This is a genomic window from Vibrio sp. 070316B (assembly GCF_013114115.1).
Classification (GTDB): domain Bacteria; phylum Pseudomonadota; class Gammaproteobacteria; order Enterobacterales; family Vibrionaceae; genus Vibrio; species Vibrio chagasii_B.
Window position 1 is genome coordinate 1 of record NZ_VTYC01000002.1, and the last position, 361,363, is coordinate 361,363.

A 361,363-nucleotide genomic window follows, 5' to 3' on the forward strand; every position below is an offset into this window, starting at 1 on the left:
TTTATATGGTGATCCAAATCTTTAGTTTGATTTATTTTGGTTAACCAATAATCCGTAAATTATTAAAATTGGTCATGTACTTATTATTATACTAACAATAGGATCGTGACCATGAAGCGTCTTACCCTGACACCTATAGCAATCGCGTTGCTTCTTGCAGGATGCAACTCATCTGATAGCGACAATAACTTCCAACAACCCCAAGTTCACTCTCGTGTTCATGATGTATTGAACGTTGAAGGTTACCAATTCCGAGATTCTAACGGCAATGGAACACTTGAACCCTTTGAAGACTGGCGATTATCTCCAGAAGAGCGAGCAGCAGACTTGGTTAGCCGAATGACGCTAGATGAGAAAGCCGGCATGATGCTCATTGACACCTTAAACTCGTCTGAAGGTGGGCTTGTTAGCAGCACAGGGCAAGACATGATTGCCGATGCCCAAATGACACGTTTTATCTTCCGTAACAGCGTAGTTGAAACCCCAACTAACACTCCTGATTGTGATGCTGGACGTTCAGGTTGTCAGATAACCCCAACAGAAGCTGCCCAGTTCATGAATAGCGTTCAAGAGTTACGTGAACAGACGCGAATGGGTATCCCCGCTCTATTCAAATCCAATGCCCGTAACCATATTGATCCATCAGCAAAAGCAGGGATCAACGTTTCTTCAGGAGCATTTTCTGCTTGGCCTAAAGAGGCAGGTTTAGCGGCAACTCGCGACATGGATTTGATCACTGAATTTGCTGGCATCATGAATGAAGAATGGTCTTCAATTGGCCTGCGGAGTATGTACGGATACATGATGGATTTGGCGACAGAACCTCGCTGGTATCGAGTACACGAAACCTTTACCGAAGATGCAGATTTAGCATCTGACATTATGCGTTCACTGATCAAAGGGTTGCAGGATGGCGGTGAGATTAACGAAGACAGTATCGCGCTAACCATCAAACACTTCCCTGGCGGCGGTCCACAAGAAAACGGTGGTGACCCACACTATGACTTTGGTAAGAACCAAGTCTATCCAAAGAACAATTTTGATTACCACCTAAAACCGTTTATTGCCGCGATTGAGGCTGGCGCTTCTTCAATAATGCCTTACTACGGCATCCCTGTAGATCAAAAGTGGATGCCAAACGATGTTGGTATGTCCTTTTCAAAAGGCATTGTCACTGACCTGCTCAGAGACGAATTGGGCTACACAGGTAACGTGAACTCAGATACCGGCATTATTGGCGAGCGCGCATGGGGTGTAGAACACAAAACGATTGATGAGCAAGTTGCAATGGCGGTCGAGGCTGGAGTCGATGTGCTTTCAGGTTTCCATGATAAAGAAGTCATCGTGAAACTGGTCGAAAAGGATCTGATCACCGAAGAGCGTGTCGACCTATCAGTAACACGCTTACTTGAAGAACAATTCAAGCTTGGCCTTTTCGAAAACACTTACGTTGACGAGAAAAAAGCCCAAGAGATTTTAGGCAATGAGAAGTACCAAGAACGCGCTGATTACGCACAGAAAAAGTCTGTCGTCTTACTTCAAAATACCAATAAGACTTTACCTTTAGCTGAATCAACCGCACAAGCTCCTGTTGCTCTGTATGTCATGGGAATGGACGAAAACATTGCTGGAGACGACAAGTACAACTTTGCCGTGACTTCCGGTGATTACGAAGCGGGAGAAACGCGTCCACCAGTACCAGCCGATACGGACTATGCGGTTATTCGTGTTCGCGTATCCAACGAAGGTTCAGATCCTGACCTTATCTTTGGTGGTGCGAACCCAGATGAACTCGATATTCTTGCATTCAGTGAAATGGCTACAGCGGCATCTTGGCATATTGAACCAAGCCTAAGCGACATCAAAGCCGTTATGAACGAAGTGGGTGCTGACAAAACGGTCTTGTCCATCAACTTTAGACAACCCTTCGTGCTAGACGATCAAAGTAATCTTAAGCAAGCCGGTGCCGTGATAGCCACATTTGGAGTCTCGGACAGCAACCTCATGGAAGTGCTTTCAGGCAACTTTGCTCCTCAAGGAAAACTGCCATTTGCTTTAGCAAACAGCGCCCAAGCGATTCAAAACCAAGACTCAGATTATCCTGGGTATGATCAAGCCGACACCCTTTACCCGTTCGGACATGGTTTAAGTTACGAATAATATTTGAGCTAATTCAGGCAGTGTGAGCACTGCCTTTCCTTCTTAGATACCAAGGACAAAGTCATGGAACATATCTTACAACTGAGTTGGGATGACAACGCTATTCCACATAAAATCTGGATAGAACAATACTACGATGGGTGTCGTATCTGCTTGAAAGTCGTCAAAGACGTTGAGCCAGAAATGCTCTCACTGATTGTGCCAAATATTGATGTGCAAACCACTCATAAGGCGTGGCAAGGCAAAGCGACGAACATTACACCAGCCTATGATGACGGCGTGTTGTTCACTCAAACTCGCTCGCTATTCAATCTACCTCACGGCTGTGTGATCTGGGCGGTAACACATATCCAGATGCAAAACGGCTTAAAAATGTCAGCAGACAAATTGTGCTTCGTACCAAAATACAGCAATCAAGATTCTTGTTTTAAGGTTCCGGCATAACGCGACAAAGCATTCGTTCAAAACCACAAAATCGAGACCAAAAAAAAGGCCAACGCTCATACTCTGGCCTTTCTTTTATCTGCTATCGGTCGGAATCAGGACCTAATCAATCAACACCAATGAATCGAGAATCCCTTTACCGCTGTGGATCCCGCCTTCGTTTTCGCTGGCTGGCTTACTGCGGATTAAGTAGCCAGCATAACCGTCCAGTTCGGTTACTGGTTCACCTTTGAAGTAAGCGGTGAATAGGCCGACCTCGCTGACTAGATCTGTTACAAGCGTTTGCTGGGTGTCACGCACTGCAATAGTCGGTACGTCACGCTCATGCGGGTACAAACGCTGCATCAATGCCCACGCGTCGTACTCTTCTGGCTTAAGTTGCCTCAGCTGTTCACTGATATCGTCACCAAATACACAATGACCGCCGCCCTCACCTTGGTTTTTTAGCACCCATTCTTGCTTATCAGCTTGTGTGTTAAACCATTCAATCGATTCACGGGTGATTGGCTTCATGTCGGCTAAAACACTCTTCACCAATTCCGCTTCTTCTAGCGTTAAACCCCAGCCTGCGTATTCTGCTGCTGGCATCATGGTCAGCAGCATTTGCATGGTTTTACTGGTCGCTAACTGTTGGCTGATAGTCGCGTTCATTGCGACATGGTGTTGTTCCATAAATAAGCGAGTCTGACTTAGCGTGTGGCAACAAACCGATTCGTTGAGTTCTGGAGCCCAGTAATCTGAATACTGATAACCAGCTCTTAGATACACCACATCGACCGCGCCAACATCTTGCAGCAACAAACGTTGGTTATCTCCTGTTGAAAGCTGACAGCTCAACTGTTCAAAAGTACGACGCACCGTGCGAATACCTTGCTTTTGCAGTTCAACTTCAAGCAAATGTTGGTCATATACATTGTCTTCGTTCTTCTGCACCACCATCAAGAAAACTGGTTTATCTTGCTCATTAAAATCGTTTTTCACTTGCCTAGCCGTCGTCGCAATACCATAAGCTAGCTGAGCTAAACCTTGGTTCTCTGCTGGTGTTGCTGACGGGTCTTCTAGCCAGTTCTTGTACGTTTCTGGCCATTGGTTTTGCATGTATGAGTGGAATTCTGTTGCTCGCTGACCAAAGGGTGCCATACCAGCTGCTATACCATTGAATTCAATCACTTTTGCTCCATGCTGACGGTCATCCATAAAATCGGTTCGCATCAATAGCAAAGGCTGGCGGGCAGGCCTCAAGCGTTCATCGGCACTGCCATGAGCTTGTTGATGAAGTGCCATTAAGCGGCCAAAGAATGGATCGGCTTGCGCCATATCGCTCAATGACGACTGCAGAAAATCATGATCTTCCGATACGTTGCTGATCAGCTTGGTAATGAGCGGAGTGACGCGGCGCAGGTGTTGATAAACCTCACGTTCCATTGTCATTGGCGCAATACTGAAAGGACAATGCCTAGCGGTATTATCTGACTGGCGAAACGCAACGCCGTGCATGATCGCCCACTCACAGGCATCTTCTATTATTTGTTGCGGAATCAATGACACTGGCATTGGATTCATTTTAATCTCTCACTATGATCGGGAATTACGCCCCCAATTAAGACGATGCTCAGTCTGAAAAGACGAACGAAAAGCGAAAAATATTTTACGAATTACAATGCGTTAAAACACCATCTACTCTTGAGTGTCTTGCGTCTTGTTAACAATCAGCTCTCGCAGCCAGCGATGGCTAGGCTCAGAATCAAAATAACGGTGCCACAACAAGAATAACCCGCCCGGTACCAAATCAATGGGAACTGGCTTCATCACTAGTTCACCACTATCGATATAATCACGTACCGAGTTGTATGGATAGCACATCAACAGGTCGCTCTGCTTACATAGTTTAATGGCACTAGTGATATCCGACACGTTAGCGGCCTTGTTGATCTCTAACTGCTTAGCGTTAAGCACTTCCATCAATAACCAGTCGCCCGCTCCGCCCGTCACCAATTGTATGTGTCGATATTTGAGAAAAGTGTCGAGGTTCCACTCTTCTTGCAAAGCAGGATGATCGTTACGCATCAAACAAACGGAATAATCCAGGCACAACTCAACGTAGTCCAATTCATCCGGAATACATTGCACATGGGTTGAGGCTCGTTCATCTAATTCAAAAATACCGATACCAAAATCGACTTCGCGCTTGAGTAAACGTTTGAAACTATCACTACTCCACGTTGAGCTATTGATGGTGATATGAGGCGCATCGGCAAGCGCGGTTGGCATGAATTGCGGATAAACCGCTGTGTAGGCGGTCTCAACAAGGTCTATAGTGAAAGTACGCTCACTCTCCTTAGGATCAAACACCTCAGGGACCGTCAGTTTCTCGATTTGCAGTAAGATTTGGTGGATCTTAGGCGCTAATACCAGTGCTTTTGGGGTTGGGAATAGACCTTTAGACTCACGCTCAAACAACGGGTCGTCAAACAAAGCTCGGAGCTTGGTGAGTTGTTTGCTTACCGCAGATTGGCTCAAAAACAGCCGCTCTGCCGTTTTGCTTACGCTGCGTTCTTCAATCAAAACATGTAAGCACAACAGCAAATTCATATCGCATTTAAGTAAGCTTTTAACATCGACCATGATATTCCCCAAATTCAGGTTAATGATGATTATTTGTCACTTTAAATCATATCATGCTCTTGGTAAATTTAGCGCATGTGAGTTAACACACTCAAAGAATAATAGAATTAAGGAATACTCATGGATTTTCTAGCACTACCAAAGATTGACTTACACTGCCACCTAGACGGAAGTGTTCGCCCAGATACGATTATTGACCTAGCAAAACAATACAATATCGAACTACCTGAAGACCGTGATGCGGTTGTTCAATCTCTAACTGTGCCAGAAGATTGCAAAAACCTAGATGAGTACCTAGCTTGTTTCAGCCTGCCACTTAAAGTGATGCAAACTGAAGAAGCGATTGAGCGTATTTCTTTTGAGCTTTACGAAGACGCAGCACTAGAAAACGTTAAGTACCTAGAAGTTCGTTTCGCACCAATCCTGCACGTCAATAAAGGTCTGTCTCTTGACGCGATCATTGCAAGTGCAGTGAAAGGCATGAAGCGAGCAGAAGAGAAATACGACATCAAGGGCAACTACATTATGTCTGTACTGCGTATGTTCCCTAAAGATTCAATCAAAGACGTGATCGATGCAGGTAAGCCATACCTTGGTAAAGGCGTAGTGGCATTTGATATCGCTGGCGGTGAAAAGCCAGGTTTCTGTGCAGAGTTCCCTGAATACACGCAATACGCTATCGAGCAAGGCTACCGAGTGACGGTTCACGCTGGTGAGCAATGGCATGGTCAGAACGTTTACGATGCAGTAACTATGCTAGACGCTGAACGTATCGGCCACGGTGTTCACATCCAAGGCAACGAAGATGCGTACAACATCGTTAAAGAGAAGCAGGTTGCGCTTGAAACTTGCCCAACAAGTAACGTGCAAACTAAATGTATTCACCAATTCAGCGACCACCCAATTGCTGAATTCAAGAAAGACGGCATCGTTGTAACGATCAACACAGATAACCGTACAGTGTCGAACACAACCATGACTAACGAAGTAAAACGTGTGTGTGAAACCTTCGGTCTAACAAAAGAAGATTACGCAGAAATCTACAAGTACTCTGTAGAAAGCGCTTTTGCTTCAGACGAAGTGAAACAGCACTTGATGGGTTTCGTTGAGCAAATCTAATTTAAGCAATCTTGATTGCTAAGTAGAAAAACAGGAAGAGAAAGGCTGAGGCTTTTCTCTTTTTTTATGCCCGAAAATCGCTAATCTTGCAGTATTCGTCATTTAGACCGAGACTCTCGGAAAGTGGGCAAGCATGAGTAATACAAACGTTAAAACTGAACTAGAAAAGATGTTATCTGGGCAAGTATATAATGGTGCAGACCAAGAAATTGAAACCATGCGTTCCAATGCCAAAAAGTCGCTAATGGCTTTCAACAGCCACCAAGACCCAGACCAGCAACACACATTGCAAGAACAGCTATTTGGTAAGGTTGGTAGCAGCAGCTTAATCCAGCCCCCTTTTCATTGTGAGTTTGGTAAAACAATCGAGATTGGTGACGACACCTTCATCAACATGAATGTGGTGATGCTTGACGGTTCCAACATCAAAATTGGCAACAATGTATTGGTGGGGCCAAGTGTCCAGTTTTACACTGCTTCTCACTCACTGAACCACCTCAGTCGTCGCAAGTGGGAAACTTTCTGTCTACCTATCGCAATCGAAGATGATGTCTGGATTGGTGGAAACTCGGTGATTAACCAAGGCGTGACCATTGGTACTCGCTCTGTGATCGCAGCCAACTCTGTGGTCAACAGTGATGTACCACCAGACTGCTTGTACGGCGGCACACCAGCAAAGCTGATTCGACACTTGAATGCCGAACAAGCCCACGACTAAAAAGCAAATTGCGTATCCAAATCTAAAAACAAAAAGAGCCATGTTTCAATAACATGGCTCTTAATCTAATAAACAGCGTTGTTCTATCGTACGGTTAACTTTCTACTCAGTTCATCTCATTCACTGCTCAGAGGCCTGCAATGGGCTCCGTTCTAAAGCCTTCTCATACTCACTTTGTGGTGAGCTAAGGTAGGTATTTTTCACGAAATCCTTCCACCCTGAAAATAGCGACTCTATCGGCTCATTCGTTATTCCAGACACATCACCGTTACTCTTTATGAGCTTGATAAAAGCCTCCTCCCCCCATGAACGCTCGATAAACTCACCGATGGTATAACCGACTTCATAGATTGTTGAACCACCATTAGGGTTGATATATAACTCTTGAACAAGCCCATCAAAACGGGCTTTGATGGCATTCCTGTTATTCATGTGGAACCAATAATCTTCAGATTTATAGATAGCCACCGCTTCCCACAACCAACGAGGGTTATTCGCAAAATTGGGGTTGATTTGAAGTGTCAGTAAGTGCACAAACTCATGCAATGCTGTTCGTTGGATTTCACCACCAAAATAAAGCAGCCTGATTTCATTACTTTGAGGCTCGATATACCCAGTAGAAAATGCATATCGCTGTCCAATGCTACGCTCTTGCTCATCTAAGTAGGCCTTTTGGCTTTGCCATACTCTCACCGTTATGACCGGTATTGAGCCCAGGCCGAAGCTCTTCATCAAAGGCGCCTGTTTGAGTATTAGCTCGTTGTGAATACTTGGAATTATCGCAGGTGAAGTTCCATCGTAAAGGACAAACTTGAACTGTCCTTTATCTGATTCATAGCAACTATCACATGCTTGCTCACCGCGAATTTGAAGCACGAAAGCCACGACTAAAACCAGTACCGACATAGTTAAAAACAAGAATGCAACGATAGACTTAGGTGGGTATCTTTTCATTTTCTACATCCTCAAATTTAACTCAATCGCCAAGGTGTCAATCGATTAAATTAACGCCAAGCGCCTGCAAGCTGTTTTCACACTGAGCGGCATCGGTAAACTGAATACCAGCCATACCTACAGCCTTTGCCCCTTCAACGTTATAGGGCATATCATCGATGAAGACGGTTTCTGAAGCTTCAAGCCCATTATTAGATAACAGCGCTTGGTAGATTGCAGGTTGTGGCTTAAGCATGCCCAATTCAGCAGATACTGCCGCACCATCAAATAACGGCCAAAATTCGCAGGTCTTTTTCAAGTACTCGACAATCTCGACCACATTATCGGTCAGCGCATACACGCCATAGCCAGAGCGCTTTACACGCTCAATGAGTTCTACAGAACCATGCAGTAAGATCTGCGTTTGTTTAACGTAATAAAACAAGCGGTCACACTCTAATGGAGATAAGTCAAGTTCTTGTTGATAACGAAGCTTGGCCTCACTTTCGGTCAAAAAACCTTTATTCAAATCTAACCAAATCGTGCTTTGGAAAATATTACGAGCTCGAGACTCCAAGTCTTCAGTATCACCAAAAGTAAGACGGGCAATTTCCAGAGGTGCCCAACGCACAATGACATTGCCTACATCAAACACCACATTTTTGATTTCATTAGAACTCATACATACTCCTGTGATCGCCATGTTATTGATGGAAAAAAGACACAAAGTGCCACGCATCAAGATTCATGACGAACGTTTATAAATTAAAAGTATCGAATAGAATATACAACCAATGGAGTACAAAAAAGGCCATCATTACGATGGCCTTCTCATTATTTACAAGTGAGCAAACTATCAACACAAATCGGCTTCAGATGACACGATCGTTGGCGCGCCAGCTGTTTCCACACAATATTGGCAGTGGATTGCTATACGTTTATCTATGAGCAGTATATTAAGTCCCATTCTATACCCTTCCCCTATTTTGATGACGTAGAATGCACATTTTGGCTTTCTAGTTTAGCCTCTATTCTCTTGAGTTCACAAGATACGCATTCACGATTAAGCCTCAAAATGCACCGACTTAAGCGGTTTAATAAGACTCATTTCTCATCCTCCAAATGCCCTTATGTGTTATAATTCTTAGTCTCTCAAAGCGTGCTGAATCCCTGATTTAGTTCACTATTCTTTAACCACAGTGAATCCACTTTAACGTTATCGAACTATGAAAAAATACGAATTAGTTGTCCAAGATATTGTGAGTAAGATCTGTCAAAACAGTATCAGCCATAAGCTTCCTGCTGAAAGAGAACTGTCTGAAATATATGGATTATCTCGTTTCACGATTCGTAAAGCACTAGCTAAGCTAGAGGCTATTGGCATGGTGAAATCTAAGGTGGGTTCTGGTTATTTCGTCAACACTTCTCTCATTGGTACACCACTAGTCTACAACTCCATCACTGAAAACAGTTTTGAAGAGATCTCTTACAAAAAGATCCAGTTGAACAAAGCACTACCCGACAATCACGAGCAACAAATTTTTTCATTAAGCGACAACGAATATATTTGGAAAATTAGGCGCCTTCGATTGATCAACAATAAAGTGGTTCAAATTGAAGAAGCAAAAATTCCTGTTAGTGTATTTCCTGAAATGAATGCGGAGATCATAGAAAGCTCGATTCAAAAACACGCTTTGTCAAAAGGGCTGCAGATCGATAGTTATTTGACGACTTATCAGGCTGTTAACGTATCTAAGGAAGATGCTGAACTGCTTGGTTGTAAAAAGAATGTCGCTGCTATGAATATTACTAACCGAGGTTTCTTAGCGTCTGGTGAGTTATTTATAGTCAGCGACATTATTGATATTAATTACCAATGCACCTACCACACGCCTTTTAACAATGAGAGCATGAGCTTCCGAGATAAGAAATAATACTAACCTGAAAATGATACTTATATTGAGTGGGTAAGATTAGTGAATGACTATTAAAATATTAATTTAAATCACCAATAATATAATCTTGTTAGTACCTAATTTTAATTAGACAATCAAATCAACTCAAAAAAATGGCCGCTTATAGCGACCATTTTATATTATAAATACGAGTTAAGGGGTATGAATTGCGCCATCAGGAAGGCGACTTTGAGTCCACTCGTGGGGGCGATACATAACAGGGAACTCGGCTGCAACCTCTCGGTCGATTTCAACACCAATACCTGCGATTTCTGAAGCGTATAAGTAGCCATTAATTGGCTCTGCAGCGTTCGGGAATACCTTGTGCGTATTCTCGTTGTATTCGACATGCTCTTGAATCGCTGCATTATGTAAATGCACGTTCAAATGCGTATTCACCGCAGCGCCAATTGGCGTCATATCTGGCGGACAGTGCCACGCAATACGTACACCGAAGTTCTGGCATAGATGCCCGAGTTTCAGAGCTGGCGTAATACCACCGATTTGTGAAACATGACAACGGATGAAGTCGATTCGACGATTCGCGATTAGAGACTTCCACTCTTCAGGGTTATTAAATAACTCACCTAAGCCCAATGATACTGAGCTTTGGCTACGAATATTGTCTAGCCATTCCGTTTGGTTGGGCGGAAGAATATCTTCAATGAAGTACGGCTTATATTGCTCCACTTCTTTCGCAAATTGTATCGCTTGATTTGGGAAAAGGCGCTCGTGAACATCATGAAGAATGTGGAATTGATTACCATACTTCTCTCTCAACGACTTAAACATGGTTAGAGTATTGTCCATGTACTGATCTTGGTCGTAGTACGAGCCTTCAGTCGGGCTTTGAGTGGTATGCAAATCGGTTGGAACGCCACCATAGAAACCAAGCTGACAACGAATGTGCTTGTAGCCTTTGTCTAAGAAAGATTCCACCAGCTCATAAATACCTTCCATTGTGTCGCTAGTCGCGTGTGTGTATACAGGAATAGCATCACGAGACTTACCACCAAATAACTGATGTAACGGCATACCCGCCAATTTGGCTTTAATATCCCATAGTGCCATATCAACACCGGAAATTGCATTATTGATAACAGGGCCATTTCGCCAATAAGCGTTGACCATCATCATTTGCCATAAGTCTTCAATATTATTGGCGTTTTTACCAATAAGAATAGGTTTTAAATATTCATCGACCATTGTTTTTACAGCAAGCGGTCTTTGTTGGAATGTCGCACAACCAAAGCCAGTCACACCTTCATTCGTTTCTACGACAACGGTAATGAGGTTGTGTCTGTCTGGTTTAGTAATAATACAATGGATATCGGATATAATAGTTTCTTTCACAATTAAATAACCTAAACTTAAGTCAACTCCTATTATCTAACCGCTTTAAAAATCACATTTCAAGCGCTAATTTTTGCCCAAAAATAATTGGTACGTTAAGTGTTTTTTTTTGATAAACAAAACATACCAATTGGCAATAAACGCTGAAAAATTAATTTTTCGAATTTTAAATGTGATTGAGATCTCTTTTTTCTCCGTTGGATTTAAATTGGTTGTCGTTATGATTTCTCGAGTTAAATATATTCCAATAACAGGTGTAGTATGCAAATGGTAGAAAAGAGTGATGCCGTTGTGAAAAACTCTAAGTCATTATCGAAAAAGAAAAATTTCAACGAAAATATACAGTTATTAGTCACCGCTGTTGGTGGTGAAGACAACATCGTGAGTATCACCCACTGTATGACAAGGTTGCGCTTCAAATTATCAGACGAATCGCTGGTAGACGAAGAAGCGATCAAGCAGATCGCAGATGTGAAAGGTGTGGTCCTTCAACAGGGCCAAACTCAAGTCATCATCGGTGTTGAGGTAGAGAAGTGGTTCAACGCACTCTCAAACACTCAACAAGCTGACGCGACTCCTGCTGATGAGCTAGAGAAAGGGAAGCTATTCCAAGGTGTGATGCGCATTGTCGCGGGCATCTTTGGTCCTGTTGTTCCAGCCATTGCTGGTGCCGGTATGCTCATGGGTCTGTTATCAGGTCTCATTGCAACCAATGTTATCTCTGAAACCTCAGACACGGTTTACTTCTTCCGTTCAATTTCTGTTGCTGTGTTCTTCTTCTTACCTATGCTGGTCTCTTTCTCTGCCGCCAAGGTCTTTAAAGTAAACGAATATATTGCGCTTGCTGTCTCTTCTGCAATGCTAGCGCCTTTGCTCGTTGATAAAGCAACAATGCTAAAAGACGCAGGCGCTGCTCCGGAGCTGACGGTTCTTGGCGTGGTTCCGATTGAGCTGCTCAACTACGGCGGCGCTATCGTACCGGCGATTCTTGCTATCTGGTTATTGTCTAAAGTGACTCCGTTAGTTGACCGTCTAGTACCATCTTCTGCGAAGCCTGTATTTACACCACTGTTGGCCTTTACGGTAACTTCAACCATCACACTATCTTTTGTTGGTCCTGCAGGTATCTGGCTAAGTAACGGTGCAGGCTGGGTGATGAGTTCACTACTGGAGATCTCTCCGACATTAACGGGCTTTGTGTTTGGTCTAACTCGCCCAATTACCATCGTATTTGGTATCCACCACAGCATGACGCCGATCAGCCTGAACAACTTTGCACTGTATGGTAAGGATCTACTGATGCCGATTATGTGTTTGGGTAACATGGCAATTGCTGGCGCGACAATGGCTATCTGGCACAAGCAACGTAAAACGGTTTCTAAAGAGCAATCTTCAATTACGATGGGTTCAAGTGTTACCGCTATCTTAGGCATCACGGAGCCAGCTCTATTTGGTGTACTAACGAAATACACCAAAGCGATGATGACCGCGAGTTTGGCTGCAGGTGTGTTCGGTGCTATCTCGGTAACAATCGATACGCACTTAACAAGCTACATTCTTTCTTCTGTATTCAGCTTGCCAGCTTACCTTGCAAGCGGTACACAAAACTTCCTTCAGGCAATTATGGGCGTGGTGGGTGTATTCGCACTCTCTTTTGTTCTAACCATGTTGTTCGTAAAACTAGACAACAAGTAATCGGCTAGTCCCACTCCCGTAAGATTAGAATCGAAAAAGCATGACCATATCTCGTTATGGTCATGCTTTCCTCAATACGAACAAATCCAATCTTTCCTTTCTAAGGCTATATTATGACCCACATCGCAATCATCGGTGAGTGCATGATTGAACTGAATGGATCTCCATTTGGTAACATGCATCAAAGCTATGGTGGAGACACATTAAACGCGGCAATCTATTTGAACCGTAGCGCTGCGGTTAGCAATCCCATGAGCAGTAATAACACTGCGAATCCAGCGATACAAACAAGCTATGTCACGGCGCTAGGCTCAGACGTTATCAGCCAAGAGATGCTTAATCGATGGCAAGATGAAGGACTATCAACCGAGTTCGTGCTTATTGATGAGCAGCGTTCACCCGGGCTCTATCTGATTCAACTCGACGATGTTGGTGAGCGAACCTTCCTATACTGGCGCAACGATTCTGCGGCTCGCTACATGGTACAGCACACCGATTTCGATAAGATAGCGAACCAACTTCGTGACGTTGATATGGTGTTTCTAAGTGGTATTTCCCTCGCGATACTGCCACACAGCGATCAACTAAAGTTGCTCACTATCATAGAAGGCCTACGTGAACGTGGCGTTACCATCGCCTTTGATAGCAACTATCGACCAAAGCTGTGGAGCTCAGAGGCCGCAACTAAAGAATGCTATCTATTAGGTTATAAAACGACCGACATAGCTCTAGTCACGTTCGATGATGAACAACTGTTGTGGGGCGATCAAACACCACAAGACACCATAACAAGGCTGCATGCACTCGGTGTCAAAACCGTTGTTGTCAAGCTTGGAGCTGAAGGCTGCTTGATCAGCGAAAACCCCGCAAATGAGCCCGTAAAAATCACAACGACACCGGTCGAAACTGTGGTTGATAGCACCTCTGCTGGCGACTCTTTTAACGGCGGTTTCTTATCTTGCTATCTCGCTGGAGGTTCTATTGAAGAAGCCTGCCACCAAGGTAATGCATTAGCCAGATTAGTTATTCAACATCATGGCGCAATCATCCCAAAATCCATCACCGACACTCTTTCAAACCCTATTAAGAAGTAAACCATGCCTACAATTAATGACCAATTAAAAGCACTTAAAGTTATCCCTGTTATCGCCATTGATAACGCAGAAAACATCATCCCACTAGGCAAAGTATTGGCAGAGAATGGGCTTCCAGCTGCTGAGATTACGTTCCGTTCAGATGCCGCTGTTGAAGCGATTCGACTGCTTCGCCAAGCACAGCCTGACATGCTGATCGGCGCGGGTACCATCTTGAACCGTAAGCAAGCACTCGCAGCAAAAGAAGCGGGCGCAACCTTTGTGGTATCACCAGGATTCAATCCAAACACAGTTAAAGCATGCCAAGAGATCGGTATCGATATCATTCCAGGTGTGAACAATCCAAGCACCGTTGAAGCGGCACTTCAGATGGGACTAACGACTCTCAAATTTTTTCCTGCCGAAGCCTCTGGTGGCATCAACATGGTTAAATCGCTCGTTGGTCCATACGGCGATATTCGACTCATGCCTACAGGCGGTATCACGCCATCAAACATCGATAACTACCTAGCCATACCTCAAGTTTTAGCTTGCGGTGGTACTTGGATGGTCGACAAGAAGCTCGTTGAAAATGGAGAGTGGGATGAGATTGCCCGTCTAGCACGTGAGATTGTTGAACAAGTGAATCGTTAAGCTAAACAAACCAAGTCAGCCAAACCGTTCACCAATTTGAGAACGCATTGCATACAAATAGAGCGAGAGGTTAACCTCTCGCTCTATTTTCTTCAATTTACTGTGACAATTGTTGCTCTACAAGCGTCTTCCAAAACCCAACACCGTGTTCCAAAATATTATCGTTAAAATCATAGTGCGGGTTATGAAGAGCAGTGCCTCCACACTCACCAACACCATTTCCAACTAACACATAACACCCTTTTACTTCGCGTAACATGAACGAGAAATCCTCACTGATGGTGAAGCGTTCACAAGCTCCATTCACATTATCTTCACCGACAACCGCCTGTGCTGCTTTTACCGCATGAGCAGTCTCTTCCGGCGTATTAATCGTTGATAGAAAGCTGTTGTTGAAGTGGTATTGGTAATCAACACCTGCTGACATGCACTGGCCAGCGACGACACGCTCAATCGCTTTCTCAATCTTGTGCAATGCTTGATCGGTGAAGCTGCGAGTATCACCAGAAATAGTCACTTGCGAAGGAATCACATTGACAGTACCGTTAGTAACAAAGTTAGTCACCGAGATAACAGCCGTCTCATCAATGGCGCTCAAATGACGCGAAACGATGGCTTGCAGTGCAGTGACCACTTGAGCACCAACCACAATCGGATCGGTTCCCATGTGTGGCATCGCCGCGTGGCCGCCCGTCGCTTTGATCACAATTTCAAAACTGCTTTCACTTGCCATGAGCGAGCTTGGACGAGTCACAAATTTACCTTCAGGGATACCCGGTAAGTTATGCATAGCGTAAATTGCATCCATATTCCAACGAGTGAACAGGCCATCAGCGATCATCGCTTTCGCTCCTGTACCTCGCTCTTCATCTGGTTGAAAAATGAAGTATACAGTGCCATCGAAATGCTTCTTGGTTGCCAACTCTTGCGCCGCACCCAGTAGCATCGCGGTATGGCCATCATGTCCACAAGCGTGCATCGCTCCTTCATGCTTTGAAGCGTGACAAAAAGTGTTCTTTTCATGAATACGCAGCGCATCCATGTCCGCACGTAGACCAATCGAGCGATCGCTTGTGCCATTTTTCAGAATTCCAAGCACACCTGTCCCGCCAATACCGCGGTGAACTTCAATGCCGAACTCTTCGAGCTTGTTCGCTACGAATTCAGATGTGATGAACTCTTTAGTACCAAATTCTGGGTACTGATGTAAATGGCGGCGCCATTCTGTAACGTTGGCAATGTTAGTCATGGAAACTCCAATAAATACTTAAAATTAATTCGTTAAAACTGTTTTAGATGTCATCTCGCGGGACTTGTTAGATGCCGCAAACAGCGTCATTGCTACAATAATCAAGCCCACAGCCAGCGCCCTAAAAGGTGTGATGGGTTCTCCAAACACCAAAACAGCGATGAAAAATGCAGACATAGGAATGAGATTTAAAGCCATACTGCTGCCTTCAACACCAACACGCTCTATGCCGTATATGTATGCGATGTAGCCCAGTCCTGATACAAAGCCACCCAACACAATAATGCAGAGTAACGACCAAGAAGGGCGAATTACCAGTAACAGACTTGGTACATCAATGCCTGAAACCAGTAGATAAATGAAAAATCCAACCGCCGCAAAACCAAATTGATAATGCATGGTGCAAGTTGCACCGTATTTTTCTGCAAGCTGAGCACGCAAATGAGTCACCGATGCAAAGCTCAGCACACTCAATAGACAAATCAGGTGCCCGATATTTACCCCTCTATCTTGAGAAGTAAACGGAGGAGCGAGCACTAACATGGTGACGCCAACCAAAGCAATTCCGCTAGAGACGATTTGCATGCGAGTAAATCGAGCGCCGTAAAAAAGCTGAGCTATTGCTAAGATAGCGATGGGAACAAGTCCCTGAATGACGCCATTTTCTGACAGTGAAATATAGTCCAACGAGAGAAACGAAAGAAAGCTAAACAAACCTTGGCCAACAACACCGCACACCAACAACTTGAATAGTTCGCTCCGATTAGCCCAACTAAACGCCAACTTCGGTTTGCTTTGAGTTTTCTTGTGGAGCATTGCAGAGAAAATCAGGACTAAAGATAAGACAAAGAATGCCATCATGTAGCGTAACCACACCAACAATCGCGCATCAATGGTTTGTAATGGCAAGGTAGCTAATGCGCCCTCAGAACCCCATAACAACCCTACGCCAATCGCCGCCATCCAACCTTTAGTCACAGATTTCATCATTTAGCTCGCTTCCGGTGTTGCTTTTTTATTGCTAGGCAATCTTTCCGTAGTCTGCTCTTCTTGTTTCGTTTCGAACTTAGTGAATACGTAAAGTGCTACAACAATCAGTGACACGATAATGGTTTTTCCCAGAGCCATCTGTTCGCCTAGTGTTAGTACCGCCACCAAATAACCAACCAAAGGCATTAGGTTAAGAGCCATTGTCGCTTTCTCTACACCAATACGTTTGAAGGAATAAAGTTGAATCAAGTAGCTACCACCAGAGATACCTGTACCTAAGAAAATAAGCAGAGCAATCAACAATGGGCTAGAGAATATGATGTAGATCTGAGATAAGTCTAACCCCATGGTGATCACAACAATAATGCCCATGACAGCAACTGAAATATATTGGTACAGCATAGAAACGACTGAGCCATATTTATCCGCCAGGCTCGCTCGTAAGTGAGCAGTCCACGCTAGCGCCAGCATTGAACACGTCACGTAAACATAGCCTAGTAGTGGTATACCACCTTCAATGGAGTTTGTTGGACCAACACTCATCGCATAGATACATACCGCAGAGGCAATAAAAGCACCCCACTGAATCTTGTTCATGCGGAAGTTCATAAACATCATGCCAAAGAAAACCGTCGCGAACGGCTGCATGCCTTGAATAACACCGTTTTCAGTCGCACCAATGTGAGACAGAGAAAGGAAGTTAAACAGTGAAAACACCCCTTGTCCAACGATGCCACAAAGCGCAATGCGACCAATATCTTTGGTATCGATCTTCAATGAAGAACCTAAATCAGCGCTCAAGCTTTTGCTACGTGATGTAAAAAAGAAAATGATGGAAAGGCCAATTACCGCGGTAACGTAGCGGAAAAATACCAATGTCATCGGGTCAACCGCCATAGAAAGTGGCTTTGATACAACCCCAGTTACGCCCCAGATACAGGCAACAGCAATGGCAGCAGTCCATCCTAAAAATGTGTCTCTGTTTGTTGTGTTCATCTGTCTATCTTCCATAATTTTTGATAACGGCGGTGCAGAACACCGCCTGAATATTCATGATTTACATGTAGAAACTAGTGGTTAATTCGCTTCCGTCGCCGTTTTCAGCTGAGGCACTTTTTTCTTCGCCTTGCCAAACTTCATGAACATCATCATCGAACCAATAACTACGGCTATCGCAAGTAATCGCATTGGTGTAACTGCCTCACCGAGAGCAAAAACAGCGAGTACAAATGAAGATAGAGGCATTAAGTTCAATGCCATACCAGTACCATCTACGCCAACACGTTCCATTGCGTAGATGTAAATCAGGTAACTGATACCAGAGATACCCACACCTAGAATCGCAATACAAAGCACACGAAGGGGAGAACTAAAGATTCCTAGCGCTGATGAGAAATCGGCGCCGACAACCAATAGATAAAGACCGAAACCAATTGCCGCAAAAACAAACTGATGATACATAGTTGCCACTGAACCGTATTTCTCAGCCAGTTTTGCACGAGCGTAAGCCATCGTAGAGAAACTCGCCGCACTACCAAGACAGATCAAGTGACCAATGTTGAACCCACTGCCTTCAACCGATGGATCCATGACCAAGATAGCCACACCAGCAAACGCACCGACAGCTGCTAAAATCTGTAATGGTGTAAAGCGTTCTCCATGACGAAGGAAACCTACACATAAAATGATGATTGGGATAAGGCCTTGGATTACGCCGTTTTCTGAAGCGGTAATGTAGTCAAGAGACAGGAACGATAGAAAACTGAAAGCGCCTTGACCGATAATACCGCAACATGCTGCCCAGAAGATGTCGTGTCGATTTGCCCAATTAAGTTTAAAGTCGACTTTTTTCTGTGGTTTACCTATAGCGTTACTGACTTGGATAATCACAAACAATGTAATGAAGGCTACGGTATAGCGAACCCATACCAAGACTTGTGCATCCATTACTTCAAGAATAGGCGTTCCAACGATCCATGGAACACCCCATAACAGGCCAATGAAAATAGCCGCAATCCAACCTTTTACTGTATTACTCATCTTTAAATTCCTTTCAGTGTTTGCTATTGATTTAGCAATTGGCCGTAACCTGGACATTGAGCTTTGTTGCCGACTAAGTGCATGCAGTGCCAGAACATCGCAGAGTTGCTGCACACGACAGGGATACCAAATCGGTCTTCAATCTCTTGAATGTGGTCAAGAACACGAAGGTTGGTGCAAGACATAAACACCACATCGGCACCTGAGCCTGGCAACATCTTGCTCAACGCTTCCATCATCGATTCCTTTGAAACCGTCGTAATGTCAGTGTCTTTCTCAATGCCAAGTGAACCTAAAACAGGAACTTCAAAACCAGCGGCTGTCAGTTGTTGATAAAGAGGGAAATTCACTTCTGTTGGATAGGGGGAAAACACGGCAACTTTCTTTGCACCCAAGTGCTTAAATGCGGCTTGAGCAGCTGTCCATGGATTGGTTGCGGGAATATCACCGCGATTTTTCGTAAGAAGGTTAGCGACTTTTTCTTCACCGATAATGATAGAAGCTGAAGTGCAACCAAACGCCATGACATCCATGGATAAACCCGTCGCTATCAGATCTGATGCTTCGCTGATCCCAACCGCAATTTGGTCGAGCGCTTCTGGAGTCATTTCGCTGCTGTAATAAACACGGGAGCTAAACACTCCTGCTTGTGTGCCCAGTAATTTAGCCCAGTCCATCTCTAATGAGTGGTCAGTACTTAGCTGCACTAAACCGATATGAACTCGACCAATCCTTGGAGCCTGAACGTGGTGTAATGGGATTTCAAATTGTCGAAACTGTTCTATTGTTTGCATGAGAAACTCGTATTTTTATAGTTTTTATATGCTGACTCCGGAGTCCAGAGTCAGCTTTTGTAGGGTGTTAAGTTTGTAAGGGGCTAAATAATGATCAGCTCTGGTTCAGCACGCTCGCTCAACCATTCAGCACCGTCTTCCGTGATCACGATGTTCTCTTCGTGCACCATTGACTTGCCAGGTGCGTAAACCATGCCCGGCTCTAGCGTCATCACCATGCCTGGTTTAAGCACTGTGTTATCGGTTGCTGTGTTAGACGGGCGCTCTGTCAGCTCCATACCTAAACCGTGACCAAGACGGCCAACGTCATTACCCAATGCACCATTGGCTTCCAATACTCCCCACATTGCGTTGTAAATATCAGTGGTTGTAGCGCCAGGTTTAGCAGCTTCGAAGCCTTTTGTTGTTGCTTCATAAGTAGCACGGTAAGCAGCTTTAGTTTGCTCACTTGCCGAGCCAAATGCCCAGTTACGGTCGAAATCAGAGAAGTAACCATCACGAACAGCACCGGTATCGATGATCAATACATCTCCCGGTTCAATGATGCGGTCGGTTGGGCCCATAATAATACTGTCGTAACCATCGGGGCCTGAACCAGCAATGATATAAGGACACTCATCAGCCCCTTCTAGCAACATATCGATACGGAACTGCTTACAGATTTCGCGCTCGGTCATGCCGGCTTTTGCATACCCAGGAATTTTGCTAAAGCCCACATTGGTAATACGACAGATTTCGCGAGTTTTTTCTATTTCAGCTTGTGATTTAATCTGACGAAGCTCATGCATCGCTAATGACACATCAACAAAATCTTTCTTAACCATGGTGGTTAATTTGAGGTAGTTATTTACTGGCATACGCAAGTGAGACTCAATCCCTAATGTCGCGCCAACTCTGCCGTGACGACAAGGTAAAGAGTTCAACGTGCTTGCAACCAAGCTAATGCCGTCATCTTCTGGCCTTGGTGAAGGCCAAGTAATGATGTTCTCAACCCATGTTCCTGCCATACCGCTAGCACCAATCTCAGGAACAATAGCAATAGGTTTACCTTCTGCTGGGATAACAACGAACCATGGTCTAGTTGGGCTGTGCCAAAACTGAGTGTGAAAACCAGTAAAATAGCGAACGTTTGGTTCCGTAGTAAAAATCATCGCGTCTAGCTTCATCTCATGCATAACTTTTTGAGCGCGTGATGTTCTGTTTTCAAACTCAGCTTGTTCAAAGCCTCGGTTTAGGTAGTTAGTCATTGGGGCCTCTAATTATTATTGTTGGGTCAGCAATTACGAACCGACCCTATAGTTCAATTTTGTTTACGTTACGATGAGCATCTTACTGACATTTCAGTTAAATAATGTGACCAGGATCTTACAGTTAACTATAGTGACCCAAACACATCTAAAACCAGAATTTTTGTTGATTTTGATCAATTTTAGGTACTTATTTGTAACTTTAGGCTTGTGCAAGGAGCGAGTGTATAGTTTTATAGTTACATAAAGTTAATTGGCAACTTGAAATCCATCGAGTAACCAAAGATAATGAAAGGCAATTAAAGTTAACAACAGTGGTCTAAAATGAACGCATCAGCATATAAATCGTTTAACGTAGAATTCACCGACAATGACAGAGAGCATCTCGCACTGAACTTTCGCTTAGCCGAAACTATTGCCGACTTTATTGGTCCGCATTGTGAGGTAGTGATTCACTCATTCGAGAGCTTTGAAAAATCAGTGGTGAAGATCGTGAACGGTCATCACACAGGTCGAGAAGTAGGGTCACCTATCACCGATCTAGGGCTGAAAATGCTGAGTGTGTTTGAGAGCACTGGTGAGGTCACGCCAAAGAGTTACTTCACCACCAGCAAAGATGGGTCACTGCTTAAATCTACGACCTGTGTGCTAGCTGGAGAAAATGGCAAACCGATTGGACTATTCTGTATCAACATGAATTTGTCTCACCCGTTTCCTGAGATCATAAAAACTTTAATGCCGGACATTGCTCATGCCCCTGTGGGTGTGCATGAGAACTTTGGAGCTTCAACAACAGAAGTGATTGAGCAAGCACTTGAGCACGCTATTTTTGAAGTCGATAACGATGAGTCAGTCAACTTGAAAGGTCGAAACAAAGCCATTACCAAGCTATTGCTTGAGAATGGTATTTTCGAATTGAAAGAGGCGACAGCATTCGTATCTGAACGTCTTGGTATAACTCGCCACGCTATCTATAAATATATCCGCGAGTTTAGAGCTTAAAAATCCTATAAAGAGAAATGAAATGAAAACAAAAATCCATACAGATCTAGCACCTGCAGCAATCGGCCCATACTCTCAAGGCATGGCATTCAAAGACCTTATTTTCACTTCTGGTCAGCTGCCTCTTGATGCAAAAACAATGGCGTTTGTTGAAGGTGGCATTAAAGAGCAAGCTCGTATGTCACTAGAAAATTTGAAAGCTGTACTAGAGCAAAGCGGTGGTTCACTGGACACTGTTATTAAGACCACATGTTTCCTATCTGATATGGAAAACTTCGTCGCATTTAACGAGGTATACACAGAAGTATTCGGGACTGAGAATGCACCAGCACGCTCTTGTGTTGAAGCGGCTCGTCTACCAAAAGACGCATTAGTTGAAGTGGAAGCGATCGCTTACATCAAGTAATCGCGTAGCATTTTTCGCAATACTACCTGTCGCTATGAACGACTAAACAAGGTCATTGACCATCGCTTAATGACCTTTAATTCATCTGTCTGTATCTAAGTGTGTCCTATGTTAAAACTATCAAAAAATTCATTCTATACTGGTCAAGTCTGCGAACTATTCACCGCTTCTCAAGCCCAACAAGCGCGTGAGTTTCACCGCCAGATCGAAGGTTACCAACCTACACCACTTGTCTCTCTTCCTAACTTGGCAAAACAATTGGGCGTCAAAGCCATCTTGGTGAAAGACGAATCAAAACGCTTTGGTTTAAATGCCTTTAAAGTGCTGGGTGGCTCTTACGCACTTGGTCGTCAATTAGCTAAACACCTAGGTATTGATATCTCTGAGATCAACCTTAAAACGGTGGCTTCAAAATTAGATAAACCATTGGTATTTACCACAGCGACTGCGGGTAACCACGGTACGGGCGTAGCGTGGGCAGCTCGTGAAATGGGACAAAAAGCCGTAGTTTATATGCCAAAAGGCTCATCTCAAGCGAGTGTAAACCGTATCCAAGGCCTAGGTGCCGAGTGTATCGTGACAGAAGTTAACTATGACGACACGGTACGTATGGCGAACCAAACTGCGCAAGACAATGGTTGGATGCTTGTTCAAGACACCGCTTGGGACGGCTATGAAGAAATCCCAACATGGATTTCACAAGGCTACATGACAATGGCAGATGAAGCCGTTGAACAAGTTCAGGCATCAGAGTTTGGGTCACCCACTCACGTCTTTTTACAAGCAGGTGTTGGCGCAATGGCTGGCGGTGTATTGGGCTACTTAGTTGATAAGCTAGGTGCGGGCACTTTCGAAACCATTATTGCTGAGCCAGCTGCAGCAGACTGTATCTTCCGCTCAGGTGTGAAAGGCGAAATGGTCAATGTATCGGGTGAATTGAATTCGATTATGGCAGGCCTTGCTTGCGGTGAGCCAAATCCCGTGACTTGGCCAGTACTCCGCGATTGCAGCAACCATTTTGTATCGGTTGAAGACAGTGTTTCAGCGAATGGTATGAGAGTTTTAGGAAACCCATTACACGGCGATAGCCAAATTGTCAGTGGTGAGTCAGGTGCAATTACGTTAGGTCTGTTGTACCAACTTTGTCGTGAAGGTGCAGACCAAGCAGTACGTGATCAGCTAGGTTTAAACCGAGATGCAACCATCATGGTCTTTAGTACAGAAGGCGACACGAACCAAGCACGCTACCGCGATATAGTTTGGAACGGTTTGCATCAATCGAACTAATTGATATCTAAAAGACACCAAAATAACAAAGCCACAGCAAAGCGCTGTGGCTTTCTCTTTTTGCTGATAACTACCATGTGAGTTAGTTGAGTAACCAATAGCTCACTGGGTTATCTGGACACTGATAAGGACCACACTCAACAAAGGTAGCGATGGCATTGAGTGCAACCACGACGATGGCTAATAAGCACGCCACACGCCCCAAATTACTCATCTTATACGCTTCCTGCGATGGCTCTTTATTAGTCAATATTAGAATGACAGCAACCGCTAATATGGTCGCAGCAAATAACACGAAAGCCCAAGTGTAATAGTGCATCCCAAAGATAGGACTACCATAGCCAGGCGTGCCTGGAATCACATGCAGCGATACCTGCCGTAGTGAGGTGGCGACACCATACAAGGCCCCGATCAAAACAATGCCATAGTGACGAGGTTGGGGCCCATAAACCACATTCAACATGAAGCCAAACGCAACCATCACGAAACCGATACGTTGCAACAAACACAGCGGGCAAGGCAACTCATGAAGCACAAACTGAAGGATAAAGCCTATCAACAGCACTGCGGTCATGCCGAGTAGGCCAAGCGTATTTAGGAGCGTTAACTGATTTCGATTCATGTTAGCTCCTTACAATAAGATGGGTAATGAATCAGTCGCATGGTGATTGAACCAATACAACCCAAGGATCACAGAGCCCGCAAAAAAGCCATAAGCCGCGGTCTTCTTCTCGAAAAAAGCGCATAACATCGCCACGAGTAATAGTAGAAACAGTAAAGACATCATAAGAGGTATTCCCTCGCTATTTATCAAGTCCAGTCATATTGAACGTCAAAATGAATATCCACACCTACGCCCTCAATCATTCAATTTCGGAAAACCTATGGATTACGGATTTAAAATCATCAACTTAATACTTGTTAGCAAGCTCTAACCTGTCAAGTTACTGTTACTAACAGAGTGCTTTCCCTACCCAAAGATGCAAGTAACACGCCGATATAAGCAAAGTGAGCACCGCTCAGCATTAGACATAACCGGAAACAGAACATAGATATTACGATTGGCTACACTTACGAGACAGGGACAACACTTAAAGAGTGAATGGCTAGGAAACATAATGAAAACAACACGATTAGTCTCAGCCATTTTTCTTACCGGCCTTACCTTTCCCAATATCATTTGGGCCAACTACACGATCGTTCTACCCAGTCAACATCAGCAAGGGATCGACTTGCAAGGCAATGAAATATCAGCCCACGATGTGGTTGATTGGGAGCTCAACAATAGTAATTTGATGTTTGGAGCGAATGCGGAACCGAGCCTCAACACCAAAGCCCAGGCCGTAGGCTACATGTACAACCAAAAGTTAGAGTTAAATTCAGGCCCATTCGAAAACGAGATTAGAGACATCGCTGAACGATACGACATCGATTACGAAGACTTTTTTCTACACTTTTCAGAAGACACCATCCTTGCAGAGCCTGACCCGACTCATGGTGAGAACACTCTATTAAACCGCAAGCCTATGCTCGTTGGTTATACCGCAGACGCAATGCACGCAGGTTTTGCCCTTTATCAACCCACACCTTGGGATACCGATGTCTTTGAACATTTCCAACAAGGGGGTGCGCTCTACATTTATCACTCTGAAAAGTTTGACCATTTAGAATTTGAATTTTCACGCTTTGCACAAGGAGGAAAATTTCGGATTGAATATCCATCTTCGATGAATGCTGAGAATCATGTGACCGATTGGTCTCGAATCGAAATAACGGAAGATGGCACCAAGAACATGACTCAGAACCAAGCGGTTAGCTGGCAAGTGCCCTCTGATTGGTTACGAGCAAGCACTCATGATGGTAGTGGCCAAAGTTATGGTGGCGGCCAATTTTTTGGCTCATCTTTTGTCCGTGATGGTGGGCGTTTATACGTTGTTAGAGTGCGCTGGCAAGGCCACGCAAATGATATTCGACCTCGTTTAAACCGTGTTCAACTTGGAGATAGCTTTCCGAAAGTCGATCGAAAAGACTTGTCATCAGCATCAGCATCAGCATCAGCATCAGCAGCAGTAAATAACCGCTCTTCTGATAAAATAACGCATTGGAGAAAAATTCGTGGTTTCGACCAGTCGGCCGATCTCAACGACGACAACTACTTATCTCCTGCTGAATACCAAAACCGAAGCAACAAATCTGCCACAGCTCGATTTCGTTGGCAGTCCCGTGTTATTCCTTTTGGTCGAATGTGGGACCAAAATTCGTCATGGTCGCTAACCAATCTGGCTAATCCCGGGCTATTGATGGCAATGGGCAGTTATTATGGTCAACACTGGACAAAACTAGGACTCCGTGGCGCCTACAACGATGACACCAATAAGCTCTTAGGTAGCAATCAATTTGATATTTACTCTGGGGGGAACATCACTGAGCTTGATGCTATCGCAGGCTCAACTGAAGCGGATGAACGCTATAAACAACAGTTCACCGCCTTTCTCAAACGATTGACTGCCGTTAATGACAAACCATTAATCGGGCTCAACATTGGAACGGCTAACCTCTATGGTCGAAATGGGCAAGCGCACCTTATCGATGCAGGAAACCTGTATTTCAGGGAGCACTATATATTTCCGTCAACGGGCTTTAGCGGCTATGGCGGGCTATCGAAGTTTTGGGATAACTCAGCACTCGGCTATTCAGGGGCGAAGGTTATTCAACAAGCCACTACGCGCTATGGACGAGTGCAGTTCTTTGGAAACAACCAAGAGAATTGGCAACAAGACCAGTACTCAACTCTCGCTGTCTATTACCTCAACTACCACCCTGAACACAGCTATTTCAATCAATGGAACAACAGTTACGTGTATGGGAGCAACAACACCACAACAGATAACTTCTGGAAACCGGGCGTACCCAAAAACATGGCTTATAAGCCCACAGCATTGCTCGATATCACTCTTGGAAAACCTTCAGGTGTGATTCCTTCGGGGTTTGAACCTATCTCATTGATGCTCTCAACTCGTACTCCACAATCTGAGGATTACACGATTGTTGGCAACACTCCGCAATCCCAGGTCACTCATCAAGACTTACCTAATGGCAAGGTTTCACTGCTACCGACTCACACCTATTTCCTTTATCAATCAGATAAACAGGTTGTAGAAGGCGGTCCAGAAGACATGGTGATAGCCAGAGAGTTTGAGCATGGACGAGTTCTCTATCGCACCGATTTTTATGGGAAAAATGCTGACTTTTATGCTGCAGGAAAAATCTCGATTCGATTAGACCCACCAATGAAGCCCGTGAGTGCTAACGGAATAGTAGGAGAATATGTCGATGAAATACAGATCGCTGGCTACCAAGGTTTGATACTACTTTATTGAAGCATCTCGAACTTGAATTGATCACCATAAAGCCAAAAAACCTAGCGAGTGATCGCTAGGTTTTACACATAAAAACGAGTTAGTCTCTGCTTACTTCAGAGGATCATTATCAGGCAAAGCGTTGTGTATCCATAACGCTAGGCGCTTCTTAATATTTGCACCATCCAACTTACTGTCTGGTAACGGAGTGATTTGATTAACTTCAACAAGAAATAGATAAACAGCCTTAACCTTGATTGGTTGAGATGAGTTCGGCAAATCGAAACCTTGCAACTTTGCCATTTTAAAACCGACTTCTAGAGCCTTCTTAACCAGCTTATCTTCATTCATGATCTTCGCGGTTTTCGACATATCATCTCCATCATCTTCGTAGATTGAACCTTGAGTATACCAAACTGAATCTAAGACAAGATTACCGCGCTCTCAATTCGAACACTCTCTTTGATAAATGACATTAAACGAATTCCAGCCCCTAAATAGATACCTGCCTAATTGACATGTACAGGGCGGAAATCAATACGCAAACGGTGTCTTAACAAAATACTCAATAAGTGAGATCTTAAGCCCAGAAATCAAAACGGAGCGAATTTTAGCTTAATATCCAACAAAATACCGAATACTATGTTTTCTTATAAAAATAATAAGCACTCTCTTTTTTATAGATAAACCACTGTTATTTAACTAATTTTATATAATAATGACTTAGTTCATATTTACAGTCACCTATAACGAAAACTTATTTACAAAACACTCATTAAGAAAATAGAATAAATCCACTAATTTTATACTGGTGTTAAAAATGCGTTACCTATGGGCTTCATTCTGCCATAAAAACCCGATTCCCGGACGAATCGTTCATATCCTTGTTATCTTGGTAGCGTTAGCTTCTATCGTGGTTCCATTAATGACAAAAGATGCCACAACAATACTAATTTCACTTTGTGTTGCTTTGGTGTGTTTTGTGCTGTTTGTATTCTTTGCCCTTGCCGACAAAATGCGTTCGGGTATGCACTGATCTCGGGTTCTGATTACTTTAAGCCCATAAAACTATAGAAAATTTCAAGAAAAACGCCCAAAGTTATCCACTTTGGGCGTTTTTGCTTCAAGCGCAAATTGCATCAGAAATATATTCAATAGAGCTCTGCAAACTCTTCAATCCGATTCTTTCCTCTCAACAATAAAAAGTTTAGAAAGCGCGCTGTGGAAGTCGAGATTACTTTCTCTTCAGGCACATCATGCTTTTCAAGGAGCGCTATGGCGAGATCTACACGCCCTATCTCTTCACAGAAGTGAGCATCTGAGCCTGTTGAAAAATACACGCCCACTTCCTTACCGGTTTCGACGATTTTAGAGCAGCGTACATCACTTCCCTTGCGGCTTTTTCCAGTCAAAGAGGTATTGTTAACCTCAATCGCCACATTGTGCTGTTTAGCACACTCAAGCACGGCTCGAATATCAAACGGGTAATTTGGGTTACCAAGGTGCCCAAGTACATCAACCTTTCCCCCCTCAATTACATTAATGAGGGCTCGAGTATGTATCTCTTCAGTGGACGGAGGGAATACGGGTTCGTGGAAGCTGGCAATGGTCCAGTCAAGGTGCTGATAGGTTGAAGGGGCGAGATCTAAGTCTCCTTCAATGTTGGTGATGTTTGCTTCCACTCCACGAAGGATTCCAACATCGTGAAGAAAACGGGGCAAAATTCTTTGGTTATTGAAAAACCAGTAGTGGGGGGCTCCCGGCATTTCAGGAGCATGATCCGTAGTGCAAAGAAGTTTTAGCCCCTTATCCTGTGCTGCTTTCGCATTCTCTATAATAGTGCTGTAAGCATGGCCGCTGGCAAGAGTATGAGTATGGCTATCGACGACGATCTGCATAGCGACCTCCTAAAATCAATTGATGTCAAAAGAACCATCTTGGTTCATGTACAGTGTCAGGCCCGCTTTTACAGAATGATTTAAAACCATGTCTACATTCTTAGAATCTGAACTTTGATAAAAAGCGAGGGCCTCTTCAGGCGTTGAGCCACCACGAATCTTACGGTTCACTAAACGCTCTTCTAAAAACTTAGGATCGGTATCGATGAAGATGGTGAAATCAGCCAACTCATTCAACCCACTCCATACTGGTTCATCGAGCAGAAGCCAATTCCCCTCAATCACCACAATCTCTTTTTCAACAGTGATAGCATCATCAACCGGATCATGTAGGTTACGGTCATAGTATGGCCATTTCGGATCTTGGACTTTGAGCTTTTTTAGCTTGTCTATCAGGGATGTGAGGTTAAAGGTCTCGTGGGCACCTTTAATACTACGCAGCTTTACCTTCTCTTCACCACGCATGGTGTAATTCGAATCAAGAATCTCATTTGGGTAGTGGAAACCATCAAAAGGCAGCACCTGTAATGGCACAACATTAGGAATGGTTTGGGATAGATGCTCCCAAAATGCCGCTAAGGTCGATTTCCCGCTGCCGGGAGGCGCAGCCAGGAATATCACCGTTCGTTCGTTTTTTTCTTGGTAGAGGCGAGAAAACTTTTCAACCAATGGCTTATGAATTTGTTCGATATTGTTATCTGGGAATACAGCTTCAGTCTCAAAGCCACTGACATTTAGGGAAACTTTCATATGAAAAGCCTTAATCTAAGATTTCGTTCTCCACGGTTTCTAACAAACCTTCGCAAGCGAGTTTCAACACGGTTTTGACCAGTGACTCATAGCGAGCTTGAGAAAAGGAGTCGAATGATGAAAATTTTAACTGGTTAATCGAATCAAGATAGATGCTGCCGTCGCTCTTCGAGAGCGTCGCTTGATTAGTGATGAAGTCGTAAATGACATCATCACTAAACGAAATTGGCTCTTGTTGCTGCGCGACAAAACCGTGCATTTGGTCAAACAAGTTAATATCTGCGTAACTCTCTAGTGAGATCTTACCCATCGCAAACATCAGCTTTGATACCACATCAATCTCGACCAAAGGACCATCCTCTTTGAGTAGAGGGGTCACGGCATACTCAATCACCAAAGGATCTTGAACAAATACCCTTGGTAACAAATGCTTTAACTTAACGCTAATCAGCTTATGAGATGTTTGGATAAAACAAGTGGCGGTTTCACACTCTTCTAAGGCATCTAATAATTCGTCTTGCACCGTAATAACATGTTCCTTATTGGTCGTGGCAGCAGTGTAGCTGCCACGAAATCATCGATTACGCCGTTAGGCTAACGCCGTAGAACTCAAGCAGTGCTTTCTCTGCCAGTTCGTTCCAAACGTAGTTGTTGTCTTTCAAAATTCGGTCTAGTTCGCCGAAGAACGGGTCTTGTTCTGCTAGCTTGTGGAATTCATCAATTGCCGTCAGTGGCAGGTCAATATGCGGGTAGATTAGCTTTTTACCACCAGGAATATCCAGTTGATTTAGGATAGTGTGAGGTGCCGCCTGTAAGCCACCAACGTGAGTTAGCATAAATGATGGGTTGATCTTACCCGCTTCCGAAAGTTCAATGGATTCAACCATATCCCCTGTTGAACCGCCAGAGGTTCCTACAATATGCGTAGATTCATAATGCACATTGTAAAAGTTGAACGGTACTTTAAATTGCTTGTCCGTTGGACCCGCAAAGAAGTTCAGACAGCCATCGTTACCTAATAGCTCATCAGCTTGCTCAAGCACCTGTGCAACCGCCGCATATACCATGACATCGTCATAGCCATTACCGTCATTGAGTTCTTTTAAGTACGTAACAGGATCATCAATTTTCGCTGTGTTTACGTAATGGAGTTCAATACCATTCTCGGTCGCTTTTGATACCGGGATAAGGCTTTCTGCGCGTGCGAGACGAGCTTCATCGATATCAGTCACCACAATACGGCTTGGCTTCACAGGGCCATTAATCGCGTAATCAATCGCACCAATACCCATAGGGCCTGCACACGCTAGAAGTGCTAGCGCGCCACCTTCTTTAATACCCATTTGGTGTTCATACACGTAAGGCGTGGTGTGATAGCTAGCGTGGAACGCACCGATGATGCAAGACATTGGCTCGGCAAGTGATGCGTTTGCGTAGTAAGAGCTCTTGTATGGCAGCACACAGTCTAAATCAATCGCAACTTTAGGGATGATTGAGTAGGTTGCATTACCACCAAATGTCTCGTAGCTGTAGCCTGCTGAGTAGCCTGTTGGCAAGCCCATTGCTGGCTGCAGTACAAATGGTTCACCTGGTTTGAAACGGTCTTGTAAGTTAGCGCCCACTTCTACAATCACACCTGCGTATTCATGGCCTGTCATTACAGGTACTTCAGCAATATTTTCAGGCACACGTTTGTGGTTACTGCCGAGGAGCGCCGCTTTGTAAGTCGATAGACAGATGCTGTTTGAAACGTTTTTAACCAGCAGTTCATCATCTGAAATCTTTGGTAGATCGAAGGTTCTTAGTTGAACGTCTTTCTCACCACAAATTACCGCTGCAGTTGTTTGAACCATGATTTTATCTCCGAAAAGTGGGGCCAATACCTGACCCCAGAATATTAATTAAGCTTGCTGACCGATGGTGTCCATTAGGTTGTCTAATGCTGGGTCATGTAGGAAGTTCTTGATAGTCACCACAGGAAGACCTGTTGCTTTGATTGCGCGACTCTCAAGGCTCTCGTGGGTCACCACCACGTCCGCGTTGCTTGGCACTTTTTCGATTGCGAAGTTCTTCACTTCAACATTAAAGCCGGCTTTTTCGAGTTTGCGCTTGAAGGTTGATGCCCCCATCGCGCTTGAACCCATGCCTGCATCACATGCAAAGGCGACGAATTTGATGTCTTTAGCTTCTGCTTTTACCGCTGCTGTTGGAGCTTTAGCCACTACGCCTTCTGCTTTCATGTCTTTCATGTCAGTCACAGATTGCTCGAACTCATCTTCAGATTCTGTCTTCTTGCTAACTTTCAGGATTGCACTTGCCACTAGGAAAGACACAATCGTTGCTGTTATTACACCGGCGATGGTTGCGAAGAAGCTGCCTTTTGGTGTTAATGCTAGGTAAGAGAAGATTGAGCCTGGGCTTGGGCCTGCAACTAGACCACCATCAAGTAGGTTGAACGTTGCAATACCTGTCGCTGCACCTGCAATCATCGCGAGAATCATGATTGGCTTCATTAGCACGTATGGGAAGTACAGCTCATGAATACCACCGAAGAAGTGGATGATGATGGCACTTGGTGCTGATTTCTTACTTAGACCTTGACCAAATTTAGCGTAAGCCAAAAGCATACCTAAACCAGGGCCAGGGTTAGACGCCACCATAAAGAAGATAGATTTGCCCGTTTCCGCCGCAGCTTGTAGACCTAGTGGGTAGTAGATCCCTTGGTCGATAGCGTTGTTAAGGAACAAGACTTTTGCTGGCTCGTTAATAATCGCAAGTAACGGTAGGAAGCCAGTCGCAACCAACGCTTCGATGCCTGATTTAACGAACAGGTTCGCTGCAGTCACAGCAGGGCCAACAATCGCGTAGGCAAATAGACACATCAGCATGCCGAAGATACCTAGCGAGAAGTTGTTTACTACCATCTCAAAGCCGGACGGAATCTTGTCTTGTAGGCGCTTATCGATTTGGACAATCACCCAGCCACTCAATGGACCCATGATCATTGCACCAACAAACATTGGGATTTCCGCACCAGCGATAACACCCATAGTACCGATGGCACCCGCTACAGCACCACGCTTGTCACCGACAATTTGGCCACCGGTATAACCAATAAGTAACGGTAATAAATAGGTAATCATCGGACCAACAAGCTCACCGAAATACTCGTTCGGCATCCAACCTGTTGGGATAAATAATGCAGTAATAAAGCCCCAAGCAATGAAGGCTCCGATATTTGGCAATACCATGGCAGTCAGATGACCACCAAAAGCTTGCACTTTGGCTCTTATATTTGTAGACACGTTATATTCCTTATTTTCAAAGGTTATTATTAGTAACTTTTAATAATTTCAAGCACTTCAGCTTTTGAAGAAGAAGCAGCCAGCTTGGCAATGTTTTCTTCATCAACCAGCATTTCGCTAAGCGCTTGAATAACCTCAATGTGTGTATCTGAATCCTTTGCAGCTAATGTTAATAAGACATTGGCAGGCCCCATATCAGACCCAAAATCCACCGGGTTAGAAAAGACATGAATACCAAGACCTGTCTTTAGTACACCTGCTTCTGGGCGGGCATGAGGCATAGCAATACCTGGACAAAGAACGTAATAAGGTCCATTATCATGCGTTGACTGAATGATCGCATCTGCGTAGTTATCGGTAACGTACCCCTTGTCTTGCAGGTAACGAGTCGTTTCCTTAACAGCATCTTCCCACTTATATTCAGAGTGGTTAATAACATCAATTAAGTCGTGGTCAATAAGGTCATAAAGCATAATATATCCCAGTTATTCTTTGTTCGTTGTTGTTGGGATTATTATCAATGGAAGTTGAGGAATAGAGAAATGGCAACAAAATGAGACTTCCATCACTTAAACTTTACTGTCAAATGATTAGTTATTCTCTACCTCTCATATTTATCATGAAATTTAATTACAAATTTATTATTAACAACAAGTCAATACTGTAAACTTGATAGAGCAATCAGATTAAGAATTAAAGTTAAATATCACGAACGTGATAAAGATCTATTTACGCATATTGACCACGCATTAATTGTGATAATGATTACATTTAATTTGGTCGTTTTAATGGTTTGACGCGCTTAAATCAGTGACCAAGATCCCGTATGAAATACAAGCACAACCCACTTGTAAGTAAGTGACATCTCGTTCACGCACCAATTCAAGTCTGCCTCAAATGGATAGTTTGGTTATCATTGGTTCAAATACGGAAAAGCCCAAAGTTATTAGCTTTGGGCTTTTCTTCTAGCGACTGTGGTTGATTACAACCGAGTGATACGACAACCGAGTCTTACAGCGTCATATGCAGAATTGGAAATGGTTTCCCCATGTCATCAAGTGGTGAGCGTGATTCAATTTTGAACCCCATGTGCTGATAGAAACCTACCGCTTGCGGGTTTTGCTCATTGACGTCAACTTTGGTGGCTGCTAACTGCTTAATCGCATGTTGCAACAACACCGTACCTACTCCTTGTCCTCGAACTTCATTCAAAACAAATAGCATCTCGACTTTTGCATCATGAACACCCACGAAGCCAACAATCGAACCACTTTCATTTTTAACGCATTTCAAAGAAACCGCAGGGAACGCATGTTCCATGATGATGGGTTTAAAAAACTCAATATCTTCTTCTGTAATAAAGTCATGAGTTGCTCGGACTGAATTTTCCCAAACCTTAAGCATTTCTGCATAATCTTCAGGAAGCACATTTTCTATAGTCATAATTTTCTCTAGATTGAACTGAATATAAACATGTGCAGCCGCGAAACCGTAGTCTAGCAGTGGTTAGAAAAGCAAAACAACCGTCTTTTCTCGGTTAATCAAAGATTTCGCTAACCCTATTAATCAGGCATTACCACTATACCCATAGTTTCAAGCAGTTGCTCTTGTTGCCAAGCGACAATTTTGATGCCCGATGTATCCACCTTTCGAGGATCTAACCCCTCTAATTCAGCGTGACACAAGTTTGCTCCCTGCATACTGAACTGTCCCCATACATCTTCAGAGAATACACCGCGGCTCATATCCGACTCCTTTAATGACGCTCCTGCAAGGTAAGTCCCTATCCAACGGTTCTCAAACAGCTCACATTTTTCTAAACAAGCCTGCTCAAAGTTAGCATAGGACAAGTTACAGCCTGTAATATACGCCGAGCAAAAGTACATACGGTTGCTCACTTGGTTGGCAAAGTTTGTTCGTGTAAAGTTCGCGCCTTTCAGATCACATTCGCGCAGTTCGATCCCATAGCAGTTTGCATTGCTAAAATTTGCCATGGCGAGCTGGCAGTTCTGAAAACTTGCATCACGCAGGTCTGCAATACCAAAGTGACACCCTTCGAGATCACCTTGCTCAATGAACTTACAATTGATAAAGGTTGTGTCACGTAGGTTACAACGCCTAAAGTCACAGCGAATGAAGGTACATGCTGTGAAAGTCATATCGGACAAATCTTGTTGAGCGAAATTGTGGTGATGATAAGTACTGTTATTAGTGTCCATTTAGCCCCCTAAAGAAAGTAAGCTAAGACTACCACTGAGATCTTCAGAAAACACCAAATTAAAAACCAACAAAAACAGCAACTTAAAACACCTCAAATTAGCCATTCTAAGGCACCAAAATAGCATTTTAAGAGGGTTATTTTCGTTTTATAGTACGCGCTTATCTTAAAAATAGTTTTATCGCTTTTAGGTACCAATAAGAGACAAAGTCACTTTGGCGAAATAAGTCATTATTGACAGCCTCCTAACGTACTAGACTGGACGGTTGGTATGTTGCTAGTTACACTATTCCTCATTCTCAGCATAAAGAGTAAGACCAATGAAAGACATGCGACAAGCTATGCTCGATGCAGGGTTTAGTCTTATTAATGAACACGGATTTGCAGGCGTTGGTTTAATGAAAATCATCAACCAAGCTGAAGGCACGAAGGGTTCTTTTTACCATTACTTTAAATCTAAAGAGCACTTTGGTGAGATCCTTCTTACCAACTACTTTGATGAGCATCTCGCTAAGCTGGATGACTTTTTAAGTGATGAGTCGCTTTCTCGTCGTGATCGCGTTAAAGCCTATTTCGAGTTTTGGTGCGCATCAAAACTGACTGAGGACTTCAATATCCAATGTCTTGTCGTAAAACTGGCGGGAGAAGTATCTGGCTCTGCTAACCCATTGCAATCAACCATGGCAGAAGGTGCTGAGAAGATAATCCTACGTATGGCAAAACTGTTTGAAGAAGGCAATGAGGCTGGTGATTTCACTATCGCAGAGCCAGAATCGCTATCTCGAACGCTTTACGGTCTTTGGCTAGGATCTACGTTAATGGCTGCGATGCAAAGAAATCGTTCGATTCTAAGCAATGCGATGGAAGAAACCTTACTCGCTTTGAGTTCAAAAGACTAATCAACGACCATGCTCAAAGGCTCGCATATTTAGCGAGCTTTTTTGTTTTCAAGCTCAATGATTGTCTACTTCGACTTTTACTTGTCACCAAGAAGATAACTTTACCTTGCACGCTGCGGCATCCCATTGGTTTGCAAAAGGGCATTAAGTGTAGGGTCGATATGTTTGAAAAACTTAAGCCAACCTTCACACAGGTAATTTAACCCAGCCTCACCGTCACGACTGGTAATGATTCGGTTCTTGGGGCACTCACCATGGCAAGCAAATTTAAACTCACAAGTTTGGCACTGTTTAGGTAGTGACTTTTGCTTCGCAAATCCAAAGGTTTGTTGAGCAGGTGAAAACGCCAATGTTGATAATGGCTTGTCGTGGACATTACCCAACTTGAATTCTGGGTAAACATAGTGGTCGCATGAATACACATCGCCATTAGGTTCAACCGCCAGCCCCTTGCCACAGATTTCACTCAAGGTGCACATGGTGCTGTCTCTTCCCATCCAAACACCGACAAAGTTTTCAAAGTAAGGGATGAGTACTCGACCAAAATCATACTCAAACCACTCATCAAAAACGGCTTTAAGAAACTCTCCCCACTCTAAAGAACCAACACTCCAAGATTCGACCTCTCCCGAAACCGGAATGATCGCTTGCTGATGGGAAAGCCATTGGTTATTAGTGTGCGCTTCTCGTTTATCTACGACAGGAATGAACTGAAGCTGCTTTGAGCCCACTTCGTCACGTAGAAAACGATAAACCTCTATTGGGTGTTGGCTCGTTACATCGTTCACACAGGTTAAGGTTGCAAACTCAACGCCATGCTTCTTTAGAAAACCAATCCCTCGCATGGTTTGAGAGAAGGTCCCCTTGCCCGCACGGTTGGTTCGGTAGTGGTTATGCAAATGTTCGGGGCCATCAATGCTCACACCAATAATGAAGTGATTATTCTTAAAAAAGTCACACCACTCATCATTGAGCAAAGTGCCATTGGTTTGCAGATCATTGCTGATTTTGCTGTAGCTTGGGCAATACTTTTTTTGTAGTTCCACCACCTTTCTAAAGTACTCAATCCCCAGTAAGGTAGGCTCGCCGCCATGCCAAGAGAAGATAGTTTCTGGAGTGTTTTGGCCTTCGATGTACTGCTTGATATACCGCTCTAGCAGTTCCTCATCCATCACATATTGAGTGCCCTTAGGGTATTCAAGCAGCTGTTGCTTTTCCAAGTAATAACAGTAGGTGCAGCTGATATTGCATACCGCTCCAATCGGTTTGGCCAATGCCTGAAGTTTACTGTGTGCTTTACCGTTAAATTGAGGAATAGTGCTTAGATTTGATAGTGATAATGCCGTCATGAAAAGTACCTCGATGTAAAAGTTTTTGTATTGGCTAAAACAGTCCGTAGTTCCTTTACACGGTATCTAGCGGCCAACTCAGCTTTACCGCGCTAAGCTGGCCAACTGATTCATTTCCTCTATTTCACGTTCTCAAACGGGTTCCACGCTTCATCAACCGGCACAATATTTTGTGCTTTTTCGTACTCTTGATACTCAGCGATCATCTCATGGAACAGATCGGGCAATTGCTCTCTTAAGTCGTGCTGTTCGGCAGGATCTTTCTTGGTGTTGTATAGATGCCACTCACTATCACCACCCATGCCGGTAGAGATTCGAATAATCTTATAATTACCTTTAAGTAGAATTCCGCTGCCAAACAGTTCGAACGGAATCGAGTTATCTGAGCTGTGAACCTTCGGTGTCTCTCCTTTGAAGTAAGGCACTAAACTCACACCACTCATCGGTGCCACTTCTCTACCTTGATATTCCGTTCCCGGATGTTCTACATCGGCAATTTCTAGAATGGTGGCTGCGATGTCTTTAACTTGTGACAAGTCATCTGTTTGAGTTCCCGGCTCTAATGCTTGCTCCCCCTCTAAGACGACTTTCGCAGGTTTAACAATGAACGGAACTCGGATACCACCTTCCGCGGTATAGGCTTTGTACCAAGACAAACCACCGGTGGACGCACTCGCCCACTCAGGACCAAGTGACACACTAGAGTTTGCTTTGCCTAAGTTTTCAGTCGAGTTATCAAAGTGATGCGCCGTCCATGTTCGAATCAGATCACTGATATTTTCACCGGTAATATCTGCAGCTTCTGGGCCGTTATCTGCGAGATACATGATGTAAGTATTGTCGTATTCCCCGATCTCTTTTAGGTAATCGACAATCTGGCCAACTTGCTGGTCTTGCATTTCCATCATGCCCATCGCGACAGCCATTTTCTTGCCGTACCACTTTTGCTCTTTCTCAGAGAGCGAATCCCAAGGACGGCTTAATGAATTACGACCTGAAATATCCGCATCTTTAGGAATTACTCCCATCTCTTGCATACGTTGGAAACGATCCTCTCGAACCGAATCCCAACCATGTTCAACGTAGTAATCGACTTTATCTTGATAGGCAGACTCAGGCGCTTGCAGTGGCAGGTGAATACCGGTGAATGGGACGTAAGCGAAGAAAGGCTTGCCGTCGTCTTTTTTGCTGTCGATCATCTTGATGATCTCGTTGGTGTACACTTGGTCTGAGTATTCGCCTTTGTATTTATCCTCAACCACTTCACCGTTGCGGTAAGTTGGCTCAACTTCAACGCCGGGGATATCGCCTTTTTGCAACGCATCCGCTGTCGCGGCGTTTTTGGCTGGGAACATCATATCTCGGTTAAAGTGATTCGAACCGCCCGCTAAAATACCGTAACTCTCCCCAAAACCTCGATCATCCGGTAGGAAGCCATCCTCGTGTCCCAAATGCCATTTACCAGAGAGGTAAGTGTTATAGCCGCTCTCTTCAAGCAGCGTGGCGACCGTGACACCTTTCTTGGTGAGGTAACCTTCATAGCCTGGCTTACCAATAGCCCCAGGGTACACAGCGTAATCAAAGGTGCCTAAACCAACCTCGTGACTATTGGCACCGGTAAGCATCATTGAACGCGTTACTGATGAGGTTGGTGAAGCGTGAAAGTTAGTGAATTTCACCCCCTCTTCGGCCAACGCCATCAAGTTAGGTGTATCGACTTCTGAGCCATAAGGCTGGGTATCTGCAAAGCCCACATCATCACCAACAATAACCACAATATTCGGTTTTTCAGATTCGGCAGCAAAGGCTGCACTGCTTGCTGCTGCCATTGCGGTGAACAGCACGGATTTCTTGAATGTCTGCATAAGACGTTCTCCAATTTCTATGATTAACTTTTTCTGTGATTAACCTTTTTGTGATTAACTTATTCTGCAATTAACACAGGTTAGGATTTGAATTAGTGCGCGGCTTGGGACATCCAATGTAATAAGTCGAGCGCAGGGTCATAATCTTGAGCGGCTGCCATACCAATCCAGGTGACAGCTTCCGCTTGGCTCACTTCAACGCCACTACCAGAGAAATACATCAGGCCAAGCTGAGTTTGAGCTTCAGGGCTACCTTTACTCGCGGCGGTCTCGAACCACTCCGCCGCTTTATCATCGTTCTGCTCGACGCCCTCTCCGCTCAGGTATAAATAAGCGACAGAGAGCTGGGCATCCAATTGCCCTTGGTAAGCTTGATCCAACAGTTGCACGACATCTTGATGCTGCTGCGATTGAACCATAGTGGCCTGGTTCTTAGAGCTTTCGCTTCCAACACTTGCTTTGGCAAAAAACAGAGCAGCCAAAACACCGGTCAGAATCACGGTAGTTAAACGTTTATTGATCATTTATTTCCTCCTCGGGAATAAAGGTCACAACGTCCCTGTTGAATTATTTAGGTGAAAAGTAGGAATGGCGCGATGATGCACAAACTAGCCAGCAATACGTTTTCAATCTTCATGGTGAGTCCTCGGAGTACAATTAATGACTAAATATTCTCAGCAACTAACTAGATGGATTTTTCTATAATCTGCTCAATCACTTGCTTTGAAATTGGGTAAAACTGGAAGCAGATATCTTTTTCAATCGCTTGGGCAATATTGCTCTTCTCTTGCGCGTCAAACTCCCAATGACTAAAGCGTTTCATCGCTCCGACACGGGTTTGGAAATCATTTAAAAAGCCCAACACTCTCTGATAAATCATCTCGTCGGTACCCGTGCAATCAATCGAGAACGCTTGAGCCAATTTGAATGCATTTGGCATATAGAATTCAGGCAGAGCTTCAATCACAACCGGCATCAATACCGTGTTGGCATCGCCATGAGGGATATGGCTAATCGCACCAAATGCATGAGCACAGTTGTGGATCGGGATACCGCCCAATGAAGAGTAGAACGCAGAGATCGCCATCGTACTCGCTTGAAGAAGATTGCCGCGTGCCGTGAGATTTTCAGGTTCCTCAAGTGCCACAGGTAAGTTTTCAACAATCAATTTTGCCGCTTGGATACCGTAAGCATCGGTAAAAGAATTACTCATTGGCGAAACAATCGCTTCAACCGCATGTGTAAGTGCATCCATCGCAGTGGAGCGAGTAAGGTGCGCGGGTAACTTGGTCGTAACCGTTGGATCAAGAATCGCAATGTCAGCTTCCAAGCCAGACGCGACTAAACTTGCCTTAATGTTTTCATGCTCGTTGTAAAAAACAGCAATCGGAGAAGCTTCTGCGCCCGTGCCTGCTGTTGTTGGTACCGCAATGTGAGGCACTCGAATGTCTTCGTTATTTGGCCACACTTCCATAAAGCCACCGCCGGCAATCACAGTGCGGATATCATCAATCTGTTTATGAAGTGCGTATTTCACGCCTTTCGAAGCATCAATCACACTACCGCCTCCGGCTGACAAAATAGCGTCTGCATTCAAGTTATTCGCAAACTCAATTGCAGAGTTAATGTTGTCGCACGTCGCATCCGGAGCAATGTCGGTATACACGCCGACGAGTTGCGCAGCATCTTGGCCAGCTTCCTGATTAACAAACAGTGCCGAGAACTGCTCAACAAAGCCCAACGATTCCAATCCCTTATCAGAAAAAAGTACGACACGTTTTGCGCCTAATCGAGTGAATAAAGATGGAATATTTTCGATCCCGTTCTCTTGAGCGTGAACAATGGTTTTCAGTTGAAAATTAAAATTATTGGCTGTCATGGTGGTTACCTCATTTCTAGTTGATGACTAAACAATAACCAATACAAACCGGTCGGTCTAGGATGTAAATGTCAAAGATATGTCAATTAAGATCATTGAAGATCATTTCGCACATACAAAAAAACCCGCAAATGCGGGCTTAGAAATATTTGATTCAATGAGTTAAGCAACCGAGGTTAACGCAAATGAGCGGGCACCTTGGTTTTATCTCGATTGAGATAGTAGTAGAGATAAACCAAAGAGTAGATGGTTACAAACGCGTCAAGCGCAAACACACCACTCCAACCGTAGAACCACTCATAGTCATTAATACAAACGTTGTATAAGAAGATGCCAACAAACATCGACTTCTCAAACGCGCTGTAAATCATGGTCGAAGTACGTAGTGACTTGTACTTGGCAGAGAACATCAACAGCACGCCAATACAACCAACCATCACCCCCCAGTGCTGATAAGTACCCAACAGGTACTCTTTGTTTTCCATCATCGCCTCGTTGTAGGAGAACAGCGTCTGCATACTCCAGTCCGGTGCTAAGAAGGTGGAAAAAGCAGTAGCAGTCAACAATCCGGTGATCATCAAATACGACTTCATGGTTCTTTCAAAAAAACGTTCTAACATAAGTAACCTCTTAAATAATTTCTAAAATGAATAGCGGAATGTCGGGTGTGATTTACTTGCCTAGCATGTTCATCACAGCCGCCTTTAATTCGTTGTCTTCTTTTGAAAACAGATGCTTAACGCGATGATCTAAGCCGGTTTCCAATACTGTTTTAGCGTGAGAGAAAGTGATAAACCCTTCTTTGCCGTGATAATTGCCCTGCCCTGATTCGCCAATGCCACCAAACGGCGCATCGTCGACCGCCAAATGAAAGACACAGTCATTGATACACATCCCTCCCGAGTGCACTTGCTGCTTCACTTGAGACTGGAGGCTAGAGTTAAAGCTCATCAAGTACAGAGCTAAAGGTCTTGGTTTGCTATTGATGATCTGGAATGCTTCATCAATGTTTCGATAGGTGATCAGCGGCAGTAACGGGCCAAAAATCTCTTCGTTCATCACCTTAGAAGACAAGCTAGGTTCAACGATCAAATGCGTCACTAATCGATGAGTATCTAAGTCCATAGCATCGTCATGGCACGCAACAATTCGTGTCCCTGCTTGCTGTTCGTCATTCAATAGGCCGACAATACGGTCACATTGGCGGGGGTTAATCAAAGAGGTCAAATTCTCGGAATAGATCCCTTCATCAAACAGCAGTTGGTACTGTTTTTTGTACTCAAGAATAAAGGCCTCGAGCTTATCTTCGGGAAGTAATACGTAATCCGGAGCAACGCATACTTGGCCGTTATTAAGGCTCTTGCCATAAATGATTCGCTCAACAGCAAGATCAACTGGCATGTCTTCGGCCACAATCACTGGCGACTTACCACCCAATTCAAGCGTGACAGGGGTTAACGTGTCAGCCGCAGACTTCATCACCTGACGCCCTACTTGAGTTGAACCCGTAAACAAAAGGTGGTCGAACGGCAGCGCAGAGAAAGCCGCAGCAACTTCAACTTCTCCTTCAACAAGGCAAACTTCATCAGAGTGGAATACCTCATCCAACAAGGCTTTCAGTACTTGATTGGTTGCGGGAGTAAATTCACTCATCTTAATCATCGCGCGATTGCCCGCAGCCAACGCTGAGATAAGCGGCCCTACAGACAACATGATAGGGAAATTCCACGGAGTAATAATTCCCACCACACCTTTTGGTTGATAAACCACTTCAACACGAGAAGTTGAAAGTAAAGGGCCGGAGTGGCGAATCGATGAAGTCGACCAATGAGGCAAACACTCAATGCTATGGTCGATGTTTCCCAGACAAGGAAGAATGTCGGCCATCAAGGTGTCTTGTCTGCTTCGGTGACCGTAGTCTTCACTGACCGCTGCACACAAACGGTCGGTGTAATCAATAAGTGCAGATTTCAGAGCTAATAACTGTTCAATTCTCACCGGTACCGTCGGCATCGGATCATTTGCAAAAGCTTCCTGCATTTTCTTCAACGTCGCTGTCATTTGTGTTGCCGTCAATTCATGTTTCATACGTCACCTCATCGTTGGGAGATGCACACAATAGTACATAACAAACCGGTCGGTCTAGATGTTTTTTGTCAGAGAATCGTTAATGCTATAGGTAATCAATGCATAAATATTAAGTGGACTAGGAGAGTACGCGCAGAAAAAGTGAAAAGCCGAAAAGGCCATAATTGAGATGGTACGATCAAAAATGGCCGCTCTAAGCGACCATTTGTTGCGATTTTAATTCATTGTTTTAAATGAAAAATTAGCTTTTAGCGATATTAGCTATGCCTTCAAGCTGAAGAACTGGAGCCGCGTCAATGTCTTCCGCGTTCATCATAGATGACACACGTTGCATCGAAGAAAGCAGCAGACTTTGCTCCCACGGCTCAAGGTTTTGAAATTTGTTAACGAAGCTATCTTGCAGTGGTGGTGGCGCATTGTTTAGCAGCTCTTGACCTTTTTCGGTCAAGTTTGCATGTACTTTACGACGGTCAGCAACACTACGGATACGTTGTACATAGCCATTCACCTCTAGACGATCAATGATCGTAGTGGTGGTCGCTTGGCTTACATTGGTGTGGTTAGACAATTCTTTGATCGTCACGTTACCCATTTCTTGGATTGCTCTCATTAAGATTAATTGAGGGCCAGTCAAACCATACTCTTTACTCAGCTTCTTCGAATGTAAATCGATAGCGCGAATAATTTGGCGAATAGCGACCAGGATTTCGTCATGTTTGTCCAAGATTCAGACCTTTGTACTAATATACGGTGAATGTTTTCACAGTGCTTAAGCGATTAGAATTCCAATTAATAGAGCTAAAGGTGCTCAGGAATTACACTGTAAATTGATAAATTACTTCATTAATTTTTCCGCATTGTACTGATGTTCATACTATTCTCAATCTTTTCTATGCCTCTGAATTTGCGCAGGGCAACACTTTTGCTCAATGAGTCACGATTTTCGCTCTTATATCGGCTAACAAGGTAACAAAAAGCCAGAAGTCGTTAACAAATAAAAAAGCAGAGCGGTCAAACAGGTAGAGAGATTGTGATGGCCTCACTACCTATTTAATGTTTCGACATCTGACTATTTTAGTTCAAAAGATCAAGCAGCACTGTTTAGTTGAAAATTACCTGTCAGCGCGTTGTAAAACTCACTGTTATCCAAGATTCCGACCAATTGATTATCTTCAACTAGCAAAATCGGATGGTTACTGATCTGCTTGAGCTTAATTGCGTCGCGCATGCCAATCTCTGGGCTTACCACAACAACACTCGAACCGCTTATCTCGGTTAAATCATCAGACTCATTCCACTCGACAAGTGCCAAATCCGATTCACCTTTTACAGACAGCTCCCCTTCGCTATGCTCAACCCATAGGTCTTTAGAATCACAGATCTGCCAGCTGTCGTTATCTTGAGTCAGTGATTCAAGAGGCTGCATCAATGAGCGACCTTTAAGTACATTCAATGGGTTGGTGTGAGCCACGAAGTCCTTAACGTACTCGGTTTTTGGTGTGAGTACGATCTCTTCAGGTTTACCGTGTTGAATCAGTTTGCCTGATTCCATGATCGCGATGTTGTTACCAATCTTCAGCGCTTCGTCTAAGTCATGGCTGACGAACAGAATCGTTTTGTTTAGCTTGTTCTGTAACGTGATCAACTCATCTTGAAGCTGTGCACGAATCAATGGGTCAAGCGCTGAGAACGGTTCGTCCATCAATAGAATGTCAGTGTCCATGGCAAACGCTCGTGCCAAACCGACACGTTGCTGCATACCACCAGAAAGCTCATGCGGGAATTTCGTTTCCCATTCCGCTAAGCCAACCATTTCAAGCTGTTCACGCGCCTTAGCACGACGAACATCTTTGGCGACACCTTGCATTTCAAGGCCAAAGGCCACGTTATCCAACACGGTTAACCAAGGCATCAATGCAAACTTTTGGAACACCATCGAAACACGGTGGGTACGCAGGTGACGAAGTGTCGCTTCATCGCACTGTTCACCTAAATCGACCTGCTTATCGCCATCTTTAATCGCCAGCGAGCCGCGGCTGATCTCATTTAAGCCGTTTACAGCTCGAAGTAACGAAGATTTCCCTGAGCCCGATAAGCCCATCAGCACACAGATTTCGCCCTCTTTAACCGTGAGAGATACATTGTCTACGCCCACGACTTGGCCTGTCTCATCAATGATCTCTTGACGAGTTTTGCCTTGGTCGAGCAACTCAAGCGCTTGCTTCGATTTATCACCAAAAACGACATCGAGGTTTTTAATCGTAATTGCGTCCACTGGCTTTTGTTCCTGAGAAATAGACATGATTAAGCCTCCTTCTGGTTAGGTGTTTTGCACAAGCGATCCAGAATGATAGCAACGAGTACAATCGCAAGTCCCGCTTCAAAACCTTGTGAGATGTTCACTGTGTTCAAGGCACGAACCACTGGTTTACCAAGCCCGTCAGCACCAACAAGCGCCGCAATCACGACCATAGAAAGCGATAACATGATGCACTGAGTGACACCTGCCATGATGCTTGGTAATGCTGCCGGCAATTCCACTTTGAGGAGTAACTTCATACGGCTAGCGCCAAACGCTTTACCCGCTTCAATCAGCTCTTCTGGCACCTTAGTCACACCCAAGTAAGTCAGACGTATTGGCGCTGCGATAGCAAAAATTATGGTTGAGATTAAGCCCGGAACGATGCCTAAACCGAATAGAACCAAGGTTGGGATAAGGTAGACAAACGTTGGTACCGTCTGCATTAAATCAAGAATGGGGCGTAGTAAGGTATATAACCAAGGGCGGTGCGCTGCCATGATGCCAACCGGTACGCCAATTAATACGGAAATCGTTGTCGCCGCAAAGACGAGAACAAAGGTTTCCAGCATTTCTTGCCAATAGCCAAGGTTGAGTATGGTCAGAAGCGCCGCGACAACGAAGATCACCAACGACAATTTACGGTGTAAATACCAAGCGATCGCAGCAGTAATCACGATAGGGAGCGCAGGCGGCATCCATTTAAATACATCGACTAAAAACAGAATAACGGTTTCTAAAAAGATAGAAATAGCATCAAAAAAGCCCGCTGCGTTGATAGTTAACCAGTCAACACCAGCTTCCATCCATTGTCCGACAGGGATTTTGTTTTCCGTAATAAAATTCACAATATTGCCTTTCATTATTGGTGGGTCGAAGCCCACCTTTATTCTTTATGTAGCTTTGGTAAACAGATAGGTAGAACTATGCTTTTACTTGCTTTAGGTATTCAGTAACCGCTTGAGTTGCTGATTCACCTTTATGAGTTTTTACGTTGTCTAACCAAGCTTCCACTTGCTGTGGATTGCTGTTTAACCATTGCTGAGCCGCTTTCTCTGGCTTCACATTTTGGTTCAAAATCGCTTCCATCAACTGGTTTTCCATCTCTAATGTGAACTCTAGGTTTTGCAGAAGCTGACCGACGTTTGAACATTCAGATAGGTAGTTTGAACGAACATTGGTGTAAACATTCGCGCCACCGTAATTCGGGCCAAAGAAGTCATCACCGCCAGAAAGGTATTCCATCTCAACGTTACTGTTCATCGGGTGCGGTGCCCAACCAAGGTAAACAATCCATTGGCTACGGCGTGCTGCGCGTGATACTTGCGATACCATACCCGCTTCGCTTGACTCAACTAGGCTAAAATCTTTTAGACCGAATGCGTCTGAGTCGATCATCGATTGGATTAGACGGTTACCATCATTACCTGGCTCAATGCCGTAGATACGGTCTTTGAATTTGTCAGCGTGCTTTGCAAGATCTGCGAAGCTTTTAACCCCCGCGTCGTACACGTATTTAGGTACCGCTAGTGTGTATTTCGCACCTTCAAGGTTGGCACGAACCGTTTCGACAGTGCCTGCTTCGCGGTATTTAGCAATGTCACCTTCCATAGTCGGCATCCAGTTTCCTAGGAACACATCGATGTCACCATTAGCCATTGAAGAGTAAGTTACAGGTACTGAAAGTAGGTCGGTTTTGGTGGTGTAGCCTAGGCCTTTTAAAAGCTCAGTAGTGACAGCGGTGGTGGCGGTAATGTCAGTCCAACCGACATCGGCAAAACGGACGTTTTCACATTGTTGTGGTTCAACGGAAGCGTTAGCTGCAAATGCAAATGAGCTAATCGCAAATGTGGCTAACGTTTTTGTGGTCACGTTGTGCATGTTTAGAGTCGTCATAATGGTTCCTTTTAATCTTTCCTTTTTTCTGCCTCTTCTCAAACAGTAGAGGCAGTTTTGCTGACTTTTAACTAATTATTTTTATTTCTGTTTTTCACTTAGTCATAGGGCGTTACGCTTCCCTGACTGGTTTGTTGATTCTTTGCTTTTCTTGCCATTCCGGCGCAATCCACACTGGCACGTCTTGTTCTTTGAGCATTGGTTTCCCCAAAATCAAATCAGAAGCGCGCTCAGCAACCATGATGGTTGGCGCGTTTAAGTTTCCGTTTGGAATGGTTGGGAAAACAGACGAGTCAACGACACGCAGATTATCAACGCCGCGAACGCGACACTGCTCATCAAGCACTGCCATTGGGTCGTTATCTGAACCCATTTTGCAGCTACAGGATGGGTGATAAGCACTTTCAACATTCTGCTTAACCCACTCGTCAATCGCTTCATCAGAAGTCACATCCGAGCCCGGCTGAATCTCTTCGCCACGGTAAATATCCATCGCAGGTTGCGACAAAATTTCGCGCGTTAGGCGAATACAATCACGCCAATCTTGACGGTCTTGCTCGGTCGAGATGTAGTTGAAAATGATCTCTGGCTTAGCATGCGGATCGGCCGAAGTGATAGCTACCGTGCCGCGGCTTTCTGGCTTGTTAGGTCCAACGTGTACTTGGAAGCCATGACCATCAAAAGCGGCTTGGCCGTCGTAACGCATTGCCGCTGGTAGGAAGTGGTATTGAATATTTGGCCACTTCAATCCTTTACGAGATCGAATGAAGGCGCACGATTCAAAGTGATTGGTTGCACCTAAGCCTTTGCGAGTAAGAATCCACTCTGCACCTATCATTCCTTTACTCACTAAACCAAGCTTACTGTTAAGCGTGATAGGTTCATTACAGTGGTATTGAAAGTACACTTCTAGGTGGTCTTGAAGGTTTTCACCCACACCACTCAACTCGTGTTTAACTTCCACGCCTGCCTTTTCAAGTACCGCTTTCGGGCCTATACCTGACAGTTGCAGTAGTTGAACAGAACCGATAGAGCCCGCAGAAGAGATCACTTCTTTGTTCGCCATCGCGGTTTGAACGTGACCAGACTTTTCGAACTCAACACCGACTGCTTTCTTGATTTGATCCGATTGAGCCTCGATCAGAAACTTGCGTGCCACGATGCCTTTTTTCAACGTAAGGTTGGGGCGCTTCAATGCGCGACGCAGATAAGCGTTAGAGGTTGAGGCTCTAACCCCCTTGTCTACTGTCATATGCATGGTGCCAAAGCCTTCTTGCTGGTAGCCGTTGTAGTCTTGTGTTTCTGGGTAACCGGCGTCTTTTCCCGCGTCGATGAAGGCTTGGTAAAGTGGGTTAAGCGCCATATCGTTACCGTTACATGTGCCGACAGGACCATTGTCACCACGGTATTCGTCACCGCCTTTATTCCACGATTCAGCACGGCGGAAATAAGGCAAACACGCTTGGTAATTCCAGCCGGCAGCGCCCTCTTCTTCCCACTGGTCGAAGTCGCATGCGTGGCCACGCACGTAAACCATGCCATTGATTGACGAGCTACCACCTAACACCTTGCCACGTGGACAGTGCAGTTCACGTCCATCAAGGCCCGGTTCCTGCTCGGTTTCAAATTGCCAAGCGTACTTTTCAGTATTCATTGGGTAAGAAAGCGCAGTTGGCATCTGGATAAAAATGCTCTTATCCGTACCACCAGCTTCCAGTAATAAAACGCTATGTTCACCGCTTTCCGTTAGCCTATCCGCTAACACACAGCCGGCCGAACCCGCGCCGACGATAATATAATCGTAGCGTTGTTCCATGTTATCTATATCCCTGAGATGAGTCAGTTTGGCTAGCTCTATCACGCTAGCCCGTTAAATCGAGTGTTACGCGTTAGGCATAAGGGCTGGCGTAATCGCCAAGTTCGATAAGAATGCTCTTAGTCTGCGTATAGTGAAGTAGAGTCTCTGGTCCGTTTTCACGACCAATACCCGAAAGTTTGTAGCCACCAACAGGCATTTCTGCCGGTGAATCGCCCCACGTGTTTACCCAACAAATACCCGCCTGCATTTGGTGAATAACACGGTGTGCGCGAGAAAGATTCTGTGTGAATACCCCTGCAGCCAGACCATATTTGGTATCGTTGGCGCGGCGAATTACATCGTCTTCGTCGGTAAACTTCATCACCGACATAACTGGGCCAAAGATCTCTTGCTGAACGTGTGGCATAGAATCATCACAATCGACAAACACGGTTGGAATAACAAAGTTGCCGTTTTCAAGACCGTTGTCTGTCACTTGATAACCGCCCGTCAACAAAGTTGCGCCAGACTGCTTCGCCAGCTCAATCGCGCCAAGAACTTTCGAAAGATGCTCTTTAGAGATCAACGCACCGATCTGAGTCTCCATCTCCATTGGGTTACCAATGATCAGCTTCTCAGTGCGTGTTTTAAGTTGGTCGATGAAATCGTTGTAGATATTTTCGTGAACGTAAACGCGAGTACCGTTAGTGCACACTTCGCCTTGGGTGTAGAAGTTTGCGACCATCGAAGCCGCAACCGCATCATCCAATTTCGCGTCATCAAACACGATCATTGGTGATTTTCCGCCAAGCTCCATCGTCACAGATTTCAGCGTCTTAGCGCTATCAGCCATAACCGCTTTGCCCGTACCGGTTTCACCCGTAAACGAGACTTTCGCGATATCTGGGTGCGCCGTTAGCATCTGGCCCACACGGTAGTCACCCTGAACCACATTGAATACGCCATCAGGCAGTCCTGCTTCGGTAAAGATCTCGGCAAGCTTTAGAGCTGTGAGAGGAGTCTCTTCAGACGGTTTGAAGATCATCGCGTTGCCCGCCGCCAGCGCCGGAGCTGATTTCCACATCGCGATTTGAATTGGGTAGTTCCACGCGCCAATGCCCGCACAGATGCCCAGTGGTTCACGGCGTGTGTAGAAAAATTGAGATTCGCTCAGCGGTTGTTGGTCACCTTGCATCGTCGGCGCCAGGCCAGCAAAGTATTCAATAACATCCGCGCCAGAGGCTACGTCCACTTCAATCGCTTCTTGTAGTGGTTTACCGGTATCAACAACCTCAAGTTTTGCAAGGTCATCATTTCGAGCTCTAAGTATTTCGACCGCCTTCAAAAGAATACGACTACGCTCGACTGCTGTCATTGCAGACCACACTGCGAAGCCACGTTTTGCTGATTCGATAGCGCTATCTACATCCGCTGCAGAGGCTTGGCCCAGCTTGGCAATAGGTTCGCCGTTTGCAGGGTTGATGCTATCAAAGGTTTCACCAGACGTAGCTTTCACTGCTGCGCCGTCAATGTATAACGAGTTCATTTCCATTTGAGATTCTGACTTAGTTGTTGTTATTAGACTCTGCTGGTCTTGTTTGAATGTTAGTTGTAAGTATTGGTCGTTCTAGTGCTGTTCTATGACTAAACTGTGGTCTACTTGGTATGACACGAGTAGAACGTTAGTTGTTTATCAAGGTAATCATTGATGATGGCTTTGGCTTTCTTAGCATCGATACCATCAGGGTTTAACGTGCCTCTCAGCCATAAACCATCAATCAGAGAAGCAATCCCGTGAGCAACGAGATCCGCTTGTTCATGATCCAAAATACCTTTCAATTCAAGGCGTAAATGCGAGAGTAAACGTATTTCATTCACGCGCTGTAATCGTTTTAACTGTTCGTCATGCATGGAGTAAGACCAAAACGCCAACCACGCCTTCGCGACCTTATTCTCGGCTTGATAGCCTTCGAAGTTGCCATCGATGATCGCATTGATCCTCTGTTGGTGAGCATCAACAGGGAGGGCTTTTAATGAGGTGGTGATGGTATTGGAGAGTTGGCGAAGAATTTCGCGCATGGTTTCTTCAAGCAGGCCATGTTTGCCGCCAAAATAGTGATTGATAATACCGGTAGAGACTCCCGCTTCTTTGCTGATCAACGCAATACTTGCGGCATGCAAACCGACTCGATCAATCACCGTCATGGTCGCTTGAACAAGCTGTGGTTTACGTATGTCAGGCATCCCAACCTTCGGCATTTCTCAGTCCTTTTATTTTTTATTGAACGTTCAGTTAAATATAAAATGACAGAAATTTAGTTAGGGTTCAAATGATTATTTAAAACAAACCGTTAACAAAACAACACCACCCAAACAGCAATTACAATAAAAACAACTACTTAACATTAATTTAGAGCACTAATCAAATTCATTAAAAGTTTGAACTATGATGGTTATGGCTCAACAGATATTGATTAAAACGCCTAAGTTTTAAGCAGAAGAGGAGGTGGGCTTACTAAATGAGAGAGCCCTCTTTTCAGCTCTATTTTTCTTTGGAATAAAGGAAGGGAAAGCAGGTGAAAAATAAAAGTACCCAAATATTTGGGTACTTTACGTTGGAGATACTATCGCTCGATATTTTGTCGAGGAGCGACACGTTACTAGAAAGCCAAATGGTAACTATTGCTCGACTGATCAAGTGTGATCACCCAGCTCTGTTCTTGCTCCTTACTACTCATTGGCACCCAACGAGCATAGATCTGCTCCCAGTTGCCATTGACTTCTAACTCTACGACATCGGTGTGTGTTGGATAAACGGTTGTGATTCGAGAAGTAGGCTCCGCAACAACATCACCATTACTCATGACAAATGCTGACTCAGAGTACAAATGAAGAGCCCCTGCCGTCGTTCCCGTGTAATCCATTGACAAGCTGATCTTCTCCCCAATATCAAATGAGAAACCAACAGGCGCCACAATGTCAGACGTACTGATCGCGGCTGGTTGGATTGCTGACGCAGGCAGTTGAGCAGGCGTTGGAGACGGTGTCGCATCTGGAGTCTGTGCAGGTGATGCACTCGTGTTACCACCGCCACCTCCTCCACCGCCGCCACAAGCACTGACTATGAGTGAGAAGGATGTCATGGTGATTAATTTGCTGATCTTATTCATGCTGCTCTCCTACTCATCCGTCGCTGATATAACTTTGTTAGTGGTCGGTGCTTTATACCATTCACCATCAGTTTCACCGCTGCTGGTTACCCATGTAGGGAATGACGTATAGGCATCACTGATATCAACCAGTTCTACAGGGTGATCCCATTCGTCTCGAATATTAATAACCCATGGCATGTTATTGCTGGTTTTGAACGACTCAGAGCCTGAAGAGCTATCATCATGACTGTTGAACAAGGTGTCATTCATATCACTTGTACCTGAAAACTCTTTTAAGTGAGTTTGCCACGTCATACCCGGTGGGGTCGCAACGAAGTCACCGTGATAAGTACCATCAGCTCCAAAGATAAACGAGTCATAAGGTGGGTAACCTATATCATCACGTGATACTGGTGTAGTAAATTCCACGTACAGTTGGTAGTTAAGCACGTCACCGTTTTGTACCCCAGAACATGCACTTTGGGTTCGGTAGAAAACACAGCTCTCTGTTAGTTCACCTAAGTTTTCCAGATCCTCTCTTAGATTTTCTGACACCATCAATATCGTCTCACTGTCTCCCGCTTGTAAAATCGTGTGACCAACGGCAACGCCATTACGAGTGAGTGTGGTAGATGCTACGTTCGCAGGTAAAACATTCGGTAGTTTCACTGCATAACCATTCGAGTAGCCTGCCCCCATCGCTTGAAGTGTGTAATCTACAGTCAAGTTTTTAAGTTCTCGTTGACCATTGAGCTGCTCCGTCACTTTGTAGCGCCAAACCACATCATTGAAGTCGTAGTCACCTTTTAGTGGCCAGTTATCCTCAAAGGCGATCGTTGCGTAGCTGTTCGAACTTGGGTAGACGGTTGTCACTGTCACATCTTCATTGTTCTCTTGGACAAGCACCTCATATTTTGAGTCTGTTGTGCCATCTTCGTTAACCCCATCAACAGCAATAAATGGCGTAACTTCAACAGTAAAGATCAAATCATTAAAATCGTTGTCTCCAGTTGGACGATAAATATCCTCAAAGCCAAGTACCAAAAACTCATTCTCTGTATCCAGGAAAGCAACATTATGTCTTCTATTGTCAGCTGACGCCTCAGGGTTAAGCGCTGGATAGCTGTAGAAAGGTGTGCCCCAGCCACCAAGCCACGGGATGTTGTTATAAGATCCTTCCCAGCCCCAACCATTCGAGATGATAAAAAAGGCTAATGTTTGACCTGCCGTAAGCTGGACACTGAGATCGATGGAGTCCCCTTCTTGCATTTCCCCAACATCAGCAATGGACGTATTAGGAAACACCACGACGTGTGCGTTGATATCGTCTTTAGTAACTGGAGGGTTATTGGTATCAAAAACGAAGTAACCAAGAGTGTTACGGTAACCCGCCCCTTCATTCAAAAAAGTGATTGTGGCTGTGGCGTACTCTGCACCGTCCAACTCATCATCAATGTCGATGCTCGAGTAGCGCTCAGGGGCAATAAAAGCGCTGTTGACGGTGGTACCTTCAGGCAACATCGAATAGACGTTGGTTAGCACGTCTTGGGGCAGTGATGCTGACACCGAATACGTATTATTAGGTTTACCTTTTTCTGAATAGTTGGACGCATCCGCGCCAGATTCAAACGTTAGATCCGCCGTGGTCAACGCCATCGCGACACATGGCACCAAGCAACTCGGCAGTATGACTGAATTCCAATTTCTCATTCTGTTCCCTCTTTCACTAGCCTGAAACGTGTAAAGAGGAGAGGAGCAAGTATAGTGCCGAAAGATAAAGTCTTTCATAACAAAGATTTATATTCGAGCTATTCATTTTTCTCAATTTGAGAATGAAGTTGAAATGGAAACAAAAACCACAAAAAAGGTTGATAATGACAAAGCCACTATCAACCTTTAGCAATCGGTGGATAACGATCAGTTGTCGTCCCCAAACTTACTCAATACGGGTAATGAAACTGTATTTATCAGAGTCCGCTTTCGTCATCCAATGCTCACCAGAAGCTGGGGCTGAATTTAGGGTAAACATATAGAAAGCGATCCCTTTGTCTCCCATCACCTTCTTAAAGTAAGTCGCTTGGCTGCGATGGCTCTCATTAGTGTAAGGAAATTCTTTCGCGGTTTTATCTCCCTCAGCCCAACTATGCACACCAACCTGCTTATTCTGTTCAATGGCTTTACTGGTGTCTGCACGTTGTAAAATACGTGGGTAACCCGCTGCGAATAAGTCCGTACCACCCGAGAAAACCGACCCTCTTGGAGTCACGATGGTTGTCATCTTATTGCTATGGATCATGCGTCCGGTGTACATGTTGATTTCATCATCGGCACTCCCGCCAATATGATTATCGAACTTTAATGTCATATCTCGGCCTTGAGATAACTTCACAATATCAAACAGCTGAGAATAGGTTGATGCGCCTAACGTTGAGTCAATACGCTCACCAACACCGGGCTTATTAAATCTATCTCGGTAAAAGGCTTGAAAAGCGAACGAAGTAGTAATCGTGACTTTGTTATCTTGTAGAGAGCGGGTTAGCACCGTAGAGCCTAGCGTTGTCACGTAATCTAACGCTTCGGTATAGAACTCAAATTCAATAGGCCGTTTTCTGTCACTAGTTGTCGTTTGGATTAACGTGGTTTCATTCGACACTGAGCGCTGTGCAGCATTGCACTCAAACGCATCATAGAAGTTGCCTTCCTTGTAAATGCCACAGGTATCGACTCCAGCATCGGGAAGATACACATCAATAGTTTGTCCTAGCCGGTCGACAAGCCTGATAACTTTCTGCTGCTCACTTATATCCTCGGCAAACATCACTTTCTCGTACTTCACCCCATCGTAAGTCAGTCTGAAGGCTTCTTGGATCTCTTCTCGCTCTTGATACAACTCTCCTAGCTTGGCCGATGAGAACACGTAATCGGCTTTAGGTTGAGGTAATTGTTTCTTCATTGTGTTAGAGCCAGACTGGCATCCAGCTAACAGGATTAATGGTAATGCCAACAACGCGTTTCGATAGTACTTCATGCAATGATTCCCCAAACGTAAGATGGGGAAATTCTATTATTTAGACTTCAAACTATCTGTCTTGGGAATGTAATAGAATGTACAGCGACTGATACTCGAAAAAACGGGACTGCCTCCAAGCTCATTGAAAGTCACCCGAGAGTTCCAAGTATCCCATTGGGTAGGCTTAGTGCACCTACCGCCTTACATCTAGTCTCTTGAAATAGAACCTCACCATTAAACCCATTCGAAAATTGGGTTTGGTGGCGGCCAGTCTTACATTTGAACAATGTTTTTTATTTTTGTTATAAATGCCAATTCAGCATTGAACTAACTTATAAAGTGTTTAATCATTTGCATCAGGTATTTTTCGTGAAGCATTCGAACCGAATATGCAACTATGATTATCCTGGCAAGATAATTGCACTCATGAAATCTCATAAGTTAAACACACGATAAGGCTGATAATGGAATGACAAAACCTAGAATGATCATCGTGGAAGATGATTTGAAGCTTCAAAGAATGTTGCAAGACTACTTTATCGCACAAGACTTTGACGTCTCGGTACTCGATGATGGCAGCAGTGCTGCACAGACTATCCTCGCTGAACAGCCAGACATTGTCTTACTGGATCTGATGCTTCCTGTAAGCGACGGACTTACAATCTGCCGACAGACGCGTACACATTACAAAGGTAAAATTCTGATGCTCACCGCTAGCGATGACGACTTTGATCATGTCGCAGGCTTAGAGACCGGGGCTGATGACTATGTCACCAAGCCAATCAAACCAAGAGTTCTGCTTGCAAGAGTTCGTTCATTATTACGCCGCCAAGACGCTAACACCGCTTCAGCCGATGACTCGGACAGCCTACAGTTCGATCAACTGTTGTTGAAAAACACCTATAAGAAATGCGAACTAGCGGGTGAGGTTTTGTCACTTACCGACAGTGAATTTGACCTACTCTGGCTATTAGCGAGTAACCCAGATACACCACTATCTCGTGACTATTTAACACAAACGTTGCGCGGCATTGAGTATGACGGGATTGATAGAACCATTGATAACAAGGTCGTACGCCTGAGAAAAATACTGGGTGACGACCATGCGCCAGCAGAAAAAATTCAGACCATTCGCGGTAAAGGTTACTTATTTGTTTCCACCGCTTGGCATTAACCTCGCTCAGTACGAGCGTAATGAAAGAGAACAATTATGCGACGTATCTATTTGGAGTCCCTAATAGGGCTGTTAGTTTGTTTTATGGCAGGTATTATCGCCTATGAAATCAGTGTCTATCAGCTCAATACTGACTACGAATATGTACTGCAAGATTATGAAGCGGCAGCCCATCAACAGCTGATAGAAAACATCGCTAAGAATCAAGGGCTTGAAGCTGCTCATCAAGCGATAAACCAGTTTGTCGAAACCACACGAAATAAACTGGTGATCCTCAGCCCACAAGATGAAGTACCAGGTCCCGTTTCACAATTCTTCATTGCTCATCCAGACACCTTTATCTTTCATGATGACGAACGTGACCTGTGGTTTCGCTTAGCAAGTAGTGACAACACTTACCACTACCTCCCCAACAGCGAAGCGTTTGTTAGGCAAAAGATAGAGTTAGAGGATGATCTTATTTGGTTGTTCTTTTTAGGAAGCTTTATCTTGTATGGCTTATGCCACGTACTGATCATATTCCGCCGAGTTAAAAAGCTAGAATCTGCCACTCTCAGCTTTGCAGAAGGAGACCTCTCTTCGCGCGCTGAAACCTCAAGTGGCATTGCGATTGGATCATTGAACAAGTCCTTCAACCTCATGGCCGATCGGATTCACCGCTTAATTGAAAGTAATCGCTCGCTCACCAATGCGGTCGCTCATGAACTACGCACACCAATATTTCGTATTCAGTGGCAAGCTGAAATGCTGAAAGACACGCCGTTGAGCGAAGAACAAGAGAAAACCATTGAGAGCATTGTTGAAGACACGGAAGAGATGGAGAAGATGGTTGATGAGCTCTTGTATTATGCCAAGCTCGATAGCACTGAACTCGAAAGCCTACAGCAGCCATTGGAAATAAAAGACTTTCTCAAGCACGCGACGACGCGCTGGAGCAAAGAGACCGCGCTCAGTATTGACCTTTACTTACCAGAACACGAGCAATCGATAGTGGCTGACGAAACCCTGCTCAATCGTGCATTGGATAACCTCGTACGTAACGCAATGAAATTTGCACGCACACAGATTTCAATTGAAGTAACTAAACACCAAGAGCAGCTGCAAATCGCGGTACACGACGATGGTGATGGCGTTGCAGAAGAACACCGAGCACACCTATTCGATCCCTTTTATGTTGGCGACAAAGCACGTAACAAAGCGAAGAGTGGTCATGGCTTAGGGTTATCTATCGTCCATAAAATCTGCGCCCAACACCATGCAACCGTCCAAATTGCTCAAAGCCCAAGTTTGAAAGGTGCGGTCTTCACCATCACTTTTCCACTGTGTAACGAAGCAGCTGACAAAGCCATACAGTAACGACAAAACACCTCTGAAATAATGCTCACATCGGTTGGGAGACACTGTCTCCCTATCCATTTATTCGATCTAGATAACCTTGGTACCACTATTGATGGCTTGTCACTTGAGTGCGGCGAAGAACCGCTCCGACGTTCTTTATGAGTCATGAGTGCCAAAGGGTAACCCTCTAGATCCCAATTATTCTAAAGGTATGTTTATGAAAAAGTTATTAGTTGTTTTGGGCATTGTCTCTCTTGCAGGCTGTTCAGGTATTAGCCACAACGATGAAGTGTACACAGCGCACGCCGAAAGCTTCAACATCGTAGGCTTCCAAATTCCTGGTAACACACAAGATCGTGCAATGGAACTGGTTCCTGAAGGTGCAAGTGTTGATACCATCCGTTCAACAAACTCTGACACAAGCTCCGCCCTTGGTATCATCAACCGTATTATCGGTATCGACTACGTACAAGTTGGCGGTAAGAAACAGTAAGTTGCCAGAGCTTGCGTAACTTTAAACGCTAGCGAACCCAAGCAAGAATCTTCAAACCAGTGGCATTCGTCGCTGGTTTTTTTATTCCTGGCGTTTTGAGCTCTGTGCCAAAGAATTCCTCAAAAAGCGCAATGCAAAATAAATGACAAATTAGGCAATAACCCTCTAAAAGATAAAAACTTCGTCAAAACTGTTCTTAAAATCAGCTAATAGCCGAAACGCGTAACGTACTCCTCCCAACCATTTACCCTTCTATCAATTTAAGCTCGATTAATTGAGGCACAGATCAATTCACGTGAAGATCTTATTTCGCATAAAAAAGTATCAGTTAATAAAAGTGTCATGATTTTATAAATAAAAAATATAAGCACATCGAAAAATAAACATAAATCATAACCATCTGTAAATACGAGAAATATAGATTTCATGAATAAAAGAGAGCCCTGCCATGCTACTAATTAATTCGATCGAATAATGTAAATTCAATGTGATATTTTTGTTACGTTTTCATGGATTTTACATGGAAAGAGAAAATAACAATGAAAATGAAAAAGCGTTTAGTTGCCGTTGCTATAGCGAGTGCTATGTCTTTATCCGTACACGCGGGTGAATCCGTTAGCATTAATCAACCGATCAACTTTACTAGCTTCTCTGGGTTAAATACTCAGCTAGGCGTCAGTAATGCCTCTAGCTTCAAGATGGTTAAGGAAGTTAACCTGAAAAAGCGCGGTATCTACAAAGTTAAGATCCAACAAAACATTTGGGGGACGCCGGTTTGGGGACACTACCTAAACGCAACCCAAAGTGTTCAAGGTGGCGCGCTTAAGTCCGTTCAAGGTCGCTACTTAAAAACCACCACTCTGGAGCGATCTTTCGTTAAGCCATCCATCAACAGTGCTCAAGCTGTTGAACTAGCGAGTAAAGACCTAAAAGCCCAGAGCGTAGCTAGCAAATCACTAGACAACGTACAACATGAGCTGTTTATCTACCAAGGCGCGTCGAAGCAAGGTGTTGGAGCACAAGGGGCAGATAAGACACGCCTCGTGTACGTGGTTTCTTACCTTGTGAAAGGTAGCGAAAAGCCTTCACGCCCATTCACTATGCTCGACGCTCATACGGGTGAAATCATCGACCGCTGGGAAGGTATTGCTCACGCTCAAATAGGGACAGGCCCAGGCGGTAACGAGAAGACTGGCATGTACGAATACGGTACCGACTACCACTACCTTGATGTTCAAGAGAATGGCACTGAGTGTGTGATGGAATCGGAAAACGTTGTCACGGTTGACCTAAATGGCGCAACAGACGGTGATACTGTTTACAGCTACGAATGCCCTCGCAACGAACATAAAGAAGTGAACGGAGCTTACTCTCCTCTGAACGATGCTCATTACTTCGGTAACATCGTTTTCGACATGTATAAAAACTGGTTCGATACAGCACCACTCTCTTTCAAACTCATGATGCGTGTCCACTACGGCTCGAACTACGAAAACGCCTTCTGGGACGGCAAAGCGATGACCTTTGGTGATGGTGAAAGCTTCTTCTACCCACTTGTAAGCTTAGACGTGTCTGCCCACGAGGTGAGTCACGGTTTCACAGAGCAAAACTCAGGTCTGATCTACGCAAACCAATCTGGTGGTATGAACGAAGCATTCTCTGATATGGCCGGAGAAGCAGCAGAATACTACATGAAAGGCACCAACGACTGGATGGTGGGTCGTAACATCTTTAAAGGTGACGGCGCTTTGCGTTACATGGATGACCCATCGCGTGACGGTTCTTCCATCAACAACGCATCGGAATACTACGACGGCTTAAACGTGCACTACAGCTCAGGCGTGTTCAATAAGGCGTTTTACCACCTAGCAACGACACAAGGTTGGGATACCAAGAAAGCGTTCGAACTTTTCGTTTTAGCAAACCAAATCTACTGGCAGGAAAACAGTGATTTTTGGCAGGGTGCGTGTGGCGTGAAAAACTCAGCCACTGACCTTGGTTACAGTACCGAAGATGTGGTTTCCGCGTTCGCACTGGTTGGTGTAACACCATGTGATGAGCCACCACTACCGCCAGAGCCTGAATATCAGCGTCTAGAAAATGGTATTGAAGCACCAGTGGCTGGTGAAACAGGTTCCAAGACTTACTTTGATATCGAAGTACCAGAAGGCCAAAACAAACTGACGATTGATCTGGCTGTCTCTACGGGTGATCCAGATATGTATGTCGGTCTCGATTATGCACCAAGCCCACAAGAGAACATCTGTAAAAGTGAAAGCGTGACCGATGAAGTCTGTGTTATCGATAACCCAACAGCTGGTCGCTACACCGTTAACATTCTGGGCTACTCAGATTACACAGGTGCCAACCTGAAAGCGTCATACGAAGCTGGCAGCACTAACGTACCACCGGTATCTTCGTTCGAACACACTGTGGTTGGCAAAGAAGTCGAACTTCGCAGCACAAGCTCAGATAGCGACGGCCAAATCGTCTCTTACCAATGGAACCTTGGTGATGGCAACACGCAAACGGGTGAAGTAACTCGCTACACCTACGCTGAAGCGGGCGACTACGTGGTAACACTGACCGTAACTGACGATGCTGGCGTTGCAACATCAACAAGTAAATCGATCACGATTGAAGGCGACTCTGCGGAAGGTTTCCCACTAAAACTGAAGTTCGGTAATAAGAATCCGAATGGCAAAGCTCGCGTCAAGCTGGCATGGGATTACGACACAAACGACTACTTTGTGATTAAACGTAACGGCAAGAGTGTTGGTGCAACAGACTTCAACTCATACGTCGATAAGTTCCGTCACAACGGTACGGTAGATGTGGAGTACCAGGTATGTACCTCAAGTGATGTTTGTTCAGAAACCAAGCACTACCGTTTCATCAAAACACAATAATCGATAGTTAATTCAGGGCTCCGAAAGGGGCCCTTTGACTATGTGGGTAATGAAAATCCTCATCGCTAAAACAATAAAAAAACAAAAATATAACGATAAAAAGGACATCAAATGGCTATTCAAAAAAGTATCCTCGCTATGGCTCTATTTGGCAGCGCTACGGCTTATGCATCTTTAGGAATCACACCGCCAGAAAACTCTGAAGTTTGGATCACAACCGATGCTGACGCTCAACACCTGATAGTGGAACACGGCGCAACGGTATACCCAGCTGTGAATGGAAACAAACACTCCATCGTTGCAAAAATCAACGCAAAACAGTTGGCTAAACTATCTAGCCACATGCACGAAGAAACCCACCGCTGTGGTGGCTACATGGTGCATGAAAACAAGGCTAGCGCATTAAAAGCTGCCGCAATGCCGCTGACAATGAGCACCTTCGAAAAGCCGACGATCAGCCACCAAGATACAGTGAATGATTTACTCGCTCAGGTTGAGCCAAGCAATATGGTTACGACCATCGAAAGTCTAACCAACTTCACCAACCGTTTTTATACCACTTCTACGGGTGTTGCTGCTTCAGATTGGCTGCTAGAGCGTTGGAAAAAGGAAATCAAAGATGTGCCATACGCTTCGGCACGCCAAATCACGCACGCAGAGTATCCGCAAAAATCCGTCGAAGTCACCTTACTTGGCGCGAAGTATCCAGAAGAGATCGTTGTCGTTGGCGGACACCTTGATTCAACCGTAGGGTCTTGGAAAAGTGAAGGCACTATTTCCCCGGGGGCTGATGACGATGCTTCTGGTATTGCTACCGTCACAGAATCGCTGCGTTTGATGATAGCTAGTGGTATTCAGCCAGACAAAACCATCAAGTTCTATGGCTATGCGGCTGAAGAAGTGGGACTGCGTGGTTCACAAGATGTTGCTAATGCCCTGAGAGACGAACAAGCGAACGTTATCTCTGTACTTCAGTTGGACATGACTAACTACAACGGCTCCGCGCACGATATTACCTTCATCACCGACTACACCGACAGCAACCTAACGGCTTACCTGAGCGAGTTGATTGATACCTACGCGAGCGACATCAGTTACAGTTTTGACCGTTGTGGTTATGCCTGTTCCGATCACGCCTCATGGCACAACGTTGGCTACCCTGCAGCTATGCCATTCGAGAGCATGTTCAACGATTACAACCCGAGCATCCACACGCAGCATGATACGTTAGAGAACTCAGATCCGACGGCAACCCATGCCTCGAAGTTCGCGAAACTGGCGATTGCTTACCTCGTTGAAACCAGCCTTGATTCACCCGTTGCTGGGCCAACAGAGCTAGAGTCTGGTGTCCCTGTTGGCGACCTATCTGCTGGCTATGGCGAAGAGCAATTCTTCAACTTTACAACTCAGCAAGCTGGTCAGTTAACGGTAACTTTGACTGGCCCTCGCAGTGGCGATGCCGACTTATACGTCAAATATAACGGTGTGGCATCAAAATCAAACTTTGACTGCCGCCCATACCAGAACAGCAGCAACGAACAATGTGTATTAAACAAACCTGCGGGCGAATTCAGCATCATGGTGCGCGGCTATCGCAACTTCAGCGATGTGTCTATCATCGCTAACTTTATTCCTGAACTTCTCTAGGGCTGACTAGCTAAACTCAAGCATGACACGGCTTACTGCCAAAATAACCAAAACAAACGCAGCCGACCTGGCTGCGTTTTTGTTAGAGAGACTGAGGAACTTGAGAGCCAATACTATTTTACGAAAATGCGTTAATTTAAGTGTAAATAGAGAAATTCGTTTCACCTAATAATGACCATAAATATATTACGCTTATTTGAATCAGTGAAAACCACTCTCACATATTAACTTAAAGAAAAGCTAAAATAGAAAAATCTTAATTAGATGATCCTTTATTAATTCTATTCTCTCCTCTCTATTATGGAAATCCACAACTCAGACCAGTAAGAAAGTTTAAATAAAATTAAACAAACTTTCATTTTATGATTTATTTAAAGTAAACAAATGCCATAACCTTATTTTAAATAAGGGCAAAAATCAACGAGCAACCCCATACACACCAAGGCATAACCAATAAAATCAGCAAGTAAGACCAGTTTAATTCTGGGATATTGGTTCAATAAAAACAAGCGCTCAATACACCAAATAAATAAGTAATCAATGCATTTAATAAATATTGCATATATTAATTAGATGTATATTATTCACAAATAAACCAAGCTTATACGTGAATTTTATAAGTGTTATATTATTTAAAGTTCGGACATTCGTCTGAATTATAAGAAATCTTAAAAATAATCAACACTGCTTATATTGGAACAAGTTATGAGTGCTAAACTAAAAATAATGCTTTCTATTATGGGGCTAACAGTCATGTTAATCATGACGACAAGCTTTTTAAGCTGGAAGAATTTCGAGACTTCGTCGACCGTAAGTTATAAAAAACAGTTGGGATATAAATCTCAACTTATCGCAGATACTATCGGACAGAAAATTAATCGCTACTTTGATATTTTGAAAGTAGTGAGCAATGAGCTGTCTTTCGATGAGCGTGGTCAAGTCGACACATCGCGGGCAATCACAACGCTCCATAGTGCCATGAGCTCAACCAAGGTTACTAACATCTACTTTTCTCTAGCGGATGGCACTTCCTACTCGTCAAAAACCAATGGCATCATCGAAAACTTTAATGCCAAAACCAAACAACGCGAATGGTTTTTGAAAGCAATGAATGGCGAGGACAAAATCATTACTCGTCCTTACCTGGCGTCAACCGGTGACCAAGTAATGTCTCTAGCAACGCCTATCTACAAACAAGGCAAGATTGTCGGCGTTGTTGCTCTAAACATCCTGGTTGAAGACCTGACCAGATTCACCGAGCAACTCACCACAAATAATAAAATCTTCGTCACTCGTGAAGATGGCTTTATCTTAGCCGCACAAAACGCGTCTTTGATAGGTAGAAATATCTTCAACGAGATCCCAGCTTTTGCGAACAGAGACACCACGCGAGAAGAGAGCTTCGAGTACGTTTATCAGAATACAGAGTTCTTGGCAGCAGGCGCTAAAATCAACGATCTTCATTGGAGTGTATGGGCGTGGGATAAAGAGACCAATGTTAATCAGGACTCAAAAGATAACCTGACTCAAACTCTGATCACCTCTTTGACGCTACTGCTTATTTGCGCGGGTTGCGTGTACTACGTTGTCGAAGTTTTGGTTTACCGCCCACTCGGTGGAGAGCCAAGCGAAATAGAAGCGACCGTAGCTAAAGTGGCCTCTGGTGACTTTACCGCAATCAAACAACAACAGGGCAAAGCAATTGGTATCAATGCTGCCGTTAACGATATGGTCAATGAGCTAAGCACCACAATTGAGACCATCCGTAACTCATCGAACGACCTGTTTGTCTTCGCCGAAGGCATAACCAACGCAGCCGATAGTGTAAACGCAAGTTCCGCTTCGCAAATGGAACAGTTAGAGCAGACTTCGACGGCAATGAACGAAATGTCTGTCGCTGTAGATGAGGTTGCGCAAAACGCCCACCGAGCTTCAGAAGCAGCGATGCAAGCAGCGCAAGAAGCACAGTCTGGCAATCAAACATTTGATACCGTGAATCACAGTATTGTGAGCCTCTCTCAAGGTATTCAGGAAGTGTCTGATGTGATCAATACCGTGGGTGAGAAAACCTCAAGTATTGGCACCGTGCTGGACGTGATCAAGGACATTGCAGATCAAACCAACCTGCTTGCTCTTAACGCTGCCATTGAAGCTGCGCGAGCAGGTGAGCAAGGCCGAGGTTTCGCAGTTGTTGCTGACGAGGTTCGTAACCTAGCTAACCGAACTCAACAGAGCACCAACGAGATCCAAGAGGTGATTACTTCACTTCAACATGAAGCCAATAGCTCTATGGACATGATGCAGACGAACCGAGAAGCATCAAATGTCACCATGGAAAATGCGAAAAGAGCGCAGGCTTCACTCAATGAAATCTCGAGCTCTATTACCGTCATTGAAGACATGAATACACAGATAGCCACAGCGACTGAAGAGCAAACTCTTGTCGCTGGCGAAATCAATCAGAGTATCGTTGACGTCAATGACAAAGCCCGCGAAACACACAACTTGTCGGCATCAAACCAAGAGAAAGCCTCGGAACTGATAGCGCTGTCTGAAAAGCTCACGCAAGCAGTCAGTACCTTTAAGCTAAACCGTTAACCTCAACAGCATTTGATAAAAACTGATTAGGGGGAGGCAATTCCCCTAATCACAACGCCAAAGCGAAAACCTCATCTCACTGCCCGGGTGATTTGAGTAAACGATTTCTCGAAGTACCCCTACACACAACCTCTAGCTGTCTCTTTTCCATCTCGGCAAGGAGAGGCTTTTTGCTTTCTAAATTAAGCATATAACTTCACTAACAATAAGGATAAACCTATGAAGTTAAAAAGATTAGCACTTATTACTGCTATGATTTCATCCAACGTTAATGCCTTTCAGGTCTGTAACATCGGCGACGAATATAACGTCTTGGACAGCGAAAGCTTTCATCAGATCCGACAGAAAAACTATGATGCCTTCGGTGAAGGTATTACGCCTGAAAACCTTTTTCCATCAGCGCCAGAGCACATTGTCGACTTAAAACCCTCTCTCTCTGAAGCCAGTGATGTTTTCCCTGAAACTGCTACCTTACTAGAAACAGGACCCGCCTCAGCTGTTACGCTAGCACCGGAGGAAGCAGCAAGGCTGATGGACACCTTGGGCCGTTCAACGACAGGGCTAGCGCAAGGTGCATTAGAAGCTCTGGGACCGATTGGCGACGCGGTTGCCGTTGGACTTTGGGCAAATGAGGTCGCAACTAGCTTCCAAGATGAATCACGTACCTCTTACGATCGATTTGCCACTGTAATGGGACTCGTCGATTGGTTTGGCGTTTTAAAGCTGCCCGCGAGAGAGATCGACCGCCAAATTTTGAGTAGTCGCTGGGATAGAATTGCAGCAGGTAACCATTACAGTTATCACGTTCATGAGGATCTCGTCACCCAGCAAGATTTAAGAGACAAAATTTATTGGGCAGAACTCGCCTCAGATCAGCAAGCGATGTTGAACGCCGTTGCACGCGGCTTTGCCACCGATCTTGCCCTCAAATACCAACAACATTATCAAGAAGTGGTAAAGGCTCAGACCATTATGGCGGAAGAGCTGATCACCGCGGTCGATCACGAGCTCCGCAAGGCCATCTTTAGCCAACTGGTTCTCGACCATAAAGACTCTCGACTGTTTGCATCGGACATTGCCGCTAGCTGTAACGAGGAAACTCGAGTACTGGCAGACCTTTATCCTGATCATGATATTGAAGAGAGTAATTCCCTGCCACCAGCATTACCTTCCAAACGCCAAGCAAACCGCGCTCTGGCCAAACTTCAGCACTGTCAGCAGAACCTGCTAAATCAAGCCATTGCCAAACTGAATGAGTTACGAACAGGTCAAATTGAAGGGCTTGATCAAGCTGCAGTTCAACAGCTGTATGCTCGCACACTTGCAGCCAAAACACAGATCATTGAAACGGCAGATAACCATACCAATCTGCTGATGAGTAAGCTGCAAAGAGATATGTTCACACAAGGTGATATCGCCATAGAGCGACTATTCCGTTCAGGCTCGGTCGACACCATGCATAATTTCTTCAAGGGACAAGCAGAGCGCAGCGCCATTGACGAGATGACACGCAGCATTCTAGGACGCCCAGCAACAACACAAGAAATACGCAACAAAGAGATCGTCCTTCAAAGTGGCTACGAGAAATGCGTTCGTATTGGCATTCTAGGAGGCGATCCAAACTTTAGAGGATGTGTTGAGTACGCTTGGGTGCCGGCAGAAACTCGCCCATTTATTCCATCTGAAGATAGCGTGATTGCTCAGATCTCCGTGCCAAGCAAAGAAGCAGTAAAACGCGTGCTTTTCGATTCACTTAGTAACCTAATTGATCATGGCTGGAATGCCGAAGCTGAGGAGCGTTGGTTGGAACAACAGCTGTTGGACTTTTCTGCGCAGCAACGTCTAAAACAGCAAGCCGAATTCGACAAACAACAGGTTTATCACTGGTTACTGGACTCAAGCGCAATGCTTGAAGGTGAATGTGGTGGCGGTAGCGCATGTGCAGGGTGGAGCTTGTCTTACCTTCAAAAAGAGAACCTTTCACGACAAGCGTCGCTGCATTACATCAACAATTGGCACGCAAACTACTCAGGCAAAGGCGCCTATGTGCACTCGAAGCGCTATCAAAAGCTTGGTGGCTTGATTACCGCTGCGCTAGAAAGCGAGTGGCAAGCTAAGAGAGCTGTCGAATTTTATAGCTTCACTTACCCAGGTAGCATTGACCTTCAAAAAAATGCACCACTAATTTATTCCGCACTGAAATCATCCTCACTGGATCTTGCTCATCTGGAAGGCAACACGCTGCAACTCGCGAAAGGGATCGTAAAAACTCGTCTTGCTGAAGCGATCAGTGTCTCCGACAGCAACGGAGTTGAGTGGCTACATTCACAAGTGGGCCAATTCCAGCGCTATACATCGATCATCCATTCTCAGCATATCTCTACTGGGCACTACGCCTCTGGGGAAGGTGAAGTCACCGCTCTGTTTTCAGAGATGCTGCCTGCTCACCTTATGCGCTACCTGATTTCAGACATCATCCCTGATAGCTACGATGCGCGCATTGAGCGCTCCATCGATGCCATCTTTAACCCAACGTCTGAACTCAATCAAAAGCTCGATAAGTTAAGCAATACAAACGAAAACTTTACCGATAAACCGGGCCGTAGCTGCATGATTTACTACCCATACCTTAAGATCGCACTGCTTGATGTTGCGGCTGATGATGACCTGTATTGGATTTCGCCTATCTCAGAATGGTACGACGCCGTCACTCGCCAACAGCTCAATATGTTTGGGGCTCTGAAGTATGCCGTCATCAATCAGAACACTTTCGGCATTCCATGTGATTTAAGCCCTAACAGCTATCAATACCAATAAAGGGCGGACACTATGAATTCTCATTTTTTATTACTGCTCTGTTGTCTGAGTTTTACTGCCTTCTCTCAACCGTTTGATGTGCTCAAACAGCCAAACCGTTCAGAGGAAGAGGTGACCCAGCTAGCAGAAGACTTCAAAGACTGGTCAAAGGCTTCCAATGGTTGGCGCTACTCCTTCATAACTGCCAATGAAAAGGAAGCGGTGGAAGACTTTTCAATTTCTGGCTATCAGACCGCTAATGACTACCTAAGGGCGACTGACACCTCAACATGGGGTGTCGCGGGAGCAGATGCGAGGCATTACATTCGCACGGTTAAATCAGCCCTCAACAAGCTGCCAAAATACAAAGGGACCGCCTATAGAGGGACTTGGGTAAAACAATCTTTACTTAATAAGCTCGAAGAAGGGGACGTGTTGGTCGAGCCAGCGTTTACCTCAACTTCTACTCTCCCAGAAGTCGCTAAGCGCTTTTCGGTAGTGCATCCCAACTCCCCGCAAAGGCTCAAGCGAGTCCTGTTTGAAGTCAAGATCAATCAAGGGGGTCACACCATTGCAGGGCTTTCGGAATACAGCAAAGAAGCAGAGGTTCTGTTTGCGCCAAATGCACACTTTCGAATCACCCAGATAGAGCGAACCTCTACCCATACCTACATCGGCGTGGAAACGGTGAAGGCACCTGCCGTCAAAAATACTCAGAAATATAACCTCTATTCAAGCGAAGAGGTAGAAGCGTCATTTTGGCACTCTCTCGTTTGTACATAAGCTAAGGATCAAGCAATGAAAAAATTTATTTGGGGGCTTTGCCTCTCTTTATTGACAAGTTTTTCGGCACAAAGTGAGGAGTTTCCAGAGTTTAAAGGGCGTTCACTCTCCTATCAGGCGCAACAACAAATTGCGGATGACCTGATGGATTGGGCAACGACACACCATGTAAAAGCTGAAAAAAAGATGATCAGTGAAGAGTACTCTGCCATTAAGAATTACGGCCGAGTTGACCATGATGTGGTGAATGAATACATGAGAGCGGGAGAGCCTGAAGGCTACTTATCCGAAATGTTTGGCCGTACATTGAAATCACGCGTATTCCACATGCGAAATGTCATGAATAAACTGCCTAACTACAAAGGTACGGTTTATCGTGGCTCATCCATCAAGAACGCCCTACTCGATAAACTCAACGTGGGTGATATTCTGCATGAGAAAGCATTTTTGTCGACATCGACTCTACCAAGTGTCGCCAAGAACTTTTCTTCAGCCGGTGTTTATGAAGGTGCTTCTGCTGCTCAATTCAAAATTGAACTCAAGTCGGCAGGTCGCGCCATTAACGCGTATACGTTCAAACCAGATGAAGCAGAAATACTCGCGAAGCCAAACACCTACTTTCGAGTCGAAGCGATTGAGCGAGTCTCACCAAACAAAAACTACATCAAGATGCGAGAAGTAAAGAACCCTGCTCGATACCTAAAAGCGGAGCCTGATATCCACATCTATGACAGTTACAGCGGTGAAGAAGTAGCACTTCGAAGTCGTAGCTCACTCTATTGCCTGTAGTGTATCGTGCGCACGATTTTGTAGGCGGCTGATAAAAAAGACCATCATCAAGATGGTCTTTTTTTATTACTGAGGCTAGGGCTATTTAACTGGCTGTTTTACGCATTATCTTGCCACAAATGTATTCGCCAATAGGCATCGCTGAGGTCGCCGCTGGCGATGGTGCATTGCACACATGCAAGCTTCTTGGGCTCTCCGCAAACAGGAAGTCATGAACCAAGGTACCATCTTTGAGTACCGCTTGAGCACGAATACCTGCAGGGTATGGCTTGAAGTCAGACACAGTGATACTTGGGCAGTACTTATTAACCAACTTTAGATACCCCGGCTTCCACCACGAGTTTTTAAACTCAACCAAACCGGTTTTTAGGTGCTTAGCCGTCACCTTCCAAAAACCAGTAAAGCTCAGCATCTGCAAGGTATCCTTAACGCTAAAATTAAGCTTACCGTAACCTTCTCGCTTCCACCCTTGAACCGCGTTAGGTCCTACCGTTACCGAGCCATCAATCATGCGTGTTAAATGGACGCCGAGGAAAGGCAGTTCAGGGTCAGGGATCGGATAGATCAGGTGGTTCACCACTTGGTTATGTTTAGGATCAAGCTGATAGTATTCACCGCGATAAGGGACGATTTGGAAGTCGGTTTCAATACCAAGCATCTTGGTCATTCTATCAGCCATCAAACCCGAACAAGTGATCAAGAATCGACTGTTGAGTTGCAAGGTCTGACCGTCTACTTTACAGGTCAATTGCACCTCATCCTCTTGCTCATCCGCCATGATCACTTCTGTGCCTAAGCTGAGCTTACCACCAGCCTCCACAAACTCTTGAGCCATCACTTCGGTGACTTTTTTATAGTCGACGATACTGGTGGTTTTGACGTAAATCGCCCCTAAACCTGTGATGTTTGGCTCGGCAAGTTTGAGCTGCGCTTGGTCCAACAAATCGACATCAATATCGTTATCGTGGCAACGCTGATAGAGCGCGTTCATGCGCTCGACTTCTTGTTCATTGGTCGCAACCAATAACTTGCCACAATTTTCAACGGGGATATCATGTTGGCGACAAAAGGCGATAGTGCGCTCAACGCCACGCTTACAGAAATCCGCCTTTAAACTACCCGGAGCATAGTAAACACCAGCGTGAATCACGCCACTGTTGTGACCCGTTTGATGCTGCGCAAAGCCATGCTCCTTTTCGACTAAAAGGATACTTTTATCAGGGTGAGCTTGTTGCAATTGCCATGCTGTCGACACGCCAACAATGCCACCACCAACGATAATATAGTCGTATATTGAGTTCATAATGTTCCTACATTCAGTCCTTTAAATTATAGGGAAGAAGCGACAGTGTCAGGCTCGGTTTGAGACAAAGACTTTTGCTCTTCATCCGACTGCTTTTTCACTTGATTGATATCGTACTTACGACCGCTGTAGATGAAGATAACAACAAACAGTGCCACACCTACCAAACGAATCACGATTGACACATCAGGCCAGACCAAAGCCACACCTAAGGCAATCAATACCGCACGCAGCACAAGATTGATTTCGCTCTCTAGATAACCTTCAATCGCTGCAACAAACGCATAAGTGCCAATAATAGCAAAGCCGCCAGTCACTAAAACCGAGGTCACATCCCAACTTACCAAGTTGGTGTAAGCGATAAGTAGTGGCACCAAGTACAGGCCTTTAGCGATCTTCCATGCCATTAAGCCCGTTCTCATTGGCGGCGTTTTAGCAATGGTCGCGGCTGCAAATGCGGTTAAACAAACCGGTGGCGTCACGTTGCTGTCTTGCGATAGCCAGAAAATAATCAAGTGTGCAGAGAGCAGAGCAAGGCTGATCGCTTCCAAGCCTAAGCTTTGCTCAAGCAGCGTTTCCACAAAATCAGCCGGCACTAACGCTATTAGCTCTTTGGCTGTTTCAAGAGCCATTGGCGCATTCAGTAGTTCCAGTTTTTCTGGCGCTGCCAACATGAAAATCGCTTTCGCCTGTTCAGGTAACTGACCCGAAACCAACAGGTCAAGCAACTGACTTTCAGCAATCAACTTGTACAAGGCTGGAGCGGACAGAGTACCCAACACAATGTAAGCCGCGGTTACTGGCAGGCCCATACCGAGAATCAAAGATGCCAGTGCGATTAAGGCTATCATCACCAACAAGTCGCCATTGGCCCAGCTGTTGATCATCAATGAGAAGGTGTTACCAATGCCCGTGGTGCTGATCACGTTGATAACGAGGCCAATGCCCACTAACAATACCGCAGTGGTCGCCATATTTTTTGCGCCTTGAGAAAGCGCTTCGATGATCGCCTTTGGTCCCATTTTATGATTTTTAGAGAACCACGAAGCGACAACGACTGAGATGATTGAGATACCCGCAGCGTATGTTGGCGTAAAGCCTTGTACCAACAGAGTCACCAGAACCGCCAGTGGGATAAGGTTATGCCAGCCGGACAAGAGTACTTTTAATAGAGGCTCACAACCCGAAGAGACTTTTTGTACACCGCTACGCTTCGCTTCAATACGCACGAAAAACGCCACCGATAAGAAGTAGATAAGCGCTGGCAAGAAAGAAACCGCAATGATGTCGACATAAGGGATCTGTGTGTAAGACGCCATGATAAAAGCACCTGCACCCATCACTGGTGGCATCAACTGACCGCCCGTCGATGCAGCCGCTTCCACACCAGCAGCAAAGCGTGAAGGGAAACCCGCTTTTTGCATCAGAGGAATACTGATAACGCCCGTCGACACCGTATTGGCCACGCTAGAACCAGACACCGAGCCCATCAAACCAGAACCAATCACCGCAATAAAGCCTGGGCCACCAATCACTTTGCCCGCCGCAGCGCGAGACACATCAATAATGTAATCACCAACCCCCGAGCGTACTAAAAAAGCACCAAATAGGATAAACATGAACACGAAGGTCCAGCTGATTCTAGAGATAGAACCGAACATCCCTTCCGATGAATAAAAGCTTCGGTAAAGCAGTGTCTCAAGGCTCAAACCAGGAAAGTGGAAGATGCCACTGGTCCATTGCCCCCAAAGCACCACGTAGCTCAAACACACTAGAATGAGTACTGGAATAAACCAACCCATGGTACGACGAATCAGCTCAATAACGATGGTAATCGCCAAGATAGAGAAGAACCAGTCACTGGCGATGAACTTCACGCCTCGTTCATAAAGGGCATCTTCTGCAAAGGGAATGTAGATAAGGCAAGCCAATGCTGCCAATGCAATCCCGATATCGACAGCAAGAGCTACTTTACTCTTTTTCAGCGAGATATGAGCGGGATACCAAAGCGCACAAATGATCGCGAAACCAGCAAAGTGAGTCGCTGAAATCCAAAGCTCAGGCAAGGTAGATAAGGTATTAAACCAAATGTGTAATAGGGAGAGGATCACTCCCATAGTTGTTATCGCTTTACCCACCCAAGGAAAATCCGTTCGGGTCGGCAATTCAAATTTTTTCAGTTCCTGCTGCAGCGAATCGCTCATAGAAAACTCCTGCTCTCCACAACAAAATGCGCAGAGAAAATCCATAAAATAAGCAGGTGCACGAACCCATTCACAACGTGAACGTGCACCTAGCGGTTAAGCCATTAAAGATGGGGGGTCGACTAAAACAGTTAGCCGACGAAAGCTATTAGTTGACGATCAGCTCAGAAGGAAGCTCGATGCCCACTTCTTTGTAATAACGTGCTGCGCCCGGATGAAGTGGAACAGGAAGACCTGCAATCCCTTTCTCAAGCGCCATGGCTTTGGTTGCTTTGTGGATACCTTGTAAGAAAGGTAGGTTTTCATAGATAGCTTTGGTTAGCTGGTAGACATCTTCTTCTGAGATATCTTCACGAACCGCTAGGAAGTTAGGTTGAGCGATTGTGGTGATCGGCTTATCAACACCTGGGTAGGTGTTGGCAGGGATCTCGTACTTGGTCCAGATGTTGTAATCGCCATTCGCTTGTTTGATCTGTTCATCGGTAAACGACAGGATTTGAATGTCTTCACCCAGCGCTGCAAACGCTTGAGTTACCGCGCCCACAGGCACACCCGCTGGGGTGTTCATGCCGTCAATGGTGCCGTTTTGTAATGCGCTCGCGCTACCGCCGTAACCCATAAAGGCAAGTTTAAATTGTTCTGGGTTCACCGACAGGCCCTGCATGATCTGGCGACCTGAATTCTCTGTACCTGAGTTTTTCTTGCCGATGGAGAATTTCTTACCATTAAGATTCTCTAAGTCGCTCATGGTGCCTGTTTCAGTCAGGTCTGAGCGAACAATAAAGTGCTCTACGTTTTGCCACAGCATAGAGACTGAACGCAGTTGGGTTTGACTGCCCGACTTCTCGTATGGCCCTAAACCTTGCCAAGCCCATGCACCGTACAAACCTTGCAAGATAGCAAACTGGGCTTCGTTCTCATTCAATAGTTTGACGTTCTCACCCGACCCAGCAGAGCTGATAGCCGCCAAAGAAAAGTGCTGCTTCGGCGCAAGCTTAACTTTACTCAATGTCGCCAACGCTACGCCTACTGGGTAGTAAGTCCCCCCAGTTGAAGCTGTTGCTAAGATGTAGCTGCGCTCTTCTTGAGCGGAGGCGTTGCTGATAAGGCCAATAGATGCCATTGCGATTGCTAAAGTTTTAACTAGCTTGTTGTATTTCATTGTTACTCTCCATGTAGAGTTATTCACGTTATAGTTTTGTTAACAACAACTGCTAGATAGCAAGCACAATGCCAAAAATTAAGCTATTGATTTAATTGAGTTTAAATAAAAAAATCAATAGTGATAGGCGGATTATTGCTTATTCGATGCAGATATCATGAGCCATTTTTTGCTCATTCAAAATGGGCATTAACATCTATATAAAGCCAGTCACATCACACTTTAGTTATCAAATGTGACCGGTATTCATAAAATCACAAATACAGAGTGAGCCATTTATTGCTTACTAATCTTCAATAAGCATTACAGTCAGATTGATCACTAAGAATCGACATAATCACTGCGATTCAGCGCATAACGCACCATTTTTTGGTTCAATGTTCGACGAGGTAAATCCAAATCTTGCATCACGTCATTAATGCGCCCTTGATAACGCACTAACGCATCATGAATGACTTTTCGCTCAAAGCTCTGCACCTGAACCGCCAGAGGAATACCCGCTGTCGCAGATTCCGTTACTGAGTTAGGACGACACGCCAATATGTCTCCCACCGTTAAACTTTCATCCAGCGCAAAACGAATCGCAACATTGCGCAGCTCACGCACATTACCCGGCCACGCATACGACAATAACGCATGGCGATCCGCTTCACTGGCCACTCGAGTTTCGCTGTTCGCTTCTTGGGTAAAGTGTTCAAAAAGAATGAGTGCGTCATCTTCACGCTCACTAAGCGGTGGCAAGTGCAGCTGGGCAACGTTCAAGCGATAGAACAGATCTTGGCGAAAGTCAGGGTGGTTCAATAAGTCACATTTAGAGGCAGATACTACCCTCAAATCAACGTGTTGCTGCTGGTTGCCACCCACACGCTCAACCACATTATCTTGTAAGGTGCGTAACACTTTGACCTGCATAGACAGGGGCATGCTCTCGATTTCATCAAGAAATACCGTGCCTTTATCAGCAAATTCAAGCTTACCAATGCGTCGTTTAGCCGCTCCGGTAAACGCTCCAGCCTCATGTCCAAATAGTTCGCTTTCAAACAAGTTCTCTGGAATGGCACCACAATTGAGCGGCACAAAAGGGTATCTTTTACGCTCACTAAACTCATGCAAGCAAGAAGCGACCAACTCTTTGCCACAGCCAGTTTCACCGTAGATGATCACATTAGTATCTATAGAAGCCACCTTCTGTATCTGTTCGCGCAGCTCGCACATCACCTTGCTGCGACCAATCAGAACCTGCTCAATGCCTTTTAGGTTATTTAAGTAGCTTTGGCGGTTAACTCTGTCTTGGCTGCTTTGATACTTCTCGACCGCTTCAGAGACAGTTTGGGAAAGGCGTTCAGGATCAAATGGCTTCTCGATGAAATCATAGGCGCCTTGATGTAAAGCCTTTACCGCCATATCAACATCACCATGCCCGGTGATCAAAATAACAGGGACTTCTGGCACCAAACTTTTAAAACGTCCAAGCAGCTCTACCCCATCTATATCGGGCAAACGCACATCACTAATGATGGTGTGAAAATCGCCTTGTTTTACTGCACTTAACGCATCTTGCCCAACCTCAAACGCAGTGACATCAAAGCCGGCTAACTGTAACCATTGGCTGGTTGCTTGACGCACAATCGCATCATCTTCAATCAAAGCTATACGTTGCATGGTCTGTTCCTAACACTTGAACCAAATATGCCGCCCACGGTATTCAAAAACCGAGCAGACGAAAAGGAGCTAGCTCCCACTTTGAGTAACACCTCTTTAACAGTTTTATGATGTTTGTTAGCTTCAACTTGTTTCATTCACCACCTGCTCAAAAAGCAAACACAACACAGCCTTAAACCACTAATTTAAAGGGATTTAATCAAGAATAATGAATAAAAATCGATATTGGTTATTTCTATTTGCCTGTTTAATTATTGGCTTAGTGCAGGTCACGACCAAAAACGGAATCAGCCAGTGGAAACTTGAACAAGCGCAACGTTATGCTGAGCAGCGCTTCCTTGGCTACATCGCTGAAGCAAGGCGAACACTAAAACGTTTCTATTATCTGCCCTACCTAGTCACCAACGACGAAACCACGGTTCGCTTTATCGATGGTGAAGGCCGCCTTGAAAAACGCATCAAAAAACAGCTCATTCAATTGGACAAAGCGGCGAATACCAAAGGCTGGTATTTACTCTCCGATACGGGCGATTTACTGGTTTCTAGTGTTGAGAGGAGCAAGCTGAGTAAAAAGAACGCCAACACGATTGTGTCTAAGATCCACCAGCAAGGTGGGGCAATTTCGGTGGTGACCAAAAACAAAGGCGTTACCCCAGACTACTTTATTGCCGCGCCAGTTTATCGAGCCTCTGATGTGGTTGGCATCGTTGCGGTTCAAATAGACCTATCACTGCTGACCGATCAATGGTTTGCCGATGGAGAAGCAGTCCTGTTTCAGAATCCTCGCGAACAATTTTTTCTCTCAAGCGACCACAAGCTCAGTGCGGATTGGTTTAACGACACCTTCAATTCTCAGCCTACTGCCACCAAACGCGAATTATACGACCAAACCCATATTCGCGTTTGGCGACTGCAAGGCAAGGATTACCTAATTCAGTCAATCAAATTAGATGATCTTAATTGGCGTTTAACCTACCTCACCCCCTTAACTAGCCTCTATCAAACCACTAATTGGATAAGTTGGAGCGTCGCGGTGGGCTGTCTTTTCATCATGCTATTGCTGATAATTCTCTACCAAAGACGCCAGAAAAAACTCAGCAACCTACGAATCCAAAAGCTGATTGAAGAGTCTGAAAAACGATTGTCTGGAATGATCAACAAGACACACGTAGGACTTGTGCTGATCGATAAACACGGTCACATCCACGACATTAATCTGATGGCGAAAAACTACTTCTGCCTATCCGATTCGATGATCAGCAATATAAAAGCGTGGCAACTTTTTGAAGCCGGTAACCCGAACTCAACTACGCTACAGCTATTAAGAAATCTAGAGCAACACCAAGAGCTGGCCGAGATCACCAGCGTAGAAACTATGGCAAGACGCAGCGACGGCAGCTACTTCCCGGTGTTGTTCTCTATTAGTCCTTTTCCTTGGCATGCCACAACCTATTACCTGTGTACTGTGATTGATATCAGTAAACGTAAGAAAGCAGAGATCGCGGTACAGGAAGCCAATAAAACACTTCAACTGCGCGTCGAAGAGCGAACTCAAGATCTAAAAGATGCGCAGCAAGAGTTAGTCGAATCAAGTAAGCTAGCCGCATTGGGCCGTATGTCGAGTGCGATTACTCATGAGCTCAATCAACCGCTTACTGGCCTAAAAACCCTGCTTTCAAGTAACCAGTTACTGATGGAAAGAGGCGAGACTAAGATGTTGAAAGCGAACATGGACCTGGTGATGAGTCTCATCGACAGAATGGCCAACATGACCAGCCAGCTGAAGTCCTTCGCCTTTCAAAGATTGGAAAAACCTTATCCGGTGTCACTGACAGACGCACTTCAAGAAACCCTACGCATTCACCAAGCCGAGTTAGAACGTATCGATATTCGTGTTCGTGTCGCCTCTAATATTTCAATGGTGATGGGAGAAGAAGCGCGACTTAGACAAGTACTTGGGAATCTCTTAAGCAATGCCATCGATGCTACACAAAACCAGAAACCAGCGACCATTGTTATCAGTGCTCATACCGAGCAAGAGCGTGTCATCATCAAGGTTCAAGATAACGGTTGTGGCGTATCCGAAGACCAACTAGAAACCATTTTCGAACCCTTCCACACCAACAAAAAAATGGGTGAAGGCCTCGGACTCGGGCTCGCCATCACCGCCAACAATGTACGCGATATGCAAGGCTATTTGATTGCCAAGAACAACCCAGAACAAGGAATGACCTTCACGCTAACGCTTAAGAGTGCCGATAGTGAGTAATTGCTTACATCATGTTTTAGACACATACTCTATTTGAATTCAGGAACAAAAAACCGCCCATAGAAGGCGGTTTGAAGAGTTTATTGGCGTGCGACTTGTTATCTCATGCTTACTTACTCAACTGCTTAAGCAGTAACTCCGTTGGACGAACAATCGCAATGATCGATTCATCGTAGATCTTCGCAGCATCAGATAGGATAGCTTGGTAGGCATTCGCGTCTGCTTCTCGAACTTGCTCACCCGCTTTCGCTTTAGCAATCAAGGTTAACGCCAAGTCTGCAACTTCGACCGTTTTCTCTGCCACCACCACAGTGTCTACCGAAGAGACATTGGCAGCAAAGATAGTTTCCGCCATTAGTGCAGCCGATTTTGCTTGCTGATAATGATCTGTAAGTTGCTCCAATGCCTGTTGATTACCTGTCGCGACTTCATTGACCAAATCTTGCATCTCATACACTGCGTAGCTTTCTACTGGCAGCGCATCAACAAAGCGATTTAAGCGCTCGTATTGACTGTAAAAAGTGCCTTTAGGCTCAGTAGAGTTCCACTTCTCCCAGTTGCGAGCATAGTATTGTGCTGGCTCGGTGTACTTTGAAAGGATACGAAGATCTTGGATATCTTGACCTCTGGCAATACGCTTTAGCAACATGTCTGCATCCGCGTGGTGACGCAGACCTACTGAGATTTCCGACCATGTATCCATCGCTTTCATGCGCTTGTACATGCTGCGCTCATCGGTCAGTTCAGCATCCGACCAGAAACGTTCTGCAATAGCGTAGCTACGAGGCCATAAGTAGTTTTCGACCGTAAGGCTGTCTTTGTTCTCAAGCCATATCGTAATCTCACCACCCAGAATCAACTCTTTTTCTTTGTCGGTAAGCTCTGCAGGATAACCGCCATTAGGCTCAGGGATGACACTGCCTTCGATATCGCTACTCGCAATCACTTCACCTGTGGTTGGCCAGCGCACGTTACCAATCAATTGGTAGCTGCCCTCTGAGAATCCATTTGGATTTAGGTTCAGGTTGAACTCAGTGTAAGACATGAAGTTATCGAAGTGGCCGACAAAGGTTTTGCCCGGCACATAATCAAGGATGTAGATCTCTTCACGAGACTTGCCGTTGTAATCACTGAACGCGCGGAACGTACCGTCTTTCGCTTCAATGATGGTCAGCGTTCCCTTACGCGGGCCGCCTTTTGAGCGTGGCTTCTCCCATTGATACGTCACGAACTTCTCGCCACTATGAAGCTTATCATCAACCGTAATACCGGTTGGCATTGGGTCATTGCGATAGTGGTAACTCGTAGGCTGAGGCTGGTCTAGGTAATAGCCGGTAGACAGGATACCTGGGTAACCCTCTTTCGCCGCACGACCGATACTGTCGTGACCTTGCCAGCTTTGAATCACGATGGAAGTTGGCAGATCTTTATGCCAAATCTCATCCCAACCCGTCATCTTCTTGCCGCGCTCTTCCAGCATCTTCTCAACTTTTACGTTGAGGTAAGACTGCAAACCGCGCTCGCCATCAATGCCGTTCTCCTCGATGAATTTCTGATGCTTTTCGCTGTTGATCCATTGAGAGTAATTAGGCTCATCGCCACCAATGTGGAAGTACTCATCTGGGAACAACTCGGTCACTTCATCAAACACATCACCCAGCATTTCATAAAGCTCTGGGTTTAGAGGGTCCATCAATGGCTCAAACACACCCCAACCACGCTCTTGGTCATAGCTTTGACCTTCGCCACCCGACATCAAGCGAGGGTAAGCGTGCGCCACAGCAGAAGAGTGCCCCGGCAGGGAGACTTCTGGAATCACACGAATACCAAGGTTACGAGCGTACTCGACTAGGTAACGAACTTGGTCTTTAGTGTAGTAATCACCATCGGTGGTTTCTGACCATAGACGCGGCCAAGATTCCGTTTGAATACGGATACCTTGGTCGTCCCAGAAGTGCCAATGGAACACGTTCATTTTCGCAGAAGCCATCGCATCTAACTGACGAATCAACACATCAAATTCAATAAAGTGACGAGAGGTATCGTAGGAAACACCACGCCAACGGAAGCGAGGTTCATCAACAATCGTAACGGCAGGAATGTGGTAGCCAGTCGCTGTTGTTTCAACGAGCTGTAAAAGGGTTTCGATACCGTGAATAGCGCCATAAGGGCTTGGGGCGCTAAGCGTGATTTGTTCCCCCTGAGTCGTAATCTTATAAGACTCTTCTGAGTCGATGTTCTGAATTTCAGACTTTGGAGCTGCGTCAATATCAATGATCAGGTTTGCTTGGTCTGCGCTATCAACCTGCCAATTCAGAATCGGGATACCGGTTTGGCGTACCAAACGGTCGACAAAGCGTTTCGCCGTATACTCAACACGATCAGAATTAAAGCCTTTGATGTAAACCTTGAAGTTACCGTCGACCTGTACTTGCCCTGCTTGTAGTTCAACCGTTTGTGGGTACGGCATTAAGTTAAGATCGGTATTCGGAGCCATTGCTAACGCCATTGGGGATACTACTGAACCTGAAATCAATAGAGACAATATAGTTTTTTTCATTATTAATTTTCCTATATAAGAGCGGTTCTGTTTGGTTTCTCGGAGGCAATTCACAAAACAGAACCATCAGCCACTGCTGTTGTTTATCGTGAGATCAAAAGCCTAACGCCTGTTTAAAAACGAATGAGCTCACAAACTTATGACTAGCTAACTAGCTCAACGGCTTCACGAACCAATACGGCAATCTCATCCCACTGTTCGTTCTCGATCATCTTTGGAGAAACCATCCACGTGCCACCACAGCACACCACGCGATCAACGGCTAAGTAGTCATTGACGTTGTGCTTGCCGATACCGCCTGTAGGCATTAGCGACACATCAACGTAAGGCGCTAGCAAAGATTTCACCATATTGATGCCGCCAGACGCTTCGGCAGGGAAGAACTTCAAGAAGTTAAGACCAAGTTCAAGCGCTTGCTCTACTTGGCTTGGGTTGTTTACACCGGGAACGATTGGCATACCGATCTCTTGGCAGCGCTTAACCGTGTTTGGGTTCAGGCCAGGTGCAACGATAAACTCACTGCCCGCTTCTTTTGCAAGGTCGATCTGCTCTGGTGTTAATACTGTGCCAGCACCGATGCACATCTCTGGGTAAGCATCACGCATCGCACGAATTGAATCTGCTGCAGCTTCAGTACGGAACGTCACTTCTGCCACTGGCAGGCCGTTTTCAACTAATACCTTTGCTAGTGGAATCGCATGTTCCACCTTGTTGATTTGGATAACAGGGATAACTTTGAATTGCTTAAGTGTGTTGATCATTTCTTGAGACATAATAAGTTCGCTTTATTTTTCTATTTTTTAATTAAGTGATTCATGGCGCTTACCGGGATGATCGCGCCTGAATATTGAATAACGGTAGAAGCTAACTGATGGCCCAGCGCTGCTGCTTCTGTAGCACTTTCGCCAGTTAAACGTGCAGCCAGATAGCCCGCCGCAAAGGAGTCACCCGCTGCGCAGGTGTCGACCACGTTAGAAACACGAGTCGCGGATACATAGCTCTCAACAACATCTCCCTGTTCAACTTGAACGATTTTGCATGGTTCACAACCACGCTTGATAACGATCTCTTGGCAACCCAAGCGCAGGCAACGCTGTTGAACGCTCTCGGAGTTACCCCAAACCAGCAAGTCGTCGTCTTCAGTAATCAACGCGATGTCTACCAATGGCAATAACTTGGCATACCAATATTGTGCTTGTTCAGTCGTCCAAAGTTGCGGGCGATAGTTGTTGTCGAAAATCACTTTACCGTCTTGGTTTGAGAACACGCCAATGGCTTTCAACAGGCGTTCACGTGAGGTGTCATCTAAAATCGCGATGCTGATACCGCTGATGTAAACCGCGTCGACTTGTTTCTCTGTCAGCGCGATTTCAAGCTTATTCAGATCATCCGTTCGGAAGTAAGATTTAACTGCCGCGTCGTTGCGCCAGTAATGAAAGTGTCGTTCACCAGTCTCATCGGTTTCGACCATGTAGAGACCAGGAAGCTTGTTCGCAATGCGCTCTACGAAATTGGTTTGAATACCTTCTAACTGCCAGCTATCAATCATATCTTGAGACAGTTCATCGCCACCAAGGCCTGTCGCGTAATGCACTAATAGGCTTTTATTTTGAGTTAAGCGAGAAAGGTAAAGCGCAGTATTTAGCGTGTCACCGCCAAACTTTTTGGTTAATGGGGAGCCGCTGATTTCGACCATACATTCGCCAAAGAAAGCGATATTGAAGTTAGAAGATGCAGGCATAGCCGATCCTAAAATAGATATATATATGGGGAAAAGGCCCTGCCACTAAGCAGGGCCTGAATTAAGCAAACCAGTTGTGGAGACTAGGTTTAGCTTGTTTGATTTGCAGGACGTTGAGGTGCTGCTTCTTCTTCAATTACGCCAGTATCAGACATTTCCATCTCCATCAGGGCACGCTCGTCATCAAGAATCGCTTTTGCCATTTCTGGTGTTACTTGGTTAGCCGGAGTCACTAGGCTCACTGCCACACCTGCTGCTAGAGCGAACAAGCATGATGGGATAACAGGGTTGCCCCAGAATGCTGTGTAGTCAGCGTTTAGCATTACTACAAATGAAGCCACAGAAGCACCCGCTAGCGTTGCAAGAGCACCTTGCCAGTTGTAGCGTTTCCAGAATTTACCCAACATACCGCACACGAACATGCCCGACATAACCGTTGAAATCATCTTAGTGATGTAGCCAATGATGTCGTTTGACGTTAGTGCGAATAGCAGTGCAAAACCAATCACCACAACCAAAGCTAAACGAGAGTAGTTCATCATTGATTCTTTGTTTGGTACGCGGCCTGTGAACATCACGTACACGTCACGCAGTAGAATAGATACACCAGCAATCGCATCTGAGCTTGCGCTCGACATAGTTGCAGATAGGCCAGCGATAAGAACAATCATGCCAACGCCAACTGGAAGTACCGTCGCTGCAATGTAAGGGAACGAGAAGTTCGGGTTATCCAGCGTTGGGTCAATAGCGTGCGCTGCCATACCAATGATTGCTGGAATGATAGAGAAGAAAAGGTACAACACACCAGACGCCACGAATGAACGACGGATAGTTGAAACGTCTTTACCAGAGTATATGCGTTGGCGGAATGAAGGCGTCGCCAGTACACCAACACCGATAACCACAGCCAGAGAAACAGCGGGCAGAATGCCTAGTTTATCGATTGCTAAAAAGCTCGTAGCAGCAGGGTCCATCGCAGCGTAAAGGTTATCCATGCCACCAATGTGGTTCACAGACATCACCGCCATCAAGATGAAGCCAGCAAAAAGGATGATAGCTTGAATGGTATCGGTCCATACAACCGCTGTGTAACCACCGATCACCACGTAGATAGTGAATGCCGCAGCAATAATGATCTTCGCAAGGTTAAGGTCAATGTCAGCAATCCACGCTAGGTACATACCGCCACCTAGAATGTGCGCACCTAACCAACCAATTGACGCGATGAAGATAAGTAGGCCAACCACGTTTTTCACTATTCGGTTAGCCCCCACGTAATACGCCAGCTCTTCACTCATTGTCATGAAGTTCAGCTTACGAACCGGAGCAAACCATAACGCAAGCAATAGGATGCCAACAGCACCGCCAATTCCGTACAGAGCACCAGCCCAGCCATTTGCGTAGCCGAAGCCAACCGCACCCATACTTGAACCCGTACCGACCATCGTCGCGACTGTTGTACCAAGTACTAAAAATAGTGGCAGGCCACGGCCGCCTAATAAGAAATCTTCGCCAGATTTTTGATTACGCGAGACAAACCAGCCTAACCAAATTAAAAAACATACGTACACGCCGAAGCCTGTAAGAAAAAGAGTGCTGTTCATTTGACACCTCTCAGTGAAATATTAAGCTCATTCCTGAACTTTTATTTATGATTCATTCATTTTATATTTCATATAATTACTTTGTTCATTTTGTATATTTTAATTAAAGTAATTTTTATAAATGTAGGGTGAGAGTATTAAGGAATAATAACAGGGATGACTACGCCCTAATACTCTCTAAGTAGGTTATTGTGATTAGGTTATAACTAAACGCGATCAGCGCGGTAGCAAGTCACATCTACTTCAACTTTCACGTCTACAACTAGGTCGCAAACCATGCAGATACGTGCCGGTGGATTAGCACCAAAGAACTCTTTGAATACCTTATTAAAAGATTGGAAGTAACGAGAATCTGTCAGTACAACCTTTACGTGTACTACGTCTTCTAGGCCGTAGCCCGCTTCAGTCATGATATCGACACAGTTTTGAATCGCTAGGCGAGACTGGTCAACAATACCGCCTTCAACCACTTCACCGTCAGTCATTGGTGTCTGGCCAGAAACATATAGGAAACCACCCGCTTCCGTTGCTCGTGCAAATGGTAAATGTTGTCCACCTGTACCTGTACCACCTTCAACACCGTAACGTTTAATAGTCATTTTTTAACTCCAGATGTAAAATATATAATATTGGTTATTCCAATAAATTTAATTTAAATAAAATAATTTCAGTTCTTTAAATTCGTTAATTACGATAAATAAAAACGCCCGAACGATTATTTTGTACAATTCCTTTTTGGTAAGTTAACTCACCATTAACAAAGACACTCTCAATTCCTTCTGCAACTGAAATAGGATTTTCAAATGTTGCGGTGTCTTTAATATTCTTTGGATCAAATAAAACTAAATCGGCAAATGCACCTTGGCGAATTTCACCTCGACCCGCTAAGTTGTAGCGCTCTGCTGACATACCAGTCATTTTGTGAATCGCTTCAGGCAATGCGAACAGTTTTTCATCTCGGCAGTAATGGCCTAACACTTTCGGGAAGGTGCCCCACAATCTTGGGTGCGGGTGCGGGTCATTCGGCAACCCATCGGAACCAACCATGGTCAACTTGTATTTCAAAACGCGCTTTACGTCGTTCTCATCCATACAGTGATAAACCGCACCCGCTGGTTGAAGCGCTTTTGCTGCCTCCATCAGGGGTAAGTTCATCTCATCAGCAATCTGCTTTAGTGTTTTGCCTGCATGTTCTGGTTTTGCTTCAGACCAAGTAATGAAGATATCGAAATCGTCCGTCACCTGTTTCAAGTCTAATGTCGAAGAGCTCGCTGAATATGGGTAACAGTCGCAAGACACATCTTGGTGCTCTGAAACCTTATCCATCAAATCAAGTACTTCAACAGTTCTGCCCCAGTTGCCTGCACCTGCACATTTAAGGTGAGAGATAACAACCGGTACTTTCGCGTATTGGCCTGTCTCAAACGCCTCTTCCATCGCGCTTAAGATCTCTTCGAATTCAGTACGCATATGCGTGGTATAGATGCCGCCATGGCTAGACAGCACTTTGGCTAACTGCATCACCTCATTCGCGTTGGCTTGCTTCGCACTTGCGTAAGCCAAACCAGAACTCAAGCCTAATGCGCCCTGCTCCATTGCTAAATCAAGGTTGCTTTGCATTGCTGCAATTTCTTCTTCGCTTGCGGTGCGTTGTAGGTCGTCCATCACTTGGTTACGCAGTGTGGTGTGGCCAACTAACGCTGCAACGTTCACCGCTGGTTGCGCTTGCTCCACTGCTTGTGCATACGCGGCAAAGGTTGGGTATTTGAAATCAGCCTGCGCGCCTAAAAGGTTCATTGGGTCTGGTGGGTCGCCAGCCAAAACTGTAGGTGATGCACTGATGCCGCAGTTACCAACAATCACGGTTGTCACACCTTGGCTGATCTTTGGTAGGCAGTCTGGGTAACGAATAACATTGGTATCGTCGTGTGTGTGTACATCGATGAATCCAGGAGCCAATGCTAAGCCTGCTCCCTCAACCAACTGGCTGCAATCTTCATGATCGATTTTGCCAATTTCGGTGATTTTTCCATCTCGGATTGCTACATCGGCACAAAACGATTGTTCGCCGGTGCCATCGAACACCTCTACATTTTTAATTATCGTATCGAACAACATTTCTCACTCTCTCAATCCACTCTGTTGATGGAGCTATATTAGAAATCCAGCCGATTATTTTCAGTGACAAAACACACATAATATTTTAATTTGTGTGATAGTTTCTATCACAAAACAAACACAAGATAGATTTAAATATTAAATAACAAACACTTAAATCATGTTAGGAATCAGCAATGAAACATAACCCTGCACAAAACGATGTTATAAAGTATCAAAAAGATTGTTTCGTCTTGACTGAAAGAGGCCAAAAAGGGAGAGCAGTATCACAAACTGAGAACGGCGTTTATCGACTGGTCGATGAAGACATTTCGCTTCCGGTAGCAATTATCAAGCAATCAGCGTTGACCAATAATCTGAATTGGATGCAATCATTCGCCGATCATCATCAGGTTAAATTGTCGCCACACGGCAAAACATCGATGACGCCTGATTTCTTTCGCCAACAGCTAGAAAATGGCGCTTGGGGAATTACCGTTGCAACACCTGCACAAGCAGAAATTGCAGCAATGGCAGGCGCAAAAAGAATCATCATGGCTAACCAATTGGTAGGTAAAACCAACATGGCGATCATCGAACAACTTATTAGTGAGTTCGACGTTGATTTCTATTGTTGTGTGGATTCATCAGTCAACGTGCAACAACTCAACCAATATTTCGCCAACAAAAAACAAACGCTAAAAGTGCTGATTGAGTTTGGTGTTCCGGGTGGTCGTTGTGGTTGTCGTTCTCCTCAAGAAGTTCTAGAGCTTGCGCAAACCATCCAAGATACGCCTGCGCTTTCGCTAGCGGGTATTGAGGTGTATGAGGGTGTGATTCATGGTGACAATGCCGAGCAAGACATTCGCACCTTCTTAAACCAGGCACTAAGCTCTGTCGAAAGCCTTGCATCAGATGGACTGATCACAGGACAGCCAATCATCACTGGCGCGGGATCGGCTTGGTATGATGTGGTGGCAGAGTGCTTGGCACACCTAACCGATTACTTGGCGATCATCCGCCCAGGTTGCTATGCCATCCACGATACTGGGATCTACCTAGATGCCCAAAGTAAGGTATTGCAGCGTGCCCAAGTAAACCAAGGCTACGCGTGTGAATTGGGTGGTGATTTAGAATCGGCACTTGAGGTATGGGCGTATGTTATCTCTCGTCCAGAGCCAACCAAACTGGTGATCGGGCTAGGTAAGCGTGATGTGGCCTTTGATGCTGGATTACCTATTGCTGAACGCGGATATCGCAATGGTGAAGCTATATCTGTGAAAGGTCTGACCGCTACTGCAGTAATGGATCAGCATACCTTTGTTGAAACAGACGGTTCTGCTGAGATTGAAGTGGGCGACATGATTGCGTTCTCAACCTCACACCCGTGTTTGACTTTCGATAAGTGGCGTTACATTGCTATCAGCGATGACGACTATCAGGTAACAAACTGGGTAGAGACCTGCTTCTAGCTCGATTTTTCAATAAGCTAGAATCAGCGAAGCATTCAGATATACTAACGGGGCTAAGGCTTAGCCCCATCAACAAAGGATCAGGATTCTTGAGTTTAGAAGTAGATATCATTTCACAAATAACCGAGCGTTTTCCCGCTCTTCGTGATGCCGAGAAAAAAGTCGCCAAGCTGATCATGGATGACATTGATTTTGCCGCCAAAGCCAGCATTACAGAACTCGCTGAAAACGCGCAAGTGAGTGAAGCTACCATTACCCGTTTTGCTAAGGCGATTGGCTGTAACAACGTTCGTGATATGAAGATCAAGCTTGCTCAAACCCTAACGGTTGGCCAGCGCTTTATTCTCGAACCGGTTAACCAAACTGGCTATCAAGGTATCTACGAGTCAATCAAGCAGAGCCTAGACATCAACCGCACTCTATTCAAAGAACAAGACGTTGAAACCGCGGTGAACTGGCTACACAACGCCAGACAGATCATTGCAATCGGCATGGGTGGCGGCTCAACTATTGCCTCTCAAGAGCTGCAACACCGACTGTTTCGTTTAGGCTATCCAGTGGTGTCGTACAACGATGGCTTAATGTCACGCATGGTTGCCGCAACAGCCGATGCCAATGATGTGATGGTGATGATTTCCGCGACAGGCTTTACTCCGGTGATCACCGAAACCGCCGAACTAGCGAAGCAATACGGGCTTAAGATCATCGCAATTACTCCGCAAGACACGCCACTGGCAAAGATTGCGAATACTGTTTTGCCAATCAAACACATGGAAACTGATTTCATCTACAAACCATCGGCGTCTCGCTACGCAATGCTAGCGTTAGTGGATGTACTTTCAATGGGCATGGCAGTTAATCACAAGAACCGATCGCGCGATAAACTGCGCCGCTTGAAGGTTGCTTTAGACTCCTACCGAGGTGGCGGCGACCGACAACCTCTTGGTGATTAAGCGTTGTCGAGAGTAGGCGTTTCACAGCTCAGTAAAAATTGAATCTAGATAGAAAAGCCCCGCATTAATCACTCAATCGAGTCGATACTGTTGGGCTTTTTTAGTTCGGGTTTTTAATGAAATCAATTAGTTGAATTAATGGAATTTATAATGAACTCGACGCGTTCCTCAACAGAACTTTTCGGCACTTCCAGCAGCTGATAGCCAAATCGGGTATAGGCTTCCACCATCTTTTCATTGGTGGCGACCGCCTCTTCAAAGTCTTGCTTACGCTCTTGGTCATTGATAAAAATCGCCTCCCAAGGTGGAAAGATAAATACCTTGACGTTGTATGCGAGCTCCTTACAGCTATTTAGCAAGGATTCTGGAATAGGCAACGTTTCTAACAAGCTGTAACCGTATGAATCTACGATGCTTCTATCAAAGAAAACGAGTTGCTCACTTGCCTCAAATGCTTGGTAATTGGCTAATTCTTCTCGCACCATCTCATCACGAAAAGCCACTTTGTCTAGCCAAGGTAAGGCACTCCCTTGTTGCTCAACTTGGTGCTGAATCACTTTACGCCCGACCTCTGGTGCGCAGCGATAGCCTTGGCTTTTCAAAGTGTCGATGACCGAGGTTTTACCTGAGCCCGGCCCACCGGTAAATACAATTAGATTTTTCAAATAGACCTCTTCAAGGGGAAAATAACGAATCGGACCTTAACGGAACCCAAGTTAACGAATCAAGGTCAGAATGGACTTAAATTCTGGTGCGCGGCAATCTTTCACAAGCTCGTATAAGCTCATTTCTAACCCAGTGATTTGAATGCCCGACTCTCGCATTCGGCAAATAGCTAAATCCTTATTAAGCGCCGTTCGAGAACTAATACAGTCGCTAACTACCTCAACCTTGTAGCCAAGATCCAACAACCCCTTTGCCGTTTGATACACGCAAATATGAGCCTCAATCCCACACACCAACCACGTAGCCACATCCTTGGCTTTCACCGCCTCAACAAACTTGGGCTCATCACACGCGTTGAACGTGAATTTAATTACTGGCTCAACCTCGCTCAATAAGTCATTCAGTTCGCTGACTGTTGCTCCCAATTTATCTGGATTCTGCTCCAAGGAAATGATGGGCAGCCCCAAAACCTGCGCGCCCTTAATCAGCTTCCCACAGTTAGAAATAAGTGTCTCACTCTCATCAACAAGGCGTGCGAGCTTGCCCTGAGCATCCACAACCACCAAGCCTGTATTTTGTCTCATTAGCATGTGTATCCCTTTTTTGGGCAACCTAACTCACTAAGCAATCTGATGGGTATGTTCTCTACTATGTAACGATTTAGCTTACAAAGCCATACAGTAATACGTATAAGACTACGGAATAATACTCACCAACGGTCGAAAGGCCGAAAACAAAAATAATTGATACTACATGACATTAAAGAGTGAGTAAGAACAATGAACAAATTCGCGAAATCAGCATTAGCACTGGGTTTAATCGGCGCGGTTTCTCTTCCTGCATTAGCAGCAGGCACTGACGGTGGTGCGTACATCGGTGGCGGCCTTGGTGTGTACCAAGATTCTGATACAGACGGTCAAGGCAACCTAGACTCAGACGGCATGGGTTACAACCTATACGGCGGCTACCAGTTCAACCGTATCGTAGGTGTTGAGCTTGGCTACAACGACTACGCAGACTACAAAAAAGGTACAGACAAACTGTCTCCAACGTCTGTTTCTGTATCAGCAAACCTAGGTTACACGTTCGACAACACGATTCGTCCGTTTGTATTGGCTGGTTTAAGTTCTGTTGACCTAAACGCAAACAAGAGCGCTGGTTACGCTGATGACAGCGGTACAGGTTTCCACTTTGGTTTGGGTGTTGAATACACGCCAATCGAAAACCTAACACTACGCCTAATTTCACAAGCAGATGCTGTGAGCGTAGAAAACTACTACGGTCCATTCAAAACCGAAGATAAGACACTGGCATTCAGCAGTGTTAGCCTAGGTGGTTCTTACAACTTCTAATGTAGCGAGCCTACGTAGAACACCCTAACGTAAATAATTCACTTTGCTGTTCCACCTTGTCATGAAGGTCACTCAGTAAAGTGAATTTTTCGTTTCTACTGCCCCACACGCGTCATTTCACTTTAGCCAGTTTATCGCTCATCATCGTCGATTTGAGCTGTATAGGTTGATATTAGAGCTTTCTTGATAGCGAGGCTAAAATAAAGAGATAAGAGGCGCAGGAGACAAGCATAGTGAATCTACCAAGTGTAAATATGTCGATAAACAAACTGCCCTTTGTATTGGCGGTATATTACCTGCTGATTATCAACATACCGCTCTCCCAAGAACTATTTAGTATTGTTCAGTCCTCAAAATCTGAGAGCCTCTGGTTTGTTCTATCCATTCCAATCTTCTTCCTCGCAGCGTTCAACTTCATCTTCCAAGTCTTCAACTGGCCGATGTTCTCCAAGCCATTCTTTATCTTCTTGCTCATCACCTCAACACTCGTCAGCTACAGCATGTTCAGTTACGGCATCTATGTAGACTATGGGATGATAGAAAACGTCTTCGAAACCAATAGCGGTGAAGCAGCCAGTTATGTAAGCGCGCACTCCGTGTTATGGCTGGTGCTGATGGGTGGCATTCCATCTCTCGTCCTTTTGTTCACGAAATTAGAAAAAGAATCATGGAAAGACTTCCTAGTATGGAAAGCAATTGGGCTTCTTTCATCTTTGATCGTGATAGCCATCATCGCAGGGCTGTTTTACAAAGATTATGTCTCGATTGGTCGCAATAACTCGCACATCAAAAAGATGATCATCCCGACCGAGTATGTGGCATCGACGGTAAAGTACATCAATAACACCTACATCAAAGAGCCTATCCCCTACCAAGAGCTAGGATTAGATGCGAAGCAAACACCGCAAGCCAAAGCAGCAACCAAACCGACCTTACTGGTGTTTGTGCTTGGCGAAACCGCGCGTGTATATAACTACCAATATCATGGCTATGAGAGAGCAACGAACGCTCACACCAAACCTTACAACCCGATATTTTTCTCTGATGTTCAGTCGTGTGGAACCGCCACCGCCGTATCTGTACCCTGCATGTTCTCTAACATGAACCGTAGTAACTACGACCGTGATAAAGCCTACAACCAAGATAACGTGGTCGACATCATGAACCGAGCCGGTATTCACTCAATCTGGCGAGAGCACGATGGTGGAGACAAGGCCGTTGCACATCGAATCAAAGAGATGACTCTCGTCGCCAAAGATAGCGACCCTTTGTGCAATAAAGACGTATGCTACGACACAGCGATGTTAGAGAACTTTGAGCAAGATACTCAAGATCTTAAGCAAGATAGCATCATTTTCTACCATATTTCTGGTTCTCATGGCCCGACTTACTTTGAACGCTATCCAGCAGAACATAAGAAATTCACCCCAGACTGTGCTCGCGCCGATATTGAAAACTGTACCAAAGAAGAAGTGATCAATACCTACGACAACACCATCTTGTACACTGATTTCTTCCTCTCACAGGCGATGCAAAAACTTGAGAAACTGACCGACAAATACAACGTGGCGTTGATGTACGTGTCCGATCACGGTGAGTCATTGGGAGAAAATGGCGTCTACTTACATGGCATGCCTTACTCTCTCGCTCCAAAAGAACAAACCCATGTCCCGATGATCATGTGGATGTCTGATGGCTTTGCCGAGCAAAAAGGGATAAGCCAGACTTGCTTAAGAAAGGCAGGGAAGGAGCAGAGTTTTTCACACGATAACTTATTTGACTCCCTACTTGGCTTAATGGACGTACAAACCTCTGAATATCGGGAGAACCAAGATATCTTTGCTCCGTGCCGCTCGTTTTAAAAGAGGCTTGTGTACTTTTAATTCCAAAGAGTGATTCTCGTATTCACTAACCATCACAACGAAACCAAGGGTGGTAAGGGGTTTAAGTCAACCAAAGGCACGTTTTGCCAGTGACTGTCGCTGGCAAACAGCCACATTGGCGCAACCGAATTTTGTTTGAGTGAAGTGACGTCCACTAACACCAGCAAAGCGTAAAAACGATGTACATAGTCAACGGTCTCTTTAGGCAATCGTAAATCGGAAAACTGCCGACTGCCCGCCTTTTTGACGGCCCGTTGCACTCGCCCTTCTCCAGCGTTATATGCCGCAAGAGTGAGGTTAATATCTCCATCAAACTTGCGATACAAAAAATCGAGATACTGCATCGCCGCATGAGTGCTGGGTTCAATCTCAAACCTTTGATCTTGCCTGTCATTAACCGTCAAACCAAACCTTTCAGCAGTCGCTGGCATCAACTGCCATAAACCTGCCGCTTTAGCGGGAGATACCGCATTGACGTTGTACGAAGACTCAAGCATAGGTACCAACACCAAGCTATCAGGGAGTGACCGCTCAGCAAGCTGCCTAAAGATTTCGTTAACTAGTGGGTCGAACTCTGCTAGCTTTTTCAATATTTGACTTTGATATGGCTTAAGCGTGTTGATATGGGGCTGGATAGCATTATGGGACGGACGATTTTGCGCATAACTGGAAGAAACTTGAAGACACATAAGGAACACCACCAGCTTAAATAACCAGTGTACGAGAAGTTGAGCGCTCAAACTTTTAGCCAAAACATCACTCCATCATCGTATTGTTTTTTATGCGTGTTAACTGTTCTTTGGCCGTGTTAACAGCCGACTTTCAACCTTAAAAGTACACAGATGCTCTGTTCAATCAAAGACTTACCAAAAAAAGGTTAATACCACGATGGTACAACCCAAAAATACCGCGAAACAGATGGGAATGACTAAGTGCTTATCTTTCTCGAGAGAGATAAAACCTTGCGGCTGTTGCACAATAAACATCACCAACAAAATATTGTAGATAGCAATCAACAAACCTACGACAAAAACATCGAAATACAGCAAACTTGTCGCTAAATAGACATAATATCCAATTAAGATGTAATCAATCAGCACTAGCCAAGCTAGGCACTTACGTGTGTTAAACATGACGTTGAGTGATTCAGTCATATCGGCTTAGCACTTCAAAAGAGGTGACTGGTTGGTTCAACTCTGCTTGTCTAACGGCCTTTCTCTTACTGTCGGGCAACACCTTATCTAACTCATGCTGAGCAAGTGGCGAAGAGCCATTACCACTACCGCCACTGCCGATCGTAAAGGACTTGTAGACCTTGTTTAATTGCGCCAACGTATTCGCCGTTAATATATAGAGTTCGATGCGACGATTAATGCCAGACTTGGTGTTCTCATAATCGACTGGAGCAGTATCACTCATCCCAGTCACTTGGAAAATATTCCGCTCTTGCAGCCCTCCTTTATTCAAATAGTAACGTGCACTGTTCGCTCTATTACTTGATAGCTCCCAGTTCGTCATGCGGCTTCCCTTATAACGACTGGCGTCCGTATGACCAGTAATGATCATCTTATTTTCAATATTCTCCAGTAACCCTGCGAGGTTGAGCAAAAGATCCTGATATAAAGGCGTTACTTTCGCCCCACCCCGGAAGAACATCGGCCCTTTGTCTGAGTCTGCAATCACCAATTTAGCGCCCTGTGGAGTAACAAAAACACTGACACTGCCAAGTGCATCAATGCCTGAAAGCTCTTGGGTTATGCGCTGTGCCAGCAATTCAAGTTCCTGCTGACTATTGAATTCCCCTTGCAATACTGAGGTGTCGTTAATTCTATGAAGATCGGCATCATAGTGGGAGGTCGCGACATGAGGCAGTGGTAGCGGGTTAATTGAATTGCCACCACTCTCACTGGTACCTAAATGCATGATTGGGTCATTGCCGTAAGCAAAGTAATTGAGGAGCTTTTTCTGATCATCAACATCCACGACCTGCAAAATCCATAGCACCAAAAAGAGACACATCAACGAAATCATCAGGTCCGCCATTGCGACCTTCCAACCACCATGCTGCAGTTCATTGCGCTTACGGCGACCTTTTTTCTGAATAATGATTTGTGGTTGCTGCATCATCGTCTCCTTAACTTGATGACGGTTGCTGTCTTAATACTTCAACCGCTTTCTCAAGTTCAACAAATGATGGCTTGTAGCGCGTCTCGATATTTTTTCGACCGGCATTGGCACACATGTGAGCCGACTGCCCTTGCGCATAAGCGGACAATATCGACTTAACACACAACAAAGGCGCTAGCTGATTCTCAGACACATCTTTAATGCTGCTCGACATCGGGCCTAACACACAGTAACAACCAAAAACGCCAGTGAAAGTACCCACCAATGCGCCAGCAATGTTCTTACCAATTTCGCTTATCTCACCATCTAACCCCTGCATCGTGAGAATTATCCCCATCACCGCCGCTAAGATCCCTAACCCTGGCATCGCCTCAGCTGTGGCATGCAGTTTCTCTGACGGCTTAGTATATTCGTCTTCTAGATGTTCAATTTCTTCTTCAAGAAACGCCTCAAGTAAATGTTGAGACTGCTTACCCGTAATCACCTGACGGAACGAATCGATAATAAATTGTGTGGTCAGCGCGTCTTTGGCAATTCGAGGATACTTCGCGAAGATCTTGCTTGATTCAGGATTCTCCACATGAATGTCCAACGCTTTGATGTTCTTCACTCTCGCGGTATTGATCAGCTCAAACATCAATGACAACAACTGCTGATAATAGTCCTTGTTGTAAGGGGTCGAGCGAAACGCAATACCAATCTGTTGAACCATCAATTTAAGCGTTGAAGAGGTCGTAGACATCAGCAAACTGGCAAAGGCCGCACCAAAAATAATGATGATCTCTGATAGCTTAAAGATGAACTCAAACTTACCACCAAGGAAAATGAAGCCGCCAAAAATCACACTCAATACAACGACAATACCGATTAACTTTTGCATACATCACTCTCCTTAATTCTGCTTTTGAGAATGTCCAAGCCTCGATGCTTGAGTCGGTGTACCTTAATCTCATTGATATCAAGGACCAACGCTGTCTCTTTGGTGCTCAAGCTCTTCACATAAACCAGGTACAAAATCCGCTGCTCCATTGCAGGGAGCGAGTTCAACACCTCTTTCACCTCGTTAAACAGCACTTCTTTGTCGGTTTCAGGTACAGCGGTTACCACCGACTCCAGCTCGATATCATCAAACACATCCACGAGAGTCATAGCTTGCTGATAATCGCTCGCTTCAACCCCTAAATGTCGACAGACTTCATTGCTGGTTGGCTCCCTCCCGAGTTGCTGGAGTAACTGTCGCTCGGCATGTTTGATGCGATTCACCAACTGGCGTTTATCACGCTCCATGTAGTCACGTCGACGCAATTCATCGATCAATTCACCACGAATACGCACCGCAACTGCACGGCGAAAATCATCATTAGCCACATGGTCAAACTTTCTCAATTCAATCACTAAGGTCATCATGGCGGTCTGTTTCAGATCTTCAAACGTGCCCTCATCCACCGCATAGCGATATTGATACAGCAACCCATTAATCAACTTAATGTTTTGCTGCAATACCAGCTTCTCAAGCTCTTGTAGCGTTGCTTGGTCATCGGTTTGAGTGTGTTGATATTTAGGCTGCATTAACATGGTGGCGACCTATTGAAATACCGCTTTGGTCACAAGCACGTCACCCACTTGCAAGCTTGGTAACTCGTCCAAATCGTCTTTCAAATCATCTTGAATGACATAGATAAACTGCTTGTTATAAAAGTAAGAGGCCTCCTTCACACTGAATTTTTTGATGATTCGATTTTTGATTCTGCTCAGTTGATCATGTACGTACCCACTGTTTCTCTCTGGCGTAAACATAGAGACATCCAGTAGCAACAGGCTTTGTCGGTTACCTAAATTAATCGGCACCAGCACATTTTCTAGCTGAACCTCGATCTGTTGTGTTGGAACCGGCTCTGGCTCACTTGGGATTAACCATGAACTCAAGGCAGCGATATTCAGTTGATTGGTTTGATAAAACCAAAAACCGGTCACACATAGAGCAAGGGTTAAAGCAAAGGTGATAAAGACTTTAATCATGTTCAGACCCTCGCTATGTATGCTTGGTATTCCAAAACATACTCTGGTTGCTCTTGCGCGTGATCATCACTGGAGGACGGACGTTCTTGCTCTAAGGGCTGATTTTGTTGCTTCGACTCAGGCTGGCGATGAGTCGGCTGGTCGAGAACGATATTTACCTCAGACAACTCTGAATTTTGCGAAGTCAATTCGTGTCGCAAACGCTCCGATGTCGCCAAGATGGCTTCTCTGGTTAGCGCAGATGACGCACTCATTTGGATGTTAACTTTGTCACCGTCCATGCGGATGTACATCTCGACCTTGCCTAACTCAGGTGGATCAAAACGAATTCGAGCCGCCTGATTTAACGTATCGAACTGAAGCTGGATCTTGTCTCTCAAGACTTGATGTATCTGCCTTTGGCTCTCTAAACTAAACTCTTTGGTCGCCTCTATCATCGGGGCCATCGCCCTAACATGGCTACTATCACTGGTAGTATTAACCGCTTCAACTAGGGGCAGCCCCGTTAACAGCGGTGTGTTGGAAATAGCTCCTAATTTGAGGCTTGCAGGAGTGGCGTTGAACATTGAGCTGGCCATCTGATGATTAGACGACAAAGCAAGCTCAGAGGAGGTGTAACTATTGGGCGTGTGACCAACAAATGAAGGCGTGCTCGCTTGCCAATCAGTCCCTGAATACTCCACGCCTTTAGAAAACAATAAAGCGCTGCTCGTTGAACCGAATTCAAAACCCGCTCCCCGTCTTTGATTCATCAATTCCAACTGCTGGGTAACAAAACGAGCAATCGCACTTAACTGCGGTGGTTGAATCTGTGATTGCAACACAAGCTCTTGTGTCGAATTGACCGACGGCACCGCCGCTCTATCACTCAGGTTCAACCCTTGCGCTTGTAATTCCAGTTGAGCTAAAGGTAAGTAAGAGTGAGTGGTATCAAGCTCAGGATTCAATAATTCAGAATTAGATAGTTGTGAGTAAGAGAGTACCGAGTGAGAAACACCAGCTATGCCTTCAGAAGAACGGGAGGTGGTGAGATAAGCAGGATCTGGAGAGCTTGCAGCCATAGACGAACTCACCTGGTCGAGTACCGAAAATAGCGACTGAAAAGACTGTGCAAGAGGCGTCATACGTATCTCGCCCAGTTCTGAAGCCAATCGTTCAGAAGCTAAAGGATCAGAAGCTAAGTGGTCAAAGACTAGAGGCGCCGATAACGTACTCGCGGTGTTACTTTTCACTGAAGAACTTGCCGTCGACAGTAAATCCAAACTGCCTCGATAAGACGACGTTTGTGCTTGCAATTCCATAATTACTCTCCCGCTCTGACCTGTGTCTGAGCATAGGCTTTGTCACGTTCACGTAGACTGATATTGTTACTAAGCTGCTGTTTTAATATGGCTTGCTCATGGTTCACCAAGATTCGGCATTGCTCATGAACCACCTTAAGTCGCCTAACGATAACAACATAGTCAGGGTGCGACTGTTCAACGGTTACAAGCACCTTTTTCACTAGCAGGTTAAGCTTCGCGATCTCAGCAAATTTTTTACGATTTGCTGCATCCTCTAACTTACTGACAAGACGTTCTAGCTGTTTAGGACTGGGCTTCATCAAGCCACTCCATGGCACCTTCCCAACCCTCTTTCAGATCGGTCACGACGCCAATCAACTTAACGATCAGCTCGGGATTCATCTCTTTTGATGCCTCAAATACAGTCGCTATGGCGTGCTCATATAAGGCGTGTATGTTTTGAATAAGCTCTTCCCCGGTCGATAAATCCAGAGACGCATCGAGCCCGACTAAGATATCAATCGATTTTTGTGTTGCTTTGGATTTGAGTTCCAAGTCTTTGGTTTCAATTGAGAATTTGACACTTTCTAACTCTTGAATCAGTCGCTCATGTAACATACAAATCAATTCAAAGCTCGACGACACTGAAGCATTCGCCGTCACTTGAACATTGGCATAATTGGCTTGCTGCTGTTTCCCTAAAAGCATGTGTTGCTCCTTAAATCGTGAAAAGTCCAGATACCGAATCCAATTGACTACTGAGTGAGTTCAGTTGAGTAAACTGAGACAAGTAGCGGTTGTAGTAAGTCTCATAGCGAGTATCGAGCGCCGCTAAGGCGTCATTAATGCGGCTCTTTTCATTGTCGAGCGTATCTATTCGTCGATTGAGGGAGCCGTTGGAGAAGTCGATATAGGTTTCAAGTTTGCTTTCAAACGCTTCAAAAACTCCACCGCTTCCGGTAAATAGCGTTTCAAAATCAACCGTCGCTGCCGCACTTTCGAATTTGCTAGAGTCCAGGCTAAGCTTGCCATCACGGTCGATTTCGAGCCCTAACTCAAACAAGCGAGTACCGTTGTAATCATCACGAATAACGCTAGCCAGTTGATTTTCAATGCTGCGCACTGCGCTATCTGAAGCCAACACTCCCCTTGCTTCATCCTCATTACCAGAAGCAGTTAGGTTAGTGATCTTAGTAACGGCACTGTTATAGGCGTCGACAAATTCTTGTAAGGAAGCCACCGTGTCAGAGAGATCATCGCCTATTTCAATCTTTGTCGCTGAATCTCCGGTGTTGTTCGCTTTAGTCAGCGTAAGGTCGACCCCATCGATGAGCGATTCAAAGGTATTACTTGAGTTAGTAAGTTGAGTTCCAAACTCACCACCGAGTGCGATCACCGCATCTTGGGCGGTTTGCATGGGAGCGGCGCTTGCTGTCGCGACGACTGTGTCCCAACCACTTGCTGCATCTGCAGACAAAGTAAAAGCAGCGTCAGCACCCTCATTTTCAGAACCAAACAGCACTTTCATCGCCCCTTGCGACTTAACGAGAGTAGCTTGAATAGAACCGTCAAATTGATCATTGAAGTAACTGACAAACTCGCTATACGTAACATCACCACTTACGTCAGTGTCTGCATCCATAATATTGATGTCTGTAGTAACGCCGTCTTGAGTGACAGAAAATACACCTCCCGACGCCATCACATCATTTGAATCGACCGAGTTGGCATCAAAAGCCACTTGATGATTGGAAGCCATCTGTTGCACAAAAACATCTAAGTTGATGTCATTCACACCAGAATCGACGGAGAGAGAGAAATAGTCATCACTCGATGTCGAAGTTGACGTTTGAGTGAGACTGGAGCCCGGTTTCGTAAATTCATAGATCTTGTTTTCTAAAGATTGAAGGGCCGTTTTAACTTTACCGATAGCGGATGTTTTAGAAGCAATCATCGACAGCTTTTGGTTATAACGAAATTCAAATGGCTGCACGTCTAAACTGGCAAAATTACTGGCTAACTGAACCGCGTCAACGTTCATAACCCTTCCCCTTAATTCTATAGGAGGTACAGCTCTACCCTCCTAGTGTTCGGCTATGTATGTAGCCGTTACTGCGAAAACAATTACTGCTCAAACTAGCCCAGTAGGCTCATCGCCAACTGCGGCACCATCTTCGATGCACTCAGCATAGAAGCACCTGATTGCATAAGCATTTGAGACTTACTCATCATGCCGGACTCATAAGCAAAATCGGTATCCATAATACGACCTCTCGATGTATCGAGGTTCTCTGTGATATTGCCAAGATTGGTAATAGTGTGATCTAAGCGATTGATATTTGCGCCAAATTTGGCTCTAGCCTCACCAATATTACTGATTAACGTGCTCATATCATCAATTGTTGAGTTAGCTGCACTTTGTGTAGAGATAGACAAAGTACCTGCGGTTCCGGCCATAAGATCTGCATACTCTGTACCAGCACCCAACGCTAGCCCTGAAGCTGCCGTGTCGTATATACCCCCAGCACCAGCATTCGCCGCAATACGAGAACTGACACTTATTGCGATATCGTCAAGCACGATTGCTAAATCAGCTTGTGACGTCCCTTCGTCCAATTCAGCTTTAGCCTTCAAATCGGCAAAATCATCATAGGTGCCTGTAATACCACCAGCATCCACACCATCACCTAATACTGTCGTGGTGGCTCCGGTAGCGAAGTTATCCGCTTCAGCCTGAAAGTCGGCACTCGCTGCAGCTCTCTGCTCAGCAAACACCGCATTAAAGCCTGTAGTAAAGCTTGAAACGCCACTCAACTCTTGGTTTAAATCTACATCTAATGTATTCGTAGCTTTATCACCAATTTGAAAAGTTACACCACCTGCGACTCCGAAAGAGTCGACTCCGGTCAAAAGCGATTTACCACCAAAACTGGTATTGTTAAAAATATTAGATAACTCACTTGCAAGCTGCCCAAACTCAGCATCCAGCGCCTGGCGGTCGTCATCAGTATATGTACCATTAGCCGCTTGCGTTGCTAAGTCACTCATTCGATAAGCAATATTGGTCATTTCATCCATTGCACCTTCTGCCGTTTGCATCATAGAGATCGCATCTTGTGAATTTCGCATTGCGACATTCAAGCCTCGGCTTTGAAGATTTAATCTGTTAGCAATTTGCAAACCCGCCGCATCATCCGCAGCTGAGTTAATTCGAAAGCCGGTGGACAGTTTTTCCATTGATTTAGTTAACGCATTGTTGGTCGACTGCAATGTATTTTGAGTCACTAAGCTTGCGTAATTTGTATGTACTGATATAGCCATCTGATGTTCCCCATCTGTGTTTGCTGTTCACTAACTGTTAACGACAGAGGAAAATTTTCATTTCATATTTTTCGAAAAAAGATCACTAAATTTAAAAATAGCAAGACTCAAAAATGAGAAGTACGTAAAAATATCCTAGTATATTAATCAACAATATTCATAATAATGGTTGTTATGAGACACGTATTTAATGCAGTGGCTGCAAAGCTAACAATTCCAATTGTGTTGCTCATGATCTTGGCGATGGTGATTTTGCCGCTGCCACCTATTCTATTGGATGCGTTTTTTACCTTTAACATCATGCTTGCCATTGTTGTCTTACTGGTCAGCAGCACCGTTTCGCGAGTGCTTGATTTCTCTATCTTTCCATCACTATTACTTGTCGCAACCTTGCTTCGATTAACTCTTAACGTCGCCTCTACTCGTATTGTTCTACTCGAAGGTCACAATGGCGGAGATGCAGCTGGTAAGGTCATTCAATCTTTCGGTGAAGTGGTTATCGGCGGGAGCTACGTTGTCGGTATCGTGGTGTTCGTGATCTTGATGATCATTAACTTTGTGGTCATCACCAAAGGTGGCGAACGGATCTCCGAAGTATCTGCACGCTTTACTCTGGACGCCCTACCAGGGAAACAGATGGCCATTGATGCTGACTTGAATGCCGGGGCTATCGATCAGAAAGAAGCGAAAACTCGACGTTTAGAAGTAGGAGAAGAAGCGGAGTTCTATGGCGCAATGGACGGTGCCAGTAAGTTTGTTCGTGGTGATGCGATTGCCGGGCTATTGATTCTATTCATCAACTTAATCGGTGGGGTGCTGATAGGCATTTTTGAGCACAACCTCAGCGCAGAAGCGGCTTTTCAAACCTATGCCCTACTAACGATTGGTGATGGTCTGGTTGCTCAAATTCCATCGCTGTTACTGGCCACCTCTGCCGCTATCATAGTGACGCGAATCAGTGACAACGATAACGACATGGCGCAAACGGTCAAAAGGCAGTTACTTGCGTCACCGAACAACTTATACATGGCAGCAGGGGTTATGTTTGTTATCGGTAGCGTGCCAAACATGCCACACTTAGCCTTTTATACCTTTGCCGTCTTACTAGCGTTTGTCGGCTGGAGACAATCGAAATTTCAACATGTGACACCCGAGACCAGCCCCGATTTAGATACGCTTCCTCAGCCCCATCAAGAAAACACCATCGACTGGAGCATTATTCCCAACGTCGATGTGATTGCTTTGTCGTTAGGCTTCAAGCTGGTTCCTTTGGCGAGCTCACAAAAGGGCGGTAACTTGATTAAAAGTATCCGTGGTAGCCGAAAAACACTCAGTGAACAAATAGGCTTTGTGATGCCAGAAGTGGTCATCACCGACAACCTTTCACTCAAGCCTTCTGAGTATGCCATTAGCATTGATGGTGATGAGATTGAGCGTGGTGAGGTGTATGCCGATAAAGCGATGGCAGTCGGCAACCATATTGACCACCCCGATCTGGATGGCATTGTTGGCATCGACCCTGCCTATCAGCTTCCAGCCCTATGGATTAAAAAAGGCGACAAAACCAAGGCGATCAACCATGGATTTCAGGTCATTGAAGTACATGATGTTATCGCGACCCACGTCAGCAAAGTATGCAGCGAACACCTAGACAACATCTTCAATTACGATGATGTAAAAGCCCTCAACCAACGACTTGCTATGCAGCATCCTGAGCTTGCAGAGAACCTAGCGAGCGTCATTAGCCCGAACCTACAAATGCAGGTCATCCGTCAGTTACTGGCTCAACAAGTGCCTATCATTAACGTAAGGACCATCGCTAATACCATTATTGAAAGCGTCGACACCATAAAAGACCCAATATTGCTGTCATCTAATATCCGGGTCGCGTTAAAACGAACCATCGTCAATTTGATCTCGCCAAACAGCAAGACCATCCATGCTTTCATTATTGGAGCAACCTTAGAAGGTGAATTGAAAGGCGCGATCTCTTTGAGTCAGCAAAGCGACCCCAATATCCCTCTCGACTCGATTCCTGTTGAACCGACTATCTTGCAAAAGTTCCAAAACCGCATGCCGACCATAGTACAAACCATGCAGAGCCAAAACCTGCCACCGGTCATAGTTGTGCCGCCTACGACACGCCCAATGATCGCCAAGTTAGCAAAAGCCTTTGCCAAAGAGCTGATTGTGTTGAGTTACAACGAGATCCCAAATGAGTATGGGTTGAACGTATTGGGGGATGTGGAATAAGTCATAAGAGGCAAGAAAGAAGCCCATCCAAGCTCAAGAAAGCCTATTGATGGACCTCTTTACCCATTGACCTTCCCGCGAAGCCAATGAATGGTAAAACACGCTGACTAAAGAATGGGTTCACCATTCACCATTCACCATTCACCACGCGGGAATCTATTCATCCTATTGAGGTAAGACAACCTGACCTGAGACGATTGGGAAAGTGTTTATGGTTGGCTTTTTAGCCAAACGTACGGTTGTCGAGGCACCGCCAATTTCGTAAGTCACATCGTATCCATCAACTTGTGTCGATGTGGTGTATTCGGTGCTGCAGCGTTGCTCAGTGGTCGTTATTGTATCGTTTTTCTGTGCGTTATCTTGAATCTTACGCCCTGTCATTGCACCTGCTACCGTGCCAACGGCAGTCGCGATGGTTTTTCCTGAGCCACCTCCAACTTGGTTGCCCAAAGCTGCCCCAGCAGCAGCGCCGCCGATCGTGCCTATAATCTTGGCTTCATCTTTCACCTCAGCTTGTCGAGTAACCAGCACATTGTGGCAAACCTGATGAGGAGTCTTGACCGATTTAGTGACGGCCTCAACTAACGTAATATTGGCAAGTGTTGGGGCAGAAGCTTCCTCTTTACACGCTGAGAGTGTCACTACGGTTGTTGCTGCCATTACCACTGCTTTGATTTTCATTGTCTTTCCTTAATTATGTTTTTGTATCGGAGGGCATAATAAGGATTAAAATTAGTGATATTTCAGCGGTGAATGAATTCTATGTCATTGTCTGGTGAAGAGTCAGAGCCAGATAATCACACTGTAAAATTATTATCATGGCGTGGTGATTTACTATACAAACGTAGATTACGGGAGGATTTAGAATACTCGAACTCTATTTTTTTCAATGACGACGCCGCGTAACAACTTTCCAGATTGTTGGTTCTTAATTGAGACCGTATCGCCTATCAGCCCACTTTCCAACGCCATTCCTAACGTTTCTAAACGGATACTTTTCGATTGAAAAACCACATCCACAGCGTGCCCCTTTTCAACGTCATAATCCAAATACATAGAAGATGTAGTCAATAAATCGCCCTTGTTTACTGAGCGCTTGATTTTGCTGCCAGCGATTTCGTTAGCCTTGAAGAACACTTTTTGGTCTTTGTAGAGTTTGATAGGTTCAATCGCAATATCGTCATGCGTCAGTCTTTGGCCCTTCTTAAGCGCCTTATTGGCTGTCGCAGTCCAGACGGTTATTGTCGACGTGGAGGTCGCTGAAAGGGTCCATCTCTCTGGCTCACAGCGCACGTTCCACTTTTGTTTACCAAGCTTGATTTTACTTCTGTGCGTGACTTCAACCGACTCGCTACACTGTGGTAGCTGATGAATAGCTCGAGAAAAGCGAATCTGAATATCCAATTGATACTGCTGGGGATAACGGTAACGAATGGTTTGCTCAATGAGCGATTGGATTTGAGTGGAAAGTTGTTGTTCAAGAGTAATGTTACCGACTTCTGCGCTCACCTTGGTCACATAACCAAGGGCGAACAGCCATGTACTAGCTAGCTTTAATAACTTAGCCATACACCGCCTCAACCTAAACATTGACCCTTAGTTGATGCTTACCAAGCGCCTCTTCCATTGCTTGATGCTGCATCACCATGACGCTGCCTTGGCGCGCCAACTTAGTTTTGCACTGCTTGATAGTCAGCTCAATTTCCGCATCCAAAGTTTGAACACGTTGTAGTGCTTTTCCTTTGAGCCGAGCCTGCATACTTTTTGCGTACTGTCTGTCTTCACACCCCAGTCGCTTGGCCAGAGCAAATCGCTTATCGTCAGCGTCTGCTAGCCGTTGAGTCAGTGACGTGAACGCTTGATTGAGCGATTCCAGCTTCTGATACTCGCGGTTTAATATCGCCACACGAATGTCATCTAGACGTGCAGACAACTCGCCTGACAACGCCAGCACATGCTGACCATAGGTAATGTAACCAATCAGGTCGCTTCTACGTTCCATGATCCAGTCTCGTAATGACTTTCGCTAGTTCATCCATATCAAACACTAACTCTCCCGCGGAAATTTGCGCTTTAATCTGCTCGACTTTAGCCGTATCGATATCATCTACACCGTCAAAAAGGCTCTTGGTATTATCGAGTAACTCCACTTCATGTTGAGAGAGGTTAATCGGCTTCACCTTCGCTTTTTGATCCGGCTCTGTCTTTTTGTTTTGAACCACATCTACCTGAGTATGAGGCACAACGTGTTTCACATTGTCGACCTTAATTTGACTCATCTCTGCCTACCCATTTTGCTGCACTACTAATTAACTATAACGGCAGTATTTCGTCTCTGTTTCACCTTTTTCTCAATAGTTTGATTACATTGTCTCTGGTTGGCCCGCTAAAGCCGCGATGAATTGACTTCAGCGACAACTCTGGATTACTCACTAACTGATGTTTAAAACTGCCTAATTTGTGCAACTCTGGGTGTGAACAAAACGCGATAAGCTGGTCAGCTTTTTGCCTTTTCATTTTCAACATCTTCGATAATGCCAAATACAGTTTATTGACCCGTTCAAGTAAAGCATCGATTTGTTGATTCGAACCCGGCTCATTGACCAACAAGCGACTGATGTCGTCCAACACCGGATAGCGAGCTTGAGCCTGTACCGCAATCGGTGGTCCTTCAGCATAGCGACCACCTTGGCCCGAAACAAAGACCTGCCCATCCCACAATCGCCATTGTTGGTCTCGAATGCCGATCACGAACTCTTGTTGTGCATTAATTCTGAGCTGCAAATGCGCATAAGCAAACATCATCTTGAATTGTTCTAACAATACCTCTCTGTCTTCAGAGCGTTCAAACGCCAACGGTATCAATCGGTTATTGATGTACAGAGAGACAACTTCATCACGAAACCGCTCTCGCTGTAAGTCGAGCCCTGGAACCGTGAACTCGATAAAAGGGTTATCGCCTTGAATCGGCGCAAAACTTGAATCCACCACATAGTCACCAAACAACCGTTTCTGACTCCAAAACACCAGTTTTTTCTTAATCACATCGATGTGGTTAGCTTGCTCAGGGCTGTATTGATTCAGCTCTGCCAATTGGCGCAACTTAATCAACTCACTCGCCACGGTTCGTAGCACTTCCCCAGCCATCATGAGCCTGCTGTACATTTTGTGAGAGTCTGCGACTTCAGCAATCAGCTTAGGTCTTTCTTGCAAGTTCATTTGCACCATTTGCTGTCTAATGAGTGCATTATTCGGCTTGTTGCTGGTCAGCTTTTCTGGCTTCTTGATCTTTCCTGTCGTTGTCGGATTCACCTGATTCTTGCGCTGCGTAATACCCGTGAGTTTCATACTACCTCTCCAATTAGGTCAACCTTGGCTCGTTAGCAAAGTTCAGCTTGATGATCTCTTCCGATTGCATTTGTTTGACGATTTCAATGATATCTTTACGTGCTTGCTCAACCTGGCTGACCGGCACCGCGCCAATGCGCACCAAGTTTTCTTTGAGCTCTGTCGATACCCGTTGCGGCATGGAGTTAATGATGTAAAGACGGCAATCTTTATTGGTACCTTTCAGAGCATAAGCCCATTGCTCTAGGCTGACTCTTTCATTAATCAGGTTGATGGTCTCTAGGTCTTGATTAAATAGGGTAAAGAAATCAAACATCGCCTCTTCCACCAGCTCTGCGGCTTCAGCGTCTTGATCATGAAGGAATTGGAATAAATTGCTTTTGTCACCGGAATAACGGTTGATGAGGTTCGCGACAACTTTCGAACCTTGCAAGCTGGCAGACCCGCCACTGTGATAATTGATTTTGCAGCGATCGATAAGGTCTTTGAGTGTCTCCATCAGACCAGAGGTGAGTACCTGCGTCTTAGATATTTGCAGAATTAACGCATGGCACTCTTCTTCCTCATATTCATCCATGACACGGCTGCTGTATTCCAAAGGGAGGTGGGCAATCAACAGCGCTTGCAGGTTGATGTGCTCTTTTTTAAGGTCATTAACCAAGAGCTCCGGAGGAATCCACGCCAACTTTTCAGCATGTGAGCGGATCTCGTCACCATAGATCTCCGATACAAGATCTCTCGCTAAATTACCGTTTAACGTCTTTTCCAACACATTGGTGATGTATTGTCGTGTCCCGCCGAGAATCCCGGAGTGCTTACGAAAATCATCAAAAAAACCCGACAAAGAGACCAAAGCATCCTTAGCTTTAATGTCCTTCATCTTGCTCATGGCGTGCGTGATCTGTTTTATCTCTTCGTGGGTGAAGCCTTTGAGTACCTCAGAACCGATGTCTTCTCCCATCGTTAGCACCAACATCGCAACGCCGTCCACTGATTGATAGGTTTGTTTGCCATCCATGCACCTTCTCCTACTGACTTTTATTTGGTTCGTTATGCTTGTATCCAAGTACGTAAAATTTCAGCCACCCTATTCGGATCCTCTTTTGCGATGAGCTTGAGGTGTTTAATTTGAACTTCGAGTGGGCTATCTGCAGATGGCAAATTGTCATCGAGCGCTTTAATGCCGGTTGCATCAATACCTAACGATTCCAGTTTAGATTGCAATGCAGCATCAGCGGCACGCTCCTCTTTGGTAATGACGTCATCGTATTCCATGCTTTCCGCTTCCAACTCTTCTTGCTCCGCTGACTTAGTGAGATATTGAGCAAGAGGTCTCAGCACCACCATGATCATCAAACCACTGAGCATCACACCAAGTAGATATTTAAGAGGCTGCATAATATGCGTGTTCTCAAACCAAGCGACCGGGGCTTGCTCTGGAATGCCGGCAATCACAAAAGGGAAGTGAGTGGTATGAATACTGTCGCCGCGCTCGGTATTAAAGCCTATTGCTGAACGAACCACATTCTCAACATTAGTAAGCTCTTCAGGTGTCCAAGTTTGATTGGGGTTCGCTAAATCGTTGACCACAATAGAGACTGATAGGTTTTGCAATACACCTTGCTGGTGCTGAGTATGGCGAACCTTGCCGCTCACCGCATAATCACGCGATGTTTCACTTCGATTAACCTTGGCGTTGGGCTCTGGTTGAGGCTCTCCATCGGTCACGGGGGGGGTGTTACTCAATGCCCCCGGAATACCGAGCGCCATCGAAGACTCGTTCATGTCACTCAGTAAGGTCTCTTTTCGGACCACGGGATCAGCGTAGATCTCTTCTGTTTCTTCCACCTTAGAGAAATCAATATCACTGGCAATTTGCACTCGAAAATTAGCCGCACCGAGGATCGGAGTCAGCATATCGGTCGCTTGAGCAACCAAGGTTTTTTCAAGGTTACGTTTGTAATCGGATTGCTTGCCTGTCGTCACGGTAATGTCCCCAACCGTCGCGTCATTCGATAACAAACGACCGTGTTGATCGACTACTCGCACATGTTCCGATTTAAGCCCTATCACCGCACCAGACACCAAGTTAATGATTGACTCAACCTGCGTCGGCTTGAGGTCCATTCCATTGATAATATGAACAATCACAGAGGCTCTCGGCTGCTCAGCATCATCGCGCATAAACAGGCTTTCTTTGGGTATCGCTAAATGAACACGAGCTAAGCTCACGGCGCTCATGGTGGTGATACTGCGTGCTAGCTCGCCCTCTAAAGCATGGCGATAACGAGCGTTTTCCATAAACTGACTTTCACCAAGGCTCTTTGAGCTATCCAGTGAATCAAAACCACTCGGCAATTGTTCTTTTAAGCCTTTCGACGCCAATATCATCCGGATCTTGGCGACATCGCCTTCGGGAACCAGTATTTGTCCATCGTCCTGACTCAGTTGGTAACGTATTGATTCCTCGTCCAACATATGCAGCACTTGGCTAGAGTCGAAGTTCGCCGATTTACTATAGAGAGGTCTAAACCTTTCCGATGACGTCCACAACATAATCACGATGATCGCCGCTGTGATCGTCGCAAAAATAGTGATGATAATGACGTTGCGCTGTGAACTCTGCCAAAACATGGTGAGCCAACCAGAGGCTTCCGTGAGCTTCTCTTTAGCTGCTCCCATATTGTTGGTCAACGCGGGTTGAGTATCTGCTTCTCCTGCCATCGCTAATCCCTAGCCTAAATTGGCATTTTTATGATGTCTTGGAAGTTAGACACCATCTTGTTGCGCACTTGCATTAATGCATTGAATGAGAGCTGGGCTTTCTGAGATGCGACCGTTGCTCCCAATAAATCATCGCTTTTTCCTAACTCAACAGCGGTGATTTTTTCAGATGCATGAGACTGGTATCTATCCACAGTATCGAGCACACTTTTCAAGGTGTTGCTGAACGCCAGTGAACTGTCCGATACCGGATTTACCGCGAGATTGTCATGCGTGATGCCTCTCAACATGTTTCCAGTGACAGCTTGGTTAGAGAATGGATTACTGGCAACCTCTTGCTGCTGCTCTATCTTCCCTAACATGGCTTGTTGCATTTGGACTGCAGTCATCTTTTCCATTATTTACCCTCGCGGTTGCATCACTTGCGTACTAACCGAATTTCTACGCGACGATTCTTATCCCGGCCTTGCTGAGTCGTGTTGTCGTACTTGGGATAACGATCACCATGGCCACGTATCTCAATCATTTGCTTTGACACGCCATTGCCCATGAACCACTGCGCAACGTCCGATCCTCTCTGCTTCGAAAGTTGTAGATTAGCGACAGAATCACCGGAGTTATCGGTGTACCCATCAATCAGAATTTTAATGATTCTCGAGTCTCGTTTAACCAAGGTACTGATGTCGTTAATGGTGCGTTTCTGCCCTTCGGTGAGGGCCACCGCACCCTGTTGAAAGCGCAGTTCGACTCGACGTGCATGTTGGAAATTAACCGGCGGCAAGCCATAACGACATTCATTGAATTGTTCTAAAGCTGGCTTAAAGTTGGTGGTTGGGAAATAGACATCAAAGTCCATCGCATTGACGTTAAACCAAGCGCCACTCGCCATATCATCCAACATCAAGGTGGCGCCATCATCAGTCACCAGCGCCGCCCCTTGCTTGTTGACTCTTTCAATGGTGGTTGTGGTGTAAGACTGGGACGTTCCCCATACCGGCTCAGTGGTATTGAATGACGTTGAGGTCGGAAGCGAGCGCACACCTCGCTTTTCCACTCTGACTTTCATCGGGCTTGCTGCCAACAAAATGAATTGCACTGAAAAGCCAGTGTGGGGGTCGAAAGAGTTCAGTTCACACATATCAACAGACTCAGAAAACCGCCACTCGACGCTATCGAAGGGAACAATGTAGCGCTGCGCCAAAACCGGAGACGACATTACTCCCCAGCTTATTAAACATGCACTCAGCACCTTGCCAAGTCGACGTCGAAAAGCAGAAGAAATGTCTAAGCTAGCGCTCTCCCAAAAGTACTTATTCATAACAGGTCAAATAGTGAAATTCCGGCAACACGCGCAAAGGTTTTTTGCGTCGCTTCTAGCGCGATCATGCCTTGGTTAAGTTCAACGGATGCCTCTGCATAATCGAGTTCCTCTAGCTCAGAGCGAACCGTTTCTGCAAAGAACACCATATCGATGCTGGTCTCTTTTAGCCTTTCTAATGCGTTGTATTGACTCCCGATGTCGGTTAATGAAACCAACAAGTCTTGATGAAGCGCTTGGTTGGTATTGAGCGCGTTATCCAAAGCTGTTGTAAATCCCCCGGTTGCTAACTCCAACTCTGCTATCGCATTGTCTAAGTCAGTAAAAATTGCACTGCTACCTATGGTGTCGGTGATGGTTAAGTTACTCGGCACGTACTGATTATCACCCACCTTAGTTTCGCGATAATCTGAATTGGGATTTAAGGTATAAGGCGGTGCAGTATCGATTGCTGGATTGCTGATATCGGTACCTGAAAAGAGATAACTGCCATCATTGGCTTGGTTCAATGTGTTCAACATTTCCGTTTTAAGTGACTTAAGTTCGAGCACGATTCCCGCCCGACTTTCCGCATCAAGAGTGCCGTTTTTCCCTTGTAGAAGCAGTTCATTCACTTGTTGGGAGAGCGACTCCAGCGTGTTGACGTTAGTTTCGTAGCGCGTCAGTTGTGACTGCACATTTTCGATATTTCGCTGGTACTGCTGATTATCAGAGACTGTCTTTTTTAATCCCTCAAGGCGCACTGCGGCAATTGGGTCGTCGGATAAATGATTGATCCTCAGCCCAGTCGACATTTGCTCAAAAACTTTGTTCAAGCGGATGTTGTTGTCCATTAATGAACGCTGCATCACCGCGTTAAATTGGGAGTCCGTTACACGCATCACTTTTCTCCTAGAATGCTCTTAGCAAGGTCTGGAACATCTGATTGGCCGTGCTAATAATTTTCATATTGGCCTCATAAGCGTTGAGGTACAGCAGCATGTTGGCGGCCTCTTCATCGGAATTAACCGCACTGACACTGTCTCTCGCCACTTGTGCGTCTTCCATGCTCACTTGAGCTGCCGTTGCTTCGCTCTGTGCCTGGCGAGTGAAAATACCGATATCACCGAGTAGCCCTGAGTAAGCGCTGTAGGGTGTTTCTCCCACCACAGAACCATTGGTTAATGGTGTTTGTGACAGCATCGATAGGTCTTTCAACACATCGCCATTTCCGGCAAGCGTTGCACTCGATGAAAAGGCTAAGTCTTGTGCCGTGAGGCTAGGATCAATCGCCAAAGATAGGGCTTCACTGCCTGGGGTGTAAGTAAACAAGTTCTGACCCGCCACACTATTGAGGTCAAACCCAGAATTTAATGCCGAGTTCACACCGTCGGCCAAGCCTTTGGCAAGATCTGCTAGCAGTGTTTTGATGGGTTCATATTGATTCGTTTTTAGTGCTTCGAGCGCTCCTAACTCTCCACCTAATGAAGCATCAACAGGCGTTGTCATTGACTGAAAGGTGATATTCAAATCCGTGCTGTAAGGGTCGCCACTGGATAGGTCTCGCGCAAGCGATGCGGCATAGCCACCAATCACTAGAGGTTGGCCGTTTGGTGTAGAAAGTTCGACGCCGCCATTGGTGTAGATCACCTGAACATCGAGAGACTTAGAGAGTTCATTGAGGTGTTTATCCATCGCATCTTGTAAACCACCAACGTTCTTGCCTAGCAGCGCATCTTCTTGGAGCTTTTGGTTTAGAGAAGCGATGCTTTCTAATTGACTATTCACATGGGTAACCAGAGCACCATAGCGCTCACTTTGCGCGGCTTCTTGCTGGCTCAACTGGGCAGATACAGAGTTAAACTGTTGCGCCAAAGCGTCAGCATTGGTCAGTACTTGCTGGCGAAAAGCAACACTTTCGGGGGTCACACTGGCCTCATCAATGGCAGCAAAAAATCCGTTCATCCCCTGTGTCAGGCTCAGCCCATCCGCCCCCAATAAGTTTTCCAAATTGGAGAGACCATTGAAGTAGCTCTGGCTAAATTGGGCAGATTCCGTCGCTTCTCTTAATCGATTGATAGACGATTGATCGGCAATGCGCAGGATATCGCTCACCTCAACACCAGATCCTAAATTAATACCATTTACGGCATTGCCCGATAAACTGGCTTCCATGGTCACTATTTGACGGCTATACCCCGGAGTATTCACATTAGCGGTATTTTGCGCCGTCGTATTGAGCGCTACCCGGTTGGCGAGCGCGCCACTTAACCCGATGTTGGTCATACCCATTACTGATTCTCCTTATCAAAAGGTCGGCCCATAACTTGTGATGACAACTGTTTAAAAATCATCTCGGCTAATCCGAACGACGATTGACGGCTGATTCGCTGTGCAAGTTGAGCATCTAGCATGCCCTGAAACATATCGTCTGATTTCATCGACAACGGATTATCTTTGTCACTAAGCGCTTGGCTGGCAGAGCGCATTCGGGTCAGCATTTGTTGTAAAAACAACGCCTCAAACTGCTGTGAAGCCGCCAATAATCCTGAAGCAGAATTGTCATGCTTTAATTTAGCAAGCGCGTTGTTGTCCAAGTAAAAGTTGGTCATTGCTTGGCTCGAACCAGAGCTGGCTTTCGCCATGTGTCCTGTTTCAGGCGCTCTGTCCATCATTAATCTTTCAAATGGCTGTGAATATTCAGCCTGTTTGACCGACGCCGCCATTTTGGGACTATCCAGTATTGGCGCCGCATAATGACTTGATATTGGTTCAAGCGCCGCGTGAGTCACAGCCGTTAGATTCGTCATTAAATCACCACCAAGTCCCCGTTAATGGCACCCACCTCATCGAGTGCCTGCAAGATCTGCATCAGCGCTTCCGGCGTCGCTCCAATGTTGTTAATCGCATCAACGATCTCTTGCAGATTGGTCCCTCTCGGCCAAATCATAGTGGTCCCATCTTCTTCATCCACACTCACTTGTGAGTTCTGAATAATTGCGGTTTCCCCAGCAGTATTGAAAGCACCACCGGGCTGAGAAACGGATTGAGATTCCAGTATTGTCACGGTGATCCCACCTTGGCTGACCGCCGCTTCAGACACCGTCACATTCTGGCTGATCACCACTGTTCCGGTGCGAGAGTTGAACACCACCTTAGGCAATCGGCGGCCCTCTTCAACCTCAAGTTCTTGAATCATGGCAACGAACATCACTCGGTCTTCGCTATCAAGCGGGGCAGAGACTTGGATCTGACCTTTATTGAGCGCTTTCGCTACCTGACCGCCAAACATCTTATTAATGGCTTTGGAAACATTAAGCGCGGTTTCGTAATTCGGTTGTTTGAGCTGCAAGCGTATCGTTGGCTCTAAATCAGCACCGGTCGATACCTCACGTTCTAAGGTCGCACCATTGGGAATACGCCCGACGGTCGGAGTGTTTCTTGTAATGCTGGTTCCGTTTTCACCAGTGGCATTGAAGCCACCAACCACAAGACTGCCTTGTGCTATGGCGTACACTTCGCCATCAATACCTCGTAGTGGAGTGAGCAATAAGGTGCCTCCGCGCAAGCTTTTTGCATCCCCCAATGAAGACACCGTCACAGTCAGGGTTTGACCTGCACCTTGGTGAGGTTCCACCATGGCTGTGACACTAACGGCAGCGACATTTTTCAGCTTAGGGTTAGTGGAATCATCCAGTTGCACCCCAAATTGTTTGATCATGTTAACTACCGATTGTTGCGTGAACTTCACTTGCGATTTATCGCCAGACCCGTCCAAACCCACAACTAACCCATAGCCAATAAGTTGGTTTTGTCTATCGCCATACACCTCGGCGACTTCTGCAATTGGTCGTGCCGCATCTGCCGAAGAGATAAACCCAAGCAAACACCAAGGCAGCGCCAATGAGGTTAAGTAGAAGCGAATTAGGGCACTCATTAGAATGGCATCCATGGCGAATTGAAGAACTGTGTCAACCAACCAGCAGTGTTGGTATCAGCAAACGAGCCGCGGCCAGCATAAGTAATTCTTGCATCGGCAATTCGCTGGGAAGAGAGTGTGTTGTCTGCCTGAATATCATCGACCCGTACATTGCCAGTCAGACGAATGTATTCATCTCCTTGGTTAAGCTTGAGCCACTTCTCTCCTCTTACTCTAAGCACACCATTGGGCAAGACGTTGTACACGGTGACAGTAATAGAACCCGATAAGCTGTTACCTTGTTTCGAGGCAGCTGCGCCATCAAAATCTCGCGTGGCATCAACAGAAGCGCTCACGTCTTCAAAGGTCTTGTTGCCCAATGTAGGCGCGGTGATGTTAGCGCTGGAATCTTTGCCATATTGGGTTGAAGCACTCTTATCTGACTCTGTTTTTTCATCCAACAACACCGTTAAAATATCGCCCACACGGTACGCTCTTCGATCTTGGAACAAGGTCATCGAAGTCGTTCCCGTATAGAGGCTACCTTTACTGACTCTGGTCACTTGATAGTCCAGCTCGGGCGGTGCATACGCTTCATCATTTGGCGATGGTGGAATAAAATCGTCTTGGCGACCAGCACAACCCGCCACCATCACCACCAGCAAGGTAACTACGGCGAGATAATAAATCGCACCGATTGCATACGGCTTACCCAACCTTGGCTTAATTGGCTTTTCCATGTCAGATCTCCCTAGCAACCATCGTTATTCGCTCGTTAAAGCAAGAGCTATGATTGCTGCGCGATGTACTGCAGCATCTCATCGGCTGCGCTGACCATCTTGGCGCTCATCTCATAAGCGCGTTGGGTGGCGATCATATCAACCATTTCTTCCACCACCTGTACATTCGATCCTTCAAGTGCCCCTTGTTTTAACTGGCCTGAACCTTCTGTTCCTGCGACGAGCTCGACCGCTTCACCCGAGCCTTCCGTTTCAATAAATAAGTTTCCCCCTTGAGCAGAGAGCCCTGCAGGGTTCATGAATTTCACTATGGTGATTTGCCCTAGATCTTCAGGATTCACTTGGCCCGGTATCGTAGCGCTGACCACACCATCAGCAGTAATACTGACCAGAGTTGCTTCTGGAGGAATGACGACTTCAGGGATCAGAGGATAACCTTGGGCATTAACTAGCTGGCCATCAGAGTTGGTTTGAAACTGACCATTTCGGGTATAGAGCAGCTCGCCATCTGAGTTCTCAATTTGAAAGAAACCATCACCTAGAATAGCCAGATCAAATTGTTGGTTGGTATTCTGGATATTCCCTTGAGTAAACACTTTCTCGGTGCCGACCACTCGAACACCATTACCGAGCTGAATCCCCGTTGGATGTTCATTAAGCTCTGTGGTTTCGGTACCTGCTTGCTTATCGACACTATAAAAAAGATCTTCGAACACCACTCGGTCTCGCTTAAAACCCACCGTATTGATATTGGCAAGGTTGTTCGAAATCGCCGTCATTTTTGCATCCTGTGCGGCCATCCCTGTTTTGGATATCCATAAGGCACTGTGCATAATTCCCTTCCTTAAGCTTTGAGAAGCTTATTGCCTATCTGAGCGATCTCATCCGCGGATGCCATCACTTCAATTTGCATTTCGTATTGTCGAGTCAGCGACATAATGCTGACGAGCTCTTCTAAACTGGAGACGTTACTCGCCTCTAAATAACCAGAACGAACCTGAACGCTAAAGTCTTCAGCCAGAACCTGACCGTCTTTGGGAACAAAGTGACCACTCGCATGCATGGTCATCTGTTCGTTCTCGGGTTTAACCAATTTAAGAGCGCCAACCTCTAGCGATGCCTCACCGCCAATCGGAGTGATCGACACCAATCCATTCGAACTCACCGACACAAACTCAAAGTCTGGCAACACCATTGGACCATCAGTCGACATCACTCGGCGCTCACCAAGGTAGAGTTGACCATTACCATCCAATCGAAAATTGCCCGCACGTGTGTAGAGCTCGGCAGGTTCATCTTCTAACCCTTCGAGCGTAATAAAGCCGTCACCATTAATGGCGACATCCAGTGGTCGCTCGGTGCGTATATCTTCACCCTGGGCAAAGTTATTGATTGACGAGTTGGTTCTGGAGGTGACGGAAGTAAGAAAGCCTGAACCTTCAAGGCGCATTGGTGTTGAGTGCTCCATCAAGGCTTTAAAACCAACGGTGTCCGCATGGGACAAATTATTCGCGCGCACGTGCTGAGCGAGCATGGTTCGCTCAGCACCTTTCGCTGCACTAAATAGAATCGGATTCATAGTGCTACACCACGTTGAACAAGGCTTGCGTCAGTTGATCCGATGTCGATATCGACTTGGTATTGGCCTGATAGTTACGCTGAGCTGTCATCAAGGCCACCAGTTCAGACGTCAGATCAACGTTGGAGCCTTCGAGCGCACCGGAAGTCAAATCCCCGAACACACCACTGCCCGCAGTACCCAGAACAGGCGTGCCAGAACTAAAGCTTTGTAACCAAGCGGTATCACTGGTTTTTATCATGTTTTGAGGTGAAGCAAAGTCGGCAAGCACCACCTGACCTTGTAGTTGAGACTGACCATTGGTGTAGGTGGCAAAGATACGGCCATCGTTTTCCATTCGCACACTGGCATAATCACCTGAGGTGTAACCATTTGGGCTATTTTTGGAAACAACAAAGTCACTACCAAACTGGGTGACTGCGGATAGATCGATGTTCACAGTGACACTGTTTGCCCCATTGGCAGGATCAAAACTGACGGAGTAGTTACCGCCCGATGAGATGGTGCCATCGGCATTAAAGGTAAAGTTTGCAGTATCCGTCGCAGTTGGCGAAGCTGCGGGAATTAAGGCATCGGCGCCATCAATCGCTTTACCATCAACCAAGACATGGACATCCCAATCATTAGACGCACCTTTGACAAAATATTGGCTCACCGTATGTGGGTTACCCAAAGAGTCATAAACTGGGGTGGTATAAGAGTGGTTGTAGGTGGATGAATCACTATAATCAAATGCGCTGGCGGGAACCTGCTCTCTGGCATCGAGATTGGCAACAAACTCAATGGCATCTGTTTCCCTAGCCTGCAATGATGCAGTACTTATCTGCACCGTGCCTACCGAACCGAGCAATAAATTGTTATTACCATCAACCGAGTAACCTTGTAGGGCCGCACCGCTGTTCGCAGTGATCACCCCATCAGCATTCATGTTGAAAATACCAGAGCGGGTATAGAGAGTTTGCCCTTTACTGTCTTCAAGCACAAAGAAGCCATTGCCACTTAATGCCATATCCAGTGAGCGCCCGGTTCCTGTTACCGTTCCGCTTTTTTCAAAGTTTTGCGAAACCCCCACCACTTCAACACCGCCAGCTTCACTGCCACTGTAAACGGACGCAAATTCGGTTCTCGACTCTTTAAAGCCCGTCGTAGAAACGTTAGCAATATTATTGGAAATGGTGTTCAGCTCCGAGTTCGAGGCATTTAGCCCGCTCAGTGCAATACTAAAACTCATAATGTCTTCCTCTTCACGCTAAAGAGGCTATCTCCGTAGATTCGAACATCAGCGGAGAACGACAGCCGCCATCTTACTTACTTAAAAGAACTAAAAAATACAAACCAAAAACCGGCAAAGCCGAAAATTTAGCGAAAGTTATCTAACTAATTAAAAGCCTTACTCATTTGAGAAGGCAGCCACGTCATAAAACGCGACCATGCCAACCCCTTTAACCTGCAAGTGACTGGTGCCACCTATCAAAGGTGTCGTTACATGTTCCACCTGGCCATGCTGATAAATCGATGGCTGGTAATCTTGTCCACTGTCCAATTTGATACGCATCTGATACTCACCGGTTAGCCCCATGGCTTGCGCATCTAATGTGTAATCCACTCGCCCTGCGCTGTTCGGACCAAGGTTCATCGACTTAACGTTGCCAAGCGAATCGACTAGCTCGAGCATCACGGTATTCGATGGCGCCTGTAACTCAATGTACCCCGTATGCTGCTCAACAACCGATGCAGACAAACGATCACTTTTTACCGTCACCGTTTTATCAATCAATGCGGCGGTGCTAAGCACTTGTAAGTTATCGAGCATTGTCGAATTATTTTGCGTCAGTTGAACAAGGTTTTCCGTACTTTCAACCTGAGAGAACTGCGCCAACTGTGCGACATATTCCGTGCCATCAGTTGGGTTAAGTGGATCCTGATTTTCAATCTGAGCCACCATTAAAGTAATGAACTCATTCTTTAATGCACTCGCACTGTTCGGATTACCTTGAGGGGTCATCGTTGACGCAGACTCAATATTATTGACCTGCGCAGCACCGGATATCGTTGTCATGGTGTCGTTCCTCTGGGGTCATTGGCGAACAGTTGGATTAACTGCGCCAAAGCCCCATCAATGATTGTTGCATCGACTTTACGTTGCCGAGCACTTCTACGCTGGCTTCAAAACTACGAGTAGCCGAGATCATGTCAGCCATTTCGTTAACGACATTAATGCCAGAGTAATAAACATACCCTTCGTCATTGGAGAGAGGATTGTTGGGCTCGTAACGCCCTTCCATCATTGAGGAGACTTCAACAACATCGGCAATGCGAATCGGCACTACACCTTGCTGTTGAGTTTGCTGTGCATTGAAATGGTTATAGACCGCTGAGAAAATCGGTTTCAACGGTTTATAGACTTGTGATGGGTCACCAGATACGGAATCGGCATTCGCCAAATTACTGGAGATAGTATTAAGCCTGACGGTCTGTGCACTCATCGCTGAGCCTGCCGTCTCGTAGATACCTAAGAATGCCATGATGTCCCTACCTAATTCACTTATTGTCCTTTGATGGCAGACTTTATCCCGTTGATCTTAGACTGCAAAAACGCAAGGCTCTGATGATAATCCATCACATTTTTCGCGAACCTAGCTTGCTCGTTTTCTAGCTCAACAGTGTTGCCATCTCGTGTTCTTTGCACAGGAATCCGATATTGAGCCGCCGTACCTATGTACCAGTCTTTTGAGTGACCAATACCACTGAGTACCGCCTCAAATCTGAGATCCATCGCTTTGTAATTAGGCGTATCCACGTTAGCAATATTGGAGCTCAATACTGCCGCTCTGTCCAAACGAAACTGCACCATTTTGGGGTGTACCCCAAGTGCATCGTCTAAGTGAATCATTGCCCTAGCCTCGTCGTTGTTTGGCCTTAATCCTTATCAGAAGTAGGCCTTTATCTTTTTATATTTTCTCTCGCAACCGAAGTTGAAATGAGATTGCTTTAACCTATAGTTAGGATTAATTAGCGTGTCAAATTTGAGAATGACCGCAAAAACCAACCATTGGTACTTGACATGAATAAATTATCATTGACTGAATTCGGAAATCCGAGCATAAAAATGCGTAAGTTTCTGTTAAGACATTCAAGCCATTTCTCAACAGAAATTATTGATATTTTTAAATTTAACTTTGCGGGCCGTCACGTCAAAGCCACGTTTTCAGAAGCGCGCCGACCACCAGCAAACAGCATCAAAACCGTTCTTCATATTGAGGAATTTGGACATGTTTTTTTCTTTATTTCACCCCAAGCTGCCGATATTCTGCTACACAAGCACCTCAACAACCCATTACCACTCAAAAAATCTAAGCGTAGCAACCCCGATATTGCGCTAACCCAAACCCACCTAAGGCTTTTTCAAAAGTTCACCATGGCGATCACCAACGCGCTGACTGCCGATGCCAATCATTACGCCATTGAGCACACCGACCATCAGCCCTCTGACATTGGCGTCACCATTACGTTTGAGTTTGACGACCAGCAACTCGATGTGACCTTCATGATCGACAACAAGTATGTGAAAAAGCTGCGCGACATGATGGAAAGTAACGAAACATTTGATCGGGAAGAGATACTCGACAACCTGCGTTATCAACCCGTCGAATTAGGGTGCGTCATGCTTCACAAGCAGTGCACACTGCATGAGCTTTCTCAGCTGAAACCCGGAGATTTTATGCCCATGACCCTATGCAAAAACCTAACAGTCAAGGTCAACGGGCACCCAACTTTTTTTGGCAAACTTCAATCCATAAACTCTGAACTGGGAGTCGAAATCGATGGCTAACGACAAAGAGACACGCAACATTGACAGCTCAATGAGCGACCTAAACCTGCATGATGAATTGCCAGATCTTGATGATTTAGATCTGGATGATCTTGCCGACGACATCGACCTTGGAGCCGACAAAGAGCATGTCAGTAACATCTCTCTGCTCAAGAGTATTCCTGTCGATATCACCGTTGAGGTTGCACGCAAGACATTGATATTAGACGAGCTACTGAACTTAAAGGCAGGCAGTGTTGTGATGCTGGAAAAACATGAAGGAGACCCTGTTGATATCAAAATCAATGGCACCGCATTCGGCACAGGGGAAATCGTATCCAAGAATGGTCAGTATGGCGTGAGATTACTGAGCATCATCAAGAAGCCAAGTAAGTAAAGCCTTTGAGTAACGCAAAGAATACGATGTCTAAACCAATATTCTTCACGCTCGCTTTGACCTTATTTGCGGGCGCATCGCACGCAGAAGGGCTGACGATTCTCAGTGAAACCACCACATCTGACGGCACAGAATACAGCGTTAAATTGCAGATTCTGATCCTGATGACATTACTGAGCTTCGTTCCAGCTTTCGTGATTATGTGTACTAGCTTCACACGAATTGTCATTGTTTTGGCCATTTTAAGGCAAGCGCTTGGCCTACAACAAACACCGCCAAATCAGGTGCTTGTGGGGATTGCCCTGATTTTCACTTTGCTGATCATGAGGCCAGTTTGGACCAAGATTTACGACACCGCTTACATTCCATACTCAAACGACGAAGTGACCTTGATGGAGGCGTTAGACACAGCCGAAAAACCACTGCGTCGCTACATGCTCGACCAAACACAACGCAAGGCACTTGAACAAGTCTCCAAGATAGCCGGAGAAACCTCCATAGAGTCTGATCAGGATATCCCCTTCTTAGTTTTACTGCCGGCCTATCTACTGAGTGAGCTCAAGGCTGCCTTCCAAATCGGCTTTATGTTGTTTTTGCCCTTTCTTGTCATCGACTTAGTGGTGGCGTCTGTCCTGATGTCGATGGGGATGATGATGTTGTCGCCCTTAATTGTCTCTCTGCCTTTTAAACTGCTGGTATTTGTCATCGTCGATGGTTGGGGCTTACTCATGGGTAGTTTAGCCAACAGTTTCTGGATAAGTGGATGAGCCCGGAAGAAGCCGTCACACTGGTCAGCCAAGCAATCTGGCTGATCATTCTTATGGTGTCGGTTCTTATTGTGCCTAGCCTAGTCGTCGGTTTGGTAGTAGCGATTTTCCAAGCCGTCACTCAAGTCAATGAACAAACCCTTAGCTTCCTCCCTAGACTGCTCGTCACTCTGCTATGCATCATTCTTGCAGGCCACTGGCTATTACAAGAGATCAACGACCTATTCTTGTTTATCTTCAATACGATACCAAGCAAGGTTGGCTAGCCATGATGCAAATAACCTTTACCGATATTACCCAATGGCTAGGGGTACTTTGGTGGCCTTTTGTTCGGTTTGCTGGGCTTTTTCTGATCGCACCATTTTTTGGTGATAAAGCGATACCGGTAAGAGTTAAGCTGCTGTTTGCTTTTATTTTTTCTCTGCTTCTCGCCCCAATGGTGAAAGAGGTTCCTCCATTTAACCCATTCAGTATCGACACCCTATTGTTCTCTTTTTATCAGCTCATCTTTGGGTTTTTGATTGGTTTTGCGGTGATGATATTTTTCACCATTTTTTCGATTGCGGGTCAGGCCATTTCCATGCAAATGGGTTTAGCCATGGCTGTGATGAACGACCCTGCCAACGGAGTCAGCATTGCCATCATTGGCAGAATCATGTTCATCACTTCCATGCTGCTTTTCCTCTCTTTGGACGGGCACCTAGTGGTGCTGCTTGTGTTCAAAGAGAGCTTTGAGTATTGGCCTCTCAATTCACCTTTCCCTTTCAACAGCATTGAATACGTACTGAAAATGGTGTCTTGGATGTTTGCGACCGGCTTGTTGGTAGCGGTGCCTGCTATCGTCGTCATGCTATTAAGTAATATTACTTTTGGTCTAATGAACAAAGCGGCACCGTCTCTTAATGTCTTTGCACTTGGTTTCCCAATGACCATGCTACTTGGCTTATTCGCATTAATGGCGTCTCTAACCGGTATCGGCGATCACTATTTTGATCTGGTATTAGAGTTGAACCAGCACCTGCACTATATGCTGAGGCTGCCTAATGTCTGATCATAAAGATTCCGGAGACAAGAGCGAACAACCCAGTCAACATAAGCTCGCTAAAGCTCGGCGAGAGGGACAAGTACCGCGTGCGAAAGAGTTCGTTTCTTCCATAACCCTCATCAGCGTCGTCGCTTACTACGTGTTGAATGTAGACATGATTAAACAGACCTTCATTGAACTGTTTCTTGTAAGCTTTCAGTTTGATAGCCAAACGGTCAGCCAGCCAATGGCTATCGTCGAGTTAGTCGGCACCGCGCTTTTTTCGATGATCACGCTATTTTTCCCGCTATTGATTTATCAAATGATTGCCGCAATTGTCGGCTCGACGCTACTTGGAGGGTGGATATTCAGCCCATCTTTGCTGGTTCCCAAATGGGAAAAGATAAGTCCACTCAAGGGATTGAAGCGTATCTTTTCCTCTCAATCGATCGTCGAACTGTTCAAGAACGTTATTAAGGTCTCTCTGTTTTTTACTCTGCTGTATTGGGTCATATCGAGCTACATCTCAGTGATCACCAACCTCGTCAGCGCACACTTTGATACCGTGGTGCTTTCAGTCGCGACCATCACCATTGAGTACTTGGGCTACCTTCTTTTAATCGTCTTGCTGTTTGGCCTGTTTGATTTCCCCTATCAACGACACGAATTTACAAAGCAGATGAAAATGACCAAGCAAGAGGTCAAAGATGAGCACAAAGAACAAGAAGGGCGACCTGAAGTGAAAGCTCGAATCCGTCAGATACAGACTCAAAATGCCAAGAGAAGTGCCAATGAACGAGTGCCAAAAGCGAGCGTTGTATTAACCAACCCAACCCGTTACGCCATTGCCCTAATCTATGATTTGAGCCAAGCTGAAGCACCGTTTGTTGTCGCGAAAGGTCAAGATGATGTGGCGTTGTACATCAGAGAGCTTGCAGCTAAACACGAGGTTGAAGTCATCGAGAGCCCGGCACTCACTAGGGCAATTTACAACACCACTCAAATCGACCAGATGGTTCCAAACCAACTCTTTGTCGCAATAGCGCACATCCTAACTTATGTGAATCAGCTAAAAGCATGGCGCAAAGGCGAAAGAAACAAACCCACCAGCTTGCCCCAATTCAACATCCCTAAGTCTTGGTCCGACCCGACCGATTAGATCGCGACTTCACCGAATGAAGCACCCAAAGTTGTCGTTTTTGTTCAATACCCAAATCCAATAGCCACTTACACTTTCGGTCATTGAAACAACAGAGATTAACGCGATGTTAGACATCAAAAAGATCACAACACTTAGCGACTTAAGTGAATTAAAAACGGCTTACTTTTCAGAATCGACAGCGCCACTCGATGGCATGTGGCATTTTGGCTTTGTACCAATGTCAGACCATTTCGGTTTTTACGAGAGCGGCAAACTTGTGGGTTACTGCGTACTAAACAGTGAAGGTTACTTGCTGCAGTTTTACCTTGTACCAGAAGCTAATGTAAACATTGCAGACCTATTTACCATGATCATAGAGAGCAACAGCTCAGTGATTGGTGAAGTGCAAGGCGCATTCGTGAGCACCGCAGAGCCTCAATATTTATCACTGTGCTTGGACAACAGCGCATCATTTAAAGTCAATGCCATGATGTATCGCCAACACTCTCAAGCTAGTTGCGATTTCAGTTCCAACCGGATTGAAAAGCTCGACATGAACATCGCGACACAAGAACAACTCGATAACTTCGTTGAATTTGCGGTATCAGCTATTGGTGCGCCCAAAGAATGGCTCAGCGGTTACTACAGCAACTTGATTACTCGCCAAGAGCTATGGGGTTACTGGGAAAATGGTGACATTCTCGCAGCCGGTGAGTGCCGTAAGTTTGATGAGTACCAAACGCAGTATGCCGACTTAGGCATGATTGTCGCTGAGCAAGAACGGGGCAGAGGCTTAGCAACACGCGTACTGAACTTTCTAACACAACACACCACCAGCCAAGGTTTAGAAGTTATATGCTCGACCGAGAGCAGTAATATCGGTGCGCAAAAAGCAATTGAGCGAGCTGGTTTGTCATCAAAGCATCGCATCTTGCAGTTTGACTTTAACTAATAAAATACTCAGCCTAGCCCTTGCTCTGCTGAGTATGCTCAGGCGCAGGTCCAATACTAGGCATAATCCGTAAGGATAAAACTGTCGCCGACAAGGATATCCACATATAGTTGTGGTGATACTCATCAGAAATAGAAGCTAGAATGATCAATTGGTTACAGTCTCCTCAATCCTCCGTTGTTGCTCAATACATTGATTGTTATTGGCTTATCGAGAAAACGCCCGATGCTCAAACTCATCAGTTTCCGATACTCAACCCTGACCCTTCAGCACATTTGATTCTGTCGCCAAGCGATCAACCATATCACTACACAATAGAGCAACAAGTCCAACAAGGAATTGGTAGTCACCTATTACTGCCCCATCACAAAGCCATAAAACTGGATCACTCAAAGCCGTTTATCCACTTTGGCATCAAGTTCCATGTAGGGGCTCTGTACTCGCTCACTATCCCTGATTGCCCGCACCCAAGTTTAGATCGCGTCAACAACATCGACCTTGCTGTTCTACTCAACAATTATGATGCCGATGTAACGTCACTGATTAAACTTGCTCAAAGCGACTTTAAAGCTTGTTGCCAACAGTTGGATGATTTACTACTGCCTTGGCTATCGACCGCTAAAACCGATAGACATAGCGAGCTCACTCGAAAAGTGCTGGGTGTGCTTGGTTCAACGCAGATTGCTGAACTTGGTGACAAGCTGTTTTGCTCACAAAGAACACTAGAGCGAAGCTTTAACAAAGTGACAGGCCTAACGTTAAAACAGTGCCAATCAATGAACCGACTCGAAGCGATGCTCGAATACCTTTATAAGAAAGAGTTGAGTGACATAGACTGGCTAGACGTTGCTTATCAATTTGGGTTTAGCGACCAACCTCACCTGATTCGTTACCTAAAGAAGACCATTGGCCTCACACCAAATACCTATGCGAAAGAAGGTGGGTTAACCATAGATGTTTATGGCGGGGTCAGGCCAGAGTAACGAACTGCCTGCGCGCTAGATCTCTGTCTATCGTGTCCCATTCGTAGCAAGTTTTATTGAGTTTAGAATTGCGACTCCATATACTGGAAACACCATCAGACGGAGGGCAATAATGAATAATAAAAACAAACACATAGTTTTAATTCATGGTCTGTATATGCCTGCGTTGATCATGCAATATCTAGATAGAAATTTTAAGAAACACGGCTTTACCACCCATAAGTTCGCCTACAACTCGCTACGTTTCCCTTCTGCCGCTAAACGCCTCAACCGCTTCGTGAATGCACGCTTTGATGAGCACGATGAGGTCTACTTTTTTGGTCACTCACTCGGTGGCTTGTTGATTCGTCACTACTTTAAATTTTACCAACCCGACTTTGCCGACACCTGCATCATTACCGCGGGGACTCCACACAACGGCGCGACTATCGCTAAAACGCTGTCGAATCATGGGCTTGGGTTTATCTTTGGTTCGAGCAAGATGATCTTAAGCGATGGCTTGGGTGATTATGATATTGATGTACCGATTGGCGTGATTACTGGCACCTACGACGCAGGTGTAGGTCGCATTGTATTGGGCAGAAACCCAGGTGATGGCACAGTTACGCTTGAAGACGCGAACCTGCGAGGCGCAACAGACACCTGCGCCCTCAAGCTCAATCACACAGCGCTTGTGTACTCAAAGGAAGTGGTTGCACTCTCAACTCAGTTCATCCAACACAGGGCTTTCAAGAGCGCTTCATAGCTTATTTACGTTAGCTTTCACACATTTACTCCTGTATCGAGCTCTTGTTTTCTTATTTGTGATAGATAAAAACAAAAATACCACTCTGCGATAAGAGTGGTATTCAAAGATTCATGACTGTGAGTACACGGCTTGTTATAAGCGATTGACTCGTGTTGGTAAGAACACCTCACCCAACATGCATCGCACCGAACCACCACCAATATCTTCAATCGTTTTCACGTTAAATGGTAGCAACTTACCGTGTGTTGAAAGCTGCGCTAGCTGAGCTGGTGAAAACGCATCGTAAGCCGATTGAGACATCGCAATCACCTTGTCGCCATTCACGGTTTCCAGTTGTAGGATGTTGCCACAGAATCGGTTCATCTGATCAATTGAGATAGAGATAACCTGCTTATCTTTAGCAAGTGATTTCACCACAAAGCGGCGCTCAAACTCTGGGATCACTTCATCACAGATCACACAGAAATTATCACCAATCGCCATCATCACATTGGTGTGGTAGATCGGCTGACCAGACGGCAGTGCTGTTTGGAATGACACCACGCGAGAATAACCAATGCGCTTTGCATAGTCTTCTAACACTTCACGGTCACAACGCTGAGAAAGCGCAGCATAGATAGTCTTGTTGATATGGTCGATTACCATCACGCCCGTGCTCTCTAGATAAGAACCTTGAGCGATGTAAGACTCTAGAGACTCGCTGTGGTTAACAATGCGACCAGACGCTTCAAGTGCTTCAATAAGGGCATTTGGCTTAACTTCATTTTGACGGTTTTCACACGCCATAGGGAACGTAAATAAGCTTCCGTCGCCACAGGTGCTAAACCAGTTATTAGGGAAAACCGCATCTGGCGTTTCCACACCAAGTTCTGGGTAATCAAACTCTACAACTTGCACACCTTCTTTACGCAACGAAGCGACCATCGCCTTAAATTCAGCCATGGTTTCTAATTTTACTTCAGCTTCGGTCAGATTAACTCTGTTCTGAAACTCATTATCTTGTGCCGTTTCTTCATTAAATTTAAATTCTTTTGGCGGCACCATAACAACGCAATTGGCGTTTTGAACATTCGTAATGTGAAGTGATTTTTTGTGTAGGTTTAACATCTCAACCGTCCCTATCTTTTATTTACCTCAGAATTGTAAACAACTTGTTACGACAAGATTCACTGAAAAGAATAATGATTTGAATATTTATCCCAAACAATTCCTGCAAAACTCAGTTTATTCGGTAATTTTTACTGCAAGATAACAGCACATCAGAAAGAACCAACAGTTTGCATATGAGATACAGAATTTGCTGAATAAATATCCGAGCCTCATTCTCTAGCTTGCTGCGGGTTTAGGTTACAATTTAATCCATTTAGCGTTAGGATTATCACCGTTGCATAACAATCAATTACGTTTGAAATAAGCTTAACTCTTCCCATCTGAACCAATCTAAAATAAGCGTCATACACAATACGTTTTAGACCTTTTCGCGATCACTAAAACACGGTGTTAAACCGAGCTCTAGAGCCAAGTGTTTAAGCCAGAGTGAAAACCAAACTCCATCGAAGGATTGAATGCTTATAAGAACGCATGGGCGCTCATGAAATTTCAAACTAAGACTGTAAATTTTAAATAGAGACTATAAAAACAAAGCTGCACGACGATGCCGCTGCTTATAGAGACACAAGTTTATAAAGGGAAATCTATGTACAAAAAGTTTGAAGGTTTTACTGAAGCCTTTCCAAAGGGAGAACCGATACAACCTCCTACTGGAATACTGGCATTCTGCCGCCACTACACACGAGGTTTTGAAAAGCCACTGATCTTGCTCGGTATCATGAGCATGACGATTGCGATCATCGAAGTGGCGCTATTTGGTTACATGGGACAACTGGTTGACTGGCTATCAACAAGTAACCCAGAAACCTTCTTAGCTGACAACAAGTCCACTCTTATGGGCCTTGGTGTGCTGCTGTTGGTCGTGATGCCAATCTTGATCAGTGTGTACTCACTGTTGCTTCATCAAACCTTACTCGGCAACTATCCGATGTCGATTCGCTGGTTGGCGCACCGCTACCTGTTAAAACAAAGCTTATCCTTCTACCAAGATGACTTTGCCGGACGTGTCGCCACCAAGGTAATGCAAACATCGCTCGCGGTTCGTGAAACCGTGACCAAGATGGTTGATGTGTTTGTCTACGTGACGGTTTACTTCACCGCGATGCTTTTCATGCTTGCCGAGTCAGATTGGCGCTTGATGGCTCCGATGCTGATTTGGCTATTCGTTTACATCGGTATTCAACTGCACTTCGTGCCAAAGCTAAAAGATGTTTCTTCCGAACAAGCGGATGCTCGTTCATTGATGACGGGTCGAATTGTTGATAGCTACACCAACATCGCGACAGTAAAACTGTTTTCACACAGTAAACGTGAAACCGAATACGCTGAAGAAGGCATGGAAGGCTTCCTAGATACCGTTTATCGCCAGATGCGCCTTGTTACTGGCTTCAACATCTGTGTGGAATTCGCTAACTACCTACTGGTATTCAGCATCGCGGGTATCTCTATCTACCTATGGCTCGATAACGCAATCACTGTGGGTGCCATTGCGATTGCGGTGAGTTTGGCTCTACGTATTAACGGCATGTCAAAATGGATCATGTGGGAAATCGGTGGCCTGTTTGAAAACCTAGGTACCGTGATTGATGGCATTAAGACCATGTCGAAGCCGATCGCTATCGAAGATAAGAAAGATGCACAGCCACTTAAGGTTCCACAAGGCGGCATCAACTTCGAAAACGTGAGCTTCAACTACGGTGAAAACAAAGGTGTTATCAATAAGCTAAACCTAAACATCAAACCCGGTGAAAAAGTGGGCTTGGTTGGGCGTTCTGGCGCAGGTAAATCGACATTGGTTAACTTGTTACTGCGTTTTCATGATGTCGAAAGCGGCCGTATCTTGATTGATGATCAAGAGATCTCAAGCGTTACTCAAGACTCACTGCGCAGCAATATTGGTATGGTGACACAAGACACTTCACTGCTTCACCGTTCGATCAAAGACAACATTCTTTACGGTCGTCCGGAAGCAACAGATGAAGAGGTATATGCCGCAACCAAGCAAGCGCACGCGCATGAGTTTATCGAAACCCTAACCGACCCGTTTGGCAACATTGGTTACGATGCTCAAGTGGGCGAGCGTGGTGTTAAGCTTTCTGGTGGTCAGCGCCAACGTGTGGCGATTTCACGTGTACTTCTGAAAAATGCACCACTGTTGGTTCTTGATGAAGCGACTTCAGCTCTAGATTCAGAGGTAGAGGCTGCAATCCAAGAGAGCTTAATTGAGCTAATGGAAGGTAAGACGGTTATCGCAATTGCACACCGCCTATCCACCATTGCAGCAATGGATCGCCTGATCGTTTTGGATGAAGGTAATATCGTTGAAGAAGGCACGCACCAAGATCTGATTAACCAAAATGGTATCTATGCGCAGTTGTGGAATCACCAGACTGGTGGCTTCATAGCCGATGATCTTGAGCAAGCTAGCAACGATTAATTTGTGTGCTATTTTAAAAGTGCGGCGTATTTCACACCAATTTACTAAATAGCGGCAAATTACACATGGCAGAATGTTATGTCGTAATTATATAATGACTTTAACAAACCAAGACGGCTTCGCTTGCGCGTTCTGGAATAAGGCTAGACTTCGGGGGGAGGCTAGCCTTTCTTATGTCCGTAGTTCAGCGATCTTTCCCACCTGTTCCTTCAACTTCATCGATCCTTTTGTTTTTTTCTTGGCGTTTTTTTCTTAAAATGCGCGCAATATTCTTTCTAGAGATCGACCATGAACAAAAGTGTCTTAACTAACGTCATCGCGTTAGCACTGCTTGCTGGCGGCTATGCGACAGCAAATCAATACCTACTTTACGCGGGCCTATTCGCCTTTTCTGGTGCCATCACCAACTGGCTCGCGATTCACATGTTGTTCGAGAAAGTACCCGGCCTATACGGTTCTGGCGTCATTCCAGCACGCTTTGAAGAGTTCAAAGCAGCCATCAAGCAACTGATGATGGAGCAGTTCTTTACTGAAAGTAACATCGACCGCTTCCTAAGCAGCGAAATGAGCGGTGGTCAATCACTGAACCTAGAGCCTGTGATTAAGAAAATCGATTTCAATCCTGCGTTCGATTCACTGGTTAACGTTATCGAGAACTCACAGTTTGGCGGCATGCTAGCAATGTTTGGTGGTACGGAAGCATTAGAACCAATGAAAGCGCCATTTGTTGAGAAGATGCAAGAATCGGTTATCGAAATCAGCAAGAGTGATTCAGTGAAGAATGCCATCAAGGAAGAACTGGAATCACCAGCGATGATGGACGAAATCAAAGAGAACATCGAAGCGATCATCGATCAGCGATTGAATGAACTGACACCGAAGCTGGTAAAAGAGATGGTTCAAACCATGATCAAGAAGCACCTTGGCTGGCTAGTCGTTTGGGGTGGTGTATTCGGTGGTGTGATTGGCTTAATCTCTGCGGCAATTACGCTGTAAGCCGGACAAGTTTATCGGATTACTTTTTATCTGACGCCCAACAAAAAATGGAAGCTCATTAGCTTCCATTTTTTATATCTATCAAAACTGGCTCAAGCCAGGAGGGCACTAATTTAAAGTCGCTAACAGCTCAGGGTTCACACCAAAGCCCTTTTTATGCTCTTCAATCACCACTTCACTGCGCGTCTGAATCACACCAGGCAAGGTACCTAACTTGGTGGCCATAAACGCTTGGTATGCCTTCATGTCTTTCACTCGAACCTTGATCATGGTGTCAAAGTCTCCCGACAACGAATAACACTCTTCCACCTCTGGCATCATTTCTACAGCTTGAGCAAACTTATCAAAAATCGAAAAGCTGGTCTGATCCAAGCGAATATGGATAAACACTTGAACATCGAGCCCCAACTTCTCGGAACACAGCTCTGCGTGGTAACCCGTGATGTAACCCTCTTTTTCTAATCGCTTCAATCTATCAGAGCAAGGGGAGGTCGTTAGGTTAACCTGCTTGGCCAACTCAACCACAGGCAAGCGCCCTTTCATATGCAGAATTCTTAGTATCTCTTTATCGATACGATCAAGCTGATGCTGAGACATAACATTCCTTAAACATTCTAAATTCGGCTCAGTATATTCCATACCTAGAGCAATCGAAGAAAACCCCGCTCACACATTTAAAAACTAAACATACAAGCCACATTTACACCAAATATAAATTCATACAAATAGATAACAATCGTTATAAATCAAACTCTGGCTATTAACAAATTATTATAGAAATGACCCGATAAACAAATAAGTTGAGCCAGAAACGAAAGAAAGGATATATGGCAAAGTGAATAATAGAATTATCAAAGAGAAAGGATGACTCTATTATGAAAACACAAGAACTCGCATATAAACCCTACGGTATCGGCTCATGGACACACGTAACAGTGTCAAAAGATGTGGCTCAAGCACTCGCTAATGAATACTCAAACTACGGATGGGAAGTAAAAATTGATGGCAATGCCATTAACAGCGAGATCGCGCTTAAAGCAGCTTAAATGACAAAAACCTCCCAAAAGGAGGTTTTTTTGATATCAGTTAGTAAGCACTTACCATCAGCTAAGCTAAGCCAACTTGAGGAACTGCATTTCCCGCTTCACAACGGCAGTTGCATGTGCGACAAAAGTGCTGCGTTTCCATATCGTAATATAAATTGCCACTAAATAGCTTTGACGTCCATTGCAACATACGGCCAGAGGTTGTCTCAGGCTCTGATTCACAACGTTTCATTATAGACTTATGTAGTGTTGTTTTTTTACATCCTTTGCAATAGAGATCAGGCATACCTTTGTCCTATAGGTCTTTAGTGGTTACTGACAATTGACACATGATGTCCAATTCGGTTCCACAATTCACCGAGCTAATAACAAAAGTGAGCGCCAAGTTCAAAAAATAGCCACTTTTCTATTTCATTTTTTGACATCACACGCCATTGAGTAAGTTGATCTTTCCCTTCTCACGCAAGATCCGATCGCTTCAATTTACATTGTAAAACCCCAATAACCGCTCGTTTACGTCTAATTTCATCCCGATCTTAAGTACGACAAACGTCGCACCTCAGTAACAAAATACTGATATCGTAGGCTGCTCAAATTGCTGAATCCAAACTACTCACCTATACACCTTTATACGAGACGATTAGAATACTCGGCGATCAATTAAACATGCCTGTTTAGTTCACGCTCTCGTAACCAATGAGGTAGAAATGCTCACCGTTACTCAAATTGCCAAGGCCAACAACATATCTCGTACCACCATTCTCTACTACGAGCGTGCCGGGCTGCTTTTACCTCACAGCCGCTCCGATAATGGATATCGTTGGTATGGAAAAAAAGAGCAAGCTCGGTTAGAGAGCATTATCTCTTACCGATCGTTTGGTTTGTCTATCCAGGAGATAAGCGCTCTGCTTGATCGCAAAGACGATGTGAAACAAGAGCAGACACTAGTGAACCAGTTCAACGCCTTGGAAAAGGAAATTCAGAACCTACGTCAACAGCAGAAAGCGATTGTGATGTTGCTTGAACAACCTGAGTTACTAGAGCAGAAGATGCTGACAAAAGAGCGCTGGGTACGGGTGATGGAGAATGCTGGGTTTGACGAAAAGGATATGAAGAACTGGCACAAGCAGTTTGAAAAGATGGAGCCTACCGCTCACCAAGAGTTTTTGGAATCTTTGAATATCGATGAGCAAGAAGTCGCGAGCATCAGAGAGTGGTCAAAAAAATAGAGCCACCGAAGTGACTCTATTGTTCTTTGTTTATATCTTTTGCTAATTCGCTTGTATTTTTACAATGTAAATTAGTCTAGCTCTACTAGCTTCTTCTCGAACTCAGCGTGTTGCGCTTTCACTTCGTCTTCTGGCTCGCCAGTAATTAGGCTCACGATAACGATAGATAGAGTCGATAGGATGATTCCCGGTACGATTTCGTAAACGTCGAACCAACCGCCAGTGAACTGCTTCCAAAGTACGATAGTCACACCACCAACCACGATACCCGCTAGAGCGCCGTTACGGTTCATACGAGACCAGTAAAGGCTCATCACGATAGCAGGACCAAATGCCGCACCAAAACCAGCCCAAGCGTAAGACACAAGGCCAAGTACAGAGCTATCTGGCGTCATCGCTAGGAATAGCGCGATAAGAGAGATGATGATTACCGCAAAGCGACCCACACGAACGATCTCTTCAGATGTCGCATCTTTCTTAAGTACTTGCTTGTAAAGGTCTTCTGCCATTGCAGATGAAGATACAAGAAGTTGTGAATCCGCAGTACTCATGATTGCCGCAAGGATAGCAGCTAGTAGGATACCAGCGATTACTGGGTGGAACATAGCGTTAACAAGAAGCATGAAGATCTTCTCACCATCGTCTAGCTTAGGCGCGCCAGAGTTAGTCACGTAGATAAGACCAACCAGACCCACTAGCATTGCACCAACCATAGACAGTGCAGTCCATACCACTGCGATACGACGCGCTGTTGCTAGGTCTTTATTAGTACGTGTTGCTTTGAAACGAGCAAGGATGTGCGGCTGACCGAAGTAACCAAGACCCCACGCCGCTAGCGAGATGATCGCGATAGCAGATAGCGGTTCACCTTTCGCATCATTCCATAGCGTTAGAAGCTCTGGGTTGATGTTGTGAAGATCAGTCGATAGCTGACCAAGACCACCGTTCATCGCTGCAATTGGTACAATCAATAGCGCAGCAGACATCAGTAGACCTTGAACCAAATCCGTCCAAGATACCGCAAGGAAACCACCAAATAGCGTGTAAGAAACCACACATACTGTGCCGATGATTACCGCTGTTGTGTAATCTAGACCGAATACCGTTTCAAACAATTTACCACCCGCTACCAAGCCAGAACTTGTGTAGAAAAGGAAGAATAAAAGGATAAAGAAAGCAGAAATTGTTTGGATCAGCTTAGAATTATCATTGAAACGACGAGATAGGAACTCAGGTAGTGTCAGTGACTCTGTCGTAATGCTGTAAGTACGCAGACGCTTAGCACTGATTAACCAGTTCGCCCAAGTACCAACTAGCAGGCCACCAGCAAGCCAGAATGCTTCAAAGCCAGCAGCGTAAGCGTAACCCGGTAGACCAAGTAGTAGCCAACCACTCATGTCTGATGCACCAGCAGAAAGTGCAGCAGGCCATGGGCCTAGCGAACGACCACCAAGGAAGTAGTCTGTCGAGCTAGAAGTACGTTTGTAAGCAATAACACCGATTGCCAGCATCATAATTAGATACGCAATGAACGTCGTCGTTATTGCAAAACTGTTTTCTATCATTTGATAGTCCTCATTTGTAAAAAGCCTTCCATGCCTAATTCAATGCAAGACACTCACCGTAAAGGCAAGCGAGTGCATTGAGTTAGGTATTGAGGCTCCAAGGCACTATGAGTTAAATCCAAAGGTGGTGAAACCAACAATGGAGAAAACAAAAGTGCTTAGAGCCAATGTTACTGAAGGTTAGTGAGCTTCGCTTCCAAGTTCGAGCAAGGTCGCGTTACCGCCCACGGCTGTTATATTTATAGTTCGCGTACGCTCGGTAATGAAACGCAGCGATAGGTGTGGATCGTGAGCAACATGCATTGCTGTCAGATCCGTTTCAGCTACTAAACTGACGATGGCACCGTCACGCTTAGCAAGTTGTAAATTGATAGCTTGAGCCGTTTGTGAGTTACCTACGTAGCCTGCGCTACGTACATCGCAAGACAGCAGCTGTTGAACCGCGTCGTACGAAGCAACCTGCACCAAGTTCGTCGGTAAATTCGCTTGTTTCGCTGCATCAGCGATCAAGGTGTTGAATTGCACGTCATCACTGCACAATTGCACGCTGTTACCCGCTAATAGTGCTGCGGTAATCATCGCGGTTGCTGTTTGCAGTGCTGGCTCTTTGTCTTGGCAATCATCAACAATCACCAAAGCCACACCGCGTCCTGCAGCATACAGCTCGTTTGTTTCACCAGTCGGGCCAGCCATTAGGTGCTGCTCAGAAAGCAACGCAGAGGCCTGCTCTAGGTGATAAGTTGCCACTGCCGCCAAAGACGTAGATTGGCTTTCGATCTCTGATTTGAATGCAAGTACCTGAGCACTCTTATGATCAAAATCGGTAAGATTCCATTGTTCCCACGCCAAGAAAGCATCAGAAAAACCTGTCACTTGATGAACCATGATACTGCTCCTTATGCCTTGTCTTGTGATTGAGAGAAATGAACATCAGTAAAGCGGTATAGGTAGTGAGGACCACCCGCTTTAGGGCCAGTACCAGACAAGCCTTGACCACCAAATGGTTGCACACCAACAACAGCGCCGACCTGGTCACGGTTGATGTAACAGTTACCCACACGAACGTGTTTTTCGATCCAACGGTAAGTTGTCTCGTTACGGCTGTGGATACCCATGGTTAAGCCAAAACCGGTTTGGTTAATTTGGTCTACCACTTGCGCCAGTTCACTCGCTTTGAAGCGAACGATATGCAGTACAGGACCAAACTGCTCTTCTTTCAAACAGCTAATGTCATCGATTTCAAATGCACTTGGTGGAACAAAGTCACCATGTTCACAATCCGCTCCTAGAGAAAGTTGAGCTACTTTCTTCTGGGTCTTAGTCATGTTTTCTAGGTGCGTCATCAACTTCTGTTTCGCGTTTTGGTCGATAACCGGGCCCACATCCGTTTTATGAAGGTGTGGAATACCAACGCTTAGCTCATCCATCGCACCGTGAATTAGTCCAATCACGCGATCTGCAATGTCTTCTTGAATGTAAAGCACACGTAGCGCAGAACAACGTTGACCTGCTGAAGCAAAGGCAGAACGAATGACATCACGAACCACTTGTTCAGGCAGTGCAGTACTGTCGACGATCATCGCGTTCTGACCACCGGTTTCCGCGATAAATGGCACAGGCTTAGCGTTGCGGCTTGCTAGTGACACGTTGATGCGTTGTGCAGTTGGTGTTGAACCCGTGAAGGCAACGCCTGCAATCGCATCGTGGCTAGTTAGCGCACTGCCGATCTCTGCACCACGACCAGGTAGAAGTTGAATCGTGCCAGCAGGGAAGCCCGCTTCATTCATCAGTTCAACCGCGCGAGCCGCAATCAAGCTAGTTTGCTCTGCAGGTTTCGCCACAACCGTGTTACCCGCCACTAGTGCAGCTGTAATTTGGCCAAGGAAGATCGCCAATGGGAAGTTCCAAGGGCTGATACAAACGAACACACCACGACCTTGTCGCGAGGCGATTCGAGTTAGACCATCAAAGCCTTTAACCTCAAAACCTTGTAGGTTGTTCGCTTGTTTTGCGTAGTAACGACAGAAGTCGACCGCTTCACGTACTTCATCAATGCTGTCGTGAATTGTCTTACCCGCTTCTTGATGACAAATTGCCACCAGCTCAGCCAGGTTCTCTTCCATCAGATCAGCTAGCTTCTCAAGCGCTGCGGCTTTGGTTTCAACCGATGTCGCATTCCAATCAGCAAATGCGGCGTCTGCACCAGTGATCGCTGCGGAAACATGATCAAGGTTTGCAAAAGCCACCTGACCCACGCTAATACGACGATCATAAGGTGCTGTTACTTGTTCAATATTCTGATCAGCCTTGATCATGCTTTCGGCAAGAGATTCGCCGTTGATCACAGGTCCAGCAGTCCATTGATTGTTCAAAAAGCCTTTTACTTGCTCTTCAAACTGATGCGCTTCGCTTTCGATATCAATGTTCACACCGTATGAGTTCTTACGCTCAGGGAATACCGCTGGCGGTAGAGGAATCTTAGTGTTGTTCAATGTATCGAATGCCAAAAGCATGTCGACTGGATGCTGTGTTAGCTCTGCCACAGGGCAACGAGCATCAACCAAACGGTGTACAAACGAACTGTTTGCACCATTCTCTAACAGACGACGTACTAGGTATGGCAGTAGATCTTTATGGCTACCAACTGGCGCGTAAATACGTACCGACTGTTGGTAAGCTTCCATTGCATGGTTGTAAAGTGAATCACCCATGCCGTGTAAGCGTTGGAATTCAAAGTCTTTATGGTCTGTCATCACTGCAATAGCAGAAACCGTATGAGCATTGTGGCTCGCAAACTGCGGGAAGATATTGCCACGAACACTTGGGCTCAATAGATAACGCGCACACGCTAGGTAAGCTACATCAGTCGCTTCTTTGCGAGTGTAAACAGGGTAGTTATCGAAACCAGCTTGTTGTGACCATTTGATCTCACTATCCCAGTAAGCACCTTTAACTAGGCGAAGTGGGATTAAGTCACCCTGCTCTTTTGCTAGGCGGTTTAGCCAAACTAGAACTGGTAACGCACGCTTTGAATACGCTTGAATAACCAGACCAAACTTGCCCCAGCCTTTCACTAGCTCGCTGCGATACAGTTTTTCGAATAACTTAAGCGAAAGCTCTAGGCGATCCGCTTCTTCTGCATCAATCGTGATCGCAACATCAAGCTCAATCGCACGGCGCAGTAACTGCTCTAGCGTATCGCATAGCTCAGTCAGCACGCGGTCTTCATTCGCCACTTCGTAACGAGGATGAAGTGCAGAAAGCTTGATAGACACTGATGGCGCAGGGCTAGATTTTGAAGAGACATAAGTGTCTCGACCTACGGCTTCAATCGCCATTAGGTAATCTTTAAAGTACTTATTTGCGTCAGCTGTGGTCAGTGCTGCTTCACCTAGCATGTCGTAAGAGTAGGTAAAGCCTTTGTCGCGCATCGACTTACCGTTCTTTTGCGCTTCAGCAATGCTGCGGCCAAGAACAAATTGGTGCCCCATCACTTTCATCGCTTGGTGCATCGCTTTACGAATCACTGGCTCAGAAAGCTTGTTCACTAAACGGTTAACCGCTTGTCCAGCACTCTGCTCGTTCGATGAAAGTCCAACCACCTTGCCTGTTAGCATTAAGCCCCAAGTCGAAGCGTTAACAAAAACCGAGTCAGAATTCTTTAGGTGAGACTTCCAATCCGCAACGCTTAGCTTGTCGCGAATCAGTGCATCAGCCGTTGCTGAATCAGGAATACGCATCAAGGCTTCCGCCAGACACATCAGCAAGATGCCCTCTTGAGTATCTAAGCTGTATTCAAGCAACAGTGCATCGATCATCTGGATAGAAGTCTTATCCGCACGGATAGCTTCGATCAAAGAAGTCGTTTTGTCTGTGATTTGCTGCTTTTCAGACTCAGAAGGGGTAGCTAGTGGCAGAAGTTGCTCTAGCCATTGGGTTTCATCCACCATATATAATGGTGAGATAAGCGACCATAGATCATCAAGCGACTGCTCGTTGAATTCTGGCTTTAACACATCAGTAGCTGTAAACATGCGTTTTCCTTAATCTCACACCCGGAATTAGCCCGGGATCTCTACAATGGCTGCAGTGTATTTAGAGTATATAAGGAATACTTGTCAAAAACTCCGAGTTTTTTGCTAAAAACTCGCTTTATTAACAAAACAAACACAATGTCACATATGAAACTTTAATATAATATGCCGTTTCGTTTCACTATTTAACAGAAATTTGCTTTTTGTATTGAGATGGTGACATGCCTTGAAGGCGTGAAAATGTGTGGGTAAAAGAGGATTGACCGGAGAATCCAGCAAGTTCTGCGACCTGACCAAGGCTTAAATTCCCTTGTTCAATAAGACGTCGAGCACGGTCGATTCGCTTACCTAGTACATACTGGTGAGGAGTAATGCCCATTTGCTCTTTAAACAACATATGGAATTGGCTTTCGCCCAAGAACACGCTACCTGCAAGTTGCGCGACTGAAATCTTACTTGCTAAATGTTGCTCGATGTAACGATCAAGCGCTTCAAGATCGAAGCGCGAATCCTTCACTGACGTTTCAAATGCCGAGATGTGCCTTTGCATTAAGGCGATCACCGTGTCATTGCAGGCTCGGCTTAACAACAGATCATCAGGACTCGCCTGCATCTCTTGTACCAGCATATGAATAAGCTTTTGAATTTGCGCATCTAATTGGAAATAGACGTTCGAAGACTCGAGTTGATTAATCTTCTCTAGCATCAGCGGGTCGTCGTCACTCGGCACGGGCATGTTAAGCACCAAAATGTCGGACTGACCGACCACACCACCGAAAGCATGATCAGAGCTCGCTGTCACCACACAACCTTGTCCTGGACCAACAAGATTCCCCTTACCACTCACTTCAAATTCCGCCTGACCTTTTAAACCAATCACCACCTGAGAATAGTGGTGATCGTGGCAATCCATATGCGATGGCAAAGTGATAATCTCAGCAGGACGAGGGCCAGTAAGGCCTAGCGGAGAAAGGTCTAGGTTAGGAAAGGGTAAAGGTTTAGACATGACAGAAAAATACTCGGGTCAACATAGTAAGAATAATACTCTTAAATGCGCATAAGATGAATTTGTAAATGCTCATGAGAGTTATTTGCTCGCGAGAATGAAAAGATCATTATCGCGATCATCTTGATCATGCCTCCGGAAAGATGATCAAGAGTGTACAAACTACGGCCTATGTAAAATCAATATTTTCGGTGCTTTTTTATAAATCTCAACCTCACGATTCACTCAACCAAGATGACTCATAAATGAGAAATTAATCATCAGAGCATCACTAAAACATTTGCTTATATAGCTCAAACAATTCGCATAAAACTTATAAAAAGTGTATCCAAAGTACCGAAACGCGGCATTTGAGTAGATTGAAATACAATAAAACGGTATAAAGACGGATACTGTGTTAATTGCTAATAACTAGTGACTCACAACTAGAAAGCAGACACATTATCAATGAGCCAATTTCAATCTATAAGTTGCAGGGACCTATGACTAACTTTCGAATTTCAGCGCTTTTACTTGCGCTATCCCCACTTTGGGTATCTGCATCGGTATCAGCTGAAGAACTGAATCAAGTCGATCCCGTTTCAGCCATCGATGCAAAAATAACAGAGAAAAACTCAGATATTGAGCGTATTTCAGCAACCAAAGTATCGGCGACTGAGAACCTAAAACAACTACAGAACACAAACAGTAAGTTGTTGCGCGAAGGTGAAGAACTTAAGGCAAAACGTAACAGAGCCAAGTCTGTACTAGACAAACAGTACAGTCGTCTACTTGAAGACCCAGAAACGGACCTGGTCTCTTTTCAAAAAAGCTACCAAGATGCATGGGCTGCAGTTAAAGAAAATCAATCGGCTCAGCTAGACAATCAACAAGCGATGAATGAGGGTGAGATTCACCTTTCTCAGATCAAACAGAAGCAAGCTCGAATGAACAATGAGCTGGCAAGCCTGAGAGAGTCAAAAGTTGAAGCTCGCGTAAAACGTATCGCAACAGAACTGCGTGAAAGTGCAGTTTTGGAAACCAGCTACACCACCACATGTGAATCCACAATGACCCTTGGTGAGTGTACAGCTCAAGGTAAATACCTAACGAACCAAAAAGCGGTGCAAACGTTCAAGAGCCAGTTACTTGAGCAGCTCACAGAAAGCACTCTGGCGAAGCAGAACTTGCAAGGCGTTCAGCTGAACATCCACGTTCAGGACAGCCAGCCAATCAAGAGCGGTTTCTCTGGCAACAACTCTTACTTCATGCAGATGCAAGCTCAACTGCAAGCAAAACCTGAAGCGGTTGCCGCATGTAACCTATTGAACGTTTCAACACGCTACTGTTTAACTGGCAGCGATGCGGCTGCAGTTAAAAAGAGCGACAAGAAATGGGCAAACGTAACCGTGCGTTCTGACCAATACAACGACTCTGTGACCATCAACGGTATTAAGTATGGCAGCACACCTCTTGAGGTAGCGCTACCAAGCGGTCGTCATCAAGTAACCATCTCTAAGCAAGGTTACGAGTCATACAACCGCACAGTTACCATCAACGGCAGCGACACTATCTGGGTTAAGCTTCTTCCTAGCAAAGAAAGCTAATTCCCTCAGTAGAAGATCGCCATACCGATTTCACAAAGCTGAATGAACACTCGCCATTTTGTTGATAGTTATAAACTGTTGATCGTTATAAACTTATACGGTCATTATAAACAATAACTGCAGACGAAATGGCGTTGTCGTTTAGAATAGTCGATTAACCTAAATTACGATTGAAGTAGCCCATCATGCGCCAAGGTTTTCCCACTCTATTATTTGCACTTGCTCCCTGCTTAATGACACCTGCTGTTTTCGCTGAAGCAACACCACCAGCAATCACGGCCGCCTCTGTTACTGATCTTGAAAGTTTGCTTTTCGAAAAGCACGCCGAGTTAACGGCTATCGAAAAGAAAGTCGCGGACAAACAAAATCAAGTCGATAACCAAGCACAGCAAACGGCACGTCTTGCTAAACTCTCTGTAGAAGCAGAACAAAAACTTGCAGCGGCCAAAGCAAGCCTAGAGCAAGATTATACGCGCATGATTGATGAGCCAGACTTCGATATCTCGACGGCTCAAAATCACTTCCAAGACGCATGGAAAACCGTGAAAGAAGGCAAACTTGCGGTTTCTGACTCAGAACAGAAGCAGCAAGGTTTGGCTATGGAGCTTGAAGCTATCCAAGCCGAGAAAAGAGCGACAGAAACAGCCATCGCACAGCTAGAGCAAGACAAGCTAAGAGCAAGAGCCGATCGACTCAGAAACGAGATCACCCAAACACAAGAGCAGACGGTCAGCTTTACCAACCGCTGCAGCAGCGACATGACATTGGCGCAATGTTCTGATCAAACGGTAACACTAGCGCTTCAAAAAGCAGTAAAACAGTTCCAACACAGCCTCGTTGATAACACGACAGAATCGAAAACTGTCAAACAACACTTGGCATCGACATCACTGAATATTCACGTGCTACAACACAAGGTGACTTCCTCTGGTTTCTCAGAAGATAACCGATACAGAGCTGTGATTGCTGCGAATCTAGAAACTCGCCCGGATAAGAACACACCTTGCCGCCTACTTGGTATTCAATCGTATAACTGTTTCACGCAAACCGATCAACAAGCCAACGACCAACAAAAAGAGGTAGCTTGGGTCAACTTAGTGGTTCGCTCAAATCAGTACAACGACAAAGTGTTAATCAACGGCGTTAACTACGGCAGCACCCCTGTTGAAATCATGTTACCAACCGGCCCACACATGGTGACGATTGAGAAAGAAGGTTACCTTTCTTTCCACCAAGAGCTAAAAATAACTCGCGATCACAACCTAAGAGCGGTATTACAAGCCAAACAAAACACGTTAAACGTCGGTACCAAGTTTGCGGACCCGATGGAAGATAATACTCAGAGCCCTGAAATGATTGTGGTCGGCTCTGGTCGCTACCTGCTGGGTGAGAACAGTGCCAAGCAAGTGACAATAAAACAGCCATTTGCATTAGCCGCGACCCCGACACGTGTGCAAGATTTTAGAGCGTTCGTTAAGAGTACTGGCTATCAGACAGATGCTGAGCTAATGAACACCTGCGACACCTTCGCTAATGCCGAGATTACTTCAGTCTCCGACAATGACTGGCAAAAACCGGGCTTCAAGCAAGCTGACAACTCACCAGTAGTTTGTGTCAGTCAGAATGATGCGATAGCCTACACTCGTTGGTTATCTGAGAGCACTGGCTTCACGTATCGCCTTCCTACACCACAAGAGTGGGAGGCCGCAGCAAGAGCAGGTCAAGACACCAACTTCTGGTGGGGTAACGAATTCCGCACAGGTAAAGCGAATACAGGCTGGGCTGGTACACCTTGGTCAAACGTCAGTACGTCTCCTGTTAAATCATTCATGCCAACACCAACAGGCTTCTACGACATGGTCGGCAATGTATGGGAGTGGACAACCGTTCAAAAAGGCCTAGCCAAAGGTGGCGCGTGGAGCTTCTCTCCTGAAGAGGCCAAAGCATTTAACGAGCTATACGTTGCGCCTTCAACAGCAGCCAACTACCTCGGCTTTAGAGTGTTACGAGAGCTGTAAGCTCTCGATAGCTCACCCATGACTTTAAAATATTTACTCTAGGCTCTCATTTATCGCATTGAATCGTGTTTATAGGGGAATTCCCCCCTTATGCATAGGTACGCCTAGGAGTAAATTCGTCGATAGAGTAGTAAGTCACTCTGGGTATCTAACTGATGCCTCAGCTTAATTTACCTGACCCTCGTAAATTAAGCTGAAAATCTTCTACATGTCGACAAGGCATAACTTGTCTTTGGCCAGCCCCTCTTCAGGCTGGCTTTTTTTTGCCTATTGAACACGCAGTTCGCCTACCTATCATCCGTGAATCACGCAGTTATTCAGCACTTTGATTAACGAAAACTCACCCAGCCTTTTCTACACGTACTCCAACCTGTAATTGCCATTGCAGCGCAATAGTAAACTGATATCATTGCAATATCGCAATACACGAGAGAAAACCTTGCCAGAACCACTAAACCCCATACATCGTTCTTTATTCGAACAACTTCCAGGCTGCTGGGGCTGTAAAGATACTGACTCTGTTTTCGTATACGCAAACCTCGCTTACAACCAATTGATCGGTTTGAAGCCGGGCGAGAGTTGTACCGGCTTGACGGACTTCGATATGCCGAGCCAAACCATCGAATGCGCGCAAGACTTTAGAGCGCAAGACAAGCATGTAATGGAAACGCGCTCGACGCTTAAAATCCTTGATATTCACCCCTACCCCGATGGACGCTGGCACGCCCATATCTTCACCAAAACGCCTTGGCTTGATGACAACGACAACGTGCAAGGCACTATCTTCTATGGGCAAGAACTCACAGACACAGCGATTTTAGAAGTGGGTCACTGGGTGTGTCAGGCAACTTGCGCCAAAGACAATCAAGCATCAATCGCAGGCTCAACTCCGCGAGTGTCTAAACTGCAAAAGAAACTGACCTCACGTGAATCAGAGGTACTGTTCTTACTGCTTTTCGGTAAGAAGCCTCAATACATTGCATTGACATTGAACATCTCAATCAAGACGGTCGAGGGGCATGTCGCTAGACTAAAGCAAAAGTTCGATGCACGTAGTAAGAGTCAGTTAATCGAGTATGCATTGGATTCAGGATTAGGCTCTGTGATTCCTGAAACCTTACTCAAGAAACAGATCTCAGTGGTTCTACACAGCGACTGATTAACGACTCACAGCGCCCATAGAGATAAAAAGACAGACAAAAAAATACCGTTGATGTGGATGAACACAAGATCAACGGTATCTTCCTAATTTTACTGTCTTTACTGCTGAGTCCAACAGACTCAAACTATGGCGCTAGGCGATCAATGTCCCAGCTGTTGTCTTGGCGTGAGAACAAGAAGCGATCATGCAGACGGTGCTCACCACCTTGCCAAAATTCAATGCTATCGACGCGCACTCGGAAACCACCCCAGAAAGAAGGAACCGGAATCTCGCCTTTCGCAAACTTCTGTTTAAGCTCTAGATACTTGCCTTCTAAGATGCCACGTGCAGAGATACGGCTACTTTGCTTACTTGCGATAGCTGCCAATTGGCTCTCTTTTGGACGAGACGAGAAGTACTTCATGTTTTCCATCGCCGTCAGCTTTTCAGCGGTACCAGTAATATGAACTTGTCGCTCTAACGGATGCCAAGGGAAGTGCAAACTGATCTTGCTGCTATGCTCAAGTTGCTGCGCTTTGCGGCTACCTAGGTTGGTGTAAAAAACGAAACCATCTTTATCAACATTCTTCAGCAAAACAATACGTTGGAATGGCTGTCCATTTTCATCAACCGTCGCCACTGTCATTGCCGTCGGATCCATCAACTTAGCTTCAATCGCTTGCTCTAACCAAAGGTTAAATTGGTCAATTGGGTCTGCGGCTAAGTCTTTACGTCTCAATCCACCCTGAGCGTATTCACGACGAATGTCTGTCAGTTCCATTTGGTTGCTCCTTTTAATTTTTTTGTGATTCTGCTCTGTAATCCTTTGAAACACAAGTCTAAGCCTTGGTTTTGTCTCATTGAAGGTGCTCTGTGTTAACGAGATCTCGGTACGCTAACCGTCATATTGATAGTCTATATGTAAACTGATTGTAACTTGAGTTTCTCGTGTCTAAAAAACTGTCTAACCTGATCACGCCTTTTGTATTTTTCTCATTGATACTGGGAACGGCAGGGCTAACTGCTACTCACTTTTTGGCCGGTCAATACCAAGAGCAAGTTGTCACACAACAACTCAATGAAGCGGCGAACAAAGCCAACCTCCAGATCGATTCTGAATTGGATAAGTTCAAACAAATACCTGACTTGCTCAGCCACGACCCACGCCTGCTGTCTTACTTTGATGAATCACCAAAGAGCGACAAAATCTCCACAGCTGAACTCAACACCTTGTTATTCGAGTGGTCGGGGCAAAGCCAAGCCGATACCATCTATATCCACGATCCGAGCGGCACAGTGGTTGCATCAAGTAACTATCGAAAGCCTCGAACTTTCGTTGGCGAAAACTTCGCGTTTCGCCCCTACTTTGCCTCTGCAATAAAAGGCCATAAAACCCAATATGTCGCACTCGGCGCTCGCTCTGATGTGCGAGGCTATTTCTTATCTTCACCACTTTATATCGACGATGACATCGTAGGCGTTATCACGGTGAAAGTAAGCTTAGAAAACCTAGAAAACATTCTAACTAGCGACGACTTTGAGATTGTGGTACTTGATTCCAACCAAGTGGTGTTTCTCTCTAGTCAGGTACCTTGGCTTTATCACTCATTACTACCATTAACGGATCAACAGCAGCAAGATATCGCAGCGCAACGCCAATACGGTCAAAACAAAATTTCGATCATTGATGCGTTTAACTCTTCGAGCCAAACAACCGATGCAAGCAAAGCGCTCACTGCAAACCAGTTATTTAAACTTGGAAATTTTAACCTGTACCCTGCCGCTACCAGTGACAACCAATACCAAGTTGTGGCTATCAAGGACACAAGATCCGAACTGCTCAAGGTGCTGCAGATCGACGTTATCTTCATTGTGATTTACAGCTTAGTCATGCTGATTGCTTGGTCGTGGCGCCAAACCTACCTCGCGAAAGTGGCACTGACTGAACTCAATCAGAACCTAGAGCAAACCGTAGATAAGCGAACTCAATATCTAAAGCAATCCAATCAACAACTTCAACAGACACTCTTTCAATATCAAGAGTCTCAATTGAAGTTAAAACAGACAGAGCGAGAGCTAACGCAAACCGCTAAGTTAGCCGTGCTGGGTGAGCTGTCAGCCAGTATTAATCATGAAATCAATCAACCACTTGCTGCGCTTAGAACCTATAGCGAAAACAGCGTCAAGCTGCTTGAGATGGGACGCTCAGGCTTAGTAAAAAGCAATCTGGATAAAATGATCGCGCTAAACACTTCGATTACCGAGATCATTGCACGCCTTAAGGTATTTACGCGCAAGGTAACCAAGCAAGAACATCATGTGGCGAATCTGCATCAAGCGATCAACAATGCCACCAGCATTCTCAGCGCGCTGATGATCAAACAAGGCATCACCCTAAGATTAAGTACCGTGCCAGATGACATTAACATCGCGATTCACCCAACCGAGCTTGAGCAAGTGTTGGTTAACCTGATGCACAATGCGACACAAGCGCTTTCGCAACAAGCCACACAACAAGTAGTACTTCAAAACGACTTGGAAACTCAAGAAGGGAAGCAACCGACCATTCCTCAAATCGGCGTAGAGTGGCAGCTTAATAATGATGCCTGCCAACTGATCATTTGGGATAACGGGATTGGTATCGCCAGCGACAAACTGGAACATTTGTTCGACCCGTTTTTTACCACTAAGCCTGAAGGATTAGGGCTCGGACTTTCGATATCGAAGCGAATCATTGAAGCCTATCACGGCACGATCAGCGCAAGCCAGCTCGAGCCTTCAGGCATGGTATTCTCTCTGAATATTCCACTGTACCAAAACAAAGGCTAAAAGATTGTTATTAATAGCTTTCTTCAACATTAAGGACTCAACACTTGCACTCTATGCCTAAACTCTACTTTGTCGATGATGAACCCGCAATTCGCGACTCAGTAGAACAAGCCATGCTCATTGAAGGTATCGACATTGTCTGCTTACCTAATGCGATTGAGGCTCTCAAGCAGATTAATATCACGCAAGCAGGCATTGTGATCACCGATATTCACATGCCAGTGATGGATGGCATTCAATTTACGCAAAAGCTGTTGAGTCAAAATCCGAATTTTCAAATCATCGTACTGACTGGACACGGCGATGTGCAAACCGCCGTTTCGGCGATGAAGTCCGGTGCTTATGATTTTCTAGAAAAACCATTCGTGGTTGATGCCCTGCTTACCGCAGTAAGAAAAGCAGCAGATAAGCTCGCCTTGGTTGAAGAAAACAACCTGCTTAGAAAGGAGCTCGCGATGCAGAATCAGGTTGGCCCAAAACTGATTGGTCAGTCTCAATCAATGCAGACATTACGCCGCGAATTAATCACCTTAGATTGCAAACAGAACCCGCTATTACTGTTTGTTGGCGACATAGGCACTGGCAAACGCATCACTGCGCAGTACACCCACGATTTACACAGCCAACCAACAGCGGAGCTTTGTCCGATTGCTGCATTTAATTTACCGCGCAATGACGAATCGACATTTCACCAATTCGTGGTTCAATTATTCCAAAAGCATCAAGGTGGAACGCTCTATATTCATGAAACAGAAGCATTAACTTCACAACAATGGCAGTGGTTAGCGGCTCTAAAACCGACTCTACTTCGTGAAAACTCATGCAAGACCAATGCAACTTGTATCATTATCGCAACTACAGTAGTACCGACTACAATTACAAATGAGCTGCGTCGATTTAATCTATTACCATTAGCACAAAGAACGGAAGATATCGGGTCTTTGTTCAAACACTTTGCGCGAGGTGCAGCAAGTCGTTATCAGTTGCCTCCGCCGGTAATCACAGAGAAAGAGATTCAACGCTTGATAACCACTCACTGGGGCGAAAACATTCGCCAGCTTCGTCAACATGCCGAGCTGCGCGTGCTAACTCAGGTGAAGCAACCAGCACTCGACAATCAAGAGTCAGGTCAAGCAGACAGTCCAGAACAAGCGGATGACGGTTCGCTAGACGTCAATATTGAAGAACAACAACAGTCATTAAGCCAACGTACCGACAGCTTTGAACAAATCCTCTTGATAGAAGCACTGCATCGTCATCAAGGGCGCTTAAAAGACGTACAACAAGAGCTGCAAGTGTCGAGGAAAACCCTCTATGACAAGCTAAGAAAGCACCAACTCGACAAAACAGATTTCAAAAACAGATAAGAGTTAAAAAATATATAAATTCAAATATTTAAAGGAGCAATTTCTTAACATTTATCAAAAGTAAGAATACACTCAATAGGCTTGCACTTTTATTCAGCAAACAAGGACTGTTATGAGCCAGAAGAATTTCAGCAAATTGAACGAAACCGAACTTGAGTACGTCGACGATAAAACCGCGGCACTACTACTCAATACGCCGACCAGTGCGCGTATCATGTTGTGGATGATCGTTCTGTTCTTTATTGCTGCTATTGGGTGGTCCGCTTGGGCGGAGATCGACAAGGTTACTGTCGGGCAGGGCAAAGTGATCCCCTCTTCCCAGATCCAAGTGGTGCAAAACCTCGAGGGGGGCTTAGTTAAAGAGATCTTAGTTAAAGAAGGACAACAGGTTCAAAAAGGCCAACAACTGCTATTGATCGACGACACTCGATTCCGCTCTGACTTCCGTGAACGTGAACAGCAAGTTGCCAACTTAACTGCCAACGTATTAATGCTTTCCGCCTCGTTAACCAGCGTAGTAATCAATGAAGACTTTAACGAAAAAGAGTGGAAGAAAAGTGTCACTCTCGATTATGGAAAGCTCGCTTTCCCACCTAAGTTCTACGAGGTTCAACCTGATCTGGTCAATCGTCAAAAAGCAGAGTACCGCCAAGATTTAAACAACCTTAAAAACCAACTTTCCGTTTTTGATCAACAAGTTGAACAGAAACAACAAGACCTTGTCGAGATCAAAGCGCGTGTGCGAAACCTAAAGCAGAGTTACCAATTTGCTCGCCAAGAACTGGACATCACGAAACCGCTTGCCGACGAAGGCGTGGTACCAAGAATTGAATTACTTAAGCTGCAACGACAAGTCAACGACACTCGCCGAGAAATGACCTCAAGCGAGCTTAAAATCCCTCTGCTACGCTCAGCAATCAAAGAAGCTATGCTCAGCCGTATCGACGCGGCTCTTAACTTCCGCTCTGAACAACAAGAAAAGCTCAACCAAGCACAGGATAAACTCTCGGCACTGACTGAATCTGCGGTTGGCCTAGAAGACAGAGTAAATCGTACAGTTGTCGTTTCTCCAGTAACCGGCACCGTTAAAACGTTAGGTATCAATACCGTGGGTGGCGTAATCCAGCCAGGTATGGACATCGTTGAGATTGTACCGACCGAAGACTCCTTGCTGGTTGAAGCAAAAATTGCCCCACAAGACATCGCATTCCTTCGCCCAGAACTGACCGCCATTGTTAAGTTTAGTGCTTATGATTTCACTAAATATGGTGGCTTAGAAGGTGTGTTGGAACACATCAGCGCCGATACGACACAAGATGAAGAAGGCAACAGCTTTTACATCGTGCGTGTACGTACCGAGAAACATAATTTTGGACAAAACGAAGAGCTGCCAATCATTCCAGGTATGACAGCCTCGGTCGATATCATCACGGGTAAAAGAACCGTACTTGAGTACATGTTGAAACCTATCCTCAGTGCACAAAACAACGCACTGAAAGAGTAAGGACGTTTGATGGTTAACAATGCCTTTCAATACATAGTGAACCAACAAGAGCTGAGGCTATGAAGTCTCGAATATCGCTGTTACTGCTCGTCCTCACCTCTTTTACTTCTGTCGCTCTCAATAAGAACGACCAAAGGTGGATCGATGCGGTCACGCAAACCTACGGTGAGAGAGCCGGAAAACGCGTGGCAACATGGCGTTCAAATATGACGTCATACGATGGTTTAAGCGAGAAAGAGAAGCTCACGTCAGTGAACCAGTTCTTCAATCAGATGTACTTTGTCGACGACAGCATTCTGTGGGGAAAAAACGACTACTGGGCGACCCCGCTGGAATTTTTAGGCAGTAACGCAGGCGACTGTGAAGACTTCACCATTGCCAAATACTTCTCTCTGCTTGAACTAGGCGTTCCAGATAAGAAATTGCGATTAGTGTACGTAAAAGCACTGGAGCTAAACCAATTCCACATGGTGTTGGCTTACTACTCCACACCGAGTGCAGAACCACTAATTTTGGATAACTTAAACCCTGAGATAAAGCGCGGTTCTAAGCGCCCTGACCTACGACCAATTTACAGTTTCAACGGTAAAAACCTTTGGTTAATCAAGTCGGCAGCAGGCAGCGGCAAGCTAGCAGGGAAATCTTCAAGATTGAGCTTATGGAACGACTTACGTTCCCGTGAGCGCTCTCTAAAATTAAACAAACCCATTATCAATTACGATGAGTAGGTACAATGACTTTATATAAACAGCTTGTGGTCGGGATGGTTGCGGTGTTCATATTACTGATGACGTCAGTCTTTATGATCGAATTCAATACTACTCGTGGATACTTAGAGGAGCAGCAACGCTCTGAGGTAAGTAATACCATTAATACTGTTGGACTGGCTCTTGCCCCTTACCTTGAAGAAAAGGACAAGGTATCGGTAGAGTCTGTTATCAACGCCCTGTTTGATGGCAGTTCTTACTCGGTCGTACGATTGATTTTTCTCGACAGCGGTGAAGACATCATCCGTTCATACCCTGTAAAACCTTCGGGCGTGCCCCATTGGTTTACCAATCTCAACCTATTTGAACCCGTTCATGATCGCCGAGTGATCACCAGCGGTTGGATGCAACTTGCTGAGGTAGAGATAGTCAGCCATCCAGGCCCGGCCTATGATCAACTGTGGCAAGCCTTTACCCGCTTATTAAGCATCTTTGGTGTGATCTTCTTACTCGGCTTGATCTCGATTTCATGGATCCTTAAGCGAGCACTACGCCCACTATCGATGATCATCACCAAAATGGATCAGATCGCTAAGAATCAATTCGGTGAGCCATTAACACGTCCTAAAACAAAAGATCTGATCTTGGTGGTTGATGGCATCAATCACATGTCGACTCAAGTTGAACAAGCCTTTAAAAACCAAGCGAAAGAAGCCCAGAAACTGCGCGAAAGAGCGTACATAGACCCGGTTTCTCAGCTGGGTAATCGCGCTTACTACATGTCGCAATTAAATCAGTGGTTAGAAGAGTCGAGTTTAGGTGGTCTTGCAGTACTGAAAGCGGAATTTATCAGTGAAGAGTACGACGAGAAAGGTTACCAAGAAGGTGATGCGTTAGTGCATCAATTGGCAGAACAACTGCAAGCTTCCATCTCATCGCCAGATATCACCATCGCACGTATTTCTAGTGACGAGTTTGGTTTCATTATGCCGAACATTGATGAAAGCGAACTTAAACTGGTTGCAAGCAGCATCGTAAACTGTATTCAAAGCCTAGGCTCAGATCCAACAGGCATGGCAAACCCACACATTGCATTGGGTGTAACACACAGCAACAAACGTAAAACCAGCACCGAAATCATGTCACTGGTCGATAACGCGCTCTCTAGTGCTAAAGCGAATCGTGAACTCGCTTACGGCTACGTCACAGCTGATGACCATGGCGCCGTAATGGGTAAACAGCAATGGCGTATGTTGGTTGAAGAGGCGATCATCAATGACCTTGTGACATTCCGCCTACAAGCTGCGAACAACGCGTTTGGTAAAACCTATCACCAAGAGGTGTTCTCTGCGATTGAGAAAGATGGCATTCGTTACGGTGCCAACCAGTACCTATACGCACTGGAGCAGCTTGAAATGAGCCACATTCTCGACCAATACGTTATCGAGAAGATGATTGAGAAGCTAACAGCAAAAGAGGTGACCAGCCCAATCGCAATCAATATCTCACCAAGCAGTATTTCTCAGCCAAGCTTTATCCGTTGGATTGGCAAAACACTTGAGCAAAACGCTTCAGTTGCTCACCTGCTGCACTTTGAGATCCCAGAAAACTGTTTCATCAACGTTCCGCACTATACGGCACTATTGTGTAACACCATTCGTAATGCTGAAGCGATGTTTGGTGTCGATAACTACGGACGTAACTTCCAATCACTGGACTACATCAACGAGTACCGTCCTAGCTACGTGAAGCTAGATTACCTGTTCACGCATAACTTGGACGATGAGAAGCAGAAATTCACGCTCACGTCGATTTCACGAACGGCTCATAACCTTGGTGTCACCACCATCGCATCTCGAATCGAAACTCAGACCCAGTTAGATATCTTGTCTGATAACTACGTAGAAGTGTTCCAAGGCTTCATTGTTGATAAATAGTTGTAAGGGTTATATCGCATGCAAGATCCACTATTGAACTCATTGATCTACGTTAGCCGATATTACGGATTAGCGAACTCGCCTGAGGCGTTGGTCAATGGGTTGCCACTATCAGACGGAAAGCTAACCCCTTTCCTGTTCCCACGTTCGGCAGAACGTGCGGGGCTAGTGGCAAAAGAAAACCGTTCCGACTTAGATAACATCCCACACCTAATTTTGCCGGCGGTATTATTGCTAAAGCAGGGCGAAGCGTGTGTGCTCAACAGCATCGACCTTGAAAAACAAGAAGCTGAAATCATCACAGCTGAGAGTGGAATGGTGCCAATAATCATTCCTGTTGCCGAACTTAAAGAGCAGTTCATTGGCCGCTACTTCTTAGTTAAAAAGCAGTTCCGCTATGACGAGCGTTCACCAGAAGTTCTGAAAACACGCAAAGGTCACTGGTTTTGGAGCACCATTTGGGAGTCGAAAAACATCTATCGTGATGTTTTGATCGCATCAATTCTTATCAATATTTTCGCGATTGCCGCGCCGATGTTTACTCGTTTGGTATATGACAAAGTAGTACCCAACCTCGCATTTGAAACCTTGTGGGTGTTAGCGAGCGGTATTTTCGTGGTATTCCTGTTCGATCTGCTCTTAAAGTTGATGCGTAGCTACTTCATCGACGTCGCGGGGAAAAAATCTGATATCCTGATTTCCTCCAAGTTGTTCAGCAAGGTACTTGGCATTCGTATGGAAGCAAAACCAGCTTCAGTTGGTGCCTTCGCGAAGAACTTGCAAGAGTTTGAGTCAATTCGAGAATTCTTTACCTCGGCGACGATCGGCTCTCTGATCGACTTACCCTTCGCCATCATGTTCCTTGCCTTAATTTGGCTAATGGCGGGCAACTTAGTGTTTGTTCCAGTCGCAGGTGTCGTGGTTCTGATCATCTACGCGTTGCTGATTCAAGGTCCATTGCGTCGCACCATTGAAGAAGGTTCACGCCTAGCCTCTCAGAAGTATGCGAACTTGATTGAAAGCTTGGCGGGCCTAGAAACCGTTAAGCTATTCAGCGCACAGAGTCAGTTCCAATTCCGCTGGGAAGAAGCCGTTGCTCACATGGCGAACTGGAACATTAAAAGCCGCCGCATTACCGACAGTATCCAAAACACCGCAGGCTTTGTTCAGCAAAGTACCAATGTAGGGATGATCATTTTTGGCGTGTATCTAATTGCAGAAGGCGAACTGACGATGGGTGGTTTGATCGCTGCAACCATGTTGAGTGGCCGTGCGATTGGTCCTCTTGTTCAATTGTCGCTGCTTTCTACACGTTACAACCAAGCCAAATCCTCAATGACGCTGATTGAGCAAGTGATGTCGATGCCTGACGAGCAAGAGGAAGGTAAGCGCTACATTCACCGACCAATCATTCAAGGTCACATTGCGCTAGATAAAGTGACGTTCCACTATCCTGATTCGCCCGTCGCTTCAGTGCGAGATCTCAGCCTGACCATCGCACCCGGCGAGAAGGTAGCGGTCATCGGTCGTATTGGTTCAGGTAAAACAACCTTAGAACGCCTTATTATGGGCCTCTATAAGCCCACAGAAGGCCATGTACGCATTGATGACACTGACATGGAGCAACTTCACCATGTCGACGTACGACGCAATATAGGCTGTGTACCGCAAGACAGTAACCTATTCTATGGTTCAGTCAGAGATAACATTACTCTAGGCCGCCCTTTGGTGGACGATCGTGATGTGATGGATGCAGCGAACCGTGCGGGTGTGACAGCCTTTACTCAGCAAGATCCTGCCGGTCTAGAGCGCCAAGTGGGTGAAGGTGGTGGTTTGCTTTCTGGTGGTCAACGCCAGTCAATTGCGATTGCCAGAGCTTTCTTAGGCCGTCCTCCTGTGTTGTTAATGGATGAGCCAACCAGTGCAATGGATAACCGTTCAGAAATGCACATCAAGCACCAGCTTAGCCAACTGTTACCAAGCGAAACACTGATCCTTATCACTCACAAAACCTCGATGTTAGACGTTGTAGACCGAGTCATCGTGATGGAGAAAGGCAGCATAATAGCTGATGGTCCGAAAGCGAAGGTTCTGTCCGATCTAAAACAAGGTCGCGTAAGAGCAGTTAGCTAAAGCCTGTCATCAACACAATCACCAAAGGGGAGCGAATGCTCCCCTTTTTTATTCCCTTAAACCGTGACAAAAGGGGAACAAAGTAACTGAACATTTTCTTATTTTCTCGAAGTTAAGTTGAGTAAAATACCAGGCTATCCATTAACAAAGGGCTCTTGGTGTCTAATCTCAACCTGCTTAGGTATTATCAGCGAATCGCACCCATGGGTGTCGGTAGCGAAATGAAAACCACAGTACAGGAAGTGGCTGATTTACTGTGTACTTCTCCTCGACATGCTCGCAACCTGTTATCACAAATGCAAGAGCTAGCGTGGTTAACCTGGCTACCTAAAGCCGGGCGAAACCAACGATCTTCGCTACTGTTAAATATCGAATTAGGCGCACTCAAAGAGAGCCTTGCTCTAGAGAGAATCCAACAAGGCAAGTATGAGAAAGCTATGGCTATTGTTGATGAAGACGAAGCAACGTTTGGCCGCCTGCTGAAAACCACCTCAGGGGCTTCTGTTCAGGAAGGCCGTGTCAGTATCCAACTCACATACAAGCGCATGTTCGAGCGCATTGTGCCACATCAATTACACCGCTGTAGCGAGCGCTTTTTTTTGCGTCAGGTGTATTGCTGCTTGGTATCCAGCCATGACAATGGCGTTATCAAACCAGAACTCGCTCACCACTGGCGCTATGACGAAGCGAGCTATCAATGGACATTCCACCTTCGTCCTGGGCTTACGTTCCACAACGACGAGCCAATAGATGCTGATATTATTGTGAGCCTCTTTGCTAAACTCTGTGCCCTTCCCTATTATCAAAAAGAGCTCGCGCATGTCAGCGACATCAGCGCCCCACATCCACTGAAAGTGGTATTTACACTAAGCAAGCCAGATCAAGGGTTTGCAGGCCTTATATCCGGAGTCAAATACGGTATTCAGCCGCCGAGCCAAGTGAACATGGCAAACAATAATTCGGTGATTGGTAGTGGGCCTTTTTCGGTGATCGAACACGATAAAAACAGACTTAAACTGCAAGCGTTCGATGGCTACTATTCGTGTCGCATGTTAGTCGACTTAGTCACGATTTGGAGTGTCAACGACGAAAAAATGGAGAACCCGTCGCTATCCAGTAATGCACCGATCCAAGTATCTGAAACGACAAGCGGTATTGAAGTCTCAATACAAGCACCCAATGCGACTCACTCAAGTCAACACAGTCGCACTGAAGACGGCTGCTTGTTCGCGTTATTCAACCATCATGCTAAGCATCCGTTAACACGTGCCCAACGCTGTTGTATTACGGAATTGATTCAACCGCAGCGACTACTCGAAGTATTCCAGAAAGAGAAGGTCCATTACGGCAGTGTCGTTGCCAACAACTTATTGCCTTCTTGGAACCCCGTTTTACGCCCATTTGATGAATTCAGCGCGCTACCAAAAACCATTACCATTGCTGGATACAACTACACAGCGCTGCGCCGATGCGCTCGGGCTATTTCTTCAGTACTTGCCGAGCACAACTGTGTGGTTGAAATGGTGATGTACTCCTATCGGGAGTTGAGTGAAAAAGCGAACAGCGGCACACTCGATGAGACACTGATCTTAACGAATATCAATTTAGACGATAACCGTCATGCTTCAGCGTTTTCTAATTTCTACTGTAATAACGTGCTGTACCACACTTTAGGGGAAACAAATGCCAACTGGCTTGATCAACAATTAGAAAATCTAAGAGCGAGCACTCCGTTAGAAGATTACCTAACAGCGCTAGAACCGATCGCCTCAACGTTAGTCAGTGAGTACTGGATTGCCCCAATGTTTCATCACACGCAAACATTACGCTTTCAAGGTGTCTTAGAAGATGTCGCACTCACTAATTGGGGATGGCCAGATATTCGTTCGGTGTGGTCTTCTGATTAAAGAACTGTTGCGATGAGGATGTTTTTATAGAGGCGCCGCACACTGACGCCCTTTATAGTGAAATGTCTTCTTGTTCCATCTTAAAGGAACATTGAATCTCGTATTGATTGAAGGAAAACACACTTCCCCCATGGGTGCGCTTGGTCGTCACAGTTTCATCACCAAACTGCACGGTGACTCGTGTATAAACCTTTTCGTGTGCTTCGACGGTACACTCCGCAAGGTTCGTTTCAAATTCCGCTTCCAGAGTATCCAGCTTTTGTTTAGTGCTTTCTATGGCGTGATTGTTCTTCTCGCGCTGCTGCTCTATTTGTAACGCTTGTTCTTCGCTTCGCTCTGCTTTAGGTAGTTTCTTAAACTCGAGCTCTTGGCGAATCACGTCCATAGTCTGTTCTTGAGCGTGTTTGTAGATTTCCTTGAGTTCAGCAATCTTCTGTCGGTATCCATCATAACGAGCAAAACCATGAACCTTAGTAGCAGTATCCCCCTCAACGCCCAAGAAAACGCACTCCACCTTACCACCGACTTTCGCTTCACCGCCACTGAGTGTGCCGTGCTTCTTGAGAGAGTCCATCACGATAAGGTTGTTACCACAGCGAATTTCATTACTCATACTGTGTACACCAAGGCGAATATCGCTCGCTGTCTGTAACTCGGCGTTTTGGGCATAGCTTGCCGTGATAGAGCCTTTGCTAAATACCTTACAGCTTTTCGGCTCTCCCTCTTTGGTTGTGTGGCCGATAATACCTTTCGCAACTTTAATATCACCTTGAGCCTGAACTTCTGCTGATTCAATAAAGCCGCCGACGGTAATGCTGCCCGTGGCTTTCACAACCATTCCTGGTTCAATGTTGCCAGAGACAAACACATTACCTTTAAACTTTACGTGCCCAGTCGTGACATCGACATTACTGACACACAATGCGTCATCCACTTCGATGGTTCGATCTTTAATGATGGGTAAGCCTGGGTGGGAAGCGAGTAATAAATTGGGATCGTCTGGAGAAATGTAAGTGCCTTTGCCAGGCTTGATTAAACTGTCTTGTCCAGGGATTGGTGGGATGACTCGACCTTGGACCGTAAAGCCAGCGACGCCTTTGGTCGCGGGAGTACGCTTCATCAGTTGGTCATTCAATCCAACGGTGATGGTTTCTCCCAAATCCCGCATATCAATCTTGCCTTCGTCTTTACTACGGGGCTTAAGAACTTGGCGTGTAATGTCTTCTACAAGAGCTGCAAACTTAGCGTCCTTGCCCCTGACCGGCTGAGTACCTTTGGCGACAGGTTGAGTAAACTTTTCACCAGGCCTAAGTTTACTGCTCATCATCAAGGCTTTTCTTAGAGCTAACTTGTTAATCCCTTTCGTGATATGGGCCTGAGCAAGGCAATGAATGATGTCACTACCACGCAGTGGGTTTCCGCGGTATGGACCTGTGACAACAAGACTCGCTAACATCTCGTCATCTGATAATTGCACCTCTACACTGGCATCACGAACTTCAGCAATCAGAACCCCTTCGTAAGCTTCCCCTTTACCTTCTTTAGCAAGAGAGACAAAACGCAGCACTTCTTCTTCGAAAAGAAAATAACTTGATGCGTCTATCGCTTCCAAGGCTGGTGGCAGTGTCTTATTGTCAAAGCTTGCGTCGACCACAAATCCTGACGGCAGACGTGCCATCACTTGTTGCTCATCTTCCGACAGTGTAACGATGTTATCCCACATTCGAATTGAGTATCCCTAATGACTCAGTTGTTATTCAGTCTATATAAATCAATCTGAGCTTAGAATCGTCACATTATAATAATCAGCGTCACATCACTTACTTTCGTGACTGCAAAGATGACTCATAAATAAGACTTACCCATTTTATGATTTGCCTCACCTTTACCGATACAAAGCGTTATTCTCTGAACGTTGTAATTTGGAGTTTTACGCTTCGCTAATGTGGCGACTTGCCTTAGCTCGACAAGAAACGGAGACAATGAAATCAGAAATGGGCTTTGTGGCTTGAAGGTAAGAAGGTAAGAAGGTAAGAAGGTAAGAAGGTAAGAAGGTAAGAAGTTAAGAAGGTAAGAAGTTAAGAAGCAGTTTACAGTGTAAATTCAACCTTCTAATTTACACTGTAAATCTCGTTTGAAATCGGCTGTCGCTATTTACACTGTAAATTAGCGAGTAAGGCTTCGACATCTTTTCGAAATTGAGCCTCTGCTTGCTTACGCCCAATAAAGTTAAACTGTTCAACACAGCTCCCCCACCCTTTCTGTTGAACGACTTTAGCAAGCAACAAATCAGAAACGCAAGAGTAAGCAATATTCGTAGAATCGAGGAGGGCTACCTGAGCTTGACGTGCATTACTAATAAGCACCAACTTCAACACACTGTAGCCAATGCTGTCGTAACTATTGCCTCCATCAACATAGTTCTTGATAAGTTGGGCTTCAAGCTCGCAGATTGATTCACAATAAGTTGGCAGCAGTGCACGCACCATATCGACTTCAAGAGAGGCAAGTGAACCCGAAACGACAAAACAAAAGCTGCGCTCAAAATGATGCAGAAGTTGGCTGACCCAAGTTTCAGAATTGGCATTAAGAGGCTTAACCATTAGCACAGAGTGACAACCACTTGCCTGATCACGCTGGTGGCCAATATGTACGGGAGCAAAATCGTTGTTACGCCAGAATGCAATCAAATCACTGGTCGCGCCGAAACTCGTCGCTAAGTAGTCGGCTTGTTCGATGTGTTGCGACAACTTATCCAACATCCAACTGCCAATACCAAAACCTTGATGACGTGTTGATACAGCAATACGCATCACTCTGATACAGTGGCTCGTTGCTGCTTGTGTGGCTCCGAGTTGATTAGCTAACAACACAGGAGCAAGATGACCTTGTGGTCTGCGTTTTCCAATTTGAATCTGGGAAATCAATTCACTGTCTAACCCACCCTCTTGCGTGACCAACATACAACCCAAACACTCTTCTTGCTGCCACACGGCGTACAATTGAATCGCAGGGTTGCTTAGGAACTGCATCAGGTCATTTGGAGATGTTTGATAATGAGCATCAACCAGCAGAGAGAAACATTGATGGAGTTTACTTGGGTTAGCTAAACAATCTTGCTTGGATAACTCGACCAAACTTAGTGAGTTGAGTTTCTCATTAGAAAGCACTTCAACCTTGCGCTCTGCCATATCATTTGATGAGGCTGCACCAAGTAAGAAACAATCAAACAACCAAGCTTCAAGCGGGTCGTTATTATTCCAACGGATAGGCTGTTCAAGTCTGTATCCTTTCCAGCCTGGGCGATGCTTAGAAAGCCATGCTTCGAATTTGATTCCGAAACCTCGACCGCTCCCTTCATAGCCATGAACCGTGGTTGAAAAAACCATACGGTGATAACTATCAACCATAGACTTCAACATTGGAATGGGAATCGCCGCTGCTTCATCAACCAACAACAGATCGCAATCAGGCTTGGATTTTAGTAATTCGTCTGGCGCGACAAATCTAAGGCTGCCACCTTGGTAGCAAACATGAGTAGCATTAAGAACTTCACAACCGTCGAGTCTTTGCTGCGCATGCGAAAAAGCAGGCTCAATGGCCTTAACAGATGGAGCTGTCACAACAATTTTGAATCCTGGACGTTCAGCCAAAAGCTGCGCTGCTGCAATACCTAACGTCGAGCTTTTACCACGGCCTCTGTCTGCAGTTAAAATCAAAGGACGCTTTCGATGACCAGACACCACTTTCTTGACCGACTCAACAGCAATATTCTGCTGCTCAAATCGATTTAGACGGGTTGCTTCAATGCGTTTTTGCGGAAGCGAATCGTAACTGCACTTCAATCCCGACGCTTCGTCGCTTTGGGAAACTAAGATGAGTTTATCAAAATGAGTTTTGAGCCAACATTCACCAAACGCCGATTCTTCGGTGTGTTCAGGATCTTTTATGTTTGGTGGCAGCACCAACAATAATCCACCTCCCACTAACGCACCAAGCGCAGCGCTAAAACCGTTTGCATCAAACTGCTCTCTAAAATCACACACCAACACTTGGCATTCGCGACCGAGAAGTTGCTGACCTTTCTTTACTGGTGCATGCATTACCCCTTCAAACGGAGTGCCACCGATTTGGAAAACACTTTGTGTGTTTGCGCCAATTAGATAGGTAGAGATAGCGGAATTTTGCCATGTCGCACTGCCATTAAACACCACGCCGTAACGGTGGTCATTATGTTGAGCGATATCGGAAAGTGTATGCAGAAACGTGTTGGTTAGGCTTGTCATAATTTGTGTCCAGATTCATCTAAACACAGTTTATCACAGCCAAATAAAAAGCCGCATAAAGCGGCTTTAGAGAAGTTTGGAAAGAAATTTACTTAGTCGAGTTTCGATTGCACGAACGCTAGGATTTCTTGCATCGTTGCATCGTCAACTTTCTTCAGGTTTAGCGCTAGATTTGAGCCCTTGCGGCTGTATGAAGCACGACCTTTGATAAGCTCAACTTTAGGTGATGCTTTTTTCGCTGGCGCAGGAGCCAGTTCAAGAATCCAACCTTCTAGTGTTTCCGTTACGTCTTTAGTTAAACGAGTTACACCTTGTGCTTCGCTGCGCTGCCACACAAAGCCTTCAGACGCATCACACTTAGTCAGTAACGATTGTTGTTGGTCGTCAGTCAGGCCGCTGAATTGTTTATGCAGTTTAACAATGGTTGGGCGACCAAGATCGCTCACATTTGGGTAAGCTTGCAGTAATTCCAGTGGCAAAGCGGCTGCTTTCAATGCACCACTTACTAGCGCCTCACTGCATTGGAACATTTTTGCTAGCGCTTTTTGGTCTTCAGCTTCGCCTTTATCAAGCTTCGCTTGCATCTCTTTCCCCTTCTCGTACAGAGAAAGTGGTTTATGAGCATTTGCAACGTCAGATAAGAACTTAGCGTGTTCGCCGTTAATGTTTTCAGCAACATAGATAAGGAACTCTTTGTCAGCCAAAATACACGACATACGACGACGGCTACCATCAAGAACTTCAATCTTACCGTCTTTGTTTTTACGACCAACTGCTGGATATTGCTGACCGCGTTCTTTCAATGTTGTCAGAACATCAGAAAGAGCATGTTCGTTTAGGAAAGATTGCTCACGAGCATTCTCTTCAAAAACAACGGTGCGAGTTGCTACTTCAGAAGCAGGAATTCGGACCAATTCAAATGAAACTAAATCTTCGCCAGCAACAGAAAGCTCAATCACTTGAGCCTGTTCTTTAGCAGCCGTTTGCGCTTCTTGAGGCGTAGCAACACGACGTTTGTTCGCCTTACCAAATAGCTTTGCATTTAAGTCAGATGTTTTAATTGCCATTCTTGTTATCCCTGATTAAGTGAAGGCCAGTTGCTATGTAATACTCGCTCTAATTCTAGAGCACTTTTTTGTACCGCGTCTTGAGCGACAGCCAGAGTCTTCTTACCACCTTCAAAATCACTCACAGTAAGGTCGAAAACCGTGCTGTAAGTATCTGCGCAAGTCTCGAATGCGCGGCTTCTTGGAATGGTTGCCATCATGACTTGGTCATTCAACAGGTAGTTCATTTCAGTCAGTACTGATACCTGTTTCTTGTTGTCGTCTTCAAACATGGTTGGCATCAGACGAACAAATTCAAGCCCTTTCCAATCGTCCGGGAACATTTCGTAGACGGTTGGTAAGTGCTGGAAGAAGTTAACCGTTGAAGCCCAGTCCAAACGCTTCGCCGCACATGGAATCAACAGTGCGTTAGACGCGTACATTGCGTTCCATACAAGCGGGTCTACGTGAGGGCCAGTATCAATCATAATCACATCAAAATCGTCCGCGATTTTATCGATAAGCTTCTCTTTTAAAAGACGAACAATGTCTAAAGACTGATCTTGAGAAAGGCTTTGCCACGCTTCAGCATTAAACATTGCATCTTCTGGGAACGCAGAAATCGTCTTTAGGTTTAGATATTGTGTTGGCAACAATACATTTTTGCGCAGAAATTCTTGGTCAACCTCTTGGCCTTCAGGCACGTTGTCCAGCATGATATCAACAGCAGAATAAATGCTATCGTGCTCAGCACCACTAATTTGTGGGTTTAGGAACAAACGCAGTGAGCCTTGTGGATCTAAATCGATCAGACAGATGCGGTAACGCTTATCAAGATTCAAAGATAAACATGCCGCTAAATGAACCGCTGTCATTGATTTACCCGTACCACCCTTTTGGTTCTGTACGTTGATAATCCATGGCTTATTGCCCGCATGCTGTTTACGTTGGTGGAACTTTGGCACTTCAGCCGCGTCCATTAGCATGTGAGCTTCGGTCAATGAAATCGAGTAATGGTTGGCATTATTCTTCGTAAACTGATGGCCTTCCGCCTCAAGCTTAGTGATAGCTTCATCCAATTTACGACGAGTTAAACCAGAACGAGTCTCCATCATAGCCTTAGACATAGGCGGAAAATGCTCATCACTTCGCTCTTCCAAAATAATCTCAATTCGGTCAGCCTGAACTTGTTGAGTTTGTTCGGCTAGCTGATAGAGCTTATCAATCGTTTGTTCTCTTTTCATTGCCAGTTTCCGTAATGATTAACTAAGTACAAATTGTACAGCGATTAACAATAAAAACAACAAAAACATGAACATACATTTATGAGTAAAATCACATAAAATAGACTGAATTTTTACAGTTTGATGAAATAGTATCTAAAACGAATACAAATTTGACCATTTTCATAGTGTATAACGAGCCTAATTTCTCCTTAGATTTTAAATGTTACAGTATCACTTATTTACAATGTAAATGCGAATATGAAGAAAAACCTTCGGAACGATTGAAATACAACCATAGATTACGGTAGATGTGATTTGTATTCGAATATAGATTGTGAAACAGGTGATGAACATACGCGTTCAATAACAGAGTTGATTGATGCTAGATAAATAACTCGCAGACCTAAAATTTAGTCGTCAGCTGGCCAAACGAACAATCGTGTCGCCGACGACGACGGAAGAATGATCATGGGTTTCATCACATATGCTTGGATTGATAAGCGCATATTATGAAGCATGATCAAGGCTTATGGTCCCCAATATTGATCCACTAAAATGCGCGCTCCAAATGATCAATCTCCGGAAAAATGATCAAGCAGATATCGTTCCGGAAGCATATATTTTCAGGGCTAACTTACGGACGAATGCTTTTGGAATGGGGATTCAAGGCTCATAAGGCTTAAACACTAGGAAATTCAATCGACACGAGCTGAGAATACGTAAACATGACAATTTCATGATCATGCTTCCTATATTTAACGGGTTCTCTTTCCGAAGCTCAAAATCAGTAATGAGTAATCAATATTGAGTGGATTTTGTACGAAAGGGGGTAGGAACGATAAAAATACCGACTTACTTGATCATCGTTCCGATACATTGATAATCAAAAATATCCACATTGCCAGCAAATAAGTACTTCGAAGCAAAGTAGACAAAGATCGGCTGTGGATAAGCTGTATAACCATAATGATCATGCTTTCGAATCAATAATGATCATGCTTACAATGACTTAATGATCATCGTTCTGACTCGTTGTGATCATGCTTTCTTCTGTTTTATGATCATCGTTTCGAGTAACTTATGATCATGCTTTCTAAGCGAATTTTATTTAACAGTTTAAATTCAGCAACTTAAAAGCAAACTTACAGCCAGATCATTAGATCACTTAATCATTTAAGATCATATTAATCAAAAAGATCAGTTATTTAAAAGCCAATAAATTCTCTTTATTTATGATCATTCTTTCTTTATCATTCAGGAACTATAGTGAAATTACGGTTAGTGTGATACGGATCAAAAATGAAACCAGAAGAGAAATTGTTAATTAAGGCACGAAGCCACAAAGATGGTCATTTATTTGAGGTATCTGAAACAGCCGTTGAATGGATAGAACAATATCAACACTTCAAAGGTGTCACCAAAAGCATAGTTGAGCTTCTTAACCTAATTTCACTTCGTGGGTTTAGTAGCAAAGACGGGTACGTTTCCACCACTGAGATTATCGAATCAACAGATGGTCAAGTCACTCGCGCTGCCTTACAGCAAAGGCTAAGAGCAGCAGTCAATATTGGATTGTTCAAACAAATCCCCGTTCGCTTTGAAGAAGGCCTTGCTGGTAAAACCATGTTGCATCGCTTTGTGAACCCAAACCAATTGATATCGGTACTGGGTGCAACCAGCTTAGTAACAGAAAGCGTGAAGCAAAATGAAAAGCAAAAGCGCTCTAAAGCCCTAGCTCAAACCAAAGTAAACAAGCGCTTACTGAATGAACATGGACTGAATACCCCACCAACAATGAAAGATGAAGCGGATCAATTCATTGTTTCGCCAACCAATTGGGCGGGGATTATTGATCAAGCGTTAGCGCCGCCTAGAACTCGTAAGAGCTACCAGAAATCTATGGTTTCGATCTCTGGCACTCGAGCAGTGATCGAGACACGATCTTCTAAAAATATCATGACTGTTGACGATCTGATGACGCTATTCGCGTTATTCACGCTCACCGTTCAATATCATGATCATCACCAAGATGATTACCATCTAGACGCGAAACACACACCGAACAAAACACCACTCTACATCACTGATATTTTGTCTTTGCGTGGCAAGAAAGACAGCGGCCCAGCACGTGATTCGATCCGCGACAGTATTGATCGTATTGAATTCACTGATTTCCAACTGCATGAGCTTACAGGCCGCTGGCTTAGTGAGAACATGCCAGAAGGCTTTAAGAGTGATCGTTTCCGATTCTTAGCTAGAACCATTACCGCATCGGAAGAAGCGCCTACAGAGGGCTCTGACGGCGAAATTCGCATTAAACCGAACCTATACATCTTGGTTTGGGAACCTTCGTTCTACGAAGAGCTGCTGACGCGTGATTATTTCTTCCTATTTCCACCAGAAATTCTGAAGCAACATACCTTGGTCTTCCAAATGTATTCGTACTTTAGAAGCCGCATGGCACGTCGTCATTCAGATTGTATGTTGCTCAGTGAGCTCAACCAGAAACTGGCGCGTAACATCGATTGGCGTCGGTTCTCGATGGATCTGATCCGTGAACTCAGAAAGTTGGGCGAAGTAGGGGAGCATGAAGATACCTTCCTGGTTAACCTTTGGGGTTATCACTTGACGATCACCGCGTTGATCGAAAAAGGCAAAACGACGGATTATCAAGTAGATATCAAGTGTAACGTGGAAGAAGTACTGCGTTACTCAAGAGCACGAACTACTAACGCCGGCAAACGTAATATGGCACCGACGCTACCGAACCCGCTTCGTAACGAAATGGTTTCCAAGCAGAAGCTGGAAGAGCTGTCTGAAATCATTGATGGAGAGTTCGAGCCAATCCAGCGTAAAGCACCATCACCAAGAGGCAAGTTAGGACGTCGCGTTAAACAACGTAAGCACTCTGTAGAGATTAACGCTGATGAGATCATGATAACGCTCTCTAAATATACCTCTGCAGAGGCTCTAGAACGCAGTATAACGGCTTTATCTGCTATGACAGGGCACTCACATGCCTCAATCAAAGAAGAGTGTTCAGAGCTTATTGAGAAGCTTGATTGGCTGAGAGTAGGGGATGAGATCATTCCTTACGAAACACTAAGTAAGTTAATTGAGCTGTATAACGATCGCGATAGTAACAGTAATCGCCACCTTTCGATTGAACGTCTTATCTCAGGCTTAGCAGTGCGTCGTAAGGTCTGTAAGCAAGTTCACGAAGGGCATTTGGATGAAAATGTGTTCCTAGCGTTGGATGAAATGGCGATAGGTCATTAATTCAGTGCCAGTTTTCAGTGCTATGAATGGGTCTTTGAAACACATTAGGTGTTGATAAGAACCGCACCTAACGCTGACAAAGTGATGACAAAGTAGCGCACTCGGTTGATTATTATTTATCCCGAATAGACAACCTTTTGTCCTTTCTTATTGATTAATAGATTGGCTCATATTTTGTTACATCATACTGAATAGATTTTTGCGAGTTCCCCCAAGGGACTCGCTTTTTTTTGTCTAAAATCCGCCTAACTATTAAAAATCAACAGCTTAAGATATTCCCTACCGAAGCATGATCAAGGCTAGATCATGCTTTCATGGATCCAACTCATCGCTACCGATGAAAACTTTTATGAAAAAGTATCAGATCAATAACTCGGTGATCAGTGAATCTGATGTTTTACATTACCTTGATCATCGTTTCGGGGATGCCTGGCCATAAAGCGGACATGTGACTCGATCAACTTCTCTGATTCTGCTTGCCAGCGCGGCTCCTGCTGCTGATTAGCAAACTCTAGAGCCAGCACACACAGGTGCTGAACCCGCTGAGTACACCACTCTTGCAAGTCTGGCTCTGCTTTAGGGTCACACGACACTGCTTGCAGCTTGCCGTAAGCAAACATTAGGTATTGGTAAGCCTTTTCTTGATGGTGTGCATTTTCGTTCGGCTGTCGATAGAAGGTAAAGATTCTCAGGCAGCCATCTAACCAACATGCGATGCCTTTGCTTTGGTCATCCGTGATCAACGGCCCCCAGAGTGCATCTGGAGGCGTTAAGATCAAAGGTTCTAACCGTTCCACTTGATCATGCTTTCGGGCTTTGTACCAATCTCCGATCCGCTCTAACCAAGTGTCTAGTTCATTCATGCAACATTATCCCATTGTTTTACAAAGTGATTATCAGCAACTTGCTTAACGTTATGCTGTATTTCACTGCTTTGCTCTCGAATACGATCAGCGTCTATTGAATAGTTTGGTTCATTTTTAACGAGTTCGCCAAACGGTAGATCAGGATCTGGCACCGCAGATATCAATAGCTTGGTGTATGGGTGTTGAGGATTGGTCAAGATCGACTGAGTGGATCCCCATTCGACGATCTGTCCTTTGTACATAACTGCTGTCTCTTCTGCGATGTAATGTGCGGTGGCGAGATCATGGGTGATGTACAAAAAGCCAATCCCGAGCTCTTTCTTCATTCTTTGCATTAGGTTAAGTACGCCAAGTCGAATCGAAACATCCAGCATGGAGGTGGGCTCGTCGGCAAGAATGACCTCAGCGCCAACAGCCAGTGCTCTTGCTAGGTTAACCCTTTGTCTTTGGCCTCCACTGAGCTCGTGAGGGTACTTAGCCAATGTTTCAATGGGTAACTCCACCAGCGTTAATAACTCTTCTAGGCGCTCTGCTAGCGCTTGTTTGTTGGCGACTTGCTTATGAATCTTGAGAGGGCGTGTTAAGTGGTGCTCTATAGTATGTGTCGGATTTAACGAGCCAAACGGGTCTTGGAACACCATTTGTACTCGGCTGCGGTAGTCCAAGATGTCTTTGCGGCTGTTGAGGGTTGAGATGTCTTTGCCATTGAACAGGATCTCGCCCTCTGTCGGTGGGTAAACTTTGGTCATCAGCCTCGCACAGGTACTCTTTCCGCAGCCTGACTCGCCAACGAGTGCTAGCGTTCTTCCTGGGTATAAATCAAAACTCACGCCATGTAGGGCTCTAAATATCTCCTCTTTGCCAAATCCACCACCTACGGTGAACTCTTTAACGAGGTTTTTTACTTGCATAATTGGTTGTGACATTGAGGCTCCTAGCACGCTGTGGCGTGAGCATGTTCGTGAATATTAGGGAATGAACTCCACAGCTTTTGGGTGTAGGAGTGCTGAGGGTTATTGCGAATCTCATAGGCTTGATTGACTTCAACTATCTTGCCATGACGCATAATGGCAATGCGGTCACACAGCTGGCTCATCAGGGCTAAATCGTGGGTGATAAACAGGATTGAGAAGCCGAATTCTTCTCTGAGTTGATGTATTTGTTGCAATATTTCTCGTTGAACGACGACATCCAAAGCCGTAGTTGGCTCATCCATGATGATCAGTTTGGGATTGAGCGCGAGAGCAATCGCAATCACTAATCGTTGACGCATACCGCCGCTAAATTGATGAGGGTATTCGGTCAGGCGATGGCGAGGAATATTCACTAGGTCGAGCAGCTTTTCTGCGCGGTCCTTGGCTTGTTCATCACTCATTCCTTTGTGGTGGCGTAGTACGTCAGCAAATTGTTCTTCGATAGTTAATACAGGGTTGAGTGAGTTCATGGCACTCTGGAACACCATGGCGATCTCACTCCAGCGTAATGTATTAAGCTGGCTGTCAGATAGTCTCAGTAGGTCTTGTCCATCAAAAAGTATTTGACCGCCAGAGATGAATGCGGGCGGCTTGTGAAGTCGGTTAATAGCAAATGCGATGGTGCTCTTGCCACAACCTGACTCGCCGGCCAGGCCAAAGATTTCTCCTTGCCCTATGCTAAAGCTGACGGACTTTACGGCATTGAAGTCACCGTCGTCGGTGATGTAGTCGACGCATAGATTCTTCACTTCAAGAAGCGGTGTATCTGGTTTTTCCATAGACATGATTGATACTCAGTTATGATATTGATAACCATTATCATTAGCATGTGTTGGATTTAGTGAAAGCGATCAGCGCAAAAACAATGAAGTGCCTCGAAATTTATCTTGGAGAATTTCAGGAATTTTCAGGGTAAAACAAGAAATGAGAGGGAGGAAAGTGAGAGTTGGATCAAACCACATTTCTTATGGGGAATCTTTTAAATGTAATGGCAGAAAATGGCTTTGGCAAAGTTTAAATGAGCTATTTATTAATTAGCTTTGTGAAGCGTCGGAATCATCACATTTCAGTGCAGAATTTCTTAACAAGCGAAATAGCATTTGCTACAGATTACCTGTCCATTACATGGTGCTTTTCGGAGGAAAACATGTCCATTAATTCTATCAACCATGATGAAATGACAAATATTGCAAACAAGTGGGATGCTGAAGAAGAAGTATCTTTCAAACCAGAAAAGAAAATGAAGTCCGCTGAAGCTCGTCGTCGTATCGAGGCTCTAAGAGAAATTAGAGAAAGCGGTTTGAGTCTGGAAGAAGCGAGGGAGCTGGGTCTTATTCACTAATATCCCCAATTGCATTTAAGAGGGTGGCTCAGCGCCACCCTTTGATTTATAAGTACTTTATTTACTGCCTACCCCATTCAAGCTGGTTTCCTAACTTTGTTTGGTCGCTATTCAATCGTATTACTCCTCTCTGTAACTCTCTTTCTACGTATAAAAACAGGCTGACGGCATACTCTTGAACTAAGTTGTTTGACAGCAATATGTGACGCCACTAATTTTAAAGGTAAAGCAAAAATATGCGATGTCATTGGTGAGGAGAAGGCTATGTCGAATTCTGTGGCTCAAGCTGAAGAAGTCTTGTTTTATGAACCAGAAGATCCGAATGGATATTTGTCTAATTTTGCCGCTTGTCCTATCAAAGTGGATGGTCAAGTTTGGGCAACCAGTGAACATTACTATCAGGCGATGAAGTTTGTTTCACCAGCACTTAGAAACATGATTCTTGAAGCCTGCACACCCGCAGAAGCATTTTCATTAAGTCGCCAATATGAAGACCAAGTTCGAGACGATTGGTACGATGTTCGTGTTGAGGTGATGCGTTTCATTGTCACCGAAAAGTTTAAACAGAACCCACAATTTGCTCTGTTCCTGACGGGAACTGGTGACTCAGTGATCAAGGAGCACTCACATAAAGACCCTTTTTGGGGGGATGGGGGAGACGGAAGTGGTGAGAACCATTTGGGTGAGATTCTAATGGCAGTACGCCAACAACTTCGTACCCAACAACTGCACTTGATCACATCACATTAAGCACACATTAAAAAGGCCGCTCTGGTTAGCTTGTATGCTAAAAACAGAGCGGCCTTTTGTATTTCTGTAGTTCCGGTATCCGAAGTCGCTAGAGTGCGCTAACGAGCCACAGATTGACGCTAGTACTATAAGTAACTTTGGACGATGTCATCGAGCTGCCCATCGTCTTTCATTTGGTCTAGGCGTTGGTTAATAAAAGTCTCGAGCTTAGGATCCATTTCTGGGTCGAAAGCTAAATGAATAGGGTAGTTGTTGATGATGGAACCAAAATCCTGCATTTGGTAATCATCAATGCTTAGCTTCTGTTCGTTGAGGTTGTATTTGATTCGTGATTCCATTTCGACAAACACAGTATCACCAGGTGCTCGGTTCAGGACACGAAACGCTGCGGTGTAATCTTTTACTCGGATCTCATTGAGCTTACCTTGTTGGATGTAAGGCTCTAAGTTTGGATATTCAAATCCCACCAGCAATACCACAGCCTTGCCATCTAAATCGTCAATCGTATTGAACTCGAACGGCTTTTTACCGCTACTCAGCAATACGTGTTTTACATTGTAAATTGGCTCTTCAGATAGGTTGACTGATTGGATGTTCCCCCAGCTAGGGCTGCCGTAAGTTACCCAATTTGGGTTCTCTCTCGCATCTAGCTTGTCAATCATTCGATTAAAAGGGTAGGTATGGTAGTTAATCTCGTACTGGCTATCGTCAAACACTGCTTCAACAATATCAGAAACGATTCCTCTGTGGGATGACCCGTCAGTTTCTATCTGAAAAGGTTGCGCTTGGCTCGCAATAATGTAGTAGTGAAGAGGCTCGCTTGAGAAAGCATAACTGCTTGAAAACAAACTGACTATGGATGCAACGATAAGATGTTTTTTCATAACCTTCCCTAGTTATTTGATGAATGACTACTACTATACTAGTTGAGTAATTGTAGTTTACTAAGATAACAACATTGGTAATTTTTATATGGTGAAAAAAGGAAAACGCTATATTGGACTCTCTCGACAGTTGATCGGGGCCATCATTGCTATCAGTACCTTATTCACAGTTATAGTGACAGGTCTGGGGCTGTATGTGGAGTACCAAAATCGAGTTTCTTTTATTAGTTCTCAGATCGAACAGGTTAAAGCAGGCTACCTTTCTGGCTTGACGTCAAGTCTATGGGTTGAAGATCGTGCTCAGTTGTTTGTGCAAGCAGAGGGCATCTCCCGCCTTCCTTCGGTCAGTTATCTCCTTATCGAAAGCCCTGATGAAAAAATCTTAGAGCTTGGCAGCCCAACGACAGGGCAGTCATATTCTCAGTCATGGGAAATGGTGTATCAGATGGGGGGCAAAGACTTCCCACTGGCCACCCTCACGGTGCAATCCGATTTAAGTATGATCCTCAATGACTTCGAAGAACGAGTACTGTTGCTACTCGCTTTTGAAGCCGTGAAAATCTTTTTGCTGTCATTGGTCTCTTTGGCCATTGTTTATCGCTTGGTTGTCAAACGCTTAATGACCATGTCCTCTCAGATAAACGAGCAGCAAGTTGAAGACAATAAACCACGTTTTTTAACGCCAACCGACTCTACTTATAAAGATGAAATATCGACGTTGGAAAACAGCTACAACCAATCAATTGAACGCATTCGTCAACAGTATCAAGAGTTGATTAAAGCCAAAGAGACGGCTGAAGTTGCTAACCACAACAAGAGTGAATTTTTGGCTAACATGAGCCACGAAATCCGCACTCCAATGAATGGAATTATCGGACTTTCGTCTCTGCTCTCAGAAATGGATATGCCGAAAGAGCAAAAAGAGTACGTCAACATGCTCAATACCTCTTCGTTAACTCTTCTAGACCTTATTAACGACATCTTGGATTATTCGAAAATTGAAGCGGGACGTTTAGAACTGCAACAAGAACCAATGAAAATGATGGGTATTGCAGCCGATGTTGAATCGACCTTCAGAGTGAAAGCCGAACAAAAAGGTTTACGATTCCAATTGGAGATAGACCCTAAGATCCCAACCATGGTGATCGGAGATGGAACCCAGCTCAGACAGGTACTGAATAACTTAGTCGGCAACGCCATCAAATTTACCGAGCGAGGTCATGTGACGCTTTCTCTTCGCTTAGAAAAAGTGATCGAGCCTGAGCAGAAGTTGAGAGTTCGATTTGAAGTTGCTGACAGCGGTATTGGTATCGCAGAAGATAAACAAAAATCGGTATTCGATAAGTTTCAGCAGGCCGACGGCAGCACCACTCGTATTTACGGCGGCACAGGATTGGGCCTGACCATATGCGATAAGATAGTGTCCTTAATGGGCAGCAAGCTTGAGCTAACCAGTATCGAAGGCAAGGGCAGTACCTTTTACTTTGTGGCTGACTTTGATCCGTGTTTGGAGCTCGACGAGAGTAATATCGATTTCAATAAGGTCTCGGTGTTGCTGGTAGATGATAGCCAACTTAACATGCGTATCACCTCGACACAGCTACAGTCTTTTGGTGTGTCCTCTACATGCTGTGAAACCGCAACCCAAGCGCTAGAGCTCGTTTCAGAGTCTGTCGAAAACGCTTCGCCTTACGACTTAGTGTTGATTGATAAAGTGATGCCTTCTATTGACGGGTTCCAGCTTGCAAGAAACCTGATAGAGCGCTTGGGCAAAGCCTGCCCTAAGCTAGTTATGATCTCTGCCGACCCTCGTAAGCAAGACGAAATGCATGCCAAACAAGTGGGTTTTATTGCCTACATTGCTCGCCCATATCAAGATAACCAGCTTAAGTGGACCATCAGTGAGGTATTAGCGAGATCGGCGGACACCTCGACCTTCACCTATCCAAACCGAGGTGAAGTCGCGTTTAAGGACAATGAGCCTGTACCAACCACTAAACCAGCGGTAGTGGCGAAAGAGAGCGCCAAGGCTGAGGAGTCTAAGCCTCAATCTGAAACTGGGTTGTTTAGCGGTAAAGTACTGGTAGTTGAAGACTCTAGAGTCAATCAGCAAGTTGCCAAGATGATGCTCAAAAAGCTTGGTTTTGAAGTGGATATTGCCGACAACGGTAAAGTCGGAGTCGATAAGTTTAAGCACAACGAATATCAAATGATCTTCATGGATTGTCAGATGCCAGTGCTCGATGGTTTTGAAGCGACAAAACAAATTAGAGCACTCGAAGAAGGGACGTCGAAACATATTCCTATTGTGGCGCTGACAGCTAACGTAGTGCAGAGAGATAAGCACTTATGTTTTGATGTGGGTATGGATGAGTTTTTACCTAAACCCGTGAATCAAGGTAAATTGAGAGAGATTGTCGCGAGTTTTTTGTCTGATAAAAGCGAACTAACAGGTGAAGGTGAACAGAAGATTGTTTAGTCCGCGCGCCATTAAATCTCATCGTGAGAACCCAAAACTCCGACCTAATCAGTCGGAGTTTTTGTATATGTGGGGTTATTCTTTCAACGGATGCGGCACTAGCCAATACTATCGATGTGAATCACTACTGAGTCTGGTCGCCAGTATTCCAATTCGCAGTCCATTAGCTCGCCATCTTGCTTGTAGTTCACACGGCAGATCTTCAGCACTGGCTGGCCCTCAGCTAAGTTTAGCGCCTTAGCGACATAGGCTGGGGCTGAAGTGGGAATTACATCAAAGCGCGATCGTTTTGTCTCATAGCCGTATTTTTCTCGATAGATCCCCGTCAGCGACATGGTGAGGTTTTCCGACAATATTTTTTCAAACAGGGGTGCTTTCAAGACGTTTTCGACGAACAGCACCGCTCGGCCATCAATAAAGCGTAATCGCTCAATCACGTGTATCGGGGTTATCTGTTCTATCTCTAATGCTTTGGCGTAATCGCCAGCCGCCATTTCTGTGCGGGTGCTCAGCAGCCTTGTTTCTGCTATGCGGTCTTGTTCGCGAATCATCTGATGAAAGTGAGAGCGAGACAATGGGTTGTAGCGAATACGCTCGGGCGACACATACCATCCTCGGCGCTCCTCTCGGTATATCAGACCTTCAGTTTCTAACGACACCAATGCATCTTTGAGTGTGATTCGTGTGGTGGAAAACAGTTCGCTGAGCTCTCGTTCGGATGGCAGTTTTTGCCCCTCGGTGAAGATACCCGATTGAAGTTGTTCTCTAATGCTCGCCTTAATTCTACCTAGCTGTGTTCCTGATTGCGCTGTTGCCAATGTTCTCATTACTGATCTAGTCCATAAGTTCGTATGCTCAATAAGGTAAACCATGGAGTTAACAGGAATGTTACAGTAAACAAAGGCTTACTGTCATATGAGTGAAATATAACTGCCACGAAAATGCACTCTAACTGTCAAATAAGTTGCGCGAAAGCGTCATATTCTGGCGATAGCATACAAAACGAACTTACTGACCTAGTCCAGAGGGATAGAGACAATGAAAACTTTGCTTAGCCGTTCAACTGTATCGCCAGCCAAACTGATTGGTTCACCTGCAAAATTAATCGGCGCAACGCTAATAACGGCAACACTTTCAATGCCAGCGATGGCGAAGGATGCTGATCTTGAGTCACTGATTGAGGCCGCTCAAAAAGAGGGTGCGGTTTACAGTGTGGGCATGCCAGACAGTTGGGCAAACTGGAAAGGCACATGGGCTGATCTGAAAGCGAGCTACGGTTTGAAGCATCAAGATACAGACATGAGCTCAGCACAAGAGATCTCGAAATTTGAAGCAGAGAAAAGAAACGCAACCGCAGATATCGGTGATGTTGGTTTCGCCTTTGCACGTGTTGCGGTGAAGAAAGACGTAACACAGCCATACAAGCCAACCACTTGGAATGACATTCCTGACTGGGCGAAAGATAAAGATGGTCACTGGGCTCTGGCTTATACGGGCACTATCTCGTTCATCTCAAACAACAACCTTGTTGAAGATGCACCAAAATCTTGGAGCGACCTACTTGAAGGCGACTACAAAGTCACTGTTGGTGACGTAGGCGTAGCAGCGCAAGCAAACAACGCGATTCTCGCGGCGGCATTTGCTAATGGCGGTGATGAGTCGAACTTAAAACCGGCGATTAAATTCTTTGGTGAGCTAGCGAAGCAAGGCCGCCTATCTTACACCGATCCAAGCATTGCGAACCTTGAAAAAGGTGAAGTGGAAGTAGCGATCATGTGGGATTTCAATGCACTGAACTACCGTGACAAGATTGACCGTGAGCGCTTTACTGTAAATATCCCACAAGATGGTTCAGTGATCTCTGGTTACACCACCATCATCAATAAATACGCAAAGAACCCGAATGCAGCGAAGCTAGCTCGTGAATACATCTTCAGCGACCAAGGCCAGATCAACCTAGCAGAAGGTTACGCACGCCCAATCCGTAGCAACGTGACGCTACCTCAATCAGTACAAGACAAGCTGATCTCGAACGAGCAATACAGCAACGTTCATCCCGTCACTGACTTCTCAGCATGGGAAAAATCAGCACGTCGTCTGCCGCGCCAATGGCAAGAAAGCGTCTTGATTCACCAGCAGTAATCCATATTCAAAACAAGCAACAGAGAATAGACCATGAGCAATAAGGTTATCCTTGTTGTTCTAGATGGACTGAATTATCAGGTAGCCCGTGATTGCATGGGCTACCTGAACGGTCTTCTAGAACTGAGTGATCTTCATGAAAAACAAGGCGATTCGCTAAACATGAGCACGCAGAAAAACAAGCTGCGCGCGACGCTTTACCCAATGCAGTGCGAGCTGCCATCCATGTCACGCCCACTGTATGAGTGCATTTTAACTGGGGTTCGCCCTGTTGAGAGTGGCATTGTTAACAACCAAATCGTGCGTTTATCGAATCACGAGTCGATCTTTAGCTTGGCTAAGTCACAGGGCAAAGTAACGGCTGCCGCGGCGTACCATTGGGTGAGCGAGTTGTATAACCGAGCGCCTTTTAACGCTGTGCGTGACCGTTTTACCAACGATGAAACCATGAACATTCAACACGGTTGTTTCTACCATTGGGACCACTACCCAGATGAAGCCTTGTTCTTGGATGCAGAGCACTTGCGTGTCACTCATCAGCCGGATTTCTTGCTGATTCACCCAATGAACATTGATGATATGGGACACAAGTATGGGTTGGATTCTCGCCAATACCGCAACAGCGCACGGGGCGCGGATATCTACCTATCGAACTACCTTGAGAAATGGGTTGACGATGGTTATCAGGTGATCATCACCAGTGACCACGGCATGAACAATGACTTGTCTCACGGTGGAATTTTGCCTGAAGAGCGTGAAGTGCCATTCTTTGTGATTGGCGATAAGTTCACACACCAAGCATGTTCAGTGAAACAGACTGATATTTGCGGCAGTGTGTGTCAGCTACTCAACCTTGAACACGATAAATCTTACACTCAGGAATTGTTGGCCCTATGAGCAGTTCTGTAATCACGCAGAGCGATGGCTCTGCCCTTAAACCTCAAACCAAATCTTGGTTCAAACGCTTCAAGCCCGCTTTGTGGCTTGCGCCTTTCGCCCTGTTTTTCTATCTGTTCCAACTGGCCCCTATGGTTTGGGTGCTGATCAATAGCTTCTTCTACGACGATGAGCTTTCCTTAGAAAACTATTCTGAAATATTCGACTCTGCTTTCATGATGCAGGCCTTTGGCAACAGTTTATGGTTGTCTATTTGGTCGAGCATTGTTGGCTTGGCGATTGCGACTCTGCTCGTTTCTTCATTGCGCCGCGTTGATTCTAAAATCCGCGATGCGGTGATTGCTTTCACTAATATGAGCAGCAACTTCTCTGGCGTACCTTTGTCGTTCGCCTTCATCATCATCTTAGGCACCAACGGTGCAATCACCTTATTGCTCAAGCAGTACGGATTGTTGGGGGACTTCGACTTGTACGGCAAGTGGGGCTTACTGGCGATTTACATCTACTTCCAGATTCCACTGGCGGTGTTGTTGCTGTATCCAGCGTTTGATGCCCTTAGTGATGACTGGCAAGCCGCCTCGGCACTGCTTGGTGCGAAAACCTGGCAATACTGGACCAAAGTTGCGCTTCCTGTGCTGTCTCCGGCCTTATTTGGCACCTTCATCATCTTGATTGCTAATGCGATTGGCGCGTATGCAAGCGTGTATGCGTTGACCTCGGGTAACTACAACGTGATTACGATTCGTATAGCGAGCTTGGTATCGGGCGATTTGTTCCTAGAACCTAATCTAGCTGCGGCGATCTCCGTGATTCTGATGGCGATGCTGGCCTTCATCACAGTGATTAACCAATGGCTGATCAGCAAAAGCTACGCAGGGAAGAGAAAGTAATGAATACTGTAAATACTCACTTTCATAAAACCGTGGTCTATTCGATCGTTGGTATCATGATGATCCCGATCTTAGCGACCTTCATCTACTCGATCTCTTCACGTTGGGGCGCGACAATCCTGCCTGACGGTTTTACTCTGGATTGGTACATCAATCTGCTGACGGATCCTCGCTTCTTACAAGCCTTCGGCCGTTCACTGTTTATTTGTGTAGCAGCATTGTCATTAAGTGTGGTGTTGATTCTGCCTGCGATTTTCGTGGTGTTTTACTATTTCCCGAAACTCGACAAGGTCATGAATATCATGATCTTATTACCGTTCGCGGTGCCACCAGTGGTGTCGTCGGTGGGTTTGCTTCAGTTGTATGCCGATAGCGAAATCTCACTGATAGGCACACCATGGATTCTGATTGGTACTTACTTCACCATCGCGTTGCCATTCATGTATCGCGCAATTGCCAACAGCTTTGAAGCAATCAACCTGCACGACTTGATGGACGCGGCTCACCTGCTCGGTGCAAGCACTACTAAGGCGTTCTTGTTGATTATTCTGCCAAATCTTAAGAAAGGGTTAATGGCGTCACTGTTCTTATCGTTCTCGTTCCTACTAGGCGAGTTCGTGTTTGCCAACATCTTGGTGGGGACACGTTACGAGACATTGCAAATCTACCTATACAACATGCGTCAAACCAGTGGTCACTTCACGTCAGCCCTTGTGATGACGTACTTTCTGTTTATTTTCTTACTGACTTGGTTGGCAAGTCGTTTCAGCCAGGGAACCAAATAATGAGCTATGTAAATGCGAAAAACCTCACCAAGCGTTTTAGTGAAAACACAGTATTTGAAGACATTGAATTCTCCATCGAGAAAGGTGAATTCATCACGCTACTTGGCCCGAGTGGCTGCGGAAAATCAACTCTGCTGCGTAGCTTAGCAGGCCTAAATCCAGTCGATGGTGGCGAAATCTGGGTGAATGGTGAAGAGATCACTCACCAAGTGCCGCAAGAGCGTGGCATCGGTATGGTGTTTCAATCTTATGCGTTGTTCCCGAATATGACGGTTGAGGGCAACATTGCGTTTGGCCTTAAGATGAAAAAGCTTGCCGCTGACGAGATAAAGCGCGAAGTCGCGAAAGTGATTGGGCTGGTGGATTTAACGGGCAAAGAGAAGTTCTACCCGCATCAGTTATCGGGCGGTCAGCGTCAGCGTGTGGCTTTGGCAAGAGCCTTGGTGGTCAAGCCGCGTATTCTATTGCTCGATGAGCCACTTTCAGCTCTGGATGCGAAGATTCGTAAACATCTGCGCCAACAGATCCGAGACATTCAAAAAGAGATGAACCTGACCACGATCTTCGTGACTCACGATCAAGAAGAAGCGATGATCATGTCTGACCGTATCTTCTTGATGAATAAAGGCGAGATCGTGCAAGCGGGAACACCTGAAGAGATCTACACTCAACCAGCCAATGAGTTTGTGGCAGGGTTCATGGGACACTACAACTTGGTACAAGCGAACAAGGCTAAGCAGCTGTTTAATATTGAAACCGAGTGGAAAGTGGCGATTCGACCTGAATCTATCTACGTTAAAGAGCAAGGTCGACAATATGGCGAACATATCTCTGCGCCGAAAACCGGCACCATTCGTAACCACCAGCTGTTGGGCAACGTGATTCGCTATCAAGTGGATGTCGATGAGTGCGAGCTGACGGTCGACCTACTTAACCGTTCTTCTGAACGACTATTGGCAAACGGCAGCCAACTTGAACTCCTGTTTAACCTGAACGAAATTCAACCTGTGAGAGCCTAAGATGTTCAAACCTTTGTATGTATTTGATATGGACGAAACGTTGATCAATGCCGATGCAGCGATGCTTTGGAATGAATTCTTGGTTGAAAAGGGCATTGCTACAGCACCGAACTTTATTGAAGAAGACCAGCGCTTAATGGGCTTGTATTCGGAAGGTAAGCTGAACATGGAAGACTACCTTGCGTTCGCCATGCATCCACTGGCCGACATGCCAACTGAGCAAGTCAGCGCTTTGGTTGAAGAGTGTGTTGAGCAGCATATTTTACCTAAGCAGTTCAAACAGTCGAAACCATTGATAGAGCAGCTGGAGCGTGACGATATCGACATGTTGATCATCTCGGCGAGCGTGACTTTCTTAGTAGAAGCGGTCGGCCGTAAGATTGGTATCGAGAATGCACTCGGTATTGATTTGGTCGAGAACCAAGGTCGTTTCACGTCTCAGATCTCAGGTGTACCAAGCTACCGTGAAGGCAAAGTGACCCGTTTAAAAGAGTGGTTAGATAATCAAGAAACTAACTATTCAGACATTCACTTTTATACAGATTCAATCAACGACTTACCTTTGTGTGAACACGCTGATTTTGCGTACCTAGTGAATCCATGCCCGCGTTTGAAAGCATTGGCCGATCAACCGAATTGGTCGATTTTAAACTGGGATTAACGTGAATCCTATATTCGAATTAGCTTCGTTTTAGAACTTATCAAGCCGCTGACTACAGCGGCTTTTTGTTTGCCAGTGAATGAGATTCGATGGAATTATCTAGTCTGTACTTTCCATTGAAAATCTCATATGTAACAACTTAATAACATCTCTTGCTTGGTTGTAAATCAAACCACCTTCTTTCAATCCCTTGATAGCGCTCACTTTCTTGTTATTAGAGATTGTGTGTAACAAATATTTTACAATTTGACAGGTTTTTAGCGTGATTGCCCATTTCTCTCCATCCATTCCAATCTGTCGGCTTGTGAGCCAAATTTAATTAAGGACAAAAAACACACAACCATTTCATAAAACGTAACACAAGACCGATAGGTACAAGGAGAAAGTTCATGGTGGAGTCATACAACCCGCTTGGTACGGATGGATTCGAGTTTGTTGAATACACAGCTGTCGACCACAAGGGAATTGAGCAACTTAAAGCGCTGTTTGTGTCACTTGGTTTTGCCGAGATTGCTAAGCACCGTTCAAAAGAGGCTTGGCTTTATCGACAAGGTGACATCAACTTTATCGTCAATGAACAACCACACAGCCAAGCTGAAGCGTTCGCTAAAGTTCACGGCCCATCGGTGTGTGGCATGGCGTTTCGTGTTAACGATGCAACCACGGCAATGACGCAGGCGTCTAGCGGTGGTGGTGAAGAGTACAAGACCGAAATCGGGCCAATGGAGCTGAGCATTCCTGCTATTTACGGTATTGGTGAAAGTTTGCTTTATTTCGTAGACCGTTACGGCAAGCAGAGCATCTATGATGTTGATTTCCGATTCTATGACGATGCGGAAGAGCGCATGGCAAAAGCTGATGTAGGCCTCTACGAAATCGATCACCTTACGCACAACGTGAAACAAGGCAATATGGATCTGTGGTCTGGTTTTTATGAGCGTATCGGTAACTTCCGCGAGATTCGTTACTTTGATATCGAAGGTAAGCTGACAGGCCTTGTGAGCCGCGCAATGACCTCCCCATGCGGCAAAATCCGCATTCCTATCAATGAGTCTTCAGATGATAAATCACAAATTGAAGAGTTCATCCGCGAATACAACGGTGAAGGCATTCAACACATCGCACTTGCTACAGATGATATCTACAAAACAGTGAAAACTCTGCGTGATCGCGGCATGGACTTTATGCCAACCCCAGATACCTACTACGAGAAAGTCGATGAGCGTGTGAAAGGCCATGGTGAAGACACTGATCTGCTGCGCGAACTGCGTGTTCTGATTGACGGCGCACCGACTAAAGACGGCATCTTGCTGCAAATTTTCACACAGACGGTTATTGGGCCTGTGTTCTTTGAAATCATTCAGCGTAAAGGCAACGAAGGTTTTGGCGAAGGCAACTTCAAGGCGCTGTTTGAATCGATTGAAGAGGACCAGATTCGTCGAGGAGTATTAGACGATGCATAAATGGATCTCGTTTCCTCATCGGGAGGGGGTGTGTTCTAAACAAGCGCATGCCGACTTCCCCGAAGAGGCAATCTATGAGCGAGAGGCGGGTCGAAGTGGTTTCTTCGGCCCTGCCGCTCACTTCCATCACCAACATGCCCCAACAGGTTGGTCTGAGTGGGAGGGCGACTTACGCCCTCGCGCTTTTGATTTTACGCTGGTGGACAAAGCCAGCCAGATAACTCCTTGGGCTGTGCCTCATCTTTTGCATAACGCGGACTGCAAGATTCGCGTATGGCGCATGGATGAGAAGATGGATTTCTTGGTACGTAACTCCGATGGCGATGAGCTACTGTTCATTCACCAAGGCAGCGCTGATCTCTATTGTGACTATGGCCATTTAGAAGTGAGTGAAGGGGATTACGTGATGATCCCGCGCTCAACCAATTGGCGCTTGGAGCCAAGCGAACCAATGTTCATCCTGATGATTGAGAACACCGACGCGGCTTATTCCTTGCCAGAGAAGGGCATGGTCGGCAATCACGCGGTGTTTGATCCGGCGGTTCTTGAAATCCCCTCGATCAACGAGCAATTCCGCGCTCAGTACTCCGAAGAGAAAACTCAAGTTCAGGTGAAACGCCACGACAAAGTCAGTGTGATCACTTATCCGTTCAATCCTTTAGACGCGATTGGTTGGCATGGGGATTTGGCTGTAGTGAAAGTGAACTGGCGCGATATCAGACCGCTGATGTCACATCGCTACCACTTGCCACCGTCTGCACACACCACTTTTGTTGGCGCAGGCTTTGTTGTGTGTACCTTTGTGCCGCGCCCGATTGAGAGCGACCCCGGTGCGCTGAAAGTACCGTTCTATCACAACAATGATGATTATGATGAAGTGCTTTTCTATCACGCAGGGGATTTCTTCAGTCGCGACAATATTGAAGCGGGAATGGTGACTTTCCACCCTGCGGGCTTCACTCATGGGCCTCACCCGAAAGCCTTTAAGGCTGGGCAAGCGTATAAGAAAAAGTTCACCGACGAAGTGGCTGTGATGATCGATACTCGCCACGCACTGCAGTTCTCTGACGAACTCGATAGCGTTGAGAACAAAGAATATGTCTACAGTTGGCAAGAGAAGTAAGGGGCAACAAGGATGAAATTAGCAACCAAGAAAAATGGTACTCGCGACGGTCTGTTGATGGTCGTGAGTAGAGACCTCAAACAGTGTGTGCCAGCGACGGAAATTTTCCACGCGATGCATCTGGCGCCAACCATGCAGGTCGCTTTGGATAACTGGGACAGTGTTGCACCTCAGTTAGAGGAGCTATACAACTCGCTTAACACTGGCCATGTGACGGGCAGTGAAGTGTTTTCGCCTCAATATTGTGAATCACCTCTGCCACGCGCTTATCAATGGGCGGATGGCAGCGCGTATGTAAACCACGTTGAGCTGGTGCGTAAGGCTCGTGGTGCTGAAATGCCAGAAAGCTTCTGGGTTGACCCGCTCATGTATCAAGGTGGCTCAGACGCCTTTATCGGGCCACGTGACAATATCGAATTTGCCAGTGACGAATGGGGTATCGATTTCGAGGGTGAAGTTGCGGTTGTCACCGGAGATGTTCCGATGGAAGCCAGTGCTAAGCAAGCGCATGATTCGATTCGTCTGCTGATGTTAGTGAATGATGTGTCGCTGCGTGGTTTGATTCCGGCAGAGCTCGCCAAGGGCTTTGGCTTCTTCCAATCTAAACCCTCTTCAGCGTTCTCTCCGGTTGCCGTTACACCTGACGAGCTAGGTGAGCAGTGGAAAGGCAGTAAGGTACACCTGCCACTGACTTCAACCTACAACGACACGCCTTTTGGCTGCCCGAATGCAGGTGTGGACATGACCTTCAATTTCGCTGAGCTGATTGTCCATGCAGCGAAGACTCGTCCACTGTCGGCTGGCGCAATCATCGGTTCAGGTACGGTATCGAATAAGCAAGGCACTGACCACGGCACCTCAATTGCGGAAGGTGGTGTGGGCTACTCCTGCATTGCTGAAGTACGAATGATAGAGACGATTCGTGATGGCAAGCCGTCGACTCAATTCATGTCGTTTGGTGATTCGATTCGTCTAGAGATGTTCGATGTCGATGGTGACTCGATCTTTGGCGCGATTGACCAAAAAGTCAGTCAATATCGACCACGCTAGTGAGAGCGACAAGAGTAAAGCGAAGAGAGGAATAGTATGGACAAGGGCTCTTTATGAACAAGAAGATCACACTCTATGGTTATTGGCGATCTTCGGCTGCCTATCGAGTGCGTATTGGCTTGAACCTAAAGCAACTTAGCTATGAGTCGAAATCGGTACATTTGGTGCGTAATGGCGGCGAGCAGCATGATCCACTATATCGCGAGCTCAATGCCAGTGAATTAGTGCCAGTGCTGGTGGATGGTGATGTTCAACTCAATCAGTCGCTGACGATCTTGCAATACTTGGACGAAAACTATTTGTGTGAGAGCAGCCCAGACTCCTTGTTGATTCCTGAGCAAACACCACTACGTTATCAAGCGTTGGCGATGGCTCAGGATATTGCGATGGAAATTCACCCTCTCAATAACCTGCGCGTGTTGCAGTATTTGGAGCGAGAATTGTCGTGCGAACAAGAAGCGAAAATGGAATGGCTTCACTATTGGATAAGCCAAGGTTTCCATTCTCTAGAAGAGAAGCTAACGAAGTACAGAAAAACACACGGCGACTCGGTGTATAGCCTCACAGATTCACCTTGTATCGTCGATATTTGCTTAGTGCCGCAAGTTTACAATGCGCTGCGCTTTGATCTTGATATGTCGCCTTATCCGCTGATTAACTCGATTGTCGAAGCGTGTAATCAGTTACCCGCTTTTATCGAGGCGATGCCAGAGAACCAAGCGGATGCGAATGTAACTACGTAAGCGTATAGCAACAATTAACAGTTGACTCCAACGGTAATGGCTATGTACTAGCAGGTATTTATTTTAGGTTATGCTTGACCTCATCGTAAATACTCACCTTTGCGCCACCAAACGATTACTGAACTGACGGAAGATATATTGGAATCAGTTATTTCAACGTGCTTTAGAATGCTTATAATGATGGTTTTGAGTTCGGTAGAGGTAAATTTCGGGGAAATATAATCGGGCTGAAAATAATCTAACCCAGACATAATATGACAGGCACTTATTTGAAAAGTGCCTGTCATAAAAGTTTTTAATTAGTACAATTAATCCAAACTTTCTATTATCAGTAATAGACTTTCTATATCACATAAATCACCACCAATTATTGCACTATGAGATGAATAATCATCAACTGTGATAATGTTGTCTCGGTATACTTTCAATCTACTGTTGGAATTTCGTATATAATGAATTGCTTTGGTAGCTGATACTCCCCCTAATTGAATAGCTCCAACTAGGGGGTTAGCCTCAGGTTTAGTATCTTCCCCCCATTGATGGGTAGAAATTAAATAGGTAGCCTCAAAGCTATTAACACCACTAGCCGCTGAACTTAAGCAGCTAATGCCACTGATTCTAGGGTTTATTTCAAGTAAATAGATACCACTTTCATTTGAAATAAAATCAACACAACATGCCCCAGAAAACTGAAGCGACGTTAATAGGTTGATTAGCTTATTCTTAATCTCTAAACTTAATGAAAGCTTGAATAAATTTTCATGAGACACTCTGATTGTATCAAAGTTAGAAATCGCCCCCCCCCTTACTGTGACCCGTAAGGCATGGCGGTTGAAAAAAGTAAGAACCTGGTTTTCCAATTATTTCTATGCAACCGAGGTCGCCATCAATGAACTTCTCAACAAGAATTGACTGGTTCCCATTCTTACTCAACTCTACCGACAAATCTTCCTCATTAAAGATGACCTCTACACCATGCCCCATGCAATTCCATAATGGTTTAACAACTAGCGGAAATGACAGGTGATTTAAGAGTCTGCATTCTAATTCAACACGCTCATTGCCCTTTATTAATTCGCCTCTCGTAAACTCTCTATCTAGAATTTCCCAAGAAGGAGTTGGCAAGTCATACTGTTCGAACAATACCTTTGTTGCTCGTTTATCAGATAGCCTATAAACAGCATTTAATGGGCCGGGTATACTCGACTTTGTATTGAAACTGGTTATATCTTCAATGGTACGCTCGTTTGGTATGGACCAGGATACCACTTGATTGTACTGAGTATTCAACACACACGCAGTATCCGTTGCAGCACCTTTAAGACTAACGCTTTCAGTTAAAGGTTGGTCTAGTAGTAGAAAGTCGGACATAGGGTTTGCTTGTTTTATCTTATCCCATGCTTCTTGAAGAAAAGGGGTACCTTGAGATACATCCAGTGATCTTACACATAAGCTCGATTTTTCGTTCATGCTATGCAAACCTCTGTATTCGCAATGAACTCATCCATCGCGACAGTTATACCGCTTGATTCATTTGATGCCATAATCGCCCAGCCAATACGTTCGATATTTGTAGAGCCAGGGCTAACCAGTGCCTCATAATTTACCGTAACACGAGATTCTAATATTTCCCCCGAAGTTAACTTATTGCACATTGTAACTTTTTTTAATGTACCTTCTTTGTTCGGTCTTAAAAAACTTATTCCAACATATCTTATTGGTCTTGCGGGAGAAAAATTAACGTCAAGGCATCCGGCAGATTGTTTCACGTAAACCAAAAGTGGGTTTTCATTGGTTGCTAGTGCTACTAGTTTTGGTATGTAATCACCGGCTGGGCGAGGGCAGCTTTCTAGGACTGTAGGCTCACCATTTTTATCCAGTTTAATCTCTGTGTGGCTTATACCATTTGAAACCCCTAGAGCTCTTGTTGCTTTTTCGGCTAGAGAAAGGATCTTTTGTTGTAAATCTTTAGGTATTGGAGCTGGGAATATATGACCAGTTTCAGCACGTGCACTTCCAGTTGTTGTAAACTTCATAGTTACACCCCAAGGGCAAAACTTACCGTTGATAGAGACAGCTTCAACACTAAATTCATTACCTGGTATATACTCCTGAACCAATATTTCATCACTAAAAGGGATTCCATGAGGGTACTCATGCGTCCATTGACCCGCATTTTTAATAGCCATTGGAAAGTCACAATAGTTACTAACAACGCTCACACCAAATGACGCAGCATTTTCAGCCGGTTTTACAACTACTGGGTAATTTAACTCCTCATGATGAAGTTCGGTAAGTTGATTTCCACGACTCAGCTTGGCAATTAGTTTTGGGATACGACATCCTGCATCACCTAGAACTTCTTGCATTACAAATTTATTTCTCCTAGCTTTAGCTAAAGCAACATCTGGTCCTGGTAAGTTAAGCTCGTATGCAACTTCAGCTGCAACATCTGTCAAGAACTCCCATGCGACAACAACCCCCGATACGGTATATTCTTTTCCTTTTGCAACGAGACAATTCACTGCTGAGGGTCCTTCTGAAAAGTCAACAAAAACAACAATATCAATAAGGTCTGTTAAGTGTTGTAGATAATTGGAGTAAACCTCCTCTGTAGTTGCAACAATTGATTTAAACCCACCTTCTTTAACTGCTTTTAGTAGAAGTTCTCCACCAGCTCCCATCGGCTCGATTATTAGAATAGAACGTTGTGTAAATTTAGTTTGAATAGACATATTCACCTACCTTGAATTTTTTGAACCCAATAGCCCAAATAACAATCATTAAGAAAATTACCGTTCCCCACATAAAATGCGTGCCAACATCCATTAACCAACCAAAAAGTGCAGGCGTAACTGCCATACCAATAGACCAAGTCATTTGGAACGCAGCCATATAATTACCATTATCCACACTGGGAGCTAACTCTATACTCAAAACGTTGATGGCTGGTGAAGAAATCATTTCAGCCACTGTATAAACAATCATCGCAAATATAAGAATAAGACCTATGATAATAGTATTATCAACAAATAAACTAGCGCACCAAAACAATACAAATGAAAGTACATTTATAACAAATGACTTTTTCAAATTATAAACTTTGTCATTAGACTTGGTCCAAAAAGCTACATGAGTACTGCATAATATGACAATTACTGTATTTAGTATTACTAGGCCACCCCCAAATGCTGCAGGTAAACCTAAGTATTTTGTGCAATACAATACGATTACAATAGGAATCACCATCGCAGACAAAACAAACCCAAAGTTAATTAGTAACAGGCTTCGGTATAACTCATCACTTAAAACAGTTAGAAAATTTTTCCTCTCTGCCTTTGAATTAATTGAAGTACTTACTTTTACTTCAACCTCATTTGGTTTCCACATATATAAAACTACACATGAGATAAAGTAAAGTATTGATGAGGCCAAAATAAGGAGATGTAGCCTATCTAAAGAATCACTTGTGAAAGCTATAGAACTTATTAAAGTACCAGTTCCAAGGCCTACATTTCTTATTGAAGAAATTAGTCCAAACCAAGTATGAATTCCTTTTCCACTAGATGCTAAAGTTACTAGCCCTCTACTGCATGTCCAGTAACTATGCGAGCCAGCTTGGATGAAAAATTGGGAAACGATAATGAGAAAAGGATCTCTAGCATAAATACATATAAGAAAGCCAATGCCTGTAATAAAGTCACCAAGTATAGAAATGTTTTTAGGCCCATAATCATCTAGCCAACGACCTATAAACATAGGGAAAATAGATGATAGAACCCTACCAATTGTGATTGAAACACCAATTACTGAAAGGCTAATATCAGTCACTTCACTGAAGTAAAGTAACATAAAAGCCATTACTAAGCCGCCACCTGTAGCATTCAAAATTGCAGATGTAACGAATAGCTTAGAATGACCTAAATTAGGGATGGATACATTAAATGTTTTATTCATGCTGAGACTCATTTTTTATATTATCATTTCAAATTCAGTTGTTTGTTCTTGCATTTGTTTGAAAGCATAATAAAACTCAGGCGAAATATTATGAATTTCATAGAGATATTCTGTGCATTTCCATTTTCTGCTAAGGTACTCAATTGCAGCAATTTTGAAATCATCACCAGCCAGTTCATTTACAAATGATTTGATGATCTCCTGGTCTACACCTAGTTTCAAAGCATTGAAGATTTTTAAAAACTTTGCAGAGTTACAAAAGAATTTGTCATTGATCTTCTTCTCAATTTCTAATGACTTATTGAAGTTGCCGGTTTTAGAGTATTTTTCAGATTCAAATACCATATCTAAGACACTATCCAAATCATGTAATGTTGTTGTAATATTTGTGTGACCCACTCCACACTCATACATGCTTTTAGGGTTTTCAATATGAGCAAGTTTCGATGCTGTGTTGAAGTGTCGATTGTAAATATGAAAAGTACCGACAAACCAAGATAATGTACCTACACGCCACCCCATTGTTGTTGCTACTAACTCATGTAGAACACTCCATTCGAAGAAATTAATTCCGCTGAAGCCCCAAATTGCATCATTCGCTCTTACAGCAACATTAAGATCTAAGTAACCATTTCTTTGTATGAAATGCAGCCAGTTATTACAAGGGACATCTTTGGTTTCTCTATAATCACTCGATGGGTCAAAGATGTTCATTACAGCTCGTTTGGTTACAGGGTCTTCTTTAAGTCGCTTAATCACCCCTTCAAACTGGTCGGTATTCCCATTCCACTTACGCAAACGAGGTCCATACGCCGCTCGCCATGTTTCGCCATCGTCTGAGAAATCACTTGCCCTAGGCAAATAATTTTGTAAAAAATCAAGGTCACTGCGACCACCTAAAACCCACAATGTTTCAGCTACTTGAGCAAATACATTGTTGTTTCTCCCTGGTACAACAAGAAAACGCTCTGCAGGTTTTTCTATTTTGGTAAGAGTTGCCAGAACCTCTGTTTGCTCTTGATCTCGAGATCCTACTGTTTGACCATTAGTCAGGATGTTTTTCAATGTGCTGATTAATGCAGAAGTTATATTACGATTCATGACACACCTTTAAGCCAATTTGTGAAAATACATCTGCAACAAAGTCTTTTGCTTCTGAGATAGTTGAATACTCAAAGTGCTTACAGTTATCACTACCTGAAATCATCGCGGACACAGCTCTCTCCCCTTGACGATATAAAGTGATTACAGGAATTCGCCATTGAATTGCTGTAGCAATTTCATAGCCTACGCCAAGACTTGGTGTTGTTACCTCAGCAACAACAATATTTGATTGTCTTAGCCATTGAAGATCACGATCATGGATAAATTTATCGGTCAAAAATGATTGACCTCCATCTGAAAGTTTGTAATCGCCAACATGTTCTGTGATTACGGTTCCATACGCTTTTAGCTGGCTAATTATTTCAGCATAAACCGATACATCGTCTCTCCCCGCACGAATTGAACCAGCAAAATAAATTACAGTATCTTTTTTACCTATACTCTTAGTTAGAGTGTGACCAACATTATTCATCTTGAACCTTAAAATATAGTTACCACTACGCTTTAATGATAATTAGCATATTAATATTATTTATTGAATTTTTTAGAAATTAAAATTCATAGTTAATAAATTAAACTAAAGAGAGATAATCCTTTAGTTTATATAGTATGAGTGTCTCTTATTATAAGTATTAGTTGATTCTAATTTTAGCATCCATAGTTAATTTTCATTTCGAGCGAGAATACTTACCATTTTATTATTTGTAAATATAACTAACTGGCTTTACACTAATGAAAAAAAATCCTTAATAGAGTTTAAATATGGAAAGTTTGAAAGGAATTGCTTCCTTTGTTCATGCGGCAGAGCTTTGTAGTTACGCGGAAGCTGGCAGAGTATTAGGAGTCTCAGCATCGGCAGTTTCTAAAAGTATTACAAGGCTTGAAGAAGAGTTGGGGGTTCGTTTATTTCACAGAACGACTAGAAGTATAAGCATGACTAACGAAGGGAATGTTTATTATAAGAGATGCAAGATAATTCTTAACGACTTAGTTGATGCTAGGGCTATGATCACAGCTTCTCGCTCAACCCCCAAAGGTCGATTGAGAGTTAGTGTTCCACAAATTTTCGGGCATTCTCTTTTACAACCAATGCTGGTTGAGTATTTGAGGACGTATCCAGAAGTAGAATTAGATATAGATTTTGAGGATAGGGTCATTGATATTATCGGAGAAGGGATTGATGTCGCTGTTCGAATTGGAGAACTGAGGGATTCCCGCTTAATAGGCTATAAAATCGGTGAGCAACATTTTGTCGTATGTGGCAGTCATGCCTATTTTAAGAAGCATGGAAAACCTAAAACACCTCACGATTTACTACACCATTCCTGTATTCATTTTAAATATCCTTCAAATGGCCGCATTGCTCAGTGGGCATTCAAGCCTCAAAATTTTAATTTGGAACTTCCGCGAACTCTTGTTTTCAATAATACTCACGCTGGCCTCCAAGCTGCCCTAGACGGATTTGGTATTGCGCACCTACCAGTCTATGTTGCCAAACCATCGTTAGAGCTTAATCATTTAGAGCCTATATTGACTGATTGTATGCAGCCCCTTGGTAACCTATCTTTAATCTGGCCATCAAACCGCCACTTATTACCCAAGGTTAGATCATTTGTTGATTTTGTGAACCAAAGAATCCGTGATAATGAAATGCTATCCCTTAATATACCTGACACAGACAAAGCAAACGTTGGCTGTTGATTTTTAGTGGTTCGGTAATCTTAAAATACTGATTCGCTTAAAGAGTTTGGACACAGAGTAAAGTTAGCGATATCACCAAAGAGATGGACTAGCGAACTTAGCCACATAGTTAGAGTTATTGGCCTTAGAAAAAAATTTAAATATCAACTACAAAAGTGAATTGCGAGTACATTTTCTTAATTGGAACGAAGCTGAATTATTTGGGGCAATCTGTTAAAACGGCTTCACTTTGAGTTAAAAAGGCAGATACACCCTGACTATCCTTGTTAAATGTGACCAATATAAAGACGAAAAGCCTTCCACGATGTTCATTCGTGGAGGGCTTTTTTGTTTCAAGTTTAAAGCGAAATCACACGCTTGATCTCATCGAGCACATCCGCATTGGCTATAGCACCGATGTTCTCAACGGGTTTGCCATTTACCACCTGTTTCACTGCCAGCTCTACCAGTTTTCCTGAACGTGTTTTTGGCACGTCGCTGATAGTAAAAATTTGGCTTGGTACATGCCTTGGTGAACAAGAGGATTTGAGCTTGTGCTTAATGGCTGCCAATAGTGTTTCATTTAGAACCACACCTTGCTGCAGTTGAACGAACAACCAGATTTGCTCATTGCGGTCGACATCTTTACCGACGGCGATGGAATCTATGATGCCCTCAATGGTGTTCACTTGTTGGTAGATCTCAGCAGTACCAATACGCACACCTCCAGGGTTGAGCGTAGTGTCACCTCGCCCGTAGAACAGATAACCGCCATGCGCGCTCTGTGCGACTTCGTCACCGTGATGCCATACGTTTTCGAACCTGTCCCAATAAGTGCTGTGATAGCGCTCACCTGTGTCATTCCAGAAGCCAACAGGGAAGTTTGGGAGAGAATTCGTGCACATAAGTTCACCACGTTCGTGATCGACTTTATGGCCCGTTGAATTGAACACCTTAATGTCGACGCCAAGCCCTGCCTGTTGGCATTCGCCGCGATACACCGGCGAGATAGGATTACCTAACACAAAGCATCCGCAAATATCCGTGCCGCCAGAGATAGACGCCAAATGCAGATCTTGTTTGATGTGTTTGTAAACGTAATCAAATTGCTCTGGGTAAAGTACAGACCCCGTTGAGCACAGTGTTCTTAAATAAGGTAGAGAATGACTGTCGATAGGTGAGAGCTCTGCCTTCTCAATCGCTTCTAAATACTTGGCCGATGTACCAAACAGCGACACTTCGGCGCGCTGTGCCAAGTCCCATAGCACATTGGGTTGCGGGTAAACAGGGCTGCCATCAAAGATCACCAAACAAGCACCGCTGGCAAGCGCAGAAACATGCCAGTTCCACATCATCCAACCACAGGTGGTGTAGTAAAAAACGCGATCGTTCGGCTTAACATCGCTGTGCAGTTGATGCTCTTTTAGGTGGTTGATGATGGTGCCGCCAACAGAGTGCACTATGCACTTTGGCTTACCTGTGGTTCCAGAAGAGTAGAGCACAAACAGCGGATCATTGAAGCCGATACGCACAAATCGAACAGGTTGTGGCTGGTAATGATTGATGATGTTGTTCCAGCTTTGCAGCGACACGTCATGCTCAAAATCATTCTTTTTTAAATAGCCGATCTGACACACCTGTTTTAGCTCGCTGAGATGCTCAATGATGGCGCTGTTTTTGTCTGCTATATCAAATGTTTTACCATTGAAAGTGTAACCATCGCAGGTGAATAGCACCTTGGGTTTCACTTGGCCAAAACGCTCAATCACACTCTCAACGCCAAAATCAGGCGAGGTTGACGTCCAAGTCGCCCCTAAGCTGGTGGTTGCGAGCATGGCTATCACGGTTTGTGGTAGGTAGGGCGTATACGCAGCAACCACATCACCTTGCCTTACGCCGCTATCAACAAGCCATTGCTGAACGTTGGACACAGCCTCACATAGGGCTTTCCATGTGTAGCTCTGCTGCTCACCACGCTCATTCTCAAACCAAATTGCGTGCTCGTCAGGCATGGTTTGCGCCAAGCGCAGCAAGTTCTCGGCGTAGTTTACTTGCGCATTCGGAAACCAAGCTGCATCACGATTGGATTTAGGTTGCTGCCAGCGGCTCTCACCTTGCGTTTTGATGTCATCCCCTTGCGAGCCAACCACTCCACAAAACTGCCACACGTTTTGCCAAAACGACTCAGGCTGATCCACCGACCATTGATGGAGTTCGGCGTAGCTTTGTATGCCTCTATCTAGGTTTAAATCAGACAGATTAAGGTTGTCGATAAATCGGGTTAAGTTGGCATCAGCGATACGCTGATCGCTTGGCTGCCAAACTGGCTTGTTGCTTTCGTACATTCCTTTACCTTTAACAAAAACTTAACGATTTCAGTCTGGTATGAAGGTTTTACAAAGTCAAAAGATCAGGGAAATAAGGCTTTGATATATTTATGTAAATAAAATGTTACATAAAGGACTGTTTCGAAAAATAGCGTAAATTTGGTGCTTACAATGAGTGGGGATAGGCTTAAAGGGAGACATTCGAAAGGAGGTACGTAATGACTCAATATCATTCTAAGCCCGTGAGCCAAGAGGGATGGGTTGAGTGGAGCCTCGAAGAAGACGCCATTTGGCACGACTTGGTGAAAAGGCAACTGGACGTCATTGATGATCACGCATGTGAAGCTTATTTGCATGGATTGACGCTGCTTGATCTGCCATTAGACAGAGTCCCTCAACTCCCTGAGATAAACAAAGTTCTAAAGGAAACAACAGGTTGGCAAGTACAGCCCGTACCTGCGTTGATCGATTTCGACCGTTTCTTTGATTTGCTCGCTAATAAGCGATTCCCTGTAGCAACATTTTTGAGAACGCGAGACGAGTTTGATTACCTACAAGAACCAGATTTCTTTCATGAAATTTTTGGTCACTGTGCCATGCTCACTAACCCTGATTTTGCCGCTTTCACTGAGCAATATGGAAAGCTAGGCCAAGCAGCCACCTCTAAACAGCGAGGTTACCTTGCCCGTTTGTATTGGTTTACGGTTGAGTTCGGTTTAGTAAAAGAGGGCGATAGATTGAAAATCTACGGCGGCGGCATTCTCTCTTCTCCAGCAGAAACTAACTATGCGTTGGAAGGAGATATGGCCGTTCGTGAGCGTTTCGATTTACAAACGGTGCTAAGAACCCCTTATCGCATCGACATCATGCAACCGAAATATTATGTGATTAATGATCTGGCTGAGCTATTTCAAATCAGTCAAGAAAACCTGTTACAGCAAGCTGATCTCGCAATTGAAGCGGGGTTACTACCACCACTTTTTGAACCCAAGGAACCGACACATGTTGAATGAATTAAAATGCGAAGCCTGCAGTATTGACGCGATTGCCCTGAGTAAAGATGAGCAGCAGTCTCTTTTGTTGGAGTTGTCTGACTGGCAAATCATGGAAAGAGACGGCATTCCGCAGCTTGAGAAGGTGTACAAATTTAAAAACTACAAGCAAGCATGGGCATTCAGCAACAAAGTGTCAGAGTTGGCAGAAGAAGAGTTCCATCATCCTTCTATCTTGTTGGAGTGGGGCAAAGTCACCGTCACTTGGTGGAGCCACTCAATCAAAGGCCTGCACAAAAATGACTTCATCTGTGCCTCACGCTGCGATGTGTTCTCGGTGAGTGAATAGTCTTTCTGGGCTGGAGAAGTACTTCTCCAGCCTCAATGATTTGAATATCCCATTATTCGGCTCACTTTGTGATTTGAATAATGACCTTAAACACCTCATAATGTGATTTGAATAAGTGATATTTTCGCATCATGGGGCGTAATATGTGGATTTGGCAGCAAGATAATTGGCCAAACTTTGTTTGGGATAATCAGAGAATAGGCGTGAGGTTAAGAGAAGTTCGGCTTAATCAGGGCATTTTATTGGGCAAGATTACCTCTCAATCTGCAGACCAAACGCAAACAATGCTCGATACTTTGCTAGCGAACATTGTCCACTCCAGTGCGATAGAAGGAGAAAAGCTGAATGCCTTCTCTGTTCGTTCTTCTTTAGCCAACAAACTTGGCGTGAGTGAAGAGCGACCTTTTCCTACGACAGAACAAACCGATGGCCTAGCTGAAATTATGTTGGATGCGGTGCAGAACCTAACAGAGCCACTAGCGCTTGATAGGATCTTACATTGGCACGATAGACTGTTTCCTCAAGGCTACACCATGTTTAACCCTGTAGTTGGAGGTCAGCTACGAGGTGACGCTCCGATGCAAGTGGTATCAGGAAGAATTGACCGTCCAACCGTGCACTTTGAAGCGCCTAGCCGAGACATTCTTGATGTTGAGCTAGATACATTTATCACATGGTTTAATGATTCACTTACCGACGCTACACTCGATCCCTTACTTAGAGCTGCGATAACTCACCTTTGGTTTATCACCTTACACCCGCTAGATGATGGTAATGGTCGTATTACTCGATTGTTGACCGACTTGGCGTTAGCACAAGCAGAGAAGCAATCGGTACGTTTCTATGCGATGTCGGTGGGGATACTTGCTAATCGCAAACATTATTACGAGATATTGGAGCGAACCCAGAAAGGGGGACTCGATATCAGCGATTGGTTGATGTGGTTTTTAGATACATTAGACGAGACGTTTACAGGAGTTTTTTCTGAGGTCGACCAAACCGTTTATAAGACCAATTATTGGCGAAGTGTAGATCAAACTAAGCTTACTGTAGAGCAAGTGAAAGTGCTTAATAGAATGCTTGATGGTGATTTTTCTGAAGGTATCAATGCTAGTCAATATAAAAAGGTAGCGAAGGTGAGTAGTGCCACTGCAACACGTCATTTGACCGCTTTGACTGAGAATGGCTGCTTAGTTAAATCTGGTTCTGGTGGCAGAAGCACCCGCTATCTTTTGCCGGAGTAGGGTTTAGGCCTCTGATGCATCTCAGGGCTAGTTCGACCTGCCTATTAGCGACCACATAACTCTGCTCCGCTTTCAATTTCGTGTGTGAGAAATCTATAAATATCAAAAGAATAATGTTATGCAACGGATGTTCTATATTGGTATTATGGATACTTTGATAAGCGTGATTATTCGAGTTAAATTATGCAGTTAGATGAATATATTAAAGAAACGTTAGTGCAGATAGTAAAAGGCGTGAATGATGCTGCTCAAGAGGTGTCTTCGTTAGGTGGCACTGTTAATCCTCATGCAACGTTTATTGATGCTGTTTTTGATGTACACCCTGAAAAGCCGCCAAAGCAAACTATTAAATTTGATATAGCAATCCAAGTAAAAGAAAGCACTGATGTTGATGCTAGCGCAAAAGCCAAATTATCAGTTTTCTCTATCGGAGGCGGTATTAAAAACTTAGATGAATCAAATATTGCTCATAGAGTAACTTTTGAAGTTCCTTTAGACCTCCCTTGCCAAGCTTTTAGTAATGTAGAGTAAGCGTGTTAGTTATGCTGCTGTCTTTCTAAAAATGCGAACCATTGACCATACAAAGATAACATTCCCCCCTACTTTTTATATTGTTATGGCCTCTTTACCCAAACGCACTTTCCAAACCTAGCTTGACCTGCATCAGCGACTTGCTTGGTTTCTTGTCTCATAAATCCTTTCTACTACTCATAGTATTGGTTTTATGAGGCTGCTCTATGATATATTTCTCGGCCAAGTGTATTACAGACGAAGGCGACTAATGTCTATCAACCTTTCACTCCTTCCACCCAGCGAGAAAAACAAAATCGAACTGGATAAGCAGGCATCGTTTCTAGTATGGAAATTGAAGCAGGCTAAATGTGGCCCTGAAGCCATTGTTGAAGAAGCAATGAAGCTCGGTGACCCAGATGAAAAGGCGTGGTTTGAACAGTCTGTAGAAAAATACAAACGAGTAATGGGCGTCGCATAACCGCAGACAAACCTTGCTCAGCAAAGCTGTAGAATTGAAATGACACAGTAATTTGCTAGAATTTGCCCCGTTAATTGAATCAGAGAGAAGATCCCGATGGGAAGAAGTTTTGAAGTGCGCAAAGCCTCAATGGCTAAAACTGCTGGCGCAAAAATTAAAGTTTATTCCAAATACGGTAAAGAAATTTACATGTGTGCGAAGAATGGTGGTTCAGATCCAGATATGAACCTGTCGCTAAAGCACCTTATTGCTAAAGCGAAGAAAGACCAAGTTCCTGCACACGTTATCGACAAAGCGATCGACAAAGCAAACGGCGGCGGTGGTGAAGACTACGCTCCAGCTCGTTACGAAGGCTTTGGCCCAGGCGGCACAAGCGTAATCGTTGACTGTCTAACTGACAACGGCAACCGTACTTTCCAAGACGTTCGCCAATGTTTCGTTAAAACTGGCGCGAAAATCGGTGTTGAAGGTTCTGTTTCTCACATGTTCGCTCACCAAGCTGTATTCCAGTTCAAAGGTGAAGACGACGAGATCATCCTAGAAACACTAATGATGGACGACGTAGACGTAACAGACGTTGAGCTAGAAGATGGTGTAATCACTGTATTCGCTCCAACAACTGAGTTCTTCAAAACGAAGACTGCACTAACTAACGCGTTCCCTGAGCTAGTTCTAGATGTTGAGGAAATCACTTTCGTTCCTCAAACTATGACGCCGGTAGCGGAAGAAGATTCTGAGAAGTTCCAGAAGTTCTTAGACATGCTTGACGACTGTGATGATGTTCAGCAGGTTTACCACAACGCTGAGCTGTAATTTTTACAGTGACAACAGTTAATAAAAAACCGAGCCTAGTGCTCGGTTTTTTTATGCTTTTAGTATTGATCAAGCCTTGATCATCGTTCCGTATTTTTGCCACCAAAGAGCCCGTTTATACAGCACTGATTAGCAAAGCGTGCGCGGGCGACAAATCCACTCAGATAGCTTTCGAACCAAAGGGAGCACTGTCAGGTTCAGCACAATGGCACACGGCCAAGCAAGAAAGAAGCTTTGTAACCAGATTGGCGGCCAATCGTGGCTGAATCCCATCTTATAGCCAGAAATTAACCCAGACATGATGGTTGCCATGGTGAGGGAGGATAAAATCGCGGTTACCCAAAATTGTTTTTTGCTCATATATGTTTCTCCCGTGATTTTCTGTAACTGATGAGATAAGGTTACAACTATCCATTAATGAGAAAAATAGGCATAAATAGAAGTATGAATTCCATATTCGGAAACATTGACGATCTATTCCTGTTTTGTACTGTGGTTGAAGAGGGCTCGTTGCTGTCGGCATCGAAGCGGCTTCAACTGCCTGTGTCGACCATGTCACGCCGGTTAACCGCTTTAGAAGAGCGTTTGAGCATCCGCTTGCTAGAAAAGAAGGGCAGGGAGCTTGTAGCGACGAAAGATGGTGAGGCGGCCTTTGCAGCGCTGAGCAGTGGTATGGAGTCCCTTCATCAAGGCTTTAGTAGCCTGCTTGAAGAGCGCGACGCTATTCAAGGCAAGATAAAACTCGCCGTGCCTCATAATTTCTATAGTGGTTTTCTTCGCCCGACTGTCGAGCAATACCTTACTCAATATCCAAATGTGCAGCTCAATCTGATTTTGAGCCAGCAGCAAGTTGTGCCTCAAACCGATCGCGATTTGTTGATCACATTTCAGATTTCCGACATGGACGGCATGATCGCTCGACCATTGTTTAGAGCGAAACATGGCTTTTTTGCGAGCCAAGCCTATTTAGATTCGCGTGGGCCGATCGTTAAACCGGAAGATCTCGAACATCAAGACTGGATTAACGTTGATGATGTGTTTGATATGCCGCTCTACAAAGCGGGTCACTTGGAACAGATGGTGACGATCAAACCCAAGTTTATTGTGAACGATATTCATGCGGTCGCGGCGGCAGCGCAAAAGGGGCTGGGTATCGCTTCGCTGCCTTTTCGTCATGTGTATCCGGAAATGAATCTGGTTCAAGTGCTCCCTGAGTACCATCGGGGTGATCGCCAAGCGTATTTAGTGTACAAAGAAAGAAAATATCAGCCGAAGGCTTTAACTCTGCTTATTGAGGCGTTAATTAAAAGCGTTCAGTCGTTCCATAGCGATGAGCTGAGTTAAACAAAAGGAGAAAGAAATGAAAGTAAGTTTTATCGGGTTAGGCGTTATGGGTTTCCCAATGGCAGGACACCTAGTCAAAGCCGGTTTCGAGGTAACGGTATTTAACCGTACTCACAGCAAAGCATTGGACTGGGCTGAAAAACACCAAGGTAAAGCCGCTGAGAGCGTTGCTGAGTGTGTGGCAGAAGCTGATGTTGTGTTGGTTTGTGTGGGTAACGATGATGACGTACGCAGCATGACAACCAGCGAAACAGGTGCATTGGCCGCGATGAAGCCAAACGCGATTCTTGTTGATCACACGACAACCTCTGCAATCCTTGCCGAAGAGCTTGAAGTAGCTGCGAAGCAAGCAGGTGTTCGCTTTGTGGATGCACCAGTATCTGGTGGTCAAGCAGGCGCAGAAAACGGTGTGCTAACTATCATGTGTGGTGGTGAGCAAGAGCTATTCAACGACCTTCAACCTGTATTTGAAGCTTACGGTAAATCGTCAGTTCTGATGGGTAAAGTAGGCCAAGGCCAACGCGCGAAAATGGTTAACCAGATCTGCATCGCGGGTGTGTTGAACGGCTTATCTGAAGGCTTAGTGCTTGCTGAGAAATCAGGCTTGGATATCCCAACTCTGGTTGATTGCCTTAAAAACGGCGCTGCTGGTTCGTGGCAGATGGAAAACCGCGCTACGACAATGGCGCAAGACAAGTTTGATTTCGGCTTCGCCATTGACTGGATGATCAAAGACTTAGGTTTCTGCCTAGATGAAGCTGAGCGCCAAGGCATTCAACTTCCATTGACGGAGAAGACCAACAACGCATACAAGGCTCTGTCTGCACAAGGTGAAGGCCGCATGGATACCTCTGTATTGATGAAAGCTGTGGTTGAAGAGACAAAGAATTAGAAAGAAAGAAACTTCGTTTAGATAACTAAAAATAGCCGCTAATCAGTGGCTATTTTTTGCCCACCCACACTCGAACTTTACACCTCTTGGAATTCCATACCTACTGATAGATAGGCGATGCCTGTGAATTATGCTATATTCCCCCCAAATATAGGTGGAATTAATATGAAAGAACTTAATCCAACGGCAGAAAAGATCGTCGATTTAGCTGAAAGTTATATGCAAAGCCGAGGTTTTAATGGCTTCAGTTTTCGCGACATTCAAAATGAGCTTGGGATAAAGACTGCGAGTATCCATTATCATTTCAAAACGAAACAAGACCTGGCTCAAACGGTATTTGAACGTTACCTTGTTAATTACGAAGTAGCGTTAAAGCGGATCGAGAGTCAAGACATCTCTGCAGAAGGTAAAATTGAAGCGTTAGCCGACATTTTTGTTGATGTGCGCGAGAACAACAAACTGTGTCTATGTGGTATGTATGCTTCTGACTTCTATTTTTTGGCGGATGGTTTGGAAAGCCTATTGTCTAAATTTGTTCAAATCAATGAAGACTTTATTCGTAAAAGCATAGAGCAGGGGATTGCGAGTGGACATTTCCGTTCTGGATTAGAAGCGACTCAAGCTGCGAGGCTAATTTTTGTCGCCTTGGAGGGGGGGATTTTACTGTCTCAATTCAAGGACACAGACTATATCCGTTCGGTGAAAGCCAGCTGTTTAAACATTCTGAAGGCGTCATAGTTTATCGCTCAGATTGATACGGCGCGGTATAGCAATCGGCTTTGTAGGAGACATTGTCATCGCGCTGTAGATATGTTGGACGTAGTGCAACCCAAAAGAGATTGTAGTTTTGAAAGCGAGGCTTAGCCCTCGCTTTTTTTATGTCTAAAAACTGATCATTGGACAAAATTCGTAATGGATATGACTCACTAAATGGTGTTGTAGACACTTTTTATGAGACTGACACTCATTTTTATAAAATAATTTAATCATATATATATCTGATAAATAAGAATTTTTATTGGATTGCACTTTACCTACCTATCAGTAGGTAGATGAATTTGTTGACGTGAAACCGATCCGATCTTAAAGTACACCCACTGACGAGGAGATGGTCTCTACTACTCCTCCATTTTTTTGAATAATTAACCTATCTACTAGTAGGTAGGTTTTGAATTAAGGATTTCATTATGTTTAACACATCTTCTATTGCACTAATTGTTGGCGGTTCTTCTGGTATGGGTAAAGCAACAGCAGAGCGACTGCTTAAGTCTGGTGTGCCTGTAATGATTCTCTCTCATGACAAACAGAATCTTGCTGAAGCAAAATTGGATCTGGAATCAACCACGAATGGTCATGTTGAAACTGCTCAGGTTGATTTATACGACCCTTCTGCTGTTCAAAGCTTTATTGAACAGTTAAATGCAGAAAAACGTCACATTGGCTACTTGGTGAATGCGGCTGGTTTCTTCAAACCTGTCGATTTCCTTGAGCATTCTGAGCAAGATTACGACCTTCAGTTAGATATGAACCGTGCTTTCTTCTTCATTACACAAGCCGTTGCGAAAAATATGAAACAACACGGTGGTGGCGCAATTGTAAACATCGGTTCTATGTGGGCACATCAAGCAATTAAAGCAACGCCTTCTTCAGCTTACTCTATGCAGAAAGCGGCACTACATGCACTGACAAAAAACCTGGCCATTGAACTAGGCGACCACGGTGTACGTGTAAACGCTGTGGCTCCAGCAGTCGTGATGTCGACAATTTATAAGTCATTCATCGCTGAAGATGAGATTGAATCTGCACTACAAGGCTTTAACGATTTCCACCCAATCGGTCGAATTGGTTCTACAGACGATGTTGCTGACGCGATTGAATATCTACTATCGAATAAGTCTTCTTGGGTAACGGGCACGATTCTAAATGTCGATGGCGGCGTGATGGCGGGTCGAAACTAAATTACTTGTCGCCTTCCACGCGGTGTGGGAGGCACTACATGAATATTAATCACTATAAACAAGAAATAATTAAAGGATTTAACATGAGTAATGCACCATTAAATGGCCTTAACTTAGAAGACCTATCAGCTTATACGAAAGTTATTACTGATGATGCAACACAAGCGGTATCTGAATACGGCATTGTTGCTGAATGGAAAGGCGGTGTTCATAGCGAAATTCGCACGTTGAACCAAAAGGTAGGTGGAACAGAAATCGTTAAAGATTTTACTTTCGACGTGGGGGAACCAGAAGAGCTTCTTGGCAATAACGCATACCCTACGCCACAAGATTACCTGTTGGGTGGCATGGCTGGCTGTATGATGGTTGGTTTTGTTGCAGGCGCCAGTGCCCGCGGCATTCGTTTAGAGTCTGTAAAGTTGACCATCAAAGGTGCTTTGGATCTTCGTGGGTTCTTGAATGTAGCAGAAGAAGCTCCGGTTGGCTTCGAAGAGATCCAATTTCAGTTTGAAGTTCAAGGTGATGGTACTCAAGCTGATTACGATGAAGTTATTGCTGGGGTCCAACAATTCTCTCCGAATTACCGAACAATCAGTGATGCCGTTAAAGTATCAGCGATTGTGGCTTAATTAAACGATTTTATTTAATTAGCTAAAAATATAGAAACCTTTTTTAATTTATGCACTGCCACTGCTTTGAGCCTATATTTTAATATAGGCTCTTTTTTATTCTAAACCCTCTAAATTAGTCAGGTTTAAATTAGGTTTCTTTAAATTTGATAATGTTAATTTATTTCATTCTAATTAATGATGTAATAGGCTTAGTTACATAAAATATACATATACCTACACTGATTATCATTAAATTAATTTATCATTTTTAACTTCAGTATAGTGGAGTAATAAAATGAAACCTCTTAAATATGTGATGACACTTGCTTTAATTCAAGGCTCATTCGCATGTCATAGCGAACAAGTTAAAAAAGACCAGACCCATGATATTAATGGGGTTTGGTTTAGCCAACGAGACGGCGAAATTAAAGTTATCGAAAATGAGACTACAAGAACAATACAAGTGGTTAATAGCACTTGTTATGAAGTGTCTAACTCTCTGAGTTATGGCACAGAGTTGAGTTATGAAGCGATAAAACAGCATTCCATTCGTCAAGATAATCAATTGATTCTTAATATTCTTCGACCTAGACCTTTTACTTATACTTTAGTTAGCAATATCAATGATGTATGTACTGAAGGTCTTGGCCACTCTATGGTTCGCGATGGTTACTTTGATTTTGATGCTCAATCGATGTTCGATATATATTGGCAAGATATGAACAACCACTATGCCTTTTTTGATGAACGTAACATTGACTGGGATGAGGTTTATGATAAATATTATGATGACTTATACGGTGCAGACGACGAACAGTTAATTAATGTATTCGATGAAATACTGCGTCACTTAAAGGATGATCATAGTTCTATTTCTATCCCTTCAAAAGAGTTGCAGATATGGTATAGCAATAAAGCCACCTTGGAACAACAATTGGAGTTGGAAGCTGACCAGTTAAATATTCCTGAATCAGAAAAAGAAAGCTACATAACCAGTCAGAAGGATAAAATTACGCTCAATATCATGAAGTATTTGTTTGAACATGAACAGGAAGGTTTTAAAAAACGAGCTTCTCGTGAGAGCAAGGAACATCGTCTTAACTGGGGCATCATTGATAATAAGGGCATACCGACTGGATACTTAAGAATTGGCGACTTCATGAGCTATATCGATGAAGGTTTAATAACAGAGACTCCTAAACGAAACACAGATAAAGCTCATCGTCAGTTTGAAGAATTAGTGACTAAAATTTTAACGCAGCTTAATGATACCCAGTCGTTGATTATCGATATCCGTGAAAATGAGGGTGGGCTTGATATGCAAGGTCTATGGTTATTGCAGCATTTGATTGAAGAGCAGCAGTTAGCTTGGCATGTTAGCTCTTACTTCAAAGGTGAATTCAGTCATGATGTCGATGTCACGATGACTCCGAGCGATGGTATTTCATATACAAAACCGATTGTACTTTTGAGCTCTTTTGGAACGGTTAGTGCAGCAGAGACATTCGCATCGGCGATGAAGACGCTCCCTCACGTGACCATCGTTGGTGAATCGACATCAGGCGCCACCTCAGATGCGTTTGGCAGAATGCTGCCTAATGGCTGGGAGTATTCATTAAGTAATTTATATTATAAGAATCGCGACCTTGAAAACCATGAAGTCACAGGGGTACAGCCAGATCACGTGGTTAGAAACTTTGTGTTAGAAGATCGTCAGCAAGGCCGAGATGTTGCGCTCGAAAAAGCATTGTCATTACTTTATTAAGGCTAACGAGTGCTTAGTTAGAGTGTCACTTGGATAACGAAAAATAGCCGCTGATTAGCGGCTATTTTTGTATGGCTTGTATAAATCCAGACAAGCCTATCGATGGTTATGTATACCCGAGTCGTTCGGTACACATAGTGCTCTTAATCAGGTTTTAGCTAGAGACTAATCTAGGTTAACACGCTCAAATTTGACAGTGTGGCCACCGGTGTTTTGACTTGATTCTGTTGCGTAATACAGAGATACCTTACCATTTGAATGAAGGTAGAACTCTTCACCTGTATTCACTTGAAGCGTCGAATTTTCAGAATTTCGAGAATCAATGTAGTTGATCGATACTGCGGTGATAGCATTTCCGTTTTCATCGGTTGCGCTTCCCGTCGCCGAAACTCGATACGTCGTATCCGCATCAATAAAATGTGATAGAGGCTGAGCGTTGCCTACAAGAATATTGTGATCAGACGCGCTAACAGCGACACCTTCTTGAACAGGTAAACCGCAGAATCTTGCTGTTACTTTGATTACTTCGATGGTTTCATTTGAACCTGTGCGACCTAAGCCAAGATTCAGCTTTCCGTCAACTAAACGTGAAAAATAACGGTCACTGTTTAGATTCATGTGAAGTTCAATTCTACCAGCGTTATTCGAACCGCCGCTTGCTCCACTCTCTCCCTCAAGGATACCTGAAATCGACATTGCTTCTGTAGTGTGGTTAGCCAACAGAACCTCAACTGAAAAGCCTCGTGGATTTTCAATCTTGTCGTAGCCGAAGTCAAAATCAAACTTTTCGATTTCATTCCATGCACTGGTGTTGTAGTTAATAAGGAGTGGTTTATTTGGCTCGATGACACTTTCTAACCACTGAGAGCCATCGGTTTCTCCAAAGTAACAGCCGCTGCTAGCCATTGACTGAGTTGATGTCATTACTAATGCACTGGTGATAGCTGCGATAACTGATTTGTTAATTAAATTCATTTTGTTCTCATTGAATTGTTATAAAACTAGCCATTGGTCAGAACGACCGACGTACATGAATTGTCGCTATTAAAGCATTGATTAAATAACCTTCCGGTTTTTTGTTTATTTAAATCAATAACTTATAATGACTCATTTTCGGTTCGTACCCTACATCAGTATTGGTTATGAAATCAAGCTAATACCACAATAAATAAGTCGAGGTTATCTATCATTCTTGTGGGTTATCATTTGGCTGGTTAAAGTATGTACTAAAGTCTCTTAAATTGTTCTAACTAGCTTTATAAAGGGCTAAATTATTTGGGTTAATTGAAATGGCCAGTTAACAAACAGTGCAGCATGATGGTGACTAAACTTGAATCTTTCTTTGCAGAAAAGGGTAATTACTCCTACCTCTAACTTCCCCACTCACGCCTTCACTCAACCATTCACTCCTCATTATTACCATTCGTCGCATTGATAAAACGGCGTGACAGTTTGTGGTTAACCTTTCAACGTCAACATTTGAAAGGGATTACACATCATGACTGCTTCAAACACTTCAAACTCATTTACTGCTCTGTTTCGTCGTTCACTTTTAATTGGGTTAGCTTCAATCGCTCCTACGCTGGCGCTAGCTAATCCAAGTTCAGATGTGCTGGATATTTACAACCAAGCCGCGCAAGGCAATGAAGAGCTGGTCGAGGTGGCTTATGAGCGCCTCAATGACACGCTGCAACAAGACGGCGCGACACCACTGACTTTGGTTTATCTAGGCAGCACAGAAACCTTAATGGGGCGTGATGCGTTCTTACCTTGGAATAAGATGAAGTATGTCGAAAAGGGCTTATCGACCATAGATAAATCATTGGGGCAGCTTAAAGACGAAGACCAACCCATTCATGTGCAACCTCGTGTTCAAGGGCTACCAGATTCTTACCTGACTCGCGCCATGGCCGCGGTGACTTACACCTCTCTACCTGACATGTTTAACCACTTTGATCGCGGTTACGACCTGTTTCTCTCGCTACTCTCGGAAGATGAATTTCAACAACAGCACTTCTCAGCAACCTCATGGATTTATCGCTACGCAATTACCGCTTCGATTCGTGCTGAAGACTTAACGCAAGCACAAACTTGGTTAAAACACATGGAAATGGCTGATGCCGACAACATCGAAACGATAACTGCGAAGGCCCTAATAGTGAAAGCCAAGTAATAGTTGCGAAAGCGAAATAAAGGGCATGGAAGCTGAATAGTTGGTTAGTAATCAGAGGAAAACGGGATGATTGAATTTAAAAAAATCGGCAAGTCATATCTCACGGGTGGACAAAGTGTAGACGCACTCAAGGGAGTTGATGGGCAGATCAGACGTGGTGAAATGGTGGCACTGTGCGGCCCGTCGGGATCGGGGAAAAGTACACTTTTGAATATTCTTGGTTTGTTGGATATGGACTATCGAGGTGAGATAAATATTGCTGGCAAAGCGTATCCAACAGAGCAGATTGCTGCTGCGCGTTTTCGCCGCCAGTCGTTGGGTTTTGTGTTTCAGCGCTTCAACCTGGTTCCTGTGATGACTGCGCTTGAGAACGTCTCTTACCCGTTGATGTTGAACCAATGCACGAAGCAAGAACAGCAGACCAGAGCCCAAGATATATTAGAGCGTGTTGGGCTAGGGGAGTACATCCATCACCGCCCAGATAACCTTTCAGGCGGTCAGCAGCAACGTGTCGCGATAGCCAGAGCATTGGTCCACAGCCCAAGCCTAGTGATTGCCGATGAGCCGACTGCCAGCTTAGACAGCTACACAGCCAACTTGGTGATCGACATTATGAAAGAGCTCGGTCATGAGATGGGTACCACATTTATCGTCGCAACGCACGACCCAAGGATGGCGCAGCGCTGTGACCGAGTGATTGAACTTATCGATGGACAACTGTCATCACAAGTCGAAGCAATGGAGGCGATCTCATGGGCAAGTTAACGCAAGGCTTTAGATCCGTTTTAATTCCAACTTCGGTGCGTTTGGCGTGGCTCAATCTATTGAGAAATGGCCGACGTAGTCTGCTTTCGGTGTTGATCATCGCGATTGCCGTGTTTGCGTTGACTAGCGCGGGCGGTTATGGACTTTACACCTACGAATCTTTGAGAGAATCAACCGCGCGAGATACTGGTCACCTTACATTGAGCACGCCAGGTTACTTTGAACAAGACGAAGATATGCCGCTGAGTAATGGTTTAGATAATGTTAAAGCGCTCACTAAGAGCATTATTGGCGATAGCGACGTACGTGGTGTGCAGCCACGAGTTTACTTTAGTGGTTTGGTGTCTAACGGAAGCAAGTCGACCATCTTTATGGGAACAGGTGTTAATGAGCGCGAGTTTGACATGAAAGGACCTTTCCTTGATGTGCGCAGCGGTCAAACCCTATCTGATGTGAAATCACCAAGATACGACAGCCAAGAGCCACAAGTGATGCTCGGAACTGACCTTGCTCGCAATCTCAAAGTGGCCGTTGGTGATTGGGTCACACTGCTTGCTACCACCAGTGATGGTGCATTGAATGCCTTTGATTTTAAGGTGCAGGGTATCTATTCGACTGGTGTGCCTGAGTTGGACAAACGTCAGTTGTACGTACACATCACCACCGCACAAGAGCTTTTAGCGTCAGATAAAGTCAGCACCTTGTCGGTATTTCTTTTTGAAACCAATAAGACTTCGACGGTTCAACAACGCATCCAATTGGCTTTGGATAAGCAAGTTGATCAACAAGGCTCAGAGATTGAGATCACCCCATGGCAAGATCGCGCCTTTTTCTACACCAAGGTTAAAGACCTTTACGATCGTATCTTCGGCATCATGGGGGCAGTGATGGCATTGGTCGTGTTTGTGTCGCTGTTCAACACCATGACCATGTCGGTGACGGAACGTACTCGTGAAATCGGCACCTTATCGGCACTCGGCAGTTACCCATCTGAAATCGTGGCGGGTTTTCTAAAAGAGGCGGGCTTACTGGCGGTGATTGGCAGTGCGATAGGCGCATTAGTGAGTGGTTTAGTGTCGGTGTTATTGCTGGTGATTGATGTGCAAATGCCACCACCTCCGGGGCGAACCGAAGGTTACCCACTCAATATTTATTTCTCATTGGAATTGGTTGGTTACGCTACTTTGGGTGTGCTGACGATCTGTTTGCTGGCTGCTTATTTCTCTGCTCGCAAAGGCGTAAATAAGCCAATCACGGAGGCGCTGGTTTATGTATAAATTTACTCGTTCACTCACTGTTTTAGGTTCTGCGTTGGCCTTGGCTCTAGTATCAGCACCAAGCTGGGCTATCGATTCACAGCAAGTTACCGAGATGATTGCTAAGGCAGACAGCTACCGTTTGAACAGCGAACAGGCGTCGAAAGTGGTGTCTCTGGTCACGCTATATCAAGACGAGCAACTAGACAAAACCCGCGAATACAACGTCTACACAAGACCAAACCGAGAGTCGCTGGTTGTGTTCAAGTCGGCGGTCGAGGCGGGTCAAAAGATGCTGATGATAGAGGACAACTATTGGTTACTGATGCCGAAATCTCGCCGTCCAATTCGTATCACCCCGATGCAAAAATTGCTTGGCGAAGCTTCGGTAGGGGACATTTCGACGCTCACTTGGAGCGAAGATTACCAAGGTAAGTGGGTTGCCGAGCAACAGGTTGAGAGGTCGACTGGCGAGACACTCGATACTTATCATCTAAAGCTAACGGCGAAAACCAAGGGTGCCAGCTATCAATCAATTGATTTGTGGTTAACGGCAGACCGAGCGTTTCCTGTTAAAGCGGATCTGTATCTGCGTTCAGGTAAGTTAGCCAAGCAAGCTTGGTTTACTGAAGGCGTGCGAGATGGCTTGCCAAGTGTAGTTTCGATGACTTTGCTCGATAAGATTCAACCAAGTAAGAAAACCGTGATTGAGTACCGCGAGGTAAGCGAACAAGCTTTAGCGGACAAATACTACAACCCTGCTTACTTATCACGTAATAGTGTGTCTGGGCTTTAGGTGGGTGCCATGAAAGCTTCTAGTCGTCGATTCCACATCAAGCCTTTAATCGTTACTTTCCTTGTGCTGCCTTGTATGAGTAATACGACTCAAGCGGACGATCTGAGCCTAGCGTGGGACTGGCAACTGAGTGCTGAAGCTGTTGAATCGCGAGAATCGCCATTTAGCCCTTTCGAATCTGACAACCGTCAGTCACTCAATGGCTTGCTGGATCTTGAAGTTGGATATGGCAATTGGCTGGGCCTTTTTGCAGTGAAAGCCAATGACATTTTGACTAATGCTCCTCAAGACCAAGACGCGAGCTTTGAATCGGAATTCATTGTACGCGAGTTGTTTTGGCAAGGTGGTGTTGAACTGTCTAATTCAGCGTTCGGTGATCACTACCTCGATGTCACGCTCGGCAAGGTTCGCTTAGATTGGGGCGTTGGTTATGGCTACCGACCTTTAGACATCATCAAACCTTACCGACAAAATCCAGTGGGCATTGTCGCAGAAGAGGGCGCAGGTGTGGCTTCAGCGTCATTGTTCGATATGACGGGCGAATGGACACTGCTTTACAGCGATTCATCATGGACTTCCCAAGATGTGAATCAATTCGAAAAGCAGAATCAGCAACAAGGGGTTGGCTTACGTCGTTACAATTTAGTAGGCGATCACGAATATCAATGGGTCGCTTATTACGACGATGTACGCCACGGTTTGTTTGGAGCAAGCTTGGTGTCGGTATTAAACCTCGCGTGGGAGTTTCACGGTTCGTTGGTTTATCAGCGACAAAGTTTGGGTTACAGCCAGCCCAACTCACTGCTTGAACCGGTTTATCTACAAGAGCAGGGCGAGGCTTACCAAGCCTTAGTCGGACTGACATGGGCCAACGAGACGGGCCACAATGTGGTACTGGAATACTGGTTTGATAGCCACGCTTGGAGTGATTCTGAGTGGCAAAGTGCTTTAGTGAATGCGGAATCTTTATCTCTTAATCCCATGACAACATCGTTGGCGGGCTCTTATGCTCAAGGTTATCAACACGCTAATTTGGTTCAACACAATCTCATGTTTCACTGGTCTTTGGACTCGGCACATGGCTGGCTTGAAGATATTACGCCTACATTTGATGTCATGCTGTCTCCACAGGACGGTGGCTTTATTGCTACGCAGTGGCTTAATTATCAGGCTTTCGATAATGGTGATTCATCGTTGGAATTGGAACTTGCTGCACGCTTTCTAGGCGGTAAAAGTGATTCTGCTTACGCCAACTTACCGGATAGTCATATGATTCTTTTAAATATCAAAGGACGATTTTAATGGACACTTCTTCAAACAGTCGCTTTTCATGGATTAAAAGCTTCGCGTTCACTACGCTATTTTGCGTTCTTATTGCAATTACAACCAATACGATTTGGGGAGGCGGGTTTACGCTCAACTTGGCCATCAGCTTCGGCTTTGGCTACAGCGCAGTTGGCTCTTCGTTTGTGTTGGTTGAACTATTCAAAAGGAAATCAAAGGCATTTGATGTAGGGGTATCAATGGTGATTGCAATGACCATTGGTACCTTGAATGCACACTATTGGTTGAACGGCTTTTTCGGCTCTAACCTTTCCGATCTTAAGTCTGTGATGCTGCTTGGTGTGATCTTCTGTTCCGTTTGTTATTACTATTTCTACACAAGAGAGCAGCAGCTACGTGCCGATAATGAATTAGAGGTGGCTAAGCGTCGCCAAGCTGATCAAGAAAAGGTGGTCGTACTTAGCCAGTTAAAGCAGCTGCAAAGCCAAATTGAGCCGCACTTTTTGTTCAACACTCTTGCGACCATCAATGTATTGATTGAGAGTGACAGCGCCAAAGCTAAGTTGATGCTTGAAAAACTGACTGACTTGTTACGTGTGACCCTCAAGAACAGTCGTACTGAGCAATCGAACATAGCTCAAGAGGTCGATTTGCTAGACGCGTATCTCAATATCCAGAAGATACGTTTGGGTGAGCGCTTAACGTTCTCGATTGAAACCAATGACATCAGCGTTCAGCAAGTGATTCCACCTTTCTTGATTCAACCTTTGGTTGAGAATGCATTAACACACGGCATCGAGCCCAAGGCTGCTGGTGGTGAAGTCAATATCCGAATTGTTCAACAAGATGATCAGATGAAAATTGAAGTATCAGACAGTGGCGTGGGGCTAACAGCACCGTCTATTGCTACTGGCCATGGTGTTGGATTGAGTAATATTCGTCAGCGTATTGCTACCCTATACGGAGATAAGGCGAGCCTGACGATCACAGAGCAAGCGACTGGTGGCGTGGTGTCGACTATCTTGTTGCCGCTCATCAGCGAAACTAGCTCCGAGAATGCAGATCTGAAACTCTAAGTACTGTTAAGAAAACAGACGATTTACAGTGTGAATTTAAAGGAAGAATAATGATCAACTCAGGACTAAAGCCCAGCGTGACGGCAATTATTGCAGACGATGAAGCACTGTTAAGACATCACTTGGATAAGAGTCTTGCTGAGGTTTGGCCTGAGCTAGAGATTATCAGCAAGGCCAAAAATGGGACAGAGGCTATGCAGAGTATTCAGCAGCTACAACCTGATGTCGCCTTTCTTGATATTCGCATGCCAGAGCTTGATGGTATTTCGCTAGCCAAACAACTGAACAAACTTACATCACCACCGCTAGTGGTCTTCATAACGGCTTACGACGAGTATGCGGTTAAAGCTTTTGAGCACAATGCGATAGATTACCTACTCAAGCCAATCAATGAAGAGCGACTGCTTGCTACCTGTCAGAAGATTCAAGCGCGCTTATCAAGTAATCAAACACAGTCCGGTCACATGCCAGAACAACCCGACATCGCAGCACTCATGAGTCAACTTCAGCAACTGTCACAATCGGCGTCACAGCAAACGCAGCCTCCTTATCTGTCGCAGAAAAAGTATCTCACGTGGCTCAAAGCCAGTGTTAGGGAAGACATTCACTTGATCGCTGTTGATGATGTGGCGTATTTCAAAGCAGAAGATAAGTACGTATCGATATTCAAGAAAGGGCACGGCGGGCTATTAGAGGAGTTTATTCTTCGTGTATCTCTAAAAGAGTTACTCGCTCAACTTAATCCGGATGAGTTTTGGCAGATCCATCGTTCAGTGGTGGTGAAAGTGTCGGCCATTGATAAGGTCAAAAAAGGACTATCCGGCCAGATGTCGGCGTATGTATCTGGTGAGAAGCTGCCAATCAGCCGTGCCTCACAAGCTCTGTTTAAAGGCATGTAGAGAAGTGGTTTAAAAGTATGTAACGATCTCGCAAATCGCATGGTGATTTATAAAATGTAGATCAAAATCACAAAGATACTCACTCGGTTCAATATTAAATAATAATCGTTAGCTCAATCTGTATATTGTCAGTGAATGACATTAAGAGGTTGTTATGAAGACATATTATTTAGTGACGGCAATATGCTTTGCCCTGGTTGGTTGCAGTTCTACATCAAAAACCAATGAAACTTTAATTCAACCAGATCCTGCCTGGACATCTGCTCAACTGGACAATGGTTTTACCTACCATGTTTATCCTGATCATGAAGCATCGGTATCTGTGCGTTTAGTTGTGCACGCGGGCTCCATTCAAGAAACACCTCAACAAGAAGGCTATGCTCACTTTGTCGAGCACATGGCATTCAATGGCAGCAAGAACTTCTCTCAAAACGATGTTATTCGTCTATTTGAAGATGCGGGTTCTAGTTTCGGTGCGGACTTAAATGCTTATACCTCTTATGAAGAGACGGTGTATGAATTAGATTTGCCAGATAACCTCCAATTAGAGCAAGCCTTGACTTGGATGCGTGACGTTGGCGATGGCCTCGATCTCTCTAGTTCGGAAGTTGAAAAAGAAAAGGGAGTGATTCTTGGTGAGTTTCGTATGGCTCGTCTCGATGATAAGTCGTTCCCCGAGAAATATGTTGATTACCTATTCGAAGGCAGCCCTTATGAATCGCAAGATGCGCTAGGAACTAAAGCTTCGGTTGTGGCTGCCACGTCGGAAGGGCTTACCGACTTTTACCAAACTTGGTATCAACCTCAAATCGTTGAGCTAGTGGTTTCTGGTGATGTGGACCTTAAAACAGTGATCCCAATGATTGAAGAGAAATTTTCGAGCTGGGAGCGCGGTAAAACGTCAAAGCCACAAAAGCAGAATACGACTTCGTTCAATGAAGGTGACTACATTGAATATGCTGGCAGAGAAGCTCCGAGTATTTCTTTGACGTTTAACCGAGGTTTAAACACTGTTGAAACCCACGCTCAACAACATCAGCGTTGGTTGGATGAAACCACTCAGATTCTTATTCAACAGCGTTTAGAGGCAGACTTTAATGATGCAGCGCTACCGACGCAATGGATAACGTCAGATAACATCAGGTTGGGTGCTCTGCTTTATTCATCGACAAGTGTTGGCTTCCCAGCAGGCAGCCGTGATGCGGTTCAGAAAGCGTTGGTTTCTACTTTAACGTCGTTACGTGATTACGGTGTTTCTGAAGGAGAAATTGCGAGTGAGCTCCATTATTATCAAGACTCACTGGATGATATTGAGCACGACTGGGATAAAAGGGACAGTGTGGATCACGTGAACGATAAAGTGAACGCATCACTGTCTGGCGATATTGTCCAATCTCAAAAAGACTATCAGGCCAGCATGGAAGCCTTTCTTGCTAATTTAAGCCTTGAAGCGATTAATAAAAATATCAAAGAAGTCCTTTCGAGTGATTACTTTTTGATTGTCGGCATGGATGACAATGAGGATCGCACAGCGGTTCAGGCTTCTCTAGATGGATTAAAAGCTTCTTATAGTCAGCAGGGTACACAGATATTCGTAACGGCAACAGCCAGTGCATTTGCTTCGCCTACCGTACCCGGCGAGGTTGAATTGGTAGAGCAAATGTACGCCGATCCAAATATTCAAAAGTGGACTTTAAGTAATGGTATCGACATGTGGTACCTACGTGATTCATACGCGAAAGACGATGTTGGAATAATGTATGTGAGTCTTGGCGGTAAAGCGGCGTTGGATCCGGATTTATACGCAGCTGCAAATGTGACATTACCTGTTATTGCTCGAAGTGGTGCTGGTGACTTTACGGGATCTGAGCTGAAAGCCTACTTTGATCGTGAAGGGATTTTAGTCGATTCTTTTATTTCTTCGACGCGACATGGCATTGAGTTTAATATCGAAAAAGATGGGATGAGTGACGCGTTTGCTGCGCTATATACCTTCATGGTGTCTCCTAAAGTGAATTCTGATCAGCTTGAAGCTGTGAAGCAAGAGCTAGTGCAAGATAAAGAGTCCTTCCTAAGTACGCCTGTTGGTCAATTTGAACAAGCGATCAATCAAAATATTTATCGCTCGGGAAGCCGCCATCTATTCGTAAATAAAGAGCGTGTTAAAGCGGTTTCTGTTGAAGATGTCCGTGCTGTTCATCAACAATTATTTGGTCAACTAAGACACAACCAGTTGGTGGTCGTTGGTGATATCGACCCAAGTGAGTTGAAACCTCTAGTTCGTAAGTACTTAGCTTCAATTCCATTGCAAGCGGGGACGGTGCCAGACTTCAAAGTGGAGTACAAGCAACCAGCGAAACCACGTATTGATGTCGCGATCAACAACGTAAATAGTGCGGAATATATCTTACGAGTGATTCCAGAGCCGACGACGATAGAAAGTGGAGGCTGGACTGCAAAAGATGTCTTCATGGAAGACTTATTGCAACGTTTAGTCGCATCTCGTTTAGACTCTTATGTTCGTGAAGAGTTGAGTCTAGATTATTCACCTTATGCTTATGCGGCTTCGAATGATGGTGAACCGACTCATGAGTGGGTAATCGGAGCAATGATCGCGCCGGAGAACGTAGATACTGTTGAAATGGCGATTGATAGAGTGATCTCAGACCTCCTACAAGGTATTTCTGAAGACGAACTGCATTCGATAGTAAAACAGTTTGAAGCTGACTTCGTGCCACTAGAGGCAAGCTCTATCGATCAGGCGTGGTTTGTGTCTCGTTATCTATTGTATGGGTATGGAGTGGAAGCTTTGGCTGATGTTGACCGAGTCGCTAAAACAATATCGGTTGAAGACATGAATGCTCTGCTCCATCACCTATTTGGCGAGAATAGCCGTAAGGTTAAGAACATCATGCGTCCTGAAGCTTAATCGCTTTGATACTGTGTAATAGCTTTAAAACGTCATAACAATCAGCGTTGGACGCATACGTAATGGAAAGCCAAGCCTAGTTGCTTGGCTTTTTCTTTTTTTAGAAGCACTGAAGCTTAATCGGTTGCATTGAACCATTTTCTAAAAAAATGTTTTAAATCAAGACAGCTTTTCAATTGTGTTGTAGATTGGCGATCTACGAGAATGTTGTTTGGATATTAGATTGCTTAAACTGGGTACCCGATTAGTCTTAATGTTATTTTTACTGAGCTTTGGCTTAGTGAATTCTAACGGCTATTCGTTTCCTTCTAAGCCGTTTCAAATCGAGACTGCTCAACAGCAATCCTCAGTCAATAAACAGTGTAAGAACGCTGCAATTGATGACCCATTGGCCTATTTAGAGTGCGATAAAGCTCAGCTAGGCGCTTCGTCAGTAGGTGACAGCTCCAACTATCACGATACTGAATCTAGCCTTCAAGCGACGACTTACCGACGTATATCAACCAATGAGCAAGAAAGCGCGCCCGACCTTGAGCCTGCTTATCACTTGCTGATTGACTTCTCTCCCCCTTCTTTACTGGCTTCGCTGTTAGCGACAACCCCGATGTTGGACCTCAAACAGCACTGGACCAGTATTGTTAGCTCTCCGCCTTCCCGTTTGTCGGGGTGGAAAGAGGGCAACATCCAATATTCACATTTCCGAGAACTTATTAGCTAATCGTTTGCCCCTGATTGGTCGTATCGACGATCCTTTGTGTCCGTTGTTCTATCCAATCCTCAAAACAATTCGCGAATGCACTCTGCTGTCGTTTAATCAGTTTGGTCTGGTTGTCGTCAGTTTCGTACCTGTTCGCAACATATTAGCTTAAGAAATAAGAGATCTTGACTGTGAAAAAACGCATTCCAAGAAAACAAATCAACCACTACTCGAAGTGGAAATACGTGGTACTTATCACCACCATTATCATTATGATTCTGAGCGCTTTACCGTCTTGGTATGGCGAAGATGCTTCGGTTCAAATTAACAATCGCTCTGAGCAAACCATCGACGCGACGCAGGTGACTCAATACCTCGCGAGCGAAGGCATCCAAGCTAAATCGGCTTATCAGAAAGACAAGCGTTTAGTTGTGATATTGGAAGATGCAGAACAACAAGCGAAGGCCAAAGAGGTGCTGAATGAGCGCCTATTGGACAACGCGACTGTTGCGCTAGCGATGGAGCCAGCAGCACCAAAATGGCTGACTGACATGGGCTTCGCACCGATTCAGTTAGGCCTTGATTTACGTGGTGGTGTGCAGTTCCTGCTAGAAGTGGACATGGAACCGGTTTATCACGCACAAGCGCAATCTGTGGTCGACGAGATCACCAGCCAAGTGCGTTATGCACGCGGTAAAGTGGTGAACAACCAAGTTGAATTTAACTTCCGTACCGACGCGGATTTTGAAAAGGCGCAAAAACTGATTCGTGAAGAATTCCCACAATGGCAACGTGACCGTTCAGATAAATCGCTAACGTTAACTCAGTCTGAAGAAGAGCAAAGAACGCTACGTAACCTAACGGTTCAACAAAACCTGCAGATCATGCGCAGCCGTATTGAAGAGCTTGGTATCACCGAAGCTTCAATTCAACGCCAAGGTGAAAGCCGTATCCGTATCGAATTGCCGGGTGTACAAGATCCTGCAGCTGCAAAAGACGTGATTGGTGCCACGGCATCATTGGCATTCTACTCGGTTTACGACAACCCAACGCGCAACACTCAAACGCTAAAAGATACCGATGGCAACCGTGTGGTTGTCGCTCGTAAAGCAGTACTAAGTGGTGAACACATTATTGATGCACGTAGTGGCATTGGTGAAATGGGCAGCGCAGAAGTAAACATAACCCTAGACTCTGCGGGTGGTAAGAAAATGTCTGAATTCTCTCGTCATAATATCGGTAAGCCAATGGCGACTGTGTACAGCGAGTACAGCCGCGACAGAGCTGGTAACAGCGAGAAAACCAGTGAAGTGATCAGCGTAGCGAACATCCAATCTCAATTGGGCAGCCGTTTTAGAATTACTGGTGCTGGCACTATGGCTGAAGCGCAAGAGTTGGCTCTACTGCTTCGCGCTGGCTCATTAACCGCGCCTGTGACCATCATTGAAGAGCGTACCATTGGTCCATCTTTGGGCGCAGAAAACGTGACTAACGGCTTTGCTGCACTGGCGCTTGGTCTTGGTCTTACTCTTACGTTTATGGCGCTATGGTATCGCCGCCTTGGTTGGGTCGCGAATGGTGCGCTTATCGTTAACATGGTAACGCTGTTTGGTCTGATCGCATTGCTACCGGGTGCGGTATTAACACTGCCGGGTATTGCTGGTTTGGTATTAACCGTTGGTATGGCGGTGGATACTAACGTACTTATCTTCGAACGTATTCGAGACAAAATGAAAGAAGGACGCAGCTTTGCTAGCTCCATCGATCGAGGTTTCGATAGCGCGTTCTCATCTATCTTCGATGCTAACTTCACCACAATGATTGTAGCTGTCGCTCTTTACACCATTGGTAACGGACCAATTCAAGGCTTTGCTTTGACACTGGGCTTAGGTCTTCTAACCAGTATGTTTACGGGCATTTTTGCTTCACGAGCGATCATCAATTTGGTTTGGGGGCGTGACCAACGCCACGATGTAAGGATTTAAGCATGAGTACTTCAACAAAAATGACAATTTCAGAACGCTATTTCTCAAATAGTAATATGACTCTCCTACGTAAGGTGATGTCGGTAATCTCTATTGTGTTGTTCATGAGCTCAGTAATGCTGGTGGCCGTAAAAGGGTTCAACTGGGGCTTGGATTTTACAGGTGGTGTGGTCGCTGAGGTTCAACTTTCTGATCAAGTGACCAAAGACGCGCTGAAAACACAGCTTGATGCCGCTTTCCAACAAGACGTGCAAGTGGTTGGCATGGCAGAGCAAGACCGCTGGACCATTCGCTACAGCCAACTGACAGACGGACCGCAGATCAATTTAGTTGATGCTTTGGCATCGGTGAGTGACCAAGTGAAAGTGCTGAACAGCAGCGTGGTTGGCCCTCAAGTGGGTCAAGACATGGTTGACCAAGGTGGCTTAGCGGTATTGGTGTGTTTCTTAATGATCATGCTTTACCTAAGTGTCCGATTTGAATGGCGTTTAGCTCTAGGTGCTCTGGCTGCGATCATTTACGACGTGACGATTATCTTCGGCTTATTCGCCTTGACTCAGTTTGAGTTCAACCTAACGGTGTTAGCGGCGGTATTAGCGATTCTAGGTTACTCACTCAATGACTCGATCATTATCGCTGACCGTGTCCGTGAGATGCTGCGTGGCAACCCTAACGGTGATACCGACAACCTGCTTAACGAATCAGTTAAAGCAACGTTCTCTCGTACCATGGTGACTTCAGGTACGACGTTGTTGACGGTATCTGCGCTTTGGTTGCTTGGTGGCGCGGCGCTACAAGGCTTTGCAATCGCATTAGTAGTAGGCATTGCGAGTGGTACATGGTCTTCAATTTCGGTCGGTATCACCCTTCCGAAATTACTTGGTCTACAGCCTTGTCACTATCAAGTAAAACCACCTGTAGAAGTTGAGGGTGAGTACCCTTAGGTTATCTATTTTGATAATGCTGCAACTCAGTAAGTGAGTTCACTTTAGCCCTTCGTTTTTAACCGAACGAAGGGCTTTATTTTATTTAAGAGTCAAACAGTTAGGAAAAGAGAGCCTATTTCAAAAAACGACGGATTGAGCAGGCAAGTACTAATGATATGAAGTATGTTTATATGACGTTAGTAGAAATGAGGCAAGGGAATGGAATATCGACATCAATGTCACGTAGGCGACCACGGTGATGCACTGAAGCACCCTGTATTAAGTGCTCTGGTTCAGTCATTAATGCAGCAGCATTCGCGCCTCAATGTTATCGACACTCACTCTGGTACTGGGTGTTATGACCTAACCACTGCGCCAAGTAATCATGCGGGCGAATTTGCAGAAGGGGTTGGATATCTTTGGCGAAACAAGGCTTACCTTCCTGAGTCATTCGCTTCTTTTATGTCGGTGTTGGAATACTACAATCCGAATCAACTTATCACGCTGTATCCCGGTTCGGCGGCGATTACCTATCAACAAGGTCGCAGCCAAGATAGCTTCTATTTTTCAGACATTCAGCAAGATGAAGCCGATTTACTGCAAACCAACATTGAGAAGTTGCAACGTGACCTGGATGTCTCTAGCAAGCTGACCATTACTGCGGGTGATGGACTTAAAGCTCTGCCTGACGATGTTGCGAAACATGACAGCCATCACCTGATTGTGATCGATCCACCTTACGAAACGGATTCCGAATATCTCGCGGTGATCGATGCTTTGGTTAAGGCCTATCAGCAGTCGGAGAGAGTCTCTGCGTTAATTTGGTATCCGTTATACACAGATGATCGAAGCTCTCTAATATTGGACCACTGTGTGACAGCGGTGAAAGATGGCTTGTTGCCAAGTCCGATAAAGTCGGAATTGCGACTGCGCGACCCGAAAGGGGATGATCGCCTTATTGGCAGTGGCTTACTGTTATTTAACCCACCACAAGGCGTTGCAGGGACGGTTGCTGACACGCTCGATTATTTACATAGTCAGCTTGCAACCAATGGCGAAGGCTATTGGCAAATGAAAAGTCTATAAGCCTGATATGTAGGGGCTTTTTGGTGGATTAGTAGACACAGCTCACTAATTCACTGTTATTTGTGTGGTTTAAATTGACCAAACGCTAACTTTTATCGATTGATTAATTGCAGTGAATCATTTAAAAATGGAATATCAATGCGCGCAAGTGCATAATGGCTCATAAGTTAAATAATTAGCCCAAATTAATATCAGATTGTGGTTTACCCCCTAAACTGCATTAGGCTCGCACTAGTCACGCGAGCCTTTCTTTTGCCTGTCGTAAAACTCAAGGCATCACTATCACTTCAAAATTCACTACAACGCCGGATAATCGATATAGCCTTTTTCATTGCCGCCGAATAGAGTCGCGCCATCGAGTTGTGCTAACTCACTGCCGTTTTGCAGGCGTGATACCAGATCGGGGTTGGCAACAAATGGGCGACCAAATGCGACGAGATCGGCGTAGCCTTTGCCTAACACTTCTTCGGCGCGTTCTGGTGTGTAGCTGCCAGCGACGATGATAGTGTTGGAGAATAGCTCCCTTAGTTCTACTCGGAAGCTTTCAGGGATCACGGGTGCATCATCCCAGTCGGCTTCTGATAGGTGTAGATAAGCGATATTACGAGCTTGCAGTTCCTTTGACGCATCTAAAATGGTTGGCACTATGTCTGGGCAGTTCATATCTTTGAAGGTGATGAATGGAGCCAAGCGCACGCCCACCTTATCGGCGCCAATCGCATCAATCACTGCATCCACTACTTCGATTAGAAAACGAAGTCGGTTCTCGCGGCTACCGCCATAGTTGTCGTTGCGCTTGTTTGAGTTAGTTCTTAGGAACTGGTCAATCAGGTAGCCATTGCCGCCATGGATCTCGACACCATTAAAGCCTGCTTCGATGGCTTTCTTGGCCGAGTTGGCAAAATCTTGAACCACTCGATCGATGTCTGCTTGGGTCATCTCTCTTGGTTGGATGCAATCGACCATGTTGCCGTTGCCATTCTCATCAGAAATCCACACCTGAGTTTCTATTGGAGCCAAAGCTGAGGGTGCTATCGGCAGTTCGCCTTTTTGAAAGGTAGGGTGAGACACGCGGCCGACATGCCAGAGCTGACAGAATATTGCAGCGCCTTGTTCTTTGGCTGCTTTGGTTACTGACTTCCAACCTTCAATCTGTGCATCGGTGTAAACGCCGGGAGTGAATGAGTAGCCTTGAGAGTCATCAGAGATCTGTGTCGCTTCAGTGATGATAAGCCCAGCGCTAGCACGTTGTTGGTAATAGGTCGCCATCATGTCGTTTGGTACATTGCCCGGTTGACTGGTACGAGCGCGAGTCATAGGTGCCATAACGACACGGTTTTGAAGTGCTAGACCTTTGAGTGCTGATGTTTCGAATAATTTGTTCATGGTATCCACCTTGTTTTAATTCAGTACTTTTTAATTCAATGTTTATAGTTTTGTATTCGGGTTATAGAGCGGATTACTTGCTTTCCGCTGGGCTAAAAATCGATTTGCTCTGAGGCTTATCAGCTCGGTTGGCTTTGGCGATAAGTAGCAAGCCAATTACAGGAACAACAACGGCTGCGAATGGAATCATGCCTGCGCCTAGCTGGCTGTCGAGTACCATGCCACCAAGGAATCCACCGAAGGCATTCGCCAAGTTAAACGCTGAGATATTCGCTGTTGCTGCTAGCTCTTGGCCTTCGCCACCGTGGTTCATTACTCGAAGTTGCATGGCAGGAACGTTCGCAAATGATGCAATACCAAAGACAAATGCAGCTGCAACGAATAGGATTTTGTTGTCTACCACTAGGCCCACCACAATCAGTGAAGCGATCATCGCGACAGCCCAAAACATGGAAGCTTTGCCTAAATCTTTATCGGAAGAGCGGCCGCCTAATGTGTTACCTATGATTAAGCCCACACCGACAATCACTAAGATCCAAGTGACTGAGTCTTGACCGTAGCCCGTGATGTGCATGGCAATAGGCGCAAGGTAGCCGTAAAGCGTCATAAACCCAGACCAAGCAAAAGCGGTGATCGCCAAGCTGATAAGCAGCATTGGATTTTTAAATGCCATTAGTTGAGTCTTGATGTCTTTCGCTTCGCTGTGACCGCTTGATTTGATAGATGTCAGGATAGAAATCATTGCGATGGTGCCAAGTGCAGCCACGGTAAAGAAGGTGGTGTGCCAACCGAACTGCAAGCTAATCCATGTACCAGCAGGAACGCCAAGAACGTTAGCCAGTGTTAAGCCTGCGAACATTTGACCAACCGCGCGGCCTGCCATTTTTTCCGACACTAGGTTGGTCGCAACAACCGCACCGATGCCATAGAAAGGCCCTTGAACTAAGCCTGCAATCACACGGCTAGCGAGCAGCAATGAGTAGTTAGGCGCTAGGGCTGACAAGACATTACCAATAATGAATAGCGCCATTAATCCAATCAGCACCATCTTCTTATTAAAGCGAGCAAGGTAGATGGTTAAGATTGGCCCGCCGATAACGATAGCTAACGCATAAGCACTGATTAGATAACCTGCTTGGCCTTCTGTGATCGAAAGGGATGTGGCAATTTGTGGAAGAATGCCTGCGATAACAAACTCAGCGGTGCCGATCGCAAATGCTGCGAGTGTCAGTATCCAAACTTGGAATGGGATCTGTTCTTTTTTCATGATGATATGCCTATGTAAATTCTGGTTTGTTAGGACGCTTAGGTACACGTCCTAACGGTTGTTCTTTATGTCTTTGCGAGGTGTTTTAGCCGAGTAGCGCACCGCCATCGATGTCGATGATTGACCCAGTTACGTATGGGTTATTAATCGCGAACAGGTAACCCATGGCTATCTCTGAAGCTTCGCCAACCTTGCCTGCTGGTAGGTTGTTTTTGGCGTTGTCGTACATGCTTGCACGAGTGGAATCGTCCATGTTTTTGTAGGCTTCAGTCATGGTTAGGCCCGGGCTGACGGCATTGACGCGAATAGGTGCGAGTTCTTTTGCAAGCACCTTAGTCACACTTTCTAGCGCGGCGTTGATGGCGGTTTTTACGTAAGTACCAGCCACTACTTTGCGAGACAACATGCCTGTGGTGAGCGTGATAGAACCCTTGGGTTTGATGTAACGTGCCGCATGTTTTGCGACGTTTAGGCTGCCCCAAAGCTTGGTATCAAATGCCGTTTTTGCGTCTTCAAGCGCAACGTCTGTCACCTTTCCTGCCGGAGCAGATGAGCCAGCAGTGACCACCAAATGATCGAAGGGACCAATGGATTCGAAGTATTCGCAAATCGACTTTTCATTGCTGATATCAAGGCCTGTGTGTCGGCTAGCAATGTGTACCGTGTTGTCTTCGTTTCTCAATTGCATCGCCAATGCTTTGCCGATACCTGACGTGCCACCAATGATGACGAAAGTGCTTTTTTCTTGGTTCGTTACTACGTTGTTCATGTTCTGAATTCCTGCGTGTTCTGCTGATGGTTGCCATTATATTTATTCGATTAATTTTGATAATTGGCTAAAATGTGAATTCATTATTCGGTTAAAATGAACAGTGTGACGAGGAAGAAGTAGCATGGATAAGTTTTCAGACATGGCGATGTTCGTCAGTATCGTGAAGCATCAAGGTTTGGCTGCAGCTGGGCGGGAGCTAGGTTTATCGCCTGCGACCATGACAGCAAGGCTTCAGGCACTTGAAGAACGATATGGTGTGAAGTTGCTGAATCGAAGTACGCGTCATGTGTCTTTGACCGACTCTGGCGAGCTGTATCACAAGGCGTGTTTGGAGATATTAGATAACGTTAGCGAAGCAGAAAACCTGATTCAAAATGGTGTCAAAGAAGTCAAAGGTCCACTCAAAATCGCCGCGCCGAAAGACATCGGCAAGCAGTACATCCTGCCAATCTTGTCGGAGTTTTGTCAGCAATATCCCGACGTGGTCCCTTACCTGTATTTGAACGATAACCTATCGAACATTGCTGAGTCGGGCATGGATGTGGTGATTCGTTACGGAGAGTTGGTCGACAGCAGTTTGATATCTAGGCGCTTGTCACCAAGCCGACGTGTGCTCTGTGCTTCTCCTGAATATCTTGCCAAGCATGGTACGCCCCTAACGCCGCAAGACTTGGTTGAACACGACTGTTTAGCAATGCTGCGCAGCAATGAAGAACTGAAAACATGGCACTTCCAAGATCACGACATGAAGAAGTCGATTACCGTTGTGCCAAAGCGATTCTCAGACGACGGTGAAGTGATTCGCTACTGGGCATTAAAAGGTGAGGGCATTGCCCTTAAATCAGTACTGGATGTGCAAGACGACATCAATAACCAACGCCTTGTGACTTTGCTAAACGGTTACATGAAGAACTTCAACACCGCGATGTCAGTGTCGAGTGCCGATTTGAATGTGGTGTACATCAGCAAGAAATATCAGCCGAAGCGTATCCGGCTGTTTCTTGATTTCTTGTTTGAGCGGTTTGGAGATTGCGTCAACTCGAGTTGTTGATTTCCAAGTTACGAAAATAATAGAAATACAACGATGGCAACCGCTAACGCTCTTGGGATAAAGGTATCTTTGTCTATCATGGGCACCTCTTATCGTGCCTCAAATATATGAGGCACGGGTTATGTTTTTGGGGTTAGCGAAGGTGTAAGTAGAACGGAGAGAAGGTATCAATTACGTCAACTAAACGTTGAAGTTGCTTGATATCACCCTTGGTTGCCTTCGCCGTTGATTCTTCAACAGTGATGTCTTTGACTAGGAACAAATGAACAAGGTCTTGTTTTGACATCTCGACCGTTAGATCGGCGCTCTCGGAGCTAAAACCATTGTCGACAGCCATCGTGCGGTTAGACACGTTCACAAGGTATGGGCTTCCATCCACAACAAGGTTGATAACGTACGTCTCGTTGGTGTTCAGTTGCTCGGCCATAAGGCGAGTTGGAATCAGTGACATCACGTCATCGGTTGGTGCCTCAACGAACTTGCTGGCATCGCCGAAGAAGTTCATTGTATCGAGTACACCATCTAATTCTCCGCGAAGCTCTGCTGCACCTGTGAGTGCCCAGTGACGCCAACCCGGAGTCGATTGTTCCCAGCCCCAACGCTCTAGTGCAACGGCTTTTTGTCCACGAGCATACATATCGCTGTGATCGATGCGGATAACATGCGTTAGGATCTGCATCGCTTCACCGTACTGTTGTTTTTCGATCATGCGGTCCGCGGCCTTTTTAATGGCGTCTGGGCCTCCCATCATATCAACATACAGTTGCGCCATGTCCTTGTGTGGTGGCTTCGCAAACTCACTGGCATCACCATTGAACCAACCGACATTGCCAGCATAGATATTGGCAACATTTTGATATTCTGAGCCACGCAGCGGGCGCAAGTAGTCATGATCCTTGAGTTCTTCTGGAAGGCGAATGCTGTCCGAAAGCTCATGCATGGTATAGCCTTTGTTGATATGGCGAACCGTTTGATCTTGCATGTAGCGCAGTGAATCCGCGTAGGCTTTCATCACATCTTCAACACGCTCTTGGCTGACTGCAGAACGGCCGTGGTGTAGCGAAAGCGTTTTTGGCTGATAGCGGCGCATGCGGTCTATAGAATCTGCCCACTCAAGGCCGTCACGGTACTCTGCACCACGAATGGTGTAGAGATTTGGAATGGTTTCACCTTGAATGGTATCGCCACCGACCATGTCTCCCGTTTCATGTACGTAGAGTGCAACACCATCTGGCGCTTCACCAGGTGTGTGGAAAAACTCCAATGTAAGTCCATCGACCTTCATGATCATCAGATCGTCTACTAAGATATTTGGCGCGAAGAAGGATTTGTTTTGCGATTGCATCACGATGTCTGCTGGGTAGCCAACACCTTGGTTTACCCCTTTATCGTAGTCATTGTTATGAGGGATAAAGGCACCAAATGCATACGCGGTTCGAATCGACTGTTGATTAAGGTAAATGCCAGACTCTTCGTTCATTTTCTTTTGGAAATCAACATGAGCGATGACATTAATTTTACCAGATTCGAAGTCTTCTCGCGTTGCTAGCCCCTCGGTTCCTGCCCATTGATCTGGGTGGTGGTGAGTATAGAAAATCGTATGAACTTCACGCTCATCTCCTGTCGCTTCACGATAAGCCGACAGCATGGCTTCACCGGTTTCTGCTGTTGAACCAGCGTCGATAATGATCAGTCCTTTGTCACCTTGAAGGAAGGTAATTGAAGCACCCTCAAAACCAAATGCGTTGTACATGCGGTCTGATAGTTTAAAGATCACAGGGTTGGTCATTGCTTCTTCCATTGCTGCTAACTCTGGATGAATTTTGCCTTCTTGTAGAGCCTTTTCCATGTTTTCTTTGTTGTATTCAGGCGTGAATAGAGGCTCACCTCGCCAAATTATTTCTGGGAATGACCCTGCTAGTTTTGTCGAGGCATTTTCAGACAAAGGAAAGTAACTTTGCTGCTCAGCAGACATGGTTGGAGAGAGAAACTCAATGCCATTAGCAAACGGGTCATAGTTGTTAGAAAGTACAACATCGTACTCGCTCATATCGAATGAGTGGTCGTGGTCGCCGTGAGTTAAACGTTCTGATGCATGATGAGAGTGAGCCATCACATTACAAGACGCTAAAATTGAGAGAGCAATAATGGTTTTTTTCATAGTGTTACCCTGGTTCTGTATTTCGTATGAATCAGACTCAGAATCCATCCTGTTTCGTCGTTCTTCAAAAGTTGAAGGATACGAGGTTATGTAATGTGCCTCGTTGATGACGATATATTAGGCAGTTCTTAAGCGGCGAACCATTGGGTAGTAGCTATAAAAAACATAGATTTTATCTATGTAAGATGGGTTATTTTGTCATTAATTACGACTCATCACCTTTTGTATAGTTTTTATTTATTTGAGGGTGTTGTTAGATGCTTTTTGATGTGCTCTCGAATTTGAGCATGTCTTTGATCTTGAATACTGCGTTTGTGATAAATCATTTTCATTTCGTAGTCACGCAGCGTAAATGGTGGTTCTAGGACTTTTAGCCCTAGCTCTTCTGCTAAATCAAACATGGATTCGCTGACAATACACACTGCGTCAGAGTTACGGGCGTTCAGCAGTAGATTCGATTGACCGGACACTTCTCGAACCACGTTACGATCAAAGGCTTCTTCAGTTCGGGTTTCTAGTGCGCTTACATTTTTGTCTTTTAGGCGCAGCATGATGTGCTCGGCGTTTTTGAACTGCTCAAGTGAGATGGTGTCGCCAATCGTTGGGTGGTCTTTACGGCATGCGAGTGCGAGCTTTTGAGAGCCGATCGATTCAACAATAAAAGAGTGATCAGTAACAGAGATATCGTCGATAACAACATCCACCTCTCCGGTCCTTAGTTTGTCCAAAGTGCTGTATTCAATGGCGGAAGTTTCAACAAAGTAGACCCCTTCATAGCCAGGGAGTGCCTGCATGATCACTTCTGGGCAGCAGATTTTTAGCTTTCTCTCTTCTTTAAAAACTGAGTCGAGGCGGCCTAATATTTCTCGACATTGCTCAGCAAGATAATGCGCATCTTCTGTCGGTTGAATTGAACGGCTGGTGCGATAAAACATGATTTTTCCGCTCTGCTCTTCAAAGTTTTTGATCGCGGCGGTCATCGATGGTTGAGTCATATTCATATGTTCTGCTGCCTTCGAAATACTCTTGAAATCATAGGCTGCGAGAAAGTGTTTAATCAGATTGAGATTCATATAGGTGTGCCCTGTAGAAAGAGATTAAATAATTTGAATATGACTCGGTCATTGCTGTTTAGGTGACGATAGAGTCAGTGATGTCGAAATTTAGCTTAAATTATGTAATGAAAACATGCGCTATATATTTGTCGGAAAACACATTTTTTTACCAAAATAACAAATCAAGATATGATGGATGAAAAGTAATCAGTACAAGGAGTGCTCATGAAACTAGTCGGTAACACCGTGATCCAACCTTTTCACAAAGCCACCTGTCACTGCGGTGCGGTGGAGTTAGAGCTCAGCCTGCCTAACGGAATCGAAAAGCCGCGTCGCTGCGATTGCTCTATCTGTCGTCGAAAAGGTGCGATTGTTGGTTCTGTTGCGTTGGATGGTATCAAGATCCTTAAAGGTGCAGAATATCTGAAGTTATATCAATTCAATACCAACACCGCGAAGCACTACTTTTGTTCGAACTGCGGTATCTATACTCATCATCAACGTCGTTCTAGCCCAAATGAATACGGGTTCAATATTGGTTGTTTGGAAGGGGTGAACCCTTTTGATATTGGTGATGTGGTGACTAACGATGGTGTGAACCACCCTGCGGATCGCTAAGGAGAAAACATGTCTGATTATGGTGCCCTGATTCGTTGGCAGAAAGGCGAAGATGAGGCTTTTAGCGATAACCAATACAGTCGCGGGCATACATGGGAGTTCGATGGTGGCGTTATTGTACCTGCGTCGTCATCGCCTCATGTTGTGCCACTACCACTTTCCGTTGAGGAAAATGTTGATCCCGAAGAAGCCTTTATTGCGGCTATTGCCAGTTGTCATATGCTGACCTTTTTGGGAATCGCGGCTAAACAAAAGTACGTGATTGAGTCTTACGTTGATGATGCGATTGGTGTTCTTGAAGAGGATAAAGCGGGGCGAGCTTGGGTTAGCCATGTGACGCTTAAACCCCAAATCCAATTTGTTGGTGATAAGCGCCCATCGGATAAACAGCTCGAAAAGTTGCATCATCTGGCGCACAGTAACTGCTTCATTGCCAATTCGGTAAAAACCGAGATCACGGTAGAGATAGACTCGTAACCCACACGATTTTCTCAGTTGTACTCAGAGAAGTTAGATGTTTACTGATTTCGAGACGAGTTAAATAGATTAAGGGAGCAACTTAGCGATGCTCCCTTACTTTAGATAGTGACTGCGATTGATAGGGCATTGCTCAAACCGATCTGCTTACAATGACTTCTTCAAAGCGCCTCTCAACGTATTCAGTTTAATTACTTATCTAACAAAAAATCCAAAGCTAATTTGTAGCCTTTTGTGCCCATACCTATGATGGTTCCTGCAGCGACAGGTGAGATGTATGAGTGATGGCGGAAAGCTTCGCGTGCATGCACGTTAGAGATGTGGACTTCAACCACTGGTACTTCAACCCCTTTGATCGCATCGTGAAGCGCAATCGATGTGTGCGTGTAAGCACCCGGGTTAAACACAACGCCAGCGCATTCACCTTGAGTAAACTCGCGGCCCGCTTTGTGGATAGCATCAATTAGGCTGCCTTCGGTATTGCTTTGAAAACACTCAGCGTCATAACCATACTCTGCAGCGACTTTGCGGCAGTTTTCTTCTACGTCAGCCAGTGTTTCGTAGCCGTATTGTGCAGGCTCACGTGTGCCAAGTAGGTTTAGGTTTGGTCCGTTGAGTATTAAGATTTTTTTCATTGAGTCATTGTCCTTAACGTAAATTTGCAAGCTGTGTTTGCTTAAAGGTTTTGAGTTGTTGAGTTGAAATTTGGGCACCAGTGAACAGGGAGAACGCGTCATGTGCTTGATGGAAAAAGAGCTCAAAGCCACTCAACGTCTTGATAGATTTCTGCTGTGCGGCTTTTAGAAACTCTGTCTCCCGTGGGATGTATACGGCATCAAAACACCACGCCTGCTCCTGCAACCAAGAGGCCTCAATTGGGCAGCCGGGTGTTTGATAATGACCGATGGGCGTGCAATTGAGGACACCTTCTGCTTTCTGTACCGCTGTTTCTAGCGTCGTTTCATTCAAACATACGGTATCTATATTCTCAGCCGCAAGCAGCTTCGCTAGGCTATTCATTTTTGTTAGATCCCGGTCATAGATTGCGATCTCTGTCGCACCGAGATCGGCAAGAGAAAAGCAGATTGCTTTGCCGACGCCACCACAACCAAGCAACACCACTTTGCCCGGCTTGTGCTGAGCAAATTGGTTAAATGCAGCGATAAAGCCGCTGTAGTCGGTGTTGTAAGCAGTGATCTGTTGGTCGCGTTTAACCAGCGTGTTGGCCGCACCGACTCGTTTGGCACAAGGCGCGAGCTGATCGGCGACCGATAGTATTTGTTCTTTGTAGGGATAGGTAACGTTAGCGGAATCAATCTCGTTGTCGAACAAGTCAGTAGTGTGCTGGTGGAGTGCTTCTGCGCTGTTAGTAGTCAGCTCTTCGAGTTGATAGTGCAGTTCAATATTAAGTTTTTCAGCAAGGGCATTGTGAAAATCTGGCGATTGAGAACGTTGGATGTTCTGCCCTATGAGTCGACATTGAATCATGATTCACTCCTTATCGTTATTTGTTACTACGCTAGCAAAACCCTCTTTCTCGCGATAATTGTTTTTTCCTAACACCCATTCAATTTTTGAAGATTACTGATAACGCAGGGCGCAGCACTCACGTGGTAACAGGCGCGATTGCACTTCCTATCTCAAAATCTTATACCTTGCGAAATAATTGAAATATCGCCTTTGTCAGCACCTCTTTATAGTGAATACATCAGTGAGCAGTAACCACCTTTGAAGGGATTCACCTGCCGAAATGTATTAAGAGGGAACACAAATGCAGAACAACGTCGTCGTACAAAATATTCAGCGCGCAGATAAAGAGCTTATTGAAGGCTTGCGTCAATGTGGTGTGGCAACCATTCATGAAGCTCAGGGTCGTAAAGGCTTATTGGCTCATTACATGCGCCCAATTTTCCAAGGCGACGCGGTTGCGGGTTCTGCATTGACCATCTCAGGTGCAGCGGGTGATAACTGGATGATGCACGTAGCGATTGAGCAAGCAAAAGCGGGTGACTTCTTAGTATTTGCACCGACTTCCCCTTCTAATCACGGCTTCTTTGGCGACTTGCTAGCGACATCGGCGCAAGCGCGTGGTGTGGTCGGCCTTATCATTGAAGGTGGCGTACGTGACACTCGTGACCTGCGTGAAATGAATTTCCCAGTATGGTCTAAGGCGATCTTCAGTGAAGGTACCATCAAGGAGACACTAGGCTCGGTGAACGTGCCAATGAACTGTGCTGGTGCTCTGGTTTACCCAGGCGATGTGATGGTCGCTGATGAAGATGGCGTTGTGGTTGTACGTCGTGAGGAAGCGGAAGAGGTTCTGCATGAATCATTAGCGCGCATGGAACGTGAAGAAGCAAAGCGTGTTCGATTAGCGAACGGCGAGTTGGGTCTGGACATCTATCAAATGCGCGGCCGCCTAGAAGAGAAAGGTTTGAAATATGTCTAGCCATCCCTTCAGTGCACAATGCATGTGGATGCGCTCTGGTACATCAAAGGGAGCCTATTTCCTACGTAAGGATTTACCAGAGGACGAGCAAGCATGTGAGCAGTTCTTGTTGTCGATGATGGGCACCCCCGACCCAAGACAGATCGACGGAATTGGCGGTGCAGACCCACTAGCCTCTAAGGTTGCGATAGTGGAATCGTCAAAACGTGAAGGCGTCGACGTTGACTACCTATTTCAACAGGTATTTGTTGACCAAAAGCTTATTAGTGGCAAACAAAACTGTGGCAATATTTTAGCGGGTGTTGCACCGTTTGCGATTGAACGTGGACTAGTAGAGGCGCAAGAGGGTCACACCTCGGTTCGCATCTTCATGGAGAACACGCAGCAAGTAGCAACGGTTACCGTGCAAACCCCAAACAAGCAAGTGACCTATGCTGGTGACTGCCATATTGATGGAGTCCCTAATACCGCGGCTCCGCTAGCGGTTTGCTTTGAAGATACGGCTGGCTCTACCTGCGGTGCTCTGTTGCCAACGGGGAATGAAGTCGACGTGATTGACGGTATGAGCGTAACTCTGATTGATAACGGTATGCCTGTCGTGGTGCTAAAAGCTCAAGATTTTGGCCTTACTGGTGACGAATCCCGCGAGCAATTGGATGACAACGCAGAACTTAAGCAACGTCTGGAGTCGATTCGCCTACAAGCTGGACCAATGATGAATCTCGGCGATGTTCGTGAGCTAAGCGTGCCGAAAATGACGCTGGTGAGCGCACCTCAATATGGTGGTGGTATTTCAACGCGTACTTTTATCCCACATCGCTGCCATGCGTCGATTGGTGTGTTAGGTGCGGTGAGTGTCGCAAGTGCTTGCATCTTGAATGACGCCCCAGCTAAGCAACTTGCTGAAGTCGAAATAGAAAAACAAATACATATCGATGTTGAACACCCAATCGGAAAGATGAGCGTGGTGCTAGACGTTGAACAAAATCAAGTGAAGTCCGCCGCGATCCTTCGCACAGCAAGAAAGCTGTTCGATGGCACCGTATTTGGACTGTAAGCCTGCTGAAAATAACAAGGAAGAAACATGGACGCTGATTACCTACCGTTCCACCCAAATCCAAGCAAGCCGAAGTTTGTGGTGCCAGAAGGCGCAGTGGATAGCCACTGTCACGTTTTTGGTCCTGCGGCTAAATTCCCTTACTCTCCGGCGCGTAAGTACACCCCGTGCGACGCGTCAAAAGAGCAGCTTTTTGCCCTGCGTGATCACTTAGGCTTTAGCCGTAATGTGATTGTTCAGGCTTCTTGCCACAGTACAGATAACCGCGCGCTTGTTGATGCGCTAGAGACCGCTGGTGAGTTAGCTCGTGGTATTGCATTCGTTGACGAAACTGTCACTGACGAAGAGCTGCAAGCGATGGACAAAGCTGGCGTTTGCGGTGTTCGTTTTAACTTTGTGAAGCGCTTGGTTGATACGGTACCAACTGAAAAACTTAAAGCGATAGCTGAGAAGATCCGCCCATTAGGTTGGCATGTTGTGGTCTACTTTGAAGCGCAAGATATCGATGATGTAACGCCGTTTTTAGAAGAACTCAACATGACGGTAGTGATTGACCACATGGGGCGTCCTGACGTGACAAAAGGTGTCGATAGCCAAGAGTTCGGCAAGTTTATTTCGTTGATGGAGCGTAACCCAGATATCTGGTGCAAAGTGAGCTGCCCAGAGCGCTTGACTCAAACGCCACCGGATTACTCCGACGTGGTGCCGTTTGCTAAAACCTTGGTTGATCTGTTTTCAAACCGCGTACTTTGGGGCACCGACTGGCCACATCCAAACATGAAATCACACACTCCAGACGATGGTCACTTAGTGGATGTGATCCCACAAATTGCCACTACGGTAGAGCAACAGCAAGCACTACTCGTCACTAACCCAATGAAACTTTACTGGCCGGAGAGCGTGTAACATGACTTACCTAAATAATAAGCCGATCCCCGGAACAACAATGTTTGATGGCGCGATGGCGCGTAAAGGCTATGGCTTGAACAAGATGTGTCATTCACTTAACGAACAAGCGGGGCGTGATGCATTTTCAGCCGATGAAATGGCTTACTGTGACAAATATGGCCTGACGGAAGCTCAAAAGACGGCAATCAAAGAGCGTGATGTTCTAGGGTTGATCGCCGAGGGTGGCAGTATCTATTACCTTGCCAAATTCGTCGGCATGTTGGGACTCAACATGCAAGATATTGGTGCGATGCAAACGGGTATGACAGTTGAAGAATTTAAACAGATGTTAGTAGAGGCAGGGAAATAGTTATGGCAAAGATCGTTGGCGGAATTACCACTTCCCACATTCCTTCAATTGGTAAAGCAATTGAGAACAATCTACAACAAACTGAATACTGGAAGCCTTTGTTTGATGCGTATCCACCGATTCACCACTGGCTAGATGAAGTTCAACCAGATGTAGCAGTCGTTTTTTATAACGATCACGGCCTAGAGTTCTTCTTAGATAAGAAACCGACCTTCGCGATTGGTGCCGCACAAAGTTATAAGAATGCCGATGAAGGCTGGGGTATTCCAACTATTCCAGAGATCAACGGTGACCCAGAGCTGTCATGGCATATCTGTAACGAACTGGTAGAGAACGAGTTCGATATTACCATCTGCCAAGAGATGAAAGTTGACCACGGACTAACTGTACCAATGCAGCTGATGTGGCCAAACTTCAGCTACGGTCATATGAAGGTGATTCCAGTATGTATCAACGTTGAACAGCACCCAATGCCATCACCTAAACGTTGTTACGACCTAGGTAAAGCGATTGGTAAGGCCGTTGAAAGCTACGATAAAGACTTGAAGGTTGTTGTGCTTGGCACTGGTGGTCTTTCTCATCAGTTGGACGGTGAGCGTGCTGGCTTTATCAATAAAGAGTTCGATCTTTACTGCATGAAGAAGCTGATCGACAACCCAGAAGAGCTGACTAAGCTTTCGATCTACGACCTAGTAGAGCAGGGTGGTGCGCAAGGTGCGGAATTCATTATGTGGCTTGGTATGCGTGGTGCATTGACGGGCGAGCTTAATGTGCTGAAAAGCAGCTATCACGCACCCGTGTCGAATACCGGCGCTGGCACCATGTTGATAGAAAACCGCTGATTAGATTAGCCGTCAAATGTTTAAAAAGCCCCAGAGTGTGATGCTCTGGGGCTTTTTCTTTGTCTTGACTACACAGCTCCCAAACTATTTTCCGTTCTGATACGGCACTACAAGGCCCCCCTTTAATGCTCTGTTTTCGTTTCAATCCCAAACGATAAGTCATGAGACTCAGCGTTTTTCGGTGCTTGGTTTGTATCAGAAGTTAAGTCGCTACTTAGCTCGCTCCCCCAGTGCTTAGCATGCTCTCGACGAAGTTTGCCATGAGTAGTGCAACAACGATTCGTACGTTCAAACGAGGAGGCACTCAATTTAGTGAGGTGCTTATGGGAGTTCGCTAGGCTCATGTTTTGTATCTGATACAGGGGGGCTACAGTAATGTTGCTCAGTTGGTCTTGGCGTGTGGTTATTAGTCAGAGGGGCGATTTAGCCAGCGTTTTAAGGACAAGTTTGGCCTAACGCCTATGGATTGTTTCAGAAAGATAAGGGCTTAGATTCGGTGGTTGCTACGCCCTGCGAAGAGTAGATGATTACCGATAGCAAAAAGCCCCACAGTGTTGCGGGGCTTTGGTTATTTACCTGACTGGCTTATCGGGCGAGGTGGTTGTGGAGAGGCTTTACAACGAATCAACACACTGTGGGAAGATAGCTTGGAAACCTTCAGCGTGTTGACAGCTTCTGCCGCCCGCCTGGCCACCTGAATTACGTCTAAAGTGGTTGCCACGGTTTTCTGCTAGGTTTTCGTAGAAGGTCCACAGGTGCTCTTGACCTTGCATGCACTCAATAGCGGCTTTCTTGCTTTCCCATACTTCAGAGATGTCTAGGAAGGTATTTGGTTTCCATTCCATCTGCTCGCTTTGGTGTGGTTCGAATAGGTAAACCTGAGGTGCACCTAGCACTTTCTCACCTGGGTTATGACCCCAAGCTTGTGCGATCATACGGCACTGCAGAGTGATCTCAGTGGCGTACATGTGGTCTGTGTTGTATGGGTCCCATTTAGAGTGCGTCATGATGAATTCTGGTTGAATCTCACGGATCAGGTCGACGATTTGGTACTTACCTTCTTTGTCGATTTCCAGTGGGTAATCACCGAAGTCAAAGAAACGAATGTCACTTACGCCAAGAGCTGCCGCTGCTGCTGTCGCTTCTTCATGACGAATACGCTTAACGTCTTCAAGTGTCATGCCTTCTTGTTTCCATAGCTTTGCAGACTCGCCACGCTCACCATATGAAAGACATGCAATGGTCACTTCGTAGCCCAGCTTTTGGTGAAGGGCGATGGCACCGCCACAACGCCAGACAAAATCTGCTGAATGGGCACTGATTACTAAAGCTGTTTTCTTTGTTGTCATGTTATTAATCCTTTATTTACTCTTGAGCTCTTCTGATGAGCGTGTCTTCTATGTTCTTTATTCGGCTAAAATTGTTCGGTATCGATTTCGGCTTGAGTGGGCGCGTTGTAGCGACTGCCAACAAATGCCTTTTGCGGTACAGTGCGCTCAACCAGTTCTAGCAGGGCGTTCGAAACCGAGTAATGCTGCGCATTTAAGTTGTCTTCTAGATGCTTAAGGTTAGTGGTGCCTGGTAGTGCTATTGAATGAGGCGCTTTAGCCAGCGTCCATGCCAAGGAAAATTGAGCCAGAGTTGGCGCAGGTAGTGATACATTCTCTTCAGCAAAAATCGGCAGCAGAGAAGCGAACTTGTTTACAGCCGACAAGTTAGATTCAAAATTTTCTGCATTAAATCTCGGCATCGCATTGCGAATATCACCATCCACGAATTGATTGCTTTGCAGCTCGCCACTAAGAATGCCGCGCCCTACAGGGCTGAAAGACACGAAGGTACTTCCCAGCTCTTGGCATTTATCAATCACTGCGATCTCTGCGTTGCGTGACCACAATGAATACTCTGACTGAACCGCTGCAATTGGGTGGATCTGGTGTGCCTTTTCCAGCGTGGTTGCCGATACCTCAGATAGACCGAGGTGTTTGATTTTGCCTTCGTCAACCAGCCTAGAAAGTTCACCAATGATCTCTTCAATCGGCACTGATTTATCCCAGCGGTGCAGATAGTAGAGGTCAATCACATCGGTATTGAGACGCTGCAGCGAATCTTCACAGGTTTGACGAATGGTTTGCGGGCAACCATCAATAGCGCGTTTACCATCAGGGCCTTTAAACATGCCGCACTTGCTAGCAAGAAAGAACTCATTACGGCGATGACCTACCGCTTTGGCGAGTAGTTTCTCGTTGTTACCAAACCCATAAAGAGCTGCGGTATCGAGCATGTTGTAGCCAAGATCAAGCGCCTTATTGAGTAGCTTGATGCTGTGCTCTTCACTTGGGGGGGTTCCGTATGCGTGAGATACATTCATACATCCAAGGGCAACTGGCGCGAGTGAGTGCTCACCTATAGTAATCATCGCCGGGCTCCTTACTCTTGCTCTAGCTGTTGTTCTAATGCGTGCAGTGTCTCCATAGCTGGTAGGCAGCTTGCGACACTTGAGTTTGGTTCGCGGCCTGTGCGAATCGCATCGAAGAACTCACGGTCGATTAGCTCGATGCCGTTGTTTGAAACCGCGACACCTTCCAGTGAAATCGGATTCTCTTTGCCATCGAATAGATCGTCGTAGCGAGCGATGTAGGTACCTTCGTCACAGATGTAGCGGAAGAAGGTGCCAAATGGACCGTCGTTATTGAATGAGAGTGATAGCGTACATAGTGCGCCAGATGGCGTTTTCATACCAATGCTCATATCCATTGCGATGTTGAGCTCTGGGTGAATCGGGCCTTGCAGCGCTTGAATCTTTGATGCCTTCTCACCGGTTTGGTATTGGAAAAGGTCAACAGTGTGACAAGCGTGATGCCATAGTAGGTGATCAGTCCAAGTACGTGGCTCACCTTTCGCGTTGGTGTTAGTACGACGAAAGAAGTAGGTTTGAACATCCATTTGTTGAATGTTTAGCTCGCCAGCAGCAATCTTGTTGTGGATCCACTGGTGACTTGGATTGAATCGGCGAGTGTGACCAGCCATAGCGACAACGCCAGTTTTCTTTTGAGTCTCAACCACTTTGTAGCTGTCTTCAATGTTGTCTGCCATTGGGATTTCAACCAGAACATGCTTGCCAGCTTCCATACATGCGATAGCTTGCTCAGCATGCATTTGAGTTGGTGTTGCTAGAATCACAGCATCGACGTTGTCAGATTTCAGTGCTTCTTTAAGTGAAGAGAAACCTTGAGCTGTTTGATTGTAATCTGTAATGAGTTGATCAAGTTTGTCCGCTTCAGGGGCAACCATCGCAGTAACGGTAACGTCGTCGATATTACGTAGTGCCTCTAAATGTTTTTGGCCGAATGCACCCGTAGCGCCTACTACACACACTTTCATAATCATTCCTTTTGTATTCAAGCGATTAAATTATTGGATATTTTGTAATTTCGTTGCGGTCGATTCAGTATCCTCGACCTGCAGTTGTTCTATGATCTGGTCAGATAGTTGACCGAGAGGTTGATCTGACGCTTCGATGTTGAGTTCACCTAGCGATTGATGCCAGTTCATTGCCCCTTCGACCATCGAGTGACTCATGCCTAACTCGTTTAAGGTCGCTGCAACCTCTTTTAATTCTGCGTGGCGTCTTTGACCATGGTTGAGCATCCGCTCTATGTGATAACGACTTAGGTGACTCAGATCTAACCCCGGGTAGGTGTGACCTAGCGATTTGAGTACGTGATGTTCAACACCTGATTTACGTGCTGCCAGAACGCACTCTGTGGTTAGCGCCTCTAAGCCTTTTACCAGTACTGAGCGCATCATTTTTATGCTTGATGCATCGCCTACGTTTTCCGAGATAACCTCAATATCGAAACCCAGTAGAGTTAGGTATTCAGCGACCTTGTCGGCTTTTTGTCCGGATAAGTAGAGCGGAATATTAGGCTGTGATGTCAATACTGGCGCCATGATGGCAATGTCGATGTACTCAGCGCCTTGCGCTTTAACCAGCTTTGCAAGTCTTTGTTTGGCTTGCGGGGAACAAGAGTTACAGTCGAGTACAATCTGTTTTTCAGTCAGAGAGCCTGCTATCTGCTGCAGTGCCTGTTCAGCTTGGTCAGCGGTGACTAGGGAAAAAATAAGTTGTGCGCCGTGAATTGCTTCTTCAGGACGAAATGTCCCTTGCACACCTTGATCAATATATTCGAGAAGTTTTTTCTCTCGGGTAAATATATTGTTCGTCTTTATGTCAAAGGCATTAATTATTTCAGGTGCTCGATCATTCCAAGAAGAAATAAATGTTTTTGCTGCTTCGCCAAAACCAATAAATGCAATCCTACTGATTTTCACCATAACCACCTTTTTGTTTGTTAATTATCTTTGGCTATGGTTAAACACTATCATTTGGTATTGAGTGCGGATAATCAATTTAATTCAAAGGGTATTCAATTTTGAAAATAATAGGGTTATTACAGCGACATTTTAACTCCGTTTGTTCGCAATAATTGTAAGAAGTGAGTCTGTACAGAAGTGGCAAACCAGTTTTTGCGGACCGTCAAACCAATGGGTCTGGATTGTTCTTCACCTTCATAAGGAAGAGCAACTAAATGCCCCTCATCGAGATCGCGTCTGATTTGATGTTGGGAAAGAAGGGTTAATCGATCACTGCCCAGTAATAGCTCTTTAACTAGCATTTGCGAGCTTGCCTCAATTAAACGATTTGGTACTTCCAGTGAGGCTTTGGTAAACATATCTTCGAACATTTTACGCGCAGGTGTTGCACTAGAGGAGACAACCCAGCTTGATTCTTGAAGCTCTTTGATACTGACTTTTTCTCGGTTTGCTAAAGGATGGTCAGCACGCGATAAAATGGTGTTCTTCGATTCAAATAAGGTTTCTTGACGAATATCGGTGCTGGGAACGGGAAAGCGTAGAGCGCCAATTAGAATATCAATTTCGCCATATTTTAGGTGGTTGAGCAGGTCTTTATAAGGGCCATCAATGACGTGTATTTGGCAGTCAGGATAGGCGTTAGAAAACTCATTAATGGTACTTGGAAGCAAGCAGGTTCTCGCAAGAGGTAAACAGCCTACTGTGATCACTGAACTGTGTCGGTTACTTAGAAGGTTAACCTCATCAAGCCCCTGTTTTATCTCAACAAAAGCGAGTTTGCTTGCTTTGTCTAATGCAGCCCCTGCTTTAGATAGTGCGATGCCTGTACTGGTCTTTTCAAACAAGGTAAACCCGAGAATTTCTTCAAGATCTTTTGATGCTCGGTAAACCGATGATTGAGACACTTCAAGTAACCGGCTCGCCTCGGTAAAGCTTTGTCCGTTAGCGACGGCAACTAGCGCTTTTAGTTGTGTGGTGGTGATATTAAACAGATAACGCTGCACACTATTTTTGCGCTGCTTCGTGGCAATCTTTAGCGCATTAGAGATGCCTTGACTGATGTTTTCCAGCGCACGGTCAATTCGAAAAGCGAAGGCTTCACCCTGTTTCGTTGGCGTCATGCCATCACTGGTGCGTTCAAACAGCTCACTGTTCATATTCTTTTCAAGCTTGGAGATAGCTTGTGTTATTGCGGGTTGAGAAAGGAAAACCGTGTCAGATGCTTTGCTAATACTTCCTGTATGAACGACTTCAGATATCGCCCTAAGGTGGCGCAAATTTGGGATGTTAAACATACGGTTTCCTTACCACTGAACGTTGGTTACAGTACGAAATATGAAATAAATCACAGTTTGGGTTTTTAGAGCTTAAACTCTATTAATGATCTGGCTCGAAATAGTCGACTCCCTTATCAATGGACATATTAGTAACGGAATTCAAACACTCTATGAAGTAGGGAATGATATATTGTTTCTAAAGTGTGACTTAATTCTCCAAAATTAACCAATTTGTAAAATATCAAATTTGACCATTTATTGATGGTGATTATGTTTATTTTTCATTCTTAAGTTTATGATTTTTTGTGATTATTTCTGTTTATCTCTGACCCTTGAAGAGCGAGGGTTATCTAATTTTTGAATAATGCTTTCAGTAAGTGAATTTTGTTTTGTTAATTCCTAGTGTTAGTTTTATCGGCAATGAAACAGGAGGTTCCATAGAATGAAAACTATAAAGACACTATCACTGGCTGTATCACTGGCATTTGCTGCAAATACATCAGCTGCGGATATCGATATTACAATAGGTCATGTCGACTCTCAGGATTGGACGATCTCTAAGAAAGGGGCTGCGACACAGGTATTCAAAAATATCGTAGAAGCGGAATCTGGCGGTCGTATCGCGGTTAACATCTACCCATCAGGTCAACTTGGTGGTGAAACAGAGCTGCTTCAGTCTACGCAAGAGGGAATGCTGACCATGACGATGGTGTCTGGTGCTTATTCTAAACTGTGTAAAGAAGCCAATGTTCTTGAAATTCCTTATCTTTTCCCATCAGCACCTGTTGCTTGGGAAGTGTTAGATGGCGAGTTTGGCCAGCAACTTAATGAGCAATGTTTAAAACAAACAGGTCTACGTAATCTGGCTTATGGTGAGACAGGCTTCCGTCACTTCACCAACTCAAAACGTGAAATCAAGTCTCCTGATGATCTAAAAGGTCTGAAGATTCGTGTAATGACAACCCCTCTTTATGTTGAGCTGCTGAAATCTTTAGGTGCCGAGCCTACACCTATTGCCTTCCCTGAAGTACCAGCTGCTCTAACAACCGGTGTTATTGATGGTCAAGAAAACCCAGTGAGCGTTATCAGCGCGAATAAGTTCTACGAGCTGCAAGAGTACATCACGTTGGATGGTCACGTGTACGGCACCGACTTCTTATTAATGAACGACGATTTCTACCAAGGTTTATCTGATGCAGACCGTGCGATCATCGACCGTGCAGCGCAAGTTGCAGGTACGGTTGGCCGTGCTGTTCAGCAGGTTAACTCTGCTGAAGGCCTAGAAACGCTAGGTAAGAAAGGCATGAAGATTACATCATTAACAGCAGAGCAGCAGAAGCAATTCCGCGACAAAACTCAGCCTGCGGTAATCAAATGGCTTTAAGGTACCGTAGATTCGAAATGGATCGATGGCGCACTTCAAGCGGTTGAAACTGCAACGAAGTAACTCTGATGTTCGCAGCATTGAGGTTCTCAATGCTGCGCTTTCCCAAGGAGATAGGGAACTATGATGAAACAATATAAAAAACTATTGGCTTTCTGCGCAGGTTCGTCTCTGTTTGTACTGTTTGCAGTCATGCTAGTCACTACCATCTCGCGCTATTTCTTCAATACCTCAATCCTATGGGGTGAAGAGTTATGTAAGTACTCAATGATCTACGGTGTGATGTTTGGTACGTCTCTCTGTTACCTCGAGGGACTACACATTAAATTTGCGGTTCTAGATTCAGTCAAGTCGGCCATTTTCCAAAAGGTTTTGGCGATTGTAGTTGATATCGCAGTGCTAGTATCGGCGGGCATCATGACTTACTCAGGCTACTTATTTGTCATGAAACGCGGTGGTATCGAATCACCAGGTATTGGCTTGAGCATGTACTACTTCCAGTCTGCGTTAGTTGTTGGTGGTATCTGTCTGTTTGTGGCCGCTCTATTGCGTCTCGCACAACATGTCACGCTATCTCGACGCGCCAATGCGCCAGTCTCTTCTCTCACTCAAGGCGATGTATAAGGATCTACTATGCCATCAATAGCTTTAATGGGCGGTATGCTCGTATTTGGTGTTCCGCTAGTGTTTGCCATTATTTTGGCTATGTCGTTCTACGTAACGAGCACTCCAATCTCAATCAGCCTTGTTGCACAACGAATTTTTAGCGGACTAGACTCATACTCTATTCTTGCTGTTCCACTGTTTGTTCTGGCTGGCGAGCTGATGAACAAGAGTGGTATTACTAGTCGCATTATCGACTTTGCTAACGCCTTGGTTGGTCATTTCCGTGGTGGTTTAGCACAAGTAAATATCTGGTCTTCGGTCATGTTTGCCGGGATCTCAGGCTCCGCGGTAGCAGACACTTCTGCACTGGGCCGAGTGTTTATCCCTCAAATGGAAAAAGAGGGCTACAGCAAAGAATTTGCATCAGCACTGACCGCTGCCTCTTCAGTGATTGGTCCTATGATTCCACCGAGCATTCCGGTGATCATCTACGCGCTTATCGCTAGTGGTGTCTCGGTTCCTGCTCTGTTCTTAGCGGGTATTGTTCCGGGTGTCTTGTCGGCGATTGCCTTGTCTGTGTTTGTTTATTTTTACGCAACGAAGCACAAGATTGTAAATACTGGTGTACGAACAAGTCGTCGCAAAGCTTTGGTTAAAGCCTTTGTACCACTGACGATGCCAATCTTTATCCTTGGCTCAATTCTAATGGGTATCGTGACACCGACTGAAGCGGCTGCCTTTGCTGCATTCTATGCGCTGTCGGTAGGCATGTTCATGTACAAATCAATCAAAGTCAGTGACTTACCTGAAGTGTTTATGCGTTCAATGCGCGACTCTTCTATCGTATTGATTCTGATTGCTGTTGTCTCTGTAGCAAACTGGCTGCTGACGTTCTCGCGTGTACCTCAATACATCAGCCAACAGGTGCTTAGTACTATCTCAGATCCGATTATGTTCCTAATCATGGTGAACCTAATCCTACTGGCGGTGGGCCTGTTCCTTGAAGGTATAGCAGCCATGCTGATTCTGATTCCAATCTTCCATCCGATTGCGATGAGCTTTGGTATCGACCCTGTTCACTTTGGCATTGTGGTTATCTTCAACCTAATGATTGGTTTGATTACACCACCAATGGGCATCTGTTTGTTTGTCTCCAATACCATTTCCAAGGTCGGGATTGCAGCGATATCTAAGCAAGTTATTCCTCTATTCCTATTGGAAGTCGTGGTGCTGTTCTTCATCACTTTCGTACCACAAAGCGTGCTCTTCTTACCGAAGTTATTCGGCTACTAGAGAAAAACAATGTTTGTATTTGAAGTGTTGCTGCCACTGATTTTTATCGTGGCAGTAGGGTTCCTCACGACCAAAAAAGGCTTTTTTAGCCAACAATTCGTCGCTGAGGTAAGCAAATTCGTGCTGTATGTATCGTTGCCAGCAGTGATCGTCAGCAGCTTGAGTAGCATTGAATTAGGGCAGGTCATCCAAGTCAACTTCATGTTGGTGTACGCCATTGCAGGCTTGAGTGCGATGACCGTGGCGATATTGGTGAGCAAAGGCTTGCTCAAGTCCACTTGGACGGAAAGCTTCATTAATGGTTTGGGCAGCGGTATGCCAAACAGCGCATTCGTTGGCTTTCCTGTAGTGCTATCGCTGTACGACGGTCAGTTCATTGAAGCATTTTTAATGTGTGTGTTGATTGAGAATCTGGTGTTTATCCCGCTGAGTTTGATTTCACTGGAGTTTGCTCAAGGTCGTTCGTCAAGCATCAGTGAGCAGCTAAAGATTGTTGCGGGTCGTATTAGTCGCAACCCGATTATCTTAGCGATCAGCTTTGCCTTAGTCGTGAATATTATGGGGATTCGCTTGCCAGAATTCGTGACTGAAGGGGTATCCATTTTTGCGAAAACATCGGTCGCATTGGCGCTATTTGCTATTGGTGGGGCGCTAGGGCAGTCACTGAAATTTGAGCAGTTCAGACGAATCGCTTTTGTCTCTTCTATGAAGCTGGTTTTCTTCCCATTGGTGGTCGTTGCACTGCTGATGACGCTACCCGTAGAAGGTGACCTCAAGTATGTATTACTGATCTTTGCTGCGTCTCCTATGTTGTCCATCTACCCGATTTTAGGTGGGCTCTATCAACAACAACGCTTCTGTTTAAACACTCTAATTATTACGACGGTGGCCTCTGGACTCTCGCTGTCCGTCGTTATTGCTATCACAACATCATCATAAAAATAGACGCCTGTAGAGCGTGAATGAAAAATAAGGTCATAACATGGAACAAGTTAAAATTGCTGTCGCTGGGGCTGGTCTGATCGGAAAAACACACATCAAACTGGTTTCAGAAAACGCGCAATGTCAGTTGGCGTCGATTGTTGATCCTTCTCCGGGGGCAAAAGAGGTTGCTGAAGAATATGGCGTTAAGGTTTACGCCAGCCTAGAAGAGCTGTTTGCTCAAGACAAGCCAGACGGTGTGATCTTGGCGACACCAAATCGTCTGCATGCGATTCAAGCGCACGAGTGTATTAATGCTGGCGTGCCTGCCATTGTCGAGAAGCCAGTTACCGACTCGATAGAAGATGCCATTGAGCTTCTTAAACACGCAAATCGTGAAGAAGCAAAAATGTTGGTTGGTCACCACCGTGCTTATAGTCCACTGCTTGAGACTGCTAAGTCGATCATCGACAGCGGTGAACTGGGTAAGACGGTATCTATCATGGGCAGCGCGATGTTCTACAAACCTGATTACTACTACAACGAAGGCGAGTGGCGCAAAGTCAAAGGCGGAGGCCCGATCTTAATTAATATGATTCATGAGATTGGCAACCTGCGTCATTTGGTTGGCGACATTGTTGGTGTTCAAGCTCTGAATTCGAATGCGACTCGCGAGTTCGAAGTGGAAGATACAACAGCAATCTCGCTGCGATTTGCCAACGGCACACTGGGCTCATTCATGTTGTCAGATGCCTCAGCAAGCCCACGAAGCTGGGAGCAAACTTCGCAAGAAAACAAAACCTACGCGACTTATGAAACTGAAGATTGCTACCACGTGGCTGGCACCAACGGCTCACTATCGATCCCGACAATGCAGATTAAGTCTTTTAAAGAGGGTGTGACGCCTTCTTGGTGGAATGCGATGGAAGAGCGCCAAGAGCCAGTAACGCGTGAAGATCCACTTAAGCGTCAACTTGAGCATTTCTGCGCCCTAATTCGTGGCGAAGAGCAGACACCAAAAGTCAGCATTTACGATGGCCTGCAAAATCTGTTGGTGATCGACGCCATCATTAAAGCGACAGAAACGGAGCAATACGTTCCGGTTCAAGACGTTACTGCACTGGTTAATTAAGGGAGTTTAGGATGAAGTATTCAATCGCGACCGTTTGTCTATCTGGCACTCTTGAACAGAAGATGCATGCAGCGGCAAAAGCCGGTTTTCATGCCATCGAAATTTTTGAAAATGATTTAACTCAGTACCGTGGTTCTGCAGCCGATGTTAAACGCATCGCTGACAGCATGGGGCTTGAGATCTTGGTTCTACAACCTTTCCGAGATATGGAAGGGATGCCAAATGGCTTGCGCGAAAAGAAATATAAGATGATGGAGCGCAAGATGGATCTGGCACACCAACTGGGCACGAAACGCCTAATGATGTGCAGTAACGTCAATCCACTTTCGACCAATAATCTTGACCGCTGCGCTGAAGATTTGCATGCCTTGGCAGAACTGGCCAAGCGCGAAGATATGGAGCTGGGTTACGAAGCGCTGGCATGGGGCCGTCACATTGCCGATTACGATGACGCTTGGAATTTGGTGAAGATGGTCGATCACCCGAATCTTGGTGTGGTATTGGACACCTTCCACATGTTTGCGCGTGGCAACACACTCGATACGTTGCGTGAAGATATTCCAGTGGAAAAGATTGCTTTGGTGCAGGTCGCTGATGCGCCGAAAATGCAGATGGATATTTTGCAATACAGCCGTCACTACCGTTGCTTCCCGGGTCAAGGCGATTTCCCAGTGATCGACTTTGTGAAAACACTTAAAGATAAAGGCTACGATGATTACCTCTCTCATGAAGTGTTTAACGATGAGTTCCGTGCTTCTTCTCCAAGAGAGAAAGCGGTGGATGGCGTACGTTCACTGAAATGGCTCGAAGATCAGACCAACAACTTGTTTGAGATGCCGAGCGTGTCTGATTTGAGCTTCATTGAATTTGCGGTAAAAGAGCGTGAAGACAATCCATTTACCGATGTGATTGAGTCATTGGGCTTTAGCAAAACACACAGTCATAAGAGTAAGAATGTCGACCTATACCAAGTAGGTGATATTAACTTCGTCTTTAACTACGAGAAAAACAGCAACGCTCAGGCGTACTTAGAAGGACACGGTGAATCTGTGTGTGCGCTAGGCGTGTTAACCAAAGATTCGGATCGTTTGGTTGAACTGGCAAAACGCTATAACAGTCCAGCGATTTTCCAAGCTCGCCAAGAAAATGAGCTGGATATTCCAACACTTAAGAGCTCTAGTAACTTGATGATTCATCTTTTGGATGAGAACCAAGCAGACAAGTTTTACGACGTAGATTTCAAGCCAGTAGAGCAGCAACCGGCAGTGAACGATAACTTGATTCGCGTTGACCACATTGGTCAGGTAGTGTCGCCAGAGACTTTGCTGTCGAACATGTTCTTCTATAAGTCGATCTTTGGTTTTGTTCCTGAAGATAGCTTTGATCTGCCAGACATCAACGGCCTGATAACTAGTCGTACTATCAAGAGTCCTAATGAGAACATTAAGATCGCACTTAACAGTACCAGCGCTAAGCGTACTTCGGCTCAGCGATTCTTAAATGATTCCAATGGCGCGAGCATCAATCAGATTGCAATTGAGTGCCGAGATATCTTTAAAGCGGCGGCTAACCTATCGCCTATCTATCAATTGAAGATCCCGAATAACTACTACCTAGATATTCAGGCACAATTTGATTTGGAAGATGAGTCGATTGAACAGCTACAGAAGAACAACATTCTTTACACCGAAGATGACACGGGGGCGTTCTTCCATTTCTACACCAAAGAAGTGAATGGCCTATTCTTTGAAGTGGTACAGCGAGTGGGTGAGTATAAGAAATACGGTGAAACCAACGCCTTTATTCGCTTGGCTTCCCAGTCTTATCAGGATTAAAACTAATCAGCACACCCGCTTTTATCCTGAGCAGTAAGAGAGTGTGTGAGTAATCGGAAAGCCACCACTGAATTCAGTGGTGGCTTTTTTTCTTGGGCTTGTTTGTTAAGCTTTAACGGCTCTGCATTGTTATTCATGCTGGCTCTAGCAGTTTCGTAAAGGCTGTGTAATCCTACGACCATCTGTCGATTATCTGATATAGGTTATGTTTAGCGTCCCACTGAATAGTTTTGTACATCGTGTGAGTGATAAGAGCCAAGTAATGGCGAACGCTGCTGAATGTGGATGTCAGTTGAAGCGAGTTCGTCGCTCACGCAATTGGTTATTGGTGGCTCAGGAGCATCAATTGATTGAATTCAAAGCTTTGTTAACTCATGAGAAAGACGGCTGGATAACAGTAGCCATAGACAAGGTGCTGCCTAAACCTGTGGTGTGCTTGGTGTCGCTGTTAGCGGCAACACCTTCTATGACAGTTGCTCAATTGGTGATGGAGTCTGGATGTTCAATGGCCGAAGCACGACGAGCCATTGATGACTATGAAGGGTTATAGATAAGTTATGAGTGCTTAGAAAAGTACCCAGCAGCAAAAAGCCCGTAACGATATGGCGTTATTTCAGCGCGATATCGTTACGGGCTTTATCATCTGAGTTTCTGTGAAACCAGCGAGAGAATTAAAGTCGAATTAAGAGTTAGCGACTTTTACACGAATTGTGTTTTTGCCAAGCTTGGTCATGTGCAGCTTGTCTAGTGCAGTTTTCGCTTCTTCTTGCTCTGGCATTTCAACGAAAGCAAAACCTTTTGAGTAGCCAGTTTCTTGGTCTAATACTAGGTTGCATGCTTTTACTGAACCGAACTCAGAAAATAGTACACGGATGTCTTGCTCTGTTGTTGAGCGAGATAGGTTACGAACTAGAAGTTTCATAATGAACCTTGAATATGAATTTACGTCGCGCATTGTCGCACATTTTGAAGGTCACCCTTACAAAATAATTTAAGATCTCATTTGTTTGGGTAGCCAAAATCTGCGACAGCACTTTGAGTTGTTTAGTGTGATTATTAGTCGTCGAACTGTTTGATGGTGAAGGCGTCTTCGATTCGGTTCAGCTCTTCTTGTTCTTTCTGACGAAGCTCTTCTTGGCGAGCTGTTTTCATCTCATTGAGACGTTTCTTCTCTGACTTTGTCAGGAATTTAACGGCTTTTTTGTTGGTTAACGCGTAAGCAACTACGTCTTCACCTTTTTCTCTGCGCTCGTTTACGCGTTGTGAGAAACGTTCGTTGTCGCGAGCTTTACGCTCCGCTGAGGTTAACTTGCTCATGCTTTAAAGCCTTTTAAATTTATCTGGTAGGGAGTCTACACGTGGCGAAACAAATGGTCACTCACCGATATGAGGTACCGGCCATTTGCACGCTGGTGGCGCATCTTAGCACAGCGGGGGGAGCATGTAGGCACGCTATTTGAGAGATTATACGAAACAGCCCACAACGCGTCGTAGTGGGCTGGATTCTAAAGCGGGTGATTCAGATTGAATTGAAGGGCGAGTTGTCTAAATCTTTTCGATGTACAGGATGACCTCTCCGACCTTAAAGCCGAACTTGGACATTTCGGTCTTGTTGAATAATCGCTTTTCATCCATCAAGAACATCCAATCATCTAGTGTGACTTCATAGGTACTGCCATCAACTTCGATTTCTAAATCGTACTTCCAGTACAGAGCAGAGCCTTGGGTTTCACCATAAGCGGTTCCTACTACATCGTTAGCGGTGCCTGAGTAGGTGTTGTCGCCGGTTTTTATCAGGTTCCAAATTCGGGTTGAGCGTTCACCATCGGCAAATGAGAACCACTCTTTGATTTCACCGTTGTTGCCTTCCCACGTAGCGATCAGTTTGGCATCAAAACGTCGTAGCAAATTGCCGGAGCGGTCGAGTACCATACCGTAAGCCATTAACTCGCCATTGAAGAAGGTCTCAAGTTTGAGCTCTGGTGTTGTGTCGACATGATTATCAAGGCTGGCAGAGCCGCAACCTATTAGCCAACTAAGAGACAGTATTGCGAGAGCAAACTTGATTATTTTTGTTTTTGGATTCATTTATTCAAACCTAATAGTTGTTTGCGTAGGCCAGGTTCGGAGGTGTTTTCGGAGAGCCAGATCGCTAGGAACGCATCGCCAAATTGTTTGTCTTGGATGACACCGATAGGCTGTTCATCGAAGTAAAAGCGACTCACGTTGTCTTCTTCAACACGAATCGTCAATGTGCTTCCTGCTTCTACGTTGGGCCACATTGAATAGAGTGGCTTCAACCAGCGCTCGATGTTGCTGTTAGGGTAGCCAAGCTTGTTCCATTGGTCTTCGGTCGCTTCGACCAGATCCTTGCTGTCTATTGAACGGTAGTACTCTATTTTCAATGCGCGTTCTGAACTTGATGGTGCGGTGTAGAATTCAGCAGAGTAGAGGGTCCAAAATAGGTAACTCATTTCGCCTTGTCCGCGCTTGTTTAAATCGTCGACAGCAGAGGCGCGCGCTTGCCCAGCAAGCAGTAATGCTACGATTAATAGAGAGAGAGTGAAGCCACCTAGAAATGCTTTTAAGTACTGATTGTCTGCAGCTGTTTGAGTGTTAGATTGGGCACACGTGTGACTCTCGGTGCTCTTTGAATGGAGCGCCTGCGTCCGTTTGAGTGAGTAAGCCATAAGTCACCTCGTTGTCCTTGCCATTGTCGGTTTCATTAAGTTTGAGTAGGCGGCCACAAGAAGAGGCAAAAATATCCCCCAACTTAACGCAAGGGCAGCAACTACCGATGCATCTGGCCAAGCAGCAAGGAGGGCGCCAGCTTTGATTCCTCCCCAGTAGCTACTAGTACCCGCTACGAACCCTAAGGCGAACAAGATCACTTTTGAGCATTTTAAGAGCCAATTAAGGCTGTGGTTGAAGCTAATCAGGAACATGATCCATAGGCAGACGAGCCACACAGGGAACCATGATTGATTGGCAATGGCAGGGTCGACGGCGAAGACGCCGAAGTGAAGCATGAGGCTATCAAGCAGTAGCCCCAATGGTAATAAAACGAGTATTTTAAGGTCGCTGTGGCGAGTCGGTGATAATAGGAAGTGAATGATCACCAGCAGCGGTGTTACGAACGGGGCTTGAGCGGTGAAGAACGCGCTGCAAACCCAGGTCGCTTGAAACAGAATGAGATTAATAATCCAAAACCGTTTCATCTTTCGCTCCAAAGTAACGAGGTTTTCTTGCGACTAAATGGTGAGTACTAATCACTCGCTCTTTGAATGCACCTTCACAGTAGCAGAAGTAGAAGGTCCAAAGGCGCTTGAACTCTTCTGAATAGCCCAGTGATTGTAATTCTTCCCAGCTGTTTTGAAAGGCAATATTCCAGTCGTTCAGTGTGCGTGCGTAATGTAGACCGATGTCGTCGATCTCTTGTACGACAAGGTCGGTGCTGGTCGCAAGGTGTTGGGTCATCACTGAGACAGAGGGTAAGCAGCCTCCAGGGAAAATGTATTTTTGAATAAAGTCGACGCCTTTACGGTACTTTTCATAACGCCCATCAGCGATGGTAATCGCTTGAATCAGCATTTTTCCGGAAGGCTTCAACAATGAAGAGCATTTCTCAAAGAAGGTTTGCAGGTATTCATGTCCCACCGCTTCTATCATCTCGATGGAAACCAGCTTATCGTATTCACCCGTTAGGTTGCGATAGTCTTCTTTGAGTAGAGTAATTTTATCGGTTAAGCCGAGCGATTTTACGCGCTGCTCTGCAAGCTCATGTTGTGCGTCTGAAATCGTTGTGGTGGTGACGTGGCAACCATAATGTTGTGCCATGAAGATTGCTAAACCACCCCAGCCAGTGCCAATCTCGACCACGCTATCCGATTCTGAAAGTTCCAAACGCTCACAGATCGTTCTCATTTTGTTCTGCTGTGCTTTCGATAAAGTCAGCGCTTCATCGCTGTAGATCGCCGACGAGTATTGCATCGAACTATCAAGGAATCGCTCGTACAGCTCGTTACCGATGTCGTAGTGGGCCAAAATGTTTCGTTTAGAGCCTTGCTCGGTGTTGGCGTTTTTGCGACGAAGCAGGAGATTCTTAATGCGAGAAATCCACTGAGTTTTGTCGTCTAGCTCATCTAACTGGGCTTGGTTGCGAGCCATAATCTGGATAACGCGGGTTAAGTCTGGACTGGTCCATTTACCATCTATATAGGCTTCGGATGCCCCGATACTGCCGTTGACAACCACGTCTCTAAAAAAGGTCGCATCATGAATCACAATTCGACCTTTCAAATCTGCTTCTCTGTCTCCAAACACCGAATGCTGGTCTCGCTCGATGATTTCTAGCGTTGCAAATTGCAGGCGCTCTAGGACCTTAAAGATTAAAGCTCGATACTTACAGTTGCTTGAAACAGCAACGGCTTTAGCTTGTTGTTCAATGTTGTTGTTTTGTTTTGCAAGCTGTTCCATGTCAACCTCGCTGAGAATTCATTCTGACTTTTTTGCCAACTAAGTTGGGTGGCATTCGTTTATTTGAGTACACTCACAACATAATCGAATATTGGTTTTGGCGCTTAAGGTGTTGAGTCCGGATGCGCCACAAACGGTACTTTTTTCAGGAATAACTTAAGAGCCTGATAATAAATCCCCATCACAACTTTCACCGTCATTGCCGGGATCTTAAAAACCGTTCGTCTAATGTTTGTTTTCGTTACTGACTGTTTAGTCAAAGCTAGTGTCGCATCGAATATTCGTTCGCTTCTGCGGCTTTCGATGTGAACAAGCGTTCGTTTCGCTGGTGGCTTAATTTTCCAAAAATAGGTCATGTTTAAATCCATGAACGGCGAAACGTGAAAATCTTTTTTAACTTTCAACTCTTGGCGCATATCGATCAGATAATAGTGCCTCTCTCGCCAAGGTGTGTTGCTAACCTCGGCCAACATATATCGACACTCGTCTGCTTCGTCGTAACAGAAAAAGCAGTTGATTGGACTAAAGTAAACACCTAAACATCGACATTGAGCAAGCATTGTTACTCGGTTTTCATCAGACCAATCGCCACCAAGTTTTTGTACTTTGGATGCTATACGTTGTTTTAGAGATTTAGGTTCATCGCTAATTGTATTTTCTTCTTTTTCAGCAAGATAATCCGATTCGACAAAGCGAATCGGGTTGTACCAGCGAGTCCCAAACAGCGCACTTCGCTCAGTGGTCTTAGGCAGCTCATCGAGATCCAGCCCCATCATGTAGAGCTGGTAGCTAAACTCATGAGGGATATCACCAAAGCGGCGATGTCTGACATTTCCCCAATAGATACCGCTGAACTCTTCACCGTGTTCGGATACTATTTCCGGGTTGGGTGCTAGGGTCTCGGTGTTCATTGTGCTGAGCTCGTGCTGAGATCCAGACCAAAGCGCTTGGTCACATCCAATGCACTATGCACGCCATCTTCGTGGAACCCGTTGTACCAATACGCACCTGCGAAATGCGTATTCTGCTTACCACAAATTCGATCACGCTGTTGTTGTGCATTGACCGTGTTGGAGTTCAATACTGGGTGGTGATAAACAAAGCTTCGGATGATCTTTTCTGGAGCAATGGCTTCACTCTGGTTTAAGGTCACGCAGAAGGTGTCTTGGCTCTCTATTCCCTGCAGAATATTCATGTTGTAAGTGACACAAGCTGGTCGCTTGCTATTACCATCCAGCATGTAGTTCCAACTTGCCCACGCCAGCTTTCTGTCTGGTAGCAAGCTGGTATCGGTATGAAGAACTACTTCGTTGCGGCTGTAAGGTATCTCACCTAATACCTCTTTCTCATCAGCCGTTGCATCGCCTAACAGTGCTAACGCTTGGTCTGAATGGCAGGCGAAAATCACTTCATCAAATTGCTTTGTTGCACCGTCTTCAAATTCGATAGTTACACCGGTTTCATGACGAATGACTTGTTGAATCGATGTGTTCAATGCCACTGGCTTGTTCAGGCGAGAAAGAATGATCTCAACATAAGAACGAGAACCTTTTGGGATCACATACCATTGAGGGCGATTAGTGATATCTAGTAGGCCGTGGTTGTAGAAGAACTGTATGAAGAACTTGAGCTCGAACTCTTCCATCTCTTCGAGGCTTGTTGACCAAATAGCCGCACCCATAGGAAGAATGTAGTGTTGGCTAAAGAAGTCAGAAAATTGATTGTCACGTAGGAAACTGCCAAGGGTGACGTCAGGTGTGAATTGGTTACTTTCGAATTGAGCTTTACACAACTTGTTGAATTTCAGAATGTCAGAGATTAATGACCAGAACTGCGGTTTGAAGATGTTGCTCCTCTGCGCGAATAGCGAGTTAATGCTGTGACCATTGTATTCAAACTGGGTGGTTGTGTTGTGTACACTGAAGCTCATTTCTGTTGGTTGCCTCTCTACACCCAACTGTTCGAGTAGTTGATTGAAGTTTGGGTAGGTTCGATCGTTGAACACGATGAAGCCAGTATCAATCGAGAACGCCGAGCCTTGATGTTCAATATCAACGGTGGCGGTATGTCCCCCAACGTAGTCGTTTTTCTCGAATACGGTTACGTCGTGGTGTTTGTCTAATATGTGCGCGCAAGTGAGTCCAGAAATGCCTGAACCAATAATGGCGATTTTCTTCATTGTTATACCATCCTTGAAGCGAGTTTTTGCCAAACTGAAGTTGGAAGCATTCTTAATAGCTTCATCAACATGATGAATCGTCTAGGGAAATCGATTTCGCTCTTTCCTTGAGCAATTCCATTAACTATTCGTTGAGTTGCGGCCTCACTACTAATAATCATAGGCATAGCGAAGGTATTTCGCTCGGTTAATGGCGTTTCAACGAAGCCAGGGTGCACAATTGTGACATGAATATTGTGCTTGGCGAGATCAACCGAAAGTGTTCTGCCTAAGTAAGTGAGTGCCGCTTTTGAAGCGCCATAGGCCTCAGCTCGTGGAAGAGGCAAAAAGCTAGCGCTAGAGCTAACTAAAACCAAGCGTCCGCCGGGTTTGATGTTTTTCAACCAAGACTCTAGCGCGTAACCAATAGAGATTAAGTTAATGTTGATGACGCGCTCAAAAAGCTCTGCATCAAAGTTGACTGGGTCATCGATGTATTCGCAGTCACCCGCATTGAGTATCAGCAGGTCGAGAGGTTTGTCTTGGTCAAGCTCTGGGAAATTGTGGTAATCCGTCAAATCAAAGCACAGTGGTGTGATCGTCGACTCCGCGATGTCACTTTCGTGCGAATCGACTAGAGCCTGTAACTTCTCTTGGCTACGACCACAAGCAATGACTTGATGTCCTTGCTGGGCATAATCGCGAGCGAGTGATTGGCCGATACCAGAGGTCGCGCCTGTTATCATAATATGCATTATCGGCTCGCTCTTTTCTTGATGGATTTGATGACGCAGCCTAATACCGGAATATGTTCATACAACATAGAGCCGACATCGAGATAGTCTCTATGGTAAATCACTTGATCATCGAGCATTTTTAGGTGGCTGTGGCCTTGGACCTCAATAGGCTTCTGCCCATTAAGTTGCTTGTGTACAAAGTGCATTGTCCAATAAACCGATGCTTCGCCGTTAACTTCAAACGTGTGCTCGATGTGAAAGTTACAGCTAGTCACTTGGGTGTAAATGTTGTCGAAGTAGTGAGTTAGCGCTGCAATCCCGCTGACATGATGCAGCGGGTCTTGGAATTCGATATTAGGGTGATAAACCGTCTTTAGCACGTCGAAATTGTCCGTTCCGAGCTCTCGATACATGTTGAGAAAGTTATCAAGCCATAGAGAGTTATCCATAATATTCACTCTAATTATTTGAAAAAGGCTAAGGCTCTCAATCGTGCTTCTTTATGTTCAACGATGGGTTGCCAGTATTCACTGTTTATTCCGTTTTTTGCTATGTAATCATGTGGGAAATGCACATGCTTGTCCGGAATATTTTGCAGCTCTGGTATGTACTTACGGATAAAAATTCCTTTCGGATCAAACTTTTCACTCTGGGTGATCGGATTGAAGATTCGGAAGTAAGGTTGTGCATCACAGCCGGTACTTGAAGCCCACTGCCAGCCACCATTGTTAGCACTAAAATCACCGTCAATTAGGTGATCCATAAAGAAGCGCTCACCCCAACGCCAGTCAATCAACAAGTGTTTAGTTAGAAAGCTAGCGACTACCATTCTTAGCCTGTTGTGCATCCAGCCGGTTTCGACCAGTTGACGCATGGCCGCATCAACCAATGGATACCCCGTTTTTCCTTCACACCAAGCTTTGAAGCTCGGATGATCTTTATACCAATCTAAGCCATTGTATTTCTGCTGGAAGTTAGCCCCTTTAACCAGTTTAGGATGGTGGAACATCAAGTGCTTATAAAAATCTCGCCAAATTAACTCGTTGAGCCAAGAAAAAGCGGGCAGTTGGGTATCAAACAGTAAATCGGGTTGCTGTTGGATGAGCTGAATGGCTAACCATCTTGGGCTTACCGCACCAATCGCTAAGTAAGGCGATAAGCCTGAAGTCCCTTTTACTGAAGGTATGTCTCTCAGGTGAGCGTAGTCGTTGACCTTGTTGGCTAGAAAGTTAGGTATCACATTGCCAAGTACGTCTTGGCTTAGTGGCCAACGGCTTGAGTTGACACGCGGAAAGTCGAAGTCATAGTCACTGACGAGCTTAAACCCTGCCAGAGCTTCAGGCAATTGAGTGTTAGGGCTTGCTTTAGAAGGCGCCGCAGTAGGGCTGCATTGAATGCCTTTTGCTTGCACTTCTTTTAACCAAGCGTTTTTAAATGGCGTGAAAACCTTGAACATCTCACCTTGCTGGTTGAGCACACTGCCTAATGGCAGCATTACGTCACAGTCGCTGACCTGAAGGTTTATACCGCTCGATATCAGTTGTTGGTCACGAGCTTGTTCATCGACCTCTGGCTCTGAATTGGCGAAAACAACCTGAGAACCGAGTTGTTGGTACAGCTCGGTCAACTGCTTGGCTTGATCATCAAAATCGGTCGCTTTGAGGTGCAGCAGGGTTATGCCCAAGTCGGCGAGTTCAGCTTCCAGTTGCTTTAAATGACGGAAGATAAAGTCTGCTTTAATCGGAGCAAGGTGATGCTGATGCCACTTTTGTGGTGTTGAAATAAAAACGGCGATTGAAACGCCGTTTTCGATTGCTGAGACGAGGGCTGGATTATCGTGAATACGCAGGTCTCGTCTTATCCATAGAATATCGCTCAATATCCGTATCTCAATTTAAGTTCTTGCGGGTGAGGGTTTAAGTAAACCTGTGACTGCAGGTACTCATTTGGGTATTCCATCAAGTAATGATTGATTAGTGTGAGTGGCACTAACAACGGAATCACGCCCTCTCTGAAAGAAGCAATCTGGTTAGATAACTCTTGCTTGTGAGCACTGCTGAGCTGCTTCTTAAAGTAACCTTGAAGGTGTTGAAGCGTGTTGGCGTGCGTACCACGGTTTGCATGGTGTGATAATGCCGTCATCAGTCCTTCGATATACTTATCTGCAAGCTCATTTATCTCTAGCTCATTGCCAGCTAGTAATTTTCCAAGGCTTTTATAGCCCTCAACGTGATGGCACATTACTAGATACTTGTGGGCGCTATGGAACTGGATAAGCTTGTGTTTAGTAATTCCTTCATCTACTAGGTCTAGCCACTTCTGGTATGTGAACACACGAGTCATGAAGTTTTCGCGCAAAATCGGATCGTTCAGACGACCATTCTCTTCCACAGGCAGCAACGGGTTGCCTTCCATAACCTGCTTCGTGAACATACCAATACCTGTGGATTCAGAGCCGCGGCCATGGTGGTGATACACCTTAACGCGCTCCATGCCGCAAGTTGGACTCTTCTGGCAAACAATGAAACCAGCTATATGCTGGTTGTTCTTTGAGTAACTTTGTCCGAACTCGATCAGTTCTTGAGTTACGTCACCTGACCCGTCTGGGCGGGAAACGTGAATGATATCGTCTAACATCCGTGTCTGACGAATAGTTGGGCGCGGCGTTGGCAATCCAACAGCCATCTCAGGGCATACTGGTTCTAGTTCAACATAGTCTGCAAGATCTTCCGTGCAGAAGCGAGAACGCTTGTGACCAGTATCGAACCGTACTTTATGACCGGCGACACATGCACTAATGCCTATTTTTATTTTTTTATCCATTGGTCAATTCCTTACGCTCATTGCTCATTATTGTTTTTATATTATGTGATTTATTGCTTATACCAGATTACTTTAGTCCGGTTGTTACTTTTCTACCTAGCCAACGCTGTGCATCTTGTGATCTACTCGGTAAATCATTTTAAACTAGTAAATGTACTTACCTAACGGGTTAAACAATTGGCTTACCCCTTTAGTGAAGTACAAGGCATCACTTGACACTGTCAAACATACACACCCCTCTTTTGTTTCAGGTTGGTGGGTATGGTTGCCGTCTAACCAGATGAAATCGCCTTTGTTGTAGACACCCATCTCATCTTCGAAACTACCCTCAAGCAACAGTGTTATCTCGAAGCCTTTGTGAGTGTGGCAAGGCACCTGACCATCTTTGTCTATGTGCAAAAGACTTGTGTGGTGAGCATCGTCCTCAAAATCGAGTCGTGCGCGAGAAATCTTGCCAAGATTCATCCAATCTTTTCTTGCGATTGAATTCAAAGCACGAGGGATAGTGAACGTGGTGTCAGACACGGTAACTTGTTCTACTTTGGGTTCAACTTCCACCGCCTGAGACAAGTCAGCAGTAATTTGCTCAACCGCATCGAAGTCAAAGTCGATATCGTCATCTAAGAAACTATTCGTAACGTCATTTGAAGCGGCTTGTTGCTCGTCAAATACGTTAGTCGCTGCTTCAGCTGTCAGTTGTCTCACTTGCTCTTGGCAGTGCTCGCATAGCTCTACGTGACTAGACACGATTAAGGACACAGAGTCGGCAAGTGTGCCATCAACAAAGTCTTTCAATATTGCTTCGTTTGGGTGATGTTTAATCATGGCTTTGTTCCCCCATGTGAACCTTAAGTTTGGCTAGAGCGAGTCTTAGACGAGATTTCACGGTTCCAAGCGGGACACCGAGTTGTTGGGCGAGTTGCTCCTGAGAGAGCTCTTGAAAATAAACGCCTTTTACTATGGTTTTCTGAGCAAGAGGTAGCTTCTCGATTTGCGTCATGACGTGGCGACTCATTAAATGATCACCAAACGGCAAATCTTCATTTTGAGATTCCGCTACCATAGCGTCTATCGGCCAAATATCGTCGGCTATCGTTTGCTCTGCTTTTGCTTTGACCTTGCGTAACATGTCGAAGGCTGCATTTCGCATTACTGTATAGACCCAAGTGGTCGCCGCACCTTTATCTTCGTTGTAAAGGTGCGCTTTCTTCCAAACATTGGTCATGGTGTCTTGAACCAGTTCGTTAGCAGCAGCTTCGCCGCCAAGTTTACTGATTCCGAAACGTTTGATTTTGGGTGCGAAGAACTTGAACAAACAGGTGAATGCCTGCTTGTCTCGTTTCTCTCCCACTGAAATCAACCAGCTTGAGAGTTCTGTAGGTACCTTGTTTTCACTCGGTAATTTGTTGTCGGGAATGATGACATGCTCCTTGCCCTTCCCCTTACTTCTGCTTTCCACTTGCATAGTCAGTAACCATCATGCGAATTTGATTGGCACTACGTGCACAGCATAAGTAGGGATCACTTTTGTTTGAATTAATTTTAACTATACAGAATTATAGTGAAAAAAAGTGTTCACTGCCCCGTAATGATTTGATTCAAAAAAGGAACTAGTGAAGGAAAACTCGCAGGTTCTGTAAATTCTGATTTCTTTTCTAACGGGATTGGCATCATCTCGAGCAATCGCGCACAAATCCACTGCGGGCTATCAAAATCTGGGGTCGGGTAGAGCGTTCTGATTGAGTCGTGGTCACGGAACAACTGTACGAGAAATGCAGTAAAGACATTGGGCACATCATAGTCGAGCGCTGGCCAATGGGGTAAATCATGGAATTGGCTTTTAATCAGGCCGTCGCTTTGGCGATGTGAGGAGTGCAACTGCACCAAGTTTTGCCCTTCAACGTCGATCTCCAACAACTGATCATCCGACATATTGAAATCGACAATCGTTACCTTGGTTCCCCACGTACTAAGATGTTCGGACTTTGTGTTGTCTTGCGTCGCGATGATAAAACCTTCGCCTCTGGCAGCGTGCGCCACCATGGTGAGATATTTTTGTTCGAAGATTCTTAGCCTTTGTCTCCCTCCTGGCAAAAGAAAGATGGGTAGGGGGAACACAGCAAGCTCTAGAGAAGACTCTACGGGTTTGTCTGGTTTGGCTTCTGTCCGCGTGATCTTCCCAGTTGAATTCGGCACATAGCACTCCTTAGTTCAAAGATGATTTAGGAGGGTATACGGACTGTTTGAGAGGTTCGATCAATCTAGGTTAGAAGGTGGTTGTTTATTAATCGAAGTTGTTTGGCAACCCAGCTGCAATAGAAGGATATGTTTTTTGTTGCACTTGTTCATAAATTCATCGCTCGTCTCTTCTTTAGTCGATGTCATTAGGTAGTATATGGATAAATAGTGAGCGAGCAGAAAGGGTGAATAGCTGCTTCTTTCTAACTTTCTTCTTTACTTAACATCACATCGAAGGACTGGTCATGATTGTTATTTATGGTATCAAAGAGTGCTTAAACCCGATTAAGCTAGAGCTCTCTAATGTTTTGCAGCAGTGCTTAAATAGTGAGATGGGGTTGCCAGATGACAAGCGTGCGCATCGTTTTGTGCCATTAGAACGAGATGACTTCTTTTACCCAGAAGGGCGAACGCAGGCTTATACCGTTATCGAGATTAATATGATGGAAGGACGCGCTGTTAACACCAAAAAGCGCTTAATTAAGAAGATCTTTTCTGAGATTGAAAAGCAGCTCTCTATTTCTCCGATCGATATTGAAATCACCATTAAAGAGCAGCCTTCACATTGTTGGGGTTTCCGAGGGATGACTGGCGATGAAGCACAAGATCTGAAGTACAAAGTGAACGTCTAGGTTTTGTCTGACGTCTCATTTTGCGTTCCCCAAACAACATTCAGCGGCTTTAAAAGCATGAAGCCGCTGTTGGAAGTAACAGTTGAATGGGGAAACCTCTGAGCTGTGATAGTGAAGCTCTTAACTATCGTCGCTCTCTTTTAAATATCGATGCCAATTGGCATTGATGACATCAAAATGCTCTACGCAAAACTCCTTTCTATCTTTCAGGTAGTCGTTTTCTACTTCATCGAGTAAGTTTTTGTAGGCCTCAGGATCGCTGCCATAGACCAAACATAAGGTTGAGAAGTAGCGCTGTAGGTCGAAACTGTGCTCATCGATGTATTCACCCAAATCGTAATACTCAGGGCGGTCTTCTGATTCGAAGGCGAACATATCAGCTGCGCTTATCGCTGCATCTGTACCGTGTTCGACATAGTTGATAAGTAGGATGGTAGCTAAATTATCAACCGCATCTTCTTCTTTACCCAGAATGGCAATTTGCTGGTCTTCAATATAGGCATGGCCAGCCTCGTGAATCAGTGTATGGAGCAAGGTATCGATGGCGCCAGTTTGCGCGGATTTCCCATACTCTTTTTCATATTGGTTCTTTTCAAAATAGTTGAGTGATTCGGCGTAGAAGCTGTAAGGAATCAGTACATGATGAGTTTGCGGGTCGTAGAGCGGGCCCTCATCGCCACCGTATTGAATGACCAAAGGCTGTTTGAACAGGAACAACTGATTCGATAGGTCTACCATGGTGTCATTAACGCCACTCTGTTCAATCTCTTGCTTAAGCTGTCTCTCTGCTTCGTCTTGAGGCGCTGAATATTCAATAATCAGATTGTTGTCGAGCATGCTTTCATTAGAGACTTCGCTGGATGCATAACTTGTGGCAAATAAAGAGCCAAGGACTAGGCTGTAGGTCAATACTCTTTGTTTCGGTGATGTCATTACGCTTCCTTGTGGTTGATGTCTGATCGGCGGATTAGTGGCATTTTTGTATCGATGGGCTGATAGACAGTTTAGGCTGTTTTTGATTCCAAAGGCTATTTATCAGATAAATTTCGGTTCAGGTAAACCCTTGTGCTATACTCCGCGCCCCAATCCGAATTGGCTTGCTTAATCTTAGGAAATTATTATGAGTGCTAAAAACGAACTTCAACAAATTAACAACCGTTTAGACAAGTGTCGCCATAAGTTAGCGGCTGCTAAAGCTCGTAATGATCGTCCTGTTGTTCGTCAATTTGAAGAAGAAATCAAAAAGCTAACAAAGAAGATTGCCCAGCTTAAGCACAAACAAAGCTACGATGTGAATCAAGAACGTAAGTCGTTGCTTGATATGCCATTTAGCCGCGAAATTACTAAAGCTGAGCAAGCGGATATGGGTAAACTGAAAAAGTCTGTAAAAGGATTAGTCGTTGTTCACCCAATGACGAAGATTGGTAAAGAGCTTCGCATTGAGGTTATGACGGGTTATGCCCCGAAAAAATTCTAATTACCAGCGATGGTAATAAAAGAGGAGCTAGTAATAGCTCCTTTTTGCTTTTTTAGGCATATAGAAAGGGTTAAATCGGCGATCGCATTAGCGGTGAGGTAAATGGATAGGTGTTGATTCTGGTCACAAAACCATTCATCTCCTACTAAAGTTAACTTGTTGCTAACATGACATTCAGCTGACACGCTAGTGTGTTTGGTTTTCTAATCCACAATTTCTCACCAATTTGCACAAATATAGGCAGAGCAACACAAATATTTACAGATAAAACTAGACTCATTAGGGAAGATGAGAACGTAAAACAATAGAGGTTATATGAATCAATTAATTTCAATAGGGCCACTAGAATCTTTCTTAATCGCGATCAGCGTTTTGTTTCTAGGTCATTTTGTAAACGCAAAGCTACCGATTCTCAAAAAGTACAATATCCCAGAGCCCATTGTTGGTGGCTTGATTGTCGCTTTTGCTATTACAGCCCTGCACTTTAACGGCGTTGATCTTGAGTTCTCCTTGCCTTTGCAGAACACATTCATGTTGATGTTCTTCGCGACTGTAGGCCTTGCGGCTAACTACACTCAGCTAATAAAAGGCGGCGCAAAGGTCTTTTTGTTCTTAGCGGTCGCTTCCGTTTACATCATTATCCAGAATGGAGTGGGTGTGACGCTGGCAACGACGCTTGGCCTAGAGCCACTAATGGGTTTGATCGCAGGTTCTATTACGCTGTCTGGTGGTCACGGTACAGGAGCGGCTTGGTCGCAAACCTTTGCTGATACCTACGGCATTGCCAATACACTAGAAATCGCGATGGCTTCGGCAACCTTTGGTTTGATCATTGGCGGTATCATTGGTAGCCCTGTAGCGCAAAAACTGATCGACAAAAACAATCTTGAATCAGAGTACGGCACGGGCACACAAACGCACGAGCGCTTCCCTGAACTGGTGACTTATAACGAGTACGAAGAAGATAAAGTGACAGCCAAGAAGGTAATTGAAGTTTTGTTCATTCTTCTTATCTGTATTACGGGTGCAAGATATCTTGAAGAGTGGGTATCAACCTTTGAAATTTCTTGGTTGATGATTCCTGACTTTGTTTATGCTCTGTTTATCGGTGTGTTCATCACGAACGTTTTTGAAGTGACGAAGCTGCATAAAACCGACAGCGAAACCGTTGATATTTTGGGTACTGTGTCATTGTCTCTATTCTTAGCGATGGCGTTAATGAGCCTGAAACTGTGGAACATCTTCGACCTTGCGATCCCATTCTTGGTGATCTTGAGTGTTCAAGCAGTGGTGCTTGGTCTGTTCTCTTACTTTGTGACGTTTAAAGTGATGGGTTCAAACTACGATGCAGCTGTTATGTCGGGCGGTCACTGTGGTTTCGGCCTAGGCGCAACACCTACAGCGGTAATGAACATGGGCTCTTTGGTGAACCGATTCGGTCCATCACCACAGGCGTTCATGGTGGTGCCAATCGTCGGCGCATTCTTCATTGATATCGTTAACCTGATTATCCTGCAAGGTTACATCTCGTTTATCGGTTAATGTGAACACCTCGCTTAACGCATAAAAAAGCCAGTCTATTGACTGGCTTTTTTCGTTTTGTAGGACGCCGCTTATGTTATTGAGCTTGAGCTTGAGCTTGAGCTATTGAGCTATTGAGCTTATGTCATTGAGCTTATGTCATTGAGATTAAGCGGGTGAGCTTGTCTGTAGCTCTTTGAGCAGCGGGAATGCAGCTTTAGTGTGCTCTCCGGTGACGATAAATCCAACCAATTGATTATCTACATTGAAGCCTTTTGCGATAATGCCTTTCGGGTCAAAGCGAGTCTCCCAGCTTTGAGCTGTGTGCAGATCTCGGCCTGCAAGCTGAATCGGGTAGCTTGGGGTCTTCACCTTTGTAATGATATGAGGCAACTTGAGTTTGATGCCAGCTTCCTCGGGCATGTCATCACTCGTAATGAGCTGCTTTGCCAACACATTAGCAGACAAGATCGCGGGCTGGAGATAAGCCATGATACGCCCTTCAATTTCGGCGCAATCACCAATCGCATACACATTGTTAGCACTGGTTTTCATGGTTTGGTCGACAACGATCCCCTTGTTGACGGTGACTCTGGCTTGTGTCGCCAATGTCGTGTTCGGTTTCAGCCCTGCAGCTGCAATCACTGCATCCGTTCGTAACAATCGAGAAGAGGTGGTTTGTAACCTTATATCCTCTTCGAGGTAAGTCGCTCGACAAACGGCAGAGTCTGTTTCCACTGTCACACCTGCTTTTCTTAACTCTTGCTCCAATTCTAGAGAAACGAAAGGTGGCACCAAGCTGCTCAATAGATAGCTCGCGGGTTCGATGATCGTGACATCTTTTCCTGCGATTTGGAGGTCAAAGGCAAGCTCGACTCCGATTAGGCCGCCACCAATCACAGTGACACGATGAGCATTATCGATCTTCGCTTTGTGCTTTTCAAACTCCTCCAGACTATTGAGCGTAATTGTCGCATCGTGTTTTAGCCCTTTTGCTGGTGGAATAAATGGTGTTGCTCCCGTTGCTAGTACCAACTTCGAATAGTGAATGGTGTCATCGCCGACATGAACACATTGTTGCTCAATATCGATTTCTCTGACCAGTGCTTTGGTCTTGATAACCAAGTTGTACTGCTCAGCCAACTGTTGAGCGTTATGCATTGAGAGTGTCTCTGGCGTTTGCGCCTGACTAAACGCATGCGAAAGATTTGGCTTACTGTACTCAACCCCCGAATCTGCCGTGATCATGGTGATCGCGATATCTTGGTCGAGTTTACGTACCATCTTTATAGTTTGTAGGGCAGCGAAACCGCCACCCACAATCACAATGTTCGACATGTTACTTCTCCACAAATACTTCTTTGCCTAAATGGCACTCAGGGCAAAGGAAGTCATCAGGTACTTTTGCCCAAGGTGTCCCTGGTTCAACACCTTGGTACGGTTCACCTAATTGTGGGTCGTATACCCATTCACAAACCGTGCAACGCCAGCATGTGCAGTCTGCACTGTGGACAGGCTTATCTTGCGTTTGTTCTAGGTTCTGTTCTGCTGTGTCTTTTAGCTCTGTTGGGGAGATTGTTGGTGCTGATTCTATGGGCTGAACGTTGCGCTCCACTTGCTTAGGTTGGCTAACCTCGGTTTCATCGGCGCGCCAAACCTCAGCCAGTGTCATGCCGTAATCGATGCACTGACGAAGGGCATCTGTGTCTGGTTTCCAGTGGATGTGTTGTGGTGCACTGACTTCGAAATTGGCTTCACGTAGGCGCGCATCGATGCGTTTTACTGCGCCACCTGTCCAACCTGAAGACCCGAAGGCTGCGGCTCTTTTTTCTGCAAAGCGTAATCCGTGTATCTCTTCAAGCAAGGCTGCGATCTGCGGCATCATTACGTTGTTCATGGTTGATGAGCCAACGAGCACGCCCTTTGAGCGGAAGATATTAGCTAGGATGTCGTTTTTATCGTGCTTTGAAACGTTGAACACTTTAATGGCTGTTTCTGGGCTGCCTTTACGAATCCCTTTCGCAATGGCATCGGCCATCATGCGAGTGTTGTTCGACATGGTGTCGTACACAATCGTGATTCGGTCTTCTTTGTAGGCTTTCGACCATTCGTAGTATTGCTCTACGATCTGGGTGGCGTTGTCGCGCCAAATACAGCCATGAGAAGTGGCGATAACATCGATCGGTACACCTAAACTCAATACTTCTTCGATCTTAGCTTTCACTAGTGGTGCAAACGGCGTCAGGATGTTCGAGAAGTAACGCAGACATTGTTCGTGCAGTTCAACTTGGTCTAGCTGGTCGTTAAATAGGCTCTCATCACAGTAGTGTTGACCGAATGCATCATTACTGAATAGGATTTCATCGCCAGTCAGGTAGGTGGCCATTGAGTCTGGCCAGTGCAGCATTTTCATCTCAACAAAGATAAGTTGCTTACCATTACCGATATCCAGTGTGTCGCCAGTTTTTACCGTTCTGAAGTTCCAGTCTGGCTGGTGATGATGGCCGACAATCGAGTTCACACCCGCCTCTGTACAGTAGACAGGCGTATTAGGGATCTTAGCAAGTAGCGCGGCAAGGGCACCTGAGTGGTCTTCTTCGGCATGCTGACAAATGATGTAGTCGATGTCGTTGATGTCGATTTCCATCTCAAGGTTTGCAAGGAATTGTTCCGTAAAGCGGTGATCAACGGTATCGACAAGCACCGTTTTCTCTTCACGGATCAGGTACGAGTTATAACTGGTACCTTTATTCATGTGGTATTCCTTACCGTGGAAGTACTCGGTTTCCCAGTCGTGAATACCAACCCAGTGAACATTTGATTTAACGTGAATAGTCATAATGATAATACCTTATTTGAATTTCTAAGGTCATCATTGCACTAGTCATGCCATGTTTTTAAGGTATTGTTTTTGATGGTTTTGTTTGGTTTTTGAGCTTGATTTTGTGTCTTTATGACATTCTGATTTTTGTGATTAATATGATTCTAAAGTGTCCATTTGACTCGTATGATTATCAATGCTGGCCAATAGCCAAAAGGCGCGCATAAAAAAGGCCAGACGAAAGTCTGGCCAAATAAGCATTGCAATTTATTGGTTAGTTTTTAAAGCGTAGTCACGACTTCATCAAGAGCTAGACGCGCTTTTGGTTTACCGTGGTTGTAGTCTTCGCCGTCTTTGTGGTAACCGATAGCCAGTGCTACATCAACAACGTGACCTTCTAGTTCGTCAGCAAACTCTTCGCTGATCATAGCCGCGTCTACGCCTTCCATAGGCGTTGAAGCGATGCCTAGACGAGCTAGTGTGTGCAGTGTGTTACCCAGTGCAATGTACACTTGAGATTTAGTCCAGTTACCGTTGAAACCTGTTTCGTCAGTGTTCATTTCTGCGAATGCGTAAGCACCCAAGAATTGCTCGTACATTTCAGCAGGTAGGTGACCAGAGCTTACTTCTTTATCTGCGCGTTTCGCGAATTTCTCTTTAGTGTATTTAGGATCGTGAGCAAACAGGATTGTGTGTGACGCTTCTTTCGCATGTGGCTGGTTAAACTGGAACATGTTCTCGAAAGTATTGTGGAAGCGCTGTTTTGCTTCGTCGCTCTCAATGATGATGAATTTCCAAGGCTGAGAGTTGATAGAAGAAGCTGACAAACGAAGTGCTTCTTTGATTACTTCCATGTCTTCCGCAGAGATGCGTTTTTCTGCATCGTATTTTTTAGCTGTGTAACGAGTGTTTAGATCAGTAATGATTGGATGAGTCATGTTGAATCCTAATATCTATTAATAATAAATGTCGTAGGGTGTTATGTTCGGTAACGTCAACAATAAACAGATAACGCATTTAAACGAATCTCAATAGATTGAACGTCTAAATAGTTATCGAACATGCCCCAATTAATCGAGTATCTGCGGTAGCTCAAGTCGATGGAGGTAAGATAATAGAAGAATGACTTGGGAAAAATAGCGAACATATCAAATCACTATGGTAAATAATGTCCATAATAAGTAATTAAGTGTGATCTTGATGTGTTATGGCGCGCTAAGATCAGTTGTTTAGTACGCCTTTATGCCATATTGGCGCAATAATGGTGGAAGTACGCTGTCTAGGTTTGGGATATCTTCCGGAGTGAGTTCAATTAAGCTGAAGCCGTGTTCTGCGTATGTTTCTCTCGTTTCAACGCGTTTGTCTTCTGCGATAGGTGCAGAGTCGGTTCCCCAGAACTGGATGTATACCTTGCCGTTTGGCAGATAAAAATCGCTGATCACTTCTTTTGATATTGGTAGTGGACGCTCATACGCATGCACCACTCCTGCCATATAAAGCCAGTTATCGATGATCAGCTCTCCCTTTGAACGAACATAGTGCCCATCTAAGGTTCGGTGTTTGGCCTCAAACTTCTGACGGAAGCTAGAAAACGATACATCGGTCGAGTGGCTTTCTGCATCGTGGCCTAAGAATTCGACAACAGATTGCTTTAATCGTTTATTGCGGACCAACGAGTCGTGCCACACCACGAATAAGTTCTCAGTCGTTTTGTCTTCTCTCTGTTCACCGCCGGCTTTTAAGCCTGTGGAGGTGACGTGCCAGCCATCTTCTTCTTTCTTTATCCACCCAAGTTCATTGAGTAATAAGTTGATCTTCTTGGCGCTGAGCTCAAAGGCGTGACCAAGTTGCGTCGCGGTTAATGTTTTGCCAGAGAATGACTCTAAGTCGATAAGCAGTTTTTCTGGCCATACAATAAAGACACCAAACTTTTTATGTTGTACATACTCCCCACCAAAGCTTTCTCCTCGCTCTGTCAGTATCCAGCGATCCTGTGAACGTACGATATAGCCGGCTGTTTTTAGATCACTAAACAGGGCTTTGGCTTCTATGCCTTTTTGTTTAGCGAGAGCTGATGTGGAGATCTTGTCTGACATAGCCTTCTCTTAAGTCGTCACCTGACAACTAGATGGTGTGGGGTAGGTATTCAACCAAAACAAGTGATTAGAATAACACATCTACTTCGCGTCATTCCTTTTCTGATTGCTCATGTGTTTTTAGTTTAATTGGGGGAAGCGTTCTCCAAAACAGCATCAAGAAAGTCCTTCAATACTTTTTGTAATTAAATTACAGAAAGTGAGGTTAAACCCCTCTGGTTGCATATGAATCCCACTAGGAATGGCGTTCCTTCATACATACTTTATAGTTTTTAAGATGTATCTTTTATTAAGTGTGATTTATATCACGATTTATTTTTAGCGATCGAACCATGAAGTGTGATCTTGATCGTGAGTTAATGAGAGTTATTCTCACTTATTTTGCTTTGTAATTTAAATTCATGACATTTTTGTGATCTAAAGCATCACCATTAACCCGAAAGTGTTTTTTGTGTGTGATGCTTGTCACTAAAGTTGGGCTGGAGTGCATTTTGGAAATGTTGTGATACATTTTAATCAACTTTTGAGCACACACTTTCGGTCATTTGACCAACCAATACACTACGGGGTTCTACCTATGTTATCACCAGAAGCAAAGATCAAGGTTCAAAACTTTGGTCGTTTCTTATCCAATATGGTAATGCCAAACATCGGCGCATTCATTGCGTGGGGTTTCATTACAGCACTATTCATCCCAACAGGTTGGTGGCCTAACGAAACGTTAGCATCAATGGTTGGTCCTATGATCACTTACTTGCTGCCATTATTGATTGGTTACACCGGTGGTAAGATGGTTGGTGGTGACCGCGGCGCGGTAGTAGGTGCCATCACAACAATGGGTGTTATCGTTGGTACTGACATCCCTATGTTCATGGGTGCAATGATTGTTGGTCCACTAGGTGGTATCGCAATCAAGAAATTCGATGAAGCTGTTCACGGTAAAGTGAAGAGTGGTTTCGAAATGCTAGTGAACAACTTCTCTGCGGGTATCATCGGCATGATCTGTGCGATCATCGCGTTCATCGTGATTGGTCCTGCGGTTAAGATTCTGTCTGGCGGACTTGCGGCTGGTGTAAACGCAATGGTAGAAGCGGGTGCACTACCTCTAGCATCTATCTTTGTTGAACCGGCGAAAATTCTATTCCTAAATAACGCAATCAACCACGGTATCTTCTCTCCACTAGGTATCCAGCAATCTGAAGAGATGGGTCGCTCGATCTTCTTCCTAATCGAAGCAAACCCAGGTCCTGGTCTAGGTCTACTACTTGCTTACATGGTATTTGGTAAAGGCAGCGCGAAACAATCTGCTGCGGGTGCATCTATTATCCACTTCCTAGGTGGTATCCACGAAATTTACTTCCCATACGTTCTTATGAACCCACGTCTAATCCTTGCGGTAATCGCAGGTGGTATGGCTGGTGTATTCACTAACGTAATGTTCAGCTCTGGCCTAATCTCTCCAGCATCTCCTGGTTCTATCTTCGCGATTCTGTTGATGACACCAAAAGGCTCTTACATCGGCGTGATTCTATCGGTTATCGCAGCAACGGCAGTATCGTTTGTTGTAGCGTCAATCCTTCTTAAAACATCAGCGCAAGATGATGAGGAAGATTCACTAGAGAAAGCATCAGCACAAATGAAAGACATGAAAGCGTCTTCTAAAGGTGCAGCAACGGGTGCAGACATCAACCTAGCTGACGTGAAAGCAGTATACGTAGCATGTGATGCGGGTATGGGTTCAAGTGCAATGGGTGCTGGTCTACTTCGTAAGAAAGTCGATGCAGCGGGCCTAAATATCACGGTAACTAACTATGCAATCAACAACCTACCAGCTGATTCACAAATTGTTATTACGCATAAAGATTTAACAGACCGTGCACGTAAAACCATTCCTGGTGCAATGCACATGTCTCTGAACAACTTCTTAGATGGCGCAGTATACGACAACCTAGTAGCAGAACTTGTCGATGCTCAAAGTGGTGAAGCGAAGGTAGAAGCTCCGGCTCCTGCAGCAGCACCAACTCAAGAAGGCAACAAGCTTGCACTGACTAATGACAGCATTTTCCTTGGCCTTAAAGCGACTCAGAAAGAAGACGCTATCAAGTTTGCTGGCGACCAATTAGTGAAGCTTGGCAATGTATCACCAGAATACGTAGATGGCATGTTTGCTCGTGAAGAGCTTGTATCTACTTACCTAGGCGAGTCTATCGCAGTACCACACGGCACAATCGAAGCGAAACAATATGTACAAAAAACCGGCATCGTATTCTGTCAGTACCCTGAAGGTATTCAGTGGGGCGAAGATGAAGACGATATCGCGAAGATGGTTATCGGTATTGCCGCACAAGGCGATGAGCACAACATGGTGCTGATGGCTATTACCAATTCACTTGATGATGAAGACGCTGTGGAATGCCTACAGAACACAACAAACCCTGCTGATGTTCTACGCATTCTCAACGGAAACTAAAAAGCTCTAGTCAAGCTCCTAAGTGAAGGAGGCCGGTATCCCCCTACTGGCCTCATTTTCGGTCTTAATCTGTCTTAACAAGATTCAGTCTGAATAGCTTACTGCTTAATGTCTTTAGTTAATCATCAGGCATGTGGTTGAGCAGTTAGCTATCTAGATTCAAATATTTATAAGGTCAAAATTATGAAAGCGTTACATTTTGGTGCAGGTAATATCGGTCGTGGTTTCATTGGTAAGCTTCTTGCTGACGCTGGTATGAAGGTTACTTTTGCTGACGTAAATGAAACGGTTGTTAATGCGTTAATTGAACGCCAAGAATACCCAGTGAAGATTGTGGGTGAAGAGTGCGTTGTTGAGATCGTTAAGAACGTGACAGCAGTAAACTCGGCAACAAGCGCAGTGGTCGATTGCATTGCTGAGTCTGACATTGTGACCACGGCGGTTGGTCCAACGGTTCTTAAGATTATCTCTAAGTCTATTGCTCAAGGTATTGAAAAGCGTGCAGCAGCAAACAACACTGCACCAATGAACATCATCGCAGCAGAGAACATGGTTCGTGGTACTAGCCAGCTTAAAGCTGCGGTTTTAGATCACCTTTCTGATGAAATGAAAGCGTTCACTGAAGCGCATATTGGCTTTGTTGATTCAGCGGTTGACCGTATCGTACCGCCAGCTGAAGCAGGCGAAACAGACCCACTAGCAGTGACGGTTGAGACGTTCAGCGAGTGGATCGTAGACCAAACACAATTTAAAGGTGAGATTCCAAACATCCCAGGTATGGAGTGCACTGACAACCTAATGGCCTTCGTTGAGCGTAAATTGTTCACGCTTAATACAGGTCACTTGGTTACCGCTTACCTTGGCGTGCTAGCGGGTCACGAAACAATCAAAGATGCGATTGAAGATCAAGCGATTTATGCTGAAGTAAAAGCAACCATGGAAGAGAGCGGTGAAGTTCTTATTAAGCGCTACGGCTTTGATCCAGAAGCACACGCGGCTTACATCCTAAAAATTCTAGGTCGTTTTGCTAACCCATTCTTACGTGATGAAGTGGACCGTGTTGGCCGTCAGCCAATTCGCAAGCTGAGCCCACAGGATCGTCTGGTTAAGCCTTTAAACGGTACATTAGAGTATGGTCTACCGAATGCGCACCTTGTAAAAGCAATCGCTGCTGCGTTCCATTACAAGAATGAAGATGACCCTCAAGCGGTTGAACTTCAGGCAATGTTCGCAGAAAAAGGTTTTGCTGAGACATTAACGCATTATTCTGAGCTGAATATCGACTCAGAAGTTGTTAAACTAGCGGAACAAGCTTATCTAGCATTGAAATGATAAATCATCAAAGTGCCACACCTGTGGCACTTTCTTATTGCCGAGCCGTTATGCCAATACATCCTAGTCATGAAACTGAATTACTCGAAGCCTTATCTGAAGCTGAGAGTGCTAGCGCCTGCTTGATGGCAGCTTATGATGCATTGGATGACACGGTGGATGCGGTTTTAAAAAACATCTTTAAGAAAGACGACACGGCGATTAAATTCGTTGTTGAACCGCTACTCAACAGCGGTGGGCCATTAGGCGAGATAATGGTTCGTGGTAAGTTACTCTTGGGTCTTGGGGTTATCAGTAAAGAGCTCTATGACGATTTAGAGGTTTTCGTTACCTTGAAAGAGTGGGCGAAATTACAAGGCGACGACACCAGCTTTACTGAAGTTGACGTGATCTTTGAGCTTAATAAGGTGCACGCGATTCAGCGTATTATGCCTATCGAATACGATGCAGAGATGGTTGAAACCATGTCTGGCCCGATGCTTCAAATGTTCTTAGGGCGACACCATCAGAAAGTGAAGTCGACCATTGTTTTGGCTATCACAGACATTATTAACACCTTATGTCGCGACAACGCCTTGAGTTCTTAGATTTCGTTATTGGGCGCTTTCTTAGCGACACAACAACTCGCGACAACTTGTTTTACCCATCCTAGAATAAATATTGATTGCGGTTTCTGTTATTGAGGAATCGCTTTTTTGTATTCACTCCAACCAACACTTCTTTTGATTTGCGCATGACTTATATGGGAAATGATTCTCTAGATTGTCGTCCGTTCTGACTGCCTAAACTAATAAGCAACTCAGCATATCGACCGCAAATTTCAGGTACAAAAAAAGCCACATGTGTGGCTTTTCGTTCAACAAAACCTGAGATTATAGGTCTTGGATATTTTCAGCTTCTAGCTCTTGGAAGTAGCGTAGAGTCTTAACTTTTAGCTCTTGTTGAGCTGGCTCATCAGCAACGATGATAGCTTTACGGTGCATTTGTAGAGCAGTAACAGTCCACATGTGGTTTACAGAACCTTCGATAGCCATTTGAAGCGCTTGTGCTTTGTTGTGGCCTAGAGAAAGGATCATTACTTCTTCAGAATCTAGAAGAGTAGCAACACCGATAGTTAGTGCGTATTTAGGAACTTGGTTGATGTCGCCATCGAAGAAACGAGAGTTCGCGATACGAGTGTCTTCAGTCAACGTTTTGATACGAGTGCGTGAAGATAGAGAAGAACCTGGTTCGTTGAATGCGATGTGACCGTCGATGCCTACGCCGCCCATGAATAGGTTGATTTTGCCGTATGAACGGATTTTCTCTTCGTATGCTGCACAGTGAGCATCGATGTCTTCAGCTTGACCGTCTAGCAGGTTAATGTTTTCTGCTTGGATATCAACGTGGTTGAAGAAGTTCTCGTGCATGAATGTGCGGTAAGACTCTGGGTGGTTAGGGTCGATGCCAACGTACTCATCCATGTTGAATGTTACAACGTGCTTGAAGCTAACTTCGCCAGCTTTGTAAAGTTCAATTAGCTCAGCGTAAGTAGTTAGAGGTGTGCTACCAGTAGGAAGACCTAGTACAAATGGACGCTCAGCCGTTGGAGCGAACTTGTTGATTGAATCTGCGATATGACGAGCAGCCCATTTACCTACTTTAGCTTTGTTGCTTAATGGAATAAGTCTCATTGATTTTGCCCCTAGAAATTAAATTTTATAGTGTTCTGAAACATTAATTCGCATTATAAAATAAGTTATCGAGTTCTGCTATTGTTTTAGGTCAAGTTTTTACTTTTTTCATCGTATCTGTGACTAGAACTCTCAAAATTGCACAATAATTGTATGGATATTTGGTGGCGTTAAACAAGATTAATACGCTTGTCATATACAGCGATGTTGATTCAATTCAGGCTCTGAAACAGTCGGTCTATTGGCGAGCCTTGTGAGTATAGTTGAGCCTAGAAAAATAATGATGGCAACGTGACACTATCGTGATAAAAGGAAGATTCAGATGGTGAACGATAAACTGGGTTGGGTTAGAAACTCACTCGATTGAGTAATATGAGCGTTTTGTTCACGCTATCGTTATGAATTATCTATAAATATTGGTAAAACTGACTAGGTTAGCTAAACTTACCAATTACGGAGAAAAGGCGAGTTTGAAGTGTAAACCTTGAAGGTAAAAAAAAGCCCAAAGTGATGAGGTATCACTTTGAGCGATTTTACTAATCTTCTAACACTAACTCACTGTCGTATTCTTCCCTAGGCACCTCGCCGCGTTTGCAGCCGTTTAGGGTATGAAAGCGACGGCGTCCACGAGCCAGTTGAATGTACTTCAACCAAACACGCTCTAACTTGGACTTTGCCTTATGAGGGTGAGACAACACTTTAATGAAGTGCTTTTCTTCTGCATTGGTTGGCGTAAGTTCGCCAGTCTCAAGTGCAAGCATAGTGTCACCAAACAAGGTTAGGATTTCCTCTTCTGAAAGAGTAAAATCACCCGACTTAGCGAACCCTCGTGGGAATTTAATGGTGTCATAAAAACGTTTTTTTCCGTGACGGAATTCGGTCTCAGACATATCAGCCTCAGTAATGTGGTTAGATAGAAATTAGTGTTTATTGCTCACGCGAAAATATTGTTAAAAGGCTAAAATAGGAAACAAAACGTTTTTGCCTTTACGATAAACAATCCTAGATCCGCTTGTTAGCAGATTTATTACAGAGATGTATTTGATGGATGTGAAAGTCTTTAGAACCTTTCTTGAGGTTGCAAGGGTGCGCCACTTTGGGCGTGCTGCTGAAAACTTGTATTTAACACAAGCGGCGGTGAGTGCGCGAATCAAACAGCTGGAAGGCTATTTTGATACTCAGTTGTTCATTCGTGACCGCAATAACATAAAGCTCACTTCTTCCGGTGAGCGTTTGATTGGTTACGCTGAGGTGATGGTTTCAACCTTACAGCAGGCCAAGTTTGAGCTGTCATTAGAGAGCGGAAAAGCCTTGCAGTTAACACTGGGTGGCACGCCGAATATTTGGGATGCGTATTTGCAAAACTGTTTGAGCGTCGTGACCGATTCTTTTGGTGGTTACGGCTTTATGGCAGAGGTGATGGGGCGTGAGCAACTGAACCGAAACTTGCTAGAACGAACCTTAGATATGGCTTTCGCTTTTGACCAGATCAAAGCAGAAGAGCTGAACTGTAAAAAAGTCGCTGACTTAGTACTCGTTTTGGTGTCGACACAGCCTGATGATCTGGAATCCGTGTTCCAACATAAATATGTTTATGTCGATTGGGGAACGCGTTTTGGTTCTGAGCACGCAGAGCGTCATCCAAAAGTACCAGCACCGTACTTACGCACTTCTACCGCTCGTATCGCCCTTGATTTCATTTTAGAGAAAGGCGGTAGTGCTTATTTACCTGTTTCTCTTGTTGAACCGTTTATCGAGTCGGGTCAGTTGCATAAGGTGAAAGGGGTGGAAGATTGGTATCGCCCGATTTATCTGAGCTACCGTAAAAACAGCACCTCGGTCGATGCGATCATGCAGGTCGAGAAGTTGGTTAATGAGATCGACCCATCGACAGCGTACACATTGCAACAAGCAGCTGAGCAAGCGCCAGAATAAAGTTACAATCTGCCACCAACTTATAGTGTTGATGAGATAAAAAATGGCTCCCAGTTGGGGAGCCATTTTTTGTTTAAACCAGATATATTCATATTGCCCAATTTAGAGAAAGCTCTAAGTCGGAAAACTGTTTAAGCCTGGTACGCGTAACCCTATTTCTATCGCGTGAGAACACGTAGAGATTTATCAGGACACTTATAGGTTCATTAGGTTTTCAATAGACTCTTCAAGAGAGTGTGACATGTACGAATGGATGGTGTGTCCGTCCGTTGCGTCTATCTCAATTTTAGTAATCCCATGATCCGCTTTTTCTTCAAGAAAGCCGAGTGATTGCTCGACTGATTGACTGGTGAGAACCTGTTGGTTTGATAAAACAATACGACACGTGTGAAGAACCATAGCCTTTTCCTTTTTATATTCGATAGGTCTCTGCATCTTTGGCGTGCTAAGTACCTATCGTTTGACGTTGTGAGAAGATTGACTTCTCTTGATTAAATTTAGTCGAATTGGATAAAAATAAAACCCTTTTTTGTGATTTATCTAACCTTCAGTTCCGAAAGTGGCTAGCGACAGTGGTTATTCACGGTAAACTTTTTGTTATCGGAGCCAAAATTATGGCCAAAGGGAAGAATAGAGTATGTCGAAAAATATCCATCACAACAGTACGTTAACTAATGAGCAGTGCCACTTAGCTCGCTATGCGCGAGACGCGCGTTTTGATGGTATGTTTTTCACTGCGGTAAAAACGACGGGTATTTTCTGTCGCCCTATCTGCCCCGCAACACCACCGAAAGAAGAGAACGTCGAATATTTTTCTCATCAGGCTCAGGCATTAAAAGCAGGCTACCGACCTTGCTTACGCTGTCGACCAGACAGTGCTCCTTTCTCACCAGCATGGAAAGGGGTTGAAACCACTTTTCTTAGAGCGATGCAGCTGATCGATAACGGCGTATTGAGTTCAGGCTCAATCACCGATCTTGCAGCACGTTTAGGGATATCCGATCGGTATTTACGAACCCTATTCGATACTTACATTGGCGTGTCGCCCAAGCAGTACAGTCTGTATAGCCAATTGATGTTTGCTAAGCAGTTGCTGCATACCAGTAGTATGAGCATCACAGATGTCGGCTTTGCGAGTGGTTTCAACAGTACGCGTCGTTTCAATGATGCCTTTCAAAAAGAGCTGAAGCTTTCACCCAGTCAGATTCGACGAGCCAAACCAGATGACAGTCTGAGTAATCACGTCCAACTGACTTTTCATGGCCCATTAGATTGGAGTCATTTGCTGGACTTTTATCGACGAAGAATGATTGAGGGAATAGAAGAGGTCGGCGAGGACTATTACCAACGTACGATTAAGGTGAATGGCTCGAAGGGCTGGTTCAAGGCGACCTTAGTCAAAGATAATAGCTTGGATATTGAGTTTGAGTTGGATGATATCAATCAGCTGCGAAGTTTGATTGCCCATATTCGACGTATGTTCGACCTTGATGTCGACATCGCTAAAGTTGAAGCCTTTTTTACGACGATAGATACTAACTTAGTCGCCAGAAGTGGCATTCGTATCCCTGGGGTGTGGAGTGCTTGGGAGGCCGGAGTTAGGGCGATCCTCGGTCAGCAAGTTTCGGTCACTGCGGCGATTGGTCAGCTGAACCTGTTGGTTAGAGAGCTGTCTGGTGCAGACGAGGAAACATACTTTCCGACTCCAAAGCAAATAGCTGAGGCGGATTTAAGCTTCTTAAGAATGCCGGGAAGCCGAAAGGAAACCCTAAAACGTTTTGCCGAATACATGGTCGACAACCAAGCCGAGCACCCTTCCAAATGGATTGACCTAAAAGGCATTGGCCCTTGGACCATACAATACGCATTACTTCGTGGCTTGAGTGAGCCGAATCATTTGCTAGTGGGTGATTTAGTGGTGAAGAAGTTTATTGAGCACCGACCGGCTATCAATATAGAGAGTGTTTCACCGTGGGGCAGTTACGCTACGTTCCACTGTTGGAATCAGTCTTAATAAGAGTAACTTGCGAACGTCCGCAATACAAAGTTAGGAGCAATCATGGCGAACCGTTTTACATATTATGACAGCCCGTTAGGTACTGTGGCTCTGCAGGCGAATGAGCAAGGCTTACTCGGAGTTTGGTTTGAAACACACACAACGAAACCGGAAGACTTAGGTATACAAGAAGATAGCTTTCCGATTTTCCTATCGGTCAAAGACCAGCTCGATCGTTATTTTGCAGGAGAAGCTATTCAGTTTGATGTACCGATCGCTGCCAAAGGCACTCCGTTTCAGCAATCGGTTTGGCACGCACTTACTACTATTCCTTACGGAGAAACATGGAGCTATGCTCAGTTAGCCGACGCAATCGGTAATCCAAAAGCGGTGCGAGCTGTGGGGTTAGCCAATGGCAAGAACCCGGTATCAGTGATTGTTCCGTGTCATCGAGTTATTGGTAAAAATGGCAAGTTGACGGGTTACGCGGGTGGAGTAGAGCGTAAACAGCGCTTGTTGGCGATTGAGGGAATTGGCCAAGAATAGATATTGGTTATTTGTTTTTGGGTTAAGTGATGCCTCGCAATGTTGAACTTAGCCTAGGGACCTTAAAACTGTGACTTTGCAATAAAATCGTCACATTGTGGAAAATACCTATTTGGTTGCATATTCTTTAATCATGTTCTCTAGGCAAGGATGCCCAAATGAATAGTCAAATCCCTTTCTTACTCAGTTGCAGTAGTACGCTGTTACTGACAGGTTGTTTAAGCGACACCAGTCAACCTTTTGAAGTTCCACAGCTGGTTCTATTTAAAGGTATGTATGAAAGTACTGATAACAATAGCTATTTGCTTTTTGAGTCGGGGCAAGTTACTTATCAGGCAACGGATAACACAGTGACACGTAGCTACAGCGTTGAAGACGATTTGATAACCATTGAGCTGAATTCAGGAAGCAGCCGAACGGATTCTGATTTGGTGATGAGAATTCAACGTCAAGGTGAGGTGCTCACTTGCAACCAATGCCCAGCGATGCAATTGAGCAACGTCTGGACACGAGTCGAAACCTCGCAGCAAGAAGGCTCATCTAACTAGAATAACCCACCATTAAGCCATAAGTGAGCCGCGATGCTGACGGCGTAGCCAACCATGATGACTGGCATCCACTTTAAGTGACCAAAGAAGGTGTATTTACCATGCGCCGCGCCCATTAAGGCCACACCAGCAGCACTACCGATCGATAACAAGCTCCCCCCAACTCCAGCGGTTAAGGTGATCAGTAACCAGTTCCCCATCGACATTTGTGGCTCCATCGATAGCACAGCAAACATCACTGGAATGTTATCGACAATCGCAGATAAGATGCCCACCATAATGTTGGCAAAAATTGGGTCCCACTGGCTGTACATCAAAATCGAAGCCAGCTCTAAATATCCGAGCAAGCTCAAACCGCCCACACACATTACCACACCGTAGAAGAACAATAATGTATCCCACTCTGCGTGAGACACTCTTCGAAATACATCAAACGGCACCACAGACCCGAGTCGTTTTAACGCACCTTCGTCATTATTGGCAATCGCCACTGCTTTTTTCTTCGCCAGCGAGTTGGGCAGAGTTTTACGCAAGAAGTATCCGAAGAACTGCAGGTAAGCGAGTCCCATCATCATCCCCATCACTGGAGGGAAGTGCAGCACAGCGTGGAAAGCCACTGCGGTCGCGATAGTCATGATAAATAACAACACAATCCGTCTTGCACCACGCTTGAGTTCAACGTGTTGATGTACTGTGTCGGGCTGGGTGGTGGGTACAAAGTAAGACATGATTACCGCAGGGACTACATAGTTCATTACGGAAGGGATAAATAACGGGAGGAATTCGCTGAAGCTAACATAGCCAGCCTGCCACACCATTAGGGTTGTGATGTCGCCAAATGGACTGAATGCGCCGCCAGCGTTGGCGGCAATAACGATATTCACACAAGCAAGGTTAACGAACTTAGGATTAGAACCCGCTACTTTAAGCACCACGGCGCACATCAGCAGAGCGGTGGTGAGGTTGTCGGCAATGGGAGAAATAAAAAACGCCAGAATGCCGGTTAACCAAAACAGCGAACGAAAATTAAAGCCTTTACCGACCATCCAGGCTTGCAGCGCATCAAACAGTCTTCGTTCTTCCATAGCGCTGATGTAGGTCATGGCGACGAGCAGGAAGAGTAGCAGTTCGGCATATTCCAATAAGTTGTGTTCGAGTGCTTGTTTAGCGACCTCAGTCAGATTGTGTTCTTGGTATGTGAAACCGATGATGATCCAAATCAGACCAGCAGCTAGCAGAACGGGTTTAGATTTTCGGAGTTTTAGATACTCTTCCATCATCACCACGATGTAGGCGACAACGAAAATGGTCAGTGATAGGTAGCCAGCAAATGAGCTAGTGAGCTTGAGTGGTTCTCCCAACTGAGAAGTGGCGGCACTTGCTACCGTAGAAAAAAACAGCAAAGAGAGGACAACAGAAAGCTGGATACCTAGCATGGATTACGCTCCAAAGTTAATAAGTTATTAACACGCGTAAAAGCGTAGACCTAAATAACCACATGGAGTGTGATAGATATCTTAATAATTCAATCGATTACAGGGGATGCAAGAGACTGTGATGCAAACGAAATATGGTCGTGCATGTAGAAGCGGATAAAGAAAAAGCCCTACCGGATTTAGGGCCGATAGAGCTTATTCTGTGTCGCCAATATTATGCAGCATTAAGATCAAACGTCATTGTTTGTTCTGCAGCACATATCTCAACAGGCCAGCCATAGGATTGGTATTCCATCGCAAGTTTGTCCGCAACTACGCGAGATACCGTGGCAGTGATCCACATGCCTTTACCCATTACCTGATATTTGAGTGTTCTCATTTCCATTTTTGTCACCATTTTCCTTCTATATTGGCTGCGCGAAGTCTATAGCACCTCTTGAAGCTGGAATTTCGAATCAAGCTCAAATCCTTTATAAAATGGCTCATGAATTCGGCTTGGATTAAAACTCAATCAGCAGAATGAAAACGGTTGCGCTTTGGAAGAAAAGTCATGATTTAAGTATCTGTATTATAATCAAATAAAATTTTAACTAAAAATTTATGTAAGAGATCTCTCACATTATTATCAGAGATCGGACTATCCAGGTTCTTATCCGTTGGCGCTGATTTTTGTGTCTCTTCTGTATGCTTTCAGTTACGCCATTGCAGCAAAATTTATTTAGTTTTGTATGTGAAATATGAGGATTTTGTCAGTTTATATTTCGATATCTAAACCATAGTCACAGTTTTATATGTTGCCTATCATCTTTAATTTAAACCGATACTCTGTTTGATTTTGGTCATTAACCTTCTTCTCATTAGTTTGCACTATCTATGCGTGTTCTGTTCCATACAAACCAGATGTATAGAGGTCCTTATGACTAATCCAACGAAAACCGATCGTAAAGTCACGATCGGTAGTTACATCGCACTCGCCTTCGCGGTTGTGTTTTTTTCCGGCTTAATGCAGTCCAATGAATGGTATGGCGTATTCGATTTTACGACGCTTAACGGTTCATTTGGTAAAGTCGCTTACGATGTGAGTGAATCCGCCGATGGTATCCAAGCAGCTACCACTTCTTTACGTGGTAAAGGCGGTAGCGGTGCTCGCGACGGTTTCATTTTTGCTTTGACACTTATTCCGACCGTGATGTTTGCTTTGGGTATGATCAACGTACTTGAGCACTACGGTGCACTGGATGCGGCTCGTAAACTGCTTACTCCACTACTTCGTCCTCTTATGGGTATTCCTGGTAACTCAGGCTTGGCACTGATCGCTTCTTTACAAAGTACCGATGCAGGTGCCGCGATGACACGTCAGCTTAAAGATGAAGGGCATCTAACCAAGCGCGAAACCGATGTCTTTACCATGTTCCAATTCACAGCAGGTGCGGCGATCGTTAACTTCTTCTCGTCTGGCGCTGTGCTATTTACTCTAACCGCAATGGACGGTTCTCTCGCGGTAACATCATCTATTGGTCTTGCTGTGGCGGTGATGTTCATCTTTAAGTTTGTCGGCGCGAACCTGTTCCGTATCTACCTCAATATTACTGAAGGTAAAGAAGACAAACCAAAATCAGACAAAGAACAAAAACTGGAAGAGGAAGTAGCATAATGAGCGAAGTAAAAGCAAAGAAACCAATGGTGACTGATATTTTCGTTGAAGGTGCTAAGAAAGGCTGGGTTATTGCGACCACCTCGACAGTGCCAAACGTTCTGATGGCGTTTGTAATCATCAAAGCATTGCAGATTACGGGTGCGTTGGATCTGATGGGCAGTGTGTTTGCTCCAATCATGGCGGTGTTTGGTTTGCCGGGTGAAGCAGCTGCAGTATTGATCGGTGCGTGGATGTCGATGGGCGGTGCAGTGGGTGTGGTCATCACGCTGTTTGACCAAGGTATCTTGAATGGCAATCATATTGCGATCTTAGCGCCAGCTATTTACTTGATGGGCTCACAGGTTCAATACATGGGCCGTATCATGGGACCAATTGGTACTGAAGGCCGTTACATTCCAGTGATGATCGCTATTTCAGTGTTGAATGCGTTTGGTGCGATGTTCCTAATGAACATTATTCTGTAGCCTAGCTTTTGAAGTTTCTTGGGCTTTAGAAAAAGGAAACCCCGTTTGGCTTTCACCAAACGGGGTCTATTCTTTTTGTAGCCATCCTGCTACTGCGCGTTACTTATCTTTCAATAGGTAACTGGTGCTCCCTGCATCGTTCCTTGACGTGGCTAAATCCTTTAACCTATCCAATCCATCGCCTTCCTAGCGGTGTCCTTGCAAACTCATCATCCTGACAAGTGACTCTATCCTAGAGCAATAACTTCCTTGCTGATAACTCATCCTAAGTCATCAAATCTTCATCCTGAAGATACCTAATCCATTAGGCTTTTTCCTGTTCCTGCCAACTCCCTGTCGACACGTATATTAAACACTCTGGAGGCTTCTCCCACAATCTACCTCAAGCAAATAATCTCAAGGCAAAGCTAAGAAAAACTGTGCGGACTCATACAAAACAAGGGCTTGGGTTTGTAATCTAGGATTTTTCTGCGAAGCTTGATTGTAATCTCTTACGTTTGTTGTGAGAGATCTCTTACACATGTGCGGGCGTGAATGCTCTTTGTTTGCTGAATACAGATACGTTGAGGTAGTCCGCCGAATAAACTAACCAGTAGGAAATGATAATGGTTACAGCGTTATATGCTTCGTTGCTCACTTTGGTCATGTTATGGCTTTCTATTGAAGTGATTAAGCAAAGAAGAAAGAATCAAGTGGCACACGCAGATGGTGGTGTTGAATCGTTACAAGTGGCTCGTTCCGCTCAAAGTAATGCTATGGACTATATTCCGATTACCGTGATACTGATGGTGTTGCTCGAGTTCAACGGCGCCAATGTATGGCTGATCCACGTTATTGGTGTTGCTTTTGTTGCTGGTCGTATTATTCATGGGAAAAGCATCCTCGCTCGTAGTCTGAAGGGAAGAAAGCAAGGCATGTATTTGACCTTTGCCAGCATGGTGTCTTTAGTTGTTCTAAACTTGATTTATCTTCCTTTTGATAAGCTTATATAAGGACATGCATGGCGTTACGCCTCCCTCAACCATGGATGATTGTATTAACAGGTTTAGTGCTGAATATTCTGGCTATTGTTGTGTCGAGCCTAGTGCTCGACAAAATGGTGGTTGAACAAGCTCAGTATCGAGAGCGTCAACAGGGCAATGTATACTCGATTCAGTTGGCTTGGAATACGATTGAAACCTTAGAACGTAAGCGTGAATCTATGTTGCTGCACATGGATATCAGTACCTCTTCAAATTCAGCGGTGACACCGGAATTAGAAGAAGCAATGCGTGGTCAGCTTGGTGCGTGGGTCAGTGGCGAAGTCCCAGAGATTACCGTCGAAAACCTTTCTCAGATCATGATGTTGATTAACCAAGCTCAGCAATCACAACGTACACGTATCGATGACTTCTACCTTGATAATCTAACCTTATCTGAACTCCTCCAAGCTCTTGAAGAGCAGATGACCCTCTATAAAAATATTGCGCTCTTTCTTCAGATCTTTGGCTTAGCATTGATCCTTGCGCGTGACCTGGCGAGACGAAATTAACCGTCGCATGCCTTAAGCCAGACCTGATGTCGAGTTATTGGCCCAGGTTAGGGTGCTGTTGCCCTTGGTACTTTGGAAGCTGGTCTTTAAGCTTTTTGAAGGTACTGAATGCGTTGTTAGCTGACAAGCGATTCATTAACCAGTCAGGCAAAATACCACCCGCATTCGCATATGCCGTATAGGTGATGTGGGTCAGGCCATTGGTTAGAGGCTGCAAAACCCATAGCGCATCGACCTCGTTGATTCGAATATACCCCGACTCTTTAGCCATGTAATTGGACGCATCCTTGATGGTTAAGGTGAATTGACCGTCTTCTACTTCATATTTCGAATACGTCACCATATCTCGGTCGCGAGCAGGCCAAGGAGCTTTGAACTGGGTGTAGACGATATTCTCATTGTTAGATATTTGCATTAACACTTCACTGTGCGACACATTGTCGATCCAATTCGGTACGTTATCGCTGTCTTCCAACAATAAGAGAAAGCCTGAATAACTGGTTTCGACCTGCATTTGCGCTCGAACTTCAACAAGACCATTTCCGTGATTACGCTTATGTATAGTGATGCCACCATCACTTTTAACGAACTGCCACGGAGTCGCATAAGAGAGGGATGAAAACAGGCAGAGTCCAAGTACCAAAATCCTAGGTAATATCATTATTCTTCCATGAAATGAAAAGCTTATCTGCCATGAGTATAGAATAAAAATAGGTTGGATTCGCGTCGTAAGATGCTGCGTATTGAATATGGTTACTATGATATTGGGAAAAACGGAAGACAGAGGGTCTTCCGTTTATAGACAGGGAGTGCAGTGGCAATTTATCTAGAGCTTATAGGCTTCGACAGTTTTGATTGTCGTCCAGTTGTTGTTGGCGTCTTGGATGAACTCTTGTGTGTTCTCCAACCAACGTTTTTGCACTGACTTGTCTAAGTTCAGGTACAACTTTCCATCTTCTACTTTCCAAGCTAAAGGGTCGGTTTCGAACTTCTTACCCATTGCCACACCAAAGGCGCAGTAACCACCGTACTGAGGCGCATAGGCTTGTGGATCTTCGCGGAATTGGTCTCGGTTTTCACTGCTTACAAACTGATAAATGGCATTTTTGTACGTAGCTGTGAACTCTGGCGTGCCTTTCACTGGCCCTTTACTGTCGAAATAAGCAACCGGGTCGTAGCCTTTAATCGCGAGGTCGTTACTATCAACGCTCATATCAAGGTCAGCTGCCATTAGTGAAAAGCTCGCGCCTAGTAACGCGGCTGTAAGAGTGATTTTTTGACTGGTCGATTTTAAATGTGACATATCAAGTTCCTTGTCAGTATTAGTTAACTTGTATGAAATAAATTAGCCGACTAGTCCGGTCTATAGAGGGACAAAAGAACTAAAAAGTAAGCGAATCGTTCGGAGGATGCATGGATCTGCTGTCACAACTAATGGAACATTTCTCGATACGCACCGGTGTTTTCTATTCTGGGAACTTGTGTGGGGTATCGTCATTCAACGCGCAACAGGGTAAAGAAGGGCACCTTCATGTATTGAGTGCCGGTGAGTTGACTCTATCGAGCTCTAGTATGGAACACAGGAAGCTCTCTCAGCCTTGTATCGTCTACTTACCCAATAGCACACCACACGCGATTGAAGGGGTTGGAGACGGTGCAGAAGTTGTGTGTGCGAGTGTGGAATACCGTTCAGGGCAAATGAATCCTCTGTTGTCTGCTCTTCCTGACGTGATCGTGATTCCGTTTGAAGACGCACCTAACCTTATGCCGGTGATTGAGGTGCTGTTTCGAGAATCGAACCAAGAGTTATCAGGCCAGCAATACTTAATGGATAAGTTGAGTGACGCGCTAATGGCTTTGATTTTCCGCCATCTCATTGAACAACAGCAAATCAATCAAGGCGTATTTTCTGCGCTTGCTCACCCACGACTTGCTCCGGTAGTGACCGCCATTCACCTAATGCCAGCTCGACACTTTTCGATAGCGAAAATGGCTTCATTGGCGGCGATGTCTCGCACCCAGTTCATCGAAGCATTTAAGCGCGAGGTGGGCGAAACTCCGGGTGATTATGTCCAAAAGTGGCGTGTGTCTGTGGCTCAATCGTTGCTGTTGCAAAACAAGCCCATCAACTGGGTCGCGGATGAAGTGGGGTACAACAGTTACTCCGGCTTCTCTCGTGCGTTTCAGCACGTAACCGGAATGTCGCCACGTTTATGGCTAAAGCAAAATGTGTCGTAAAGCACTGGCAGCCCTACCTATAATATGGCTATTGGCATGAGACTGGCCTATGTTTTAGCGGAAATTGAGCGTAGTTTGTTCATTTCTCGAATGACGGTGTAAAAAGGTGGACTTTATAAGCTCGTTGTAACATCCTGCCCGTCCTATTTTATCAGACATCAATGAGACGAAGTGCCTGCTGAACATTATTCAGCCTCCCGTATCTCATTAAAGCACTAAGGAGTTCCACTTGAACCTATTTGTAAGAGACCTTACCGTTATCGATTCTTCATACATCTGTGAACACAGAGGGGTCGTAGGAGATAGTTGGATTTTAGATGTCACCATGTCTGGTGAACTGAACGAAATGAGCATGGTGCTGGACTTTAGCCGAGTCAAAAAACAGATCAAAAACCTTGTTGATCAGCATGTTGACCACCGCTTACTGTTGCCAATGAAAAACGCTGCAATCGTACATCAAGCAAGCAAAGCGGGTTACTCTAAGGTAGATGTGCTGCGTGGTGACAAGAGCCTGCACCTGCACTGCCCTGATGAAGCCTACTGTTTGATTGATGCTGAAGCGATCACTATCGAGAGTGTGACCGCTCACGTTTATGACATTCTTCGCGACAACCTACCAAGCAACGTCACAGGGCTAGAGATCACTCTACGTCATGAGAATATTAATGGCGCGTTCTACCACTATACCCATGGTTTGAAAAAGCACGATGGTAACTGTCAGCGCATCGCTCATGGCCACCGTTCTCCGGTTGAAATTGTGGTTGATGACCAGCGTGATGAACAACGTGAACTAGCGTTTGCTAAGCGCTGGGAAGACATCTACCTAGGTTCTAAAGAAGACCAAGTTTCTGTTCCATCATTAAACCTAAGTGAGCACGCTAAGAGTGCGAATGACGAAAGCCATTATGGTTTCCGTTATACGGCGCCACAAGGTGAATTTGAGCTAGCGATTGCTAAGAGTGAAACAGAGATCTTGCCAACGGATACTACAGTGGAACTATTGGCAGGCTATATCGCCGATCAAGTTGCCCCAAGTTTGGCAGAAAACCAGTCACTACAAATTGTGGCTTATGAAGGCGTAGGTAAAGGCGCGATGGCGTTCCGATAACATCTCACGGGTGACGCAAGTTCACTTTCTATCAGAACAAAAAAAGGCAAGATACTAAGTTATCTTGCCTTTCGTTTTTGTGGCTAGTTAAACCAAGAAGGTTATTGTCATTCTGTTAGTGCTAACGAAGCAGTACGTGTCGCAGTGGGCTTTTTTCAATCGCAACGACCAGTCCAAAGCTGAGTAATACGGTGCCAAAGAATACGGTTACGTCTTTTGCTAGCTCCGTAATGCCCAATACACCACAGATATTGAACAACAAGATGATGATTAATAGGTGACTAACGTAGATACCCAACATGCGATTTGAGATAGCACGAACCCATCCATAATTGCCCACGTTTGGATTGGCTAGAAGCCACATAAACGTGCCCATTCCCCATAGCGCAGTACCAAACAAGAAATCATGGATGTTGAATGCGATGTCGAATTTAGACAGCCATGCTGCTTCAGCAAAATGAATGCCCATGCCTAACAATATTAATCCTAGCGCCTTAGCCGACGACACTTTCCATTGATGCTGACGAATAAGGAAACCCAAGGTGACCATCAATGTGCTGAAGAACGGGCCGTTACGGGTAAAGAAAGGTGCTTCCAGTCCAGTCAGGCTTGTATAACTTCCCGCTAAAACACCGTAGATGTAGAGTGCAATTGCGAGAGGCAATAAAAGTCTATCGAGCTTCATCTCAACCATCAAAGCGATGATCAAAACTGCAAACACTAAAGCTGGAATAAACCACAAGTGCACTAAACCGCCCTCTAAGAAAGAGTTGAGCGGTGTGCTCATTAAAAAGCCCCAGTAACCTTGACGTTCGCCCAGATAACCGAGCTCTTCAACCCTAGCGAGGTTGAATGGCATCACTAAGCAAATGATGCTCCATGCCAACCAAACCTTAAGCAGTGGTTTAGAGTAATTAATGACGGTTTGCCACGGGGAGGCAGTCAGCTTGGGCTGAATCAGATAACCTGAAATTAGAAAGAACAGAGGTACTGCAAAGCGCGCGGCTTGATTAAGAATGTAACCAATCCATGGCACGTCATTAATTTGCCAATAAGTAAGGGCCATTTGGCCATGTAAGCCAATGATCGCCAAGATAGCAATCACTCGACCCAACTCGATACTGGCGATGCGTTGTGAAGGCGTATTTTGAACGGAAGACATATCAGATCTCTAAGAAAATTTTCGTAGAATCTAGCAGCCTTTCTGTTGAGCCAGTTAGCGCTAAATCAAGGGTTGCGACCTTTATATGAAGGCTTGTATTGATTTTTTGAAGCCTGTCGCAGCTATATTAAATCCATTGCAGTAAGTGCAAAAATACCAAGCGTACAAGTGATAAGCGATCCCATTGTTGTGAGTGCGATAATATTGGCAGCGAGCGTTGCATTTCCACCCATTGCACGTGCCATGACGTAACTCGCGGCTGCGGTTGGCGCTGCACTCATCAGGAAAATAAGACCAAGATCGAGCCCTTCAAAGCCCAAGACCAGTGCTGCTACAGTAATAAGCAAGGGTGAAACAATGAGTCGGTAACTTGAGGAAAACCAAGTCGCGAGTTTCTCTTGTTTGAGAGAGCTGATATCCAATGAACCACCTGTACAAAGTAAAGCCAAAGGCAATGTCATTTTTGCCAAGTATTGCCCAGCGTCAGTGACCATCTTAGGGATTGGAATAGACAATGCGTAACAGAAAACACCGAGGAAAATGGCGATAATCAGAGGGTTCTTGGTTATCGATTTGGCGATAGCTTGAATGGCTTTATCGCCGGTGTCTGTGCCTTTAGGAGTTAGGGCAATCACCGCTTGAATGTTGTAGAGCACTGTAATGGATGCAACATAGATAGCGGCCAGTGCCACGCCTTGGTTGCCATAGATATTGGCGACATACGCTAGACCTATGATGCCCGTATTAGCCCGAAAGCCACCTTGGATGATGACGCCTTGGTCCTTCGAATCTCTAAACAACAGCTTGGTCGAGAGGGTAGCAATCAAGAAAAAAGCGAAATTAGCGGCTAAAGCAAATAACACTAAGGTGCTGCTTGCAGAGAAGTCATGTTCGGACTGAACAATACTCAAGAACAGCATTGCAGGTAAGGTGATTTGAAAAACAATTTTAGAGGCGACATCAATGAAGTTGTCATTGATTAAGCCAATTCGCTTGAGCATCACACCAAGAAACAACATCAAACAAATAGGGCCTGTTACTGACGCCGAAAACGCAAACTGTTCCCAAAGTGTGTTCATTATTTTTCCTTAAATTTAGCCAACTTCAATATCCTTTGAATACTGTCGCATTTTTCCACAATTTTTTGAGAAGAGAAATTGAATCCCAATAGATAAGTAAAAATCTTTGAAAAAAAGAACGAACGTGCTAAAAATAACGCATCAGATTTATCCTTGGTGAATAATGAGTAAAGGAAAGATAACCAAAGAGTATATTTTGAGTCATGCATTCGCACTTGCGAGTGAAAACGGGCTTGAGAGTTTGACGATTGGCGAATTAGCCAAACAGTGTGGCATGTCTAAGAGTGGCCTGTTTGCGCACTTCAACTCTAAGGAGAACCTGCAGCTCTCTGTACTCGAATATTCCAACGCTATATTCACTGAGCGGGTCATCATTCCAGCAAGAGAGCTTGGTGATGCTGACATTGAAGCGAAGTTAAAACAGTTGCTCGATAACTGGCTGGGTTGGAACCATTCGTTTCAAGGCAGCTGCATGTTTATTGATGCGTGGAAAGATGCTGGTAGTGAAACGTCTGTGATTCAGAAAGCGCTGCAGAAAACCATTTCGGTTTGGATTGACTACTTGACGATTCAGGTAGCAAAAGCGGTTGAGAGTCAGCAGTTCAGATCCGACTTAGATCCAAAACAGGCAACTTTTGAGCTATATGGTCTTTATCTGAGCGCGAACTTGTTTTACTCGTTACGAGGCCAACAAGCGAGCCACACGCATTTTTGGAGCGGTGTAGAGCGCTTAATCGCTAGCTGGAAAGCGGCTTAACTCGCGTCTAACAATTTTAAGAGAAGTGGCGGCAAGCACGTGTACACAGCTTTGCCCCATTTTTTATACTAACAAATAGCACGGTCGTTCGTTTTTTCTGGCCGAGCTCGATCCGCCAATGAAGATGGCGATACAAGGAATGGTCATGAGTGACAAAATCTACTTTAATACATCGAACAAATTCAGCTTCAAGCGCAGCCTGATTGGTGCAACAACCAACCTGCACTACATCTTAGCGCCGAGCCATGCAAAGAAAACAGCGCGTAAGTTATTGCTCACGCCAATGCGTACCGAGCAGAAAAATGCAGATCCACAAGGGTTGATCAAGAGTGAAGTCAAAGGCCGCGATGGCGTTCTAAAAACTTACTCTCTAGGTACTGGGCCAGTTTGGGTATTAACTCATGGTTGGTCAGGGACTGCGAGTCAGTTCTTTCCTTTGATGGAACACATCGCAGCTAAAGGTTTTACCGCTCTGGCTTACGATCACCCGGCGCATGGCGGCAGCGATGGCGTGCATGGTCATATTCCGGCGTTTGTGAACGGCCTTGAGGCGATTCTTGACTCGGTGGGTGAAGTGGCAGGCTTAGTTGGTCACAGCATGGGTACCGCTTCTGCGTTGGAATGTAAGCACGTTAAATTGGAAAACAAACCATTGTTGCTGATTGCACCTGTATTGGATTACCTCGATAACCTGTTCGGCAGCGTTGCTCGTTCAGGGTACTCAATGAAGTTGTTTGAGGCGGTAGTGGGAGAAGTAGAAGAACAGTTTAATTACCCAATCCAGTCTGTCGATCCCTATGGCAAGCTCGCGCTGCGTCAGTCTCAGACAATCATTGTGCATGATGAGCAAGACAAGTTTACTAAGTTCGATGTGTCGCAGCGTGCAGCGAATGAAATGGATCGCGTTGCTTTGATTGCTACTCGAGGGCAAGGTCATGGGCGAGTAATGAAGTGCCCGCAAGTGTTTGAGAGCTTTGATACCTTGATTGGCTAGGTTTAGTTAATCAATTCGGTAATACGTAGGTTTAGAAAACAAACAACAAAAAGGCCAACCAGATATATCTGGTTGGCCTTTGCTTTTAGGTGTTTAGTAAGTATTCAGCTAAAGCCTATTTTTAGTTAGCACAGTTTGCTGGGCCAATCTCTTTCCATACGCCCCACTCGCCAGAGTTAACTGGGTCATCACCTTTAGTCCACCATTTTGCTTCCCAAACCTTACCGGCTTGAGTCACTTGGTCGCCGCCAGTGTATACTGCACTTGAATCCCAAGCGTTAGTACACGTACCACCGTCTGTGGTTTTCTTAAGAACTTTCACTGATGCAGCTGCGACTGATGAATCTGTACCGTCACTTACGGTCACAGAGAAGTTCAGAATAGTGTCTTGCGTGTATTCTGCTGCAACAAAGCTTACTGAAGCGCCTTGTACTGTTGCATCGATACCTGCAGGTACATCCCATGTGAAGGTTAGTGTGTCTTGATCGGCATCGCTAGACGCAGATGCATCCACGACCACAACGTCACCCGCATTGACTTCAGCCGGAGCCGTAACCACTGCAACTGGTGCTGTGTTAACTGGACCTGTATCTTTTGGGTTGACCGTTACAACAACCGTGTCCGTTGACGTTGCGCCTTCGTTGTCCGTTACTGTTAGACTGAAGGTCAGCGTTTCTTGCTGAGTAACTTCAACAACATCGAAGCTTGCAACCGCGGCATTCGCGTTAGTCAGTGTTACTGCTGTGCCGCTTACTTGAGACCAAGCGTAGCTCGCAATTATGCCATCACTGTCTTTTGAAGCGCTGCCATCTAGAGAAACAGAAGCAGGGCCTTCAACAGATTGGTCTGCACCTGCTGATGCGGTTGGTTTCTTGTTCACAGGCTCTGTAGTGCCACCAGCTAAACCCTCGTGCATCGCATTTAGGATGTCGCCGTTATCTGCATCAATTTCCCAAGAGAACAGACCTGCAAGGCCAAGGCTACGTACGTAAGCACCTTTTGCTTTAACCGAGCGGTCGTCATCAAACGTGATTAGCTGACCGGAAGTGCGGTTCCAAACGTATGGCGCTTCTGCCATTTCGTCGTAGCCATATTCGAAGCCATTGATGCCTTGGTTGTTGGCGCCAAGCATGTTCGCTTTAATGCCTTTGTAGTCGATAACGCCATCTTCCCAAACACCTTGTGCGGTGCTGCCTTTCAGTTTGCCATTTCCGACACCTGTCATAGGGTCGCTTGGATCAGAAAGTGTTGATGGTAATACGCCTTCCCAACCACGACCGTACATTGCTGTACCTACGACAAGTTTGTTAGCTGGAACACCTTGCTGAAGCAGTAATTGGATACCGTTGTCAGTGGTATAAGCTGGGCCTGTGTATGGTTTGCCATTTTCATCAATGCCTGAGCCATCACACTGACCAGGACGCATGAAGTTACCGCAGTTTAATGCTGTCTGGTGACCTAACACGTTGTTCCAACCGCCGTAGAAGTCGTAAGTCATCGCAAAGATGTAGTCCATGTACTGGATAGCATCACCGTAGTCCACATCCTCAATTTTATCGTGACCAACACCGATCGCTGAGGTGAGTTCGTAAGTGCGACCATTTTCAGCTTCTAGTTCATCTAGCATTGCACGTAGCTCTGCCATCAATGCGATATAAGCTGGGCCATCATTTACTGGGTCACCAAGATCTGGCGCTGCACCGCCACCACCAGGGAATTCCCAGTCAATATCTACACCGTCATAGAATTTCCATGTGTTCAGGAATTTTTTAACCGATGCCACAAAGGTGTCTCGGTTCGCTTTGGTTGTGAAATCGAAGAATGGGTCAGACAGCGTCCAACCACCAATCGATGGGATGATCTTCAAATCAGGATTACGCTGTTTTAGCGCCATCATCATTGCGTAATTACCTTTGATCGGTGAGCTGTATTCGTGGCCCGCTTGAGGGAAGCTTTTCTGGAAAGCGGCCCATGGGTCATGAATCACCACTTCGTAATCATTAACACCCTGACAAGCTGTCATTAGTGCGTTGTAGCTGTTTCCACCTACCGATTTCACTGATTCGTTAGGACCACAAATTGGGATGAAGCCATAAAGGATGTGGGTCAAGTTATCAGCGGGTAGGTTATCAACGGTGTAATCACGACCATAGATACCCCACTCAACAAAGTAAGTACCCACTACTGTGTTTGGAGCGGTGTTGTAGGACTTGTTATTTGGATCGATATTCATTGCTAGTGGTGCTAAGTGCGCACCATCCGTATCGGCAATCGTGATTTTAGCGGGTGCGCTTTTACTACAACCCGTTTCGTCACATGCTTCGATTTCCATATCAAACAAACCGCCCTGACCGTATTCGAATGAAGCGGTAGTTTGGCTGCCAGTGATTGGGCCGGTTGCAACCTTAACGCCATCAAAGTAGATGTTGTACGTGTTTCCTGACGTTCCGCTCCACTGATTAAACTTAACGTCGACCTTTGCTTTGTCGTGATACTTAACCATTTGGTTGTAGCCAGAAGTGGTTTCCATCGCGAGTTCAATTTTAGAAAACTGTAGGTTGTTGGAACCGTACATATCGATGCTAGGTGCTGTTGGAGCAGCTAATGCTGTACCAGATAGCGCTAGAGCAATGCTCGCAGCACAGGTATTAAAACGAATCATACTATTTCTCTCATTCCTTGAAGGTTACGAGAGCCAAATGGCCCCATAAGTTGCTCCGATCACTTTTGAAGGAGCTTCCCCGTCAGTATTCGAGAGAGTTTTAATTTCATAACTGAAAATAAATCTGTTTTCGATGGACAACTAAAAAATTGTATCTTGTTACAAATTTGTTGCTTAGTGAGTGAGAGGTCGAGTCCATGTTTTATAAAATGAAATGTCACCTAGCATGAAAATCTCATATGTGAAATTGCACGACATGAAGTTATGTAAAAATGCGACTAGCTGCATGAAAATATCGTGACGTTGAAGCAAGATCACGAATTAGTGGCGAGTAGATGGGAAGCTTAAAGAGTGTTGACGGAGTAATTGGGGCTACTGAAGGCTATCTTTTGAATTGCTCGGCCAATGAGGCGCGTCTTTGTTGCATCACGCTGTGACTTTCAGCGGTAGCAGTATGTTCAAAACCTTCTTTGATAAATTGCTGGGCGGGTGTGCTTGGCTCCAGTCGCTTTAGGCGAGGTGAGTCGTAGGTGCCACTGATGGTGTAAACCCTTGGACCTGAACCTGTATTTATCGTGACGATTTTACCGTCAAAATCAAACGAAGTCGTGATGAGGCGATGATTCATCATCACACCTTTATCTGAGAGGGTAAGGATATCGGTATTGTACGGTGGAGCGCCAATCTCTATCCAAGTACCATGCACATTGCTTGGACTGACGGATTTTTGGTGAGCTTGATAGGCGAAACAACCAGCGGTAACGGCAATCATAAAGCCAACTAATAGCAATCCGTAAAGTAACGAGTTGGCAAATAGATCTCTGCTTTTAGTGGTTTTTTTTGCCATTATCTCTTCATTTCTTCGCTTGTACCGTTCTTAAGTCTATAAATTAAAATCTTAGTTTGCAAAGGTTGTTATAAGAGTTAGAAGCAGGATCCAATGTTCAAATAAATTGGCTTGCGTTGATGATTCTTAGCGTGCTGCTGTTGCCATTTACCGAGTAAATGAGTTTGGGTTTCAGTAAATCTTCAGCTATGCGTATTTATTTCTTGTAGGAAAGTCGCGAATTGGTTAAAACAATTATCACCTAAATTTACGTAAGGCTTATTCGTTGAGCCCAAAACTGCAATTTAAAGACAACAAGGAAGTACAATGATTAAAGAAAACACATACTTTGAAGGTGGCGTTAAATCGTTAGCGTTTAATCAATCTGGCGCTGATGTGAGTGTTGGTGTGATGGCGGCTGGCGAATATACCTTCGGTACGGCTGCTCCTGAAAAGATGACCGTGGTTAAAGGCGCTCTGATTGTAAAACGTGTTGGCGATGACGACTGGACTACATACCAATCTGGAGAATCTTTTGACGTTGCGGGCGATTCTTCTTTCGACCTGCAAGTAAAAGAAGCAACGGCTTACTTGTGTGAGTACCTATAAGAAGCCTGAAATTTACTTCTGCTTAATAAGAAAAAACCACGCTCTAGGAGCGTGGTGAATAAGTGATAATAACCGGCAGTGGATAGTGTCACTTGTTTTACAGTCATCAAATGGACGACCAAATTCGTTGTCCGTTGCTCAATCTCTTCAGTACTTTTTTCAAAGCCCAAAGCCCAAAGCCCAAAGCCCAAAGCCCAAGCATTAGTAAGTGTCAAAAACGCCGTTGTTGTAGTCCTGAATAGTTTGTTCAATCTCTTCCATCGAGTTCATGACGAACGGACCATAATGTACAACTGGCTCATTAATCGGTTGACCAGCAAAAATCAACACCCCTGAATCTTCTAAGCTACTCAAAGAAAGTAGTTCAGCTTTGGTCAGTAATGCAAGTTGACCTTGGTTGATGACCTTACCACCGTTCTGAATGCTGCCTCGGTACACGTAAGCCATGGCATTGTGCGTTGCCTCTGTGCCTAAGGAAACTTCTTGGCCTGAACGAGAACGCCAGTCTGCGACGCTTAATGGCACACCTGTCTTTTGCAGTGGACCTTGTGCTCGCAAAGTTGCTGAGTCAGCTTGTTTATGTAATTCAAACCCACCGGCAATGACTCGTAATAAACCGCCTTTTTCACTTTGATGTTCAGCAATACTTTGACTTTGGAAGTCGTGGTACTGCGCAGGCTGCATTTTGTGTGTTGATGGTTGGTTTATCCAAATCTGAAAACCATGAAGTGCACCTTCCTCCATCATCGGCATTTCACTGTGAATAACCCCACGACCAGCCGCCATCCATTGCGCACCACCGCTACGAAGTTCTCCAATATTTCCCATGTGATCTTTATGTTGGAAGTGACCTTGCAGCATATAGGTCAGCGTCTCTATCCCACGGTGAGGGTGAGGAGGAAAGCCGCCAACATAGTCTTTGCTTTCATCCGATTTGAGTTCATCAATCATTAAAAATGGAGAGAAGCGTTTGTTGTTAAAACCAGCAACTCTTTGGATTTTAACTCCATCGCCATCAGACGTGGCATGGGCTGAGATTACATGTTCTACGGTTCTTACATTCGACATATTGAAACCCTCATAAGTTTGAATAGGTCTAGTGTATGGAATTAAATTTATAAAGAAGATGGTGCTGCGTTGAGTGACTTATTCGAAAATTTTGAACAGGTAACAATATGAAATTAAGTCTATACTCAATATAGGTTAGACCGCCAAGGAGGCCGCTATGGCAGTACAACAAAAACATGGCGAAAGGCATGGTCGAATGGGCTTTGAGAATGACTTTACGACAGAACAAGGTCAGCGCTTTACTGAGGTTGCGAATAACGCGGTGAAACGTCGCATCAAAAAGCGCGAAGTGGAAGCGCCTTTTGTGCATTCGGCAAAGGAATCTGCGTTGAAAACCGTCACAAGATCTAAGTGGGAAAACCGAAGCCGAGTTAGGCAAGTGGTTTGGATTATTGTTATTGGTCTTGTCAGCTTATGGGCGATGTATATGGCTGGCTAACGTTGGCGAGTCTTTAACAAGGTAACATTGTTTCCCTTTATTCCTGCTTCAAGCCCCTGTTCAATTTCAGTCGAGTCAGGTTTATCCATCGGACACTCCTCTATTAACGTAGAAACAGGGTTGTCATGATAATAAGCGTAACGGTTCTTGCCTGAATGTTTCGCTATATACATGGCTTTGTCGGCACATCTTGTCAATTCATGTAAATCTTGAGCATCTTGCGGATACAGTGATACACCGACGCTGAGAGTCAGCTCTTTTATTCTCTCGTTGGTCTGGCAACCGCTCTCAAACAATCCACAGATCCTGTCTAGAATACCATCGAGATCTTTTTTGGTGGGAATATCGTAGAGCATCAGCACAAACTCATCTCCGGCAAAGCGTGCGATGGAATAGTCGTGTTCGTGGCTTTTTCGATCTCGGGTTCGAATATTGTTGCTTAGACGGTTAGCAAAGTGTTGTAGAACACTGTCGCCGACATCGTGACCATAACTGTCGTTGATGCCTTTGAAATCATCAATATCTAAGAAGACCAAGGCGGTAAGTGATCGCTCACTATCGACAGTGGCAAGCTTTTCGATAGCCCAACGTTCAAAGCTCCATCGGTTGGCAAGCCCTGTGAGTTGGTCTCGATAAGCCAAGTCCTCAATCCCTTCTTTATACAAACGCTGAATGTAGCTTACTGCTTTGGTGTAGTAGTAAGCGGAGGTATGACACACCAAGCTCATGGTAAACAAGCTAAGAATAAAGCGATGTGTGCTGTTAAAAGGTAGAGAAAAATTATTGGGTAATGCAGTAATTAGCGTGCTTATGAATAGGCAAAAAGAGGTGCTTAGGATGACGCCAATTCTAAAATCGTTGATGAAGATTACGGCTGCTAAAATCGGGTAAAGCCAAAGTATGCGATCGGGAATGGCATAGCTGTATAAAAACAGGATGACGCCTTGCACAAGCAGTACACAGCTAAGAATTAACTCTGAATACTCAGGATTGAAGACCTTTCTTACATAAATCGCATTGGCGATAGCGATAAAAGCAAAACATAGCTCAAACATTGATAGGGTGTAGTGCTGCCCCTGAAAGTAAGCCCATGTGTAAAAGATGAAGAGTGCGGCTGCAGTCATTGAAAAGGAGTAGACGATTTTTTGTTTTCGGGTAGAGCGGATATCCGCCATCTCTTCAAGGTGCCTTCCTACAAGCCTGTTCATGTGATTTGTGCCACTAATTTTGATAATGGTATTAATACTAGATTAAATAATGGGCTACGAAGAGCCTTAGCTGACCATTTAATGTGACTATTATCAAGATTTCATATGAAAGGTTAATTAACGCATTCTAAATGGTGATAGATATCACTAATGGTGCAGCTCGCCAAAAGCAAGCGGACGATTATGTGCTTGCTTTCCAAAGATTTACTCCACATAGTTCTTTTGCCATCAGATTAAAGAGAGACCATTTATGTTAATTACGTTCAGTTGTAAGGCACACGCTAGCGTCACGATGTTTGGTGAAGTCGGCCTTCAGTTTATCAAAATGCTTGGACATAGTGGTGCGATCCCGGGAGCGATTGATGCTTCAGAGGTTCCTCAAGCGTTGAATAATTTGCGCACCGCGATCGCTGCGGAGCAAAGCCAAGCTCTAGATCAAGATGATATCGATGATGACAACAAAGATGAGGTTGTTGAAGCGCCAGTAAACATCGGTAGTCGAGCTTTTCCATTGGTGGAGCTATTGAAAGCGGCTATTAAAGAAGAATGTGAAGTGATGTGGGAAGACGGTAGCGGAAAGCGTTTGTAAGATCAGCGTGGAGCTAAGTTTGATGGATAAAACCAGCATTAAGTTGAGAGCTTAGTAAGTAAATATAGAATGCTGGCTTTGTTATAGAGCTGAGTTAACTCACTTTGTTGAAGCGAATAGATTGCAGTTTCGTCTCTGAACCATCGATGTATGCATAGCTGTCGATAATCCATAACTTGTCACTCACCATTGCCAACTCTAGGCGCACATCCGCACTGTTTATGTCTTGGTAAATAATGTCTTGAATGTTAGTTGGGTAGAAGTTGTAACGGTTTGCTTGAGGCTGGTGTTCGCCAGCGAAGTTTACCGACACGTCCGTTGCATCGTTTATTACATCTAACTGGTAACCTTGCTCTGCTGTGTAGGAAAAGTGCGCTGATAGCTCTACGCCTTGTGGATTTTCAATGTTGATATTCGCTTGGCTAATGCTCGCTAGGCTACCCGTAGCTTGTAAACTGTCGATATTGCTGTTGGTATCAACATGGTTACGAATAGTAACGTTCCACTCGCCAATGAAGTTATTAAGCTCTTGCCAGTTTTGCTCCGTCGTTTCCGCACTCGTTGGGTTTGCTACTTGTGTACCACCAGTTTGTGCAATTGCCTCGTTACGGCTGTCATGGCGGATATTTTCTCGGTTGTTCTGAATATCGTTACTCGCCCCTGCAACACCTCCAGCCAAACCACCAACGACAGCTCCTTGGACAGCTAAGTCCGCCTCACCTGTTAGCGCGCCCAATGTTAAACCCAACAGAGCACCACCCACTGCACCTTGTTTAGTGCTTGCGTTTGGATCATCTTCACCAGGCGTTACACACCCAGTAAGTAGAGGAAGAGAGATAGCAGCAGTCAGTGATGCTTTAGTCAACGAGTTCATAAGTTCGGCCCTAAAAGATGTACAAATAAAGAGCAAAAACTTTATCAAGGGATTGTCAGAATAAAATTATGAACAGTGTTTTATTTGTTGCGAAGTGTTTCAGAAAGAGTGTTGAAATTGGTCCGTTAGCGTGACAGTCGATAATTTTGTTATCGTAATATCAATGCATAACAGACCGTAAACAAAGTGATGATGTTCACGCTTTCTGGGTTCCCTATTGTTAACTAGGAATATTTCCTAGTTGTTCTAAGACGCTCTCTCATGCGGTTGATTTTTAGACTTCTTATTATTTCGTTATCAGTAACAAAGAGTGCATGGACGGAAATACGTCGTGCAGACCTCACAAATAATAAGAGAGTTCACAATGTTAAAGTTTCTAGATCAGGTTCGAAAACCGACACTGGATCTTCCAGTCGAAACTAGAAGAAAAATGTGGTTTAAGCCCTTCCTACAATCTTACCTAGTCGTGTTCATTGGTTATCTAACCATGTATTTGATCCGTAAGAACTTCAATGTTGCGCAAAACGACATGATTTCTACTTATGGACTATCGATGACGGACCTCGGTCTTATCGGTCTGGGTTTCTCTATTACTTATGGCATCGGTAAGACAGTCGTTTCCTATTATGCCGATGGTAAAAACACTAAGCAGTTCCTACCATTCATGCTTGTCCTTTCGGGTATTGCGATGCTGGGCTTCAGCTTCAGTATGGGCGGCGGCAGCGCTAGCTTATTCTTGATGGTTGCTTTCTACGCGTTGAGTGGTTTTTTCCAAAGTACGGGTGGTCCATCGAGTTATTCGACCATTACTAAGTGGACGCCTCGTAATAAGCGTGGTTCATACTTGGGACTTTGGAACATGTCACATAACGTGGGTGGCGCAGGTGCAGCAGGCGTAGCTCTATTTGGTGCTAACTACCTATTTGATGGCAATGTGATTGGTATGTTCGTGTTCCCATCTATCATCGCGATTGTGGTTGGTTTTATTGGTATGCGTTTTGGTAGTGACTCTCCAGAAGCATACGGTTTAGGTACGGTTGAAGAGCTGTTTGATGAAGAAGTGAGCGAAGAAGATACCGCAGCCGAAGAAAATCAAATGACTAAGAAAGAGATCTTTGTTGAATACATCCTTAAAAACAAAGTGATCTGGTTGCTCTGCTTCGCGAATATCTTTTTATACATTGTTCGTATCGGTATCGATCAGTGGTCTACCGTTTATGCGTATCAAGAACTCGGTCTATCAAAAGAAACGGCTATTTCAGGTTTCACGCTGTTTGAAGTTGGCGCACTGGTCGGCACACTAATGTGGGGTTATTTATCAGACCTTGCAAATGGACGCCGTGCTTTAGTTGCTTGTGTATCGCTAGCTCTGATCATTGTTTCTCTAGAGTTCTACCAACATGCGACGAGTGAGTTCATGTACTTAGCGTCACTGTTTGTGCTTGGCTTCCTAGTGTTCGGTCCTCAGTTGTTAATTGGTGTTGCCGCGGTAGGTTTTGTTCCTAAGAAAGCGATCAGTGTTGCGGATGGTGTAAAAGGTACATTTGCTTACTTAATTGGTGACAGCTTTGCCAAACTTGGCCTAGGTATGATTGCGGATGGAACGCCTATTTTTGGCTTAACAGGTTGGAAAGGAACGTTCGCAGCACTCGATACTTCAGCGGCTATTTGTATCGCACTGCTGCTATTCGTTGCGGTTGCCGAAGAGAAGAAGATTCGCCACGCTAAGAAAATGCACTTAGCGTCTCAAAACGCGTAGCGAGCCTCAAATGCTTTATTGGTTTAAAGCATGTGAGATCATACCAATCGTTAGTTCGATTCAGTATCATCTCTATTAATAAACTTCATTTTAGATAGCTCCTGTTGGGGCTATTTTTCTTTCTTACTCTTAATTTTGGCTAATATCATGATTAATGTTGCGCTTGTTGATGACCACGTCATTGTTCGATCTGGCTTTGCTCAATTACTCAGTCTTGAAGCTGATATTACGGTAGTGGGTGAATTCAACTCTGCGGCAGAAGCGCGTCTCGGATTGCCAAGTTGTCACCCTGATGTCGTGATCTTAGATATCTCAATGCAAGATGAAAGTGGCCTGAGCTTATTGGAAGAGATTCCATCAGGCATTGCCAGCATAATGCTAAGCGTTCATGACTCTCCGGCGATGGTGGAGAAGTCGTTAGAGTTAGGAGCCAAAGGTTATCTTAGCAAACGTTGCAGTCCTGATGAGTTAATCCAAGCCGTACACACGAGTGCAAATGGTGGCTGCTATCTAACGCCAGATATCGCTATCAAGCTTGCGACACCAATGAAAAATAAAGCCTCTTTAAATCAGTTAACTCGCAGAGAAAGCGAAGTGTGCCAGTTATTGGCTACGGGGCTCGATGTAAAATCTATTGCCGTTGAGTTAGGGGTTAGCCATAAAACGGTGCATGTACATCGTGCAAATGCGATGGACAAACTCAATGTTAAGAACAACGTTGAGTTAGCGAAATTGTTCACTCAAGATCAGTACTGATGCGTTCCTATCTCGCCACCTCCCTATGCGGGACTTTTATGGCTGGCTGTGCATGGTTTTGTTTATGGGTTATCGCCTTCTATTTCATCAATGACCCTGAATTGGCCATTCTGCTTTTCCCATTTTCACTTCGACTGGGAATGACTCTGCACACTCGCACACACTATTGGCCTGCTATCTACATTGCAGAGTGGGGGCTTGCGATCGCTTTGGCGTTATTACTTGATGAGCCTCAATGGTTGACGATACTCATCGCCAGTGGATTGAGTATTCCTGCCACTCTCATTGCCAAGCGCTATTATTCTGGTGACCAGAATCGTCACTTGTTAGTGATGGCTAGCTTAATCATGGTCACAGCATTCATTAATGTAGCCGTAGTGGGTTCTCATGCGCCGGCCGTTTACATGGTGTGGTTGGTGAGTATCACCGGCGGTCTGATGCTGGTGCCGATGTGTTATCTAGTCTGGAACTACCTATTCCAGAACAAGTGGGCGCCATTGAGCTCTTACTTAATCAACAATGTCGTTGAGTTCAAAATCCGTCACATCGCATTATACAGCGTCTTGTTGGTCGCCAGTATTTTGATACAAACCAGTTTGCCTGATGAGCTAAGGCGTTTTGCCCCGTTCTGTATGGCCATTCCCATTATCTTGCTCGCCGTTCGTTACGGATGGCAAGGCGCTTTGCTTGCAACAATGCTAAACAGTGTCGCGTTGATTGCTGCTCACAGTGGAACATCTAAACTCGAAATTACCGATTTACTCTTGTCTCTGTCTGCTCAAACCATCACCGGTATTTTGCTTGGCCTTGCGGTCCAAAAACAAAAAGATCTCAATGCGAAACTACGAAGTGAGCTCTCCAGAAATCAAAACCTTTCACGCCAGTTAGTGACAGCTGAAGAATCGGTTCGTCGTGATATTGCGCGTGAGCTGCACGATGAAATCGGCCAAAACATTACGGCAATTCGGACGCAGGCAAGCATTATTAAACGCATCGATGCCGCTGAGATGAGTGTTCGTTGTGCGGGTACGATTGAGTCATTGTCTTTGAATGTTTATGACACCACTAAACGTCTACTTACAAAACTAAGACCTAAGATGTTGGACGACCTTGATCTAAAAGATTCTGTTGAACAGCTTATTCGGGAAATGGAATTCTCGGATCACGGCGTTGATATCCAGTTAGATTGGCAAGGTGATTACTCGTGTTTGAGTGACACGCTCAAGGTCACTATCTTCAGGCTGTGCCAAGAATCCTTAAACAATGCCCATAAATACGCACGTGCGAGCGAGATTAAAATTGAACTGATTTTAGATGATCTGGCCTATCTTCGTATCACAGACAATGGCGTTGGATTTACAGCGCAAGATCTTCTTAAAGGAATGGGTGTTCGCGGTATGCAAGAGCGTGTTCAAGCGCTTGGTGGAACAATGACAATTAACGCTAGTGGCTCCTCTTCGGGTACCGATATCAGCGTTACATTACCTAAAGTGTGAGAACGAATATGTTTGGATTTCTGCGCTCAACTACGTCAAAGAGTCATGCTCTAACCGATGATGAGGTTAATCAGAGTTATCGCTATTGGCGCCTTCATATTATGATAGGGATGTATGTCGGCTATGCGGGTTTTTACTTCACTCGTAAAACCTTTAATTACGCTGCGCCTGCCATGATCACAGACCTTGGTTTGGATAAAGGCGATATTGGCTTAATTGGTACGCTCTTTTATCTTTCTTATGGCTTGTCGAAATTTATCTCAGGCACAATATCGGATCGTTCAAACCCTCGTTACTTCATGGGGCTTGGCCTAATCGCGACTGGCTTGATTAATATTGCATTTGGCTTTTCTAGTTCGCTCGCGGCTTTCATCTCGCTTTGGGTGCTGAATGCATGGTTTCAAGGTTGGGGCTGGCCATCATGTTCTAAGTTACTGACGACCTGGTATTCCCGTTCTGAAAGAGGTTTTCGTTGGGCTATATGGAATACAGCACATAACGTTGGTGGAGCGCTTATCCCTATTCTTGTGGGTTATCTGACGCTGCAATTCAGTTGGCGAGCGGGTTTTATCTGGCCGGGTGTGATTGGTGTTTTTATCGGTCTTATCGTTTGCTGGCGTTTACGTGACAAGCCCACCACCATGGGGCTTCCGACGGTAGGTAAGTGGCGCAGTGATCATTTGGAGTTGGCGCAGGAGAGCCATGGACAAGGGCTAAGCTATCGAGAAATCCTGAAAACCTATGTGTTCAGCAATAAGTACATTTGGTTACTCGCCTTTAGCTATGTGTTGGTTTACATCGTAAGAACGGCAGTTAACGACTGGGGTAATTTATATCTCACCGAAGAACACAATTACAGTTTGATCAACGCCAACGCTGCCTTGTCTCTGTTTGAGATTGGCGGTTTCGTTGGTTCACTTGTTGCTGGATGGGGATCGGATAGGCTGTTTGGTGGTAACCGAGGTCCAATGAACATCCTGTTTGCGATTGGCATCTTCCTTTCGGTATCGGCTTTATGGCTTATGCCCTTAACCAACTTTGTGTTTCAAGCGGCTGGGCTATTTTGCGTTGGCTTTTTTGTTTTTGGCCCTCAAATGCTCATTGGTATGGCGGCGGCTGAATGTTCGCATAAAGATTCTGCCGGGGCGGCGACAGGCTTTGTTGGTTTGTTTGCTTACATGGGCGCGGCACTCTCTGGTTATCCATTGGCGCTCGTTCTAGAAACTTACGGCTGGAGTGGGTTCTTCATTACCATTTCAACTTGTGCTGCTGTTATTGGGCTGCTTCTACTGCCTTTCTTACAAGCACAATCTCCCCAGAAAAATGCAGAGGCTCGCTCTGGTTTTTAAGGGGCCTCTCGATAACAAGATAGCCACTAGTGTTTATATTAAGATGCTTGTATCGCTGCTGTAACCAGTGCGATACAAGCGGCTATCTTATTTCAGTGCTTTCTTGTCGTGACATTTAAATGTGACTCTTTTCACGCTTTTCATTTATCCCCCCTGTTTCTAAGAATTTTTCCTAACACGTCTAAGACCTCATCTCATGTGGGTTTTGGTCGCCTTCTGTAGCCTTTCTAATTTATTTACCTTATTAGAATTAGCTCTCTGAATTGTGTTCAAAGGGCTCATTACGGAAAGCGCCATGTCACTCAGCCATTTCTCAGAACACTCATTTTTCCCAATGGAAAACACCATCCAGAATTATGCATGGGGGAGTATTTCTTCGATACATGAACTGTTTGGCTTTAAGAATGAGTCACAAGAGCCGCAAGCGGAAGTTTGGATGGGAGCGCATCCGAAGGGCTGCTCAATGGTCAAGCTGGACCAACATTTGGTGCCGCTATCTGAGCTGATTAACAAGAATAAACCGGCTTATTTGTCTACTGATATTGCGCAGGAGTTCGGTGAACTGCCGTTTTTGTTTAAGATCTTAGCGGCAGAAAAAGCACTATCGGTTCAGGTCCATCCAAACAAGCGCCAAGCTGAAATTGGCTTTGCGAGAGAGGAACTGGCCAGCATTCCTCTGACTGCAGGGCACCGCAATTACAAAGACTCGAACCACAAACCTGAATTGGTCTACGCGATCACTGAATATCAAGCGATGAATGGCTTTCGTGAATTCAATGAAATATTAGGTTTGTTCAAAAAGTTGGATTCGAGCGAGCTGGCTGGTTTGGTTGAAGAGTTTGGCAACCAACTTGACTCTCACGGTTTAGAAGTGTTTTTTCGTGATCTGCTAACCTTGAATGACCAACGTAAACACCGCGCATTAGAACAACTTCTGACTTACGCAGTCGCTCACCAAGGTCAATCTGAGTTTGCTTTGGTTACTGAGCTTAGCCACCAGTACCCGAATGATATCGGTTTGTTTTGCGTTCTGCTGCTTAACTTGATCACACTACAGCCGGGTGAAGCGATGTATTTGAATGCAAACACTCCGCACGCATACATCAAGGGGACCGGGCTCGAGATCATGGCAAATTCAGACAACGTGTTACGCGCTGGTTTAACGCCAAAACACATTGATGTCCCTGAATTAGTCGCGTGCACAGAGTTTACGCCAATTTCGTTTGAACACTTGTTATTGGTGCCCTCCAAGCTAGGGCGATGTGATAGTTATGACATTCCTGTCAGTGATTTCAATTTCAATATCTTTCATAGCCCTCAGCAAGAAGAAGTCATCACAAGCGGCGCTGAAATCTTAATGGCAATCGATGATGATTTAACGTTAATGAGTCAGAAAGGTGAACACCTAACACTCACCAAAGGGCAATCGGTATTTATCCCAGCCTATATTGGTCATTATGAATTGAACAGTAAAGGACGAGTGGCTAGAGCGTTTAATTAAGGGAGGAGTCAGCTGGAAATGCTATCAAGTTTGGTAAATTAATAGGTTGTCTTAAAGATCTAATAAGAAAAAACAAGCCAATAAGATATTGGCTTGTTCATATTATTTATCGATTATTGAATAGAAGGTAAGCTTTTTGCCTCCATTACAATCGACATACCCCAAGATTGTTCTTCTTTAATAGACTTGATGGAGCCTCGGTTGGTAAGCCAGGTGGTTTGAGTATCAGTAGGTCCATAGTCTACGAACTGCGTCTTACTTGTTACTTTACATGCTACTAAATCACCTGCAGGTACTGTGATTTCTTCTTTACCTACATAGGTTTGTTGGTAGTCAAAAGTAGATAGATAGTAAGGTCGTCCGTTGATGATTTCATCCAGTGATGTTTCCATAGAAACGGTTCTCAACCCAGGATATTCTATTTCGATTGCCTCACCGCTCTCTTCGTCCCACCAATAATCGAACTGAGAGGTGAGTGGGGCGTTAGTTGACGTTCCAAAGTCTACCGTTTGATTGATGATCTTTTGGTTATCAGCAACCGCTAGTGGCAATACTGCTTTCGCTGAGCCCCAACCTAGTGAGTCATCAGAGTTAAAGCCTTCTTGACCTAGATAGTGATCTTCAGAGCTATATGAGAACTCATACCCGATTAAAATACCTTCCGAATCTTTAATGTCGATACGCGTTTTTTCTAGGCTACCTTCTAGGTCAGAAATCCAATTTGGAAGTCCAGTGACCAACGTAACGTTATTCAGCCAAGAGAAAGTATTCCCAAGATAGGTAAACTCATAAGTTAGATTTTCGGTAACAGGATCCTCTTCCCACATAGATGTGCGCTGTACATCATAAACCGTGACGTCATTGGCTACTGGTGCGAACCCGGCATCTGGTAGCGAGTCAAGACAAGCCTGCAGGTTCAGAGGATGTAGAGGTTGTGGTGTTAATGCGTTATCCAAAATGAACTGCTTAGTCGCTTCATCAAAGATATAGGCCTCACTATCAATCTCTTCGGTCTCTTTGTAGGTAATTCGTACAAACCCGTCGACAACAGATAGGTAAGCAGAGTTATCTTGTCTTTGATAGTTTGACCATGTGGTTTGCGAGTGGATGGATTCAGGAATTGTTACTTGGCGTACAACCTCGCCATTCAATGAGATATCTTTCCACGAACCAAGGTCTGCTAATCTCAAGAACTGAGAATTTTCTTCCCACGCTCTTGAATAATAAACAACGGTACCGTTAGACAGAAGTTGTGCGAACACTTCAGCATTTTCGAAGCCCGCCATCGGGATTAAGTCATCATGATTGTTAGATGCTGTTTCATGACGATCTGACTCATCTTCAGCTACGGTTGATGCTAAAGTTGCCAACCATGTATCGCTGCCATTCTTAAAGGCACTTATTCCGTTGCAAGAGTTATTGAGCGCTTCGTAACGATCTTCTTGACATCCATCCCATTTATAATAGTAATAAATGTCGTCGTAGACATTTTCCACTGACAATTTGTATGCCGTTGTGTTGTCTGGGAATTTTAATCCTACTGGCATAATTAGAGACCAAACGTTCTCACCATCGGTTTGGTCCATGATTGAGCGAACATTAAGACCACTGATATCCAACTGCTTAGCGCTAGCAATTTCATTAAAAATTGAGCTGTTCGACTCGAGAATGACACTACCATCTTTATTTGGCTTGATGCTAGTTAAGGTGTCATTACTTGTTTCCCAGCCGCTTTGACCCAAAACCATGTCATTAGCGTCAGGACTGCTTTTAACTTCAACAAACTGTTCTACAAAATAGTCATAAATGAAACTGGTTTCGGTGACAGAGTTATCGGAATCCGCTTTTAGTGTTCCATAGGCGACCATCAAGTCTTTGCCAGTGTCATTCTCACCGCCAAACCAATTGATGCCATCCGTTTTAATTAGCTTCGCAAGGTCGGCTTGCTTAGATTCTTTATTTGCTTCGTTTTCTTTAATTTTATCTTCAAGGTTAGAGTCATCAATGGCGATGTGGTCGCGATTAATACTGCCAGCAATGTCGCTCGGGTTGAAGTTTTCTCCCGCGGCTTCAATATTTTTGACGACTTCATCTAGGACTCGAGTCACTTCTTCATTGATCAACGCTGTGAGCGCTTCTACAGAAATACCAGCACTCGCTGCGGTTTCTGATAGTGCGTCAGTATTCTCTGCCATGACCGATGCGGTGACTTGAGCAACGCGGTGTAGGTTCTCAAAAGCTGCTTTTTGTGAGTCTGCTAGCTTGTCGTTATTTTTGGCCTCAATGTAATCTTGAGTTAAGTCGAGCGTTGTACCTAACTTCTCTTGAATAGTTGCTTTGGCCTCATCTAATGATGCGCCACTTTCAATTTCATTTTGTATAAGTGTGGTTAACGGGCTAATAAACTCTGATTGTGGCGGAGCCGTTAAGCGGTAACTTTTGTTCAACACAACACCAGGGTTATCAGTGTCGATGGTTTGTCCTGCTACAACTTCAATCAACAGAGTGCTCTGTTCTAGTTGCTCTTGAGTTAAGTTCTCAATGGTAAATTCACCATTGTCGCCGGTTACTGCATTTGGCTCATCCTTATCACACACTTTATTGCTGTTTAGATCCAAGCATGCATTAGCACCTACCAGATAGCCATCTGCGGCTTTGGCGGTAAGAGATGCTGTTGTTGCCGTTGAACCACCCGTATTAGTTGTGGAGCTATCCGAACTGTCGCTACCACATCCTGCTATCCCTATGGCTATTGCCACTGCTAACAGTGAACGTTGACCATTCATGTTAGTTCTCCTTTATTAAGTTATTGATAAAAGTCTTTGACTCAGGAATCAATTGGCGGAATGTCATTGATAAATATGACTATTTATAAATCGAGTGCCATTGATGTGGAATGTATCAAATAGGGATTGCGCGGAAACCGCAGGAGTTTTTATTCTAGAGTCGCATCAAATTTGTATATTTTTATATGCGAGTCATGTCTCTAGTGAATGATTGGTGTTTGTAATTGATATTATTACCAGTTAATGGGTACTAGCTCAGGGGGAACTGATGATATGCGGTATTGGGCATATTTGAGTTATTAAAGTAAACTGGAACAATAAGTTACATTTATAAAAACACATTAAACTAAGGATATTTGATGAGTTTCTATTCCCAAAGTCGTGGCCGTGCCTTTTTATTTAGCACTCTTTCGTTAGCGGTTGTATCAACGCCTAGTGTTGCCGATATGTCGACAACGCCTGTCATTGGTGGCGTATTCAGTTCAAGTGAGGTTTTGAAAAATCAGGTGCTTTCAAGCCTGAGTTACTCGGCCACACTAACTCGCGATGCAGCGATCTTTACGATCGCGGGCGTAACGCTAGATGCGTACATTCTCGCACTGCCTTTAGATGCTAAAACGAAAGCGCGGGTGATCGCTCAGTTGTCTAACCCGACTTACTCCATTCCTTTGGGCTACTTTCTCTATAGTTACTACGATCGCTATTCGGGCTTGGGTAGTGAAGATGTATTTAAAGCATACCTATCGACAATCTACGATGATGAGGTATTAAGAGGTTTTGAACATAGCCTCTACTATGTGGGTGCTGCGCCTGATTCTGATTACAAAGAGCCTGATACGTCCACAGAAGCAACCGGACATCATGAGGGCATTCGAATCGACGAACACTTCATTGCGAACATGGTTGTGATCTACGATGCGCTGTTTGAGATTGGCGTTTGGCAAGATATGGACACATTGCCAGAGAGCTACACCTATTTAACTAACAGTCCTGAAGATTTAGCAATCATTAATCAGATTCAACCGATTATTGTCGAATTAATTGCTCAGGCAGCGTCGGGAATGGAAGAGGGTGACATGAAATCGGCAATGCTCGCAATTGCCGAGGATGGTAAGCCGGAAAATGCCGATAAGTCGAATAACAAAGCACAAGCTCTTACTATCACGCTTATTGATTTTGTTCGCTTGAACTTACTCAAAGCCTACCGACAATTTGTTTATAAAGATGAGCGAGCTGAAGCGCTTGATGATTGGATGCAGCAAGCTTTTGATGAGCAGCCTGACTCTCTAATCCAGTTTTTGGAATCCCAACAGAATAAACGTTTTGCTGTGCAAGTGACGGTAGATGGCTTACAGCAAGGGTTGATTGAGGGTTTAGTTGATGAAAATGCCCCTTTTATTTCGGTTGCTTATCACAATCATAAACAACGTAGTCAATATAAGCCGAGGTTCGAAAGTGTTATTGAGCCAGGTCATCAGCAACAAGTGAGGTTCATGGAAGTTCTATCTGAACAAACCTACCGTGATCCACATTATCTGCCTTTCTTTAAAAAGCTTTATCAAGATCATCGAGACAACATTAGCCGCGTCGGTATCTCGTCGACTCCAACCATCAGCGTGCGTAACCTGCCTATCATCAAAACGGGCGCTAAGGTTTCTGGTGAAGGTGGTACAGGTGTGCCTAACTTCCACTTTGTCGACAGGGATATCGACCGAGCTTATTACTTCTTTGGGAATGATGCTCTACAGCTTGATGTACTAATGGCAGACAACAAGGTACAGACGATGTTTGATCGTCTCGAATACCTTAAAACTCTGAATTGTAATGCTCAATACGATTGGAATGCGCATACAAGTTATGATGGTCTGGTGAACTTAGGCTTAGGGGAGTCATTACGCGATTACGGTGAGAAACGTTGTGTAAAAGAGCTTCAGGCACGCTCTGAAGTTGAAGTCGCTTTACGAGAGAAAAGAACGGCTTTGATAGAAGACATCGAGGCCTACCAGTCTATCTCTAGCTTTGACTTGTTCACCAAGCTCTCTAAAAAAGCGCTAGTTAAACAGTCGATCACTCAGTTGGCGGAGCTTGATGGCAACGGGATGCCAGATTACACCTTGGTGTATAACCCGTGGCCCGATCATTTCGCCCATTTTACAGGGCCTTTTAGTGATGAGATTTTGATGCCAACCGGTGAGTTAAATCGCTTGGATTATTGGATTCGTCAAATTGAGGCGACTTACCAAAGCGCAGGTGTCTACGATAGAACGTTGTGGGGAATGGCAGGGGATCACGGGTTAACACCTGTGTTCTATTCATTGAATCCTGAGAAGCAAGTTTTTGATGGGTTACAAACAGAGCTTGATTACCCAATTGTGGTGAAGAAAATTTCTTCAGATGAAGGTGAGGGGCCTAAAATAACGAATGCGTTGAATTATCCAAGCTCTAAACATGTTGATGTCGTGGTTGCCTCGACCGCGGGTGGCAACTTTATGATGGATTTCTTTAACTCAAAGCAGGGTTGGACTGTACAGCCTGTTTATCAAGAGTTGGTACAGTGGGCGCCCATTGCAGCAAACAAAGGTGACAGCATTAATGTTATTAACGAGATAGCAAAACGCTTACCTGAGAGTCTCGATTATATGGTGGTGAGAGAGAGTGCCTGTGACGAGCGAGCTTGTTCTGTTCGAGTGATCGGCAACCGCGATCTTAAGCGCGTTGACGAGTTGATCACTCGACACGGTGACAAACTATTTTATGAGTCATTAATGGGAAATCAGGCACCTACTTTACTGAATATACAAACGTTAAACCCATACCTTGCATCACCGAGTAAAGCTGACTTTTCTGTTTACTCTCGGCTAGTGGAAAAGTGCATTAACCGTTCAGTTAAAGAAGATGATTCAACGTGGTGTAGTCGCAGTGAGTGGACGGATTTAACCCAATTGACTCCTCGACCTGATTCGGTCAATCAACTGGCTAACATTTATCTTGAGGATAGAGCCGGTACCATTAATTTGTTCCCTAAAGCGGGAATTGGTTACAACACAATAGTGCCGGGGCGTCACGCTGGTGAAGACTATTTAGAGAAAGATGCATTTATCGGATTCTGGGGCTCCCCAATTGGTGAGAACTCATTACCATTAAAGATCGAAGCCAATGGTTCGTTAGCACCGACTCTCTATGAGTACTTGACCGGAGAACCCGTAGTAGCAGGCGAGAATGGTTGGGGATTCCCTTCATTGTTGAATAAGTTGGATATTACTTCAGCTCGTTAATGTTTTATTCTCTCCCTAATGGCTCATTAATGGTTATTTAGGGAGAGAGCCATTCCGACAAAATCCTCATCACTATCATCAACAACTTTATAGCCAAGCGCCTGATAAAATCTGATGGCGCGAGCGTTACTCCTAAAGCTAGAGAGGGTGACTTGATTTCGTTGCTCTCGAAGGGCTTTGGTGTGGATGAGTGACATTACTTTTTTACCGAGCATTTTGTCTTGGTATTGAGGGTCAATGATCAGAAGGTGGATATGATATGCGTTGTCATAAGGTTTGAAGCAGGTAAGCCCGACCTTTTGAGAGTCTCTATACACCCAATGAAACCAAGAGCGGTGGTAGTCGTTTGAGAGACGGTTACGTTGAAACTCGTCATCCCAGCCAAATACATTGTCGACGTGTTCGAAGATACCTTGCTTAACGCAATCAAACAGGTCGCCAAACTCGGAGCTTAAGACGGTTTCTAATCTAAGTTCTCCGCATTTGCTTGTCATTCTTTCTATTTCCTTACCCTGAATCTTGGATAAGCAAACCATACCATAAGCGGCTGATAGATATACTAAATGAAAAGCCACGTAGATACGTGGCTTGTAAAGTCATGATATTAGTCGTTGTCTTCAGCTTCGATCTCGATTGCAATGTACTGACTGCTGACCTTGTAGGCCTCGACTTCAATAAGCCCTCCAATAGTAAGGTTCTCAAAAGTTAGGCCATCTTCAAATTGAGTGTTTTTGTTTACATGAATAATCTTATTACCATGTAGCGATGTCATTTCAAAGTTCTTGCCTTCTAGGTTGATATCTTGCACTGTGCCTTCAAAATCAACGTCATTATCATTCCAATCTTGTGAATCATCGTCGTGTTCAAATTCAATTTCGGTTGCCACGTTGTCGCCTTTAGCTTTTTTCGTTGTAACTTCAACTTCTGCACCAACAGTTAAGTTTGACTTGTTGCCATCCTCGTAACGAGTGCTGTCATTGACAAGAAAGCGACCTTTATAGCTCAAATCAAATGATGATTGGTCGTTCGCTACCCAAGTGATGATACCTTCGATTTCTGTGTTATTGCTCACTTCGTTAAAGTCTTCGATTTCCACTTCATTGGCCGTTAGTACCGAACCTGTCATTACACCTGTTACTTCAACCCAAAGCCCATCGGCTAACTCTGATTCGTCAATACTATCGAGGGTATACTCGACATTGAGAGCCCCACCCAAATTGAATGTTAGTGTGTTTAGGTTCAGGTTAGTAATCAACCCCTCAACCTCAACCGTTTGGTATTTATCTGACGGTTCAAATTTCACTACCGACAGTACTTTGTAACCTGCGTTAGCGGCCGGTAGAGAAGACACCATCACCCAATCGCCATCTTCAATCTCAGTCGAAAGCGCTGAGAAAGTTAGAGGTATGCCGTTGACTTCAAATGTACCATTTACGTGGTTGGTATTTGCAATCAGACCTACGATAGTCGGTTCAAGACCAACTTGGGTTCCACTAGCATGAGTGGACGCGCTGCGAGCGTTAGAGGAGATGGAAACCATCATGTTCTTTTCTAGGTCAGCAATCGCGACTTCTTCGCCTGCGTAGTTCGCGCTGCCTACTTTATAGCTATAACCATTAACAACAATGGTATCGCCTGAAACAGAGTCGATCGTGCCTTGGATAGATGAAGGTGTTTGAGCTTCGTTTGTGTTGCTGCTGTCACTACTGCCGCCACCGCAACCAGCTAGGACTAAACTAATCGCTGTAATTAACGCTAACTTTCTCATTTTTATACTCTTTAATAGAATTAATTTAAGTTTATTTGTTTTAATTAGGCGCTATCTTATAGACTCGAACGTGAAGCACTCGTGAAGAAAGGTGAAATAAATCGATGAAAGTTTTGATTGTTGACGATAACCATAGTGTCTCTGAAACCATTGCTGATTACCTCGAGCTAGAAGGTATTGGTATTGACTGCGCATATCATGGTGAAGCGGCATTGAAGCTGGTGGCGGAGAATCATTACGATGTCATTATTATGGATATCATGATGCCAAAATTAGATGGCATTTCGGCGGTCAGAAAGCTGCGACAAGAGCAAGCATGTCGTACTCCTATTCTGTTTCTGACAGCAAAAGAGCAGCTGGACGATAAAATTGCAGCATTCCAAGCGGGTGGTGATGACTACTTGTTAAAACCTTTCGCGATGCAAGAATTGAGTTTACGACTGCACGCATTGGCAAGCCGTGGTCCTAGGCTAGATGTTGGTAAGGTGCGCTTTGCCGATATCACGATGGACTCTCAAACCGATGAAGTGTTCCGTGGTGAGAACCCGATTAAGCTAAGTCGTATTCAACTGAAAATATTGAAAGTGCTTATTCGACATGCCCCAGCAATAGTGTCGCGCAGAGAAGTGATTGACTCAGTTTGGGGAGACGAATCTCCATCGAGTGATGCATTAAGAAGCCACATTTATGGTTTACGAAATGCTCTTGATAAGGGTTTTGAGCATTCAAGATTAGAGACGATTCATGGACAAGGTTACCGACTTAAAGCGTAAAAGATCAGTCAAAGAAAGCACGTACCCAAGTATCTACAAGAAAATTCGTAGAAGCTTTGGGATCATGACACTTGTTATGTTCAGTATGTTCTGGACAGCGATTTATTTGGCCGAAAACCAGATGGAAGTCATTAGCTTACACCACTGGTTAGATACCGAAGCGAGCCGCTATACCGCAGAGTATGAGTTATATGGTGAAGATACCTTATTGCCCAATCCGAATGAGTTCTCCACCTATTGGAGCGAGAACGAATTACCCCGTTGGTTAAGTTACTATAAAACACCAGGCTTCTATGAATACCTTCTGGGGGCGGAGGACAAACATTTCATCGTTTTGAAGCATCCTTCGGGCAAGGGGATGATGTACATCGTCTTTCAAGATGATGCAGATGATTACCTAGATAACTACGAGTGGAGCCTCCACTATTACACCATGCTGTTGGGGGGCTTTATTTCCTTGGCTATGGTTTTTTATAGTGTTTATGTCGTGCGTTCATTGTCACGTCCACTGAATCAGATAGAGCAAAAAATCAGTTTAATGCAGCCCGACCAGCCCTCTTTTGAGGTGACAACTGGTTACGCGGAAACCCGTCATATCGAGCAAACTCTACTCGATTCTAAAAACGATATATCGGGCTACTTTCAGCGAGAAGAGGAGTTTAGTCGCTTTGCCGCTCATGAACTTCGTACGCCAATCATGGTAATTCAAGGTTCTGCAGATTTACTCGCCAAAGTCGACAACCAGCCTCCTGTGGCGTTGAAAGCTATCAATCGAGTTCAAGAAGCCAGTGAACAAATGCGTGTTTTGACTGAGATGTTTTTGCTGCTTGGGAAAGAAAGTGTCGATGAACACCGCTTCTCTGAGCATGATTTAGAAACCATGGTCCGACAGCAACTGAAAGAGTTGGCAATTTTGTTTGCCAAACAGGATGCGAGCTACCGCCTTAACGTTTCAAGATCAGCTACCGTGTATGCGCCTGAAAGCTTCATCACCGTGGTCATGAACAACTTAATCAAGAATGCATTTAGCTACAGTATCGGCGACATTGATATTCAATTGATTGAGAAAGAGTTGGTGATCGTCAATAGGCATGATGGTAACGAAACCTATAACGCAGGCTACGGCTGTGGTCTGATTATTGTTCAGCGTATTTGTGAGCGTATGAATTGGCATTTTGAAACCCGAGATGATGGCGAGAGGTTTCATACCTATTTGAATTTTTCTGATGGGAATAAGGTAACTTAACGTTTAGCTAATCACTTAGTGTGACGATTGCGGCCACACTAAGTGTTTGTATGGCTACACCATTTTTAGGGCGTGATGTCGAGTGAGTTGCTTGTGAAGCGAGTCTTTGAGCTCCATGCGTTCTACTTTTAGGTTGTGCATGCTGTCGTCATCAATTGGACTACCCGAGATCTCAAGCTGACGGATGTCGTAGTCGAGTTGATGGTATTTCTGCATGTCCGCTTTGAAGGTTTCGTCGTCGTGGTTGAGTTGAACAATGTCTAATTTTAGCTCTGGGAAATCTAAGATAAAGGCATGGTTTTCATTGAGCATTGGCACTTCCTCTTTCATCAAATTAACTTCAGTATAGAACCTATTTTTGAAGATAAATGTGTCCCTAAACACAAAGCGAGAGTAGCATCAAAAAAGGGCACTAACCTTCCATTGTGGATACGTTAATGCCCTTTGTTGTTTCAGCAGAATCAAATATTACTGAGCTTTCTTACCAGAACGTTGTTGCTCTTTGTGTGCCAGTTTTTCTTTTTTGCGCTGTTCGATCAGGTGAGCAGCATCGCCACCTACATGGGTTTCACCACGCGCATTTGATAGCTGTACTTGCTTTTCACGTTCACGGAAACGCGCTTTCTGCTCCTCAGAGTGCTTATCAAAACACTTAGGACAGCTTACGCCTTTCTCGAAATGCTCAGAGGCTTTGTCTTCTTCTGTGATTGGTAGACGACAAGCGTTACATACATCGTAGCCACTCTTTTCTAGCTGGTGGTTAACGGCAACACGACCATCAAACACGTAGCAATCGCCTTCCCACATGCTCTCTTCTTCTGGTACTTCTTCTAGGTACTTTAGAATGCCGCCTTCAAGGTGGTAAACCTCTTCAAAGCCTTGTTCTTTCATGTAGGCCGTTGATTTTTCACAACGAATACCACCAGTACAGAACATCGCGACTTTCTTGTGCTTCTTCGGGTCTAGGTTATCTTCAACGTATTGAGGGAATTCACGGAAAGTTTCCGTATTCGGGTTTACTGCGTTTTTGAATGTGCCGATATCTACTTCGTAGTCGTTACGAGTATCAACCAAGATCACATCTGGATCTGAGATAAGGTCATTCCATTCGTTTGGCTTAACGTAAGTACCAACAACATGGCGAGGGTCGATGCCTTCAACACCCATGGTTACGATCTCTTTCTTAAGCTTTACCTTGGTGCGGTTGAATGGTTGTTCGTCGTTGAACGACTCTTTGTAAACAACATCCGCTAAGCGAGTGTCTTGCTTGAACCATTGAAGAAGAGCGTCGATAGATTCGCGCTTACCAGCAACGGTACCATTGATACCTTCACTTGCGAGTAACAAAGTACCGCGAATGTTATTGGCTTCTAGAAGTTCAGTTAGCGGTAGGCGAATTTCTTGGTAATCATCAAGTGCTACGAATTTATACAGAGCACATACAACATATTGAGACATGGTTTTTCCTTTCTGCGAGCTGGAACGTAAATCCAGAGCGGTTGCCTATTCTGATCATAGCTGGACATTGAAGCCTAGCTCGTCATGATGGCTTATTAAAATCCGCCGCAGTATAACTAAGGCGATGTAGGACAAAAACCAACCAAGTGTAGGGCTATTTATCACCTGTTTTATTGTGGATTTACGGTTTGAGGAACGAAAAAGCCCTGCTGTACAAATACAGCAGGGCTTGTGTTGAATCTGTCTTACTTAATTAGCGACTACGCTTGGTTAAGTACTTCCGCTAAGCGCTTCACTGCTTCAGTCAGCTCTTCTGGATTAGCGTTAGTGAAGTTCAAGCGCAGTGCGGCTTTTGCTCCATCTGGCTTTGGATAGAATACTGGACTTGGTACAACGGCTACACCATTTGAAAGTAGGGTCTTAGCCAATTCAAAAGTATCGCACTCTGGAATCTCAACCCAAATGAACATCCCGCCGTCGACCGCTTTCAATACACAGTCAGCAGGCAGTTGTTTTTCTAGTTCTGAAAACAGCACTTCATAGCGAGACTTGTACAGTGAACGAATGCTTTCCATGTGTACGTTGAAGTCTTGGTGTTTTAGAAGGCCAAGCAGTAAGGCTTGCATAGGAACGCTTGAGTGTAAATCTGCGCCTTGCTTCACCTTGATCAGTGGCTCAAGGTAGCTGCGCTTGCCTGTTACCGCACCGATACGTAAACCCGGTGATGCAATCTTAGAGAATGAACGAAGAACGATAGAGTTATCAGGGCAGAAAGACGAAACCAACGGCAGCTCTGTGCCTGTGAAACGTAGCTCTCGGTATGGTGCATCTTCAATGAACGCGACGTTGTATTTGATACACAGCTCTGCCACTTTTTGGCGAGTCTCTGTTGTCCAACATACGCCCGTTGGGTTATGGAAATCTGGCACCGCGTAGAACATCTTTGGCGATTGCTCGGCAAAGCACGTTTCTAGTTCATCTAGGTTAGGGCCAAATTCGGTTTGAGACACAGTCACAATGTTTGCTTGAACCAAGCCAAACACTTGCATCGCACCTAAGTAGCTCGGCGCTTCCATCACAACTACATCATTGGGATCAACATATGCACGAGCAATCAAATCTAGACCTTGCTGAGAGCCTGTACAGATCATCGCAGTGTGAGTTTCTGGCAAGTGGTAGCTTTGCGTTAGATGGTCAAGCAATGGGACGTAACCAGCCGTAGAGCCGTATTGGAAAACTTCAGGCATGTTCGCTAGATTTTCTAGCGTTGGCTTCATTAAATCGATTGGGAATGTTTTCTCATCCGGCAGACCACCGGCCAGTGAGATGACGTTTGGATCGCTTGCTGCAGCGAGGATCTCTCGAATATATGAAGATTGAATTTGTTGTAATGACTGTGCGATTTCCATGTGTTGTGTCTCGTCGTTTTCCGTTTTTATTCTATCGCTTGATATTACACGGCAATTGTAAAAACTAGCGTGTCCATTTATGCTCTTAAACATGTCCATTTATGCTATTTAAACGATGTCACGTCAACATATATCTCGAATCAATGATGTTCTGTTCCATATTCATCAAGACATCAGTCAGCCGTTGTCTGCCAAAGCGCTATCTGAGATTGCGGCTTACTCAGAGCAACATTTTCATCGCACGTTCAAAAGTGTGGTGGGGGAGTCGTTACATCAATACATTCGACGTACCCGAATGGAGTATGCCGCTAATCAGTTGATGTTCGATACCCGCTCGTCGGTGGTTGAGATAGCCAATAAATGTGGTTTCAGTTCGGTGTCTTCGTTTAGCCGGGCTTTTAAAGCGACCTTTAATATGTCTCCGGGCGAGTGGCGCAAGCACGATTTGCAGATCGCCGAAAAGCCTTATTTGAAAGATCCTGAAGTGGCGGCTGGTTATCAAAATGTCGCACAGCGCAAGCTACCCGAACCCAAAATAGTGGAAACACCTGAACGCATGGCAGCCTATGTTCGACACACTGGCTATAACCGTTCTATTCGCAATGCGTGGTTGATATTGAAAGCGTGGGCGAATTCAGAACAGCGTGATTTTTCGACCCAGTTTGGTTTGCACCATTCAAACCCTGCTTGGGTCGAAATGGACCAGTGTCGCTATGTGGCGTGTATCGCGATCAGTGAACCGATTAAGTACCGTTGCGTGGTTAATCAGATGGTGATTCCCGGTGGTTTGCATGCCGTGTTTCGACTCAATGGCCGTTATGGAGAGTTGCTACCACAGATCAGTATGGTATTAGAAAAATGGTTACCTACATCAGGTTTCAAGCAGCGTTCAACTCCCGCCTATGTGCATTATCATCAGAATCATTTCCTTAATAGTGATGAAGTGTTTGAACTTGATTTCTATCTTCCCGTGAGTTTTTACTAATCGATGGTTGTGCTGTTTTGTTGAACCAGACTTTGCTCTTTTGTTGGGACAAATTAGCACGACCAATAGCTGCCAACGATTCTATGCAGGTAGACGAAGATAGACACGCTTTGTTGATAATGTACTCCATTAAAAGATGACAACGTACGGATTAAACGATAGCATCACCTTCTTATTGCAAATAGTTCTTAATATCACCTGCTAGTAAACATGACTATTACTCACAAAGATTATCTGAAAATCGCTTTCCCTTTCATTATCTCTACGGTTACTCAGCCTCTGCTCGGTGCCGTGGATACTGCTGTGATTGGGCAACTTGGTATTGCTGAACTGATAGGTGGGGTCGCGATTGGCACCATCATCATGAATACCATGTATTGGTTGTTTGGTTTCTTTCGTGTCAGCACCACTGGGCAAAGTGCAATGGCGTTAGGCAAGGGAGAACGCTCGGAACTGGCAGGCAGCTTGATGCGCCCATTCGTGTTGTCTGGTTTGGTGGGGTTGATCTTTATCTTGATACAACCCCTGATCTGGCAAGGTGCGATGTGGGTGATAGAGCCTGAAGCTAACGTGGCTGATCAAGCGCACATCTACTTCAGTATTTTGATTTATGGCGCACCTTTTGTGCTACTCAACTACACCATTATTGGATGGTTGATGGGGCAGGCGAAAGCCAAAGAAGTCCTTTATACACAAGTGTTTGGCAACGTGCTGAACATTGTATTAGACGCGGTGTTTGTCCTGTATTTCGACTTAGGTGTTGCGGGTGTGGCATACGCAAGTTTGATTGCCCAAATCACCACCTTTGCGATTGGTATGACGCTGGTTATGAAGACCAGCAACATCTCGGTCTCTGAGTTCCTACAAGGCTCGAAGATGACCAAGAAAGACCTGTCGACAATCATCTCTTCGAATACTGACCTACTGTTACGTACAATTTGTATCTTAGTGTTCTTCAATATGATGGCACGTACCGGTTCTAAACTGGGTACCGATGTTCTTGCCGCTAATGCAATTTTGATGCAGGTAACTTTCATTGTTAGTTACATGTTTGATGGTATTGCTAACGCATCGAGTGTATTTGCGGGTAAAGCGGTGGGGCAGAAAAATGCGTCGGTGTTGGATCGTGTGCTAAGGCTTAACTTCCAATGGACCGCAGGTTTCATTGCTGCGCTGACGCTTTTAACTTTGATTTTCAAAGACATGATTGTTTTCTTGTTTACCGATATTCCAGCGCTGGTTGCCTTGTATCAAGAGATGGCCCCGTGGCTGATTGTGTTCCCGCTGGTGGCAGGCTTTGGCTTAACGGTTTACGGCATTTTTACTGGAACAGGAACCACACGTCCGGTTCGAGACTCTAGCATCGCGACTTTGTTGGTGTTCTTGGTTGTCCAAGCACTAGCTGTTGGTGCATGGGGTAATCATGGTTTGTGGCTAGCGTTTACTCTGTTCTACCTTGGGCGTATTGCCTTCCTGTACCCGTTCATCACTCAGGTTAAACAGAAGTGTTACCCGGCAAAAGAGGGTCTTAATGGGGCGACGAATTAACTCTATCTAAAGTCACTTCTAAAACTTTATGAAAGCGCTTGTTTATCTTTACACAGTAAATTTAGACGGCGCTTTTTTGTATCCGATGAATAGTTAAAATCGGTCAATCAAACAGCAAAAAACTGCGATACAGTTCAATGTTCTCTTTTCATCATGTCGGCCAAATGATAGAGTTGTTATGTTATAACATCTTATCTGTGAGTATTTTCGTGAACGCCCCACTTTTGTCTGTTGACCGACTAACAATCAAAACTTCTTCAAGAACACTTTTCCAAGATATCCACTTCGATGTTGATCGAGGAGAGCTGTTGGCGGTCATGGGGCCTTCAGGCATTGGTAAGTCGATGCTTTCTCGCGCTATTGCGGGGTTTCTGCCAGAGGCTGTCGAGGTGGATGGTCATATTACTTTTGCTGGTGAGGCGGTATGTGGCTTACCAATGCTGCAAAGAACAGCAGCACAAAGGCCAGCGGTTATCTTCCAAGATGCCCTTCAAGCGCTCAATCCGCTCGTTTCCATTGAAGGTCAGCTCAGTTTGGCACTGACAGGGACTCGTACAAAACCTAAGTCAAAAGACAAAACCAAGATCAACGAACTGTTGGTGCAACTGGGTTTCCCAAATCCAGAAACTATTTTGCCGTTATACCCAAGCCAAATCTCTGGAGGACAACGTCAACGAGTGTGTATTGCGATTGGTTTGCTGAGTAACGCCGACATCATCATTGCCGATGAGCCGACCAGTGCGTTAGACCCGGTAACAGAGCAAGAGATACTTAAGCTGATTCGTGACAATGTTAAGCAGCGCCAGATTGGCGGCTTGCTTATTACTCATGATCTACACAGCGCGTTAGCGTGTGACAAGTTATTGGTGATTGATGATGGCGGCGTGGTGGCTTATGGAGCACCGAAACATGCGCTTGAATCGAGTTCTCACGCGTTCTGTTGTTCATTGAGAGATCTCATCGAATGAGCTCAGCCTTTCCACTAAATTCAGAAGTCTCGCCGTCAATGCCTGTGATTGATTCAGAAACACAAACACCGATTGAGATTAAGTTCGAGAATGTCGGAGTGCACTATTACTCCATTCCTCGTTGGTTAGGTGGCCAGGCGTTCAAAGCGCTACAGAACATCGACCTTAATGTTGAAGACAAAAGCCTAGCTATTGTTGGACGTTCTGGTGCGGGTAAATCTACGCTGATTGAACTGCTATTTGGACTGAAATCGCCGACCGTTGGTGATATCAGCTTGTTTGGTTATTCATTGCCAATTCGAGATAGCAAAGTGCAAGCGGCAGTATGTCGCCTTATCCAACTGGTGCCACAAGAGCCACACACTAGCCTCAACCCTTACTACACCGTTCGACAGATCTTAGCCGAGCCGTTGAGCAACCTTGATGTTTCTGGCAATCATGAAAGCATCATTGAAGAGACGCTATCGGACGTTGGCTTACCTGCGTCTTTGTTATCACTGAAACCCAATCAACTTTCTACAGGCCAAGCTCAACGTGTGGCGATTGCTCGGGCGCTTGTCGTTAGACCCGCAGTATTAGTTGCCGATGAGCCAACCAGCAGCCTAGATCCGGTGAATCGTCAGAGGCTACTCGACTTATTGAATTCATTGAAAAAGAAGCGTGATATGCGCCTAGTTTTGGTGACACATGATCTAGGGGCAGCAAAGGCACTTTGTGAAGAAATTCTGGTCCTCGACCATGGTGAAATGGTGGAGCACGGATCGACCTATCAAGTGATGAGCATTCCTGCTCATCCAGCGACTCAGATGTTGATCGAATCTCAGCCTCTGTCGAAATCTACTTGTTAAACACAACCTTACTAATTAATAAAATACAGCTATAGAGAAAAATAACTATGCGTTTTAATTCAATCAAATTGGCTTGCGCACTTGCGCTAGCGCTGCCTTTGACAGGCTGTTTTGACTCTCAACCAGAGTCGAGCGAAGCTGCGGTCAAATCTGAAATCCGTGTCGCGATGATGCAGCCACCAAGAACGGGCCTATCGCCACTTTCTGATGATGCGTTTAAGTTATCGCGTTGGAGCACGGCTGAAACGCTAGTTAACCTGAGCCCAGCTTCAGAAGCTGAGCCAATGCTGGCTACGGACTGGCAACAGGTGGATCCACTGACGTGGCAATTCACGGTTCGCCAAGGTGTTAAATTCCACGATGGTTCGACATTAACCGCAGAGTCTGTTGTGAACTCACTACAGAAAGCTCTAGAAGCGGCACCTAAGCCACGCATCCTAGATGGTGTAGAGTTAGAAGTGAAAGCGATGGACAACTACCGCGTAGAGATCAAAACCAGCTTTGATGACCCTCTTTTACCAAGCCGTCTATCAAGCCCTCAGCTAGCGATTCTTGCAGCAAGCGCTTACCAAGAAGATGGTCGTGTAATCCCAACTGGCGCAGGTACGGGCCCGTTTGAGTTGACTGAAATTAACGGAACAACAAGTGCTAAGCTCCAGCGATTTGATGACTACTGGGGCGAAAAGGCGAGAATTGAATCTGTGATTGCAGAGTATGTTCCAAACGGCTTCGCTCGTGCCGCAGCTCTACGAACGGGTACTGCAGACGTCGTTGAAGCGGTGCCAGTTTCACAAATCGCGACCATTGACTCTAACCTGCTTTATGAAGTGGCAATGCCTCGCACTAACACGCTTTACCTGAACAACAAATCGGGTGTATTTAGCGATATCAACCTACGTAAAGTCGCTGCTGCTGCGGTAGACCGTGAGCAAATCGTTAAGACCGTGTACGAAAATCACGCGGATATCGCGCAAGGTCTGTTAGGTCCTGCACTTGCTTGGGCTGAGCCGATTCGACCTGAAGGTCAGGCGGTAGACAAAACGTTAAAAGCAAACGGTGAAAGCATTGTTATCGGTACTTTTACTGATCGTGCTGAGCTTCCAGAAGTCGCTGCACTACTTAAACAGCAACTCGAAGCGGCTGGTTTTAAAGTTGAGCTGGATATCCGCGAATACGCTCAGATTGAAAACGATGCATTGTCTGGCAAGTTTGATGCGTTCATCCTTTCTCGTGCAACCGTTCTGGATTCTGGTGACCCAGTGGCTTACATGATGAGTGACTTTGGCTGTAAGGGTTCATTCAACCTTGGTCAGTTCTGCTCTCAAGAAGTAGACAAAGCATTGACTCACGCAGACCTGCAACCACTAGGTGCGCTGCGTCAGCAAGCGATCATTGAAGCTGAGCAAAAAATACTTAATGACGTCGCGGCTATTCCGCTGCTTCATGAGCGTGTGATTCAAGGTGAAAGCGAGCGTGTAAGCAATGTAGTTCGTGACCCAAGTGAGCGTCGCTTGGTTGACCAAACTACACAGGTCAAAAAAGCGACACAAGTTAACTCGGCAACACAGGTTAACTAAATAAATGCTATCTGCTGAGACTCTGCGTCGAACCTTATTTATCTTGACGCCTTGGCTATCAAGAATCGCTTTATTAATTGTGGTGGTGATTCTTGTTGGCTTGATGCCTGACATTGCCGGCATCGACCCAAGTCAATCCATCCTGCGAGCGAGGGCGGGGCAACAACACCTGCTTACGCCTGAAGCTTTAGCCGCGGTGCGAGCTGATTTACAGCTGGATCGTTCGGCAAGTGAGCGCCTAATCGACTGGGTTGGCAGTGCCTTCTCTGGGGACTTAGGTACATCATGGATAGATGGCTCTTCGGTTGCATTAGGTCTGCAAAAAACAGCGTCTACGTCTTTGTTTTTGATGTCTAGTGCATTGCTGATGACTTTCGTACTGTGCGGTGCAGGTTTACTTGTTACCTTGCGTAGTTGGAAGAAAGGCAAATTAGGGCAGAGTTACAGCAGTTTAAGCACCGTATTAATATCCTTGCCAGAGTACGTGGTGGCTTCGGTATTAATACTGGTGTTCTCAATCTGGTTAGGCTGGCTACCACCGTATGGTTGGCAAGGCTGGCAAGATATCTGGCTACCGAGTTTAGCACTCGCACTGCCCGCTAGCGGCCTATTTAGTCGCCTACTCAGAGACAGTTTACAACGCGTTCTTAATGAACCTTGGGTGATCACTTGGCTCAGTGCCAACGTTCACTCTAATCAAATTATTCGCTTTGCGCTGAAAAGAGCGTTGAGCAGCCTGATCCCACAAATCGCGATGACTGTGATCGGCTTGACGGGTGGCGCGGTCGCAGTTGAGCTTATCTTCTCGATTCCGGGGATCGGGCGCATGATTCTTGGTGCTGCTAAGGCGCAAGATCTACCTATGCTGCAAGGCGGCTTATTAGTATTGCTGCTGTTTTCGATTGCAGTAAGCAGCATCAGCTTATTTGTTCAGCAGTTGATTCTGGGTCATAGCCTGAAAAGCGGCAAGCTAATTAGTAGTCACTCTTCGTTTCGCTTTACCCAGAGCCGCGCCAAGCGTGTCACTGCTTTTGCGATCTTCTCATTCCTAATTGCTATCGTGGTATGGGCGGTATTCCGAGACCCATACACCAGCCAGTTTGCACGTTTGGCATCACCGAGCTGGCAAGCACCTTTGGGGGCCGATGGCATTGGGAGAGACCTGTTAGCGAGAATCGGTTCTGGTATGGTCGAGACCTTCCAAGCGGGTATCTTGGCAACCTTCTTGAGCTTGGTGACGGGCATCATCATGGGCTTCAACACACGTTTTAGCCAAGGCCTTATCGAGATCACTAAGGGCATCCCTTACATCATTGCTGGCCTGTTGGTTGCGGGCTTAACTGGGATGAACCCGAACAGCGCATTAATCGCGATTGTACTGGTATCTTGGGCGCCATTAGCGGCGCACTGTTCAAGTTTAATTGTGGAAGCTAAGGCTCAGCCTTATACGCACCTCGCGCCATTGTGGGGTACTAGCAAGCTGAGCATCTTCCGCTTCTACTTGCTTCCTTATGTGTTACCGCCGCTACTAAGACACGCGTTGTTGAGGTTGCCAGTCATCACGCTAAGCCTGACATCACTGAGTTTCATCGGGTTAGGGGCAAAACCACCAACACCTGAATGGGGTTTAATGATTGCAGAGAACTTGCCATACATTGAGCGCGCGCCATTGGCTGTGATGGGACCAATTATTGGGCTCATTCTGTTGGGTGCTGCCATCAACATGATGTTTGACGACTAACGAATCAGCAAGGGGCTTAAGTTTTCGGTTGGCTATTTATGTTGTAATCTTAGGTCTGCTTTTAGAACTGCTCGAAAGTTCAATAGACCCTAGTTAAGTGTAAAGGATTCAACATGTATCTCGTTTTGTATTGCCACAACATTGGTATGACTGATTTTTCTTTCTTTGAGACGGAAGACTTCGACAAAGAAGAGGGTTATATCGTGCGAGGAAAATGGCCGAACGAAAAAGCGTTTCGTGATTACTTGACCAAAGAATTTGGTGATATGAGTGCGTTCCGAGTGATCGACTTAATTGCCAAAGGTGCAGAAGCAGAACACTACTCGCCAGAAGAGTTGATGCGTTTAGCTCTCTAACTGTTAGCTCATTAGCACGTTTTAAATCGAATAAAGAAATGGCAGCCTGATTAGGCTGCCATTTTTCGTTTTAAGCTAGAGCTCGTCACTAGTAATGAGAGTGAAGCTACTGTGCAACTTCGTCCACCAAGTACAAGATTGATTGATATGGAATGCCACTGTGATGTGACAAACCGATCTCACAAGTTCGGCTGTTACTGAATCCACGAGTACAGTTGCTCGGTACTTGTTCCTTAAGTGGGTGCACCGCTGCTTCATTCAGTTCTGGCGTAGTGAAGCCTTTGTCACCCGCCCAGCCACAACATTGAATATGCTCTGGAACAATCACTTCTTCAGTACACGCTTTAGCAAGGTTTAACATCGCCCCTTCTAAGCCCATTCGGCGAGAGCTACAAGTGACATGCAGCATCACGGTCTCTTTAAGTGGTTCAAGCGTCAGGTGTTCTAGCAAGTATTGGTTCACAAATCCTGTCGGTTCTAGCACTTCTAACGGCTTAGTGAACTGCTCAATACTGCGTTTGGCACACGGGCTGGTGTCCATCAATACTGGGTATTCACCCTGACGACTCGCTTGCCACAACACTTCTTCGAGTTGTTGCGCTTTAGATTGGGCTAAATCGCTCATTCCTTTGCTGTCGTAAGGCATGCCACAACATTGGTCATCTAGCTTCTTCGGAAGAATAACCTCAAATCCGGCTTTGTTAAGTAAAGACATGGTCACTTCCGTTAGAGGACGTTGGTCGCCCGCATCACTCTGTTGCCCCATGGTTCGGCTAGCACACGACGGGAGGTAAACCACTTTCTTTGCGTCATTAGAAGTTTCGGCTGTCATTGGTGAAGCCGTGAGAGAGTAACTGTTGGACTGCGGCATCTCAGGCATCCAAACAGGCGTTACGCCTTTGGTCACTGAGCGCAGGCCATTGGTAAGCTTACCGACCGTGTTTGCCCCCAAGACCTTACTCGCTACTTGATTGGTTTTGAGGCCGGCTTTGGTCAGCTTCGTGGTGGTCGAGAAATGATCCGCTGTCCATTTGGCGATTGGTGTGAACTTCTCATACTTGGCAACACGAAGCTTCTTCACCAAGTCACCCGTATTAATGCCTACTGGACAGCGTTCGGCACACAGACCTGTTGCCGCGCAGGTATCGATGCCTTGGTATTCGAAGGTTTTTTCTAGTTCGCTGGCTTCTATCTCTTCACCTGCTGCTCGTCGGCGTTGCAGTTCTCGGTACAGCACAATACGTTGGCGAGGTGACAAGGTCAGTGTGCGAGACGGGCAGACTGGCTCACAGAATCCACACTCAATACAGCGGTCGACCAGATCGTCGGCAGCTGGCATTGGCTTTAAGTCTGTGATGTGGGAGTTTGGGTTGTCGTTGATGATAACGCCAGGGTTGAGCAACCTTTCTGGGTCGAACAGCGCTTTGATCTGTTGCATCAAGGCGTAACCATCTTTGCCCCATTCCAACTCCACGTAAGGTGCCATGTTACGGCCTGTGCCGTGTTCCGCTTTCAGAGATCCTTGATATTTCACGGCGACAAGCTCGGCTACGTCATCCATGAAACCACCGTAACGGTCGATCTCTTCTTGGCTATCAAAACCTTGGGTAAACACAAAGTGCAGGTTGCCTTCCAGAGCGTGGCCAAAAATGATCGCCTCGCTGTAGTCGTATTTATCGAACAGCTCTTGCAGCTCTCGAATGCCATTTGCAAGATTTTCGACTGGGAAAGCAACATCTTCAATGATGACCGTCGTGCCGACTTCACGCACTGCGCCAACGGCCGGGAACATGCCTTTACGGATGCCCCACAGGGTAGCGACAGTCTTAGGATCGGACGTGAAAGGGACAGATTCGACAATCGTGTAATCAGCTAATGCATCCAAAATTGATTTACATTGTAAATCTAAGTCCTGCTGGGAGCTGGCGTGTGATTCCACCAAAATAGCTGCAGCTTCTAGATCTAGGCTTGGCATGAACGCAGGCATACCCGGTTTATCCGCGACAGAACGTAGCGCTCTACCGTCCATTAACTCAACAGCAGCAACCGGAGTTTTGGATAGCGTAGTCACAGCCTTACTGGCTTGCTCGATATCGGCAAACACCAACAGAGCAGAGGCTTTGTTCGGGTGTTCAATCACTGTGTTGTAAGTGATCTCAGCGATGAAGCCTAGCGTGCCCTCTGAACCGATCATCAGGTGTTTAATGATTTCGATTGGGTCGTGGTAATCGACTAATGCATTGAGTGCGTAGCCCGTGGTGTTTTTAAGGCGATACTTGTGGCGGATTCTGTCGGCGAGTTCTTGATTTGAGCTGGTTTGACGGTGTAATTCAGCAATACCATCAAACAGCGTTTTGTGTGACTGCTTGAATGATTCAACGCTAGCACTGTCTGCGGTATCGAGCAGGGTGCCATCGCTCAATACGACTTTCATGCTTTCGACCGTGCGATAGGAGTTCTGCGCAGTACCACAACACATGCCACTGGCGTTGTTCGCTGCAATACCACCAATCTTACAGGTGTTGATAGAGGCTGGATCTGGGCCTATTTTACGTTGGAACGGGGCAAGGTATTTATTGGCATCAGCGCCAATTACACCGGGTTGAAGAATGATTTGATTGCCGTTATCGACAATCTCATGGCCACGCCAATCGTCGGTCAGAGTGATAAGTACTGAATCTGAAACCGCTTGTCCTGAAAGACTGGTACCGGCCGCGCGAAAGGTAAAATGAATGCCCAGTTCACGACAGCTTTGAATCGTGAATATCACTTCCTCTAAGTTTTTAAGTCTTAGAACCATTTTCGGCACCAAGCGATAAAAACTCGCATCGGTGCCGTAAGCCAATCGCTTTGCCTCTTGCGTGACAATGCGTTCCGTTTCTATTTTCTGAGCCAGTATCGCCTCAAGCTGCTGATAAGCTTTGGCGTCAACTACTCGCTCATGGGATGTGTTTGTCTCCATCTTTGCTTCCTTGTGCTTCTTATTTGGCACTGATCAGGGCGTGTTGACCTTTCGTGGTTAAATTTTGTTCGAGATAAAAGCGTTTTAATCGCGGCGAGGGGGAAGTAACCTAGTATTCTAAGCAAATCTCCCTCAACAAAGAGTAAAACGCTTTTAGCCGAACCCTTCGGGCAGCGTTTGCTGGTCATTTCTACTACGTTATCGGCTTCTCATGTAGGCTAGCTACACATCGACGCCTCTGCCTTGTATAAACACCCAGCAACTCGCTGCAAAAATCAGCTCGAAAGATCAACACGCCCTAGCTTTTTATTTTATTTTCCAGTGCTTAAACGGTGTCACAACGGCAGTGGAATTGCTGTGACATCGATTGAACTTCAGTCTAAGTAGACCCAAGCATTACAGTGAATCAACGGGCTTACTCTAACCCCACCAAAGATTCACGAGTTAAGTCTTTGATTGTCTTTGCGCCAGTTAATGTCATGGCAACGCGCATCTCTTTGTCGTAAAGGTCGAGTAGGTTCTCAACGCCGGCTTGTCCTTGAGCTGCTAATGCGTATACGAAAGAACGGCCAAGCAAGGTGCAGTCTGCGCCAAGTGCCATCATGCGAACCACATCTAAGCCAGTTCGAATGCCAGAGTCGACCAGAATCTTGGTATCGCCTTTCACTGCATCAGCAATCGATGGCAGCGCTTTGGCACTTGATAGAACGCCGTCAAGCTGACGACCACCGTGGTTTGAAACGACGATACCGTCTGCGCCAAATCTCACCGCGTCTTTTGCATCTTCTTCGTCGAGAATACCTTTGATGACCATTGGGCCGTCCCAGAAATCACGAATCCACTCTAGGTCTTTCCATGAAATCGACGGATCGAAGTTGTCACCTAACCAACCGATGTAGTCTTCCAGCTTGGTAGGAGAGCCACGGTAAGTAGAGATGTTGCCTAGGTCGTGTGGTTTACCCAGCAAGCCGACATCAACTGCCCAACTAGGATGACGCATAGATTGGAATACGCGGCGTACTGCTGCATTTGGTCCACTCATTCCGGAATGCATGTCACGGTAGCGAGCGCCGGGTACGGGCATATCAACCGTGAAAACCAGTGTGGTCACGCCTGCCGCTTTTGCACGCTCTAGTACGTTCTTCATGAAGCCACGATCTTTGAGCACGTAAAGTTGGAACCACATTGGGCGTTCAATCTTAGGGGCTACTTCTTCAATCGGGCACACTGACACGGTCGACATGGTAAACGGAATGCCTTTGTTGTCTGCGGCTTTGGCGGCTTGTACTTCACCGCGTCTTGCATACATACCCGTTAAACCAACAGGCGCCAGTGCAATTGGCATCGCTAGCTTCTCGCCAAATAACTCGGTTTCTAAATTTAGGTCCGACATGTCGTTGAGTACGCGTTGTTTTAGCGCAATCTCAGCAAGGTCAGCCGTGTTGCGGCGTAGGGTATGTTCTCCGTAAGAGCCACCATCAATATAGTGAAAAAGAAACGGTGGTAATTTCGCTTTTGCTGCGGCGCGGTAATCAGTCGATGCGGATATGATCATAATTTCAGTCCTAAATTCTTGGGATGTTGCTCTTCTTTGAGAGCTTGGTTTGGGCTGCTTTAATTCGGGAAAATGGCGTTAATACCCGTGGGTGTTGATGTGTTCTAGTGTCCATCCCGGAACTCATCAACTGTCTTATTAGACGGTGTCGCTGTCGGGGAATTGAGTATTAACGCCAAGTGCTTTGGTGACGACTTATGGGCTACATAAGCACGTCTGTCATATTGAAGCCATAGATAACCACTAGGCCGATGATGCCTGTCATCACCAAGTAGTAGAACGTAGGGATAACGGTTTTACGTAGTGTTGCACCTTCACGTCCTAGTAGGCCTACCGTTGCCGAAGCGGCTACCACGTTGTGAATTGCAATCATGTTACCGGCTGCAGCACCAACGGCTTGTAGGGCAACGACGACAGCACTTGAGATAGTCAGGGTTTGCGCTACTTCGAATTGGAACTGGCTGAACATCATGTTTGATACTGTGTTTGAACCCGCAATGAAGGCACCTAACGCTCCAACAGTGGCACTCAATGCTGGGAATGCGCTGCCAACTAAGTCCGCGGCGAAGTTAGCTGTTGTTACAGGCATACTCGCTAGGTCAGCTGCGTTCACACCAGAGTTGATGAAGATACGAACCATTGGGATGGTGAACACCAGTACGAAGCCTGCACCAATCAGTGTTTTGCTTGATTCACCAAATGCTTTCGCCAGTGGCGCCGCACTGCGGCCTTGAATCAGAACAGCAACCAGTGCAACAAATACTAGGATACCGCCCGGTAGATACAGAGGTTGAATCGCAGTGCTCACACCGGTTTCACCAAGGATGTTGCTGAACGAAAGGCTAACGCTCTTCAAGAGATCTTTAAACTCAGGGCTCACGCGGCTCGCAACCAAGGTCACCGCTAGCAGCACGTATGGTGCCCACGCCATCGCCATGCTCATCTTCTTATGGCCTTGATTGTTGTCATCAAGGTCAATTTTCAGAGAACCTAACCATTCAGTTGGCCACTTGTCTTCGCTCTCAAAGTCCCATTTTGATTTCGGTACTAGGAAGCCACGTTTTGCTGCTGTAACAACAATTGCAAGACCAACCAGACCGCCAATTAGAGATGGGAACTCAGCACCTAGGAAGACACCGGTTAGTGCGTAAGGGATGGTGAACGCTGCACCAGCAAACAGTGCGAACGGCAGAATGTCCAAACCTTCTGTCCAGCTTTTGTTCTTACCGAAGAAACGAGTCAGCATCATCGCCATCAACACTGGCATCATCACACCCACAGAGGCGTGAATCAGCGCCACACTGGAGGTGATTTGTTGTAGGTAAGCGTCCCAAGTAGAACCATGAGCAATCAGGCTTTCACCGATGTTGTGTGTGTCCAAGCCTTTGTTCACACCAACGATGATAGGCGTACCCACCGCGCCGAATGATACTGGCGTTGATTGGATCATCATGCCCATCAGTACCGCAGCCAGCGCAGGGAAGCCGATAGCAACCAGTAGCGGCGCTGCAATAGCTGCAGGTGTACCGAAGCCAGATGCGCCCTCAATGAAGGAACCGAAACACCAAGCGATGATGATCGCCTGAACACGACGGTCAGCGGATATGTCCGTGAAGCCGTTACGGATGGTGGTGATAGCTCCGGTGTGTTTCAAAGTGTTTAATAAGAAGATGGCGCCGAACACAATCCAGAGAACCGACACGGTAATGCCGAAGCCTTGAAATACAGAAGCCAGCACGCGAGTGCCAGACATATCCCAAGCAAATAGGGCAATAGCAACGGTTAATGCAAATGCCACTGGCATCGCTTTTTTCGCAGGCCAGTTCAGGCCGACCAGCAGAATCGCTGCAACAACTATTGGTGAAAAGGCCAATAGAGCTAGTAGAGTTTCACTCATGGGTACTTCCTCGTACTGTTTTCAAACGTTCATGTTTGAAGTAGATAACACGTTATGGGTTGTCATTTTTGATTCGCTATTGGCCTCTAAGCGGGAACCATTTTGGTGCGAATCTTGTAATTGGAATGACTCTTTTGTAATTTTTTTGTTAATTTGGCGTGAATTTACCCCTTTATTTTTTATTGATATAGGGAAATAATGAAAATAATTAATTCCAAAATTGGCATAATCAGATGCGAGCAGATGATTTGATCCTGTTTTCACAGGTAGTAGAACTGGGCAGTTTCAGTAAGGTGGCAGAGCAAAATAACCTTACAAATTCGGTAGTTAGTAAAAGAATTGCACGCCTAGAGGAAGAAATTGGCGTGCAATTATTATATCGAACGACGCGTAAATTGACCCTGACTGAGGCGGGCAAGGCAATTTTGCACGGAGCCAAAAATGTGAAGCAGGCGACTCAAGAGGCTATGGACGCAGTTTCAGGCTTTGGTGAAAATGTCAGCGGTCATATCAAAATGTCAGTGCCTACTATCTCTGGAGATTTGATTCTGGCAGACGCCGTTGCTGAGTTTTGTAATATGCATCCAGGTTTAACAGTCGATATGTCACTGGACAATCGCTTTGTTGACTTAGTAGAAGATGGTTTGGACTTGGTGATTCGTACCGGTTACCTAGAAGACTCCAGCTTGATTGCGCGACACATATTGGATTCTCAATGGGTGGTGTGTGCCTCGCCCTCTTATATCGCCAAGAACGGTAAACCGATGCAGCCCAAAGACTTAGTGGAGCACAACTGCTTGCAATACGCCTATCAAACCACAGGGGCGAGTGAGTGGCAGTTTCTGTATAGCAAAGACGGTTGTACAGACAACGACAAATATATCGTGCGTGTTTCGGGCTCTTTCTCGACAGACAACGCGACTGCATTAAGAAAAGCTGCGCTGGGTGGACATGGCGTTGCGTACGTGCCGCGTTGTCTGGTTTATCACGATATTCGTAACGGTCAGCTGGTGGATATCTTCCCTGACTTAGTGGGTAAGAAGCTCGGTATTTATGCGGTGTACCCTTTTACGCGTCAGCCGCCCAACAAGATTAAGTTATTGATTGAACACATCAGAACTCGTTATCTGACGATTTCTCACTATTTTTAATAAGGATCACGATGAGCTATTTAAAAGAGTATCAATATCCAATCACCAACAAACAGATCGTCAGCGATGACTATTTTGGTCAGATAATCGAAGACCCATACCGCTGGTTAGAAGATGACAGAAGTGACCAAACTGCAGAGTGGGTAGCGAACCAGAATGCAGTCACGTTTGATTTCCTTGCTCAAATTCCGTATCGCGCGGAACTGCGAGCGCGACTGGCAAAAGCGCAAGACTACAAAAAGAGCTCGCAGCCGTTTGTCCGAGGTGACTACACCTACTTCTATAAGAATGATGGCTTGCAGAACCACAGCATTCTCTATCGTCAGAGAGAGGGGCAGCCGGTTGAAGTATTCCTAGACCCGAACACTTTCTCGGAAGATGGCACGACATCTCTGGGCTCGGTATCGTTTTCGAAAGACTATAGCTTAGTGGCGTACAGTATTTCTGAGGGTGGCAGTGATTGGCGTAAGATCTTCGTGATTGAAACTGAGACTAAGCAGCAGCTCGAAACGGAAATTACCGACGCCAAATTTACTGGCATTTCTTGGTTAGGCAATCGCGGTTTTTACTACTCCAGTTACGATAAGCCTGACGGTAGTGAACTTTCAGCTCGTACAGAACAACACAAGCTGTACTTCCATGAGTTGGGCACAGAGCAAGCTAGCGACAAGGTGATCTTTGGCGAAAGCAACGATGAGCAACACCGCTATGTGTCTGGCTACACCACTGAAGACGATCGATACTTGATCATCCTCGGCAAGGAGTCGACTTCAGGTAATCGACTGTTCTATATCGATTTAAAATCATCAGAGCAGTCTTTGAACACACTGATTGATCATGTGGATAGCGATACGTATCTCATCGATAATCAAGGTGAGAACTTCATTCTATACACCAACCTTGATGCGCCGAATGGCAAGGTTGTGAGCTTTGATAGCGGCACTGAGCATTGGCGAGATATCATCTCAGAAAAGCCACAGCCGTTAGACATCAGTACAGGTGGGGGGTACTTGTTCGCGCACTACATGGTGGACGTAGTATCCAAAATTGATCAGCTTGATTATCAAGGTAATCTAGTTCGAGAGCTCCACATGCCAGGATTAGGAACGGCCAGCGGCTTGGGTGGCAAAAAAGAGCAAACTCAGCTTTATTACACCTTTACCAATTATGTTACGCCGCCAACGATTTTCTCTTTTGATGTTGAATCTGGCAGCTCGGAAATCTATCAGCGCTCTGAGTCTCCGTTTGAGCCGGACAAGTTCGAATCTAAGCAGGTCTTCTATACCTCAAAAGACGGAACTCAGGTTCCGATGCTTATCTCTTATAAGAAGGGACTAAAACTGGACGGCAATAACCCAACCATGTTGTATGCCTATGGCGGCTTTAATGTCAGCCTAACGCCTTCTTTCTCGGGGACGGTGGGCAGTTGGTTGGAATTGGGTGGCGTGTACGCAGTTCCCAACCTGAGAGGCGGCGGTGAGTACGGTAAGGCGTGGCATAAAGCGGGTACTCAGCAGCAAAAGCAGAATGTGTTTGATGACTTTATCGCTGCAGCAGAGTTCTTAATCGCCGAGAACTATACCAGTAGTGACAAGTTGGCGATTCGTGGCGGCTCTAACGGTGGATTGCTGGTGGGTACGTGTATGACACAGAGGCCGGAGCTTTTCCAAGTGGCTCTGCCTGCTGTTGGGGTGCTAGATATGTTGCGTTACCATACCTTTACGTCTGGCGAAGGTTGGGCGTACGACTATGGTACCTCCGCGCAAAACAAAGAGATGTTTGAATACCTGCTTGGTTACTCTCCGGTTCATAACGTTGTGCGTGGTGTCGACTACCCAGCAACTTTGGTCACGACAGCGGATCATGATGACCGCGTGGTACCAGCACACTCTTATAAGTTTATCGCAGAGCTGCAAGATAAGCATGAAGGTGGTGCGCCTGTGATGATTCGTATCGACGTAAATGCGGGCCATGGCGCCGGAATGCCATTGAGTAAAGCGATCGATCTCACTGCCGATATTTATGCGTTTACGCTGTTTAATATGGGCGTTGAATCTCTAGATTCGTTTTAGATAATGCTTGATTCTAGATAATTGGGTGTTTGACTCAGACTAAAAAGCCTCAAAATCGACCTTAGATTTTGAGGCTGTTCATATATATGAAAACTTATCAAAACTGCACCATATTTCCTTCATTTTTACATACACTTTTCCGTGATAGACCCCGCCATTATTGATGAAATGAAAGCGATTTCAAGCTGATATTCCACGCGTTTCCCGCCCTAAGTTTCTGATATTAAATTAATAGTTTTGGGTATGACTTTTCTAAAAGTTTCATGGCTCTCGACCTAATTTATCAGTGTGAACAGCGACCAACTTTTCAACGCTTTCATTGCTTAATATTTCCCTGTTCGATGAAAACTCAAAAAAATAATAGGGAATTACAATGCAAAAATTTAAGCTTTTGCCAATAACGGTCGCAGTGGCGGCTTCGCTTGCTTCACTCTCTTCTTTTGCTGCAGAAACGGATCTTGCTGCTCTCGAGCAACGAATCCAAGAGTTGGAATCTCAAGTTGGGGACATCAAGTATGTTGATGATCAGCAACAAGCGGTTCTAACTTCAGAAACAACTGTGCCAGACGGTATCGTCTTCTCTGGTTACGCTCGTTACGGCGCTCACTACAAAAGTGGTGATGAGCGCTACGTAGACATCGGTACAACAGGCCGCTCTGTTGGTCGTTTAGGTAACGAAGCGAATGGTGGTGAAGTTCAGTTAGCTAAGCTTTTCCAAGCTGACAACGGCGCTATCTGGGACATCGTATTCATGGCTGACCACTGGGAAGCAGACGCATGGGCTGATGACGGCGGCCTAAGCATGAAAAAAATGTACGCTGGTGTAACCAATGTATTTGAAAGCCAGCCTGAGCTGTACATGTGGGCTGGTCGTGACTTCCATCAACGTCCGCAACAAGGTTTGAACGATTACTTCTGGATGACACACGATGGTCAAGGTGCTGGTTTTAACAACCTAGATTTCGGCGGTGCCAAGCTAGACATGGGCTTCGTAGGCCAGGTGAAAGGCGGCCTAGTGAACGACAACGGTCGATACGCAATTACTTCTAAGTTGCACTCTATTAATGCGGGTATCGGCCAACTAGACCTATATGCGAACTATGGTTTTGCTTCAGATGAAGCAGACTCTGACGTAGCGGGTGCTCCAAAAGTCAGTGACGAAACGGCATACTTGGTAGGTGCAACCTTAGGCTTGGGTGAGTCTAACAAGTTGGTTGTTAAGTATGGTGACGGTGCGGATTCATCAGTGTTTGACCTAAAAGGTGACTACCAAACTTTGTACGCAAGTGTTGAAGGTAGCTACGCAGCAACAGATAACTTCATCATCGATTACTTAGTGTCGTACAAAGACAACTCTGGTTCTGATCTAGACCGCGAGAACACGGAATACGCTGGTATCGTTCGTCCACAGTACCAATGGGATGATGTTCATTCTACATGGTTAGAAGCGGGCTACGGCATGGTTGATTACGATGACGACGGTGAAGAGAACGCATGGAAAGTAACGCTTTCTCAAAACGTTTCTCTAGGTGGCTTACCTTGGAGCCGTCCAATGCTTCGTTTCTACACAACTGTGGGTGATGTAGAAACCAAAGGCAACACAGTGAAGACAACTAATGTTGACACATTGTCGTTCGGCGCAATGTTTGAAGCTTGGTGGTAATCACCGATATAGAAAGAGCGGCTCTTTGAATTCGGCATATTTTCAAAGAGCCATGCTTTCGAATATCCATGCTTTTCAATAGTACGTAAATACTGTCCATTTTAGCCCTAAAGGCAGATTGATTAGGGCACGTTTCAATTAACTCCATTCTTGGGCACATTTTTGTGCCCTTTTTTTCGCCACTAGATCAGGGATTTACTATGAGACTTTCTTCCATCGTGTCTCGAGTTTATTTAGGTTTCTTCGTACTGATTGTGATCATGCTGGGTTCTGCATGGTTAAGCATCAGTAGCAATAAAGACATCACCACTCGAATCGAAAACATCACCCAGCAAGCTACGCCATTAATGCTTCAATCTTCAACGTTAACCATCCGATTTCTGGACATTAATCGCAGCACCACACCCTACTTATCCGCTAACTATATTGATGAACTTGAGCCACTGAAACAAACCGTCTTAAACAACATCGAGCTATATCAGCAGCAATTGAACTGGTTCGAAGGTAAGGGCGTAGCTGGTTCACAAATGGAAGCCATGCTTAACAACATCACTCAAACAGGTTTGTTGACTATCGATAAGATAGAGCAGGTATTAGAGCTTTATGTTGAGTATTTGGATAGCAAAGATCTCGGTTCGATGGGACAAGCGCAATTTCAATCTGTGGTGGGACAGCTCAATAATACTTTGGTGAATCAACTCGCGAGTGCAGATTCAGAGCAGACACAAAAGGCAGTCGAAGCTTTGTTGGTGCAATTGAGTTTGATTGCCGCGGAAGCCAACGAAGCGTTTTCACTGCAAACATCTTCCGAGGTTCGTGGGGTAGAGCGTCGCCTACAAAGTCGCAAAGAGCGATTCGAACAAGCGGTCGCAGATTTAGATAATCTGAATTCATCTTTGCTGCGCCGCAGTAAGCAGTCTTTATCACTGCTCGCTTCACACGCGTTTTCAGCCAGTGGCTCAGTCGCTATCCATAAAGAAACCGTCAAACTCGATGAGTTTATCTCCCTTCAAAAGCAGGAAATTGAACAGCTAATCGATCAACAGTTAAGTCAATTTGATGAGCTTTCAATGTACGCTGAAGACACCGCGACACGCCTGTATCACGAATCGATGGACTCTTCGCAGCAAGCCCTTGTGATGCAGGGTTTTATTGCACTTGCTTCCGTGCTTATTGCTCTGTTAATCGGGTTGAATATTGCCAAAGGTATCCGTAAACCAAGCAAGCTGCTACAAAGTGCACTCGACCAAGTTGCCAATAAAGACTTGAGCGCGATGGTGCAGTATCAAGCCAATAATGAGTTTGGCTCAGTGAGCGACAAGGTCAACTTAGTGATCAGTCATCTGACTCAAATGATTGAGAACATGCGTCAATCGTCGACGCGCTTGAAGGAAGCGTCTCTGGAGAACCAAAGCACGAGCCGTTCATTGAGCGAGGCGATGCAAGACCAAACCAATCAGACGGTGATGGTGGCAACAGCTATGGAGCAGATCGAGTGCTCGGTGACCGAAATAACTCAAGCTGCTAATCAAACGCTAACGCTTGTAACCGAAGCGGTGTCGAGTTCCTGTGCTGGTCAGAAGACCATGGATAAAAGCGTCGAGTTGATGGGCAGTTTAGAACGTAAGTTGGCAGAATCAACAGCGACCATCGGCCAGCTTGAAAGCGAAAGCGCCAGCATTGGCTCTATTTTGGATGTGATATCTGGGATCTCTGAACAAACCAATTTGTTGGCATTGAATGCCGCTATTGAAGCGGCGCGAGCGGGCGAACAAGGGCGTGGCTTCTCTGTGGTGGCCGATGAAGTTCGCGTGTTAGCGGCAAAAACCAATGCCTCGACGCAAGAGATACACAACAAGATAGAACAGCTGCAAACCAGTTCTAAATTGGCGGTGGAACAAATCAATCAATGTGTGGTGGGGATGGTTCAATGTGTTGAGCAAACGGGCGAAGTGAATCACTCAATTTCAACGGTGTCTGATCTGCTTAATGAGGTTGAGCAAAGGAGTCATCAAATCGCGACTGCAACCACGGAACACCAAGTGGTTGCTTCTCAAGTCACACAAAACATCAGTCAGATACACACCTTGGCAGAGGACAACTCTCAACGATCTCAGGTTTTGTTTTCTCATGGTCAACAGCTTGAAACCATGTCGCAGCAGCAATTCTCACTAACTCAAGAGTTTAAGCTCGCCGAGCAATCAGAAAATACGGTTTAGAGGAGACTCTACCCTCTTCCATGCCCAGCTTTTGCTGGGCATTTTTGTGTCGGGTCAACGAAGCATTAATGTGAGTGCTCATGAGAGGAAATGTTCTCATACAATTTCGAAAGGCCATTGAAATAACAAGGTCACTTTCCCCGTGTATATTGCCGTCAGCTGCGGATTCATCATCAAATGACGCTTTAAAAAATGAATTTTGGCGTACTTCTTTGATCTGACGAGCAAGTAATCGAACGTCATATTGATAATATAAACAATAATCTCATGAAACAGTTTCATGGCGTAAAGTGAATCTGTAAGCGCTTTCATGATTTCCACAACTGGCATTTTTACCTCCAACTTTAGTGTGATGACACTCACTTCAACTAAAACGTAATTTCTTAATAATCGTTTTGTAAGCGGTTACAAGCTAATGAAGTATCGAGGTTCGAGTGGCGACAATTAAACACGTATCAGAACATGCAGGTGTGTCTCAGGCGACAGTGTCTAGGGTTATTAATGGCACTAGCAGAGTGAGTCATGACAAGAAGTTAAAGGTTGAAAAAGCGATCAAAGAATTGGGTTATCGCCCGAACTCTATCGCTCAAGCTTTGGCTTCAAGTCGTACCGGAAGTGTTGGTGTAGTTGTTCCAGAACTGGGCGGTTCTTTCTATTCAGGCATCTTGCATTGCATAGAAGAAAACCTACGCCGCTTTGGTTACCACGCTGTTGTTACAGCGGGTTCGAACACCGAACAAGGGCAGCGAGAGTCTGTGGAGTTTCTGTTGGGGCGTCGTGTTGATGCTTTGATTCTTCACACTCAACTGCTCAGTGATGACTATTTAATTGAATTGGAAGAACAGGGGACCCCTGTGGTTTTAATTAACCGCTTCATCCCAGAAATGGCGATGAGTTGCATTGATATTGATAACGAAGTCGGGGGGCTACTCGCTACTCAATATCTTTTGCAAAAGGGACATACAGATATCGCGTGTATTACCGGGCCTTTAGATAAAGCCGACGCTAGGGGGCGTTTGCAGGGGTATCGCAAGGCACTGGAAGAAGCCGGTGTGCCATATGATGAAGCCTTAGTCTCTGAGGCGGGATTTACTGAAGAGACAGGCATCAGCGCCATGAAGAAGTTGATCAACAGAAAATGCCACTTTACGGCGGTATTTGCTTCAAACGATCACATGGCATTTGGCGCGTTCGAAGTTCTGCATAAAGAGGGATTGTCTGTTCCGAGAGACGTTTCTCTTGTTGGCTTCGATAACACCATCTTCGCGCGTTATCTGACCCCTAGTTTGACCACCATTAATTTCCCCATTGAAGAGATGAGCATCGAAGCAGTGCAGCTCACTCTACAAAAGCTAAAAAAAATCAAACATGACGTGAACTTTAAATTGCTGCCGACGTTGGTCACTAGAAACTCGGTATCGGATTTACTGGTTACCCTATAAAAATATTAAGGATAGAACATGAAATTTAAGACCTTAGCGCTTTCATGCGCGGTTGCTTTAGGACTAGGTGCAACAGCGGTAAATGCTGCTGACAAAGAGATTCGTTTCGACGGCTTCCCGGATTTCGATAGCAGCCTGAAGGTATTACTGCCTGATTTCGAAAAGGAAACAGGGATCAAAGTTGATTACCTTATGAACAACCACGGTGACCACCACACAAAACTAACCACTAACCTAGCTACAGGCTCAGGTGCGGGTGATGTGATTGTTGTGGACGTAGAGAAAATCGGTCCATTCGTTGGCTCTGGCGGCCTAGTTAACCTGTCTGAAAACTACGGTGCAGATAAATACGAAGAACGATTCGCACCTTACGCGTGGGCACAAGGCAAAGGCGCTGACGGTGACATGTACGGCATCCCTGTCGACCTTGGTCCAGGTGTTATGTACTACCGCACCGACGTGTTTGAAAAAGCGGGCATCAATGTAGAAGAAGCAATCAAAGATTGGGATTCATACATCGCTGCTGGTGAAAAACTGAAAGAGCAAAACGTACAACTTATCGCTTCAGCTGCCGACGTTGCACAAGCGATCATCTTCACAACGGTTCCTGAAGGAGAAGGTCTTTACTTCGATAAAGATGGCAACCCAGTTGTGACATCTGAGCGTTTTGTTCACGCTTTTGAAGTAGCAAAAGAGATTCGCGACAAAGGCTTAGACGGCCGCATTCTGGCTTGGTCTAACGAATGGTACGAGGGCTTTCGCAACGGCACATTTGCAACTCAACTTTCTGGCGCTTGGCTACTTGGTCACCTAAACAACTGGATCGCTCCTGAAACCAAAGGTAAATGGGCAGTAGAAAACCTACCTGATGGCATTTACGGCAGCTGGGGTGGTTCATTCCTATCGATTCCAACTCAATCTGACAACCCAGATGAAGCTTGGGCGCTGATTGAATACATGACGACTGACCGTGATGTTCAACTTAAGCACTTCGAAACGATTGCGGCTTTCCCTGCGAACGTAACGACGTATGACGATGAGTTATTCCAAGAAGAGATGGAGTTCCTAGGTGGTCAGAAAGCACGTCTTCTATTTGCAGAAGTGGCACAGAACATCAAGCCAGTATCTCCAGCTCAAGGCGACCACGTAGCACGCTCTATAATTTTAGAGAACGCATTGATGGAAGTGCTTGATGAAGGTAAGGACATCGAGACTGCATTGAAAGAGGCAGAGCGTCTAATCAAGCGTCGTACGCGTAATCTTTAATTTGTTATTACTTTGAGTAAGTGAGGAAGCGTGGATAACGCGCTTCCTTTTTTAAGAGGTCGTTACTATGAATCATACAGCGAGCACAACGATAGAACCTGCGGACAAAAGCCTTTTTTCTCGCCTGAATTTGAAAGCGCTTACACCGTATGGATTCCTTCTGCCGTTTCTGATCATTTTTTCTGTATTTGGGATCTTCCCGCTGTTGTTCTCTGTTTATCTGTCGTTCCACGAATGGAACCCAGTACAGGGCATGGATGCAATGGAGTTCGTTGGTTTTGAGAACTATCACATTGCCTTGACTGACCCATGGCTATGGCGTTCATTAAAGAACACATTGTGGCTAGCAATCACATCGGGTGTTGCTCAGCACTTAGTCGCTATTCCAGTGGCTTACATGTTGGTTTCAATGGGTGACCGTATGCGTCACTGGCTAACATCGGCGTACTTTCTACCGTTCATCACATCAACGGTCGCAGCGTCACTGATTTTCTTCAATATGTATTCTCCTAACTCAGGAATTATCAACCAAACGCTAATGGCATTGGCCGATAGCACGCTGTTTGGTTGGGCATTTGCTTGGGTTAACGATTTTCAACCAATCCGCTGGTTAGACGATGCCACTATGGTGAAGCCGTCTATCGCGATCATGGTTTTCTGGAAATACACCGGTTTTAACATCGTCCTTTACACCACAGGCTTAATGACGATTCCTAAAGACATTTTAGAAGCTGCACGTATGGATGGTGCGAATGCCTTCCGCCGCTTCTGGAACATCTCACTACCAATGATTCGTCCATTTATCTTCTTTGCAATCACCATGACCATTATCGGTAACCTGCAAATGTTTGAAGAACCGTTCGTTCTAACGCGTGGCACAGGTGGTACAGGTCAATCTGGTTTAACTATCTCGATGTACCTCTACAAAGTGGGCTGGGAATGGTTAGAAATGGGCACAGCGTCAGCAATTTCATGGCTTCTGTTTGCACTGATCGCGTCTTGTACTTTGGTTCAATTTTTATTCTTCGGTAAGAAAGGCTTAGGGGAACATTAAGATGTCGACATCAATTAAGACAAATACCTCACCATTAAGTGGCCTAATGCCAAGCGAACGCACCATGTACATCATGACTAAGATCTTGATGGTCATGCTCGGCATATTACTGATTGTTTCCGCAATCATTACGGTGTTCCCGTTTGTGTGGTCAGCACTGCTTTCAACACGTGACCGTTCGGAGATCTTCGGCTCGGGCATCAGCTTTGCTATTGGCGACAGCCTAATGGTGAACTACGCAAAACTGCTGGAAATCATGCCGTTTTGGAAAGCGATGTTTAACTCGATTTACGTGGCTTTCTTAGGCACAACCATCTCGCTGCTGTTTTGTAGCATGGGTGGCTACGCGTTTGCTGTGTTTAAGTTCCGCGGTAAGAACGTGTTGTTCGGCATGCTGGTTGGCTCAATGGCGATTCCGCCAGTGCTTAGCTTGATCCCTTACTTCATGATCGTGAAATTCTTAGGCTTGTTGGATAACCACATGGCGGTATGGCTACCGTTCACAACCACGCCATTTGGTATCTTCTTGATGCGTCAGCACGTGATTGCATCGATTCCTAAAGAGCTATTAGAAGCAGCGAAACTGGATGGCGCAGGTGAATTCAGAACGTACTGGAGTGTGGTACTGCCACTGATGAAACCAGCACTCGCAACACTCGCTATCGTGCAGTTCGTCTTCTTCTGGAACATGTTTATGCAGCCTCTTGTGGTACTGAACAACCCTGACAATTACGTCATCACACAAGCACTACGAAGTGTTCAAGGTATTCCGAATACGCCATGGGGCGCGGTAATGCTAGGTACCACAATTTCTATTTTACCACTCGTGATTACCTACCTGTTCGCATCGAAACAGATGATCAGTGGTTTAACGTCCGGCGCAGTTAAAGGTTAGGTTTAAGGGTTATAACAATGAATAAATTTCAACTTCCAAGTGATTCAAAGTTACGCAGTAAGGAATTTGTATTCGGTGTCGCGACATCTTCATACCAAATTGAAGGCGGCGTTGAAGAGGGCGGTCGTACACCGTCTATCTGGGACACGTTTTGTAAGACACCAGGTAAGGTAGATAACGGCGACAGTGGTGATGTGGCGTGCGACCACTACCACTTGTGGCAACAAGATATCGAGATGATTCAAGGCTTAGGTGTTGATGCTTACCGTCTGTCAATTGCATGGCCACGTATCTTGCCGCAAGACGGTGTGGTGAATCAGCAAGGTCTAGAGTTTTACGAGCAGATCATCGATGAATGTCATGCTCGTGGAATGAAGGTGTTCGTGACACTTTATCACTGGGATCTACCGCAATACCTTGAAGACAAAGGCGGTTGGTTAAACCGTGAAACGTCTTACAAGTTTGCAGAATATGCAGAAGTGGTGAGTAACTACTTTGGCAATAAAATTGATGTTTACACCACATTGAACGAACCGTTTGTATCTGCGTTCTTAGGCTACCGTTGGGGCGAGCATGCACCGGGCATCAAGGGTGAAAAAGAAGGCTTCTTAGCTTCTCACCATTTAATGCTAGGCCATGGTTTGGCGATGCCGATTCTTCGTAAGAATGCACCTCATGCTCAGCATGGTGTGGTATTTAACGCGACTCCGGCTTACCCACTGACACCGCAAGACCAAGGCGCTGCAGACTACTGTGAAGCAGAGAACTACCACTGGTTCATCGACCCTGTACTGAAAGGTGAATACCCACAGCCAGTAGTCGACCGTCAAGCGATGAACATGCCGATGATTTTAGAAGGCGATCTAGACATCATCAGTGCACCGGTTGATTACATCGGTATCAACTACTACACACGCAATGTTGCTCGCTTCAATGAGAATGGCGACATTGAGTCAGTAAAACAGACTGACGCAGAACACACTTACATCGGCTGGGAAATCAACCCACAAGGTTTAACCGACTTATTGGTAAGACTGGATGCTCGTTACGAAAATATGCCGCCTATCTACATTACAGAGAACGGTGCTGCAGGTAATGACGAGCGTGTTAACGGACAAGTGATGGATGACCAACGTGTTCGCTACTTCCAAGGCCACATCGAAGCGGTGCACAACGCAGTTGAAGCGGGTGTGAAAGTTGATGGCTACTTTGCGTGGAGTCTAATGGATAACTTTGAGTGGGCATTCGGCTACTGCCAACGCTTTGGCATCGTCCATGTTGATTACACCACCCAAGAAAGAACACTGAAACAGAGCGCAATTGCGTACCGAAACATGCTTCAAGAGCGCGCTGAGGAGAACAGATAATGGCTAAAGTAGAATTCAAAAACATCAAGAAATCATTCGGTGATGTTGAAGTGGTTAAAGAGTTTGATTTTACGGTTGAAGACGGTGAATTTGTGGTTTTCCTTGGCCCATCTGGCTGTGGTAAGTCGACTACACTTCGCATGCTTGCAGGCCTAGAAAGCATTAGCTCTGGCGATATCGTGGTTGGTGGCAAAGTGATGAACAAGGTTGATGCTAAAGACCGTGACTTAGCAATGGTATTCCAAAGCTACGCACTGTACCCACACATGACGGTCTACGAGAACATCGCCTTTGCACTAAAACTGAAAGGCATGCCGAAAGCAGAAATCGACGTAGAAGTGCTAAAAGCGGCGAAAATGCTAGAGCTTGATCCTCTACTGAACCGTAAGCCAAAAGAGCTTTCTGGTGGTCAACGTCAGCGTGTAGCCATGGGCCGTGCGATGGTTCGTACACCGAAAGTGTTCTTGTTTGATGAGCCGTTATCTAACCTTGATGCCAAGCTGCGTGGCGTGATGCGTGAAGAAATAAAGCACCTACACCGTGAGCTTAAAACCACCACCATCTACGTTACACACGATCAGATCGAAGCGATGACGCTAGCAGACCGCATCGTAATTCTGAAAGACGGTTATGTTGCTCAAGTGGGCACACCAACTGAGGTGTTCCAACGCCCAGCTAACAAGTTTGTCGCGCAATTCATTGGTAACCCGTCAATGAATATGTTGGAAGCTAAGCTGATTGAAAAAGAAGGTGAATACTTCGTTGAACTTGGTGATGTTCATATCCCACTTCCGGAGCGTTTTAAGTCTCTGGCGTCTAAAAACCTAGCGCTTCACTTTGGTGTTCGTCCAACAGACATTCACCTACGTGCTGAGCAAGTTGACCACGACCGTGTGCTGCCATTCCCTGTGAAAATCAAAGACAAGGAACTGCTGGGTGCGAGCATTCTTCTGAAAACAGAAATCGGCGGCCAACCGCTGATGGTTGAGACCCAAGCAGCTGAAGTGGATGTGAAAGAACTGACACTTTACTTGGATCTGGATGCTTTCCACCTGTTTGACGCACTGAGCGAGAATTCGCTAGCGAGCTAGCCAGTCAATTTAAATCAGCCATTGAGCTGACACCAACCAACTTACGACAAATTGTTTTGGCTCCTCCTGATTTGGGAGGGGCTAGGGATAGTGATGATGAAATTCGGATATTTTGACGATAAAAACAAAGAATACGTAGCAACCACACCATGTACACCAATCAAATGGTGTAACTACGTGGGCACATTAGATTTCGGTGGCATTGTTGATAGCAACGGTGGCGTGTTGTTGTGTAAGGGCGACCCGGCACTGAACCGCATCACCAAGTACATTGCACAGCTGCCTAACTCAGATTTCAAAGGCTCGACCCTATACCTTAAGGTGCGTGACGAAGAGGGTAATGTAGAGGTGTTCTCACCTTTCTACACACCAACTCTGAAGCCGCTTGATAAGTTTGAAAACCATACAGGCTTGTCTTACACCACCATCATTGCAGAGGCGTTTGGTGTGCGTTGTGAAGCGACCTTCTTCGTGCCAAAAGCTGACCAAGTGCTGTTACAAGACATCAAAGTCACCAACATTTCAGATAAAGCGCTACACGTTGATGTCGTTCCTGTGTATGAATTCACACACTTCGATGCACTTAAGCAGCTATTGAATGCGGATTGGGTTCCACAAACCATGACGCTGAAAGCGCACCAGCAAGAGTCGGGTCATACTGTGCTTGAGCAGTATGCCTTCATGAAGCGCGACTATGCAGTAAACCTGATGACAGCGGATCGTCCTGCTACGTCGTTTGACGGAGACCGCCAATCATTCCTTGGTCAATTTGGTTACGGCACATGGGCTGCCCCGCAAGCGTTAGAAAACGATGAGCTTGGCAATACTGAGTGTTTGCGTGGTGACAACATTGGCGCGCTTAACCTGCGTTTGGGTTGGTTATCTCCAGAGCAGACAGAACGTACGATTGTACAAATCGCGCAAGAACAGAGCCTAGAAGCTGCACTTCCTCTGCTGGCTAAATATCGTGACCATCAAGTGGTTGATTCAGCTTTCGCTGAACTGGCTGAACATTGGGATGGTTACCTACAAGCGGTTCAGGTTGAAACACCAGACCCTGCTATGAACTCGATGCTTAACGTACATAACCCACGTCAGTGTCACACCACCAAAAACTGGTCTCGTTACCTGTCTCTGTACCAGCTTGGCTATGGCGCACGTGGCATCGGTTTCCGTGATTCTTCGCAAGATACGTTGGGCGTGATTACTCATATGCCAGAAGAGGCGCGTGAGTTCATTGAGCGCTTACTATCAGTGCAAAACATCAATGGTTCTGCAATGCACCAGTTCTTCCCTTCAACCATGGAAGCGAACGCGGGTGACTCACGTGAAGAGGAAGATCGTCCGGATTACTACGGCGACGATCATCTGTGGATCATCTACGCAGTCACTCAATATGTGAAAGAGACAGGCAATGCTGATTTCTTGAACAAAGTGATTCCGTTCTATCAAAAAGACAAAGCGGGCAACCCTGTGGAAACAGGCACCGTTTGGGATCACTTGTGCCGCGCGATCGAGTTTACCTACACCAATACGGGTGAGCACGGCCTACCGTTATTAGGTTTTGCAGACTGGAATGACACGGTGAACCTGCCAACAGGTGCAGAGTCGATGATGGTAGCCAACATGTACGGTAAAGCTCTGCTCGATATGTTGGACCTCTGTGAGTTACGCGGTGAGGAACAGCTGACCGCTCAGTTCAATGAGCAATACCAACAAATGCAGAGCACAGTGAATGAGTGCGGTTGGGATGGCGAATGGTTTGTGCGTTACTTTGATGAGCAAGGCCTGCCAATTGGTTCTCACAAGAATGAACAAGGGCAGATCTACACTAACGGTCAAAGCTGGCCTGTGATTTCTGGTTTCGCGACACAAGAACGTGCCACACAAGCACTAGATTCGGTTTACAACAAGCTGAACACGACCAATGGTATCAAGCTTTCAACTCCAGGCTACAACGGCTTTGATCCACAACTTGGTGGCGTTTCGACATATCCACCGGGTGCGAAAGAGAACGGTGGTATCTTCCTGCATTCAAACCCATGGGTGATGATCGCGGAAGCGAAAATGGGCAACGGCGAGCGTGCTTATGAGTACTACCGTCAAATTAATCCGGCTTCTAAGAACGACGATATTGATACTTTCGAATCGGAGCCATACTGCTACCCGCAAAACATCTTGGGCGACGAACATAAACAGTTCGGCCTAGGTCGTAATGCATGGCTGTCTGGTACTTCATCTTGGACATACGTGGCAGGTACGCAGTGGATTCTAGGTGTTCGACCTGAAATTGATGGCTTGCTGGTGGATCCTTGTATTCCGGCTGAGTGGCCTGAGTTTAAGGTCCGTCGTCAGTTCCGTGGTGCGACGTATCATATTCATGTCACGAACCCGAATAACGTATGTAAGGGCGTGGTTGAGATGAAGGTCAATGGTGACCTGATTTCAGGCAACAAAGCACCGGTATTTACATCGGGAGAGCACACGGTAGAGGTGGTTTTAGGTTAACAAAGAGAAGGGCGCTTTATGCGCCCTTTATTGCTCTTTCGTTTGGTTATTTTGGTTATTTTGGTTGATAGGTGGCTTGGCATTGCCAAGTGAAGGTTTGAGACTGGTTCGGGCTAAGCGTTAATAAGCCAATCTGGTTATTGAATGCATCGGCAGGGCAAGTCATGGGCTCTATTGCAATACTTTGCTCACTTGTCGGAGTGTATAGCTGAACAAATGGGTAGCTCGCATCTTGTTGATAATGAATTGCGGCAGATGAATCTGAGTGTGTCAAAGTCAGTTGGTTGGTTGTCTTAGAATCAAATTCAAAGCAGTGGTTTAGGCTTTGACTGGTCAGGGAGTCATCCAAAGACAAACGGTCAAAAGCCTGTTTTTCACCATTGGGTAGGTCGTTCTCATGTACGACCTCAGCGCAAGGCGACATAGTCAATTCACACTGTTCTAGGTCATTGCCGAGCGAGAAATAAGGGTGCCAAGCATCACCGAATGGGAAGGCGAAATCACCACAATTAGAGACAGTTGTTGAGCAAGAGAGCTTACCCGTTGTGTCGATAGTGAAGGTGACTTCAAGGTTAAAAGCGAACGGGAAAGCAGGGTGCAAAGATGATGTCTGATATTGCAGCGTCACACTGGCTGATTTTTCATTGGCTGCGCTGTTTTTGATTGAAAAAGGTTGGTTGTAGAGCAAGCCATGTACGGCGTGATCAGACCAAGGGAAGTTAGCTGGGAGTTGATGGTTTTGGTTGTCGAAACTGTAGCGACCTAAGTTTAAACGGTTTGGAAAAGGGAATAATTTAGCACTGCGGGAAAAGAACGGATGTTGGTTGATCAGTTCATCATAATTCTGATAACCACAAATAAAAGAGAATGGACTGTTATTTACAATGTATTTATTTATAACAGCACCAAATCCATTGATTATTTGAAGTTCTATACCATGCTGGTGGTTTATTAATGTGACAGAGTCAATATTTCCAAATTTTTCATTTATAATTTTAAACATGTTGATGTCTCCATTTTTGAAAGATATTAACAAGAAGAAAAAAATATTCAATGGCGGTTTTAAAATGAATAATAAAATTCCATATACAAGCTATTCAGGAAATTCAAAACACCTGTGTAAAAAAGGTGATGCAGTTGAATTTATTCAACCTTGGTACACGCCAATTTCTACGACACCAGAAAATACAGGTATGGCGATCGGTGGTATCGGTAATACTTTTACATTGACGCCAAATGGTAACACGCCAAACTTCAGCTTTATTCCAGGAATATTTGTCGACTGTTCAGAACAAGTTATTAATTTTAATGACTTTTATGCGTCAGTGATGGATGTGCCGACTATTGAAGCGCTTCAGGTTGTTAACGAGCAAGAGCTTAGTGTTCATCTGAATTTTTACCCAGCGCTATTCGATGGAAAGAAGATAGATAAAGAAAACATTTCGAATGCGATTAACCTCATTCGTGCCGCATTAGAAAATGGTAATTTCTATAAAGAAAATAAAGATAAGTTTATAAAGTGGGATGTCGAATTTTCTAATAAGACTCAATTATTAATAGAATCAGATTCATCGTCGATTGATTGTCAATTATATGTAGCCTTAGATTTCTTTAATGGTTTGTTAATAAATGATACAACGAGACAGCTATCACTAACTGCGGGAAATAATAGTGATATAGAAAGTGTTAATGGTAGCGATATCGAATATAAGGCTTTATATCCATTAGCTGAATATAAATATAATAGTTTTGATGGTATTAATATAAAGCGAAAGGTAGTCTCGCCGATCGTTAAAGAGGATAAGCGCCTCTGTTCTATGCCGATGCACTGGAACCACTTCCAGATTACTAATGAATCACAGCAAACACGCGTGATTACTCTTGCTCAACCTCTACAAAACTTGATTGGTTCAACCTACCGAAAAGGTCGTGATGGGATTCAAGATTCGGCGTGTACCTTATCTCAAAACCCGATTGCTCAGCAGCATAAAGCGGTGAAGGTCAATGATGAAAGCCACGGTTTTACCGGTGTTCAGCTCACTAGTCAGTCCCCTTATCAAAGTGACATTGAGGGTGAGGTGGTGTTTGGTGTTCAAGCCGAAAACCGTTTGACTAAATCTGGCAAGGTAACGGTGTCTGTTAAGCCAACGCTTTATACTTCGAAAGTGACCCAGCAAACTGAGTTCGCACTGAAAACAGGCCGTACTAATACAGAATTCCAAACTGGGATCTACACTGGGCGCGAAGCATTGAGTGCATTGGTCGTGGTTCAGGTTGAGTTGGAGCCGGGCGAATCCGTTGACCTGCGTTTCGCACAGGTGATGGCACACAGTAAAGTGATGCTCAATGGCTGGCACTCAGACAAGGCTTACACGCAATTCTACCCACAAGCAAAGCCTGCCTTACCGATGTTACAAGATGTTTTGCCAAAGCTTGAGGTGATTGAGCAGAAGATTATTGAGCAACAGACCGCTTTCCTAGAGCAAGCTCAAAGCAAAATATCACAGCCTGAATCAGCGCTGCGCTATGCGACGATGGCTATGAACTCATTGTCTTTCCTTGCAGAATCAACGGTATGGGATAAAGAAGATAAGTTCCTAGTGAAAGAGTGTGTTGATTACCCATTCTTTAACTCTCTGGATGTGTATTTCTACGGCTCGTTTTCACTGCTTTACTTGTTGCCGGAGCTTGATGGCTGCGTGATGAAAGAGTTCTCAAAAGCGATTTTGGCTGAAGACTTTACTCAGCGCCGCTACTGGGAATATGAAGCGACACCGAATGCTGAATTGATTGATGAAAAGTACCAAGGTGTGCGTGCTATTCGAGGTGCAGTCATCCACGATTTGGGTAGCCCGTTCGACATCCAGCCTGATGCGTATAGCTGGCATAATGTTAAGGAATGGAAGGACTTAGCACCGAAATACATTCTGATGGTGTACCGTCACTACCAAAACACACAAGATATGTCTGTGGTTAAAGAGTGCTGGCAGGCTGTGACTGAGAGTATCGATTTCTTATCGAACTTGATTGCTAAAGGTGACGATTTACCGCTAACCCGAGGTACAGACGACACCTTCGATAACCTTGCGTCTCACGGTATCTCTATTTACTGTGCGAGCCTTTGGGTTGCCGGCCTTCAAGCCGCGAGTGAGTTGGCACAATTGATGGGCGAACACGATCTAAGTGCGGGTTACCTAACACGTTCGAAAAAGGCATTAGCAACAGTTGAGCAGAGCTTGTGGGATGAGAAAGAGGGTTATTACCACTTCTTCGTGACGCCAGTCCAAGCCAAGCATCTAACGGGCGAAGGCTATCAAGCTCTGGAAACTCTTGGGCTGACTTTAACGGGTGATGCGATTGCCGATAAGAATATGCTTAACGACTATCTAAACCAAACCGATACTTCAATAAACATCGGTAAGGTAGCTCAACGTATCTCTAAGAAACGCTTGTTGAGTGAGACAGCGCCTCAAGCCTTTACTCAAGAGTATCTACAGCTAGTACCCGATTCAGACAATAGCTTTGGTGATGCACTGCTTGCAGACAGCTATCTAAAGTTGATTGGCTTGGAGGGTATTTTCCCGCAACAGCGCATTCAGCGTGCATTGGACTATGTTTATAAACATAACTTCGAGATTAACAGCCCTAAACTTGGGGTAGCGAACATGACGCTCGCCGATGGTTCACCACATGAGGCTTTTCAGGCGCAAGACGTGTGGATTGGCGTGCAGTTTAGTGTCGCGACAGCGTTGAGTTTAGCGGGTAAATCGCAGCAAGCGGAAACATTGATGGATACTGTGTATACCGCGCTGTATGACTATTCAAAGATTCCATTTGCCGCACCAGAAGGGTTCAATTGTTCTGTCTCATTTGATGAGAAAGATCTTACAGAATCTTTTAAATTGTCACAAAATGATGCGAAAAAGTGGATTAATGCACTTAAATTGCAAAACTGTGTGCTGTCTGACGGTCGGGTTAGTCCTGAGCTGACTAAAGACAGTGGTAAATTTGTTAATATGGTTAAAGGTGAAATTTCAGCGGAGCAAGCCATGGTTCTTCACAAGTGGCTTCTGAGCACTGGGTTGAAATACACCGCAGGTCGCTACTTCCGACCGGGGATGATTTTCGCCTACTTATATTAATTAAATAGTATGAGTTTCAACTTGAGCAATGTTGAGTTGAAACTGATGGGGAGCTCTAGGGCTCCCCAAATGTCACTGGATTAGGGTATCGAGATGCGCACTAAAACTAAAAAAACCACCGTATACGATGTAGCGAGGCTAGCTGGCGTTTCGCCAAGCACGGTTTCTCGTTTTCTTAATCGAACAACCTATGTGTCGGATGATAAAAGCCAGAATATCGAACAGGCGATCAAAGACACCGGCTACAAGCCCAATTTTCAGATGCAGGAAAACATTAATCGCCGTTCACTCACTATAGGTGTATTGGTGCAACATCCTGATAGCCCTTATACCAGTCGTATCCTCAACGACATGGAGAAAACCCTGATAGCTCAAGGCTATTCGTTAGTGATAGCAACCGGGCATTGGCAAAAAAAGCTCGAGATACACGCTTTAGAGTATCTGGCTAAGAGCAATGTCGATGGCATGATCATTGTGACAGGCAGCATTACCAAAGAAGACATCGCGAAGTATGCGCAAGACATTCCGGTGGTTGCGGTAGGCTATGACATGGTTGCAGATAATGTTCGCTCAATTAACATTGATAATGTGTTGGGTGGTTACATGGCAACCCTCCACTTGCTCCAACAGGGGCATGTGAATATTGCTCATATCAAAGGGCTTTCAAGCCAGCCAGACGCAGGTAATCGTTTTGAAGGCTATAAGAAAGCGCTTCAAGAAGCGGGCATTAAGGTGATGCCAAAGCTCGTCAAGCAAGGGGATTTCAGTAGTGAAACTGGCTATGAGAAAACCGTGGAATTAATTGAATCTAAGATTCATTTTTCTGCCCTGTTTGCCGCCAATGATCAAACGGCTTATGGGGCGATTAAGGCGCTCCATGATCACGGTTACAAAGTGCCAGAAGATGTGTCTGTGATTGGGTTTGATGACTTGCCAACGTCAAAGTATTTCACACCCGCGTTAACAACATTAAGGCAGCCAATTGAAGAGATTGGCGAGGTGTGTGCTCAGTCGATCTTGAACTTGTTATCTGGTGAGAGGCATGAAGCGCGATTACCACCGATCGATTTAATCGTCAGGGAGTCGACTAAGTCTTTGTATCGTTAATTTCAACACAAGCATCAAGGTGGTGCGCCCGTGATAATTCGTATTGATGTTAATGCAGGGCATGGGGCAGGTAAGCTAAAACACTTCTGCCCTATTCCTTGCCAGCCGCGCTCAACCTCTCAAATGATAGTGAGGTGATTTGACCTACTTTTTTTTATCTATGTAATGTCTAGGGAAGTGGGCGCTTATCAGATAACAACTATAGGAAAGCTATGGCTAATGAAAGAACTAAATACATTTTAGAGTGTTAATGAGCGTGATGTCGTTCTGTTAGTGCTAGAGGAGTTTAATGTTTCCGACTCATTTGCTCAATGGTTTGTTTGTCGTGTTCGAGAAGAAATAACCTCAGTGAAAACGCTCGGTGCTTGGCACTCTGTCGTAGATACTAACCTAGGCGAGTCAGACTTAGTCTATATCTATCAATCAGATGACTTATCCTCACAAGCAATACTTATTGAAAACAAGATTGATGCTTCAGCTCAGGCTCAACAAGGAGGGAGATACAGGCTTAGGGGGAACAGAGGTCTAGAAGATGGTCTTTGGCAAGATGTTAGAACATGTATCATTGCCCCAAAGGCATATATCGCTTGAAATGCTGAGCCGTACGACGCTGCCATTTCATATAAAGAAATAATGGTTTACCTTGCGACGGTTTGCCCCAAAACAACAGAATTTGCACCAAAATACTTAGCTTATGTCTCAGAACATTTTCCTCAATTTAATCCCGAGCCATCAAAACCCCGAGTTAATGGGCGCGACTGGATTCATTTCTTTCTCGATCCAATAAATAAAAAAATACGAATCATTCACCAGATCTACGGCAAAGTCATCAAGTTGCATTTTCTAGGTCAAGCAGACAACTTTGATGATATCAAAGTCAATTTGAAGGTTTGGAATGTAGTGGGTATCGAATCATAAAGTCGGGAAAATCAGTAAACATAGAAACACCATTACCTGAAATATCAATCGCAGAACAAAGTTTTGACTCAGTATTGGAAAAATTAGTATCGCTCTAAATAAAGCTCAGCAGTTGCATTCGTGGATGGAAAATTACTCTTCTGTGTGACCGTTAAAGAAACGATGCTAAGGAAAACTTAAGTCCAGAGGCTTGCTGATAGGGTATGAAACACAGAAATGCCCCGCAATGTGTGTAGATAGAGATAAAACGTTATTTGGGGCAATAGGTTGTGGACTGGATAATTACCTTAACTTCAGCCTCAACGGAAGATGTGAAAATAAGCAATGCTTTGTAGATAAACTCCCTTTTTTTAATGCCAAAGTAGACCGACTATTTTGAAGGCAATATTTTAGGGTATTTGTAAGGGCCAAATGCATATGGTTACTTTCCTAACGATTAGCTAGTTCTGCTTCTTCAATTAACTCCCAGAAAGTTAGGGTTTTATTCTGCACATCGCTACTGTGGAGTACACTTATATGATCCTCATTCACCCCGTAAAGTGAGTGGGCTTGGTTTACCGACTCTATTCGTAATTGGCTACTCAACAATATGGTTCCATCTCCACTTTCTCCTCGTGTCGTTGGACTTTTTTGATAAGCAAAGATTAACAAGTGAGCGGGAACATTCTTTTGCGCTTGGGGAGAAAAAAGGTTTTGAATCGCTTTTCCATTTGGCGTTAAATCTCGCCACGAGGGCATGACAACTGGAGAGTATTTGACCCCTGCTTCCGCAGAAGAAACCCCACCAAAAGGAGACGCTATCGAGGTAAATGAGCGCACGAGTTCACAGCGATTGCTAGCACTACACACATTCAGATATCTTTGAGTTAACACGCCTCCCATACTGTGAGCCACAATATGGATTGGTTGATAATCGTGTTCTTGATGTAGCTGTCGCATAATGCCTGCGATCGAGTGTGAAAGCAGTGTATGCGAGAAGGCTGAGGGGTAGTTAATGATCCACGGTTGATACTTGTCCCGGTCGAGCGCATCGATCATCTGTTCAAAATCTCTTCCACTTCCCCCCATTCCATGAATATAAAGGACGGGGATTTTATCATCTTGGTATGGTTCAAGAAAAAATAGCCCCACATAGTCACTCTCAACAAACTGTAGAGGCTGCCACATGCCCATTTCTTTTGCCTCATGGGAAAACGCAGGGTCATTCCATTCAACAATTCTACCAATTCGCTCTGGCTTTACCTCGAATTCTAGATATGGAGTAACCAATAGGCCATCTAATGCGGGAATACCATCTGAAATCCGATTCTTTGAAGTAAGGATGAATTGATCGTCAGCGAGCAACGTTTTTTGATACAGATAGCTTGGTTCGTTAGTTTGATAAATAAAATCTAAATTACTATCTTCAAAAATGACAATGTATTCAGTCAGGTTGAAGAATGAAGGGAAGCGAGTTTTGTTGCTACTCGACATCGAGTGTGCGGTCAGTACGCCACTTTTATCTATTGTTGAGAGTTGCAGCACGAGGTAGCGAGCATTTTCGTCAGAGTCGGGAGTAACAATTGAAAACTCTTGATAGAGCTTATCTGCTTGATGCAAGTCTGACTGAAGTGTGATTAACGAACCACAGCCACTGAGAAATACCAATAGGCCCAGTGCCCAAATAAGTGTCCGTGTCATCAAATTACTCCTACTGGAAAACGATTTGTTATGGATTCATTACAAGAAGCCCGCTGCATAAGCGGGCTCGACAACACTGTAACTTTCACAGTTAGAATTTGTAGTTCATACCGATAGACATCAGTAAACTGTCACTCGTGTAAAAGTCGATGTTGGAACTGTTAATCGTACTACCAACAAATGACGTGATACTCCAGTTATCCCAACTCGGAATATTCTTATACTCATAAGCCAAAAATAGGCGATATACATCATCGCTTCTTGTTTGATTGAAAATCGGGTTGTTTGCTGAAAAGTCTCTCCATGCGTAGCTGCCTGTCAATGAGAGGCCGTAGTTTTGTGTGACATAAAAATAGCTTAGCTCACCTTTGTAAGCATCAAACGTATTTGCCTCACCTGTTGCATCGTGTTTAGTGTAGCTGAAAGCTGTTATATAACCGGAATTCACATTCAGCATAGAGCGATATTGTCCTTTAATATAGTAGGTATCACTCTCTCTCAAAAGTGCTGAAGAGGTAATTTCTTCATTTTCAATATCTGCCGTCGCATAGGCCATATCAAAAGACACACCGCTGTTCCAAATATTTGAAAGCTTCAGACGATAGGCGTCACCTTTTCGGTCTGTAGTCGCTCGATTTTGTCCGGTTAGATAAGGGTTGCTCCATACCTCATCGGCAACAACAGTCGGAAGGTAGCCGATATCGAGTCTAGTCCCATTTTTGTAGTCATATTGATATCCAAGTTCAAAGGCGAGTGTTCCAACGGCTAAGTCATCACGTGAAGTACCTAGGTAGACTCGCTGGTTATTTTGTTCGTTTAGGGCGTAGTAAAGATTGCCTAGAGGGGCAATAAACCCTTGCTCTGAACTTTCACCTTTACCAAGATGATTGATTTGCTCTGGACCATTGGTATCAAAGTTAGAGTTGGTAGTGCTAAAGCCAGAGTTTAAAGAGATCTCACCACTGAAGCGTGAAGTATCAAATGCATGAGCAGAGCTAAAAGAAATAGGTAGTAAGGCAAAAAGGCAAAGAGTTTTCTTATTCATTGGTCATTCTCATCAACATTATTAGGTCAGGCTATCCGTAAACGACTATTCCATAAGTTGATAAGAAGTATATTCCTATTCATACATGCTAACTATGAATTAGAGAAATGCATTTTTGCCATATCTAGCTTAAACCTCAGGGAGTGCAAGACTATCAAAGTAAGACTGGATGATTTGGTGAAGGTGTTGATTGAGTGGGTAACCACGCTTTGATTGCAAATATCCGCCACTCACTCTGATCTTTCTCATTTGCTTAGGCAGCTCTGGTAGTGGGTAGCTGGCCAAGCGCCGATCAAGTGAAGTCATATACTGGCTACCAAACATAATTGCATCAGACGTGCTTAGTTTATTGGTTAGAACGCGAACACTATGCGTCGTCAAGGAAACTCGTGGCTGAAAACCTTTGGCAAGGTAAACTTCTTCAACGGGAGAGCGCTTCGAGTTTATTCCGTCAATAATTACTCGCGCCAATGGCTGATCTGCTCCAGTAAGACTGGACACCGCATTAAGCGACATATTGTTTTTCAAAGTTAACTGGGCTTAGATACCCAAGAGCACTGTGCCTTCTTGTTCGATTAT

Annotated in this window: 323 protein-coding genes and 1 pseudogene; 157 read left to right on the forward strand and 167 right to left on the reverse strand. The window is 45.1% G+C overall.

The features are described 5' to 3' along the window. Positions 1–111 precede the first annotated feature (111 nt). Together F0251_RS02370 and F0251_RS02375 are read left to right on the forward strand one after the other, a co-directional pair. Entirely contained in the window at positions 112–2,160 is a 2,049-nt protein-coding gene (locus F0251_RS02370) for a glycoside hydrolase family 3 N-terminal domain-containing protein (RefSeq protein WP_171730231.1), read from the forward strand. A gap of 63 nt (positions 2,161–2,223) precedes the next feature. After that, entirely contained in the window at positions 2,224–2,604 is a 381-nt protein-coding gene (locus tag F0251_RS02375; protein ID WP_061032033.1) for a hypothetical protein, read from the forward strand. Between the two features lie 102 nt (positions 2,605–2,706). Here the strand turns inward: F0251_RS02375 and F0251_RS02380 are convergent, their stop codons facing one another. After that, a complete protein-coding gene (locus tag F0251_RS02380) occupies positions 2,707–4,158 on the reverse strand; it encodes a glutathione synthase (protein ID WP_171730372.1) in 1,452 nt (483 codons plus the stop codon). Positions 4,159–4,281: 123 nt separating this feature from the next. Beyond that, entirely contained in the window at positions 4,282–5,229 is a 948-nt protein-coding gene (locus tag F0251_RS02385; protein WP_008216036.1) for a LysR substrate-binding domain-containing protein, read from the reverse strand. Between the two features lie 120 nt (positions 5,230–5,349). Between F0251_RS02385 and add the strand changes: the two genes are divergently transcribed. Together add and F0251_RS02395 are read left to right on the forward strand one after the other, a co-directional pair. Beyond that, positions 5,350–6,348: an adenosine deaminase gene (gene add, locus F0251_RS02390; protein WP_171730232.1), complete on the forward strand. Its 999-nt coding sequence runs from the start codon at positions 5,350–5,352 to the stop codon at positions 6,346–6,348. A gap of 133 nt (positions 6,349–6,481) precedes the next feature. Then, on the forward strand, positions 6,482–7,066 hold the full coding sequence (locus F0251_RS02395) for a sugar O-acetyltransferase (protein ID WP_171730233.1): 585 nt from the start codon (positions 6,482–6,484) through the stop codon (positions 7,064–7,066). A 120-nt stretch (positions 7,067–7,186) separates the two neighbouring features. Here F0251_RS02395 and F0251_RS02400 read toward each other — a convergent pair whose 3' ends face one another. Further along, the gene (locus tag F0251_RS02400) at positions 7,187–8,020 is read right to left on the reverse strand and encodes a hypothetical protein (RefSeq protein WP_171730234.1); all 834 of its coding nucleotides are present in this window, start codon (positions 8,018–8,020) and stop codon (positions 7,187–7,189) included. 37 nt (positions 8,021–8,057) lie between these two features. Next, on the reverse strand, positions 8,058–8,681 hold the full coding sequence (locus F0251_RS02405) for an HAD family phosphatase (RefSeq protein WP_171730235.1): 624 nt from the start codon (positions 8,679–8,681) through the stop codon (positions 8,058–8,060). Positions 8,682–9,225: 544 nt separating this feature from the next. Here F0251_RS02405 and F0251_RS02410 point away from each other — a divergent pair. Beyond that, positions 9,226–9,933, forward strand: coding sequence for a GntR family transcriptional regulator (locus tag F0251_RS02410; RefSeq protein WP_171730236.1), 708 nt, complete (start codon positions 9,226–9,228; stop codon positions 9,931–9,933). 174 nt (positions 9,934–10,107) lie between these two features. Here F0251_RS02410 and F0251_RS02415 read toward each other — a convergent pair whose 3' ends face one another. Next, positions 10,108–11,307: an enolase C-terminal domain-like protein gene (locus F0251_RS02415; RefSeq protein WP_171730237.1), complete on the reverse strand. Its 1,200-nt coding sequence runs from the start codon at positions 11,305–11,307 to the stop codon at positions 10,108–10,110. Positions 11,308–11,568: 261 nt separating this feature from the next. Here F0251_RS02415 and F0251_RS02420 point away from each other — a divergent pair, with 261 nt between their 5' ends. From F0251_RS02420 to F0251_RS02430, 3 genes are all read left to right on the forward strand, one after another. Next, on the forward strand, positions 11,569–13,002 hold the full coding sequence (locus tag F0251_RS02420) for a PTS transporter subunit EIIC (RefSeq protein ID WP_171730238.1): 1,434 nt from the start codon (positions 11,569–11,571) through the stop codon (positions 13,000–13,002). A 113-nt stretch (positions 13,003–13,115) separates the two neighbouring features. Next, a complete protein-coding gene (locus tag F0251_RS02425) occupies positions 13,116–14,096 on the forward strand; it encodes a sugar kinase (protein ID WP_105058543.1) in 981 nt (326 codons plus the stop codon). Positions 14,097–14,099: 3 nt separating this feature from the next. Next, complete coding sequence (locus F0251_RS02430) at positions 14,100–14,729, forward strand: bifunctional 4-hydroxy-2-oxoglutarate aldolase/2-dehydro-3-deoxy-phosphogluconate aldolase (protein WP_171730239.1); 630 nt, start codon at positions 14,100–14,102, stop codon at positions 14,727–14,729. Positions 14,730–14,826: 97 nt separating this feature from the next. On the opposite strand, the gene F0251_RS02435 is transcribed toward F0251_RS02430, so the two are convergent. The 6 genes from F0251_RS02435 to F0251_RS02460 all read right to left on the reverse strand — a co-directional run bounded on the left by F0251_RS02435 (position 14,827) and on the right by F0251_RS02460 (position 21,049). Next, entirely contained in the window at positions 14,827–15,978 is a 1,152-nt protein-coding gene (locus F0251_RS02435) for a M20 aminoacylase family protein (protein WP_171730240.1), read from the reverse strand. A gap of 24 nt (positions 15,979–16,002) precedes the next feature. Next, positions 16,003–16,968, reverse strand: coding sequence for a DMT family transporter (locus F0251_RS02440; RefSeq protein ID WP_239936418.1), 966 nt, complete (start codon positions 16,966–16,968; stop codon positions 16,003–16,005). Beyond that, a complete protein-coding gene (locus tag F0251_RS02445) occupies positions 16,969–17,964 on the reverse strand; it encodes a DMT family transporter (RefSeq protein WP_171730241.1) in 996 nt (331 codons plus the stop codon). It lies immediately after the preceding gene. 81 nt (positions 17,965–18,045) lie between these two features. Then, entirely contained in the window at positions 18,046–19,008 is a 963-nt protein-coding gene (locus tag F0251_RS02450; RefSeq protein WP_061032019.1) for a DMT family transporter, read from the reverse strand. A gap of 23 nt (positions 19,009–19,031) precedes the next feature. Continuing rightward, positions 19,032–19,802, reverse strand: a complete 771-nt coding sequence (locus F0251_RS02455) for an aspartate/glutamate racemase family protein (protein WP_061032018.1) — start codon at positions 19,800–19,802, stop codon at positions 19,032–19,034. 83 nt (positions 19,803–19,885) lie between these two features. Continuing rightward, positions 19,886–21,049, reverse strand: coding sequence for a Xaa-Pro peptidase family protein (locus F0251_RS02460; RefSeq protein WP_061032017.1), 1,164 nt, complete (start codon positions 21,047–21,049; stop codon positions 19,886–19,888). Positions 21,050–21,373: 324 nt separating this feature from the next. On the opposite strand from F0251_RS02460, the gene F0251_RS02465 reads away from it, so the two are divergent. The 3 genes from F0251_RS02465 (at position 21,374) to dpaL (ending at position 23,744) form a co-directional block, all read left to right on the forward strand. Beyond that, a complete protein-coding gene (locus tag F0251_RS02465) occupies positions 21,374–22,051 on the forward strand; it encodes a transcriptional regulator (RefSeq protein ID WP_017068123.1) in 678 nt (225 codons plus the stop codon). 22 nt (positions 22,052–22,073) lie between these two features. Further along, on the forward strand, positions 22,074–22,457 hold the full coding sequence (locus F0251_RS02470) for a RidA family protein (RefSeq protein ID WP_004732389.1): 384 nt from the start codon (positions 22,074–22,076) through the stop codon (positions 22,455–22,457). Between the two features lie 108 nt (positions 22,458–22,565). Further along, entirely contained in the window at positions 22,566–23,744 is a 1,179-nt protein-coding gene (gene dpaL, locus F0251_RS02475) for a diaminopropionate ammonia-lyase (protein ID WP_017072480.1), read from the forward strand. A gap of 82 nt (positions 23,745–23,826) precedes the next feature. Here the strand turns inward: dpaL and F0251_RS02480 are convergent, their stop codons facing one another. Beyond that, positions 23,827–24,366: a disulfide bond formation protein B gene (locus F0251_RS02480; RefSeq protein WP_061032015.1), complete on the reverse strand. Its 540-nt coding sequence runs from the start codon at positions 24,364–24,366 to the stop codon at positions 23,827–23,829. A 9-nt stretch (positions 24,367–24,375) separates the two neighbouring features. Next, positions 24,376–24,531: a DUF5993 family protein gene (locus F0251_RS02485; protein ID WP_162884309.1), complete on the reverse strand. Its 156-nt coding sequence runs from the start codon at positions 24,529–24,531 to the stop codon at positions 24,376–24,378. A 331-nt stretch (positions 24,532–24,862) separates the two neighbouring features. Between F0251_RS02485 and F0251_RS02490 the strand changes: the two genes are divergently transcribed. Continuing rightward, positions 24,863–27,124, forward strand: a complete 2,262-nt coding sequence (locus tag F0251_RS02490) for a hypothetical protein (protein ID WP_171730242.1) — start codon at positions 24,863–24,865, stop codon at positions 27,122–27,124. Positions 27,125–27,214: 90 nt separating this feature from the next. On the opposite strand, the gene F0251_RS02495 is transcribed toward F0251_RS02490, so the two are convergent. Beyond that, positions 27,215–27,475: a DUF5062 family protein gene (locus F0251_RS02495; protein ID WP_017072477.1), complete on the reverse strand. Its 261-nt coding sequence runs from the start codon at positions 27,473–27,475 to the stop codon at positions 27,215–27,217. 448 nt (positions 27,476–27,923) lie between these two features. On the opposite strand from F0251_RS02495, the gene F0251_RS02500 reads away from it, so the two are divergent. Next, entirely contained in the window at positions 27,924–28,139 is a 216-nt protein-coding gene (locus F0251_RS02500; RefSeq protein WP_061032013.1) for a hypothetical protein, read from the forward strand. 115 nt (positions 28,140–28,254) lie between these two features. On the opposite strand, the gene F0251_RS02505 is transcribed toward F0251_RS02500, so the two are convergent. From F0251_RS02505 to F0251_RS02540, 8 genes are all read right to left on the reverse strand, one after another. Further along, on the reverse strand, positions 28,255–29,001 hold the full coding sequence (locus F0251_RS02505) for a phosphatase (RefSeq protein WP_171730243.1): 747 nt from the start codon (positions 28,999–29,001) through the stop codon (positions 28,255–28,257). A gap of 15 nt (positions 29,002–29,016) precedes the next feature. Beyond that, on the reverse strand, positions 29,017–29,751 hold the full coding sequence (locus tag F0251_RS02510) for a nucleoside/nucleotide kinase family protein (RefSeq protein WP_171730244.1): 735 nt from the start codon (positions 29,749–29,751) through the stop codon (positions 29,017–29,019). A 10-nt stretch (positions 29,752–29,761) separates the two neighbouring features. Continuing rightward, entirely contained in the window at positions 29,762–30,280 is a 519-nt protein-coding gene (locus F0251_RS02515) for an MltR family transcriptional regulator (protein ID WP_171730374.1), read from the reverse strand. A 52-nt stretch (positions 30,281–30,332) separates the two neighbouring features. Beyond that, positions 30,333–31,604 (reverse strand): zinc-binding dehydrogenase, encoded by a 1,272-nt coding sequence (locus F0251_RS02520; protein WP_061032010.1) that lies wholly within the window; start codon positions 31,602–31,604, stop codon positions 30,333–30,335. Positions 31,605–31,652: 48 nt separating this feature from the next. Beyond that, on the reverse strand, positions 31,653–33,056 hold the full coding sequence (locus F0251_RS02525; protein WP_061032009.1) for a PTS mannitol transporter subunit IICB: 1,404 nt from the start codon (positions 33,054–33,056) through the stop codon (positions 31,653–31,655). A gap of 29 nt (positions 33,057–33,085) precedes the next feature. Next, the gene (locus F0251_RS02530; RefSeq protein WP_017065190.1) at positions 33,086–33,529 is read right to left on the reverse strand and encodes a PTS sugar transporter subunit IIA; all 444 of its coding nucleotides are present in this window, start codon (positions 33,527–33,529) and stop codon (positions 33,086–33,088) included. 538 nt (positions 33,530–34,067) lie between these two features. Then, positions 34,068–34,499 (reverse strand): GNAT family N-acetyltransferase, encoded by a 432-nt coding sequence (locus tag F0251_RS02535; protein WP_105058551.1) that lies wholly within the window; start codon positions 34,497–34,499, stop codon positions 34,068–34,070. Between the two features lie 119 nt (positions 34,500–34,618). Continuing rightward, a complete protein-coding gene (locus tag F0251_RS02540; RefSeq protein WP_171730245.1) occupies positions 34,619–35,275 on the reverse strand; it encodes a Qnr family pentapeptide repeat protein in 657 nt (218 codons plus the stop codon). A gap of 319 nt (positions 35,276–35,594) precedes the next feature. On the opposite strand from F0251_RS02540, the gene F0251_RS02545 reads away from it, so the two are divergent. Then, entirely contained in the window at positions 35,595–36,173 is a 579-nt protein-coding gene (locus F0251_RS02545) for a TetR/AcrR family transcriptional regulator (protein ID WP_105058553.1), read from the forward strand. A 101-nt stretch (positions 36,174–36,274) separates the two neighbouring features. Here the strand turns inward: F0251_RS02545 and F0251_RS02550 are convergent, their stop codons facing one another. The 16 genes from F0251_RS02550 to F0251_RS02625 all read right to left on the reverse strand — a co-directional run bounded on the left by F0251_RS02550 (position 36,275) and on the right by F0251_RS02625 (position 55,527). Next, positions 36,275–37,522 (reverse strand): anaerobic sulfatase maturase, encoded by a 1,248-nt coding sequence (locus tag F0251_RS02550; protein ID WP_171730246.1) that lies wholly within the window; start codon positions 37,520–37,522, stop codon positions 36,275–36,277. Positions 37,523–37,641: 119 nt separating this feature from the next. Continuing rightward, positions 37,642–39,387 carry an arylsulfatase gene (locus F0251_RS02555; RefSeq protein WP_171730247.1) on the reverse strand — a complete coding sequence of 582 codons (1,746 nt, stop codon included), beginning with the start codon at positions 39,385–39,387 and terminating at the stop codon, positions 37,642–37,644. 92 nt (positions 39,388–39,479) lie between these two features. Then, positions 39,480–39,911 (reverse strand): tetratricopeptide repeat protein, encoded by a 432-nt coding sequence (locus F0251_RS02560; protein ID WP_171730248.1) that lies wholly within the window; start codon positions 39,909–39,911, stop codon positions 39,480–39,482. 161 nt (positions 39,912–40,072) lie between these two features. Further along, entirely contained in the window at positions 40,073–41,266 is a 1,194-nt protein-coding gene (locus F0251_RS02565) for an iron-containing alcohol dehydrogenase (protein WP_171730249.1), read from the reverse strand. Positions 41,267–41,442: 176 nt separating this feature from the next. Continuing rightward, a complete protein-coding gene (locus F0251_RS02570; protein ID WP_019824532.1) occupies positions 41,443–41,886 on the reverse strand; it encodes a hypothetical protein in 444 nt (147 codons plus the stop codon). A gap of 52 nt (positions 41,887–41,938) precedes the next feature. Then, on the reverse strand, positions 41,939–43,354 hold the full coding sequence (locus F0251_RS02575) for a coniferyl aldehyde dehydrogenase (RefSeq protein ID WP_116871176.1): 1,416 nt from the start codon (positions 43,352–43,354) through the stop codon (positions 41,939–41,941). A 241-nt stretch (positions 43,355–43,595) separates the two neighbouring features. Continuing rightward, entirely contained in the window at positions 43,596–44,078 is a 483-nt protein-coding gene (locus tag F0251_RS02580) for a MarR family winged helix-turn-helix transcriptional regulator (protein WP_004736861.1), read from the reverse strand. A gap of 363 nt (positions 44,079–44,441) precedes the next feature. Beyond that, on the reverse strand, positions 44,442–45,656 hold the full coding sequence (gene choV, locus F0251_RS02585; protein WP_061031998.1) for a choline ABC transporter ATP-binding protein: 1,215 nt from the start codon (positions 45,654–45,656) through the stop codon (positions 44,442–44,444). A 2-nt stretch (positions 45,657–45,658) separates the two neighbouring features. Continuing rightward, positions 45,659–46,501, reverse strand: a complete 843-nt coding sequence (choW, locus tag F0251_RS02590; protein WP_004736863.1) for a choline ABC transporter permease subunit — start codon at positions 46,499–46,501, stop codon at positions 45,659–45,661. A gap of 76 nt (positions 46,502–46,577) precedes the next feature. After that, positions 46,578–47,549 carry a choline ABC transporter substrate-binding protein gene (locus F0251_RS02595; protein WP_061031997.1) on the reverse strand — a complete coding sequence of 324 codons (972 nt, stop codon included), beginning with the start codon at positions 47,547–47,549 and terminating at the stop codon, positions 46,578–46,580. A gap of 112 nt (positions 47,550–47,661) precedes the next feature. Further along, a complete protein-coding gene (betA, locus tag F0251_RS02600; protein ID WP_171730250.1) occupies positions 47,662–49,365 on the reverse strand; it encodes a choline dehydrogenase in 1,704 nt (567 codons plus the stop codon). Between the two features lie 73 nt (positions 49,366–49,438). After that, positions 49,439–50,899 carry a betaine-aldehyde dehydrogenase gene (gene betB, locus F0251_RS02605; RefSeq protein ID WP_171730251.1) on the reverse strand — a complete coding sequence of 487 codons (1,461 nt, stop codon included), beginning with the start codon at positions 50,897–50,899 and terminating at the stop codon, positions 49,439–49,441. A gap of 104 nt (positions 50,900–51,003) precedes the next feature. Then, positions 51,004–51,606, reverse strand: coding sequence for a transcriptional regulator BetI (gene betI / locus F0251_RS02610; protein ID WP_061031994.1), 603 nt, complete (start codon positions 51,604–51,606; stop codon positions 51,004–51,006). 401 nt (positions 51,607–52,007) lie between these two features. After that, a complete protein-coding gene (locus F0251_RS02615) occupies positions 52,008–52,517 on the reverse strand; it encodes a hypothetical protein (RefSeq protein ID WP_102425773.1) in 510 nt (169 codons plus the stop codon). Between the two features lie 9 nt (positions 52,518–52,526). Then, complete coding sequence (locus tag F0251_RS02620; protein WP_061031992.1) at positions 52,527–54,209, reverse strand: LruC domain-containing protein; 1,683 nt, start codon at positions 54,207–54,209, stop codon at positions 52,527–52,529. Between the two features lie 226 nt (positions 54,210–54,435). After that, positions 54,436–55,527, reverse strand: coding sequence for an alpha/beta hydrolase (locus tag F0251_RS02625; RefSeq protein ID WP_116871170.1), 1,092 nt, complete (start codon positions 55,525–55,527; stop codon positions 54,436–54,438). A 451-nt stretch (positions 55,528–55,978) separates the two neighbouring features. Between F0251_RS02625 and F0251_RS02630 the strand changes: the two genes are divergently transcribed. The 9 genes from F0251_RS02630 to F0251_RS02670 all read left to right on the forward strand — a co-directional run bounded on the left by F0251_RS02630 (position 55,979) and on the right by F0251_RS02670 (position 70,036). Further along, entirely contained in the window at positions 55,979–56,683 is a 705-nt protein-coding gene (locus tag F0251_RS02630) for a response regulator (protein WP_061031990.1), read from the forward strand. A gap of 36 nt (positions 56,684–56,719) precedes the next feature. After that, positions 56,720–58,039, forward strand: coding sequence for an ATP-binding protein (locus F0251_RS02635; protein WP_171730252.1), 1,320 nt, complete (start codon positions 56,720–56,722; stop codon positions 58,037–58,039). A 199-nt stretch (positions 58,040–58,238) separates the two neighbouring features. Continuing rightward, positions 58,239–58,514 carry a hypothetical protein gene (locus tag F0251_RS02640; protein ID WP_061031988.1) on the forward strand — a complete coding sequence of 92 codons (276 nt, stop codon included), beginning with the start codon at positions 58,239–58,241 and terminating at the stop codon, positions 58,512–58,514. A 539-nt stretch (positions 58,515–59,053) separates the two neighbouring features. Continuing rightward, the gene (locus F0251_RS02645) at positions 59,054–61,423 is read left to right on the forward strand and encodes a M4 family metallopeptidase (RefSeq protein ID WP_171730253.1); all 2,370 of its coding nucleotides are present in this window, start codon (positions 59,054–59,056) and stop codon (positions 61,421–61,423) included. 111 nt (positions 61,424–61,534) lie between these two features. Next, positions 61,535–63,070, forward strand: a complete 1,536-nt coding sequence (locus F0251_RS02650; RefSeq protein WP_171730254.1) for a M28 family metallopeptidase — start codon at positions 61,535–61,537, stop codon at positions 63,068–63,070. Between the two features lie 705 nt (positions 63,071–63,775). Then, on the forward strand, positions 63,776–65,668 hold the full coding sequence (locus F0251_RS02655) for a methyl-accepting chemotaxis protein (RefSeq protein ID WP_171730255.1): 1,893 nt from the start codon (positions 63,776–63,778) through the stop codon (positions 65,666–65,668). 219 nt (positions 65,669–65,887) lie between these two features. Next, positions 65,888–68,485 (forward strand): hypothetical protein, encoded by a 2,598-nt coding sequence (locus F0251_RS02660; RefSeq protein WP_171730256.1) that lies wholly within the window; start codon positions 65,888–65,890, stop codon positions 68,483–68,485. Positions 68,486–68,497: 12 nt separating this feature from the next. Beyond that, positions 68,498–69,247 (forward strand): ADP-ribosyltransferase, encoded by a 750-nt coding sequence (locus tag F0251_RS02665; RefSeq protein WP_171730257.1) that lies wholly within the window; start codon positions 68,498–68,500, stop codon positions 69,245–69,247. 15 nt (positions 69,248–69,262) lie between these two features. Continuing rightward, positions 69,263–70,036, forward strand: coding sequence for an ADP-ribosyltransferase (locus tag F0251_RS02670; RefSeq protein ID WP_105058569.1), 774 nt, complete (start codon positions 69,263–69,265; stop codon positions 70,034–70,036). An 85-nt stretch (positions 70,037–70,121) separates the two neighbouring features. Here the strand turns inward: F0251_RS02670 and lhgO are convergent, their stop codons facing one another. The 4 genes from lhgO to F0251_RS02690 form a co-directional block, all read right to left on the reverse strand. Continuing rightward, a complete protein-coding gene (gene lhgO, locus F0251_RS02675) occupies positions 70,122–71,339 on the reverse strand; it encodes an L-2-hydroxyglutarate oxidase (protein ID WP_061031981.1) in 1,218 nt (405 codons plus the stop codon). A gap of 26 nt (positions 71,340–71,365) precedes the next feature. Continuing rightward, positions 71,366–73,543 carry a TRAP transporter permease gene (locus tag F0251_RS02680; RefSeq protein WP_171730258.1) on the reverse strand — a complete coding sequence of 726 codons (2,178 nt, stop codon included), beginning with the start codon at positions 73,541–73,543 and terminating at the stop codon, positions 71,366–71,368. Positions 73,544–73,691: 148 nt separating this feature from the next. Further along, positions 73,692–74,705, reverse strand: coding sequence for a TAXI family TRAP transporter solute-binding subunit (locus F0251_RS02685; RefSeq protein WP_008216106.1), 1,014 nt, complete (start codon positions 74,703–74,705; stop codon positions 73,692–73,694). Between the two features lie 321 nt (positions 74,706–75,026). Continuing rightward, positions 75,027–76,367, reverse strand: coding sequence for a sigma-54 dependent transcriptional regulator (locus F0251_RS02690; RefSeq protein WP_171730259.1), 1,341 nt, complete (start codon positions 76,365–76,367; stop codon positions 75,027–75,029). Between the two features lie 205 nt (positions 76,368–76,572). On the opposite strand from F0251_RS02690, the gene F0251_RS02695 reads away from it, so the two are divergent. Beyond that, the gene (locus F0251_RS02695; protein ID WP_171730375.1) at positions 76,573–78,636 is read left to right on the forward strand and encodes an ATP-binding protein; all 2,064 of its coding nucleotides are present in this window, start codon (positions 76,573–76,575) and stop codon (positions 78,634–78,636) included. A gap of 109 nt (positions 78,637–78,745) precedes the next feature. Here F0251_RS02695 and F0251_RS02700 read toward each other — a convergent pair whose 3' ends face one another. The 6 genes from F0251_RS02700 to F0251_RS02725 form a co-directional block, all read right to left on the reverse strand. After that, positions 78,746–81,196 (reverse strand): family 20 glycosylhydrolase, encoded by a 2,451-nt coding sequence (locus F0251_RS02700; RefSeq protein WP_171730260.1) that lies wholly within the window; start codon positions 81,194–81,196, stop codon positions 78,746–78,748. A gap of 143 nt (positions 81,197–81,339) precedes the next feature. Beyond that, positions 81,340–81,969 (reverse strand): bifunctional 4-hydroxy-2-oxoglutarate aldolase/2-dehydro-3-deoxy-phosphogluconate aldolase, encoded by a 630-nt coding sequence (locus tag F0251_RS02705; RefSeq protein ID WP_017065169.1) that lies wholly within the window; start codon positions 81,967–81,969, stop codon positions 81,340–81,342. 20 nt (positions 81,970–81,989) lie between these two features. After that, positions 81,990–82,937: a sugar kinase gene (locus F0251_RS02710; protein ID WP_171730261.1), complete on the reverse strand. Its 948-nt coding sequence runs from the start codon at positions 82,935–82,937 to the stop codon at positions 81,990–81,992. Positions 82,938–83,026: 89 nt separating this feature from the next. Continuing rightward, positions 83,027–84,541 carry a sodium:solute symporter family protein gene (locus F0251_RS02715; protein WP_105058577.1) on the reverse strand — a complete coding sequence of 505 codons (1,515 nt, stop codon included), beginning with the start codon at positions 84,539–84,541 and terminating at the stop codon, positions 83,027–83,029. A gap of 206 nt (positions 84,542–84,747) precedes the next feature. Next, positions 84,748–85,140: a RidA family protein gene (locus F0251_RS02720; protein ID WP_061016111.1), complete on the reverse strand. Its 393-nt coding sequence runs from the start codon at positions 85,138–85,140 to the stop codon at positions 84,748–84,750. Positions 85,141–85,225: 85 nt separating this feature from the next. Next, the gene (locus tag F0251_RS02725) at positions 85,226–86,659 is read right to left on the reverse strand and encodes an amidohydrolase family protein (protein WP_116871156.1); all 1,434 of its coding nucleotides are present in this window, start codon (positions 86,657–86,659) and stop codon (positions 85,226–85,228) included. Between the two features lie 176 nt (positions 86,660–86,835). Between F0251_RS02725 and F0251_RS02730 the strand changes: the two genes are divergently transcribed. After that, positions 86,836–88,110 carry an amino acid deaminase gene (locus F0251_RS02730; protein ID WP_116871155.1) on the forward strand — a complete coding sequence of 425 codons (1,275 nt, stop codon included), beginning with the start codon at positions 86,836–86,838 and terminating at the stop codon, positions 88,108–88,110. Positions 88,111–88,199: 89 nt separating this feature from the next. Beyond that, complete coding sequence (locus F0251_RS02735) at positions 88,200–89,063, forward strand: MurR/RpiR family transcriptional regulator (protein ID WP_171730262.1); 864 nt, start codon at positions 88,200–88,202, stop codon at positions 89,061–89,063. A 122-nt stretch (positions 89,064–89,185) separates the two neighbouring features. Here the strand turns inward: F0251_RS02735 and F0251_RS02740 are convergent, their stop codons facing one another. Both F0251_RS02740 and F0251_RS02745 read right to left on the reverse strand, forming a co-directional pair. After that, a complete protein-coding gene (locus F0251_RS02740) occupies positions 89,186–89,728 on the reverse strand; it encodes an AAA family ATPase (RefSeq protein WP_171730263.1) in 543 nt (180 codons plus the stop codon). Positions 89,729–89,779: 51 nt separating this feature from the next. Then, positions 89,780–90,319 carry an isochorismatase family protein gene (locus F0251_RS02745; protein WP_116871152.1) on the reverse strand — a complete coding sequence of 180 codons (540 nt, stop codon included), beginning with the start codon at positions 90,317–90,319 and terminating at the stop codon, positions 89,780–89,782. Between the two features lie 189 nt (positions 90,320–90,508). Here F0251_RS02745 and F0251_RS02750 point away from each other — a divergent pair, with 189 nt between their 5' ends. Together F0251_RS02750 and F0251_RS02755 are read left to right on the forward strand one after the other, a co-directional pair. Beyond that, complete coding sequence (locus F0251_RS02750; protein ID WP_116871151.1) at positions 90,509–91,081, forward strand: porin family protein; 573 nt, start codon at positions 90,509–90,511, stop codon at positions 91,079–91,081. A gap of 233 nt (positions 91,082–91,314) precedes the next feature. After that, the gene (locus F0251_RS02755) at positions 91,315–92,943 is read left to right on the forward strand and encodes a phosphoethanolamine transferase (protein ID WP_171730264.1); all 1,629 of its coding nucleotides are present in this window, start codon (positions 91,315–91,317) and stop codon (positions 92,941–92,943) included. A 53-nt stretch (positions 92,944–92,996) separates the two neighbouring features. Here F0251_RS02755 and F0251_RS02760 read toward each other — a convergent pair whose 3' ends face one another. The 11 genes from F0251_RS02760 to F0251_RS24415 all read right to left on the reverse strand — a co-directional run bounded on the left by F0251_RS02760 (position 92,997) and on the right by F0251_RS24415 (position 101,714). Continuing rightward, positions 92,997–93,716, reverse strand: a complete 720-nt coding sequence (locus F0251_RS02760; RefSeq protein WP_061031966.1) for a lytic transglycosylase domain-containing protein — start codon at positions 93,714–93,716, stop codon at positions 92,997–92,999. Between the two features lie 111 nt (positions 93,717–93,827). Then, complete coding sequence (locus tag F0251_RS02765; RefSeq protein ID WP_008216133.1) at positions 93,828–94,118, reverse strand: hypothetical protein; 291 nt, start codon at positions 94,116–94,118, stop codon at positions 93,828–93,830. Further along, entirely contained in the window at positions 94,111–95,091 is a 981-nt protein-coding gene (locus F0251_RS02770; RefSeq protein WP_253820276.1) for an OmpA family protein, read from the reverse strand. The genes F0251_RS02765 and F0251_RS02770 overlap by 8 nt, the downstream gene beginning before the upstream one ends. 7 nt (positions 95,092–95,098) lie before the next feature. After that, on the reverse strand, positions 95,099–95,971 hold the full coding sequence (gene motA, locus F0251_RS02775; RefSeq protein ID WP_102423999.1) for a flagellar motor stator protein MotA: 873 nt from the start codon (positions 95,969–95,971) through the stop codon (positions 95,099–95,101). Next, the gene (locus F0251_RS02780) at positions 95,959–96,666 is read right to left on the reverse strand and encodes a sigma-70 family RNA polymerase sigma factor (RefSeq protein WP_061031963.1); all 708 of its coding nucleotides are present in this window, start codon (positions 96,664–96,666) and stop codon (positions 95,959–95,961) included. Before F0251_RS02780 ends, motA begins: the two co-directional genes overlap by 13 nt. Positions 96,667–96,675: 9 nt before the next feature. Further along, a complete protein-coding gene (locus F0251_RS02785; RefSeq protein WP_171730265.1) occupies positions 96,676–97,110 on the reverse strand; it encodes a flagellar biosynthesis sigma factor in 435 nt (144 codons plus the stop codon). Between the two features lie 2 nt (positions 97,111–97,112). Beyond that, positions 97,113–98,411 (reverse strand): flagellar hook-length control protein FliK, encoded by a 1,299-nt coding sequence (locus tag F0251_RS02790; RefSeq protein ID WP_171730266.1) that lies wholly within the window; start codon positions 98,409–98,411, stop codon positions 97,113–97,115. A gap of 2 nt (positions 98,412–98,413) precedes the next feature. Continuing rightward, positions 98,414–98,713, reverse strand: coding sequence for a hypothetical protein (locus tag F0251_RS02795; RefSeq protein ID WP_061031960.1), 300 nt, complete (start codon positions 98,711–98,713; stop codon positions 98,414–98,416). Then, on the reverse strand, positions 98,697–99,101 hold the full coding sequence (gene fliS / locus F0251_RS02800; protein WP_171368039.1) for a flagellar export chaperone FliS: 405 nt from the start codon (positions 99,099–99,101) through the stop codon (positions 98,697–98,699). The genes F0251_RS02795 and fliS overlap by 17 nt, the downstream gene beginning before the upstream one ends. A 10-nt stretch (positions 99,102–99,111) precedes the next feature. Further along, a complete protein-coding gene (fliD, locus tag F0251_RS02805; RefSeq protein ID WP_171730267.1) occupies positions 99,112–100,434 on the reverse strand; it encodes a flagellar filament capping protein FliD in 1,323 nt (440 codons plus the stop codon). A gap of 95 nt (positions 100,435–100,529) precedes the next feature. Then, positions 100,530–101,714 (reverse strand): flagellin, encoded by a 1,185-nt coding sequence (locus F0251_RS24415; RefSeq protein ID WP_081090315.1) that lies wholly within the window; start codon positions 101,712–101,714, stop codon positions 100,530–100,532. 165 nt (positions 101,715–101,879) lie between these two features. Here F0251_RS24415 and F0251_RS02815 point away from each other — a divergent pair, with 165 nt between their 5' ends. Then, a complete protein-coding gene (locus F0251_RS02815) occupies positions 101,880–103,967 on the forward strand; it encodes a flagellar biosynthesis protein FlhA (RefSeq protein ID WP_171730268.1) in 2,088 nt (695 codons plus the stop codon). Between the two features lie 165 nt (positions 103,968–104,132). Here the strand turns inward: F0251_RS02815 and F0251_RS02820 are convergent, their stop codons facing one another. The 20 genes from F0251_RS02820 to F0251_RS02915 form a co-directional block, all read right to left on the reverse strand. Continuing rightward, positions 104,133–104,648, reverse strand: coding sequence for a glycine zipper 2TM domain-containing protein (locus F0251_RS02820; protein WP_105058589.1), 516 nt, complete (start codon positions 104,646–104,648; stop codon positions 104,133–104,135). Positions 104,649–104,828: 180 nt separating this feature from the next. Beyond that, positions 104,829–105,536 carry a flagellar basal body P-ring formation chaperone FlgA gene (gene flgA, locus F0251_RS02825; protein ID WP_061032390.1) on the reverse strand — a complete coding sequence of 236 codons (708 nt, stop codon included), beginning with the start codon at positions 105,534–105,536 and terminating at the stop codon, positions 104,829–104,831. A 13-nt stretch (positions 105,537–105,549) separates the two neighbouring features. Beyond that, on the reverse strand, positions 105,550–105,969 hold the full coding sequence (locus F0251_RS02830; protein ID WP_105058590.1) for a hypothetical protein: 420 nt from the start codon (positions 105,967–105,969) through the stop codon (positions 105,550–105,552). Then, the gene (locus tag F0251_RS02835) at positions 105,959–106,246 is read right to left on the reverse strand and encodes a flagellar biosynthesis anti-sigma factor FlgM (RefSeq protein ID WP_061031954.1); all 288 of its coding nucleotides are present in this window, start codon (positions 106,244–106,246) and stop codon (positions 105,959–105,961) included. Before F0251_RS02835 ends, F0251_RS02830 begins: the two co-directional genes overlap by 11 nt. 61 nt (positions 106,247–106,307) lie before the next feature. Further along, positions 106,308–107,315 carry a hypothetical protein gene (locus tag F0251_RS02840; protein ID WP_171730269.1) on the reverse strand — a complete coding sequence of 336 codons (1,008 nt, stop codon included), beginning with the start codon at positions 107,313–107,315 and terminating at the stop codon, positions 106,308–106,310. A 13-nt stretch (positions 107,316–107,328) separates the two neighbouring features. Next, the gene (locus tag F0251_RS02845) at positions 107,329–108,333 is read right to left on the reverse strand and encodes a FliG C-terminal domain-containing protein (RefSeq protein WP_061031952.1); all 1,005 of its coding nucleotides are present in this window, start codon (positions 108,331–108,333) and stop codon (positions 107,329–107,331) included. Between the two features lie 32 nt (positions 108,334–108,365). Continuing rightward, the gene (gene fliF / locus F0251_RS02850) at positions 108,366–110,039 is read right to left on the reverse strand and encodes a flagellar basal-body MS-ring/collar protein FliF (protein ID WP_061031951.1); all 1,674 of its coding nucleotides are present in this window, start codon (positions 110,037–110,039) and stop codon (positions 108,366–108,368) included. A 14-nt stretch (positions 110,040–110,053) separates the two neighbouring features. After that, positions 110,054–110,329 carry a flagellar hook-basal body complex protein FliE gene (gene fliE, locus F0251_RS02855; protein ID WP_244268250.1) on the reverse strand — a complete coding sequence of 92 codons (276 nt, stop codon included), beginning with the start codon at positions 110,327–110,329 and terminating at the stop codon, positions 110,054–110,056. A 128-nt stretch (positions 110,330–110,457) separates the two neighbouring features. Beyond that, the gene (locus tag F0251_RS02860; RefSeq protein ID WP_239931171.1) at positions 110,458–111,255 is read right to left on the reverse strand and encodes an OmpA family protein; all 798 of its coding nucleotides are present in this window, start codon (positions 111,253–111,255) and stop codon (positions 110,458–110,460) included. A gap of 98 nt (positions 111,256–111,353) precedes the next feature. Continuing rightward, the gene (gene flgL, locus F0251_RS02865; protein WP_061031948.1) at positions 111,354–112,238 is read right to left on the reverse strand and encodes a flagellar hook-associated protein FlgL; all 885 of its coding nucleotides are present in this window, start codon (positions 112,236–112,238) and stop codon (positions 111,354–111,356) included. Positions 112,239–112,248: 10 nt separating this feature from the next. Next, positions 112,249–113,628, reverse strand: coding sequence for a flagellar hook-associated protein FlgK (flgK, locus tag F0251_RS02870; RefSeq protein WP_116871140.1), 1,380 nt, complete (start codon positions 113,626–113,628; stop codon positions 112,249–112,251). Further along, positions 113,628–114,146 (reverse strand): rod-binding protein, encoded by a 519-nt coding sequence (locus F0251_RS02875; RefSeq protein ID WP_105058597.1) that lies wholly within the window; start codon positions 114,144–114,146, stop codon positions 113,628–113,630. The genes flgK and F0251_RS02875 overlap by 1 nt, the downstream gene beginning before the upstream one ends. Next, positions 114,146–115,273, reverse strand: a complete 1,128-nt coding sequence (locus F0251_RS02880; RefSeq protein WP_171730271.1) for a flagellar basal body P-ring protein FlgI — start codon at positions 115,271–115,273, stop codon at positions 114,146–114,148. The genes F0251_RS02875 and F0251_RS02880 overlap by 1 nt, the downstream gene beginning before the upstream one ends. Beyond that, positions 115,273–115,995: a flagellar basal body L-ring protein FlgH gene (gene flgH, locus F0251_RS02885; RefSeq protein WP_081090314.1), complete on the reverse strand. Its 723-nt coding sequence runs from the start codon at positions 115,993–115,995 to the stop codon at positions 115,273–115,275. Before flgH ends, F0251_RS02880 begins: the two co-directional genes overlap by 1 nt. A gap of 47 nt (positions 115,996–116,042) precedes the next feature. Next, a complete protein-coding gene (gene flgG, locus F0251_RS02890; protein WP_061031945.1) occupies positions 116,043–116,828 on the reverse strand; it encodes a flagellar basal-body rod protein FlgG in 786 nt (261 codons plus the stop codon). 11 nt (positions 116,829–116,839) lie between these two features. Next, on the reverse strand, positions 116,840–117,574 hold the full coding sequence (locus tag F0251_RS02895; protein WP_171730272.1) for a flagellar basal body rod protein FlgF: 735 nt from the start codon (positions 117,572–117,574) through the stop codon (positions 116,840–116,842). A gap of 4 nt (positions 117,575–117,578) precedes the next feature. Continuing rightward, entirely contained in the window at positions 117,579–118,805 is a 1,227-nt protein-coding gene (flgE, locus tag F0251_RS02900; protein WP_061031943.1) for a flagellar hook protein FlgE, read from the reverse strand. Positions 118,806–118,964: 159 nt separating this feature from the next. After that, positions 118,965–119,633, reverse strand: coding sequence for a flagellar hook capping FlgD N-terminal domain-containing protein (locus tag F0251_RS02905; protein WP_171730273.1), 669 nt, complete (start codon positions 119,631–119,633; stop codon positions 118,965–118,967). Positions 119,634–119,670: 37 nt separating this feature from the next. Continuing rightward, positions 119,671–120,099: a flagellar basal body rod protein FlgC gene (flgC, locus tag F0251_RS02910; RefSeq protein WP_008223411.1), complete on the reverse strand. Its 429-nt coding sequence runs from the start codon at positions 120,097–120,099 to the stop codon at positions 119,671–119,673. Positions 120,100–120,119: 20 nt separating this feature from the next. Continuing rightward, complete coding sequence (locus tag F0251_RS02915; RefSeq protein ID WP_008223413.1) at positions 120,120–120,467, reverse strand: flagellar basal body protein; 348 nt, start codon at positions 120,465–120,467, stop codon at positions 120,120–120,122. Positions 120,468–120,638: 171 nt separating this feature from the next. On the opposite strand from F0251_RS02915, the gene F0251_RS02920 reads away from it, so the two are divergent. The 9 genes from F0251_RS02920 (at position 120,639) to F0251_RS02960 (ending at position 127,394) form a co-directional block, all read left to right on the forward strand. After that, on the forward strand, positions 120,639–121,406 hold the full coding sequence (locus tag F0251_RS02920) for a FliM/FliN family flagellar motor switch protein (protein WP_171730274.1): 768 nt from the start codon (positions 120,639–120,641) through the stop codon (positions 121,404–121,406). Further along, a complete protein-coding gene (locus tag F0251_RS02925) occupies positions 121,399–121,782 on the forward strand; it encodes a FliM/FliN family flagellar motor switch protein (protein WP_008218033.1) in 384 nt (127 codons plus the stop codon). The genes F0251_RS02920 and F0251_RS02925 overlap by 8 nt, the downstream gene beginning before the upstream one ends. Before the next feature lie 26 nt (positions 121,783–121,808). Beyond that, complete coding sequence (fliP, locus tag F0251_RS02930) at positions 121,809–122,549, forward strand: flagellar type III secretion system pore protein FliP (protein ID WP_105058604.1); 741 nt, start codon at positions 121,809–121,811, stop codon at positions 122,547–122,549. Further along, a complete protein-coding gene (gene fliQ / locus F0251_RS02935) occupies positions 122,546–122,815 on the forward strand; it encodes a flagellar biosynthesis protein FliQ (protein ID WP_008218029.1) in 270 nt (89 codons plus the stop codon). Before fliP ends, fliQ begins: the two co-directional genes overlap by 4 nt. 2 nt (positions 122,816–122,817) lie before the next feature. After that, complete coding sequence (fliR, locus tag F0251_RS02940; RefSeq protein ID WP_171730275.1) at positions 122,818–123,600, forward strand: flagellar biosynthetic protein FliR; 783 nt, start codon at positions 122,818–122,820, stop codon at positions 123,598–123,600. Beyond that, on the forward strand, positions 123,593–124,732 hold the full coding sequence (gene flhB / locus F0251_RS02945) for a flagellar biosynthesis protein FlhB (RefSeq protein WP_061031938.1): 1,140 nt from the start codon (positions 123,593–123,595) through the stop codon (positions 124,730–124,732). The genes fliR and flhB overlap by 8 nt, the downstream gene beginning before the upstream one ends. Positions 124,733–124,838: 106 nt before the next feature. After that, positions 124,839–125,666 carry a GNAT family N-acetyltransferase gene (locus F0251_RS02950; RefSeq protein WP_171730276.1) on the forward strand — a complete coding sequence of 276 codons (828 nt, stop codon included), beginning with the start codon at positions 124,839–124,841 and terminating at the stop codon, positions 125,664–125,666. A 143-nt stretch (positions 125,667–125,809) separates the two neighbouring features. Continuing rightward, entirely contained in the window at positions 125,810–126,649 is an 840-nt protein-coding gene (locus tag F0251_RS02955; RefSeq protein WP_171730277.1) for an AraC family transcriptional regulator, read from the forward strand. A gap of 112 nt (positions 126,650–126,761) precedes the next feature. Then, a complete protein-coding gene (locus F0251_RS02960) occupies positions 126,762–127,394 on the forward strand; it encodes a triacylglycerol lipase (protein WP_171730278.1) in 633 nt (210 codons plus the stop codon). Between the two features lie 135 nt (positions 127,395–127,529). Here the strand turns inward: F0251_RS02960 and F0251_RS02965 are convergent, their stop codons facing one another. After that, positions 127,530–128,504 carry an arginine deiminase-related protein gene (locus F0251_RS02965; RefSeq protein ID WP_017067108.1) on the reverse strand — a complete coding sequence of 325 codons (975 nt, stop codon included), beginning with the start codon at positions 128,502–128,504 and terminating at the stop codon, positions 127,530–127,532. Between the two features lie 589 nt (positions 128,505–129,093). On the opposite strand from F0251_RS02965, the gene F0251_RS02970 reads away from it, so the two are divergent. Further along, entirely contained in the window at positions 129,094–130,944 is a 1,851-nt protein-coding gene (locus F0251_RS02970; protein WP_061031934.1) for an ABC transporter ATP-binding protein, read from the forward strand. A gap of 288 nt (positions 130,945–131,232) precedes the next feature. Then, positions 131,233–131,940 (forward strand): hypothetical protein, encoded by a 708-nt coding sequence (locus F0251_RS02975; protein WP_008218014.1) that lies wholly within the window; start codon positions 131,233–131,235, stop codon positions 131,938–131,940. A gap of 108 nt (positions 131,941–132,048) precedes the next feature. Here F0251_RS02975 and F0251_RS02980 read toward each other — a convergent pair whose 3' ends face one another. Beyond that, the gene (locus F0251_RS02980) at positions 132,049–132,537 is read right to left on the reverse strand and encodes an Lrp/AsnC family transcriptional regulator (RefSeq protein ID WP_061031933.1); all 489 of its coding nucleotides are present in this window, start codon (positions 132,535–132,537) and stop codon (positions 132,049–132,051) included. A 278-nt stretch (positions 132,538–132,815) separates the two neighbouring features. Here F0251_RS02980 and F0251_RS02985 point away from each other — a divergent pair, with 278 nt between their 5' ends. Continuing rightward, positions 132,816–132,986 carry a hypothetical protein gene (locus tag F0251_RS02985; RefSeq protein WP_004736895.1) on the forward strand — a complete coding sequence of 57 codons (171 nt, stop codon included), beginning with the start codon at positions 132,816–132,818 and terminating at the stop codon, positions 132,984–132,986. A gap of 61 nt (positions 132,987–133,047) precedes the next feature. On the opposite strand, the gene F0251_RS24420 is transcribed toward F0251_RS02985, so the two are convergent. Then, positions 133,048–133,272 carry a hypothetical protein gene (locus F0251_RS24420; protein ID WP_061031932.1) on the reverse strand — a complete coding sequence of 75 codons (225 nt, stop codon included), beginning with the start codon at positions 133,270–133,272 and terminating at the stop codon, positions 133,048–133,050. 421 nt (positions 133,273–133,693) lie between these two features. On the opposite strand from F0251_RS24420, the gene F0251_RS02990 reads away from it, so the two are divergent. After that, entirely contained in the window at positions 133,694–134,215 is a 522-nt protein-coding gene (locus F0251_RS02990; RefSeq protein ID WP_105058610.1) for a MerR family transcriptional regulator, read from the forward strand. A 71-nt stretch (positions 134,216–134,286) separates the two neighbouring features. Here the strand turns inward: F0251_RS02990 and putP are convergent, their stop codons facing one another. The 4 genes from putP to F0251_RS03010 all read right to left on the reverse strand — a co-directional run bounded on the left by putP (position 134,287) and on the right by F0251_RS03010 (position 140,820). Further along, positions 134,287–135,777: a sodium/proline symporter PutP gene (gene putP / locus F0251_RS02995; protein WP_061032388.1), complete on the reverse strand. Its 1,491-nt coding sequence runs from the start codon at positions 135,775–135,777 to the stop codon at positions 134,287–134,289. A gap of 183 nt (positions 135,778–135,960) precedes the next feature. Further along, on the reverse strand, positions 135,961–136,665 hold the full coding sequence (locus tag F0251_RS03000) for a 1-pyrroline-5-carboxylate dehydrogenase (protein ID WP_105058611.1): 705 nt from the start codon (positions 136,663–136,665) through the stop codon (positions 135,961–135,963). Between the two features lie 11 nt (positions 136,666–136,676). Continuing rightward, on the reverse strand, positions 136,677–139,814 hold the full coding sequence (gene putA / locus F0251_RS03005) for a bifunctional proline dehydrogenase/L-glutamate gamma-semialdehyde dehydrogenase PutA (protein ID WP_171730279.1): 3,138 nt from the start codon (positions 139,812–139,814) through the stop codon (positions 136,677–136,679). A 181-nt stretch (positions 139,815–139,995) separates the two neighbouring features. Further along, on the reverse strand, positions 139,996–140,820 hold the full coding sequence (locus tag F0251_RS03010) for an AraC family transcriptional regulator (protein ID WP_017071242.1): 825 nt from the start codon (positions 140,818–140,820) through the stop codon (positions 139,996–139,998). Between the two features lie 482 nt (positions 140,821–141,302). On the opposite strand from F0251_RS03010, the gene F0251_RS03015 reads away from it, so the two are divergent. From F0251_RS03015 to F0251_RS03025, 3 genes are all read left to right on the forward strand, one after another. Beyond that, positions 141,303–142,406 (forward strand): PEGA domain-containing protein, encoded by a 1,104-nt coding sequence (locus F0251_RS03015; RefSeq protein WP_061031929.1) that lies wholly within the window; start codon positions 141,303–141,305, stop codon positions 142,404–142,406. Positions 142,407–142,591: 185 nt separating this feature from the next. Further along, the gene (locus F0251_RS03020; RefSeq protein WP_171730280.1) at positions 142,592–144,424 is read left to right on the forward strand and encodes a formylglycine-generating enzyme family protein; all 1,833 of its coding nucleotides are present in this window, start codon (positions 142,592–142,594) and stop codon (positions 144,422–144,424) included. Between the two features lie 376 nt (positions 144,425–144,800). Next, positions 144,801–145,583 carry a helix-turn-helix transcriptional regulator gene (locus F0251_RS03025; RefSeq protein ID WP_171730281.1) on the forward strand — a complete coding sequence of 261 codons (783 nt, stop codon included), beginning with the start codon at positions 144,801–144,803 and terminating at the stop codon, positions 145,581–145,583. 127 nt (positions 145,584–145,710) lie between these two features. Here the strand turns inward: F0251_RS03025 and pdxH are convergent, their stop codons facing one another. Beyond that, on the reverse strand, positions 145,711–146,346 hold the full coding sequence (gene pdxH, locus F0251_RS03030; protein ID WP_171730282.1) for a pyridoxamine 5'-phosphate oxidase: 636 nt from the start codon (positions 146,344–146,346) through the stop codon (positions 145,711–145,713). A gap of 167 nt (positions 146,347–146,513) precedes the next feature. On the opposite strand from pdxH, the gene F0251_RS03035 reads away from it, so the two are divergent. The 7 genes from F0251_RS03035 (at position 146,514) to F0251_RS03065 (ending at position 157,949) form a co-directional block, all read left to right on the forward strand. Beyond that, complete coding sequence (locus F0251_RS03035; protein ID WP_171730283.1) at positions 146,514–148,394, forward strand: ATP-binding protein; 1,881 nt, start codon at positions 146,514–146,516, stop codon at positions 148,392–148,394. A 53-nt stretch (positions 148,395–148,447) separates the two neighbouring features. Continuing rightward, complete coding sequence (locus F0251_RS03040; protein WP_116871124.1) at positions 148,448–149,761, forward strand: sigma-54 dependent transcriptional regulator; 1,314 nt, start codon at positions 148,448–148,450, stop codon at positions 149,759–149,761. 112 nt (positions 149,762–149,873) lie between these two features. Continuing rightward, the gene (locus tag F0251_RS03045; RefSeq protein ID WP_008217986.1) at positions 149,874–151,265 is read left to right on the forward strand and encodes an HlyD family type I secretion periplasmic adaptor subunit; all 1,392 of its coding nucleotides are present in this window, start codon (positions 149,874–149,876) and stop codon (positions 151,263–151,265) included. Positions 151,266–151,324: 59 nt separating this feature from the next. Then, the gene (locus F0251_RS03050) at positions 151,325–151,993 is read left to right on the forward strand and encodes a transglutaminase-like cysteine peptidase (protein WP_061031924.1); all 669 of its coding nucleotides are present in this window, start codon (positions 151,325–151,327) and stop codon (positions 151,991–151,993) included. Positions 151,994–151,998: 5 nt separating this feature from the next. After that, positions 151,999–153,909 (forward strand): LapD/MoxY N-terminal periplasmic domain-containing protein, encoded by a 1,911-nt coding sequence (locus tag F0251_RS03055; RefSeq protein ID WP_171730284.1) that lies wholly within the window; start codon positions 151,999–152,001, stop codon positions 153,907–153,909. 18 nt (positions 153,910–153,927) lie between these two features. Then, positions 153,928–156,042: a type I secretion system permease/ATPase gene (locus tag F0251_RS03060; protein ID WP_171730285.1), complete on the forward strand. Its 2,115-nt coding sequence runs from the start codon at positions 153,928–153,930 to the stop codon at positions 156,040–156,042. 158 nt (positions 156,043–156,200) lie between these two features. After that, on the forward strand, positions 156,201–157,949 hold the full coding sequence (locus F0251_RS03065) for an SgrR family transcriptional regulator (RefSeq protein ID WP_171730286.1): 1,749 nt from the start codon (positions 156,201–156,203) through the stop codon (positions 157,947–157,949). Positions 157,950–158,001: 52 nt separating this feature from the next. Here the strand turns inward: F0251_RS03065 and F0251_RS03070 are convergent, their stop codons facing one another. The 4 genes from F0251_RS03070 to F0251_RS03085 form a co-directional block, all read right to left on the reverse strand. Beyond that, the gene (locus F0251_RS03070) at positions 158,002–159,672 is read right to left on the reverse strand and encodes a DUF342 domain-containing protein (protein WP_171730287.1); all 1,671 of its coding nucleotides are present in this window, start codon (positions 159,670–159,672) and stop codon (positions 158,002–158,004) included. A 427-nt stretch (positions 159,673–160,099) separates the two neighbouring features. After that, a complete protein-coding gene (locus tag F0251_RS03075; protein ID WP_171730288.1) occupies positions 160,100–162,235 on the reverse strand; it encodes a GNAT family N-acetyltransferase in 2,136 nt (711 codons plus the stop codon). Positions 162,236–162,327: 92 nt separating this feature from the next. Beyond that, positions 162,328–163,302: a ParB/RepB/Spo0J family partition protein gene (locus F0251_RS03080; RefSeq protein ID WP_102425412.1), complete on the reverse strand. Its 975-nt coding sequence runs from the start codon at positions 163,300–163,302 to the stop codon at positions 162,328–162,330. A gap of 5 nt (positions 163,303–163,307) precedes the next feature. Beyond that, complete coding sequence (locus tag F0251_RS03085) at positions 163,308–164,525, reverse strand: ParA family protein (protein WP_171730289.1); 1,218 nt, start codon at positions 164,523–164,525, stop codon at positions 163,308–163,310. 1,281 nt (positions 164,526–165,806) lie between these two features. Between F0251_RS03085 and F0251_RS03090 the strand changes: the two genes are divergently transcribed. Then, positions 165,807–167,786, forward strand: coding sequence for a replication initiator protein RctB domain-containing protein (locus tag F0251_RS03090; RefSeq protein WP_116871120.1), 1,980 nt, complete (start codon positions 165,807–165,809; stop codon positions 167,784–167,786). 380 nt (positions 167,787–168,166) lie between these two features. Here the strand turns inward: F0251_RS03090 and F0251_RS03095 are convergent, their stop codons facing one another. Genes F0251_RS03095 through F0251_RS03105 form a run of 3 tightly spaced genes read right to left on the reverse strand, consistent with a single transcriptional unit; the run spans position 168,167 to position 170,411 of the window. Then, positions 168,167–168,649 (reverse strand): transcriptional regulator, encoded by a 483-nt coding sequence (locus tag F0251_RS03095; protein ID WP_171730290.1) that lies wholly within the window; start codon positions 168,647–168,649, stop codon positions 168,167–168,169. After that, complete coding sequence (locus F0251_RS03100; protein WP_061033985.1) at positions 168,646–169,578, reverse strand: ATP-binding cassette domain-containing protein; 933 nt, start codon at positions 169,576–169,578, stop codon at positions 168,646–168,648. Before F0251_RS03100 ends, F0251_RS03095 begins: the two co-directional genes overlap by 4 nt. Before the next feature lie 8 nt (positions 169,579–169,586). Further along, positions 169,587–170,411 (reverse strand): ABC transporter ATP-binding protein, encoded by an 825-nt coding sequence (locus tag F0251_RS03105; protein WP_105058622.1) that lies wholly within the window; start codon positions 170,409–170,411, stop codon positions 169,587–169,589. Positions 170,412–170,773: 362 nt separating this feature from the next. On the opposite strand from F0251_RS03105, the gene F0251_RS03110 reads away from it, so the two are divergent. Together F0251_RS03110 and F0251_RS03115 are read left to right on the forward strand one after the other, a co-directional pair. Beyond that, complete coding sequence (locus F0251_RS03110; RefSeq protein ID WP_004736928.1) at positions 170,774–170,968, forward strand: PA3496 family putative envelope integrity protein; 195 nt, start codon at positions 170,774–170,776, stop codon at positions 170,966–170,968. Between the two features lie 189 nt (positions 170,969–171,157). Beyond that, the gene (locus tag F0251_RS03115) at positions 171,158–171,718 is read left to right on the forward strand and encodes an NADAR family protein (protein WP_105058623.1); all 561 of its coding nucleotides are present in this window, start codon (positions 171,158–171,160) and stop codon (positions 171,716–171,718) included. Positions 171,719–171,843: 125 nt separating this feature from the next. On the opposite strand, the gene F0251_RS03120 is transcribed toward F0251_RS03115, so the two are convergent. Further along, the gene (locus F0251_RS03120; RefSeq protein ID WP_171730291.1) at positions 171,844–172,602 is read right to left on the reverse strand and encodes an ABC transporter substrate-binding protein; all 759 of its coding nucleotides are present in this window, start codon (positions 172,600–172,602) and stop codon (positions 171,844–171,846) included. A gap of 88 nt (positions 172,603–172,690) precedes the next feature. Between F0251_RS03120 and F0251_RS03125 the strand changes: the two genes are divergently transcribed. Continuing rightward, the gene (locus tag F0251_RS03125) at positions 172,691–175,081 is read left to right on the forward strand and encodes a response regulator (RefSeq protein ID WP_171730292.1); all 2,391 of its coding nucleotides are present in this window, start codon (positions 172,691–172,693) and stop codon (positions 175,079–175,081) included. 98 nt (positions 175,082–175,179) lie between these two features. Here F0251_RS03125 and F0251_RS03130 read toward each other — a convergent pair whose 3' ends face one another. Beyond that, positions 175,180–175,908: a UTRA domain-containing protein gene (locus F0251_RS03130; RefSeq protein ID WP_061033990.1), complete on the reverse strand. Its 729-nt coding sequence runs from the start codon at positions 175,906–175,908 to the stop codon at positions 175,180–175,182. A gap of 211 nt (positions 175,909–176,119) precedes the next feature. Between F0251_RS03130 and F0251_RS03135 the strand changes: the two genes are divergently transcribed. The 6 genes from F0251_RS03135 to F0251_RS03160 are packed head-to-tail and all read left to right on the forward strand — an operon-like array spanning position 176,120 to position 181,475. After that, positions 176,120–177,223 (forward strand): ABC transporter substrate-binding protein, encoded by a 1,104-nt coding sequence (locus F0251_RS03135; protein WP_061033991.1) that lies wholly within the window; start codon positions 176,120–176,122, stop codon positions 177,221–177,223. A 33-nt stretch (positions 177,224–177,256) separates the two neighbouring features. Beyond that, entirely contained in the window at positions 177,257–178,120 is an 864-nt protein-coding gene (locus F0251_RS03140) for an alkaline phosphatase family protein (RefSeq protein ID WP_171730293.1), read from the forward strand. Next, positions 178,117–179,010, forward strand: a complete 894-nt coding sequence (locus tag F0251_RS03145; RefSeq protein WP_061033993.1) for an ABC transporter permease subunit — start codon at positions 178,117–178,119, stop codon at positions 179,008–179,010. Before F0251_RS03140 ends, F0251_RS03145 begins: the two co-directional genes overlap by 4 nt. After that, positions 179,010–179,795: an ABC transporter permease gene (locus F0251_RS03150; RefSeq protein WP_171730294.1), complete on the forward strand. Its 786-nt coding sequence runs from the start codon at positions 179,010–179,012 to the stop codon at positions 179,793–179,795. Before F0251_RS03145 ends, F0251_RS03150 begins: the two co-directional genes overlap by 1 nt. Beyond that, entirely contained in the window at positions 179,795–180,814 is a 1,020-nt protein-coding gene (locus F0251_RS03155; RefSeq protein WP_171730295.1) for an ABC transporter ATP-binding protein, read from the forward strand. Before F0251_RS03150 ends, F0251_RS03155 begins: the two co-directional genes overlap by 1 nt. Before the next feature lies 1 nt (position 180,815). After that, positions 180,816–181,475, forward strand: a complete 660-nt coding sequence (locus F0251_RS03160) for an HAD family phosphatase (protein ID WP_171730296.1) — start codon at positions 180,816–180,818, stop codon at positions 181,473–181,475. Positions 181,476–181,574: 99 nt separating this feature from the next. Here F0251_RS03160 and F0251_RS24425 read toward each other — a convergent pair whose 3' ends face one another. After that, positions 181,575–181,763, reverse strand: a complete 189-nt coding sequence (locus F0251_RS24425; protein ID WP_253821610.1) for a hypothetical protein — start codon at positions 181,761–181,763, stop codon at positions 181,575–181,577. 101 nt (positions 181,764–181,864) lie between these two features. On the opposite strand from F0251_RS24425, the gene hppD reads away from it, so the two are divergent. The 4 genes from hppD to maiA are packed head-to-tail and all read left to right on the forward strand — an operon-like array spanning position 181,865 to position 185,854. Next, positions 181,865–182,938, forward strand: a complete 1,074-nt coding sequence (gene hppD, locus F0251_RS03165) for a 4-hydroxyphenylpyruvate dioxygenase (protein ID WP_004736942.1) — start codon at positions 181,865–181,867, stop codon at positions 182,936–182,938. Beyond that, a complete protein-coding gene (locus F0251_RS03170; RefSeq protein WP_061015933.1) occupies positions 182,931–184,061 on the forward strand; it encodes a homogentisate 1,2-dioxygenase in 1,131 nt (376 codons plus the stop codon). Before hppD ends, F0251_RS03170 begins: the two co-directional genes overlap by 8 nt. Before the next feature lie 12 nt (positions 184,062–184,073). Continuing rightward, positions 184,074–185,111 carry a fumarylacetoacetate hydrolase family protein gene (locus F0251_RS03175; protein ID WP_061015931.1) on the forward strand — a complete coding sequence of 346 codons (1,038 nt, stop codon included), beginning with the start codon at positions 184,074–184,076 and terminating at the stop codon, positions 185,109–185,111. A gap of 53 nt (positions 185,112–185,164) precedes the next feature. Then, positions 185,165–185,854, forward strand: a complete 690-nt coding sequence (gene maiA / locus F0251_RS03180) for a maleylacetoacetate isomerase (protein ID WP_171730297.1) — start codon at positions 185,165–185,167, stop codon at positions 185,852–185,854. Positions 185,855–186,162: 308 nt separating this feature from the next. Here maiA and F0251_RS03185 read toward each other — a convergent pair whose 3' ends face one another. From F0251_RS03185 to F0251_RS03210, 6 genes are read right to left on the reverse strand one after another with little or no spacing between them, the layout of a single operon-like run. After that, positions 186,163–186,624, reverse strand: a complete 462-nt coding sequence (locus F0251_RS03185) for an ATP-grasp domain-containing protein (protein ID WP_171730298.1) — start codon at positions 186,622–186,624, stop codon at positions 186,163–186,165. Positions 186,625–186,640: 16 nt separating this feature from the next. Further along, on the reverse strand, positions 186,641–187,324 hold the full coding sequence (locus F0251_RS03190; RefSeq protein ID WP_171730299.1) for an ATP-grasp domain-containing protein: 684 nt from the start codon (positions 187,322–187,324) through the stop codon (positions 186,641–186,643). After that, entirely contained in the window at positions 187,321–188,589 is a 1,269-nt protein-coding gene (locus F0251_RS03195; RefSeq protein ID WP_171730300.1) for an ATP-grasp domain-containing protein, read from the reverse strand. Before F0251_RS03195 ends, F0251_RS03190 begins: the two co-directional genes overlap by 4 nt. Next, on the reverse strand, positions 188,573–189,811 hold the full coding sequence (locus tag F0251_RS03200) for an MFS transporter (RefSeq protein WP_171730301.1): 1,239 nt from the start codon (positions 189,809–189,811) through the stop codon (positions 188,573–188,575). The genes F0251_RS03195 and F0251_RS03200 overlap by 17 nt, the downstream gene beginning before the upstream one ends. A gap of 15 nt (positions 189,812–189,826) precedes the next feature. Next, positions 189,827–190,912, reverse strand: a complete 1,086-nt coding sequence (locus F0251_RS03205) for a thymidylate synthase (RefSeq protein WP_171730302.1) — start codon at positions 190,910–190,912, stop codon at positions 189,827–189,829. Next, positions 190,902–191,387 carry a nucleoside 2-deoxyribosyltransferase gene (locus F0251_RS03210; RefSeq protein ID WP_171730303.1) on the reverse strand — a complete coding sequence of 162 codons (486 nt, stop codon included), beginning with the start codon at positions 191,385–191,387 and terminating at the stop codon, positions 190,902–190,904. The genes F0251_RS03205 and F0251_RS03210 overlap by 11 nt, the downstream gene beginning before the upstream one ends. Before the next feature lie 290 nt (positions 191,388–191,677). Between F0251_RS03210 and F0251_RS03215 the strand changes: the two genes are divergently transcribed. Continuing rightward, a complete protein-coding gene (locus tag F0251_RS03215; protein WP_171730304.1) occupies positions 191,678–192,616 on the forward strand; it encodes a LysR family transcriptional regulator in 939 nt (312 codons plus the stop codon). A 338-nt stretch (positions 192,617–192,954) separates the two neighbouring features. Here F0251_RS03215 and F0251_RS03220 read toward each other — a convergent pair whose 3' ends face one another. Beyond that, positions 192,955–194,940 carry an acetoacetate--CoA ligase gene (locus F0251_RS03220; RefSeq protein ID WP_171730305.1) on the reverse strand — a complete coding sequence of 662 codons (1,986 nt, stop codon included), beginning with the start codon at positions 194,938–194,940 and terminating at the stop codon, positions 192,955–192,957. Positions 194,941–195,140: 200 nt separating this feature from the next. Between F0251_RS03220 and phhA the strand changes: the two genes are divergently transcribed. The 6 genes from phhA (at position 195,141) to F0251_RS03250 (ending at position 199,311) form a co-directional block, all read left to right on the forward strand. Then, entirely contained in the window at positions 195,141–195,935 is a 795-nt protein-coding gene (gene phhA, locus F0251_RS03225; RefSeq protein WP_171730306.1) for a phenylalanine 4-monooxygenase, read from the forward strand. Beyond that, positions 195,925–196,263 carry a 4a-hydroxytetrahydrobiopterin dehydratase gene (locus F0251_RS03230; RefSeq protein WP_116871108.1) on the forward strand — a complete coding sequence of 113 codons (339 nt, stop codon included), beginning with the start codon at positions 195,925–195,927 and terminating at the stop codon, positions 196,261–196,263. The genes phhA and F0251_RS03230 overlap by 11 nt, the downstream gene beginning before the upstream one ends. 143 nt (positions 196,264–196,406) lie before the next feature. Next, complete coding sequence (locus tag F0251_RS03235) at positions 196,407–197,507, forward strand: Fic family protein (RefSeq protein WP_171730307.1); 1,101 nt, start codon at positions 196,407–196,409, stop codon at positions 197,505–197,507. Positions 197,508–197,690: 183 nt separating this feature from the next. Then, positions 197,691–198,038 carry a hypothetical protein gene (locus F0251_RS03240; protein ID WP_171730308.1) on the forward strand — a complete coding sequence of 116 codons (348 nt, stop codon included), beginning with the start codon at positions 197,691–197,693 and terminating at the stop codon, positions 198,036–198,038. A gap of 250 nt (positions 198,039–198,288) precedes the next feature. Then, complete coding sequence (locus F0251_RS03245) at positions 198,289–198,498, forward strand: DUF3283 family protein (protein ID WP_004736949.1); 210 nt, start codon at positions 198,289–198,291, stop codon at positions 198,496–198,498. 96 nt (positions 198,499–198,594) lie between these two features. Further along, complete coding sequence (locus F0251_RS03250; RefSeq protein ID WP_017072329.1) at positions 198,595–199,311, forward strand: YebC/PmpR family DNA-binding transcriptional regulator; 717 nt, start codon at positions 198,595–198,597, stop codon at positions 199,309–199,311. Between the two features lie 129 nt (positions 199,312–199,440). Here F0251_RS03250 and F0251_RS03255 read toward each other — a convergent pair whose 3' ends face one another. Beyond that, a complete protein-coding gene (locus tag F0251_RS03255) occupies positions 199,441–199,671 on the reverse strand; it encodes a DUF2798 domain-containing protein (RefSeq protein ID WP_081324508.1) in 231 nt (76 codons plus the stop codon). Positions 199,672–199,755: 84 nt separating this feature from the next. Between F0251_RS03255 and F0251_RS03260 the strand changes: the two genes are divergently transcribed. The 6 genes from F0251_RS03260 to F0251_RS03285 all read left to right on the forward strand — a co-directional run bounded on the left by F0251_RS03260 (position 199,756) and on the right by F0251_RS03285 (position 205,881). Beyond that, positions 199,756–200,655, forward strand: coding sequence for a LysR family transcriptional regulator (locus F0251_RS03260; protein ID WP_171730309.1), 900 nt, complete (start codon positions 199,756–199,758; stop codon positions 200,653–200,655). 16 nt (positions 200,656–200,671) lie between these two features. Further along, positions 200,672–201,547, forward strand: a complete 876-nt coding sequence (locus tag F0251_RS03265) for an NAD(P)-dependent oxidoreductase (protein ID WP_171730310.1) — start codon at positions 200,672–200,674, stop codon at positions 201,545–201,547. Between the two features lie 165 nt (positions 201,548–201,712). Next, complete coding sequence (locus tag F0251_RS03270; RefSeq protein ID WP_008216855.1) at positions 201,713–202,285, forward strand: TetR/AcrR family transcriptional regulator; 573 nt, start codon at positions 201,713–201,715, stop codon at positions 202,283–202,285. Positions 202,286–202,734: 449 nt separating this feature from the next. Beyond that, entirely contained in the window at positions 202,735–203,505 is a 771-nt protein-coding gene (locus F0251_RS03275) for an SDR family NAD(P)-dependent oxidoreductase (protein WP_010647221.1), read from the forward strand. Positions 203,506–203,588: 83 nt separating this feature from the next. Further along, a complete protein-coding gene (locus tag F0251_RS03280; RefSeq protein ID WP_032498156.1) occupies positions 203,589–204,134 on the forward strand; it encodes an OsmC family protein in 546 nt (181 codons plus the stop codon). 277 nt (positions 204,135–204,411) lie between these two features. Continuing rightward, the gene (locus F0251_RS03285) at positions 204,412–205,881 is read left to right on the forward strand and encodes a S41 family peptidase (protein ID WP_116871104.1); all 1,470 of its coding nucleotides are present in this window, start codon (positions 204,412–204,414) and stop codon (positions 205,879–205,881) included. 165 nt (positions 205,882–206,046) lie between these two features. Here the strand turns inward: F0251_RS03285 and F0251_RS03290 are convergent, their stop codons facing one another. After that, on the reverse strand, positions 206,047–206,856 hold the full coding sequence (locus tag F0251_RS03290; protein ID WP_171730311.1) for a hypothetical protein: 810 nt from the start codon (positions 206,854–206,856) through the stop codon (positions 206,047–206,049). A 523-nt stretch (positions 206,857–207,379) separates the two neighbouring features. Between F0251_RS03290 and F0251_RS03295 the strand changes: the two genes are divergently transcribed. The 12 genes from F0251_RS03295 to rlmJ all read left to right on the forward strand — a co-directional run bounded on the left by F0251_RS03295 (position 207,380) and on the right by rlmJ (position 221,753). Further along, positions 207,380–208,054, forward strand: a complete 675-nt coding sequence (locus tag F0251_RS03295) for a hypothetical protein (protein WP_171730312.1) — start codon at positions 207,380–207,382, stop codon at positions 208,052–208,054. A 66-nt stretch (positions 208,055–208,120) separates the two neighbouring features. Beyond that, the gene (locus F0251_RS03300) at positions 208,121–208,819 is read left to right on the forward strand and encodes an ABC transporter ATP-binding protein (RefSeq protein ID WP_171730313.1); all 699 of its coding nucleotides are present in this window, start codon (positions 208,121–208,123) and stop codon (positions 208,817–208,819) included. Next, positions 208,807–210,096 carry an ABC transporter permease gene (locus F0251_RS03305; RefSeq protein WP_171730314.1) on the forward strand — a complete coding sequence of 430 codons (1,290 nt, stop codon included), beginning with the start codon at positions 208,807–208,809 and terminating at the stop codon, positions 210,094–210,096. Before F0251_RS03300 ends, F0251_RS03305 begins: the two co-directional genes overlap by 13 nt. Continuing rightward, positions 210,089–210,871 carry an outer membrane lipoprotein-sorting protein gene (locus F0251_RS03310; RefSeq protein WP_171730315.1) on the forward strand — a complete coding sequence of 261 codons (783 nt, stop codon included), beginning with the start codon at positions 210,089–210,091 and terminating at the stop codon, positions 210,869–210,871. Before F0251_RS03305 ends, F0251_RS03310 begins: the two co-directional genes overlap by 8 nt. Positions 210,872–210,880: 9 nt before the next feature. Beyond that, positions 210,881–212,173 (forward strand): hypothetical protein, encoded by a 1,293-nt coding sequence (locus tag F0251_RS03315; protein WP_171730316.1) that lies wholly within the window; start codon positions 210,881–210,883, stop codon positions 212,171–212,173. Then, the gene (locus F0251_RS03320) at positions 212,173–213,231 is read left to right on the forward strand and encodes a sensor histidine kinase (RefSeq protein ID WP_116871098.1); all 1,059 of its coding nucleotides are present in this window, start codon (positions 212,173–212,175) and stop codon (positions 213,229–213,231) included. Before F0251_RS03315 ends, F0251_RS03320 begins: the two co-directional genes overlap by 1 nt. Before the next feature lie 50 nt (positions 213,232–213,281). Beyond that, positions 213,282–214,130: a LytTR family DNA-binding domain-containing protein gene (locus tag F0251_RS03325; protein ID WP_116871097.1), complete on the forward strand. Its 849-nt coding sequence runs from the start codon at positions 213,282–213,284 to the stop codon at positions 214,128–214,130. 154 nt (positions 214,131–214,284) lie between these two features. Next, a complete protein-coding gene (locus F0251_RS03330) occupies positions 214,285–217,059 on the forward strand; it encodes a M16 family metallopeptidase (protein WP_171730317.1) in 2,775 nt (924 codons plus the stop codon). A gap of 253 nt (positions 217,060–217,312) precedes the next feature. After that, entirely contained in the window at positions 217,313–217,777 is a 465-nt protein-coding gene (locus F0251_RS03335) for a hypothetical protein (protein WP_171730318.1), read from the forward strand. 164 nt (positions 217,778–217,941) lie between these two features. Next, positions 217,942–219,741, forward strand: coding sequence for a protein translocase subunit SecD (gene secD / locus F0251_RS03340; RefSeq protein ID WP_081090379.1), 1,800 nt, complete (start codon positions 217,942–217,944; stop codon positions 219,739–219,741). Between the two features lie 2 nt (positions 219,742–219,743). Continuing rightward, positions 219,744–220,685, forward strand: coding sequence for a protein translocase subunit SecF (gene secF / locus F0251_RS03345; RefSeq protein WP_171730319.1), 942 nt, complete (start codon positions 219,744–219,746; stop codon positions 220,683–220,685). 201 nt (positions 220,686–220,886) lie between these two features. After that, on the forward strand, positions 220,887–221,753 hold the full coding sequence (gene rlmJ / locus F0251_RS03350) for a 23S rRNA (adenine(2030)-N(6))-methyltransferase RlmJ (RefSeq protein WP_171730320.1): 867 nt from the start codon (positions 220,887–220,889) through the stop codon (positions 221,751–221,753). Positions 221,754–222,050: 297 nt separating this feature from the next. Here rlmJ and F0251_RS03355 read toward each other — a convergent pair whose 3' ends face one another. From F0251_RS03355 to F0251_RS03365, 3 genes are all read right to left on the reverse strand, one after another. Next, complete coding sequence (locus F0251_RS03355) at positions 222,051–223,139, reverse strand: alkene reductase (RefSeq protein WP_171730321.1); 1,089 nt, start codon at positions 223,137–223,139, stop codon at positions 222,051–222,053. 73 nt (positions 223,140–223,212) lie between these two features. Further along, a complete protein-coding gene (locus F0251_RS03360; RefSeq protein ID WP_105058653.1) occupies positions 223,213–224,406 on the reverse strand; it encodes an MFS transporter in 1,194 nt (397 codons plus the stop codon). A gap of 85 nt (positions 224,407–224,491) precedes the next feature. Further along, positions 224,492–225,175: an SDR family oxidoreductase gene (locus tag F0251_RS03365; RefSeq protein ID WP_171730322.1), complete on the reverse strand. Its 684-nt coding sequence runs from the start codon at positions 225,173–225,175 to the stop codon at positions 224,492–224,494. Positions 225,176–225,299: 124 nt separating this feature from the next. Between F0251_RS03365 and F0251_RS03370 the strand changes: the two genes are divergently transcribed. Further along, positions 225,300–226,229 (forward strand): LysR family transcriptional regulator, encoded by a 930-nt coding sequence (locus F0251_RS03370; RefSeq protein WP_171730323.1) that lies wholly within the window; start codon positions 225,300–225,302, stop codon positions 226,227–226,229. Between the two features lie 133 nt (positions 226,230–226,362). On the opposite strand, the gene F0251_RS03375 is transcribed toward F0251_RS03370, so the two are convergent. Further along, positions 226,363–228,390: an alkyl sulfatase dimerization domain-containing protein gene (locus F0251_RS03375; RefSeq protein WP_253821612.1), complete on the reverse strand. Its 2,028-nt coding sequence runs from the start codon at positions 228,388–228,390 to the stop codon at positions 226,363–226,365. 233 nt (positions 228,391–228,623) lie between these two features. Further along, positions 228,624–229,463 (reverse strand): LysR family transcriptional regulator, encoded by an 840-nt coding sequence (locus F0251_RS03380; protein ID WP_171730325.1) that lies wholly within the window; start codon positions 229,461–229,463, stop codon positions 228,624–228,626. A gap of 207 nt (positions 229,464–229,670) precedes the next feature. Here F0251_RS03380 and F0251_RS03385 point away from each other — a divergent pair, with 207 nt between their 5' ends. Both F0251_RS03385 and F0251_RS03390 read left to right on the forward strand, forming a co-directional pair. Continuing rightward, a complete protein-coding gene (locus F0251_RS03385) occupies positions 229,671–230,063 on the forward strand; it encodes a GFA family protein (RefSeq protein WP_105058658.1) in 393 nt (130 codons plus the stop codon). A 9-nt stretch (positions 230,064–230,072) separates the two neighbouring features. Continuing rightward, complete coding sequence (locus F0251_RS03390) at positions 230,073–230,540, forward strand: OsmC family protein (RefSeq protein ID WP_105058659.1); 468 nt, start codon at positions 230,073–230,075, stop codon at positions 230,538–230,540. Between the two features lie 191 nt (positions 230,541–230,731). On the opposite strand, the gene aroQ is transcribed toward F0251_RS03390, so the two are convergent. Together aroQ and F0251_RS03400 are read right to left on the reverse strand one after the other, a co-directional pair. Further along, complete coding sequence (gene aroQ, locus F0251_RS03395; RefSeq protein WP_008216825.1) at positions 230,732–231,175, reverse strand: type II 3-dehydroquinate dehydratase; 444 nt, start codon at positions 231,173–231,175, stop codon at positions 230,732–230,734. Positions 231,176–231,188: 13 nt separating this feature from the next. Continuing rightward, on the reverse strand, positions 231,189–232,028 hold the full coding sequence (locus tag F0251_RS03400; protein WP_171730326.1) for a shikimate dehydrogenase: 840 nt from the start codon (positions 232,026–232,028) through the stop codon (positions 231,189–231,191). A gap of 283 nt (positions 232,029–232,311) precedes the next feature. On the opposite strand from F0251_RS03400, the gene F0251_RS03405 reads away from it, so the two are divergent. The 6 genes and pseudogenes from F0251_RS03405 to F0251_RS24430 all read left to right on the forward strand — a co-directional run. Continuing rightward, on the forward strand, positions 232,312–232,989 hold the full coding sequence (locus F0251_RS03405) for a 4-carboxy-4-hydroxy-2-oxoadipate aldolase/oxaloacetate decarboxylase (RefSeq protein ID WP_032553679.1): 678 nt from the start codon (positions 232,312–232,314) through the stop codon (positions 232,987–232,989). Next, positions 232,982–234,046 carry a 4-oxalomesaconate tautomerase gene (locus F0251_RS03410; RefSeq protein ID WP_171730327.1) on the forward strand — a complete coding sequence of 355 codons (1,065 nt, stop codon included), beginning with the start codon at positions 232,982–232,984 and terminating at the stop codon, positions 234,044–234,046. The genes F0251_RS03405 and F0251_RS03410 overlap by 8 nt, the downstream gene beginning before the upstream one ends. 27 nt (positions 234,047–234,073) lie before the next feature. Next, a complete protein-coding gene (locus tag F0251_RS03415; protein ID WP_171730328.1) occupies positions 234,074–234,952 on the forward strand; it encodes an amidohydrolase family protein in 879 nt (292 codons plus the stop codon). A gap of 1 nt (position 234,953) precedes the next feature. Beyond that, complete coding sequence (locus F0251_RS03420) at positions 234,954–235,304, forward strand: protocatechuate 4,5-dioxygenase subunit alpha (RefSeq protein ID WP_105058664.1); 351 nt, start codon at positions 234,954–234,956, stop codon at positions 235,302–235,304. 2 nt (positions 235,305–235,306) lie between these two features. Then, complete coding sequence (locus tag F0251_RS03425) at positions 235,307–236,146, forward strand: class III extradiol dioxygenase family protein (RefSeq protein WP_061034043.1); 840 nt, start codon at positions 235,307–235,309, stop codon at positions 236,144–236,146. A 124-nt stretch (positions 236,147–236,270) separates the two neighbouring features. Next, positions 236,271–236,553, forward strand: a pseudogene (locus F0251_RS24430) (AraC family transcriptional regulator); the annotation flags it as partial. Between the two features lie 207 nt (positions 236,554–236,760). Here the strand turns inward: F0251_RS24430 and F0251_RS03430 are convergent. The 5 genes from F0251_RS03430 to F0251_RS03450 form a co-directional block, all read right to left on the reverse strand. Continuing rightward, the gene (locus F0251_RS03430) at positions 236,761–237,495 is read right to left on the reverse strand and encodes a PIG-L deacetylase family protein (RefSeq protein ID WP_032553670.1); all 735 of its coding nucleotides are present in this window, start codon (positions 237,493–237,495) and stop codon (positions 236,761–236,763) included. A gap of 65 nt (positions 237,496–237,560) precedes the next feature. Then, a complete protein-coding gene (locus F0251_RS03435; protein ID WP_171730329.1) occupies positions 237,561–238,565 on the reverse strand; it encodes an aldo/keto reductase in 1,005 nt (334 codons plus the stop codon). 11 nt (positions 238,566–238,576) lie between these two features. Then, on the reverse strand, positions 238,577–239,530 hold the full coding sequence (locus tag F0251_RS03440; protein ID WP_061032880.1) for a Gfo/Idh/MocA family oxidoreductase: 954 nt from the start codon (positions 239,528–239,530) through the stop codon (positions 238,577–238,579). Between the two features lie 30 nt (positions 239,531–239,560). Next, positions 239,561–240,484, reverse strand: a complete 924-nt coding sequence (locus F0251_RS03445; protein WP_216610886.1) for a DUF1932 domain-containing protein — start codon at positions 240,482–240,484, stop codon at positions 239,561–239,563. Between the two features lie 116 nt (positions 240,485–240,600). Continuing rightward, positions 240,601–241,818, reverse strand: coding sequence for a LysR family transcriptional regulator (locus F0251_RS03450; RefSeq protein ID WP_105058674.1), 1,218 nt, complete (start codon positions 241,816–241,818; stop codon positions 240,601–240,603). A gap of 424 nt (positions 241,819–242,242) precedes the next feature. Here F0251_RS03450 and F0251_RS03455 point away from each other — a divergent pair, with 424 nt between their 5' ends. The 7 genes from F0251_RS03455 (at position 242,243) to F0251_RS03485 (ending at position 249,521) form a co-directional block, all read left to right on the forward strand. After that, a complete protein-coding gene (locus F0251_RS03455) occupies positions 242,243–243,184 on the forward strand; it encodes a DctP family TRAP transporter solute-binding subunit (RefSeq protein WP_171730330.1) in 942 nt (313 codons plus the stop codon). Positions 243,185–243,307: 123 nt separating this feature from the next. Beyond that, positions 243,308–243,808, forward strand: a complete 501-nt coding sequence (locus F0251_RS03460) for a TRAP transporter small permease (RefSeq protein WP_171730331.1) — start codon at positions 243,308–243,310, stop codon at positions 243,806–243,808. 9 nt (positions 243,809–243,817) lie between these two features. Continuing rightward, complete coding sequence (locus F0251_RS03465) at positions 243,818–245,083, forward strand: TRAP transporter large permease (RefSeq protein ID WP_171730332.1); 1,266 nt, start codon at positions 243,818–243,820, stop codon at positions 245,081–245,083. Between the two features lie 9 nt (positions 245,084–245,092). After that, the gene (locus tag F0251_RS03470) at positions 245,093–246,022 is read left to right on the forward strand and encodes an AEC family transporter (RefSeq protein ID WP_171730333.1); all 930 of its coding nucleotides are present in this window, start codon (positions 245,093–245,095) and stop codon (positions 246,020–246,022) included. 43 nt (positions 246,023–246,065) lie between these two features. Beyond that, complete coding sequence (locus tag F0251_RS03475) at positions 246,066–247,136, forward strand: Gfo/Idh/MocA family protein (RefSeq protein WP_061032885.1); 1,071 nt, start codon at positions 246,066–246,068, stop codon at positions 247,134–247,136. 11 nt (positions 247,137–247,147) lie between these two features. After that, a complete protein-coding gene (locus tag F0251_RS03480; protein WP_171730334.1) occupies positions 247,148–248,971 on the forward strand; it encodes a bifunctional sugar phosphate isomerase/epimerase/4-hydroxyphenylpyruvate dioxygenase family protein in 1,824 nt (607 codons plus the stop codon). A gap of 205 nt (positions 248,972–249,176) precedes the next feature. Next, positions 249,177–249,521 (forward strand): ribosome recycling factor family protein, encoded by a 345-nt coding sequence (locus F0251_RS03485; RefSeq protein WP_171730335.1) that lies wholly within the window; start codon positions 249,177–249,179, stop codon positions 249,519–249,521. A 132-nt stretch (positions 249,522–249,653) separates the two neighbouring features. Here F0251_RS03485 and F0251_RS03490 read toward each other — a convergent pair whose 3' ends face one another. The 15 genes from F0251_RS03490 to F0251_RS03560 all read right to left on the reverse strand — a co-directional run bounded on the left by F0251_RS03490 (position 249,654) and on the right by F0251_RS03560 (position 261,361). Continuing rightward, positions 249,654–249,893, reverse strand: coding sequence for an RNA-binding protein (locus tag F0251_RS03490; protein WP_004736983.1), 240 nt, complete (start codon positions 249,891–249,893; stop codon positions 249,654–249,656). A gap of 134 nt (positions 249,894–250,027) precedes the next feature. Next, entirely contained in the window at positions 250,028–250,288 is a 261-nt protein-coding gene (locus F0251_RS03495) for a hypothetical protein (RefSeq protein WP_061032888.1), read from the reverse strand. A 228-nt stretch (positions 250,289–250,516) separates the two neighbouring features. Beyond that, the gene (locus F0251_RS03500; RefSeq protein WP_171730336.1) at positions 250,517–251,059 is read right to left on the reverse strand and encodes a DUF3833 domain-containing protein; all 543 of its coding nucleotides are present in this window, start codon (positions 251,057–251,059) and stop codon (positions 250,517–250,519) included. Continuing rightward, positions 251,056–251,661 carry a chalcone isomerase family protein gene (locus F0251_RS03505; protein ID WP_171730337.1) on the reverse strand — a complete coding sequence of 202 codons (606 nt, stop codon included), beginning with the start codon at positions 251,659–251,661 and terminating at the stop codon, positions 251,056–251,058. Before F0251_RS03505 ends, F0251_RS03500 begins: the two co-directional genes overlap by 4 nt. Positions 251,662–251,664: 3 nt before the next feature. Next, entirely contained in the window at positions 251,665–252,189 is a 525-nt protein-coding gene (locus F0251_RS03510; protein WP_171730338.1) for a DUF2878 domain-containing protein, read from the reverse strand. Next, a complete protein-coding gene (locus F0251_RS03515) occupies positions 252,167–253,447 on the reverse strand; it encodes a cyclopropane-fatty-acyl-phospholipid synthase family protein (protein ID WP_171730339.1) in 1,281 nt (426 codons plus the stop codon). The genes F0251_RS03510 and F0251_RS03515 overlap by 23 nt, the downstream gene beginning before the upstream one ends. 104 nt (positions 253,448–253,551) lie before the next feature. Further along, positions 253,552–254,358: a DUF1365 domain-containing protein gene (locus tag F0251_RS03520; RefSeq protein ID WP_171730340.1), complete on the reverse strand. Its 807-nt coding sequence runs from the start codon at positions 254,356–254,358 to the stop codon at positions 253,552–253,554. After that, positions 254,355–255,626: an NAD(P)/FAD-dependent oxidoreductase gene (locus F0251_RS03525; RefSeq protein WP_171730341.1), complete on the reverse strand. Its 1,272-nt coding sequence runs from the start codon at positions 255,624–255,626 to the stop codon at positions 254,355–254,357. The genes F0251_RS03520 and F0251_RS03525 overlap by 4 nt, the downstream gene beginning before the upstream one ends. Before the next feature lie 2 nt (positions 255,627–255,628). Beyond that, entirely contained in the window at positions 255,629–256,360 is a 732-nt protein-coding gene (locus F0251_RS03530) for an SDR family NAD(P)-dependent oxidoreductase (RefSeq protein WP_171730342.1), read from the reverse strand. Next, the gene (locus F0251_RS03535; protein WP_171730343.1) at positions 256,360–256,791 is read right to left on the reverse strand and encodes a nuclear transport factor 2 family protein; all 432 of its coding nucleotides are present in this window, start codon (positions 256,789–256,791) and stop codon (positions 256,360–256,362) included. The genes F0251_RS03530 and F0251_RS03535 overlap by 1 nt, the downstream gene beginning before the upstream one ends. A 14-nt stretch (positions 256,792–256,805) precedes the next feature. Further along, positions 256,806–258,221 (reverse strand): deoxyribodipyrimidine photo-lyase, encoded by a 1,416-nt coding sequence (gene phrB / locus F0251_RS03540; RefSeq protein ID WP_061032896.1) that lies wholly within the window; start codon positions 258,219–258,221, stop codon positions 256,806–256,808. Continuing rightward, positions 258,218–259,165 carry a DUF1722 domain-containing protein gene (locus F0251_RS03545; RefSeq protein WP_061032897.1) on the reverse strand — a complete coding sequence of 316 codons (948 nt, stop codon included), beginning with the start codon at positions 259,163–259,165 and terminating at the stop codon, positions 258,218–258,220. The genes phrB and F0251_RS03545 overlap by 4 nt, the downstream gene beginning before the upstream one ends. 144 nt (positions 259,166–259,309) lie before the next feature. After that, entirely contained in the window at positions 259,310–259,990 is a 681-nt protein-coding gene (locus tag F0251_RS03550; RefSeq protein WP_061032898.1) for a ChrR family anti-sigma-E factor, read from the reverse strand. Then, complete coding sequence (locus F0251_RS03555; protein WP_061032899.1) at positions 259,983–260,630, reverse strand: sigma-70 family RNA polymerase sigma factor; 648 nt, start codon at positions 260,628–260,630, stop codon at positions 259,983–259,985. The genes F0251_RS03550 and F0251_RS03555 overlap by 8 nt, the downstream gene beginning before the upstream one ends. Positions 260,631–260,740: 110 nt before the next feature. Continuing rightward, the gene (locus F0251_RS03560; RefSeq protein ID WP_105058683.1) at positions 260,741–261,361 is read right to left on the reverse strand and encodes an LON peptidase substrate-binding domain-containing protein; all 621 of its coding nucleotides are present in this window, start codon (positions 261,359–261,361) and stop codon (positions 260,741–260,743) included. Between the two features lie 287 nt (positions 261,362–261,648). On the opposite strand from F0251_RS03560, the gene F0251_RS03565 reads away from it, so the two are divergent. Beyond that, on the forward strand, positions 261,649–262,035 hold the full coding sequence (locus tag F0251_RS03565) for a tautomerase family protein (RefSeq protein WP_004736999.1): 387 nt from the start codon (positions 261,649–261,651) through the stop codon (positions 262,033–262,035). A gap of 120 nt (positions 262,036–262,155) precedes the next feature. On the opposite strand, the gene F0251_RS03570 is transcribed toward F0251_RS03565, so the two are convergent. Then, complete coding sequence (locus F0251_RS03570; RefSeq protein ID WP_171730344.1) at positions 262,156–262,968, reverse strand: DUF4344 domain-containing metallopeptidase; 813 nt, start codon at positions 262,966–262,968, stop codon at positions 262,156–262,158. 187 nt (positions 262,969–263,155) lie between these two features. Between F0251_RS03570 and F0251_RS03575 the strand changes: the two genes are divergently transcribed. Next, positions 263,156–263,512, forward strand: a complete 357-nt coding sequence (locus F0251_RS03575; protein WP_061032902.1) for a YibL family ribosome-associated protein — start codon at positions 263,156–263,158, stop codon at positions 263,510–263,512. A 315-nt stretch (positions 263,513–263,827) separates the two neighbouring features. Then, positions 263,828–265,054, forward strand: a complete 1,227-nt coding sequence (gltS, locus tag F0251_RS03580) for a sodium/glutamate symporter (RefSeq protein ID WP_061032903.1) — start codon at positions 263,828–263,830, stop codon at positions 265,052–265,054. A 147-nt stretch (positions 265,055–265,201) separates the two neighbouring features. On the opposite strand, the gene norW is transcribed toward gltS, so the two are convergent. The 4 genes from norW to F0251_RS03600 form a co-directional block, all read right to left on the reverse strand. Continuing rightward, positions 265,202–266,371 (reverse strand): NADH:flavorubredoxin reductase NorW, encoded by a 1,170-nt coding sequence (gene norW, locus F0251_RS03585; RefSeq protein WP_171730345.1) that lies wholly within the window; start codon positions 266,369–266,371, stop codon positions 265,202–265,204. Between the two features lies 1 nt (position 266,372). Next, complete coding sequence (gene norV, locus F0251_RS03590; protein ID WP_105058687.1) at positions 266,373–267,872, reverse strand: anaerobic nitric oxide reductase flavorubredoxin; 1,500 nt, start codon at positions 267,870–267,872, stop codon at positions 266,373–266,375. A 263-nt stretch (positions 267,873–268,135) separates the two neighbouring features. Next, the gene (locus F0251_RS03595) at positions 268,136–268,792 is read right to left on the reverse strand and encodes a nitroreductase family protein (RefSeq protein WP_171730346.1); all 657 of its coding nucleotides are present in this window, start codon (positions 268,790–268,792) and stop codon (positions 268,136–268,138) included. A 291-nt stretch (positions 268,793–269,083) separates the two neighbouring features. After that, on the reverse strand, positions 269,084–269,950 hold the full coding sequence (locus F0251_RS03600) for a hypothetical protein (protein WP_061032907.1): 867 nt from the start codon (positions 269,948–269,950) through the stop codon (positions 269,084–269,086). A 577-nt stretch (positions 269,951–270,527) separates the two neighbouring features. Here F0251_RS03600 and F0251_RS03605 point away from each other — a divergent pair. The 3 genes from F0251_RS03605 to F0251_RS03615 all read left to right on the forward strand — a co-directional run bounded on the left by F0251_RS03605 (position 270,528) and on the right by F0251_RS03615 (position 274,339). Next, positions 270,528–272,420, forward strand: coding sequence for a PTS mannitol transporter subunit IICBA (locus F0251_RS03605; protein WP_105058689.1), 1,893 nt, complete (start codon positions 270,528–270,530; stop codon positions 272,418–272,420). A 183-nt stretch (positions 272,421–272,603) separates the two neighbouring features. After that, positions 272,604–273,752: a mannitol-1-phosphate 5-dehydrogenase gene (locus tag F0251_RS03610; RefSeq protein WP_116871072.1), complete on the forward strand. Its 1,149-nt coding sequence runs from the start codon at positions 272,604–272,606 to the stop codon at positions 273,750–273,752. Positions 273,753–273,802: 50 nt separating this feature from the next. Next, the gene (locus F0251_RS03615; RefSeq protein WP_193777311.1) at positions 273,803–274,339 is read left to right on the forward strand and encodes an MltR family transcriptional regulator; all 537 of its coding nucleotides are present in this window, start codon (positions 273,803–273,805) and stop codon (positions 274,337–274,339) included. Between the two features lie 285 nt (positions 274,340–274,624). On the opposite strand, the gene nagB is transcribed toward F0251_RS03615, so the two are convergent. Then, positions 274,625–275,425, reverse strand: coding sequence for a glucosamine-6-phosphate deaminase (nagB, locus tag F0251_RS03620; protein WP_008216780.1), 801 nt, complete (start codon positions 275,423–275,425; stop codon positions 274,625–274,627). Between the two features lie 536 nt (positions 275,426–275,961). Then, complete coding sequence (locus tag F0251_RS03625) at positions 275,962–276,315, reverse strand: DUF413 domain-containing protein (protein WP_008216779.1); 354 nt, start codon at positions 276,313–276,315, stop codon at positions 275,962–275,964. 154 nt (positions 276,316–276,469) lie between these two features. On the opposite strand from F0251_RS03625, the gene F0251_RS03630 reads away from it, so the two are divergent. Then, positions 276,470–277,360 (forward strand): LysR family transcriptional regulator, encoded by an 891-nt coding sequence (locus F0251_RS03630; protein ID WP_008216778.1) that lies wholly within the window; start codon positions 276,470–276,472, stop codon positions 277,358–277,360. 195 nt (positions 277,361–277,555) lie between these two features. On the opposite strand, the gene F0251_RS03635 is transcribed toward F0251_RS03630, so the two are convergent. Next, positions 277,556–277,759 carry a hypothetical protein gene (locus F0251_RS03635; RefSeq protein ID WP_008216777.1) on the reverse strand — a complete coding sequence of 68 codons (204 nt, stop codon included), beginning with the start codon at positions 277,757–277,759 and terminating at the stop codon, positions 277,556–277,558. 238 nt (positions 277,760–277,997) lie between these two features. Here F0251_RS03635 and F0251_RS03640 point away from each other — a divergent pair, with 238 nt between their 5' ends. The 3 genes from F0251_RS03640 (at position 277,998) to F0251_RS03650 (ending at position 280,450) form a co-directional block, all read left to right on the forward strand. Next, on the forward strand, positions 277,998–279,374 hold the full coding sequence (locus F0251_RS03640) for an AlkA N-terminal domain-containing protein (protein WP_171730347.1): 1,377 nt from the start codon (positions 277,998–278,000) through the stop codon (positions 279,372–279,374). Positions 279,375–279,419: 45 nt separating this feature from the next. Continuing rightward, entirely contained in the window at positions 279,420–279,902 is a 483-nt protein-coding gene (locus F0251_RS03645; protein WP_171730348.1) for a methylated-DNA--[protein]-cysteine S-methyltransferase, read from the forward strand. Positions 279,903–280,060: 158 nt separating this feature from the next. Then, positions 280,061–280,450, forward strand: coding sequence for a hypothetical protein (locus F0251_RS03650; RefSeq protein WP_171730349.1), 390 nt, complete (start codon positions 280,061–280,063; stop codon positions 280,448–280,450). Here F0251_RS03650 and nhaD read toward each other — a convergent pair. Both nhaD and F0251_RS03660 read right to left on the reverse strand, forming a co-directional pair. Continuing rightward, positions 280,447–281,886, reverse strand: a complete 1,440-nt coding sequence (gene nhaD / locus F0251_RS03655; RefSeq protein WP_061032914.1) for a sodium:proton antiporter NhaD — start codon at positions 281,884–281,886, stop codon at positions 280,447–280,449. The two genes, F0251_RS03650 and nhaD, sit on opposite strands and share 4 nt — an antisense overlap. 214 nt (positions 281,887–282,100) lie before the next feature. After that, entirely contained in the window at positions 282,101–282,271 is a 171-nt protein-coding gene (locus F0251_RS03660; RefSeq protein WP_171730350.1) for a hypothetical protein, read from the reverse strand. A gap of 531 nt (positions 282,272–282,802) precedes the next feature. Between F0251_RS03660 and F0251_RS03665 the strand changes: the two genes are divergently transcribed. From F0251_RS03665 to F0251_RS03680, 4 genes are all read left to right on the forward strand, one after another. Beyond that, on the forward strand, positions 282,803–283,540 hold the full coding sequence (locus F0251_RS03665) for a nucleoside recognition domain-containing protein (RefSeq protein WP_004737022.1): 738 nt from the start codon (positions 282,803–282,805) through the stop codon (positions 283,538–283,540). After that, on the forward strand, positions 283,540–284,007 hold the full coding sequence (locus F0251_RS03670) for a YjiG family protein (RefSeq protein ID WP_004737023.1): 468 nt from the start codon (positions 283,540–283,542) through the stop codon (positions 284,005–284,007). The genes F0251_RS03665 and F0251_RS03670 overlap by 1 nt, the downstream gene beginning before the upstream one ends. A gap of 605 nt (positions 284,008–284,612) precedes the next feature. Further along, a complete protein-coding gene (locus F0251_RS03675; protein WP_105058693.1) occupies positions 284,613–284,999 on the forward strand; it encodes an MAPEG family protein in 387 nt (128 codons plus the stop codon). Positions 285,000–285,007: 8 nt separating this feature from the next. After that, positions 285,008–285,538, forward strand: a complete 531-nt coding sequence (locus F0251_RS03680; protein WP_105058694.1) for a DNA mismatch repair protein — start codon at positions 285,008–285,010, stop codon at positions 285,536–285,538. A gap of 34 nt (positions 285,539–285,572) precedes the next feature. Here F0251_RS03680 and F0251_RS03685 read toward each other — a convergent pair whose 3' ends face one another. Next, the gene (locus tag F0251_RS03685; protein WP_105058695.1) at positions 285,573–286,199 is read right to left on the reverse strand and encodes an START domain-containing protein; all 627 of its coding nucleotides are present in this window, start codon (positions 286,197–286,199) and stop codon (positions 285,573–285,575) included. 165 nt (positions 286,200–286,364) lie between these two features. Continuing rightward, on the reverse strand, positions 286,365–286,841 hold the full coding sequence (locus tag F0251_RS03690) for a YHS domain-containing (seleno)protein (RefSeq protein WP_061032918.1): 477 nt from the start codon (positions 286,839–286,841) through the stop codon (positions 286,365–286,367). 110 nt (positions 286,842–286,951) lie between these two features. Between F0251_RS03690 and F0251_RS03695 the strand changes: the two genes are divergently transcribed. Next, the gene (locus F0251_RS03695) at positions 286,952–287,776 is read left to right on the forward strand and encodes an AraC family transcriptional regulator (protein WP_105058696.1); all 825 of its coding nucleotides are present in this window, start codon (positions 286,952–286,954) and stop codon (positions 287,774–287,776) included. A gap of 229 nt (positions 287,777–288,005) precedes the next feature. Next, positions 288,006–288,884, forward strand: a complete 879-nt coding sequence (locus tag F0251_RS03700; RefSeq protein ID WP_171730351.1) for a 6-carboxytetrahydropterin synthase — start codon at positions 288,006–288,008, stop codon at positions 288,882–288,884. 121 nt (positions 288,885–289,005) lie between these two features. Here F0251_RS03700 and F0251_RS03705 read toward each other — a convergent pair whose 3' ends face one another. Together F0251_RS03705 and F0251_RS03710 are read right to left on the reverse strand one after the other, a co-directional pair. After that, positions 289,006–290,046: an acyltransferase gene (locus tag F0251_RS03705; protein ID WP_105058698.1), complete on the reverse strand. Its 1,041-nt coding sequence runs from the start codon at positions 290,044–290,046 to the stop codon at positions 289,006–289,008. Positions 290,047–290,168: 122 nt separating this feature from the next. After that, positions 290,169–291,125: an AEC family transporter gene (locus F0251_RS03710; RefSeq protein WP_105058699.1), complete on the reverse strand. Its 957-nt coding sequence runs from the start codon at positions 291,123–291,125 to the stop codon at positions 290,169–290,171. A gap of 163 nt (positions 291,126–291,288) precedes the next feature. Here F0251_RS03710 and F0251_RS03715 point away from each other — a divergent pair, with 163 nt between their 5' ends. Together F0251_RS03715 and F0251_RS03720 are read left to right on the forward strand one after the other, a co-directional pair. Beyond that, the gene (locus F0251_RS03715) at positions 291,289–291,882 is read left to right on the forward strand and encodes a TetR/AcrR family transcriptional regulator (protein ID WP_105058700.1); all 594 of its coding nucleotides are present in this window, start codon (positions 291,289–291,291) and stop codon (positions 291,880–291,882) included. A gap of 145 nt (positions 291,883–292,027) precedes the next feature. Continuing rightward, positions 292,028–292,876 (forward strand): alpha/beta hydrolase, encoded by an 849-nt coding sequence (locus tag F0251_RS03720; RefSeq protein ID WP_116871065.1) that lies wholly within the window; start codon positions 292,028–292,030, stop codon positions 292,874–292,876. 121 nt (positions 292,877–292,997) lie between these two features. Here the strand turns inward: F0251_RS03720 and F0251_RS03725 are convergent, their stop codons facing one another. Together F0251_RS03725 and F0251_RS03730 are read right to left on the reverse strand one after the other, a co-directional pair. Beyond that, positions 292,998–295,538, reverse strand: a complete 2,541-nt coding sequence (locus F0251_RS03725) for a glycosyl hydrolase family 18 protein (RefSeq protein ID WP_171730352.1) — start codon at positions 295,536–295,538, stop codon at positions 292,998–293,000. A gap of 382 nt (positions 295,539–295,920) precedes the next feature. Then, positions 295,921–296,385 (reverse strand): DUF2850 domain-containing protein, encoded by a 465-nt coding sequence (locus tag F0251_RS03730; RefSeq protein WP_105058702.1) that lies wholly within the window; start codon positions 296,383–296,385, stop codon positions 295,921–295,923. A 306-nt stretch (positions 296,386–296,691) separates the two neighbouring features. Between F0251_RS03730 and F0251_RS03735 the strand changes: the two genes are divergently transcribed. Further along, entirely contained in the window at positions 296,692–296,973 is a 282-nt protein-coding gene (locus F0251_RS03735) for a pyrimidine/purine nucleoside phosphorylase (RefSeq protein ID WP_017057600.1), read from the forward strand. A gap of 201 nt (positions 296,974–297,174) precedes the next feature. Here the strand turns inward: F0251_RS03735 and F0251_RS03740 are convergent, their stop codons facing one another. Next, the gene (locus F0251_RS03740) at positions 297,175–298,041 is read right to left on the reverse strand and encodes a pirin family protein (protein WP_171730353.1); all 867 of its coding nucleotides are present in this window, start codon (positions 298,039–298,041) and stop codon (positions 297,175–297,177) included. 157 nt (positions 298,042–298,198) lie between these two features. On the opposite strand from F0251_RS03740, the gene F0251_RS03745 reads away from it, so the two are divergent. Then, positions 298,199–298,480, forward strand: a complete 282-nt coding sequence (locus F0251_RS03745; protein WP_008216740.1) for a hypothetical protein — start codon at positions 298,199–298,201, stop codon at positions 298,478–298,480. On the opposite strand, the gene F0251_RS03750 is transcribed toward F0251_RS03745, so the two are convergent. Beyond that, positions 298,477–299,655, reverse strand: coding sequence for a GGDEF domain-containing protein (locus F0251_RS03750; protein WP_171730377.1), 1,179 nt, complete (start codon positions 299,653–299,655; stop codon positions 298,477–298,479). The two genes, F0251_RS03745 and F0251_RS03750, sit on opposite strands and share 4 nt — an antisense overlap. 283 nt (positions 299,656–299,938) lie before the next feature. Between F0251_RS03750 and F0251_RS03755 the strand changes: the two genes are divergently transcribed. After that, positions 299,939–300,277, forward strand: coding sequence for a DUF1840 domain-containing protein (locus F0251_RS03755; RefSeq protein ID WP_061032929.1), 339 nt, complete (start codon positions 299,939–299,941; stop codon positions 300,275–300,277). Positions 300,278–300,371: 94 nt separating this feature from the next. Here the strand turns inward: F0251_RS03755 and F0251_RS03760 are convergent, their stop codons facing one another. After that, a complete protein-coding gene (locus F0251_RS03760; protein WP_105058704.1) occupies positions 300,372–301,151 on the reverse strand; it encodes a hypothetical protein in 780 nt (259 codons plus the stop codon). 364 nt (positions 301,152–301,515) lie between these two features. On the opposite strand from F0251_RS03760, the gene uhpT reads away from it, so the two are divergent. The 5 genes from uhpT (at position 301,516) to manA (ending at position 308,012) form a co-directional block, all read left to right on the forward strand. After that, positions 301,516–302,910, forward strand: coding sequence for a hexose-6-phosphate:phosphate antiporter (uhpT, locus tag F0251_RS03765; RefSeq protein ID WP_061032931.1), 1,395 nt, complete (start codon positions 301,516–301,518; stop codon positions 302,908–302,910). A 147-nt stretch (positions 302,911–303,057) separates the two neighbouring features. Then, entirely contained in the window at positions 303,058–303,666 is a 609-nt protein-coding gene (gene uhpA, locus F0251_RS03770) for a transcriptional regulator UhpA (RefSeq protein WP_017061545.1), read from the forward strand. Further along, on the forward strand, positions 303,666–305,162 hold the full coding sequence (gene uhpB, locus F0251_RS03775) for a signal transduction histidine-protein kinase/phosphatase UhpB (RefSeq protein ID WP_061032932.1): 1,497 nt from the start codon (positions 303,666–303,668) through the stop codon (positions 305,160–305,162). Before uhpA ends, uhpB begins: the two co-directional genes overlap by 1 nt. A gap of 8 nt (positions 305,163–305,170) precedes the next feature. Next, complete coding sequence (locus F0251_RS03780; protein WP_061032933.1) at positions 305,171–306,511, forward strand: MFS transporter; 1,341 nt, start codon at positions 305,171–305,173, stop codon at positions 306,509–306,511. Between the two features lie 295 nt (positions 306,512–306,806). Then, positions 306,807–308,012 carry a mannose-6-phosphate isomerase, class I gene (gene manA, locus F0251_RS03785; protein ID WP_171730354.1) on the forward strand — a complete coding sequence of 402 codons (1,206 nt, stop codon included), beginning with the start codon at positions 306,807–306,809 and terminating at the stop codon, positions 308,010–308,012. Positions 308,013–308,125: 113 nt separating this feature from the next. Here manA and F0251_RS03790 read toward each other — a convergent pair whose 3' ends face one another. Next, on the reverse strand, positions 308,126–310,798 hold the full coding sequence (locus F0251_RS03790) for a hypothetical protein (protein ID WP_171730355.1): 2,673 nt from the start codon (positions 310,796–310,798) through the stop codon (positions 308,126–308,128). Between the two features lie 359 nt (positions 310,799–311,157). On the opposite strand from F0251_RS03790, the gene F0251_RS03795 reads away from it, so the two are divergent. Next, positions 311,158–314,073 (forward strand): alkaline phosphatase family protein, encoded by a 2,916-nt coding sequence (locus F0251_RS03795; protein WP_171730356.1) that lies wholly within the window; start codon positions 311,158–311,160, stop codon positions 314,071–314,073. Positions 314,074–314,099: 26 nt separating this feature from the next. Here the strand turns inward: F0251_RS03795 and F0251_RS03800 are convergent, their stop codons facing one another. Then, on the reverse strand, positions 314,100–314,567 hold the full coding sequence (locus F0251_RS03800; RefSeq protein ID WP_171730357.1) for an N-acetyltransferase: 468 nt from the start codon (positions 314,565–314,567) through the stop codon (positions 314,100–314,102). Positions 314,568–314,677: 110 nt separating this feature from the next. Continuing rightward, positions 314,678–315,841 carry a DUF5666 domain-containing protein gene (locus F0251_RS03805; protein WP_171730358.1) on the reverse strand — a complete coding sequence of 388 codons (1,164 nt, stop codon included), beginning with the start codon at positions 315,839–315,841 and terminating at the stop codon, positions 314,678–314,680. Positions 315,842–315,945: 104 nt separating this feature from the next. On the opposite strand from F0251_RS03805, the gene F0251_RS03810 reads away from it, so the two are divergent. Together F0251_RS03810 and F0251_RS03815 are read left to right on the forward strand one after the other, a co-directional pair. Next, positions 315,946–316,614, forward strand: coding sequence for a response regulator transcription factor (locus tag F0251_RS03810; RefSeq protein WP_061032939.1), 669 nt, complete (start codon positions 315,946–315,948; stop codon positions 316,612–316,614). Further along, the gene (locus F0251_RS03815; protein ID WP_061032940.1) at positions 316,586–317,860 is read left to right on the forward strand and encodes a HAMP domain-containing sensor histidine kinase; all 1,275 of its coding nucleotides are present in this window, start codon (positions 316,586–316,588) and stop codon (positions 317,858–317,860) included. The genes F0251_RS03810 and F0251_RS03815 overlap by 29 nt, the downstream gene beginning before the upstream one ends. A 54-nt stretch (positions 317,861–317,914) precedes the next feature. Here the strand turns inward: F0251_RS03815 and F0251_RS03820 are convergent, their stop codons facing one another. The 3 genes from F0251_RS03820 to F0251_RS03830 all read right to left on the reverse strand — a co-directional run bounded on the left by F0251_RS03820 (position 317,915) and on the right by F0251_RS03830 (position 320,727). Beyond that, positions 317,915–318,172 (reverse strand): YdcH family protein, encoded by a 258-nt coding sequence (locus F0251_RS03820; RefSeq protein ID WP_032498145.1) that lies wholly within the window; start codon positions 318,170–318,172, stop codon positions 317,915–317,917. Between the two features lie 156 nt (positions 318,173–318,328). Continuing rightward, entirely contained in the window at positions 318,329–319,318 is a 990-nt protein-coding gene (locus tag F0251_RS03825) for a rhodanese-related sulfurtransferase (protein ID WP_061032941.1), read from the reverse strand. Positions 319,319–319,578: 260 nt separating this feature from the next. After that, a complete protein-coding gene (locus F0251_RS03830) occupies positions 319,579–320,727 on the reverse strand; it encodes a PLP-dependent aminotransferase family protein (RefSeq protein ID WP_171730359.1) in 1,149 nt (382 codons plus the stop codon). 115 nt (positions 320,728–320,842) lie between these two features. Here F0251_RS03830 and F0251_RS03835 point away from each other — a divergent pair, with 115 nt between their 5' ends. From F0251_RS03835 to F0251_RS03865, 7 genes are all read left to right on the forward strand, one after another. After that, positions 320,843–321,712 carry a GyrI-like domain-containing protein gene (locus F0251_RS03835; RefSeq protein ID WP_061032943.1) on the forward strand — a complete coding sequence of 290 codons (870 nt, stop codon included), beginning with the start codon at positions 320,843–320,845 and terminating at the stop codon, positions 321,710–321,712. Between the two features lie 210 nt (positions 321,713–321,922). Continuing rightward, the gene (locus tag F0251_RS03840; protein ID WP_171730360.1) at positions 321,923–323,260 is read left to right on the forward strand and encodes an MATE family efflux transporter; all 1,338 of its coding nucleotides are present in this window, start codon (positions 321,923–321,925) and stop codon (positions 323,258–323,260) included. A gap of 209 nt (positions 323,261–323,469) precedes the next feature. Further along, positions 323,470–324,228, forward strand: a complete 759-nt coding sequence (locus tag F0251_RS03845) for an ATP-binding cassette domain-containing protein (protein WP_116871543.1) — start codon at positions 323,470–323,472, stop codon at positions 324,226–324,228. Then, positions 324,225–325,076 (forward strand): ABC transporter ATP-binding protein, encoded by an 852-nt coding sequence (locus F0251_RS03850; protein ID WP_116871054.1) that lies wholly within the window; start codon positions 324,225–324,227, stop codon positions 325,074–325,076. Before F0251_RS03845 ends, F0251_RS03850 begins: the two co-directional genes overlap by 4 nt. A 47-nt stretch (positions 325,077–325,123) precedes the next feature. Then, on the forward strand, positions 325,124–326,653 hold the full coding sequence (locus tag F0251_RS03855; RefSeq protein ID WP_105058719.1) for an ABC transporter substrate-binding protein: 1,530 nt from the start codon (positions 325,124–325,126) through the stop codon (positions 326,651–326,653). A gap of 4 nt (positions 326,654–326,657) precedes the next feature. After that, positions 326,658–328,394 carry an ABC transporter permease subunit gene (locus tag F0251_RS03860; RefSeq protein ID WP_171730361.1) on the forward strand — a complete coding sequence of 579 codons (1,737 nt, stop codon included), beginning with the start codon at positions 326,658–326,660 and terminating at the stop codon, positions 328,392–328,394. Between the two features lie 113 nt (positions 328,395–328,507). Next, the gene (locus F0251_RS03865) at positions 328,508–328,750 is read left to right on the forward strand and encodes a hypothetical protein (RefSeq protein WP_171730362.1); all 243 of its coding nucleotides are present in this window, start codon (positions 328,508–328,510) and stop codon (positions 328,748–328,750) included. Between the two features lie 106 nt (positions 328,751–328,856). On the opposite strand, the gene F0251_RS03870 is transcribed toward F0251_RS03865, so the two are convergent. The 3 genes from F0251_RS03870 to F0251_RS03880 form a co-directional block, all read right to left on the reverse strand. After that, entirely contained in the window at positions 328,857–331,712 is a 2,856-nt protein-coding gene (locus F0251_RS03870) for an FAD-binding and (Fe-S)-binding domain-containing protein (protein WP_171730363.1), read from the reverse strand. Between the two features lie 415 nt (positions 331,713–332,127). Then, positions 332,128–333,267 carry an FMN-dependent L-lactate dehydrogenase LldD gene (lldD, locus tag F0251_RS03875; protein ID WP_171730364.1) on the reverse strand — a complete coding sequence of 380 codons (1,140 nt, stop codon included), beginning with the start codon at positions 333,265–333,267 and terminating at the stop codon, positions 332,128–332,130. 202 nt (positions 333,268–333,469) lie between these two features. Next, positions 333,470–335,164 carry an L-lactate permease gene (locus F0251_RS03880; protein ID WP_171730365.1) on the reverse strand — a complete coding sequence of 565 codons (1,695 nt, stop codon included), beginning with the start codon at positions 335,162–335,164 and terminating at the stop codon, positions 333,470–333,472. A 233-nt stretch (positions 335,165–335,397) separates the two neighbouring features. Here F0251_RS03880 and F0251_RS03885 point away from each other — a divergent pair, with 233 nt between their 5' ends. From F0251_RS03885 to F0251_RS03935, 11 genes are all read left to right on the forward strand, one after another. Next, complete coding sequence (locus F0251_RS03885) at positions 335,398–336,315, forward strand: LysR family transcriptional regulator (RefSeq protein WP_102426077.1); 918 nt, start codon at positions 335,398–335,400, stop codon at positions 336,313–336,315. 11 nt (positions 336,316–336,326) lie between these two features. Then, a complete protein-coding gene (locus tag F0251_RS03890) occupies positions 336,327–338,387 on the forward strand; it encodes a prolyl oligopeptidase family protein (protein ID WP_171730366.1) in 2,061 nt (686 codons plus the stop codon). A 373-nt stretch (positions 338,388–338,760) separates the two neighbouring features. After that, positions 338,761–340,050, forward strand: coding sequence for a carbohydrate porin (locus F0251_RS03895; RefSeq protein ID WP_171730367.1), 1,290 nt, complete (start codon positions 338,761–338,763; stop codon positions 340,048–340,050). Between the two features lie 200 nt (positions 340,051–340,250). Continuing rightward, positions 340,251–342,269, forward strand: coding sequence for a methyl-accepting chemotaxis protein (locus tag F0251_RS03900; protein WP_171730368.1), 2,019 nt, complete (start codon positions 340,251–340,253; stop codon positions 342,267–342,269). Between the two features lie 434 nt (positions 342,270–342,703). Then, positions 342,704–343,711 (forward strand): LacI family DNA-binding transcriptional regulator, encoded by a 1,008-nt coding sequence (locus F0251_RS03905; protein ID WP_017068575.1) that lies wholly within the window; start codon positions 342,704–342,706, stop codon positions 343,709–343,711. An 18-nt stretch (positions 343,712–343,729) separates the two neighbouring features. Further along, positions 343,730–344,977: an ABC transporter substrate-binding protein gene (locus F0251_RS03910; protein ID WP_017068576.1), complete on the forward strand. Its 1,248-nt coding sequence runs from the start codon at positions 343,730–343,732 to the stop codon at positions 344,975–344,977. A 67-nt stretch (positions 344,978–345,044) separates the two neighbouring features. Next, positions 345,045–346,031 (forward strand): carbohydrate ABC transporter permease, encoded by a 987-nt coding sequence (locus tag F0251_RS03915; RefSeq protein WP_017070431.1) that lies wholly within the window; start codon positions 345,045–345,047, stop codon positions 346,029–346,031. A 46-nt stretch (positions 346,032–346,077) separates the two neighbouring features. Continuing rightward, positions 346,078–346,926: a carbohydrate ABC transporter permease gene (locus tag F0251_RS03920; protein ID WP_017061568.1), complete on the forward strand. Its 849-nt coding sequence runs from the start codon at positions 346,078–346,080 to the stop codon at positions 346,924–346,926. A gap of 17 nt (positions 346,927–346,943) precedes the next feature. Then, on the forward strand, positions 346,944–348,293 hold the full coding sequence (locus F0251_RS03925) for a GH1 family beta-glucosidase (RefSeq protein ID WP_171730369.1): 1,350 nt from the start codon (positions 346,944–346,946) through the stop codon (positions 348,291–348,293). Further along, a complete protein-coding gene (locus F0251_RS03930; RefSeq protein WP_008216689.1) occupies positions 348,293–349,384 on the forward strand; it encodes an ABC transporter ATP-binding protein in 1,092 nt (363 codons plus the stop codon). Before F0251_RS03925 ends, F0251_RS03930 begins: the two co-directional genes overlap by 1 nt. A gap of 93 nt (positions 349,385–349,477) precedes the next feature. After that, positions 349,478–351,892, forward strand: a complete 2,415-nt coding sequence (locus tag F0251_RS03935; RefSeq protein ID WP_105058729.1) for a glycosyl transferase — start codon at positions 349,478–349,480, stop codon at positions 351,890–351,892. 55 nt (positions 351,893–351,947) lie between these two features. On the opposite strand, the gene F0251_RS03940 is transcribed toward F0251_RS03935, so the two are convergent. Continuing rightward, on the reverse strand, positions 351,948–352,895 hold the full coding sequence (locus F0251_RS03940) for an aldose 1-epimerase (protein ID WP_055319186.1): 948 nt from the start codon (positions 352,893–352,895) through the stop codon (positions 351,948–351,950). Positions 352,896–352,959: 64 nt separating this feature from the next. On the opposite strand from F0251_RS03940, the gene F0251_RS03945 reads away from it, so the two are divergent. The 3 genes from F0251_RS03945 (at position 352,960) to F0251_RS03955 (ending at position 358,059) form a co-directional block, all read left to right on the forward strand. Then, on the forward strand, positions 352,960–356,034 hold the full coding sequence (locus F0251_RS03945) for a GH116 family glycosyl hydrolase (protein WP_171730370.1): 3,075 nt from the start codon (positions 352,960–352,962) through the stop codon (positions 356,032–356,034). A gap of 93 nt (positions 356,035–356,127) precedes the next feature. After that, positions 356,128–357,141, forward strand: coding sequence for a LacI family DNA-binding transcriptional regulator (locus tag F0251_RS03950; RefSeq protein ID WP_050643642.1), 1,014 nt, complete (start codon positions 356,128–356,130; stop codon positions 357,139–357,141). 633 nt (positions 357,142–357,774) lie between these two features. After that, a complete protein-coding gene (locus F0251_RS03955) occupies positions 357,775–358,059 on the forward strand; it encodes a hypothetical protein (RefSeq protein WP_171730371.1) in 285 nt (94 codons plus the stop codon). 429 nt (positions 358,060–358,488) lie between these two features. Here F0251_RS03955 and F0251_RS03960 read toward each other — a convergent pair whose 3' ends face one another. From F0251_RS03960 to F0251_RS03970, 3 genes are all read right to left on the reverse strand, one after another. Beyond that, on the reverse strand, positions 358,489–359,739 hold the full coding sequence (locus F0251_RS03960; protein ID WP_061032961.1) for an alpha/beta fold hydrolase: 1,251 nt from the start codon (positions 359,737–359,739) through the stop codon (positions 358,489–358,491). 91 nt (positions 359,740–359,830) lie between these two features. Next, positions 359,831–360,784: a DUF2860 family protein gene (locus tag F0251_RS03965; protein WP_061032962.1), complete on the reverse strand. Its 954-nt coding sequence runs from the start codon at positions 360,782–360,784 to the stop codon at positions 359,831–359,833. Positions 360,785–360,913: 129 nt separating this feature from the next. Continuing rightward, a complete protein-coding gene (locus F0251_RS03970; protein ID WP_216610888.1) occupies positions 360,914–361,300 on the reverse strand; it encodes a hypothetical protein in 387 nt (128 codons plus the stop codon). Positions 361,301–361,363 lie beyond the last annotated feature (63 nt).

Excerpts from the sequence above, each read along its gene's own strand:
- F0251_RS02820 (WP_105058589.1), bottom strand. The coding sequence starts at position 104,648 with ATGAAAATCAAAGCAGTGGTAATGGCAGCAACAACCGTAGTGACACTC.
- F0251_RS02785 (WP_171730265.1), bottom strand. The coding sequence starts at position 97,110 with ATGATTAAAGTCTTTATCACCTTTGCTTTAACCCTTGCTCTATGTGTG.
- F0251_RS03090 (WP_116871120.1), top strand. The coding sequence starts at position 165,807 with ATGAAACCAGAAGAGAAATTGTTAATTAAGGCACGAAGCCACAAAGAT.
- F0251_RS03015 (WP_061031929.1), top strand. The coding sequence starts at position 141,303 with ATGACTAACTTTCGAATTTCAGCGCTTTTACTTGCGCTATCCCCACTT.
- add (WP_171730232.1), top strand. The coding sequence starts at position 5,350 with ATGGATTTTCTAGCACTACCAAAGATTGACTTACACTGCCACCTAGAC.
- F0251_RS02545 (WP_105058553.1), top strand. The coding sequence starts at position 35,595 with ATGAAAGACATGCGACAAGCTATGCTCGATGCAGGGTTTAGTCTTATT.
- F0251_RS03290 (WP_171730311.1), bottom strand. The coding sequence starts at position 206,856 with ATGAATTTAATTAACAAATCAGTTATCGCAGCTATCACCAGTGCATTA.
- F0251_RS03630 (WP_008216778.1), top strand. The coding sequence starts at position 276,470 with ATGGATGTGAAAGTCTTTAGAACCTTTCTTGAGGTTGCAAGGGTGCGC.
- F0251_RS03525 (WP_171730341.1), bottom strand. The coding sequence starts at position 255,626 with ATGAAGAAAATCGCCATTATTGGTTCAGGCATTTCTGGACTCACTTGC.
- F0251_RS02860 (WP_239931171.1), bottom strand. The coding sequence starts at position 111,255 with ATGTCGTCTCCGGTTTTGGCGCAGCGCTACATTGTTCCCTTCGATAGC.
- F0251_RS02530 (WP_017065190.1), bottom strand. The coding sequence starts at position 33,529 with ATGCTTTATGACCTTATTGACCACGACTTAATTGATGTTATTAACCAC.
- F0251_RS03175 (WP_061015931.1), top strand. The coding sequence starts at position 184,074 with ATGAAATTAGCAACCAAGAAAAATGGTACTCGCGACGGTCTGTTGATG.
- F0251_RS03965 (WP_061032962.1), bottom strand. The coding sequence starts at position 360,784 with ATGAATAAGAAAACTCTTTGCCTTTTTGCCTTACTACCTATTTCTTTT.
- flgC (WP_008223411.1), bottom strand. The coding sequence starts at position 120,099 with ATGGCATTCTTAGGTATCTACGAGACGGCAGGCTCAGCGATGAGTGCA.
- F0251_RS02575 (WP_116871176.1), bottom strand. The coding sequence starts at position 43,354 with ATGAAACATGAATTGACGGCAACACAAATGACAGCGACGTTGAAGAAA.
- F0251_RS02720 (WP_061016111.1), bottom strand. The coding sequence starts at position 85,140 with ATGACTATTAAACGTTACGGTGTTGAAGGTGGTACAGGTACAGGTGGA.
- F0251_RS02445 (WP_171730241.1), bottom strand. The coding sequence starts at position 17,964 with ATGAACACAACAAACAGAGACACATTTTTAGGATGGACTGCTGCCATT.
- F0251_RS02835 (WP_061031954.1), bottom strand. The coding sequence starts at position 106,246 with ATGAGTCAAATTAAGGTCGACAATGTGAAACACGTTGTGCCTCATACT.
- F0251_RS02645 (WP_171730253.1), top strand. The coding sequence starts at position 59,054 with ATGAAAATGAAAAAGCGTTTAGTTGCCGTTGCTATAGCGAGTGCTATG.
- flgK (WP_116871140.1), bottom strand. The coding sequence starts at position 113,628 with ATGGGTATGACCAACATCGGGTTAAGTGGCGCGCTCGCCAACCGGGTA.
- F0251_RS03275 (WP_010647221.1), top strand. The coding sequence starts at position 202,735 with ATGTTTAACACATCTTCTATTGCACTAATTGTTGGCGGTTCTTCTGGT.
- F0251_RS02510 (WP_171730244.1), bottom strand. The coding sequence starts at position 29,751 with ATGAAAGTTTCCCTAAATGTCAGTGGCTTTGAGACTGAAGCTGTATTC.
- F0251_RS03880 (WP_171730365.1), bottom strand. The coding sequence starts at position 335,164 with ATGAGTGAAACTCTACTAGCTCTATTGGCCTTTTCACCAATAGTTGTT.
- F0251_RS02615 (WP_102425773.1), bottom strand. The coding sequence starts at position 52,517 with ATGAATAAGATCAGCAAATTAATCACCATGACATCCTTCTCACTCATA.
- F0251_RS03265 (WP_171730310.1), top strand. The coding sequence starts at position 200,672 with ATGAAAGTAAGTTTTATCGGGTTAGGCGTTATGGGTTTCCCAATGGCA.
- uhpT (WP_061032931.1), top strand. The coding sequence starts at position 301,516 with ATGTTAAAGTTTCTAGATCAGGTTCGAAAACCGACACTGGATCTTCCA.
- F0251_RS03215 (WP_171730304.1), top strand. The coding sequence starts at position 191,678 with ATGGAAAGTTTGAAAGGAATTGCTTCCTTTGTTCATGCGGCAGAGCTT.
- F0251_RS03470 (WP_171730333.1), top strand. The coding sequence starts at position 245,093 with ATGTTTGTATTTGAAGTGTTGCTGCCACTGATTTTTATCGTGGCAGTA.
- F0251_RS02400 (WP_171730234.1), bottom strand. The coding sequence starts at position 8,020 with ATGAAAAGATACCCACCTAAGTCTATCGTTGCATTCTTGTTTTTAACT.
- F0251_RS03335 (WP_171730318.1), top strand. The coding sequence starts at position 217,313 with ATGTTATTTTTACTGAGCTTTGGCTTAGTGAATTCTAACGGCTATTCG.
- F0251_RS03730 (WP_105058702.1), bottom strand. The coding sequence starts at position 296,385 with ATGGCAAAAAAAACCACTAAAAGCAGAGATCTATTTGCCAACTCGTTA.
- dpaL (WP_017072480.1), top strand. The coding sequence starts at position 22,566 with ATGTTAAAACTATCAAAAAATTCATTCTATACTGGTCAAGTCTGCGAA.
- F0251_RS02670 (WP_105058569.1), top strand. The coding sequence starts at position 69,263 with ATGAAAAAATTTATTTGGGGGCTTTGCCTCTCTTTATTGACAAGTTTT.
- F0251_RS03365 (WP_171730322.1), bottom strand. The coding sequence starts at position 225,175 with ATGAACAACGTAGTAACGAACCAAGAAAAAAGCACTTTCGTCATCATT.
- uhpA (WP_017061545.1), top strand. The coding sequence starts at position 303,058 with ATGATTAATGTTGCGCTTGTTGATGACCACGTCATTGTTCGATCTGGC.
- F0251_RS03650 (WP_171730349.1), top strand. The coding sequence starts at position 280,061 with ATGAATAGTCAAATCCCTTTCTTACTCAGTTGCAGTAGTACGCTGTTA.
- F0251_RS03960 (WP_061032961.1), bottom strand. The coding sequence starts at position 359,739 with ATGACACGGACACTTATTTGGGCACTGGGCCTATTGGTATTTCTCAGT.
- F0251_RS03830 (WP_171730359.1), bottom strand. The coding sequence starts at position 320,727 with ATGGAAATCGCACAGTCATTACAACAAATTCAATCTTCATATATTCGA.
- F0251_RS03855 (WP_105058719.1), top strand. The coding sequence starts at position 325,124 with ATGCGTTTTAATTCAATCAAATTGGCTTGCGCACTTGCGCTAGCGCTG.
- F0251_RS03850 (WP_116871054.1), top strand. The coding sequence starts at position 324,225 with ATGAGCTCAGCCTTTCCACTAAATTCAGAAGTCTCGCCGTCAATGCCT.
- F0251_RS03535 (WP_171730343.1), bottom strand. The coding sequence starts at position 256,791 with ATGGATAACTCTCTATGGCTTGATAACTTTCTCAACATGTATCGAGAG.
- F0251_RS03715 (WP_105058700.1), top strand. The coding sequence starts at position 291,289 with ATGAGTAAAGGAAAGATAACCAAAGAGTATATTTTGAGTCATGCATTC.
- F0251_RS02640 (WP_061031988.1), top strand. The coding sequence starts at position 58,239 with ATGAAAAAGTTATTAGTTGTTTTGGGCATTGTCTCTCTTGCAGGCTGT.
- manA (WP_171730354.1), top strand. The coding sequence starts at position 306,807 with ATGTCACTCAGCCATTTCTCAGAACACTCATTTTTCCCAATGGAAAAC.
- F0251_RS02725 (WP_116871156.1), bottom strand. The coding sequence starts at position 86,659 with ATGTTGTTCGATACGATAATTAAAAATGTAGAGGTGTTCGATGGCACC.
- F0251_RS03780 (WP_061032933.1), top strand. The coding sequence starts at position 305,171 with ATGTTTGGATTTCTGCGCTCAACTACGTCAAAGAGTCATGCTCTAACC.
- aroQ (WP_008216825.1), bottom strand. The coding sequence starts at position 231,175 with ATGAAAAAAATCTTAATACTCAACGGACCAAACCTAAACCTACTTGGC.
- F0251_RS03745 (WP_008216740.1), top strand. The coding sequence starts at position 298,199 with ATGGCAGTACAACAAAAACATGGCGAAAGGCATGGTCGAATGGGCTTT.
- F0251_RS03140 (WP_171730293.1), top strand. The coding sequence starts at position 177,257 with ATGAGCAATAAGGTTATCCTTGTTGTTCTAGATGGACTGAATTATCAG.
- F0251_RS03230 (WP_116871108.1), top strand. The coding sequence starts at position 195,925 with ATGTTGAATGAATTAAAATGCGAAGCCTGCAGTATTGACGCGATTGCC.
- F0251_RS03095 (WP_171730290.1), bottom strand. The coding sequence starts at position 168,649 with ATGAATGAACTAGACACTTGGTTAGAGCGGATCGGAGATTGGTACAAA.
- F0251_RS03945 (WP_171730370.1), top strand. The coding sequence starts at position 352,960 with ATGAATAATAAAATTCCATATACAAGCTATTCAGGAAATTCAAAACAC.
- F0251_RS03460 (WP_171730331.1), top strand. The coding sequence starts at position 243,308 with ATGATGAAACAATATAAAAAACTATTGGCTTTCTGCGCAGGTTCGTCT.
- F0251_RS03220 (WP_171730305.1), bottom strand. The coding sequence starts at position 194,940 with ATGTACGAAAGCAACAAGCCAGTTTGGCAGCCAAGCGATCAGCGTATC.
- F0251_RS02435 (WP_171730240.1), bottom strand. The coding sequence starts at position 15,978 with ATGACTAACATTGCCAACGTTACAGAATGGCGCCGCCATTTACATCAG.
- F0251_RS03735 (WP_017057600.1), top strand. The coding sequence starts at position 296,692 with ATGATTAAAGAAAACACATACTTTGAAGGTGGCGTTAAATCGTTAGCG.
- F0251_RS02750 (WP_116871151.1), top strand. The coding sequence starts at position 90,509 with ATGAACAAATTCGCGAAATCAGCATTAGCACTGGGTTTAATCGGCGCG.
- F0251_RS02560 (WP_171730248.1), bottom strand. The coding sequence starts at position 39,911 with ATGATCAATAAACGTTTAACTACCGTGATTCTGACCGGTGTTTTGGCT.
- F0251_RS02405 (WP_171730235.1), bottom strand. The coding sequence starts at position 8,681 with ATGAGTTCTAATGAAATCAAAAATGTGGTGTTTGATGTAGGCAATGTC.
- F0251_RS03625 (WP_008216779.1), bottom strand. The coding sequence starts at position 276,315 with ATGTCTGAGACCGAATTCCGTCACGGAAAAAAACGTTTTTATGACACC.
- F0251_RS02690 (WP_171730259.1), bottom strand. The coding sequence starts at position 76,367 with ATGCAACGTATAGCTTTGATTGAAGATGATGCGATTGTGCGTCAAGCA.
- F0251_RS03240 (WP_171730308.1), top strand. The coding sequence starts at position 197,691 with ATGCAGTTAGATGAATATATTAAAGAAACGTTAGTGCAGATAGTAAAA.
- fliS (WP_171368039.1), bottom strand. The coding sequence starts at position 99,101 with ATGCTTTTAGGGAAACAGCAGCAAGCCAATTATGCCAATGTTCAAGTG.
- F0251_RS03725 (WP_171730352.1), bottom strand. The coding sequence starts at position 295,538 with ATGATTCGTTTTAATACCTGTGCTGCGAGCATTGCTCTAGCGCTATCT.
- F0251_RS03455 (WP_171730330.1), top strand. The coding sequence starts at position 242,243 with ATGAAAACTATAAAGACACTATCACTGGCTGTATCACTGGCATTTGCT.
- nagB (WP_008216780.1), bottom strand. The coding sequence starts at position 275,425 with ATGAGACTTATTCCATTAAGCAACAAAGCTAAAGTAGGTAAATGGGCT.
- F0251_RS03415 (WP_171730328.1), top strand. The coding sequence starts at position 234,074 with ATGGACGCTGATTACCTACCGTTCCACCCAAATCCAAGCAAGCCGAAG.
- F0251_RS03750 (WP_171730377.1), bottom strand. The coding sequence starts at position 299,655 with ATGGCGGATATCCGCTCTACCCGAAAACAAAAAATCGTCTACTCCTTT.
- F0251_RS02655 (WP_171730255.1), top strand. The coding sequence starts at position 63,776 with ATGAGTGCTAAACTAAAAATAATGCTTTCTATTATGGGGCTAACAGTC.
- F0251_RS03425 (WP_061034043.1), top strand. The coding sequence starts at position 235,307 with ATGGCAAAGATCGTTGGCGGAATTACCACTTCCCACATTCCTTCAATT.
- F0251_RS03260 (WP_171730309.1), top strand. The coding sequence starts at position 199,756 with ATGAATTCCATATTCGGAAACATTGACGATCTATTCCTGTTTTGTACT.
- F0251_RS03445 (WP_216610886.1), bottom strand. The coding sequence starts at position 240,484 with ATGGTGAAAATCAGTAGGATTGCATTTATTGGTTTTGGCGAAGCAGCA.
- F0251_RS02495 (WP_017072477.1), bottom strand. The coding sequence starts at position 27,475 with ATGTCGAAAACCGCGAAGATCATGAATGAAGATAAGCTGGTTAAGAAG.
- F0251_RS03410 (WP_171730327.1), top strand. The coding sequence starts at position 232,982 with ATGTCTAGCCATCCCTTCAGTGCACAATGCATGTGGATGCGCTCTGGT.
- flgE (WP_061031943.1), bottom strand. The coding sequence starts at position 118,805 with ATGAGTTTTAGTATTGCACTGAGCGGGCTAAATGCCTCGAACTCGGAG.
- F0251_RS02745 (WP_116871152.1), bottom strand. The coding sequence starts at position 90,319 with ATGCTAATGAGACAAAATACAGGCTTGGTGGTTGTGGATGCTCAGGGC.
- F0251_RS03120 (WP_171730291.1), bottom strand. The coding sequence starts at position 172,602 with ATGAAAAAACATCTTATCGTTGCATCCATAGTCAGTTTGTTTTCAAGC.
- fliR (WP_171730275.1), top strand. The coding sequence starts at position 122,818 with ATGATGCAAATAACCTTTACCGATATTACCCAATGGCTAGGGGTACTT.
- F0251_RS02765 (WP_008216133.1), bottom strand. The coding sequence starts at position 94,118 with ATGACTGAATCACTCAACGTCATGTTTAACACACGTAAGTGCCTAGCT.
- F0251_RS02830 (WP_105058590.1), bottom strand. The coding sequence starts at position 105,969 with ATGGAACGTAGAAGCGACCTGATTGGTTACATTACCTATGGTCAGCAT.
- F0251_RS03450 (WP_105058674.1), bottom strand. The coding sequence starts at position 241,818 with ATGTTTAACATCCCAAATTTGCGCCACCTTAGGGCGATATCTGAAGTC.
- F0251_RS02500 (WP_061032013.1), top strand. The coding sequence starts at position 27,924 with ATGCGTTACCTATGGGCTTCATTCTGCCATAAAAACCCGATTCCCGGA.
- F0251_RS02505 (WP_171730243.1), bottom strand. The coding sequence starts at position 29,001 with ATGCAGATCGTCGTCGATAGCCATACTCATACTCTTGCCAGCGGCCAT.
- F0251_RS03405 (WP_032553679.1), top strand. The coding sequence starts at position 232,312 with ATGCAGAACAACGTCGTCGTACAAAATATTCAGCGCGCAGATAAAGAG.
- F0251_RS02925 (WP_008218033.1), top strand. The coding sequence starts at position 121,399 with ATGGCTAACGACAAAGAGACACGCAACATTGACAGCTCAATGAGCGAC.
- F0251_RS03145 (WP_061033993.1), top strand. The coding sequence starts at position 178,117 with ATGAGCAGTTCTGTAATCACGCAGAGCGATGGCTCTGCCCTTAAACCT.
- F0251_RS03250 (WP_017072329.1), top strand. The coding sequence starts at position 198,595 with ATGGGAAGAAGTTTTGAAGTGCGCAAAGCCTCAATGGCTAAAACTGCT.
- F0251_RS03480 (WP_171730334.1), top strand. The coding sequence starts at position 247,148 with ATGAAGTATTCAATCGCGACCGTTTGTCTATCTGGCACTCTTGAACAG.
- F0251_RS02985 (WP_004736895.1), top strand. The coding sequence starts at position 132,816 with ATGAAAACACAAGAACTCGCATATAAACCCTACGGTATCGGCTCATGG.
- F0251_RS03380 (WP_171730325.1), bottom strand. The coding sequence starts at position 229,463 with ATGAATCTCAATCTGATTAAACACTTTCTCGCAGCCTATGATTTCAAG.
- F0251_RS03755 (WP_061032929.1), top strand. The coding sequence starts at position 299,939 with ATGTTAATTACGTTCAGTTGTAAGGCACACGCTAGCGTCACGATGTTT.
- F0251_RS02490 (WP_171730242.1), top strand. The coding sequence starts at position 24,863 with ATGAAAACAACACGATTAGTCTCAGCCATTTTTCTTACCGGCCTTACC.
- F0251_RS03920 (WP_017061568.1), top strand. The coding sequence starts at position 346,078 with ATGCCAAGCGAACGCACCATGTACATCATGACTAAGATCTTGATGGTC.
- betI (WP_061031994.1), bottom strand. The coding sequence starts at position 51,606 with ATGCCGAAGGTTGGGATGCCTGACATACGTAAACCACAGCTTGTTCAA.
- F0251_RS02570 (WP_019824532.1), bottom strand. The coding sequence starts at position 41,886 with ATGTTAGAACGTTTTTTTGAAAGAACCATGAAGTCGTATTTGATGATC.
- F0251_RS02635 (WP_171730252.1), top strand. The coding sequence starts at position 56,720 with ATGCGACGTATCTATTTGGAGTCCCTAATAGGGCTGTTAGTTTGTTTT.
- F0251_RS02410 (WP_171730236.1), top strand. The coding sequence starts at position 9,226 with ATGAAAAAATACGAATTAGTTGTCCAAGATATTGTGAGTAAGATCTGT.
- flgH (WP_081090314.1), bottom strand. The coding sequence starts at position 115,995 with ATGGAAAAGCCAATTAAGCCAAGGTTGGGTAAGCCGTATGCAATCGGT.
- F0251_RS03045 (WP_008217986.1), top strand. The coding sequence starts at position 149,874 with ATGAGCCAGAAGAATTTCAGCAAATTGAACGAAACCGAACTTGAGTAC.
- F0251_RS02380 (WP_171730372.1), bottom strand. The coding sequence starts at position 4,158 with ATGCCAGTGTCATTGATTCCGCAACAAATAATAGAAGATGCCTGTGAG.
- F0251_RS03740 (WP_171730353.1), bottom strand. The coding sequence starts at position 298,041 with ATGTCGAATGTAAGAACCGTAGAACATGTAATCTCAGCCCATGCCACG.
- F0251_RS02485 (WP_162884309.1), bottom strand. The coding sequence starts at position 24,531 with ATGATGTCTTTACTGTTTCTACTATTACTCGTGGCGATGTTATGCGCT.
- F0251_RS03475 (WP_061032885.1), top strand. The coding sequence starts at position 246,066 with ATGGAACAAGTTAAAATTGCTGTCGCTGGGGCTGGTCTGATCGGAAAA.
- F0251_RS03690 (WP_061032918.1), bottom strand. The coding sequence starts at position 286,841 with ATGTCACATTTAAAATCGACCAGTCAAAAAATCACTCTTACAGCCGCG.
- F0251_RS02970 (WP_061031934.1), top strand. The coding sequence starts at position 129,094 with ATGTACAAAAAGTTTGAAGGTTTTACTGAAGCCTTTCCAAAGGGAGAA.
- F0251_RS03520 (WP_171730340.1), bottom strand. The coding sequence starts at position 254,358 with ATGAACACCGAGACCCTAGCACCCAACCCGGAAATAGTATCCGAACAC.
- F0251_RS03515 (WP_171730339.1), bottom strand. The coding sequence starts at position 253,447 with ATGGAACAGCTTGCAAAACAAAACAACAACATTGAACAACAAGCTAAA.
- F0251_RS03430 (WP_032553670.1), bottom strand. The coding sequence starts at position 237,495 with ATGACAACAAAGAAAACAGCTTTAGTAATCAGTGCCCATTCAGCAGAT.
- F0251_RS03490 (WP_004736983.1), bottom strand. The coding sequence starts at position 249,893 with ATGAAACTTCTAGTTCGTAACCTATCTCGCTCAACAACAGAGCAAGAC.
- F0251_RS03820 (WP_032498145.1), bottom strand. The coding sequence starts at position 318,172 with ATGCTCAATGAAAACCATGCCTTTATCTTAGATTTCCCAGAGCTAAAA.
- F0251_RS02460 (WP_061032017.1), bottom strand. The coding sequence starts at position 21,049 with ATGACTAACTACCTAAACCGAGGCTTTGAACAAGCTGAGTTTGAAAAC.
- F0251_RS02375 (WP_061032033.1), top strand. The coding sequence starts at position 2,224 with ATGGAACATATCTTACAACTGAGTTGGGATGACAACGCTATTCCACAT.
- betB (WP_171730251.1), bottom strand. The coding sequence starts at position 50,899 with ATGGAAATGAACTCGTTATACATTGACGGCGCAGCAGTGAAAGCTACG.
- fliQ (WP_008218029.1), top strand. The coding sequence starts at position 122,546 with ATGAGCCCGGAAGAAGCCGTCACACTGGTCAGCCAAGCAATCTGGCTG.
- pdxH (WP_171730282.1), bottom strand. The coding sequence starts at position 146,346 with ATGGAACTGACAGACATTCGTCGTGAATACGCTCAGGGTGGATTGAGA.
- F0251_RS03000 (WP_105058611.1), bottom strand. The coding sequence starts at position 136,665 with ATGGTTCATCAAGTGACAGGTTTTTCTGATGCTTTCTTGGCGTGGGAA.
- F0251_RS03320 (WP_116871098.1), top strand. The coding sequence starts at position 212,173 with ATGGACACTTCTTCAAACAGTCGCTTTTCATGGATTAAAAGCTTCGCG.
- F0251_RS02845 (WP_061031952.1), bottom strand. The coding sequence starts at position 108,333 with ATGGATGGCAAACAAACCTATCAATCAGTGGACGGCGTTGCGATGTTG.
- F0251_RS03360 (WP_105058653.1), bottom strand. The coding sequence starts at position 224,406 with ATGAAAAAAGAACAGATCCCATTCCAAGTTTGGATACTGACACTCGCA.
- F0251_RS03760 (WP_105058704.1), bottom strand. The coding sequence starts at position 301,151 with ATGAACTCGTTGACTAAAGCATCACTGACTGCTGCTATCTCTCTTCCT.
- F0251_RS02535 (WP_105058551.1), bottom strand. The coding sequence starts at position 34,499 with ATGACTATAGAAAATGTGCTTCCTGAAGATTATGCAGAAATGCTTAAG.
- F0251_RS02895 (WP_171730272.1), bottom strand. The coding sequence starts at position 117,574 with ATGAATCCGATTCTATTTAGTGCAGCGAAAGGTGCTGAGCGAACCATG.
- F0251_RS02905 (WP_171730273.1), bottom strand. The coding sequence starts at position 119,633 with ATGACAACGATATCCGGTGCTGCGCAGGTCAATAATATTGAGTCTGCG.
- F0251_RS02730 (WP_116871155.1), top strand. The coding sequence starts at position 86,836 with ATGAAACATAACCCTGCACAAAACGATGTTATAAAGTATCAAAAAGAT.
- F0251_RS02705 (WP_017065169.1), bottom strand. The coding sequence starts at position 81,969 with ATGTCTCAAGAAATGATCAACACACTTAAGCAATTCAAAGTTATCCCT.
- F0251_RS03790 (WP_171730355.1), bottom strand. The coding sequence starts at position 310,798 with ATGAATGGTCAACGTTCACTGTTAGCAGTGGCAATAGCCATAGGGATA.
- F0251_RS03610 (WP_116871072.1), top strand. The coding sequence starts at position 272,604 with ATGAAAGCGTTACATTTTGGTGCAGGTAATATCGGTCGTGGTTTCATT.
- F0251_RS03400 (WP_171730326.1), bottom strand. The coding sequence starts at position 232,028 with ATGATTCAATGTCGACTCATAGGGCAGAACATCCAACGTTCTCAATCG.
- F0251_RS02620 (WP_061031992.1), bottom strand. The coding sequence starts at position 54,209 with ATGAGAAATTGGAATTCAGTCATACTGCCGAGTTGCTTGGTGCCATGT.
- F0251_RS03300 (WP_171730313.1), top strand. The coding sequence starts at position 208,121 with ATGATTGAATTTAAAAAAATCGGCAAGTCATATCTCACGGGTGGACAA.
- F0251_RS02650 (WP_171730254.1), top strand. The coding sequence starts at position 61,535 with ATGGCTATTCAAAAAAGTATCCTCGCTATGGCTCTATTTGGCAGCGCT.
- F0251_RS03710 (WP_105058699.1), bottom strand. The coding sequence starts at position 291,125 with ATGAACACACTTTGGGAACAGTTTGCGTTTTCGGCGTCAGTAACAGGC.
- F0251_RS03645 (WP_171730348.1), top strand. The coding sequence starts at position 279,420 with ATGGCGAACCGTTTTACATATTATGACAGCCCGTTAGGTACTGTGGCT.
- F0251_RS02960 (WP_171730278.1), top strand. The coding sequence starts at position 126,762 with ATGAATAATAAAAACAAACACATAGTTTTAATTCATGGTCTGTATATG.
- F0251_RS03075 (WP_171730288.1), bottom strand. The coding sequence starts at position 162,235 with ATGACAAGCCTAACCAACACGTTTCTGCATACACTTTCCGATATCGCT.
- F0251_RS03465 (WP_171730332.1), top strand. The coding sequence starts at position 243,818 with ATGCCATCAATAGCTTTAATGGGCGGTATGCTCGTATTTGGTGTTCCG.
- rlmJ (WP_171730320.1), top strand. The coding sequence starts at position 220,887 with ATGGAATATCGACATCAATGTCACGTAGGCGACCACGGTGATGCACTG.
- F0251_RS03010 (WP_017071242.1), bottom strand. The coding sequence starts at position 140,820 with ATGTCTAAACCTTTACCCTTTCCTAACCTAGACCTTTCTCCGCTAGGC.
- F0251_RS03370 (WP_171730323.1), top strand. The coding sequence starts at position 225,300 with ATGGATAAGTTTTCAGACATGGCGATGTTCGTCAGTATCGTGAAGCAT.
- F0251_RS03720 (WP_116871065.1), top strand. The coding sequence starts at position 292,028 with ATGAGTGACAAAATCTACTTTAATACATCGAACAAATTCAGCTTCAAG.
- F0251_RS02790 (WP_171730266.1), bottom strand. The coding sequence starts at position 98,411 with ATGGAATTGCAAGCACAAACGTCGTCTTATCGAGGCAGTTTGGATTTA.
- F0251_RS02430 (WP_171730239.1), top strand. The coding sequence starts at position 14,100 with ATGCCTACAATTAATGACCAATTAAAAGCACTTAAAGTTATCCCTGTT.
- F0251_RS03200 (WP_171730301.1), bottom strand. The coding sequence starts at position 189,811 with ATGAATAAAACATTTAATGTATCCATCCCTAATTTAGGTCATTCTAAG.
- F0251_RS03870 (WP_171730363.1), bottom strand. The coding sequence starts at position 331,712 with ATGGAGACAAACACATCCCATGAGCGAGTAGTTGACGCCAAAGCTTAT.
- F0251_RS02840 (WP_171730269.1), bottom strand. The coding sequence starts at position 107,315 with ATGAAACTCACGGGTATTACGCAGCGCAAGAATCAGGTGAATCCGACA.
- secF (WP_171730319.1), top strand. The coding sequence starts at position 219,744 with ATGAGTACTTCAACAAAAATGACAATTTCAGAACGCTATTTCTCAAAT.
- flgA (WP_061032390.1), bottom strand. The coding sequence starts at position 105,536 with ATGGCTAAGTTATTAAAGCTAGCTAGTACATGGCTGTTCGCCCTTGGT.
- F0251_RS03640 (WP_171730347.1), top strand. The coding sequence starts at position 277,998 with ATGTCGAAAAATATCCATCACAACAGTACGTTAACTAATGAGCAGTGC.
- F0251_RS03305 (WP_171730314.1), top strand. The coding sequence starts at position 208,807 with ATGGGCAAGTTAACGCAAGGCTTTAGATCCGTTTTAATTCCAACTTCG.
- F0251_RS03915 (WP_017070431.1), top strand. The coding sequence starts at position 345,045 with ATGAATCATACAGCGAGCACAACGATAGAACCTGCGGACAAAAGCCTT.
- F0251_RS02915 (WP_008223413.1), bottom strand. The coding sequence starts at position 120,467 with ATGATTCACTTAGACGATGCACTTGGGGTACACCCCAAAATGGTGCAG.
- F0251_RS24420 (WP_061031932.1), bottom strand. The coding sequence starts at position 133,272 with ATGCCTGATCTCTATTGCAAAGGATGTAAAAAAACAACACTACATAAG.
- F0251_RS03155 (WP_171730295.1), top strand. The coding sequence starts at position 179,795 with ATGAGCTATGTAAATGCGAAAAACCTCACCAAGCGTTTTAGTGAAAAC.
- F0251_RS02370 (WP_171730231.1), top strand. The coding sequence starts at position 112 with ATGAAGCGTCTTACCCTGACACCTATAGCAATCGCGTTGCTTCTTGCA.
- F0251_RS03105 (WP_105058622.1), bottom strand. The coding sequence starts at position 170,411 with ATGTCTATGGAAAAACCAGATACACCGCTTCTTGAAGTGAAGAATCTA.
- F0251_RS02565 (WP_171730249.1), bottom strand. The coding sequence starts at position 41,266 with ATGACAGCCAATAATTTTAATTTTCAACTGAAAACCATTGTTCACGCT.
- F0251_RS03910 (WP_017068576.1), top strand. The coding sequence starts at position 343,730 with ATGAAATTTAAGACCTTAGCGCTTTCATGCGCGGTTGCTTTAGGACTA.
- uhpB (WP_061032932.1), top strand. The coding sequence starts at position 303,666 with ATGCGTTCCTATCTCGCCACCTCCCTATGCGGGACTTTTATGGCTGGC.
- F0251_RS03160 (WP_171730296.1), top strand. The coding sequence starts at position 180,816 with ATGTTCAAACCTTTGTATGTATTTGATATGGACGAAACGTTGATCAAT.
- F0251_RS03060 (WP_171730285.1), top strand. The coding sequence starts at position 153,928 with ATGCAAGATCCACTATTGAACTCATTGATCTACGTTAGCCGATATTAC.
- fliE (WP_244268250.1), bottom strand. The coding sequence starts at position 110,329 with ATGTTGAGAGGCATCACGCATGACAATCTCGCGGTAAATCCGGTATCG.
- F0251_RS03600 (WP_061032907.1), bottom strand. The coding sequence starts at position 269,950 with ATGTCAGACAAGATCTCCACATCAGCTCTCGCTAAACAAAAAGGCATA.
- F0251_RS03080 (WP_102425412.1), bottom strand. The coding sequence starts at position 163,302 with ATGGCAATTAAAACATCTGACTTAAATGCAAAGCTATTTGGTAAGGCG.
- F0251_RS03895 (WP_171730367.1), top strand. The coding sequence starts at position 338,761 with ATGCAAAAATTTAAGCTTTTGCCAATAACGGTCGCAGTGGCGGCTTCG.
- F0251_RS03375 (WP_253821612.1), bottom strand. The coding sequence starts at position 228,390 with ATGAAAAAAACCATTATTGCTCTCTCAATTTTAGCGTCTTGTAATGTG.
- F0251_RS03125 (WP_171730292.1), top strand. The coding sequence starts at position 172,691 with ATGGTGAAAAAAGGAAAACGCTATATTGGACTCTCTCGACAGTTGATC.
- nhaD (WP_061032914.1), bottom strand. The coding sequence starts at position 281,886 with ATGCTAGGTATCCAGCTTTCTGTTGTCCTCTCTTTGCTGTTTTTTTCT.
- F0251_RS03205 (WP_171730302.1), bottom strand. The coding sequence starts at position 190,912 with ATGAATCGTAATATAACTTCTGCATTAATCAGCACATTGAAAAACATC.
- F0251_RS02920 (WP_171730274.1), top strand. The coding sequence starts at position 120,639 with ATGAATAAATTATCATTGACTGAATTCGGAAATCCGAGCATAAAAATG.
- F0251_RS03885 (WP_102426077.1), top strand. The coding sequence starts at position 335,398 with ATGCGAGCAGATGATTTGATCCTGTTTTCACAGGTAGTAGAACTGGGC.
- F0251_RS03890 (WP_171730366.1), top strand. The coding sequence starts at position 336,327 with ATGAGCTATTTAAAAGAGTATCAATATCCAATCACCAACAAACAGATC.
- F0251_RS02450 (WP_061032019.1), bottom strand. The coding sequence starts at position 19,008 with ATGAGTAATACAGTAAAAGGTTGGATTGCGGCTATTTTCATTGGCCTG.
- F0251_RS03795 (WP_171730356.1), top strand. The coding sequence starts at position 311,158 with ATGAGTTTCTATTCCCAAAGTCGTGGCCGTGCCTTTTTATTTAGCACT.
- F0251_RS03055 (WP_171730284.1), top strand. The coding sequence starts at position 151,999 with ATGACTTTATATAAACAGCTTGTGGTCGGGATGGTTGCGGTGTTCATA.
- F0251_RS02700 (WP_171730260.1), bottom strand. The coding sequence starts at position 81,196 with ATGAAAAAAACTATATTGTCTCTATTGATTTCAGGTTCAGTAGTATCC.
- F0251_RS03295 (WP_171730312.1), top strand. The coding sequence starts at position 207,380 with ATGACTGCTTCAAACACTTCAAACTCATTTACTGCTCTGTTTCGTCGT.
- F0251_RS02625 (WP_116871170.1), bottom strand. The coding sequence starts at position 55,527 with ATGAAGTACTATCGAAACGCGTTGTTGGCATTACCATTAATCCTGTTA.
- motA (WP_102423999.1), bottom strand. The coding sequence starts at position 95,971 with ATGCAAAAGTTAATCGGTATTGTCGTTGTATTGAGTGTGATTTTTGGC.
- F0251_RS03930 (WP_008216689.1), top strand. The coding sequence starts at position 348,293 with ATGGCTAAAGTAGAATTCAAAAACATCAAGAAATCATTCGGTGATGTT.
- F0251_RS02965 (WP_017067108.1), bottom strand. The coding sequence starts at position 128,504 with ATGTTAAACCTACACAAAAAATCACTTCACATTACGAATGTTCAAAAC.
- norW (WP_171730345.1), bottom strand. The coding sequence starts at position 266,371 with ATGTCGAACATTGTGATTGTGGGTGGCGGTTTCGCTGCCCTACAAACT.
- F0251_RS03210 (WP_171730303.1), bottom strand. The coding sequence starts at position 191,387 with ATGAATAATGTTGGTCACACTCTAACTAAGAGTATAGGTAAAAAAGAT.
- F0251_RS03970 (WP_216610888.1), bottom strand. The coding sequence starts at position 361,300 with ATGTCGCTTAATGCGGTGTCCAGTCTTACTGGAGCAGATCAGCCATTG.
- F0251_RS03570 (WP_171730344.1), bottom strand. The coding sequence starts at position 262,968 with ATGACATCACCGAAACAAAGAGTATTGACCTACAGCCTAGTCCTTGGC.
- F0251_RS03100 (WP_061033985.1), bottom strand. The coding sequence starts at position 169,578 with ATGTCACAACCAATTATGCAAGTAAAAAACCTCGTTAAAGAGTTCACC.
- F0251_RS03285 (WP_116871104.1), top strand. The coding sequence starts at position 204,412 with ATGAAACCTCTTAAATATGTGATGACACTTGCTTTAATTCAAGGCTCA.
- F0251_RS03800 (WP_171730357.1), bottom strand. The coding sequence starts at position 314,567 with ATGACAAGCAAATGCGGAGAACTTAGATTAGAAACCGTCTTAAGCTCC.
- F0251_RS03605 (WP_105058689.1), top strand. The coding sequence starts at position 270,528 with ATGTTATCACCAGAAGCAAAGATCAAGGTTCAAAACTTTGGTCGTTTC.
- fliD (WP_171730267.1), bottom strand. The coding sequence starts at position 100,434 with ATGAACGTTGACGCGGTTCAGTTAGCCAGTAATTTTGCCAGTTTAGAC.
- F0251_RS03315 (WP_171730316.1), top strand. The coding sequence starts at position 210,881 with ATGAAAGCTTCTAGTCGTCGATTCCACATCAAGCCTTTAATCGTTACT.
- F0251_RS02880 (WP_171730271.1), bottom strand. The coding sequence starts at position 115,273 with ATGAGTGCCCTAATTCGCTTCTACTTAACCTCATTGGCGCTGCCTTGG.
- F0251_RS02455 (WP_061032018.1), bottom strand. The coding sequence starts at position 19,802 with ATGCAAACAATAGAACAGTTTCGACAATTTGAAATCCCATTACACCAC.
- F0251_RS03685 (WP_105058695.1), bottom strand. The coding sequence starts at position 286,199 with ATGATATTACCTAGGATTTTGGTACTTGGACTCTGCCTGTTTTCATCC.
- F0251_RS03085 (WP_171730289.1), bottom strand. The coding sequence starts at position 164,525 with ATGAAAAGAGAACAAACGATTGATAAGCTCTATCAGCTAGCCGAACAA.
- F0251_RS03935 (WP_105058729.1), top strand. The coding sequence starts at position 349,478 with ATGATGAAATTCGGATATTTTGACGATAAAAACAAAGAATACGTAGCA.
- F0251_RS02875 (WP_105058597.1), bottom strand. The coding sequence starts at position 114,146 with ATGACGAATCTAACGGCTGTGACTCACGCGGCGCTTGAACCAATATCA.
- F0251_RS03110 (WP_004736928.1), top strand. The coding sequence starts at position 170,774 with ATGTCCATTAATTCTATCAACCATGATGAAATGACAAATATTGCAAAC.
- F0251_RS03190 (WP_171730299.1), bottom strand. The coding sequence starts at position 187,324 with ATGAACGAAAAATCGAGCTTATGTGTAAGATCACTGGATGTATCTCAA.
- F0251_RS02540 (WP_171730245.1), bottom strand. The coding sequence starts at position 35,275 with ATGGACACTAATAACAGTACTTATCATCACCACAATTTCGCTCAACAA.
- F0251_RS02520 (WP_061032010.1), bottom strand. The coding sequence starts at position 31,604 with ATGGTTCAAACAACTGCAGCGGTAATTTGTGGTGAGAAAGACGTTCAA.
- F0251_RS03070 (WP_171730287.1), bottom strand. The coding sequence starts at position 159,672 with ATGTGGGATAACATCGTTACACTGTCGGAAGATGAGCAACAAGTGATG.
- F0251_RS03150 (WP_171730294.1), top strand. The coding sequence starts at position 179,010 with ATGAATACTGTAAATACTCACTTTCATAAAACCGTGGTCTATTCGATC.
- F0251_RS02715 (WP_105058577.1), bottom strand. The coding sequence starts at position 84,541 with ATGAACAGCACTCTTTTTCTTACAGGCTTCGGCGTGTACGTATGTTTT.
- F0251_RS02980 (WP_061031933.1), bottom strand. The coding sequence starts at position 132,537 with ATGTCTCAGCATCAGCTTGATCGTATCGATAAAGAGATACTAAGAATT.
- F0251_RS03705 (WP_105058698.1), bottom strand. The coding sequence starts at position 290,046 with ATGTCTTCCGTTCAAAATACGCCTTCACAACGCATCGCCAGTATCGAG.
- F0251_RS02955 (WP_171730277.1), top strand. The coding sequence starts at position 125,810 with ATGATCAATTGGTTACAGTCTCCTCAATCCTCCGTTGTTGCTCAATAC.
- F0251_RS02815 (WP_171730268.1), top strand. The coding sequence starts at position 101,880 with ATGGTTGTTATGAGACACGTATTTAATGCAGTGGCTGCAAAGCTAACA.
- F0251_RS03665 (WP_004737022.1), top strand. The coding sequence starts at position 282,803 with ATGACTAATCCAACGAAAACCGATCGTAAAGTCACGATCGGTAGTTAC.
- F0251_RS03840 (WP_171730360.1), top strand. The coding sequence starts at position 321,923 with ATGACTATTACTCACAAAGATTATCTGAAAATCGCTTTCCCTTTCATT.
- F0251_RS03675 (WP_105058693.1), top strand. The coding sequence starts at position 284,613 with ATGGTTACAGCGTTATATGCTTCGTTGCTCACTTTGGTCATGTTATGG.
- fliF (WP_061031951.1), bottom strand. The coding sequence starts at position 110,039 with ATGGCAGGAGAAGCAGATACTCAACCCGCGTTGACCAACAATATGGGA.
- norV (WP_105058687.1), bottom strand. The coding sequence starts at position 267,872 with ATGACTATTCACGTTAAATCAAATGTTCACTGGGTTGGTATTCACGAC.
- F0251_RS03135 (WP_061033991.1), top strand. The coding sequence starts at position 176,120 with ATGAAAACTTTGCTTAGCCGTTCAACTGTATCGCCAGCCAAACTGATT.
- F0251_RS02950 (WP_171730276.1), top strand. The coding sequence starts at position 124,839 with ATGTTAGACATCAAAAAGATCACAACACTTAGCGACTTAAGTGAATTA.
- F0251_RS03390 (WP_105058659.1), top strand. The coding sequence starts at position 230,073 with ATGTCTGATTATGGTGCCCTGATTCGTTGGCAGAAAGGCGAAGATGAG.
- F0251_RS03575 (WP_061032902.1), top strand. The coding sequence starts at position 263,156 with ATGAGTGCTAAAAACGAACTTCAACAAATTAACAACCGTTTAGACAAG.
- F0251_RS03195 (WP_171730300.1), bottom strand. The coding sequence starts at position 188,589 with ATGTCTATTCAAACTAAATTTACACAACGTTCTATTCTAATAATCGAG.
- F0251_RS02975 (WP_008218014.1), top strand. The coding sequence starts at position 131,233 with ATGAACAAAAGTGTCTTAACTAACGTCATCGCGTTAGCACTGCTTGCT.
- F0251_RS03530 (WP_171730342.1), bottom strand. The coding sequence starts at position 256,360 with ATGCATATTATGATAACAGGCGCGACCTCTGGTATCGGCCAATCACTC.
- F0251_RS02440 (WP_239936418.1), bottom strand. The coding sequence starts at position 16,968 with ATGATGAAATCTGTGACTAAAGGTTGGATGGCGGCGATTGGCGTAGGG.
- hppD (WP_004736942.1), top strand. The coding sequence starts at position 181,865 with ATGGTGGAGTCATACAACCCGCTTGGTACGGATGGATTCGAGTTTGTT.
- fliP (WP_105058604.1), top strand. The coding sequence starts at position 121,809 with ATGTCTAAACCAATATTCTTCACGCTCGCTTTGACCTTATTTGCGGGC.
- F0251_RS03825 (WP_061032941.1), bottom strand. The coding sequence starts at position 319,318 with ATGTCTCAATATGTTGTATGTGCTCTGTATAAATTCGTAGCACTTGAT.
- F0251_RS03565 (WP_004736999.1), top strand. The coding sequence starts at position 261,649 with ATGATTGTTATTTATGGTATCAAAGAGTGCTTAAACCCGATTAAGCTA.
- F0251_RS03660 (WP_171730350.1), bottom strand. The coding sequence starts at position 282,271 with ATGGAAATGAGAACACTCAAATATCAGGTAATGGGTAAAGGCATGTGG.
- F0251_RS02480 (WP_061032015.1), bottom strand. The coding sequence starts at position 24,366 with ATGAATCGAAATCAGTTAACGCTCCTAAATACGCTTGGCCTACTCGGC.
- F0251_RS02780 (WP_061031963.1), bottom strand. The coding sequence starts at position 96,666 with ATGTTAATGCAGCCTAAATATCAACACACTCAAACCGATGACCAAGCA.
- F0251_RS02550 (WP_171730246.1), bottom strand. The coding sequence starts at position 37,522 with ATGACGGCATTATCACTATCAAATCTAAGCACTATTCCTCAATTTAAC.
- F0251_RS03355 (WP_171730321.1), bottom strand. The coding sequence starts at position 223,139 with ATGAACAAATTATTCGAAACATCAGCACTCAAAGGTCTAGCACTTCAA.
- F0251_RS03545 (WP_061032897.1), bottom strand. The coding sequence starts at position 259,165 with ATGGATAAAAAAATAAAAATAGGCATTAGTGCATGTGTCGCCGGTCAT.
- F0251_RS03510 (WP_171730338.1), bottom strand. The coding sequence starts at position 252,189 with ATGAAACGGTTTTGGATTATTAATCTCATTCTGTTTCAAGCGACCTGG.
- F0251_RS02990 (WP_105058610.1), top strand. The coding sequence starts at position 133,694 with ATGCTCACCGTTACTCAAATTGCCAAGGCCAACAACATATCTCGTACC.
- F0251_RS03635 (WP_008216777.1), bottom strand. The coding sequence starts at position 277,759 with ATGGTTCTTCACACGTGTCGTATTGTTTTATCAAACCAACAGGTTCTC.
- F0251_RS02630 (WP_061031990.1), top strand. The coding sequence starts at position 55,979 with ATGACAAAACCTAGAATGATCATCGTGGAAGATGATTTGAAGCTTCAA.
- F0251_RS02685 (WP_008216106.1), bottom strand. The coding sequence starts at position 74,705 with ATGAAATACAACAAGCTAGTTAAAACTTTAGCAATCGCAATGGCATCT.
- F0251_RS03950 (WP_050643642.1), top strand. The coding sequence starts at position 356,128 with ATGCGCACTAAAACTAAAAAAACCACCGTATACGATGTAGCGAGGCTA.
- F0251_RS03020 (WP_171730280.1), top strand. The coding sequence starts at position 142,592 with ATGCGCCAAGGTTTTCCCACTCTATTATTTGCACTTGCTCCCTGCTTA.
- F0251_RS03420 (WP_105058664.1), top strand. The coding sequence starts at position 234,954 with ATGACTTACCTAAATAATAAGCCGATCCCCGGAACAACAATGTTTGAT.
- F0251_RS03955 (WP_171730371.1), top strand. The coding sequence starts at position 357,775 with ATGGTTTACCTTGCGACGGTTTGCCCCAAAACAACAGAATTTGCACCA.
- F0251_RS03695 (WP_105058696.1), top strand. The coding sequence starts at position 286,952 with ATGGATCTGCTGTCACAACTAATGGAACATTTCTCGATACGCACCGGT.
- F0251_RS03325 (WP_116871097.1), top strand. The coding sequence starts at position 213,282 with ATGATCAACTCAGGACTAAAGCCCAGCGTGACGGCAATTATTGCAGAC.
- F0251_RS02770 (WP_253820276.1), bottom strand. The coding sequence starts at position 95,091 with ATGATGCAGCAACCACAAATCATTATTCAGAAAAAAGGTCGCCGTAAG.
- F0251_RS03050 (WP_061031924.1), top strand. The coding sequence starts at position 151,325 with ATGAAGTCTCGAATATCGCTGTTACTGCTCGTCCTCACCTCTTTTACT.
- F0251_RS03595 (WP_171730346.1), bottom strand. The coding sequence starts at position 268,792 with ATGACTCATCCAATCATTACTGATCTAAACACTCGTTACACAGCTAAA.
- maiA (WP_171730297.1), top strand. The coding sequence starts at position 185,165 with ATGAACAAGAAGATCACACTCTATGGTTATTGGCGATCTTCGGCTGCC.
- F0251_RS02710 (WP_171730261.1), bottom strand. The coding sequence starts at position 82,937 with ATGCCTGCATCTTCTAACTTCAATATCGCTTTCTTTGGCGAATGTATG.
- F0251_RS03255 (WP_081324508.1), bottom strand. The coding sequence starts at position 199,671 with ATGAGCAAAAAACAATTTTGGGTAACCGCGATTTTATCCTCCCTCACC.
- F0251_RS03505 (WP_171730337.1), bottom strand. The coding sequence starts at position 251,661 with ATGGCTTACTCACTCAAACGGACGCAGGCGCTCCATTCAAAGAGCACC.
- gltS (WP_061032903.1), top strand. The coding sequence starts at position 263,828 with ATGAATCAATTAATTTCAATAGGGCCACTAGAATCTTTCTTAATCGCG.
- F0251_RS03550 (WP_061032898.1), bottom strand. The coding sequence starts at position 259,990 with ATGATTAAACATCACCCAAACGAAGCAATATTGAAAGACTTTGTTGAT.
- F0251_RS03860 (WP_171730361.1), top strand. The coding sequence starts at position 326,658 with ATGCTATCTGCTGAGACTCTGCGTCGAACCTTATTTATCTTGACGCCT.
- F0251_RS02420 (WP_171730238.1), top strand. The coding sequence starts at position 11,569 with ATGCAAATGGTAGAAAAGAGTGATGCCGTTGTGAAAAACTCTAAGTCA.
- lldD (WP_171730364.1), bottom strand. The coding sequence starts at position 333,267 with ATGATCATATCCGCATCGACTGATTACCGCGCCGCAGCAAAAGCGAAA.
- F0251_RS03280 (WP_032498156.1), top strand. The coding sequence starts at position 203,589 with ATGAGTAATGCACCATTAAATGGCCTTAACTTAGAAGACCTATCAGCT.
- F0251_RS03310 (WP_171730315.1), top strand. The coding sequence starts at position 210,089 with ATGTATAAATTTACTCGTTCACTCACTGTTTTAGGTTCTGCGTTGGCC.
- F0251_RS03435 (WP_171730329.1), bottom strand. The coding sequence starts at position 238,565 with ATGATTACTATAGGTGAGCACTCACTCGCGCCAGTTGCCCTTGGATGT.
- F0251_RS03385 (WP_105058658.1), top strand. The coding sequence starts at position 229,671 with ATGAAACTAGTCGGTAACACCGTGATCCAACCTTTTCACAAAGCCACC.
- lhgO (WP_061031981.1), bottom strand. The coding sequence starts at position 71,339 with ATGAACTCAATATACGACTATATTATCGTTGGTGGTGGCATTGTTGGC.
- F0251_RS03815 (WP_061032940.1), top strand. The coding sequence starts at position 316,586 with ATGGACAAGGTTACCGACTTAAAGCGTAAAAGATCAGTCAAAGAAAGC.
- F0251_RS03440 (WP_061032880.1), bottom strand. The coding sequence starts at position 239,530 with ATGAAAGTGTGTGTAGTAGGCGCTACGGGTGCATTCGGCCAAAAACAT.
- F0251_RS03900 (WP_171730368.1), top strand. The coding sequence starts at position 340,251 with ATGAGACTTTCTTCCATCGTGTCTCGAGTTTATTTAGGTTTCTTCGTA.
- F0251_RS03615 (WP_193777311.1), top strand. The coding sequence starts at position 273,803 with ATGCCAATACATCCTAGTCATGAAACTGAATTACTCGAAGCCTTATCT.
- F0251_RS03555 (WP_061032899.1), bottom strand. The coding sequence starts at position 260,630 with ATGCAAGTGGAAAGCAGAAGTAAGGGGAAGGGCAAGGAGCATGTCATC.
- F0251_RS24425 (WP_253821610.1), bottom strand. The coding sequence starts at position 181,763 with ATGGATGGAGAGAAATGGGCAATCACGCTAAAAACCTGTCAAATTGTA.
- F0251_RS02595 (WP_061031997.1), bottom strand. The coding sequence starts at position 47,549 with ATGACGACTCTAAACATGCACAACGTGACCACAAAAACGTTAGCCACA.
- putA (WP_171730279.1), bottom strand. The coding sequence starts at position 139,814 with ATGTTTACAGCTACTGATGTGTTAAAGCCAGAATTCAACGAGCAGTCG.
- F0251_RS02465 (WP_017068123.1), top strand. The coding sequence starts at position 21,374 with ATGAACGCATCAGCATATAAATCGTTTAACGTAGAATTCACCGACAAT.
- flhB (WP_061031938.1), top strand. The coding sequence starts at position 123,593 with ATGTCTGATCATAAAGATTCCGGAGACAAGAGCGAACAACCCAGTCAA.
- F0251_RS02385 (WP_008216036.1), bottom strand. The coding sequence starts at position 5,229 with ATGGTCGATGTTAAAAGCTTACTTAAATGCGATATGAATTTGCTGTTG.
- F0251_RS03680 (WP_105058694.1), top strand. The coding sequence starts at position 285,008 with ATGGCGTTACGCCTCCCTCAACCATGGATGATTGTATTAACAGGTTTA.
- F0251_RS03835 (WP_061032943.1), top strand. The coding sequence starts at position 320,843 with ATGTCACGTCAACATATATCTCGAATCAATGATGTTCTGTTCCATATT.
- F0251_RS03670 (WP_004737023.1), top strand. The coding sequence starts at position 283,540 with ATGAGCGAAGTAAAAGCAAAGAAACCAATGGTGACTGATATTTTCGTT.
- F0251_RS02680 (WP_171730258.1), bottom strand. The coding sequence starts at position 73,543 with ATGAGCGATTCGCTGCAGCAGGAACTGAAAAAATTTGAATTGCCGACC.
- F0251_RS02470 (WP_004732389.1), top strand. The coding sequence starts at position 22,074 with ATGAAAACAAAAATCCATACAGATCTAGCACCTGCAGCAATCGGCCCA.
- F0251_RS02660 (WP_171730256.1), top strand. The coding sequence starts at position 65,888 with ATGAAGTTAAAAAGATTAGCACTTATTACTGCTATGATTTCATCCAAC.
- F0251_RS02665 (WP_171730257.1), top strand. The coding sequence starts at position 68,498 with ATGAATTCTCATTTTTTATTACTGCTCTGTTGTCTGAGTTTTACTGCC.
- F0251_RS03500 (WP_171730336.1), bottom strand. The coding sequence starts at position 251,059 with ATGAATCCAAAAACAAAAATAATCAAGTTTGCTCTCGCAATACTGTCT.
- flgL (WP_061031948.1), bottom strand. The coding sequence starts at position 112,238 with ATGCGTGTAACGGACTCCCAATTTAACGCGGTGATGCAGCGTTCATTA.
- F0251_RS02795 (WP_061031960.1), bottom strand. The coding sequence starts at position 98,713 with ATGAAGCCCAGTCCTAAACAGCTAGAACGTCTTGTCAGTAAGTTAGAG.
- F0251_RS03485 (WP_171730335.1), top strand. The coding sequence starts at position 249,177 with ATGTTTAGCGTCCCACTGAATAGTTTTGTACATCGTGTGAGTGATAAG.
- betA (WP_171730250.1), bottom strand. The coding sequence starts at position 49,365 with ATGGAACAACGCTACGATTATATTATCGTCGGCGCGGGTTCGGCCGGC.
- F0251_RS03810 (WP_061032939.1), top strand. The coding sequence starts at position 315,946 with ATGAAAGTTTTGATTGTTGACGATAACCATAGTGTCTCTGAAACCATT.
- F0251_RS02395 (WP_171730233.1), top strand. The coding sequence starts at position 6,482 with ATGAGTAATACAAACGTTAAAACTGAACTAGAAAAGATGTTATCTGGG.
- F0251_RS03170 (WP_061015933.1), top strand. The coding sequence starts at position 182,931 with ATGCATAAATGGATCTCGTTTCCTCATCGGGAGGGGGTGTGTTCTAAA.
- F0251_RS03805 (WP_171730358.1), bottom strand. The coding sequence starts at position 315,841 with ATGAGAAAGTTAGCGTTAATTACAGCGATTAGTTTAGTCCTAGCTGGT.
- F0251_RS03925 (WP_171730369.1), top strand. The coding sequence starts at position 346,944 with ATGAATAAATTTCAACTTCCAAGTGATTCAAAGTTACGCAGTAAGGAA.
- F0251_RS02555 (WP_171730247.1), bottom strand. The coding sequence starts at position 39,387 with ATGCAGACATTCAAGAAATCCGTGCTGTTCACCGCAATGGCAGCAGCA.
- F0251_RS03865 (WP_171730362.1), top strand. The coding sequence starts at position 328,508 with ATGTATCTCGTTTTGTATTGCCACAACATTGGTATGACTGATTTTTCT.
- F0251_RS03270 (WP_008216855.1), top strand. The coding sequence starts at position 201,713 with ATGAAAGAACTTAATCCAACGGCAGAAAAGATCGTCGATTTAGCTGAA.
- flgG (WP_061031945.1), bottom strand. The coding sequence starts at position 116,828 with ATGCACAGTGCCTTATGGATATCCAAAACAGGGATGGCCGCACAGGAT.
- F0251_RS24415 (WP_081090315.1), bottom strand. The coding sequence starts at position 101,714 with ATGGCTATATCAGTACATACAAATTACGCAAGCTTAGTGACTCAAAAT.
- F0251_RS03130 (WP_061033990.1), bottom strand. The coding sequence starts at position 175,908 with ATGAGAACATTGGCAACAGCGCAATCAGGAACACAGCTAGGTAGAATT.
- F0251_RS03235 (WP_171730307.1), top strand. The coding sequence starts at position 196,407 with ATGTGGATTTGGCAGCAAGATAATTGGCCAAACTTTGTTTGGGATAAT.
- F0251_RS02425 (WP_105058543.1), top strand. The coding sequence starts at position 13,116 with ATGACCCACATCGCAATCATCGGTGAGTGCATGATTGAACTGAATGGA.
- F0251_RS03040 (WP_116871124.1), top strand. The coding sequence starts at position 148,448 with ATGCCTAAACTCTACTTTGTCGATGATGAACCCGCAATTCGCGACTCA.
- F0251_RS03245 (WP_004736949.1), top strand. The coding sequence starts at position 198,289 with ATGTCTATCAACCTTTCACTCCTTCCACCCAGCGAGAAAAACAAAATC.
- choV (WP_061031998.1), bottom strand. The coding sequence starts at position 45,656 with ATGTCTATTTCTCAGGAACAAAAGCCAGTGGACGCAATTACGATTAAA.
- F0251_RS03495 (WP_061032888.1), bottom strand. The coding sequence starts at position 250,288 with ATGAGCAAGTTAACCTCAGCGGAGCGTAAAGCTCGCGACAACGAACGT.
- phhA (WP_171730306.1), top strand. The coding sequence starts at position 195,141 with ATGACTCAATATCATTCTAAGCCCGTGAGCCAAGAGGGATGGGTTGAG.
- F0251_RS03940 (WP_055319186.1), bottom strand. The coding sequence starts at position 352,895 with ATGTTTAAAATTATAAATGAAAAATTTGGAAATATTGACTCTGTCACA.
- F0251_RS03330 (WP_171730317.1), top strand. The coding sequence starts at position 214,285 with ATGAAGACATATTATTTAGTGACGGCAATATGCTTTGCCCTGGTTGGT.